Source organism: Nocardia sp. NPDC055165, assembly GCF_053606985.1.
Map to the genome: position 1 here is coordinate 1 of NZ_JBSGSS010000007.1, position 394,202 is coordinate 394,202.

The window sequence follows — 394,202 nt, forward strand, 5'->3', positions numbered from 1 at the left end:
GCACCGGGGCTTGCTCCTTCGTCGCCTACGCCCCGGCGCCTGACCGGCGGCCCGGCCGCGGACCGGCCACTGCGTGGCCGCCGCTCCCTAGGGGTCGCGGGGGCGGGGCCGGGAGTGCTGTCATGGCGGATTCGGGGTGCCATGGCTGTGGCCGTGGGAGGGCGGGGTGAAGCGCCCTCCCCGGGGTCGGGTCAGGCGTCTACGGTGGCGGCTGTGTCGGACGCGGTGGGTTCCGCGGGCTTGCGGCGGCGCCTGCGGCGGGCCGGCTTGGCCGTGTCGTCGCCGTCGTTGTCGGCCGGGGCCGATTCGGGGGCGTCGGTGGCGGGCTCGCTCGACTCGGTGGTCGCTGCTTCGCCTGCCTCGGCGGGCTTGCGGCGGCGGCGCCAGCGGCGGGCGGGCTTGTCGCCGTCGGCCGCTTCGTCGGCGTTGTCGGCCGGCTCGGTGGTCGTGGTCGACTCGGTGCCCTCGGTGTCGGCTTTGCCACCGCGGGTGCGGCGGCGGCTGCGGGAGGACTTGGGGCGCTCGGTGCGCTCCTCGACTACGGCGTCGTCGTCACGGGTGGGGGCCGCGGGCTTGCGGATCACACCGGTGATGCCCTCGGGGATGCCGAGGTCGCTGTAGAGGTGGGGGGAGCGCGAGTAGGTCTCGGCGGGGTCGGCCATGTTCAGGCCGAGCGCCTTGTTGATCGACTCCCAGCGGTGCAGTTCGTCCCAGTCGATGAGGGTGATCGCGACACCGGTGCGGCCGGCGCGGCCGGTGCGGCCGATCCGGTGCACGTAGGTCTTCTCGTCCTCGGGGCACTGGTAGTTGATGACGTGGGTGACGTCGTCGATGTCGATACCGCGCGCGGCGACATCGGTGGCGACGAGCACGTCGATGGCGCCCTTGCGGAACTTGGTCAGCGCCTTCTCGCGGGCGATCTGACCGAGGTCGCCGTGCACGGCGCCGACATTGAAACCACGCTCGGCGAGATCGTCGGCCACCTTCTGCGCGGTGCGCTTGGTGCGGGTGAAGATCATCGTCGCGCCGCGGGACTCCGCCTGCAGCACGCGCGCGACCAGTTCGGCCTTGTCCATCGCGTGGGCCCGGTAGACGAACTGCGCGGTGCGATCGTGCACGGCGGAGTCGTTGGCGAGCTCGGCGCGGATGTGGGTCGGCCTGGTCAGGAAGGTGCGGGCGAGGGTGATGATCGGGCCGGGCATGGTGGCCGAGAACAGCATCGTCTGACGCTTGTCCGGCACCATCGACAGGATGCGCTCGATATCGGGCAGGAAGCCCAGGTCGAGCATCTCGTCGGCCTCGTCGAGGACGAGCACGCCGATCTTGCCCAGGATCAGGTGGTTCTGGTTCGCCAGATCCAGCAGGCGACCGGGGGTGCCGACGACCACGTCGACGCCGTCGCGCAGTGCGGCGATCTGGGTGTCGTACGGGCGGCCACCGTAGATGGCGGCGACCTTCAGCGAACCCTGGTGGTTGGTCAGGTACTTGCTCGCGTTCTCCAGGTCCTTGGTGACCTGGATGCACAGCTCGCGCGTCGGCACGATCACCAGCGCGCGCGGGGTGCCGTCGAGCGGGGTGGTGCCGGTGTCGGCGGTGGCGATGCGGTGCAGCAGCGGCACGCCGAAACCGAAGGTCTTGCCCATGCCGGTGCGGGCCTGGCCGATGAGATCCTCGCCTGCCAGTGCCAGCGGCAGGGTCAGTTCCTGAATCGCGAAGGTGCGTTCGATCCCGATCTCACCGAGTGCGCGCACGATTTCTTCGCGCACGCCCAATTCGGCGAAACTCGGCGGGATGTGGGTGTTGTCCAGTTCGGCCGTCAGGAGTGTGTCGGCCAAACCGGGTTCCTGTTCGACAGTGATCTTGCTCAGTGTTCGTGCCTTCCTCGTCATTGCATCTCGCACGCACGAGGTGGGGCGGGCCGGTCGGCCCGCGACGACCACATACCCGCCTGTGATATTCACCGGGCCGGCGCCGGATAACCATCGCCGACCAGGCGTTATGCGTGGTCGTCGAGACGGTGTCATCGGCGCGGCGCTGCGGTGATGCGGATTCGTTGCGCGCACATTTTCTTCGACATTGCTGTCTGGGCAACGCAGCTGTCCGCCCGCGCTGTGCGCCGGTGGAGTGCCACGCCGCGGAGTATGTCCGGGCGTCGAAACTAGCGTTGTCCACGGAGATTGTAGCGTGATATTCTGCGGAATCCGAATTTCGACGTGGTTGAATGCCGCGCGAAAACGGGCTCGCCACGGGATTACCTCAGCACCGGTGGTGTGTCGCAGCGCAATTCATCGGTGCCGGATTTCGCGCGTGTCCACCGGTGTAATCGAGCTCACTGGTACCGGCGGTACTGTGTGTGAGACATTTCTAGTCGTGAGTATCACCGACACCGTCACCACTGCCGCGCGCAACGCGTGGGCGCTGAGCTTCGGCGCAGGCATCGAGCCCGTCGACCCGGCGCCCTCGACCGTGCTGTGGGACGAGCCGCATCGTCTGCTGCGTCGCTACGATACCGAATTCCAGTCTGCGGCAAGCGATTCCGCGGTGTTGCTGGTGCCGCCGCTGGCCGCGCCCGCCACCTGCTTCGACCTGCGTCGCGACCAGAGCCTGGCCCGGTACCTGGTGGAGACCGGCCGTGCGCCCTACCTGATCGACTACGGCGACATCTCTTTCGCCGATCGCCGGATGGGCTTCGAGGACTGGGTCCTCGACATCCTGCCCGAGGCGATCCTGCGCGTGAGCGCCGATCGCGGCGGCGCCCCGGTCGACCTGATCGGCTGGTCCGTCGGCGGCATGTTCTCGCTGCTCACCGCAGCCGCGAACCCGGAACTGCCGATCCGCTCGGTCACCGGTGTCGGCCCGCCGCTCGACTACGACAAGATGCTCGGAATTCCGCAGCTGCGCGCGGTCGCCGGCCTCACCGGCGGCTGGGGCTCCACCACGGTTGTCCGTGCCGCGGGCGGCATTCCGGCACCGCTGACCAAACTGGCCTACCGGCTCGCCGCCTACGACCGTGAACTGGCGCGTCCTAGGTTCATCGCCAGCAATATCGCGAACACCGGAACCCTGGCCAAGATGGAATCCATCGACCGTTTCCAGGCTGCCATGCCCGGCTACCCCGGCCGCTTCTACAACCAGCTGTGGGGCCGGATGATGCTGGCCAACGACATCGGCAACGGCAGGCTCGAACTGCGCGACCGGACCATCGAACTCGCCGACGTGCGCGTGCCCGTGCTGCTGATCGGCGGAAAGTCCGACGTGATCACCCCCAAGGCCGCTGTCGAGGCCGGTTTGCGCACGCTGTCGGGCTCGTCATCGGTCACCTACGAGGTCGTTCCGGGCAGTCACCTCGGCATTCTCACGGGACCGGAGGCCCGCGAGACGACCTGGACACACCTCGACAAATTCCTGGCCGAACGCGACTGAGCACCGATCGGGACTATTGTTGACAGCCATGGGAGCCCAGACCTCTGCCGCGCCGGAATTCTTCTCGACCGAGCCGCTCGCCGCGGACCACGCGGGGGTGACGGAGCTGTTCGCGGTCCTCGCCTACGGCGAGCTGTCCGCGTTCTACCGGCTCGCCGAAGAGGCGAAGCAGGCGCCGTCGCTGCGCGGCCGGATCGGCGTCGCCAAGATGGCCGCCGCCGAGCTCGCGCACTTCGAGACCCTGGAAGCGGCGCTCACCGAGCGCGGCGCCGACGCCGAGGCCGCGATGGCGCAGTACCAGGGCGCGCTGGACTCGTACCACGCCTCCACAGACCCGTCGACCTGGCTCGAGTCGATGGTGAAGTTCTACGTCGCCGACGGCCTGGCCGCCGACTTCTACACCGAGATCGCGGGCGCACTGCCCACCGAGGTCTCCGATGTGGTGCGCGATGTCCTCGCCGAGACCGGTCACTCACAGTTCGTGGTCGACGAGGTCCGCAGCGCGGTGGCGGCCAGCCGCTCCGAGCGCGACCGCCTCACGCTGTGGGGGCGCAGGCTGCTCGGCGAGGCGATCACGCAGGCGCAGTTCGTGATGGCCCAGCGCGACGAGCTGGCCGAACTGGTCCTCGCCGCCACCGGCGATCTCAACGGCATCGCGACCCTGTTCGACCGCATGCAGCAGCGGCACGCGGCCCGCATGGCGGAACTCGGCCTGTAGCTGTTCGGCCCGCGGGTACCCGGCTGATCGGGGGTGATCAGCCGCCGATCGCGTGGTGCTGGACGAGGCGCAATTCCGGTGTGCGGGAGACGGTTTCGCGGGGTAGCCAGATCACGACCTGTTGATCGTTGTCGGCCGCCAGCGTCTGCACCGTGTAGGTGATGGTGCCTCGGGTGGGATGTTCGAAGCCGAGCAGGGTGGGCAGATCCTCCGCGAGACGGTGGGGTTGCCAGCGGCGGGCGAACTCGGGTTCCTCGCACAGGTCGGCGATGAGTTCGGCGACGCGTTCGTCATCGGGGCGACGCAGGCGCGTTCTGGCGAGCTGGTCGGCGAGTTGGTCGGCGAACTGGGCCCAGTCGGTGACCGTGGTGCGGGCGAGCGGATGGCGGAATGTCCACAGGGCCAGGTTGACCAGGTCGGGATTGTCGAGCAGGCCCAGCGGGGCGGCCAGGTCCGACCACGCGTTGTTCCAGGCGAGCACGGTGGCACGGGGGCCGAGAGCGAACGCCGGGGTGGGGTCGAGCGAGTCGAGCACGCCGCGCAGGGCGGGCGGCACCTGATCGAGGGCGGGATCGAAAGCGGTACTCGGGCACCGGGCGTCGCTGCTGGTGGTCAGGGCCAGCCAGGCGAAATGGCCACGCTCGGTGTCGTTGAACCGCAGGGCGGTGGCGAGTGCGTCGACGACCGCCATCGACGGATTGGTGTCGCGGCCCTGTTCGAGCCGGGCCAGATAGTCGGCACTGACACCGGCCAGTACCGCGACCTCTTCACGGCGAAGACCAGGGGTGCGACGCCTGCCGCCGCCGGGCAGGCCCACGTCGGCCGGATTCAGCTCGGCTCGACGAGCGACGAGAAGTTCCGCGAATGCCGAACGAGCACCCGGATGATCTGCCATATCTGCGCCTACCATGTCTCGATGGTGCCCGGTCATGGCGTTGTCAGCCACGCCCTGCCAGGACCAGGATAACCGCGGTCTGGTTAACGGACCGCAGTCCGGTCAGGGTGGAGGCATGACTTCCTCGACACAGACCCAGCAGCTGAAGACCGGGTCCTGGGCCCTCGACACCGCCCACTCCTCGGTCGCGTTCACCATTCGCCACCTCGGGATCGCCAAGGTGCGCGGCGGCTTCACCCGCTTCCAGACCGAGTTCGTCGTGGACGAAACGGGCGCGGCCACCCTCGGCGCCACCATCGAACTCGATTCCTTCGACACCAGCAACGCCGACCGCGACGCTCACATCCGCCAGGCCGACTTCCTCGACGTCGCCAACCGCCCGACCCTGAGCTTCCGTGCCACCCAGCCGGTCCGGGTCGCCGAAACCTTCACCGTCACCGGCGAGGCCACCCTGGGCGCGATCACCCAGCCGCTGACCCTCGACGTCGAATGGGGCGGCATCGCCGACTTCCCCGACGGCACCCGGCACGCGGGTTTCTCCGCCACCGGCGCCATCAAGCGCACCGACTTCGGCGTCGGCGTCGCTATGCCGGGCATGCTGTCGGACGCCGTGAAGATCGAACTCGAGATCGAACTGATCGAGCCCGCCTGATCCCGTTCGCTGACAGCGCACCAGGTGTGGGAGCGGTGGTGTTCGGGCTGCACTAGCCTGGGACCTGACAACACAGGACTCTTACGTTCGGAGGTTGGCCGTGGAGGTCAAGATCGGTATTTCGGATAGCCCGCGCGAGCTCGTGATCAACAGTGCGCAGAGCCCTGATGAGATCGAGGCGCTGGTGTCCGATGCGCTGAGCGGCTCCGCCGGTGTCGTGTCACTCACCGACGAGAAGGGCCGCAAGTTCCTGATCCAGGCCGCGAAGGTCGCCTACGTGGAAATCGGTTCCCCGGCCGTCGGCCGAGTCGGCTTCGCCACGATCTGAGCTGCGAACACAAAAATGCCCCGCCATTTCCGATGGCGGGGCATTTTTCGTCGTTGCGGACTCAGAGGTCCTGGGAGTAGGCACGCTGGGCGGCGGTCAGCGGCACGTGCTTGAGGCCACCCCAGGCCAGCGACACCGTGGTGTCGACGGCTTCGTCCTTGGGGACCGGGCGGTCGGCTTCGAGCCAGTAGCGCGCCGAGAACTGGCTGGCGCCGACGAGGCCGACGGCAAGGATGCGCGCGCGGTACGGGTCGAGACCCGAGTCGTGGGCGACCAGATCGAACACCGCGTCGACACAGGCCTCGGTGGCCTGCTCGACCCGGCGCTGCACCTGCGGTTCGCTGGTGAGGTCGGATTCGAAGACGAGGCGGAAGCCCTGCATCTCGTTGTCGACGAAATCGAAGTACGCGGCGACCGCAGCCCGCACACGCTGCTTGTTGTCGGTGGTGGAGCGCAGCGCCTGGCGCACGCTCGACACCAGGATGTCGACGTAGTTCTGCAGCACCGCCAGGTACAGCTCCAGCTTGCTGGCGAAGTGCTGGTACAGCACCGGCTTGCTGACGCCGGCTACCTGGGAGATCTCGTCCATGCCCGCCGCGTGGTAGCCGCGCTGGACGAAGACCTCGCTGGCGGCGAGCAGCAGCTGCTGGCGGCGCTCGTCGCGAGGCAGGCGGGTGCCGCGTTTGGCCGGGACCGTCTCCGGCACCGATCGGCGCGAGGGCATGCGGTCCACGAGGTCAGTCATCTCGGCTCTCTATAGTCGATTCCCCGGGCCGCCGGGTGTGCGGTCGGGTATCCCACGAACGATACTCGCACGGTGTTCGCCCTGCGTCTCGCCCTGGAAATGTAGTACCAGTCCACGGAGTTCGCCGGGCCGTAACCGCGCGATCTCCTCCGGCCGCCCGTACGGCGGATTTGCGCACTGTGAGAATCTGATGGGGTGACCGACCGGACGGATGACCATGCCGACGGCGGGCGCGATGTCGCTCGCTCCACGCAACCCTCCGAGTCCGGTGCTGTCACGTCGGCGCCGGAGGGGCGGGAGTTGCAGGTCTACGACCCGCTCGGGCTCTATCAGCCCGCTGACCGATCCCGCCAGCCGCTGCGTGCCCGCTGGGATCCCACCGACCACGACAACGGCCGCCCGCGCAGCCCGCAGCGGGAGGCGAAGAAGCAGAGCGCGCTCGGTCGATTCGTGTCCGCCTACGGGTGGCGTGCCTACGCACTGCCGGTGCTGCTCGCCATCACCGTGCTGGTCGTCGTCGACGCGGTGCGCACCGGACCGATCCCGCCGCCGAGCGATCCCGGCTTCGGCGCGCTGAGTCCCAAGGTGGCGCAGTCCGGCATCATCGGCGCACCCCCCGGCGACGGCAAGTTCCCCGCCGATCTGCCGCTGGGCGCGCTGCCGGAGGGCGGCGACTACGTCGAGCGCGCGGCGGGCACCTGGCATGTGGTGCCGGGCACCAGCGCCCAGGTCGGCGCCGGCACCGAGCGCGTGTTCCGCTACACCGTCGAAGTCGAGGACGGCATCGACACCGCACCGTTCGGTGGCGACGCCGCCGTGGCGAAGATGGTGGAGACCACCCTGGCCAACCCGAAGAGCTGGACCAACGACCCCAAGTTCGGCTTCCAGCGCATCGACGCGGGCCCGGCCGACTTCCGGCTCTCGCTCACCTCTCGCGAAAGCACCCGTGCCGCGTGCGGCTTCGAGATCCCGATCGACTCGTCGTGCTACAACGCCGACCTCGACCGGGTCGTGCTCTCGGAGGTCCGCTGGGTCCGCGGCGCGCTGGCCTTCGACGGCGACATCGGTTCCTACCGGCAGTACCAGATCAACCACGAGGTCGGCCACGCCATCGGCTATCACGGCCATCAGCCGTGCGAGACCGACGGCGGCCTCGCGCCGATCATGATGCAGCAGACCTTCGGCACCAAGAACAACGACATCGCCCTGCTCGACCCCCACGGCGTGGTCCCCGCCGACGGCAAGACCTGCCGCTTCAACCCCTGGCCCTACCCGCGCGGCTAGTGGCCTCGCCCATGCGGGACCATGGACGGGAAGAACAGCGCGGCGGGTCTTGTTGTAGACAGCAGAACGGCCACCAGGCCCAGCCGCCTTCAGATACAGGAGTTCTCACGTGTCTCTCACAGGGACGTTGCCGCCGCTGGTTGAACCGGCCGCGGAACTGACCAAGGACGAAATCGCTCGCTACAGCAGGCACCTGATCATCCCCGATCTCGGTGTCGACGGTCAGAAGCGGTTGAAGAACGCCAAGGTCCTCGTGATCGGCGCGGGCGGCCTCGGCTCGCCTGCCCTGCTCTATCTGGCCGCGGCCGGTGTCGGCACGCTCGGCATCGTCGAGTTCGACGAGGTCGACGCCTCCAACCTGCAGCGCCAGATCATCCACGGCGAATCCGATATCGGCCGTCCCAAGGCCGACAGCGCCCGCGATTCCATCCTGGAGATCAACTCCGGGATCGACGTGCGGCTGCACAAGATCCGCCTGGAGCCCGAGAACGCCGTGGAGCTGTTCGCCGAGTACGACCTGATCGTCGACGGCACCGACAACTTCGCCACCCGCTACCTCGTCAACGACGCCGCCGTCCTCGCGGGCAAGCCCTACGTGTGGGGCTCGATCTACCGATTCGAGGGCCAGGTCTCGGTGTTCTGGGAAGACGCCCCCGACGGGCGCGGCATCAACTACCGCGACCTGTACCCGGAGGCCCCGCCGCCGGGAATGGTCCCCTCCTGCGCCGAGGGTGGCGTGCTGGGCGTGCTGTGCGCGTCGATCGGATCGGTGATGGTGACCGAGGCGATCAAGCTGATCACCGGCATCGGTGAGACGCTGCTCGGCCGCCTGATGGTCTACGACGCACTGGACATGAACTACCGCACCATCAAGCTGCGCCGCGATCCGCAGCGTGAGCCGATCACCGAACTGATCGACTACGACGCGTTCTGCGGTGTGGTGTCGGAGGAAGGCACCGCGGCCGCAGCCGGGTCGACCATCACCGCCGCCGAGCTCAAGGATCTCCTCGACGCCGACAAGGTCGAGCTGATCGACGTGCGCGAGCCGGTGGAGTGGGACATCGTCCACATCGCGGGCGCGACCCTGATCCCCAAGGACCGCATCCTGTCCGGCGAGGCCCTGTCCGAACTGCCGCAGAACAAGCCGATCGTGCTGCACTGCAAGACCGGCATCCGGTCGGCGGAGGCGCTGGCCGCGTTGAAGCGCGCCGGTTTCGCCGACGCGACGCATCTGCAGGGCGGCGTGGTGGCCTGGGCCAAGCAGGTGGATCCGTCGCTTCCGGTCTACTGACCCGATAGCTGCCGGTTTGCGACCTCATCGCATATTGCGGTGAGGTCGCAAAGTGGACTATCACAGCGTGCCTTGGGTCGCCTGCGGTGATCGCGGGGTTACGGTACGGCCGTGACCTCAGTCGAACCTCCCGAGCATGTGCGAGCCACATTCGGGCTTCGCAAAGTGACGCCGGTTTCCCTCGGAGACTGGGACGGTGGCTGGCGCATGGGCGACGTGGTGCTCAGCCCCGTCGCCGATCACGCCAGGGCCGCGTGGTCGGCGAAAGTACGCGAACACCTGGCGGTCGACGGGCTGCGGGTGGCCCGCCCCGTCCGCGCCACCGACGGACGCTATGTAGTCTCCGGTTGGCGTGCCGACACCTTCGTGGACGGCGCCCCCGAGCCCCGCCACGACGAGGTCGTCTCGGTCTCCCTGCGGTTGCACAAGGCGACAGCGGAATTGGAACGCCCCCGCTTCCTGGTTCAGCCGCCCGTCGCCCCGTGGGTCGACGTGGACGTGTTCGTCGCCGCCGACCGCGCCGCCTGGGAATCGGTACCGCTGCGCACCCTGCGCGCGGGCGGCGTCCCCATCGCCGCCACCCCCGACGGCCAGCGTTCCCTCGAACTGATCGGCCAGCTCGCCACGCTGCGCAAACCCGTCCGCAGCCCCGACCAACTCGTCCACGGCGACCTCTTCGGCACGGTTCTGTTCACCGGCGCCCACACCCCCGGCCTCACCGACATCACCCCCTACTGGCGCCCCGCCACCTGGGCCGCGGGGGTCGTCGTGGTCGACGCGCTGGCGTGGGGTGGGGGCGATGACGGTCTACTCGACCGCTGGGCCACCTTGCCCGAATGGCCCCAGATGCTGTTACGGGCGTTGATGTTCCGCCTGGCCGTCCACGCCCTGCACCCGCGTTCGACCCCCGAAGCGTTCCCTGGGTTGGCGAGAACAGCGGATATGGTGCGACTCGCATTGTGATGTCGGATTTATCCCACCGACCATCCGGTTGAGATGTAGTGCCGGACAATCGGATTCGGTAGCTTCTCGCTTCCGGTCGAGGTAAATTCAAGCCGCTACCTGTGGGGATCTCCCATGGGCCAGGGGGCTTCGATGACTGAATGAGGTCGGCGGCAGATGAGGATTCAGCCCAGGAAACAGATTCTGGAGATCTGGCGTGCGCTTGTCGGGTCGTGCTACGACGACGGTGCCTGGCAGTGGGGCGGTATTCGTGGCGCCAATTCGATCAGCGACTCCGAACAGTTGCTCTGCCTGCTGTATCCGGCCACTGAGATCGTCGGATTCACGCTCGATCGCCCCGACGACATGTCCGACGATGTCAAGGGGGTGCTCTCGCCGCTGGGTGGACCGAAGGTGATCGGGCTGAAAGTCCTCGAGGTGATGGAGGACTACCTGATTCGCAACACCGACGTGACGACCGGTGAACCGCTCTTCGACGCAGGGAGTTATCTGCAGTCCACCGAACCCGATCGACCGCCCACCGACGATCAGCAGAAGATCGAAGTGGTGGACGGATACTCCATGTCGGTGACGCTGTGCATCGCGGGCCTGGGCTTTCTTCGGGTCTTCGAGAATTGGATCCGCGCGGAGCGGCGTGGCGAGATCGACCGCGTCACGGCGACTACCGAGAAATTGAGCGCTCGCTTGACGGCGGCGATGACCGGACTGGTGCGCAGCTTCGTCGTCAATGCCGTGGCACCGACCTCAGACGAGGGCAAGGCCATGCTCAGAATGCTCAACCAGCAGGACCTGCCGGATCGGGCCGTAGTCGAGGAGTTCGCGACGAGCCTGGAGCGGGTTCGGACCAGGCTGCGCACCGATGTCAAGCTCGGCAAAGCCCCGGGCGCCGCGCTGGACGACGAGGGAATGTTGTTCGAATGCGGCTGGAGCTGGGGAATCGTGGCCGGCGCCGACGACGTCGAATTCATCGACGCGGCGAACGGCACAGGTGATGGTGTCGCCGAGGCCCGCCCGTACCTGTATTTCACCGTGATCGCGTTGGACGGCATCAACGACGTCCTCTCACAGCGCACCCGTGAACTCGACCTCTTCAACGACGACCAGTATCGACTGGCCGAGGCGTTGCGGATCCGCTGGGATCTGACCCAGCGCTATTGGGCAACGGTCGCTCGATTCGGTTCCGGCCGTTGGCCATTGGAAGACATTCCGTGGCGGACCTCCGACGGTGAGGAATCGGACTACTTCAGTCTCATCGTCTCGGCGGTGCTGATCCAGGAACTCGTCGCCCGCACAGCATCCGATGACGATCTCACCCGGGCTGTAGACATCTTCGACGAGCTGGCCAGACGTGGACGGATCCTTCGGCGCGCGACCAGTGGCGATCCCGCTGTCGAACTGCACGATCCCGGCGTTCGGATGGTGCTGCGCGGCAGTGAAAAGGTCGACAACGGTCCGAGATTGGCGTGGGCGGTCTCGGATTTCGCCGCGGTGTTGCTGAAAAGAAGTCTCCAGGCGGCTCGGTTGTCCGGCAACATCACCGCACGTGATCAGCTGATGGAATTGGCCAAGGCGATCATGGACCACCTCGACCGGAGGATGATCCAGGAAGGTCCGGCGACAGGGCTGTGGGACGATCCCGGTGCCGTATTCGGTACGGACACAACGAAACCGGTGACCGCACCCTCCTGGTACATGACTGAGCGCATCGTGGAATGTCTGGTCGCGGCCGACAGGACCTATCGGGAAGCGCCACTGCGTTCACCCGCGATGGTGACTCGCGCTGTCGAGTTGCTCAACGAGGCCGAACATCTGCTCAACCAGGGAATGCTCAACGTCAGCATCGAGGACAAATCACCCAACCGGATCGAACTCGATGACGTCGAGGACAAGCTCGAACGCGCCAGGAAACTGGTGAACGTGCAGCCCGGTACCGCGTTCACACTCGCCTCGGCGGCGCTGGTAGCGCTGAACCGGTTGGCGTTCGCGACCCAAGACGCGACCAGGAGCAGCTGACCGATGATCGTGTTCGCGACTTCAGACAAAGGCGGAACAGGGCGGTCCGTCACCAGTTGCAATATCGCCCATCGCCTGTGTGCCAGTGGACGGAGCACCGTGTATGTCGATTTCGACTTCGGATCGCCGACTGCGGGCGCGGTGTTCGAGATCGGCACCATCGAGCGGGGAACAGCGCCGGGTACCGGGACCCATTCCTTTTTGACCGGGCGTAACAGCGTTGTGCACAGCGTCGATGTGCACAAGCAGACCGATCGTCAGGACCTCCGCAAACACCGGACCAGGTTGGCGAAGCTGACGTTGCTGCCCGGCGACGAGGGTGGCGGTGAGCTGACCAAGTTGGCGGACTACCCCGGGATCGTCACCCGGTGCGTCGAATTGTTGCTCGGGCTCGCCGCCGCCAACAAGGTAGTGATCGTGGATCTGAGCGCAGGCAGATCGGTGGCGCTCGAGCTGGCGCTGCGAGCCGCCGCTACGCCGCAGATGCGGGCGACAACGGTGCGGTGGTTGGTCTTTCATCGGTGGACACGCCAGCACATTCTCGCTGCGGGCGGCTTGATGCTTGGTCCGAACGGGTTGCTGCGCGGCGGTGCGGCCGCCGGTCACGACGCGGAGGAATTGCGCCGCAATATGCGCTTCGTTCGCACGGCGGTACCACAGTTGAACACCCCGACCTCAGCTGCTACCGCACCGCAGGCAGCGTGGCAGAACAAGCAGGAATCCGCGCTGCGTGCGCTGGCGTCGACGGAGCGGATCGGTGAGACGGTGCTGATCGGCGCCACCCCGGTCGAACCCGTGCTGCAGTGGCGCGAGCAGCTGATTCTCGACGTCGACGTCAGCGCCGGGATCGCGAATGCCGCCACGGTGACTGCGTTCCAGGAACTGGCGCGAAAGCTGGTGAGTAGGGACGAATGGCAGGAGGTCTGATGCACACGAGCGAGGAATTCACAGGCTACGTCGAGGCCGGGGAGATGGCCACGGTGCCAGGCACCGATATGTCTCACCTGTCGATCGAAGTCGGGCACTTCTATATGGAGGATCTGCTCAACGGAGTCGAGCGGATCGAAGCCCAATTCGAACGGGTCAGGGCGATGCTCGATGCCTTGGTGGCTCTCGAATCCGTGGCATGGTCACGCAAGGGAGGGGAGGTTCCGTTTCGGGTGAGCACATGTTTCCTGCTGGATGACTACTTTCGCGCCGATACCGACCCACGGGAGATTATCCCCAAGCTGCGAAGCGCGGCCGCCGGATGTGGTGTGCCGATCGACTACCTCGCGCGCGAGGCCGGCTGCCATGAGGCACCGCGGGTGGGTGAAGTGATCCCGCTGGCGAAGGCTGTTGCCGACATGTTGGTGGAGGAGCCGATCGAGCACACCACCGGTCAGCGTCCCCCTGCGCAAGATCTCGGCTGGCTGGCCAATGGTCGCCGTTCCAGTGAGAGTGAAGCGGGTCCTGCGATGGATATCCGCCCTTACATGCCACCGCGGGAATTCGGGCGGCAGCGAAGTCTGTCTATTTTCGCCGATATCGAGATGTGGCGTGCGGATTCGGATTCGGCGGATGGGCGGCTCTGGTCCTGTCCGTTCCTGGCCTCTGTGTGGCATCTGCTTCGTCTCGGCATGCTTCGGTATCAGGACGAGGTAGCGGTGACGCCGGTCGCCGTGCATCCCGACGTCGAAGGATTCGTGTGGCCGAGCGACTGGCGGGACTTGCCCGCGGTGATGCAACTGAATCCGAACGCGCAGCCGTTCACCGCGTATCGCTCCTTGTCGCTGATGCCGCAGCGGTATATCGGCATCGAACACGCGGTTCGGGTGATTCTCGATCACCTCGATCTCGATGAGCGAGTGGTGAGTTCGGTTGTCGATCGGGCGCGCGGCGAAGGCCTCGCCCTGCCCGGGCGGGTGAGCGAACGGATCGGGCACGTGCTGTTCGACGGGTCCTGATGGGTAACTGACACAAGACATTCAGGTGTCAATGGCGTATAATGTCCTCCGGTTGCCTACACTTTTCCCATGCCGATAGACGGGCGCCCCTTGGTGGCGTTGGGTGAAGTGCGCACCTGCCTGCTGCCGAACTCCGCCGCGCTGAGCCGCGATGCGGCGGTCGACCTTCTCGACGTGGTGTTGGGTCGACCGGGTCTGTCTCGCGAACGTCCCTTGGATTGGGCCGAATCTCCGCGTCTCGCGGTCGGCATCGACTGTCAGTTGGTACCGCATGTCCGATCCCGCGGTGTCGGTACGGTCGCCACGAACGCGCTGGTCATCGGCGGCCGGGTGCTGCAGAGCTCGGCGCACGCCATTGTCGCGCCCGCCGCGACGTCGTCGGGGCGGCGGCAGACGTGGGCGCACTATCTAGGTCGTGTGGGCACCGTCGAACTGTTGACGGGGGCATCGGCCACGATTGCCGATCGTCTGGTGGTCGGCTTTCTCAGCACTGCCCGCGCCGCCGACCCGGTCCTGGATATCACTGCCATCAGCACTCGACTGCTGACGAAGGTGCACAGCGATGTTCGGCTCGACCGGCAGCCACCGCTGTTGGTCGAACCCACACGGCTGCGGTGGGCCGCCCGCGTCGTGCCCGGGGCGCAGGCATCGGTGCTCTTCGGCTTGCATCAGGATCGAACCCGCACCGCGTTGGTGACGGTCGGTTCCGCCGACGACCTGCCCGAGGTTCGTCGATACTGCCAGGATCTGGCAGTGCACGATTGGTTGCTCACCGCTGTCATCGATGTCATCGAGGATGCCGAGTTCGCCCAAACCTCAGGCAGCACACCGGAATCGGTGCTGGCGCCGGCACTGCAGCATCTCGCCCATCTGTGGATGCCCAGTGCTCACACCCCACCGTTGCTCCGCTGTCTGTGGGAGCAACTGGAGAATGATCCCGGCTTCTCCCGTCAATGGAATGCCAGGATCGGGCAATTGCGCGACCGCGTCGCCGTCGCGACCTTGGCCGCGCTGCACCGAACCTCCGCGCAAGTGCGTCAGTGGTAGCGACTAGAGCCGGAACCATCGTCGCACGAGCAGAGCGAAGAAGACCGAGGTTGTCACGCTGCCGAGGTAGGACTCGACGATCAACAGCACCCGCGCCGTTGGTTCGAGGTCCATGGCGTCGAGGTCACCGAGTCCGAGTGGGTTGAGGAATTCGATCAGGGACAGATGTGCCGCTGTGGTAGCCGCAACATCGGTCACCAGCATCAGGGCGCCCGCGAACAGCGCCAGTTCGCAGGCGATCCAGCCCAGCAGCCTGAATGGTCGATACCCATAGCCGCACAGAATGTTTGCTACGAAGCCCGGCGTGCGACGCATTCCCCGACGTTGCGCTCGAGTGCGGGCTCGGGCCAATGCGAGCCCGCACCGGTCCTGATCGTCGAGGTCGGCATTGATCGCATGAAGATCACGTGCCTGCCGAAAGGCTACGCAGGCATGGGCGGGCAGGTCGACGTCGAGTAATCGCGCTCCGAGATCCTCGTAGATCAATGCCAGCATGCGGTTCTGCCTTCGGCTCAGCCGAAGCGGTCCTCTTGCCTCGATTTCCGCGGCCAGCATCGCCATCGCCAGCACCCGCAGCGTGTGGTCCGAGGGGGTCGGGTGCTCGAGAATATCGTCGATCGGTGCGTATACACGAGCGAAAACCAGACTGTCGCCCGCACGCCGAGTCGAAGGGGGATCGTATTCGGCCAGGACACGTTCGACCCGGCGATCGAGCTGATCCAGATTGTCCTGCTCGCTGCCGCTCTCCGGCGCTGCCAGGGTCTCCAGATAGGCATCGGCGTGGCGTTCGATGAGAGTGATCTTCGAGGCGACGAACGGTGACAGCTGGTCAGTAGGGTCATCCTCCCTGAACACAAGCTATCCCCGCGGCCCGTCACCCTTGGACCATCGACGGTCCTGCGGTCCGGCATCCCACCAATACCCCGCGGAATCGTCCAGTCGATGCACGAGGAGGTCTCGCGGTTCTTCTGGGCCGAAGTAGTGTTCGTCGTGGTCGACCCAGACGAATCCAGACTTCTTGTACAGGTTGACCGCAGGGGTGTTCGAGGGGCGCACCGTGATGAAGACCGTGTCGATCCGCGCACCACGGCAGCGCTCGACCGCGCGCACCAGCAACTCTCTACCCAGTCCGAGACCCTGACGGCTACCCGCGACCGCGAGGCCGATCACCCAGGCGGACCCCTCCTGATCGACCGCGACGAGCGCGTATCCGCAGATCTCGCGCTCGATTTCCGCTACTACCCAGTGTGATCCGTGCACCTCGAACAATTGCCGTAACACGAAGTACGGGTAGGACAGCGAGGAGAACTCCTGGGATTCCAGCGCTGCGATCGCCGTCAGATCATCGACGTCGGCGGGGCGGAAATCGGGCTCGGCGGCGCCGTTCTCGCTCGAACTGTCCAAAACGCGACCCCCGTTGCCTGATGCGCCCACCATCCAGAGTAGAGCAACTCCCTTGCAGCGGAAGACATATGGAGTCCGCACCCGGCTGCGGCGCAGACAGCAGGCGAAATAGTATGTAGCGCAACGAGGCTCGCGGAAATCAGTGATCTGGAGTGGACGACGGTCCACGGGCGGATCGGCACGGCGCCGCAGGGACGGCCCCTTTCGCAGCCGAGGCGTGCTTGGGCGCAATGTCGATGTCAATGTTCGATGCGCTGCTGGTCCCGGTTGTCACCAGTGACGAGGCAGGTTTTCGGCCCGCGCGGCGTAGTACGTTGCCACATCGATCCGGCGCTTCACTTGCTCGACGCGGGCGGCCCACTGTTTGGAGAAGCCGGCCGCTGCCTGCAGATCCCGCCACGGTGCTCGCATCGCGGCGGGAACCTGGGCGCCCGGCATCCATAGGTGCGCGAGATGTTCGAACACGGGCGCGAGCACTGCGACCTGCCGTCCGTTATCGAATCCTTCGGCCGCCCGCACTTTCGCATCGATGACGGTCAGTAACCAGTCGTGTACGGCTACGTCCTGGCAGAAGCGCAGGGCGTCAGGCAGATTCGTAGCTTCCCGCACGGTGACCTGTAGGGCTCTGTTCAGGTCGTCCTCGAGACGCAGCGACACAGCGGGTCCGGCGCGGCCGCCCACAATGGCGGTCCACCGCAGTCGCGTGGTCGGCGCCCGCAGTGGTGGCCGTTGATCCAGGAGCCGTGAGGATCGGACGTCATCGAGATGCCTGGCACAGATCGATGCGAGGTCGAGGATATTCGGGCCCCGCTGTACGAAATAGCCTGCGGCCAATTTCTTGTCGGTGACCGTGTGGTCGGGCAGCCCGCCGATGACCTCTGTCACCCCGACCCGGCTGAGGTAATGCGGCCACGGCCTGCGCCTTTTCTGCTGACCCCGGACCACGGTGGTGTGCGATGACAGTTGCGTCACCCGGCCGCCCACCAGAACCGCGGTCGACTCGACCGTCCCCACCGCGCGTACAGTCGCGGTCGTACCCCAACCGAGGTGACAGTCGACGCCAGTCGCGCGACGCGGTGAAAAGGCGAGTGGCCCAGGACGTTCACGGCGCAGTACGGTCGCGCCGATGACTGTGGCCAGTAGTTCCTCGGTGGCCTGGCCGTCCAGCGTCACTGAATGCGGTAGCAGGCAGGTGCGGATCTCGCCGAGCGCCACAATTGGCGTCAGTGGTCGTGACATACTGCGCGGCGGCCTTCGGGATGATGCCGCGACCGGGGTGTCCGACTCAGGGTTCGTCATGGTCATGTCCCGTCGAGCAGCAGATGTGTCACGCGTTCAACAATTTTGGGTGGCACCAGCAACTGCTCGGCAGCGCCTTGGGCTGCCACCTGGGCGGCGACATCGTCATCCGGTGCGAGGTGGTCGAGAATTACCCGTACTGCCGACTCGATCAGCAGATACCGCTTGGGCAGCATCGACAGCGTCCGGTACGCAGTGAACGGAGCCGCATCCGCATTGAGCTGCAGGACAGGTGGAAGGTCGTGCCATCGATCGGGCCGATCTCGGTCGGCGGACCACAGCTGTGGAACAACCACGGGCGCACCCTTATAGCGCAACATGCCCAGCCGCAACAACTGCCACACCGCAGCCAGGAATGGACAGGACCAGCGTCGCGCCGCATCGCGGTCGTGCCACAGTTCTACGTCGAGGAAGATCGAGTGCTCGCCGCGGCCGTACTCCTGAGGTGGCCGATAAGGTTGCGAATGCATGGCCGCACGCGACGAGCCGTTCTGTTCCCGACGTCCGTTGCACAGCCAACCGAGTTCGGTCGTCGGCGGTCGGCCACCGGTGGCGACCTCCTCGTCCTCCGGCTGGTTGATGAGCCGGGCCACCACCATCTCAGCGATCGGTATCGGCGCTCCGAGGGCGATCCCGCCCGAAAACACCGGTGCTTGGTGGCAGCCCGACTGCCTGGCCAGGTAGTCGATGGTCAGGCCGGCATCGTCGGCGGCACCCAACAGCCGGTCGAGCACCTTTGTGGGTTCGAAACGGGGTTGGAAGTAGTCGTCGGTGAGATAGCAGGTACTCACTCGCGTGTCCGGGCCGAACTCGACCTTCGCCGACTCGATGAACGCGGCGACCAGCGGGACTGCGCGCCGGAATTGCGCTCGGACCATGTCGGTGTCGTCGATGATCTCCTCGTGCCGGAAGTGACAGACCTCGATCGACAGGTGGGCCATGGGCAGCGGCGTGATAGAGGCATCCTCGGAAGCTTCCCGATAGATCGGTGAACTCATCTGCTCGTGTCCCACGTCGCCGAATCGGTCAGCCGCCGAGCCAGATTCGTATACGCCTCGACGACATCGAATATGAGTCGACCACCTCGAGCTCACGCTGCGCTGCCGACGGTTCCCCGAAGCCCACGTCGCGAAAGTAGCTGCCGCCCGCAAACATCGGCTCCCCGTCGGCATCGGTATAGGCGTCGAAGAACTCCTCGATCTTCGTCACCAGGGCGCCGCCGACCCAAATGTCTTCGCCGAGCACTGCCATCACCGCGGCGATATCATCGGCGGTCGCGATGCTGTCCGGGTCGAGGGCGAAACTCGCCAGCTCGGTCGACGGATACAGCAGGCACATCAGCTGTTCGGCGTCGCTGATCGAATTGCGTCCGTCACGTCCGCCCCAGACCCACCGGTCATCGCGGAACGAGGTGCGCAGGTGTGCGCGCCAGAGATCCAGAAGTTGTTGCCGCGGTCGGATTCTCATCGGTGCCCCTCCGTACAACTGCACCTCAGTGTGAACGGTGGACCGCGTCCTTGTCCTCGGTTGAGCCGTAATATGTTTCGAGCAACGCTCGAGGATGTGTATTGCGAACTGGCGCAGCATCTTTCGGTTCGTCGGCAAGACGGCCCGCTGCAGCCGAAAGCCACGTTCGGGAGGGGACCGAACGTGGCTTTCGGGTGGGTGGGGATGGATCAGACGCTGGCGTAGGCCAGGGAGGGAACCTTGTCGGTGGCGAAGGAGGTGCGCAGGTAGCACCACCAGGTGACGGCGGCCATCACGAGGAAGACGGCGGCGTACGCCCAGAAGGCGGGGGCCATGGTCTTGAGGTGGACGTTGGACAGGCGAAGGGCCTGCTGGACGACGAACCCGCCCGCGGCGCCGACCGCGCCGATGACACCGATCGCGGCGCCGGCCTGGCGCTTGGCGGAGGTGGCCGCCTCGGTCAGGTCCATGCCGTGCTCGGAGGCGTACTTCTTGGCGGTGGCGTTGAAGATCGACGGGATCATCCGGTAGGTGGAGCCGTTGCCGATACCGGCCAGGATGAACAGGGCCAGGAACGCGGTCAGGTAGAGCGGGAAGCTCTTCATGTCGACGGCGGCCACGATGCAGGCCACGGCGATCGACATGCCGCCGAAGACGAACACCGTGATCTTGGCGCCGCCGCCGATCTTGTCGGAGACCCAACCACCGAACGGGCGGCTGAACGAACCGACCAGGGCGCCGAGGAAGGCCAGGTTACCCAGGGTGGTGATCCAGCCGATCTTGGCGAGGTCGGGGAAGGTGGCCTTGATCAGTGTCGGGAAGGCGAACGAGAAGCCGATGAACGAGCCGAACGTGCCGATGTAGAGGAACGACATGATCCACGTGTGCCGGTTGGTCAGCGCCAGCTTGTAGGACTTGCCGTCGGACTTGGCCTCGGCCAGCGAGTCCATGAAGTACAGCGCGCCGAGGGTCGCGACCGCGATGAACGGCAGCCAGAACAGCACGGCGAGGGTGATGCCGAAGCGGTAGCCGCCCGCGTCCTTGGCCATGATGTGGGTGCCGAAGGTGATCAGCAGCGGCACGATCAGCTGGGTCTGCGCGACACCGAGGTTGCCGCCCGCGGCGTTGAGGCCGAGCGCGGCGCCCTTCTTGCCCTCGGGGAAGAAGAACGAGATGTTCGACATCGACGAGGAGAAGTTGCCGCCACCGACACCGGCGAGGGAGGCCAGCACCAGGAACACCCACATGGGCGTGCTCGGCTGGTTGACGAAGTAGAGGATGCCGAGCGCGGGGAGGAACAGCATCGCGGCGCTGAACGCGGTGAACGCGCGCCCACCGAACCGCGGTACCGCGAAGGTGTACGGAATGCGCAGGGCCGCGCCGACCAAGGTCGGGATCGAGGTGAGCAGCAGCGCGTTGCTCACGGCGACCGCGTTGCCCTTGCCGAGACCCTGCAGGAACTCGAAGCCGGCCGGGCCCATCGCGGTGACGATGGAGCCCCAGATGACCCACATGCTGAAGCCGAGATTTTCGGCGAATACGGAGAAGTACAGATTCTTCTTGGCGGTCTTCGCGCCGCCGGATTCCCAGAACCCCTTGTTGTCGGGATCCCAATGGGAGATCCAGCGGCCCTTCTTCTGGTATTCGAAGGACGGGGCTTCCGTCTCATGGCCGGTGGCGGCTATCGCGGTCATCGGCTTCCTCTCGATCGGGCTCGATAGGAGCAGCTCGTCTGGTGTTCGACGATGCTCCCTGCGGTGTCGAGATAAAGGTAGGAGCCGGTTGTTGCGTGACAATGGCCTCAGGTGACGTTCCAGGCAACTAGGGCTCACCGTGCGAATTCGCTGGTGGTGACAGCCCGGTTACCTGGATTTAGGAAGCGTCTCTCTGCGCTGCTCAGCGGTCCGGATATTCGGCGATGAGCGAGCCGAGGAAGCAGTTGGCCGCCTGCACGGCCCGCTCGGCGTCACCGTCGATGACGGCTTGGACCAGTTCGGCGTGCTCGGTGTCGTACGCGTCGTCGGATTTCGCGGTCCGCGCGTGGATCACCTGCTCGATGATCGGCAGCAGCGAATCGTAGAACTCCAGATATACCGCGTTGTGGCTGGCGACGACGATCGCGCGGTGCAATTCGACGTCGGCGGCGATGGCCACCGGGTCGGCCTCGGCCCAATTCCGGTTGCTGCGTTCGGCGAGCAAGCGCTGGAGAGTGGCGATATCGGCGTCGTCGCGGCGGCGCGCGGCCAGGCCCGCCGCGGTGGTGTCGAGAGCTTGGCGCAGTTCGAGGATGTCGCGTTCGTGCGCGTCGGCGAAGTACTTGCCCAGCGTGCCGCCGACCTCGGAGGTGGCGATCACATAGGTGCCCGAGCCCTGGCGGCGTTCGAGCATGCCCGCGTGCACGAGCGCCTGGACGGCTTCGCGGACGGTATTGCGGCCGGTCCCGGTGAGCTCGGTGAGCTCTGGTTCGGTGGGGATCCGTTGGCCCACTGGCCAACGGCCGGAACGGATCTCGGCCCGAAGCTGTTCGGTGACCTGGGCGATGAGGCTGGTACGCCGGACGGGTTGCACGTCAGCAAGGGTACTGGGCTGTTCCGCCTCGCCGGGACTTCAGGCCGGACTCGACCAGCGCGGGCGGCCGGCGGTGCGTCAGCCCGTTCCGGCGAGTTCCCGTGTTCTCGCGGGAGATCGCTCACAGTCGCTTGGCAGTAGTCATCGGGTCATCCTATGATTTCCGGGTGCCGCCGCTCCGTGATTTCCAGCCAGCTTCCGGCGCCGGGTCGACCCTCGAGGACGACCGGCGTGGTCGCGTCGACCCGTCTCCCGAGATCACCGAGCGGTCGCTGATCGAAGGTCGGCTGCTCGTTCTGGCGGCCATCATCATGTCGGCGCTCACCTTGCGCGCCGCTGTCACCGCATTCAGTCCGCTCGCCGAGACGATCGGCGCCGAGGTCGGGTACGGCACGGGGATCGTCGGGGTGTTCGGCATGTTGCCGACCGCGATGTTCGGTCTCGCCGGGCTCATCGCGCCGCTGTTCGTGCGCCGGTTCGGGCTCGAGCGGACCGTGTTCGTCGCGATGCTGCTGGCCGGCGCCGGGTCGCTGGTGCGGGTGTTCGCCACCGGGACCGGTGGACTGCTGGCGTTCTCCGGGGTGGCGCTGCTCGGTATGGGCATCGGCAACGTGGTGATTCCGCCGCTGGTGAAGCGGTATTTCGGCGATCATCTGGCCGCGATCAGCTCGCTCTACATCGTGATGGTGCAGCTCAGCACCGTCATTCCGGCGTTCATCGCCGTGCCGGTGGCGCAGGCGCACGGCTGGCGGATCTCGATGGGGGTGTGGGCGCTGGTCGGTTTCGCCGCCGCGATCCCGTGGTTCGTCGTGCTGCGTGATCGGCGTGGTCGCGACACGGTCGACACCACCGCGCTGCCCGCCGAGGCGCCCGAGACCGGCAGAGTCTGGCGTTCGCCGGTGGCGTGGGGGATGGCGGGCATGTTCGGCATGACCTCGCTGACCACCTACGCCATGTTCGCCTGGCTGCCCAAGATCCTGTCCGACGCGGGCGCGAGCGCCGGTTTCGGCGGCAGCATGGTCGGCTTGTTCGCGCTGATCGGGCTGATCCCGGCGCTGGGCGCGCCCACCGTGGTCTCGCGGATGCGCAATCCGTTCCCCGTCGTCGTCGGCTGCATGGTGCTGTTCGCGACCGCTTTCATCGGCCTGCTGGTGGCGCCGATGCAGGCGCCCCTGCTGTGGGTTGTGCTGCTGGGTCTCGGCCCGTCCACCTTCCCGATGGCGCTGACGCTGATCAACCTGCGCACCCGCACCCCCCATGGCTCGGCGGCCCTGTCCGGCTTCACCCAGGGGGTCGGCTACGCGATCGCCTGCACCGGCCCGCTGCTGTTCGGCATGCTGCACACCTGGACCGGCGGCTGGCTCGTCCCGTTCGCCATGCTGTTCGTCGCCCTCGGTGTGCTCCTCGCGGGCGCCTGGCAAGCCTGCAAGCCGCGCATGCTCGAAGACACCTGGAATTGATCTCACCGTTCGAGTTGCGAACCGGTGCGTTCGGAGTAATGCTGTGTAGATCACACCCTCACGGGCGTTTCCGATGATTTCTTGCTGCTTCCTTACGCGCGGAAATCGTTGCGACACATGCCGGAAACAAAAGGGCTGATCTCACCTCCCTGATCGGGGGAAGGTGAGAAACCGTTGATTCAAGCGACATTTCCCGCAGCATTTCGGCAATACCCATTTCCTACCGTTGGGCCATCGCACTTTTGGGAGGCCCAATCTTGAGCACGCTGAAGCGGAACCACGACATCGACAACTGGGATGCCGAGGACGTCGCGGCCTGGGAAGCCGGTGGCAAGGACGTCGCCAAGCGCAACCTGATCTGGTCTGTGATCGCCGAGCACATCGGATTCTCGGTGTGGTCGATCTGGTCGGTGATGGTGCTGTTCATGCCCACCGACAAGTACGGCATCGATGCGGCGGGCAAGTTCTTCCTCGTCGCCATGCCCACCCTGGTCGGCGCGTTCCTTCGCATCCCCTACACCGTCGCCACCGCCCGCTTCGGCGGTCGCAACTGGACGATCTTCTCCGCGTTCCTGCTGCTCATCCCGCTGCTGCTGACGCTGTACTTCGTCAACCAGCCCGGCACTTCCTACACCACGTTCCTGATCGTGGCCGCGTTCGCCGGCTTCGGTGGCGGCAACTTCGCGTCGTCGATGACCAACATCAACGCCTTCTACCCGCAGCGCCTCAAGGGCTGGGCACTGGGCATGAACGCCGGTGGCGGCAACATCGGCGTCCCGGTGATCCAGCTGCTCGGCCTGCTGGTGCTGGTCACCCTCGGTGGCGACTACGCCACGGTGATCTGTGCCGTCTACCTCGTCCTGGTCGGTGTCACCGCCGTGGGCGCCGCGTTCTACATGGACAACCTGACCAACCAGAAGGCCGACCTGTCCTACATGGTCAAGGCCCTGCGGGTGCCGCAGTCCTGGGCGATCGCCTTCCTCTACATCGGCACGTTCGGTTCGTTCATCGGTTACAGCTTCGCCTTCGCCCAGATCCTGCAGATCAGCTTCAAGGCCGGTGGCGACACCGCCGCTCAGGCCGCCATCCACGCCGCGTCGATCGCCTTCATCGGCCCGCTGCTCGGTTCGCTGGCCCGCCCCTACGGCGGCAAGATGGCCGACCGGATCGGTGGCAGCAAGGTCACCATCGCCACCTTCAGCGCCATGATGCTCGCGGCGCTGCTCGTGATCACCGCCTCGACGATGGCCGACGGCAACAAGGGCGTTGCCACCGGTGCCACCATGACCATGCTGGTCGCGGGCTTCATCGCCCTGTTCGTCCTGTCCGGTTTCGGCAACGGAGCCGTCACCAAGATCATCCCGTCGGTGTTCGAGGCCAAGTCCAAGAGCCTGCCGGTCTCGCGGGTCGAGCAGGCGGCCTGGTCGCAGAACACCTCCGGCGCCCTGATCGGCTTCGTCGGCGCCATCGGCGCCCTCGGCGGCGTCGGCATCAACATGGTGCTGCGCAGCTCCTACGCCAGCACCGCTTCGGCCACCACCGCGTTCTGGGTGTTCCTCGCCTTCTATGTGGTCTGCGCCGCCGTTACCTGGACGGTCTTCCTGCGCCGTCCCCGTCTCACCTCCGACTCCGCAGTGGTGGTCGAGGCCGAGCACATGGTCCTCGAGGCCGAAACCAACGCTTCGTCGGCCAATTCGTCGGCTCGCTGACAACCGACCACTACCAAGGAGGTCACTCTCATGAACAGCACTCGTAAAACAGCGGTCGTGGTCGGCCACGGCATGGTCGGACACCGTTTCGTCGAAGCCCTTCGTTCGCGCGACGAGGCAGGCCAGTGGCAGGTCATCATCCTGTCGGAGGAGAAGCTGCCCGCGTACGACCGCGTCGGCCTGTCCTACTACGTCGGCAACTGGAACGCCGACGACCTGGCCCTGCCCGGCAACATGTACGACGGCGACGACCTGGTCGACCTGCGACTGGGCCAGCGCGGCGAGGCTATCGACCTCGAAGCCAAGACCGTCACCAGCACCAGCGGCGACGTCATTTCCTACGACGCGCTGGTCATGGCGACCGGTTCCTACCCGTTCGTGCCGCCGGTCCCCGGCCACGACCTGCCCGAGTGCTTCGTCTACCGCACCATCGACGACCTCGACGGCATCCGCGCCGCCGCCGAAGCGGCCGGTCCCGGCGCGCACGGTGTGGTCGTCGGCGGCGGTCTGCTCGGCCTGGAGGCGGCCAACGCGCTGCGCCTGCTCGGCATGACCCCGCACGTCATCGAATACAACGGTCGCCTGATGCCCGCCCAGGTCGACGCCGGTGGTGGCGCGATCCTGGAGAAGCTTGTCACCGATATCGGCCTCAACGTGCACACGGGTGTCGGCACCGCCAAGATCGTCTCGATCGAGGAGGAGGGCGCGGACAACGTCACTGTGCACCTGTCCGACGATGCCGAGATCAAGGCCTCGCTGGTGGTGTTCTCCGCCGGTGTCCGCCCGCAGGACGCCCTCGCCAAGGCCTCCGGCCTCGAGATCGGCGCCCGCGGCGGCATCCTCACCGACCTCACCCTGCAGACCTCCGACCCGAGCGTCTACGCGATCGGTGAGTGCGCCGCGATCGAGGGCGTCTGCTACGGCCTCGTCGCCCCCGGTTACACCACCGCCGAGATCGTCGCCGACCGGCTGCTGGGCGGTGCGGGCGAATTCCCCGGCGCCGACATGTCCACCAAGCTGAAGCTGATGGGCGTCGACGTGGCGTCCTTCGGTGACGCGCACGGCACCACCGAGGGCGCCCTCGAGGTCGTGCTGCACGACGCGGCCAAGGGCACCTACGCCAAGCTGGTCGTCTCCGACGACGCGCAGACCCTGCTCGGCGGCATCCTGGTCGGTGACGCCAGCCAGTACGCGGCCCTGCGCCCGCTGGTCGGGCGCCCGCTGCCCGCCGACGCCGCCGCGCTGATCTCCCCGGCCGGCGCCGAACTCGGTGCCGACGCGCTGCCCGACGACGCCCAGATCTGCTCCTGCAACAACGTCAGCAAGGGCGCCATCTGCGGCGCAATCGCCGAGGGCGCCTGCGACATCCCGGCCGTCAAGAGCTGCACCAACGCGGGTACCTCCTGCGGTGGCTGTGTGCCGATGATCAAGAAGCTGCTGGAACAGTCCGGCGTGGCGCTGTCGAAGTCGCTGTGTGAGCACTTCTCGCAGTCGCGCGCCGAGCTGTACGACGTGGTCGCCGTCACCGGCATCCGCACCTTCTCCGAGCTCATCGCCAAGCACGGTAAGGGCTCGGGCTGCGATATCTGCAAGCCGACCGTCGCCTCGATCCTGGCCTCGACCTCGAGCGAGCACATCCTCGAGGGCGAGCAGGCCGCGCTGCAGGACACCAACGACCACTTCCTGGCCAACCTGCAGAAGAACGGCACCTACTCGGTCGTCCCCCGGATGCCCGGTGGCGAGGTCACCGCCGACCAGCTGATCGTGATCGGCGAGGTCGCCAAGGAGTTCGGCCTCTACGTCAAGGTCACCGGTGGTCAGCGCATCGACCTGTTCGGCGCCCGCGTGGAGCAGCTGCCACTGATCTGGAAGCGCCTGGTCGACGTCGGCATGGAGTCCGGCCACGCCTACGGCAAGTCGCTGCGCACCGTGAAGAGCTGCGTCGGTTCCACCTGGTGCCGCTACGGCCAGCAGGACTCGGTCGGCATGGCCGTGTTGCTGGAGAAGCGCTACCGCGGCCTTCGTTCGCCGCACAAGATCAAGCTGGCCGTGTCGGGTTGCGCGCGTGAGTGCGCCGAGGCCCGTGGCAAGGACGTCGGCGTGATCGCCACCGAGCACGGCTGGAACCTCTACGTCGGCGGCAACGGCGGTCTGACCCCCAAGCATGCGGTGCTGCTGGCCGGTGACCTCGACGACGAGACCCTGATCAGCTACATCGACCGCTACCTGATGTTCTACATCCGCACCGCCGACCGCCTGCAGCGCACCGCGCCGTGGCAGGAGGCCCTCGAGGGTGGCTTCGACTACCTCAAGGCCGTCGTCTGTGACGACAGCCTCGGCATCGCCGGTGACCTCGAGGCCGCCATGGCCAAGCACGTCGACGGCTACAAGGACGAGTGGGCGGCCGTGCTCGAGGACGAGAACAAGCTTTCGCGCTTCGTCTCCTTCGTCAATGCCCCTGACGAAGCCGATCCGACGATTTCGTTCGACGACAGCGGCGAACGCAAGGTACCAGTGCTCCTCGGTCTTCCCGGCATGCCCGTCGGTGTTGCTTCGGACACAGCACCGGCCGGGAAATAAGCCCTTAACGCTGCGGAAACAGGGCGCCTGTACCAATAGGTAAGGCGTTCGGAGGAGGAACCGATGACCGTTATCGACACACCCACCATCACCACTGAGACCGTGACCTGGACCCAGGCTTGCCGGCTCGATTTCCTGATCCCGGGGCGCGGCGTGGCTGTCCTGTTGAAGGGCGGCCGTCAGGCGGCTCTGTTCCTACTCACCGACGGCACGCTCGCCGCCGTCGGCAACATCGATCCGTTCGGCCGGGCCGCGGTGATGTCTCGCGGCATCATCGGTGATCGCGGCGGTGTTCCCGTCGTCGCGTCGCCGCTGCTCAAGCAGGCCTTCTCGCTGATCGACGGCCGTTGTCTCGACGACGAGTCCCAGTCCCTGCCGGTGTACGCCGTCCAACTCGACGGCGGCGTCGTCGCGGTCTCCAACGAGCCGGTGCAGACCCCATGACCTCTCCCACCGACAGTGGCCCGTGCCTTGCCGGCTTCACCATCGGCGTCACCGCGGCTCGCCGCGCCGAGGAATTCAGCACCCTGCTCACCCGCAAGGGCGCGAGCGTGGTGTCCGCCCCCGCCATTCGCATCATCCCGCTGGCCGATGACACCGAGCTCGAACGGGTCACCGAACTGCTGATCGCCGATCCGCCGCAGATCACCGTCGCCACCACCGGCATCGGTTTCCGCGGCTGGATGGAAGCGGCGGAGGGCTGGGGCCTGGCCGAGGTCCTGCGCGACACCCTCGCGTCCACCCGGATGCTGGCCCGCGGCCCCAAGGCCAAGGGCGCGATTCGCGCCGCCGAACTGCGTGAGGAATGGTCGCCTGCCTCGGAGTCCTCGGCCGAGGTGCTCGACCATCTGCTCGCCGAGGGCGTCGAAGGCGTCCGTATCGCGGTGCAGCTGCACGGCGCGACCACCGAATGGGAGCCGGTTCCCGACTTCTGTGAGGTGCTGCGCTGCGCGGGCGCCGACGTGGTCCCGGTCCCGGTGTACCGCTGGGAGCCGCCGGCCGATCGTGGGCCGATGGACAACATGATCGAATCGATCATCTCCGGCAGCCTGGACTGCGTCACCTTCACCAGTGCGCCCGCCGTGGCGTCACTGCTGATGCGCGCCAAGGAAACCGGACTCCTCGAGTCGGTGCTGCACGCGTTCCGCGGCCGGGTGCTCGCCGCCTGTGTCGGGCCGATCACCGCGGCCCCGCTGGAAGAACTCGGCGTGCCGACGACGATGCCCGGGCGTGCCCGGCTGGGCGCGCTGGCTCGCCATGTGGCAGAAGAACTTCCGCGTCGCGCCAGCCGCATCTACGCGGCCGGTCATCTGATCAGCGTGCGTGGTGGATGTGTTGTCGTCGACGGTGAGGTGCGCCAGCTGGCGCCCGCCCCGATGGCGTTGATGCGATCGCTGGCTCGTCAGCCCGGTCGGGTCGTGTCGCGCGAAGACCTGCTGGCCGCCTTGCCGGGTGGCGGTGACGACACCCATGCGGTGGAGACCGCGATCGCGCGATTGCGGGCCGGCTTGGGCACTCCCAAGGCGATTCAGACCGTGGTGAAGCGCGGGTACCGGCTGGCGCTGGACGCGGCCGACTGCTCCGATACGCCGCCCGTGCGCGCGGCTGTTCAGGCACCGCACGCCGCGGGGATCGGAACGCCCGCCCGCTCGCCCCGGCCGGCTCAAGCGATCGGAGTGTGGTGAGCGCCGGGCAGCCGGGTGATCCGGCTCTGGTGCTGGTCGCGCACGGCACTCGCAGTGCGCGCGGGGTGGAGATGATCGCGGCGCTGGCCGACGCGGTGGCCGCCGAACTCGGCGTCTCGGCGCCGAATACCGCGCTGCGGACAGCGTTCGTCGACGTGCTCGGTCCGTCGCCGTCGGAGGTGCTGCGGGATCTCGATGGGCCCGCTGTCGTTGTTCCGGCGTTCCTCGCTTCCGGCTATCACGTGTACCAGGACGTTCCGCGTGAGGTTGCCGAGAGTGGGCACTGCGCGGTGGCTGTGACCGAGGCGATGGGACCGGATCCGGCGTTGACCCGGATCATGGCGGTGCGGTTGCGTGCGGCCGGGTGGAAGCCCGGTGACGCGGTGGTGTTCGCGGCCGCGGGTTCTTCGGATTCGCGTGCGCGCCAGGATGTTCGGCGGGCTGCGGGCATGCTGGCCGAGCAGCTGGGCGCGCCGGTGAAGATCGCGTATGTGGCGACCGGGACGCCGCGTGTGCCCGAAGTCGTTGCCGCGCTGCGCGAATCGGGTGCGCAACGGGTGTTCATCGCGTCGTATCTGCTGGCGCACGGGCTGTTTCATCAGCGGTTGCACGATGCCGGTGCCGATGGGGTGGCCGAGCCGATCGGTGTGCATCCGGGGGTTGTCCGGTTGATCGTCGATCGGTACCGGAGCGCGGCCAGGGAGCTGGTCGGCGTTCGCTGACGCCGATCGCACAGGCAGCCGGTGCGGGCGGCTGCGACTAGAGTTGGGCCGACTTCACAACAAGGGGGCACCGCTCGATGTCAGATTCGTCCGCAGGTCAGGGCTATTCATCGCAGGATGACGGGCTGACGGCGTATCCGGACGAGTCGGCGGCACGTGGGTCCGTGAATCCACTGGTTCCCGGCACCTATCCGCCACCGCCGAGCTCGGCCGTTCCGCACCCGCCGACGCACGGCCCGGTGCCGGGTGCGGTGGGATCGCCACCGCCCTACGCGCCGCCGCCCTATGGGCCGGGTGCTCCGTATCCCGGGCCGGGGGCTCCGTATCCCGGGCCGGGTAGTGCGCCGGTGGACGCCGGGCCTCGGGTTGTTCCGCAGAGTGTGCAGATCGCGTTCTACGTGATGCTGGCGGGGGCGGTGGTCACGCTGCTCGGCATGGCCTACTCGCTCACCATGCTCGACGAGACACGCAGTGCCGCGCTCGACGCTTCGGGTGGGGTGTTGCGGGGCGACGACCTCGATCTTCTGGTGTACGCGAGCGTCGGCGGGGCCCTCCTGAGTTCGCTGGTGACGGTGGGGCTGTGGGTGTGGATGGCGTTCGTCTGCCGGGCCGGAAAGAACTGGGGCAGGATCACGGGGACAGTCTTGTTCGGAATCAACGCGCTGCTCTATGCCGCAGGCACGGTGACGGCGTTCCTCACCTCGACGGCGGGGATCGCGCTGGTGTTCAGCACGGTCACCCTGGCAATCGGGCTCGCCGCGGTGATCCTGCTGTGGAACCGGACGTCCTCGCCCTTCTTCGCGGCTCCGGCGCCGCAGGGCTACCAGCCCTACCCCGGCTATCCGCCTATCGCGCCGTACTGAAATTCGCGCGGTAGGTACTCGGAGAGACGCCGACCTGGCGAACCATGTGCTGGCGCAACGACTCCGCCGAGCCGATGCCGCTGTGCCGCGCGACCTGTTCGATCGGCAAGGTAGTCGATTCCAGTAGTTCCCTGGCGCGGTGGATGCGCTGACTCAGCAGCCATTTCTGCGGGCTGAGGCCGGTCTCCTCGTGGAATCGGCGGCTCAGGGTGCGCACGCTGATTCGCGCGTGTTCGGCCAGCTCGCGCAGGGACACAGGGGTGTCGAGGCGTTGTAGCGCCCACGTCCGGGTGGCGGAGAGGGACAGGTCGTCGTCGGCGGGTAGTGGCGTGTCGACGAACTGGGCCTGTCCGCCGGGCCGCACGGGCGTCACCACCGCGGCCCGCGCGGCGGCGTTCGCCACGGTGGCGCCGTAGTCGGCGCGAATCAGGTGCAGGCACAGGTCGATTCCGGCTGCCGCGCCTGCCGCGGTGGTCACCGGTCCGTCCTCGATGAACAGTGCGTCGCTGCGCACCTGGACGAGCGGATGGTCGCGGGCCAGCTCCTCGGCCAGTGCCCAGTGCGTGGTCGCGGTGCGCCCGTCGAGCAGTCCGGCTTGGGCGAGCACGAACGCGCCGCTGCAGATCGAGGTGACCAGGATGCCGCGGTCGACGGCCGCGCGCAGCGCCTTCAGCGTCACCGGATCCGCGTCGGCGCGACTGCCGGTGCTCGGCACGATCACCGCGTCGGCGGTGTCGAGTACCTCGAGCCCGTGCCGGATCACGACGTCGAACCCACCGGGCGACATCGCGGGCAGCGCCCCCGGCACGGCGGTGCACACAACCACGCGATAACAGGGCTCGCCGTCGACCGTGATCGAGCCCATCAGCGTTTCGGGCATCGACAGATCGAAGGACTTCACCGGTGGGACAGCAACCACGGCAATGGTCTTCATGGCCTGATCCTTGGGATAGCTGGCAGTGCGGCCACTAGTTTAGCCGTCTCGCGAGCGGCATCGTGGAAGGCGCGGGCGCGACCACGTCGCTCGCATCGAAATATGTTGTCGTGAAAGGGAATTCACATGTCCACTCATGTTGTGATCGGCCATGGCGGCACCGCCACCGCCACCGCGCTGTCGCTGGTCGACGCCGGGGATCGCGTACGGATGGTGAGCCGGACCGGGCTCGGCCCCACCCATCCCGACGTGGAACTGATCGCCCTCGACGCGCTCGATACCACCGCTCTGATCGAGATCGCGACCGGTGCGAGCACCGTCTTCAACATGGCGATGCCCGCGTATCACACCTGGCCGGAAACGGTTCCGCCCCTGTTCGGCTCGATCCTGTCGGCCACCGAATCCGTCGGCGCCGACCTGGTCATGCTGGGGAACCTGTACGGCTACGGCCCGGTCGACGGGGTGGTGTCCGAACGCACCCAGCTCGCCGCGACCGGCAGCAAGGGTGCGGTCAGGGCCAGGATGTGGGCCGATGCGCTCGCCGCGCACGAGGCAGGCCGGCTGCGCGTCACCGAAGTGCGCGCGGGTCAATTCCTCGGCGCGGCCGCTGTCTCGGTCTTCACCCTGTTCGTCCAGGCCGCGGTCCTGGCGAACACCCCGGCCAAGGTCCCGCAGGAACTCGACCTCCCGCACTCCTACACCGCGATCGGTGATGCCGCGGCCGCGCTGGTGGCGGTCGCGCGCGACGACCGGTCGTGGGGGAGGGCCTGGCACGCCCCGGTGATCACCACGACCGTGCGCGAGATCGCGAACCGGCTCGCCGAGCTGGCCGGCGTCGCGACACCCGAACTCGCGGTGCTCACCGACGCGGAGATCACCGAATTCGCTCAGCAGGACCCGTTCTGGACCGAACTGTTCGAGACGAAACACATGTCCCATCGCGAGTTCGTCGTCGACGATTCGGCGCTGCGGACCACCTTCGGCACCACCGCGTCGAAGCTGGACGAGGTGCTCGCCGACGTGGTCGCCGCCGACGCGGCCGCACGGCTATCCGTGCCCGACGCGGGGTAGATGCCGTAGGTTTGCCGGGGAACCAGTCAACGGTTGCTCCGAATCCCGGGAGGCCCGGTGCGGCAAGGCGAGGATGGTATCGGCGCGGTAGATGCCGTGATGGCGGCAGAAGCTGTGCCGATTCCCTTGTCTCCCGGGCAATTACGCTGGTGGGTAGCTCATCAGCTCGCACCCGGTGTGCCCGCCACGATCGCCCTGTATCTGGATCTGCGTGGGCCACTGGACATCGCGCGCCTGCGCACCGCGATCCGCTCGGCGGCGGTGCGGCTGCAGTCACCGCATGTGCGCATACGGCTCGTCGACGGCACACCGCACCAACTCCTCGACCCGGCCATCTTCGGCGAACTCACCGAGGTCGATCTCACCGCTGCTGCGAAGGGGCCGCCGGGTGGCGGTGTGGATCATGGTGCGGCGGTGGTCGAAGCGCTGTCGCGGATGGAGGCGGATCGACGGGCCCGGCTGGATCTGTGCACGGACGCGATCACTGTCGCGACGCTGTACCGGGTGGGACCCGAGCGGTGTTTTCTCTACCTACGCAGTCATCATCTGGTGCTCGATGGTGTCGGTGCGGCGGCGCTGCTCCGGTTGGCTGCCGAAAGCTATTCGCAGGAAAGAGATCTCGACCGGGCCGAGGTGTTGTCGATCGAGGACCTGGTCGAGGCGGATCGGGTCTATCGGCATTCCTCTCGCGCGGTGGCGGATCGGGCGTTCTGGGCGAAAGAGACTGCGGGGCTGCCGGATCCGATCGGGATGGCCGGTGTCGCCGCGCCCGCGTCGGCCTGTCCGCACCGGGTGTCGGCCTGCCTCGACGAGCGCACCGCGAATCTGCTGGCCGTCGCGCGCCGGCGCTACGCGGCCAGCTTTCCGGAGCTGACCGCCGCTGCCTTCGCCGCGTTCCTCGCCAGAATGTCGGGCTCCGATCAGATCGTCCTCTCGCTGCCCGTGGCCGCTCGGCCCACCGCTGCCCTACGACGCTCGGCTGGGTCGGTCTCCAATGTCGTGCCCTTGCGGCTGCGCGACCTCGGTACGGCGACAGTCGAAGAACTGATCGATCAGGTGCGCCTGCGGGTGATCGGGGCCCTGCGTCACCAGTGCTACCGCTATGAGGACATTCAACGCGACCGTGGCGAAACACACTTGGCCCGAGGCGGATTCGGCCCCGTGATCAATCTCCTCGGTTTCACCGCTCCGCTGACCCTCGGTGCGGCTGACGGCCGGGCCCACCTGCTGAGCCTCGGCCCCGTCGAAGACCTCCTCGTCAACGGCTATCAACTCGGTCCCGACAACACCACCGCGACGATCGACTTCCAAGCCAACCCGGCCCGCTACGACGCCGCCACCCTGTCCTGGTACCACCGTCTGTTCCTCGACTGGTTCGCCACCTTCCTGGCGGCCGAACCCGCCCGGCAGATCCACGACCTGACTACTGAATTCACCACCCCGCGCCCTTCGCGATCCCCCGCCGAGGACGCAGCCGTGAAACCAGGCGACAGCGAGGATGCGGGTGACCTCGCGCAACGACCGCTGCTCCGGCCTGCTGCGGAATCGGTCCCGATCCTCTCGCACCGGGCCGTCTGCGCGGCAACGACTTCGACGTTGCCGGAACTGTTCGGCGGATTCGAGGGGGCAGACACCGTCGCGGTGGTGGACGGTGGCCGCTCGATGACCTATCGGGAGCTCGGCGAGTCGGCGGCGCGGTGGGCCAGGGTACTCATCGCGTGTGGGGCCACGTCGGGGAGTCCGGTACTGACCGCGATTCCGAGGTCGCTCGAGTCGGTGCTGGCAGTGCGCGCGATCGCGGCGGCCGGTGCCTGTCTGACACCGATCGATGTGGGTGATCCGGGTGAGCGGGTCGCCCGGATCATCGCCGGATCCGGTGCGGTGCTGGGGTTGACGACACGGGCTGCTCGCCCCGGGCGATCCGGCGATTCCGCCGGGGTCACCTGGCTGCTGCTCGATGACGCGGAAACCCTGGCCCACGTGGCCGATCAGCGATCGGACCCGGTCACCGACGCGGATCGTCGCGACCGGCTGACCTGCGCGCACCTCGCCTACCTGATCCATACTTCGGGGACAACCGGGGCGCCCAAAGGCGTCGCGGTGACGCATCGCGGCCTCGCTCCCTTGACCGGCCACCTGCTCGACCGCTACCGCACCACGCCGGATTCGGTAGTGCTGCACGCGCATTCACCCGCCTTCGACGCGCACCTGCTCGAACTCCTCGCCGCGTTCGCCGCGGGCGCGCGTCTGGTGATCGAACCGCCCACGGTGGTGGCGGGCGCGGAGCTGACCGGGCTGATCGCCCAGCATCGCGTCACACATCTGCTCACCACGCCCGCCGTGCTGGCGACACTGCGCCCCGCTGACGTGCCGAGTCTGGCGGTGGTGGTCGTCGGCGGCGAGGCCTGCCCGCCGGAACTGGTCGCCACCTGGGCATCCCGAGTCCGCTTGCACAACGGCTACGGCCCCACCGAGGCCACGGTGATGGCCACCCAATCGGCGCCCCTGGTAGCGGGGGAGCCCGTGACGATCGGCGCACCGCTACCGACAGTGGTCGCGCTGCTCCTGGATCCACGCCTGCGAGCTGTCCCCGCTGGTGCGCGGGCAGAGCTGTACCTCGGTGGACCGTGCGTAGCGCAGGGCTACCTCGGCGATCCCGCGACCACCGCGGCCCGTTTCGTGGCAGATCCCAGAGGCGGTGGCGAACGTGTCTACCGCACCGGCGATCTCGTCGGACCACGCGCCGGCGGCGGCTACGAATTCCTCGGCCGCATCGATTCCCAGCTGGCGGTCCGCGGCCGCCGCATCGAACCGGCCGAAGTCGAAGCAGCCCTGCTCACCGACCCTGCCATCGCCCACGCCGCAGTCGACATCGCCGACGCGGGCACCCCCGCCGCCCGTCTCATCGGCTACGTCGTCCCGACCCGAGCTTCCGTCCGCGCCGGTCCGCAGCACCCCTTCGCGCCGAACATCGCGGCCGACAGTGCCTCCGTCCCGGTCCGTGGCTCGGCCGATCTCTCCGCGTCGGGCACCGCAGCCGACGGTGCCTCGGTCCCGGTCCGTGGCTCGGCGGATCCCTCGGCGCCGGACGCCATCTTCGACAGTGCCTCGGCCCTGGCCCGCCGTGGGCCGGAACATGTGTTCTCCTCGGATATCACATTCGATGCCACCGCAACCCTCGCTCGTTTACGCACGGTCCTGCCCGCGGCCATGGTCCCCGCCGCGTTGGTCACCCTCGACCGCCTCCCACTGACAGCCAACGGCAAACTCGACCGCGCGGCACTTCCCACGCCGTCCTCCACTCCTTACCGATCGCCACAAACCCCGCTCCAACACCTGATCGCCACCACTTTCGCCACTGCCTGCCATCTCGACACGGTCGGCGCCGACGACGACTTCTTCGCGATCGGCGGCAATTCGCTGACCGGCGTGAGTGTTTCGGCGCAGCTGGCCCAGTCGACGGACACCCCGATCACGGTCCGCTGGCTCTACACCGCACCGACGGTCGCCGCCCTCGCCCACCGCATCGAGACCTACCGCGCCGACGCCGACCCGGGCGCCGACGCCCTCGCCACCGTGCTGCCCTTGCGCACCGGTGGAACCCGTCCACCGCTGTTCTGTGTCCACTCCGCCGTCCCGCTCGCCTGGTGCTACACCGGCCTGGCACGCCACATCACGGACCGTCCTGTGTACGGATTGCAGGCACCGACCTTGTCCGGGACACGGTCGGGCCAGGCCACATCAGGTGCGCACGTGACCGCGCGACCCGACGCCCTGACCGTCGACTTCCTCGCGAGGACCTACGCCACCGAGATCACCCGCCTGCAACCCGACGGCCCCCTCCACCTCCTCGGCTGGTCCCTCGGCGGCCAACTCGCCCACGCCACCGCCGTCCGGCTGCGCGCCGGAGGTCGCGACGTGGCCACCCTCGCCATGCTCGACAGTGTCGTCATCCCCGATCACGCCGACCCACCCCCGCGCCCCCGCATGCGCGACCTCCTCACCCACCTGCTCGGTGACGAACCCGACGACGCAGACGCCCTTCCCGACCTCTCGGCGGAGCAAGCCGCCGCCGAATTGGCCGCCGCCGGAGCAACTCTCGGGTCCGGACTCGCCGCTGCCCAGCTGACCCGACTGCACGAGGCCTACGCCGACGGTGTTCGTCTCTCACACGGCTACCGCCCCGACCGGTTCGACGGCGACCTCCTCTACTTCTGCGCCACCCAGGGCATGACCGCCTTCCTCGACGCCCAGATGTGGCGTCCTTTCGTCACGGGTCGTCTCATCGAACATCCGGTCGACACCACCCACGCCCAGCTCACCAACGCCGACGTCGTCGCCCACATCGGCCCGATCCTCGATCGCCACCTGCGTGCGGCCGAAACCGCGACAGCCACACCATGACCACCCTGCGCTCGACGACCGGCAGGCGCACCACCGCCACCTGGTGGTGCGTTTACGACGACCCCGTCCGCTGGTCCGCCGAACATCCTCGAACGGCGCCGTTGCTGGAGTGGTTCGCCGACACCCTGATGCGACCGGATCCCGCCCAGGGCAGGCCGGGCCCCGTCTGCCCGTTCGTCAAACCCGCTGCCGCACAACACACCCTGTGGATCGCCGAACTGGCCGACACCGGCTCGATCGCCGAGGCCGTCGACGATGCCTTCGACCTCTACCGCACCCTCGACCACACCCCGGCCGTCCTGACCGTCTTCCCCGACCTCGACGACACCACCCGCATCGACGCCGCCCACGCCACGCGAAAGAGTGACATCGTGCGCGCGGGCGCCATGCTCGGCCAGTTCTATCCCGGCTGCCCGGTGGCGGGCCTGTGGAATCGCGACTACCGCCCGCTGCACGCCCCGCTGCCGATGCTGGTGATCCGCCCGATGATGAACACCGATTTCCCGTTCCTCGTCGGCGAACCGCAATGGCTCTCGGCCTACCTCGCCCGGCACGCGCCCGGACTCCCGCGCAAGCTCCGTGCCGCGATTGCGGACCGGATGCACGTCCCCGACGCGGGACCCGCCTCGATCACCGGGCTGCGCGCGCATTTTCCGGATGAACACGCACAATAGGGACACGAACCGCCCAATGCCGGACATTAGCGGGGTCATGCGGCACACTACGTCGCATGCGTCGGCTTGTGTGCTGTCTGCTCGTCCTGCTCGGCTGTGGAATCGTCGTCTCGCCCGCGGCGTCGGCGGAATCGGGGATCCTCGATGTTCGCCCGCTCGGCGGCCGGCAATTCGAGGTGGTCGTGTATTCCGCGGCGATGAACCGCCCGATCACCCTCTGGATGTCGCATCCCGGGTCCGGTGCGCCCGCGCTGTATCTGCTGAATGCGGTCGACGGCGGCGAGGGCGGCGGGCCGTGGATGCGGCGCACCGATGTGGTCGACTTCTTCGCCGACAAGCCGGTGAACGTGATCGTCCCGATCGGTGGCCGCGCCAGCATGTACACCGACTGGCAGCGCGACGACGGTGCGCTGGGTCGCAACAAGTGGTCCACTTTCCTGACCGACGAACTTCCCCTGCTGCTCAACGATCGCTTCGGCATGACCGGCGCCAACGGCGTCGCGGGCCTGTCGATGTCGGCCACCTCGGCCTTGAACCTGGCGATCGCGGCGCCCGGCCTGTACCGCGCGGTCGGCGCCTTCAGCGGGTGCACGCAGACCAGCAATCCGCTCGCCGAGACGCTGGTCCGGTCCCAGCTGGCCACGTTCGGCGCCGACGCGACCAACATGTGGGGCGCCCCCGGCGACCCGGCGTGGGCGGCCAACGACCCGACCCTGCACGCCGACCGCCTGCGCGGCACCGCCATCTACCTGTCCTCGGGCAACGGCGCCCCCGGCCCGCACGAGGCGTTCAACGATCCGAGCATCGCGGGCAACGTCGGCGTCCTGCTCGACCGGCTGCTGGTCGGCGGCACCATGGAAGCCGTGGTCGGCAGTTGCTCGACCCCACTCGCGGGACGCCTGGCCCAGCTCGGCATCCCCGCCGACGTCCGCTTCCGCGCCGGGGGCACCCATGCCTGGCCGTACTGGCAGGACGACGTTCACGATTCCTGGCCGATGTTCGCCGCCGCCCTCGGCATCTGAGCCTTCTTGTCGGTGGCTCGGCGCACACTGAGTCGATGGCATACGACGAGGAACTCGCCGAGCGGATCCGGGAGATCGTCTACCCACGGCCCGATCTCGACGAGCGGAAGATGTTCGGCGGTCTCGCCTTCCTGATCGGCGGCAATATGGCCGTGGCCGCCAGCGGCAAGGGCGGGCTGCTGGTGCGGGTCGCCCCGGCCGAAGGCGATGCCCTGCTCGACGGATCGACGATCACGCCGATGGTGATGGGCGGGCGCGAACTGCACGGCTGGTTGCGCGTGGCCCCCGACGCGGTCGACGATGACACCGCACTGCGGGAATGGGTCGAACGCGGAGTGGGGTTCGCGCAGACCTTGCCGCGAAAATAAGTTCGGTGGATGTGCCGAAGGGCGGTGTGCGGCTCCGACCAGTGGGTGAAGCAAGCCACTCACCCCAAGGAGCACATCATGTCCGTCAACACATTCCTCTGGTTCGATGCCGATGCCGACGCCGAAGCGGCGGGCGAACTCTATGCCGCGACCGTCCCGAACTCGCGCGTCGTCGAGGTCACCCGCCAGGGCGACGGTTCGGCCTTCATCGTCACCCTCGACCTCGACGGCCAGGCTGTCACGCTGATGAACGGCGGCCCGGGCCACCCGCACAGCGATGCTGCCTCGCTGCAGGTGATCGTGGATACCCAGGACGAGATCGATCGGCTCTGGGAGGCGTTGACGAGTGGCGGCGGCGCGCCCGGCCCGTGTGGGTGGCTCACCGACCGCTTCGGGGTGTCCTGGCAGGTCGTCCCGGCGGTGCTGCCCAAGTTGATGGGTGGCGAGACCGATCGCGTCATCGCCGTCGGCACGGCGCTGCGCTCGATGTCCAAGCTCGACATCGCCGCCCTGCAACAGGCCTACGACCAGGCCTGAACGCGCGAACGGCCGCCGCGGGGAGAGGTTCGCGGCGGCCGTCGTCGCGGGTGGGCTAGCCGGCCGAGCCCGACAGCAGCCCACCCAGATCAGCGGACCCGGTACTGGTGCCACCGCCGGGGTTGGTCGGCTTCGGGGCGACGGTGATCGTGACGGTCTTCGAGCTGATGAGCTCCTGCACCGCCTTGATCTCGTGCGCGCCGGTGGTCTTCGGCGTCCAGGTGATGGTGGCCTTGCCGTCGGCCACCGAGACCGGCTCGCCGATCTGGGTGCCGTTGTCGGTGAAGGTCACCTTGAACAGGAACGAGGTGGCCGTGACATCGGCGGTCACGGTGTAGGCGGTATCCACATAGTGCGTGCTGCCGCTCACCGCGATCCCCTGCACGAGCGCGGATGCCTGGGGTGCTGCCAGCACGGCGGCCGCGGCCACCGCGGTGAATGCCGTGAGTCCGAAACCGGCACGCCGCGCCTGGTAGATCTTCATGATGTTCTCCTGTTCGCGCTGATGTTGAGCGCGACATTAGCCACCGGAGCGGGACCGCGTCCCGGAAACTGAAATAACCATGTTTAAAAATGTTTCGGCCGGTGACGTCGCAGGTGGCGACCGAATTCACCCGGAGCGGATGAGGCGCCCTCGGCGACCGGCCGCGACGCTGGAACCATGTCGACGTCCGGCCCGCTGCGCTATCAGTTCGTCATCGAGGGCGAGCTGTCCGAGCGTGTCCTCGCGGCCTTCCCCGAGCTGCGCCCCAGCTCGCATTCGCCCACCGGAACCACCACCCTCTTCGGTCTGGTCGCCGACAGTACGGCCATGCGTGGCGTGATGGCCCGCATCGACACCCTCGGCCTCACGCTGCTGAGTATGTCCCAGTTGCCCGACTGAGCATCCGCCGACGAGTCGACGTCGATCTGATAACGAGCGCCCTCACTTCCCCTCGCCAGCAACCGCGCAGCCGCTGATTCGCCTACCGTCGATCTCGGCGGAGGTCGGCCGCCGCGCGGTGAACAGCGTGTTCAGGAGGGTGAAGATGGCTTCGTCGTCGGGTTCTCTGGACTTTCACGGTGGCGGCTCGGTGATAGCTGTGTCGGGTCGGCCCGCCGGTCTTCCCGCGCTGTCCTTCGCCCCGGTTCGATGCAACGAGGCGTTCGCCCGCCTGGATCGGGCGCAGGCCGGCGCCGGGCAGACGGTGCTGCTGTGCGGGCCCGCGGGCAGTGGGAAGACCGTCGTGCTGGTCGACTGGGTGCGTCGGCGGTGCTCGGCACGCGTCGCGTGGTCGACCGTCGCCGAACAGCACGGATCCGATCTGCTGACCGACATCGCCCGAACACTCGAGCCGATCGCGGATTTCGTACCGACCGGGATGCTGCACACGCCGATGGACCGCGCCGTGGACCTCGTCGCCGCGCTGACCGGCGTCGAGCCGACCGTGCTGGTGATCGACAACGCCCACCTGCTCACCGACCCGCTGCAACTCGCCGGCCTCGAATACCTGCTCACACACCTGCCCGGCCAGGTCACCGCGGTGATCGCGAGCCGATTCGACCCGCCGCTGCGGTGGCACGCCCTCGACCTGGCAGGCAGGCTCACCCGGATCGGCGTGCCCGAACTCGCGTTGTCCCCGGATCGGGTCGCTCAACTGCTCGCCCAGCACGGGTGCCGGCTCGACGACGCCGAACTCGCCGTGGTCCAGAACCTGACCCGTGGCTGGGCCGCGCTGGTGCGCATCGCGGCGATCTGCCTGTCGGCCGGCGGCACCGACCGCGACACCGCCCTCGCCGCGCTGGCCCGCCCCTCACACGCCGTCGCCGACTTCCTGGTCGCCGAACTGCTCGCCGCCCTGCCCGCGCCCACGCTCGAATTCCTGCTCGCCACCGCGGTTCCCGAGCAATTCTGCCTGCCGATGGCCGAGGATCTGGTCGGTGACGACGCCGCCCGCATCCTCGACGAACTGCTGCGCGCGAACTTCCCGCTGCACACCGTCGCCCACGCGGGCGAACTCTGGCACACCTACCATCCGCTCCTGCGCGCCTACCTGCTCGCCGAGGCCGCGTACACCAGGCCGGAGCGCCTGCCCGACTGTCATCGCCGGGTGGCGGCTTGGTTCACCGCGGCCGCGATGCCGGGGCCCGCGCTCGGGCATGTCCTGGCCGAGCCCGGCACCCCCGGGCTGGTGCCCTTCCTGCGTGACTGGGGGTTGCGCATGGTCTTGGACGGCACGGGTCACGCCCTGCTCGCCGCCCTCGAAAACCTGTCCGAACACGACACTTTCGTTCGCCTGCTGCGCGCGGCCGTCGCGGTGGAGTCGGGCGATATCGCCGCCGCGGAGGTCTATCTCGAAGCCGCCCATGTGGGCCCCGAATCGGCCGCGCCGGTGGTGCCCGCCGAGTGGGTGGCCGCTCTCGACCGCGCTGTGAGCGCGGGAGTGGCTGTCCTGGTGGGTGATTCGTCCTCGATGCGCTGGCCGCTGCCGCCGGTGACCGGTCAGCCCGACCTCGACTGCTATGCCGCGCTGCACTGCGGCATCGCCGAGATCTACGGGGGCGAGATCGACAGCGGCGCGGCGTCTGTGCGCCACGCGATCGTGCACTCCGAGCAGGCCGGACTGGGTCGCGTCGCGGTCCGTGCCAGAACCGCGACGGCCGGGGCGGCCGGGATGGCGGGCCGGCTCGGTGAATTACGCGCGCTGGCGATCCAGGCGATCGACTGCGCCGAACGCTACGAACTGGCAGGCTCGGCCGATGCCGCTCCGGCCAGGGTGCTCGCGGCCTATGGCGCCTACCAGCAGGGCGCGGATTTCGAGCGGCCGCTGCCGGGTCTGCCCTGGGTCGCGGCCGACGAGACCGTGGTGCCCGCGCCGGTGCGTCAGGTGGCGATCATGACCGGGGTGCTGATGTTCGCCGACGCCGCGGATCGGTCGGCCGCCGGGGTCGCACTCGCCAAGCAACTGCACCGCCTGCTCGACGAATCACCGACGCTGTACGGCACCGGTGAACTGGTCACCGACGTGCTGTGGCTGCTGCTGCGCGTGCAGGCCAGGGCCGACGCGCAGCAGTTGGTCGACCACGCGACGCGCGTGCTCGGCCGGACTCCCGAGATGGCTGTCGCCGAAGCGGGACTGGCGCTCTACGCCCATCGCCCGGCCGTCGTACTGACGGTGCTGGAACCCCTGCTCGCCACCCCGCGCTGTTCCTCGCGCTCGCTGGTCGCGGCGTGGCTGCTGGTCGCGGTCGCCGCCGACCGCCTCGATCGTCCCCGCAAGGTCGACGATGCCTGCGAACAGGCTCTCGCGCAGGCGGCGACCGAACAACTGACGCGCCCGTTTCTCGACGTGCCGGAGGCCGCCGAACTGCTCGCCCGGATCGGCGCGCGCTTCGGCCAGTACGCGGCGCTCGTGGACCGGATCCGTGCCCACCGCGGCGCCACCGCGGGCGCACCGCAGCTCACCGACACCGAACTGGTGGTGCTGCGCCAACTTCCCTCTGGCATGACCGCGGGCAATATCGCCACCGACCTCGGCGTCTCGGTGAACACCGTCAAAACGCACCTGCGCGGCATCTACCAGAAGCTCGCGGTGAACGTGCGCGCCGAAGCGATCGCCCAGGCTCGCGTGCTGGGCCTGCTCTGATCTCAGTCCGGCGCCTGGAGGGCCGGAAACCAGACATCGGTGAGCACCGCCGCGGCCTGCGTGGCCGAGACGTCGATGGTGCCCTGCATCGCCCAGCGGGTGAAGAACCGCTCGAGCTGGGCGACGAGCAGTTCGATCCGCAGCCGGGCCTCGTCGCGGCGGTGCTCGGGCCAGCGGGCGAGATAGGCGGGCATGGTGTCGGCCAGGGTCATGATGCCCTCGCGCGCCACCGCGCGGAATTCCGGTTCGAGCGCGGTGGCTTCGTCCCAGGCCGGGAGCATGTCCTTGTTCGTGAAGAACCAGTCGATCGCGCGAGTCATCCAGTCCGCGAACGACTCTCGGGAGCCGATGGTGAGTACCCGGTCCAGGTCGGCGTAGAAATCCCGGACGCTGGCGAGGGTGCCTTCCTGGGCGATGGCGCGCAGCACCTCGCCTTTGCTCGTGAAGTGCAGGTAGAAGGTCGCCCGGCTGCAGCCGACGGCGGCGGCGATGTCGTCGACGCGGACATCGGAGTAGCCCTGCGTCTCGAACAGGGTGCGTGCGGTCTCGACGATCCGGGCCTTCGTCAGGCGCTTCTGTTCCTCGCGGAGCGAGCCACGGCGGGCGGGTTCGGTCGTCATGAGGTCATCTTAGACGATCAGCCCATTCACTGGACATGATGTCTAGTGAGACGTTATCCTGTGGTCCACGTCACGGCGTGGTCATCGATGACCGAGGCCGCTGGAGGAGTTGTGCATGGATACACGCGAATTACCCAAGGTCTGCGTCATCGGCGCCGGACCTTCGGGTATCACCGCCGCCAAACGGCTTGCCGAGAACGGAATTCCGTTCGACTGCTACGAGGCGTCCGACGAGGTCGGTGGCAACTGGTACTTCAAGAATCCCAACGGCATGTCGGCGTGCTATCAGAGCCTGCACATCGATACCTCGAAGTATCGCCTGCAGTTCGAGGACTTGCCGGCCCCGGCGGATTGGCCGCACTTCCCGCATCACTCGCAGCTGCTGCAGTACTTCAAGGACTACGTCGACCACTTCGGCCTGCGCGACAGTATTCGGTTCAACAGCCTGGTCACCTCGGCCGAGCGTGACGACGCGGGCCTGTGGCGGGTCACGACAGCGGCGGGCGACACCGAAATCTACGACGCGCTGATCGTGTGCAACGGCCACCACTGGAACCCCCGATTCCCGGACTACCCCGGCGAATTCGACGGCGTGCTCATGCACAGCCACGCCTACAACGACCCGTTCGACCCGATCGACATGCGCGGCAAGCGGATCGTCGTGGTGGGCATGGGCAACTCCGGGCTCGATATCGCCTCGGAACTGTCCCAGCGATTCATCGCCTCGAAGCTGTTCGTCTCCGCCCGTCGCGGCGTGTGGGTGCTGCCCAAGTACGTCAACGGGCAAGTGGGCGACCGTGCGTCGATGCCCGCGTGGATTCCCGACAAGATCGCGCTCAAGCTCAAACAGCGCTTCGTGCGCAAGAACCGCGGCGAGATGTCGACCTATGGACTGCCGACGCCGGATCACGAGCCGTTCGAAGCGCATCCGTCGGCGAGTGAGGAATTCCTGCACCGGGCCGGCTGCGGTGACGTGGAGTGCAAGCCCGCGATCACCCGATTGGACGGCGACACCGTGTATTTCGCCGACGGCACCAGCGAGCAGGTCGACGTGATCGTGTGTGCCACCGGCTACCACATCAGTTTTCCGTTCTTCGCCGACGCCGAGTTGGTGCCCGATGCGGCCAATCGGTTCCCGCTGTACCAGATGATGATGAAGCCCGGCGTGGACAACCTGTTCTATCTCGGTCTGGCCCAGCCGATGCCGACGCTGGTGAACTTCGCCGAGCAGCAGAGCAAGCTGGTGGCGGCTTACCTGACCGGCCGCTATCACCTGCCCCCGCGCGAGCAGATCGACGAGGTGCTCGGCGCGCAGGAGGCCAAACGCGCCGGACGCTATTACGATTCGCCCCGCCACACCATCCAGACCGAATTCGAGCCGTACGTGCGCTCGATGACCAAGGAGCTGGAGCGCGGCGCGAAACGTGCCGCCGCCGCGGGCAATACGTTGCCGGTGCCCGCTCGGGTGACCGCCGAGGTGGCGCGATGAGCGCTTCTTCGGGTTTCTGTCGTGACGAATTCGCCGGTGTGCGTGCGGCCTTCGACGAACACCTCGCCTCCGGCGCCGAACTGGGCGCCGCCCTGTGCGTCACCGTCGACGGCGATCCGGTGCTCGATCTGTGGGGTGGCTACGCCGACCCGGAGCAGACCACCGCGTGGGCGGCCGACACCCTGGTCAACGTCTTCTCGGTCACCAAGACGATGACGGCGCTGTGTGCCCTGCTGCTGGTCGACCGTGGTGAACTAGATGTCGACCAGCGGGTGGCCCACTACTGGCCCGAATTCGCGGCGAACGGCAAGGCCGACATCGAAGTTCGGCACCTGCTCTCGCACACCTCCGGTGTCTCGGGCTGGGACAAGCCGATCGAGCTGTCCGACATCTACGACACCGATGCCGCCGCCGCCCGGCTGGCGACGCAGGCGCCCTGGTGGGAGCCGGGCACCGCCTCGGGCTATCACGCCATCAACTACGGCCATCTCGTCGGCGAACTCGTGCGCCGCATCACCGGTCGTTCACTGGGCACGTTCTTCGCCGACGAGCTGGCCGGGCCATTGGGCGCCGATTTCCACATCGGCACCGGTCCCGAGTACGCCGACCGGATCGCCACCCTGGTCCCGCCGGAGTTGCCGGACTTCGACCTGTCGATCCTCGACCAGGACAGCGTGCTGATCAAGACGCTCACCAGTCCCTGGCTCGAGGTCTCCGAAACCGCCACGCCGGCCTGGCGAGAGGCCGAGATCGGCGGCACCAACGGGCACGGCAACGCGCGCTCGGTGGCCCGCATCCAGTCGCTGATCGCCAACGGCGGCGAGCTGAGCGGCAGGCAGTTCCTCTCGCCCGCGACGATCGAGCTGATCTTCCGCGAGCAGGCCGACGGCATCGACCTGGCGCTGCTGGCTCCGCTGCGTTTCGGCATCGGCTACGGGCTGCCACGACCGGAGACCTTCCCGCACATCCCCGACGGGCGGGTCTGCTGGTGGGCCGGGTACGGCGGCTCGATGGTCGTCAACGACCTGGATCGCCGAATCACCTTCGCCTACACCATGAATCGCATGGCGACCGGACTGATCGGCTCCGATCGGTGCGACAGCTACCTGAAAGCCACTTTCGACGCAATTGGAGACGCCCGATGAGCATGCGTGCGATGCAGTTGACGGCGCCGGGCACCCTCGAATTACGTACGGTGCCCGTACCCGAACTCGGCCCCGGCGATCTGCTGCTGCGGGTCGGCGCGGCCGGGATCTGCCATTCGGATTCGTTCGTGCTGAGCCTGCCGTTCCCGATGAGCGAGAAGCCCTTGACGTTGGGCCACGAGATCGCGGGCACCATCGAGGCGGTCGGCTCGGGGGTGGAAGGTCGCAGCGTCGGCGAACGCGGGATCGTGTACCTGTGCTGGTCGTGCGGCGAATGCCGGGAGTGCCTGCGCGGCAACGAGAATGTCTGCCTGGCTGCCGGTCGCACCGCGATGCCGCCGTGCCCCGGCCTCGGCCCCGACGGTGGTATGGCCGAATACGTCCGCATCCCGGCGCGCTCGTTCGTGCCGATCGCCGACGAACTCGACTTCGCCCACGCCGCGCCTCTGGCCGACGCGGCCCTGACGCCGATGCACGCCATTCGCGGCGCCATGGACCAGCTGTGGCCCGGCGCCACCGCGGTCGCCATCGGGATCGGCGGACTGGGTCACGTGGCGGTGCAGTTGTTGAAGGCACTCACCGAAACCACCGTGATCGCCGTCGACGTGGACGCCGACAAGCTCGCCCTGGCCACCGAATGCGGCGCCGACATCGTGCTCAAGGCCGACGAGAACACCGCGGCCACGATCTTGGAGCTCACCGGCGGACGCGGTGCGGAGGCGGTGTTCGATTTCGTCGGCACCGACCCCACCGTCAAGGTCGCCGTCGAATCCGTAGCCCCCAACGGTGCTGTCCGGCTGGTGGGTCTCGGCGGCGGCGCCACCGGCATCGACTCGGGCCCGGCGGGCGGACCCGGTCTGCCCTGGGGTGCCACGGTACGAAAGTCCTACGGCGGCACCAGGTCCGACCTCATAGATTCTGTGGCCTTGGCCGCCGCGGGCAAGCTCCGCGCTCAGGTCGAGCGGTTCGACCTGGCCGATGCCCGCACCGCCTTCGACCGACTCGACTCCGGCGCGATCCGCGGCCGCGCCGTCCTCATTCCTTGATGGAGAAGAACATGACCAACGCTGTAGACCCACAGGAATTCGTGGCCAAGGTGGCTGCGGGCCTGACCGCGCCGGGCGCGCCGTTCGAGATGACCGTCGAACCCGTTCTCGGCGTGCCGATTCCGGTCCTCGCCCATCGCCGTGCCAACCTGCGCGAACTATTGGAGCACTCGCGCAAGTGGGGCGAGCGCGACTACCTCGTCACCGAGGACCGCCGGATCTCCTTCACCGAGCACGCCGCGGCCGCGGGCGCGCTGGCCACCGCCCTGGCCGCCAGGTACGGCGTCGGCAAGGGCGATCGCGTGGGCATCCTGGCCGCCAACGGCCCGGACTGGGTGATCGCGTTCTGGGCCGCGCAGTGTCTCGGCGCGATCCCGGTCGGCTACAACGCCTGGTGGGCGCCGCCGGAGATCGCCTACGGGCTCGGCCACACCACTCCGACCGTCGTCATCGCCGACGCGAAAAGGGCTGCGCTGCTGGCCGAGACCGGCACCGACCTGCCCGTCCTGACCATGGACGAGGATCTGCCCGCCCTGATCGCCGAGTTCGGCGGCGGCGAGATCCCCAGGACACCGGTCGACGAAGACGATCCGGCCGTGATCCTCTACACCAGCGGGACCAGCGGCAGGCCGAAGGGTGTTGTTCATTCGCAGCGAAACATGGTGGCGATCAGTGACTACCACCGTTTCACCGACGCCATGATGGCCGCGTTCATGGGTCAGGAGCCCGGGGATGCTCCCAGCGATCGCCGCTACCTGGTCACCGCGCCGCTGTTCCACATCGCCAGCCTGCACAACCTCGTCATCCCGCGCCTGCTGACCGGTGCGGCGGCGGTGTTCCCCCACGGGGCGTTCGAGGTCGGCCGCGTCCTGAGCCTGGTCGAGCGCGAGAAGGTCACCAACTGGGCCGCGGTGCCGACCATGGCGTCGCGCCTGCTGGAACACGATGTGGCCCAGCACGATCTGTCCTCGCTGAGCGCGCTCTCGCTGAACTCCGCGCCGTCCTCGCCCGCGCTGCTCGCCAGCCTGCGCGAGAAGATCCCGGCCCTGCAGTTCTCGCTGACCACCAGCTACGGCCTCACCGAGAGCGGCACCGCGGCGACGGTCGCCACCCCGCTGGACCTGGCCGCGGACGACGCCTCGGTCGGCAGGCCGATCATCGGGGTGGCAGTGGAGATCCGCGACGCCGAGGGCAACGCGCTCGGCGAGGGTGCGGAGGGCGAGATCTGCATCCGCAGTCCCTACGTCATGCTCGGCTACTGGAACGACGACGCGGCGACAGCGGCCTCGATCGACGACCAACGCTGGTTGCGCTCCGGTGATTTCGGCACGATGGACAACGGCAGACTCACCGTGTCGGGCAGGCGCACCGACCTGATCCTGCGCGGCGGCGAGAACGTGTATCCCACCGAGATCGAGAACGTGCTCGTCGAACATCCGGCCGTCAGCGACTGCGCGGTCTTCGGCGTCGCCCACCCCGATCTCGGCCAGGAAGTGGCGGCGATCGTCGTCGCCGAACCCGGGGCGGTGGACCCGGCGGAACTGAGCGCCTTCGTCGCCGATCGCCTCGCCTATTTCAAGGTGCCCGCCCGGTGGCGGATCACTTCGGACGCGCTGCCGCGCAACGCGACCGGTAAAGTCACCAGGCGCGAGCTCGCGATCTAAGAGGGGTCACACCATGTTCGACAGCATCATCAAGGGTGCCCGTTGGTTCGACGGCACCGGCGCCCCGTCCGCGGTTCGTCACCTCGGCATCACCGACGGCAAGATCGCCGAGATCTCGGAGACCCCGCTCGACGAGACCGGCTGCTCCCGCGTCGTCGACGCGACCGGCAAATGGGTGATCCCCGGCATCATCGACATCCACACCCACTACGACGTCGAAGTCCTGCTCGACCCGTCGCTGTCGGAGTCGGTGCGGCACGGCGTCACCACCGTGCTGCTCGGCTCGTGTTCGCTCTCGACCGTGCACGTCGACGGCGAGACCGCGGGCGACCTGTTCGGCAGGGTCGAGGCCATCCCGCGTCAGTACGTGGTCGGCGCGATGAACGACGTCCAGACCTGGAGTACCGCAGGCGAATACGTCGACGCGCTCGAACAGTTGCCGCTCGGGCCCAACCTGGCCGGCTTCATCGGCCACTCCGATATCCGGGCCGCGGTGATGGGGCTGGACCGCTCCACCCGCAAGGACGTGAAACCGTCCGAGGCGGAGCTGGCCGAGATCGAGCGCATGCTCACCGACGCGCTCGACGTCGGCTTCGTCGGAATGTCTTCGCAGCAGCTGCTTTTCGACAAGCTCGACGGCGAGACCTGCCGTTCGCGGACGTTGCCGTCCACCTACGCCAAGAGCAAGGAACGCCACCGGCTCAACACGGTCCTGCGCAAGCGCGGTCGCGCGTTGCAGGGCGGACCCGACATCACCAACCCCAAGAGCCTGGTGTCGATGGCGGTGTCGAGCATCGGTCTGTGGCGCAACGCGCTCAAGGTGAGCCTGCTGTCGGCGGCCGATGTGAAGGCGGTGCCGGGCGCGTCCAAGATGTTCCCGGCCGTCGGCAAGATCATCAACGGGCTCGACGGTAATTTCCGCTGGCAGCATCTGCCGGTGCCGTTCGAGGTGTACTCCGACGGCATCTCGCTGCCGGTGTTCGAGGAGTTCGGTTCCGGCGCGGCGGCTCTGCACCTGTCCGACCACATCGACGAGCAGCGTCACCTCATGCAGGACGAGGAGTATCGCCGCACCTTCCGCAAGGACTACGACAACAAGTACGGCCCGCGCGCGTGGCACCGCGACTTCTTCGACGCCGACATCGTCGAATGCCCCGACGAGACCGTCATCGGCAAGACCTTCGGTGAGGTCGGTGTCGACCGTGGGGGTCTGCACCCGGTCGACGCGTTCCTCGACCTCGTCGTCGAACACGGCGACAAGCTGCGCTGGCGCACCACCATCTCCAACCACCGACCCGAGGTGGCCGACGTCCTGGCCGCCGACCCGTCGGTCCAGCTCGGCTTCTCCGACGCGGGCGCGCACCTGCGCAATATGGCCTTCTACAACTTCGGTCTGCGCCTGCTCCGTCGCGTCAACGACGCCGCGACCAGCGACAAGCCGTTCATGACGGTCGAGCACGCGGTGCACCGCCTCACCGGCGAACTGGCCGACTGGTACGGCCTGGACACCGGCCACCTGCGCGTGGGCGATCGCGCCGACGCGGTCGTCATCGACCCCGCCCACCTGGACGAAACCCTGGACGCCTACGCGGAGAGTCCCCTCGCGGTCTTCGGCAACCTGTCGCGCATGGTCAACCGCAACGACGACACCGTCACCGCGGTCTTCGTCAACGGCCGCTACGTCTTCGGCGAGGGCGAAGCGGATCCCGTACTCGGCACCGAACGAGTGGGAGCCTTCCTGCGCGCGGAGTAGGGACCGCCGCCCGGCGCTCGCCGCGCGGCCGGGTACTCGCCGCTGACTCGTCGCGCACCCTGACCCGGTGCGCGACGACCCAGCCCCGATCTGCGACCCTCACCTGATGACCGGGCGGCGGTCGACCCGAACCCGGTCGTCGCCGCTGGACTACCTCACATCAGCGAGAGGACTCGATATGTCGGACGCGAAACGGATCGCCTGGGGTAAACCGCGTCATCCCACCGACGCCGACCGCGACGCCCTCCGCGAGGACCTGCTCGCCAAAGCACGCGCCGTGCGCGGCGACGGCTGGGCCGACCACCGCGCCGAATGGCCCGCCGGTCAGGTGGCTGTGGTCGCCTATGTGCTGGGCGACGCCGACGTTCTCGCCGAACTCGAGGAGAACGAGAGCACCGTCCTGAGCCGCTACGCCGCCGACCTGTTCGGCTTCGTCGGTGGCCGCAAGGACAACGAGAAGGGCCTCGTCGGCACCCAGGCCTGGTTCGACACGGTGCGCAAAGCCCTCGGTAACCCCGCGTCGTGATCACCTGGTCGGCGATCGACCGACCAGGTGGGCTAGGTGCGGAGCACGCATTCCGTGCGCGAGTAGATGGTCGGCACGCATTCGTTGCAGTGCGTGCACAGGGACCGGGTCGCCGCGTCGGTGTGCCAGCGGCGGATCAGGTCCGGTTCGCGCAGGAGGGCGCGGCCCATGGCGACGAAATCGAAACCGTCGTCGATGGCCTGCTGTGCGGTCGGGCGGTCGGTGATGCCGCCGAGCAGGATGATCGGCAGCGTCAGCTCCTCGCGGAACCGGCGCGCCTTGTCGGCGAGATAGGCCGGGCGGTACGGGTATTCGCGCAGGAAGCCCTTGCCGACGAGCTGGAATCCCCACCGCGTCGGCACCGGCAGCGTCTTCGCGAAGTTCTTGCGCGGCGCGTCACCGCGGAAGATCGCCATCGGATTGAGCAGGGAGCTGCCCGCGGTGAGTTCGAGGGCGTCGATCGCGCCGTCGTCCTGCAACCAGGTCGCCACCTGTAGCGACTCCTCGATCGAGAACCCGCCGCGCACACCGTCTTCCATAGTGAGCTTGGCCGTCACGGCCATCGTGTCGCCGACGGCGTCACGCACGGCCTTGACCAGTTCCCTGGCCACCCGCGCCCGGTTGACCAGCGACCCACCGTAATCGTCCTTGCGCCGATTGAGCATCGGACTCAGGAACGAGCTCGCCAGATAGTTGTGTCCGAGATGCACCTCGACGGCGTCGAACCCGGACTCGCGCGCGAATCGCGCCGCCCGCGCGTGCGCCGCGACGACCTCGGCGATCCCGAGCGCGTCCGGCACCTTCGTGAACCGCATCCCGAGCGGATTGAACATCCGGCTCGGCGCCAGCGCGGGCGCCTGATTCGATTTGGCGTTCGCGACCGGTCCGGCGTGCCCCAGTTGCGCGCTCACCGCCGCGCCCTCGGCGTGCACCGCGTCGGTGAGCCTGCGCAGGCCGGGAACGGCCTCGTCGCGCATCCAGATCTGATGCCGGTCGGTTCGCCCGCCCGGCGCGACCGCGCAGTAGGCGACCGTCGTCATCCCCACCCCGCCTTCGGCGACCTCCCGGTGGAACTCCACCAGGTCGTCGGTGACGAGTGCGTCGGGTGTCCGCCCCTCGAAGGTGGCGGCCTTGATCACCCGGTTACGCAGGGTGAGCGGACCGAGAGTGGCGGGTGCGAGGACATCGCTCATGTGCAAAAGTGAAACACGTTACAGTCCTGCGGGCAATGGGGGATCTCCCGCTGAGTGGGCCGAAACGGCAAACGGCCCGCCTGCGTGGAGAGCGGGCGGGCCGGTGACACGGGCACTGTGAACTACCAGCGGTCGGGTGTGACCGGGGCGTCCCAAGCCTTCGCGAAGCGGGTCTTGTCCTTGGTGTCCACTTCCTTGCGGCGGTAGACGATGTAGGGGCGGGTGAGGTAGCCGATGGGGGCGCTGAACATGTGGACCAGCCGGGTGTAGGGCCACGCCGCGATCAGCGCGAGAACGACGAGGCCGTGGAGTTGGAAGGTCCAGGGGACGCCGACCATCAGACCCGGTTCGGGGTTGATCGAGAACAGGCTGCGGAACCAGGGGGAGACCGTGGTGCGGTAGTTGTAGGTGCCCCACAGCAGGTTGGAACCCCAGGTGTTGAGCAGCCCGGTGACCAGGGCCAAGGTCAGCAGCGTGTACATCATGACGTCGTTGCGGCTGGTGTTCTTGCGCACGGCGGGAATGGCGATGCGGCGGTAGCACAGGATGGCCACGCCGAGCACGACCATCAGGCCCGCGATCGACCCCGCGCCGACCGCGACGATGTGGTAGGCGTGCTCGGAGATGCCGATCGCCGAGGTCCAGGATTCGGGAATCAGCAGACCCATCACGTGCCCGCCGAACACCCCGAGCATGCCGAAGTGGAACAGCGGGCTGCCCAGTTGCAGCAGCTTGGACTCATAGATCTGCGAGGACCGGGTGGTCCAGCCGAACTGGTCGAAGCGGTAGCGCCAGACATGGCCCAGCACAAAGGACGTCGCCGCGATATAGGGCAGGATCAGCCACAGGCCTTCGGGCAGGGGGATGGTTGCGTTCATCGGCGGCCTTCTGTTGCTTCGAAGAGGGCGGGGTCCATGGCGAAGGGTTCTAGGCCGACCTCTTCCTCGGGCGGACCCTGGGCGGCGAGTTCGGCGATGCGCCTGCGGTCGGCGGTGGTCACCGGCGGCAAGGTGGTGAGCACCGCGGCGAGGACGCCGCTGTAGGGAGAGTTGTTGTCGCCCAGCGACAGTCGCAGCAGCTCCATGACCGGGACGTGCTCGCCGAGCAGGCGTTCGCCGCCGATCGGGTCGATGGTGGCGGCGAATTCCAGCAGCACCGGCAGGTGGTCGGGCAGTTCCTCGTCGCCGAGTTCCACCCCGGCCTGGCGGTAGGCGTGCTTGAACCGCAGCAGTGCCATGCCGCGTTTGCGGGTGTCGCCGAAGGCGTAGAACGTCAGGTGCAGGCTGGCGCGGCGGCGCATGTCGAAGGTCTCGACGTAGCTCTGTGCCACCTCGATCGCCGGAGTGTCGCGCAGATAGGCCAGCACCGCGGCGAAGTGCGCCTGCACCTCGTCGGGCAATTGCGCTGCGGCGCCGGACAATTGGTCGAGCATCGCGAAGGTCTGCTCGCCCGGGTAGTCCAGCAGCAGCGCGGCCAGCCGCCACACGACCCTGCGGTCGTGCTCGGGCATCGCCGTCACCGGTTCGGGCCGTTTGCGGATGGAGAGCAGACTCATGGCGCGACACCGCTCACGGGCGAGTCGGCGACGGCAGCGCCGTTGCTGCCGTTGCCGTTACCGGCGCCGTTGCCGGTACCCCCGTTGCCGTTCGTGGTCGGCACGAGTCCACTGGTGCTGCGCCCGTCCCAGTTGAGCAGGTTGATCCGGCCCGACTTCTCCTCCGGCGCGGCCTGATTGGTGTCGGAGAGCGAGAACTTCTCGACGACCTGGTCGAACGCGGTCATGCCCGGTCCGCCGTCGGTGTCGAGACTGCACCCGGTGGCCAGCGAATCCAGTTCGTGCGCCTTGGATGTCGCGCCCATCGGGATCACGTACCGGTGCTCGTACTTGGCGATGGCGAGCAGCCGGTACATGGCCTCGATCTCCTCGGGCTCGAGACCGATCGACGGCGCGATATCGGCCTCGGGTTCCTCACCGAGGTTGACCGACCGCATGAACGCCCGCATCCCGGCCAGCCGTTGCAGCGACGAGCGCACCGGGCCGATCTCACCGGCGGTGAACAGCTCGGCCAGGTACTCGATCGGGATGCGCAGCGCGTCGATGGCGCCGAACAGGTTGCGCGCGTCCTCGCCGTCGTGCCCGGTCTCGGTGAGCACGTCCACCACCGGCGACAGCGGCGGCACGTACCAGACCATCGGCATCGTCCGGTATTCCGGATGCAGCGGCAGCGCCAGCTGGTAGTCGACGATCAGCTTGTAGACCGGCGAATCCTGGGCGGCCTGAATCCATTCCGGGGAGATCCCGGCCTTCTCGGCTTCGGCGATCACGCGCGGGTCGTGCGGGTTGAGGAACACGCCGAGCTGCGAGGTGTAGAGGTCCTGCGGATCGGTGACCTGGGCCGCTTCGAGCACCGCGTCGGCGTCGTAGAGCATCACGCCGATGTAGCGCAGCCGCCCGACGCAGGTCTCCGAGCACACGGTCGGGATGCCGACCTCCACGCGCGGGTAGCAGAAGGTGCACTTCTCCGCCTTGCCCGTCTTGTGATTGAAGTAGATCTTCTTGTACGGGCAGCCGGTGATGCACTGGCGCCAACCACGGCATTTGTCCTGGTCGACGAGCACGATGCCGTCTTCCTCGCGCTTGTAGATCGCGCCGGAGGGGCACGACGCGGCGCACGAGGGGTTGAGGCAGTGCTCGCAGATGCGCGGCAGGTAGAACATGAAGGTCTCTTCGAACTCCAGTTTCACCTTGGTCTCGAGCTTGCCGAGCAAGGGGTCCTTGGCGACCTGCTCCGGACCCGAACCCAGATCGTCGTCCCAGTTCGCGCCCCAGGTGACCTTGGTGTCCTCACCGGTGATCAGCGACTTGGGCCGCGCCACCGGAGTGGTGTCCATGGGCGGCGACGACAGCAGGTTGTCGTAGTCGTAGCTCCACGGCTCGTAGTAGTCGGCGACCGTGGGCAGATCCGGGTTGGCGAAGATGTTCATCAGGCGCTTGAACCGCGAGCCCGACTTCAGGGTCAGCTTGCCGCGCTTGTTGAGCGTCCAGCCACCCTTCCACTTCTCCTGGTCCTCGTACTGGCGCGGATAACCCTGTCCCGGACGGGTTTCCACATTGTTGAACCAGACGTACTCGGTACCACCACGGTTGGTCCAGGCCTGCTTGCAGGTGACCGAGCAGGTGTGGCAGCCGATGCACTTGTCCAGGTTCATGACCATGGCGAGTTGAGCCATAACGCGCATGTCAGTACTCCACGTTCTGGTTGCGGCGACGGATAGTCGTGACTTCGTCACGCTGGTTTCCGGTGGGGCCGTGGTAGTTCAGGGCGAAGGACTGCTGGGCGTAGCCGCCGATCAGGTGCGAGGGCTTGATCAGCACCCGGGTGAGCGCGTTGTGGATACCGCCGCGCTTGCCCTTGGCCTCCTTGGTGGTGTCCTCGGCGCCTTCGATGCGCGGCACGTCGACCGCGCGGTCCTGGGCGTGGTACATGAAGACCGTGCCCTCGGGCATGCGGTGCGAGACGATCGCGCGGGCCACGACCACGCCGTTGCGGTTGATCGCCTCGATCCAATCGTTGTCCGCCACACCGATCTTCTTCGCGTCGACGTCCGACATCCAGATCGTCTGACCGCCGCGCGAGAGCGTCAGCATGTGCAGGTTGTCCTGGTACGCCGAGTGGATCGACCACTTGGAGTGCGGGGTCAGGTAGCGCACCGTCAGGCCGTTGCCGCTCACATTGCCGATGCTCGGCTCCGCGAACAGCGCCGACATGTCGAGGGGCGGACGGAAGATCGGCAGCTGCTCGCCGAGCTCGATCATCCAGTCGTGGTCGAGGTAGAAGTGCTGGCGACCGGTGAGGGTGTGCCACGGCTTGAGCCGCTCGACATTGATGGTGAACGGCGAGTACCGGCGTCCCCCGGATTCCGAGCCCGACCATTCCGCCGAGGTGATCACCGGCACCGGGCGAGCCTGGGTGTCGGCGAAGGTGATCCGCTTGCCCTCGGCCTCTTTCGCGAGGTCGACCAGCTCGGTGCCGGTACGCCGCTCGAGCGCCTCGAACCCTTCGACGGCCAGGCGGCCGTTGGTGGTGCCCGACAGCGACAGGATGGCCTCGGCGGCGTGGGTGTCCTTGGCCAGCGACGGCCGGCCCGCGGCGATGCCGGAGACGATGGTGCCGTTCTGTCCGGCCAGGTACGCCACTTCTTCCTCGGGGAAGGTGGTGACGCCCTTGGTCGTCAGACCAAGCTTCTCCACCAGCGGCCCGAGCGCGGCCAGCTTCTCCGCGATCTTGGTGTAGTCGCGTTCGATCTCCACGATCTTGGGCATGGTCTTGCCCGGAATCGGTTCGCACTCACCGGCTTTCCAGTCCAGCACCTTGCCGCCGGCCTGCGCGAGCGCATCGGGGGAGTCGTGCTGCAACGGCACCGCGACAATGTCCTTGCGGGTGCCGAGGTGCTTCTCGGCCAGCCAGGAGAAACCACGCGCGATCCGGTGGAACGCCTCGAAGTCGGTCTTGGCCTCCCACGGCGGGGAGATGGCGGGGGAGAAGGCGTGCACGAAGGGGTGCATATCGGTGGAGGACAGGTCGTGCTTCTCGTACCAGGTGGCGGCGGGGAGCACGATGTCGGCGAACAGCGTGGTGCTGGTCATGCGGAAGTCCAGTGCGAGCAGCAGATCGAGCTTGCCCTCGGCGCCTTCCTCGCGCCATTCCAGTTCATGTGGTCGCACACCGGTCGCGTCGGTGGTCTGCAGGTTGGAGCCGCAGCCGAGCAGGTGCTTCTGGAAGTACTCGTTGCCCTTGCCAGAGGAACCGAGCAGGTTCGCGCGCCACACGGTGAGCACGCGCGGGAAGTTCTCCGGTGCGTCGGGGTCCTCACAGGCGAAGCGCAGGTCGCCGGATTTCAAACCGTCGACGACGTGCTCGGCGGGGGTCTTGCCCGCTTCGGCGGCCTCGTCGGCGAGGTCGAGGGGGTTGCGGTTGAACGTCGGGTAGCTGGGCATCCAGCCGAGACGACTCGCCAGGGCGATGTTGTCGGCCGCGGTGCGACCGGCGAACTTGCCCTTGCCCAGCGGCGAGGCGAACGAGTCCGAGGTGAAGGGGTCGTAGCGCCACTGGTCGTTGGTGAGGTACCAGAACACGGTGCCCTGCATCTGACGCGGCGGGCGCTGCCAGTCCGATGCCGAAGCCAGTGTGGCCCAACCGGTGACGGGACGGCACTTCTCCTGGCCGACGTAGTGGGCCCAGCCACCACCGTTCTTACCCTGACAGCCGGTGAGCAGCGTGAGGGTGAAGAAGGCACGGTAGATCTGATCGGAGTGGAACCAGTGGTTGGTGCCCGCGCCCATCAGGATCATCGAGCGACCGCCGGAACGTTCCGCGTTGTCGGCGAATTCGCGTCCGATGCGAGCGGCCTGCACGGCGGGAACGCCGGTGATGGCCTCCTGCCAGGCCGGGGTGTACGGCGACTCGGCGTCGTCATAACCCTTCGCCCACTCGCCCGGCAGACCGTCGCGGCCGACACCGTACTGGGCGAGCAGCAGGTCGAAGACCGTGGTGACGCGCTTGCCCGCGACGATCTTCGTCGGAACACCACGAATGATCGACCCGGCGACGTCGGTGTCGAAACGCGGCAGCGCGATCGTGGCCGGCGCGTCGTCGGAATGACCGAGCAGCGTGAGCAGCGGGTCGACACCCTCGAGGTCGAGGTTCCACTTGCCCGCGTCGCCCTCGCCGAAGCGGTGCCCCAGCGAGCCGTTGGGCACCACCGGGTTGCCCGCCTGGTCGAGCAGGACCGGCTTGTGTTCGACGCCTTCGCCGGTATGCCCGAGATCGGCGGCGGTGAGGAACTTGCCGGGAAGGGCGCCGTCCTGATCTGCCGCCTCGTCGAGGCAGATCAGGTACGGCAGATCGGTGAAGGACTTGATGTAGTCGGTGAACATCGGAGTCTGCTTCTCGATGAAGAACTCCTTGAGCACCACGTGGCCCATCGACATCGCCAGCGCGGCATCGGTACCGGGCCGCGCGGCCACCCATTCGTCGGCGAACTTGGTGTTGTCGGCGTAGTCGGGGGAGACCACCACGACCTTCTGGCCGCGGTAGCGCGCCTCGGTCATGTAGTGCGCGTCGGGGGTGCGGGTCACCGGGACGTTGGAGCCCCACATGATGAGGTAGCCCGCGTCGAACCAGTCGGCCGACTCCGGCACGTCGGTCTGGTCACCGAACACCTGCGGCGAGGCCACCGGCAGGTCGGCGTACCAGTCGTAGAACGACAGCATGTAGCCGCCGATCAGCGACACGAAGCGCGCGCCCGTGGCATGGCTGACCATCGACATCGCCGGGATCGGCGAGAAGCCGGCTACGCGGTCGGGGCCGTACTGCTTGATCGTGTACACATGTGCGGCAGCGGCGATCTCGGCGGCTTCCCACCATTCGGCGCGGACGAACCCGCCCTTACCGCGCGCGGTCTTGTAGGCCTTGGCCTTGACGGGGTCCTCGACGATGGACTCCCACGCCAGCACCGGGTCCTTGAGCTCGGCCTTGGCCTTGCGGTACAGGTCGAGCAGCGTGCCACGCACATACGGGTAGCGCACGCGGGCCGGGGAGTAGGTGTACCAGGAGAAAGACGCGCCACGGGGGCAGCCGCGCGGCTCGTACTCGGGCTTGTCCGAACCCACCGACGGGTAGTCGGTCTGCTGGGACTCCCAGGTGATCACGCCGTCCTTGACGTAGATCTTCCAGGAGCACGAGCCGGTGCAGTTCACGCCGTGGGTGGAGCGCACCACCTTGTCGTGCGACCAGCGGTCGCGGTAGAACTCGTCGGCATCGCGACCACCGACCTTGTAGACGGACCGGTTGTCGGGCGATACCTCGCCCCGCTGGAAATACTTACCGAGGTTCAGCAATGTGTCGCCGAAATCGGCGGGCGACGGACCTTGCGTGCGCGAATTAACCACGACGCCCCCTTCGAGCTGTGAAATCGGGCTGTTGGGGAAAACTGTAAGGAGGCGGACTCCTTCGGCAAAACGAACTTTTCACATCCGGATTCGGGCCGCGGTGAGCTGTGAGGTCGGCGCAATGTCGTGGTCACGGGGGAGGTTCGCGACGACGCCCGCGATCGAGGGCTCACCAGGGTGAACGGGCCGCGAGCTGGCCGAACGCGGTGATCGGGGGGTGCCTCGACAGGCGGACGGTGATGCTTCGGAAACGACTGGTTCTCCCGCGGTTTACATTTGTTTACACACCCGGTGTGCCCGCTGAACAGCGCTGATGTGACGCCACACACAACTATGGCCGGGTCGGGCCACCTCTACTGGGTGCTCGGGACGGTCGGCGGTGGCGGCTGAATCCACCGGTGCCCTACGGGCGCCGCGCTCGGCGGGAGGTGTTTCCGGGGCGATCCGCGGTGACCGGGGCCGTCCGGTCGGAGGCGGGGTGGGGATCGTGACGGTCGTGGTCGAGCGGTGCGGAATCTTATAGCACTGCTGAACGGAACGAATCAGAATCCTTTTAATTCGGTTCGGCACACCGCATTTCGTGACCACGCACACAGTTGCCCGCCGGTAACTACCCAAATGACGGGGCGCCAATATAAAGAAACGGCATCTTTTCCGGTCGGCGGTTGGCTCGAGGTTGAATAGTCATCCAGGATGAGCCCGTGCAGACAGGGAGGGTTGGGGTGATACCGAAGCCATCGTTCGACGGGCCTGACGGGCCGCCGAAACCGCCGACGCTCGGCGGGTTGCTGCGGCGACTTCGCGACGATCGGCGGATTTCGAGGGAAAAGCTCGCCTTCGCGGCGGGAGTCAGCTCCAGTTACATCACCCATTTGGAGAGTGGGGACCGGGACCGGCCCACGCACGCGGTGATCGAGGCGCTCGTGCGCTACCTCGACCGGATCGCGCCGGTGACCGATATCGAGCGCAGGCATCTTTTCGATCTTGCCGGGCTCGCCCCGGTCGACAACCCGACCGTCGAGGATCTGCGAGCCGAGATCAGCACCGAGATGCGCCGAACATTGGCGCTCCAGGAACCCGATCTCGCGGCGTACGTCGACACCCGCTGGAACGTGCTGGCGGTCAACGAATCCTATGATCGCGCGTTTCCCGGACTGGTCGAGGACGTCAATATTCTGCGCTGGTTCTTCGGCAACCCGTTGTCGCGCAAAGTAATGGTCGAATGGGAGACGGAGTCCACGCTCACCGTGCACTGGCTGCGCGGTCTGATCGGCCAGCAGGGCGGCGGCGACTGGGCCACCGAATTGCTCGATGAATTGGCGCAGTATCGAGACTTCCGCCGCATCTGGGACGATGGCGACACCGTCTACGGCCGCGAGCACACCGCCATGCGGCTGTGCGATCTGCACACCGGCGAGAACTACACCGTCGACGTCCAGCTGTTCCGGCTCGACTCCGTCGCCTACCCCGGCCGCATCCAGTACTACCTGGGTGTTCGCGGTCCCGACCGTTAGATCCCGGCGACCGCCACCGGCTCGACGGCGTACGGGGTGCAGGCCGTGACCAGTCCGGCCAGCGCCGCGGCGACCTGCTCGGGATGGGTCAGCGCGCAGCCGTGTCCCGCGCCTGCCACCGTGCGTACCTCGCCCGCCCCCGACAGCCCGGCGGCCAACCGCGCGCACTTGTCCGCGGTGCTGTTGTGATCGTGTTCGCCGCGCAGCACGAGCGCGGGCACGGTGATCTCCCCGAGCCGCCCATGGACCGAATCGCGGCCGATCAGGCAGTCGGCCGCCGGGCGAATGGCGCTGCGATCGCCGGCCAGCCAGCGGGTGATCCAGGTCTGCCAGATCTGCGGGTCGGTGCCGCCGATCAATCGTGGTGCGAGGTCTTCGGCCAGCGGCCGCAATGCGCCCGCGCCGCACCATTCGTCGAAGAAGTTCTCGTAATAGGTTTCCTCGTCCCTGGTGCACGCGTCGGCCTCGGTATCGAGCAGCGCCAGTCCGGTCACGCGTTCGGGAGCCAGCAAAGCCATTCGCAATGCGGTGTATCCGCCCTGGCTCATGCCGCCGACAATCGCGCGCTCGATGCCCAGCGCGTCGAGAACCCGCAGGCCGTCGGTGGCCAGATCCCAGTAGTCGAAGCGCGGGTCGTCGCCGTATCCGGTGCGGCCGTGACCCCGGGCATCCCAGGCCACGACATTGATATCGGTGTGCGCCAAGACTTTCCGGATCGCATCGAACATCGATTCGTCCATGAGGAATCCATGGGCCAGCAGCAGCGTCGGCCCGTGGACGGCATCGGTGCGGAAATGGACGTTCACAGAATCGGAGTGTACGAAGGGCATTGTCGAAACATACAAGCCATCCGGTCGTTTTCGCCTGGTTGCGGACTGAATGCGGTACTCCCGTCCGGGGTAGCGCCGGTCCTGTGAATTCACTGGCGAGTGTATGTACCTCACCGGGGACAAATATTTGTGCGCGCCCTGTGGACATGTGTGTTCATGGCCGATTGGATAGGGGGCGTACCGATATTCGGCTCGAATCGGAAAATGGGGATTTTGATGAGGGTGACGGAGCAGGGGCTGGACGCTCATATAAGTCTGGCCGCCGCGGGCGACAGTGTCTCGGCGACATTCGCGGTCTGCGATGCGGAGGGCAGGGCGATCTGGTACGGCCCGTTCATCGACGCCGACGCCGACCATCCGCGCGGCGACCAACTAGCGGCCACGATGGGGGCCGCGGGCCGCGCGATCTGGCTCGCGGGGCGAGCACGCGAGGACACCGGGGTCGAGAAGGTGACGTTGCACCTGGCGGTCAGCGAAGAGGGGCTCGACGCCATCACCCTGGCCTGCACCGCGTCGATGGCCGGGCTCGCACTGGATCTGGTTGTCACCGACGACAATCCGGCACTGGACTGGTGCCAGGCGTTCGGCAGGCTCGACTGGTCGTCGGGGCCGTTGACCGGTTTGGTCGATCCGGAAACGCCACAGACGATTCCGGCACTTCGGGCGATCACCGGCGGCCTCGACCAGCAGACCGAACCACAGGAAAGGCTCGTCATGCACGAACTAGCACTCGATCCCTCGATGGAACTGCGCTCGGCACTGGAAAGTCTGCTGCTGCACGACGCTATCGGCATGGATGCCAAGATGCGCCACGCCATCGCCGCCGTCGTCCACCTCGCCGTCGACACCCCCCATGGCCCGCCCGAGGACGCCGAGGAATTCCTCGGCCGCCTCGATGCCTCCTGGCTGGTCGCGGCCTGGCTCGGCCACGACACCGAACTCTCCCTCATCGCCACCCTCGCCGCCGGCGAGATCCCCGCCCTGTCCTGGTGCGAACTGATGTTCACCACCACGCTGGCACCATGGTCGACCAGCCCGGTCGCGGTCCACGCACGACGGGTGTTCGGGGCGGTGCAGCGGGGGTCGTTAGGGGCGCTTCGAGCTCAGGTCGGCTGAGTCAGCGCTCGACGACGGTGACGCCGAGCTCGCGTAGGCGGTGCCAGATTTCCGGCGGGAACAAGTGCCGGCAGCGCACCGTGTACGCCGACTAGTCGGTCGGTAGCTGTGGATCTATGTCAGCGAAGGAACTCACCCAGCGGTGGGGTGGGCGTGCGGGGTTGGGCTCGTCGGGGCGGTGTACGCCGACGACTCGCCAGCCCGCGGCGACGGCGGCGTCGAGTTCGTCCGGGTGGTCGGAGAGGAACAGAATGTCCTGTGGGGGGACCCCGATGCGGTCGGCGATGGATTCGTAGGAGGCGGGTGCGCGTTTGGGGCCCGCGGTCACCAGGTCGAAGTGGTCGGTGATGAGGCCGGACAGATCGCCCGCGTCGGCGAAGGTGAACCAATCGCGTTGGTTGCGTTCGGATCCCGAGGAGTAGACGAAGAGCTGGCAGCCGTTGGCGTGCCATGCTTTCAAGGCGGGTGCCACATCGCCGAAGAAGCGGCCGCGCAGTGCGCCCGCGCGGAAGCCCTGGGCGCAGATCGCGCCCTGTGCTGTCTTGAGCGGCTCGGCTTTGACATCGGATTCCAGCCAGCCGCGCAGGATCTCGGCGACGCGGTCGGGCCCCGCATCGGGTTCACCGGCGAGCTCGCGGGTCGCGGTGAGCACCGATTCGGCTGTGCCATCGGTGTTCTCGGACAGCCAGGCGGGCAGGTGAGCGGAGGTGTAGCCGTAGAGGTCGGTGCGGACCGCGTCGGTGGGGCTGGTGGTGCCCTCGATGTCGAGGACGATCGCGCGGGTCACGCGAGCAGTTCGTCGAGCGTCGGGAAGCCCGCGCTGATCTTGTCGCCGGTGAAGTCGCCCACCCAGCCGTCGGCCTCCTCGAAGAAGCGCAGGGCGATGAAGTCGGGGGTGGTGCCCATGTCGAACCAGTGCAGCGTGCCCGCGGGGACCGAGAGCAGGTCGCCCGCTTCGCAGACAGTCGCGAGCACCGCGTCGCCCACGTGCAGGTAGAAGCAGCCACGGCCCGCGGCGAAGAAGCGCACCTCGTCCTCGGCGTGGCGGTGCTCGTCGAGGAACTTCGCGCGCGCACCGGCGGCCGTGGCAGGCCACTCCGGGTTGTCGGCGTCCGGGTGGATGCGGGCGACATCGATGTGCTGGTAGCGGCCCGAGGCGTTGAGTTCGGCGATCTGCGGGCCGTAGTGGGTGAGCAGGGTGTCGGAGTCCGTGGCGGCGGCGTCGGCGAGCACCTCCCAGTGCGAGTACGCGATGCCGTGCTGAGCCAGCTCGGCGCCGATCTCGGTGGGGTCGGTGGTGCGCACCCGGACGTCGGCGGCGTTGTCGGCGGCCATCACTTGCAGCAGGGTCATGTCGGTCCGATCTCGAGGGGCGTGGCGTCGGTTCGTCCGGTGCGGGCGATCAACTCGCACAGGGCTTCCAGGCATTCGGCGCGATCGCGCGCCTGGGCAAGAGTGTCACCCCAGGTGGTGATCCCGTGCCCGGTGATGAACAGAATCGGTGGTGCAGAGGGGTTTTCGCGGAGGTGGAGCTCGATATCGGCGCCGATCCGTGCTACATCGGGCCAGTTCGCGAACACCGGGACCACCACAGTCGACGGGTCCGCGAGGCCGAACCCCTTGAGCAGCTCGAAACCGCTGATCCGCAACGGGGTCACCGTCTCGCCGGGTCGCGCGGCAGTGGTTGCCAGTGCGGTGGCGAAAGGGGAATGCACGTGCACGACCGCGCCTGCGGGGCGGGTGCGGTACACGGCGGTGTGAATGCTGGTCTCCGCGGACGGTTTCCGGCTCTGGCCCGAATGCGCGGTGGTGTCCGAGATCCCGACGAGCACGCAATCGTCGGCGCTCAGTTCACCTTTGGACAATCCGCTGGCGGTGATGAGCAACGCGGGCCATGTGCCGAGGCTGTCGAGGGCAGCGCCGGCCGTCACGGGCCCCGATGGTGACGTGGGCGCCTCGATCCGCACCGAGATGTTGCCGGCCGTACCCGGCATCCACCCCCGGCCATAGAGCTGACGCGCGGTGCCGGCGATCGCCCGGCCTTGTTCGGTGAAAGCCACGGTGCTCCCGGCGTCCGACGGATCGTCGCGTCCGGCGGTCCGCGATCCGCTGCCGGGTCCGTCCGTGGCGGTCGCCCGGCCCTGCGCGTCGAAGGAATCCGAATTGCGGTAGACCACACCGTTTTCCGTGACCACGGCGGTGACGAGGTCGGTGGGTGTCACATCGAAGGCGGGGTTGAATACCGCGGTGTCCGTCGGTGCGGTGGCGACGCCACCGAATCCGGTGACTTCGGCCGCGGCCCGCTGTTCCACCACGATCTGCGCGCCGGTCGCCATCGCGGTGTCGCGGGTGGACTCCGGCGCGACCACGATGAACGGAATGCGGTGGTGGCGGGCGGCCAGCGCCAGAGTGAAGGTGCCGATCTTGTTGGCGACGTCGCCGTTGGCGGTGATCCGGTCCGCGCCGACCAGCACGGCGTCGACCTGACCGGTCGCCATCGCCCAGGCGGCGGCGGAGTCGATGGTCAGGCGATGTGGAATGCCCGCCTCGGCCAGTTCCCACGCGGTGAGCCGCGCGCCCTGCAGCAGCGGGCGGGTCTCGTCGACGATCACGTCCGCGACGGCGCCGCGCTCGTGCAGCACCCGCAAGGCGCCGATCGCGGTCCCCACCGCGCTGGTGGCCAGGCGCCCGGTATTGCAGTGGGTGAGCAAGCGCAGCGGCTGCCCACCGCACAGGCGTTGCACCAGATCGGCGGCGTGGGTGGCGGCGGCCAGGTTGACCCGCCCGTCCTCGGCGAGCATGTCGAGAGTCTCGGCCAGCACCGCGTCGGCGCCCTCGGCGATCCGGGCTCGCACCCGGTCGACCGCCCACGCCAGGTTGACAGCGGTCGGCCGGGCCGCGGCGATCCGGTCGGCCTCGGCCTGCACAGCCGCCACGTCGACCACGTCACCGGCGCGACCACCTGCCTCGCCGGGCGAGTGACTCGGCGAGTCCACCGAGCCGCCGTGAGTGTGCGCCCTGGTGGCGATGACCACGCCGAACGCGCCCGCGATCCCGATCGCCGGAGCGCCGCGAATGGCGAGGGTGGTGATCGCCTCGATGATCTCGTCGACGGTGCGCAGGCGCAGTTGCCGCACCTCGTGCGGCAGTCCGCGCTGGTCGACGGTGACGAGCGCACCGTCGTCCCAGATCAGGGAACTGTCGTCCATCTCCGGCGTCCTGTCTGCGTGGCGATTCTGGCTGATAAACGGTATCCGACCTGGTCGCGACTCGATCCTCGGGGCCCGCGCGCAGCGGTGCCCGTCGAATGGGCGGCGGTCCGTTACTCCGCGGCGTACTCGGCCTCGCGCTCCACCGCGTCGATCGTGCGCTGCGGGACCTGCACGGGGCCGGGCGTGTAGGTGATCGCGCGCAGGCTCCCGGTATAGCGGAACGGTCCGCGGCGCTCGCGCAGATCCCACGAGACCGGACCGCGCGCGTCGACGCCGACGGAGATCCCGGTCCACGGCGCCATGCCGACCAGTTGCACCTGATCGGTGAGTTCCGCGAGCGGCGTGCCGTCGACCTGGATGGTGAAGTCCCAGCGCAGACGCGGCTCGATGGTGGCTCGTACGGTGATCTCGCGCGTCCCGATGGGCAGCGGCACGCCCACCGACGCGTACCGCCCATAGCTGTTCACGCCGAGCACTACTTCGCCGTCCTCGATGTAGAGCAGGTACCCGCCGAGCGGGTCACCGTGCGCCACGAGTACGCCCTCGTCACCGAGCCGGAATCCGGCCCCCTCGGCCCGCTCCGCGACATCGGGCGCTGCGTCCGAAGCCCGCGATGTCGTGGGCGCCGTCGCGGCGGCGGGCGGTCGGGTCCCCGTCAGGTCGGCGGTGATGGTGAAGTCGCGGTAGGCGATGAGGCGCTGGGAGCGGTAGCGCTCGAGGGTGGGGGTGCCAGGGAGGAGGCGGACCGGCGCGGCGAACCGGGCTTCCTCGGGGCGGCGGCGGAACAGGTCGGCGCGCGTCAGCAGTGGAAAGACTGTGTTGGCCCAGGCCGACTCGTCCCATGCGGTGGCGAGTTCGGCGGCCTTGTCCGGGTACTGCGCCGAAAGATCGTGCAGCTCTGTGGGATCGGCGCGCACGTCGAACAGTTGCCAGTTCGGCGCATCGATGTCGGCGTCGGCCTCGTGCAGCGACAGCAGCTTCCAGCCGTCGCGGTAGAAGCCACGATGACCGGTCATCTCCGAGTACTGCTCGGTGTGGCGCGTCGGGGCTGCCGGATCGCGCAGCAGCTCGGCCGCGGAGATTCCGTCGAAGTCCTTGGCGGGCAGCCCGTTACGCACAGAAGGGCGGTCCAGGCCCGCCAGGTCGAGCAGGGTCGGCGCGAGATCGGTGACGTAGGCGTATTCGTGGCGGATACCGGAATCGGTGCCGGTGCGCGGCAACCCCTTCGGCCACGACACCACCAGTGGCACTCGCACGCCACCGGCGAAGGTCTGGCCCTTGTAGAACCGGAACGGCGTGTTGGACGCCTGACCCCAGCCGCGCGGGTAGTGCACGCCCAGCTTCGCGGTGCCGATCAGGTCCTCGTCGTGCGGGACATCGCCCACCCAGTCGGGATCGTCGACGTGGGCGAACTCGGCGAAATAGGAGCGCGTGCCCTCCGGTCCGCCCTCGGCGGTGCCGCCGTTGTCGGAGGTGAACACGATGATGGTGTTGTCCAGTTCGCCGAGATCGTCGAGCAGGTCGACGATCCGACCCAGGCTCTGGTCGATGCTGTCGACCATGCCCGCGTACACCTCCATGTACTTGGCGTAGCGCCGCTGCTCGTCGGCCGACAGCGAATCCCACTCCGCCGCTTCGTAACCCGGCTCGGTGTTGCGCGGCTTCTGCTCGGTGCCCGGCGGGAACAAGCCCTGGGCCAGCTGTTCGGCGAAGCGTCGCCTGCGCAGTTCGTCCCAGCCCTGGTCGTAGCGACCCCGATACTTGGCCTGATCCTCGGCCTTGGCCTGCAACGGCCCGTGCATCGCCACGTGCGCGAAGTACAGGAAGAACGGTTTCTCCGCATCGTGCGCGCGCAGATCCTTGATGTAGGACAGCGCCTTGTCGGTGAGATCATCGGTGAGGTAATAGCCCTGCGGGTACTCCTCCACGTCGACCACCGAGCTGTCCGAGACCAGCTGGTTGGGATAGTAGAAAGAGTTCAGACCCTCCAAAGACCCGTAGTAGCGGTCGAATCCGCGCTGGGTCGGCCAGGAGTCCCGATGCGCCGACGGGTTCATCGTGGCGTCGCGCACCAGATGCCATTTGCCCACCGCGTAGGTGGCGTAGCCGTTGCCGCGCAGGATCTCCGGGAGTGTGAGCACATCGTCGGCCAGTTCCAGGCGCAGGCCGGGGTAGCCGGGGTCGGCGTTGGCCACGAAGCCGAAACCCGCTCGGTGGCTGTTGATTCCGGTCAGCAGCGCCGCGCGTGAGGGCGAGCACAGTGGCGTGGTGTGGTAGTTCGAGAGTCGAACACCCCGGGCCGCGAGCCGGTCCAGGGTCGGCGTCTCGATCTCGGAACCGAACGGGCCGATATCGCTGTAACCCATGTCGTCCACGAGCACGACGATGATGTTCGGCGCGCCGGCGGGCGCGGTGGGGGGATACGTCCAATCGGGGGTCGACTCCGCGGACGTACGACCGGCCGAGCCGCCGAAGGATGCGTAACCGCGAGCATGGGGTGGAACAGGCATTCTGGCAGTAAAGGCGACGTATTCGCTGGTCACCAGGGTTATGTGCAGTGTGCGTGGAATCGGTGACCGGTCCGCCGCAACTTGTTAGCGTCACTGCCGTGCCCACGAATCAGCCACCCTGCTGCTGTTCGTGTCGCGTCCTGCGCGGCTGACGAACGCCCACGACGTTCGCGGCCGATCCGATGTGTTCCCTTTCCCGCGGTGTGCTGTGCACCCTCCTCGGCCCGCCGCGCGGGTCGATGCGTCTTCGAGGATCTTCACGATGAGTTCAACGCCCAGTGGCTTCGGCCGCCGAAACTTTCTGCGCACCAGCGGCATCGCCGCCGCGGCCATCTTCGGCGGTGCCGCGCTGGCGGCCTGCACCTCGGCGGTCTCGGAACAGAAAGCGGGCGGGGACGGCGCGACACCGGTGCGTGGCGGCACCCTGAAGGTCGGCATCCGTGAGGACCTGGTGCCGGCGAACCTGCTCACCAACACCGCCGCGACCCCGGTCGTGATCGGCTTGGTGTACGAGTCGCTGATCCGCTACCCGAACGACAAGCTGGAACCGCAACCATTACTGGCCACGTCGTGGCAGCTCGCCGCCGACGGCCGTTCGCTGAGCCTGGACCTGCGCGACGACGTGAAGTTCCATTCCGGGCGTCCCTTCACCGCCAAGGACGTGGAGTTCTCGCTGCGCACCTACGCCGACGCCAAATGGTCGGCGCAGCTGCGTAGTTCGGCCGCCGCCGTCACCGGGTTCGACATCGTCTCGCCGACGCGGATCGTGTTGCAGCTCGCCCATCCACTGAGCAACATCTACGACCTGCTCGACACCGTGCCGATCCTGGACAGCGAAACCGCCGACAAGCTCGGCACCGGCGACACCTATATCGGCACCGGTCCCTTCAAATATGTCCAGCGCGTGCCGAACTCGCAGTTGATCTTCGAGAAGAACCCGAACTACTGGGTGCCCGAGCGCCCGTACCTCGACCGGGTCGAGGTCTCGATCATCCCCGACCCGAACGCGCTGCTGAACGCGTTGAAGTCCGGTCAGATCGCCGCGGCGCGCGAACTCGGCTACCGCGATGCCGAAAACCTGGGCAAGAGCGGCGGATTCACGGTGCACGACCTCGAAGGCGCCGAGCTGCAAGCCTATGTCGGCGTCAATGTGACCGAACCCGCGCTGGCCGATGTCCGGGTGCGCCAGGCCATCGCCTACTCCCTCGACCGCGAACGGATCATCAACGAGGTGTTCCGGGGCGCGGGATATCCGCTGAACGTGCCGTGGCCCAAGAACTCGCCCGCCTTCGACGAATCCCGCAACACCAAGTACAACCGTGACATCGGCAAGGCCAAACAGCTCCTCGACCAGTCGGCGAGGCCGCCGAAGCTGCCGCTGACCTTCGCCCCCGGTTACGGCGAGGTCGCCCAGATCGTGCAGGCCAACCTCGCCGACGTGGGCATCGAGGTCGACCTCGACCCGGTCGACGCCGCCACCTTCGTCAAGCAGCTCACCGGCCAGCAGTTCCGTGGTCTGTGGGTCACCGACCATTCGTGGGCCCAGTTCGTCCCGTCGACTCTCACGGTGAGCGCCTACCCGTTCAACGCCCGCCGCAATGCCTCACGCTACGAATCGCCCGCCTACACCGCGGCCGCCGACACCGCCTGGCAGTTGGCACAGGGCACCGGGCCCGAAGCGGTCCGCGCCTACCAGGCCGTCACCGACCAGCTGCTCGAAGGGCTTTTCCTGATCGAAATCGGCGTGCGTTTCCAGCAGTACTCCACCGTCAACAAGGTGCACGGTTTCGCCTGGACCAAGCGGCGCGAGCCCGTCCTCACCGACACCTTCCTGTCATGACGCGCTACCTGCTGCACCGGCTCCCCTCGGCGCTGCTGGTGCTGTTCGGGGCCTCGGTGCTGATCTTCCTGCTGCTGCGGCTGGTTCCGGGTGACCCCGCCACCATCCTGGCGGGCAACGACGCGACACCGCAGACCATCGAGGTGATCCGCCACCAGCTCGGCCTCGACCGATCGATCCCGGTGCAGTATCTGCAGTGGCTCGGCGACGTGTTCACCCTCGATCTCGGTCGCTCCTACATCATCGGCGGCGAGATCACCGACCTGGTCGGCCGCGGGCTCACCAACACGCTGGTGCTCACGGTGACCGCACTGCTGCTGGCCGTGCTGGTGAGTCTGGTCGTGTCGGTGGCGTCGGTGCTGTGGCCGAGCCGCTGGCTCAATACTGTTGTCGCCGCGGCCAATACGATCGCGGTGGCGCTGCCGACGTTCGTGGTGGGGCCGCTGCTGGTGCTGGTGTTCGCCGTCGCGATTCCGGTGTTGCCCGCCGGCGGAGTGCCGCCGGACGGCTTCATCGCCCGGCCCGATATCGCCGTGCAGTACCTGCTGCTGCCCGCGATCTGCCTGGCGCTGCCGGTCTCGGCGGCGCTCACCCGCTTCCTCACCGAAGCGCTGCGCACCGAACTCGCGAAACAGTATGTGCTGACGGCACGTTCACTCGGCGTCGGATATCGCGAGATCGTCACCCGTGGCGCACTGCGCAACGCGCTGCCGACCATGCTCACCGTGCTCGGCATCCAGACCGGGCAGCTGCTCGGCGGTGCGGTGCTGGTGGAGGCGGCCTTCGTGTGGCCGGGGATCGGGCAGCTCATCGAGCAGGGGATCAGTCGTCGCGACTATCCGCTCGTGCAGGTGCTGTTGCTGCTGTCGGTGGCGGTGTTCGTGGTGATCCAGCTGATCACCGATGTCGCGCACGCGTGGCTGGACCCGCGGATTCGCATCGGAGGACGCTCGTGACCGTCACGAAAACCACTGTGGCTGTGGACGAATCACCACGGCACGAGGGACCCTTGCGCGCGCTGCGCCGTGGGCAGGGACTGGCCGGGGTACTGCTGGTAGCCGTGGTGGCACTGGCCGGGGTGTTCGCCGGGCTGCTCAGCTCCTACGATCCGCTCACCCAGATCCCCGGCGCCAACCTGCTCGGCCCCAGCGCGCAGCACTGGCTCGGCACCGACCACCTCAACCGTGACGTGGCCGCCAGGGTGCTGGCCGGTATCCGGATCGACCTGCTGATCGCGCTGCTCGCCGTGCCGATCGGCGCCCTGGTCGGTGCGCTGGTCGGACTGGCCGCCACCGTCCACCCGATCGCGGACGTGACCGTCCAGCGGGTGTTCGATCTGATCCTGGCCTTCCCCACCCTGATCTTGGGGATCACGCTCGCCGCGATCACCGGGCCCGGCTGGCACGCGGTGGTCATCGTGATCATCGCCGCCGAGATCCCGATCTTCGGCAGGCAGATCCGCACGGCGGTACTGGCCGTGCGCGAACAACCGTTCGTGGAAGCCTCGGAGGTGATCGGCGCCGACACCTGGTGGACCCTGCGAAAGCATGTGCTGCCCAATGTGATCGAACCGCTCGGCGTGCAATTCGCGCTGTCGCTGTCGGTGGCGGTGTTCATCGAAGGCGCGATGAGTTTCATCGGGATCGGTGTGCTGCCGCCGCAGCCGTCGCTGGGTTCGCTGATCGCAGGCTCGATCGCCAACCTCGACGCCAACCCGTGGATCGCGATCGGTCCGCTGATCGTGGTGGCCGCGTTGACCCTGGGATTCCTGTTGATCGCCCAAGCATTGGGCCGGGCAAGGAGATTGGCATGAGCACACCATCCGACCAGCTCGAACCCGTGCTCGACATCGACGAGTTGACGGTGAGTTTCGGCGACCGGACGGTCGTCGACCGGGTGAGCTTGCGGGTTCGCCGGGGTGAAGTCGTCGCCCTCGTCGGGGAGTCCGGCTCGGGCAAGTCGCTCACCGCGCGATCGGTGCTCGGGCTGCTGCCGGAGACCGCGCGGGCAGGCGGGTCGATCCGGCTCGCGGGCACACAGGTCGTCGGGGCCGCCGAATCGGTGTTGCGGGACCTGCGGGGAACCAAGGCCGCCATGGTCTTTCAGGAACCGCAGACCGCGCTGAACCCGGTGCAGAAGATCGGCACTCAGATCGCGCAGGCGCTGCGCGCGCACGGCGTGACCGACAAGGCCGCCGCGCGAACCCGCGCGATCGAACTGCTGACGGCCGTGGACATTCCGGAGCCGGACAAGCGCCTCGACTGGTACCCGCATCAGCTCTCCGGCGGGCAGAAACAGCGCGTGGTCATCGCGCTCGCCCTGTCCGGGCAGCCCGCACTGCTCATCGCCGACGAACCGACCACCGCACTCGATGTCACCGTGCAGGCCGAGATCCTCGCACTGCTGCGCACCCTGCAACGTCAGCGCGGGACGGCGATCCTGTTCATCACCCACAACCTCGGGGTGGTCGCGGAGATCGCCGACCGGGTCGTGGTGATGCGCGAGGGGCGGGTGGTCGAAGAGCAGACGGTGTTCGGGTTGTTCGCCGAACCGGGCGAGGACTACACGCGGACGCTGCTGGCGGCGGTGCCGCGGTTGCCCGCGGTGTCGTCGCGGGATGGAGATCCGGAACCTGTAGCCGATGTGGATGGTGAGAATCGGGTTGCCGCAGGGAATGCCGAGGTCAGCGAGGCTGCAGCCGATGCCGATGCCGATGCCGATGCCGATGCCGATGCCGATGCCGGTGCCGGTGCGATGGGTGACGGTCGGTCGACGGTTCGGCGTGCGGCCGCGGACAACGGCGAAGCTGGTGAGGTTGCCGATGGGGTCGACGCGTCCGATCGCGTCGACCCCGAGACGGAGGCTCTCGCGGACGAACCGGATGACAACGCCACGGCAGAACCTTCGGAACGCGGTGTTCGCCGGATCCTGCGGCGGGTCGTCGTGCGTGGGCCTGCCGTCGTAGCGGAAAAGGGTGGCGGGCGAGGGGAATCCGAATACCGCGACGTGCTCCGGATCGACGACCTGTCGGTGGTGTACCCGGGCCGCCACGGCGGTGCGTCTTTCCCCGCGCTACAGGATATTTCGATCACTCTCGGGCCCCGTGAAGTCCTCGGGCTGGTCGGTGAGTCCGGGTCGGGCAAGAGCACGCTGGGGCGCACTGCGCTCGGGCTCGTCCCTGCTACCTCGGGACGGGTTGAGCTGCAGGGTGTTCCGTTGGCCGGATTGTCGCGGCGCGAACTGCGTGGACTGCGCAAGCATGTCGCGCTGGTGCATCAGGATGTGAGTGCCTCCCTCGATCCGCGACGCACTGTCGCCGACTCGATCGGCGAACCGTTGCAGGTGCATCGGGCCGCATCGGGGACTCTGTTGCAGGCCAAGGTCGAGAACCTGCTCGAATCGGTGCGACTACCGAGGAATTACGCGCAGCGCAGGCCGGGGGAGTTGTCCGGCGGGCAGCGTCAGCGGGTGGCGCTGGCTCGCGCGCTGGCCTTGGCGCCGCGCCTGCTGGTGGCCGATGAGCCGACCAGCGCGCTCGATGTGTCGGTGCAGGCGCAGGTGCTCGACCTCTTCGCCGACCTCCGTGCCGAGTACGGCTTCGCCAGCTTGTTCATCAGTCACGATCTGGCCGTGGTGCACCAGGTCGCCGACCGGGTTGTGGTGCTGCGGCAGGGCCGGATCGTCGAAACCGGCGAGGCGCGCGCGGTATTCGCCGCACCGGCTCAGGAGTACACCCGCCGCCTGGTCGACGCGGTACCCGTTCCCGATCCGTCGACGGCTCGGCGTGGGCGGGACGGATCCGGGGCAGGCGCGCTACTGAGCATCGGGGCATGACGTGGACGAGCCGCCGGTAGCGATACCGGCGGCTCGTCGACTCACGTATTTCAGTGATGGCCGGGGCGGCGCTGTTCACGCCGATCGTCCTGGCCTGCTCGCGTCATCCCTTGCGAGTCCTGCCCCTGCTCCTGCCGCTGCTCCTGCTGCTGGCGCGGCATCTGCTTGGGCATTTTCTTCGGTGCTTTTTTAGACTTGTCAGCCATCTCCACACGGTCCTTTCCGAGGGATAAGTGATTAAGCCTTCAACGCACTGTCCGACGCAATCCACCTCGCGTGCGGGGCGTCCCACGCCTGACCCGTCCAACAATAAGCACCATTACGGCGCGAGGATAGACCTGCGGCAAAAATAGGTTTCTGACCTGTGTGAATGCGGCGTGTCAAGCATGTGCGGGCGTGCTCCGGCCAATTAATCCGGACTTCGCCGTTCTGTGACAATGCGAGAATTGCGGCGAGTGCGCGAGATTCGACCTCGGCCATTGTCAGGAGTCGCGGTCAGGAGGGGAGCGGGATGAATTCGACGATCGAGCCGTCGGTGGCATTCGGGGGGACGATGACCAGGCCGTCGCGGTCGATCAGGCCGGCGAGGTGGGCGGTGCGGACGGTGGGGTCGCCGAGCCAGCCGCCGTCGGGGGCGTAGCGGGCGGGGGTGATGCGCTGGACCGGGGCGGTGATGTCGGCGGCGTTGTGGAGCGAGCCGAGGATTCTTCGGGGGAGGGGGGAGCCGGTGCGGGCGGCGACGATCGCGGGGGTGAGGGCGAGGAGGACGGCGATGGCGGCGAAAGGGTTGCCGGGAAGGCCGAGGACGGTCTGGCCGGTGGGGAGTTCGGCGACGACGGTGGAACCGCCTGGGCGCAGGGCGAGTCGGGGAACCAGGACGCGGGCTTCGGCTCGGGCGATGGCGGTACGGAGTTGATCGGCCGCGCCGCCGCCGGTGGCGCCGACCACGACCAGCAGGTCGAAATCCGAGGTGCCGGTGAGCATGTCGTCGAAGCCATGGGCGGTGTCGCGCAGATGGACTCGGTCGGTGACGCGAACGCCGCAGCCCGCGAGCAGATCTGGCAGGACGGGCCCGATCGAGTCGCGGGTCTGGCCGGTCTGGAGCGGGCCGGTGCTGCGAATCTCGTCGCCGGTCATGACAATTCGCGCACGCACCGGTCCGCGAACCGTGCCCGTGGTGACCTCCACTGAGGCCGCTGCCGAGCGCAGGGCGGCGGTGACCCGGGTGCCCGCCGGTGCCACGAGGTCGCCGATCTTCCTGTCCTCACCGCTTTTTCGGACATCGCCGCGGATCGGGCTGTCGGGCAGGCGGGCCAGCTCGTCGCCGGTGATCGCGGCGAATTCGTCGCGCACCACCGACGTGGTGCCGTCCGGAACGTGGGCGCCGGTGGCGATGCGCACCGACTCGCCGGGGAGCAGGCCCGCCGGCCGCGCCCCACCCGCGAATCCGACGTCGCGGCGCAACTGCCACGGGCCGTCGCCACACACGGCGTAACCGTCCATCGCCGAGACATCGAAGCGGGGAAGAGGCCCCGCGGCGGTGATCGCGGCGGCCAGCGCGGCACCGGAGACCTCGTCCAGCGCGGCCTCGTAGGTGACCAGGGGTGTCAGGCCGGAACCGATACGCTCGCGCGCTTCGGTGAGATCGAGGCGGTCCGACGCGCGGTCGGTGGCCAAGGATTCGCGCGCGCGCCGGACCTCTTCCTCGGTGTCGCAGTCGGCGATGTCGGGCAGCTCGACCAGGACGGTCTCGGCGGGCACGATGGCCTTCATGGGCTGGTTCACCAGTGAATCCAGTCCGGCCAGTGCCGCCACCAGCGCACTGCGTCGCCAGACACCGACGAGGTATTGCGGGCGACCGGAAGCATCGATCGCGAAAACGGCGTCAGCGGTGGACTCGGTTGCGCTGCGCAGCAGTTCGTGGACGGTCGCATCGGTCAGGAAGGGCATGTCGGCCGCGAGCACGACGACCAAGGGCGCGGTGGAGCCGAGTGCGGCGAGGCCGGTGCCGATCGCCGCGACCGGGCCGGAACCCGGTGGCACCTCACGAACCTGCCCGAACCGCGCATCGAGTTCGGGGCGATGCGGACCGACCACGACGACCTCGGCGCAGTCGCGCACGGCATCCAGCGCGGCATCGAGCATCGACCGCCCGCCGATCATGATCGCCGGTTTGTCGACCCCACCCATCCGACTGGCTCGCCCACCGGCGAGCACGATCGCATCGGCGGTCATCGGCTGACTCGGAATCGGGTGATCGGCACGAAAGTCATGCTAGTAGGCGCGGCCCCGATGCTCGAGACCCCGCAGCCGAGCGGGCCGCTCCCGCCGGGAAGTCCGTGGCGGATGCGGAGCAACGATCGGCGTGCTCAGAGACGCGCCGTCCGCAGAACGACCCGGCCGTCGACGATCGGCACGCCCTCCTCGCCGAGAAGCCGGAGCTGACGAGCGGCCAGGTGGGCGGCGGGACGTCCGGACGCGCCGATGACACGGTGCCACGGGAGGTCGGCGGAATCGGTGCGCATGATCCAGCCGACCGTGCGGGCCGAGGACAGCCCGGCCGCGGCGGCGATATCGCCGTAGGTGGCGACCCGGCCGGGCGGAATCGCGGCGACCAGTTCGCGGACCTTCTCCACCTGTTCCTCCGTCGTGACGGCCATCGGGCTACAGCACCGCGGCGATCAGCGCGGCCGTGTCGGCGGGGCGGGCCTGGGCGACCATGTGGTCGCAGTCCCAGACCTCGGCGGTGAACGTGTCGAGGTGGGTGGCGAGGGCGTCGAGGAACTCCGCGGTGACATACGGCGGCTGCACCTTGGCGGCGCGCACCAGCACCGTCGGCAGGTCGGCGGGCGGCAACACGAACGGTCGCGCCAGCTGACCCCAGTACGAGGTGATCGCCGGTTGGAAGATGCGCCAGCCGACCCGGCCGCCCTCGGTCGGCACGAGGTGCTCGGCCAACTCCCGTTCCAGCACCTCGGGATCGACCTCGTCGGCTCCCCACGCGCTGACCTGCTTGTCAGAGCGGGCTTCGGCGAGATCGGTGTAATCGGGGGAGGCCAGGTTGGCGAGGGCGACCTGCTCGATCAGCTTCGCGTCGATGCCGATGGCGGGATCGAGCAGGACGAGCGCCCGCACGAGGTCGGGGTGCTGCCGGGCCAGATGGATACCGGCGGCGCCGCCGAAGGAGTGGCCGACCACGACGACCGGGCCGTCGGTCTCGGCGCGCAGCAGCTGCGCGAGATCGGCGACGATCGTTTCCAGATCCCACGGCGGCAGCGAGGTGGAGCGGCCGTGTCCGCGCAGGTCCGGGGCGATGATCCTGGCCTGGGGCAGATGCTCGGTGGCGAGGGTTTCCCACCGGTTGCCATGGCCGGTGAGACCGTGCAGGGCGAGGACGGCGGGACCGTCGGCGGGGCCGAATCGGTGCACATGAAGCGACGACACGACTGCCATTCTGGCCGGTCGCGCGCGGTCTCGCAGTACGGCCCTCGCGGTAGGGGTGCGCCGGTGTGTCGGACTGGTCTGTTGCAATAGCCGATGTGGTGCGATCGGATAGCTCGGTGCGACTCGTGCGCCGGACAACGCGGGCGCCCCGGCCGCGGGCCTGGGGCGCGTCCGTTCGCGCGCTGTTCGCCGAGCAGGCCCAGCCCGCGCCGCCGCGCCCCGGGTGGCGACCCTGGCAGGTGATGGGCGGGCCGGGGACGGGCAAGACCGCGCTGCTGGTCGACCTGGTGACCGCGCGGATCGCCGACGGTGCCGACCCGGCGTCGGTGCTGGTCCTCACACACACCAAGCACGCGGCCGCGGCGTTGCGGGATGCGATCACCCACCAGCTGGGGCCCGCCGCGGGTGGTATTCCGGGCGCGAGCCGGGAACCGATGGTGCGCACGCTGCACTCCTACGCGTTCTCGGTGCTGCGCCGGCACGCGGATCTGCACGGCAATCCGCCGCCGCGGCTGCTCACCGGCGCCGAACAGGACGCGGTGCTGCGGGAGATGCTGCGCGGAGATCTCGCCGACATCGAAGCCGGGGCGGGCGGTTTGTGGCCGCCGCGATTACAGCCCGCACTGGCACTGGGCGGGTTCGCCGAGCAACTGCGTGACCTGATGCTGCGCGCGACCGAGCGCGGGCTCGGCCCGGAAGACCTGATGGCGCTCGGTCGCGAGCACGACAACGACGCGTGGGTGGCGGCCGGGCGCTTCTTCCAGCGGTACGAACAGGCCTCGATGCTGCGGTGGTCGGTCGGTGTCGCCGCGCCGGAGGCCACCGCGCCCGCGCTCGATGCCGCGGAACTGGTCGGTGCGGCGCTCGATGCCCTGGCCGGAGACCGGAATCTGCTCGCCGCCGAACGGGATCGGATCCGCTACCTGCTCGTCGACGACGCCCAGCACCTCGACCCGCAGGCCGCGACACTCGTGCGCGCCATCGGCAGCGGCAGCGCGAGCACCGTTGTCACCGGCGACCCGGACCAGGCCGTCTTCACCTTCCGCGGCGCGGATTCGCACTTCCTCACCGACCTCGACACCGTCGCGCAGCGGCGAATCATCCTGCGTCACAACCATCGCAGTGGCGCGCCGATCCGCTTGGCGAATGCGCGCATCGCGGCGAGGTTGCCGGGGAGCGCGCGGCACCGGGTACTGCCGGGACAGGAGAACGAACCACCCGAGCCCATGGGGCAGCCCGTCGTCGGCCAGGACCCGGCACTCGAGGGCGCCGTCGATCTGTTCGCCCACGCCGGTCCGAGCGCCGAACCAGATCTGTGGCCGGTGCCGCAGGACCTGCCGCCCGAGGACGAACCGCCGCCCGAGGACGCGTGGACGCCCCCGGCCGATCTGCCTCCCGCCGACGAGTCGAGTGTGCGGGTGCGGGTGTTGTCGACGCCGGCGAAGGAGGCGGCGCTGATCGCCGACCATCTGCGCCGCGCGCACCTCACCGATGGTGTGCCGTGGTCGGCGATGGCGGTGATCGTGCGGTCGGTGCCGTTGTCGCTGGCGCCGTTACGGCGGGCCCTGCTGGCGGCCGGGGTGCCGGTGCGCAGGCCCGCGGTGGCCGAGCCGTTGGCACGCCGGCGCGGGGCGGCGTGGATGGTGCTGGCGCTGCGGGTGTTGCTGGCGGGGGATGCGTCGCGGCCGGGTTCGCGCCGGGCGATCGATGCGATGTTCTCGTCGGACGACGCGATGGATCTGCTGTCCGGGCCGCTCGGCGGGGCCGACCAGATCGCCCTGCGGAGGTTGCGGCGCGGTGTGCGGCGCAGCGTGCTCGACCTGGAACGCACGGGTGCGCTCGCCGAGCCCCTGGTCGATGGAGCCGACCAGTTCCTGCTCTGGGACGAAGCTGTGCCCGCGCCGGAAATCGCTGAACCCGAACCGGATCCGATCGACGACGAATGGTTGCCGCCCCCGGACCCCGAGGATCCGCTGCGCCCGGAACCCGAACCGGACTGGGACATCGCCGAACGGCTGCCCGACGATATCGACCTCCTCGATGCCGAAAACCCGCCCGCCGCGCACACCGTCGTGGAAACCGTGCGCCCGGAGTCGCCTGCGGTGCCGCTGGTCGATCAGTCCTCGGCCGAGGTGCTGCGCGACCTGATCGTCGGTATCGGCGAGGAACGGCTGCTCGACGGGCTCACCGAGGTCGAGGCGGCGCCACTGCGTCGCGTGTTGCGCGCGGTGGCGAAGGCGAAACAGACCCAGGCCAGGGGGCAGGGGCTAGAAGACGTGCTGTGGACGTTGTGGACGAATTCGAGGCTGGAGCGACGCTGGTTCCGGCAGTCGCGACGTGGCGGGGCGCCGGGCATGCAGGCCGACCGTGACCTCGACGCGGCTGTCGAATTGTTCGATGCCGCAGCCGCTTACGTCGACCGGTTGCCCAAGGCGAGTATTGACGGCTTCGTCGAATATCTGCTGCACCAGCAACTCGCGCAACAGGGTAGGCCGCTGACCGCCGAGGGTGAGGCGGTGACCCTGCTCAGCGCGCACGCCGCGGCGGGCCGGGAATGGGACGTGGTGGCGGTCGCGGCCGTGCAGGAGGGCATCTGGCCCAACCCGCGCTCGCGGGGCACGCTGCTGCACACCGAGGATCTCGTCGACCTGGTCGCCGGGGTCGAACCGAGCGCGACCGTGAGCCGCGCCGCGCCGATCCTGGCCGAGGAACGCAGGCTGCTGCTGGTGGCGTGCAGCCGCGCGCGGCGGTCGTTGCTGGTGACCGCCGTCGAATCCGCTGCGGGAGACCAGGATCTGGTGCCCTCGCGGTTTCTCACCGAACTCGTCGGCGACGACGACAGCGGCGAACCCGGCGCGCTGCCGGTCGCCGATCCCGGACGGGCGCTGGTGATGCACGCGCTCGTCGCCGAACTGCGCGGGGTGGTGTGTGATCCCGGTGCCGACCCCGAACGGCGTGACCGCGCCGCACGGCAGCTGGCGCGGCTGGCCGACGCGGGCGTGCCAGGTACCGACCCCGGCGACTGGTACGGCACCGCCGAACTCAGTTCGCAGCGCGAACTCTGGGACGACGACGATTCCCCGATCGGGTTGTCACCGTCGACGGTCGAACTGCTGCGCACCTGTCCGCTGCGATGGGCGCTGGAACGCCACGGTGGCACCGACGGTGACAACCCGCACGCCGTGAAGGGCAATCTCGTGCACACGCTCGTACAGGCGCTGGCGGGCGATGTCCCCGAGGCGCAGGTGCGGGCGGCGCTTGATCAGGCGTGGAAAACGGTCGACCCGGCCGACGGCTGGCATTCGCGCCAGGAACTACGTCGCACCGAGACGATGCTGGAGACCTTCCTCGCCTGGGTGCGCACCACGCGCGGCGAGCTCACCCAGGCCGGGGTGGAGGTGCCGGTGGACTGTGTGCTGCCCGCGCGCACGGAAGGCGCACGGGCCGTACGCATTCGGGGGCGCATCGATCGGCTCGAACGAGATGCGCAGGGGCGCTTCGTCATCGTCGATGTGAAGACGGGCAAGACGCCGGTCAGCGAGAAGGCGGTGGCCGATCACGCGCAGCTGGCCACCTACCAGGTGGCCGCCGCGCACGGGGCGCTGGACGAGGACGAGTCCGACGAACCTGCCCCCGTGGCCGACCCCGGTGGCGCGCGGTTGGTCTATGTCGCCAAGCCGAACCGCAAGACCGGCGCGGCCGAACGGACACAGAGCGCGCTCGACGGCGACGGCCTCGAGCAGTGGCGCACCACCATTCACGACGCGGCCGACGCGACGCGCGGGCCCGGCTATCTGGCGGTGCGCAACGACGGGTGCAGGCACTGCCCGGTCGCGGGCAGTTGCCCGGTGCAGGACACCGGACGGCAGGTGACCGACGAGTGAGCGGTGTGCGCGTCACCCCGCAACGGTTGGCCGACGCGCTCGGCCTGCCGACCCCGACCGATGAGCAGTCGGCGGTCATCGCCGCGCCGCCGGAGCCGACGCTGGTCGTCGCGGGCGCGGGCGCGGGCAAGACCGAGACGATGGCCGCGCGCGTGGTGTGGATGGTGGCCAACCAGCTGGTCGCTCCGGACGAAGTACTCGGGTTGACCTTCACCCGAAAAGCCGCCCAGCAGTTGACCTCCCGGATCCGGACCCGGCTCGCCCGGTTGGCGGGTGCGCCGCTGCTGCGTGAGATCGATCCCAGTGGCGCGTTGCGCACGATCGTCGCCGGTGCCGAGCCCGAGATCAGCACCTACCACTCGTACGCGGGCAGGCTGCTCACCGCGCACGGACTGTTGTTGCCGGTGGAGCCCTCGGCGGCGCTGCTCACCCAGACCCAGTTGTGGCAGCTCGCGCACGAGGTGGTGCGTTCCTGGGACGGCGATCTCGACACCGATCGCACGCCGGTCTCGGTGACCGAGGCGGTGCTCGCCCTGTCCGGGCAGCTCGCCGAACATCTGGTGGAACCGGAGCAGTTGGCCGAGGCACACGCGGAGCTGGAGAAACTCGTCTACACGCTGCCCGCGGGCCCCCGGCAACGCGGCGGACCGAGCCAGGCACTGGTCGGCGTGGTGACCGCGCAACGTGAGCGCGTGGCCCTGCTCCCGCTGGTTCGCCAGCTCGCCGACGCGCTGAACCGCCGTGGCGCACTGGATTTCGGCTCCCAGATGTCGCTGGCCGCGCAATTGGCCGTCGACCATCCGGAAGTCGCCGCCGCCGAACGCGCGCGGTTCAAACTGGTCCTGCTCGACGAATACCAGGACACCGGGCACGCGCAACGGGTGCTGTTGTCGGCGCTGTTCGGCAATGCCGAAGCGGTACAACGAGATCGGCAGCGAGAGCCGGTGCGGATCCGGGGTGAGGAGCACCCGCCTCGAACACGCGAAGCCGACACGTTGTTCGCGATGGATGAGCGCGAAGATGCCATCGCGGGCACCCGGTCGCCGGCCGATCACCCTGGCGCGCGGATATCGAGCGCTGGTGCGCGTGGGGGCGAACGGCCGCGAGGCGAGCCGACGGCCCGCGATGGCAGCGGTCGGACCGTGCCGGGGGAATCCGCCCCGCTCTCGCGTGCGCTCGCGGTGACGGCGGTGGGTGACCCGATGCAATCCATCTACGGGTGGCGTGGCGCCTCGGCGGCCAACCTGCCGCGATTCGCCACGGACTTCCCCGCTGCGCCAGGGGTGCCCGCGCCGGTGTTGCCGCTGCTGACCAGCTGGCGGAACCCGCCCGAAGCGCTGGCGCTGGCGAACCTGGTGGCCGATCCGCTGCGGGCGGTGGCGCGGGCGGCCGGTGGGGCGACCGTGGACGCGTTGCGGGCCAAACCGCAATCGCAGGCGGGGGTCGTCGAGTTCGCGCTCACCGAAACCATCGCGCAGGAGCGGGACTGGATCGCCGAGCGGATCGCGCGCGAGTGGGCGACGGCGCGGGAGAACGAGGGTCCGCCGCCCACCTCGGCGGTGCTCATCCGGCGCAATGCCGATGCGGCGCCGCTGGCAGAGGCGCTGCGCGAGCAGGGATTGCCGGTGGAGATCGTCGGACTCGGTGGGTTGCTGGCGACGCCGGAGGTCGCCGATATCGTCGCCACTCTGCGCTTGATCGCCGAGCCGGGGACCGGAAGCGCGGCGGTCCGCATTCTCACCGGGGCCCGGTGGCGGATCGGGGTGGCGGACCTGGCCGCACTGGCGCGGCGAGCGCAGATGCTGTCCATCAGCAGCGGGTCGGGTGCCACCGACGCCATCACCGACGCGGCCGGACTCGCGACGGCGTTGCGCGAGGTCGCGCCCGAACCGACCGAGAAAGCCGGTCTCGCCGACGCCATCGCCGACCCCGGTGCGGCGGACCAGTATTCGGAGGCCGGGTTCGCGCGGATCGCTGCCCTGAGCGACGAGCTGGCCGCACTGCGCGAACGCAGTGGGCAGCCGCTGGTGGAACTCGTCGCCGATGTCGAACGGACGATCGGCGTCGGGGTGGAGACCCAGGCCAGGCGGGCGATCGCCGGTGGCGGCGCCGGACGCGAGCACCTCGATGCCTTCGCCGAGGTGGTCGCCGGGTACGCGGCCGATTCCCGGGCATCGCTGAGCGGCCTGCTCGCCTTCTTCACCGCGGCGGAATCGGTCGAAAACGGTTTGGAGCCAGGCGAAGTCGAGGTCGCGCGCGACCGGGTGCAGGTGCTCACCGTGCACGCCGCCAAGGGTCTGGAATGGGAAGTCGTCGCCGTGCCGCACGTGAGCGCCACGGTGTTCCCGTCGACCACCGCACTGAGTACCTGGCTCGGCGCGCTCACCGAACTCCCCACCACGCTGCGCGGCGACCGCGCCCAGCCGGACGCGTCCGAGGGCGTGCCCGTCCTGGACTTGAGCGCCGTGGGTGACCGCTCCGAACTCGAACACGCGATCGCCGACCACAAGGACGCGCTCAAGAGCCGCCGGCTCGACGAGGAACGGCGCCTGTTCTATGTGGCGCTCACCAGAACCGAACGAGTCCTGCTGGTTTCGGCCTACTACTGGCCCGAGACGGGGACCTCGCAGAAGGGTCCGTCGGATTTCCTGCTCGAGCTCAAGGAGGCGAATGAGAACCCGGGCAGCGAGGCCTACGGCGTCGCCACCGTCGCCCGCTGGGACGACAAGCCACCACCGGACGCGGTGAACCCGTTCGCCGACAACCCGCCGACCGCCCCGTGGCCACGCGACCCACTGGGCAACCGTCGCGATCCCATCGAACAGGGCGCCGCCCTCGTCCGCGAAGCACTCGACGAATTGCGCAGCGGCACATCGGTGGCCCACAGCACCGCCGACGATCAGGCCGAGATCGACGACCCCGAGGGCTGGGTCAACGATGTCGACGCCCTCCTCGCCGAATTCACCGCCGCCGAACTCGCCGAACAGCAGGTGGAACTTCCTGGACAACTTCCCGCCACCGCCCTCGTCGAACTCCGCGCCGACCCGACCCGGCTGGCCGCCCGTCTGCGCCGCCCGCTCCCGTACCCCCCGAACCCGATGGCGCGGCGCGGCACCGCCTTTCACGCCTGGGTGCAATCCTGGTTCGGCACCGAACAGTTGCTCGGCCTCGACGAACTGCCCGGCGCCGCCGACAGCACCACCGAAATGGGACGCGCCGACCAGGAACTCGCCGCCATGCAGTCCGCCTTCCGCCGCTCACCGTGGGCGCACCGCAATCCGGTCGACGTGGAAGTGCCCTTCGAAACCAGCATCGCGGGCACGGTGATTCGCGGTCGCATGGATGCCGTCTTCGCCGAACCCGGCGGCCGCTGGATCGTGGTCGACTGGAAGACCGGCGCCGAACCCGGCCCCGCCGACGAGCCCGCCGTCGCCGTGCAGCTGGCCGTCTACCGCCTCGCCTGGGCCCGCCTGATGGCCGCGCGCACCGGCGAGACCGAGGACCGGATGCTCCAACGTGTCGGCGCCGCATTCCATTACATCCGCTCCGGGCGCACCATCGCCCCCGCGCGACTGGCGGGCCCCGCCGAGCTGGAGCGCCTCATCCGCGACGCCGCACCGGAAAACGCCGACACCGATCCACACGAGGTTCACTGAGCCGATAGTGTTGCGGTCGCCGCCGGGTTTTCGGCCGCCTTGATCTGGACTGACCAGAGGGTGCGACGAAGGAGTGCCCGGCGGGAGGGAAGACCAAGGTACCCAGGCCGAAAACCCGCGGCGCCAGCCGCCAGAAATACAGGAGCAGGCATGTTCGGTGACACGCGCAACCCGGTCGGGTTGAGCAGCAGTCCCGACTACGCCCTGGTCGGTCTGTTGCGGATCCCGGCGGCGCAGTCCAGTCCGTGGGTTTCGCTCACCCGTCGCGTGTTGTTCGCGATCGCACTGCTGTTCACCGCCGCGACAGTGGTCTACGTCGGCCGCCACGGCTACAGCGACAACACCGGCGACGAGCTGTCGTTCCTGGACGCGATGTACTACGCCACGGTGTCGCTGTCGACCACCGGCTACGGCGATATCGCCCCGGTGACCCCGTCGGCGCGGTTGGTGAACATCATCGTCATCACCCCCCTGCGCGTCCTGTTCCTCATCGTGTTGGTCGGTACCACTCTCGGCGTGCTGACCGAACGGTCGCGGCAGGCATTCAAGATTCAGCGATGGAGGCACACCGTGCGTAATCACACCGTCGTCGTCGGCTACGGCACCAAGGGCCGGACCGCGATCGATGCGATGGTCGGTGACGGGATCCAGGTGTCCGACATCGTGGTGGTCGACACCGACCCCATCGCGCTCGAGGCCGCTGCCGCCGCGGGCCTGGTGACCGTGCACGGTTCGGCGACCAAGTCCGATGTGCTGCGACTGACCGGTGTGCAGCGTGCCGCCGCGGTCGTCGTCGCCACCAATCGCGACGACACCGCCGTGCTGGTGACGCTCACCGCGCGCGAACTGAACAAGACGGCCAAGATCTCGGTGGCCATCCGCGAAGCGGAGAACACCCACCTGGTCCGCCAGTCCGGCGCCGACTCGGTGGTGGTGTCCTCGGAGACCGCGGGCAGGCTGCTCGGTATCGCCACCACCACGCCGACGGTCGTGGAGATGATGGAGGACCTGCTCACACCCGAGCAGGGCTTCGCCGTCGCCGAACGCGAGGTGGAGACGAGCGAAGTGGGCGGATCGCCGCGCCATCTCAGCGATATCGTGCTCGGTGTGGTGCGCAACGGCGCGCTGATCAGGGTCGGCGAACCCGAGGTCGATGCCCTCGACACCGGCGACAAACTGCTCTACATCCGTCGCGCCGGAAAGTAGTCGGCCGCCCGGGCGCACCCGCACCCGCGCCTTCGCTCTATGCTCGGATCGTGTCGTTCCGGCTGAAAAACGTTCCGCTGCTGTCACGTTCCACCATCGACCGGGCCGAGCACGCCCGGCTCGATCCCGGCGCCCTGCGCGAAGGGTGGGGAAAAGCGAAGATTCTGCGTATCGACGCGCGGGGGAAAGTGCGGGTCGAGGACGGCAAGATCGTCCTCGACGCTGCCGTCTCGGTGGCGCAGGAGCCCGGTGAGGGCGCGGTGTTCCTCGGTGCCGCCGATGGCAGCCACCTGTGGGCGGTGCGAGCGAACGATCTGGACGGCACCCTGAAGGATCTGCGAACCCTCGGCGCTGTCGACGATTTCACCGCGGAACTGCTGTCCACCGCGTACGCGCTGCTCAACTGGCACGATCGGGCCGGGTATCACGGCGGCGACGGCACGGTGACCACGACAGCGCGTGGCGGTTGGTCGCGGCTGACCGCGGCAGGCGAGGAGGAGTTCCCACGGATCGACCCCGCCGTGATCTGCCTGGTCCACGACGGCGCCGATCGGGTGCTGCTGGCCCGTCAGCAGAGCTGGCCGGAGACGATGTTCTCACTGCTGGCAGGCTTCGTCGAAGCCGGTGAATCGCTGGAGCACTGCGTGGAACGCGAGATCCGCGAGGAGGTCGGTGTCGACCTGCGCGAGATCGAGTATCTCGGCAGCCAGCCGTGGCCGTTCCCGCGCTCGCTGATGGTCGGCTTCGCCGCGGTCGGCGACCCCGCCCAGGAACTCGTGTTCTCCGATGGCGAGATCGCCGAGGCGCACTGGTTCACCCGCGAGGAGGTCCGCGCGGCACTGCGGCTCGGCGACTGGTCGGCGCGCGAACCCGGCGCCCGGCTGCTCGTCCCCGGGTCCATCTCGATCGCGCGCTCGATCATCGAGTCCTGGGCGGACTGACGCGGCGAATCAGGCCTGCTGGGCGGCCAATGCCTGCTTGACCGCGGCCAGCGACGGGTTGGTCGCGGTGGAGCCGTCGCGGTACTTGATCGTCGGCACGACGTGGTTGCCGTTGTTAACGCTGCCGACGAACTCGGCCGAAGCGGGATCGTCCTCGATATCGATCACCGAGTAGGTGATGCCCGCCTCGTCGAGCTGGGTCCGCAGGCGCCGGCAATAGCCGCACCAGGTGGTCGAGTACATCGTCAGATCTGGGGTTGCTTCAGTCACGGGATGTGCAACGTCGCGAGGTGGCGCTGTGTTCCTTGCTCCTGCATCCGCGGGCGTCGCGGCACGTTGTCGGTGGGCGCTGTCATGATGGTGCGCGTGCCAGCACTCGATCTCACCGCCCTCGACCCGGAACAGGCCGCCGCGGTGCGGGCACCGAGGGGGCCGGTCTGTGTTCTCGCGGGTGCGGGGACCGGTAAGACCAGGACGATCACGCATCGGATCGCGCACCTGATCGCGGGCGGGCATGTGAAGGCCGACCAGGTGCTGGCGGTGACGTTCACCGCACGCGCGGCGGGGGAGATGCGCAATCGGCTGCGCACGATGGGACTCGGGGGCGATGCCGGGCAGGTGCAGGCGCGCACCTTCCACGCCGCGGCGCTGCGGCAGTTGCGGTATTTCTGGCCGCAGGTGGTGGGGGATGTGCCGTGGCGGTTGATCGACAGCAAGTTCCCCATCGTCTCGCAGGCCGCGCAGCGGGCGGGGCTGCGTGCCTCCACCGAAATGGTGCGCGACCTGCTCAGCGAGATCGAATGGGCCAAGGCGTCGCTGATCGCCCCGGAGGACTATCCGGCCGCTGCCGCCAGACATCATCGTGACGCGCCGGTCGACGTCGCCAAGGTCGCCGAGGTGTACCAGGGCTACGAATCCGCGAAAGCCTCCGCCGACGGCCTGCTGCTCGACTTCGACGACCTGCTCCTGCACACCGCGGCCGCACTCGAGGACTATCCGGCCGTCGCCGACGAATTCCGCGGTCGCTATCGCAGTTTCGTCGTCGACGAATACCAGGACGTGACGCCGCTACAGCAGCGAGTGCTCGACGCGTGGCTGGGCGAGCGCGACGACCTGACCGTGGTCGGCGACGCGAACCAGACCATCTACTCGTTCACCGGGGCCACCCCGTCCTACCTGCTCGATTTCTCCCGGCGCTTCCCCGACGCCACCGTGGTGCGGCTCGAACGCGACTATCGGTCGACACCCCAGGTGGTGTCGCTGGCCAACCAGGTCATCGGTGCGGCGCGCGGACGCATCGCGGGCACCCGCCTTGCCCTGATCGGTCAGCGATCCGACGGGCCCGAGCCGGAATTCGCCGAGTACGCCGACGCGCAGGCCGAGGCCGTCGCGGTCGCCGGACGGATCGAGAAGCTGATCGCCGCCGGAACACCGGCGTCCGAGATCGCGGTGCTGTACCGGACCAACGCGCTGTCGGAACCGTTCGAACAGGTGCTCGGGGCGCGGGAGATCCCGTTCCAGGTGCGCGGCGGCGAGGGGTTCTTCCAGCGTCAGGAAGTGCGGCAGGCGGTGTCGGCGCTGCGCCAGGTCGACGCCCGCGACGATCTGCCCGACGCGGCGCGCAGTGGGTCGTCGCTGATCACGCTGGTGCGGGCCGCGCTGGCGCCGGTCGGGCTGACCGCGGAGGAACCGGCCGGTGCGCAGGCGAAGGAACGCTGGTCGGCGCTGCTGGCGCTGGTGCAGCTCACCGAGGAACTGGTCAGCCACGACGACGACATGGATCTCACCGCGCTGCTGCGCGAGCTCGCGACCCGCGCGGAGGCCAAGCATCCGCCGATCGTCGACGGTGTCACTCTGGCTTCGCTGCACGCGGCGAAGGGCCTGGAATGGGACGCGGTGTTCCTGGCCGGGCTCACCGACGGCACGCTGCCGATCTTCCATGTGCTCGGCCGGAAGAACGCGCCCGTCGACGAAGCGGGGCTGGAGGAGGAGCGCCGGCTGCTCTACGTCGGCGTCACGCGGGCACGCGAACATCTGAGCCTGTCGTGGACCCAAAGGCGGCTGCAAGCGAGCGGTGACTATCGGCCGGTGACCCGGTCGCGGTTCCTCAACGGGTTGATTCCGGACAGTTCGGCGGCCTCGCGGATCGCCGTGGAAGTCCCGGTCAAGGCCGACACCCCGCGTCCACTGTGCCGGGTGTGCCTCAAGCCGCTGATCGGCACCTATGCCACCATGCTCGGCCGGTGCAGGCGCTGCCCGGGCGAGGTCGACCCGCAGCTGCTCGAGGCACTGAAGGAATGGCGAGCCGAGAAGGCCGAAGCGTTGCAGCGGCGCGACTTCGTGGTGTTCACCGACACCACCCTCACCGCCATCGCCGAACAGCTGCCCGCCGACGACGCCGCGCTGGCGGCCATCGCCGGCATCGGCGCGAAGAAGATCGAACAGTACGGTGCCGATGTCCTCGCCATCGTTGCGTCACGTTTGCGGGCGACAGCACAAAACCCCAGGTAGAAAATAAGTTGTTCGGTTCTCGATCATTGCCTATGGTGGAGAACACGCACCGAGAGTGATCCCGGTGCGCGGTAATTGTTCACACACGAGTTCAGGAGGGAGGCAGACACATGAACACGAACACGAACACCACGTTCGATGCGATGAGCAATCGCGTCCTGGTGAACGGATTTGTCATGTCCGCCTCCCGGGGGGTCCTCGCTCTGCAGGGGACCGGCCTGTCCGGCGTCGATGTCAAAGCTGTGCCGATGACTGTCGTTCATCAGCACACTCCGATTCGTCTCCAGGACAAGCCCAACGTGGGTTGGCAGCCGACCGCCGTCGCGGCACCGGCAGCAATCGCCGAGGAAGCCGGTTACGCACCGGAGTTCACCGGCGCAATCCGCCTCCGCGTCCACCCAGCGACCGTGATCAGGTCTCGACAGAGATGTCGAACTAGGTAGGGAACACCTCCCAGACCTCCTGGCCACGGATCGCGAGAAGCGAAAACCGTGGCCATCTTTATTTCGGCTCCTCAGCCGTTGGCACCGGGTTCGCACACCGAACATTCCACCGCTGCAAACGAGCTGAAGGAGAACGACGTGTTCACCGCCCAGGACTGGCCGACGGCCACTACTGACGTGACATGCCGAACCGTGGCGCAGACCCCTCGCGTCCGTGAGGTCACCAAGACTCTGCCCTGTAGGGGCGGAAACCCCGATCTGTGGTTCGCCGAGAGCCCCACCGATCTCGAGCAGGCCAAGGAACTGTGCGCGGCCTGCCCGATCCGCAAGGGCTGCCTGACCGCGGCCATCGATCGTGCCGAGCCGTGGGGCGTGTGGGGCGGTGAGATCTTCGACCAGGGTGTCGTGATCGCCCGCAAGCGCCCCCGCGGTCGCCCGCGCAAGGTCGCGATCGTGGCATGAACCCGGGAAAAGGGTTGTACCGCAAGCGAACCGCTCACCTCGTCATGGTGAGCGGTTCGTTTTGCTATATGCGGGATGCGCGTTTGACGGTGCGACCGTCGGCGACGGCGAGGACCAATGTGGTGGTGTCCGGGGAGTGCGCCCACCACCTGTGCTTCTCACCCGCGCGGCAGTAATAGGTGTCACCGGCGCCGAGGTCGTGTTCGGTGCCGTCGGCGATCAGGGAGATCCGGCCGCGGATCACGTGGATGATCTCGTCGGATCGGTGGACGAAATCGCGGTCACCGCGATCGGTGCCGCCGGTGAATTCCAGGGCGCGCAGGTCGCGGTCACCGTGGACGAGGGACCGGACGGTGCCCGCACCGGGCTCGGTTTGGGGCAGGGCGGTGTCGTCGGCGGCGCGGACCACGGCCGCGGGCGCGGTGTCGTCGGCCGCGGCCAGCAGGGCAGTCGCGGTGGTCGAGAGGGCGTCGGCGATCAGCTGGAGCGAGCGCAGGCTGGTGTTGGTCCGGCCGTTCTCGAGTTGGCTCAGAAATGACTGGGACAGACCGGTTTCGGTGGCAAGGCGGGCGAGGGTGTATTCGGCGGCGAGGCGCCGATCGCGGATCACGGTGCCGAGTTGCCGATTCCGGATGTGCTCACTGGCCACTGATCGCCTCCGTGTCCTCGGTCCTGGCTGTGCCTGTGACTGTAGTGAATCTTCAGTGCCCGCAACCGGTGCTGGTCCGCGGTTTCGGTATCCGACCAGGGGGTGAGCCGGTTTCGCGCACCATGATCGGAACGGTTCCCGTGCACGCGATTCTACTGAATATTCAGTGGGGTCGAATATTCAGGAAGAGGCGGCATGGAACAGAACACCCTCAAGCGCCGGGGCATCGGGCTGATCGGCAGCGATGCCGAGCTGGCCTCGCCCGGCTTCACGCTCTACGCGCCGCTGGCGGGCAACGGCCGAGTCGACCTGGTCGACCTCGACGGCGAGATCGTCCACCAGTGGCACCTGCCCTACCGTCCGGGCAGACACGCCCGCATCCTCGCCGACGGCTCCCTCGCCTACAACGGCGCGACCCTGGCCCGTGCACCCCTGTTCGCCATGTGGCGCAAGTACTCCGGCGGTTCGATGGCCCGCTACGACCACACCGGTGCCCAACTGTCCGAGATCCGCGACGATCTGGCCCACCACGACGCCCACCACTACGACGACGGGCGCGTACTCTACGCCGCAGTGCAGCCGCTCACCGGCGCCGACGCGGCACGGATCCAGGGCGGTGTGCCGGGCACCGAAGCCGACGGGATCGTCTGGTCCGATGTGATCCGCGAGGTCGGCCCCGACGGCGCGCCGATCTGGGAGTGGCGTGCCGTCGAGCATCTCGATCCCGCGCAATTCGCGCTGCAGCCGCACTATTGGCGTGAGCACTGGCCGCTGATCAACAGCGTGTACCCGCTCGACGAGCACACGGTGGTGGCCAGTCTGCGCAGTGTCTCCGCGGTGATCCTGATCGATCGGCGCACCGGCGCGGTCACCGAGCTCGCCGACCGCGACACCGTCGCTCAACAGCATCACGCCACCCCGCTCGGCGACGGCCAGATCCTGGTGTTCGACAACGGCACCTTCCGCACCGGAGAATCGGTCACCTACAGCCGCGTCATCGAAATAGACGCTGCTACCGGCGAAGTCGGGTGGACCTATCAGGACTCCCCGCGTGAGGCGTTCTTCACTCCCTTCATGGGTGGCGCACAGCGGCTGCCCAACGGCAACACGCTGATCACCGAGGCGGCGTTCGGCCGGATCTTCGAGGTGACCCCGGAACGGGAGATCTGCTGGGAGTACGTGGTGCCCTCGTTCACCGAATACCCCGATCCCGATACCGCCCAGGTGTTTCCGGGTATCTCCAACGCGATCTTCCGTGCCTACCGTTACCGCGCCGAGGAACTCCCATGGCTACGGTGACCGAACCGATGGTGGCGCCGGTCGACGAGATTCCGCCCGCGGGAAGGGCTTTCGCCGGTGCGCTACAGCACCTGGTGGTGATGATCGCGATGCCGCTCACCTCGGTGCTGCTGATCAGCCGCAGCCTGCACCTGGACGACGAGGCGGCCCGCGCCCTGCTCTGTGGCGCACTGCTTTTCAGCGGTATCGGCACCATCCTGCAGTCCGGGGGCCGATACGGTCTCGGAGCCGGGCTGCCGTTCGTCATGCTGCCCGGTGGCGCGGCGGTGGTGCTGTTCATCCAGACCGCGCAGACCTACGACCCCGCCACCGCCACCGGCGCGGTACTGATCACCGCGGTCGCGGGCATCGCGCTGGTGCCGATCGCGCGCAAGCTGGTGCGGTTCCTGCCGATGGTCGTGATCGCGAGCATGATCCTGGTGATCGGGGTGAACCTGGTGAAGGTCGGCGCGAATCTGATCACCTCCGCCGACGACCCCACCCCGGTCAGGTCGGTGACCATCGCCGGGGTGACCATCGCGGCGACAGTGCTGGCACACCGTTTCCTGCCTCCCGGTTGGCGACGCGTGTCGGTGCTGATCGGGATGGGGGTCGGGACCGCGGTGGCGGCCGCGCTCGGCCGATTCACGCTCGCCCCGGGTGACGCGCTGGTGCAACTGCCGGAGCCGCTGCTGTTCGGTGCACCGCATTTCGACCTGCTGGCGGCCGTGCCGCTGCTGGTGTTCAGCATCGGCTCGATGGCCGAGGCCACCGGGCAAACGGTGCTCAACGCGCAGGTCGTCGGCAAGCAGATCGACACCGCGCCGACGGTCGGGCGCACGATCCGCGGTGACGCTGTCACCTCCCTGTTCTCCGGGCTGTTCGGTGGACCGACCATGGTGACCAGCGGTGAGAACATCGGGCTGATCCGGCTCACCGGTGTTCGCAGTCGCTACGTCACCGCGCTGACCGGCCTGATGCTGATCCTGGCCGCGTTCGTCGCGCCGGTCGGCCGGATCGTGAATTCGCTACCCGGGCCTGTCGTCGGCGCGACGGCGGCCATCGTGTTCGCCACGATCATCGCTTCCGCGATCGGCCTGTTCCGCGACGTCGACCTGAACGACGACGCGGCCCTGCTCACCACCACCGCGGCCCTCACCGCGGGCCTGCTGCCGATTCTGGTTCCCGCCCTCTATCGCGGCTTCCCCGCCGATCTGAAGCTGCTACTCGGCAGCGGAGTCACCATGGCCGCCGTGGTCGGCATCGCGGTGCACGTGCTGTGCACGGTGGGCCGACGCCCGTCCAGGGCTTCCGTCGACTGAGACGCCCCGGGTGAGGGTGCGCCTACGACGCCTGTTCGGCGCGGAAGCCCGGCACCCAGGTGCGGACCAGGTTCATGAAGCCGAGTTCCGCGTCGAGCTGGGCCAGGATGCCGACCGAGCCACCGAGCACCCGGAAGACAGTGAGGTACTCGGCCGGAAGTTGCAGGGCGCGAGCGGTTTTCATCTCCGGGCTGGAGAACTCGGAGGCCTTGCCCGCCACCCGCTGCATCCACGAGCGGGTGAAGTGGAACGTGTCGGTGCGAATCGGGTCGCTGAACGGGCGCAGGTACGCCTCGATCTCCTCGTGGGTCACCACCCGGCCGGGAATGACCCAGCCGTGCTCGTAGAGCAACTCGGTGAGGGCCGCGTGCTCGTCGGCGACAGCGAGGGCCAGCATGCGGCCCAGGATCTCCGGGAAGCCGTCCGGCATCGGCGCACACGCGCCGAAGTCGAGCACGGCCAAGGTGCCGTCGGCCCGCACCAGGAAATTGCCGGGGTGCGGGTCGCCGTGCAGCAGGCCGACCAGTTCGGGCGAGCTGAAGTGGAAGGTTCCCATCAGCTCGGCGATCCGGTTGCGCTGCGCCCGGGTGCCCTCGGGGTCCTCCGCGCCTGCCTTGATCAGGGCCGACACCGGGGTGCCGTCGAGCCATTCGGTGACGATCACCTTCGGGGCGCCCGCCACCACCTTCGGGATCGCGATGGTGGGGTGGCCATCGAACGCGGCGGCGAAGCGGCGCTGGTTGGCGGCCTCGATGCGGTAGTCGAGTTCTTCCTCGGTGCGTTCGGTGATCTCGGCGAGCAGCGGCTTCACATCGGCGCCGGGGATCACCGACGAGAGCAGTCCGGTCATCCGCGACAGCGTCTTCAGGTCGGCGCGCAGCGCGTCGTCGGCGCCCGGATACTGCACCTTCACCGCCACCGCGCGGCCGTCGGACCAGACCGCGCGATGTACCTGGCCGATACTGGCCGAGGCGGCCGGGGTGTCGTCGAAGGACGCGAAGCGTTCCCGCCACTTGGTGCCCAGCTGCTGGTCGAGCACGCGGTGCACCGTCTCGGCGGGCATCGGCGGTGCGGCGGCCTGGAGCTTGGTCAGCGCCTCGCGATAGTGCTCGCCGAACTCCTCCGGGACCGCGGCCTCCATCACGCTCAGCGCCTGCCCGAACTTCATCGCGCCGCCCTTGAGCTCACCGAGCACGGTGAACAGCTGCTCGGCTGCTTTCTGGTTCAGGTTCGCGTTGATCTGCTTCTTGTCACCACCGACGAGCTTCTTGCCGAACCCGACAGCGGCTCGTCCGGCGATGCCGAGCGGAATCTTGGCCAACTTGGCATTGCGGCTGGAACTGCGGCGCACGATCTCGGACACGGTACCCATCATGGCCGAACTCGCGGGGTGTGTGCCATAAGAATGCTCACACCGGCTGATGCGACGCCCGTCACCGGGCGGTTTCCGGCGCGCGGGAGGTCATGTTCCGGCACCCGCATTCCTGATGCGGCAGCCACGGCCGGCGCTGGATCTCGTGGGTGTCGAGGTTCAATTCCACGGTGGCGTCGAGAGTGCGCGGTGGACGCCGCGGTGAACAGGCGACGATCGCCTCCAGTTCGCCGAGCGCCAGCGCGGTCGTCGCCGCGATGCCCGCCGGGGATGCGTGCCCGGTGCGGCCCAGTAGCTGGGCGGCCAGATGCGGCCAGTCGTGATCGAATCCGGCCCGGGTCAGGTCGGCACAGCGCAGGCAGCTGGTCTCGCCGGGCAGCACGAGCGGGCCGACCACGCCGACCCCGTCGCGAACTCGGACCTGCAGGTGCGGCACCCGTCGCAACACCAGATCCACCGACAGTCCGGGGTCGATCATCAACGCGTCGGTGAGTACCACCAGATCGCCCGTGGCGGTACCGGGCGGACTGTCGGGTCGGTACGCGCGCGAGCGGGTGGGGCGAAAACCCATGCGCCGCAATCCGATCGCTACGGCATCCGAGAGCGGGCCGAGGCCGTGCACGGTGATACCGCGGATCTTGCCCAGCGCGGGTTCGGGCTCGAGCAGCAGGCCCGCACGCTCGATCGCGGTGAGCATGCCCATGGTGCGATCGGGGCTGATGCCGAATTCACCTGCCCGCCAGATGATCTGGGGCCGCGATTGCAAGCCGTCGAGCAGGCGGAGGAAGGCGAGCACGGTGCCCGTGTCGTGATCGGTGGTTTCCAGCAGCAGTGCGCGTTCGGGGTCCCAGCCGAGCTGGACCGTGCCGGACGGGCGAACCAGGGTGGTCACTCGCGGGTTGAGCATCGGCCCGCGCAGTGGGGAAGTGGTCGTCATGTCAGAAGTATCGGCATCCGACAGCGGCGCGAGGTGCGCCGAAAGTGCAGTTATCCACAGGCTTTCGGCGTGTCGGCCGACGGATTCCGAAGTGTGAACAACCGCTGTACCGCGGGTCGTCGCCGCGTTTCGCGACGAACGTTAGCCTCGGAACCGTGTTGCGCCACCGAGATCGGAAGTTTCTCACCGACCTCGGCGGCGAGGTGGATCAGGCCTTGCCGGAATCCGAGTCGGAATCACCCTCGTCGCGCGGGGTTTCGTCGGAATCGGACTCTTCGGCCTCGGTTTTGCCGAGACCGGCCGCGTCGCGCTCCCGCGCCTCGGTCGCGGCCAGCTGGGCCAGCGGGTCGTCGAAAGCGCCGGTGCTGCCACCGATGATGGAGTCGATGAACCCGGCGGGCGAGTCGAGATCGGTGGAATCGGGCAGCAGATCGGGGTGTTCCCACACCTTGTCGCGCCGCTCCATCCCCGCGTCGGTGGTGAGCCGCCGCCACAGCGCCGAGGCTTCACGCACCTTGCGCGGCCGCAACTCCAGGCCGACGAGCGTGGCGAATGTCTGCTCGGCGGGTCCGCCCGTCGCCCGGCGGCGACGCAGTGTCTCCGACAGCGCGTTCGCGCCCGGCAGACGCTCACCCACCGCGTCGCTGACCACGACATCGACCCAGCCCTCGATCAGCGCCAGCAGGGTCTCCAGACGCTCGAGCGCCTGCTTCTGCTCCGGCGTGGTCTGCGGTTCGAACGTGCCCTGGGAGAGCAGTTCCTCCAGCTTGGAGGGGTCGCTCAGCGACATCGGGTCGATGCCCTGCGCGGCTTCCTCGATCGCGGAGAAGTCCATCTTGATGCCGCGCGCGTAGTCCTCCACGGCGCCGAGCACCTGCTGGCGCAGCCACGGCACGTGCGCGAAGAGCCGCTGGTGGGCGGCCTCGCGGGCGGCCAGGAAGACCATGATCTCGCTCTCGGGCTGCTCGAGCCCCTCGCTGAACGCCGAGATCGCGGTCGGCAGTAGCGCGGCGGTACCGGCCGGGCCCAGCGGCAGACCGATATCGGTGGAGGTCAGCACCTCCTTGGCCAGCTGGCCGAGCGCCTGACCGAGCTGGGAGCCGAACGCCAGCCCGCCCATCTGGCCGAGCATGCCGACCATCGGCCCGGCGAACTGCTTGGCCTCCTCGGGCAACTGCGCCGTCCACATGCCCGAGATCTGCTCGGCCACCGGATCGCACAGGCGCTTCCAGGTGGGCAGCGTCTCCTCGATCCAGTCGTTCGGGGTCCACGCGACCGTCTTGGTGGCGCCCGCGGGCAGCACCGTGGCGCCGTCGAGCCACAGTTCGGCCAGGTGCGCCGCGTCGGTCACCGCGGTCGTGGTCCCCGACGCGATCGGGGCGATGGTGGAGCCGAGCTGCTGGCGGGCCAGTCGCTTGGCGACGTCGTAGTTGACCGGGCCGGACTGCGCGCCGCCGGGACCCATGCCCTGGCCCATGCCGCTGATCATCTGCCCGAGCTGGCTCAGCATCTGGCCCAGCTGCGACGGATCGAAGCCGCCCGCACCGCCGGCGCCGCCCGCTCCGAACCCGAACGGATCGTTTCCGCCGGGTCCGTTGCCCTCGTCGCGACGCTTGCCGGAATCGTCGTCGTCGCCGGTCGAGAAGCCGAAGGGGAGATCGCTCATACCTCTTACGTTACGCGGGACCCCCGGGCCCACGGTGTTCGCGCATCGCGAAATCGCGCGGCGACGCCCACGCCGTAAAGCGTGCCACTGCCGTCGGTCACGGGCGTTGATCACTACTGTGGTCCGAGTGAATCGTCGGATCCTCACCCTGATCGTCGCCCTCGTCCCTGTCCTCGTGCTCGGTGTGGCAGGCAGCGTGGTCACCGTGCCGTTCGTCGCGCTGGGCCCCGGCCCCACCTTCGACACCCTCGGCCAGGTCGAGGGCAAGCAGGTGGTCGATGTCACCGGCGCGCCACTGGATCCCACGAGCGGGCACCTGAACATGACGACCGTGTCGGTGCGCGACGGGCTGAACCTGTTCGAGGCGTTCGGGTTCTGGGCCAGCGGTGAGCACGGCCTTGTCCCGCGCGCCGAGGTGTACCCGCCCGGCGTGTCACGCGAGGAGGTCGACAAGTCCAACCAGCAGGACTTCAAGGATTCCGAGAGCGATGCCGAGGTCGCCGCGCTGCACTACCTGAAGATGCCGACGGTCGTGCTGGTCCGCGGACTCGGCGAGCAAGGCCCGGCCAACGGCGTGCTCGAGGTCGGTGACGAGCTGATCAGCATCGACGGCGCCCCGATCACCGCGCCCAAGGACGTGATCGACATCGTCGGCACCAAGGCGCCCGGCGCCACCATCACCGTCGTCCACCGTCGCGGCGATCTCGAGCTGACCAGTCCGATCACCCTGGCGGCTCGTCCCGGCGACGAGGCGAAGGGCTACCTCGGCATCACCCCGGGCGAAGGCGGACGTCCGCCGTTGCAGGTCGAGTTCAACCTCGCCGATATCGGCGGACCGTCGGCCGGCCTGATGTTCAGCCTCTCGCTGATCGACAAGCTCTCGCCGGGCGAACTCAACGGCGGCAAGTTCGTCGCGGGCACCGGCACCATCGACCAGGACGGCAAGGTCGGTCCGATCGGTGGCATCCAGTACAAGATGATCGCGGCGCGCGAGGCAGGCGCGGAAACCTTCCTGGTCCCCGCAGACAACTGCAACGAGGCCGGTCAGCGTGCTCCGGAGGGCCTGCGCTTGGTGAAGGTCGACACCCTCGACAGCGCGATCGCCGGACTGGCCGAGATCAACGCGGGTCGCGAGCCGATCGGCTGCAAGTAGTCACTCCAGCGTGTGATGCAGGGCCTCGACCAGGCCCGGTGCCAGGTTGGGGTAGGTGCGCAGGTCGAGGTCGCCGAAGCCGTCGTCGTCCTCGGGCCGGATCTGCAGCAGGCACAGGGTGGCGCCCTGGCGCAACACACCCGCGATGAGCCGGGCGTCGCGCCGACCCGGGTGCGCGTGCGCGGCGGCGCGCCCGGCCGCGTCGGCGGCCTCGTCATCGGCGAGTAGCGGAACCAGCGCTTCGTCGAGATCGCTCTCGGCGTCGGGCGGCAGCACCACGATCTCCTGCACCAGCACGCAGCCTTCGACCGCGGGCGGCCAGGTGGTGGTGGCCAAGAACTCGTCCAGCGCCATCGACCCGCCGGTGATGTCGTCGGGGAAGGCTTCCTGGGCCACGGGGGTCAGCTCGCTGCCGTCGTCGAGCTGGTCTTGCAGGTCCGGTTCGGCCGCGGCCAGGTCGGCGGTCGGCACCAACGCGAACATCTGCGGCGGGTTTCCCCAGCCCTCGGCGTCGGCGAACTCGACGACCTCGCGCACACAGCGGGCGAGGAGAACTTCGGCGTGCTCGTCTTCGGTCACCCGCACATCCAATCATTTTCGGCCCAGACGCTTGCACGGTGTCCGATTTCCGTAGAGTGGGCGCCAACGGTCCGGCAACGGATCACCCGCAATATTCGGACTGCGGTGACTGCGCCGATCACGGTGTGGAACCGCCGGAGCATGGAGAGTGGCACCGTGGGCATGCGGCCCCCCACCGGCTTACCTTCGTTGTCCCGACGCAGCCGTGTGCTGCTGGTGACAGCAGTCGTCCTCGCGGCGCTGCTGCTGCTCGGGCCCCGCTTCACCGATGCCTATACCAATTGGTTGTGGTTCGGTGAGGTCGGTTATCGCAGTGTGTATCTCGGCGTGTTGCGCACGCGGCTGATGCTGTTCGTGGTCGTCGCGTTGCTCGTCGGCCTGGTGGTCTGGGCGGCGCTGCTGCTGGCCTATCGGTCACGTCCGGTCTTCGTGCCGGTCGCCGGGCCCAACGATCCGATCGCGCGCTACCGCACGACCGTGATGAGCAAGCTGCGGCTGTTCGGCGTCGGTATCCCGGTGTTGCTCGGCGTACTGTCGGGTTTGGTCGCGCAGTCGAACTGGGCGACGGTGCAGCTGTTCCTGCACGGTGGCGAGTTCGGTCAGCAGGACCCGCAGTTCCATCTCGACATCGGCTTCTACACCTTCGATCTGCCGTTCTACCGGATGGTGCTGAACTGGCTGTTCGTCGCCGTGGTGATCGCGTTCTTCGCGAACCTGGTGACCCACTATGTGTTCGGCGGCCTGCGGTTGGCCGGGCGTGAAGGCACTCTCACCAGGGCCGCGCGCGTGCAGCTCGCGGTGATCGCGGGAATCTTCGTGCTGCTCAAGGCGGTGGCGTACTGGTTCGACCGGTACGACCTGTTGTCGAGTACGCGTAAGGAGCCGACGTTCGGCGGTCCGTCGTTCACCGATATCAACGCGGTGCTGCCCGCCAAGCTGATCCTGCTGTCGATCGCGGTGATCTGCGCGATGGCGTTCTTCGCCGGGATCGTGCTGCGCGATCTGCGGGTTCCCGCGATGGCGGCCGCGCTGCTGGTGCTGTCGTCGATTCTGGTCGGTGCGGTGTGGCCGATGGTGGTCGAGCAGTTCTCGGTGCGCCCCAACGCCGCGGAGAAGGAAAGTCCGTATATCGAGCGCAATATCCAGGCGACTCGCGAGGCGTACGGGATCACCGACGACAAGGTCGAGTATCAGAACTACCAGGGTGAGAGCAGGAAGAGCCCGCTCGAGGTGCCTGCCGACGCGGCCACCATCGGCAACGCCCGACTGCTCGACCCGAATATCCTCTCGCCGACCTTCACCCAGCTCCAGCAGCGCAAGAACTTCTACGGCTTCCCCGAGTCGCTCGACATCGACCGCTACAGCCTCAACGGCGACGTCCAGGACTACATCGTGGCCGCGCGTGAGCTGCATCCGGCCGCGCTGTCGGGCAACCAGAAGGACTGGATCAACCAGCACACCGTCTACACCCACGGCAACGGCTTCGTCGCCGCGCCCGCCAACCGGGTCAACAAGCCGCAGTCCGAGGCCCAGAGTGCCACGGGCGGCAGTGATTCGGGCTATCCGCTGTTCATGGTGAGCGACCTGTTCACCAAGGTCGAAGACCAGCAGATCAAGGTCGAGCAGCCGCGGATCTACTACGGCGAGCTGATCGCCCAGACCGATCCCGACTACGCCATCGTCGGCACCGCGGAGGGCCAGGCGCCGCGGGAGTACGACTCCGATCAGGCGCAGTTCACCTATGACGGCAGCGGTGGCGTGCCGATCGGGAACTGGTTCAACCGGTTGGCCTTCGCGGCCAAGTACGCCGAGCGCAACATCTTGTTCTCGTCGGCGATCAGCGAGGACTCCAAGATCCTGTTCAACCGCGGTCCGCGCGACCGGGTGCAGAAGGTCGCGCCGTGGTTGACCACCGACGGCAACGCCTACCCCGCGGTCGTCGGCGAGCGTGTGGTCTGGATCGTCGACGCCTACACCACGCTGGACAAGTACCCCTACGCCCAGCCGACGTCGCTCGACGGCGCGGTCGAGGACAGCATCGACAAGAAGACCGGGCGGGTCATCCCGCGCAAGGAGGTCAGCTACATCCGCAACTCGGTGAAGGCCACCGTCGACGCGTACGACGGCACCGTCACCCTGTACGAGACCGACACCACCGACCCGGTGCTCAAGGCCTGGCGCGGCGTGTTCCCCGATGCGGTGAAGCCGCAGAGCGAGATCTCGCCCGAGCTGCGCGCGCACTTCCGCTACCCGGAGGACCTGTTCAAGGTCCAGCGCGACATGCTCACGAAGTACCACGTGGACAACCCGCGTGAGTTCTTCACCAACAACGCGTTCTGGTCGGTGCCCAGTGATCCGACCATCGAGGGCGGCACGTTCAACCAGCCCCCGTATTACGTGTTGCTGGGTGACCCGAAGACCAACAAGCCGGTGTTCAACCTGACCTCGGCGATGGTCGGCTACAACCGGCAGTTCCTCTCGGCCTACATCTCGGTGCGGTCGGACCCCGACGGGTACGGCAAGTTCACCGTGTTGCAGCTGCCGGTGGAAACGCAGACGCAGGGCCCGCAGCAGACACAGAACTCGATGACCACCGCCGACGCGGTCTCCCGAGAGAAAACCCTGCTGTCGAACTCGAACAAGATCCGCTACGGCAACTTGCTCACGCTGCCGGTGGCCGACGGCGGCATCCTCTACGTGGAGCCGTTCTACAACGAGCGCAACACCGGTTCGTCGACCTTCCCGCAGCTGCTTCGCGTGCTGGTGAGCTATCGCGACGCGGCGGGCAGCGTGAAGGTGGGCTACGCGCCGACGCTGGCCGAGGCGCTGAACCAGGTGATGCCGGGTGCGGGTTCGCTGGCGACGCCGTTCGGTGGCGATCCGTCTGTGAAGCCGAAACCGGGGGTGATCCCGCCGGTCGACCAGGGCACCGTCACTCCGCCCGGTAACGGCACCACGCCGCAGCCGGGGACTACGCCGCCCGCTGGATCGACGCAGGAGGCCGCGGCCGCCGAGCTGAGCCGCAAGATCGAGGCGGTGCGCACGGCGATGCGGACGGGCAACTTCACCGATTTCGGTAAGGCGCTGGAAGAGCTGGACGCCGCGGTGAAGGCGTATCAGGACGCAGGCGGCCGGTAGCCGGCCGCCGCGTAGCAGCAAGAAAGGCCCCGTCTGGTCGACGGGGCCTTTCTTGTGCAGGGGGAACGGTGGATCAGCCGCCGATCGAGGCGATCAGCGGAGCGTTGGCGTCGAGCAGGGCCTGGTACTGACCCGCGACACCGTACTGGTCGGCCAGCGCCTTGCCCGTGGCCTTGGCCTGGTCGACGGCAGCCTGGACGTCGGTCTTGGCCTCGGCGGGCAGTTCGACCGGCAGTTCGACGGCGGGCTCCTCGACCACCTCGGGCTCGGATGCGCCCGACTGGAGGAACTGGCCGCAGTGCGGCCAGGCGCCGACGCCCTGGCTGGCGAGCACGTTCTCCGCGACGCGGATCTGCTCTTCCTTGCTGGCGTTGTGCGCCGAACCCTGGCCGCCGTTGGCCGCCCAGGTGCTCTGCGAGAACTGCAGGCCGCCGTAGTAACCGTTGCCGGTGTTGATGCCCCAGTTGCCACCGCTCTCGCACTGGGCGACGCCGTCCCAGTTGTAGGCGGCGGCGGAGGCGGTGCCGGTGGCGAGGCCGAACGGAACGGCAACAAGGGCGCCGGCGATGGCGGCGACGCCAAGGGCGCGGGTGCTGAATTTCCGGGTCTCAGTCATGGGGGAGACGCTAACCAAAGAATCGACGCCGATCACATCTTGATAACGGGAGGATTCTATGAATGGAATAGTCGTCTTTTCGATGTTTACACTGCATAACCAGTGGGAATACCTAGATTCCGGTCAGTCTGTTATTGGGTCGTTATGTGTTCGGGATCACGAGGTGATAGTGACGCCACTCACTGAAACTCGGCCTCGCCCCGCGCGATTGCCGGAATGTGTGATGGCTGCCACAGTCGCGGGGTTCGATATGCGGTGTTGCCCGTCGAGGATTGGGCTTCTTGGTGATAAAACCCGTGTTGACCTCGCGATTTGGCGCCTGCGTGAACCTGTGTGTAATGTTGTGTTCACACCGACGCGGGGTGGAGCAGCTCGGTAGCTCGCTGGGCTCATAACCCAGAGGTCGCAGGTTCAAATCCTGTCCCCGCTACAAAGAAAAGGCCCGGAACCACTGGTTCCGGGCCTTTTCCGTTTCTCCGGGTCGGTTCAGGCGTCGAGGTCGCTGGCGACGAGCTCGGCGATCTTGTCCAGAGTCGGCTGATCGTCGCTGGTGATCACCACCTCGGCGCCCTGGCCCGCGCCGAGGGTCATGATCATCAGCGCGGAGCCCGCGTCTACCGGGTCGCCGCCCGTGACCGCGATGGTGACGGGAACGCCTGCCGCGCCGACCGCTTCGGCGATGAGGGCCGCGGGGCGGGCGTGCAGGCCGACCGAGGAGCCGACGGTGACGGTGGTGCTTGCCATGGGATATCTCCTTGTGTGCGAATGGATTACGCGGTGGTGAGAACAGGGGCGACGGACTGCTTACCGGTGAGTTCCTTGGCGAGGGTGACGCAGGCCGCGGCGACGAGCGTGCCGGCGACGAGCGACACCAGGAACCAGCCGAGGTGCCCGATCGCGAAGAACACGAAGATGCCGCCGTGCGGTGCGCTCGAGGTGACGTCGGTGGCCATGATCAGTCCGCCGGTCACCGCGCCGCCGACCATCATCGACGGCAGCACCCGCAGCGGGTCGGCGGCGGCGAACGGGATCGCGCCCTCGGAGATGAACGAAGCGCCGAGCAGCCAGGCCGCCTTGCCGTTCTCGCGTTCGGCCTCGGTGTAGAGGCGCGGGCGCAACACGGTCGACAAGGCCATCGCCAGCGGCGGCACCATGCCCGCGGCCATCACCGCGGCCATGATCCGCAGGGTCGCGGTATCGGTGACCGAGAGTCCGGCGGCGGCGAACGAGTAGGCGGCCTTGTTGACCGGACCACCCAGGTCGAAGCACATCATCACGCCCAGGATGACGCCGAGCGCGATGGCGGAGGTACCGGACAGGCCGTTGAGCCAGTCGGTGAGCCCGTTGGTCACGGCGGCCAGGGGCTTGCCGAGCAGGACGAACATCAAGATGCCGACGATCGCCGACGCCAGCAGCGGGATGACCACCACCGGCATGAGCCCGCGCGCCCACGTGGGCACCGACAGCTTGCTCACCCACAGCGCCGCGAATCCGGCCACCAGACCGCCGACCAGGCCGCCGAGGAATCCCGCGCCGACGAAGACCGCGATCGCGCCCGCGGTGAAACCCGGCGCCAGGCCGGGACGGTCGGCGATCGCGAAGGCGATGTACCCGGCCAGCGCCGGGACCAGGAAGCTGAAGGCGAGCGAGCCGATCTGGAAGAGCACGGCGCCGACATAGGTGGCCAGACCGCCGTCGGGCAGGTCGGTGATCGAGTTGTCGAGCACGATCGTCTTCGCGCTGTCGGAGATCTCGTAGCCGCCGAGCAGGAAGCTCAGGGCGATCAGCAGACCACCCGCGGCGACGAACGGGATCATGTAACTGACGCCGGTGAGCAGGATCTGGCGCAGGCGGGTGCCCCAGCCGATGCCCTTGGCCGCCGCCTGCGAGGGCGCGGGCGCGGTACCGCCGACGGTGGCGGCACTCGCGGTGGTACTCGCCGCGACGGCCTCCGCGATCATCGTGTCGGGCTCGTTGATGGCGCGTTTGACGCCGGACTCGACCACCGGCTTGCCCGCGAACCGGCTTCGGTCCTTCACCCCGACATCGGTGGCGAAGATGACGGCGTCGGCGTCGGCGATCGTGGCCGGGTCGAGCGTGTCGCCCCCGCTCGAGCCCTGGGTTTCCACCGCCACGTCGACGCCGGCGCGTTCGCCCGCGGCGACCAGGGCGTCAGCGGCCATGTAGGTGTGGGCGATACCGGTTGGGCAGGCGGTGACCGCGACGATCTTCTTCGGCGCACCGGGCTTCGCCGTGCCGACGGCCGGTGCATCGCCTCCAGCTGACGCTGGGTTGTCGCCCGGGTGTCCGGTGGGGGCCGTCGTCGCGCCATCGGTTGTCGCGCCGGAACCAGCCACGCCCACTGCGGCGGTACCGACTGCCGCCGCGCCGACTCCGGCGGCCGATGACTCGGAGACGGGAGTCGCGTCCCTCTCGCCCGCAGCGGAGGAGGTCCCCGTTCCGCCGTCGGCGGGCGAACCGGACCCGGCCGCACCAGCCGATCCCGTCGCCGCTGTGCCACCGGGGGAAGGTGTGGTCGCGGCCGGTGGGGGATTGATGACGCCGTCGACCAGGGCAACCACGTCTGCCGATGTCGCGGCGCCGCGTAGGTCGGCGACGAAGGCAGGCCGGACCAGCGCGCGAGCCAACGACGACAACAATTTCATGTGCTCCGCCCCTGCACCTTCCGGAGCGGCGATCAGGAAGACCAGATCGGCGGGCCCGTCGGGAGCGCCGAAATCGACGGCGGGTGCGAGTCGGGCGAAAACCAGCGAGGCGGTGGTGACGGCGGCCGATCGGCAGTGCGGGATCGCGATGCCGCCGGGTAGCCCGGTCGCCGACTGCGACTCTCTGGCCAGGGCGGCTTCGGCCACCGCGTAGACGTCGGTCGCGCGGCCGGTGGCGGCGAGCTTGTCCGCGAGCGCGGTGATCACGGCGCCCTTGTCGGCGCCGAGATCGGCGTCGAGCGCGATCAGGTCTGGGGTGATGATCGAATCGGCCATCGTCGTGTCTTTCCGGAGTGGGGGTGGAGCAGGAGCTTGTCGGGTCCAGCGGTGTCGATCGGCGCGGTTATCGGCGTCGGCCGGTGGGGTGGCGCTGGGTGATGGATGTGTGGCGGTGGTGATCGCCGTCTGCGGCCGGATCTCGGATCAGCGGCGGACGAACGTGCAAGTCGCAGCGGTTCGAGTTCGGCGATGGGCGAAGGCGCCGGGGGCCGATCATGGGGACGCTCATGCCGGGGCCGATGGTCGGTCGGCGGTGAGTGGGTGCGCGGTGACGGCTTCGAGGACGATGTCGGCGGGGCCGGGTAGTCCGGTGCCGGGGAGCGCGGTGGCGGCACTGCCGTAGGCGACGGCGGTGCGCAGGCGGTCGGCGGGGGGTTCGCCCGCGAGGTCGGCGAGCAGGTAGCCGGCCAGGGCCGAGTCGCCCGCGCCGACAGTGCTGCGCGCGACGATCGGCGGGGCGGCGGCGAACCACGCGTCCTCGGCGGTGACCAGGACGGCGCCCGCCGCGCCCAGGGTTGCCAGCACCGCGCCGACGCCACGGTCGATCAGTTTCACGGCGGCTTCGGCCGCGGCCGTGGGGTTTTCGAGGTCGACGGCGTCGAGACCGGTGAGCTGAGCCAGCTCTTCCGAGTTGGGTTTGATGAGATCCGGTGTGGCGCCGACTGATTCGGCGAACAGGGCGAGCAGCGGAGCATCGGAGGTATCGACGGCGACGCGGGGGCCACGCGTTCTGTTCGGCGACAGGCACGGTGTGGACAACGTCGCGACGAGCTGCGCGTACCAGTCGACGGGCACGCCCGGCGGTAGTGATCCGGACAGCACGATCCACTCGGCTCCCGTGGCCACCTCCACGAGCAGCGCCGTGAGCTCGGCCAGATCGCGCGCAGTCAAGGGACGGCCGGGCTCGTTGATCTTGGTCGTGGTGCCGTCGGATTCGGCGATGGTCAGATTCACCCTCGGCCCACCGGTCACCTGCACCGCGCGGAATTCGATGCCCGCCGTGCGTAATCCGTGCACCACGGGGTCGTCGTCGGCCCCCGGCAGCACCGCCGTGACCGCCGCCCCGCCCTCGGACACCACCCGCGCGACATTGACTCCCTTGCCGCCGGGGTGCGACGTGACACTCGCCGCGCGATGCACCTGCCCGCGCCGCAACGGCTCGGTGAGGGTGATCGTGCGGTCGACACTCGGGTTCGCGGTCAGCGTGACGATCATGCGAGCACCACCTCGATTCCTTCGGCGACCAGTTCCGCGTGTGCGGTGGCCGGAATGTCGGTGTCGGTGACCAGGACGTCGACCTCGGCGGCACGGCCGAAGCGCACGAAGTCCTCGCGTCCGATCTTGCTCGCGTCGGCGACCACGACGACCCGGTCGGCGGCGGCGATCATCGCGCGTTTCACGGCGGCTTCCTCCGGATCGGGGGTGGACAGCCCGTGTCGCACGGTCAGCGCGTTGGTGCCCAGAAACGCGACATCGACCCGCAGTTCGCCGAGCAGTCGCAAGGTCTCGGCGCCGACGGCGGCCTGGGTGACGCCGCGAACCCGCCCACCGAGCAGGTGCAACCGCACACCCGTGAAGCCGGTGAGGCGCGCGGCGACCGGCAGCGAGTTGGTGACGGTGACCAGGTCGAGGTCGGCCGGCATGGCCGCGGCCACCCGCACGGTCGTCGTGCCCGCGTCGAACAGCACGCTGCCGCCCGCTCGCGGCAGGTACCGCTGCGCGAGTTCGGCGATCCGGTCCTTCTCCGCGGCGCGCGTGCTGTCGCGCTCGGCGGTGCCCGGTTCGAAGGTCGTGAGCGCGCCGGAACCGACCGCGCCCCCGTGCACCCGCCGGATCACCCCGAGTCGGTCGAGCACCGCCAGATCGCGGCGCACGGTTTCGGTGGTGACCCCGTACTGGTCGGCGAGTTCGGCGACGGAGACGCGCCCGCGATGCCCGATCAGGGTCGCGATCGCCTGCTGCCGTTCCTCGGCGTACATGGAGTTCCTCCGGTCTCGGTGAATCTTTACTTATGTTGTTTTATGCCCATTCATGTGGGTTTGTCAATGGATTTTGGTGAGCCGAATCACAAATGTTGCCCCTCGACTATCGAGAAAATGGTGCCGGCAGTCACACCCGAACAGTGCGGGTGCTCGACATCACTGCGGAAATCGGTGCAGGTCAACGGCTTTGGTGCGCGCTTTCACGTCTCTGTTACGCACCTCGTCCAAGATCGACACGAAGGCCGGAGACGCTGACCCCATGTGGCGATTCGCAGTGCGACCCCGTGTCACGGTCCTGGCCTGCGAGGTATGCGGCAGACTGCCGCATCCCGGCCGGACCAGGCTCACGCTGGCCAAACTCGCGGCGGTGTTCCCGGTGGAGCTGGCGCTGCACGCGTTGGTCGTCCATGTGCACCCGCCGTACCTGCTGACCGTCGCCCTGCTCACGGTCACCACCACGATCCTGGTGATCTGGGTGGTGGAGCCGTCGGCGATGCGCATGCTCGGCGGCTGGCTGCACAGCCCGGAACTACGGCACCGTGACCGAATCGACTCCGCGCCCGCGCTCTGGCGGATCCGGGTGCGCCTGGCCGACCGTCCCGGCGCGCTCGAGACGCTGGCCAAACATCTCGCCCACCGCGACGCCAACATTCTCACCGTGCACGTGCACCAGCTGGAGGACGCCGTCCTCGACGAACTCGTCGTCGCCGCGCCCGCCGAGGTCACCGCGCACGCGATCACCTCCGCCGCGGAACACGCGGGAGGGTCCGGAGTGCGAGTCTGGCCCGCGACCGTGCTGTCGCTGATCGATGGTCAGACCAAGGCGCTGGCCATCGCCGCACGCATCGTCGGCGATCCGGACGAATTACCCTTGGCCGTCGCCGAACTGCTGGGCGCGCGCTACCTCGCGCCCGGTACGCCCCAGGTGAGCGAACCGGGCGAGGGCACGCTGCTGGAACTGGACCGTGACGATCGTCGCTGGGGTTTCGTACGCCCCGACGAACCGTTCACCCCCGCGGAGATCGCCCGCGCGCATCGGCTCGCCGATCTGGCGGTGCTCACCGCGCGGCGACAGTGACGTTCAGTCGAAGCCGAGGTCGCTGGTGAGCGGATCGCGTAGGGCGCCCTCGGCGGCCCGCAGACGATCGGTGACCGAGGTCAGCAGATCCATCGAATCCTGGGACAGCCCGAGCGCGAGGCGGGTCAGGTGACGGATGGCATCGCAATGGAAGAGGTCGGCGAGTAGAGCGTCCGGGTCGGCGGGCGCGGCCGAGTGTTCGACGACGGTCACGGCAGGGGCACTCACAATCTCGTATTTTCGAGTATGACGCACCTTACATCCACCCTGCGGTCCGTGAACCCCGGTCGGCGTGCGAAAGTGCAGCAATGAGTCAGTTCGCCGACTATCAGAACGAGATCTACCTGGCCGCGCTCGGGGGGATCCAGCCCGAATTTCCCATGGATTACGCGACGCTCGAGCGCAAAGCCACTGCGGCACTGCCGGATTCGTTGCTGAACTATATCGCAGGCGGGGCGGGCGACGAGCTCACGCAGCGGCGCAACGCCGAAGCGTTCGCCGATTGGGGTCTGGTGCCGCGAATGCTGGTCGGCGCCACCGAGCGCGACCTCGCCGTCACCGCCTTCGGCCACACCTTCGCCAACCCGCTGTTCCTCGCGCCGGTCGGGGTGATCGGTCTGGTCGGCGAGAAGGGCCACGGTGACATCGCGGTGGCCGAGGCGTCGGCGCAGACCGGTGTGCCCGCGATGTATTCGACGCTGATGGAGGATCCGCTCGAGGACGTCCGCCCGCACGCGGGCGACACGCCTTCCTTCTTTCAGCTGTACACGCCGAAGAACCGTGAGCTCGCCGAGAGCCTGGTGCACCGCGCCGAGGCCGCGGGGTACGCGGGGATCACGGTCACCCTCGACACCTGGGTGCCCGGTTGGCGTCCGCGCGACCTGGCCAGTGGGAACTTCCCGCAGCTGCGTGGGCACGTGCTGAAGAACTACACCAGCGACCCGGTCTTCCAGCAGATGGTCGGCTCCGACGATCCCAAACTGATTGTCCTGCACTGGATCGCGACCTTCGGCAATTCGCTGACCTGGGATGACCTCGGCTGGCTGCGGTCGATCACCGATCTGCCGCTGATCCTCAAGGGCATCTCCCATCCCGAGGACGCGCGCAAGGCGATCGACTTCGGCGCCGACGGCATCTACTGCTCCAATCACGGTGGGCGCCAGGCCAACGGCGGGCTGAGTGCGCTGGAGACCTTGCCCGCGGTCGTGGCCGCCTGTGACGACCGGGTGCCGGTGCTGTTCGACTCCGGGGTGCGCTCGGGCGCCGATGTGGTGAAGGCGCTCGGACTCGGTGCGACGATGGTCGGGCTCGGCAGGCCGTATGTGTACGCGCTCGCACTGGGTGGAGTGCGCGGCCTGGTGCATCTGCTGCGCAGCTACGCGGCCGAAGCGGACCTGCTGATGGCGGTCAACGGCTATCGCGATGTGGCCGCGGTGCGCGAGAACATCCGGCCGACGACGCGCGGCAACGCCACTCTCGGCTGAGAGTGGCGCGGCCCGGAATCCTCGCGCAGGAGGGTGTTTCGGGCCGTGTGGGCGGCTCGGGGGAGAACTTGTCGGTGCTGTGCGGCATCATCGGTGCGAAGACCACGCTGTAGCACCAACCCCCGGAGTCCACGATGTCCTCGCCGAGCACCAAGTCCGCATCCCGCCGATCAGCACCGCCGGTACTATCCGACGCCGAGCTCGCGCGTATCGCAGGCGAGCTCGCCGAGGGCAAACCGCCGATGGTGTGGTTCACCGCCGCCGCTGTCGGTGTCGCCGAGGGGAAGTCGGGCAAGGTTGTCGCGCTCGACGATCCGTCCGCGGGCGACTTCCTGCAGGTGCGGCCCACCGGTTCCAAAGATGTGCTCTCGTTCGGCCCGAGCGAGGTGACGCTGACCAAGCCGGCCCGCGGGACTACCGTAGCGCCGGGCGGATCCGCACGGACCCGCCCGGACAGTGCCCCCGCGCCGAGCAACCGAAAGGACAACACTGTGACCCAGCCGTCGACCCTGCCGAGCGCTGCTACGCCCGCGCCGAGGTCGCTCGCCCCGGTAGCCGATGATCCCAAGCCCGCCCCGGCAGCGCCGCGGCCGGCGAAGGCTCCCGCGGTGCGCAAGGCCAAGGTGGCCGAGGTGACCGTGACCCTCACCGGAACCGCCGACGGTGAGTGGACTGTCGATGTGATCAACGGTAAGAAGCGCAGTGTGAAGGGGTTGGCGGTCAGCAGTGCGGCCGTCGCTCAGGCCGCGAAGATCCTGCACCCCGAGGTAGAGGAAGTGGTGGCCGGGATTCTGGAGGCTGCTCGGGGGGCTCAGCAGGCGAAGGTCGCGCAGTTGCAGGCCGAGCTGGAGGCGGCTCGGAAGCTGTTGGAGGAGTTGGGGGACTGACCTACTGGGCCACCCGCTGAATCCGCGGGGAGGCGGAGATGCGCCGCCGCGTCGACGGCTTTCTCAGTTCGTCGTGGAAGCTGAGACCGAGGCGATATTCCTTGGCGTGATACATGGCGGCGTCGGCGGTACGGATCAGGTCGTAGATGGTTGTTTCGGTGGGGCGGGTGGTCAGGCAGGCGACGCCGATGCTGGCGGTGATGGGGATTTCACCGCAGCTCAGTTCGAAGGGGCGGATGAAGGCGCCGAGAATGTGTTCGGCCAGCACGGTGGCTTCGGTGCGGCTGCGTGGTGCCAGGACCACGAATTCGTCGCCGCCGTAGCGGGCCGTGAGGTCGGCGCTGGCAGTGGTGCGGCGGATGCGGGACGCGGCGTTGGCGATGAGTTCGTCGCCGACGGCGTGACCGTAGCTGTCGTTCACCATTTTGAAGCCGTCGAGGTCGATGAACAGCAGACACAGTGGTTTTCCGGCCCACTGATCGCGATAGCGGTGCGGTGCGCGCAGCAGCGCGGCCCGGTTGAACAGCCCGGTGAGCAGGTCGTGGTCGGCCTGGTACTGGGCGCGGCGTTCGCTGCGCGTGCTGCGCGCGATGGCGCGTTCGCTGCGCACCAGTACACCGGCCAACAGCAACGTGAGCAGCGCGCAGATCACCACGCGGTCGACCACCCCGAGGTCGGCGCCGACCACACTCACCAGCGAGGCCGCCACCAGTGCCACCGCGATCATCCCGGCCCGCTGCCGCGATCGATGCGGTCCCACACTCTCGGCGTCGCGCAACCCGCCCATCGTCGGCTGCACCGCGGCCAGCCCGGCCAGCAGGTACGCCCACTGCTGCGGCACCAGCGCGACTTCGGGATCGACCGCGATCGTGCCTGCGGCAGTGAGGCTTTCGATCAACCCACCGATGAGTACGGCGATCAATGCGGCCTGCAACAACCGCAGCGATGTCTCCGAGCGGACCACCGTCGCCAGCGAATGCGCGAGCACGGTAGCCAGCAGCGCGTGGATCAGCGGATAGCTCGCGGCCAGTGCGGTATCGACGAACCCGGTGCTGTGCCGCAGGATCGGCGAGATCAGGAATGTCCACGAGGCCAGCAGCGCGCTGAGCCCGATGAGCGTCGAGTCCAGCCAGAGGTCGCGGGCATTGCGCAGTCGGTGCGGCTGCAACCAGCCGACGGCGGCCACGCCGAGGCACAGCGAGGCCGCCAACGTACACAGATCGTCGACCGGGTGCCAGCTCGGGTGCAGTCCGAGCGCGCGTATCGCGGTGCCCGTGGCGAACAGCGGCACCGACGCGGCCAGCAGGTACCAGGGCAGCCGGTGCGCGGGCCGATGGCGGTACATGCCGTACCCGATCATCGCCAGCGATCCCGCGACGATCACGATGAGCAGCAGAAACGGCAGCGCCCGGCCGCCCGCCAGCGGCGCGATCAGCACGGCCCCCGCCGCGCCGAGCGATACCGCACACCGTCGCAGGCTCCCGTAGCGTGTCTCGCTGATGGTCATCAGCCCCCCTCGATCTTGCTGCGCACGCGACGAGCGTCGATTCGAATGTGAGGCCGGTGAATCACTCGAAGTATCGGCCGAGAGCACCGAGTGTTGTTGTCCGAGCACGATCCCCAGCCGGCAGTGCCGACGCTCAAAACCTTTACAACTCAGTCGATCATGACACGTCCACGGCCCTGCTGTCGATGCGTTGAGAGCATTGCCGCATACCGATTCGGCACCCAGTGCTCGACAGTTGCCCGCCGCGGTGTTCGGTGATGACATCGTCGCAGGAAGCGGAAGGGAAGTACGGGTGGAGAAGTGGATCGCGCCGGGCCGGGTGAACATCATCGGCGAGCACACCGACTACAACGACGGGTTCGTGTTGCCGATCGCCCTGCCGCTCGGCGTCGTCTGCGTGGCCGGACCGCGCGGTGACGGGCTGGTGCGGCTCACCTCGGCGCAGCGGCCCGGTGAGGTCGTCGAGGTGGGCGCAGATGCTCTTGCGGCACAACGGGATCGGCTGCCCGGTTGGGCCCGCTATCCGCTCGGCGTCGTCAACGAATTCATCCGCGGCGGTCATCGCGTCAGCGGGGTGGACCTCGAACTCGACGGTGCGGTGCCGATCGGCGCGGGCCTGTCCTCGTCGGCGGCCCTGTGCTGCGCGGTGACGATCGCGCTGCGCGACCTGTTCGCGCCCGCGCTCACAGATCGGCGCATGGTCGAGATCGCCAGGGCGGCGGAGAACAGCTTCGCCGGAGTGCCGACGGGCCTGCTCGATCAGTCCGCCTCGATCCTGTGTACCGAGGGCCACGCACTGTTCCTCGACATCCGCGCCTTCACCGCCTCGGAATCGGCTGCCGCCGAGCAGATTCCGTTCGATCTCGCCACTGCCGGGCTGGCGTTGATCGTCGCCGACACCGGCCACCCGCACGATCTGGCAGACGGCGGATATGCCGAGCGGAGAGCCCAGTGCGAAGCCGCCGCCGCCGCGCTGAAGCTGTCCGCCCTGCGCGATGCCACCTCCGAAGACCTGCCACGCTTACGGGATCGAGTGCTGCGGCGTCGCGCGCGGCACGTGGTCACCGAGAACGCGCGGGTGCTCGCGGTCGTCGACCGGCTGCGCGCCGGTGCGGACCCGCGGTCGATCGGTGCGCTGCTCACGGCCTCGCACCACTCGCTGCGCGAGGACTTCGAGGTTTCCGCGCCCGCGCTGGATCTCGCGGTCGACGCGGCACTCGACGCGGGCGCACACGGTGCGCGCATGGTCGGCGGTGGCTTCGGCGGCAGCATCATCGCCCTGGTCGAGCACGCCGACCGGGTGGCCGAGAACATCATGAACCGGTTCGCTACCACTGGTTTCGCCCCGCCCCGCGTCTTCGCCGTCGAGCCTGCCGCGGGTGCGCGCAAACTGGAGTGAACAGTTGTCCATTTTGTTCTGTGCGATTTCGCTGTGCGGCGCAGGACGGGCGCGCACAGTGGGAAGCACCCGAAACAGTTCGACGGACGACGCGACCCGCGCCGTGTGAACGACGCTCGTGTGCCGTCCGGCTCCAGGTCAGGAGGGACACGCTGTGCCGCTTGCCTTTTCGCCCGCCACCCTAGAAGCCTCGTCGACACTGCGGCTCGACGCCGCCCCCGTCGACTACGCGCTGGTCGCCCTGTACTTCGTCTTCGTCCTCGGCATCGGCCTCATCGCCCGGCGCCGGGTGTCGTCGAGTATCGACTTCTTCCTGTCGGGGCGCTCGCTGCCCGCGTGGGTCACCGGTCTCGCGTTCATCTCCGCCAATCTCGGCGCGGTGGAGATCATGGGCATGTCGGCCAACGGTGCCCAATACGGCTTCCCCACCTTCAACTACTTCTGGATCGGCGCCGTGCCCGCGATGCTGTTCCTCGGCGTGGTGATGATGCCGTTCTACTACGGCTCCAAGGTGCGTTCGGTGCCGGAATTCATGCGCAGGCGCTTCGGTACCGGCGCGCACCTGGTGAACGCGTTGAGCTTCGCGGTGGCCCAGGTGCTGATCGCGGGGGTGAACCTCTATCTGCTCGGCACCATCGTGAATGTGCTGCTGGGCTGGCCGCTGTGGATCTCGGTGGTCGTGGCCGCGGTGATCGTGCTGTCCTACGTCACCCTCGGCGGGCTCTCGGCCGCGATCTACAACGAGGTGCTGCAGTTCTTCGTGATCGTGGCCGCACTGCTGCCGCTGACCCTGGTCGGCCTGCACCGTGTCGGCGGCTGGGACGGCTTGCAGGACAAGGTGTCCGGCTCACCGGGTGGCGCCGACCAGTTGCAGACCTGGCCGGGCAACGCGATGAGCGGTTTCACCGACAACTTCGGCTCGATCATGGGCATCGTGTTCGGTCTGGGATTCGTGCTCTCCTTCGGGTATTGGACAACCAACTTCGTAGAAGTGCAGCGTGCCTTGGCCACTCACTCGATCTCGGCCGCGCAGCGCACCCCCATCATCGGCGCCTATCCGAAGATGTTCATCCCGCTGATCGTGGTGATCCCCGGCATGATCAGCGCGGTCCTGGTGCCACAGATGATCGAGTACAAGCAGCAGGTCACCGCGAATCCCGATTTCGAGGGCGATGTCACCTACAACCAGGCGCTGTTGTTCTTGATGAAAGAGGTGCTGCCGAACGGCCTTCTCGGCGTCGGGATCGCGGGTCTGCTGGCGGCGTTCATGGCCGGAATGGCGGCCAATGTCTCGGCGTTCAACACCGTGTTCAGCTTCGATCTGTGGCAGCAGTACATCCGTAAGGGTCGTCCCGACGGGTACTACCTGAAGGTCGGCAGGTTGGCCACGGTCGGTGCGACGGTGGCGGCGATCTTCACCGCGTTCATCGCGGGCGGGTTCAGCAACATGATGGACTACCTGCAGACCCTGTTCAGTTTCTTCAACGCACCGCTGTTCGCGACGTTCATCCTCGGCATGCTGTGGAAGCGGATGTCGCCGACCGCGGGCTGGGTCGGCCTGGTCAGTGGCACGCTCGCCGCCGTGGTCGTGTTCCTGCTCAACGAGACCGGCGTGACGAACCTGTCCGGGCAGGGCGCCAGCTTCGTCGCCGCGGGCGCCGCGTTCGTGGTCGACATCGCCGTCAGCGTCGCGGTCACCCTGGTGACCAGGCCGAAGCCGGCCGCCGAACTGGTCGGCCTGGTGTATTCCGAGACACCGAAGGCGATGCGCACCGACGCCGATGCCGACTCGCTGCCCTGGTACCAGCGGCCGACCCTGCTCGCCGGGATCGCCCTCGTACTGGTGATCGCCCTCAACATCATCGTCGGATAAGGAGTCAGCACCATGCTTTTCGATATCCGCACCATTGTCGGTGCGCTGCTCGGCAGCTACGGCGTCGTCCTGGTGATCACCTCGCTGGTGCAGGACAGCGCGGCCCAGGAGGTCAAGACCGGCGGGATCGATGTGAATCTCTGGGCGGGGCTCGGCATGATCGGGTTCGCCGTCGTGTTCATCGGCTGGGCGCTGCTACGCCCGGTCCAGGTCCCCGAGGGTGCGGCGATGACGATGGAGGAATTCACCCCGGATCCGTGACGCGTACGCGCCCGGGTCGGTGTGCGGGCGCGGGTAGCGTCGAGGCTATGGCGACCACGATGCGCGCGTTGCTGACCGGTGCCGCCGAAGGAAAACTGTCCTCAGGCTGACCTGACCGCGCCGGGGATCCCGTCCTCGACAACGAAACTCGCCCGCGTGCTGATCGGGGCACCCGGACGGCTCACGTAGGGGACCACGCGGAAGTCGTTGCGCCACTGGCGATGATCGAGGTCGACGCGAACATAGCCGCGTTGCCGGTTGTAGAACTTCAGGTCCGGGTTGGCGGCCAGCAGCGTACGACCCGCGTCGGTGAGATCCGCGCCGTCGCTGCCGGTGCTGATCGATGTGCCGGTGAATTCTGTTGCCACAACCGGTGATTCGGGATCGGCGTAGTCGCGGCGTAGGTCGGCGACGTAGTTCTCGTGGCGGTCGCCGGTGATCACGACCAGGTTGTCGACCGCGTGATCGGTGGCTGCGGCCAGCACCGTATTGCGGTCCGCGACATAGCCGTCCCAGGCATCCGTGCCGAGCAGCAGGTCGGGGCCGGGGTCGTAGTCGGACTGGGCCATGGCGACCTGATTGCCGAGTACCTGCCAGCGGGCGGGCGAGGCGGCGAAGCCGTCGACGAGCCAGTCACGTTGGGCCGCACCGAGAATGGTGCGGTCGGTGGCGAAACGGTCGGCGCATCCGATGACCGCCGAGCCGTCACCGCACGCCTGCGGGGTGCGGTACTGCCTGGTGTCGATCATGGTGAATTCGGCGAGATCGCCGAACCGGTAGCGGCGGTGCAGGTGTATCGACGGGCCTGCGGGTAACTGCGCCAAGCGCATCGGCTGGTGCTCGTACATGGCCTGGAACGCAGCGGCCTTGCGGCGGCGGAACAGCGGCGCGAGGCGGTACACGTCGAAGCCGAGGCCGGGACTGTCACCGGCCCAGTTGTTGTCGAGCTCGTGATCGTCGAGGGTGACCAGCCAGGGAAACGCCGCGTGCGCGGCCTGGAGCGGCGCTTCGCCTTTGGCCTGGGCATAGCGCAGTCGGTAGCCCGCCAGATCCACTGCCTCGCCGGCGAGTTGCGGTGGCAGGTGCGCACCGCGGCGGGCCAGCACCCAGGAGGATTCGTAGATGTAGTCGCCGAGATGCACGACGAGGTCGAGATCTTCGGCGCTGAGGTGTTCGTAGGCGGTGTAGTACCCCGAACTCCACGACTGGCACGACGCGAAGGCGAACCGGAGCCGCGCCGTCGGGCTGTCGAGCGCGGGCGCGGTGCGGGTGCGCCCGACCGGCGATATCGCCGAACCGGCCCGGAACCGGTAGTAGTACCACCGATCCGGTGCCAGCCCGGCGACCTCGGGATGCACACTGTGCCCGAGCTCGCGGGTCGCCACCGCTGAGCCGGTGACCACGACTTTCGTGAATCGTTCGTCCTCGGCGACCTCGTAGTCGACGGTCACCGGGGCGACCGTCATCCCGCCGTACCCGTCGGGTGCGAGCGGATCGGGGGCGAGTCGCGTCCACAGCACCACTCCGTCCGGGGTCGGTTCGCCGGATGCGACCCCGAGCGAGAACGGTTCGCCGAGCCGCCGTGGCGCGGCGAACCGCGCACTGCTCACCGCGGATACCCCCACGACAGCGGCGATCGAACCGCCGATGCCGCCGTGCAGGAGTTGTCGGCGAGATAGCGTCATCCGCTGATCCTTTCACCGCGGATCCGAACCAGCCACCGATCGTGTCGGGTTCGGCGTCGCGATGCGGGTGTCAGAGCCGGAAGATCCGCGAGCCGACGGCCCACCCCGCGCTGGACCAGTTCGGACCGAAGCACGCCACGGTGCCCGCCTGGCCGACCGGCAGGTCCTGGCGGATCGTGTACGGCCCGACGGCGAAGGGCGCGATGTTGTAACCGATGCAGTCGACCTCGAGCCGGTAGGTGCCCTCGCCGCCGTAACACCCACCATTGAACGCCCACGGGCCGTTCATCGACCCCTGGCAGCCGGGATCAGCGGCGGCAGTCCCCGCGGCGACACCGGTCAAGGCGACCGCGATGGCCGGAGCGGCCAAGCACATCGCTACTGCGCGAGCTGAGGTTCTCATGGGCAAGCTCCGATCATCGAGGGTCATGGGTTACATGGGATGTTTCCTCGATAGTTAGCCATGCGTTACACCGTGTCCGCGCGAGCGGCCAGGCCCAATGCGACATCGATGAGCAGGAAAACGATCAAGCTCACGCCGATGAGCGGGAGGAACCAGCCGACGGTGACCGCCGCGCCGACCAGCGGAACGGTGATCCACGGCGACGTGCGGCGCAGCACCCCACGCCGTGGCGGGACGGGCAGAGCGGTCCTGCGGGTGGGTCGACGCTGCCACCACATGCGGTAACCGAGCACGATCACGGTGACGAGGCCGACCATGATCGCGAGCAGCAGCAGCTGGTTGACCAGGCCGAACAGCAGACCCATGTGGAAGGCGATGCCCCAGTTGGTGAGCTTGGCCATCAGCGGCCAGTCGGCGAACGCCAGCCGGTCGGTGACCGTGCCGGTCGCGCCGTCGACGGCGAGCGAGTCGACGGTGTAGGTGCCGGGCAGGCGCAGTTCCTTGATGCCGAACGCCTTCTCCGGTGTTGCCGGGATGGCGATTTCGGCGCCCTGGGTGATGCCCTCGGCACGAGCGACCTCGTAGACGCGATCGAGTTGCGCGATCCGCGCCGAGGGGTCGACCGGGGCCGGGCCGGTCTTCCCCCCGCTGTGGTGGTCGCCGCCCGAGGACTGGGCCGGACCGGCGGTGCCCGGCAGTTTCACACTCACCGCGGGGGTGGTCCAGCTGAGTTCTTCGCGCAGCGTCGTGACGTTCTCACCGGCATAGGTGGACCACGTCATGCCGGTGGCCGAGAGCAGCAGCACCACGGGCAGGATCCAGACGCCGATCGCACCGTGCCAGTTCATCTTTCGACGCCTGGTCTGGGACAGATCCGGCTTGAGCAGCCACTGCGCCGACCTGCGGTCGCGCCGCTTGCGCACCCGGTGCACCCACAGCACCAGCCCGAACAGCGCGATCACCCACAGCCACGACGCGGCCAGCTCGCTGTAGAGCCTGCCGGGCTCGCCCAGGTGCAGGCTGCGATGGAACTCGCTGAGCCAGGTGCGCAGTGGCAGCGCGCCACCACTTCCGTAGACCACGGACTCGCCGACCGGCTGGGCAGTGTGCGGGTCGACGAACACCGACAGCCGCTCGGAATCGCCGAGCGCCGGATCGTTGAACAGCACGCGCGTGGTGTCGCCCTCGTTCGGGGCGGGGGCGACCGCGACCAGAGCGAGGTCGGGGCGCGCCGCGACCGCCGCGCCGACCTGGGCGGACAGGGCCTGGTCGGGCCCGGTGGTGTCGACCTGCAGCAGATCGCGCGAGACGAACCCTTCGATCGTCGGCGCGATCGCGTACAGCGCGCCGGTGAGCGCGGCGATCAGGATGAACGGGGCGACGAAGAACCCCGCGTAGAAGTGCAGGCGCAGGGCCAGCGGAGACAGGCGTAAGCCCCGGCGTGCGCCGGAACGTGGACTGTCACCGGGGATCGGTGGTGCCGAGGGGGAGTTCTCCTCGGCCGGACGAGTGTCCGTGATGCTCATGCTGATTCATTTCTGGAGTACTGGAACCCGGTGCGCGCGGACAAGGCACGGCTCGGCACCCGCATCGACGACGGCGCGCGAAGGCCGTCGACCTGGTGCGGCGTGGAGCCTGCCGATCGTCAGGCGCGGTCTTCGTCTGAGCGGAGCCGGACGAACACGGCCGATCGGCGGCGTACGTCGAGCGCCACGCTCACGTCGAGAGAACGGGTGACGTCAGCGCCGGGAGGCGACAACGAGGCGCGTGTTCGACACGGGGACAGCGCACGACGAGCCCGTGCACCGGGTGAGGGAAAGGTCAGAAAGGAACAGCGAGCGGGGGAGCGCGGGTTCGCAGCGACGACGTGGCGAAGATTCGCAGGATGACGCGGTCGCGGTGGGCCAGGCGCAACGGCGCCGGGTCGGGGATGCGGGCAGTGCGGTAGCGCAGCGGCAGGATGCGCGCCAGCACAGCGCCGCCGACCCGGTAGGCGGCCTCGGCGCCGACGATGACGACGGCCGCGAGCAGCGCGGCGACGGTGTGGGCGGTGAGCATGCCGAGTCCGAGCGAATCGTCAGCCGAGTGCGAGTGCCCCGACCAGCTCATCGTGGTGTGGCCGACCAGCTGACCACCCAGCAGCACCGCCGCCAAACCCAGCGCACCGTGACGCAGTGGTCCGATCCCGGCGACCAGTGCGCCGACAACCGCCGAGGCCGCCGCCAGCAACACGATCGCGGTGCTGCCCGGCAGCGCCCCACCGGCGGCCAGCCCGTGCGCGGCCAACGACAGCGCGCCCGACATCGAGCCCGCGCAGGCGCCACGCAGCCGCGCGCCGACCGCACGCGACGGCGCGGACGCCTGCTCGAACCCGATGATCACGCGCTGATGATAGTCGACGGACGAGGCCCGCTCGGCGGCAATAGAGCGGGCTACGTCCAGCCGTTCTCAGTCCGACTCGACCGGCATCTCGATCAGCGGCTTGCGCAGCAGCTTGCCCGTCGCGTTGCGCGGCAGCTCGTCGACGAAGATCACCTCGCGCGGCACCTTGTAGCGGGCCAGGTTCTCGCGGACGTATTCCTTGATCTCCTTGGCGTCGCGCTTGGACTCCGGGCCGGGCACCACGATCGCGCGCAGCCGTTTGCCGTAGTCGTGGTCGTCGACGCCGACCACCGCGGCCTCGAACACATCGGCGCGGCCCGCGATGAGGTTCTCCACCTCCAGCGGGAAGACGTTCTCGCCGCCGGAGACGATCATGTCGTCGTCGCGGCCGTCGATGTAGAGCAGACCGTCGGCATCGAAATGGCCGACGTCACCGCTCGACATCATGCCGTCGACCATTTCCTTGGTCCGGCCGTCGGTGTAACCGGTGAACGCGAACCCGTTGTCCACGAAGATCGTTCCGGTGACATTCGGCGCGGTGATCGGCTTGCGGTTCTCGTCGAGCAGCACGATCCGGATGCCGACCGGTGCCTTGCCCGCCGTGGTCGGCGCCTTGCGCAGATCCTCCGGGGTGGCCACGGTCATCACCGCGCATTCGGTGGAGCCGTAGAGGTTGTAGAGCGAGTCGCCGAAGTAGTCGAGGGTGCGGGTCACCACGTCGGGGGCGATCGCCGAGCCCGCGGCGAAGATGACCTTCATCGTCGACGGGTCGTACTTCGCCAGCACCTGCTCGTCCAGATCGAGGATGCGCTGCAGCATCGTCGGCACCACGACCAGCGAATCCGCCTGGTACTTCACCACATTGGCGAGCGTCTGCTCCGGGTCGAACCGGCGCTGCTGGAAGATGACCCGGTTTCCCAGGGCGAGCCCGAGGGTGAACTGCGACAGGCCGGTGCCGTGGAAGATCGGCGCCGCCATGATCATGGTGCCGTTGTTGGGCAGCGGCACCCGATCCACGAACTGCGCCGACGCGAACGGGCTCACCTTGTCGCGCGGTGCGCCCTTGGGGGTGCCGGTGGTGCCGCTGGTCAGGATCACCATGCCGCCGGGCTTGCTCGGTGCGGTGATCGCGGCGGTCGAACGGTCCGCCGACAGCGAGGCCACGGTCGGGATCGACGGGTCGGCGCCGTGCGCTTCGTCGACCCAGGTGAGTACCCGCGGGATCTCGGTGGGGATGGCGCTCATCAGGTCGAGGAACTCGCTGTCGTGCAGCACCGCCTTGACCTTCTCGCGGGCGGCGACATCAGCGAACTGCGGCTTGGCGAACCCGGTGTTCATGAGCACCGCGCGCACACCGAGCTTGCCCGCCGCGAGCAGGCTCAACACCATGCCGCGATGGTCACGGGCCAGCACCGCGATCACGTCGCCCTCGCTGATCCCACTGGCGCGCAGGCCGCGGGCGAAGGCGTTGGACTGTGCGTCGAGTTCGCCGAAGGTGATCTCGCCCAGCTCGTCGACGATCGCGCCCGCCTGCGGCCTGCTCTGCGCGGCGTGCATGACGACGCCGGCGAACGGGCCGAACTTCGAGACATTGCGGAACGAACGGGCAGCGTGGTCGAGGCGCAGCGGATTGAACAGCTTGCGATCGACCATGACCTTGACGCCGAGCGCGAAGTCACCGGCACGTCGGGCGGTAGTACCTAGCGCGGGCAGAGACAGAGACATCGAACAGCCTTCCGGCAGACCGAGCCCACGCAGAACCGCAGGCCGGACCGCGTCTTCGAGATCCAGTGCTGTCGCTAACACTAGCAAGCGATCCGGCCGCGCTGTCTACTCCGTAGTAGCCAGGGCCTATCCCTGTGAGACCTCATAGTCGATGAGGGTGCGGCGCACGATCTTGCCGGTGGCGTTGCGGGGCAGTTCGTCGAGGAAGATCACCTCGCGCGGCACCTTGAACCTGGCCAGATTCGCCTTGACGTGCGCCTGGAGTTCGGCGGCGTCGAGGGTGTGGCCTTCTTCCAGGACGACGAAGGCGCGCAGGCGTTTTCCGAACTCCGGATCGTCGACGCCGATCACCGCCACGTCGAAGATCTCGGGCCGCTCGACCAGCAGGTTCTCGACTTCCTGCGGGTATACGTTCTCGCCACCGGAGACGATCATGTCGTCGTCGCGGCCGTCGACCATCAGCAGCCCGGTGTCGGTGAAATGGCCCATGTCGCCGCTGGACATGAAGCCGTCGATGATCTGCTTGTGCCTGCCGTCGGTGTAGCCCTCGAACGGCGCGCCACTGCGTACGAAGATCCGGCCACGCGCGCCCGGCGTCTTGACCTGCTGATCCTCGTCGTCGTAGAGGCGGACCTCGCAGGTGATCGGCGAACGGCCGACCGTGCCCGGCGCTTCCGCCAGCTCGGCCGGGTTCGCGATGGTCGCGATGGCGACCTCGGTCGACCCGTAGAGGTTGTAGAGCACCGGTCCGAAGGCCTCGGTGGCCTTGATGCACAGCTCCGGGGTGAGCGCGGAGCCGGCGAAGAGGATGACCTTCAGTGAGGACAGGTCGTATTTCGCGCGGACGTCGGCGGGCAGCTCGGTCATCCGGTGCAGCATCGTCGGCACGCACACCAGCATCTCGACCTTGTGCTCGGCGATCGCGGCGAGGGTGGCCTCGGCATCGAATCGGCGGCGCATGACGATCTTGTTCGACAGGATCGTGTTGACCAGCCAGGTGCCCAGGCCCGTGCTGTGGAAGATCGGCGACACGATCATCGCTGTACCGCGCTTCGGGAACGGTACGCGGTCGACGAACTGCGCGGTCGCCATCGGCGTGACCTTGGTGCGCGGTGCGCCCTTGGGCAGGCCGGTGGTGCCACTGGTGAGGATGATGAAGCCGCCCGGCTTGCTCGGCGCGGGCAGATCCTCGGTGGAGTTGTTCGCGACGAGGTCGTCGAATGTCGTGGCGCCCGCCGGGAGTTCGGTGCCTTGGTCGACCCAGGTGAGGTAGCGCGGTAGGTCGGCGGGCAGTGCGTCGAGCAGGCCGAGGAACTCGCTGTCGTGCAGCACCGCGCGCACGTTCTCGCGTTCGCAGACCTCCGCGAACTGTGGTTTGGCGAAGCCGGTGTTCATCAGCGCGATGCGCGCGCCCAGCTTGCCCGCCGCGATCATCGACATGATCAGGCCGCGGTGATCGCGGGCCAGCACGGCGATGACCGTGCCCTCGCCGATGCCCGCTTCGCGTAACCCGCGGGCGATGGCGGTGGACTGCTCATCGAGCTCGCGATATGTCAGCTCACCGCGCTCGTCCACGAGGGCTACCTGGTCGGGGGCGACGCGGGCCGAATGGCGCACGAGGGTGGCCTGCGGGCCGTAGATCTTGGATTCCTTCATCGTCCGCAGGGTCTCGAGCGGTGTTTTGGGATCGGAGACTCCGCGCGCGCGCAGTACACCGATCGCCTTCACGCTTTCGAGCAGATGTGACAGGTTCACTCGACTACCTCCGCAGCTTGGATCACTCGACGCTCACCGTAGCAGTCGATGTGCTGTGCATCACAGTAGTCTAACCGGGCATTTGGGACATCTCCACAAGATCAGCGCTGGGCCGCCGCCAGCACCGCGAGGAGCGGGACAAGCCTGCCTTCCGGCACCTCGAAACGGCCCAATCCCGCAGTCTGCAACCAGCCGACGGCGGCCAGCTGGCGCAAGTGCTGGTAGATCTCGGGTGAGGTGCCCAGTTCCGCGATGGCGGCGAGATCGGCGGCGGTTCTGCGCCCGTAGACGATTTCCTGAAGTAGTCGCAGCCGGACCGGATCGGCCAGCGCGGCAAGGCAATTGGCGGCTTCGATGGTCCAGACATCACCGACGATGGCATCGGTGGGGTACTGGGCCTGCCAATCGAAGCGCTCACCGGTGGGCAGTTGCAACGCGCCCGCCAGCAGCACCCCGCCGGTGCGTTTCCCGGCATCGGCGAATTCCTGCCGCAGGCGCGCCACCGCCCACGGCAGCTGCGCGTGCTCGGGCTGCGCGCTCTCCAGCGCGGCAACACGGCGTTCCAGTTCTTCGAGTCGGTCGACCAGATCCTCCACGCCGGTCAACCTACGCCACACCGAAGCTGTTGCGCTGCTTCATCGAAACGACAGCACACCCCGGATCCGGTGGACCCGGGGTGCGCAGTGGACGAACGTCAGCGCGTGACAGCACCGAACGAGGGCTGCTGGATGGTGCCGAGCTGGTAAGCGAACCCGTCCGGGTGCGCCTCGTCGACCGGCACCGGCCAGCGGTGCCACAGGTTGCCGTACACCGCCGCCACGACCAGCCCGGCGCCGGTGTTCAGCGCCGCGGTGCGGATGGTGGTGTCGACCGGCACGTCCTGGTGTTCGTTCAGGACCGCGGTGCCGCTCTGCCCGCTGGACAGATTCAGCCACATGACTTCGAGCTTGGCGTTGCCCTGGTTGGGCGAGATGGTGCCGGGCCCGCCGAAGAAGCCGAGGCGGAAGCCGTCGATATCGAGGGCGATGCCAGAGCCGTACACCCCGGACCCGCCGCCGTTCTGGCCGATATCGGAGGTCGCCGGGATCTGGAACGGCTGTGCAGGCAGCGCGACATCGACCGTGCCGTCGGCGGCGAGCTTGTCGAGGGCGGCGAGTGCGCCCGGATTGTTCGCCACCGACGTGCGCAGCTGCGAAACGGCCGCGGCCACATCGACAGTCTGTGTCGTCGGTTCCGCGACCGCGGGGCCCGCGAAGACGATGGCGACGGCGGCCGAGGTGGCGGCTACCGCGGTGGTGAAGCGACGCATGAAACTCAGATGATGCATAACCAGCTCTCCTCGAGTGTTCCTGGTACTGCTTTCCCTGGTAATTCGTCCGCTGTGCGGGTCGGTCGGGCTATCAGCCGCCGACCACCTGTGCACGGTACCGACAGCCGATGTGGGATCTGTCACTACCCCGGGGAAAGCCGAGTTCAGGACCTCGAAGGTCGGTTACGGCATGTTCGCGATCTCCACTTTGTAGCCGCGATAGAGCTCGGGTTTGGCGGTGAGGACCGGCATGTCCAGATTCTGCGCGGTGAACACCACGGGCGCGATCAGTGGCCAGTCGAGATGGTCGTCGACGATCGGCACCGTGGTGCCGATGCGGATCGCGGTCGGGGCGTCGAGTTCGGCCCAGCGCACGGCGACGCGATTGTCGAGCAGGCGCCCGAGTTCATCGATGTTGTCCACGGCGCGCATCGCGGCCATCAGACTCACGGTGGGCACCACCAGGATTCGGCGCTGCTGGGTGAACTGGCGCATGATCACCTGCCCGAACAGCGGTGACAGGGCCAGCGAGGTGAGCGCGGTGTGGTCGGCGACGCTCACTGGCGGCTGTCCAGCGCGCCCATCAGCTTGCTCAGTTTGGCTTCCGCCTCGGCGATGTCTTCCGCCGAATGCTGGGTGATCCTGGCGTCGAGCTTGCCCAGGATCTGCTCCCGCAGGTCATCGTTGAAGTACGCGGGGGGCAGTGCCCCGTGCCGCAACACCTCAGCGGGTACCACCGCGACCAATTCTTTCCCCTCCCGCGTCACGATCACGGGCCGTCCGCTCGCGGACACCCCGTCGAAAACACTACCCAGCTGACCACGTAACTCGGTCAGCGGCACACTGTCGTAATCGGCCATAGTCAACTGTACATCGCTGTGTACAGTTGACTATGGCCGAACGGTGTTCCGGTGGGACGTCGTGCTCACCTGATCGCTCAGGCGACCTTGCGGGCCGGTTCGCTGCGGTAGCGGGTCACCGGGCCGTCGATGCCGAGTAGGCGCCAGGTCAGCTTGGCGACCGGGTTCATCAGGCCGCTGTTGGTGGCGAGGGCACGCACATCGCCGAAGATATTGCGCATCGTGGTCTGCGATTCCTCGCTGCCCCAGTAGGCGTCGCGCATGACCTCCGCCGGAATGTCGAACTTCTCGACGAATTCCTTGGGCGGGGTCATGATCATGTCGAGCATCACCCGCATGGCGATCGGAAAGGCCACGGAGAGCACCGATTTCGTGATCGGGTTCATGCCGGGCACGTTGCGGCGCAGGTATTCGTGGGCGAAGGAGATGTGCCGGGCTTCCTCGGCCACGTGGATCTGCATCACCCGCTGCACCATCGGGTGCAGATCGACGCCGGCGCGCAGCAGCGACTTCTGCAGGTGATCGATCGGCTCCTCGCCGCCGAGGATCATCGTGAAGAACAGTTCGGGGAAGTACTTCACCGCGGGCCAGATGGCCATCGTCAGCTTGCGATCGATGGTGCCCATGCCGATCACATCGCGGTAGCCGATGCGGTTGATCATCTCCTGGAACATCATCGTGTGGTTGCACTCTTCGGCAGCCTCGTGGGTGATGTACCGGAATTCCGGGTCGCCGTTGGGGACCGACACCAGGTACTGCATCAGCCCGCGGATCAGCAGCTGCTCGAAATCCAGGCCCACCTTGGCGATGCCGGCCTGGCGCCACATGCCGATGGCGATCTGCTTCTCGATCGGCTGGGCCTTGTACCAGGGGTGACGGCCCAGCGGGTCCTCTTCGGGCATGATCCAGCGCGGGTCGTCGCTGTGCACGGCGAACTCGGGGGATTCCCAGTCGATGTCGACGTAGGGGTCGAAGTGCCGGTTGACCGAACCTTCGGACAGGTTGCGCAGGATCTCGTGGTACTCGGGATCGGTGGCGGTGTTCTTGATTGTCGACAGCATCAGCGGTGTCTCCTTCGGTGTGGCGCGACTCCTACGTTATATGAGACTCAGAGTCCCACACAACCCCTCTGATGGTCGGATTCGTCCTTGCGGCGCGATCTACCAGCGCCGACGTACGATGAAACGTCGCAGGACACGCCGAACGGTTGACCAATCAGCCAGCGCACCTGGCTGTGAACGGGCGGGGCCCACGGGGTCGCGCACCGAGAGAGCGAGGATCCCGATGGCACGTTCGACTCCCGCCAAGGCCGTATGGCCGGCCCTACGCGTCGACTCCTGGTCCGACACGCGCGACACCCTGCACATGTGGTCACAGATCATCGGCAAGCTGACAATGGCGGGCACTCCGCTGGTGAACCACTGGTGGAATATCACGTTCGCGGTCAGCGCGCGCGGGATGACGACCGGTGCGATTTCCGTCGACGGCCGCCTGCTCGACATCGAATTCGACTTCGTCGACCATGAACTCGTCCTGCGCAGCAGCGACGCCCGCCGCGCCACGATCGCCCTGCGACCGCGCACGGTCGCCGACTTCTACGCCGAACTCGGCCATGTGCTCGGCCGGCTGGACATCGTGGTCGATATCGAAGCCTCACCCAACGAGGTCGACCCGGCCATCCCCTTCGCCGAGGACACCACCCACCACTCCTATGACGCCGACGCCGTCCACCTGTTCTGGCAACAGCTCGTCCAGATCGAGCGAGTATTCCAGCTCTGGCGCGCCGGTTTCGCCGGGAAATCCAGTCCGGTGCAATTCTTCTGGGGCTCCTTCGACCTGGCCTGCACCCGCTTCTCCGGCCGCCCCGCGCCCCTGCACCCCGGCGGTGCCCCCAACTGCGCCGATTGGGTGATGGAGGAGGCATACTCCCGCGAATGCGCGAGCGCGGGCTTCTGGCCCGGTGGCGCCGAAGGCACCTTCTACGCCTATTCCTACCCGGCTCCGGACGGTTACTCCGCTCGTCCCGCGGGCCCCGACGGCGCCCAGTGGGACACCACCCTCGGCGAATTCGTCCTCCCGTACGCCGTGGTCCGCAATTCCCCCGACCCCGACGCCACCCTCCTGCACTTCCTCGACACCACCTACGCTTCCGCGGCCGACCTGGCCCACTGGGACCGACCGCTGCTCGACGTCGATCCCCACCGCCTCGACCGCCGACTCCACGTCGACGACACGACGGCGCTCTGACGCGTCGACATCCTGCGCGACATCACATCTCCCGCAACAGCTCTGTCAGCAGCGCGGGGTCGACCCGATAGGGCGTGTTGAACCCGAGCCGTTCGACGATTCCGTCGTAACGCTCGTGCAGTTGCGCCGCCGCGCGGGCGGGGTCGGTGGCTGTGATTGCGACGGCATCGAGGAAATCGTCGTCGACGAGGTCGGCCATCCGATCCCATTCCCCGTTCTTGGACATCGCTTTCAGGCGGGGTCCGAGTTCGGCCCGATCGTGCAACTGGAGAATCGGCCAGTAGGCCGGTGTCGATCCGTAGAACGCCAGCTGCTTTCGGACGGCCTGCCTGGCCGCGGCGAGCTCGCTCGCGGATCTGCCTGTCGCGACCATCGCCGAATGGTGGATCACGATGTCGTCCACGGGTTTCCGTGCGCGCGCCGCGCCGTGCGCCAGGGCGGGCAGGGTCACCTCGCGCAGAAATCTCGGCGTGCAGAACGGGTGCGACATGAATCCGTCGGCGACCTCGCCCGCCACCGCGGTCATACCCGGGCCCACCCCCGCGAGATAGATCGGCGGCGGTCCGAACCCGGCCACCTCGTCGGCCGCGGGGCGAAACAGTGGTGGCATCAGGGTGTGCTGATAGAACTCGCCCTGGTAATCGAGCCGCCCGCCCTGCTCCCAGCTCGCCCAGATGGCACGCACCGCCAGCACCATGTCGCGCATCCGGTCGGCCGGTCGGCTCCACGGCATCGAGTAGCGCCGGGTGATGTGCGCGCGGATCTGGCTCCCGAGACCGAGTACGAACCGGCCACGGGAGAAAGCTTGGAGATCCCAGGCGATGGTGGCGAGCAACAGCGGATTGCGGGCGAACGCCACCGCGATCGAGGTACCGAGCTCGACCCGCTCGGTGTGTTCGGCGGCGAGCAACAGCGGCAGAAACGGGTCGTGCGCGCCTTCGAACGTCCAGATGCCCGCGTACCCCGCGGCCTCCGCGGCGGCGGCATCCTTGCCCATCGTGGCGAGCCCGCCGGTCAGCGTGGTGTCGATCTTCAAGACGCGCGTCCCATCACCGTCGTGTGCAGTCCAGCGATGTTCGTGACAGCGCGGAACAATTCGACCATCACCGTAACGCCGCGCAGAACCCATCCGGGCCGATCCGGCAAACGCCGGCCTTCTCCGGGAAACGAAAATCCGGTGCGAGTCGGAACGACTCGCACCGGATTTCGTTGTCTACCAGCTCACTTCAGCTCGGAACTGGTCTTTCCGAGCACGCGGCGAGCCACGATCAGCTGCTGGATCTGCTGGGTGCCTTCGAAGATGTCCAAGATCTTCGAGTCGCGGGCCCACTTCTCGAGCAGAGTGCGCTGGGAGTAGCCGATGGTGCCGGCCAGCTCCACTGCCTTGAGGGTGACGTCGGTGCCGGTGCGGCCCGCCTTGGCCTTGGACATCGAGGCCTCGAGGGAGTTCGGCTTCTTGTTGTCGGCCATCCAGGCGGCGCGCAGGGAGAGCAGGTAGGCCGATTCGTAGTCGGCTTCCATGCGCAGGAACTCGGCGGCTGCCGCGGACTGGTTCATCGCGGGGGTGTCGTAGGAGATCTCGACACCCGCCTCGGTGAGGACGGTACGCAGTTCCTCGAGCGCGGCGCGGGTGACGCCCACGGCCATCGCCGCCACGAGGGGGCGGGTGTTGTCGAAGGTCTGCATGACCCCGGCAAAGCCCTTCTCCACGTTGACTTCCGGCGAACCGAGGATGTTGTCGGCGGGGATGCGGCAGTCCTGCAGCAGCAGCACCGCGGTGTCGGAGGCCTTGATGCCGAGCTTGTGCTCGAGCCGCGCCACCGACAGACCCGGAGCGTCGCGCGGGACGACGAAGGACTTGATCGCGGCGCGACCCAGGCTCTTGTCGACCGAGGCCCACACCACGATGTGGGTGGCGCGCTCACCGCAGGTGACGAAGATCTTCTCGCCGTTGAGGACCCACTCGTCACCGTCGAGGGTGGCGGTGGTGGTGACGGCGGCGGAGTCGGAACCGAAGGACGGCTCGGTGATCGCCATCGCGGCCCACACCTTGCCGAAACGCGAGAGCTGCTCGTCGGTCGCGACGGCGGCGATCGCGGCGTTGCCCAGTCCCTGGTAGGGGATGGTGAGCATCAGGCCGACATCGCCCCACGAGGTCTCGAGGGCGTTGAGCAGCGCGGACATGTTGCCGCCGTTGGCATTCGCGGTCAGGTCCGCGGCGGCCTCGTCGTTACGGCCGCCCGCGGCGCCACCGATCTTCTGGGTGCCGGAATCGGCGAGCCCTTCGATCATGGCGGCCATCGTGTCGAGCTCGACCGGGTACTCGTGCTCGGCGAGGTCGTACTTGCGGGAAATGGGACGGAAGATCTGCGAGGCGACCTGGTGGGCCTGGTTGGCGCTCGCCTTCAGCTTCTTGGGGAGTTCGAGATTGATCATGAGGGGGCTCCTGGAAGGTGAGAAACGGGCCTAGACCAGCACGATGCCTTCGGCGACACCGACGGAACGAAGGTCGCGGTACCACCGCTCGACCGGGTGTTCCTTGGTGAAGCCGTGGCCGCCGAGCAGCTGCACGCCGTCCAGGCCGATCTGCATGCCCTTGTCGGTGGCCAGCTTGCGCGCCAGCGCCGCCTCACGGGCGAACGACAGACCCTGCTCGGCGCGCGAAGCACCACGCAGGGTGACCAGGCGCAGGCCGTCGAGCTCGATCGCCATGTTGGCGACCATGAAGGCCACCGCCTGACGGTGCGAGATCGGCTCGCCGAACGCCTCACGCTCGTTCACGTACGGGATCACGTAGTCGAGCACGGCCTGGCCGGTGCCGATGGCCAGCGAGGCCCAACCCAGGCGGGCGAGCTGCACCGCGTCGCCGTACTCGGCGGCACGGGTCTTGGCGTCGCTGTCGCCGAGGACGGCGTCGGCGCCGACGGCCACGTTGTCCAGGATCAGCCGGCCCAGGCCCGCGGCGCGCAGACCCATGCTCGGGTCGGCTTCCACCGACAGCCCGGCGGTGTCGGATTCGACGATGAACAGCGCGGGGCGCCCGTCGAGCTCGGCGGCCACGACGAACAGTTCCGCGTCGGCCGCGGCCGGGACCAGGCTCTTCACACCGTTGAGCTTGTAGCCGCTGGGGGAGCGGACGGCCTTGGTCTGCAGCGCGAACGGGTCGAACAGGGCGCGCGGCTCGTTGATCACCACGGACGCCTGCGGCACACTCTCGCCGGTGAAGGCGGGCAGGTAGGTCTGCTGCTGGGCGTCGGTGCCCCACTGCGACAGCGCGACGGTGACACCGCTCGGCGCCAGGATCGGCAGCGCCAGGCCCATGTCGCCGTGCGCCAGCGCCTCGGCGACCAGGGAGTTGGTGACGGCGCCGCGCTCGGAGGCCGCGCCTTCCAGCTCCTCGGGCACGTTGATCAGGGTGATGCCGAGTTCGGCGGCGCGCTCGAGCAGGTCGCGCGGGGCCTTGGCGGCATTGTCGGCGTCGTAGGCCGCGGGACGCAGGATCTCGCCCGCGAAATCACGCACCGTCTCGACGATCATCTGCTGTTCGTCGGACGGGGTGAGATCGAAGTAGTCCTTGGTCTTGGACTCGTTGTCGACCAGACGCTTGGGCTCACCGCCGCCCGCGACCTTGGCGAACGTACGAGTGGCCGCGCCCAGGGTGCGGAACCCGGTCTTGGTGCCCTCGTAGGTGACGCGCTCGATCGGCTTGCGCAGGTTGTACTTGCCCGCGAGCTCCGACCCGGTAATGGTCGTCAAAGCGCGCATCGCGGCGCCCATCCAGTCCCGTTTGGGCTGGCTGAGGCCGACCGCGGACGTGTCGTTCGGACGTCGCTTCGTCGCGCTGTCTCGAGTGCTCATCATCACCTGATTTCCTCGGCTGTCGGGGTGCCTTCGACCCCACCATCTTACTCTTCGGTAAGTCTATCTTACTCCAGAGTAAGATGTGTGCCGACCCAAAGTGGGATTGCCGACCTTCGCCACGCTGGTCGGCGACTGGACTGGTCTTACCCCGATCAGCCGCCGTTGTCGCCGTTTCTGGCCAGACTCATGGCTGCGGTCGATCCCGATTCGTTATGTGTCATGAGATTGCCCGCCATCGCCGCGGCGACGTTTCGTCGTGGTGCGCCCGGGGTGATGGCCGGGGAGTGCTACAGCCCGTGGCGGTCGAGGAATTCGGTCAGCAGTTTGCGCCACTCGTCGGGGCGCTCGACCATCACCACGTGGCCTGCCTCGATCTCGGTGTAGTCGGCGCCGGGAATCGCCGCGGCCAGCGCCCGCGAGTTCGCGGGATCGACCAGCAGGTCGGCGGTGGTGGCCACGACCAGGGTGGGCACCGCGACGGCGGCCAGGTCGGGGGTGGTGTCGACCGACTCGACCAGCGCCGCCTGTTGCCGGGTGCCGCCGGGAATCGAGGCGGCCGTCTGGCGAACGATGTCATCGATCGCGGCCACGGGCAGCGTGTTGACGAACCCGGTGGAGAAACCGGTGAGCACGACGAGACGGGCGAAGGATTCGTGGTCGCCTCGATCCAGGAGGTCCTGCCAGAACCGCACGATGAGCTGGGCGCGATTGTCGGGGGCGGCCAGGCCGGCCGTCAACAGGAGGCCGGTGACGCGGTCGGGGTGGCGGACGGCGGCGCGCACGGCCACCGCGGTGCCGAGGGAGAATCCGATAATGGTGAAGGTCTCGACGCCCGCGTCGACGGCGGCCGACACCAGGGCGTCGGCGAGGTCGTCGAGGTCGAGCGGGGTGTCGTCGCCCGGGTAGTCCGAGGCGACCACGGTGTGACCGTCGGCGAGCGCCGGAATCACGGTGCCGAAGTTGCTCTCGATCCCGCCGCCCGCGCCGTGCGCGAGGACGATGCCGGGGCCGGAGCCATGGACGGTGGTGTGCAGGGGAATCGTGGTCATGGCGGCGACGTTAGGGATTGACATGGGTGTGAAGGTCAAGCCGACGGTGCCGGTGGTCACATGCTGATCGGGGAATTGGCACGACGCACCGGGGTCGCCACCCGGCTGCTGCGCTACTACGAGGAACAGGGTCTGCTGCATCCGCACCGCGACAGCAACGGTTACCGCAGTTATCCCGCATCGGCGGCAGCGACGGTCGCCCGGATCAGGGAACTGCTGGCCGCAGGACTGAACACCGATGACATCGCCCTGCTGATGCCGTGCGCCGAGGACGCGGGACCGGTCCAAGCCTGCGAGATGTCGGTGCGAATCATGGCCGACAGAACCGCCGAACTGGACCGGCGCATCGCAGACCTCGACCGCCAGCGATCCCAACTCGCCGCTCAACTCGGCGCCAGCCTCGCCCACGCCGGGCAGCGGCCGTCGACGGGCCTGAAGTAACCAGCACGCTCGGCGTCGGCTGCCGTCGACGCGGCGGGACCGATCGAGCCGGCCCCGCCGCGCACAAACCTTATTCGCGCACGTAGTAGCGCAGGGTCAGGTAGGCGGTGACGGCGGCGAAGACGATGCCGACAGGCGCGATCGTCAGGGCAACCACCGCGATGTCGTCGCCGGTGATGCGCGGGAAGACATTGCTGTCGAACAGCGGCCCCAGCGCCCGGTCGATCACCAGCGGCCGGGCGATCACCAGGCCGAGGATCGCGAGTACCGAGCCGACGAAGGCGGCCGCGACCGCTTCGAGCAGGAACGGTAGCTGGGTGTACCAGCGGGTCGCGCCCACCAGGCGCATGATGCCGACTTCCGTGCGCCGCGTGAACGCGGCGATCTGCACCATGTTCAGCACCAGCAGCATCGCGGCCAGCGCCATCACCAGCGCCAAACCGAACGCGGCATTGCGTAGTCCGTCGAACAGGCTGGTCAGCCGGTCGACGAACTCCTTGTCGTTGGCCACGATCCGCACACCCGGCCGCGTCGCGAAGCCGTCGTAGATGTGCTGATACTGGTCGGCGTCGGTCATCTTCACCCGCAACGAGGCAGGCAGCGGCGAGTCGGAGATGTACTGCACCATTTCCGGCTGATCCGCGAACAGCTTCTTCGCCTCCTCCAGCGCGTCGGCGCGGTTGAGGAACTGCACGCTCTCCACACCCGAGGTCTGCTTGAGGTCGGCCAGCAGCGACTTGCACGGGTCGGCGGCGCAGTCGGGATCGGTGTCGGAGACCGCGTCGTCGAGATAGAAGCGCACCTCGAGGCGGCCGATGAAGAAGTTCTCGGTCTTGTCGGCCATCCGCACCGACAGCATGCCGCCGCCGAGCATCATCAGTGACACGGCCGTGGTCAGGATCATCGCGATGGTCATCGTGAGATTGCGGCGCAGGCCGTCGACGACCTCGGTGAACAGGAAACTCAGTCGCATTATCGACCCACCCCGTAGACGCCGGTCGCTTCGTCGCGCACGAGTCTGCCGTGGTCGAGTTCCACCACCCGCCTTCGCATGGCGTCGACGATGTGATTGTCGTGGGTGGCCATCAGCACCGTGGTGCCGACGCGATTGATCCGTTCCAGCAGCGCCATGATGTCGGCGCTGGTGTCGGGGTCGAGGTTGCCGGTCGGCTCGTCGGCGAGCAGGACCAGCGGCCGGTTGACGAACGCGCGCGCGATCGCGACCCGCTGCTGCTCACCACCGGACAGCTCCGACGGCAACCGCTGCCCCTTACCGCCGAGCCCGACCATGTCGAGCACCTCGGGCACCGTTCGGTCGATGAACTGGCGCCGCTTGCCGATCACCTCCAGCGCGAACGCGACGTTCTGTTCCACGGTCTTCTGCTGCAACAGCCGGAAGTCCTGGAACACGCAGCCGATCCGCTGCCGCAACTTGGGCACCTTCCGGCCGGGCAAGCGGTCGACGCGGAAATCCGCGACCCGGATCTCGCCCGATGTCGGCGCCTCTTCCTTGAGCAGGAGTCGCATGAAGGTCGACTTGCCCGAACCGGACGGGCCGATGATGAAGACGAACTCGCCTTTTTCCACATCGACGGAAACGTTGTCCAGCGCCGGTCGCGTCGAGGTCTCGTACGACTTGGTCACGTTGCGCATGGTGATCACGGGGAGCCAGTGTAACCAGCGAACCAAGCGTCTCAGCGGGACGCGGCGCGTCGATCAGGGTTGGGGGTCGGCATTCACCCAGGTCGGTACGGCGTTGAGGAACGTCGTCGGGCCCTCGGCGGCGGTATCGGTGGGTTTGACGAACAGGTACACGACAAACGTCGACAGCCACGCCGCCATCAGGATCGCTGTGGACTTACGTGGTTTCACTGATTCCCTCCTTACGCAGGGCCGCGGCGACGCGTACGCGCAGTTCGCGACCCACTTCGAATTGTTTGCCTGGCAATGTGCGGGCAACCATCCGGATGTTCATCACGTCGAGCGAGAGATCTTCGACACCCATCACCGACGGCTCGTCGAGCAGCAGCGGTTTGAGGCGGCGATCCTCGTAGGCCTTGGTGCACACCGCGTGCAAAATCTCGTTGATCTTGGTGATATCGGCCTGCGCGGAGACCGGGACGTCGATCGCGGCGCGCGCCCAATCCTTGGACAGATTGGTGACTTTCACGATCTGCCCGTTGGGGACGATGATCACCTCGCCGTCGGAGTTGCGCAGCGTGGTGATACGCAGCGTCACGTCCTCGACGGTGCCCTCGGCCGGGTCGGCGGAGCCGGTGACCGAGATCTGCACCACGTCACCGAAGCCGTATTGGCGCTCGGTGATCAGGAAGAACCCGGCCAGAATGTCCTGGACGATGCGCTGCGCGCCGAAACCGAGCGCGGCACCGAGCACCGCCGCGGGCGCGACCAGTCCCGTCACCGCGAAGCCCAGCCGACGCAACACCTCCATGCCGACCAGCACGTACACGATGGTCAGCACCACCCACGTGACCACCTGCGCCAGCGCGTGACGGTGCTTGGCCGCCTCGGTGCGGACCAGGGCGTCGCTGGTCTGGAAACCCGAGTCGATCTTGGTGGTCACCCGGTCGCGCAGGAACGCGGCGAACCGGCCGAACAGCATCGCGCCGACGATCAGCAGGACGATTTCCAGCCCACTGGAACGCATCCAGTCGCTGATCTCGGGTCCGCTGTTGGCCGCGAGGACGTCGGTCATCGCGTCTCCTTCATGGACCTGCACAGGCACAGTTTCGGTTCGGTCGAACGCACACCAGAAAGGTTACAGGTCGGTCACGGCGTGCGGTCAAACGTGCTGAAGCGCACGGTTTGTGAGCGAACAGCTGGCTACGCGTCGTCCTGATCGCGCATACGCCAACGGATTCCGGACTCGATGAAACCGTCGATGTCGCCGTCGAGGACCGCGGTCGGATTGTTGACTTCGTGGTTGGTGCGCAGGTCCTTGACCATCTGGTACGGGTGCAGCACATAGGAACGCATCTGGTTGCCCCACGACGCGCCCTCGTTGGTCTTGAGCGCGTCCATCGTGGCGCGCTCCTCCTGGCGCTTGCGCTCGAGCAGCTTGGCCTGCAGCACGCGCATGGCCGAGATCTTGTTCTGCAGCTGCGACTTCTCGTTCTGGCAGGTCACGACGATGCCGGTGGGAATGTGGGTCAGGCGCACCGCGGAGTCGGTGGTGTTGACCGACTGGCCGCCGGGGCCCGACGAGCGGTACACGTCGACCCGGATCTCGCCCTCGGGAATCTCGATGTGGTCGGTCGTCTCCACCACGGGCAGGACCTCGACCTCGGCGAAGGAGGTCTGGCGTCGGCCCTGGTTGTCGAACGGGCTGATCCGGACCAGGCGATGCGTGCCCATCTCCACCGACAGCGTGCCGTAGGCGTAGGGCGCCTTCACCGCGAAGGTGGCGCTCTTGAGGCCAGCCTCTTCGGCGTAGGAGGTGTCGTAGACCTCGACGGGGAACTTGTGCCGCTCGGCCCAGCGGATGTACATGCGCATCAGCATCATCGCCCAGTCGGCGGCGTCGACGCCGCCGGCGCCGGAACGGATGTTGACCAGCGCGTCACGCTTGTCGTACTCGCCCGAGAGCAGGGTGCGCACTTCCATCGCCTCGACGTCCACGCGCAGTGCGGCGCGCTCGGCATCGGCGTCGGCGGTGGCTTCGGCGGCGGCCGCGTCTTCTTCGGCCTCGGCCAGTTCGTAGAGCACCGGCAGGTCCTCGAGCCGCTGGCGCAGATCCTCGACCCGGCGCAATTCGCTCTGCGCGTGCGAGAGCTCACTGGTCACCTGCTGGGCGTGCTCCTGGTTGTTCCACAGCTCGGGATCGGCGGCCTGGTGCTCGAGTTCATCGATGCGGCGGCGTAGTTCCTCGACATCGAGGACCGACTCGACCGTCTTGAGCGTGGTGTCGAGTTCTGCGAGGTCGGCGATAACGTCAGGATGCACGATGTCCTAGGCTACCGGTCCCGTCCGACACAGTGCCTATTCGGTCAGCTTGCGATGGACCGCAAGCCCCCTGGGCGGCGTCCGACCAGCTGGTCGAGGGCGTTCGCGCTGGCCTCGTCGGCCGGGAGCAGGACGTAGAGCGACTGGTCGTCGTCGATGGACAGATCCAGCGATTCGTAGGCCAGCCGCAGCGTGCCCGCCTCGGGATGATCGAGGCGGTTGATCCCGCCCGACGGCGGCAATCCGGGCAGCGTCGCGAGGCGATCGGTGAAGACGCTGCCCGCCGTCACGGTGAGTTCGTCGACCAGGGCGGCGACCATCGGATCGGCGCGGAACGGGCCCTGCTTGAGCGAAGCGACCAGCTTGTCGGCAGCCGAGTCCCACTCCGGGTACAGCTCGCGGGCGCCGGGGTGGGTGAACACGAAACGGGCGACGTTGGCGGGCTCGCCCTGCTCGAACAGCCCCGCGGGCGCCATCAACTTCCGGTAGCCCTCGGTGCAGGCCAGGATCTCGGTGAAGCGGTTGGTGATCGCGGCGGGCGCCGGTTCCAGCTGGGCGAGAATCGCCAGGATCGTCGGACGCACCGTGCGGTTGGGACCGTTCTCGGCAGCGCCACAGCTGAATCCGGACACGCCCTTGCTGAGTTGATGCAGGTGGACGCGTTCGCGAGGACTCAGCCGCAACGTCTCGGCCAGCGCGGACAACACCTGAGCGGAGGGATGGCTGTCGCGGCCCTGCTCGAGCCGGATCAGATATTCCACACTGACGCCCGCCAGCAGCGCGACCTCGGCGCGACGCAGACCCGGCGTGCGCCTGCGTTGTCCGGCGGGCAGCCCGACCTCGGCGGGGGAGACCGCTTCGCGGCGGGTCCGCAGGAACAGCCCGAGTTCGTTGTCGCTCACCTCGTCGACGGTACCCAGCTCGGCGCATCGGAGAGTGGCCGTGCCACTACCACTCTCAGCGTGGTCTCCCTGCGACGCTCGCGGTCCGCGAGATTTGGTCGTACCGGCTGATCGAGCCGGTACGACGAACAGGAGAACATCGTGTCCACGCTGAAGCTCGCGATCATCATCGGCAGTGTCCGTGACGGACGATTCGGCCCCGTTGTCGCGAGCTGGTTCGCCCAGCAGGTCGACGACCGTTTCGAGGTCGACATCATCGACCTCGCCGACACCGCCCTGCCCGCCCTGCCCGCCGTGCCGCCCGCCCTCGACCCCGACCCGGTCCGCCCCGCCGGCATGCGCGACCTCACCGGCCGCTTGGCCGCGGCCGACGCCTACGTCATCGTCACCCCCGACTACAACCGCAGCTACCCGGCCGCCCTCAAAGCCGCCATCGACTGGCACTTCACCCAGTGGGACGCCAAGGCGATCGGCTTCGTCGGTTACAGCGGCGGCTCCGGCGGACTCCTGGCCATCGAACACCTGCGCCAGGTGTTCAACGAACTCAACGCCCACACCGTGCGCAACTACGTCTCGTTCCCGCGCTACTACATGCTCTTCGACGAGACCGGCCAACTCCACGACCCGCAGGAACCAGAAGCCGCCGCCACGGCCCTCCTCGACCAGTTGCACTGGTGGACAAGTGCTCTGGTCGCAGCGAAAACAGCCCAGGTCGTGGCCTGACCAGGCGGCTTTCGCGCGTTCTCGGACACCCGGCCGGAGCCGCTGAGCCGGGGCGGGGAACGGCAGCGATGTTCACCGCGCCGCGAACTCGAGCGCGCCGGCTCGGCGAATACACTCCCACCGTGGCTGCCTACTCCGCTGACCTGGACCTTGCCCTGCGACTGGCCGACCAGGCCGACGCCATCTCCCACGAGCGCTTCGGCGCTGTCGACCTCAAAGTCGACTCGAAACCGGACCTCACCCCGGTCTCGGACGCCGATCTCGCGGTAGAACAGCTGATCCGCCGCGTACTCGCCGACGAACGCCCTGCCGACGCCGTGCTCGGCGAGGAGTTCGGCGGTGACGCCGAGTTCAGCGGCAGGCAGTGGGTGGTCGACCCGATCGACGGCACCAAGAACTTCGTCCGGGGCGTACCGGTGTGGGCCAGCCTGATCTCCCTGCTGGAGGACGGTGTTCCGGTGGTCGGCGTGGTGAGCGCGCCCGCGCTGGGCAGGCGCTGGTGGGCCGCCGCCGGTTCGGGCGCATGGGTGCAGGTCCACCCCGGAGCGCCCAAGCCGATCTCGGTATCCGCGGTCGCCGACCTCGACGCCGCGAGCCTGGCTTTCTCCAGTCTGTCCGGCTGGCACGAGCGCGGTCTGCGCGAGAAGTTCATCGACCTCACCGACGCCGTCTGGCGGGTCCGTGGTTACGGCGACTTCTTCAACTATTGCCTGGTCGCGGAGGGTGCGGTCGATATCGCCGCCGAGCCGGAGGTCTCCCTGTGGGACCTGGCCGCTCTCGACATCCTGGTCCGCGAGGCGGGTGGCGCGTTCACCTCCCTGGACGGACGCTCCGGTCCGCACGGCGGCGACGCCGTGGCTTCCAACGGCCTGCTCCAAGACGAGGTCCTCGGCCGTTTGCGCGGGTGAATCGAAGTTATCCACAGGTGCGCAACTTCGGCATCCGCCGCCGTCGGCTCCGGTCGACGGGCTGCGCGACCGGCGCTCGCTCGTAGGATGGCCCGGTGAGCAATTCCGGCGCCACAGCCCCCGATGTCGACGACTTCCCGCCCGAGGACTTCCCACCCGACGACGCGTACCCGTCCGACGGCGGGTACGTCTCCGAACACGATTTCGCCGACACCGGCGACTTCCACTTCGACGATCTCGCCCCGGCCACCCCGGGCCGGGTCGCGGCTCCCGATCGCGCTGAGACCGCCGACGAGGTACTACGCCGCGTCTTCGGCTACGACAGCTTCCGCGGTGACCAAGCGGCCATCGTCGAACAGGTCGTCGGCGGCGGCGACGCGCTGGTACTGATGCCGACCGGTGGCGGCAAATCCCTCTGCTACCAGGTTCCCTCGCTGGTCCGCGAGGGTGTCGGCGTCGTGGTCTCACCGCTGATCGCCCTCATGCAGGACCAGGTCGACGCGCTGAGCGCCCTCGGCGTGCGGGCCGGATTCCTCAACTCCACCCAGTCGCCGGATCAGCGGCGGACGGTGGAGGCACAGTTCGTCTCGGGCGATCTGGACCTGCTCTACCTGGCGCCGGAACGCCTACGGCTGGAAGCCACGCTGCGGCTGCTCGACCGCGGCAAGATCGCCCTGTTCGCGATCGACGAGGCGCACTGCGTGTCGCAGTGGGGCCACGACTTCCGGCCCGACTACCTCGCGCTGTCGCTGGTGCACGAACGCTGGCCCGATGTCCCGCGCATCGCGCTCACCGCGACCGCCACCGAGAAGACCGCCGCCGAGATCGTCGAACGCCTGGATCTCGGCGCCGCGAAACAGTTCATCTCCAGCTTCGATCGGCCCAACATCCAGTACCGGATCGAATCGAAGAACCGCGCCGACCGTCAGCTGCTCGACTTCATCCGCGCCGAACACCCCGGCGACGCGGGCATCGTCTACACCCTCTCGCGCAATTCGGTGGAGAAGACCGCGGCCATGCTCAACGAGAACGGCATTCGCGCGGTGCCTTATCACGCGGGCCTGGATTTCCGGACCCGTGCCGAGAACCAGTCCAGATTCCTGCGCGAGGACGGCCTGATCGTCGTCGCCACCATCGCTTTCGGTATGGGTATCGACAAACCCGACGTGCGATTCGTGGCTCACCTCGACCTGCCGAAATCGGTCGAGGGCTACTACCAGGAGACCGGCCGCGCGGGCCGCGACGGCCTGCCGTCTACGGCCTGGATGGTCTACGGCCTCAATGATGTTGTGCAGCAACGCAAGATGATCGACTCCAGCGAGGGTGACGCGGCCCATCGCCGACAGCTGCAACTGCACCTCGACGCCATGCTCGCCCTGTGCGAGACCGTCGGCTGCCGTCGCGCGCGGCTGCTCAACTATTTCGGTCAGACCGGTGGCGCCTGCGGCAACTGCGATGTGTGCCTGAATCCGCCCGAAACCTGGGACGGCACGGTGCCCGCGCAGAAGCTGCTGTCCACGGTGCTGCGGCTCAAACGCGAACGCGGACAATCGTTCGGCGCGGGCCACCTCGTCGACATCCTGCTCGGCAAGACCAACCAGAAGATCACCCAGCATCGGCACAACGAGCTCTCGGTGTTCGGCATCGGCACCGATCTGCGCGATACCGAATGGCGCGGGGTGGTGCGGCAGCTGCTCGCGGGCGGCCTGCTGGCGGTACAGGGCGAATACGGTGTCCTGGCACTGACCGACGAGAGCAACGAGGTGCTGTTCGAGGGCAGGAAGGTGCCGATGCGGCGCGAGCCCGAACGCGCCGCCCGCCCCGCGCGCAGTGCGAAATCGGCCAAGGCGACCGCCGACCTGCCCGCCGCCGACGTCGGAGTGTTCGAGCGCCTGCGGGCCTGGCGTGCCGCGACGGCGAAGGAACAGGGCGTGCCCGCCTACGTGGTGTTCCACGACGCCACCCTGCGCGAGATCGCCGCGCGCAAGCCCGCCGACCTCGCCGCCCTCGGCACCGTCGCCGGCGTCGGCGAGAACAAATTGGCTCGCTATGGCGAGGGGGTGCTGACCACGCTGGCCGGGGAGTAGCGGTGCACCCGCGCCTCCCCGCCCAGCAGGGCGTACACGCGCGGCGGCGAGGAACCCGCACCGAATCGGACGACGCCGAGTTACTGTCGAGTCATGGCGAACGGTGAAGGCTCGGACGACGATACGTCGGGCAGCAGCCCGAGTGCGGGAGCCGATACCCCGACACCCCCGATGCCGCACCGCCACATCGATCCGGTCGTCGCGCCGTCCCTGCTCGGCGTTCACCACGGCGTGATCCACCGCGGCAGGCCACGCTGGTCGACCCTCGCACTGATCGCCATCTTCACCGCCGCCTTGGTCCTCTACCTCGTACTGAGCCCAGGCTGACGTTCCGTCCGCACCGCCCGATCGGCCGCGTTCGACAATTTCCCACACGCCGCTGTCGGATCCGGTGCTGTGTCACTGACGGTCGTGTTCCAGCGATCGCCCTCGCTGCCCGCCGATCGATCGCGTGCTCGCCAAGTCCTCGTATGCCCCGACGTCCGATTCCGGAAATTTTGCGATGCCACGCACCAGCGGTGGCCGACATGCGCATGTGAGTTGTCGTAGGCGCAGGTCAAAGGGATACCTGACGTCGACGACCCGGCGCACCGTTGCCGAGCGGGACCGATCACGGAGATCGGCCCGAGCTCGAGGAGGCGACGGCAATGGTGCGGTGGACTTGGGGCAAGCGTGTGGTGTGCGCGGCGATAGCGGTCACGGGATTGGCCTGCGTGCCGGTACCCGCTGGCGCCGACTTTCCGGCCCCGCCCGGGCTCGACTTCGCGCGGGCGCTGGGCACACCGACCCTGCCCGGCATCTACGGCCCCGACACCGCCGTCGTGGTCCTCGGCTACGGCCTGACCCCGGAGGGCACGATGCGCGAGGAACTCGTGCGACGACTGCGCGCGGGCCTGGCCCAAGCCGTCTTCGCGCCGTGGTCGCCGATCATCGTCACCGGCGGCAACCCGCAAGCCGGTCTGTCCGAAGCCGACGCCATGGCCGAGTGGCTGGTCGGCGCCGGCATCGACGAGAGCCGGGTCCTGCGCGAATCCGAGGCCGACTCGACGGTGGCCAACGCTCGCAACACCGCGGCCATGCTCGCCGACAGGGGCTTGCGCTCGGTCGTTCTCGTCACCTCGGAGGACCACATCGCGCGGGCCAGAGGCGCTTTCGCCGACGCGGGCGTGCTGGTTGTCGGCGACCTCACGCCCGACCGCGCACAGTGGGATTCGGTGCCACTGCACGTCGGCAGCTTCGGCCCCGCACCGCTGTGACCGATCATCGCCGCACGTCGGCCGTTGTGATGAGTAGTCGCGGAAATCTCGGCAATAACCCCGAGAACCCACCCCTCGCCTCGTAGCGTCGACCCATGACGCTCCACCTGTCCGACAGCGACATCCTCGCCGAGCTCGAGCCGACGGCCGAAGCCAATCTCAACGACCACCTGTCCAAGGCCAAGATGTGGCACCCCCACGACTACGTGCCGTGGGACGAGGGCCGCAACTTCGCGGCCATGGGCGGCGACGACTGGGATCCCGAGCAGTCGCGGCTGAGCGAGGTCGCCAAGGCGGCGATGATCACCAACCTGCTCACCGAGGACAACCTGCCCTCCTACCACCGCGAACTCGCCGACACCTTCGGCTTCGACAACGCCTGGGGCACCTGGGTCGGCCGGTGGACCGCCGAGGAGAACCGCCACGGCATCGTCCTGCGTGACTACCTCGTCGTGACTCGCGCCGTCGACCCGGTCGCGCTCGAAGAGGCCAGGATGTCGCACATGACCGCGGGCATCGCCAAGCCGGAGAAGGGTTCGCAGTTCCTCAAGGGCGTCGCCTACGTCACGTTGCAGGAGCTCGCGACCAGAATCAGCCACCGCAACACCGGCGCCCTGTGCGACGACCCGGTCGCCGATCGCATGCTGGCCCGGATCGCCGCCGACGAGAACCTGCACATGATCTTCTACCGCAAGCTCTGCGCGGCGGCTCTCGACCTCACCCCCGACGAGGCCATGCGGGCCATCACCGACGTGATCCTGCGTTTCCAGATGCCCGGCCTCAACCAGCCCAACTTCCGCCGCAACGCGGTGCTGCTCGCCAAGCACGGCGTGTACGACCTGCGCCAGCACCTCGATGTCGTCCTGCGCCCGACCCTGCGGATCTGGCGAATCTTCGAGCGCACCGATTTCGGCCCCGAAGGCGAGATCGCCCGCGACGAGCTGCACACCTACCTGCTCGACCTCGAGGTCAAGGCGGCTCGTTTCGAGGAGCAGCGCGACCGCGCACTGGCCAGGGCAGCCGCCAGGGTCTGAGTCGGCCATGGAATAAAGGGCTGGCGCCGTCACTTACAGTTGACCGTTATGAAGGAAAAGGGGCGCAAGGTCATCGCGACCAACCGCCGGGCGCGGCACAACTACACGATCCTCGACGTCTATGAGGCGGGGATCGCGCTGGTCGGCACCGAGGTGAAGAGCCTGCGTGAGGGCAAGGCCTCGCTGGTCGACGCCTTCGCGACCGTCGACCACGGCGAGGTCTGGTTGCGCGGGCTGCACATCCCGGAGTTCAGCCACGGCACCTGGACCAATCATTCCCCGCGCCGCACCCGCAAGCTGCTGCTGCACAAGCGTGAGATCGAGCACCTGGTCGGCAAGTCGCGCGAGGGCAACCAGACGCTGGTGCCGCTGTCGATGTACTTCTCCGATGGCAAGGTGAAGGTGGAGCTCGCCCTCGCCAAGGGCAAGCAGGACTACGACAAGCGTCAGGATCTGGCCCGCAAGCAGGCCGAGCGTGAGGTCACCCGTGAAATAGGTCGGCGGGTCAAAGGCATGCGTTGATCTCCGTAGTGCTCGCCCTCGTCGCGGCGGCGGGCTACGGAGTCAGCGACTTCTTCGGCGGCATCGCCGCGCGCAGGGTCACGGCGCTGCGTGTTGTTGTGGTGTCGTATCCGTTTTCCGTGCTGCTGGTCTTGCTGATCGCGCCGCTGGTGGGCGGACATGCCGACACCGCGTCCGTGCTGTGGGGCCTGGCCGCCGGTGTGGCCAGTGGCCTGGCGGTGTGGTGGTTCTACGCCGCGCTCGCCGACGGTCCCATGTCGGTGGTGTCGCCGCTGACCGCGGTGCTGGTCGCGGGCATCCCGGTGATCGCCGGGTTCTTTCTCGGCGAACGGCCCGGCGCGATCGCGATCGCGGGCATCGCCGTCGCCCTGGTCGCGGTGGTGCTCGTGAGCAGGGAAGCACCCGACGAAACCACCGAGGAGATCACCGGCGGCAGGCAACTGCGTTTCACCCGCCGGGTCGCGCTCCTCACGATCGGGTCGGGCGCCGCGTTCGGTTTCGCGTTCTACTTCCTGCACGAAACCAGCGCGAGCGCGGGACTGTGGCCCCTGCTCGCCCAGCGGGTGGCGGCAACCGCGGTCGTGTGGACATCGGCGCTGGCGGCAGGCGAATTCCGCGGACTGCACGGTGAACCACTGCGCCTGGCACTGGCGGTCGGCGTGCTCGATGTGATCGCCAATGCCGCGCTGCTCTACGCCTTCCACGGCGCGATGCTGTCGGTGGTGAGCGTGATCGGCTCGCTGTATCCGGCGGCGACCGTGTTGCTGGCGATGGTCCTGCTCGGCGAGCGCATCAGCGCCACCCAGAAGGTCGGTATGGTGCTCGCGCTCACGGCGGTCGCCATGATCGCCGCGAGCTGATTCCCTACAACCGGGTGCAGGGCTCGTGCAGGTTGAGTCGACCCAGCGTCTTGCCCTGGTAGCCGACACTCACCGCTCTGGCGCCCATCGGCGCCTCCCGGTCCGGTTCGAACACCGCCGACCACTCCGTCTCCAGATCCGGTTCGGCCGCCCCAGCCGGATGGATCACGACCATGCCCTCACCGTCGGGTTTCATCGCGCCGACGCTGCGGCGCAGGCCGGCGCGGGTGAGTTCGCCGTTCGCCGCCGCGGCGGTGAGCAGGGCTTTGAGTGGATAGGTGATCGCCCAGCCCAGCGAATAGCCGAAGTTGGCCGGTTCGCCGGTGATCGCGTCGCGGGCGTGCTTGGCGCCCACGCTGTCGCCGGCCCAGCTGTCGACCGGGGTCGTGTAGTTGTAGAGCGCGGTCAGCGCCGGCGCGGCCGCCGATTGCAGCAGTGCCGCGTTCCAGGTGGGCAGCGAGCCGAGGAATCGCCCGGTGAAACCCGACTTCACCAGCTTGCCCACGATCTCCGCGGTCTCGGCGGGTCCGGTGGCCAGCATCACCAGGTCCGGCGCGGCGGCCAGGATCTCCGCCACGGGACCGTCCTGGTTGCCGACCTCGGCGTTGGGTCCGGTGTCGATGCGATCGGCGATGGTGGCGTCGTTGGCCAGCGCCCACTTCAGCGCGCCGCTGGCGTAGTCGCCGCCGTAGTTGCCGCGATAGGCGACCACGGCGATATTGCGCGGCGCGTAATGGGTTTCGGCGAACCAGTCGAGGCCGGTCACCGCTTCGGTGCAGTAGGAGTAGCCCGCGCTGAGCACCAGATTGCGGTCGGCGCTGCGATAGTTCCAGCCCGACCACTGGGTCGCCGCGGTGCTCACCATGTCGTCGGCGTCCATCTGGTTCAGCATCGCGACGGTTTGCGCGGTCCCGAAACTCATCGACAACGCGAGCACGTTCGGCTCGATCTCCTCATACGCGCTGCGATGGGTGCGCGGATCGTAGGAGGTGTTGCGGGTGTAGGTGGTGATGTCGATGTCGTAGCCGCCGATGCCGCCCGCCGCGTTCACCTGCTTCCAGAACGCGATCTGACCGTCGTTCATCGAGGCACCGAGCGGGGTGAAGGGCCCGTTCGCCAGATCCGAGAGCACCCCGAGATAGATGCAGCCGTTATCGGTGTTCGGCGAACCGGGACAGGGCGTGCTGGTGACGCCCGGCGCGGCGGTGGACTCGCCCGACGAGCAGGCCGCGGCCAGCACGAGACTCGCAACAGCCGGGATCGCCGCGAATCGGCGCAGTCCACGGTGACTGGTGAATGCCATGAGATAACTCCTTGCTCCAGTCGCCCAGGACATTTGACCGTTCCGGGGCGGCCGAACGAGAACAGTACCCGTCACCACCGGCAGCCCCACCCGGATTCGCCGAGGCCATCTGGCGGGGTTCGCTACAAGATCACTCCGGCGACACCGCGAGCTGGCAGAAATAATGGGAAGATCTCACGTCGCGCCGGTGTTAATATGACTAGCCCGCACGGTGCGGGCACGTACGGGGCTGAACGGTTTCGACTGCGTACGTTGATTCAGGGGAAGCGTGTCGGTGCAGGCAAGAGACCACCGTAAGCGTCGCTGCAACCAATTAAGCGCCGATTCCAATCAGCGCGAGTACGCCCTCGCTGCCTAAGTAGCCAGGTCGTCTCTGTCAGTCCGGGTTCGTCCCTCGACCCGGGTACTGGCATCAGCTAGAGGGAATTACCGTTCGGCTCGGTCGCGGAGTCGGATGGGACATCTAACAGCGACTGGGATCGTCATCCAGGCTTGTTCGCGAGACTTGGAGATCCGAGCAGAGACACAGCGAACTGCACACGGAGAAGCCCTGAAGACGCGGCGGAGGACCCGGGTTCGATTCCCGGCAGCTCCACCCAGGCCCTCCACCTGTTACCGCAGGTGGAGGGCTTTTTTCATGTCCCGACGCGCGATGAACACCACGCGGCTCAACGGCGTTGCAGCCGCGGTGGGCCCAGCCTTCCGGACGCCAGCCTGTCAGCATGTTCTCGCGTGCGAGCTCGACCGTCCGGGTCTACCTCCGGGCGAACTTGATCAGGATGAATGCGACGGCGAGCCACGCTGCCGCGTAGACCCCGGCGCGTACCGGGTTCCAGTTGTCGGCGAGCAGGAGAGCGCCGAGGACGGCGAGGCCGGCCAGCAGGGCGAAGATTCTCATGGGCGGTGCCTTTCGGTGTGTGGTGCCGGTCGACCTGAACGCCGGCTCACTATTCTTGAATTCAGTTCTGGGCAGCAAAGATTCACGGATTATCGGCCACAAGTTCTCGTCAGGGCAGCGAGATCGATGCCCACATCGATGCCCGCCTCGATCCGTCAGCGGCAACATCAGTACATCCTATTCTGAATACAGATTCTGATGTATTGTCTGAGGTATGGAATCCACGGTGCAGACCGACGCGCTGTCCCGATTCGGCTACGCCCTCTCGGACTCGACCAGAACCAAGATCCTGCTGAGTCTGCGGAAGGAACCCGGCTACCCGTCGGAGCTGGCCGAAGCGATCGGTGTCTCGCGGCAGATTCTGTCCAATCACTTGGCCTGCCTGCGTGGATGTGGCTTGGTCGTTGCGGTTCCCGAGGGGCGGCGCAGCCGGTATGAGCTGGCGGATCCGCGGATCGGGCGGGCGTTGGACGATCTGGTCGGCCTGGTGCTCGCCGTTGATCCGGCCTGCTGCCCGGCGGCGGAATCGGAGGGCTGCTGCTGATGGAGTCGATCGGGGTGCCCGCGCTGATCGCGCCGAGTTCGGTGCGCGAGGCGGTGCTGACGACGCGGATTCGGTGGTTGGTCGCGGCGACGATCAGCTACAACGTGGTCGAGGCGATCGTCGCGCTGAGCGAAGGCGCGCGGGTGTCCTCGTCCGCGCTGATCGGGTTCGGTCTCGACTCGGTGATCGAGGTGTCCTCGGCGGCTGCGGTGGCGTGGCAGTTCGCCGGGCGCGATCCGCAGGCGCGGGAGAAGGTGGCGCTGCGGGTCATCGCGTTCTCGTTCTTCGCCTTGGCCGGCTATGTCGCTGTCGACGCCGTCCGTTCGCTGCTCGGGGTCGGTGAGGCGCGGCATTCGACGGTCGGGATCGGGCTGGCGGCCGCGAGTCTGGTGATCATGCCGGTGTTGTCCGCCGCGCAACGGAGGGCGGGGCGCGAGCTCGGGTCCGCCTCCGCCGTGGCCGATTCCAAGCAAACCCTGCTGTGCACCTATCTCTCGGCCGTGTTGCTGGTCGGCCTGCTGCTCAACAGCCTGTTCGGCTGGTCGTGGGCTGATCCGCTCGCGGCGCTGGTGATCGCGGTGATCGCGGTCAAAGAAGGAATCAACGCCTGGAAGGGCGAAACCTGCTGCGCGACGATGTCCACCGATGTCGGTCACCGCGGCTGCTGTGACAACGACGATCGAGGGAACCCATGATGATGGCGATCTGCGCACTGGTTCTGTACCTGGTTTTCGGCCTGCTCGGCTTCGGCTGGCGCAGTTGGCGTCAGTATCAGGCCACGGGTTCGACCGGTTTCCACGGCATCAGCGGACGGCCCGGCTCGATCGAATGGCTCGCCGGCGTCGGTTTCGTCGCCGCGATCGTGGTCGGCACGGCATCGTCGGTGCTGCAGTTGGCCGGTGTCGTAGCCCCGATCGGGGCGCTGTCCGCGATGCCGATTCAGACAGCTGGATTCGTGCTCGCCGTCGCGGGTATCGCGGCAACGCTGTACGCGCAGATCGAGATGGGCGAATCGTGGCGCATCGGAGTCGATCCCGGTGAGACGACGACGTTGGTCGACACCGGGGTGTTCGGTCTGGTTCGCAACCCGATCTTCACCGCGATGCTCGTCTTCGCGGGCGGCGTCACGCTGATCATCCCGAACGCTGTCGCGATCGTCGCGTTCGCACTGTTGCTGGTGACGATCGAGCTGCAGGTACGGGCGGTCGAAGAGCCCTATCTGACGCGGGTCCACGGCGCGAACTACCGTGCCTACCTCGCGGCGACGGGACGGTTCGTCCCCGGCCTCGGACGGGCTCCACTCTGATCCGGTAGACCCTGGTGACGGGTGGTGCGGGTGGGCCACGTAGAACTGAGCGAATGACGCGGTATGCATACGACTCGGGGGCGGGAACGCTGGTCGCCACCTGGGGGACCGGTCGCGGTGATGTCGCCGAGACGATCGCCGAGGTGCCAGGCGCCGAGCACGGTGTGGAGCTGGCGGCGGCGTTGGCGAGTCTGGCGCGGTTCCAGTGGCGGACCTACACCCATCCGGCGACCGCCGCCGGTGATCCCGATGTCGTCAACGGGGAAGCGTGGCGGCGGGCGGAGGAGCGCAATCGCTTCGCGAAGGTCGAAGCCGCGCTGCGCACCCCCAATCTGCCCGACGACGACGGATGCATGCTGGTCTTCTACAGCCCCATAGAGGAATCCGCGCACCACGTGGGCCGTGTGCTCCATGCGATCGGTGACGCGAGCCTGGTCGACCGAGTGGTGAACGAGGTGCTCACCGAGCAGGCGGCGATCACGGCCGCGGAACTGGGCGATCTGGCAGGTCGAGCCAGGCAGGCCGTCGAACTCACCCGCCCGGAGATCTCCCCGGTGCAGGTGCACGCGGCGGACACCCTGCTCCGGGCCAATCCCTTGGGCACGATCGACCTGTTCACCGAACTGGACCCCGCCGCCGCCTCGGTCGCCGCCGCGCACTGGCTGCGGGCCGCGGCGACGGTGGCAGGCGAGGTCACGGGCCTCGAGCCGGTGGACGTGGTCGCCGAGGCGGACGACATCGAAGCACTCCAGGTCGAAACACCGACCGTGGTCCTGGAACGCCTCGGTGCGGGGGAGACGCCCACCCAGGTGGTGGTCGACCTGATCGCCGATGCCATCGCCGTCTCCGAGGGCAAGGTTCGCGACCTGGACGGCATCATCGAAGCCGCGCAGGAAATCGAGGAACGTGACGACGAGGACGACGATCTCGACGACTGGACCGACGGCTACCGCATCTGCCGCCTCGATCCCACTCGCCCCGCCATCGATCTGCTCGAGGACCTACTGGGCGCCATCCGGGGCTGCTGGCTGGTTTTCAGCGAAGCCGACAGCGGCGCCATCTTCGAGAACGCTGTCCGAACCGAAGCGGACGCAGATACCTCCCGCTTGCAGTAGCTCCCATTCCACCGAAAAGCCCTGCGCCGCAGAACTATTGCCAGCGGAGCAGGGCTGATCACGGAAGGGCAGTCGCGTCCGGCGCGAAACTATCCGCCGGCGCGACGGCGGAAGGTGCGCTTCCCGCCCGCCTGCGCATGCGTCCCGCGCACTTTGGCGGAATTCTGGGCGGCGCCACCCGCGGAGGAGTGGCCGTTCTTCCGCTCGAGCGCCTCGCGGAACCTCCGCTTCGTCGCCTCCTCCGGGGTTTCGATCGCGTCCGCGGACTGTTCGGCGGAGACTTCCTGTTCATCGGGCATGCGTACAGCCTGCCACCTCGGAGCACCTTCGAACACCATCGGCAGGACCATCGCCCAGCCCGCGACGGCCCCTCGGTAGGATCCACCGATGCGGGGCAGGCCAGGAGGGACGTGGCTTTGATCGAAGTATGGGGTGCGCGAGTCGCGGTCCGGTACGCGGACGGGCGGTTGGTGACGACGCCGCTGCGCGCCGACAACGAGATCGCGCTCGACGTCGGAGTGGCCGAACTGGGCAGGATCGCGCTCGCGAACACCGACGACGGGCAGATGGCGTTGCTGCTGTTCTTCCGGTCGGCGCAGTTCGTGGTGAACGGTGCGCCGACGGATCGTCATCCGGTGCCAGTGTTCCTCGAAACCGGCCTACGCGAACAGGCGCAGGCGCTGATCAGGGCGGTCGAACGCGACCTGGTCAGCCTACGCAGGGTGTTCCCGCCCCGCCCGAATCTCGTTCCACCGCACTCGGTGCAGGGTTCGAACGGCCCGCAGCGCCCCGATGTCACGGCGGCCGCACGCCGAATGCGGCACGCAGGCAATTCCTTACGCGAGATCGACATCCTGCACGGCTGCGCCCGGCCCGACGAGTACGTTCTCGAACTGGCCCAGGCGGGCCACGAGGGCGCTCCCGGCCTGGTCGCGATCACCACGCTGCGCCTGTTGTTCGTGTCCGCGTGGGCGGTCTACGAATTTCCGGTCTCGGTCCTCACCGGCGCCGAAGTGCTCACCGCCCCCGGACAGGTCGCGACGCTGCGGATCTCGGGAGCGGGCGCCGATCTCGATTTCGTCGACTGGGAACCCGCCGACTTCACGCGCATCACCGAGGCCGTGCGTCTGGCCTGCGAGATCGAGCACGTCGACGGATCCATCACCCAGTCGATGCCCTGCTCGGCCGACCTCTTCGGCGAATGGCAACTGCTGGTGGAACGCCGCAAACTGGGCATGGTCGACGACGATCCGTTCCGCCGTCAAGCCGTCGGCATCATGCTGACGATGCCGGGCTGAACACCGGCGCACCCGGATGCAGCGACACCCGCCGCCACGGACTCGACGGTCGAAGGTGCAGCCCCGCGATCATCCGCCTACGTTCGGCCACTTGGCTTTTCGCGGCCGACAGATCTTGCGTGGCCGCCCAGAAGATCGCACCGGTGAGGAACCCGTCGCCGAACTGGCGCCAGTTGCGATAGTGCTGACGCGCCCGATCCAGCCCGGTCAGCATGTGTTCCCACGCCTCGTCCTCGGTCAGGTATCCGGCCGTGCACGCGGCGCGGGCGATGAACACCAGCCGTGCCAGATCCCACGCGGTGGCGTCGATCTGCAGCGGCGTCGGCAGGCTGTCGGTGATGCCGAGTTTGATGGCCTGTAGCCAGGCGTCGTAGTCGCGATCGATCCCGGCGGGCCCGCGATAGCCACGGAAACCCGAAAGGGTGTGCAGGAATTCGCGATGCTCGTCGGCCAATCCCGACCGATCGACCCGGCCGGTGTCGGTCGCGGCCATGACGGCCAGCGGATGAACGAGTTCGAACAGCGGCGCGTGCATCCCGGCCAGCAGCCGCCGCACGGTGTCGTGGGCGTCCTCGGCGTTGTCGACGCCCCACGACTCGTGCAGTCCTTCGATCGCGGTCTCCCGCCGCGTCGACGCGCTGTCGGGCTCCTCCGGGAGGAACGCGACGCCGTCGCATTGCGCGCCCCAGCTGCGCCCGTAATACGCACCGACAGCCAGCGCCCTGATCCGGTCGTCGTCGACGAACGCCCCCGACCAGATGTCCGGCTCGATATCTATGTCCGCACCGGGAAATCCCGCCACCCGCGGCCGTCCACCCCGCACTGATGCTGTCGGTTGCATTGGCACCCCTCTGCCGAGCCGAACGTCGTGCCGTCAGATCTTACGGACCGGGTGATCATGGTGCGGCAGCTACCTGTCGGTGGGCGGGACTACCGTCGAAGTGTGGCCGAATACCGGGAACGCGAATCACGGCTGGACCGAGCGGTGGTCTGGTCGCGAACCATGCCCGCCGCCACCGGTCCCGTCACGGTGTTCCCCGATGGTTGCATGGATCTGATCTGGACCGAGGGCACGCTGATGGTGGCGGGTCCGGACAGCCGCGCGTTTCTCGCACCGACCGCGCGGGCGCGAGAATTCGTCGGCGTCAGATTCGCGCCGGGCAGCGCGCCCACGTTGCTCGGGGTTCCGGCGGTAGAACTGCTGAACCAGCGGGTCGATCTGGCCGAGATCGCACCGTCGCGCACCACCCGCGAACTCGTCGATCGCATCGACAACGCGCCCGACCGCGTTGCTGCCCTGGAAGCGATCGCATTACGATTCGCCGCCGACAACGGCCCTGCCGATCCGGCGCTCACCGCTGTCGTCGATGCTCTCTCGGCGGGCGCGACGGTCGCCGAAACCGCCGCTCGGACGAGCATGTCGGCCCGGATGCTGCACCGGCGTTCCCTGTTCGCCTTCGGCTACGGACCCAAGATGTTGGCCCGTATTCTCCGATTTCAACGTGCGCTCGCGGCGCTTCGCACCGGAATTCCGGCGGCGCACATCGCCGCCGTGACCGGCTTCGCCGACCAGGCGCACCTGTCCAGGGAGGTTCGTGACCTGGCGGGATGCTCGGTGCGCACCCTGCAAACCCGCTGACCGGGCGTCTCACCGCCCGGAAAGTCTCATTCGGCACAGCGTGACGGAAGGTTTAGGCTCACTAGTGCACGCCCCGTCGCAAGTGCTCAGTCCAGTCCGAACACCGACGAGAGGATGTGACCTGATGATCGACGAATCCGTGTACTCCACGCTCCGTATCGAGGCAGAACGAGACGAAATCCGCCGGCTTGTCGTCGGCGCGGTCGTCGTCCGCCATCAGCGAGTGCTCATTCTGCGCCGCCGACGATCGGATTTCCTGGGTGGCCGGTGGGAGTTGCCCAGCGGCGTCGTCGAGCCGGGTGAGGCACTCGACGAAGCGCTGGCCCGCGAAGTCGCGGAGGAAACCGGGCTGCAGGTCACCGGAGTCAGCGACTACCTCGGCGATTTCGACTACCTGACCGGTGCGGGCGCCCGCACCAGGCAGTTCACCTTCGTCGTCGACGTGGCCGCGTCGGGACCGGTGACGCTCACCGACCACGACGCGCACCTGTGGACCAGGCTCACCGGAGAACCCCCGGTCAGCGACGAGGTCCGCGAGATGCTCGGCCGCTATCAGCAGCGTCAGCGCGACCCCCACGACTGGTCGTCCTATTCGGCGGGCAACGGCGCGTAGAGGTCGATTCCGTGCCCGTCGGGGTCGGCGAGCGAGGCGTAGCGCTGACCCCAGAAGGCATCCCACGGTGGGAGTTCGCCGTGATGGCCGGCGTCGACGAGCTCGGCGTAGAGCTTGTCGACCTCGGCCGGATCGGCGCATCGGAACGCGAGACTGCTGCGGCCGGGACCGGTCGGCGGCTGCCAATCGGGCGTGAAGGAGGCAATCGTCGCCTCGGTGTCCAGTGCCAGTCGAAGGCCGCCGCCGATCACGGCCTCGGCATGGCCCTCGGCTTCGGCGCCGTCCGGGAAGACCAGTCCCAGCCTGCGGTAGAAGGCCACCGAAGCGGCCATATCGGAAACTACAACGGACACGACATCAAGCTGTGGAGTCATATTCGCAGCGTAAACACTCGATCGTGGGTGCGTCTTGAACGAATCGGACGTGTCAGCGGGCGGGTACCGGCAGCAGTTCGGCGATCAGATTGCCGATCAGGATCTGCAGGTGGTCGCGAATGCCGCGCACCACCTCGATGGGCTGACCCGCCGGATCCGACAGCACCCAGTCGCGATAGCTGATCCCCGGAAAATACGGGCACACCTCGCCGCATCCCATCGTGACCACCACATCCGAGAGCCCGACGACGTCGTCGGTGAGCGCGGCAGGCCGTGCGCCCGCGATATCGATCCCGATCTCGGCCATGGCCACCACCGCGGCGGGGTTCAGTGCGGCGGCCGGTTCGCTGCCCGCGGTGCGCACCTCGATCCGGTCACCGGCCATGGCGCGCAGGAGACCCGCCGCCATCTGTGATCGGCCCGCGTTGTGGACGCAGACGAACAACACGCTGGGAGTGTGGGCCATGGTCGCCCTTTCGGCGCAGGGGCGAAGTGCTTGTGGCGCTTCGGATATCATCCGTCATCATTCCATCAGCGCGCTGCGGCGGGGGTGGGTGTGGACGAACCGGCGACCAGGTTGTCCGAGCAGTGTCCGCGCGGCGAGGACGTCAGTCGAGTGAGCCCAGTACCCGGTGCACGTAGTCGTTGGCGAATACACCGGTGGGGTCGAAGCGGCGTCGCACCGCGGTGAACCGGTCCCAGTCGGGGTAGCGCGAGCGCAGTGTCTCGGCGGTCTGGAAGTGGCGTTTGCCCCAGTGTGGCCTGCCGTCGTAGGCGTCGAAGACCGCCTCGCACGCGCGGAAGTACGGTTCCCACACCATGCCCTGATACTGGTGCACCGCGATGTAGCAGGTGTCGCGTCCGCCCGCGGGGGACAGGAAGGCGTCGTCGGGCGCGACCCAGCGCACCTCGATCGGCATCGGAGTGCCGAATTGCCTTCCCAGCGCGAGGATCTCGCGAATCGCCTCGGCCGCGTGCGCGCGCGGGATCGCGTATTCCATCTCGTTGAACTTCACCAGCCGCGGGGTGGAGAACACGCGATAAGAACGGTCGACCTGCCGGTTGTTGCTCCCGGCGAGCGTGGCCGCGCGGTGAATCAGGGGGATGGCGGCGGGAATTCGCCGACCGAGCTTGCACATGCCGTCGTAGACATGGTTGGCGATCAGGATGTCGTTGATCCACTCGCGCATCGTGCCGCGCGGTTGCTCCGGTGCCTGCGTGCGATCGATGGCCTTGGTCATCGCCGTGGCGCTGTGCGGGAACGCGAAGAACTCGAAATGATCACTGCCGTCGGCGAATTCGTCGATATCGGCGAGCACCTCGTCCAGCGGTACCGGCCGCTCGACGCACTCCAGTACGAACGACGGCTCGAGTTGCAGGGTGGCCGCGGTGACGACGCCGAGCGCGCCGACGCTGACCCGCGCCGCCTTCCAGCCGTCGGGGTCGGTCTGCTCGTTGAGCTCCACCCGGGTGCCGTCCGCGCGCAGCACCTCTACCGAGTGCAGTGCCGCCGAGATATTGCGCAGCCGGGCGCCGGTGCCGTGGGTGGCGGTGGCGGTCGCGCCCGCGAGGCTCTGTGTATCGATGTCGCCGAGATTGGGGAAGGCCAGGCCGTGCCCGTGCAGCAGCGGGCTCGCCGCGTGCAATGAGATCCCGGCCTCCACCCGCACGCGTCCGGTGGCGGAGTCGACGTCGAGAACCTTGTCCAGACCGCTGAGGTCGATCAGCGTGCCGTCGGTGAGCACGGCGTCGGTGAACGAGTGTCCCGACCCGGCGACGCGCACGGTCCGCCCCGCGGCGGCCGATTCGATCACGATCGCGGCCAGTTCCTCGACGTCGCGCGGCGCGGCGACGACGGCGGGTGTGCAGCTCTGCTGGCCTGCCCAGTTCACCCAGGTGCTCTTGGTCATGTGTCCAACAGTAGAGGATGCACTGTGACGCGCGCTACTGGATGGGCAGGTTTCGGCTCAGCGACGACGTCCGAGGCAGCCGGCGGCCTTGGCCTGCTCGACTTCCTCGTTGGTCATCGGCGCGACCAGCAGTGGCCTGCGCGGCACCGCGTCGGTGCGGACGCCGTTGAGTGCGATGGCCATATACCGTTGCCATACTTCGGGATTGATCGGCGCCGCGAACTCCGCGAGGGAATTGACCATGTGGATCAGCGCGAAGAAGTCGGTGGTCGCGATATCGGGGTCCACCGCGCCCGCCGCGCGCGCACGATCGATGATGCCCGCGACCGCCGGTTGGATCCGGTCGCGCAACTCGGCGAAACGGGCCGGATCTTCCTCGAGTTCGAGCATCACCTCGCCGAAGCCGCGGTTGGTCGCCAGGTGTTTGCACGCGCTCTCGAAGAACTCGACGAGCGCAAGCCAGGCGTCCGGGTTGCTCATGGCCGCGTCGGCCGCGTCGGCGAAGTCCTTCACGTGCTGGTCGAAGACCTCGGCGATCAGTTCCTTCTTGTTCGCGAAGCGCCGGTACACCGTGCCGACGCCGACTCCCGCGCGTTCGGCGACGTCGTCGAGGGTGATCTCGAGGCCGTGGTCGGCGAATAGCTCACGGGCGGCCGCGACGATGCGTTGCTGATTGCGTGCGGCGTCGGCGCGCAATCTGCGGGGTGGTGTGGCAGTCGTCGTGGCGTGATTCACAAGTACATCCTATCAATCCGGGGATTAAGTGGAGGTTGTTTCTCCGTTACTCTGGTAGCTTCGATTGAAGCGGAGGCGGTGTCTCCGATTATGCCACCTGAAACCATCCGCAGACCTACTAGGGGAGTTATGACCACCACACTCGACAAGGGGCCGCAGAGCCCCGCGGATACCGGTCGCCGCGGCTCGCACGCCCTGCGCTGGTGGGTGCTTGCCGTACTCGGCATCGCCCAGCTGATGGTCGTGCTCGATGCGACGATCGTCAATATCGCGCTGCCCGCGGCCCAGGCTGACCTCGGCTTCGGCGACGGTGACCGGCAGTGGGTCATCACCGGCTACGCCCTCGCCTTCGGCAGCCTCCTGCTGCTCGGCGGCAGGCTCAGCGACCTGTTCGGCCGCCGCAACACCTTCATCGTCGGCCTCGTCGGCTTCGCGGTGGCCTCGGCCATCGGCGGTGCGGCCTCCAGCTTCGAGATGCTCGTCGCGGCCCGCGTCGGCCAGGGTGTGTTCGGTGCGCTGCTCGCGCCCGCCGCGCTCTCACTGCTCACGGTCACCTTCACCGAACCCGGTGAGCGGTCCAAGGCGTTCGGCATCTTCGGCGCCGTCGCCGGTGCCGGTGGTGCGATCGGCCTGCTGCTCGGTGGCGTTCTCACCGAATGGGCGTCGTGGCGCTGGGCGATGTACGTCAACCTGATCTTCGCCGCCGTCGCGCTCGTCGGCGCCGTGCTGTTGCTGGCCAAGCACACGTCGACCTCGCGTCCCAAGCTCGACTGGTACGGCACGGTCACCGTCACCGCCGCGCTGTTCGGCATCGTGTACGGCTTCTCGCACGCCGAGTCCAACGGCTGGAGCGACCCGACCACGCTGGCCTTCCTGATCGGTGGCGCCGTGCTGCTGGCGGCCTTCGTCTGGATCGAGACCAAGGTCGCGCATCCGTTGCTGCCGCTGCGCATCGTCGCCGACCGCACCCGCGGCGCGTCGTACCTGACCGTGTTCGTCATGGGCATCGGCATGTTCGCGATCTTCTTGTTCCTCACCTTCTACATGCAGCTGACCCTGGCGTACACGCCGATCGTGACCGGTCTGGCCTTCCTGCCGATGGTGGCGGGCATGGTGGTCTCCTCGACCACCGCGCCGTCGCTGCTGCTGCCCAAGGTCGGACCCAAGATCGTCATCAGCGGTGGATTCCTGGTCGCCGCCGCGGGCATGCTGTGGCTCACCCGGATCGGTCTGGACTCGGGCTACGCCACCCATATCCTGCCCGCGCTGGTGCTGCTCGGCCTCGGCCTCGGTGGTGCGATGTCGGTCGCGTTCCAGGGTGCGACGGCGGGCGTGCAGCACGAGGACGCCGGCGTCGCCTCGGCGATGGTCAACACCAGCCAGCAGGTCGGTGGGTCCATCGGTACCGCGCTGCTCAGCACCATCGCGGCCTCGGCGATGACCGACTACGTGTCCTCGCACCAGCCGGGCCCGCTCACGATGGCGCAGGGCGCGATCGAGAGCTACACCACCAGCTTCTGGTGGGCGACGGCCACTTTCGTGCTCGGCGCGATCGTGATCGCGGCGATCATGCCGAACACGGTGCCCGCCCCGGCCGAAGGCGAACCGGTGCTGGCGCACTGATCCCGCAGAACTGAACGACGATGGCCCGGACCGACAATCGGTTCGGGCCATCGTCGTTCGCCGGTACGGGCTGCTGAAAGTTTGCCACGAGCGCACCGCCCGCCCGGATGTCGGTGGGTCTCGATACCATGAGCGACGACCACCACACGGATCGGCCGACGGGAGGGCAACGCATGGCATCGCGGCCCCCGGCGCTCGATCCGGCCGTCCTCGCGGCGATCTCGGTGGGTGGCGGGCTCGGTGCCACCGCCCGTTTCGGCGTCGCGTACTGGTGGCCGGTACTCCCGGGCCGGTTCCCGTGGTCGACGTTCACGGTGAATGTGCTCGGCTGCTTCGCGATCGGGGTGCTGATGGTCGTGGTCACCGAACTGTGGGAAGCACCGAAACTCGTGCGGCCGTTCCTGGGAATCGGTGTGCTGGGGGGCTTCACGACTTTCTCCACCTATAGCCTCGAGATTCGTAGACTCATCGGCACCGGTGCGACGGGCACGGCGGTCGCCTATCTCGGCCTGTCGGTGCTCGCGGCGCTCGGTGCCGTGGCAGTCGCCATGAGCGCGACCCGCTGGGTCGCGCGGCGGGGGTTCACATGAATTCGACGACGGAAGGGGGCCATCCGATGGTCGAGATGTGGGCTCCCACAGGGGGAGGCGCGGCATGACGGTGGCGCTGGTGATGGTCGGTGGCATGCTCGGGGCACCCGCCCGGTACCTGATCGACCGGCAGATGTCGGCGTGGTTTCCGACTGGGCTGCCCTGGGGGACGCTAACCGTTAACATTGTCGGTTCGGCGTTGCTCGGGGGTCTGATCGGCGCGAGTGTGGGCAGTGCGCTGCTGGCATTCGCGGCAACCGGCTTCTGTGGTGCGCTGACCACGTTCAGCACGTTCGGCTACGAGACGGTCCGTCTGGTAACCGAGGGCGCTTACGTGTACGCCGTGGGCAATGTCGCGATCAGCGTCGCGGCGAGCCTGGCCGCGGTGTATGCCGCCGCGTCCCTGACCCAGTGGTTGTGCGCATGATTCTCATGACCAGCCGCGCGCAGCCGACACGGAAGGGAACACCCACCATGGCCCACGATCGCGCCGGACGGCCCGCCCGCCCGACCGACCTGGTGGATATCGCTCACCTGGTCACCGCGTACTACAGCCTCGTCCCCGATCCGGACGAGCCGAGCCAGCAGGTGGTGTTCGGCACCTCGGGTCACCGTGGGTCCAGCGAGGACGGCGCGTTCAACGAGGCCCACATCATGGCGATGACGCAGGCGATCGTCGAATACCGCGCCACCCGTGACATCACCGGCCCGGTCTACCTCGCGCGCGACACCCATGCCCTGTCCGAACCCGCCTGGACCACCGCGCTCGAGGTCCTGGCGGGCAACGACGTCACAGCGGTGATCGACGCCCGCGGCCGCTACACACCCACGCCCGCGCTGAGCCACGCTGTCCTGAACCACAATCGTGGCGGTACCAAGCATCAGGCCGACGGCATCGTGGTCACCCCCTCGCACAATCCACCGCGCGACGGCGGCTTCAAATACAACCCACCGCACGGCGGCCCCGCCGACACCAAGGCCACCGACGCCATCGCCGCCCGCGCCAACGAACTGCTGCGCGGCGGTCTGGCCGGGGTCAAACGAGTCTCGCTCGATCAGGCGATGAACACCCACGTCCAGCGCTACGACTACCTCGACCAGTACGTCGGCGACCTGCCGAACGCGTTGAACCTGGACGCGATTCGGGGCGCGGGCATCCGGATGGGCGCCGACCCGATGGGCGGCGCGAGCGTGGACTACTGGGAGGAGATCGGCCAGCGTTTCGACCTCGAGCTCGAAGTGGTCAACCCGTTCGTCGACCCCACCTGGCGTTTCATGACCCTCGACAGCGACGGCCAGATCCGGATGGACCCGTCCTCACGCCATGCCATGGCGGCCCTGGTCGGCATCAAGGACGACTACGACATCTCCACCGGCAACGACGCCGACGCCGACCGGCACGGCATCGTCACCCCCGACGGTGGCCTGATGAACCCCAACCATTTCCTGGCCGTCGCGATCGAATACCTGGTCGCGAACCGGATGTGGTGGGACGCGCTCACCAAGATCGGCAAGACCGTCGTCACCTCCTCCATGGTCGACCGTGTGGTCGGCGTGCTCGGGCGGGACGTGTACGAGGTCCCGGTCGGGTTCAAGTGGTTCGTGCCCGGATTGTTCAGTGGCAGTTTGGCATTCGGTGGTGAGGAAAGCGCGGGCGCGTCGTTCCTGCGGATGGACGGCACCGTCTGGACCACCGACAAGGACGGCATCCTGCTGGCCCTGCTCGCCGCCGAGATCGCCGCCGTCACCGGCCAGACTCCCTCTGCCAGGTACGGCGAACTGGAACGCCAATACGGCAGCCCCGCCTACGCGCGGATCGATGCCGCCGCCACCAGCGCGCAGAAGGCCGAGCTCGCGCGTCTGACTCCCGAGGCCGTCTCCGGCACCGAGATCGCGGGCGAGGAGATCACCGGCATCCTCACCACTGCGCGCGGCAACGGAGCGCCGCTGGGCGGACTGAAGGTGACCACGGAGAACGCCTGGTTCGCCGCACGTCCCTCGGGCACCGAGGACAAATACAAGATCTACGCCGAGTCCTTCCTCGGCCCCGAGCATCTCACCCAGGTACAGGCCGCGGCCGAGGAGATGGTGAACCAGGCGCTGACCGAGTGAGCGCTCCGGCCAAAGTCCGGCTACCCGCCGAGATCTGGGTACTGATCGCGGCAGCCTTCGTGATCGCGCTCGGGTTCGGTCTCGTCGCGCCCGTGCTGCCGCAGTACGCCCGCGAATTCGGGGTGGGTATCGCGGCGGCGTCGGCGATCGTGAGCGCGTTCGCGTTGATGCGGTTGCTCTTCGCGCCCGCCAGCGGTCGGCTCGTGCAGAAGCTGGGCGAGCGGCGGGTGTATCTGGCGGGCATCGTGATCGTGGCGCTGTCGACCGGGGCATGTGCGCTCGCGCAGACGTATTGGCAACTGCTGGTGCTGCGTTCGCTCGGCGGCATCGGGTCCACGATGTTCACGGTGTCGTCGATGGCGCTGATCATCCGGGTGTCACCGCCCGCCGCGCGCGGCCGGGTTTCGGGGGTCTACTCGACCAGTTTTCTGATCGGGTCGTTGCTCGGGCCGCTGGTCGGCAGCAGTCTGGCCGGATTCGGGCTGCGCGCGCCGTTCGTCATCTACATGGCCGCGCTGCTCGTGGTGTGTGTGATCGTGTTCGCCGGGCTGCGCGAATCGCCGGTGCTCGCGCCCGAAAACGGCGCGAAGCCGGCCGAATTCACCTTCCGTCAAGGGTGGGCCGAGCCTGCTTATCGGGCGGTGCTGCTGTCGAGTTTCGCCGGTGGTATCGCGGTGTTCGGTGTGCGGATGGCATTCGTCCCGTTGCTCGTCGTGGAAACGCTGCATCAGGAAGTCGGCATGGCGGGCGTCGCGCTGACGGTGTTCGCCGCGGGCAACGCGGCCGTGTTGTTCGCGTCGGGCAGGCTCTCCGACCGGCTCGGCCGGAAACCGTTCCTGATCGCCGGGTCCGTCATCTGCGCGCTCGGCACCGGTGCGCTCGGTTTCGCGCCGACACTGCCGTGGTTCTTCGCCGCGTCGTTCATCGCGGGTCTGGGCTCGGGGATGTTCAGCCCGGTGCAGCAAGCCGCGCTGGCGGATGTGATCGGGTCGCGGGCCCGCGGCGGTCCGGTGCTGGCCGCGTTCCAGATGTCGGCCGATCTGGGCACCGTGCTCGGTCCGATCGTGATCGGCTGGTTGGCCGAACGCACGTCGTTCGGGGTGGGTATGGCCGTGACCGGTGCGGTGCTGGCGGTGTCGGCGGCCGTGTGGGTATTCACTCCCGAGCCCGCACAGATCACGCACCCCGAAGATCCGGAGCACCCCGACCACGCGGGCGACGGCATCGACCCGCAATGTGCCTGCGACGGCAGCCCCGACGGTAAGCCGGTGGTGCGTGACGGCATGGTTCCCGCCGGTCGACCCAGCGATTACCACAAGCCGCAATAGCAGGTCAGCGCCATTTCGGTGTGCCCGCGCGGCGCGCCGCCGGCGACTCGAGGCAGAGTGGACGGGTGAGCACAGCCGGTTCTTCGCACAATCCGCGCCCCGTTTCCAGCAACACCACCTACGCGCTGGCCGCGGTGGCGGTCGTCGTCATCGGGTTGATCGTGTTCGCTGCCTACAAGTGGAGCGCGGAACCGCCGCCCGCCGTCCGCAACGAGGGCTACGGCCCCGTCCGCGAGGCCGCCGTCCAGGTCACCACCAGCCCCGAGGGCGTCATCCGACTCGGACGCCCCGACGCCCCCAGGACGATCGACATCTTCGAAGACCCCATCTGCCCCGCCTGCGGCGCGATGGAAACCGCCTACGGCCAGGAACTGGCCCAGAAGATCGACGAAGGAAAGCTCGCGGTGAACTACCACCTCGTCACCTTCCTCGACCCCCAGTCCAAGAGCAAGGACTACTCCACCCGCGCGACGGCCGCGAATCTCTGTGTCGCCCAAACGGGTTCAGGGCCCACCTACAGCAAGTTCCACGAAACCCTGTTCACGAACAAGCAGCCATCCGAAGGCGGCTCCGACCTGAGCAACCCCGCCCTGGCCACCATCGCCACCGAATCCGGCGCCCCCGAATCCGTCGCCGCCTGCATCAACAACGGCACCCAGTCCGACGCAGCCAAGACCGCCGCCGCGAAGAACCTCGCCGACCTCGACGCCCGCACCGGCAACAAGGCCGCCACCCCCGCGATCTACGACGGCACCACCAAGATCGACTGGCAAGACGAGAACTGGGTAGTGAACCTGGCCCCCTGAGCCCCCGCGTGAGGTTCGGCACATTCTACCCCTGACCAGCCGATCCTTCCCGCCCCACCGGCCACTGCACCCCCGCCCGTAACCCCACATTTTCGCCGTCTACCAGCCGATTTGTTCTCTCTCAGACGCATGGTGTAACTTCATTCAGGCAGCAGCGAGAGCCGCTGAAACAACTGAACACGGGGCTATGGCGCAGCTGGTAGCGCACCACACTGGCAGTGTGGGGGTCAGGGGTTCGAGTCCCCTTAGCTCCACTCACAACAAAAGGTCCGGCTTTCGAGCCGGACCTTTTGTTCGTTTCGTGGCCTGCAACCGGCGGGTGTGCATCGGGGAGCTGGATGGCGCCTGTGCCTGAAGCTGGGAAGGTGGCGTAGCGATCGGTTCGCCTGACTCGCAGCGCACATTGATCCAGTTCGGTTGCAGCGCAATCTTGATCCCGGCTCTGATCGCGGAGCGGAGCGGTGGGGACTGGATCGTCAGGCGAGACTCCAAGGGTTGATAACAGGTACGCCCATCGGCTCGAAGTCTTTGACGTTGCGAGTCACTACGGTCATACCGTGCTCGTCCGCCGTGGCCGCGATCATCGCATCGCGCTCGGGCCGTGAGTCGGGGACGTATAACCGTGCTGGCGACTCGCTGATGACGTTGGTGTCGAGGAGGGAAGTCACAGTTCGGCGACCCTCAGATCCACCTGCAGCGGCGCCGGTTCGAACTCGATCTCGTCGTCCATGCTCAGCCGGGAAACGAGGTCCTGGCTGTCGGCCTTCAGTCGCAGGTACTTGTCGATAGACAAGAGCACGAAAGCGTCCTCGCCCCGATCTGTGATCACGACAGGCCCTTCGGCCGCAAAGTCGATATCGGCTCGGTCTTCAATCCAGCACCGTCGCCGGGTCGCCTCCGGTGATGGTTCGGTAGTCGTCGATCCGATGGCCGGTCCGCCAGGGGCGTGCCGCGCCCGATACCCACCAGCGCCGCCACAGCGACGGGTGTTTCAGAACGATGGGCAGCACCGGTAGGGGGTCGAAGTAGTTCATTCGCTGGATCGCCTTGCCGTCGCGAAGGATCATGCGGTCGACGTTCGGCCATTCGATGCGGTGGCGTCCTACGTGCGCCAGCAACCGGAACTCGATGAAGACCACGTCGTCGTCGCCGCGCCATCGGTCGACGTGCGCCCGGAGGTCGGGGAGGAATCGCCAGATCTGTGCGAACTCTCGTTGCGCCGCGGCTATGCCGTGCATCGGTGGGGACAGCGGCTGGGTCAGCACCACGTCCGGATGCAGAATCTCGGGGATTCGATCGACGGACGGCCGATCCCAGAAGTCGATGAAGTTCGCAACGAACTGTTCAGCGGACATGCGGCGTCCTCTCGTCATCGTGACGATAGCGAACTGACGCGATGCTCCGCGACCACCCTGAGTCGGATCTGTATTTCCGGTGAATGCGTCACGTTCTTGTTCCGAGCTGTGGCCGCAGGTCAGTACACCACGGTCCGGCCGTTCCGCCGCTCAGACACTGATACGGCAGGCGGCCCGGCGCTGATCGTCCGACATCGGCCGACCGGCGCTCACGGCGAAGACCGGGAACCTGTCGTCCCAGGAACACGACTGAAATTGCACACGCACCGGGCAGTTCTGCAGCGGCGGGAGCCCGCCTTCGATGGATGTGTAGACCCACGGCCCCTCGTCGAGTTCGACAATGGCGATCGTCAACGGTCGTACGCCGCGCATTCCGGTCGCGGCGCGATCCACGACCCGACAGGACACGATCGAACCGGCGCCCGCCGACGGCAGCCATTCGAGGCTGCCGGAGATGCAGGACGAGCAGCCGACAGTCACCGCCGCGAACAGCGTGGAGCAGCAGGTGCACCGGCGAATCATCAACACGTCTTCCACGTGCTGCATGTCGTTGTCGCCGGCCGTATCGCTGTCGACTGGATCGGGTGGGTGCATCGGACCTCCGGGAATGGTGCTGACCGTCACTTCAGCGTCCACCGAGCACGGCGTCACGGGGACGGTCGATATACCCGTTTTTCGGAAATCGGGCTACTTCTGCAGCCGGCGTCCGGGAGGTTGCGGTGGTGTGGCGGTGCCGTGGTCTACACGGCGTAACCTGGCGTTCTGGACCATTCCGCCATCGAATGCGAGGCATGTCGGATGCCGCCAACCAGTCAGGGCGCGCTGGGAAATCTCCCCGCGGAATTGACTCAATTCGTCGGCCGAGGACGCGAGATCGTCGAGGTCAGACAGTTGTTGTCCGAGGCGCGGCTGGTGACGTTGACCGGTATCGGCGGGGTAGGCAAGACCCGGTTGGCGATCCGGGCGGCCGAGGAGGTGCGCCGAGCGTTCGACGACGGGGTCTGGCTCGTCGAGTTCGAAAAGGTTCGCGAACCGGACCTGGTGGCCGGGGCCGCAGTGTCCGCACTGAGACTGGTGGGGCGGACAGCCCAGACACCGCAGGAACTGCTCGTCGATTTCGTCGCCACGCGCCATCTGCTCCTGGTGCTCGACAACTGCGAGCACCTGGTGGACACGATCGCCTCGCTGGCCGAATCGCTGCTGCGTGCTGCGCCTCGATTGCACATCCTCGCGACCAGCCGGGAGCCGCTCGGCATCGGTGGGGAGGTGGTGGTCCCGGTGCCGCCGCTGTCGGTTCCCGGGGCGGAGGGGTCGCCGAGCTTACGCGCGATGTTGCGGTGTGACGCGATCGCGCTGTTCGTCGACCGCGCGCGCTCGGCCGTCCCCGGATTCGAGCTGACCGAAGACAGCAAGATCACCGTCGCCCGCATATGCCGACGACTCGAGGGCCTGCCGCTGCCCATCGAGTTGACCGCGGCCCGGCTGCGGTCGATGTCACCGGAGCAGATCCTGCAACGGCTCACCGATCGATATCGACTGCTCACCGGTGGCGGTCGCGCGACGCCGACCCGTCAACAGACGCTGCGCCAGTGCGTCGATTGGAGCTACGACCTGCTGACCGACCGTGAGCGAGAGCTGTGGGCGCGGGTGACGGTGTTCGCGGGCGGCTTCGAATTGGATGCCGCAGAGGCGATCTGCGGTGCCGGACTCGATCCCGGCGAGGTACTCGACCTGGTGGGATCGCTGGTGGACAAGTCGGTCCTGATCCGTGCGAGCCGCGGTGACGGCGGCGTCCGGTACCGGATGCTCGAAACGCTGCGTGAGTACGGCCGGGAACGGTTGCGCGGTAGCGGTGACGAGAAGGAATTGCAGCGCCGCCACCGGGACTGGTTCGAACGCTTGGCGTTGCGGGCGTACACCGAATGGGCGGGGCCGAAGCAGCTGGAATGGATCGATCGGCTGCACCGGGAACAGCCGAATCTGCGTGAGGCGATGGAGTTCTGCCTGGCCGAGCCCGACGAGGCGGAATCGGCCGAACGGATCGCGGTTGCCCTCTACGAGTTCTGGGTCGCGCGGCAGCGGGTCAGCGAGGCCCGATATTGGCTCGGTCGGGTGTTGGAGAGAACGAGCGGGGCCACGTTGGCACACATCGCGGCACTGTGCGCGGACACAGTGCTGGCCGCGATGCAGACAGACATCCAGTCCGGGTCCGAGCGAATCGAACAGGCGCGTTCGTCGGCCGAGGGCAGCGATGACGAGTTGTTGTGCGCGTATGTCGACGGCGCACATGGCTTGCTGTCGTTGTTCTCCGGCGATCTCACCGATGCGAGGACACGGCTCGCGCGGGCAGTGCCGGTGTTCGAGGCGTCCGGTGATGTCTTGCATCAGGTATCGAGCTTGCTCGGCCTCGGCGTCGCGTGCGGTCTGCTGCAGGAAACGGACCTCGCCACGGCGTGCAACGAGCAGGCGCTGGCGCTCGCCACAGCGCACGGCGAGTCGGTCTACCGGTCCTACGCGGTCGCGCAGCTCGCCTTTGCCACGGTCGAGCGCGGTGACCTCGAGCGCGGATCGGTGCTGGTCAAGGAGAGTCTGCGGGTTTCCTGGATGATCGAGGATTGGCCGGGCGTCGCGAGCTGTCTGGCAACCCTGGCCTTTGTCGCGGCTGCACAGCGCCGGGCGCAGCGGGCTGCTGTGCTCGTCGGGGCGGCCATGGCGGTCGGCGAATCCGTGGGCAGCCAGGCGGTCAGTATTCTCGAGATGTTCGGCCACCACACCCAGGCGCAGCAGGACGCCACTCGCGCGCTCGGCCCGCGCGCCTTCGAGGCGGCGATGCGCCAGGGCCACGATCTCGATATCGACGCGGTGCTCGCCTACGCCCTCGAGGAGGATTCGTCCGCGGCGGCGGAGGTTCCTGCCGCGGTGGACGTACTCACCCGCCGCGAGAAGCAGATAGCCGAACTCATCGCGCAGGGCCTGACCAACCGGGCCATCGCGGAGAAGCTCGTTATCTCGCAGCGCACTGCGGCGGGGCATGTCGAGCACATCCTGAGCAAACTGCACTGCGCGACTCGCGCGCAGGTCGCGGCGTGGGTGGTCGCTCACCATCGAGAGTAGGCATCAATGGCGATCCGGTCGGATCGAGTGACCATCGCGGCAACGCGGATCTCGGGTGCGATGGCGCGAGGACCGGCGACATGGTCTGCCAGGTGATGGTGTCGTTGTTCGGGCCGGGTAGCAGGACGACCGGATTCGGGTGGCGGCACGGCCAGTCGTCGCCGATCTGCAACCCGTTCACCCGGACGTGGCCTGCATGCGCCATGCTTGTGGCGTGGTTATCGCGTCTGATGTCGTTCCCGTGCGTGGCAGTGAGTACTCGGTCCTGTTGCGTCGCGTCCGGGCGGCGGACCTGCTCGACCGGCAAGTGGGGTATTACGGGTGGAAGAGCGCGCTGACCGCAGTCGCCTTCGTGGCTGGTTGGGTGGCATTTTTCGCCATCGGTGACTCGTGGTGGACGCTGGCGGTGGGGGTGTTCCTGGCCGCGGTGTTCTCGCAGATCGCGTTCCTCGGCCACGATGCCGGGCACAAGCAGATCTTCGCCGGGCGTCGGGCCAACTACCTGTACGGGCTGATCGCGGGCAATCTCGCCATCGGGCTGAGCATCGGGTGGTGGACCAGCAACCACAACCGTCATCACGCCCACCCCAATACCGAGGGCATGGACCCGGACGCGATGGGTGTGCTCGCGTTCTCCGGTGATCGTGCGCGCGCCGGAACAGGTTGGCGACGGTTCATTTTCCGCTACCAGGCGTGGCTGTTCTTCCCGCTGCTGCTCCTGGAAGGCGGCAGCCTGCATTGGAAGAGCATCGTCGCGGTGTTCCGCTGGCCGATCCCGAACCGTATCTGGGAGGGCGCGCTACTGGCTGCGCACTTCATCGGCTTGCTCTCGGCCGCGTTCCTGGTGCTGTCGCCGGGTAAAGCGTTGGTGTTCATCGCCGTTCAGCAGGGTCTGTTCGGTCTGTACATGGGTTCCACCTTCGCGCCCAACCACAAGGGCATGGAAGTTCTGCCGGACGGCGACAACACCGACTTCCTGCGTCGCCAGGTGCTCACCTCGCGCAATGTGCGCGGCAGCTTCCTCGTCGACACCGCGATGGGTGGGCTGAACTACCAGATCGAGCACCACCTGTTCCCGTCGATGCCGCGCGCCAACCTGCGCCGTGCCCAGCCGATGGTCGCCCAGTTCTGCGCCGAGATCGATGTTCCCTACTGCGAGACCGGCCTGTTCGAGTCGTACCGCCAGGCGATGACCCACCTGAACGAAGTCGGCCGCCAAGCGGCCCGCTGACGCTTACTCGCCGGCCGCCGCGAGGTAGGCGGCGGTGAGTTCTGCGAGCACCCCGTCGTCGGGAAGCGGCGCGCCACGCAGATGGGTGGCGCGCAGTTCATCCATGAAGCGCTCCCACATAGGGGGCCCGCCCGCGGCGAGTAACTCCGCGCGCACCGTCAGCTCCGGCGCCGTGTGCAACCATCGCGCGCCCCACGCGCCCAGTGCGGCCAGCACCGGAACGAGCTGAATCGCGGCCTCGGTGAGGTGGTATTCGACCTTCTGCCGGTGACTGGGGTCGTCGTCGCGCGTGAGCAGACCTGCGCCGACGAGTTTGGCGAGCCGTGCGGCCAGGATGTTCGAGGCGATGCCCTCGATGGACCCGGTGAGTAGTTCCCGGAAGTGCGTGTGCCCGCCGAACATGATGTCGCGCAGGATGATCAGGCTCCAGCGGTCGCCGAGGAGCTCGACCGTGAGGTTGATCGGGCAGCCCGACTTGCCCGGCGGCACCGGCAACTTCTCCTGGGCAACTGGTTGCGACATAGGATCAGTCTAGGATACGTTCGTCACTGCTTGCACATTGCAATCAGAAAGGGCACCTCGATGGCTCAGATGGTCCGCGTTCAGAACTTCAGCATTTCCAGCGACGGGTACGGCGCGGGGGAGGGGCAGAGTCTGGAACGCCCCTTCGGTCACGCCGAACCCTCTGACCTCATGTTTTGGGCCGGCGCCACCGCGCACTGGCCCAATCGGACCGAACCCGGTGGTACCTACGGCCTCGACGACTACATCACGCGCGACTACGCCTTCAACATCGGCGCGGAAATCATGGGCCGCAACAAGTTCGGCCCACAGCGTGGACCGTGGGAGAACTACGACTGGCAGGGCTGGTGGGGCGACAACCCGCCGTTCCGCACTCCGGTTTTCGTCCTCACCCACCACGAGCGCCCGTCGTTCACCCTGGCCGACACCACTTTCCACTTCATCGATGCCGCCCCGAAGGACGCGCTCGCGCAGGCTCTGGATGCCGCCGACGGCAAGGATGTACGCATCGGCGGCGGTGTCGCCACGGTCCGCGAATTCCTCGCCGCCGACCTCATCGACGCCATGCACATCGTCGTCGCACCGGTGGAAATCGGTGCGGGCGAACGCCTGTGGGAAAGCCCCGACGAATACGACGACCGCTTCCACCACGAGCAGGTCCCCAGCCCCAGCGGAGTCGTCCACCACTTCTTCTGGCGTCGGTGAAGTATCGCGTGACCTGCGCGGCAGCGATAATTGTGTGGTGCCAACAGATCCCGTCCTGCTCGACGACCTGACGCTGGAACAGTCCTCGGTAGTCGCGAACAACGCGATGAACCGCGGCCGAGGACTGTCCGGTGTGAACAGCTACGCCCGCGAACTCGGATTCGACCCCTACGAGGTACTCGCCGAGCGCTTGCGCGCCGACCCCACCGCCCGGGTCACGTGGATCGACGTCTGCTGCGGCTCCGGTCGGGCCCTGCTCGAAGCGGAGGAACGATTCGACCGCGAATTCCCGACCGCCGACGTCACCATCATCGGCCTCGACCTCGTCGACTTCTTCTTGAACAAACCCCGCACCCCACGCCTGCGCCTGCTCACCACCTCGGCGACAACCTGGACCCCGCCTCGCGAAGCCGACCTCGTGACCTGCGTGCACGGCCTGCACTACATCGGCGACAAACTGGCTCTCATCGAGACGATGGCGAGCTGGCTCACCCCCGATGGTCTCTTCGCCGCCGACTTCGATCCAGCTGAGATCCGCCGCGCCAACGGTTCACCGATAACCGAGGCGGTCGTCGAAACCCTCAGAGCGGCGGGCCTGACATACAACCGTCGCCAGATCCACGGCCACGGACGACCTCGGTTCACCGCCTTCTACCTTGGCGCCGACCCGACGTCAGGTCCCGGCTACACCGGCCAACCATCGGTCGTCTCGTACTACGACTGGTGATTGCCGTCGAAATCCGTTGTCGCTCAACTCGAGTGCCGACAGAGACGAGATGACTACGGTCCAGCAGTTCAGCGAAGCGCGACCTCGGCGCCACCAGAGAATGCGGAGTCGTGCAGTTCGAGTGTGGTCGGCACGGTTCCGGCGGGTACGTCGAAGACCACGACCACCTGTATCGAGTTTCCCGGGTTGATATCCGACATCATGGCGGTGCGTCGTTGACATTGATTCCCTCACCATGCGTCGAGATCAGTGTTCGCAGAGGGAGAATTCGCGTTCGTAGAGCTCGTTGTTGTGTTCGTCGACGAAGAACTTGCGCTCTCGCATCAGTTCCGCGCGGAAGGCGTCGGCCTGTGCCGCTGTCATCGTCGATGTCGGGGACCAGGGTTGTTGGGGTGGGACGTCGGAGGTCGAGACGATGGTTATCGAAGGGTCGACCAGGAAGAAGGCCAGGATCTTGCGGTGGCCGGGTCGGGTCGGGTCCTGGAGCCGGAACGGTGCGACGCGATGCTGGAGGATGTTCGGGAACGCTACGCAGCGACCGGCTTGGGCCTTGACCGATCCCAGGTCTTGGTTGAGCGCGTCCTCGTCGGCGAGACCGAAGACCTCGCGCATCCCGGTTTCGTCGTTCTGGTCGTATTCCGGGTCGTCGATCGCCGCGCGGAAACCGAGCCGGCTGTCGGTGATGTTCTCGTTGTCCCAGTAGTAGATTCCGGTGACGACGATGCTTTCGTTGAGCATTGCTTCGACGTGCCACGAACCGCCCGGATATTCCGGCTTCTCGGGGGTGAGGTAGATGTTGGCGAGTTTTACGATGACCTGCAACCTGCGCCCGGTGAGGTCGACGCGGTCGCTGTCGTCGACGGGTGTGGGCGGCTGAAAAGTGGGGGCGTCGGGGATGGCCGGTCGGCGGTTTTCCCACCATTCGTCCCAGGCGGCGTCGAAGGCTTCCTGGGCTTCGTCGCTCTCATCGGTCGGCTCGGTGGGTTCGGAGTCTTCGTACCAGGTGAAGGGGTTGACGTCGATCCGCACCGGTCGTGGTCGGCGCAGGTCGGTCAGCACATTGGCCAGCAGCGGGAGCATGCGGGCGAACAGTTCCGGCAAGACGGATTCGAGTGCGTGATGGCGAGCCGGGTCGACGTTGTTGACGTAGGAACGGAAGGCGACGTCGCCGGCATCGGTGACATCGACATCGGTGGGCAGCCATTGGAATTTCGGCGAGTACGCGTACTTGGCATCCTTGTTCGCCGGGCTGGGCCATGGTGCGTCATCGGACCGGCTGACGCCGCGAACCAGGCAGTACAGCGAGGGATGGACAAGATTGCGCACCTGCCCGTTCGAGCCGGGATGCCAATCTTGTTCTGCCGCTGGAACCTCCTCGATCACCCGAGCCGCCGCGCGCAGACGATCCCGTAGTGTGTCGTCGATCAGGGTGTCCGATTGCCACACCCCGTCGACAGCGGACACCTCGATTCCGGTCTCCTCGTCGCGTATTCCGGCGTAATGCGCGAGTTCATCGAGCACATAGCGGATTTGAGCTTCCGTCATCCCGGTCTCGGCGGCCTCCCGGGTCCATCGGGCGACGATGCCGGCGTCCTGCATTTTCTGATGCCACTGCGATTTCTCCCGAACGGCGGCGCTCAATCGCATCATCTCCAGCTCGCGCACTGTTCTGACCGGTGCGACAGCCACCAGATGAGCGGCACGAAAGGGCAACGGAAACGGGGCGAGCTGAGTCAATTCTCTATTCTCTCAACAGTTCTGGCGAGTCGCACGGTGCGAATACCGGAGACGACACTATTTGACCGCCGAAAAGCTCAGAGGCGGGGGTCGGTCGGCACGGATTCCATGGCCAGGATGGCGAAGACCAATTCGTGGACGCGCCACAGCGGTTCGCCCGCGGCGACGGCGTCCAGGGCCGCCAGGCCGAGCGTGTGTTCGCGCAGGGCAAGGGTGCGTTTGCGGCTGAGGGTGCGGTCGCGGAGACGGGTGAGGTGTTCGGGGGTGGTGTAGTCGGGGCCGTAGATGATGCGGAGGTATTCGCGACCTCGGCATTTGATGCCGGGCTGGACGAGTTTGCCCTTGCTGCGATGGGTGAGGCCGGCGTAGGACTTGATGACCATGCCTTCACCGCCTGCCGCGGTCATCTCGAGCCACCAGGTGGTGGCGTCGGCTTCGGCGGCAGGGTCGGACAGGTCGACGATTCGGCGGCCGGTGGGGCGGAAGGTCACGGGGTCGGCCGCAACGAGTCGGTCGCTGATGTCGAGGTGCCAGCCGTGGTCGCGGTCGGCGTAGCCGGCGCCTTCGGAGGCAAGGAGGGCGAACGGGGCGATCTGTACTCCGTCGAGTCCTGTTGTCGGCCAGCAGTATCGGCGGTAGGCGGTGGTGAAGCTGTCCGCGTTCTCGGCGCGGGCGGCGGTGCGGGCACGCAGTTCGCCGAGGTCGAGCCCACGGGCCAGTCCGGCGTCGAGTGCCGCGACCGCGGCGGGCAGCGCCGACCGTGCGGCGGCGCCTGCGGCCGCGTACTGGGTGCGGATCAGCCCCGCGGCCTTGGCGGACCAGGGCAGCAGTTCACAGTCCAGGAGCAGCCAGTCCGAGTCGAGTTCGTCGAAAAGTGGTGCGGCCGCTGCGCGGACGCGATCCAGGAGCGCCTCGGTGAGGGCCGGATCGTTGAAGAACGACCGGCCGGTGCGGGTGTAGATCGCACCGGAGCAGCCGTCACCGACCCCGAAACGGGCCGCTGCTTTGTCACGGCACACGAGCACCACGGCCCGCGACCCCATGTGCTTCTCCTCGCACACCACCTTGCCCACGCCCGCCGCGCGATAGTCGGCGAACGCCTCGGTGGGATATTCGAGATACCCCTCGACGGTCGACGTCGACGGCGGGGACATGGTCGGCGGCAACCACAGCAACAGCCGAGGATCGATCGCGAACCGGCTCATCACCTCCAGCGCGGCCGCCGAGTTCTCGGCATCGACGATCACCGTGCCGTGCTCGGTGCGGATGTGCCTGCGCCCGGTGACATCGGCGAGGTCGAGCGTCTCGTTGTCGCGCGCGGATTCGGCCTCGGCGAGTGGCCGGATCGGCTCGTAGTACATCCGCTCGGCCTGCACCGCGACGAACGTCTTCTCGGGGTAGCGCAGCGCCGTCAGCTCGCCGCCGAACACCGCACCGGTGTCGAGACACACGGTGTTGTTGATCCACTCCACCTTCGGCGTCGGTACGTGCCCGTAGACGACCATCGCCGCACCGCGATAGTCCCGCGCCCACGGATAGCGCACCGGCAAGCCGTATTCGTCTGTCTCCCCGGTGGATTCGCCGTAGAGACAGAAGTCGCGAACCCGCCCGGACGCACGACCGTGGTACGCCTGCTTCAGTCCGGCGTGCGCGACCACGAGCCGCCCACCGTCCAACCGCAGGTGGCTCACGAGGTCGTGGATCCACTGCGCCGCGGACTCGATGAACTCCGGTGTCTCGCTGCCCAATTGCTCGAGCGTCTCGGCGAGGCCGTGGGACACCGTCACGTTCTTGCCCCGCAATTTCTTGAGCAGCTTCTGCTCGTGATTGCCCGGCACGCACAGCGCGTGTCCGCTCGCGGTCATGCCCATCACCAACCGCAGCACCCCCGGTGAATCGGGCCCGCGGTCGACGAGGTCACCGACGAAGACCGCCTGACGTCCCTCCGGGTGGGTGGCATCGACAGCATGCCCGGCTTCGTCGCGAACCAGCGTCCATCCGAGTTCGCCCAGCAGCGTTTCCAATTCGGCCCGGCAGCCGTGCACATCGCCGATGATGTCGAACGGCCCCGTGAGCTCACGCCGGTCGTTCCACGCCTTCTCGTAGGTGATCGTCACTTCGGCCGGATCGCTGACGACGTGCACCTTGCGAAAACCCTCGCGACCGAGCTCGCGCAGGGAACGCCGCAGGTCCTGACTCTGCCGCTTCAGCACATTGCGCCCGAAGTCGCGATCGGTGCGCCCCTGGGTACGTTCCCACGCCACAGCTTCGGGCGTATCGAGGACGATCGCGACCGGCAGCACGTCGAAAGACCGCGCCAGCGCGACCAATTCGGCCCGCGCGTGCTTCTGCACATTGGTGGCGTCGATGACGACGCGTCGACCGGCACGCAGCCGGATCCCGGCGATGTGGCCGAGCGCGTCGAAGGCGTCCTTCGTCGCGGACTGATCGTTCTCGTCGTCGGCCACCATGCCGCGGAAGAAGTCCGACGACAGCACCTCGGTGGGCTTGAAGTGCTCGCGGGCGAAGGTGGATTTGCCGGAACCGGAGATACCCACGAGGGCGATGAGCGACAGCTCGGGGAGGTCGATGTTCATTTACGCGGCCTTCCGGAAAAGCGCGAGCTGGGTGGGGGAGCCGGTCTGCGGGTCGTGGTCGCCGACCGGGCGGATGTCGACGACGTAGCCGAAGGTCTCGGCGACGCGGGCACACCAGGCGGCGAATTCCGCACGGGTCCACTCGAATCGGTGATCGTCGTGACGGTGACCGTCGAGGGTCTCGTAGTGCACGTTGTATTCCACGTTCGGCGTCGTCACGATCACCGCGCCGGGCGCGGCGTGCCCGAAGACGGCACGTTCGAGCGCGGGCAACCGGGACTCGTCGACGTGTTCGATCACCTCCATGAGCACCGCCGCGTCGAAGCCGCGCAGCCGGTTGTCGTGGTAGGTCAGCGCGGATTGGATCAGGGTGATCCTGGCTCGCTGCCGGTCCGACATCCGGTCGAACTTCAAGCGGCGCTCCGCCATCGAGAGTGCGGCGCTCGAGACATCGGCGCCGACGATCTCGGTGAACCGGGGCTCGGCTTGCAGCGCGAGAAGCAAAGCGCCTGGGCCACAACCGAGATCGAGGACGCGCGTTGCGCCGGTGTCGGCGAGCGCGGCGAGCACCGCCTCTGTGCGGAGCTTCACCAAAGGTGTGCGGCGCTCGGCGGCTTCGACGCGTTCGACCGCGTCCCGGGGGATTTCGGCATCGTCGACCACCTCGTCCGCCGAGCGCAGGCGTTCCAGGGCGGACAGCATGAGTGTCCGTCGTCCAGCCAGATAGCGTCGCGCGATCAGTTCGTGGTCGGGGTGGGCGCCGAGCCAGCCCTCGCCCGCGCGCAGCAGTTTGTCGACCTCGTCGGCGTCCACCCAGTAGTGCTTGGCGTCATCGAGCACCGGCAACAGCACGTAGAGGTGGTTCAGTGCCTCTGCCAGCCGCAGCGTCCCGGTCAAACGCAGGTGGGTGTACGGCGACGGGCCCCATTCCGGGAACTCCGGATCGAGCGGCACCGAGGTGGTCGACACCGTCCAACCCAGCGGCGCGAACAGCCTCTCGACGATCTCGGTCCCACCACGGCACGGCACGGCGGGGACTTCGATCTCCAACGGAATCGCCGTCTCCGCCAGCTCTTGACGGTCCCGGCTCGTGCCGTTCAGCGCCGACCGGAACACCTTGCCCAACGCCACCGACAGCAGGCTCGACGCCACATACGGACGGTCGTTCACATAGCGCCCGAGTGCGGACCCGTTGTGCCCCTTGCTCGGTCGCGCCAACTCCACCGGATCGACCTCGAGCAGCAGGGCCACGGTGCAGCGATCGACATCGGCCTGTGGATAGAAGACGTGTGCCGTGCCGCCGGTGGTCGTGAACGACTGCACGCGGTCGGGATGTTTGACCACGAGGTATCCGAGGTCGGTCGCCGGCGTGTGAGTCGTGGAGATCGTCAAGAGCACTTGATGATCGTGTCACGGACCGCCAGTAATTTTCGCCGAGTCCGGAGATCATCGGAAGTCGAACGAGGGCGGGATGGCGACGATCACGGCGGCCGCCCACACTCCGTAGACGGGCAGGTAGTCGGTCTGCCAACGCTCGAGAGCGGCGAAGGTCTTCCTGCCGCGCACGAAGCCGAGCCCGAGGTGGCCCGACCACACGAGGTTCACCAGCAACACCACGTTCAGTCCGAGCGCGACCACCTTGTTGGGGGTGGAGCCGAACTCGGCGATCCGGGTCAGCATGGCGGCCAGCATCGTCGCGTCGACGACCAGCGCGGTGAACACCAGCACCAGCTGCAGGCGGTCGAAGAAGCCGGGTGGGGTCAGCGGATCGCGGGCGGAGATCGTGTAGAGGAGCAGGCCCACGACCAAGACGAGGATCAGGTCCATCAGGATGAGCAGATCGCGGTCGATCGCGGTCAGGCTGCGGGTGGTCGCGAGGGCGGCGAGCAGCGCGAACAGCATGACGATGGTGAGCGGGGTGAAGACCCGGGTGAGCACCGGCGCGATGTTCTCCACGACGTTCTGTTTGGCCTCGACCAGCCAGGCGGCGACGATCACCGCGCCCGCGGCGCCGAAGGGCAGCACCCAGTCCTCGATCACCGGCTCGATGTCGAGATCGAGGGTCCCGAAGGCGCCGACCGTCAGTCCGATCAGTACGCCGCCGCCGAGCGCCAGCAAGGTCAGGTAGACGAACCACTCCCCGGTGAACCGGATGAAGTCCATTCGCCGCCGCCCGGATCGCCAGTCGCCGCCCGTGTAGGCGAAACCGACCACCAGCCACAGCAGGATCGGCGCGTGGATCGCGGCGATGATCTCGGTCGCCCCTTCGGGCTCGAACGGATACAGGTTCAGCACGAGTGCGGTGAGCACGACGGGCGCGAGCAGCACGGCGCCGACCCGCGCGGAAACCTGGCGCTTCCACGCGAAATATCCTGCGAGGAACGGCAAGACGAGCAGGCTGATGTTGCGGCCCAGGGCGGGACCCTCCAGCCAGGTGAAGCCCGCCTTGACCGTGACCGCCGCCCCCGCCGCGAGCGCGAGAACCACCATCAGCTCTCGATTTCCCGCACCGCCCTCGGACTGCTCCGGCACCAGAACGAGCTGCTTCCACAGCCTTTCGGAATGCTCGAGCGCGAACTCCCGGGAGATCGCGTCCATGCTGCCCATCCGTTTCACCGCGACGAGGAATGCCTCCTCGCCCGACAGGCCCGCGGTTTGCAAGGTCGAGATCTGTTCGCGCAGATGGTCTTCCATCTCGTCGACGTCGGCGACCGAAATCGCACGATGACGCTGGACGTACCCACGCCACTGGTCGATATGGGCCTGCAATTCGGTCTCCATCACGCCCACCCCTTCTCGACCGGCTGGGTGGCGCTGCGCCAGACCTGGTCCAGCGCCTCGGCGACCACACTCCACTGGGCTTGTCGTTCGGCGAGCGCCGCCCGGCCCGACTCGGTGATCAGGTAGTGCTTGCGGCGGCGTCCGCCCTCGGACACCCGCCACGTCGACGACACGTGCCCGAGCCGTTCCAGCCGGTGCAGCAGCGGGTACAGCATCCCGTCGGTCCACTGCATCCGCCCGTGGGAGAGCTGGTTGACCTGCTCGAGGATGGCGTAGCCGTACGACTCGCCCTCGGCCAGAATCCCGAGCACCAGCGGCGTCGCCGAGGCCGCCACCAGGTCTTTGTCTATCCGCATCGCACTCCTATACCTAGAAGATCTAGGTAACAACCTAGCAGATCTAGGTATATGGGTGTGGATGTCGCACCCTAGGGTGAGGATTCCGTTGAATCGCCTAACGACCGTGTCGGGGGCCCCGATGAAGTCTGCATGTACGCGCTACAGCGCGTAGGGGACACAGAATCGAGGAACCATGAAGAACGCAGTTCGAATGGGCGCGCTCATCGCCGTCGCCGCGGCACTGGTCACAGGCTGCACCGACGAGAGTGGTTCAGGGACAACCACATCGACCTCCCGCGCGACGGCCGCTTCGTCGACCTCCCGCGCGCCCGCGCCGGGTACCCAGGCCCCGGGGTCGCCCGCGGCCGAGAAGACCGCCGCCCCCCAGCCCGGCGCCACCATCGCGCCGGAGCCCGAAACACCGCCGGTCACACAAGCTCCCACGCTGATCCCGGCTCCCGACACCACCTCTCCCGCCCCCGCTGACAACATCAGTGGACCGGGTCGCTGCATAGACCCGGCCTCGACCGGTGTGCAGAACGCCCTCGCGAGCCTCGAGGGAAGCTGGGTCGCCGGACAGGCTTCGAGTGATCAGCCGGGTAGCTGTGGGCAGCTGTTGTATGTGCGCGCCATCGGCGGCAACTCCGCGGGTGCGCCGATCCACCTCTTGTTCTTCCGCAACGGAAAGTACTTGGGCACGGGCACTTCTGAGCCGTATGCCTTCACCACCGTCGTCGGATCGAGCAACAACGCGGTCACCGTCGACTACCGCTGGCTCGCCGGTGACGAACCCTTTGCCGCGCCGCAGGGCGGTCCGGCGACGATCACCTATTCGTGGAACGGTTCGAAGGTGGTGATGGGCGGCACGCTGCCGACCGAAGTCACCCAGCCGCACCGCTGATCCGATCTCGGACGCCCCTGTGCGCTGGGCAACTGGGGCTCAGTTGTCCGGGTGCAGCATCAGCACCGTGATCTCGCTGGGGGCGAAAACCCGAAGCTGGGGACCCCAGAAACCGGTGCCGCGGCTGGTGTAGAGCTGGGTGTTGTTCGCGTGCCTGCTCAGGCCCGCGACTACCGGCTGGTCGAGCCGGACGAGGTAGTGGAACGGCCAGATCTGCCCACCGTGGGTGTGACCGGAGATCTGCAGCGCGACGCCCGCCGCGGCGCTGTCGGCGATCTGTTTGGGCTGGTGGGCCAGCAGGACGACCGGCAGCGAAGGGTCGGCGCCCGCGAGCGCGGCGGGCAGATCGGGACCGTGACCGGGCAGGCCGACGCCGGTCGGGTCGTCGATGCCGGCGATGACGAGCCGGTCGCCGTCACGGGTCAGGACGCTGTGCTGGTTGTGCAGCGGCTGCCAGCCGAGCGAGGCCATGTAGTCGATCCAGCCCTGCGCGTCACCGAAGTACTCGTGATTGCCGGTGATGTAGAACCGGCCGAGCGGCGCCTCGACCTTGCCGAGCGGATCGACCTGCGCCTGGCGTTTCACGACCGAACCGTCGGCGAGGTCACCGGCGTGGCAGGCGATATCGGGCCGCTGCGCGTTGACCACCTCGACCACGCGCTCCGACCAGCGCCGCCGATTCAGCGCGGCGTAATGGGTGTCGGTGACGACCACTACGCGCAACCCGTCCAGGCCCTGCGCCAGCCCACGAATCGCGACGTCGACGGTGCGCACCCGCGGCGCCCGGCGCGCTTCGTACACGCCCCACCCGACCAGCGCAGCCGAGATCACCAGCACTCCTGCCGCCACGATCCGGGCACCGTCGACCCCGCCGACGGCCAGCGCGCCCCGCACGAGCAGCCCGATCACCGACCAGGAGAACACCACCCACAGCACCCCGAGCAGGGTGTCGCCGACGATCACCGCCGGATCGGACTGCGCGGGCCCGTGCCCGAGGAACATCGTGAGCGGCAGGCACACCAGGGCGGCCGCGGCGATCGCCGTTCCGATCCAGAACAGCGTGCCGCTGCCACCGGTCGGCGCCGAGACCACCGTCCACCAGGGGACTCCGAACAGCACTGCGAGGACCAGCGACAACATCATCAGGCGTACGGCGAGCTTCACGGCGTTCCCGTTCTGGGCAGGGCGGCCGGGCGCGGCCACGAATCGACCTCCCAGGGTAGCGCTCCGCCGACGTCGCCCCTCGCCGAGAATCCGCAGTTCGGAGCGGGCGCACGAAGCGGGCTGCCCCACTTCACAATTCGATGTACCCCTGGGATCGGGTGCGCGCTATGCTGCCCGACAGGGCCCCGCGCGCAGGTGCAGTACCGCGGCGGGTCGAGTGGGGAAGCGGCGAGGCCGCACAGACGGGAAGGTCAGAACACCGATCATGCGTGGGGTAAGAACAGTTCTTCGGCGAGTGATGGCAGGCGCCGTCGTGGTGGTGGTGCCGTTCGGCGCCTCCGTCGCGCCTGCCGCCGCCGATGCCGACCCGTCCGCGATCGACTTCCGGGTGGATACGTCGATGGGGGAGATCAACACCAGGATCATCCGCGCGGCCGACGGCAACACCGATCGGGTGGTCTACCTGCTCGACGGCGAACGCGCCGAGGACGACCTGAACGGGTGGGAGAAGCACACCACCATCCCGGCGCAGATGGCGAAGTTCAACATCAACGTTGTGATGCCGGTCGGCGGGCAGTCCAGCTTCTACGCCGACTGGGAGCAGCCGAGCAATTTCTTCGGCGTCAACCCCGACGGGTCGATGCTGCCCAGCGCCGACTCCGGTTCGGCGATCGGCGGCTGGGAGGACACCCAGGGCAAGGTCAACACCTACCAGTGGGAAACCTTCATCACCAAGACGCTGCCGGAGGCGATGAAGTCCCGGCTGGGCTTCAGCGCGACCCGCAACGGTGTGGTCGGCCTGTCCAGCGGCGGTAGCGCGGCGATGCTGATGGCGGCTTACCACCCCGAGCAGTTCACCTACGCGGGGTCGCTGTCGGGCTACCTGCACATGTCGATGCCCGGCATGCGTGAGGCGCTCGGCGGGGCGATGATCGCCAGCGGTGGGTACAACATCGAGGCGATGGCGCCCGCGGGCAGTGAGAAGTGGAAGCGGATGGACCCGTACGGGTTCGTCGAGAAGTTGATCGCCAACAACACCCGCCTCTACGTCTCCGCGGGGAGCGCCAAGCCCGCCGACCAGGACCTGTCCTCGGTCGACGCGATCACCCAGGGCATGCCACTGGAGGCGATCGCCCTGGCCAACACCCGCTCGTTCGAGAAGCGGGTGACCGCACTGGGTTACGAGAACGTCAGCTATGACTTTCCCGACATCGGCATCCACAACTGGGGCACCTGGGAACAGGTCGCCATCCGGCTGATGCCCGACATGGCGCGCAACATCGGCAAGCCGCTGCCCGCGGGCGCGACCCCGCCCGCCGGTGGCGCACCGCCCGTCGACGGGCCTCCGGCCGGTGGCCCGCCCGCCGGTGGTGAACCGCCGAAATAGCCTCTACCGCAATCGAAACCGCCGCTACCCGTGCTCGGGTAGCGGCGGTTCGCGTTTGCGGCGGTCAGCTGGTTTTGATCGGGGTTTCGTTCGTCAGGCCCCAGCGGAGCTCGGTGCGCACGGTGATGTCGGCCGGTGGTGCGGCGACGGTGCGGGTGAGGCGTTGGAGCTCGCCCCAGTCGCGGGTCCAGTCCTCGGCCAGATAGGCCGGGATGGTGCGTGACTGCATGAGCATGCCGGTCCAGCCGAGGGGGCCGCCGCCGGTGTCGCCCTGCCAGGTCTCGGAGACCTGGGCGTTGAGCTTGTCGGGCTGGATTCGCCAGATCGGCATCTCCGCGACACCGGTGTGGTGGTCGAACGGACGCTGGCACGGGAAAGCCAGTCCCACATGCCAATCCGCGAGGACCGGGTCGGTGCTGCCGACGACGGTGTTCAGGCTCGACAATTTCGGCAGGCGCGGTGGGGTGATCGCGAGCCACTGCATGGGGTCGGGCTCCGTCGCGTCGGCGACGAGACGAACGGCAGTGGTGCCCACAGGAACTCGATCCAGCGCGATCGGGAGGTTCCGCCAGCCCGGAGCGCCACCCACCGTCGGCGGGACCGCATCGCCCAGGGCGGTGGTGGTTCCGTCCTCGGCCCGACGAGCGAACTCCACTCGCAAGCGCTGCCCTGGCATGCGTGAGCCATCGGGCGCCGTGGACTCGATCCGACCGGCCACCGTCAGGATCATCACCCGGTACACCGGATTCTGCTGTGCGGCGGCCAGATCCAGCCGATACCACTGCGTCGTCAACTGCGTTCGCTGTGGTTCGCCGGTCGAGTAACTGCCGAGTACCGGTGTTCGTTCCGGGGCGAGGCCGAACGGCAATGCCGCCGTGCTGCCGTTCACGCCGGCCACGGCAGGACCGGACGCGCCGGGTGCGCCGGGTGGTCCCGCGTTCGGACCGCTCGGTGGTGCCTCGGTAGAGCCGCCGTTGCTGCCCGGCGTCCCGTTCACGCCACCTGGAGAAGTGCCCCCACCAGGTGCTGAGCCACCGGGGCTCGCACCGCCGGGTCCACTTCCGCCGGGGCCTGAGTTGCCGGGTGCGCCTCCGCCGGGGCCTGGGCCGCCGGGTCCGCTTCCGCTGGGGCTGGGGCCGGAACCTGACGGCGGGGCGGAGGATTGGCCGGGACCGGGATCGGGGGCGAGGCTTCCGACACCGTTCGGGGTGAAGCCGGTGTTCTCGGCGGCCAGCCCCTCGGCGACGGTGCCGTTGTACGGGGTCAGCAGGGAGTCGGCGGTATTCGTCTCGACGAGAACGTCATCGGCCATCGCGCACCGGTCACCCGTCAGCGCGCGCAGATTCGACAGCCCGACCGAATAGGCCGGGTACTGCGAAACAGCCGCCGCGGCAAGTGAACCCACTTCGAACAGCACCATGGCCGCTGCGGCAACGGTCAGCGGTGCGACGGCCGGGATCTTGCGATTCGGCCTGCGGCGACCGATACCGCCACCGGACTTCCGCTGCACGCCGCTTCCGCGTTCGAGTACTCGACTCGTGTCAGAACCGGCGGCCTCGCCATCGGTTCCGTGATCACCGGTGCCACCGTCGTCATCGCCCGGGTCGCGGAGGCCATCGGCACCGTCTCCTACGGCCGAGGGCTCGATGCCTGCACGGTAGTACTGGAACAGGGCCGCGAGGAGGGTTGCGGCTGTCGCGGCGAGGAAGAGGGTCGACACCTCGATCCCGCCGAGCGTGGGGGCGCGGTCGGGCCACGGAACCCCGTAGCCGGAGACGTACCACCACCCGTTGGAGCCGGTGAAGCTCACGGCGAGCAGCAACAGCACCGCGGCGGCGAACAGTGTTCGCAGATACTTCCGGCCGACGCGGACCAGCGCCATTGCCGTGATCGCGGCGAGTGCGGCCGCCAGGCCCCCGTAGACGCCGAAATGATGCGTCCACTTGGTGGGGGTGAACATCATCAGCAGCAGTGCCATGAAGACGACGGCGAGGATTCGGGTCACCGGGCCACGCGCGGTCGCCGGGATCCGACCGCGGCGCAGCGTCGCGACGATGCCGACCGCGAGGCACAGGAGCATGGCGAGGACGCCGAAGCGACGGGCCAGGGAGCCGTCGGGGTTGACCGACAGCAGGGAATCCCAGCGGGTGCGTTCCTCGAACCAGGACATGTCGGGGCCGACGAGCTGGCGCACGCGGGTGGCTTCGAGGACGGTCGAGAAGGTTTGGTCGGCGAAGACGACGACCAGTACGAGAGTGCCCGCGGCGACGATCGGGGCCACGAGTGCGGCGTATCGGAGGACCACAGTTCCGCGAGCGGACGCGCCGGCGCCCGAAGCCGGTCTGGCGCGGGCGATGATCGTGCGCAGCACCGGTCGCGAACCGGCCAGCAGTGCTGCCACGCAGATCAATCCGGTGGGACCGGCCGCCAGGGAGAACGCGGCGATCAGCACCGCGACGGCGGCGGGCAACAGGCGGCGGGTGGCGATCGCCCGTTCCATCGAGCACCAGGTGAGGAGCGCGCCGACCGCGATCAGGGGTTCGGGACGCAGCCCGTTGTTGTAGGGCAGCCACATCGACAGGAACACCAGGGCCGCGGTCCAGCGCGCGACCCCGCTCGCGCGCACACCGGAACCCAGGCGCGGCAGCACTTCCCGGCTGAGCACCAGCCAGCACACGAACCCGGCGAGTAATGCGGGCAACCGCATCCACACCCCGATCTCGCTGACCCGGGTCATCTGGGCGAGCACCTCGTAGGGCCACCCGAACGGTGCCTCGGCGACCTGGAACCAGCGGTAGTAATTGGCGGTGTAGCCCGCTTCCTTCGACGCGCGCGCCATCGTGAGGATGTAGCCGTCGTCAGAACTGTTGGCGCCGAACACATGCCAGCTGACCAATGTGCCCGCGACCACCGCGTCGAGACCGGTGAACCGCCACCACCGGGCGGGCAGAACGCGACGCGCCCGGCGGCCGTCGCGAGCGTCGCCGCGGTGCAGGCAGATCAGGGCGAGCAAGGCGCTCAACACCGCCCCGACGATCGCCGCCAGCTTCCAGCCACTCGGACTCGACGAGAACCGCGCATCGATCTCGGCATGCAGCCGCGCGTCTCCCATCCGTCCGCGATCCAGCTCGGTGAAGACTCCGACCACCTGTGGCCGCACATCAGCGTCCACGGTCGTCTTCATCGGCGATCCGTCGGCCCGGGTCATACCGGTGAGCTCGGCGGTGGTGCTCGAGCCGGTGGAAACCACGGTCAGCGCTCCGCATCGGGCGTCGCGTGCGGTCTCGGGCACGGCTGCGCCGGGCGCGCCGCCCGGTCCGGCCGGTGACTTCGTCGTCGAGGACGGTGCACCGCTCGGCCCGTTCGGCGGAACCGCGCCCGATGGGGGAGTGCTGCCAGGAGCGGGAGCGCCGCGGGGTGGAGTGGTGCCGGTGGGTGGCGCTCCGTTAGGTGCAGTGGTGCCGCCGGGTGGTAGCGCACCGTTGGGAGTGGTGCCGCCGGGTGGTGGCGCACCGTTGGGAGTGGCGCCGCCAGAGGGCGGTGCACCGTTGGGTGGGGTGCCGCTGGCGGGTGGTGCGTTGTTGGGTGGGGTGCCGCTGGCGGGTGGTGCGTTGTTGGGTGGGGTGCCGCTGGCGGGTGGTGCGTTGTTGGGGGGAGTGCCGCCGGTGGACGGTGTGCCGTTGGGGGCAGGTGGCCGGTCCGCGTCGGTGGGGGGTGGTTGTGTGCCATCCCGGCCGTCGGCGGCCGAGCTCTCTTGCACAGGGGCGTTCCCCGCGATATCCGCGATCGGCGCGCTCAACAGCAGCTTGTCGCGTAGCACCACGGACAATGTGCGCCCGGCTCCCGGCCGGTCCTCGATGCGCGCGACCAAGCCTTTCGATCCTGCTCGCGGCGCCTGGGCGGGAACGGTGGCCAGGACTGTCCCGCCGGTCATGTCGCGCAACGCCGTACACGGAATGCTCACGTCGAGCGACAACGGCACGTAGTCCACGAGTGGCGCGCTGAGTTGCATCGACTGGGGCTGTGGCCACTCCAGGCTCGCGCGCTGCTGCTGAACCGGTAGCAACGGAGTCGCCACCGCCAGCACCACACCCAGCGCCCCCGCCGCGATCCCGATTTTCTGCACTCGGCCGAAGCCGGAAGAATCTCCACCCACAAACGACGATGCTAGCCATGGTCGTCAGGGAGTTGTCACCTCAGCGCGGGCGGCGCAGTTCGGTGACGGCGATCCGTGCCGCCTCGCCGATCGCGGTGTCGACCACCGGCAGCATCGGATCCGCGCGGGCGGCGCGGGTGAAGACCGCTACCGCTACCGGTGTTTCGCCAGGGAATTCGACGACGGCGACTTCGTTGCGGATCACCCCGATGGTGCCGGTCTTGCCCGCCACCAGGACTCCGCGATGGGGGAATCCGGCGGCGATGCGGTGCGGCCAGATCTGCTTGCTCATCACCGTGCGCGCGAATGCCGTACCGGCCGTGGACAATATGTCACCGGTCCACAGCTTCCCCAGGAACCGGGTCATCTCCTCGGGTGTGGTCGCGCTGGCGTAGGAGGGGTCGTAGGCGGAGACGGTCCAGGCCTCGTCGTTGTCCGCCAGGACCGCGAAAGCCTCTGCGGTGCTGTGGGTATCGGTATCGCGGACCAGGCTGCGGTGCTGGTCGGCCGTCCCGCCGACGATCCGGGTATCCGTCAGAGCGAGCTCGTGCACCAGCTCGCTCACCGCGGCGAGACCGACCTCGCCGAGCAGGACATCGGCGGCGGCATTGTCGGACACGGTCATCATCGATGCCGCCAGATCGCGGCGGCTCAGCGTGACCGGATCATGGAGTGCCGCCAGTCCGGTAGGGCCCGGCGTGCAGTCGGCGGGATCGATGGTGAGCCGGCCGGTGGGGTCGATCAGGCCGTGGTCGACCTGTCGCAAGAACGCTGCCAGCAGCAGCAGTTTGTAGACCGACGCGATCACCACCCGCTCGTGCCCACCGACGGAGATCTCGCCGGCGGACCCATCGCAGCGCCGGGCGTGCAACCAGCCGACGCAGCCCGCATCGGCGAACACGGCACGGATCCGGGCACTCGCCGATTCCGTCATGCCGTCCCTCGCCGCGTCGAACACACTCATCGCAGCCGCTCCCGGTACAGCACCCGGTCCAGCGCATCGGCATGCGCTCCCGCGTCCGCTCTGCGAATTACCCTGATCCGCAGGGCAATCGACTGCGGTGCCAGCGTGAGCCAGGCCACCCCCGGTGTCGGCGTCGGCGAGGTGGCGGTGACGCCGAAACTCGTGCCCGCCGCCACCGCGGCCAACACCGCCCGATCGTCGGGAGCCGCGAGCGGGGGTGCGTCCAGCCCCCGTTCCCGCAGCAGGTCGATGATGCTGTCGAAGGCGGGCGGGTTCGCGGCGCGCGGTGGATGCGCGAAGTGCAGTCCGGCGAGCATCGGGAAGGTCGGTCGTTCGGCGGTGGTGGTGCGGTGCTCGGCGGGTACCACCAACCAGCGCGGTAACTTCACCACCGGTCCGGCCTCCACCCCGTCGACCAGCGCCGGATGTTCGATCACCGCCACATCGCAGATGCCCGCGCGCACCTCGGCGACGAGATCGACGGTCGTGGCCAGTGTCGTCGCCACGCTGCCACCCGCCGCGCGCAAGCCGGTGACACACGCGGTGACCAGACGATCGGGGAGCGCGGTCGTCGCCGCGAACCGCACGGTCCCGCTGAGCTGCGCGATCCGCAGTGATTCGGCGAGCAATCGGTCGGCGTCGTCGACGAGCAGCCGGGCACGCGGCAACAGGTGTTTGCCCGCGGTGGTGAGTAGCGCGCCCTGGCTGGTGCGGTGGATGAGTTCGACGTCGAGATGTTGTTCGAGGCGGCGCAACCCCTGCGACAGGGGAGGTTGGGTCATGTCGAGTGCCGCTGCTGCCCGCCCGAAGTGGCCCTCGTCCGCGACGGAGACGAAGAACCGGAGGTGGCGGATCAGATCCATATCGGCCATTGAACCAGCGCTCTTGCCACGGCTCGGTCGATCTGGGCGGACGAGCTGGTGGGTATCGGTCTTCCCTGTCGCCTTACCGCTGTTCACCTGCGGTGATATCGGGTGCGACTCGTCCAGCCCGCTGTCCGGTATTGGCTTCGAACCGGTCGGCGATGATTGCGTGCACCGGTGACTTCCTCCACACTGACGCCCCGCCTCCGCACCCGGATCGCCGCCGTCGCACTGGCGATCTCGGCCGTGACGTGCACCGCCTGCTCGCGCAACGACGCCGAACCGGCACCGAGTACTTCGGCGGCCGTGCCCGCCACCGCGACATTCGCCGGCATGGAGTCGAAATACGGCGCCCGACTGGGTCTGTCGGTAGTTGACACCGCAAGCGGAGCCACGGTCGACTACCGGGAGGGCGAACGCTTCCCGATGGCCTCGACCTTCAAGGGTGTGGCGTGCGGCGCACTCCTGCAGGCGCATCCGCTGTCCACCGGCTATTTCGACCAGGTCATCCGCTACACCGCGGCCGACATCGTCGTGAACTCGCCTGAGACGGAAAAACACATCGACACCGGCATGACCGTCACCGCGCTCTGCGACGCGGCGATCACCCTGTCCGACAACACCGCGGGCAACATGCTGCTCCGATTGCTCGGTGGCCCAGCGGGATTCACCGCCTTCCTGCGCACCCTGGGAGACACCGTGTCCCGTCTCGATCGCTGGGAGCCCGAACTCAACACCGCGATCCCCGGCGACGAACGCGACACCACCACCGCTGCCGCCCTGGTGGCGAACTACCGTGCCCTCGTCGTCGGCACCGCCCTCCCGGAACCCGAACGCGCCCAACTCGCCACGTGGCTGAAGGCGAGCAAGACCGGCGCCAAACGCATCAAGGCAGGTCTGCCCACGGACTGGATCGTCGGCGACAAAACCGGCAGCCCCGCCTACGGCTCCGCCCTCGACGTAGCTATCGCCTGGCCCCCTCACCGCGCGCCCCTGGTCCTCGCCGTCCTCACCACCAAGCCGGACCAGAACGCCGAACCCTCCAACGACCTCGTCGCCGAGGCGACGAAAGCCGCTGTAGCCCAACTCAACTGATCTCGCGTGTCGAGGAGCGGCGAAGGCGTTGCCAGGGCGGCGAAGCTCGGTGTGGATCCGGTCAAGCCGATCACGTTGATCGGGGTGGCTGCGCTCGGTGAGCCGGATCTGCTCGTCGAGGTGGAGGCTACGGCTGTGCTCGACTGACGGTTACCGCGCGCCCGCCAGCAGGACCTCGGTCGATGTCGAGCGGTATCGGCCAGGTGCCGTGCCGAATTCGCGTTTGAAGGCCTTGCTGAAGGCGTACTCGGAGCTGTATCCGGTGTGCCTCGCGACGGTCGAGAGTGGGTGGTCGGTGTCGCGGAGCAGGCGGGCAGCGGTGAGCATGCGCCAGCGGGTGAGGTAGGTCAGCGGGGGCTCGCCGACCAGTGTGGTGAAACGTTTGGCGAAGGCGGCGCGACTGAGACCTGCTCGGGCGCCGAGGGATTCGACGGTCCAGCCGTGGGCGGGGTCGTCGTGGACGGCGCGCAGGGCGCGGGAGATGTCCGGGTCGGCGACCGCGGCCGCCCAGCCGGTCGTCTGGGCGGAGTCCGCGAGCCGGGCGCGCAGGAGATAGAGGAGCAGCAGGTCCAGCAGTGGGGGTATCGCCGCGTCGGCGCCGGGGTGGGGGTGGGTGAGTTCGTCGGCCAGCAGGTCCACCGCGGCGCGCAGCGACGGATGCGTGCCGAGCCGGGCCGGAATGTGTACCACCTCGGGCAGTTCCGTCAGCAGTGGATGGGTTCGGTCGGCGGCGAGCTGGTAGGAACCGCACAGCAGGGTCGCGGGAGCGCCCGGCCCCGTCACGATCCGGACATCCTCGGGGCCCGCGGTTTCGGTCACCGGGCTGTCGAGCTGGTCGAGCAGATCGTGGGCGACCCCGCGAGGCATGAAGACCGCGTCACCGGCGCCCAGTGCCAGCGGCTGCGCATCGGGTCGCGTCAGCCAGCACGAACCCTGCAGAATCACATGGAAGCCCGCGCTCTCGAGGCGTGGATACGCCCGACCCCACGGCGCGTGCCGCACGAACATACCGGAGGCTGGGCTGCCGGTCTTCGCGGTGGCCAGGACATCGCTCAGCAGATCCATGTTCAAAACGGTACTCGCAGAGACGGTCGGATATCCAGGCAAGATTCTGGATGATTTCTTGTCTCACGAATGGTTCATACGCTGTGTTCATCAGCCCGATGAGCACAAGGAGCACGACATGAGGATCGCCGTCTACGGAGCCAGTGGCCACGTCGGAACATTCGCGGTGCGGGAACTGCGCGAGCGCGGTATCGAGACCGTGGCCGTAGGCCGCGACGCCGCGCGGCTCGCCGGACTCGCCGCCGAGGTCCGCGTCGCCGCCGCCGACGATCACGCCGCGCTCGTCGCCGCGTTCGCCGACGTCGACGCCGTGATCAGTACGCTGCCCGACTACACCGGTCGCGGCGAGGGAGTGCTGCGCGCCGCCATCGCCGCCGGCGTCCACTACGTCGACGTCGCGGGGGAACAGCTCTTCGTCGAGAAGGTCTTCGCCGAATTCGGCCCGCTCGCGGCGCAAGCCGGGGTGACGCTCTCGACCGCGACCACCGAAGCGGGGATCTTCGGCGACCTGCTCGCCCACCTCGGCGCCGAGCGACTCGGCGGCGCCGACGAGATCGTCCTGAGCCATGTCGCCACGCCCGGCGGTGAGGGCTCGCGCGGAAGTATGCGCACCGTCTTCCAGAATCTAGATGTCTTCACCAGTGGCGGCCTGTCTTGGTCCGACGGCGAATTCCACACCGGTCCCCAGCCCCGCCGGACCACCTTCCTACTTCCAGACGAGACGGAACCCATTGCAGTGCTGAAGTTTCCGCAACCCTCCGTGGTGACGATTCCGCGCCACACCACGGCACGCTCGGTGGAGGGCGTACTCGCGAAGTCGATTTTCGACATCGTCGGCACCGTCACCGAAGCCGATCTGGACGCCGCGCCCGAAACACCGTCGGCCCCGGCCGCGTACTCGATGGTCGTCGACATCCACCGCGACGGCCGGACCCTGCGTGGGATCGGCCGCGGTCCCGACGCCTACCGCAACAGCGCCCAGCTCGCGGTCGAGGTCGCGACGCGAATCGCCGCCGGTGTGGGCAAGCCGGGCGCGCAGGCACCCGCCGAGCTGTTCGAGCCGGTCGAATTCCTCGACGCTCTGGCGGCTTTCGGCATGACATGGTCGCTGCGTTGACGGTGCGCCCGCGGTGGATCGCCGCGCCCGTCGCCGCCGTGGCCGCGCTCATCCTGGTGGCGTTCGGTGCGCGCGGCACCGAAACCTCGTGGTCGAGTGCCTGGACGACCGCTGTGCAGTACCCGGTCTACCAGAACTGGTCGGCGATGGGTTTCGCCGATCAGACTGTGCGACAGGTGTTTCGCCTGTCGCAGGAGGGGCCGCAAGTCAGGATTCGGTTGTCGAATCGCTTCGGCGAGTACCCCCTGCCCGTGTCGGCGGCGACGGTGGCCGCCAGCGCGGGGGGAGCGGCGATCGTCCCGGAATCGGTGCGGGGGTTGAGCGTCGGCGGGCAGTCCACCTTCGTGATCGCACCGGGGGCCGAGGTGATCAGCGACGCGGTGCGCACCGTGGGGTCATCGATCGCGGTCACGCTCTATTTCGACCGACCCACCGGCCCCGCGACTCAGCACGGCCAGTCGCTGGCCACCAGCTACCGAGCGCAGGGCGATCACGCCGACGACCCGTCGGCGGCGCAGTTCACCGACACCTCGCAGTCCTGGTACTACGTGGCGGGCATCGAGACGCTGCGGTCGAGCACCGGCGACGTCACCGTGGCCTTCGGCGATTCGATCACCGACGGCTACCGCTCCACCCCCGACGCCGACCTGCGCTACCCCGACCAGCTCGCGGCGGTAGGCCACCACGGCCCGGTGGTCAACGCCGGAATCAGCGGCAACAGGCTGCTCACCGACTCGACCGTGCTCGGCGACAGCGCGCTGGCGCGGTTCCGTCGCGATGTTCTCGACCAACCGGGCGTCGGCACCGCCGTCGTCCTGATCGGGATCAACGACATCGGCCTGTCGGGCAGTGCGGGCCCGGACGGGGTTGTCTTCCCGCCGGTTTCGACCGAGCAGCTCATCGTCGGATACCGCGACTTGATCGCGCAGGCGCGCGCGGCGGGCGTGCGCATCGTCGGCGCGACCATTCTGCCGTTCGCCGGTTCCGCGTACTACTCGCCGGAGAAGGAACGATTGCGGACCGAGGTGAACACTTGGATTCGGGAGTCGGGCGCTTTCGACACGGTGGTCGATCTCGAACGAGCGCTGGCCACTCCCGGTGATCGCACCCGCCTCGCCGACGCGTTCGACAGCGGTGATCACCTGCATCCCAACGACTCCGGCTACCGAGCCATGGCAACGGTCATCGCACCTGCTCTGGCGACGTGATCGCCGTCTCGCCCCACCTGCCGTGACCAGGCCCGATACTGACCCGTACCCCAACGGCCGGTGAACCCTGATCGGTCGAGTGGCAGGTCGGGCGGGGGCTCGATATGCTCGACTCCGACTTCGAAACAGGCTGCCTTGCTGCGTGTTTGATCGACCACTATGGCAGGGGGCCTGTGAGTACTGCGGAAGTACTGCCGATGGCACAGACAGTAGCTGCGCCGAAGGCGTCCGGCGACAGCGCCGGATCTGTGGTGCTCGGTGCCGGCGTGGCGGTGGTGGCGATCGCCGCGGTGACCGCGGTGTTCACGCCACCGGCCATCGGCATCCCGGTGCTCGCCGCGGCGGTGGCCGCGGCACTGATCGGCTGCCCCGCGGTGTGGTTCGCCCTGCGTCAGCGCGCGCAGGCGCGTGCGAGTCTGGCCGCTGCCCAGCAGGCCGAGCAGCAACTGGCCGCCACCGTGGCCGAGGCGAGCGCGCGCCTGACCCAGGCCGACGAGCACACCGCCGCGTACGCGTGGGAAGCCCAGGAGAACTCGCGCCGGGGCGCGGCGGCACTGGCCGCCTTCGCCGGTGCGGCCGGCCGCATCCAGGCGATGACCACCTCGATGCTGGCCGAACTGCGGGAGATGGAACACCGCCACGCCGACCCGCGAGTGCTCACCGACCTGCTCCACATCGACCATCGCACCGCCCAGGCCGGACGACTGGCCGACAGCATCGCGGTCCTGTCCGGTGCGCGCACCGGCCGCCGCTGGGCGAAACCGATCGCGATGGAATCGATTCTGCGCGGCGCGATGGGCCGTGTCGCCGGGTATCAGCGCGTCCGGCTGCGGGCGATCGCCGAGGTCGGCATCGCCGGGCACGCCGCCGAAGGCGTGATGCACACACTGGCCGAACTCCTCGACAATGCCTGCAACTTCTCGCCGCCCACCACCGAGGTGCACGTCTACGCCGCGGAAGTGCCCGCGGGCGTGGTGATCACGATCGAGGACAGCGGCCTGATCATGAGCGATTCCGCGCTGCGCCGCGCCGAATCCGCCGTCACCGGGCGCGATCACAAGGGCAAGGGCGTGGATCTCGCCTCGCTGTCGGGTACCCGGCTCGGCCTCGCGGTGGTCGGGCATCTGGCGCGCAAACACGAACTCACCGTGTCGTATCGGCCGTCGGCGATCGGCGGCACCGCGGTCGTCGTCGTCATCCCGCGCGAGCTCACCGCCCGCGCCGAACGCCGCAGTCGCAATGTGGTGGCGGCGCCACGCTTCGCCGAACCCGCCACGCTGAGCCAGTTCGACAGTCCGATCCCGCGCAGAACCGACACCGGCACCATGGATTTCAGCGAGCCGGCCGGCCAGCACGCGCGACCGGAGACCGACGGCGCGGTCCCGACCTCGCCCTCGCTGCCGAAACGCCGCCGGGGCGACACCCTGGCCCAGGTCCACCCCGAAGGTCTCACCGCCGCACCCGCCGCCAAGGCGGCCCCGGCCAAGCCCACTGCCCTCGGTGCCTTCCAGCGCTCCGCGCCGGGCCGCACCACAAGCCACGAACCGGGCAGCGCCGCCGCGGCTCCCGACCCCATGGAGGACCGATGACCACCACCGCCCCCGCCCACCTCGGCTGGCTGCTCGAGAAGCTGCTCGCCCGCACCCCGCGCGCCAGGCACGCCCTGCTGCTGTCCGGCGACGGGCTCAAGATCTGCCACACACCGGAACTCGATGTGGACCGCGCCGATCAGCTGGCCGCCATCGCCGCCGGATTCCAGAGCCTGTCGCACGGGGCATCCGTGGAGTTCGGTGACGGGCGTGGCGGAGTTCGCCAGTCGATGACCGAGTTCTACGGCGGCATCCTGTTCGTGGTCGAGGCGGGGCGGGGCGCGCACCTGGCGGTGGTCGCCGCCGAGGACGCCGATGCCGGTCTGGTCGGCCACACGATGCACGAGCTGGTCGAACAGCTCGGTGAGCATCTGGCTGCCCAGCCCAGACGCGGAGCGATCGAGTGACCAGGGCGGGTCGCGACGACGATCCCGACCGTTTCTATACGCTGACCGGCGGACGCGCCCCCGTAACCGAGGACTTCGACCTGGTCACCCTGGTGGTCAGCGAGTCCGCGCCCACCGCGGGCATGTCCTCGGAGCAGGCCGCGATCCTCGACATGTGCCGGGCGCCGACCGCCGTGGTGGAGATCGCGGCCGAGCTGCGCCTGCCCGTCGGGGTGGCCACGGTCGTGCTGTCGGACCTGCTGGCCTCGGGCAAGATCACGGTGCGCCCACCGCTGTCGGCGGCGATGTCGCTGGACGCTTCCACCCTCGAGAAGGTGCTCGTTGGACTTCGCAAGCTCTGAGAACGTGCCCGAGCGGGCTCGAGCGCCGCTGCACAGCACGGCAATGCACGGGTTGAAGATCGTGGTGATCGGCGGATTCGGTGTCGGCAAAACGACACTGGTGCGCTCGGTGAGCGAGATCCGGCCCCTCGACACCGAAGCCACGATGACCGACGTCGGGGCAGGTGTCGACGACACCAGCGGTGTGCCCGGCAAGTCGACCACCACCGTCGCCTTCGACTTCGGCCGCATCACCCTCGACGACGAACATGTGCTGTATCTGTTCGGAGCTCCTGGTCAGCAGCGGTTCTGGTTCCTGTGGGACCGGCTGTTCGCCGGTGCGCTCGGCGCGATCGTGCTGGTCGACCAGCGCCGGATCAGCGACTCCTGGTACGCGATCGACCGGCTCGAACATCAGGGCACTCCGTTCGTGGTCGCCTGCAACGACTTCGGCGATTCCCATTCGCCCGGAGCGGTGCGTGACGCGCTCGATCTCGATCCGGCGGTGCCGCTGGTGATGTGTGACGCGCGCTCGCGCGAATCGAGCAAGCAGGTGCTGATCACGTTGGTCGAGCACCTGTATTCCGCTGTCCCGCAGGGAGAAACCGTCTGATGAGCACACCGACCGGCGCCTGCCCGATCACCGGCGCGGTGCCGTTGAGCGGGCCCGAGTTCCACATCGAACCGCACGAGGTCTACCGGCGGATGCGCCGCGACCACGGCCCGGTCGTCGAGGTGGAGCTGCCGGGCGGTTTTCCGGCGTGGCTGATCATCGGCTATCGCGAACTGCACCAGGTGACCAGCGATCCACTGCTGTTCCCGCGCGATGTGTCGCTGTGGAATCAGTGGGGCCGGGTTCCGGAGGACTGGCCGCTGCTGCCGATGATCGGGCACCCGATGCCCTCGATCTACTTCACCGCGGGCGCCGAACACCGCAGGCACCTGGCGATGGTGGAACCGGCACTGGACGCGGTGGATCACTTCGAATTGCGCAGAGCCTGTGAGGAACTGGCCGACCGCCTCGTCGACGGGTTCTGTGGTCGCGGCAGCGCCGACCTGATCGCCGAGTTCGCGGTGCCGCTGCCCGCGCTCGCGCTGGCGCGCATCCTCGGTCTGCCCGACATCGATGCGGCAGACCTCGCCCTGGCGATGAAACAGCTCGCCGACGGTGGCGCCGACGCCCAGTCCGGGCACGCCCGCTTCGCCGAGCACATGGCCCGCCTGGTCGCGGCGAAAAGGGCACGTCCCGCTGGGGATCTGGCCTCGATGATGTTGGCCGACCCCGAGCCGTTCACCGACGAGGAATACATGAACGACCTGATGGCGATCGCCGCCGCGGGTCACCTCACCACCGCCGACTGGCTCGGCAGCTCCATGCGGTTGATGCTCACCGACGACCGGTTCGCGAACGCGCTCGGCGGTGGCAGGCGCAGTGTCGGCGAGGCCATGAACGAGGTGCTCTGGGAAGAGGGTCCCACCTCGATTCTGGCGGGGCGCTGGGCAGCGCGCGACACCCGTCTCGCCGACAAGACGATTCGTTCGGGCGACCTGCTGCTGCTCGGTCTCGCGGCCGCGAATCTGGATCCGCATGTGCGCCAATCGTTTACCGATGGCGGCTCGGTACCCACCGGCAACAACGCGCACTTCGCGTTCAGTTACGGTGAATATCGCTGCCCTTTCCCGGCACAGCAGATCGCCGAGATCATCGCGAGGACCGGGATCGAGGTGCTGCTCGACCGGCTGCCCGATGTCGACCTCGGGGTGCCCGCCGACCAGCTCACCCGGCGACCTTCGGCTTTCCTTCGGGGCATGACCGCACTGCCCGTTCGTTTCACACCAGTTCGACCCGTCGGAGGTTTCTCGTGAGCTCGCCATGCCCTTTCGCCATCGACCCCATGGTCGGTGACCTCAACGGGGAAACCGCCCGACTTCGAGCACTCGGTCCGATCACCCGGATCGACCTGCTCGGTGTGCCCGCCTGGACGATCACCGATCACGCCCTCGCGCGTCAGCTGACCACCGACACCCGGCTGGTCAAGGACATCAACGCGTGGTCGCTGTATGCCGACGGCGTGGTGACCACCCAGTGGCCGCTGATCGGGATGGTCCTCGTCGACCGTTCGATGTTCAGCGTCGACGGTGCCGAGCACCGCCGGTTGCGGCTCAAGACAGCCCAGGCACTGGCCCCGCGGCGGCTGGAAGAGCTACGTCCGGTGATCGAACAGCTGACCGCCGACCTGCTCGACGACCTCGAAGCCGCCGGCGCCGACGGCGCTGCCGTGGACCTCAAGGAGGTCTTCGCCTACCCGCTGCCGATGCGCGTGGTCGGCGACCTGATGGGCGTCGCGCGCGAAGACCACGCGCAGCTGCTCGAGTGGTACAAGAAGTTCTTCTCGGTGATGACCCCGCAGGACGAGCGCCTCGAGGTGATCGGCGGCCTCGATGTGTACTTCACCGACCTGGTCCGGCAGAAGATCGCCGACCCGGCCGATGATCTGACCTCGGCGTTCGTCACCGCCGACGAGGGCGGCGAGCCGCTCACCGAGGAAGAGGCGATCGGCAACATCAAGGCTCTCGTCGCCGCGGGCCACGAGACCACCGTCAGCCTGATCATCAACACCGTGCGCGCGCTGCTCGCCGAACCCGAGCAGCTGGCGAAAGTCCTCGCCGGGGATGTGGAGTGGAAGCAGGTCATCGAGGAATCGCTGCGCTGGGACGGCCCGGTCTCGCACCTGCTGATGCGTTTCGCCACCGAGGACATCGTTGTCGGCGACACCGTGATCGCCAAGGGTGAGGGCGTGGTGATGTCCTACCGTGCCGTCGGCCGCGACACCGCGGTGCACGGCGAGACCGCCGACGAGTTCGACGTGACCCGCCCGACCGCCAACCGCCACTTGGCCTTCGGCTACGGCCCGCACATCTGCCCCGGCGCCGCGCTGTCGCGTCTGGAAGCCGCGATCGCGCTGCCCGCGCTGTTCGCCCGCTTCCCGAAGCTGCGCCTTGCCGTGCCCGACAGTGAGATCGGCAACCTGCCGGTGCTCACGCAGAACGATCTGGCCGCGCTGCCGATCATCCTGAACTGACCGGCGACGCGTCGCGCCCGGTGGCTCCTACGCCGGGCGCGACGCTATCCGTGCGCTACAGACCCAGATCGCGGCCGATCAGTTCCTTCATGATCTCGTTGGAGCCCGCCCAGATCTTGGTCACCCTGGCGTCCATCCACGCCCGCGCGACCCGGTATTCACGCATGTAGCCGTAGCCGCCGTGCAACTGCACACACGCGTCGAGCACGTCGTTCTGCACCTGCGCCGACCACCACTTGGCCTTCGCCGCGTCGACCGCGGACAGCTCACCGGCAGCATGGGCGACGATGCCCTGATCGACGAACGCCTGTGTCACTTCGATTTTGGTGACCAGCTCGGCGAACAGGAACTTGTTGTACTGGAAGCTGCCGATCTGCTGCCCGAATGCCTTGCGCTCCTTGGCGTACTGCAGCGTCTCGTCCAGGATCGCCGAGGCGTGCGCGAGGTTGGAGACCGCCGCGCCGATGCGTTCCTGCGGCAGCCGCTCCATCATGGCGATGAAGCCACGGTCGACCTCGCCGAGCCGGTTGGCGTCGGGGACACGCACATTGTCGAAGAACAGTTCGGCGGTATCGGATTCGGGCTGACCGACCTTGTCGAGCTTGCGACCACGAGTGAAGCCGTCCATGCCGGTCTCGATGACGAACAGCGTGATGCCCTTGGCCTTCTTCTCCGGGCTGGTGCGGGCGGCGACGATCACCAGGTCGGCGTTGAAACCGTTGGTGATGAACGTCTTCGAGCCGTTGATGATCCAGTCGTCGCCGTCGCGCACAGCGGTGGTCTTCAGCGCGGCCAGGTCGGAGCCGCCCGACGGCTCGGTCATGCCGATGGCCGTGATGATCTCGCCGGTGCAGAACTTCGGGAGCCAGCGCTGCTTCTGTTCGTCGTTGGTGAGTTCGACCATGTAAGGGGCGCACACGTCGTAGTGGATGCCGAACGAGGACGCGATCGCGGCGCTCGCCTTCGACAGCTCCTCGCCGAACACCGCGTTGAAGCGGTAGTCGCCCGCGTCGCTGCCACCGAACTCCTCGGGCACTCCCAGGCCGAGGTAGCCGAGTTCGCCTGCCGCGAGCCAGGTTTCACGGTCGATCGCCCGTTCTTCGACGAAGCGTTCGGCATTCGGCTCGATCGAGCGCTTGACGAACTCGGCGACCGACGCGCGGAAGGCGTCGTGATCCTCGGTAAAGATGGAGCGCTTCATGGTGTCCTTTCGCTGACTTACTGTTCGGGCCGTTCGCCCAGCAGAACCAATGACGCCCGGACAACTCTGGCCGCGTCGGGTTCCTCACCGCTGATCACATCGGTGTAGATGAAGGTCTCGGTGATCCGCACCAGCAGCAGCGCCAACTCGGGCACCGGCAGCAGCGGATCGAGATTCTCGGCCGAAATCTCCTCGGCGAGTAGCTCTTCCACGATCGCGACGACGCGGTGCTGCACCGATCCCGCGCGTGTGGTGAGCAGTCGCAGCGACCGCTCGGGTTCGCGCAGCAGGAACTGACGGAAGGCGTAGGAGGTGTTGGTGGCCTGCGCGAAATCACCGAGGATGGTCGCGATGCGGTACGCGCCGTGGCCGGGAGCCGCGGCGGCCGCGCGACGCAAGGTCGGCTCGGCGACCGACCAGATCACCTCGGCGAGTAGTTCGTCGCGCCCGCCGACCCATCGGAACAGCGTCGCCCGGTTCACCCCGAGCGCGACGGCGAGTTCCTTCATCTCGAGTCGGTGCCCGGCCAGGAATACGGCCCTGGCGGCGCGGAACGCGCTCACGGCATCGGGACGCGCCGCGGCGTCCTGGAGTCGCTTCTCCAACGCCGTCTGCTCGATCACGTCACCTCCATGCACCGTTTCCTACAGTGTATGAACCGTGCAACGTCTGTCAATGTGTTGCACTCCGGGCACAAGACGCGGGCACAAAAAAACTCCCCGGTCACCATGACCGAGGAGTTCTCTTTGTAGCCCCGACGGGATTCGAACCCGCGCTACCGCCTTGAGAGGGCGGCGTCCTAGGCCGCTAGACGACGGGGCCAGAACTACAGCTCACCGGGGTGAGCCGCGCGGAACATACGATAGCCGACGACCTGGTGATCGACCAAAACGGGTGGTGACCGCAGATCGAGGCGCCCCGCGTTCGCCTGGGGCCGGGCGGCGGGTTTGTGTCCGTGACCGGTTGACCGCCCTCTGGCAGCGGGGCAAGGTGGGGCCATGACCAGCAAAGAGCTGCGCGGTGGGGTGGAGATGAGCAATCTCGATCAGCCGTTGTTCGACGGGGCCGAGGCGACCAAACGGGATCTGGTCGACTATCTCGAGTTCGTGGGGGAGCGGCTCGTTCGGGTGTTGCGGGGGCGGGCGCTGTCGGTGGTGCGGGTGCGGCCGGGGCAGGAGCCGTTCATGCAGAAGAACCTGCCGAAATACACTCCGGACTGGGTTCCGCGCGCGACGGTGTGGGCCGAGGGCTCGCATCGCGAGGTCACCTACGCGCTCGGCGACGACGTGCGCACGCTGCTGTGGTTCGGAAACCAGCGCGCGGTGGAATACCACCCGCTACTGCTGCCGGTCGACCACAGCGCGGGACCGACGCACCTGGTGCTGGATCTGGATCCCTCACCGGGACAGACGTTTCGCGACGCGGCCGCGGGTGCGCAGCTGATCCGGGCCGCGCTGGCGGCCGACGGGCTCGCCGGTGCGGTGAAGACCAGCGGCGCCAAGGGACTACACGTCTACGTGCCGATCGAGCCCGGCGTCGCGATCGAGGACGCCGCGGCGGCGACCCGGGCCGTCGCGGCCAGGGCCGAGCGCATCGACCCCACCGTCGGAACCACCGCGTTCATCCGCGAGGACCGCGCGGGCAAGGTCTTTCTCGACTCCACGCGAGCCGGTGGCGCAACGGTGATCGCGGCATACAGCCCGCGCATCCGTCCGGGTGTACCGGTGTCTTTTCCCGTGCGCTGGAACGACATCGACTCGGTGACCCCCGCCGACTTCACTCTGCGTACGGCGCGGGACCTGCTCGGTGACGCTGACCCGTGGGACACGGAAATGCCTGCGCCACAAGTACTTCCAGCCGACTTGATCGCCGAGGGCCACACCATTCCGATCGCCCGAGTCCAGGCGATGCACGAGGGTAAACGCCGGGCGCGCGCCCGCCGCACCGAATGAACACTGTCCCCCTGCCGAATTCGGCAGGGGGACAGTACTTCAGATCCTGATCAGCTTCCGAGCGAGGCGACGCCCGCCTGGGCGAACTTCTCGTCGAGGTCACCGCTCGGAGCGCCTGCCACGCCGATGCCCGCGATCGGGGCGTTGTTCGACTTCACCGGGGCGCCGCCACCGAGGAAGAGGGTGCCGTCGATGTCGGCCAGATGGGGAGCCGACTCGAGGCGCTTGGCCAGTTCGGTGGTGGGGGCGTTCCAGGAGACCGCGGTGAAGGCCTTCTGCTGGGCGGCGTCGTAGGACTGCGGGCCCGCGCCGTCGCCGCGCAGGGTGACGATGACATTGCCGTTGCGGTCGACAACCGCGACGCTCACCCGCTGGTTCTCCTTGGCGGCGGCGTCGAGGGCGGTCTGCGCGGCCTTGGTGGCGGCGGCGATCGACAGGTGAGTCGACTGGGCCAGGTTGGCGTCGGCGGCGTTGACGACGACGGGGGTGCGAGTGGCCGGGTCCTGATCCTGCGCCTGGACCGTCACGACGCCGACCACACCGGCGGCGACGACACCGACGGTGGCGCCGGCGATGATGAGACGGTTGCGGGTGGTGGACTTGGCGGTCATGGCTGCTCCTGTGCGGATCTCGGCCGGCCGGCGATCTGCCGTGGCCTGTTGATATCCATCCTGTTCGCTCGCGTGCCCGCGCGGATCGGCGTACCGGCTGCACTCCGGGGCCGGATCGGCCGACACCGGGGTCAACCGATCGGATGACCCACCGCGGGCGATCATCGGGAAGAATCAACAGTTCGCCCAGGCCGAGCTGTTTTCTCGGCCGCCTCGACCCGGACCGACCGGAGGGTGCGACGCCGGAGTGCTCGCGAGAGGCAAGATCGAGGTCGAGAGGCCGACAACCGCGGCGGCAGCCGCCGAGAACCCAGGTGGATGACATGGCTCAGTTGCTCGGCGCCCAGCGAGACGACACGCGCCTGCTCGCCGTCATCGTCCACAGTGCGTTCTATGTGCTGCTCGCCGCGTCGTTGATGCGGTGGCTGATCCGGCACAGCGAGACGCGGTCGACGCCGCTGATCGTCGTCCTCTCCGTGGTGCTCGCGGTGCTGTACGCGCTGAGCGAGCTGCGTCAGTCGGGTCGGCTGGTGTGGTTCGCGATGCTGGTGCTCACCTGGTCGGTGCTGGTGGTGCTCGCGCCGAGTTTCGCCTGGTGCGCGGTGCCACTGGTGTACACGGGGCTGCGGATTCTGTCGGAGCGGGTCGCGGTGATTCTGGTCGTGGTACTCACCGCGCTGGTGGTGTCGAGTCAGGTGCGCATCGCCGGGTGGCTCGATCCGAATCTGGTGCTCGCCCCACCCGCGGTGGCGGCGGTGACCACGGCGCTGTTCGTCGGAATGCGCCGTCAGGCCGAACGGCAGGCCGCGCTGATCGACGACCTGGTGCGGACCAGACAGGAACTGGCGGCCACCGAACGCACGGCGGGCACCCTGGCCGAACGGCAACGACTGGCCATGGAAATCCACGACACCCTGGCTCAGGGACTGTCTAGTCAGCGCATGCTGCTCCAAGCCGCCGACCTGGTGTGGGACAGCGATCCGCAACTCGCGCACACGCATCTGCGCTCGGCCGCCGCCATCGCCGAACGTGACCTCACCGAGGCTCGCCGGTTCGTCCACGATCTGGCCCCGGCCGACCTCGCCGCGGGCGGATCCCTGCCCGCCGCGCTGGCCGCGCTCGCCGCGCGAGAGACCACGGACACCCTGACCGTGCGCTGCCATATAGAAGGAGCGCCGGGCCCGTTGCCCCAGCGGGTCGAGGCCACCCTGCTGCGCATCGCCCAGGGCGCGCTGGCCAATGTGCGCGAACACGCGGCGGCCACCACCGCCACGATCACCCTGACCTGCCTCGACGACCAGATCGTGCTCGACGTCGCCGACGACGGACGCGGCTTCGACCCCGACGCGCAGGCCGACCCGCAACAACATCGCGGACACGGCCTGCCCGCGATTCGCGCGCGAGTGCGCCAACTCGGCGGCACCTGCACTATCGAATCCGCGGCCGGCGACGGCACGGTGCTCTCCGCCGCGATCCCGCTCGCGCCCGGGATCATCGACGACGCGATCGCCGGCCACTGAAGCGATCGCCGCCACGAACATCCGCTGACCGCGCCGGCGCGAGCCTGCGAAGGGATTCGCATCGTCGGGGAACGCGCGCACTAACATCGGCACGTGACCACCACCGTGCGCCTGTTGATCTGTGACGATCACGCGGTCGTCCGCGCCGGACTGCACGCACTGCTGTCGAGCGCGCCCGGTATCGAGGTTGTCGGCGAGGCTGCCGACGGACCGACCGCGGTCACGCTGGCCGCGAGCCTGCACCCCGACGTGGTGCTGATGGATCTGCAGCTCGGTAGTGACATGGACGGTGTCGAAGCGACCCGCCGGATCACCTCCCAGCCCGCCCCCACCCCGCACGTCCTGGTGCTGACCACCTACGACACCGACGCCGACATCACCCGCGCGATCGAGGCGGGCGCCACCGGGTACCTGCTCAAGGCCGAGCGGCCGGAGGAACTGTTCGCCGCCATCCACGCCGCCGCCGGCGGGCAGACCGCCTTGTCGGCGCCGGTCGCCGCCAAGGTGATGGCCAAGATGCGCAATCCAGGACCCACGCTCACCGCGCGTGAGCGTGACATCCTCGGTCAGCTCGCCCACGGCCTCGGCAACCGCGAGATCGCCCGCGCACTGCACATCAGCGAGGCCACGGTGAAAACGCATCTGGGCCGCATCTACGACAAACTCGGGGTCGACACCCGTGCGGCGGCGGTCGCGGTGGCCACCGAGCGGCGCTTGCTCGCCTGAGGGATTCGAGTGCCCACTAGGCATGGCTGAAGGGTCGGGGCAGGCCCTGATCGGACAGGGCGGCGCCTACGCGGGCGCGAGCGTGGCGGCGCCGAAGGACACGTGGAAGCGCTCGCACCAGATACTGACCGACTTCACCGTGGCCAGATCGGTACCGGCGGGCAGCTCGTAGTTCTGGCTGCCCTCGTTTCCCTTCAGGGCGCCGAGGTCGATGCGGTCGCCGTCGTCGAAGTTGTGCCAGTCGTCGACGATCACCGGCTGGTCGGTGAGCCAGACGTGCAGGGCAGGCCCGTCGGAGGTCTTCAGGTCGACGATCCGGAGCACGACGGTGCCCTCCGACGTGCGCTGGAGCTGGGCGGTGCCGGAGGTGTCGTGCTCGTGGGAGACGAAGGTGCCCTCGGCGATCACCGGCGGTGGCGCGCCGTCCACCGCGACGATCGGTGCCTCGTCGACGGTGACCGTGGTGAACAGTCGCCACGGCTGGAACAGATAGAGACCTACGCCTACGGCCGCGACCACGCCGAGCGCGAGGACGGTGAACAGGGTCCGGCGAGTGCTCATGTGCGCCTCCTTTTCACCCATCATCCCCCGGCCGGGCGTGGGCGGACTGCCCGAATTGCCGGAAAAGAAACGTGATCGGGGTCTCTGATTCCTTATGAGCCCCGTCACATTACGGCGCTATAACGACAGTGGTGTGATTACGGATTTATTACGGTCGACCAGGGGTGAACGGTGTTCGTTTGGACAATGCTCGCTACAAATGGCGTCGTGATCGGTACGTGATCTCAGGTCGCAAACCGGCTACATTCGATCACGGCTTGAACAACAACCCGAGCCGAATCGAATCGCAGAACGCCAGAAAGCCTGCCCCGTGATTCGAGGATCCCCGACATGACTGAGGGGCAGGGACGCGGTAGTTTTCATCACCGAGTCGGTGGGCGCAGGCAGGAAATACTTTATGTCTTTCAATCGCAAGTTCACCACCCGTGCCCTTGGTCTTGCCGCTGTTGCCGGCGCGATGATCGCCGTTCCGGCCGGTCTGACCACCGCAACCGCCTCGGCGAACAACTGGGACGCCGTGGCGCAGTGCGAGAGCACAGGCAACTGGAACATCAACACCGGTAACGGCTACTACGGCGGCCTGCAGTTCTCGCAGAGCACCTGGGAAGCCTACGGTGGCGCGGGCTCCGCCGACAACGCCAGCCGTGAAGAGCAGATCCGCGTGGCCGAGAACGTGCTGGCCGCGCAGGGTCCCGGCGCCTGGCCCGTGTGCAGCGCCTACCTGTAAAGAGCGCTGACAAGTAAGACTTTCCTTGTCGGGAAACGAATTACCCGCTATTCGATGCACACGTCGAATAGCGGGTTTTTTCGTTCTCCAGGGAATCGAGTCGATACACCGTGAGCGACGCGGCGAGCATACGTGAATCTTTCGGATCAGCCGGGTCGAGACCGGTGAGTTCGGCGATCCTGCGCAGGCGATAGGTAAAAGTATTCGGGTGCACGTGAATAAGTCGTGACGCAGTTTTGCGGTCGGCGCCGTGCACGAGATGCGCTTCCAGCGCATCGATCAGGTGCGGACTGCTCAAGAGCGGAATCACCCGCTGCGCCAGGCGTTCTCGGGCCGGGCCGGGCCGGGTGAGCTGATATTCGAGCAGCAGATCGTCGAGCCGGTAGCAGCCGCCGGGCTTGCCGCGTAGTCGCGCCAGTTCGGTCAGTTCGGTCGCGTCCTTCGCCGCGGCGGGAATAGCGTCACGACTGACACCGGAGAATTCGGCCAGATACACCGGTACCCCGAACTGGGCCCGCAGGCGGTCGGCGAGTTCGTCGAACTTCGCCGCGTCGAGGATGTCGGTTTCGGAACTGTGACTCAGCAACGCGATGCCGTGAGCGCCGTCGAAGGTGGCCGGGGTGGTGGTGCCGGTGAGCTCGTCCAAAGCGCGCTGCAACACCCGGATCCGTCGCCTGGTCACCAGGTTGGCCGCGGTGCCAACGCGCGGTGGCTCGCTCAGATGGACCGCCAGCACCGTGTACTGATCGGCGAGGATCGTGTCGGCGCGGGCGGCGAGCTCCTCGGCGGGCAGGCCGCGCACCAGTGCCGAACACAGCTCCCGGCGCGCCTCGCGTTCGGCGTGATAGATCGACTGCTCGACCTCGGTGTAGGTTTCCACGACCGTCATGTTGATATGGCGCAGCAGATCGAGCAGGCGGTTGCCCACCCGCGCCATCTCCGCGGTCTCGGTGGGCAGAGCCAGCGACAGCGCCTCCGCGAACACCGACTGCGCCGAGCCGTGGATCGCGCCGATCAGCATCGGCAACGGCAACCGGTCCTCGGCGTGACGCTCGGCGACCGGGGCGACGAAGGCCGCGACCTCGGCGTAGGTGAACTCGCGGTCGGCGCCGATCGCCTCGAGCACGGCCCGCCCGCACGCGTAGATGGTCGGCAGCACTTCCGCGGTGAAGTGTCCGTCGGGCAATTCGGCGGGCGCGTTGGCGCCGAGACCGTCGGCGAGCATGCGTTCGGAGATCTGTGGCCACCGCGTCAGCAGCCGAGCGGTCAGCGCGGGCAGAGCGGGGAGTTCGGAAACGGGGTGTTCGGCGAGCATGACTCGATTGTGTCCGACGACAGCCCCGTAGTGGACCATCCGATCGAAAACGTACAGAACTTGGCTCCCGCGCCAATCCGGTCCAGAGTTTCTCGTTGCCCGGTGCAGTGACATCACTGTGTCCTGGGTCATAGATTCGCAGAGCGCGTCCGAGCCACCTGTTCGTCGACGCGGATCTACGGAAGTGAAACCATGATTGCAACGACGCATTCCCTTCGCCGCGCGCTGTGCGGAATCGGCATCGCCGCGGCGCTGACCGTGGCCGCAGGCCCGGCCGACGCGGCTCCCACCCTGGAGCCGACGATCGCCTCGCTGGCCGAATACGTGAACGCGGGCACGGTCGCCGCCGCTGACGGCCGCACACCCACCGCCATCGCCGACACCGGCAGCGCCTCGGGCAGCAGCTCGGGTTCGTCGGGCAGCCGCGCCTCCGACGCCGTCGGTGAGGGCCCCGAGATGTCGGCCTACCTGCCCGCCTTCGCCTACGGCCTGCTCCACCCCGACGCCGCGCCGCCCGGCGCCAACCGCTGGGACTGCAAGCCCTCGGCGCAGCACCCGCGCCCGGTGGTGCTGCTGCACGGCACCTGGCTCAACGCCTACGACACCTTCTCCTATCTCTCGCCCCGCCTCGCCGAGGCCGGGTACTGCGTGTTCGCGCTGAACTTCGGCAAATCCGGGCTGCTGGAGGCCGGCGGACTCGGCGCCGTGCTGCCGGGGCGCTACGGGGTGGGCCCGATGGCCGACTCCTCCCGTCAGGTGGCCGATTTCATCGAACGAGTCCGCGCGGCGACGGGGTCGGACCAGGTCGACATCGTCGGCCATTCCCAGGGCGGCACCATCGCCAATCACTACCTGAAGTTCGAGGGCGGCCAGGGCAAGGTCGGCAAGCTCGTCAGTTTCGGCGCCACCCACCACGGCACCTCGCTGCTCGGGATCGCCACCCTCGGCCGCATGATCAACAATGCCGGCATCGACATCATGGGCTTCTACCGGCCGATCATCGGTGCCGCCAATGTCGAACAGGCCGTCGGCTCGTCGTTCTACACCACCCTCAACGCCACCGGCGACACTGTGCCCGGCGTCGCCTACACCGTGGTCGGTTCCCGTTACGACGAGGTGATGAATCCCCTCGACCTCGCCTTCCTGCGGGCCGGACCGGACGCGACTGTCGACAACATCGCCCTGCAGAACGGCTGCGAGCAGGACGTCTCCGACCACCTGACCATGATGTATTCCCCGCGCGCCGCCTCGATCGCGCTGCGTGCCCTCGATCCGGAAGGCAGTCCCACCTTGACCTGCACGTTCAACCCCTGGTTCTTCGGTGGCGGCGGCAGCCTATGACCGTCGACGCCCCGGCGCCGACCAGCCGCGCCGCACCGCTGCTCCCGCCCGCCGACCCGTTCTACGACGCTCCATCCGGTTTCGACGCGCTCGCGCCGGGGACGGTGGTGCGGTCGCGGCCGGTGGACGTCGCGCTGTTCGGGGTGATCCGGCAGCGGATCACGGCCTGGCAATTGCTGTACCGCACCTGCGATCTCGACGGTGCGCCGGAAGTGTCGGTGACGACAGTGCTGCTGCCGTGGGGCGCTGCCGCGCGTCCACGGCCGCTGGTGTCGTTCCAGTGCGCGATCGATGCTGTGGCCCCGCAGTGCTTTCCGTCGTACGCGTTGCGGAGCGGCGCATGGACGATCGGTTCGATCGCGCCGCTCGAGCTGCCGATCATCGCGATGGCCCTGGAGCAGGGCTGGGCGGTATCGGTACCCGATCACGAAGGGGCGGGTGGCCGGTTCGGAGCGGCACGTGAACCCGGATACCGTGCGCTGGACGGAATTCGGGCCGCGCTCGACTTCGCCCCGATGGCGTTGACGCCCACCACGGCGGTTGCCCTGTGGGGCTATTCGGGTGGCGGGTTGGCGACGGCGTGGGCCGCCGAACTGGCCGCCGAGTACGCGCCGGAGCTGAATATCGTCGGTGCGGCGGCGGGATCACCGGTGGGTGACCCGGCCGCCGCGTTCGTGCGTCTCAACGGCGGATGGTTCGCCGGGTTCCCGGCGGCGTTCGTCGCGGGATTGCGGCAGGCCTATCCCGAGCTCGATCCGGTGCTCAGCGATCACCTCGACGCGCGATATCGCGGTCTGCTCGGTGAGGCCGAGGAGCGCAGCACCTTCGCGCTGCTGCTGCGGTTCGCCCGTCGCGATGTGACCCGGCATCTGCGCGGCGGCATGGGGGAGTTGCTCGCCGAGCCCGTCCTGCGCCGTATCCTCGCCGACATCGAACCCGGCACTCGCGCGCCCGCCGCACCCCTGCTCATCGTTCAGGGGGTGAACGACGAGGTGATCGCCGTCGCCGATATCGACGCCCACGTGCGCCGGTACGAGCAGGCCGGGGCGACGGTGCGCTACCTGCGCGTGCGCCGCGGTTCGCACCTGCCGCTCGAATTCCTCATCGTCCCGGCGATTCTCGATTGGCTCACCGACAGATTCGCTGGAATTCCCGCACCGACCGGCACGTGCACCGTTGCCTCCGTCGCCCGTTCACCGCGGGCCCTGCGTACGCACTTCGCGTTCGTGCGGCTGGCGCTGCGCATGCTGGCAGGTAGGCCGATCGGTGGGGTATCACCGGAACGAACCAGCCTGCGTCACAGCGATGCCGAACATCCGGACGTGGTCGGTGATGCCTCGATCGCGGTCGAATGCTGAGTCGGTGTACTCCGTGAGACGCGTGCTCGATTGCGGTGGTGTGTCAGGAGCGGCCGCCGTGAGCTGAGCCTCGCCACGTAGCGGCCGGAGCGCGACGAACTCCGCGGTGTCGCGCCGTGTTCGGCTGTCGGTGTCTCGTTGTCGCCGCGCCGCCTCGAGATCGGCCGACGCGGCGAGCTGCCGCGCCGTGTCGTTCCTCGAAGGTGTCATCCCCGTGTTCCTCACTACCGGCACCGGCACCGGCCGTCGGAACAGAGATGCGCCATGCCCCGGCGGCGGTTCGCGGCGAACCGTTTGCCCCTCGCACGGCATCAGTGTCGGTGAGGGGTTTCACCGACGTCGACGCCACCACTGCGGCGACGTCGGTGAAGTACTACTGCCCTGGGAGTGACGGCCGCGCCGCCGCTGCCGAGTGGAGCCGCAGGGGGGTTCCACCCGGTCCGTCGGCGCGCCCTCCCTGGGCGTATCCGAACCCGGTTGCCGGACGAACATCTCCGGCAGCCGGGTTCCGTGCCTTGCCCGACAACCCGCGACGATCAGCTCAAACCGGCGACGATCGCCGCCCGTACCGGATCACCGGCTGGGAGGCCCTTGGCCACCCGCCGCCAAGCGTTGCGCCCGGCCGTCAGCGAGCAGCGCACCGCATCGGTCACCGCCGATACGTGCGTGCCGTCGAGCGCCGCACCCGCCAACAGCGAGATCTCGAGATCCTCGGACATGGTGAGCGCCCTGGTGACGGCCTGCCCGGTGAGCGTGCCGTCGTCACCGGCGTAGAGGACGACGAGCAGTTCGGTGCGGTCGGCGCCGAGGCGTACCGAGATCCGCACGATGTCGCCCGCCGCGGCCCGAGCGCCGAACGAGTGCACCGAGATTCGCGTCTGCTCCGCGCCCGCGGGCGAGCGGGTGAATTCGATCCCCAACTCCCGGTCGCGCTGCTTCTGCACCGTGCGAGTCGTTGTCTGCTCGCTGTCCGACGACGCGGCGAGCGGCTGCACGGACCAGCCGGGCACCGTCATCACGGCCCGGCGCGCACCGAGGTCGCCGAGCGCGGCTGAGCTGCCCGACACCGCGCCTGCGCGTAACAGTCGCTCGGCGATCCGCGCCCCCGCGTCGGCGGACTCCGCGTCGGCGTCCGGGCTGTCGGACGCGGCGAAGGCGATCAGCACGTCGATGTCGACAGGCAGACTCAACCGGTCCGCGTCATGATCCGGCGCCATTACGCTGTCTCCTCGTTGTCCCGGGCGTCGAGCTGCGCGCGCACGGCCTCGCGCAGCAACTTGGCGCCTGCCGCGCGCAATCGCTTGACCTTCTCCTGGCTGAACCGCAGGTCTGCGGCCACCTCGCCGGTGGTCTGCACATCGGTATAGCTGCCGTCCGCGGCGATCACGAAGGTCGCGCGGAGCACGGCGGCGGTCTCCGCGTGCGTGATCGAGGCCAGTGCGTCCCGCAGGACAGCGCGGTCGGCGAGCCGGTTCTCGGCGTCGCCGCACCGGTGATCCTCGAGTACCAGGACCGCCGACTCGTAGTCGACCCGCTGGCCCGGGTGACGTTTCTCGGCGGTGCGACTGCGGCGGTCCTGGAGCACCTGCCACTGCAGCTTCTTGAGCACCAGCGCTTTCCAGTGCCGGATGCGCTCGGTGGGCAGCGTCGCGGTGAGTTCGACCATGGTGTTCTGGGCGACGTCTTCGAAGTCGCTGCGCATGTCCGGGTCGAGCCGATCCAGGACGTAGCGCGCTTTGGTCGCCGCATAGGTCGACATGGTGACCAGATCGGCGCCGAAGATGTGATCGACCACCGCCGGGCGCAGGCGTTCGGGGACCTCGCTCCAGGAGGCGCCGAGCCATTCGTCCAAGGGCTCAGTGCTCACCCGGCACCCCCGCTCGGCCGACGACGCGCACACCACGGCTCGGTTTCTCGACGCTCCCCGCGCCGTAGGCCGGGCCGAGGGCAGACAGTGGCGCGCGGTACCGGGTCGAGCATGTCGCATCGCGGAGCCTCCTGTCGGGTCGATCGGCTCCTACACAGATGCGGTTGCGGCCCGGAGCGGTTCGCTCAGTCGGCATCGACGGTGTCCACGCGGATCAGGTCGGGCACGCCGGGGAGGCGACCATGAACGAGAACGCGATCTGGCAGTACCAGGCCTTTTCGACCTTCCACTTCCCGTCCTCGACGATGAAGTTCACGATGAGCGGCTGCGGCGGGCTGTTGTTGATGGAAGCCGTGCCGTCGGCGATCATGCCGGGCGGTGCGGTGCGCGTACCCGTGATGGTGAGCGCGATGGTGGCGCCGCCCTGGCGGGGCGCGTCGGCGACCCGGTTCGGCAGCTCGGGGTCGCTCCCGATGCCCTGGATCAGCTCGAGTTTCTCGGCGTTGGACACGGTGGTGTCGAGCAACCGTCGCATCAGTTGCTCGACCTCGTCGGCGCTGGGCAGCGGCGGCGGTGCGGAAATCTCCTGCGCTACCACGGCTGTCGGCTTCGCGCTGGTGTCCGCGTCGTCGGCGCAGCTCGCCGATACCGGGATCGTGACGAGCAGGGCCGCGGCGGTCAGGGTGCGTCCGGCGATGTGTCGTCTCGACAACGTGGTCCCCTGGGTCGATCGGTGGTGTGCTGGAATTCCATCGTATCGGGGCATTCTCGGCAGGGTCGCCGGTGCTGCCCGGAGGGAGATGGGGGAGACATGGCAGGCGAATCGACCGATCAGCCGACGGACGCGCTGTTGTCCGATGACGCGGTGCTGATCGAGCTGACCGGTGCGTCGCAACGCTGGCTTGCGCTGTGCCGTGCTGCTGTTGCGACCGGGCCGGATGCCGCGCGCCGATTGCTGGACCACCGGCGGGAGACGGGCGTGCTGGCGAGGCAGTCGCTGGCCCGCTGGAAGGATCTCGCCGCGGACGATCTGCTCGAGGAAGAAGCCGAAGATCCCGACGCGCAGGACCGCCGGATCACCGCGGATCTGTCCGCCGCACGCGCGATGGCGGTGCTGGCGCGGGCATTGACCGGTTCGATCGACACCGACGACGCGTGTGCGGCATTTCTCGATCACGCCGAACGCGCCGGTCTGACCTCGGTGGGTACCCAGTTGCTGCCCGCGGGCATTCCGATCACCAGTGCGAATGCTCCGCTCGGTGAGATCGTGCGCCATCTCCTCGGCCAGGGCGCTCGCGCGGCGCGCGGGTACGCCATCATGGCCGCGCTGGAGTTGTCCGGGCATACCCTCCCGGTCGTGCGCAGCAGCCGGATCAGCGTGCTGTTCGCCAGCTTCGGCGGTGGTGGCGAGGTGGGCGTGCTGCGCCTCGACCAGGTCCGGGGCGGACCGAGCGGCCTGCACCCCGACCCGGCGCGGATGGGCTTCCTCCAGGCCGATCGCGCCTTCACCGACAGCCTCGAAAAGGCTTGGCGCATCAGCAGATTGGCCGGCACCGACGCCTGTGTGCGATGGTCGGTCTCGACGCACGGCAGCGCTCCGGCCAACGACATCAACGGCGCGTCGATGGGCGCGGCGTTCGCGGTCGCCCTCGACGATCTCGCACCGCGGCACGCCCTGCTGCGAAAGCTGCGGCCCCGTCGACTCGACCCCGAGTGCGCGGTCACCGCGGGCCTGTCCGGGTCGAATCTGACGGCAGTCGGTGGCTATGCGGGCAAACTGACTGCCGCGCAACGCTCGTCGCTGCGCGTGGTGGTCGCGTCGGAGGCATTGCGGGAAGCCGCCGACGAGGCGCCACAGAATTACGCCGACCGGATCTCGGCCGCCCGCACGGTGGCCGAAGCGATCGCCCGGACCCGCACACGGGCCAACCTCGCGCTGTGGATCGTTTCCGTCGCGGCCGGGCTGGCCGTGTTGCTGGCGGTGGGGTCGGTGACCAAGGTGGTCCAGCTGCGCATCGAGAACGCGGCCGCGCGCGCGGAATCGAATTCGCGCCTGTTCGCCGGCGTCGCCCGGGGTGGCGGCAATCTCAATCCCGCGCTGTCCCAGCAGATCGCCCTTGCCGCCTATCGCACCGCTGAGACCGAGGAGGCGCGGTCCGCTCTGTTGGAGAACACCGCCACGAACGCGCCGATCCGGATCAGTCCCGGTGTCGTGCTCGGTCGCGGGGTGGTCTTCGATCCCGACGCACCACGCATCGCGACCACCGCGCAGGGTGACGTGATCGCGATCGGCGAGGGTGACGGCTCCGTGGAATTGGTGCGGGTGAGCGAATCCGGCGTCGATCGGTGGCCACGGTTCGCCACCGGGAGCGGGCACATCCGGGGTCTCGCGATGAGCGCCGGCCACGAGTGGTTGGTGGTCGCGGGCGATCTGCGATCGGCGTTGTGGAACATCGCCGACCACGGTGCACCGCGCCTGGTGACCGAGCTCCCGCTCGGCGGCCGGTTGCCTTCGTCGGCAGCGCTCAGTCCCGACCTCGGGTTCGTCGCCATCGGCACCCACAGCGCGACGATTGCGAGCTGGCGCCTCGGCGACGATCCCGCGCACCCGGTCGCCCTGCCGACGATGTCCGGTTCGGGGCAGCGTGCGGAGGTCGCCCTGAGTGATCGCACGCTCGTCGCGGCGGTGCCGTCGTTGTTCGGCGGCATCTGGACCACCACGGTGCGTGCCTGGAACATCGAGACCCTCGACCGGGAGCAGACACCGGCGTTCGACCGCCGCCTCGAACGGCCCGGCGGTGCGGAGGCGAGGTCGGTCGAGTTCAACGGCGACGGCACCGTGCTGGCCGTCGGTCTCAATCCGGGCGAGGTCGCGCGCTGGCGAGTAGGCGCGGGCGGCTTCGACCCGATGCCCACCGTGCCGCGGGGCGCCAACGAATACCTCGACGTATCACCGACCGGGGACGGTCGATCCGCCGTGATCGTCGGCGGCGACACCCGGGCGCGCATTCGCGATCTGGACACCGGCGAGGAGCTGGTCACCTTCCCGATCGACATGGTCGCGCGGGCTCGCTTCCTGCGCGGTGGAAGGTCGCTGGTGACAACGAGTTTCGACCATGCCGTGCATGTGTTCGAGCTGCCGGGCCCGGTCGTGTCGACCAGCTCGCTGACGCTGTTCCGGTTTCCACCCGACCAGCCTGCCCTCCCGCAGGATCTGTTCCCCCGTTTACGAAGTCTGGCCAGAACGCCCTACGCCACCGATCGAGCGCTGCTCGACGGCGACCCCGCCGGCCTGATCGACGTCGTCGCGATCGCCCCGAACGCGGCCAGGGCGGTGACCAGAACCGAATTCACGATCCAGGTATGGGACATCACCGACCCGGTGACTCCGCGTCGTGTCGGCGCGCCGCTCAGCGCGGCAGGCGTCGACATCCGCGCCGTCACGTTCAGTCCCGACGGTGCCTTGGCCATCGGCCGCAGCATGACCCAGACCGTCGATATCTTCGACGTCACCGGCGAGCCCCGACTGCGGTCGAGTATCCGATTCGGCCGTGGCTACCCGACCTCGCTCGCGTTCAGCCCGGACGGCGGCCTGCTCGCCGTGGGCAGCCACCGCACCGGCAATGTCAGCGTCTTCTCGACCACCTCCACCGCGCAGCCGATCGCCGAACTGTCCGATCTGCGAACCCCGGGGCAGACCATCGCGCTGGCCCTGAGTTCGCGCAACACACTCGCGGTCGGCACTCTCACCGGCGCCTTCGTCTACCAGCTCGGCACGCCGGGTACCCCGCCGCGTGCCCTTGCCGCCCCCTCGGGCGCCAACGGCTCGGCGGGTTCGGTGACATTCGATCCAAACGGAACCCTGCTCGCCATCGACGACATCGTCAGCGGCACCATCCTGCTCTGGGACTACTCCGACCCGGCGCACCCCACCGCCTACGCCACCATCGCCCGGGGGCTGCGCCACCGGCAACCCACCATGCTGGCCTTCGCCGCGGACGGCGCTGTCCTCACCGAGTCCGCGGTCGACGGCACCCTGCGTCAATGGCGCACCGACGCCGCCGCCGAAGCCGATCGGATCTGCGCCAGCGGCACCACCCCGATCACCCACGAGGAATGGGTGGTCGCCCTCCCCGGCCACGCCTATGTGAACACCTGCCCGGCGCGCTGACCGATACGCCCTGACCGGAATATCCGCATTTGTGTGTGACGGTGTGTAGCGGTGCCCCTATTTCTCGGGGCAACGGAAATGTGGCCTTATCGGATGTCGCACTATGAATCTCATAGAGTTCTCAGAATTATTTAAGGAACAGTGGGTATCGCGCGAAAATGCCAGGTAGGGCTGGTGTTGTGGCCGTACTGTTACCAGTGTCACTAAATCGGAAATTCCGTAACCCGTCGCGTTTGAGCGTCGATATGCCATTCGTAAGCCAGCTCCGGCTGGGCCTATGCGAGAAACAGAGGAATTACTATGATCCCCGTTATCATCGACACCGGTAGCGCTGCCCTGGGCGGCCTCTTCGACACCCTCGGCGCCGCACTCCACGGGCTGGTCGACACCCTGTGGACCGGTTCCTTCGGCGGCTGAATCAGCCCCATAGGTCGATGAAACGACCTGGTCCTCGCTAGCGCGTGACCGACGAGAAGGCCTCGCACCCGACGGGTGTGGGGCCTTCCCTCGTCAGTGGGTGTGGGGGGCTTGTTCGGGCACGTGCTTGGGGCCGTGCGAGTCGGCGCACGGGTGGGAGTCGCGGTTGCCGATGTCGAGCAGTTTCGGGCTGGCGTGGTCGACCTGCAGGGTGACGTGCTCGATGTGGTGGTCGTGGTCGAGCATGTGCGCGATGTCCTCGCGGACCGCATGGCAATCATGGCCGGGCCGCACGAGAACGTGGGCCGACAGTGCGGGAGAGCCGGAGGTGATTTCCCAGATGTGCAGGTCGTGGACTTCGGTGACGCCGTCGCGCGCGGCCATGTCGCGACCGATCTGCGCCGGGTCGAGATGTTCGGGCGCGGCCTCGAGGAAGATCCGGCTCGACGCCTTGATCAGCCCGATGCCGGCCTTGATCATCAACGCCACCACGATCAGCGTCGCGACGACGTCGGCCTGGACCCAGCCGGTGAGGATGATGATCAGACCGGCGACGGCGGTGGCGATGAACGCGAACAGGTCGTTGAGGATGTGCTGGTAGGCGCCCTCGACATTGAGACTGGTGCGATCGGCGCGGCTGATCATCCAGGTCGCGAGCACGTTCACGGCGACGCCGACCAGCGCGGTGATCAACACCAGCCAGCCGTGTACCTCCGGCGGCTCGAACAGCCGGCGAATCGCCTCGTAGCCGAGCCACAGTGCCAGCAGCAGCAGCGTCAGCCCGTTGGCCTGGGCCGACAGGATCTCGGCCCGCTTCCAGCCGAACGTCATCCGCCCGGTCGCCGGTCGCGCCGCGAGCCGGATCGCCCACAGCGCCAGCGCGATCGAGGCGGCGTCGGTGGTCATGTGTGCCGCGTCGGAGAGCAGTGCCAGCGAATCGGCGATGATGCCGACGATCACTTCGCCGATCAGGAAGGTGACGATCACCGCCAGCGCGCCGGCCAGCCAGCGTCGATCGCTGTCGGCCGATACCCCGTGGTCGTGCCCGTGCCCTGCGCCCATCGCGTTCCCCTTCTCCTGCGGTCCGATCGGTCGCAATCATATGCACACATCGCTATGTGTGCAATTCGTTCTTGGTCGAGCGTGATCGTCGCTGGTCATCGGATGTTGCCGCGTCGAATTCCACCCTATGCCTGAGCGTACGGTCGTGGTGCCGCCCATCGAATCACTCTCGAGAGTGAGGTGCGGTGGACTGTTTCCGGACAGACTGGGACGTCGTGGGAGTACCTCGGGAACATCCGTCGCCGCTGGACGCACTGATCGCCGCCGTCGTCACGGCCGCGAGCGTCGTGCCCGCGCTCGTCGTCGGTGCGTCGTGGTGGGTCGTCGGGTTGTCGGTCCTCGCATCGGCACCGGTGTTGTGGCGGCGCCGGGCGCCGGTGGGTGTGTTGTGTGTGGTCGGCCCGGCGATCACGGCGCTCGGCTGTGTACACGCGTTGCCGGTGCTGCCGTTCGGCACGGTCGTCTGTGTGTACACGATCGCGGCGCACTGTTCGGCGCGGCAGCGCCGGCTGACCTTCGTACTGGTCGCGGTGGGAATTCTGGTGTCGCTGCTGGTGCCACGCGAGCCCGCTGATTCGTACGCCTATGCCGCGATGTCGTTCATGACGGCATGGGCGCTCGGGTCGGGCGTGCGCGCGAAGCAGGCCCAGATCGACGCGCTCGCCGAACGGACACGACGTCTCGACGACGAACGCGAGGCCGCGGTGGTCCGCGAGCGGTTGCGGATCGCGCGGGATATGCACGACGGGCTGGCCCACACGGTCGGCGCGATGATCGTGCGCGCCGAAACCGGTCCGCTGCTGGATCGGGCGGATGCCGACGCGGCCTTCGCGGCCATCGCCGACGGTGGGCGTGATGCCCTGCGGGAACTGCGCCACAGTATCGGTGTGCTCCGCGAGGACGATCCGCCGCATCAACCGGGCGTAGCGGCTATCGCCGATCTGGTCGCCCTCGCCGAACACGGGGGTCTGGCCGCGCGTTTCACCGAGCACGGAACCCGCGTGCCGATCTCACCGCAAGCCGATGCTGCCGCGTATCGGATCGTGCAGGAGGCGCTGACCAATACGGGCAAGCACGCGAAGGCGACGCGGGTCGAGGTGGCGCTGAGCTGGTCATCGGGTCGGCTGGGGGTGCGGATCGCCGATGACGGCACCGCCGTGGACCATGCGCGGGCGGACGCAGGCCCGACGGGCTTCGGTTTGGTCGGGATGGCCGAACGGGTCCAGGCGTGCGGTGGCTCGCTGCGGGCGGAGCCGACGTGTGCCGGGTTCGTGGTGTCGGCCGATCTGCCACTGGCACAGAGGAGTTGACGGTGCGGGTGCTCGTTGTCGACGACCAGGAATTGTTCCGTGCCGGGTTCCGCCTCATCCTGGAGTCCGAACCCGACATCGAGGTGGTGGGGGAGGCTTGCGATGGCGTGGAAGCGGTGACGGCAGCCCGGCGGCTCACCCCCGATGTGGTGGTGATGGACGTGCGGATGCCCCGGCTGGACGGGGTGGCGGCCACTGCTCGGATCTGCGCGGAGACGGCGGCAAAAGTGCTGGTGCTCACCATGTTCGATGTCGACGAGTACGTCTATGCCGCCTTGCGGGCGGGTGCGAGCGGGTTCCTGCTCAAAGACGCCCGCAGGGCCGAATTGATCGGTGGCGTCAGAGTTGTCGCCGCTGGTGACGCACTGCTGGCTCCCTCGGTGACGCGGCGGCTGATCGCCGAGGTCGCCGGACGCGCGCGGGCCCACCCGGAAGCGTCCGCACAGCTGGCAATGCTGACCCCGCGGGAACGCGACATTCTGCGTGAACTCGCCGCCGGCCGGTCGAACACCGAACTCGCGGCACGGCTGGTCGTCAGCGAACACACCGTGAAAACTCATGTCAGCTCCGTTCTTTCGAAGCTGGGGCTGCGCGATCGGGCGCAGGCGGTGGTCTTCGCCTACGAATCCGGAATGGTGGCGCCGGGGGACAATCAATTGCCGGGTGGTGTGAGGTGATCTCACTCGCGAGAGGGAGACGAGTCCGCTCGCACGGGCGATGTGCGGGGACCCGCTCCACCGTGACGATTGTCGAGTGACATCTACTGAAGAGGCTGTGCGCGAAGAGTTCTCCGGGCGAATCGGCCGACGATTGCCCGGTCGGGAGCTGACGACTTGGTCGGCCGCCACCGTGAGTTCGGCGGTGCTGTGGAGTATCGGCACCGGCCTGCACCCGGTGCCCGGAGTCGCCCTCCTCGCCCCGCTCCCGGTGCTGTGGCTCGCGCCGCGGCGCTCAGCTGCGGCGGCGTACGCCGCCGCAGTGCTGTCCTGGCTCGGCGGCAACGCCGAGTACTGGTCCTATTTCACCGGCACTCTGGAACAACCCAGGGTGACTGCCGTTGCCTTGCTGGTCGGCAGCGCACTCACCTTCGGAGCATGTGTGCTGCTGTTCCGAAAGCTGTTGATACAGAACAGGTTCGGGTGGGCCGTGCTCGCGCTACCCGCCGCATGGACTGCCGTCGAGTTCCTTTTCGGTCTGGTCGGCGGGATCGGCGCGTGGTGGAGCATCGGCTACTCCCAGGCCGAGGTCGACCCCATCGTGGGTGTCGCTTCGTTCACCGGGGTGTGGGGGATCAGCTTCCTCGTGCTCGCGGTGCCCGGTGCCGTTGGCACGATGACGGCACCCGGCATCCGAACGCCCCGCCTGCTGAGGACAGCGGTCGTGACGGCCGTGGCCGTAACCTTCGCCATCGGCACGGGTCTGTGGTGTTCCGCGGCGGCGAGCGGCGGTCCGGTAACACGGGTGGGGCTGGTGGCTCTCGCGCAGCCGCCGATGTATGTTCCTGTCGCGTCGCCCGACGGTGCGCGGATGATCGCCGAGGCCGTCGCCGCCGTCGACGAACTCGCCGATCAGGGCGCCGAAGTCATCGTGTTCTCCGAGAAGGCATGGCATGCACGACGATCCGAACTCTTCCTGTTGCGCGACCCGCTCACCGCCGTAGCCGCTCGTCGTGGCATCCACGTGGTCGTCGGCCTGGAACTCGAGCAACCGGGCGGCACCGTCAACGCCGCCATCGCCTATCCGGGCGAAACCATCTATGCCAAGCGCTATCTCGTCCCCGGGCTCGAGTCCGGCCTGCAACGCGGTGCGACCCCGGTCCAGATCCCCGGCCGCCCGTGGGCGCTCGCGATCTGCGCCGACCTCGACCACCCGGCCCTCGTTCGCCAGAACCGCGCCGACGGGGCGACGCTCCTGCTCGCTCCTGCGCTGGACTTCAGCGTCGATCACTGGTTACACAGCCGGATGGCGGCGGTACGGGCCGTCGAATCTGGCATCGCCATCGCCCGCCCCGCCCAACTCGGCGAGCTGACCGCCGTCGACGCACAGGGCGCCGTTCGAGCCTCGGTCCGCACCGGCATCACCGAAACCCACACGGTGCTGGCCGACATCCGCACCGCCGGCGATCGCACTCCCTACGTCCGCTGGGGCGACTGGTTCGGCGCACTCTCGATCGCACTGGCTGTGGCTTGCGGACTCGCCGCCCTGCGTCGCCCTGGCCACTCGACCGAGGAGACCTCGTGAACTACTCGATCAGTCCTGATCGGGCCAGGAATCGGCGACGACCAACTGTCCCGCCGCCAAGAGCAGCGCGTAGTGCGCGGCGATCACGCCGGTCGGATAGGTCGGCCAGAACGACACCGCCCCGGTCGCCTTGTCGATCACGTACACCGAGCCGCCGATCGGGATCGGCCGATCCGGTGGCGCGTGCAACGGCTGCACCGCGAAAACCGCGAAGCCGTCGGCGAATTCGACGATCTGCCGATCGTGACCCGGCAGGTCGGCTGGTAGGTGTTCGGCCGCCACTCGGGTGGCCTCCGCCCGGTCGACCGGCGTCTGCGCGTCGGTCGGATATGCATGGATGTCCACTTGTTCGCTCCTCGCGGGCGATTGTCGTCGCCCCGGTCCGATCGTGCTGGACTTCGCTCGAATGCGCGAACCCGCAATGATCGGGCCCGGAAACGAACGAGCCCGGCGTCCCTGCTCCCCCCTCCTGGAGCAGGCCCGGCCGGGCTCGCAAGAACTACCTTCCGGCACGGCCCCAGCAGGATCCTGAAGAGTCGCTTAACGCGCGGCGTTGTCATCGTCGCGGTCCGCCGCGATAACCCCATATGACGGACAACTCCTGCGGTGCGCACTGCGCGCGCCTGTGTACCAGGGACGGGCTGGCCGAGGTGCTGGCCACCGATCGCGGTCTGCTGCACTGGCGGGCCATGCGCAGTCTCAGCGACGCGGGCCTGGCGGAGCACGCGGTGCAGGAAACGTTGCTGCGCGGCTGGCGTTCGTGCCACGACTTCGACGGTCGCAAGGGCAGCGTGCGGACCTGGCTGCTGGCGATCGAACACAACGTCATCATCGACATCGTGCGGGCCAGAGCCATCCGCCCCGGTGATGTGGGCTGGGACGACATCACCGAGGTGTCCGTCTGCGGCAAACCGGATTTCGCCGACGGACTGGTCGACGGGTTACTGGTCGATCAACTCCTCGCCCGACTCCCGGAACCGCAGCGGGCAGCCGTGACCGAGGTGATCTTGCACGACCGCGGCTACCGGGAAGTCGCCGCCGATTTCGGCGTTCCGATCGGGACCGTGAAGACCCGGGTTCACTATGCGCTGCGGTCGCTGCGCCAATTGCCAGAAGTTGCCTGACCTAGCCCGCTGACGGCTCATCTGGGCATCCGACCAGCGTCTTTTGATACTCCTATCCAGTTACATTTCGGTAACTGTGCTTGCCCTGTGGTTGTCAACGTTGCAAGAGTGAACCACTGGGTTTGGTGTTACCAGGTGTTACCAATGGGAAGGGAGGGGTGCTCCGGTCCCGGAGCACCGACCGAACATGCAACCAAACATCATCAAGGCCGGAATCTGCTCTACCGTCTCCGCCGCGGTGGTGGTGTCGCTGTCGGGATTGGTCCCCGTGACCGCCCACGCCGCCCCTGAACCAGCGACCAGCGAGCAGCTCGCCGGTAAGACGATCTTCCTCGACCCCGGTCATCAGGGGACGGCGCATTCCGAGGACCTGAGCCGCCAGGTCGACAACGGTCGCGGCGGTACCAAGGACTGCCAGACCACCGGCATGACCTCGCTCAACGGCATCCCCGAGCACACCATCAACTGGGATGTCGCCCAGCTCGTGCGCGCGTCTCTGGAGGCACTGGGTGCCGATGTGGTGCTGAGCCGCGCCGACGACACCGGGTGGGGCGGCTGCGTCGACGATCGCGCCCGCGCCGCCAACCAGTCCGGCGCCGACGTGGCGGTGAGCATTCACGCCGACAGCGCGGGCCCCGACCAGCACGGCTTCCACATGATCGTGCCCCAGCTCCCCATCCCCGACTCGATCGCCGACAAGGCGCAATCCGGTGGTGGGCGACTCGTGTCGAGCGCGGTCCGCGACGCCTACCTGGCGGCCGGCTTCTCACCCGCGAACTACGCGGGCGTCAAGGCGGGCCTGCAGACCCGCGAGGATGTGGCGGGCCCGGCGCTGACGCAGGTGCCGCTGGTGTTCGTCGAGATGGGCAACGGCGCCAATGTCGGCGACGCCGCCCGCCTGGAATCGCGCGAAGGCCAGCTCGAGCACGCCGTCGCCATCGCGACCGGCGTCGTCGGGTTCCTGCTGAACAAGCCGATTCCCGCCTACGCCGCCGCGCCGGGTCGGATCCCGGTCGCGACGACCGCACAGGAACCCCAGCGCGCACCCGCCGCCGACCCGACCGAGACCCCCACGCCCAGCACCGACGCACCCGCGCCCGGACCGGCAGGGAGCCAGAACGGAGCTTCCGCCCCGGCCGAGGATCCCAACGCCGCCGGAACTCCCACCGAGGGTACGAACGGCGCGCCGGCGCCCACCACCGATCCGGCCGAGCCCACGCAGCCGTCGAAGAAGCCCAGCGGGACCACCGCGTCGACGCCGGAATCCGACACGACGACACCCGCACCGGCCCAGTCGCCCGCTTCGACGACTGCGACGCCGGGAGCGAAAGCGCCCGCCCACGCTCCCACACCGGCACCCGCGCCAGCTCCCGCGCCCGACCGGGCACCGGCCGATTCGTCCGCGCCTCCCAGTGGCCCGAGCGAACAGACGGCACCGTCCGAGCGCCCGGCTCCCGCCGACGCCAACGCGCCTGCCACTGCTGCTCCGATCCCGCAACGGGTCCCGATCGCGAACCCGGGTCCGGTAGCCCCCGTCCGCACCGCGTCTCCCGGCGCCCCGGCCCGCACCGCGTCACCCGGGGCTCCCGCCGCGCCGTCCACCACCACCCCGAAGAACCGCGGCACCAGCCCGAAGACCCAGGCGACGCCCAACGAATCCGAGCTCGATCTGAGCACGCTCGGCGGTCCGATCACCACCGTCATGACGCTGCTCATGCCGCTGGCTCAAGCGCTCGGCATGGACGAGTCGACCATCCCCGGCCAGCTGATCAATCTCGCGTACACCCTGGTAGGCATGGTTTTCAGCCCGTCCTGACCACCGTTGGCCGCACGTCGACCCGCCCACCTCTGATCGCAGGGGTGGGCGGTGTGCTGCATGGGGACGGACGGAGGAATCCGGCGTGGTGGACCGGTCGACGTCGCCGCGGTGACATGGTGGCAGCATGGGTGCGGTGATTCCTGTCGTGATCGTTGCTGGGTTTCTCGGTTCGGGGAAGACGACCCTGCTCAATTACCTGTTGCGCAACAATCGGGGAACCCGGATCGGGGTAGTGGTCAACGATTTCGGGGCGGTGAACATCGACGCGATGCTGGTGGCGGGGCAGGTCGACGCGATGGTGTCGCTCGGCAACGGGTGTGTGTGCTGCGCGGTGGACGTGTCCGAACTCGACGATCTGTTCGCGCAGCTGGCGCAGCCGCGCAGCGCGGTGGATGTGATCGTGGTGGAGGCCAGCGGACTGGCCGAGCCGCGCAACCTGATCCGGATGGTGATCGCCAACCCCAACCCGCGCATCGCCTACGGTGGCCTGGTCGAAGTGGTCGACGCCGAGCAGTTCGCCGCCACCAGCACGCAACATCCCGAGCTGGTGACGCATCTGCGGATGGCGGATCTGGTGCTGGTGAACAAGGCCGATCGAGTCGGGGCCGACGCGCTGGCCGATTTGCGCGCACAGCTGACCGACTGGGTCGGGCAGGTGCCGGTCTACGCGACGACGCACGGCCGCATCGACCCCGGTCTGCTGTTCGACGATCGGGCACCCGAGCAGCTGAAAACAGCCGAGCAACTGAGCTTCGACACATTGCTCGACGACCATGATCACGACGACCCCGACCATCGCCACCTTCACGACGACTACGTCTCGGTGGCGTTCACGAGCGAGCGCGCGTTGAATCCGCGTGCGCTGGTGGCCTTTCTGGAAGATCCGCCGTCAGGACTGTTCCGTGCCAAGGGATGTGTCGCGTTCGCGGTGGCAGGGGAGCGCCGCAAGTTCGAAGTCCACCTGGTAGGCAGGCACGTGGTCGTCACCCCTGGAAGCTGGGCGCGCGGCGAGCGCCGTGTCTCGAATCTGGTGCTGATCGGTGCCGGACTGGATACGGTCGCGGCGTTGAAACGCTTGGACGACACCGTCTTCGACGGTGATACGCCGTTGGACGAGCAGGAGATGCTCGGCGTGTGGCGGTACGCCACGCAGTAGCGTCAGCCGCAGGCGTTGACCCATTCGGAAAGCCCGTCGGCGAACAACTGCCGCTTCCAGATCGGCACCTCGTGCTTGATCCGGTCGACCAGCTCGGCGCAGACGGTGAACGCCTCGGCCCGATGCGGCGCGGCCACCGCCACCACGATCGCCAGCCCGCCGATCGTGAGCGACCCGATGCGATGCGTCGCCGCGACCGGAAGTCCGCTCGCCTGCGCCACTTCCGCGCAGATCGCGTGCAGGAAGCGCTCGGCCTGGGGATGCGCGGAGTACTCCAGCGAGGTCACCGCCTGGCCACCGTCGTGGTTGCGCACCTTGCCGGTGAACACCACCACCGCGCCGAATTCCGGTCCGTCGACCGCCTTTTCGACGGCGAGGGGATCGAGGTCGTGATCGCTGATGGTCGCCAGCCGAACCGCACCGAAGTCACTCATGGTTGCCGCCTCCGGCTACTTGCGCGAGCAGATGATCCAACAGCGGTTCCAGCACCGCCGTCCCGTCCTTCACCCCGCCGGGCGAACCGGGCAGGTTCACGACAACGGTCCCACCGGCCAGCCCGGCAACGCCGCGACTCAGTGCGGCGAGGGGGAACTTCGCGGTCCCACGCTGCCGAATGGCATCGGCGACACCGGGTAGCTCACGATCGAGCACGGCGCGGGTGGCCTCGGGTGTCGCGTCGGTGGGCGAGGCACCGGTGCCACCGGTGGTGACGACGAGCGCCGGCGCCCCGCTGAGTGCGTCGGCCAGCCCGGCGGCGATCTCGGCATCGGCGTAGACCAGTGGCCCACGCACCGAAAAACCTCGCGCGGTCAGCCAGTCGACGAGGACGGGCCCGGTGGTGTCGGTGCGGGTACCGGCCGCGGTACCGGTAGACGCGACAACCACGACCGCGGTCCGCGAAAAGATCGGGGCGTCAGGTGATTCCGTCGCAGCGCCGTCCTGGGATTCGGTGGTCGCAGGCAGCGCGGATTCGGCACCGGCGCTCGCGGCCACCTGTGCCGATCGGTCGGGCGCCGGTGTGCCGGTGTCGGATCGATCCTCGGGCCGCACCCAATGCCCGTGCTTTCCACCCTCTTTGGTGACCAGCCGAACCCCGTTCATCACGGCAGCGGGATCCACCGCCTTCACCATGTCGTGCAGGGTCAGCCCGGCCACGGCGACAGCGGTCAGCGCCTCCATCTCGACCCCGGTGGGCCCCTTGGTCTTCGCCGTCGCCTCGACTGTGATGGTGGTCTCGGTGAACCCGAACTCCACCTTCACCGACGACAACGCCAGCTGATGGCACAGCGGAATCAGCTCGGAAGTCTTTTTCGCACCGGCGATTCCGGCCAGTCGTGCCGTGGACAGCACATCGGCCTTGGGCATTCCCTCGGCCCGCACCAATGCGACCACTTCCGCGGTCGTCTGCAATTCGCCTGCGGCGACAGCGATCCGGGTGGTGTCGGCTTTCGCGCTGACGTCGACCATGCGCGCGCGACCCTCGCGGTCGACGTGGGACAACTCGCTCATAGCGATAAGATTCGCACAGCGACACCGGCGGCCAGCGAGGTGACCTCGGCGGGAACGTCGACCAGGACATCGGCCCAGGCCATCCCCGCGATGAGATGTGAGCCGGGGCCCGAGATCACTTCCACCCCGTCCTCGGTCAGCAGGCCGCGTAGGTATTGGCGACGACCGGCGGGGGAGCGAAGCGGTGTGAGCAGAGTCGTCTCGCCGCTCACGAGCTCCGGCAATCCGGCCAGCGCGCGCACGGCGGGGCGCGCGAACACGGCGTAGGACACCATCGTGCTCACCGGGTTGCCCGGGAAGCTGAGCACGGGGACCTCGTCGACCACCGTGTAGCCCTGCGGTCCGCCCGGCTGCACCGCGACCGAGCCGAAGGTCCCGCCGAGCGGGCCCAGCACATCCTTGACGACCTCGAAGTCACCCTTGGACACGCCACCGGAGGTGAAGATCAGGTCGGCGACGGCGGTCGCGGCGTGCAGTACCGAGGTGAACACCGCGGGGTCGTCGGTGCTGTGCGCGACCTCGACCACCTCGACACCGTCGGCCCGCAACGCGGCGGCCAGCGCGATGCCGTTGGAGTTGTAGATCTGGCCCGGGGCCAGCGCGGCGCCCGCGGGCTGGAGTTCGTCCCCGGTGGTGATGCAGACAGCGCGTAATCGGCTCAGGGCAGGCACCGTGGGCAGGCCGACAGCGGCCAGTGCGGCGATATGGCGGGGCGCGAGCACCGTGCCTGCCCGCGCGACGAGCTCGCCGGTGCGCACATCGGTACCGGCTTCGCGCACGAATTCGCCACGTCCGCGGCCACGTTCGACCACGATCCGCCCCTCGCCCGCCTGCACATCCTCGACCGGCACCACACAGTCGGCGCCGGGGGGCATCGGCGCACCGGTCATCACCTTCACCGCGGATCCGGCGGGCAGCGCGTCGGTGCCCGGCCTACCCGCCGCCACCACGCCGGCCACCGGCAGCGTGACCGGGGTGACGGCCACATCGGCCGCCCGCACCGCGTAGCCGTCCATCGCCGAGTTACGGAACACCGGCAGATCGATCGGCGACACCACATCGGCCGACAGCGTGCGGCCGAGCGCCTCGGGAACCGGCACCTGTTCATCCGGGCGGTCGGCGAGGCGGGCCAGCAGCGCGGCGACGGTGTCGCGGTACTCGTCGACGCTGCGCGCCGACGCGGTAGCGGGCCGGGGAGTCATGCTGCCAGCTTAATCGTCGGTGTCGGGGCCGGTCGGGGTCGCGTTGCTCACGGTGGTGGGTGGGCGGCGGTGAGCTGACGAGTTCGCGAAGAATCGGCCCGGCGCACGGAATGTGACGGGCCTTACGGGTCATACTGTAGAGATGACGCTGGTCGAGATGGGGATACCCGCCGTGCGATCGGAGCGGCCGTCCCTGGACGGCAGGCCCGAGACGCCGTACCTCGTCGACCGCTTCGGCCGGATCGCTCGCGACCTGCGCGTGTCCATCACCGAGAAGTGTTCGCTGCGCTGCACCTATTGCATGCCCGAAGAGGGCTTGCCGCCGATCCCGCGCCAGGAACTGCTCACCGCCGACGAGATCGTGCGGCTGGTGTCGCTGGCGGTGCGCGAGCTGGGTGTGCGGGAGGTGCGGTTCACCGGCGGCGAACCGCTGATGCGCCGTGAACTGGAACAGATCATCGCGGGCTGTCATGCGGCGGTGCCCGGCACCCCGCTGGCTATGACGACGAACGGCGTCGGCCTGGAACATCGCATCCATAAGCTCGCCGCGGCCGGTCTGACCAGGGTCAACGTCTCCCTCGACACCGTCGACCGGGAGGATTTCACCCGCCTCACCCGCCGCGACCGGCTGGAGTCGGTCCTCAACGGCATCCGTGCCGCGCGCGACGCGGGGATGGCGCCGGTGAAGGTCAACGCCGTGTTGATGCGCCAGAATCTGGCGGGCGCGGCCGACCTGCTCGCATGGTGCCTGGCCGAACAGTGCGAACTGCGCTTCATCGAGGAGATGCCCCTCGACGCCGACCACGAGTGGGCCCGCGATCACATGGTGACCGCCGCCGACCTGCTCGACGTCCTCGGCGAGCGCTTCACCCTGACCCCCACCGCCCGTGCCGACCCGTCCGCCCCGGCCGAGAAATGGCTGGTCGACGGTGGCCCGGCAACGGTCGGGATCATCGCCACGGTCACGCGCAAGTTCTGCGACAGCTGCGACCGCACCCGGCTCACCGCCGACGGCATGCTGCGTTCGTGCCTGTTCAGCGACCAGGAGTTCGACGTGCGCACCGCGCTGCGGGCAGGCGCCGACGACGACGAGGTCGCCGAACTGTGGCGCGGTGCCATGTGGCAGAAATGGGCCGGTCACGGTATCGACGCCGCCGGTTTCGTCCCCCCGGAACGCACGATGGGAGCCATCGGTGGTTGAGGTCCGCTATTTCGCCGCCATCGCCGACGCGGTCGGCAAGAACACCGAATCTCTCGACCTCCCCGACGGCGCCACCGTCGCCGACCTGCGCGCCACTCTCGCCGCCACCTACGGCTCCGACATCGACAGCCTCGTCGGCGTCTGTGCCTTCCTCATCGGCGACGAGCTCACCCGCGACCCGTCGGCCATGCTCCGCGACCGAGTCGACGTTCTCCCGCCTTTCGCGGGCGGCTAGCCGTGGTCCAGAGCAAGGCGCCCGACGTAGCGACCTACCTCGCCGAAGTCTCGGCGGATCGCCGCGAGGCGCTCACCAGGCTGCGCGACCTGTGCCTCCAAGAGCTGCCGGGCTTCACCGAGGTGATGTCCTACGGGATGCCCGCCTACGAACGCGACGGCACCGGCGAGGTCGCCTTCGCCGGCCAGAAGCACTACATCTCCTTCTACCTCCTGCGCTCCGACGTCCGCGCGGCGTTCGCCGACCGTCTCGCGAGCCAGGACATGGGCAAAGGATGCCTGCGCTTTCGCAAAGAACCGGACTACGAGCTGGTTCGGGACCTGCTGCGAGCCACCGCGTCCGGTGAGGGCGCCCAGATCTGCTGATCGGGTGTGGCAGGGAGCACGCCCCTAGCGCCACCAGGTGTCGAGCGGGGTCACCGGGACGGTGCGCTTGTGGCGGGTGTTGGTGAAGATCGACTCCACGCGGGCGGCCACCTCGGGGGTGACGTCCTTGCCTTCGAGGTAGTCGTCGATCTCGGCGTAGCGCAGGCCGAGTGCGTCCTCGTCGGCGAGGGCGGGGCGGTCGTCTTCGAGGTCGGCGGTGGGGACCTTGGACCAGATGCTCGAGGGGGCGCCGAGTTCTTGCAGGAGGGCCGCGCCCTGGCGCTTGGTGAGACCGGTGAGGGGAGTCAGGTCGACACCGCCGTCGCCGAACTTGGTGAAGAACCCGGTGACCGCTTCGGCCGCGTGATCGGTGCCGACCACCAGCAGGCTTTCCTGGCCCGCGAGGGCGTACTGGGCGACCATCCGCTCACGCGCCTTGATGTTGCCGCGCACGAAGTCGCGCAGGCGCTCGTGATCTAGCGCGCCCGCCACCTCGATGCCCACCGCATCGGCGCTGGGCCGGATGTTCACCACGACCGTGCGATCGGGGTCGATGAAATTCAAGGCGGTCTGCGCGTCGTGTTCGTCGGCCTGCACGCCGTAGGGCAGCCGCACCGCGAGGAATTTCGCCTCGACACCGTCGGCGCGCAACTCCTCGACGGCCAGCTGGCACAGCCGACCGGCCAGCGCACTGTCCTGGCCGCCACTGATCCCGAGGGCGAATCCCTTGGCCGGGGTGGTGGCCAGGTAGTCCTTCAGGAAGTCGACGCGCCGCCGGACCTCCTGCTTCGCCTCGATCTCGGGCAGCACACCCAATTCGGCAATGATCTGTTCACGCAGTGTCCCCATGCGGTCTCACTCTACTTGGGGGACAGGCGAAACGACCCGGCGAACGAGCCATTCCCAGTTGTCGCCGATCTGATCGCGCGTGTAGCCGAGCACTTCGACCTGGTGGATGACCAGCGCCGCCGTCAGTGTGGACAGCAGGGTGTCGGCGATCAGCGGAACCTCACCGTCGACGCCGATCGCGCGAAGCATCAGCATGACGTGCGCCTTGTGCAGGGCGTAGGGTCCGCCACCGAAACGCCCGTCCTTCTCCGCGGCCTGGTGCAGGTCGCCCTCGACCTCGATATCGAGCAGCCGGGTGCGCCCGAAGGCGATCAGCCGCTCGACCGGGCCTGCCTCGGGACCGAGCGGCGCGGGCCCGAACATGAACGCGGCCTGGAATTTCTGCTCGGAGTGATCCAGCAGGGCCAGCATGAGCCCGGTCCGGTTGCCGAACCGGCGAAAGACCGTGCCCTTGCCGACCCCCGCGCGTTTGGCGAGCGCGTCCATCGTGAGGCCGTCGACGCCGTGCTCGCGCACCAGCTGCTGGGCCGCGTCGAGCAGCAGCGCGCGATTGCGCGCGGCGTCGGCACGTTCGACGGGTTCCGCGCTGCCGGGCAGCGGCCGCCCGATCCCCAGCAGGGGCGGCTCGTCGGACTGGGGTGTGCCATAGCTCACGCCGCTCACACGTCCTCCGCGGGAAGTAATCGGACCGGGGTCCGGTTAATGTCGGATGAAACTTGGATCATTCCACTGAGTACACCAGGAGTCGCAATGAGCGAGACCCGCATCCTTACTCTCGTCGGAAGCCTGCGCGCGGGCTCCATCAATCGCCGCCTGGCCGAGGCCGCCGTACAGACCGCGCCCGCCGGTGTCGATATCGCCATCTACGAGGGTCTCGGCGAGATTCCGTTCTACAACGAAGACCTCGACGTTCCCGGTGAGGTGCCCGCGCAGGCCGAGGCGCTGCGTGCCGCCGTCGCCGCGGCCGACGCCGTCCTGCTGGTCACCCCCGAGTACAACGGCACCCTGCCCGCCGTGCTGAAGAACGCCATCGACTGGGCCTCGCGTCCGTACGGCGCCGGTGCGATCAAGGGTAAGCCGGTCGCCGTGGTGAGCGCGTCGATCAGCCCGAACGCCGCGGCGTGGGCGCACGGCGACACCGTCAAGTCCGTCGGCGTGGCGGGCGGCGTCGTCGTCGAGTCGGCGCATGCGCAGTTCGCGACCATCGGCGAGCGTTTCGCGCAGACCCATCCGGCCGAGGACGCCGAGGCGCTGACCCAGCTCGGCGCGACCGTGCACGAGTTGGTCGCCGCGGTGAACGGCACGTTGGTCACGGCGTAAGCTGGTCGTTCGGCAGGGCGTCGCATCCGTCACGGATGCGACGCCCTTTCGCTGTCCACCGAGTTTGCTGAAGACTCGCCGGTAGATGAAATCGTGATCTGAACCACTGTTTTCCCTGCTGGCCGGTGGCCCGTCCTGGGACTTACCGCGTGGGAATTACATCCGTGCGACTCGCAACACCTTGTGTTGTTCCCATCTGTCGGACACTAGGTGTAGTGTCTGTCGTACTGGAAGACGGTGTGGAGCCACCACTGATCGGGCCCAAGGGAAGGGGTTGCGAGCAGGGCTTTCTTCGCTAGATCCAGGAGTTTGCGCAGCATCACCCGTTCGTGCATTGCATACGGATCACAGGCTGTGGATCAGGCATAGGAGAGAGGGACTTCCATCATGACCATCACCGTGTACACCAAGCCCGCTTGCGTGCAGTGCAACGCCACCTACAAGGCTCTCGACAAGGTCGGCGTGGACTACGACGTCATCGACATCTCGGAGAACGACGAGGCGCGTGACTTCGTCATGGCGCTGGGCTACCTGCAGGCGCCGATCGTCGTCGCGGGTGACGATCACTGGTCGGGCTTCCGTCCCGATCGCATCAAGGCGCTCGCCGTCGCGGCTGCCTAGTTCGCACCGGTTCGCCGGTAAGGAGGCGCCATGCCCGAGCAGAGGACTCCGGGCGGGCTGGTCTACTTCTCCAGCGCTTCGGAGAACACTCATCGTTTCGTCGAGAAGCTCGGTCTCCCGGCAACTCGACTTCCGCTACACACCACCGCTGAATCGCCGCGGATCGACGAACCCTACGTGCTGATCACCCCCACCTACGGTGGTGGTCGGCACGTCATGGGCGGACAACGTCCCGACAAGGACCTCGTTCCACGGCAAGTCGCCAAGTTCCTCAACGACCCACACAACCGCGCGCTGCTGCGCGGGGTGATCGCGGCCGGCAACACGAACTTCGGCGATACCTATTGCGTTGCAGGAGACATCATCTCGCAAAAATGCGGGGTGCCGTATCTGTATCGCTTCGAACTCATGGGAACCGCTGAGGACGTCGCGCGCGTCCGAGAGGGATTGGGATTGTTTTGGCAACAGCAACCACAGCACCGGCAGGCAAGTCAGCACGCCTAGAGCAGTCGGCGGTGCGCGGCGAGGCGGGCGAGGTGCTCGACTACCACGCCCTCAACGCGATGCTGAACCTGTACGGCCCCAACGGCGAGATCCAGTTCGACAAGGATCGCGAGGCCGCGCACCAGTACTTCCTGCAGCACGTGAACCAGAACACCGTCTTCTTCCACAACCTGGACGAGAAGCTGGACTACCTGGTCAAGGAGAACTACTACGAGCCCGAGGTGCTCGACCAGTACGGTCGACCCTTCGTCAAGCAGCTGTTCCAGCAGGCCTACGCCAAGAAGTTCCGGTTCCCCACCTTCCTCGGCGCGTTCAAGTACTACACCTCGTACACGCTCAAGACCTTCGACGGTAAGCGCTACCTGGAGCGTTTCGAGGATCGCGTCTGCATGGTCGCGCTGACGCTGGCCGCCGGCGACGAGGTGCTGGCGAGCAACCTGGTCGACGAGATCATCGACGGCCGGTTCCAGCCCGCCACCCCCACCTTCCTCAACTCCGGCAAGAAGCAGCGCGGCGAGCCCGTGTCCTGCTTCCTGCTGCGTATCGAGGACAACATGGAGTCCATCGGGCGCTCCATCAACTCCGCGCTGCAGCTGTCCAAGCGCGGTGGCGGTGTCGCGCTGCTGCTCAGCAACATTCGTGAGCACGGTGCCCCGATCAAGAAGATCGAGAACCAGAGCTCGGGTGTCATCCCGATCATGAAGCTGCTGGAGGACTCCTTCTCCTACGCGAACCAGCTGGGTGCGCGTCAGGGCGCGGGCGCGGTGTACCTGCACGCGCACCACCCCGACATCTACCGTTTCCTCGACACCAAGCGCGAAAACGCGGACGAGAAGATCCGTATCAAGACGCTCTCGCTCGGTGTGGTGATCCCCGACATCACCTTCGAGCTGGCGAAGAAGAACGAGGACATGTACCTGTTCTCGCCCTATGACGTCGAGCGTATCTACGGTGTGCCGTTCGCCGATGTGAACGTCACCGAGAAGTACTACGAGATGGTCGACGACAAGCGCATCCGCAAGTCGAAGATCAAGGCGCGCGAGTTCTTCCAGACCATCGCCGAGCTGCAGTTCGAGTCGGGCTACCCCTACATCATGTTCGAGGACACGGTGAACCGGGCCAACCCGATCAAGGGCAAGATCACCCACTCGAACCTGTGCTCGGAGATCCTGCAGGTCTCCACCCCCTCGGAATTCAACGATGATCTGTCGTATTCCAAGGTGGGCAAGGACATCTCGTGCAACCTGGGTTCGCTCAACATCGCCAAGGCGATGGATTCGCCCGACTTCGGTCAGACGATCGAGACCTCGATCCGCGCGCTCACCGCCGTCTCGGATCAGACCCACATCTTCTCGGTGCCCTCGATCGAGCAGGGCAACAACGAGTCCCACGCCATCGGCCTCGGTCAGATGAACCTGCACGGATACCTGGCGCGTGAGCGGGTCCACTACGGCTCCGAAGAAGGTGTGGACTTCACCAACATCTACTTCTACACCGTGGTCTACCACGCGATTCGGGCCTCGAACCTGATCGCCAAGGAGCGCGGCTCCGCGTTCGGTGGGTTCGCCGACTCCAAGTACGCCAGCGGCGAGTACTTCGACAAGTACACCGACCAGGCATGGGAACCCAAGACCGACAAGGTGGCTCAGATGTTCGCCGACGCCGGCGTGCGCATCCCCACCCAGGACGACTGGCGTCTGCTCAAGGCCTCGGTGCAGGAATACGGCATCTACAACCAGAACCTGCAGGCCGTGCCGCCGACCGGTTCGATCTCCTACATCAACCACTCGACCAGCTCGATCCACCCGGTGGCGTCGAAGATCGAGATCCGTAAGGAAGGCAAGATCGGCCGCGTCTACTACCCGGCCCCTTACCTGGACAACGACAATCTCGAGTACTTCGCTGACGCATATGAAATCGGCTACGAAAAAATCATCGACACCTACGCCGCGGCCACGCAGCACGTGGACCAGGGCTTGTCATTAACCCTGTTCTTCAAAGACACTGCAACCACCCGCGACATCAACAAAGCCCAGATCTACGCCTGGCGCAAGGGAATCAAGACGCTCTACTACATCCGATTGCGCCAAATGGCCTTGCAAGGGACTGAAATAGAGAATTGCGTCAGCTGCATGCTGTAATTCCTCGTTAGCAAACTCGGCGCGGAGGTCAGATGGGCACGGCAACTGCTGGTGTGATCTACGGAGTTCGCCTCCGCGCCGAGTTCGACTACCGCTACGTAGGGCTGACAACAAAGTCGGAGCATGTGCGACTCCGTCAGCACTTCAAGGTCGCCAGCACTGGTCGAAAGACCCCGTTCTATGACTGGCTGCGAAAACAGGACCGCGACGAGGTGATAGCGGATGTCCTGGATTGGGTATGGGGCCTGAAGAAGCTCGGTCGGGCTGAGATCGATTGGATCGCGTACCTTCGTAAGGAAGGCCAGCCGCTACTCAACCTGGCTGATGGCGGACTCGGGCCTGATGGGGTGGTCTGGACTGCGGAAATGCGGGAGGCGGCGGATCCGGTCGACTGGTCGGCCCGGTGTGAGTCGGTACGGCGAAGAGAATCCATTTCACGGGCGCACTCACTCGGCTTCACAGCGAGAGAAATGGTCGCTCGAACGCAAAGGCACATACGAAGGCGAAGCCAATCCGAACTATGGGAAGTTCGGCCCAGAACACCCTGGATTCGGCCGTGTGATGTCGGAGCAATCGCGTCTGCGCCTTTCGGAGACGAGAACCGGCGCGGGAAACCCGAACTACGGGCGGACAGCCAGCGCCGAGACTCGAGCGAAGATGTCTGCTGTTCGGAAGGGGCGGCCAATGCCCTCTAGCAGACGTAACGCACACACTCGCTATCACACGAACAAGGCTGTGTTCAAAGAATCTTGTGCGTATTGCGTTGAGGATCTTGCGACGCGCGACGATCCCAAACCGGATGCCGATAGCTGAACCCTCGCTGCCAGCAGATGGGTCAGGCCATCCAAATTCTTTGTCGCGAGCCGATCCGGTCCCTGGTGTCAGTCGGTAGTGCTGAAGAGGTCGAAGCAGGACCAGCCGCCGCGGAACCACTGGACGGTGAGCTGCCAGGTCGATGGGTAGGTGCCGTCGGCGTAGCGCAGTCGGAGTCCGTACCGGCACTTGCCGATCGTTGTCCGGGTGAGGTGCTGGATGACCGTGCGGTGCAGGAAGGACGCGCTCAGCCAGGCGAGGAGGCCGTACAGGACGGCTGTCGGGCCGGGTGCGAGGTACCAGGCGGTGGCGCCGATCGCGGCGTGCAGCGTCATATCGATGAGGAACGCGGGGATCACGCCGGTCTCGTCGCCGCTGGAAGTGCGTCCGGTGAGGGGGAATTCGTCTGTCGAGCGCTCCCGCGTTTCGGATGTGACGAACATCGGCTCGGCGTCACGTTCGTATCCGCGCTCCCGCGTCGCGTGCCGGGACGGTGCTGCGTTGCTCATGGAGGTCAGCGTGGTCGACACCGCTTAACAAGCACCCGGTGCCGACCTTGCCGACCTGATCACCGCCGGTGTCAGCCCGCGGATCCCGATGACAGCCAGGGGAATCCGGAGGCCGAGCCGGTGCCACCGCCGGAGGGAAGATCCGCTCCCGCCGAGCCAGGGCGGTGGATGCGAACGGTGACCGGGTCGGTGCCGTCGGCTTCCACGGTGACGATGCGCGCGCCGGGCGCCGAGGTGACCCGGCCGCCGGTGACCTGCACCTCGTAGCCGTCCGGATGGAACAGATCCGAGACGTAGATCTCGGTCGGCGCCGAGGCCTGGCGAGGCCGGTACCGATACGCGAAATCGCCTGTGCTGGAGTCGAAGACCATGCCATCGGGAATTCCCGCGGTGGCTTGTGGATAGGTGCGGACCAGTTCGCGCCCGAGTTCACCGCGGAAAGGATCACCGTCGCGGGCGCTGTAATGCCAGTAGTGCCAGCCGACGAACCGTTCGTCGGCCCGGGTGGTGTTGTTGCGCAACACGGTCGGATCGCCGTCGCCGAATTCGGTGACCATGGTGGGGATGTCGGTGCGGTCGGCGAACGCGTCGATGTTCGACCAGGTCCGGTCCTGCTGCGGCGGGCACAGGGCGCGCAGCTCCTCGGGCAGGCCGAGGTAGATCGCGAGCTGGCTGGGAATGCAGTAATCGTGCGGGGAGAAAACGATGTTCGGGCTGGTGATCGGTGGATTCTTGCCCAGGTGGCTGGGCATGGTCTCGTTCCAGGTGACATTCGGTTCCCAGAACACCGGCACCGTGGCATTGCGTGCCCGCACCGCATCGGTCAGCTGTTGCAGCGCCCGTTGATATTTCACGTCGAAGTCGGGGCAGCCGTCGGGATAGCAGGTGAGAAACGCTGAGCCGGGCCACGGTTCGTTGAGCAACTCGATCCCGAGCACGCTCGCGCGCCCGGTCATCCGCTCGGCGAGCGCGCCCAGGGCCGCCCCCAGATGGTTCAGCACCCCGTAGGTGTTGTTCCACACCTCGTCCCACCCGGCATTCATGCTCGGCATCAGGTAGTACAGCGGGAATCCGGGATTCGGCTCACCGTCCGCGGGCCGGGCGCGGATCGTCCATTCGGGAAACCCGTTGCCGTTCCAGATCTTCGACAATCCGTCCTGGTGATTGTCGAGCAACGTGTAGATGCCGTGCGCGGCAAGGGTATCCACGACATTCTCGACCCGGTCTAGGTAGGCGGTATCGACAACACCCGCTGTCGGCATCAGCCCGTCGAACGAGACCCCGAGCCGGACTGTGGTGAACCCGTGCCGAGCCAGTGTCGCCGCCGCTTCGTCGGTAAGGGTGAATCCGTCACCGGGTTGCAGGTAGGGCGCGTCCTTGTCGACGGTGTTCACCCCGTGGAGCAGCACGGTGCGTCCGTACCCGTCGATCAACGCGGACCCCTGTGCCCGCAGGGGCGTCAGCGGTCTCGCGGGGTCGGCGGTCACCGGGGCGCTGCTCACAGCCAGCCCGGCTGCGAGTGCGAGCGCCGTCATCCAGCGCACCGGCCGCCTCATCGTCCTCATCATCTGCGTCCTCGATCCCCAGGTGGACGCTCGTTCAACTGAACGAATGTCCAAGTCTGTTGGCGAGAGAACATAGCCGGACCGCCATGATGTGGTCAAGGCCACAATCATGAAAGAGCCTGAATCGCTTCGTGTTCGATGCCCGATCTGCCTGGCCGCCGCTATCGACGAGCTGCTGGCCGCGGGCTGGGCTATCGCAGATCCGCTGTCGGAGCACGCCGGCAGTGAACGGGGGTAACCCTCGGCCTGTGGCCGGTGCGGGGTGTGGGTGTTCGTCACAGTCGTGGTGTGAGCGAGGTGGTGACCGGACCAAGTCTTGTCGAACGATCGCTCGGTGAGGTTGCGAGCCTTGTTAACGTGGCCGCGTTTTGCGATGCACGGTGAGAGGGAACGGATGAAGCGCGCGCTCATGGCGGTAGTGACCGGGGGATTGGCGTTGGCGACGCTCGTCGGATGCTCGAGCGCGGAGCCCGAGGCCGCGCAACCGAAGGCATTGTTCGAGCCGTGCACCGGAGTCACCGCGGACGCACTACAGAAGGCCGGTGTCGACCCCGCGACGAAGGTGGCGGCAGGTGCGGTGTCCGCCGGTTGGCAGACCTGCGAATGGACCGGCGCCACCGCCTACCTGAGGGTGTTCTCGACCTCGCGAACTCTCGCGGAGTTCGAGAAGGAAGCAGGTCCGACACCTTTCACCGACTACACGGTCGCGGGCCGCGCCGGCCGTCGCCTCGGCGACACCCCTACCTCCTGCGACATCCTCTTCGCCGCGTCCCAAGGCGTCATCCGCATGGTCGTGGTGAACAACCCCACCCAGCAGACCGCCGATGCCTGCGCCACCCTGCGCCACATGGGCGATTCGATCATTCCGACCTTCCCGACCTGAGCCGAGTCCGACTGGGTTCAGCCGAACGAGCAGCAGAGTTCGATGGTGCAACCGACGCCGCGAAACCATTCTTTGACGAGGCGGCCGAGGGTGGGGTAGGTGCCGTCGGCGTAGCGGATTCGAAGGCCGAACAGCGACTTGCCGAGCGTTGTTCGGGTGAGGCGCTGGACGAAGGTCCGGTGGATGAACGAGGCGGCCAGCCAGGCCAGGGCGCCGTACGCGAAGGCCACGGGGGTCGGGAACACGAACCAGACAGCGGCGCCGATCGCGAGGTGCAGTGCCATGTCGATGGGGAACGCGAGCCACATCCAGGTGGAGCTGCCGTGTGTGTTCGTCGCGAGCAGCGGGAACTCGGGTTTCGACTCCGGCTTGTCGGGGACCGCGGGAACGAAGATCAGTCGGCCGTCAACATCTCGCTCGTATCCGGCGGCGAGAACCTTCGCCTCGTTCCGCACGGTCACCGGGTCGCTCATGGACGAAAAGGTAGGTGGCGACGCTTATGACCGGCCGTGGATTACGCCAATGCCGGGATCACCTCGCGTTCGAAGAGTTCGATGCCGGAGGTGTCGTAGGCGGCTTCCGGGAAGTTGACGATGGTGTAGGCGAGGCCGAGGTTCTTCACCTTCGTGAGGCGTTCGACGATTTGTTCCGGGGTGCCGACCGCCGCGCTGGTCGCGAACTGTTCGTGCACACGGGCTTTCGCCTCATCGGCGCCGAGGAAGGGAGTGAAGCGGTCGACGATGGTCGAGAGTCGTTCCTGCACTTCGGTTTCGGTGGTACCCACAATGGCGTTGAAGTTCGAGCTGCGGGTGATGGCGGAGAAATCGGTGCCGACCTCTTCGCAGTGCTGGCGCAGGATGTCGGACTTGCGGGCGAACTCGTCGGGGTCGCCGCTGAAGTTGGTGTAGTCAGCGTATTTGGCGGCGATGCGCAGGGTCTTCTTCTCGCCGCCACCGGCGATCCAGATCGGAATCCCGTTCTCCTGCAACGGTCGTGGGTGCACGATGGCGTCGTCGACCTGGTAGTACTTGCCGTCCAGGGTCGCTCGGCCGGTCTTCCACGCCTCGCGGAAGATCTGGACACCTTCGTCGAGGCGGCCGAGGCGCTCACCGGCGGACGGGAAGCCGTAACCGTAAGCGCGCCACTCGTGTTCGTACCAGCCGCCGCCGATGCCCATCTCCACCCGGCCACCCGAGATGAGATCGACGGTGGCGGCCACCTTGGCGAGGTAGGCGGGGTTGCGGTAGCTCATGGCAGTACACATCTGGCCCAGCCGCACCCGGGAGGTGGTGGCCGCGAACGCCGCCATCAACGTCCACGCCTCGTGGGTGGCTTCGTCGGTGGGAACGGGCGTGGTGTGGAAGTGGTCGTAGACCCAGATCGACTCCCAGTCGGAGCCCGCGTCGAACCGCTGGGCCAGTTCGCGCATCACCGACCACTGGTCGGCCGGTTCGATACCGACCAGATCTAGCCGCCAGCCCTGGGGAACGAAGATGCCGAAGCGCACAGGTTTTCTCCTGGAGTGAATGGAACTCGAGCGGCGCGCCACACGCCGCGGCTGTCGAGATCCACTGTTCCACTTCTGCGCGCTCAGGCAACTATTGTGCGCGCACCGCGCTGAACCCTGGACCGGCCGTTATGCGCCGAAAATCAGTTGGCACGCGGGGAAAACCCGGGCATGCTTGCAGACGTATGAACAATATTTCGCTACCCCGCCTCGGCGTCGACTTCGGCCGAGTGATTCAGGGGGCCGCGCTCACACCGGGCGCCGCGGACACCGTATTCCTGTCGGGCGGCTTCGACGAAGCAATGAGCACTCCACCCGGTCCCGACGCGTTCGCGGTGCTCAACCGGCTGGTGAGCCGCTTCGACGGCAACGCCTGGGTGATCTCGAAATGCGGTCCGCGCATCGAACAGCGCACCAGGCAATGGCTCGACCATCACGACTTCGCCGCCCGCACCGGCATTGCCCGAGAACACTTGCGCTTCTGCAGAACTCGCGCGGGCAAGGCGCCGCACTGCGCCGAACTCGGCATCACGCACATGATCGACGACCGGCTCGAAGTGCACGCGACCCTGCGCGATCTGGTGCCCCGGCTGTACCTGTTCGGCGCGCAGACCGGGCCGATCCCGTCGTGGCTGACCCACACGCCCGACTGGCCCGCGGTCGAGCGTGCGGTCGGCGCGGATCTCGCAGGTCAGACGCTCGGATCGCCGTAGGACGCGGCGATGTCCTTGCTGCTCGGCCACCCGCTGTAGGTCGGTGATTGCGGCCAGCCCGCTGGGCTGTCCTGCCATTCCTCCTGGCGGCCGTAGGGGAGCGCGTCGATGAGGCCGAAGGTGTAGGCGAGTTGTTCGGTGCCGCGGCCGTCGGTGTGCCAGCTGCGGTAGACGGTGTCGCCGTCGCGCAGGAAAGTGTTCACGGCGAAACCCGCGCCGGGGCCCGCGCCCATGTCGGCGCCGAACGGGCTGTCGGCGGTCGAATACCAGGTCATCGCGTTGCCGACGCGCTTCTTGTAGGCGAGTGCCTCGTCCATCGGCCCCTGCGTCACGATGACGAATCGCGCGTCGTAGCCGTCGAGGAAGTCCAGTCGTGCGTACTGCGCGGTGAGGCCGGTGCAGCCGGGGCACTGCCAGGTGTTCCCCGGTGTCCACATGTGGTGGTAGGTGATCAGTTGCGAGTGTCCGTCGAAGACCTCGGCGAGTGAAACGCCGCTGCCGTCTTCGGCTGTGAGCGTGTAGTCGGGCAGGCGGACGGCGGGCATGCGCCGGCGCTGGGCGGCGACGGCGTCGAGTTCGCGGGTCGCGGCCTTCTCCCGGATCCGGAGCTGATCGAGTTCGGCCTGCCAGACGGCCTGATCGACGATGGTGGGCAATGCGGTCATGGTGAGCCACCCTTCAATGTGTACGGCGTGCACATTTGATATGTTCACACCGTACACTCCGGCGAAAGGGGCTTCAAGAGTTGGCCTATCACCACGGTGACCTCGCGGCGGCCTTGGTCGAGGCCGGGCTGGAACTCACCAGGGCCGGCGGCCCCGGCGCCTTGACCATCCGTGCGGTCACCCGCCAGGTCGGCGTCACGCCGAACGCCGCCTACCGGCACTTTCCCGACCGGCTCGCCCTGCTGCGCGCGGTCTCGGCCGCGATCGAGTCCAGGATGGCCGAGGGGATGGAGCGCGGCCCCGCGACCGGTCGTGCGAGCCTGCGCGCGGTCGGTCTCGGCTATATCGGGTTCGCGCTGCTCGAGCCCGGCTGGTTCGCGGTCGCGTTCTTCGGTGCCGGTGACACCTCGCCCGAGTCGGTCGTCGACTCGCCCGCCTACCTCGCCCTCGCCGACGCGCTCGACATGATGGTGCACATCGGCGAGCTCGCTCCGGCGGCGCGTGCGGGTGCGACCTGGAGTTGCTGGTCCACCGTGCACGGATTCGCGGAACTGGCGTTGCGCGGGCCGTTGCGGCACCTGGACCGCGCCGAACTGTGGCCGCTCGCCGAACAGGCCGTCGACACGGTCATCGCGGGGCTGCCCTCGGTGGTGTGATCGGTATCACTGTGACCAGTGGTACGCGAGCTGAAGGTGAAACGATCGGCCCTCGCATGTAGTCTCATCAGTGGAAGGGTGTGCCCGAGTGGGTACTCCAAGCGATCCGCGGAGCGATCACCCGCGGCGACTGCGAGGAGGTGGGGTTGCAATGCGCAACGAACCTCCCAGTCGAAGGCCGCGCGGCGTCACCCCTTCGTCCTCGTACTGCCGATCCTGACCTGCTCGGTCCGGTCTGTGCGTGCCGGCCTCGGTGGTGGACGCCCCGCGGTGTGAACCACCGTCACTCGTTCCACTTCTCGCGCATCCTGTAGCTGTCCGTGCCGCAGGCGTGCGCGCTGTCACGCCAGAGGACTCGATCATGTCGAACGTCGATCTCGTCACCACCCGTCATGTGCCCACCGAAACCGTTGTGCCCGAAGTGGTTTCACCACGCCGCGCGGCGGTGGAAGACCACGCTGTCACCGAGGCGCTCGCGATCCTGTCCGAATCGGTGCGCGACATCGTCGAGACCCACCGGGTCTGTGGCGGCCTGGACTGGCTCGACAACCGTCCGCCGCACGTCATCGCCGACGCGCTGGCCCGCATGGACGCCGTGCAGGCCGGTGTCGTGTTCCGGCTGCTCGACAAGGAGCGCGCGCTCAGCGTGTTCGAGGAGCTGGAGCCGGTCGACCAGCAGCAGATCCTGCAGGGCCTGCGCGAGAAGAGCTTTCGCGATCTCGTCGAGGCGATGGACCCCGACGACCGCGCCCGCATGCTGCACGAAGCGCCCGCCAAGGTCGCCAAGAAGGTCCTCGCCGGGCTGAGCCCGCGCGAGCGCCGGATGACCGCCACGCTGCTCGGCTACCCCGAGGGCTCGGTCGGGCTGTACATGACGCCGGAAGTCGTTGCGCTGCCGGACAATCTGACCGTCGCGCAGGCGCTGGGTTGTGTGCGCGCCAAGGGCGCCAACGCCGAAACGGTCTACACGCTGCCCGTGGTCGATCGCGGCCGCCGCCTCACCGGCATCGTCGAACTGCGCGAGCTGGTGCTGCACGCGCCGGACGCGATGGTGTCCGAGCTCGTCGTCACCGAGCCGCCGTTCGTGCGGGCCACCGATGCCGCGGAGAAGGCCGCCCGGCTGATGAGTTCCACCAACCTCATCAACCTGGTGGTCGTCGACAGCGAGGACCGGGTGGTCGGGCTGCTCACCATCGACGACGCGATGGAGGTGCTCGAGGCCGCCGACAGCGAGGACGTCGCCAAGCAGGCCGGTTCGGCGCCGTGGGAGGGCCACTACATGGCCGCCAAGGTGTTCCAGCTGGCGCGGTATCGGGCGCTGTGGTTGATGCTGCTGCTGTTCGCGGCGACCCTGACCGTGAGTGTCACCGACATGTTCGCCACGACGCTCGAACAGGCCGCGAGCCTGGCGCTGTTCATCCCGTTGCTGATCGGCGCGGGCGGCAACGCGGGTGCGCAGGCGGCGACGGCGTGCGTGCGCGCGCTGGCCGTCGGCGAGGTGCGGGTCTCGGATCTGTTCAAGGTGATCTGGCGCGAATGCCGGGTCGGGCTGGTGCTCGGCAGCATGCTGGCCGCGGCCGGACTGCTGATCGGCACGGTGTTCGTGGGGCCGAAGATCGCCATCGTCGTGGCCATCACGTTGGTGGTCATCTGCGGCTGGGCGGCGACCATCGGCGGCACGATGCCGTTGCTGGCCAAGAAGTTCCGGATCGACCCCGCGGTCGTGTCGGCGCCGATGGTGACCACCCTGGTCGATGCGACCGGGCTGATCATCTACTTCACGACCGCGAAGCTCGTGCTGGGGATCTAACGCTGCGGAAAGAGTGTGAGCGCCTGTGCCATGACGTCTTTCGCGACGTCGTCGGTGGCGGCGACCACCTCGACCACGGGGATGCGCCTGCCGAAAACGGTGGATTCGGCGGGCAGTTCCGGGCCGACGGCCGCGGTGTAGATCGGGATCGAGCTGTCGTACACCGAGACCGAGCGGTGCACGGTGCGGCCGTTGATGTGGTCCTCGGTGCTGTTGGCGGCGAGATACTCGGGCACGCGGTACTCGTAGCTCACGGTGATCTTCTCGCCGCGATAACCGAACAGGCACTGAGTGAGTCGCTGTTCGTCGTCGGGGACGGCGCCGGCCAGTCTGCCCCGGACCGTGCACGGATCCGCGCCGAGCAGCACCGTCGGCGCGGTGTCGGGGGAGGTGCCCTGTTTCGGCGACTGACGCCAGCGCTCGATCATGCCGGGCACGAGTTCGTCGGCGACCGCGCACGGGTTCTTGCCCGGTGTGGAAAGGCCGAGATAGAAGGCCGCGCTCGACGGGAACTGGGCGGTCACGCCGCAGGCGCGCGGTTCACCCGTATCGCGGTCGGGGACCGTGCGGACGTTCGCGTCGCCGATCTGCCGCGTGGTGCCCCGGCCGCCGGCCGACAGGCTGCTCAGCAGGGTGGCGTGCCAGGTCAGGGTCGAGCCCTCACCGGCTTTGTCGCTGCCGATGATGGCCCGGCACGAATCCAGGCCGACGGTCACGCTCTTGACCTCGCCGAGCCGTGCCAGCGTGTCGCGCGGAAGCAGCGCGCAGACATCGACCTGGCGGGTCGCCTGGGCGACCTCGGCTCGCTGGGCGAAATCCTGGGGGACCTTCGACCAGAACTCGGGAGGCTGGGCGGGCATCACCGGTGCGGGCGGCGGCGGCAGCTCCCCGTAATCGGGTGGGTTGCCCGCGTCGTCACTTCCGCATCCGGCGCACACGAGCAACGCGGCAGCGGCCAGCGCCATCCTGCGATCCATCGGCACCCCTGTCCTCGACAGATACGGGCCCGGACCCGCGCCCGACCACCGAGTCTGCCCGTGACGGCAACTCTCGTGCAAACATCGCGCCAGGTCGTTCTCAGAACGTTGTCGTCATCGCACCGGCGCTCAGGTGTCAGCGAACCAACGGCAAGGTTTCGCGCATGACCTTCTCCGCGATCGTCGAGTGGGCGGTGACCGAGACCGTCGGCACGCGCCGACCGAGCAGGGCGTCGGTCGGTCCCGGTGCGAGTCCGGGACCGACGACGGCCGACAGCGACGCCATGTCGGCCTGGGCCGTATCGAATCGGTACACCTGGCGCGAGCCCACGGTGAAGGCCGGGGTGTCGTCGATGATCGAGCGTTCCTCGTTGTAGTCGAAGGTGACGATCGCGTCGTGCCCGTCGACGCTCATCTTGCACGTGGTGACGCGCTGATCGGCCACCGGCACCCGAACGCCGAGCAGCGGCGCGACCGCGCACGGATCGGCTCCGGTGATCACCGCCCGATCCGAATCCGGCGAGGAACCCTGGGGTGGCTCCTCGCGCCATTCGGTCAACGCGATCCGCACCAGCGTCTTCGCCGTCGCGCACGCGTCCTGCGGCGCCCGCACGCTGAAGGACAGGTCGGCGCCCGCCACGAACCGCGCCCACGCCTGACAGGCCCCGCGCACCTGCGGATCATCCGACGCGGCGGGCTCGTCGTTGAACAGCACCCGCACGTCGCCCATCGACTCCTCGTCCACCGGACCGTCCATGCTCGGTTCGCCCTCGAACATCACCCCGGTACTCCAGGTCGCGTCGATGCCGGTGAGATGACCCGGCACGGCGATACTGAGCCGGCACTGATTCGGATGCACGTTCTCGATGTCGCGCACGGTGCCGAGGGTGCCCAGTGCCACGCGGGGGAGCAGCGCGCACACATCGATCGCCCTGACCTTGCGCAGAACCGCGACCTTCTCCTGATCGGAAACCGCTGCGGTGGACCAGAATCCACCCTCGGGCATGGAGTCCGGTGCGGGTTCGCTTCCGCAGGCGACCATCGTCAGCACTGCGGTGGCGATCAGGATGAGCTGTCGCACAGGGGTTCTCCTTGTCCGGTCAGGTGGCGGGGAAGAGTTCGGTGGTCGAACGGAGGACGGATTCGAGGGCGGCACGGTCCGTGCCGAAGACCCGGATGGTGGGGACGGCGGGGCCCATCAGCTCGGATCCGGGACCGGGCAGGCTGGGGCCGACTATCGCTGTGTACGAGGCGTATTCGCTCGTGTCGTCGCTGGGGCCGTACCCTGTGTGGCCGTTGACGGTGAAGAGGGACTTGCCGGTGTCCGCGTAGCCGCGCGCCTCGTAGCCGTAGTCCACATCGATGGCCGCACCTCGGAAAGTGAACTGGCAGGACCATATCCGTAGGTCGAGGACAGTGACCGCAGTGTCGAGCGCGGTGGCGACCTCGCACGGGTCCTTGCCGTGCAGTGCGGTCCGCGGGGTGTCCGGGGACGTGCCCTGTGCTGGTTCGGCGGCGAGTCCGCCCATCGCGCGGGCCAGTGCGGACTGGGCGGCCGGGCACGGTTCGGTGCCCAGTGGTGTTCGCACGTGGACCGGGAGCGTGGTCGTATTGGCGAAAGCCGCGGTGGCGAGACAACTTCGGTCGAGCTGTCCTTCGACCTGGGGGCCGTTGTCGAGATCGCGCAGAACGCCGACGGTGATGCCGTCGACCTCCTCGCGCCGGGACTGTCCCCAGCCGTACCCGGTCGGCGCGACACCGATCGCCCAGCTGACCGAGGTGCCCTTGCCGCTCTCGGTGGAGTCGAACGTCGCTTCGCACTTGTTCGGGCCGTCGTTCTCGACCGCGAGCAAGGTGCCGATCTTCGCCAGGTCGGTCCGGGGGATGAGCGCACACGGGTCGATCGCGCGCAGCCGGCGCAGCAGTTCGAGGCGCTGATCGTCGGAGGTCGGCGTCGTCTTCCAGTACGTGGGCATCGCGGACGCCGCCTCGATCGGGGTGACCGGCCGGTGCCCGGGCAGCTCCTCCTGGCAGGCGGTGAGCCCGATCATGACAGCGGCGGCCACCGCGCAACGACGCCACAGCATCGACAATCCCCCTCGCGCGGGACGACTCCCGCCTCCCTCCGGCTCACGTTCGAGCCCTGTCGAATGCCCAGTGTGCCGGAATCGGCGCCCCGTATCCGCACCGGGCCAGGGTGCGCCGGGCAGTGGCGGCGCTCACCGGTGCAGCGGGTGTCGGCACACATGTGGCGAATCACTGGCGATGCGATGGTGGTGAGTTCGCGATCGTGCCGCACAATGGGGGCCGCGTGTGTGGTGTGGGTGTTCGGCCGGTCGGGTCGAGTTCCGCGCGCCGCAACACAAGCTGTAGTGCTCCCCGAGGTTGTCACCCACTACGAGTAGTGTTTGTGGGTGAAGGGCTTCGCGCACGGCGGCGGGTGCGGGTCAACAGGTCTGGCGGAAAGGTGTGGAGGCGGAATGAAGCTCATCGATCGGGCGTCGGCCATCAATTGGAATCGGGTGCCCGATGAGAAGGATGCCGAGGTCTGGGATCGGCTGACCGGCAACTTCTGGTTGCCCGAGAAGGTCCCGGTGTCCAACGACATCCCGTCCTGGAACACCCTCACGCCCGACGAGAAGCAGCTCACGATGCGGGTCTTCACCGGCCTGACGCTGCTCGACACCATCCAGGGCACCGTCGGCGCGGTCTCGCTGATCCCCGACGCGATCACCCCGCACGAGCAGGCGGTGTACACCAACATCGCGTTCATGGAGTCGGTGCACGCCAAGAGCTACAGCTCGATCTTCTCCACCCTGTGCTCCACCAAGGAGATCGACGAGGCCTTCCGCTGGTCGGAGGAGAACCGCAACCTGCAGCGCAAGGCGGAGATCGTCCTGGGCTACTACAACGGCGACGACCCGCTCAAGCGCAAGGTGGCCTCCACGCTGCTGGAGAGCTTCCTGTTCTACTCCGGCTTCTACCTGCCGATGCACTGGTCCTCGCGGGCCAAGCTCACCAACACCGCCGACATGATCCGGTTGATCATTCGCGACGAGGCCGTGCACGGGTACTACATCGGCTACAAGTACCAGAAGGGCCTCGAGCTGGTCTCCCAGGCCGAGCGCGACGAGCTCAAGAACTACACGTTCGAGCTGCTCTTCGAGCTCTACGACAACGAGGTCGACTACACCCAGGACCTCTACGACGAGGTCGGCCTCACCGAGGACGTCAAGAAGTTCCTGCGCTACAACGCCAACAAGGCGCTGATGAACCTCGGCTACGAGGGCCTGTTCCCGAAGGACGAGTGCGAGGTGAACCCGGCGATCCTGTCGGCCCTGTCGCCCAACGCCGACGAGAACCACGACTTCTTCTCGGGTTCGGGTTCCAGCTACGTCATCGGTAAGGCGATCAACACCGAAGACGAGGACTGGGAGTTCTGAGCGCACCAGTACTGTGAACGACGGCGCACCTGTTCGGGTGCGCCGTCGTTGTCTATGGCGCGGTCTTCGGATGACCGCGTTTGCGCCACCGCAGCGGTGGCATGCCGAACCGGCGGTGGAAAGCGCGGTTGAACGCGGCTTCCGAGTGATAGCCGACGGCGCCGGCGATCCGGCCGACCGGTTCGGCCGTCGAGCCGAGAAGGCGGGCCGCGTGTTCGAGGCGCCGGTCGGTGACGTAGGCGCCGGGTGACTGCCCGAGCAGCCGGGTGAACCGATCGGTGAACGTGGACCGCGACATCGCGGCCTCGGCCGCGAGTTCGGCGATCGGCCACGCGCGGTCCGGATTGTTGTGGATCCTGGTGAGTACCGGACCGAGGGCGGGGTCGAGGGCGGCGGTGAGCCATCCGGGCGCGGTCGTGTCGTCGGCGGACCAGGCCCGCAGCGCGTGGATGAACAGTAGGTCCAGGATGCGCGAGATCATCACTGCGGCACCTGGTCTGGCGTCGGTGATCTCGACGACGAGCAGGTGCAGACTCGGCGTCAGCCAATCACGGTCGTCGCCTCCCGCCCGGATCAGTACCACCGGCGGCAGGACCGACAGCAGTGGATCGGCGATAGCCTCCTCGACGCCGAAGGTGCCGGTGACCCAGCGTGGCGCCGCCGGATCGGCGAGTTCGGTGACGCGGCGGACGCTGTCGGCGGCGGTGAGCCCGCGCGCGGGCACCGAGGGTGTGCCCACGGAGATCACGTGCGGGTCGCCGCGCGCGAGCAGCGCCATATCGCCGTCACGCAGGGTGTAGGACCGGTCGCCCACGCGGAGCTCGAGGTCCCCGCGTTCGGCGATGTGCAGCAGCCGGATGCCGCCGGGCATCCCGATCGAGAAGGGTGCCGGGGGTGCGCAGCGGATGAGCCGATCGCCGCGCAGCCGGACGGTGTGCAGGATGTCCGACAGGGCGTCGAGGGTGGTGTCTCGCGCGAGGGGGTCACCGGCGATCGGTTGATCGGCAAAATATACCGGGTCTTCGGTCATGGTATTTGCCTCATCATCCAAATATCGTCAATGGTGCTCGTCGCGTCAATCGGCTCCGCGGTATCGGGCCGATCCGGCGGGCGAGAAATCCGACCGAGAGAGAGGCCTCGCAATGGCTGCCAAGCCGACAATCGTTCTGGTCCATGGATTCTGGGGTGGCGCCGCGCACTGGGCGAAGGTGATCGTGGAATTGAACCGACGCGGTTATCCGGGGCAGTACGCGGTCGAGAACCCGCTCACCTCGCTGGCCGACGATGCCGAGCGCACCAGGAAAATGGTGGCGCAGATCGACGGCCCGGTGCTGTTGGTCGGTCACTCCTACGGTGGCGCGGTGATCACCGAAGCCGGCGATCTGCCCAACGTGGCGGGCCTGGTCTACGTCGCGGCCTTCGCGCCCGACGCGGGGGAGAGCCCCGGTGCGATCAGCGAGCAGTTGCCGCCCGCCGCGTTCGCGAACATCGCACCGGACTCCGACGGTTATCTGTGGATCGCGCAGGACAAGTTCCACGAAAGCTTCTGCCAGGACCTGACTTCCGAGGAAGCGCTGGTGATGGCCGTGACGCAGAAGGCGCCACTCGGCTCGACGTTCGGTGACTCGGTGACCGCGCCTGCCTGGAAGGTGAAGCCCACCTGGTACCAGGTGTCCACCGAAGATCGGATGATCCACCCCGACAACGAGCGGCGGATGGCCGCGCGGATGAACCCGCGCAAGACCATCGAACTCGCCGCGAGCCATGCCTCGCTGGCCTCGCAGCCTGGCGCGGTCGTGGATCTGATCGACGCGGCCGCGCTGGACATCGCGGGCTGACCCGGCTTCGTCGCCGCGCTACTCCGGCGCCGCGCTGATCGCGCGGGAGTAGCGGGCGGCGATCCGGCGTAGGTGCTCGGTCAGTTCGGGGCCGCGTTCGATGTCGAAATCGGTGTCGAGGGCGCCGAGGAGGAAGGTCAGGCCGCGCGGGTTGTCGGCGCCGATCTCCAGGCGGCAGGTGTCGGCGTCGATCGGTTCGATGGTGCCGTAGGTGGCGGCCGAGCGCGCTTGTTCGGAGTCGGCGGGGACGTGTAGCCGCACGGTGGCGCGGTAGGGCCAGAGTTGGGCGACACCTTTCGCCACGTGTTGCGCCGCGTTGCCACCGGGGATCTCGCGCGGCGAAAACCGCGGGCCCACCGGGATGGTGGGCTGCATTCTGTCCACGCGGAAGGTGCGCCAGTCGTCGCGGTCGATATCCCAGGCGACGAGGTACCAGCGTGGGCCCCAGGTGACGAGTTCGTGCGGTTCGGTCTCGCGACGTGATTCGCGGTCGCCGCTGCGATAGTCGAATCGCAGGCGTTGACGGTCGCGGCACGCGGCCGCGATGGCGGACAACACCGCCGGATCGACATCGACGCGAGCCCGGCCGGGGGTCTGGACGTTCGAGACCTGCATGGCGTGCACCCGGTGCCGCAATCGCGCGGGCAGCACCTGCTCGAGTTTGACCAGCGCGCTGAGCGCGGTCTCGCCGATGCCGCTCACTCCGCTGATCGACGCCGTGCGCAGCGCGATCGCCATCGCGACGGCTTCCTCGTCGTCGAGCTGCAACGGCGGTAGCTGCGCGCCCGCCTCGAGGTGGTACCCACCGTCGATGCCCTTCACCGCGCGGACCGGGTAGTCCAGCGCGCGCAGCTTGTCGACATCGCGGCGCACCGTTCTGGTGCTCACGTCCAGGCGCGCGGCGAGCTCGTCGCCGGACCATTCGCGCCGGGTTTGCAGGAGCGAGAGCAGCCGAAGCAGCCGCGCCGAAGTTTCTTTCACGAATTCGACTCTGCCAGTTCTATAGGACAGAAGGTGTCCGCTTGTGGTCATAACGTTGTCCTCATGAGCAACGAGATCATCCCGTTTCACCTCGACATCCCGCAGTCCGAGCTGGACTGTCTGCAGGCCAGGCTGACCGACGCGCGCTGGCCCGCCGAGCAGCCCGGCGCCGAGTGGAGTCGCGGTGTGCCGGTCGCGTACCTGCGCGAGCTGGCCGAATACTGGCGCACCTCCTACGACTGGCGCGCGGCCGAGGCGGAACTGAACAAGTTCGCGCAGTTCACCACCGAGATCGACGGCCAGCGCATCCATTTCCTGCACGTACGTTCGGCGAATCCCGACGCCACGCCGCTGATCCTCACGCACGGTTGGCCGGGTTCGGTCGTCGAGTTCCTCGATGTGATCGGTCCGCTCACCGACCCCGCGGCCCACGGCGGCGATCCGGCCGACGCCTTCCACCTGGTGATCCCGTCGCTGCCCGGCTTCGGCTTCTCCGGTCCGGTCGCCGAGGAGGGCTGGGATCCGGCGCGCATCGGCAAGGCGTGGGTCGAGTTGATGAGCAGGCTCGGTTACGACAGCTACGGCGCACAGGGCGGTGACTGGGGCGCGTTCGTCACGCCGGAGGTGGGGCGCGCGGGCGGTGACAAGGTGATCGGCGTGCACGTCAATGCCGCGACCTTCGGTTACATCCCGTTCGGCCCGGTCTCCGACGACGAGAAGGCGACGATGACGCCCGCCGAGCTCGCCCGGCTGGAGCGCCTCGCCCGGTTCAAGGGCGAGGGCAACGGCTACTTCACGATCCAGGCATCACGCCCGCAGACCCTGGCCTACGGCCTGCACGATTCGCCGATCGGCCAGCTCGCGTGGATCGTGGAGAAGTTCAAGGAGTGGACGTTCCCGGCCGCGGGACTGCCCGAGGACGCGGTGAACCGGGATCGGCTGCTGACCAACGTGATGCTGTACTGGCTCACCGGCACCGCGGGGTCATCCGCCGCGCTGTACTACGAGGCCACCCACGTCCGCTCCAGGGAGACCACGCCGCTGACCACGCCCGTCGGCGTCGCGGTCTTCGCCGAGGACATCGCGATCCGGCGCTACGCCGCCGCCGACATCGTGCACTGGTCGGAGTTCGATCGCGGCGGCCACTTCGCGGCGATGGAAGTGCCGGACCTGCTGGTCGGCGACATCCGCGCGTTCTTTCGCGGACTGCGCTGAGTCAGCGGTCCCAGGGCGGTCGCAGTGACGGGTCGTCGAAGGCATCGGCTGCCTGCTGGTAGAGCTCGCCGATCCGGTGTTTCACCTGCTTGCGGTCGGCATCGGAGATGTCGGCCGAGTCGAGGCGTGACGCCGCGTTTGCTACCGCGCGGAACACCAGGGTCGGCTTGCCGTCGATGATGTCGGCGACCGGGAATTTGTAGTCGGCCTCGGTCGCGGGGTTGCCGCCCGATTCGCGATACAGGTAGATGCTCGCCATCTTCAGCGCGTCTCCGTCGGCCCATTTCAGCGCGTCGTGTTCGGCCTCGGAACCGTTCCACCGGTGGTCGCGGGGCGCCCACGGCAGGTCGAGATCGGCGGCGTTGTCGGATGCGGGTGGGACTCGATCATCGGAATGCTGAGCCATGGTTCCTCCTCGAGCGCTGGGTGGCCGAGCGGCGTCGCGACGTCATGGAGCACTGCTGGCCATGATAGCAATCGGCCGTCTACCAGTGGTTTTCTCGATCGAACCGGCGGCGTCGACCCCTCGTCGGCGCCGCCTGGTCCGTTCAACCGAGCGCGGCCAGACCGCGGCGATCGATCTTGCCCGTGGGCGTGCGGGGCAGTTCGTCGACGAACAGCACGTCGCGGGGAGCCTTGAAACGGGCGAGATGGGTTTTCACGTAGTCGCGCACGGTCTCGGCGTTCATCTCGCCCGCGGGCACCACGAACGCGGCGAGCCGCTGACCGAATTCCTCGTCGGGGACACCGATCACGGCCGCTTCGGTGATCGACGGGTGCCGGTAGAGCAGGTCCTCGATCTCGCCGGGGAAAACGTTCTCACCGCCGGAGACGATCATGTCGTCATCGCGTCCGTCGATGAAAAGCCTTCCGCCGGAATCGAAATGACCGAGATCGCCCGTGCTCATCAAACCGCCACGGAGTTGCTTGGACCCGCCACCGGAGTAGCCCTCGAAGGCGATGGTGTTGCCCACGTAGACGGTGCCGACCGCGCCGGGCTCGGTGATCCGGGTGCCGTCGGCGTCGTAGAGCGCGACGGTGATCCCGACCGGGGGTTTGCCCACGGTGCCCGGTGCGGCGATCCAGTCTCGCGGGGTCGCGATGGTGGCCGTACCGGTTTCGGTGCAGCCGTAGAAGTTGTAGATCACCGGGCCGAAGGTATCGATCGCCCTGGTGCCCAACGCCGACGGCAACGCCGCTCCGGCGGTGAACACGATTCGCAGGGAGCTGGTATCGGTGGTGGACAACGACTTTGGGCCCAGATCGAGGACGCGGCGCAGCATGGTCGGTACCAGCACGACCATGTCGGCGCGATGCTCGGCGATCTGGGCGAGCGCGCGGGTGGCGTCGAACCTGCCGTGCAGCACGATCGTCGACCCCAGATTCAGCGAGAGGATGAACTGGGACAGCGCGGTGCCGTGGAACAGCGGCGCGCACAGCAGCACCGTCTGCCCGCGTCGAAGCGGGACCCGGTCGACGAATTGTGCGGCGGCCAAGGGTGATTCGACTCGTCGTGGTGCGCCCTTGGGCGTCCCTGTGGTGCCGCCGGTGAGCAGGACGAAACCGCCCTGCTGTGCGGGGGTGCCGATCGGTGGGGCGTCGGAGCGAATCACGCTGTCCAGCAGGACTATCCGTTCGGGTAGATCATGAGCCATCGTGGACAGGGCGGGGTCGAGCACGAGAGCGCTGACCCTCTCCCGGTCCAACACGTCACGCAACTGCGCCGCGCCGAAGCCGGTATTGAGCAGCACCAGTCGAGCGCCGAGTTTCGCGGTGGCGGCCATGGATTCGACGAGCCGCACTCCGTCGGGACAGAGCACGCCGACCGTGTCACCCGCGTCGAGGCCGCCGGCGTGCCAGGTGGCCGCGAGTGCGTCGGTGCGTCGATCGAGTTCCCGGTAACTGATCCGCTCGCCGTCGCAGATCAGCGCGATGCGGTCGGGTGCGCGGCGCGCCGAGGAACGGATCCCACCGGCGATCGGGCCGAACGCGCGCATGGTGCGGGCGGTGCGCAGGATCTGCGCGGGGCGACGCGGATCGATGATCCCGGCCCGTGCCAGGGCGCGGATCTGGCGTAGCGAGGTCGTGGCGGCGCTCAACATACTCGCGGCCCCGGGTCGGCGCCCGCGGTGACCGCGAGCAACCAGGCGACCGTGCCCAGTTCGGGGACGATCTCGGCGCTGATGTGCTCGGAGAACGGCACCCGGATCATCCGCATGTTCACGCCGCGGGCGCAGTAGTCGGCGGCGATCTTGTCGATCGCCAGTTCGGCGGGCAGCAGTTGGTCGGTGGTCGAATGCCACATCAGCAGCGGCATATCGGGGGTGTTCTCGGGTCTGCCGAAACTCGCGGCCGACAGCGCGGGTCGCGCGGCGGCCAGTGCGGCCGCTGGATCGGTCAGATACTCCGCCATCGGGCGGAGCAGGGTGGTCGCCACGGAGGTATAGAGACAACGTTCCCGCAGGTCGTCGGCAACCCGGCGGCCTTCCGGAGTCAGATACTGCCGCAGTTGGTCGTCGAAGTCGGGGTATTCGCGGGCCAGTCCGAGCACGGCGAGCCAGCCGGTGAAGTTGGCTTGCGGCTGCTGTCCCGAGATCGCGAACGGGGCGATCGCGACCTTGTCGCCGGGGATTCCGCCCTGCGCGCTGCCCTTGATGTCGAGCTCGGGAGCGTAGTGGCGGCGTTGCTCGGCGGCCGAGGCGGACGCGTTGCCGCCCCCGGAATAGCCCCACAGCCCCACCGGTGCGGCGTCGAGCCCGAGTCCGCCGCGCTGGGCCGCGCGAATGCCGTCGAGCACCATCCGGCCCTCGCTGGGCGACATGATCGTGTTCTCTGTGCCGTCGAAATCGGTGACCACCACGGCCGCGCCCGCCGCAAGGAACTGGCTCATGATGGCCACCTCCTTCTGGATGCCCGCGCGCAGGGTGTAGGACGGATTGCACTGGCGGCCGAGGCTATCGATCGCCTCCTGATACGAAATCAGCGGGCGCGCACCGGGACCCGGCCACGGGATGCCCGGCATCAGCACGGTGGTGGCGGTGGCGATCGGGTTGTCGTGTACGTCGGAGCTGCGGAGCAGGAGCTGGGTGGTGTGGACGGGAGCCGGGAGGCCGAGTACGTGGGTCTGCACCACCCGGCTGCGGATCACGTCGCCGTTGGCGTAGCCGGCGAGGTCGGCCGGATCGGCGTACCAGGGGTCGTGCTGCGGTGTGGGGATCGGCACGACCGCCGGATACACCTGCGCCTCGTTCGGCAGTGGCGGCAGTTCGAAATCCTGGGCGCCCGCCGGACCCCCTGCCGCCAGCGCCGTCATCGCGAGCAGGGGCAGGGCTCGGGCGCCGAGCCGTCGGAACCGGGGCGACCGGCGGGTGGCCGTGCTGCGCTGCATGGCATCTCCTTCGATAGGTGATGCTGATTACAGCATGACGTCTTGTTGAGAACAAGAGTTCTTGTTTATATTCGGCAATCTGTAGGCTGAGCTGCGTGACGTCGACCGACAAGAGCCAAGTCCGCTCCCGGCGCATCCAGGGCCTGGACGCCGAACAGCGCCGCGCGCGCAGGCGCGAACAGATCCTGGCCGCCGCCTTCGACCTGATCGCCGCCGAGGGCTACGTCAACACCGCGATCGAGCAGATCTGCCAGACCGCCTTCGTCGGCAACAAGGCCTTCTACGAGCTCTTCGACAGCAAAGAACACTGCTATCTGGCGCTGCTGCAGCAGCAGAGCGAACGTGCGCAGGACAGGGTCGCCACCGCGCTGTCGGAATCCCCGGGCACCCGCGACGAGGTGGTCGCCGCCGTGATCGGCGCCTTCGCCCACTCGATGGTCGACGACCCCCGGGTAGCGAAGGTGACTTTCGGTGAGGCCAGCGGCATTTCGGCGAAGGTCGAACAGCAGCGGCGCGTCAACCGCCGCTGGGCCGCCCAGTTCCTCGAAACCCTGTGGCGCGAATACGGATTCGTGCCCCCCGCGGGAATCGGCGTCGACCTGCACGCCCTCGCTGTCTCCGCGATCGGCGGCCTGTTCGAAACCGTCGCCGACTGGCTCCACACCGACGCGGGCGCGACAGGCGACATCGACGTCCTGATCAGAGATCTCACGGCCTTCATCGAGATCGTGCACCTGGGACTGGCCGCCGCCGCGGACCGTTCAGGGCGCTGAGGTCGCTGTGCGGCGCCTGTGGTCAGGGCGCGAATCCGATCAGCTGTCGACCTGTGGATTTGTCGGTGAAGGGGACCAGGATTATGCCGGGTGCGGCAATGATCTGGGAAGCCTGTCCGGATCCGAGAGGTACCGGGGATGGGTTCTCGGCGAGGTCTTCTCGCCGCCAGGTACGCAATTGCTCCCCGCTGACAGTGACCAGTTCCTCGGTGAGCAGCATCGAGTCGGACGGTTTCAGGCTGACCGATCGTGCTACGGGGTCGGCCCGTGACCGAGCTGGATCCCCACCCTCCGACAGAGTGATTCCGGTATCCCCGGAGATGGTGACGACCGTGCCGGTAGCGGGATCGAGGGCGATCACCTCGACATGGCCGGCTGTGACGGCGGCAACGCTGAGCAGTTCGGGAGAGGTGACGACCAGGTGATCGAGCGGTGCGTTCCGGTAGCGCCAGTCGACCGACAGCGCCTCCTTGCTCACGGAAACCGTCGGTGCGCGATCGGGGTCGGGATTGGGGAGATCCCGCTTCGCGATCTGCGTGCCGGTAGCGGGATCGAGTGCGAGAACGGTGGTCCACGCGGACTCCGCATTGCGGCATATCAGGACGTGGTAGACCGCGGGGGCGGTGACCGCGATCTGCGACCCCTTCTTGTCGCAACCCTCGGGTGGGGCAGGTTCGGACCATATGTGTCGCCCGGTGCGAGCGTCGTACCGGGCGAAGTTACCGAGCGAAACGCCGAAGAGTTCGTCATCGACCAAGGCAAGCGCGGTTTCGCCGGCGGTGCCGAAGCCTCGGGCGACTCGCATCTCGGATCGGCTGTCATCGGCGAATTCGGATTCGGTCCAGAGCTTTTCGCCGGTGGTGGCGTCGAATGCGATCCACCCCAGGTGGTTCCAGCTGGTGACGACAACATTCTCGGCCGGGATGGACAGCAGTTTTTCCGCGCGGTGGAAAACACCGCTTTCGGCGGCGTTCGGCCGTAGGTAGTTCCAGCGGAAAGTGCCCGTCGCTCCGTCATAGGCCGTGATGCCGGCTGTGGTGCCGACGACGAAGCCGGGACCACCGACGACTGTGCTGCTTCCTTCCTGCAGGTCCATGCGAAATCGCTCCTGTCCCAGTCGATTCGGGATCGGCGGTGCGACTACCGAAGCGGCGGTACGATGGTCGACGGACCGGTCGTCGTCACCGGCCCGCAGCGCCGCGCCGGTGGCAAGCGCGCACAGCAGCAGGCCGATCGTGGCAGGCACCGCGATCGTGCGCGTCGTCGGTGTGAAACGTGGTGCGATGGTGAGGGGATAGCAGAGGGCAAGGATGCCGAGGCACACGAGAACCCAGGCGGCGAACGCGGTGGGCAGCCGGGGAAAGGCTGTGTAGTGCTCGAATATCTGCTCCGTGACGGACGGAACGTGCAGTTGCACTGTGCGCCCGATGGCGACGGCCGAGACCAGATATATCGTCACGCCGGGGTTGCCGAAACCTGCGGCGCGCAGTCGTCGCGCCGCCAGGAGAACGACAGCGACGACGAGCAGTGCCGCGCCGCCGACCACGATGGCCGACATTCCCAGGGCATCGGGTAGCTCGGCTGGAGCATCGTCTTGTGGCGTGACCGGGTTCGCAGCGGCGAGGAACCGACTGTAGAGGCCGAGCGTGACGCCCCCGATCAGTACCGCGGTACCGAGGGCTGCGGTCGACGTTGCCAGCCGCGAACAGTCCGGTAGCCGTGGCAAAGACGTAGTGCGGCTGTTGTTCATCGACCCTCCCCAGCGATGGTGCGACAGAGTCGCGTCCTGAGGATAGCGGGCTCACGGCTACCCGACCGTTCGGCGTCAGTACCCGCGGACTCGTCAGCGGGGTGCTGGCCCGCCGGGTGGCGGGCCGCCCGGCGCGCCGTTGCCCGCGGGCGGCGAGCCCGGGAAACCATTGTCGGACTGGGTGTTCTGGGATTTGGCTGCTACGCCGATGGTGAGTGCGACGGACAGGCCGGTGGCCGGGGTGCCGGTGATGGTGGCCAGCTCGGCGTCCCAGCCGTCGCCGAAGACGCCGTCGGAGGCGAGGGTCACGCCGGACAGGTTGCGGGTGCTGTTCACGTAGCCGGAGTCGGCGTCGAAGACGGCGGTGCACGCGTCTTGGGGGAGGGCGATCTGGGAGGTGAGGCGGGCGTTGTCGCCCGCGACCGCGGTGGCGAGGGAGTCGTAGACCTCGAAGTGGATGTGGGGCCAGCGCCCGGCGTAGCAGGCGGGGAAGATCGAGGTGAACCGTACGGTGCCGTCGTCGTCGGCCACCTGGACACCGCGCAGGTAGTTCTGTTCGGTGGCGCCCTCGGTGTAGAGGGAGTACCGGCCCTCGCGGTCGCAATGCCAGACGTACACCGCCATTCCGGTGCCTGCCGCGTTCTTCACGAGGTCGCGCAGATTCAGCGTGAGTGTCATCGGAACACCCTGGGCGGTACCGGAATACGCGCCGAAGCTGGTGGTGATGTCGGAGCGCACCACACCGGATTCGATCAGGACATTGGGTCCGTTGGAACCGTCACCCGGGTAGGGGCCCGCCGTCTCCTGCGGTGCCGCGGCGGGTGTTTCCGCTGACGCGGAGGTGGCACTACCGGCCGAGCTCGTGCTCGTGCCGGAGCTGTCGGTCGCGGCCGCGCAACCCGCCGCCGCTGCCGCGACCCCGGCGACGCCGAGGAAACTCAGCGCTCGCCGCCGTGACATCACTCGAAGATCGTGCCCGAGTCCCAGATCGTGCTCACCCATAGCTGCTCCTTCGCTGCCTTGTTGCCGACCACGCTAAGCAGGTGGACTGCGCTGGGACTGCGAAGACGCTGGGAGTCAGCTGGGAGTCAATCGGTGACGTAACCGTTGAGGCTGTTGCGCAGGTCGGTGAGGACCGCGCGGGCGGCGGTGAGCCCTGTGGTGTGCCAGATCTTGTCGTCGACCGCGAAGACCCGCTTGTCGGTCGAGGCGCCCAGTTCCTCGAACTGGTCGGAGCGCAGGACCTGTTTGCCGTGTTTCTCGCCGTCCGGGCCGTCGAACATCACGTAGATGATGTCGCCTTCGGCTTTGGTGGCGAGGTCGGCTTCGGTGATGTCGAAGGACGGTCCGCGCTGGGCGGTCGGACGCTGGACGCCGACATCGGACAGGACGTGGGCGGCGAAGGTTTCGGCGCCCTGGACCTGCGTGGTGTCGGCGGTGAAGCGCAGCACCGAAGCTTGGGACTGGCGCGCGTTCAGTGCGGGGCCGAGGTCGTGCGCCTCGGTGAGGTAGTTCTGCAGGGCGGTTTCGGCGGCATCGTTGCGGTTCATCCCCGCGGAATAGGCGGCGAAATCGGACTGCCAGCTGCCGCCCGCACCGATCAGCACGGTGGGCGCGATCTTGCTCAGCGCCTCGTACCCGCCCGCGGCCGGTGCGACGTCGCCGAGGATCAGATCGGGCTTCAGCTCGGCGATGCGAGCCGGATCGGGCTGACCGATCGGTCCGATGCTGGGCACCTTCACCACGCCGTACCCCAGGTACATCGGCTGCGAACGGTCGCCGTCGAGGGTCACCGCGCCCGCGACCCGCTCCCACAGACCGACCGCGCAGGCCGCGTCGAGCGCCGAGGTGGTGAGCACGACGATGCGTTGCGGGTCGGCGGGGACCTGCGAGGTACCGGCGGTGTGAGTCACCGTTCGGGTGCCGCCGGGGCCCGCGTCGGGCGCACTCGGCAACGGGCACGCGGTCGCGGTGTCGCGATCGGCCCCGACCACGCCCGCACCGGCGATATTCGTGGTGGTGCGGATGATCGTGCTCGCGTCGTCGTGCTTGTCCGCGCATCCCGCGGTGAACACGGCGGCGCACAGCAACGCGGCAGCCACGACGAAGCCGCGTGAGCGGACGCGCCCGCCCTGCTCTGCGGTGCGACGGAATCGGGTGCGGTTTCGGACGCTCGCCAGCATGCGCACGAGGGTACTGCGTAGCCGACGGCGTGAATGCCGCGGGCCGAGCTACCGGCGGCTCGCGCGCCGGAAGCCGACGGCGGCGGGCACGGCGAACACCAGGAGCGCGGCGCCGGACCAGGCGAGGGTGAGCAGCAGGGGTACGGCGATGGGACCCTTGTCGGACAGTCCGCGCATCGCGTCGACGGCCACCGACATCGGCTGGTAGCGCACCACCGGCTGAATCCAGGTCGGGAAGGCGACGAGCGGCACGAATCCGGTGCTGAAGAACATCATCAGCGAGGCCAGGATCGTGATGCCCTCGACCAGTGAGGCCTTCGCGCTGTAGACGGCGACGGCGGTGACCATGGTGGCGAAGGCGAGGCCGAACACCACGGGGATCGCCAGGAATACCAGGCCGGCCAGTGGACCGTGGTGGAAGCGGAAGCCGAGCAGGTAGCCGACGATCAGCACCGTCACGGTGCCGAGCAGGATCCGGCAGCCCTCGGCGAGGATGCGCGAGATCAGGCCCGACGCACGATGCACGGGCAGCACCCAGAATCTGGCCAGCAGACCCGCGTCGCGTTCACGCCCGAGCAGCACGCCGCTCGCGACGGCGCCGGACAGCGCGCCGACGAGGGCGACCATCGGCACCGAGCCGTAGAGGGCATCGTCGCCGGTGAACTTCTCGATCTGACCGCCCACCACGATGTTGAGCATCACCAGCAGCAGACACGGGATGAGCAGGGTCTCGAGCAGCGTGACCGGGTTGCGTGCCCAGCGCACCAGCAGCCGCTCGGTCTGGATCAGTGTGTGCCGCAGCAGCGACACCGCCGAGGTCTCCGAGTGTTCTGCCATCAGGCCCTCCTGGAACTCAGCCGGATGGCCACCGGTGCGCAGATCGCCAGCATCGCGGCCAGCCAGAGCAGCGACGGGGTCACCAGCGACCAGGTCACCGTCCCGGCGTTGCCCTTGGTGTCACCGGCCAGCGCGCGCAACACGATCGCGAACTGGGAGACCGGTTGATTGCGCACGAACCACTGGATCCACTCCGGGAACTGGCTCGCCGGTGCGAGACCGGTCGAGAGCATGCCGAAGATCAACGGGGGCAGCAGCAGCGCCTGTGAGGTGGCTTCGGGGCTCTTGGACAGCGTGCCGATCACATCCGCGCCGAGGGTGAACGCGAGTCCGATGAGTACCGAGAATGCCAGATAGCCGAGGGTGTGCGCGGCGTCGAGCCGGAATCGGAAGCCGATCACATAGCCCGCGGCGATCCCCGCGGCCAGCGCGATCAGCAGCCGGAACAGGTTGGCCGACATCCGCGCCGCGACCGGAACCAGCGGGCGCAGCGGCATCGCGCCGAAGCGGCGGTTGAGGCCCGCCACGGAATCGGTGGCCGAGCGGAACGCCGCCGAGATGGCGGTGAACGCGGCGGCCTGCAGGATCACCAGCGGCATCATGTATTGGGCGTAACTGCTGAAACCGTTGCCGGAGAACGTCATCACCGTTTTCAGCGGGATGTAGAAGCTGGCCGTGAAGGCCGCGGGCGCGAGCACCGAGGCGAGGAACTCGCCGGTTTTGATCGAGGGCACGATCAGCCGGGTGCTCAGGACCCACCACTGCTGCACCGTCTCCGGTGTCGCGCGCACGGAGGTGTTCCAGGTGATGGCGGTCATGGGGTGGCCGCCGATTCGTCCTCGGTCGAGGCGAGGTGACCGGTGAGCTGCAGGAACACATCGTCGAGCGAGGGCCTGCGCAGCGCGATGTCGACGAGTTCGACCGAGGCGTTGTCGAGTCGCCGCAGGGCCTCGGCGAGTGTCTTGGCACCGTCGGGCGCGGGGATGGTGATGCGATCCGATTCGGGAGTGAGCGCGGCCAGGTTCTCCGCGGGAAGCAGCGAGCCGAGCGCGGCGACGATGGTGGGTAGCCCTTCCAGATCCAGCGGCACGATCTCGCAGTAGCTTCCGCCGGTGCGGTGTTTCAGCTCGTCGGCGGTGCCGGAGGCGATCACCACGCCGTGGTCGATCACGATGATCTGGTCGCTGAGCGCGTCGGCCTCCTCCAGATACTGAGTGGTGAGCAGGGTGGTGATCCCCGCGGTCTTGAAGCTGCGCACCAGATCCCAGACGCCCTGTCTGCTGCGGGGATCGAGGCCGGTGGTCGGTTCGTCGAGGAAGACGACATCGGGTCGTACCACGAGACCGCACGCGATGTCGATGCGGCGCCGCATGCCGCCCGAATAGGTGCCGACACGCCGATTCGCCGCCTTCTCCAGATCGAATTCGCCGAGTAGTTCCCTGGCCCTGACCTGCGCCGCCGGTTTGCGCAGCCCCATCAGCCTGCCGAACATGACGAGGTTCTCGTAGCCGCTGAGCATGTCGTCGAGCGCGGCGTACTGCCCGGTGAGCATGATGCGTTTGCGCACCGCGGCGGGGTCGGCGACGACGTCGTGGCCTGCGACCACCGCCCGCCCGCTGTCGGGCGTGACGAGGGTGGACAGGATGTTCACCATCGTCGTCTTGCCCGCGCCGTTGGGGCCGAGGATGCCGAGCACCTCACCGGGGGCGGCCTCGAAATCGACGCCGCGCAGCGCGTGCACGTCGCCGAAGGACTTCTCGATTCCTTCGACCACGACGCCGCCGGTGCGCGGGTTGCTCTGCACGAGAGTGTGTTCGACGCTCATATCCGGTCTCCTGCTTCCAAGTGGTCATCGAGCAGTGGCGAGATGATCGACAGTGCGTAGGGATTGGTCATGTCGTCGTGGGTCACGTCGACGTCGTGGTCGGTGATGTCGCCGGTGACGTAGGGCCGCCAGCCGTCGGGGCCCATCCATTCGGCGGGATCGACCGTGGCGCGGAAATAGACGACGTCGCCGTGGTAGACCGGGCGCTGATATCCGGTCCGGGTGCCGGCGGAGGCGTTGTAGGAGCCCGCCATGCGCTCGATCGTGGCCGCGTCGATGAGCTCGACCCCGCCGAGCCGGGCGGTGATGAGCTCGGCCGCTTGTTCGGCGGTCGATTCGGCGGGCACGTCGTCGATGCCGAAGATGGCGCCGAAGGTGTTGATGAAGGCGCCCGGCGACAGGCGCTCGATGGTGTCGCCGTCGATGTCGGCGGTATCGGTGTCCAGCAGTGCCACGACGCCGACCTGCTCGCCCGCCGCCTGCAGTTGCACCGCCATGGCCTGGGCGATGAGTCCGCCGAAGGACCAGCCGAGCAGGTGATAGGGGCCGCTCGGCTGCACCGCGCGGATCTCGCGCACATAGCGCTGCGCGAATTCCTCGATGGAACGAGCGGAGGGTTCACGGCCGCTGAGGTCGGGTGCTTGGAGCCCGTAGATCGGGCGGCCCGGCCGGAGCTGTTCGGCGAACCCCAGGTAGCTCCACGACATTCCGGAGGAGGAGTGGACGCAGAACAGCGCAGGTCGATCGCCGTCGGGGCGGATCGGTAGCAGCACGTCGAGACCGAGTCCGGTCGGTCCGGGCTCCGCGACCGCTGCCGCGCGGGCGGTCATGGCCGCGGCTTCGTCGGCCGAAGCGAGCTGGGCCGCGGGGGTTTCGGCGAATCGCGCCGCCGCGTCGAGTGCCTCGACCCAGAGCTGCGCGAGTTCGGCGACGTCCGCACGATCCAGCAGCTGTGCCGCGTAACCGAAGTCGGCCTGTAGCCGGTTGCCGACGACCATGGCGTTGATATCGATCGGCGACATGATCGGCACCTCCGGATGCTCGGCCGCCTCGAGCTCACCGAGCGCGTCGGTGGGTAGCCAGCCGAGACCTTCCAGGCCGGGCGGTGTGTCGACCGAGGTGTGCCTGCCCAGGTAGTTCACACAGATCTGGCCGGGGAGCCGGGTCGGAAGATGCTCGGCTGCTTCGGGATTCAGGTAGCGCAGCAGGCTGAATCCGATGCCCTTGTCGGGCACCGCGAGCAGATCGTGCTTGACCCGGCGGATGGCCGCGCCCATGGCGGGGCCGCCCGCCAGCGCGTCGTCGATGTCGATGTCGGCGAGATCGAGGCGCACCGGGTACAGGTTGGTGAACCAGCCGATGGTCCGCGACAGATCGGCGCCGGGCACGACTTCTTCCTGTCTGCCATGGCCTTCCAGACGCAGCAGCGCCGAGGGCTCGTCCACGCCTCTGCGCGCACGCCAGCGCACCAGCGCCACGGCCAGGGTGGCGAACAGCGCGTCGGTGACACTGCCCTGGAACAGGCGGGGCAGGGTGGTGAGCAGCGCTGTGGTGGTGTTGTCGTCGACCTCGATGTCGAGGCGGCGGACGGTCTGGCCCTGATCGGTGCCGGGATCGAGGTGACGGGCGCCGAGCAGCGGGTCGGGGCCGTGCACCACCGCTTGCCAGTACGGGAGTTCGGCGCGGCGCCGCTCGGAACGGGCCTGCTCGGTCATGGCGTGCGACCAGCGCCGCATCGAGGTGCCGATATCCGGGAGGGTCGGGGTGGCGCCCGCCGATACCTGGGCCCAGGCGGCGATCAAGTCCTGCACCAGGATTCGCCACGACACGCTGTCGATCGCGAGATGGTGCGCGACGATGATCAGGCGTCCGGGCCCGGTGTGCGCGCCGGCGTCGCCGACCGGATCCAGCCACACGAACTGCAGGACGACCCCGTCCGCCGGATTCAGTCGGTTCATCGCGGAGTCGAGCTCGGTCTGGGCGTATTCGCGCAGCTCGATCGGGTCGATGGCGGCGTCGAAGGCCGTGCGGTGCACCAGTGCGTCGACCTCGATCGAACCGGGGTCGGCCACGCGCAGCCGCCAGCCGTCCTCGGCTGCCCACAGGCGGGCTCGCAGCATGTCGTGCCGGTCGATCACGGCCGAGACAGTGGCGACGAGTTGCGCGCGTTCGATGCCGACTGGCAGTTCCAGCACCGCGGTTTGGGCGAACCGGTCGAAGTCGCCGCCGCGTTCGACCATGTAGCGCACGATCGGTGTCAGCGGCAGGTCACCGGTGCCACCACCGGGCAGTTCGGCCAGCGCTTCCACCGTCTCGGCGGCATCGACGGCCGCACCGAGCGCCGCCACCGTGCGGTGTTCGAAGACCTGCAACGGCGTGCAGTGCACGCCGCGCAGCTTCGCCTGGGTGACGAGCTGGATGGCCAGGATACTGTCGCCGCCGAGGGCGAAGAAGGAGTCGTCGATGCCGACCCGTGCGCGACCGAGCAGTTCGGCGTAGACCTCGGCGAGTACCAGCTCGGTCGGCGTCTCCGGTGCGCGGTACGGGGTGTCGTCGGTGACGAACACCGGCTCCGGCAGTGCTTTTCGGTCGAGTTTGCCGACCGCGTTGATGGGGATCTCGTCCAGCACCACGAAAGCGGCGGGCACCATGTACGCGGGGAGCGTGTCGGCGGCGAGGGCGCGGATATGTGCGATGTCGAGTTCGGCGCCGGGCATGCGCACCAGGTAGGCGGCCAGGGCGGTGGCACCGGTGGGACCCGGAACACCCAGCGTCACAGCGAGATCGACACCGTCGACGGCGCCGAGCACCGCATCGATCTCGCCGAGCTCGATGCGCTGGCCGCGCACCTTGACCTGGAAGTCGGTGCGGCCGAGGTATTCCAGCGCCAATCCTGGAGACGTACCAGCGGGGTTCTCGGACAGGGCAGGGCTGTCGGACCGAGTGGCGCCGACACTGTGTACCGGGGTGTTCGTGCGAGTCCACCGGACCAGATCACCGGTGCGATAGAGGCATTCGCCGGGCAGGCCGAAGGGGTCGGCGATGAATCGGGCTGCCGTCAAGCTCGGCCGCGCGTGGTAGCACCGCGCGAGCGCGGTGCCCGCGAGGTACAGCTCACCCGCGACGCCGACGGGTACCGGGCGCAGGCGGTCGTCGAGGACGAGTGCGGACGCACCGCGAACGGGAGCGCCGATGGTCACCGGCTCCGCAGCGGACAACGGCGCGGAACCTGTTGCCCAGATGGTGTATTCGGTCGGGCCGTACAGGTTGACCATCGTCCGCCCGCCGGCGCCGCCGCACCAGCGCGCGACGAGATCGGGGCCGACCGCCTCACCCGCGACCGCGAGCACCCGCAGGCTCGACACGTCGGCGGGATCGATGGTGGCCAGTGCCGACGGCGTGATCACCATGTGGCTGACCTGCTCGGCGGCGATCAGTTCCGCGAGGGGGGCGCCGCCGAAGACATCCGGCGGGGCGATCACCGAGGCGCCGCCGCAGCCGAAGGCCATGAGTGCCTCGAAGATCGACGCGTCGAAGCTCGGCGAGGCCACCTGCATCACCCGGGCGTGTTCGTCGAGGGCGAGGTCGGTGCGCTGGGAGGCGACCAGGTCGGCCAAGCCGCGATGGGTGACGGTGACGCCCTTCGGGGTGCCGGTGGAGCCGGAGGTGTAGATCATCCAGGCCGGGTTCTCGACCCTGATCGGAACCGGCAGTTCCGCGGGGGCGAGGTCCGCGTCGTCGGTGGCGCCCACGCGGGTGGCGAAGGCGGGGTCGTCGAGGATCAGCCAGTGGGTGGTGTCGGACAGCTGCGGCCGGTATGCGGCGAGGGTGATCCCGACTCGCGCGCCGGAATCGGAGAGCATGTGGTCGATGCGGTCCGCCGGATGTTTCGGGTCCACCGGCAGGAACGCCGCGCCCACCTTCGCCGCGGCCCAGATGCCGACGTGGAGCTCGACACACCGGGGGAGACCGAGGGCTACCACAGATTCCGTGTGCGCTCCCGCCTCGATGAGCAACCTGGCCAACTGATTAGACCGGGCGTGCAGCGCACCGTAGGTGATCGTGTCGGATACCTGCGTGGGTTGTGCCGCGGCGTCGGCGGAGGTGGGCTCGGTCGGGGAGATGGAGCCGGTGGCCCGGGTCGCGGTGGCCGTCGCAGTGCCGGCAACCAGGGCTGGTCGGTCGGGGAAGGTCGCCGCGGTGGCGGTGAGCAGGTCGGCCAAGGTCGTCGTGCCCGCGGTAGCGAGGCCGTGGACCGGGACGAGTTCCGCGCGTTCGGATTCGGCGAGGAGGTCGATATCGGCGAGGCGGATGTCGATGTCGGTGAGGACGGTGGCGAGCACCTGCCGCCATCGGGTCGCGAACGAGGTGACGGTGGCGGCGTCGAACAGATCTGTCGCGTAGGTGAGGACGCCGTCGATGCCCGCCGGGCCGGTCTCGTCGAACCGTTCGCGCAGGTCCAGGGTGAGGTCGAAGGCCGAGGAGCGGCGGTCGAAGTCCTCGACCTCGAAACGCAGCCCGGGCAGTTCGAGCACCGGTTCGATGAAGTTCTGCAGCGACAGCGACATTTGGAACAGCGGGTGATGGGCGGTCGACCGGGTGGGGTCGAGTGTCGCGACGAGCTGCTCGAACGGTACGTCGGCGTGGCCGAAGGCATCGAGGTCGGTGTCGCGGACGGTGGCGAGCAGCTGCCGGAAGCCGGTGCCGGGGTCGACCGGCGTGCGCAGGGCGAGGGTGTTGACGAACATGCCGACGAGATCGTCCAGCGCGGCCGCACCGCGACCCGCGATCGGCGTGCCGATGACGACATCGCCGGTCCCGGCGAGCCGGGCCAGCAGCACCGCGAGGGCGGCGTGGACGACCATGAAGACGCTGACATTGTTCGCGGCGGCGAAGTCGATCAGCGCACGGTGGGTCTGTTCGTCGACGGTGAAGTCGATATCGTCGCTGCTCATGGTCTGCACCGCCGGACGGGGGCGATCGGTGGGCAGTTCCAGCGCATCCGGTGCGCCCGCGAGTGTTTCGCGCCAATACCGGATCTGCTGTGCTGCCACGGACTCCGAATCTGTCGCGCTGCCGAGAAGCTCTCGATGCCACAGCGCGAAGTCCGCGTACTGCACCGTGAGCGGCGGCTGCGTGGGTGCTGTACCCGACACCCGCGCCGAGTAGGCGGCGACCAGGTCCGCCGCCAGGGGGGCCATCGATGCGCCGTCGGCGCTGATGTGGTGTACGACGAGGACGATGACATGCACTGACACAGGGTCTTCGGATCGATAGGCATTGCGGGGTCCGGTCTGGGCTGGGTGACTGTTGAGGCGGAACAGGCCGACACGCAGTGGTGCCTGACGGGTGAGGTCGAAGCCGGTGCCTGCCAGTTCGTTGATCTGCTCACGCAGTGGCGCGCCGTCTTCGGTGTCGATCAGCGGCATCGACGGAACCGCGGTGTCGATGCCGACGACGACCTGACGCGGGCCCTCGGCGTCGGCGGGATAGCGGGTGCGCAGGCTCTCCTGTCGTTCGACCACGTCGGCGAGAGCGCGGCGCATGGCTTCCACATCGAGGGTTCCGGTGAGGCGCAGGGCGATCGCGATGTTGTAGGCCGACGAGTCGGGGTCGAGTTGATTGAGCACCCACATACGCTGCTGGGCGGGGGACAGGGGGATGCGGTCCGGGCGCAGGCGGGGAGCCAGCGCGGGCAGGCCAGGACTGCCCTCGGCGGCGGGGACGACCCGCGCCGACAGTTGGGCGACGCTCGGCGCGTCGAAGAGATCACGCAGCGCGATGGTGGAGCCGAGCGCCGAATTGACCCGGGCGACAACCTTCGTCGCGCTCAGCGAGTTGCCGCCGAGTTCGAAGAAGGACTGGTCGACGCTCACCCGTTCGCTGCCGAGGACATCGGCGAACACCGCGGCGACGGCGTGTTCGATCGGTGTGCGCGGTGCGAGGTAGGACTGCTGGGTAGCCGAGAAGTCCGGTATCGGCAGGGCTTTGCGGTCCAGTTTGCCGACCGGAGTGAGCGGGATATCGTCCAGGACGACGATATAGGCGGGCACCATGTATCCCGGCAGTTCCGCCGCGACCTGAGCGCGCAACCGTTCGGTGTCGAGTGCGACATCGGGCACGGCGAGCACGTAGGACACGAGCACGGTGGCGCCCGCCGGTCCTTCGCGTCCGATCGTCACCGCGTAGTCGACCTCGGCGTCGCGCGAGAGCACCGCGTCGATCTCGCCGAGTTCGATCCGCAGGCCGCGAATCTTCACCTGGAAGTCGCTGCGGCCCAGATATTCCAGGGTGAGCGCGGCGTTCTCGCCCGTGACCCAGCGCACCATGTCGCCGGTCCGGTACATCCGTTCCCCGGCGACGCCGAACGGGTTGGCGACGAACCGGCTCGCGGTCATCTCGAACCGGTTGAAGTAGCCGCGCGCCAGCGCGGGCCCGGCCAGATACAGCTCACCGGCGATGCCGACCGGCACCGGACGCAACCAGCTGTCCAGCACCACCAGTGCCGCACCGCGAATCGGTCCGCCGATCGTGACCGGTTCGCCGGGGAACAGTTCGGCGGGACCGGTTGCCCAGATGCTGAACTCGGTGGGGCCGTACAGATTCACCATCCGCCTGCCCGCGGCCCACTTCTCGATGAGCTCGGGGGTGGCCGCCTCACCGGCCACCGACAGCACCCGCAGCTCGGTGAGATCGGTGGGCTCCATCGTCGCCAGCGCCGACGGGGTGATCACCGCGTGGGTGACCCGCTCGGTGCGCAGCAGCGTCTCGAGCTCACCGCCGCCGTAGACCTCCGGCGGTGAGACCACCAGGCGTCCACCCGCCGCGTGCGCGGTCAGCATCTCGAAGACCGAGGCGTCGAAGCTGGGGGAGGCGACCTGGAGTGCGCTGGCGGTCGGGTCGAGCGCCAGGGTTTCGCGCTGGGCGGCAACGAGATTCGCGATGCCGCGATGGCTGAGGAGAACCGCCTTGGGCTTGCCGGTGGAACCGGAGGTGTAGATCAGGTAGGCCGTGTGGTCGATATCGAGCGGGCCGCCGCGTTCGGCGTCGGTGATCGGCGCGTCCGAGACCAGCATGGCGCGGCGCATGGTGTTCAGGTCGTCGAGCAGCAGCCAGTCGATGGACCCGGGCAGGTCTTCGCCGGTAGCCGTCACGGTGACGCCGATCGGGGCCTTCGAATCGGTGAGCATGTGCTCGATCCGCTCCACCGGATAGCTCGGATCCAGCGGGACGAAGGCCGCCCCCGTCTTGGCCAGTGCCCACACGGCGACCACCGATTCCAGCGAGCGGGTGAGCGCGAGCACGACGAAGATCTCGGGCCCGATCCCGCGGCGGAGCAGGACCCGGGCGAACCGGTTGGACCAGGCGTCGAGGTCGCCGTAACTCATTCGCAGCTCGCCCGAGCTGACCGCGATCGCGTCGGGATCGATGCGCGCGCCTGCGGTGAGGATGTCGGGCAGCGTGCGCATCGGCAAGGGCGGTGGCCCGTGCACCGGTGCCAGCGTGGCCAGTTCGGCGTCGCTGCAATTTCGCAGTTGCGAAACCAGGGTGTGCGGATTCTCGGCGAGTTGGGTGAGCACCCGGACGAACCGGTCCAGGAGTATCTGTGCCGCAGTGGGTTCCAGCTGATCGGCCATGAACTTCACCGTGATGCGCAGGGCGTCGCCCGCACCGGCCTCGCCGCGCTGCGGAATCACCATGAGGTTCAACGGGTACGGCGTCGCGTCGGTGCCCTCGACATCGAGCACCCGCATGCCCGCGATGTCCAGGGCCTGCGACAGCGCCTCCCGATCGATGGGGTAGGACTCGAAAACGGTGAGCGTGTCGAACAATTCGGCCAGCCCGACCACGCGGTGGATGGCGGCGAGGCCGACGTGCTGGTGGTCCATGAGCCGCGCCTGCTCTGCCTGCACGCGAGCAAGCAGGTCACGGACCTTTTCCGACGGATCCAGCGTCACCCGCACCGGGACGGTGTTGATGAACAGCCCGACCATCTCCTCGACACCGGGCAGCTCCGGCGGCCGACCGGACACCGTGGCGCCGAACACCACATCGGTGCGACCGGTGAGCATGGCCAGCAGTAGCGACCAACCGGCCTGGACCAGCGTGTTCACGGTCGCACCCGCTTCTCTGGCCGCGGATTCGAGTACCGCGACCGTGGCGGAGGACAGATCGTGCGAGAGCATCGCGGTCTCGGTCGACTCGATGCCGACGAGGGTGGGGACGGCGCGGGTCGGCGTGTCGATCCCGGCCATGGCCTGTTTCCACGCCGACAGCGACGCCTCCGCATCCTGGTCTCCGAGCCAGGACAGGAAGTCGCGGTAGGACGGGGCGGGCGGCAACATCGACGTGTCGCCCGCGGTGACGTACAGGGTGAGCAGCTCGCGCACCAGCAGCGGCGTCGACCAACCGTCCAGCACCAGATGGTGATTGGTCATGACGAGCCGCAACGTTTCCGCGCCGGTCCTGACCAGGGTGAAGCGGAGCAACGGGGGCCGGGTCAGGTCGAAGCGGGTCAGCGCGTCGAGTTCGATCACTCGGTCGAGCTCGCGAGCTCGCTGGTCTTCGTCGGCGATCTCGGTGAGATCTACTTCTTCCCAGCGGATCTCGGCGGCGGACAGGACGAGCTGACGCGGGCCGTCGTCGGTCTCGACGAAGGCCACACGCAGGTTCTCGTGCCGATCGACGAGCGCCTGTGCGGCACCGCGCAGCCGGGTGGCGTCGACCGTGCCCGCGAGGGTGAGCAGTGATTGGACCGTGTAACCGTCGGCGGTGTCGGAGTCGTAGAGCGCGTGGAAGAGCAGGCCGTATTGCAGCGGCGAGAGCGGCCAGACGTCGGTGAGCGCCGGGTAGGTGTGCTCCCAGCGCTCGATCTGCGGCTGATCGACCGTGACGAGCGCGAAATCCGAGGGGGTGCGGCCACCCGCGTCGCCGGTCGCGGCATGGGTGACGAGTGCGCGCAGGGCCTGCGACCACAGCTCGGCCAACGCGCGCACGTCGGCCTCGTCGAGCAGTCTGCTCGCGTAGGCCCAGGTGACTTCCAGCCCGGCATCGGTCAGCACCGCGTTGATATCGACGACGGCGGCCAGTGGGGCTCGGTCGTCGTTGGTCGCGGCGAAACATCGCGGAACCCAGGGATCGTCGCCGGTCACCGCCCTGCCGAGATAGTTGAAGCTCAGCTGGGGTGTCGGCGCGCCGGCCAGTGCCGCGGCGGACTCGTCGTTCAGATAGCGGAGCAAGCCGAAGCCCACGCCGCGATCGGGGACCGACCGCAACTGCTCCTTGGCGGCCTTGATCGCCGAACCCGCCGCACGGCCGCCGGCGAACGCGTCGCCGAGATCGATCCCGGTCAGGTCGAGCGCGACCGGGTACACGCTGGTGAACCAGCCGACCGTGCGCGCGACATCGGCGCCGGGTAGCAGGGATTCGTCGCGGCCGTGGCCCTCCAGCGTCAGCAGCGCGCCGGTGCGGTCGCGCCATCGGCACACGGCCATGGCGAGCGCGGCCAGCAGCACATCGTCGGCGCCGCAATGGAACTGCTCGGGCACGCCGTGCAAGACGGTCTCTGCGACGTCCGAAGGCACCGTCGACTGCCACTGCGCCATCGTGGCGACCACGTCGAGGGCGGGGTCGAAGGCGCAGGCGGTCTCCGCTACCGGGTCGGACAGCTCGGAGGCGGTAGCCGGCGCAGCGGTCTGGGCCGTGTCGCCGGACCGATCGGAAAGAGTCGAGGTGGTCGTCGCGCGGTCGGCACTGCGACGGTCGGTGCGGGCGAACGGCGGGTCGGGTGTGGCCAGGATTCGCTGCCAGATCGGCAGTTCGTCGAGACGTGTCGCGGCGTTCTCGGGCTGGCTGTGCGCCCAGCGGCGGAAGGAGGTGCCGACCGGGTCGAGCGTGCCGCCGAAGGACGCGGTCGCCAAGTCAGGCAACAGGATTCGCCAGGAGACACCGTCGGTGACCAGGTGATGCAGGACCAGCCAGCACAGTGGGGCGGCGTCGGCGCGTTCGACCAACACGAACCGGGCGACGACACCCGCGGGGGGATCGAGTAGGTCCGCGGCGTTCTGCAAGGCGCGCTCGACCGCGTCCTCGGTGTCGGCCCGGGTCACCTCGATCAGATCCTCGGCGTCGACCGCACCGGGCTCGGCCACCACCCATTCCCAGCCGTCGGCCGTCGGTCGCAGCGACGAGCGGAGGAGATCGTGCTGGTCGAGCAGCACCTGGAGCGCCGCCGCGAGCCGCGGACGGTCGAAACCGTCGGGCAGCCCGATCAGGACGGCCTGCCCGTAGCGCCCCCAGGTGTCCGGGTGCTCGACCATCGCGTGCACGATCGGGGTGAGCTCCACCGCGCCGACCCCGCCGCCGGGCAGCTCGTCCACCACCGGTACCTGGGTGTCGTCGGCGACAGCGGCCAGCGCGGCGACCGTCTTGCGTTCGAAGACATCACGGGCGCTGAACGAGATACCGGCGGCCTTCGCCCGCGAGACCAGCTGGATCGACACGATGCTGTCGCCACCGAGTGCGAAGAAACTGTCGTCGACACCGACGGTGCCGAGTCCGAGCACCTCGGCGAAGAGGGCTGCCAACGCTTCCTCGCGCGGCGTGGACGGAGCCCGGCTCGCGACGGTGCGCGCACCGAAGTCCGGTGCGGGCAATGCCTTACGGTCCACCTTGCCGAGCGGGGTCAGCGGCACCCGGTCGAGCACCATCACCACGGCGGGCACCATATAGGCCGGAAGCGTTTCGCCGACAGCGGCTTTCACCGCTTCTGGATGGACCTCGGCACCCGGCTCGGCCGTGACATAGGCGACGAGCGCGGTCGCGCCGGTCGGCGACTCGGCACCGAGTGTGATCGCGAAGTCGATCTCGGGTAGCCGCTGCAACGCGGCATCGATCTCGCCGAGTTCGATCCGGTAGCCGCGCACCTTCACCTGGAAGTCGCTGCGCCCCTGGTATTCCAGGGTGACGCGGCCCTCGGCGTCGGTCCAGCGCACCAGATCGCCGGTGCGATACATCCGGTCGCCGGGTGCGTGCGGGTTCGCCACGAACCGGCTCGCGGTCAAGCCGCTGCGCCGGTGGTAGCCGCGCGCGACGCCGGGGCCCGCGAGGTACAGCTCACCCACGGTGCCCGCCGGTACCGGGCGCAGCCACGGGTCCAGGACCAGGCCGCAGACGCCACCGACCAGGCTGCCGATCGTCACCGGGGCGCCGGGCACCAGCGGTTCGCTCAGGGTGGTGGTGATGGTCGTTTCGGTGGGCCCGTACCCGTTGATCAGCGAGCGCCCGGCCCATTTCGCCACCAGTTCCGGCGGGCACGCGTCACCGCCGACCACGATCGTGCGCAGGTCGGGCAGCGTCACCGGGTCGAGTGAACCGACAACCGCCGGGGTGACATTGAGGTGGGTGACGCGGTGGGTGCGCAGCACGTGCGCCATGGCCTCACCCGCGTAGGCCGACGGCGGGACCACCGCGAGGGTGGCACCGGCGGCCAGCGTCACCACGATCTCCTCGACCGAGATGTCGAAGCTCGGCGAGACCGCGTGGGCGACCACGGAGTCCGGCTCGACCCCGAACCCGGCCCCCGAACTCGCCGCGAGGTTCGCCAGGCCGCGATGCGAGACCAGCACGCCCTTGGGCAGACCGGTCGACCCGGAGGTATAGATGACGTAGGCGACCTGATCCGCCGCGATCGCGGCCGTGCGGTCGGCATCGGTGATCGGCGCGGGGTCATGGGTGGCGAGTTCGGCGGTGATCGCCGCGTCGTCCAGCGAGAGCCAATCGACCTTGTCGGGCAGCGACTTTCGCGCCTCGTCGACCGTCAAGCCGGTGACCACCCCGCTGTCGTCGATCATGTGCTCGATGCGATCGTCGGGGTAGGTCGGATCGATGGGCACGAACGGCGCACCGGTCTTGGCCACCGCGACGGTTGCGAGCACGGACTCCGCGGACCGCGGAATCGACAGCGCTACCGCGTGTTCAGGCCCCGCGCCGGCGGCGATCAGCAGGCGGGCCAGGCGATTGGTGTAGTCGTCGACCTCGCGATAGCTCAGTGTGTCGTCGGTACCCCAGCGCAGCGCCACCGCGTCCGGGTCGAGCGCGGCGCCCGCCGCGAGGATCTCGGGCAGGGTGCGCGTCGCGACGCCGGCCGGGCCGCGCGCGGGCACCGAGGCCGCCTGCTCGGCATCCGAGAGAACGGGCACCGTCGACAGCGGGGCGTCCGGCCCGGCGACGAGGAACCGATGCAGGAACAGCAGGAATCGCTCGTGATGGCCCGCCAGGTCGGCGTCGCTGTACAGGTTCGCGTTGCCTTGCAGGTCGATGTGGGTGCTCTCGCCGCCGACGCCCGGGTACAGGTTGACGAACAGGTCGTCGATCAGGCCGGAGGTGAGCACGTGGAGCCGCCCGACGACCGGGCCCAACGCGATCTTGGTGTCCACCATCATGAGATTCACGGCGGGGCCGAACGACGCCGCCTCGTCCATCGCCCAGCCGAGATCACGGACGATGTCCTCCTGGCGGTAGCGCTGGCGTCGCAACGCGCCGGTCAGCTCGCTCTGCACGGCGAGAATCGCCGCCCCGACGGCGGTGGTGGGATCGAGGCGCACGCGCAGCGGCACGACATTGGCGAGCATGCCGCCCGAACGACGCAGGGTCGCCGAGGTCCGTGCGGAGACCGGCAGGCTCAGCACCACTTCCGGCGCGCCGGTCATCGCGGCGAGATAGGCGCCGAAGGCCGCGACCACGGTCGGCGCGACACCCGAGTTCACCGATGCCGCAACCGAATCCAGCAGGGCACCGGTCTCCGCGGGTAGCGCGCCCGATACCCGGTTGGGGTGGGCGTCGACCTCGGCGTCGCGGCCGGCGAGCGTCACCGGATCCGCCAGCGCGGCCAGGTGCTCGCGCCAGTAGTCACGGTCGGTGGTGAAACGGCCGGAGGTGCGGTAGGCCAGATCGGCATCGACGATCTTCTGCAACGGCTCGGCCTTGGTGGCCGGCGGCTCACGGCCCTCGAAGGCGGCGTTGTAGAGCTCGCCGACGCGCTGAACCAGCGCCAGCGCGCCCATCCCATCCAGAACGATGTGGTGCATGCGCGCGTACCAGAACCAGCGATCCTCGGCGACACGCAGCAGGGCGATGCGGACTAATCGGTCGTGCATCACATCCAGTGGTGCGGTGTACTCGGCGCGCATCCACGCGTGCGCGGCCGCTTCCGGGTCGGGGCGGTCACGTAGGTCCAGTTCGGCCACGTCGTCGTCGAGGGTCAGATCGACGACCTGATGGGGGTGGCCGTCGATATCGACCAGCCGCAGATAGCCGGTACCGAACTCACGACCGGTCCGCTGGACCGCGTCGATCAGCAGCGCGAGGTCGACCGCGCCGGACAGCTCCACGTACTGGGCGATGGAGATGGGGGTATCGCCCGCGATGTGCTGGGCGAACCAGATGCCGCGCTGGGCGGCCGACAAGGGAAAAGGGCCTTCGGGTGCGACGGCATCCGACGCATGCGAAGAGGACTGGATCATGAGCGAACCTGCGTTCTCATGTCTGGAGCTGGGCGTTCACCTCTGGTTCCCGACCGTCGGGTAGCTACCTGGTAGGTAGTACCCGCCGTTGCGTACTGCGCTCTATGTTCATTCTGAACCTGTATCGAGCGCATCGGAATGGGTTCAGCAGACTGCGCGCAGTTCCGTGGCCGCCAGCGGCGCGTCGGAGGTGACCAGATAGCGCTGCAGGGTCGAGCGGTCGTCGAGCACCAGCCAGTCGGCGCTGCCGCCGAGTTCGCCCCGGCGGGCCTTGGTGGTGATCCCGAATCCGGCGCCGGGGGCGGCGGACGCGCCCTCGGCCTGCGACACCGGGATCGCACCGATCTTGCGCACCGCGGCCTCGGCGACCACCGACTCGATCCGGGGGTCGACAGCGAGGGCGATCCGGTCGCCGGCGTCGGCGCCACGGGTGAGCAGCAGCCGGGCCAGGCGGTTCGCCCAACGGTCCAGATCGGCGTCGGCGAGGTGACCGGCGACCGGCGCGCCGGAGCGGCTGCGCATCGGGATGACGTTGTCGGCGGGTGCGGTGACCAGGGTGCTCATCGTGTTCCCCTTCGAAGGCTTGACGGGTGTCTGTGGGTACACCTCTAATCTCGTCTTCGGGAGGGGGATCCGACAGCAACCCCAGCGTTGATGCACCGACTCCCAGGGGGATCGATTACCACCCCTGGGTGGGCGAACCCCGGCGGCGGCCTCGTGCACGCACCGCCGACCGCCGTGGGGCTCGCCTCAGCGGGCGTTTCCGCCGATGCTGAAATGCGCACCGGTGGGGTCGATCAGGCCGGCGAGGCGGCCGTAGGGGGTGTTCATCGGTTCGAAGGCGATGGTGCCGCCGAGGGCCACCGCGTGTTCGGCGGACTTGTCGACGTCGTCGGCGCCGAAATAGACCGTCCACGAGCCGGGTACGCCCTCGGCGAGGTGACCGTTGGCGTCGAGAACGCCGCCGCCCATGGGGGGAACGGTGTGGATGGTGGTGTAGCGGAAGTCCGCGGTGTCGGCGATCGTCAGGGTGTCGCGCCAGCCGAAGACGTCGCGGTAGAAGACCAGCGACTCGTCGTAGGCGCGGGTCATCAGCTCGAACCAGGACGGGACGCCGACGTGGTCGGTCCAGGTCCCGTCCGCGACGATGCCGACCGCGTCGAAGCCGGCGAAGGTGTCGGCCTGCCAGACGCCGACACCGATTCCGCCGACATCGGCCAGTACCGCCATCGCACCGAGATCGGCGATCGCCATCGGCTCGACGATCACATTGCCGCCCGCCGCGCTCGCCGCGGCTGTCGTGGCCAGCGCATCGGGGGAGTTCAGATAGACGGTCCAGCGGTCCGGATACGGGTCGCCGGGATCGTCGTGGCGGCCCATCGCACCCGCCACCGCCCGCCCGTCCTTGCGCAAGGTGGTGTAGCCGCCGAATTCCTCGCCGCCGCGTTCGGCGGTCCAGCCGAACAGCTCGCCGTAGAAGGCGATCGCGCGGTCGAGATCGGTCGTGTAGAGGTCGACCCAGGTGGGATCGCCGGGTTTCGGGCTGAACGACATGACTTCTCCTCGGCTGAAGGGGTAGCGCGTCAGAGACGCTGGCATGTTCGCGCGTCGGCATCGATCATGACGCGCCGACTGCCGAAAAGTCATCGCCGACAACCGTTGCACCCACGCGACCTGCGGAGGAAGATCGGGATCGCGAACTACGGCGCGCCGAATACGACACAGAGTAGGACCCGCGCGGAATGCTGCGGCAGCACGGTTTACGATTCACTCCAACGCATGTCTGCTGCTGTCCGTCATCGAGGCGCGGCCGGCTCTGCGAGTGACGTACAGGCATCTTCAGGAGGATCAGTGACTGCGGTAGAGCCCAGGCCAGTCCCTCAGTTGGAAGCGACTCGACCGTATCCGGCCCGGACCGGTCCGAAGGGCTCGTTCCTCTACAAGGCGGTCACCACCACCGACCCCAAGGTGCTCGGCACCATGTACCTGGTGACGGCGATCAGCTTCTTCATGATCGGCGGCCTCATGGCGCTGCTCATGCGTGGTGAGCTCGCACGTCCGGGTCTGCAGTTCCTCTCGCCCGAACAGTTCAACCAGCTGTTCACCATGCACGGCACGATCATGCTGCTGTTCTACGCGACGGCGATCGTGTTCGGCTTCGCCAACATCGTCCTGCCGCTGCAGATCGGCGCCCCCGACGTCGCCTTCCCGCGACTGAACGCGTTCAGCTACTGGCTGTACCTGTTCGGCGCCTCCATGGCGACCGCGGGCTTCGTGACCCCCGGCGGCGCGGCGGACTTCGGCTGGACGGCCTACGTGCCGCTCACCGACATCCTGCACTCGCCCGGTGTCGGCACCGACCTGTGGATCCTGGGTCTGGCCGTATCCGGTCTGGGCACCATCCTCGGTGGCGTCAACATGCTCACCACCGTGGTCTGCCTGCGCGCACCCGGTATGACCATGTTCCGCATGCCGATCTTCACCTGGAACATCGCGGTCACCTCCGTGCTGGTGCTGCTGGCGTTCCCGCTGCTCACCGCGGCGCTGTTCGGGCTTGCCTACGACCGCCACCTGGGTGGTCACATCTACGACCCGGCCACCGGCGGCATCCTGCTCTACCAGCACCTGTTCTGGTTCTTCGGCCACCCCGAGGTCTACATCATCGCGCTGCCGTTCTTCGGCATCGTGTCGGAGATCTTCCCGGTGTTCAGCCGTAAGCCGATCTTCGGTTACACCACGCTGGTCTACGCGACGCTGGGTATCGCGGCGCTGTCGATCGCGGTGTGGGCGCACCACATGTACGCCACCGGCGCGGTGCTGCTGCCGTACTTCTCCTTCATGACCTTCCTCATCGCGGTCCCGACCGGTGTGAAGTTCTTCAACTGGATCGGCACCATGTGGCGTGGTCAGCTGACGTTCGAGACACCGATGCTGTGGTCGATCGGCTTCCTGGTGACCTTCCTCTTCGGTGGTCTGTCGGGCGTCATCCTGGCCTCGCCGCCGCTGGACTTCCACGTCACCGACTCGTACTTCGTCGTCGCGCACTTCCACTACGTGCTCTTCGGCACCATCGTGTTCGCGACCTTCGCGGGTATCTACTTCTGGTTCCCGAAGATCACCGGTCGCATGATGGACGAGCGTCTGGGCAAGTGGCACTTCTGGACCACCTTCGTCGGCTTCCACACCACCTTCCTGGTCCAGCACTGGCTGGGCGCCGAGGGCATGCCGCGTCGCTACGCCGACTACCTGCCGTCCGACGGTTTCACCACGCTGAACACGATCTCCACGATCGGCGCGTTCATCCTGGGCTCGTCGATGCTGCCGTTCATCTGGAACGTCTTCAAGAGCTTCCGCTACGGCGAGGTCGTCACGGTCGACGACCCGTGGGGCTACGGCAACTCCCTCGAGTGGGCCACCACCTGCCCCCCGCCGCGCCACAACTTCTACGAGCTGCCGCGGATCCGGTCCGAGCGCCCCGCGTTCGAGCTGCACTACCCGCACATGGTCGAGCGCATGAAGGCCGAGGCGCATGTCGGCTGGGGCTCGGGTAAGCACAGCACGCACGTGTCCGAAGGCGCGCTCGCGAAGAAGTAGGACACCACCGAACGACAGGGTGTGCACCTGCTGGGTGACCAGCGGGTGCACACTCTTTTTGTGGGTAATCGAACGGAGCAGATCGACTTGGCCGACACCACAGTTCTCGTGACCGTCACCGGCCCCGACCGACCAGGCGTCACCTCGGTGCTGCTGGCGACGTTGTCCCGGCATCAGGTGAGCTTGCTGGACGTGGAGCAGGTGGTCATCAGGGGTCGACTCACCCTCGGGGTGCTGGTGTCGTGCCCCAACGACCCCGAGGCGTTGCAGGACGAGCTCGAAGAGGCGATGAACACCGTCGGCATGCAGGTCGACGTGTCGGTCGACGCGCAGATCGGCAAGCCGCCGATGTCCACGCACGCGGTCGTGGTGCTCGGCGCCCCGGTCACCGCGAAGGCATTCAGCGCCATCTCGCGCGAACTCGCCACCGGTGGCGCCAATATCGACTCCATCCGTGGCATCGCCGACTACCCGGTGACCGGGATGGAACTGATGGTCACCGCGACCGACACCAGCGACGAAGGCGACGCGCGGCTGCGCACCGCACTGGCCGAGGTGGCCGTCGCCGAACAGGTCGACATCGCGGTGGAACGGGCCGGGCTGGCCCGCCGGGCCAAGCGCCTGATCGTGTTCGACGTCGACTCCACCCTGATCACGGGCGAAGTGATCGAGATGCTGGCCGCGCACGCCGGCGTCGAAGACCAGGTCCGCGAGGTCACCGAGGCCGCGATGCGCGGCGAGCTCGACTTCGCCGAATCGCTGCGGCAGCGCGTGGCCACCCTCGAGGGCCTCGACGAGTCGGTGATCGAGGAGGTCGCCGACCGGATCGAGCTCACCCCGGGCGCGCGCACCACGATTCGCACCCTGCGCAGGCTCGGCTTCCGCTGCGGTGTGGTCTCCGGTGGGTTCCGGCAGGTGATCGAGCCGCTCGCACACGAGCTGGAGCTCGATTTCGTGCAGGCCAACACCCTGGAGATCATCGACGGCAAGCTCACCGGGCGGGTCGTCGGCGAGATCGTCGACCGGGCGTTCAAGGCGACCGCGCTGCGCAAGTTCGCGGCCGAGGCGGGGGTGCCGATGGAGCAGACCGTCGCGGTCGGTGACGGCGCCAACGACATCGACATGCTCAACGCGGCCGGGCTCGGCGTGGCGTTCAACGCCAAGCCCGCGCTGCGCGAGGTGGCCGACACGGCGCTGTCGCACCCCTACCTGGACGCGGTGCTGTTCATCCTCGGCGTCACGCGCGACGAGGTGGAGGCGGCCGACGCGCGTGACGGTGGCGTACGACGGGTTCCGCTGCTCGGCCGGTAGCGTCACGCGGAATCGCGACCTCACCGACGTAGAGTGACCGCACAGGCACGTCGTCACCGCTCGTCACCGGGAGGTTGTTGTGCGCAGGTCATTTCTCGTCCTGGTCGCCCTGGCGGGGCTCGGCGGATCGACCGCCGGATGCGGTGGCGACAAGACCGAACCGTATGACGTCACCCTCCAGCCGACAGCCGTTGCGCAGTCCGCGGCTGATCCGCTGACGATCGAGCTGTTCGCCAACGGCAGCACGGTGGTGGCCACGGTGGGCCAGCGCCTGCTGGTACGTCTGCCGCGGGATCCCGCGTCGATCGGCGAGTGGGGGATGGTCAACGCCGAGAAGGGCATCCTGATCGCCGACGGTGGGCCGACCAGCGAGGGCAACGCCACGGTGTGGCCGTTCCGGGCGATCGAGCGGGGGGTGACCTCGCTGCAGTTCACCTACGGGCCGGCCAGCGAACCATCGATCGGCCCCGAGCCGACCTTCATGGTGGATGTCCGGGTGAGCTGAGCCGGGTCGGCGCGCGGCCACGCTCGCCTCCGGGAAAGGCCCGGGAAGGCCACGCGCCCGCGCTATTAGGCTGGCGGGCGGACTGGTGTCGATCGAACGGGTGTTGTGGCATGGGTAGTGGGTTGGAAACCGAGGAGCAGGCCGAGGCCCCGGTCCGCGACGAGGCGGCCGAATTCGCCGCTCGGCACGCGGAATTGGCGCAGGGCTACGGCGGCGGCGGCGACCCCGGCGACCCGGCGATGGTGCAGGCGATGCAGATGGTGCTGCACATCCCCAAGGCTGACCCGCCCGCCCGCAGCGCACTGCTGGCAGCGGCCGCCGCCGCGGCGGTCGCGGTGTGCCTCGACCCGCGTTCGGGGCCCGGCGGGGAGTGGGAGCCGCGGTACCTCGCGTGGAAGCGGTCGCGGATCAGGAAGGTCGCCCGGCGGGCGCGTGGTGCGCAGTGGGTGGCCGCGGGAGACGTCGACGGGGTGACGATCGAGGTCGACGGCGCGCAGGCCCGTGCGTTCGTTCCCGGCCCGGTCGGGGAGATCGATCAGCGCATCCGCAAACTCCAGATCGGCGGTACCGATCTCGACCACGACGAGCCGGGCCCGGCGGATCCGGCATCGCCGGTGCTGTGGGTGAACGCGGCGCTGGAGATGTCGGTGGGCAAGGCAGCGGCGCAGGTCGGGCACGCGAGCATGCTGCTGGCGGGTGCGTTGCCCGTGGACGCGGCGGCCGCGTGGGCGGCCCGCGGATTCCGCTGCGCGGTGCGCGACGCCGGCGAACAGCAGTGGGCGGGGTTGGTGGACGAGGTGGCGGCGGGTCGTGCGGTGGCTGTGCGCGACGCCGGTTTCACCGAGGTGGCGCCCGGTTCGATGACGGTGATCGCAGTGCCGCCACGGGAGTGATCGCCGCGACACGCGCGACGCGAATCCGGCGGTTGGGTTGCGGTTTTCGCGACTCGCCGCGATAACGCGGTGTGGCGGCAGCGCCTCGCGGGTATACGTAACCGACAGCCGTGCACGTCGAGGTACAGGGAGGTTCCGCGATGATGACGACGATTGTGGTGATCCTGATCGTCTGGGTTGTGCTGTCGGTGCCGGTCTCCTTCGTCGCCGCGCGGATGTTACGCAGCGAGGTTCGCAGCACGGGTGACCCGTCGACGACCAGGATCGACGAATCTCGCACGGGCCGGTCGCTGCGCTGAGAGCCCGCGTGGGCCAAGATGGAGCGCGTGTCGCAACCCGATCCCGATCTGCTCATCGACTTCTCCGATGTGACCATCCGTCGCTCGGGCCGAACCCTCGTCGGCCCGGTCTCCTGGCAAGTAGAGCTCGACGAACGCTGGGTGGTGCTCGGCCCGAACGGCGCGGGCAAGACCTCGCTGCTGAGAATGGCCGCCGCCGAACTCCATCCGACCTCCGGTCACGCGAATCTGTTGGGGGAGACGCTCGGTCGCGTCGACGTCAGCGAATTGCGGCCACGTATCGGACTGTCCTCGGCGGCGGTGGCCAGCCGCATCCCGGTGGACGAGAAGGTCAGTGACCTGGTGGTCTCGGCCGGCTACGCGGTGCTCGGCCGCTGGCGCGAGCGCTACGAGGACATCGACACCGAACGCGCGGTCGACATGCTGGAAACCCTCGGCGCCGAGCACCTTTCCGACCGTACCTACGGCACCCTGTCCGAAGGCGAACGCAAGCGGGTGCTCATCGCGCGCGCCCTGATGACCGATCCGGAACTGCTGCTGCTCGACGAACCGGCCGCGGGCCTCGACCTGGGCGGGCGGGAGGAACTCGTCGAACGTCTCGGCGATCTCGCCGCCGACCCCGACGCGCCCGCGATGGTGCTGGTGACCCATCACGTCGAGGAGATCCCGCCCGGCTTCACTCACGCGCTGCTGCTCAAGGAGGGGGAGGTGGTCGGCCAAGGTCTCCTGGGCGATGTACTCACCGCCGAGAATCTGAGCAACGCCTTCAGCCAGTCGATCGCGCTCGACCGGGTCGACGGGCGGTGGTTCGCGCGGCGGGCTCGTCGTTCGGGCGGGCACCGGCGCCGCAACTGAGCGCCGGCTCGCCGCGCTGACTCGCGGGCGCCGATTACGCGCACCGGCGCCCAGGCTGACCTGGCTGGGCGTCCGGTCGCCGGGAATCCCGGCTCACGGTCGACCAAGCGGGCGTTAGGGTGCTGAGAGGGCTGCGCTCGAAGGAGACAGCCGGTCCGGTCGGCAGATCGGTGGTCGCCGGGCGTGTGGCTCGGTGGTGGAGAGGAACGATATGAGTGAGTCCGGGGTCTCCGTGCGGGACGCGTCGACCGTGATGCTGGTGCGCGACGGCGAGGCGGGTATCGAGGTGTTCCTGCAGCGTCGGGTCAAGGCGATGGCGTTCGCGGCCGGGGTGACAGTGTTCCCCGGCGGTGGCGTCGACGCCGCCGACGGCACGGCCGACATCGCCTGGACCGGCCCCGAACCCGCTTGGTGGGCCGAGCGTTTCGCCACCGACGAACAGACCGCGCAGGCGCTCGTCGCCGCGGCCGTGCGGGAAACGTTCGAGGAATGCGGCGTGCTGCTGGCCGGACCGACCGCGGATTCGGTCGTCGACGACTCGGCGCGCTATCGCGCGGCCCGCGGCAAGCTCGAGCGCCGCGAATTGTCGCTCGCCGATTTCCTCGCGGCCGAGGGCCTGGTGTTACGCGCCGACCTGCTCCGCCCGTGGTCGAACTGGATCACGCCGGAGGCCGAACCCCGCCGCTATGACACCCGTTTCTTCGTCGCGGTGCTCCCGCAGGGCCAGATCGCCGACGGTGCCACCTCCGAGGCCGCTCAGGTGGCCTGGCGGACACCGCAGGACGCCCTGGCGAGCTGGCGGGCAGGCGAACACGTGCTGATGCCACCGACGTGGTCGCAGCTCGACGCCCTGTGCGGGTTCGCCGACACCGCGGCCGCGCTGGCCGCCGACCGCGTCGTCGAGCCGATCATGCCGAAGTACTCGCCGGGGGCGGGCGGGCGTCCGCTGTCGGACTTCCCCGACAACGAACGGTATTTCGACGAGCTGCCGCAATTGGGTGCACTCGGCGGCCGGTAGGTTGCTCCCATGGCCGAATTCGTGACCCTCGAGCTGCCCGCCGAGCCGACCACCCGTGGCGTCGCGCTGTTGCGCATCGATCGTCCGCCGCTGAACCTTGTCGATGCCCAGCTGGCCCGTGAGGTGGCGGCCGCGGCGGCCGCGGTGGCCGAGCATCCCGGGGTCTCGGCCCTGATCGTCTACGGCGACGAGCGGGTGTTCAGCGCGGGCGACGAGATGGCGGAGCTGGCCGAACTCGACGCCGGACAGGCCGCCGCCATGGCCGCCGATCTCCAGGCCGCACTCGGCTGCCTCTCGCGGGTTCCGCAGCCGACGGTCGCCGCGATCACCGGCTACTGCCTCGGCGCCGGCCTCGAACTCGCGCTGGGCGCCGACCACCGGATCGTCGGCGACAACGTGAAACTCGGTCTGCCGCAGATCAAAGCGGGCCTGATTCCCCTGTCCGGCATCCGAAGGCTCTCGCTGCTGATCGGCGCGAGCCGGGCCAAGGATCTCGTCTACACCGGTCGTTTCGTCGGCGCCGAAGAAGCCGAGAAGCTCGGCTTGGTCGATGAGGTCGTCGCGCCCGACGATGTCCTCACCGCAGCGCGCGCGTGGGCCGCTCAGTTCGTCACCGCCGCACCCCGCGCCCTCGCCGCGGCCAAGGCGGTTTTCGAGTCCGGGCCGCACGGTCACGCCACCGCTGTCACCGAATGGTCGGCCCTGTTCGACACCGACGACGCCCGCACCGGCACCCGTACCTTCGCCGCGGAAGGACCGAACGCCGCGACCTTCACAGGTCACTAGCAACACCGCCGGAACCTGGGTTAACTTCGTGCGGGCCGGTGTTGCGAGAACCCGGGTAACCTCCCAGCCATCCCGCGCTGGGGCGGTGCGAACCGGCTGTCCGGTCCGATGGCGGCTCGCGCTCGCGGGAGCCCGGCGGCCGGTCGTGGGTGCAGGAAAGAGCAGTCTCTTGTCCCAGCAGCGGCGTGCCCGGGCGCACATATTAGGCTGGCCTGCATGACGGTCCATCCCGACGACCCGGCGCCGAACCCCCACGCCACCGCGGCCCAGGTCGAAGCAGCGCGCAAAGACACCAAACTCGCCCAGGTCCTGTACCACGACTGGGAAGCGGAGACCTACGACGACAAGTGGTCGATCTCCTATGACGAACGCTGTATCGCGTATGCGCGCGGCCGGTTCGACCTCGCCGTCGGCCCCGCTCCGCTGCCGTACGAGCGTGCGCTCGAGCTGGGCTGTGGCACCGGATTCTTCCTGCTCAACCTGATGCAGGGTGGCGTCGCCAAGTCCGGTTCGGTCACCGACCTCTCGCCCGGCATGGTGAAGGTCGCGCTGCGCAACGCCGAGCATCTCGGCCTCGATGTCGACGGGCGCGTCGCCGACGCCGAGACCATCCCGTACGACGACGACACCTTCGACCTGGTGTGTGGCCACGCCGTGCTGCACCACATCCCCGACGTGGAATTGGCGCTCAAGGAGTGCCTGCGCGTGCTCAAGCCGGGCGGGCGCTTCGTGTTCGCCGGTGAGCCCACCACCATCGGCAACATCTACGCCCGTCGCCTCGGCCAGGCCACCTGGAAGGTGACCACTGAGATCACCAAGCTGCCGTTCCTGTCGGGCTGGCGTCGTCCGCAGACCGAACTGGACGAATCGTCGCGCGCCGCCGCGCTCGAGGCCGTCGTCGACCTGCACACCTTCGACCCGAGCGATCTCGAGAAGATGGCGAAGTCGGCCGGTGCCGTCGATGTGAAGGCCACCACCGAGGAACTCGCCGCCGCCCTGTGGGGCTGGCCGGTGCGCACCTTCGAGGCCGCAGTCCCCGACGAGAAGCTGACCATGCCCTACCGCCTGGCGCAGTACCGCGCGTGGCTGGGTCTGAGCTGGCTGGACGAGAACGTGCTGCGCAAGGTCGTGCCGCGCGAGTTCTTCTACAACGCGATGATCACCGGCGTGAAGCCGGGCGCGGCGCAGAAGTAGGTGGGCTATCGCTTCGGCCGCGACGATGTCGCCTATCTCGGCAGCGCGGCAGGCCGTGCCGCGCTCGCCGAGGTCGACCGGCTGGAGCTGACGACCGCGACGCACCTGCGCGATATCGAGCAGGTGCGTCGTTCGCACGGTGCACTCGCGCCCGCCTTGATCGAGACGGTGCGGTTGCGTCGTAAGGCCGTGGTGAAGCTGCCCACGGCAGGGGAATGGCTGTTCACCGACGACGCGCTGCAACAGGCGACGCCCGCGCTCGTCGCCCGGCATCGGGCGACCCGCCTGGCCGGCCGCGCGGTGCACGACGTGACCTGCTCGATCGGCGCGGAACTGTCCGAGCTGGCCGCGGCTTGTCCGGCGGTGGTCGGTAGCGATCTCGACGATGTCCGCCTGGCCATGGCCGCCCACAATCTCGGGGTGGGGCCGGTATCGGCGGTGGATCGCGGCCCGGCGATCAGTGCGGATGCCGCCCCGGCAGCGGCTGGTAGCCGAAACATCGTGTTGGCCAAGGCCGATGCTCTCGTGCCGACCACGCGCGATACCGTGATCATCGCTGATCCGGCTCGTCGGGCCGACGGCCGTCGCACCTACGATCCCGCGAAACTCCAACCCCCACTTCCGGATCTGCTCACCGCCTACGCGGGCCGCGATATCGCCGTGAAGTCCGCACCCGGGCTGGATTTCGACCGCCTCGGCTGGGACGGCGAGGTGGAGATCGTCTCCCTCGACGGCGCCGTCCGCGAAGCCTGCCTCTGGTCGCCCGGCCTCACCGAACCCGGCGTCACCCGCCGCGCCACCGTCCTGAATTCCCACGGCAGCGCGACCACGCTCACCGACGCCGCCTCCGACGACATCCCCGACCGCGCCCCCGGCGACTGGATCATCGACCCCGACGGCGCCGTCGTCCGCGCGGGCCTGGTCCGTCACTACGCCGCGAAACACGGCCTCTGGCAACTGGACCCACAGATCGCCTACCTCACCGGCGACACGGTCCCCGCGGGCATGCGGGGCTTCCGCATCGAGGACCGTTTCGAACTCCGCGAGAAGACCCTGCGCCAGGAATTGAACCGCCGTGACTGCGGCTCCCTGGAAATCCTCATCCGCGGCGTCGACGTCGACCCCGATGGACTTCGCAAGAAGCTCAAGCAGCGAGGCTCGACGCCGTACACCCTGGTGATCACCCGCATCGGCCGCGCCGGTGTCGTCTTCCTCTGCCGAGCGGTCGCTCCCACCCGCTGACAACGCACCTATAGCCGGCCGCACCTGGTCACAAGTCAGGCTTCCATCTTCTTCACCACGCGCTGCACCGTGAGCCAGGTGCGGGTGGTGATGTCCTTGCCGTAGATCTTCTCCAGGCGGGCCATGAAGTCAGGGGTTGCGCCGGTGCTGTTGTCGATGACGGTGAGGAAGGCGCGGGCCTTGCGGTCGTAGCCGATGACGCGGGTGAGGGGGTCGTCGTCGAAGGTCTTGGTGTCGGCCTCGCGCATCTTCGTCTTGAAGAAGGTGACGGTGAGATAGGAGCCGCGTTCGTGGGGGAGACCTTCGAAGGGGTCGCGGTCGAGGAGCGTGCGCAGTTCGGGACGGCTGCGGATGATGGTGCCGCCCGGGATGCCGAGTTCGGCGTTGAGTGCCTGCTGGATGCGATCTTCCAGGTCGGCGGGGTCGTCCGCGGTGCGGAAGACGACATTGCCGCTCGTGAGTACCGACGCGACCTTCTCGAAGCCCAGCCTCTCGAACACCCCGCGCAACTTCTCGTTGCGCATGTTCGGGTTGGTCGGCATGATCCCCCGCAGCAGCGCCGCATAGCTCTCCACGTCGCTGACCGTACCGACCCTCACCGACAGAAACCATCGCATCCGGCGGCCGTGTCAGCGAAGCACCCCGGAGTCAGGACTGAGCGGCGGCGTTCTTCTTGCGTTCGATGTCGGCCAGCGCCGCCATGTAGACCTCGCGCTCCTCGGCACTGGCATCCCAGGCGACCTTGCGGTTCTTCACGACCTTGGCGGGAGCGCCGACTGCGATGCTGTAGTCGGGGACATCGCCACGCACCACCGCGTGCGCGCCCAGCACGCAACCGCGGCCGACCCGGGTGTCACGCAGGACGGTCACCTTGGCCGCGATCCAGGTGTCGGGGCCGATCCGCACGGGACTCTTCACGATGCCCTGATCCTTGATGGGCATGTTGATGTCGTCCATGCGGTGGTCGAAGTCGCAGATGTAGCACCAGTCGGCGACCAGGGTCGACTCACCGATCTCGATGTCGAGGTAGGTGTTGACGACGTTGTCCTTGCCGAACACCACCTTGTCGCCGATCCGCAGCGAGCCCTCGTGGCAGCGCAGGGCGTTGCCGTCGCCGATGTGCACCCAGCGGCCGATCTCCATGCGCGCGAGTTCCGGGGTCGCGTGGATTTCCACATTGCGGCCGAGGAACACCATTCCGCGCAGCACGATATGCGGGTTGGCCAGGCGGAACTTGGCCAACCGGTAGTAACGCACCAGGTACCAGGGGGTGTAGGCGCGGTTGGCGAGCACCCAGCGCAGCGAATCCCTGGTCAGAAATCGGGCCTGCTGCGGATCGCGGCGGCGTGATCCACGCCAGCGCGCGCTCAGCGGCGCGCCCCACATGCTCGTCACGAACTACTCTCCCGTCATGATCGCACCGGGCCTGCCCCGGGGATTCGGTCGTCGGGTACACAGAGTACTTTCGCAGGGCACACTTACCGTGCCATACCCCGATCAACGGCGCGAGCAGATAGGGCGTTCGGATGTCGAGCTGCAGCAACGGTGTATCGACGGCATGTTGACCGGTCGACGGTACCGCCTCGAACTCACTGCTGAGCAGCAAGTTTGCGCTGAGCGGTTCGCTGCGGTGTGCCGGGCTGTGTGGAATACCGGTTTGGAGCAGCGGCGCGATTACCGGCGCCGCGATGGTTGGATCGACTACCACCGGCAAGCGGGCGAGCTCGCGTCGGCGAAGGCCGACCACACGTGGTTGAAAGCCGCGCCGGGGCATTGCTTGCAGCAGACCCTGATGGATCTGGATAAGGCGTGTCGCGAGCACGGGACATGGAAAGTGCGGTTTCGTTCGGCGCGACGGTGGGTTCCATCGTTCCGGTTCCCGGAGGGCGGCAAGATGGTCGTCGAACGGCTGAACAAGCGGTGGGGTCGGGTGAAGCTGCCCAAACTCGGGTGGGTGCGGTTCCGGATGTCACGGGCAGTAGGTGGAAAGGTCCGTAACGCGACGGTGTCGCGGGATGGTGGCAGATGGATGGTGTCGTTCATCGTTGAGGATGGACTGGTGACCCCACAGCAGCATTCTGCACCTGATTCCGCAGTGGGCGTGGATCGTGGCGTGAAGGTCGCCGTGGCGTGTTCCGACGGCGTCATGGTCGACCGGGTATTCGCCACAGCTGGGGAAACGAAACGCTACCGGCGGTTACAGCAGCAGTTGGCGCGGCAAAAGAAGGGCTCCGCCAACCGGAGCAAGACCCTGTCACGGATGCGTAGCATCCGTGCGCGGGAGCGGGATCGCCGTACCGACTTCTGTGAACAGACTGCGCATCGACTCACGACAGCGAATTCGCTGGTGGCAGTGGAGGACTTGAAAATCACGAACATGACCCGCAGTGCGCGAGGCACGGCGGTAGTTCCGGGTGTGAATGTGCGGCAGAAGGCTGGTCTGAACAGGGCGATCCTTGCGAAAGGGTGGCGTCGGTTGCAGCTTGCGCTGGCCGGCCAAGCTCGATACACGGGCACACGGATCGTGGTGGTACCCGCAGCTTTCACGTCGCAAATGTGTTCGGCATGTGGAGTAGTGGATCCGGAATCGCGCAAGAGCCAAGCGCTGTTCCGGTGTGCCCATTGCGGTCACACCCTGAACGCGGATGTGAATGCCGCACGAAATATTCTGGCCGCAGGGCGTGCGGTCACAGCTTGTGGAGACCTCAGCGCTAGTCGGTCTATGAAGCAGGAATCCAAGGCGGACATCCCGCGAGGGACTACCGCTCCAACTGCCGCTTGAAAGCGGTTGGAATCCCCGGTGCCATCCGCGGGAGGACGTCAATACACAGGGAGATCAGCAGTGCGAACTCGGACTCGCGTCGTTGCCTCGCTCGCTGCCGCCGGTGTGGTGGCGCTGGCCGGGTGCGGCACGGATGTGGACGACATCACGGTCGGCGCCGGAAAAGGCTGGCCGGCAACGCATCACGATGGCAGCAACGCGAGCGGCAGCCCGGTGCGGGGTGCGGACTCGATGTCGCTGAGCTGGTCACGTCCGGTGGGCGGCCCGATCGCCCAGCCGTTGACGATCGGCGCCGAGGGCCAGATGTTCGTCACCACGAGCACCGGCAACTGTGCGATCTTCTCCTTTCAGATGCTCACCGGCCGCAAACGCTTCTGCAACCCGCTCGGCCCGTCGACGATCGAAGCGCCGACCGTGCTCGACGGAGTCAGCAATGTGTACGTCGGTGACGACGGCGCGGTGAATTCGTTCAACTACCTCGGGCAGCCGCGGTGGCGCACCCCGGTGGCGGGCGTGCCGGTGGCGATCCAGTTCACCGGCGACGGCAACGTGCTGACGGTGACGCAGTCCGGTCAGGTCGACGTGCTGAGCCGGCAGACCGGCGGTCGGGTGGTACCGACCCTGCAGCTGCTCGGTGAACCCGACTTCCTGAAGTACCCCGGTCTCACCCGTCCCGCGTCCGGCGACGGGCTCGACGACTGCCAGACGGGTGGTCCCCGCTGCGCCGTCGCCAACACCACCGCCGTCGACCCGTCGACCGGCCGCTTCTTCGTCACCGTCTGGGAGCCGGGCAAGCAGGCCGCCGCTCTGCGCGCGATGCGCTACGCCGACGGCGCCGTGACCCAGGAGTGGAGCGCCGAAGTCCTCACCGGCGGCAGCGCGACCAGCCCCTCCCTCTCCGCCGACGGCGACACCGTCTACATCGGCGACAACAGCAAGCGCCTGATCGCCCTGAACACCACCGACGGCGCCACCCGCTGGACCCAGCCGTTGCCGTGGGCGCCGCAGGGCGGCATTTCCGTGGCGGGCGACCTGATCATCCCGGCGGGCGACGACGGTTACCTGACCGCGCTGCGCGACAAGGACGACAAGGCCGAGATCGTCTGGGAACGCAAGGATCTCGCCCTGCGCGGCACCCCGGCACACACCGCGGGCGATATCGGCTACACCGTCGCCGCCATCGGCGCGGGCCTGAGTCTCATCACCTTCGACACCACCACCGGCAACACCATCGACTCCGACCCACTGCCGGCCGCCACCGGCACCACCACGGGCACCTCCATCGGTCCGGAAGGTGAAGTCGTCGTCGCCACCCGCCTCGGTGAGATCTTCGCCTTCACCCCGGACGCCTGAGTACCCGCGGGCTTCTTCCGCCGCGCACGGACGAGGTACGCCTGAATCGCCTCAGTACGGGTTGGCTCGGTCCAGCCAGCGCGCGTCGAGTTCCGTCGCGCGCTGCCGGGTGAAGGAGATGCGCGCCGGATCGCCGTCGGCGGTATAGCGCTGGTCCGGGTTCGCGGCGAGCCAGTCGAGCCAATAGGCCGAATCGAACGGGACCGCACCCCGGCCCGATCGGATGCGCGGCACCCCGCCGGGGTCGACCGCGCCGTAGGGGGCGGGGGCGGGGTTGGAGCCCACCAGCATCACGGCGTCGAAGCGGTAGGAGGTGCCGTCCCAGTGGCCTGCCGTGGCCAGTGCGTGATCGCGGGGATGGACGCCGAGCGGTAGCGCCATGGTGCGCACGGCCGCTCCGGGCGCCGCCGTGGTCACCGCGCGCACGTTCTGCACCAGTTCGCGTTGCACGCCGTCGGCGTCCAGGCTCGCGAGGTTGGCGTGATCGGCTGTGTGCGCGCCTATTTCGTGGCCGTTCGCGACCAGCCACGGCAGCGCGCGCGGGTCTGCCCCGAAGGGCTCGTTGTTCACGTAGAAGGTGGCCACCGGGCGGAAGTCGGGGTAACGGGCCCCGAACTCGGCGAGAATGCCCGCGGCACTGTCCGGTGCCACCGCGCCGGTGTCGGTGAAGCCGAGTTGGCTGCCGGTGGAATCGTCGAAGGTGAGTACCACCGGGTGGGTACCGGCGGGCAGGTCGAGGTCGCCGGAGATGTATCGCGCGGCGGTGACCGGGCGGTAGTTCTCGCGGTACAGCCGTTCGAGTTCGTCCCGGAATTCCGCCGGGGTCTGGTCGTATTCGCCTGCCGGATTCGGGGTGATCTGGTGATACATCAGGACCGGGACGAATCCCAGTTCGTTGGCGGCGATCTCGGCGGGATTCGGCGGTGCCGGTTTCGCCGTCGTCACCGGCACCGTCGTGTGCGCCGGAACCGCGGCATTGTTCACTGCGGTACAGGCTGTGAGTGCGGCCGCCAGCGCTGCCGCCGACACGAGCCGAAACATTGTGTTCGAACCGCCCATCATCAATGCGATATTACGCCGCGGCGACGGATTACAGTCGATCTATCGATACCGAGTACGCCGCGTCGGAACTGCGAAATAGTTGGCGTGTCAATGGTTTTGAAAGGCGGTGTTGACGGTGGAATGGCAGCTCCGATCGGCCGATCGACGGCGATGGATGGCTCCCGTTATCGGTGTCGCCCTCGCGTCGCTGGTGGTCTCCCTGGTAGCCGGATTCGCGCTGAGTAGATCCGCGGAGTCGCCTGTCGCCGACACCGTGCCGCCGACGCTGCGGATGACACCGACCGATCCGGTGAGCTCCTATCGCGCGCCGGTCGTGGTGCGCGGCACCGCGATCGACGCGGCTCGCGTGTCCATCGGCCCCGATTCGGTGGTCCCCGCCGCGGACGGGACATTCGAACTCTCGGTGCGATGGGCCCCCGCTTTCGAGGTCGTCGCGACGGACGCCGACGGCAATCAGACCAGCAGCACCGCGGTCACGTCGAGCACGCTACCGAGGATGCGCGCGGTGCATGTCACCGCGCACGCCTGGTCGCACGAGGGACTGCGCGAAGCTGTTCTCGATCTTGCCCGTGAGGGCCGTATCGATACCGTGCAGCTCGATATCAAGGACGAGGACGGCGTGATCGGCTACGCCTCCCAGGTGCCGCTCGCTCTCGAATCCGGTGCCGCCGCGGCGATCTACGATGCCCCGGCAGCTCTGCGGCAATTGCACGATATGGGCCTGCGGGTGGTCGGGCGCATCGTCGCATTCCGCGATCCGACTCTCGCGGGCTGGGCCTGGCACAACGGCCGACCCGACTGGGTTGTCCAGAATCCTTCCGGGCAACCCTATTCCAGCCACTACGGCCCGATCGCCTTCACCAATTTCGCCAACCCCGACGTGCGTGGATACAACATCGATCTCGCGGTCGAGGCAGCGCGACTCGGCTTCGACGGCATCATGTACGACTACGTCCGCCGCCCCGACGGCAGCCTGAACAGCATGCGTTTCACCGGCCTCACCGACACCCCCGCCGCCGCGGTCGCGGGCTTCCTCGCCGAGAGCCGCTACCCCGTGCACCTCGCGGGCGCGCACCTGAGCGCCGCGGTCTACGGAATCGCCTCCACCCGCCCGGACGAGATCGCCCAGGACATCCCGCTCATCGCCCGCAGCGTCGACTTCGTCGCGCCCATGATCTACCCGTCGCATTGGGGCCCCGGCGAATACGGCGTCGCGAACCCCAACGCCCAGCCCTACGACATCATCTTCCGCTCACTGCAAGACTTCACGGCGGCCACGGCGGGCACCGGCGCGAAAGTGGCCCCGTGGCTCCAGGACTTCAGCCTCGGCGTCACCTACGGCGACGCCGAACTCCGCGCCCAGATCGACGCCACCCGAGACGCGGGCATCGACAGCTTCTTCCTCTGGAACGCCGCCACCCGCTACCACGGCGGCGGCCTCCAACCGGCCTGAGCCGGAGCAGGGTGCCTGCCGAGCCGACGCCGCGCCGCTCACTGCACCCAGGCGAGCGCATCGCTCTCGTCGGCCAGCGCGAACACCCGCACCTGCGCCGGGATCAGAAACCCGAACAGATGCACAGCCTCGCCCAACATCCGATGATCGGTGACCAGCGCGATCCGCCCCCACGCATCCCGCGGCACCTTCACCAACTCCAGATCCTTCGCCATCGCCCCCAGCGAGTACCTGTCGAAGTCCTCGCCGAGCACATACACCAGATTGACCGGCTCTTCCCGCTCGACGGCTTCCCTGATCGCCGGATCGAGCACCGTCGCGTAGTCGTCGGCAGTCACCGTCCCACTGGCCCGGAACCCGATGGTCGCCGCGGGCAGATCAGAAATCGGCTGCAAAGGCATCGGCTCTCCTCGACTCGAAGACATAGGTCCAGACTCCGCGACCCTAGACCCGCCCCACCGCCCCCCACCTCACCCATCGCGGATGAACCGCCCAGAACCTCCTCCGAGCGGCCATCGAACTACTCGGCTGTTTCCGTCGGGTCCAGGCCGGCCTGTTTCGGGGCCGCGGGGACCCACTCACGCAGCGGTTGCATCACGGCGCCGTAGAAGGCGTCGGTGGCGGTGGTGACGCTGGCGATGAAGCTGGCCGCGGTGCCCGAGCGTTTGTTGCCCATCGGGAAGGTCTGCTCGAGGGTGAACGAGACGATCGGGCTGGTGCGGCCATCGATGAGTGACTTGGGCGTGGTGCGAACGGTGTCGAGGAATTCGCACGTTTCGTTGCCACGCTCGGCGAAGACGGCTTCGACCTGGACGCGGCCGGGCGCATCGGTGAGCTGTTTGGTCAGCCACGACACACGGCGGCCTTGCGTGCCCTCGTCGGGTGCGGCGATGGTGGTGCGGCAGCGGACCTTGTTCGTCCGCACATCGGCGATGACGGTGAGGTCGCCGGCGGTTTCGGGGATGCGCAGGACGGCCTCGAACGAACCGTCGGTGGCCAGCCGTTCGGCGACGGCGGCGGCCCGCACCGCCGGATCCGACTGGAACTTGCGGGCGAGGACATGCTTGACCTCGACACCGAGTTCGGCGGTGAGTCGCAGCGCGAGATGCCTGCACAGCGACACCCACGTGTCGGCGACCGTCAGTGCTTTCGCGTCACCCGCCCGCAGAGTTCCCTGGGTGACGGCGTCACGGACGGTGACCCAGTGTCTGCCCATGTCGACGAACTCGGCCGCACCCGAACGGGGATGATCGAGAAAGCGCAGGAATTCGGCGAGAATCCAGGCTTGCAGTGCGTCGTCGATGCCACCGTGTGTGGTGAGCATGCGCGCCTCGTGGGCCACTTCGGCCCACGACAGGTGGCGCAGTGCCACCTTCGTCAGCTTGCGGCGGTCGACTTGGACGGGTAGTTCGCCCGGTCCGGCGGGGATGTCGTTGGACAGGCTGACGACGGCGTCGTACTTCTTTCGCCGCGCGACGTCGAGGTAGCTCTCCAGCTGATCTCGCCGGAGCTTGCCGTTGCCCGTCTTCACTTCCAGCAGCCCGGTCCACTGCTTGGCACCGCGACTCACCTTCAACACCGCGTCCGGGATGACTTTGGTATCGCCCGATTCGTACTGCACCTCGAGATAGCCCTCGAAAGCCCCTGCGGGCGCGCCCATTCGGGCACAGATGGCCCGGGCGAACGGACGTACGGCCTGCATGGTGGCGATGAGTGCGGAGGTGGTGCGCCGTTCCTGTTCCTCGCCCGCGCCGACCCCGACGACCGAGAACAACCGAGCGGGTTGCCACGTATCCGATTCGGCCTGCCTGAATTCGATCGGCTTGGTTTTGCGCACCACGCGCTTGGTGGTCGCTACTCCGCGCGACGGTGTTTGCACGGCGGGGGTCTCGGGGACAACGACTTCCGGCTCAGCGGGTGCTGGCGCAGGGTCCTCGACAGTGACCCCGAAATCGGTTGCCAGCCCGGACAGGCCCGACTCCCAGCCCTGCCCGACAGCCCGCACCTTCCAGTTGCCGTCGCGCCGATACACCTCGCCGAAGACGAATGCCGACTCCGTGTCCGCGTCGGCGGTGAGATATTCGGCCAGCGAATGCCCGGCCGGATCGATGACGTGGAACGCGAGTTTGCCCAGCGCACCGAATGTCCCCTCACCGACGCTGCCCGCCAAGGCGATGGTGTGGACGTGCACGGGAACCGCCGACAGGTCGATCGAGATCCTGGCTTGCTTTCCTTCCTCGGTGGCACTCGTTCCGAGGAAACATACTGAGCCGTCGGGTGATTCGGTCTGGTTGTAGAAGACGAAGTCGGCATCGGACCCGACGCGCCGGTCGGCGCCGAGTAGCAGCGCGGAGGCGTCGACTTCGATCTCGGGTTCCGGCCAGCCGATCACGATGTCGACGCGGTCGACATCCTCGGGAAGCGGAATGTTCTGGCCCTTGGACAGCAGCGGAGACGACACAGTGGCGGTTCACCCTTCGAAGGTCGGCGTTCAGTCGCAAGGCTGATGCAGCCGACCCGCTCGCTGACCCCCTTGGCGCACACCGCGATGGCATGACGGTGCCGAGGGTTGTCGGCGGCGAAACCTACTCTGTTACACGGATCACGTTTGAATGATCGCCCGAATGGAAAGGGGTGGGGTTACTTCGGATCGCGTTCCGGTAGGGGTCTTTCCACGATGTCCGGGCGGCCGAGGGAGGTGCGGACTCGGCGTTTGGCGGCGGTGTAGACCTGGGCGGTTTCGGCGGCTACCACGTCCCAGGCGAAGTCGGCGGTGAGGCGTTCGCGGGCGGTGTGGGCGCGGGCCTGGGCGGTGGACGGGTCGTCGAGGACGGCGCGGGTGGCGTCTACCAGGCCGTCGATGTCGGCGGGGGCGAAGGACGCGCCGGTGACGCCGTCGATCACCGCTTCGCCCAAACCGCCTGCGGTGGAGGCGATCAGGGGGACACCCGCGGCGGCGGCCTCGAGGGCGACGATGCCGAAGGGTTCGTAGCGGCTCGGCAGGACGATCGCGTCGGCGCCGTGCAGCCAGCCGAGGAGTTCGTCGTGGCCGAGGCTGCCGACGAAGTGGACCGCGCGGGCGACGCGGTGCACGCGGGCGCGTTCACGCAGCCACTCGAACTGGGTGCCGACACCGGCGACGGTGAGCGTGGTGCCGGGGTGGGCGCGGCGGATGCGGGGGAGAGCGGCGATCGCGTCCTGCACACCCTTCTCGTACTCGAGGCGGCCGACGTAGAGCAGGCGCGGCGGGCCGGAGCGCGGCGCGCGGGAACGGAAGGTCCACGAGCCGACGTCGATGCCGTTGCGGATCACCGTGATCGGCGCGAGCTCGGGCCCGTAGAGCCGGTCGACTTCGTCCTGCATGGAGGTCGAGCAGGTGATGAGCTGATCGGACTCGTTGGTCAGCCACCACTCCACCGAGTGGACCTGCTTGTTGACCCGGCCCGACACCCAGCCGCTGTGACGGCCGGCCTCGGTGGCGTGGATCGTCGAGACGAGCGGCACGTCGTAGTACTCGGCGAGCGCGATGGACGGGTGCGCGACGAGCCAGTCGTGCGCGTGCACCACATCGGGCGTCCAGCCCTCTCCGACGCCGGGCTTGCCGAGCGCTACCCCGGCACGCACCATCGCGTGCCCCATGGCCAGTGTCCAGGCGAGCATGTCCTCGCCGAAGTCGAAGCACGGCGGGTCTTCGGCCACCGCGACGACGAGCACGCCGTCGGCGATGTAGGAGTGGGTGGGGTGAGTGACCGAATCGGTCCCCGTCGGGCGGCGGGCCAGCACCACGACCTCGTGACCGGCCGCGGCCAGCTCGACGGCCAGGTGATGCACATGCCGACCGAGCCCACCGACCACGACCGGCGGGTACTCCCACGACACCATCAAAATCTTCATGCGGATCCTTCAGCGGCGGCCGACGGGACGACGGTCGGCAACCGCCGCGCGTCCAGACCAGGGAAGAATCCGTCGGCCATCGCCCATCCTGCCGCGAGACGGGTCGCTTTGGCGAACTGACCGGCGCCGATCGCCTCGGCGAGCTCCCTGACGGCGTGCGCGTGTTCGTGCGCCCGATCGCGCGCGTACCCGGCGGCGGAGTCCTTGCTGACCATGAACGCCCAGTCGCTGGACACCGTGAGAATCGCCTCACGCAGCAACTGATCGGCGACCGGGTCGCGCAGGGATCCGTCGCGGCGCACTTTGTCGAGGGTGTCCAAGGCCAGGCGAACGATGTCGGCGTTGAGCGCGACGAGGTCGGCGACCTGGTCGCCCGCCCAGACCCGCCAGTCCTTGCCCGAACCCCACGAGGAGTCGTTGAGCTGCACAGGTTCGCCGACGAAGCCCTTCTCGCGGGCATCGGCGAGGGTGCCGACGTTCACCCCCGCTTCGGGCAGCGCGCGCAGCACTTGTTCGAGCCACTGCGGCCCTTCGTGCCACCAGTGCCCGAACAGCTCGGTGTCGAACGCGGCCACCACGAGGGCGGGCCTGCCGATCCGCGCGGACTCCTCGATCAGCCGGGCACGGACGGTCTCGACGAAGTCGGCGACGTCGCGGGTGACCGCTTCGGCCGCCAGCTCGGGATCGTAAGGGGCCTTGTCAGGACCGTCGACGGTCTTGCCCGTGACGCGCGAGGGTTTGAGCCCGGTCGCGTGGTCGTAGTGGTGGAAATCGCGGTAGGCGCTCTGGCCCGGGTAGCCCTGTTTCGGCGACCAGACCCGGTAACTCACGGCCAGGTCGCGCCCGAAGGCCACGACCTCGGAATCGCGGACCGGCCTGCCGAGCGAGGTGTCGCCGCGCAGCGAAGGGCCGTCGACCATGAAGTGGGTGATGCCCGCGGCGTCGTAGCCCCGTTCCATGCCGGGCGTGTAGCCGCATTCGGGTGCCCAGATGCCGGTCGGTGTGGTGCCCCAGCGCAGGCGCGCGTCGGCCAGGCCCTCGGTGAGCTGGAACTGGCGCAGGCGCGGATCGAGCAGCGGCTGGAACGGGTGCGCCAGCGGTCCGCCGAGCAGTTCGATCGCGTCGGCGTCGATCAGCGAACGCCAGACCGGCGAACCGCCGTGCTGCCAGTTCTGTTCGAAATCGGCCAGCGCGGTCGCGGCGAGCCGATGTTCGTGACGGCCCAGCGCCACATTCCCCGACATCGACGCCTCGTCGGCGCGCAACTGCCAGTTGCCCAGCCAATGGTGCATGCCCGCGAGGCAGTGTGGATCGTCGAGCTGCGCGGCGAGCACCGGTGTGATGCCGAGGCTCAGTAGATGCGAACGGCCTTCGGCGGCAAGATTTTTCAGCACCTTGACCAGCGGCAGATAGGACGCGGCCCAGGACTGGTAGAGCCATTCCTCGCCGACCGGCCAGCGCCCGTGATGGGCGAGCCACGGCAAGTGGGAGTGCAGGACCAGCGTGAACTGGCCCGGCACGGCGGAGCGGGAATCGGTCAACGTGGTGCCTTTTCGGCGATCGCGACCAGATCCAGGCTCGCGTCGATATCGCCCGCGCGCAGGTCGAAATCATCGATGGTGACGGCGGCGACGTCGGCGGTGAGGTCGGCGGGCCACGGCTCACCGGCCAGCGCGCGCTCGATCTGGGCGTCGATGAACGACCCACCGTGCTTGGCGTCCAGCGCTTTCAGGCTCGCGCCGTGGTGCACGCCCAGCATCTCGGAGACGGTGAACCCGGCCTCGACGAGCAGTTCGGTCAGCTCGGCGGCGTTGAGTTCGCGGGTGTGGAACGGGTTGAGGGGGGTGTCGCGACCGGGGGAGAAGGTGATGCGATTCGGGGTGCTGATCAGCAGCACGCCGCCGGGGCGCAGCACGCGCAGGCACTCGCGCAGGAACTGTCCCTGGTCCCAGAGATGTTCGATGACTTGGAAATTCACCACGACGTCGACGGACTCGTCGTCGAGGGGCAGCGAGGCGAGGTTGCCCTGGATCATCTGCACGCGCGGGTAGCGCGCGCGGACGTGCGCGACGGCGCTCTCGTCGTAGTCCAGACCGGTGACGCGCTGGGCGACGCCCGCGATCATGTCGGCGCCGTAGCCCTCGCCCGAGCCCGCCTCGAGCACGATCTTGCCGGTGCACCGATCGAGCAGGCGGGCATAGGCGATCTCGTGCCGACGGAACCAGTAGTTCTCCTCGGCGATGCCGGGCACCGTCCGCTCGCCGGTCAACGGCAGTGGTTCATGTGTGGCGGCCACGGGTGCGGCAGGGATCACAGCCTCGCTCATTGGTCCGAGGTTACTGGTACCGCCGGTTCACGCAGGAGTCAGGGACCTCTTGCGCAGGTAGGTTACCCACGGGTAACTTAGCGTAGGGTAGTGTTCCGATCTGAGCTAGATATCTCACACGGACGTACGGCTCAGCTCGTGCGGCCCCACCACACACGTGTCCCCAGAAGGAGGTCGACGAAGACCGATGCCGAACATCGTCGTACTCATCAAGCAGGTCCCCGACACCTGGTCCGAGCGCAAGCTGACCGATGGTGACTACACCCTCGACCGCGAGGCCGCCGACGCGGTGCTCGACGAGATCAACGAGCGCGCCGTCGAGGAAGCGCTGCTGATCAAGGAGGCCCAGGGCGGTGAGGTCACCGTGCTGGCCGCCGGTCCCGACCGCGCCAACGAGGCCATCCGCAAGGCGCTGTCCATGGGCGCCGACAAGGCCATCCACATCAACGACCCGGCGATCCACGGCTCCGACGCCGTGCAGACCGCCTACGTGCTGGCCGCCGCGCTCGGCCAGGTCGAGGGTGTCGAGCTGGTCATCGCCGGTAACGAGGCCACCGACGGCCGCGCCGGTGCCGTGCCCGCGATCATCGCGGAGTACATCGGCATCCCGCAGCTGACGCACCTGCGCAAGCTCACCGTCGACGGCGACAAGATCACCGGCGAGCGGGAGACCGACGAAGGTGTCTTCAAGCTCGAGGCGTCCCTGCCTGCGATCGTCTCGGTCACCGAGAAGATCAACGAGCCTCGCTTCCCCTCCTTCAAGGGCATCATGGCCGCGAAGAAGAAGGAAGTTCTGGTCTTCACCCTGGCCGATCTGGGCGTCGACCCGGAGACCGTCGGTGTCGCCAACGCGGGCACCCAGGTCACCGGTGCCACCCCGAAGCCGGCTCGCACCGCGGGCGAGAAGATCGCGGACGAGGGCGAGGGCGGCAACCAGATCGCGTCCTACCTCATCGGTCAGAAGATCATCTGATCCGGCGCCGTCCGAGACTTCCAAGGAGAAAGAACTAATGGCTGAAGTACTTGTGCTCATCGAGCACGCCGACGGTGCCGTGAAGAAGGTCAGCACCGAACTGCTCACCGCCGCCCGTGCGCTGGGCGAGCCCGCCGCCGTCGTGACCGGTCCCGCCGGTACCGCCGACAAGCTGGCCGCCGCGCTGGCTGCCGGTGGCGCCGAGAAGATCTACGTCGCCGAGTCCGACGACATCGAGGGCTTCCTGGTCACCCCGAAGGTCGACGTCCTGGCCGGCCTGGTCGATTCCGCCGCGCCCGCCGCCGTGCTGGTCGCCGCCTCCGCCGAGGGCAAGGAGGTGTCGGGCCGCCTTGCCGCGCGCATCGGCTCCGGCCTGCTCGTCGACGTCATCGGCGTCAACGCCGACGGCTCCGCTGTGCACTCCATCTTCGGTGGCGCGTTCACCGTCGAGGCCAAGGCCACCGGCGACGTGCCGGTGATCTCGGTGCGCCCCGGCGCCATCGAGGCCGCTCCGCAGGCCGGCGCGGGCGAGCAGGTCGTCGTCGAGGTTCCGGCGCAGGAAGACGGCGTCGTGAAGGTCATCTCGCGTGACCCGATCGTCGGTGGCGACCGCCCCGATCTCGCCGAGGCGAGCATCGTGGTCTCCGGTGGCCGCGGTGTCGGTTCCGCCGAGAACTTCTCGGTCGTCGAGGCGCTGGCCGACTCGCTGGGTGCCGCTGTCGGCGCCTCGCGTGCCGCCGTCGACTCGGGCTACTACCCGGGCCAGTTCCAGGTGGGTCAGACCGGTAAGACGGTCTCCCCGCAGCTCTACATCGCACTGGGCATCTCCGGCGCCATCCAGCACCGCGCCGGCATGCAGACCTCGAAGACCATCGTCGCTGTCAACAAGGACGAGGAAGCGCCCATCTTCGAGATCGCCGACTACGGCATCGTGGGCGACCTGTTCAACGTCTCGCCGCAGCTGACCGAAGCCGTGAAGTCCCACAAGGGCTGATCACCACCCGGTCCGGTTCGACTCGGCCCGCGAAACCCGTTCCTGCGCCAGCGCAGCCCGGTTTCGCGGGCCGTTGCCGTTTCCCCGACCGGGCACGGGGCGCTGAGCGGTCGACCTCGCAACATCGAGCGGGGCCGGTCGCGGAGTCGGCCACCGTCGCGAAGGCGTGTGGCGCAGGTACTTCGGTGGACCTCGCCGACGGCGGGTAGCGTGCGAGTCGTGTTGGAATCGGGGGCGGGCTTCGCTGGATATCGCTTGGAGCGGGTGCTCGGGCAAGGGGGGATGGGGACGGTCTATCTGGCCGAGCATCCTCGGTTGCCGCGCAGTGTCGCGCTGAAATTGCTGAATCGGGAGTTCTCGGCCGATCAGGAATTGCAGCGGCGGTTCGAGCGGGAGGCCGATGTTGTCGCGCAGCTGGATCATCCGAGCATCGTCGGGGTGTACGACCGTGGCAGCGATGACGGGTATCTGTGGATCGCGATGCAGTTCATTCGCGGAACCGATGCCGCCACGTGGGATTCGCGTGCGCACGAGCCGGGGGTCACCGCGCGCCTGATCGGGGAAACGGCGTCGGCACTGGACTACGCCAACCAGCACGGAGTGCTGCACCGTGACGTGAAGCCGGGCAACATCCTGATCGCCGACGCCGAACACGGTCGTGAAATCCGGGCGGTACTCACCGATTTCGGGATCGCCCGGGTGGCCACCGCCAACACTCAGCTCACGGCGACGGGTACCTTCACCGCCACCCTCGCCTACGCCTCGCCCGAGCAGCTCTCCGGTGAGATCGTCGACCACCGCAGCGACCAGTACTCGCTGGCCTGCACCCTGTTCGCGATGTACGCCGGGCATCCGCCCTATACCGCGACCAACCCCGGCCAGGTGGTAGCGGGACACCTGTCGCACCCGGTGCCGCGACTCACCACGGCGAGAACGGATCTGCCGCCCGCGGTCGACGACGTCATCGCCCGCGCGATGGCCAAGCGGCGTGACGAGCGGTTCGGCAGCGCAACGGAATTCACCGAGGCGATCCGGGATGCGCTCGAGGGCAGGCATGTCGCCGCGCCGACCGTGCGCCGGCCGTGGACCGACCCCGCGCACCAGGTCTCGGGATCCGGTGAACACGCGCAGCGACCGTGGACCGATCCCGCCCGGCAGTGGCACGGCTCCGGCGGACATCCGCAGCAGCCCGTCCTCCCGTCGTATGGTCACAGTGAACAGGTGCAGCAGCACAGCCCGCAGGTGCAGGGCGCCGGTGGGCACCCACAACCCGGCTGGGGGCGCGCGGAATACGGTGCGCCGGTGGGTGATCCGCGGATGTACCCGATGGTGGCGGGCAATCAGTGGTACCAGGCCCCGGTCGGCGGCCCGGAGCCGTCGAAGGCCGCCGCGTTCTTCGTCGGCATCGTGACGCTGCTGTTCAGTCTGTCGATCGCGGCCTTCCTGATCTACGGCATCACCGAAACCCTCGACGAGATCGACCGGGGCAAGGATCCGAGCGGGTCGTTCATCGCGATCGCGATTCTCACCGTTGTCGTCGCGTTCACCGGCAGTGGCGCGGTGTTGCTGCTCTGCGCGCGCACCGCCGGTCGTGTCATGTCGATCATCACCGCGGTGCTCGTCGGGCTCTTCGCGCTGTTCGGGGTCATCGGGTCCGCGGTGGGCGAGGTCTACGCCGCCACCGCCGCCAGTGCCGCGGTGTTCGTCCTCGCGGCGGCGCTGGTCGGTTTCGCGGCATCATCGTCGACCGGGCGCTGGATCCGCTATCGCAAGGCGATGCGCGCGAGTCGTTGGCGATGACCCGCGGTGCAGGCGGCCATCAGTAGGGTGGGCTGATGTCGTCTGGGCGTGTGGTGCTGCCATCTTCGGTCGAGGAGACGGTTCGCGCGGTGTTCGGTGCGGCCGGGGCGCGGTGGATCGATGCGTTGCCCGAGGTGGTGGCCGGGTTGGCCGCTCGGTGGGGGCTGACCGAGTTCTCCGCGCCGTTCGGTGGCGGAACGCACGCCTACGTGGCCGCCGCGCGGCGCGTGGGCGGGGCACGGGTGGTGTTGAAGGTGCCGATGGTCGACGAGGAGAACGTCGCCGAGGCCACCGCGCTGCACAGCTATGCCGGCGACGGTGCGGTCCGGCTGCTCGATTTCGACCCGGCCAGCGGTGCGATGCTGCTCGAATGGGCCCGTCCGGGCACGGAATTGCTCACCCAGCCGGGGTTCCCGAGCCTGGAGGGGCGACCGGAGAACGCCGACAAGGTGGCGTTCGCCTGCGGGTTGTATCGCCGACTGCGGCGTCCCCGGACCGCGGTTCCCGCCGGTTTCCCGGAACTGCCCATGGCCACCGATATCGTGACCGGTCTCCGTGCGCGGCTGGCCGATCCGGAACCCGCACTGGCCGAACACCTCTCACCGCTGCTGCGAGAACGGGCATTGAGCAGGTGTGCCGAGTTGAGCGAGCCGGCCGGTGAACTGCTGATCGTCAACCGCGACACCCATCTCGGCAATATCGTGGCCGCCGAACGTGAACCGTGGCTGCTGATCGATCCGAAACCCTGCCTCGGCGAAGCCGCCTTCGACGCGGGCTTCCTGATCATGATCCAGGTCCAGACGACGCCGACCCCCGAACACGCGCGCGCCGTCGTCGTCACGACCGCGCGTCACCTCGATGTTCCGATCGACCGCGCGGGCGCCTGGGCCTTCCTGCGCGCGATCGAGGAGATCGTCTGGTCGGTCGAGGACGGCGACGACGACACTCTGCCACTGCACGTGGCGGTCGCGACGGCGCTCGCGGGCGACCCGTGGCGATCCGGCGATCCGACCTGAACGGCCGGGGCCACCACGATTCACGGTCGGTGCAGCGCATCCAGCAGGGTCTGCACGATCGGGTTCTCGCGGGCGTCCTCGCGCAGGACCGCTGACACCGGGATGCGAAGGCGGTGGTCGGTGAGGTCGAGGGTGAGCAGGCCCTTGGTGGGGCCCTCGTAGAGGATCGTCCAGGACTCGGGGCGGTTGAGCAGCTCCATCGTGGCGGTGTGATCGGGCGGAATCGGCGGGCCGAAGGTGGGTCCGGTCGGGAGGTCGGCGAAGGCGGAGCGGATCAGTGTGTGCAACAACACCTGCTCCTGCTCGGGCGGGAGCAGCAGGGGATAGGGGCTCAGATCGGCGAGGGTGACCGCGCCGCGTTCGGCCAGCGGATGATTGCTCGAGATGGCGATCACCAGGTCCTCGACCCACAGCTGTTCCACCGCGAGGCCCGGCTGTTCGACACTGCCGCGGATCAGCGCCAGATCGCAGTCGCCGTCGGCCACCGCGGTGATCCGCTGACGGAAGGGCTTGATCACGTATTCGATCTCGGCGTCGGGGTGGGCGGCCCGCGCGGTGGCGATCGCCGACAGCGACGGCGCGGCGAAAGACATGTTCGCGGCCAGGCGAATGCGCGGTCCGGTGGTGCGCACGGCGGCACGGATCGCCGATTCCAGGCTCAGCATCTGCTTGGCCAGTGGCAGCAGGCGCGAGGTCGCGTCGGTCGGGACGACGGCGCGGGTGGTGCGCTCGAACAGTTGCGCGCCGAGGTCACGTTCCAGTCTCGCGATCTGGTGGCTGATCGCGGATTGGGAGATGAAGCATCGGTTGGCCGCGCGGCTGAAACTGAGCTCCTCGCAGACGGCCACGAAGTAGGCCAACTGTCGAAGTTCCACCAGGTACCTCCCATTGATTAGTTATGCAGATAAGAGTCATCTCTATTATGCGCCCAGGCAGTGGAAACATCTTCGTTCCGCATCGCGTTTACTCATAGGAAAGGATTTATTACCGATCTGGAACGCGATCTTGGAGCGAGTGATCATGGAACACACAGATGTCGTCATCGTCGGCTCGGGCTTCGGAGGCCTGGCCGCAGCCAAGCAACTGGCCAAGTCACGAGTCGGTGTCGTGCTGATCTCGAGCACGCCCGAACACCTGTTCCAGCCGCTGCTCTATCAGGTGGCGACCGGCGTGCTCGCGCCCGAGGAGATCGCGCCGCCGATCAAGAACGTACTGCGTCGCCACCCCGAGATCGACGTCCGCCTCGGCAAGGTCACCGGCATCGACGCCGAGAACGCGGTCCTCACCTACGAGACCGCCGACGGCCCCCGCCAGATCGCCTACGCCTCGCTGATCGCCGCCACCGGCGCGAGCCAGAGCTACTTCGGCCGCGACGACTTCGCCGAGAAGACCTATTCGCTCAAGACCATCGACGACGCCCAGCGCCTGCGCGACCAGATCGCCCACGTGTTCGCGCTGGCCGAGGGCGCCGACGAGGTGACCAGGCACCGCCTGCTCAGCTTCGTGGTGGTCGGCGCGGGCGCGACCGGTGTCGAGGTGGCGGGCCAGATCAAGGAACTCGCGAAACGGCACTTCCACCAGCAGGTTTCGGTGACCCTGGTCGAGGGCGCCGGCGAGGTGCTGCCGCCCTTCGGCGGCGGGCTCTCGGAATACGCGAAACGCTCGCTCACCGACAGCGGCGTCGAGGTGCTGCTGGGCACCTTCGTCACCGACATCGACGAGGGCAAGGTGACGGTCAAGGACAAAGAGGGCATGGAGCGCCGGATCGCCGCCGAGACGGTGGTGTGGTCGGCGGGCGTGCAGGTCGGCGGCTTCGCGACGCTGCTCGCCGAGGCCACCGGCGCCGAGACCGACCGCGCGGGCCGCATCCTGATCAACCCCGACCTGACCGTCGGCGGCCACGCCGACATCTACGCCATCGGCGACATGACCTCGCTCAACGGCTACCCCGGCCAGTCGCCGGTCGCCATGCAGGAGGGTCGCCACGCCGCCGACATCATCCGGCGCGAGAAGGCCGCGGGCACGCCGTTCGTCTACTGGGACAAGGGCAGCATGGCCGTGATCAGCCGCTTCAGCGCGGTGGTGAAGCTCAACGAGCGGGTGACGTTCAAGGGCACCATCGCCTGGGCGATGTGGTTGGCCGTGCACCTGATGTACCTGGTCGGCTTCCGCAACCGCTTCGCCGCGGTGGCGGGGTGGCTGGTCGCGTTCATCGGGACGGCGCGCCCCGGCTTCGACGAGGCCGAGCGCGCTGAGGCCGAGCGGGCGAAGGTCGAGCCGGCGAAGGCTGAACCGGCGAAGGCCGAGTCGGCGGACGCCGATCGCGCCGACGACACCGTCGCGGCGACCACCAAGGAGCGGGTGAACGCCTGACCCACCCTGCGACGGCCCGCCGAGAATCGGCGGGCCGTTGTCGTTTTCGCAATGCTCGAAATACCCGATCGCGAAGCGGGTCCAGCGCCGAAATCGGTCGTGTTCGGCTAGAAACCCGCAGGTGGGCGAACGATGGGCAGCGGGTCGGTAAACGCCCGGTGTGACGCCCATCTCGTTCACCGAACGGGCATCGGCACGACACTGGAGCGTCGCTCCGATGCCAGCTCGGACTGGCTTCATCAGCAGTATGACAATTTCGTCCGTGTTGACCGCCCCGGCGCCGGACTCCGGGGTGGGGAAATCTCGGTACTCCTTGGTCGTCGCGTCTGATGCCGAGCACCGGGAAGCCGCACAGCGACTGCGCTATCAGGTGTTCGCCTCCGAACCCGGTTTCCAGATGCCCGAGAACGCCACCGGCCTCGACGCCGACAAGTTCGACGAGCACTGCGACCACCTGCTGGTTCGGGACGAGTTCTCCGAACAGTTCGTCGGCTGCTACCGCATGCTGCCGCCGGACAAGGTCGACGCGGCGGGCGGCTACTACACCGCCACCGAGTTCGATCTGACCCAGCTCGATCCCACCGGTCACCGGATCGTCGAGATGGGCCGGGCCTGCGTGGTGCCCGATCACCGCAACGGCTCGGTGCTCACCCTCATGTGGGCGGGCATCCTGCACTACATCCAGCTCACCGGATACGACTGGGTGATGGGCTGTGTGTCGGTGCCGATGCGCGATTCCCCGACCGATCCGGCCGGGGTGAACGTGCGCGGCGTGCGCGACCAGCTGCTCGGCCGCCACGCGTGCGACCCCGAGCGCCGGGTGCACCCGTACAACCCGGTCGTCGTCGACGGACTCTCCCTCGATCAGATGACCCCGCCGAGCCGCCCCAAGATGCCGCCGCTGCTGCGCGGTTACCTGCGCCTCGGCGCCGAGATCTGCGGCGAACCGGCCCACGATCCCGATTTCGCCGTCGCCGACTTCGTCGCGCTGCTCGGCATGGAAACCATCAACACCCGGTACCTGGAGCGGCTGCAGAGCGCGGCCGCCAATTTCGACGGGAAGTAAACCCATGGTGTTCGACGCGCCGCTTGCAACGCACTCTCATTCGTGGATGCCGTCGAGCCCCTGTGGGTCCGGCTGCATCGAGCCGATCGACGAGGTCGGCACCGCCAGGATGTTCGCCCGGCTGGCCGGAATGGCCGGGCTGGTCCTCAGCTTCCCGGTACTGACCGTGGCCACCCCGAAGTCGCGGCGCGAGCAGTTGCAGCGCCGTTACGCCAGGGCGGCACTGAGTTGCCTCGGGATGCGATTACGCATCATCGATAATCGGATTCCCGAGCAGTCCTCGGCGGAGGGTTTCGCCGACACCGGCACCGCGGTGATGATCGTGGCCGGGCACATCGGCTGGGCGGATGTGGTGGCGCTGGCTGCGGTGCAGCCGGTCAGCTTCGTGGCCCGTGCCGACATGGTCGAGTGGCCGCTGCTGGGCAAACTCGCCAAGCTCACTCGCGTCATCCCGATCGAGCGGGCGCGACTGCGTGAACTGCCCGGCGTGGTCGGGCAGGTGGCCGACCGGCTGTCCGCGGGTAACCGGATCGTCGTCTTCCCCGAGGGCACCACCTGGTGCGGCCGGGCCTACGGTTCGATGCGGCCCGCCATGTTCCAGGCCGCCGTCGACACCACCACTCCGGTCCAGCCGGTGCGGCTGCGGTACCTGGACAGTGACGGAATGCCGTGCACCGTACCCGGTTTCGTCGGTACCGACACCTTCGCCGATTCCGCGAAGAGAGTGCTGCGCAGCAAGGGCATGATCGCCGAGATCGTGCTCGAGCCGCTCGAACACCCCGGACTGGATCGCCGGGATCTGGCCCGGCGCTGCGAGGCGGCGGTGCGGGGCACCGACCGTTCCCGCCACGGGGTGGCCGACACCCAGTGGATCGAAGCGGGCAATACCCGCGTGCAGGACCCCTCGATGGGGGAGCAGGGGGAGGTTCGCCGACCGGCGAGGGCTACTGCCTGGTAACCATTCTCGGCCGGAATCGTCGACTGCCGGAGACCGCGTTCGTGGTCTCCGGTTTTGTCGTCTGTGTCGGAGGAATCGTCACGGACATGCAGGTCGGCGACGGGCCGACAAATAGTGGGAATGTGAAAAGCTCGTGTCCGCTCGGAGATGTTTCGTCCTGCGTATGACCTGCGTATGAGCTGTGTAACAAACTGGCCAGTCGGCTATACCCATCGGTGTGTACGTTGAAACGATCAAATTGCCACTGCGCCGAAATTGATGAGATATTTGCGGTACCGTCACGCAGGATTTTTCCGATACCCCGTGTAGCCGAGAGTCCAGGCGATGGTCGAGATGTGCGATCGCAAGGGTGATCCATGGTGAAGGGAAGCCTTTCCGGTGACTGAGCAAGCTTCTGGCGTACGCCGTCGCGCCGCGCGTCGAATCCGCCGCGCGCCCGTGACGTCCACGTTGCCGCGCCTCCTGCTGGCCGCCGTCGAGCGTGCCCCCGAGGCGCCCGCATTGCGATTTGCCGGGCAGACCCTCACCTACACCGAACTGGACCAGTGGTCGTCGCGTCTGGCCAGGGTGCTGATCGCCCGCGGCCTCGGCCCCGGTGACCGGTTCGTCCTCGCGCTGACCCGCTCGATCGAGTCCGTGGTCGCGGTCTGGGCGGCCGCCAAGTCCGGCGCCACCTTCGTGCCCGTCGATCCCCGCTACCCGGCCGAACGGGTGGCCCATATGCTCGCCGACTCCGGTGCCGCGTTCGGGCTGGCCACGGCGGCGGACGCCACCCGGCTCGACGTCGGGATCCAGTGGCTCGCCCTCGATTCCGACGAGTTCGGCGTCGAATGCGCCGCGATGTCGGACGAACCCGTGAGCGCGGGCGAACGCGTCCGCAGGCTTTCCCCGGACGACCTCGCCTACATCATCTACACCTCCGGCTCGACCGGCGTCCCCAAGGGGGTCGCGGTCACCCACACCGGTCTGGCCGGGCTGTGCGCCGAACAGGTCCGCCGCTTCGGCATCACCCCCGCCTCCCGCACGCTGCACTTCGCCTCGCCCAGCTTCGACGCCAGCATGCTGGAGATGCTGCTGGCGATCGGCGCGAGCGCGACGATGGTCATCGCGCCGCCCGATGTCTACGGTGGCGACGAACTGACCGAACTGCTGCGCGCCGAACGGGTGACCCACGCCTTCATCACGCCCGCCGCCCTGGCCGGGCTCGACCCGGCGGCGCTGCCGGAACTGGCCGCGCTCGCCGTCGGCGGTGAGGCCTATCCGCCCGAGTTGATCGCGCGGTGGGCGCCCGGCCGCGCGTTCTTCAATGTGTACGGCCCGACCGAGACCACCATCGTCTGCGCGATGAGCGATCGGCTGACCGCCGACGACGTGATCACCATGGGCGACACGATCCCCGGGATGACGGCACTGGTCCTCGACGCCCGCTTGCGCCCGGTTCCGGATCGGGTGCCCGGCGAGCTCTACCTCACGGGGGAAGGTCTGGCCCGCGGTTACCACGATCGCGCCGGGCTCACCGCGAGCAGATTCGTCGCCGACCCGCTCGGTCGCGGCAGGCTCTACCGCACCGGTGATCTGGTGCAGTGGGTTCCCGTGCCCGGCGGCGTCGGCCTGAAATTCCTCGGGCGCACCGACGCGCAGGTGAAGCTGCGTGGCTTCCGCATCGAACTCGGCGAGATCGACGCGCTGTTCGCCGCCGACGACACGGTGCGCTTCGCCGCCACGCTGATCCGGACGCTGCCCAGCGGGGAGAGCGCGCTCGTCTCCTACCTCGTCGCGGCCGCGGGTGCCACGATCGACACGACGGCACTCATCCGGCTGGCCGAGCGGCGCCTGCCCCAGCACGCGGTGCCCGCCGCGATCGTGGTGCTCGACGAGGTGCCGTTGACGCCGGTCGGGAAGCTCGATCACCGGGCACTGCCCGCGCCGGAACTCGCCGCCCGCGAGTTCGAGGAGCCGCGCGGTGACACCGAACGCACCGTGGCCGCGGTCTTCGCCGAACTGCTCGGCGCCGAGCCGGTCGGGCGCGGCGACGACTTCTTCGCTCTCGGCGGCAATTCGCTGCTCGCCACCCAGCTGGCCGGTCGGCTCGGTGCCGCGGTCGGTATGCGGGTACCGGCCCGCACCGTGTTCGAGCACGGCACGGTGGCCGAGCTGGCCGGTGCCCTCGACGCGCTGGTCGGTGCCGCGTCGGCGCGGGTACCGCTGACCCGGCGCGAACGTGGTGCGCACGTCCCGCTGTCGCTCGCCCAGCAGCGCATGTGGTTCATGGCGCGGCTGGATCCTGACTCCAGCGCCTACAACATCCCGGTCGCGCTGCGGTTGTCCGGCCCGCTCGACACCGTCGCGCTCACCGCCGCACTCGACGACGTGCTCGAACGCCACGAGGTGCTGCGCACGGTGTACCCCGAGCACGAGGGCGCGGGTTTCCAGCAGGTGCTGCCCGTGGCGCAGGCCGGCCTCGACGTGGTGGTCGACCCGATCGCGGAAGCCGATCTGCCGGGCGCACTGGCCAGGCTGACATTCGGCGGATTCGACGTGTGCCGTCGAGTTCCCGTGCGCGCGGCCGTGTTCCGGCTCTCCGCGACCGACCATGTGCTGGCGGTGGTCGTGCACCACATCGCCACCGACGGCTTCTCGCTCGGCCCGCTGACGCGCGACCTGATGACCGCCTATGCCGCTCGTGCCGCCGGTGCGGCGCCCGGCTGGGCGCCGTTGCCCGTGCAGTACGCGGATTACACGCTCTGGCAGCAGGAAATGCTCGGCGCGGCAGACGATGCCAACTCGCTGCTGGCCGAACAGCTCGGGTTCTGGCGCACCGCGCTCGCCGGTGCCCCGGCCCTGCTCGAGCTGCCCACCGACCGGCCGCGTCCGCCGGTGGCGGGAACTCGCGGTGCCGCACAGGACTTCGCGGTGCCCGCCGAGGTGCACGCCGCGCTGGAAACCCTGGCGCGCGAACACAATGCCTCGCTGTTCATGGTCGTGCGCGCCGCGCTGTCGGTGCTGCTGGCGCGGGTCGCCGGTACCGAGGATGTCACCGTCGGCGCGCCGGTCGCGGGCCGTGGCGAACCCGAGCTCGACGATCTCGTCGGCATGTTCGTCAACACCATCGTGTTGCGCACCCGCGTCGACGCCGCCGAATCCTTCGCGGCCCTGCTCGATCGGGTTCGCGATATCGATCTGGCCGCCTTCGCCCACGCCGATGTGCCCTTCGAACGCCTTGTCGCCGAACTGGATCCGCCGCGCACCCAGGCACACCACCCGCTGTACCAGGTGGCGCTGTCGTTCCAGAACTTCGGCGCCACGCGCCTCGAACTGCCCGAGCTGACGGTGTCGGCGGTGGATCTGGGCGAGGAAGCGGCACCGGTGGATCTCCAGCTCACCGTTGTTCCGCTCGAGGACAGTGACGGACCCGCGGGTCTGCGCTGCTCGTGGCGCTACGCCACCGACCTGTTCGACGCCTCGACCATGGCGACGCTCGGTGCCCGGCTGGCCGGGCTCCTGGCCGCGGCCGTCGCCGCGCCGCACCGGCCCGTCGGCGACCTGCCGGTGCTGACGGAAGCCGAGCTGACCGAGCCCTCCGGCGAGCTCCGGCTCGTCCCCGACGTGACGTTGCTCGACGAGTTCCAGGCCCGCGCCCAGCATCGTCCGGACGCACCCGCGGTCACTTTCGACGAGGTCACGGTGACCTACGGCGAGCTGGCCGGGCGCGTCAACCGGCTGGCCCGGCTGCTGGTCGCCGACGGCGTCGGCCCCGGAAGCACAGTGGGCGTGGCGATTCGGCCGACGATCGATCTCGTCGTCGCCATGTACGCCGTGTTCGCGGCCGGTGGCGCCTACGTGCCGCTCGATCCCGATTCGCCCGCCGAACGCCGCGCCGACATCCTCGCCGCCGCACAGCCGGTCTGCCTGCTGACCACCACCGGCGACGCGATCAACGCCGACGGATTGCCGGTCGTCGAGGTGGACCGGGTCGCGCTGTCGCACTTCTCGGACGCCTGGCTGACCGACGCCGACCGGCTGCGCCCCCTGCACACCCTCGACCTGGCATATGTGATCTTCACGTCCGGTTCGACGGGCAAGCCGAAGGGCGTCGGCGTGCCGCATGCGGCGATCGTCAACCAGGCCGCGTTCATGGTCGGCGAGTACGGGGTGGGGGAGTCCGACACTGTCCTACAGTCGATTCCGTTCACCTTCGATGCCTCGATGATCGGTTTCGCTTCCCCGTTGCGCGCCGGTGCGCACATGATCGTGGCCGCCACGCAGGGGCTCACCGATCCCGCTTACCTCGCCGAACTCGTTGCCCGCCATCGTGTTACCGGCACCACCATCGTGCCCTCGGTCCTGCAGATGCTGCTGGATTCCGCGCCCACCGGCGCCCTGCGTTCGCTGCGCGCGGTGTGGGTCGGCGGTGAGGCGCTGCCGAACGCCACCATCGAACGCTTCACCACCGTCACCGCGGGTCGTCTGCACAATCTGTACGGCCCCACCGAGGCCACCGTGTCGATCACCGGCGCCGATGTGACCGAGGTGGGCGACGGCATCGTTCCGATCGGCTTGCCGCACTGGAATTCTCGTGCCTACGTGCTCGACGCGCGGCTGCGGCCGGTGCCGGTCGGCACGCCCGGCGAGCTGTACCTGGCCGGCGCGCAACTGGCTCGCGGCTACCTCGGCAGCCCCGACAAGACGATGGAGCGATTCGTCGCCGACCCGTACGGTCCCGTCGGTGAGCGCATGTACCGCACCGGCGATCTGGTGCGCAGACTCCCGTCCGGTGACCTGACCTACCTGGGCCGCACCGACGTTCAGCTCAAACTGCACGGCCTGCGCATCGAACCCGGCGAGATCGAGGCGGCGCTGCGCACGCATCCGGCGGTCGCGGGTGCGGCGGTCGCGGTGCATCACGAACAGCTGGTCGGCTACGTGACACCCCTCGACGCGTCGGTCGACACCGTCGAGGTGCTGGCGACCATTCGAACCCTGTTGCCCCCGTACATGATTCCGCACCGTCTGGTGGTGCTCGACGAGTTCCCGCTCGGTGCCACCGGCAAGCTCGACCGCAAGGCGCTGCCCGCGCCCGCCGTGGAGATCCGCGAATACCAGGCACCGGCCACCGCCGACGAGCAGATCGTCGCCTCGGCGATCGCCGGGGCACTCGACCTCGAACGAGTCGGCCGTGACGACGACTTCTTCGTCCTCGGCGGCACCTCGCTCGCGGCGATCCGGGTGCGCGCCACCCTCGCCGAGCAACTGGGCATCGAGGTGCCGCTGCGCCTGCTGTTCAGCTATCCGCTGGTCAGCGACCTGGCGCTGGCGTTGCGCGACGAGTCGTCAGCCTCGGCCGCCGGTCCTGATCCGGCCGTGGACGCGATCCTCGACCCGTCGATCGACCTCACCGGCTGCGCGCCCCAGCGCACCGGCGCACCGGCCACGCTGCTGCTCACCGGCGCCACCGGGTTCCTCGGCAGCTTCCTGCTGCGCGAACTCCTCGAACAGACGTCGGCGACCGTTCACTGCCTGGTCCGCGCCACCGATGACGCGGGCGCGGTGGATCGCGTCGTCTCCACCGCCGCGAAGTACCGCATCGATCTGCGGCCCTATCGCGACCGAATCGTCGGCGTCCCCGGCGATCTCGCGCAGCCGAACCTCGGCATGGACCCACTGCGCTTCGCCGAACTCGCCGCCAGGGCCGACGCGATCTATCACAACGGCGCGCTGGTGAACCACCTCGAACCGTATGCACGGATGCGAGCGGCCAATGTCTGCGGTACCACCGAGGTGTTGCGCCTGGCCACCACCACCAGGGTCAAGCCGATCCACTATGTGTCGACCCTGTCGGTGCTGGCGGGGGTTCCGCAGGACAACGGGGTGCCCGCCGGTCTGCCCGGCTACGCGATGACCAAGTGGGTCGCCGAGCAGCTCGTGCACGCCGCGATCGAGCGTGGCGTTCCCATCGCCGTCTACCGCCCCGGCTTGATCACCGGCGACTCCCGCACGGGCGTCGCCCCCGCCGAGGACGCCTGGTGGACGATGTTGCGGTCCATGCTGGTGCTCGGGGTGGCTGTCGATGTGCGGGCGATCGCCATCGAGATGGCCCCGGTCGACCATGTCGCGGCGGGGATCGTCAGCCGATCTCGCCAGGCGGCGGCCATCGGCAACATCTTCCGGGCCTCCGGCGCGCAGGTGCCGCTGCAAGTCGTCTACGAGGAGATCCGCAGTCGCGGTTACCGTTTCGACTTCATCGACCCGATGGAATTCGGCCTCCAGCTCTCCACCGCGGCCGAACGCCAGGACGCGGACCCCATCCTGGCGCGGGCTTCGGCACTGAGCGGCAACTACGCGGCCGCCCTCGCCAAGGCGAATCCGGCGGCGGTGCTCACCCGCGTGGAATCGGCCCCCGCCGAACCCTTCCGCGGCCTGCCGATCGAGTTCCCCGCGGTCGACGCCGCGGTCATCGCCCGCTACTTCGACCACTACATCGACATCGGCTTCTTCCCAGCGCCCGGAGCGGACCATCTCACGCACGCGTGAGCGGGAGCTCGCCGAGGTTCCCGCAGGAGCACCGGGCTCCTGCGGGAATCAGCATTACTTCGCGTAGTCGTAGAACCCGCGACCGGTCTTGCGGCCCAGTCGGCCCGCGTCCACCATCCGGCGCAACAGCGCGGGCGGGGCGAGATGCGGCTCGGCGAACTCCGCGTAGAGCGACTCCGACGCCGCGAGGGCGATGTCGAGGCCGACGGTGTCGAGCAGCGTCAGCGGGCCCATCGGGTAGCCGCAGCCGCCCTTCATCGCCGCGTCGATGTCCTCGGCGGTGGCGTAGCCCGACTCGAGCATCCGGATCGCCGAACACAGGTAGGGGATGAGCAGCGCGTTGACGATGAACCCGGAGCGGTCACCGGCCTGCACGGCCATCTTGCCGAGGGTGTTCTTCACGTAGTCGGTGACGGCCACGGCCGCTTCCGGCGCGGTCACCAGGGTCGAGATGATCTCGACCAGCGGCATCACCGGCACCGGGTTGAAGAAGTGCACGCCCACGACCCGTTCGGGCCGCTCGGTCGCCCCGGCCACCTTGATCACGGGGATCGAGGAGGTGTTGGTGGCGAGGATGCCCTCGGGCTTCACGATCTTGTCCAGCTTGCCGAAGATCTCGTACTTGAGCGCCTCGATCTCCGGCGCGGCCTCGATCACCAGGTCACGATCGGCGAACTCGTCCATGTCCAGGGTGACGCGCACCCGCGCGAGCACCGCGTCGGCCTCGTCCTGGGTGATCTTGCCCTTGGTCACGCCACGGGCGATCGAGGTGGCGATCCGGTTCTTGGCCGCCTCGGCGAACTCCGGCTTCGTCTCGAGCACGAGCACCGAGCTGCCCGCCTTGGCGCACACCTCCGCGATCCCCGCGCCCATCGTGCCGCCACCGATTACACCGATCAACTCCACTGGAGAACTCCCAACATCGCATTGCCCTGGCTGTCCCGGAGATTATTTCACCCGGGCTGGCACTCAGTGCCACAGGCTGCCGGAACGTGAGCTATCGCACCAGCTGGACGCGACGCTGACCAGGGCATTTGTCAGCGAGCCGACTCACTTACCCGCCGGGTACACGGCGTCGACTTCGACCTCGACCAACCATCCCGCCACCGGCAGGCTCGCCACTTCCAGGGCGAAGCGGCTCGGTCGTGCCGCGTTGCGGACCATCGGTGCGGCCGGGGCAGCGGTGCCGAGGGGGACCAGCTCGGTGTCGCCGGTGGTGAGGTTCGTATTGGCGAAGAACTGCCGGTAGGCGCGGTTCCAGCCGGCGTAGTCGGCCCGGTCGGTGCCGGGCGCGTTGTCGAGGAACACCCGCATGGTGATCACGTCGTCCAGGGTCAGGCCCTGGGCTTCGAGATTCTCCCGGATTCTGGCCAGCACCGACATGCCCTGCGCTTCGGTGACGGTGACACCGGCGGGCAGCTTCGCGTCCGCGAACTGCTGGGTGTCGATGAAGGATTCGGGGCTGCCGGTGGGGGCGGCCTTGTTGGTGGCGGTGGGGCCCAGCCCGCTGGTCTTGTAGACGGTAGCGTCGGCGGCGATCGTCACGCCTTGGGCGATCATCGGATTCGCCTGTCCCGCTTCGAGAACTGAGGTACTCGGCGCAGTGGACGGCTGCGACTCGGCCGGGTCGGCCGAGCAGGAGGTGAGGGTCAGCGCCGCGAGGGCCGTCACGGCCAGCGTGATCGTCGTCTTCATGGTCGATACTCCTTGTCGGGGTGAGAGATTCAGGCGGCAACGCGGGCGTGCAGGGCGGTCACCACGTCGCGGGCGGAGGTGAAGGCGCCGTGCTGCCAGGCGATCGCGTTGGACAGGTGGTCACCGGCGAAGTAGATGTGCTCTACGGGGGCAAGGAGTTTGGTGTATTCGGGGGTGGCCTCACCGCCGTGGGAATTGCTACCCGACCAGCCGACCCACGCGCCCTCGGAATACTTGGTTCGCCGCCAGCTGCCGGAGAACGACGAGGCGATGTCGGCGCGGTACTTGTCGCCGTGGATCGCTGCGCCCTCGTCGACGGCCTTCGCCAGACGTTGCCGGTGGGTGAGTGATTCGAAGGCCTGATGACGTTTGCCGGTGTTGTAGTAGCCGACCACCACGCCACGGTCGCCGTTGTAGTGGTCGTAGGGGAACATGATCTGCGCGATGTCCTTGTCGGTATTGCTCGCGCCGCCGTAGATCCGGTCGTCGAGCTCCCACCAGCGGCGCTGGTATTCGATGCCGAGCTTGCCGGAGGACACCGGGATCGCGGCTTTCAGCGCGGTGAGCACGTCGGCGGGCAGGTTGTTGGCCAGGCGACCGACGAGATGGGGCGGCAGCGTGCAGATGCAGTAGTCGGCATCGAGGGACTTGCGCGCGCCGTCCTGGGTGTACTCGATCCGCACACCCTCGGGGGTGTTCTTCATCGCCGACACCTCGGCGCCGAAATGGATGCGCTGCGTGCCGATCTCGCGCTGGAAGGCGGCGTAGATGCGGTCCATGCCACCGACCGGGGTCATCATCATCATGGCCTGGTCGTAGCCGAATTCGAAGCTGAAATTGCGGCCGAGACCGCTGCGGATCGTGTCGGACATCGGGAACGGTTTCGGCTGTTCGCCGAAGTTCAGACCCGCCCCGGGTTCGGAGGTGTAGCCGCGCCGGGTCGAGCCGAGATAGCGGCCGTCACTGGAGAGGTCGCCGAAATCGCGCAGGAACGACGACAGCGCTTCCTTGTCGGCGCCGGAGAGCACGTCGTCGAGTGCGCCCCGCGACGCGGCCTTCTGCAACAGCTCGGACATGTAGCCGTACATGTCGGCCTTGGCCGCGCGGTATTGCACCGACTGCCCGGAGATCGAGGTGCCGCTCTGATAGTTGACCAGGGTGGACGCGTTCTGGTTGCCGAACGGCTGGATCTCGACACCGAGTTCGCGACAGTAGTCGAGGGTGATGTGGCCCTGCGGGATTCGCGTGGCGCCCAGATTGAAGTAGTGCCCTTCGGCGAAGGTGCAGCTCTGGGTTTCGCCGTTGAGATCGGTTTCGGTGGTGCCGTTGCGCACCGACCACACCCGTCCGCCCGCTCGCTTCCTGGCCTCGAGCACGGTCACGTCGTATCCGGCCTTGCCCAGCTCGTAGGCCGCGCACAACCCCGCCGGGCCGCCGCCGAGGATCGCCACCTTCGCGCCACCGTCGCCCTTGCCGATGAGGTCGCCCATGGCGGGCGAGCGGAACGACACCTGCGCCGTGGCGGGCGCGAGGCCGAGGGTCGACATCGCGCCGTAGGCGAGGCCGGCACCACCGGTGATGCCGAGACTCTGCATGAATGATCTTCTGGTGACTGCCATGGGTAGCTCCGTCCGCCGCGATATCCGTTCTGCGACAGCGTCCGTCGACGGTGGGTCGGTGCCGCTACGCCGCGGAAAACGTTTACCGATCGGCGAGTGAGATCCCCCGCGGTCGCTTTCTCGCTCGGTGACCATCGCCCCGACTCGCGCCCGCAATACCGCCGAAACCAGGTCTGGATATCCTCGCCCGCACCGACAACGCTGGGAGGTGTGTGGTGACGGCACTGGCCGACGCGGTCGCGCGCTCGTTCGCGGCCGGGGAACCCGAGCGCCCCGCGGTGTCGCCGTTGCGTGCGCTGGGGCGCAGACAACTGCCGGGTGTGGCTTTGCTCGGCCAGTCGATCGCGACCACCGCGCCCGCCGCGTCGATGGTGCTGTTGCCGGTCACGATGCTCACCCACAACGCCCTGCTGCCCGGCCTGGTGACGATCGTCATCGCGACGCTGGTCATCACGCTGATCGCGTACTGCGTCGCACAGTTCACCCGGCGGCTGTCCGCGGCGGGTGGGCTCTACACCTTCGTCAGCCACGGCGCCGGACCGCGTGCGGCGCTGACCTGTGGCGTCGGACTGCTCGTGAAGTACCTGGGCAGTGCGTCGCTGACGATGTATCACGGGTCGCAGACCGCTCTCGCCTTGGCAGCGCAGCTGGGAATCACGTTGCGCGGCTGGCAGATCGGGGCCGTCTATCTCGGCATCGCGGTGCTGATCGGCGCGGTGCTGGTGCGTGGTGTGCGGTTCGCCGCGATCGCGATTCTGGCGGTCGAGGCGTGTTCGCTGGCCTTCATCATCGGCCTCATGCTGGTGTCGGGGCCTGCTGTCGCGATCACCCCGGCCGCGCCGAACGTTCCCGCGGTGCTGGCCATCGCGATGTCGGCGCTGTTCGCTCTCGCGGGCTTCGAGAGCGCCACGTTCTTCGCACCGGAGACGCGGCGTCCGCTGGTCACCGTGACCCGTACGGTGCTGCTCACCCCGGTGCTGTGCGGGGCGCTGTTCATCTTCGCGTCGTGGGCGGCCTGGTCCGGGCATGCGGGAACGGTGGTGAACGCGTATCTGCACGGGACGGCGAGTGGGTCGAGTCTGCTCGTGGTGATCCTGCTCGACGCGGGGCTGACCTGCTCGTGGCTCGGGTCGTCGATGGCTTCGTCGAACGCCGCGTCGCGACTGATGTATTCGATGAGTGTGGAGGGTGTGCTGCCGCGGCTGCTGAGCCGGGTCGGTCCGCGGTTGCGGACCCCGCACGTGGCGTTGGTGCTGATCATCGGCATCGTCGCGACGGCCGGTTCGGGTTTCGTCGCGCTCGACGGTGTGCCCGCCGCGGCCAAGACCGTCATGCGCACGGCGCTCGCGGTGTCCTACATCCTGGTCGCGGTGGGTGCGGTGCTGTTGCTCGGCCGTATCCGCGAGCGCAGCCGCGTCGACCTCGTCGCCGGCTGGGTCGGCAGTGGGGTGCTCGCCGCGGTGCTGGTCTGTCTGACGGTGTCGGACGCGAGCGACGGTGTGGTGGTCGCGCCCGCGACGGTGCTCGCGGTGCTGCTGGCCGGTGCTGCCTGGTACCGCTGTCTGCGGGACAGCTGTCCCGAAAGTCTCACGGCCATCGGTGTTTTCGACAGTCCCGAATCCGGTGACGTGCTGCCCGGCGCCGGGGTGTTCGCCGTCAACGCCCGCGGCGCGATGGCCCTGGTAGGGGCGGACCGCGGCGAACAGTGACAACGACGACCCGCCGCGACGGCCCGACCGGGCACGAGCCGAGGGCTGTCCAGAAGGCCCTCGCTCTGCTCGAGGCGGTAGCGCAGCTGGGTTCGGGCGCCACCGCGAAGGACATCGCCGCGCAGACCGGCATCGCCCCCGCCACCACGTACCGCCTCCTGAATCTCCTCGTCGCCGACGGCTACCTGGTGCGGATCGAGGACCTGTCCGGTTTCGCCCTTGGCCGCCGTACCCGTGAGCTCGCCGGGGCTGCCGCACCCGAGCCCGTCTCCGGCAATCACCGGATCCTCGGTGAACTGCGCGCCCAGCTGCGTTTCGGCATCCATCTCGCCTCCTTCGCCGGCGGCCGGATCAGGATGGTCGACAAGGACCCCGACCATGAGCTGAGTGGGGAGAAGGTGCTGCTCGCCTGCCCGCACGCCTCGGCCATCGGCAAGATCCTGTTGGCGCGGTACCCGGACTTCGCGGCCGAGGCCACGCTGCGCAAGGTCACCACCTTCACCATCGCCGACGCCGCCGATCTCGCCGCCGAGCTACGCCGAGTCACCGCGGACGCCGTCGCCGTCGAGGTGAACGAATGCCGCCTCGGCCGCAGCGCCGTCGCCGTCCCGATCCGCACCGCCGACGGCACTGTCACCGGTGCCCTGGCCGCGATCGGCAAGACCGGCCGCCTGCCCGTGCACGATCGCGACCTCATCGACTTGCTCACGTCGGCGGCCGATCAGCTGACACTGTGACCGCACACCCGAGGCCCGGCGATCCACCGAATCGCCGGGCCTCGGGTGTGCAGCGGGTCTATCGAACCGGTGTCAGTTCCGGTTCCGCGGAGTCGGGTCGCCTGCGACCGAGCACCGAGTGCCTGCGCCCGTAGGCGAAGTACACGATGACACCGAGTGCCATCCAGATCACGAAGCGCAGCCAGGTCTCGATCGAGAGGTTGACCATCAGCCACACGCAGGCCAGAGCGCCGAGAACGGGAACCACCGGGACGAACGGAACGCGGAACCCACGCGGCAGATCCGGACGGGTGCGACGCAGCACCAGCACCCCGATCGACACCAGGACGAACGCGACCAGTGTGCCGATATTGACCATTTCCTCCAGCGTGCCGAACTCGACGAAACCGGCCAGCAGTGCGCACACCACACCGACGAGCACAGTCAGCCGCACGGGTGTGCCCTTCTTGCCGGTCTGCGCGAGACCGCGAGGCAGCAGACCGTCGCGGGCCATGGCGAACAGCACCCGGGTCTGGCCGAGGAACATCACCATCACCACGGTCGACAGCCCGGCCAGCGCGCCGATGGCGATGATGTTCTTCACCCAGGTGGCGCCGTGGATGGCGAAGGCGGTGGCCAATGTGGCGTTGCCGTCGGCCAGTTCGGTGTAGGACACCATGCCGGTGAGGACCAGCGAGACCGCGATGTAGAGCACCGTCACGATCGCCAGCGACGCCAGAATGCCGCGCGGGACGTCGCGCTGTGGGTTGCGCGTCTCCTCGGCGGTGGTGGCGACCACGTCGAAGCCGATGAAGGCGAAGAACACCAGGCTGGCCGCGGCGAGCAGCCCGTACCAGCCGTAGCTGGTGCCACCGGAGCCGGTGAGGAAGGCGAACAGCGACTGGTGCATCCCCTCGGCCTTCTCCGACGGTTGCGCCGGCGGGATGTAGGGGGTCAGGTTCGACGGCTTGAAATACGTCGCGCCGACGACCAGCACCAGCGCGATCACGCCCAGCTTGATCGCGACGGCGATGGCCGACACCCGCGACGACAGCTTGGTCCCGGTGGCCAGCAGCACGCCGACCACCGCGATGATCACCACCGCGCCCCAGTCGAACTTCACCGTGCCGAGGTGGAGCACCGGCGCCGATGATCCGAGCACTTCGCCGAGGTACTGCGACCAGCCCTTGGCGACCACCGACACCGCGAGCGCGAACTCCAGGATCAGATCCCAGCCGATGATCCAGGCGATCACCTCGCCGAAGGTGGCGTAGGCGAAGGTGTACGCGCTACCCGCCACCGGCACGGTCGAGGCGAACTCCGCGTAGCACAGGGCGGTGAGCCCGCACGCGATCGCGGCGAAGACGAAGGCCAGCGACACCGCCGGTCCCGCCACCGTGCCCGCGGTGCGCGCGGTGAGGGTGAAGATGCCCGCGCCGATCACCACCGCCACACCGAAGATCGTCAGGTCCTTCGCCGTCAGATCCTTGCGGAGCTTGGCATCCGGATCGTCGGTGTCCCGGATCGACTGTTCGACCGACTTGGTCCGGAACAGGCTGCTCTTGTTCATCATCGCAGCGACCTCGGAATGGCATCGAGACGGCGCTCGGCGAACCGGTTGGCGGCGGCGCCGGTCCCGATCCCCTCGGTGATGGCGGCGGCGATGATCTCGCGGCAGCGCGGGTAGATGTCGGCGACCTCGGCTTCGACCTCGGCCGGCGTGGCGGCGCGCAGTTCACCGGCCACCTGGATGAGGCCACCGGCATTGGCCACGAAATCGGGCACCCAGGTGATGCCGCGGTCGGTGAGCGCCTGCTCGACCTCGGGTGTCGCGAGTTGGTTGTTCGCCGCACCGCAGATGAGCTTCGCCTCGATCGTCGCGGCGCTCGCCGCGGTGAGGGTGGCGCCCATCGCGCAGGGGGCATACACGTCGACCGGCGCGGTGGACACTGTCGACAGCAGCCGGACGGCGGGCAGTTCGTCGGTGATGCGCCGCAGCGCCGCCTCGTTCACATCGGTCACGCAGACCTCGGCGCCGTCGGCGAGCAGCAGGGCGGTGAGTTCGCGCCCGACCTTGCCGACACCCTCGACGCCGACCGTTCGCCCGGCCAGTGTCGGTGCGCCCCACACGAACTCGGCTCCGGCCCGCATCGAGTGGAAGACGCCGAGCGCGGTCAGCCGGGCACTGTCGCCGCTGCCGCCCGCGCCGACACTGCGGCCGGTGACGTGGCTCGTGTGCCGACCGATGACATCCAGATCGTCGGTGTTCGTGCCCACGTCACCGGCGGTGATGTAGCGCCCACCGAGGGTTTCGACGAACCGCGCGTAGGCGGCGAGCAGGTCCTCGCTCTTGTGGGTGGCCGGATCGCCGATGATCACCGCTTTGCCGCCACCGAGATCCACCCCCGCCGCCGCGGCCTTGTACGTCATTCCCCAGGACAGTCGCAGAACGTCTTGCAGGGCCGCGGATTCATCGGCGTACGGGTAGAAGCGGGTACCGCCGAGGGCGGGGCCGAGTGCGGTCGAGTGGATCGCGATGATCGCCTTCAGCCCGGATCTGTCGTCCTCGCAGAACACGACCTGCTCGTGGGCGCGGGCGCTGAGCTCGTGCGATCGGCCGAAGACTCCTGCTTCGGTGTGCGCAACGGTCACTGTCGATTTCCTTTCCGGTTCCGCGCACCAGGGTTGTGCCCTGGGCTGCGGGGTTGTGGTGCCGCGGGTCCGCGGCAGTTCAGTTGTGCCGCTGGTGCGGCGACGTAGTGGTGGCGCGGGTGCGCTGCGGCGCGGCGATGTGCTCAGCCGCTTGCCGCGGCGATGCACGTCGCAGTGGCTGGGTTCGCGTGGCGGTGAGGACGTGGTCGAGCGAACGCGGAGGTGGATGGTGCCGTGGGCTCGGTGGCAACGTCTCCCGTCAGGAGTCGATGCCGAGCTCGCGCAGCTGGGCGCGGTAGAGCTCGACATTGCCGAGCTTGATGTCCTCGTAGCCGCGCACGACGTCGGTCAGTGCGGCTGCCGCAGTGGCTGTTTCGTAATTCTCGGTGGTCAGATCGTGTGCCAGCCGGCGCACCATGTCGGTGTAGTGGGCCAGCAGTTCGCGTTCGACCTTGCGGACATGGGCGTAGCCGAAGGGGTCGAGCCTGGTGCCGCGCAGGAACTTGCCCTTGGCCAGAACCTTCAGCGCCACATGCGACTTCGGCCTGAGCCCGATCTTCTTGTCCCGGCCCATCGCACGCAGCATCGGGGGATGCAGCTTGTAGGTGAGCTTCTCGCCGCCGGGTACCTGGGCTTGCACATCGGAGAGGAAGTCCGGGTCCACGAGCAGCCGAGCCACCTCGTACTCGTCCTTGTAGGCCGTGAATTTGAACAGCCCCCGCGCGACCGCCTCACTGAACTCGGTGCGCTCGGTGACCGAACGCTCTGCCGCCCAGACGGATTCGACCGTCTCGAGGTAACGGTGTGCCACCTTCGCGTTCTGGTAGCCGATCAGCTGAGCCGCTCGCAGTTCCACAACCCGGCGCACCTCGCCCTCGAAGCTGGTGTTCGCCAGCAACTCCGCGGGCGCCACCGGCGGGGTGCGCCGCGGTCGGCCTGTGTCGACCGCCGCCGCGAACGCCGCCGGATCGGCGACGGCGACCCGCCCCCATCGGAACGCCGCGATGGTGGCGTTCACCGCGACACCGTTGATCCCGATGGCCTCCTCGATCGCCGCGACCGGCAGGCGCAGCCCGCCGTTCTGGACGGCCGCGCCCACGATCAGGAAATTGGCGGCTGCCGTGTTCCCGAACAGCGTCAGTGCCGCCGCGAGCGCGTCGAAGTGACTGATCGAATTCGTCACCGTGGCAAGCCGATCCAGCAGAGTGTCCGTCGCGGGGTAGGCCACCGACTTGTCGAAGACCATGTCGCCGGTCGGGGTCTGGCTCGTCGACGCCACTGCCACGGTGCTCGCCGCGTCGCCGTACTGGAGGTAGCGGGGGTCGGTGGCGGTGAGCAGGTCGACGGCGAGCAGGCAGTCGGCGCTGCCGGGGGTGAGCCGGTTGGCCGGCTCCAATTCCGTTGTGGAGAACCGCAGGTGGGACAGCACCGGGCCGGCCTTCTGGCTCAGGCCGATCTGGTCGAGGCTCTCCACCTCGTAGCCTGCGCGCAGGGCGGCGGTGGCCAGGACCTGGTTCACCGTCACGATGCCGGTGCCCCCGATTCCGGCGATCAGCACGTTCTGCGTGCGGGTCGGCGCGCCCACGCCCGGATCGGCCACGGCGGGCGGCTCGACGGGTTCGCGCCGCTGGGACTTGCCCTTGGCCGGATCCACCTCCACCGTCACGAAGGACGGGCAATCGCCGTCCAAGCAGCTGTAATCGGTGTTGCACGAGGTCTGATCGATGCGGGTCTTGCGCCCGAACTCGGTCTCGACCGGCTGCACCGACAGGCAGTTCGACTTGGCGCCGCAATCACCGCAGCCCTCACACACGGCCTCGTTGATCACCACCCGGGTATTGCGGGTCGGCAGTGTCCCGCGCTTGCGCTGCCTGCGGGCGTCGGCGGCGCAGTGCTGGTCATAGATCAGCACCGTGACGCCCTCGATCTCGCGCAGCAGTTTCTGCGCCTCGTCGAGCCGGTCGCGATGCAGGAGCAGCGTGCCCTTCGCCAGCGCTCGCTTGCTGTGCCGCTTCGGCTCATCGGCGCAGATGACGATCTTGCGGACACCCTCGGTGGTGAGTTTGTGGGTGAGCTGCGCGACGGTGATCCCGCCCTCCACGTCCTGGGCGCCGGTCATCGCGACGACCTCGTTCCAGAGCAGCTTGTAGGTGATGTTCACCCCGGCCGCGACGCAGGCCTGGATCGCCAGCTGCCCGGAATGGAAGAAGGTTCCGTCGCCGATGTTCTGGAACAGATGCGGCACATCGGTGAACGGCGCCTGCCCGATCCACTGGCTGCCCTCACCGCCCATCTGGGTGAGCCCGGTGACCGCGCTGTCGGTGCGCCCGGACATGGTGACCAGCGTGTGACAGCCGATGCCGCCGCCGCCGATCGAGCCGTCGGGCAGGGCGGTGGAGCGGTTGTGCGGGCAGCCGCTGCAGAAATAGGGCGTCCGCTTGGCGGAGAGAACTTCCAGCGGAAGTGCCGGTGGCGCTGCCTTTTTCAGCTCCACCCGTCCGCGCAGCACCCGGCGCAGCGGCGCCAGCAGCCGTCCGGCGGTGAGCTCGCCGTCGACCGGCATCAGGCGCGCGCCGCGCTCGTCGCGCTTGCCGAGCACGCGCGGCGCGTCCGGGGTGCCGTAGAGGATCTCGCGGACCTGCGTTTCGATGAACGCGGTCTTGTCCTCGACGACGATCAACTGCTCGAGCCCGCGGGCGAACTCGGTGAGCGCGGCCGTGCCCAGCGGATAGGGCATGCCGATGCGCAGCAACCGGATTCCGGCGCGGTGCATGCTCGCCTCGTCGACACCCAGATCCAGCAGAGCCTGGCGGACCGCGTCGAAGGTGGTGCCGGTGGCCGCGATCCCCACCTTCGCCTCGGCCGGGTCCACCTCGACGACGTCGAGAGCGTTGGCCGCACCGTAGGCGTGCACCGTCGCCCAGCGTGGCCCGTAGAGGTCCGCTTCGGCGAGCACACTGTCGGTCGGCGCCGCCATCGGTCGCTGTCGATAGACGAAAGGCGTTCCCTCCCACTGCACTTCGGGCACCGTCAGGGCGAGGTCGGCCACGCCCTCGTCGACCGTCCACGCCCCGTCGGCGACATCGGCCACGATCTTCAACGCCACCACGCACCCCGAGGCCCGCGACATCGCGATGCCCTGCATACCGAGGGTGATGATCTCCTCGGCATTGCGCGGGAACAGAACGGGCACCCCCATCGCGGCCAGCGAGCGTTCGCTCACCGCGGGCACGGTCGACGATTTCGAGGCCGGATCATCGCCCACCAGCAGCAGCACGCCGCCGCGCGGATTCACGCCGTACATGTTGGCGTGCCGGATGGCGTCGGTCGCGCGGTCGACGCCGGGACCCTTGCCGTACCAGACACCGACCACGCCGTCGTGGGTCGGCCGCCCGGCGGGCAGCTCGGCCTGGCTGCCCCAGACCGCGGTGGCGGCCAGTTCCTCGTTGAACCCGGGGACGAAGGTGATGTCGTGTTCGGTGAGTACCTCCGGCATGCCGAGCAACATCTTGTCCACCCCACCCAGCGGGCTGCCCTGGTAGCCGGAGACGAACGTCGCGACGCGGCGACCGGCGCGAATATCGCGCACATGCTGTTCCACCAGCAGCCGGGCGATGGCCTGGACCCCGGTCAGCAGCACCGGGCCTGCGCCGGAGCGGTAGCGATCGGCGAGGTCGTAGGGCGCGGCCGGCTCGGCCGACGGTCGAGCAGTCGCACAGACGACGGTGGTCATGAACGCCTCACCACACTTTCCACAACCCAGATCGTGAGCTGCGCAACGAAGGAACTTGCTATCGGTGCTGCGAAATGTGCCGTGGAGGGGCAATCGGTGTCAACAGTCAGTCGAATAGTTGATCAGTCTGCTCACAAGTGATCTGTGCCACTGGGCTGGATGTATCAATCTGCTCGAGCGCGAGAGACCTGGGTCACATCACGGCTGATTCGTCCGGTTCGTCAGATGCTCGACCAGTGGCAGGCTCCGATACCCGATCGGCGTGGCCAAGGCGAGCATGGTCTCGGTGTGGTTCACGCCGTCGATGGCGTGCACCCGCTGGATGATCTCCAGGAGATCCTGCTGCGATTGCGCGGCGATGCGCACCAGCAGATCGGCGCGGCCGGTGGTGGCGTGCACCTCGAGGACGTGCGGGAACCCGCGCAGCGTCTCGATGATCGGATCCATCTTGTTCTGATCGAGTTCGATGCCAAGGAAGGCGTGCACCGCGAACCCGATGGCCTGCACATCGATATCGGGCGGATAACCCCGCACGGCACCCGATGCCTCGAGCCGCTTCATCCGCGCCTGCACGGTATTGCGGGCGACCCCGAGTCGCTGCGCCAGCTCGAGAATCGGCGCCCGGGGGTCACGGGCCAGTTCGGCCAGCAACGCGGCATCGAGCGCGTCGAACTTGATGGTCATGGGCGCATTCTGACACGCACCGAACCCGGGAACCGCACACCTGATCTCAACCGTGCAGGGTCGGCCGGTAGACGAGTTCCTGGATATCGCCGTCGAGGCTGGAAAAGACGTCGAACGTGTACGTGGTCGCCTCTTACCTTGCTTGCGAAAAAGGCGCACAATTATTCCGTACACCGGCTTCAAAGTTTGCGCCCGGTGGGGAGTTGAGTGCTTGCCGGGCAACATTCGGGGCGGGCATCCTCCGTGATGGCAACGTCCTCGTATCGGGCTGTGACGGCTGGATTCCGTCGGCCCGAGCGTCACACCGTGCTGAACGCCGGGCGTGGCGAAGGCTGCCTGTAGTGACGAGCCCCTTCGCCGGTTCGGCGTCACTACCAGTTAGGAAACGCCATGTCAGAGCAGAACAAGGCTTCAGCCAAGCGCATCTTCGACGCGTGGAACTCGCGAGACCTCGATGTCTTCGACGAAATCATGGCCGACGACTGCATCAACCACGATCCGCAGAACCCGTTCGCCGAGGTCCACGGCCCCGAAGGCCTCAGGCGGCTCGTGCAGATGTATCTCGCCGCTTTCTCGGATCAACGGTTCCTGATCAACGAACAGATCGCCGAAGGCGACTTCGTCACCACCCGATGGACGGGAACCGGAACCAATGACGGCGAGATGATGGGTATGCCCGCCACCGGCAAATCGGCAGTTGTTCAGGGAATTACGATCAATCGCTTCGCGGACGGCAAGATCATCGAGAGCTGGGCCTCCTGGGACACGCTCGGGATGATGCAGCAACTCGGTGTCGTCCCGTCGGCGCACTCCGCGACAACCTGATTCGTGACGTGGCCGGCTGTCGTGGCGCTGTTACCAGCCCCGGACAGTGGCACAGAAGATGATCGCCGGGTAGGTCGCGACGAACGCCCAGAAAAAGGTCGTCAGGCGCATGACGAGGGCGGTTCCCAGGTGCAGTAGCGCTCCGGTGATCAACAGTGCGTATGTCAGCGGCCGGATGCCGAGGAGAACCAGAGGAAAACTGCATTCGAACGCGATAACCGACCAGCACATCGCCACCGCGACCCCGCGATGACGGGCCAGGACCCGCCCGGCCCACGGATGCCCGTAGGACTGTGTCGCCAGCACTTCGGGCAGTGCCGCGCCACTGCGCCACGACGAGCCGACCAGCTTCGCCACGCCCGCGGTGAAGTACGCGAGACAAGCCCGTGCGGTCAGGAACCACAGGACGATCTCGTCCGCGCGAGCCTGCCCCACGCCGAAGGCCATCGCCAACGAGGCGAAAACGATGATGGTCATCTGATCTGCCCCGTCGCCCCCGAAACGCGAGCGCATGCCGAGCAAGATGTAGGTGACGGCGATCATGGCGGCGGCCACGGCGTTGAGGGCCGACGACGGGTGAAGGGCCAAAAGAATCCCGCAGGCCAGGCAGACAACGACGAGACCGAGCACTCTCGGATAGACCAGCAATCGTCCGACGCTGCACTGGAAGGACTTCGAGGACAACAACGGAATACTCGTAGCCGAGACAGGCCAGCTCGCAAGGGCGCCGTCGGCGAGGAGCCGCGGAGTCGCCAGTCTCTCCAGCGATCCGATGATCACGGCAACCGCCCCGATAGCCGCTGAAAGGTGCAGCGCGTCGGTGCTGGTCAGCATCGGCTCGCCACCTCGCGCGCAACAGCCGGTCCGCCTGGATGCATGGCCGACACGAAAAGCACCTGGTGATCCGGATTCTCGTCGGTTCGGTCCTCGTGCGCAGCCAGTCCGATCGTGAGTACAAGCCCGAACTGCTGGCCGTTGAACTCATACGGGTACCTGTCTCGTGTGTCGGGTCGGTCGGTACAGATCCAGGCATGTGCGGCTAATACATCACATCTGCCAGGGATCGGTTCGTCTCCACACCGTGGGCATGTCGAGGTGCACTGCGTCTCGACGTGCACAATCGGAGAGGACGCGCACCGAGGCGTCGAGATCGTCGGCAGCGTAGGGCAATGCGCGCAGCGGCTTGCTCAGCGGCCGAAAGAAGTCGTCCCAGTGCGTCAGTACCACCCTCTGTGCGCCGACCGCCGTCACCGTTTCCGACCAGTAGTGTTCGATGAAGCCGCAGGGTTGATGCCCGAGCTGACCGACACTTAGATATGCCACATCCGCGCTGCGGCTGTCGAGCATTCCCGGACGAAATCCCGCACTGCTGTGGATGAGTGCGGTGCGCCCGGACGGGGTGTGGGTGAGTATGATCGACCATGTCTCGCCACACTTGTAGTCCCGCATTCGGGCAGGCTGTGCCAGTGCGCGTCCGATGACCCCGCGGGCACGATCGGGCTCCGAGTGTTCGGATTCGGCGAAGGACAGCGTGAAATTGCCCAGCGTGATGTCGGTACCCGCCTCGACAACCACGACACGGCTGAAGGGCAGGTCAGCGCCGTGGCCGATCTGCGCCGTCGACTCACTACCGACCAGAATCGCGCCGGTGTGCTGCGCGACGTACGCAGAATCGAGTGCGTGATCGTAGTGCGAGTGGCCGCACACCACCGCGTCGAGGGATCGCACGCCTGCTCGTGCGAGAGCGCTGTGGACGCGTGCCGGATCGGTGCGCAGTGGGGTCAACGCCGTGCGCCACAGTGACGGGCGGGTGAAAAAGCCGTCGGTCATGAGGGCCGATTCGCCGTCGTCGAATAGTAGTGTCGTGACCCCGAGAAAGGAGACTGTGACCGGTGAATTCGGTGCAGCCAACGGTGTTGTCGCAGAGGTGTTGTGGACGCTGATGTCTGGGCGTCCCCAGCGTAGTTTCATCGTCAGGCGATCGTGCTCAGCGCACGGCCGGCTTGACGGCCCCCGAAGATGCACCCACCGAGGAAGGTTCCTTCCAGCGATCGGTAGCCGTGGACGCCGCCGCCGAAACCAGCGATTTCGCCTGCAGCCCACAAACCGGGTACGGCTACGCCATCGGCGGTCAGGACTCGTCCGTCGAGGTCGGTTCGTATGCCGCCCAACGTCTTGCGTGTGATGACGTTCAAGCACACCGCGATCAACGGACCTGATTTGGGGTCGAGGATCTTGTGCAGGGATGCCGTTCGCGCGAGACGATCACCGCGAGATCGACGAGAGTTGTGTATGGCAGATACCTGTAGGTCCTTGGTGAACGGATTGTCGACTTCGCGGTCGCGGGCAACTATCTGACGTTCCAAGTCGGCTCGGTCGATAAGGTTCTCGTCGGCGATCTTGTTCATCCCGTCCACGAGTTCGGTGAGGGTGTTGGCGACGACAAAGTCTTCACCGTGCTTCTTGAAGGCTTCCACCGGTTCACTGGCCCCGGGGAGCACCCGCCCAAGCACGAGTTTGAGGTTCTTTCCGGTGATGTCAGGGTTCTGTTCCGAACCGGACAGGGCGAATTCCTTCTCGATGATCTTCTGGGTGAGCACGAACCAGGAGTAGTCGAATCCGCTGTCCTGGATGGCTTTCAGTGTGCCGATGGTGTCGAATCCCGGAAAGTTCGGTACTGGAAAACGTTGTCCTCTGCCGTCGAACCACATCGACGACGGGCCAAGGATGATCCGGATGCCGTGGTTCTTCCAGATCGGGTTCCAATTTCTGATGCCTTCGGTGTAGTGCCACATCCGGTCCCGGTTGACCAGCCGTCCACCGGTGTGTTCGGTGATACCGAGCATGCGTCCGTCGACGTGCTCGGGAACGCCGGAGATCATCGAGGCAGGCGCGGTTCCCAGTCGGGCCGGCCAGTTCTCGCGTACCAGGTCGTGATTTCCGCCGATACCGCCGGCGGTGACCAGGACCGCTCCTGCGTGCAGTTCGAAGTCGTCGACCTGTATGCGGGTGCTGTCGGCGCCGCGCTCGGACGCGCTGGGTTCGAGGACCGCGCCGCGGACGCCGTCGACCACACCATTGGTGATCGTCAGTTCGTCCACGCGGTGACGAAAGCCGAAGCGAACCAATCCTTTGTCGGCGGCCTCTCGTACTCGACGTTCGAGTGGTGCGACGACTCCGGGGCCAGTACCCCAGGTCAGGTGGAATCGCGGAACCGAGTTGCCGTGACCTTCGGCAAGATAGCGGCCGCGTTCGGCCCAACCGACGATCGGAACCCACCGTACGCCTTGGGCGCGGAGCCATGAACGCTTCTCACCGGCTGCGAAATCCAGGTATGCCCGAGCCCATTTGTGGCCCCAATACTCCTCCCCGGCCGAGTCGTTGATGCCGCGGTCGAAAGTGGCACTTCCCTGCCAGTCCTGCCACGCCAACTCAGCGGAATCCTTGATGCCCATCCGGCGCTGCTCGGGGGTGTCGACCATGAACAGGCCGCCGAGTGACCAGAATGCTTGGCCGCCGAGGTTCTGCTCGGGTTCTTGATCGAGCAGAAGAACTCGACGGCCCGCGTCGGCAAGTTCGGCTGTCGCTACCAATCCCGCCAGGCCTGCGCCCACCACAATCACGTCTGCGTCCATGTCGCTTTCCTCCGCTGTCCGGTTCTCCGCCGCGCTGCGCGGGAGGCGTGCTCTCGATGCAGTTGACCCTGCTCCTCGTGCTGAAAACGTGCAAGACGTTTCCCGTATCCGGCGAGTCGATTTATCACCTGATGACAAACCAGCGGAAAGGATGTGTTTCGGATGTCACGTCCCCGCTATGTCGTTGCCCTGCGTATAGCTCGGCCGATTGGGGCCTCGTGCTGTGCGGACGAACCTGAGGTTGTCGGCAGATGGCCGGACCCGTCGTGGTAACCGTGTTCGGCTCGAACGAACGCCTGTGCGGTGAGCGCCGCGGACAGACGTCGGTACGTGGAGTGTGTCAACGGCAGGCCGGTCAAGGCCGAGAGCCGCCGCATGCGGTAGTAGATGGTGTTGGGATGAATGCACAGTCGACGGGCAGTGCGGTGACGATCGAAGTCCTGGCGAACAAGCTCTGCCACCGTGTCAATGAGTTCCGGGTGCTCGTGGAGGGGCTCCAAAACAGAAACCAGCTGATCGCGACCGGGTCCGGGACGAGTGATCTGATACTCCATTGCCAGCTGGTCTGGGAAGTACAGGTCCGGCTCTTTGTGTAGGCGGACTGCGAGGTCCAGTAGCTCGTGGGCAGTCGCGGCGGCCTCGGAGATCGATTCGGTCGCGGTTTCGACGGCGACCGCGGTCACCGGGTGTGGCGCGGCGACCGACAACAAGGGGAGCAGATCGTTGATCCGGCGTCCCAGGACCGAAGAGGCGGGAATCAGGATCGTGCCATAGGTCGGACCCAGGAGCGCAGGCACGGGGAATCCGCATTCGGCTGCCAGGCATCGGCGTATATCCATCAACCACGCGTCGGCAACCACTGCTGGTCGATCGATGGTCGCGGCGTCCGGGTTTGCGGAGAAGGCTGCAGCGACTACGACGAATGTGTCTGCCACGGGAATCTGGAAGTGTCGCGCGATCCCGAGATTGATGTTGCGACCCGACAGCATGGCCATCGCGAACCTATTCAGTGCCGCTGCGGCAGTAGCGTCTTCCGAATACACACGTGGAAGGTGATTTTCGTCGATCGTGAGCATGTGATCTCCAGAGGGTCGAGTGCCGGTCCCGTGGGCCCCGAACACGGACAGCAATTCGAGGTAATCGCTTGGCGCAGTTGACGTCTTCGTTGGCGGTCGATCACGATGCCGCCCATGGTGTCGACGCTGACCTAATCGGCTCTGTCGAACAGCGACTGGGCTGTATCCCCTTCGGCTTCCAGATCCGGACCTCGACGTAGTCCGATACCGATTCCCGGTCAACCTTCGCCGCCGCTATTGCCGTACTTCCTCGCGTCGAAGATCTATCTGGCTCCTCCGTGGGATCCTTGGGCTGGATCACCCTCCGATCGCACTCATCGGGCGGTCGGGTTGCACGAAGTCGCCGTCGTCGATGCCGTGCCCGCGTGCTTTGTGCCAGATCGATGCGCGCCAGGCTGCGGCAATAGCTTCGTCAGCGGATTCGTGGTCGCGGCGCGGATCGCGTAACAGTGCCCTGAGGTCGGTTTCATCGGTGGCGAAAAGACAGTTGCGCACCATTCCGTCAGCGGTGAGTCGCACGCGATCGCAGTCGCCGCAGAAGGGTCGGGTGACCGAAGCGATCAGTCCGATGGTGCCGGGTCCGCCGTCGACGAGCCACCGTTGGGCCGGGTCGTGGTGCCGGGGGCGCGGGTCTGCGGTGAGGGTGTATCGGCGTCGCAGCCGGGTCAAGACCTCGTCGGCGGTGATCATTGCTGATCGGTCCCAGCGCCGCTCGGCGTCGAGAGGCATCTGTTCGATGATGCGCAGCTCGTATTCCTCGCTCAAACAATAGTGCAGCAGGTCAGGTGCTTGATCGTCGTTGATCCCGCGGGTCAGTACGGCGTTGATCTTGATCGGGGTCAGGCCCGCGGCGCGCGCGGCGGAGAGTCCGTCGAGCACGTCGGCTAGTCGGTCGCGGCGGGTGATGGTTGCGTAGGTGGCCGGGTCGATGCTGTCGAGGGAGACATTGATGCGGTCGAGCCCGGCCTGGGCCAACCCGTCGGCTTTGCGCGCGAGTCCGAGACCGTTGGTGGTCAACGACAGCCGGGGCCGGGGCGACAGCTCGGACGCAAAGCCTACGAGCGCGAGGAGGTCGGCACGCAGCAGCGGTTCCCCGCCGGTGAAGCGGATCTCCTCGATACCGAGTTGTTCGACCGCGATCCGCATCAGCCGTTGCAGCTCGCCGGTGGTGAGCACATCGTCGGCGGGCAGCCACTGCAGTCCCTCGGCGGGCATGCAGTAGGTGCAGCGCAGGTTGCAGCGATCGGTGAGCGATACGCGCAGGTCCTTGGCGATGCGGCCGAAGCGGTCGACCAACCGGGCGGAGTGCTCGGGCGGACCCGGTTGCGGTGTCCCGAGCATGATGTGAGCCATGGCGGTGTCGTTCGCCCGCCTCAGTGGACCTGTTGGGGTTGGTTTCGCCGGGATGCGGCGAGCATCTCCTCGCGCTCGACCACCTTGATCCGTTCACGGCCGTGGGGCTCGCCGAGGCTTCGTTCGTAGGCGTCGAGCTGGTACCAGCCGTCCCAGGTGGTGTAAGGCAGCTCGATGCGTTCGAGGAACTCGACGACCGCGTCCTCGCTGGGGTGGGCGGCGCCGGGAAGGTGCGTGGCGTCGCTGAGCAGGCATGCGATGGTCTCGTTGGCGTCGCCTTTGGTGTGCCCGATCAGACCGACGGGTCCCCGTTTGATCCAACCGGTGACGTAGACGCCGGGGACGGGCTGGGCGTCGGGGCCGATCACCCGTCCGGCTTCGTTCGGGATGGTGCCGTGGTCGTGGTCGAAGGGCAGGGCGGGGAGGGCTTTGCTGAGGTATCCCACTGCCCGGTAGACGGATTGGGCGTCCCAGTCGGTGAAGCGGCCGGTCCCACGGACGTTGCCGGTGCCGTCGAGCTCGGTGCGTTCGGTGCGCAGGCCCACGACTTTGCCGTCCTCGCCGAGGATTTCGTGGGGGGATTCGAAGAAGTGCAGGAACAGTTTGTGGGGGCGGTTCCCGGGATCGCGGATCGCCCAGTCCTGCAAGACATTGGCGACCATGTCGATCTGTTTGGAGGCGCGGCGAGCGGCGTCGGAGGCGGCGTCGTAGTCGATGTCGGCTGGATCGACGACGACCTCGATGGTTGGAGAATGGTCGAGCTCGCGCAGCTCCATCGGGGTGAACTTGGCTTGGGCGGGTCCGCGTCGGCCGAACACGTGCACCTCGACGGCCTTGTTGGCCTGGAGTCCGGCGTAGACGTTCGGGGGAATCTCGGTGGGCAGCAGTTCTTCGGCGGTTTTGGCCAGAATGCGTGCGACGTCGAGGGCGACGTTGCCGACACCGAGCACGGCTACCTTTTCCGCGTCCAGCGGCCAGCGGCGGGGTTTGTCGGGGTGGCCGTCGTACCAGGAGACGAACTCCGCGGCGCCGAAACTGCCGTCGAGTTCGATACCCGCGATGTCGAGTGCGCGGTCGTCTTCGGCGCCGGTGGAGAACACGACCGCGTCGTAGAACTGCTGCAGATCGGCGAGGGTGACGTCGGTGCCGTAGTCGATGTTTCCGAACAGCCGCACGTGTGGCTTGTCGAGGACCTTGTGCAGGGCGGTGATGATCGCCTTGATGCGGGGGTGGTCAGGGGCGACGCCGTAGCGGATGAGCCCGAATGGGGCCGGCATGCGCTCGAACAGGTCGATCGATACCCCGCGGGTGGTGGCGGTGTCGGACTTCATGAGGGCGTCAGCGGCGTAGATGCCGGCCGGACCGGCGCCGATGATGGCGACGCGCAGCGGGTGGGAATGCATCGATCGTTGTCCTTGTCTGTCGCTTCCGCCGTCAGCCGGGTAGGCGTTGGCGTGGGTTTGTGCGGTCAGTGCTGGCGCTGTGGCAGTTGGGCGACGATGGCGGCGTCGTGGTCGGTCTTGCCGAGTTTCGCTGCGCCGCCAGGGGATCCGAGTTCGTCGAAGAACTCGACGTTGGCGCTGGTGTAGGACGTGAACTCGGCGGGCAGGTCGTCTTCGAAGAAGATCGCTTCTACCGGGCACACGGGCTCGCACGCGCCACAATCGACGCACTCGTCGGGTTGGATGTAGAGCATCCGGTTGCCCTCGTAGATGCAATCGACCGGGCATTCCTCGATGCAGGCCTTGTCCAAGACATCGACGCACGGTTCGGCCACGACATAGGTCACGGGTGTTCTCGTTTCGGTCGGCCCGGCGCACCTTCTTCGTGGCGGGGACACGCGGGTAAGGAGTTGGTGGAGCTATCTGTGATCGGTGCAGATCAGTCGTTGGCGCGCAGGATCAGACAGGTGGTCGTGGCGTGGGCGACCAGGTTGCCTTCGGCATCGCGGATGCGGCCTTCGGCGGTGGCGGTCGTGCGCCCGCAGTGAATGACGCTGCCTTCGGCGGTGAGGGTCTGACCGTCGGTGGTCACCGATCGGATGTAGTTGACCTTCAGTTCCAGGGTGGAGTAGCCGACTCCGGCGGGCAGGGTGGTGTGCACTGCGCAGCCCATCGCGGAGTCCAGCATGGTGGCGGCGATGCCTCCGTGAACGGTACCGAGTGGGTTGGCGAAGTCGGCAACGGTGCGCAGGGTGAAGCTCACTCGCCCGTGTTCGACCTCGCTCAGCACCATCCCCAATAGCCGCCCGATCGAGGGAACATCAGGTGGGCGAACGGTTTTGATCCACTGCATCAGTTCCAAGCCGGACAGGGCAGCGGTGTCGGTTGTGGTCATCGGAGCACTCCAGAAGCCGCGGTGTTCGTATCGGTGGTGGTGACCGGCTCGATGAGGGCAGGGACGTTCTTGTGCCACGGGGCGCCGGAGATGGGGTCGCGGCGGCGGGCATCGGTCAGCTGATTGAGCGCCACTCCGACGATGGCGCTGCCGTCTCCGACGTGATCGAGTCCGAAGCCGTTGGGCAGGGCGGCGTGCCCGGCCTGCATGCGCTCATCGATCTCGACCGAGGCCAGCGCCGAACCTCGTTCGGTGACGACTCGCGCCTGGTCACCGTTGCCGAGGCCGAGTGCGTCGGCGTCGGGGCGGCTGATGCGCAGAGCGCCCTCGGTGTCGCGCAACCGCCAGCTGTCGTCGTGGATGATCGTGTTCGCGGTGAACGGACGCCGTTGTCCGGCAGCAAGAACGACGGGGAATTCTGCACTCGTCTGCACCGCGGTGGCCGGATCGAGCTCGTCGAGCACGTTCAGTAGCTCGGGGATCGCGAGTGGGAATCGTTTGTCAGAATGCGGCAGATAGTCCCAGGCGTCGTCTTGGCGGTCCTCGGTGAAGACCACCCCGGAACGTCCCGCCACGATGGCATCGAACAACTCGTCGGCGTTGGCGTGCCCAGCTCTTCGCATCGCGTCGGGATAGGTGCGGGCCGTCCGCTGAGCCAGCGCCCACAGCACCGCCGCGGCACGCGCGTTATCCGGCAGGGTGGGGCCGAGGGTTTCGTAGAGCAGAAACGGCGCCATTCCCACGATCTTTTTGTCCATCGCGACCAAAGCCGCGAACGCCACCCGAAGCGGAGTGCGGCCCCACTTGGCCGTGGCCCGCAGCACGGCCAAGTGCCATGGTTTGACCACGCGCAACTGCCTGGTCAGGCGCGCGTAGATCTCGGGTTCGGGCAGTGTGCCCGGCAAGGGGTCCAGCACCGGCGCGCGCAGATGGAAAGAGTTGCGGGGGAAATCGAAGTTGAAGAACGTCGCCTCGTACTTCTCGTACTGGGAGGCCGCAGGTAAGACATAGTCGGCCAGGCGCGCGGTTTCGGTCATGGTGACGTCGATGACGACGACGAACTCGAGCTCGTGCAGCGCCCGGCGAAACATCTGCGAATCGGCGAACGAGTGCGCGGGGTTGGAGGACTCGATCAGCATCGCGCGAAACCGGTCCGGGTGATCTGTCACGATCTCTTCGGCGATGACGTTGCACGGCACCAAACCCGCGGGCATCCGTGCCCCGGTGACCGGGGTGATGCGCATCCGCGTCGAGTAGTCGCCAAGCGGAAACATCCACGAATGCGGTTGCATCGCGCCATTTTTGGCGAAGTTTCCGGTCACCAACCAGATCAGCTTGTTCAGGTAGGAGATCAGGGTGCTGTTCGGGCTCTGCTGCACGCCGAGGTCTTCATAGGTCGACACGCTCGCGGCTGTGCCGATACGGGTCGCGGCCCGCCGCAGCAGTTCTTCATCGACCCCGCACACCGCGGCATGGGCGCTGATGTCGATGCCGCGCACCACTTCGGCCACGACCTCGAAGTCGTGTGTGTGTTCGGTCAGGAAACGGTGATCGAGGAGGTCCTGCTCGATCAGGATCGCCAGGATCGCCGACAGGCACCAGGCGTCGGTACCGGGTTTGACCTGCAGGTGGAAGTCGGCGAGGTCGGCGGTCTCGGTGCGGATCGGGTCGATGACGATCATGCTGCGAGCCGGGTCTTTGCTGATTTCCTTGAGCACGGTGCGGGCGCGGGCTACGCCATGGCTCTGAAAGGGGTTCTTCCCGACAAAGACCGCCACTTCGGCGTGCTCGAAGTCTCCGTGGGTGTGACCGCCGGTGAAGTGTGCGTCGACCCAGGCTTCGCCGGTCTTCTCCTGAGCCAGCGGGTTGGAGCGGTACCGCGAGCCCAGTGCCCTGAGAAGCGGGCCCGCGTAGGCGCCGCCGAGATGGTTTCCCTGCCCACCACCGCCGTAGTAGAAGATCTTGTCTCCGCCGTGGGTGTCGCGCACCGCCGCGAACCGTTGCGCGACTTCGGCGATCGCGGTGTCCCAGTCCACGGGCGTGAACGTGCCGTCGGATTCACGCCGTAGCGGGGTGGTCAGTCGCTGGCTGCCGTTTTGGTAGTGGTCAAGGCGCAGTGCCTTGTTGCAGGTATAGCCATGGGTGGACACATGGTCCTTGTCCCCACGGATTTTGAGGAAGGTCCGTTGCCCTTCACCGGTGAGGATCTGCACCCCACAGTTGTTCTCGCACAGGATGCACGCCGACTTGTGCCAGGTGCCGTCTTCGGGAGCCGTGTTAGGGGGCATGGCGATGCTCATCTTCTTCTCGGATGGCGGTATCGGGGATGTGGGCGGGACCGGCGGGAGCGACCCGATCCTGGCCGTCGTGAACTCCTCGGCGCGGTAGCCGGGCGATCGGTGAGGTCTCAGGCTCGGTAGCCGGTGCTTAGACTCCACATATGAGAGCACATGCTCTAATATTAAACAAGAGCGTGCGCTCCATTTCCCGACGATGGCGGCGCATCGGACTCTGAAAACGCACCACCAGGCCCCGATGACGTGGGCAAACACCGGGCTGTGCACATCGTCACTAGTTGTAGAGCATGCGCTCTGTTACTCTTCGGATATGCCTCGCCCCCGCTTACACGACCTCGATCGCCTGATGGATGCCGCCGAGCAGATGGCCGTGGAATTCGGTCCGGCCGCGGTCACAGTCCGCGCTCTCTCGGAGGCCACCTCGGTATCCAACGGGACGATCTATCACGCGTTCGGCTCCCGCGCCGGGCTGATGGGCCGGGTCTGGCTGCGCGCCGCGCAGCGCTTCCTGGCTCTGCAGCGTGAGGCGGTCGACCGCGCGATGGCCGCAGGCTCCTCACACGAGGACATCGTCGAGGCGGTCGTCGCGGCCGCCGACACACCCGCCGAATTCCTGTTACAGCAACCGGTCTCGGGCCGTTTCCTGCTCACCGTGCCACGACGGGAACTGCTCGGTTCCGGCGAGATTCCCGACGACATCGCCGAGGAACTACGCCGACTCGATCAGACCTTGGGTGAGCTGTTCGTCGGTTTGTCGCGCAGCGTGTTCGACCGCGGCGACCGTGCGGCCGTCGCAGTCATCCGCGATTGCGTGGTGGAACTGCCCACCGCACTGCTGCTACGAGGCCGACGAGAACCCGATCCCAACGTGCGGCAACGTCTCGCAGCCGCCGTCCGCGCGGTATTGGCGCTGCCCCCGCCGCCACCACTGCCCACCAGCGCAACCTCCACGAAGTGAAAGGAAACACCATGACCGCGAACCTGCATTACCAGGACAAGATCGCCGTGCTGACCCTCGGAGACGACGAGAACCGGTTCTCCCCGGACTGGCTCGACACCGTCAACGCCCACCTCGACGCCGTCGAGCGCGACGCCCAAGGCCTGATCACCACCGGCAGCGGCAAGTTCTACTCCAACGGCCTCGACCTGGACTGGTTGACGGCCAACGGCGACCGCGCCGACTGGTACGTCGGGCGCGTCCAGGAACTGTTCGCCCGCATCCTCACCTTCCCGCTGCCCACCATCGCCGCGGTCAACGGGCACACCTTCGGCGCCGGCGCCATGCTGGCCATCGCCCACGACTACCGCGTCATGCGCGAGGACCGCGGTTACTACTGCTTCCCCGAGGTCGACATCAACATTCCCTTCACCCCGGGTATGGCCGCGCTGATCCAAGCCAAGCTCAGCTCCCAAGCCTCGGTGACCGCCATGACTACCGGCCACCGCTTCAGCGGCCCGGACGCCCTCGCCGCCGGACTAGTCGACGCCACCGCCTCCGAAGCCGCGGTCCTCAACACCGCCCTCGACCGACTCACACCCATCATCGGCAAGAACCCCGCAACGCTGGCCGCCATCAAAACCACGATGTACAGCACCGTCACTGCGGCACTGCGCTGACACGGACCCGAGCCGACCGCAACCGAAAGAAGTCAATCGATGATGACCACCACCACTCAGACCCCAGCGGTCAGCGCCAACCTCGTCCTGTGGAACACGCTGCAACGCTTGCCGTTCGGCAACTGGCTGTTCACCCAGGCACTGTGCTTGAAAGCCCCGTACTTCCGCAGCGTGCACCCCCTTCTCCAAGAGCTACGACCCGGACTGTGCCGAGTCAGCGCACCCAACCGCCGCAGCGTCCACAACCACCTCGGCACCTATCACGCGATCGCCTCCTGCAACATGGCAGAACTCGCAGGCGGCATGATGACCGACGCCACCATCCCCACCACCCACCGCTGGATCCCCGTCGGCATGACAGTGGAATACAAATTCAAGGCAACCACCGCAGTGACTGCGATCGCCGCCCTCGACCGCATCCCCGAGTTCGGTGACGACCCCATCGAACTCGTCGTCCCGGTCGATGTCCTCGATGCCGACGGAACCGCCTTCGTCACCGCGCGGATCACCATGCACGTCTCCAAAAAGCGGTAGAACGCCGATATGACCGCTGGGTCGCCGACGGGACTGGCCAATTCACAGACACGGTGTCATGTTTCACGTCCAAGCCCAGCGGTTGTCATGAACGGACTCGATGGCATCATTCGGCCTGTCACCGATCGGCGCGGAGGAACCTCGTCGTGTGCGAGTGGTTGGCAGTTCCCCAGCGGTGAATAACACTCGATCGATTGCGCCGGGTCTCCTGCGGCCGACACAGGAGAGCAGCTCGGTGCTGCACGACGAGGGAGCGAACGTCGGCCGAAACAATCGGTGGCTTCGTGGCCGCTGGACGCCGAACAGCTCCACTCGCAGCCCTCGGACACGCAGCGTGCACGCACCACTCAAGCCCGGGCACCACCGATGCCCAATATTGGGTCGGTTCGCGGCAGCGGCACCGCTAGCGGCCATTGCCGGGCCCTGCGCCGCCACGGCGGCCCAGCGCGGCGGTGTCCTACTGGTGATCAGACGGTCTCCTTTCCGTGGTCGAGAGGACCTTCTTGTGCCTGCACTCTCGAGTGCCGGTTGCCCGTCACATCATCTGCCCAGCGGAGTCTGCACTGCCTTGCCCGCGGGTCACTATCGACCATTGAACGACGCCCTGCTTGCGTCCTCCGCAGCAGACCCCACTCGACCGTCTCACCGGCCCCTTTGGCGCCGATCGGGGAATACGGATAGGTGATACATGTGTTGTGGATCGTGGGTAAATCGTAGAAAAATCGTAGGAAGCAGGGGTGGACCCCGAAGATGACCAGGTCAGCGGTGGTATAGGCTTTGTCGGTCATGAAATCGGCACAGCGTTTCCGCAGGTTCCCGAAGGTGCCCGACGAATCCCCTTATTTCCTTGTTTCCGCAGGTAGATGATTATCTGATAGCCCTGAAGCTTCCCAGCGCTTCCCGGAAGTTCCCGTGCAAACCCGTCTGAAAATCGTAGAAAAATCGTAGAACCGGCGATGGAAGCTGGTAGACCGCGACCGGGGATGGGGGATTGCTGGACACCCCCGATCTGCTGCGGCACACAACGGGGCAGCTGACCCCGACCACGGAACCGCCCCGCGTTCCCGGGGGACCAGAACGACCGCAGGTTGCGGCATTCCCACACGCCGGGAAACTTTGGTCCGGGTCGAATCGGATTGAGCGATGATCGGCCAAGGCCAGCCGTTCGAAAGGACTAGGGCGCCAACCCAGCGACGTACGCAGTCATCAGGTCCTCGCACGCAACCATAGAAGACCACCTGGCCGATATGTCGGTCAGGTGGTCTTGTTTCAAACACGCGATTCGCCTCCCGCCTGCGTGCCGCGCCGGGGGCGCTGACGTTGGCCACTAAATGGCGGGTTTGATGACAAGCCACGACGGTTGGCCAGCAAACCATGCCGCACACGAGCGACTAGGTCGTTGCGGGTGCCAGTGTCCTGCTTATACGGGCCAAACTTGTCGTGGCCGGAGGCTTCCTGGCCTCGACGATCGTGGTGGCCGGATTCATCTACCGCTACCTGCTGGTCGTGCGCGGCACTGATCCGTTCCTGGCCCGTGCAGTGGTCAGCGACATCGCCGAGCGCGTCAGTCCATTTTACGCACGACCGGTGCTGGGCCGGCGTTGACCGGCGTTGGCGGATACCAGCGCAACTGGTACTCCCAGTCGATGCCGTGCTGTCCGTTCACATCCCCGACGATGCAGCCTGCACCGTCACGCACCGCCATCCGCACCCGATGCCAGTGTGCCCGGCGGATATGCGGTGGCAGGCTCCGACGGGATCCACCGGGGTCGTTGTCGGTTGCAGGACTCGCTGGGGCGATGCTGCGCCAGCTGCGCAACGCCGAACCGACCCGCCATCCGACATTGCCCACGACCGCGGTTCTTAGTTGCTGAGGTCGGCTCAACTGCTCGGGCGGTATCCAGTCCAGATCCGGTTCCTGTGCGGTCAGATACAGCAGAGCCTGTACCGAGAGCGGGACCAGCACAGACAACTCCGGCCCCCAGGCGTGTCCCTGCGACTCCGCGGCCTGCTGCAATCCCGAAATCCATCCGGCAAGAGTGAGATCCGGCTTAGCGAGCTTGCCCCGCAACTCGACGGTGACTGTTTGAAAGCGAGGTATCGGGTCCCCGTCTACGGTGTAGACCCACAGAAATCGGATACCGTCGCCTTTGGCGAAGGACCGATAGTAGGTCTGGATGCGGTTGCCCGTCGGTGTGCTGTGCACGATCCCGGTCGCAACGAAGCCCGTGTAACGGCACAGGTCGGTGCCATCGTGCAGCGGCAGAGGCATCGGCAACGACGCCGCGAGCGACCGAAACGGCAGACGCGCCAACCAATCCGGCACCATCGGCACGTTGGTGTCACTGGAAACGATCGCGTCCACAAACTCGTCATCGAGACGGACCACGACCTGATCGCCTCGCCACACCTCAAGCATGTTCGCTGCGACCGAACCGACCTGCCGCTGGTCCGATCCTACGTCGAGGGAGCCTGCTACGCGCGCGATGTTCTCGACCGCGCCGATCAATTGTGCTGCGTCGAAGACCTGAACGCGTTTGGCCGCGCGGCGGCTGGGGTCCTCAGGCCGGGGCCGCCCTCGGTTTCGTTTGGACACCCAACCATCGTGCCTGAATTGAGTTGATCTTTCAGGCAGCGCCCCCGATGTCGGCGTGTAGCGTATTCCCTACCTGTTCGGCCCGAGTGGTGCCATGCCGCGTGCAGACCCTGCGGGCGCGGTCGAAGCCCTAGCATCTAGTTCACCAGTGCGACCGGTCGGCGTAGCGATTCCTGTCCGGCACGGGAATCGGGCAGGCGGTGTCTGCTGATCAGGCGTGGACATCCGCTTCTATGCGTGCGGCACACGCTTTCGCCAACGTCCTCTTCTGCCGCTGGGCGCGCGGTGACGAACGTCCGCATCTGCTGATGATCGAACGTTCAGCGACAACGGGCTGGCTCAAACATATTACGGCAGCACTGTGCACATGCACGTTACGGCAGCAATATCCCATCCTGCATTTCGAAGCCGTCCACCAACAGGTAAGCGCGACCAAGGTCGTTAAGTGTCAGCTCCAGTCGCCAATGGTCGACTTCACCGGCTTCATTGGCGTACGGATGGAGAACGTCGAAATCTATTCTGCGGCTCCGCCACGAGTCAAAGTCTTCTGTTGCGATGCGGTCGCCCTCATTGTCGTAATAGACGCACTCAGCTACGTACAGGTCGTACTCGCCATCCGCGTAGGTCTCTTCGTGTACGTGTACATCAGCCCACATAAACAACTGTGGTACCACCTCAGCAGGATTGGAGAGGCCGGAGATTACGCCCCATGTGGCCAATTGCGTGGGCTCCTTGCCGTCTTCGTTGTCTATTCCTAACGAAACATCACCGCGCCCGACGACCTTATTGACCCACTGTTCGACATCTACCACGAGACGCTGACCTGCAGCCAGCATCTCCATCCATGGTTTCGCCAGTTGCAAACTACGGATGCGTAGTACGAGGCGGCGCAGCTGGTTCGTAGCAAGCGGATCGTGGCGGCGATCCCGGAACGGTCTGATCGGGTCGCCAATCGGAAACGCCGAGGTCGTGTCGTGGACGTCCGCTCGTATTCGACTCGGAGGCTTACAAGGGTCGCAAAGTGGTCGAGCGGGCGTTCAACAAGGCCAAACACTGGCGTGGTGTCGCGACCCGCTAAGACAAGTTGGCCTGCACTTACCGCGCCGGGATCGTCATGGCCCTCACGGTCGAATGGCTGAAGCTACTGGGAGACATGACTTAGAGCGGCAGGCCTTTCGCGGGTCCATCTGACAGGAACTCGACGCGGGTGTCCTTCACGTACAGGTGACGATTGTCGAGGAATTCGCGGGTCCAGGGTTGGGCTTCGTGCACGTCGAGGGCGGTGCGTGACTCGTAGACCTCGTAGAATATGCGGGCGAGCGGGTCACCTTCGACGGGATGGGTCGCGTAGACGAGGGTGCCGCGCTCGTTGGCGGCGATCTTGGTGACCAACTCGGAGACGGCGCGGTCGAATTCGGTGGCAGCGGCCTGGTCATGGAGGTCGAATCGGACGACGAGTGCGAACATGCGCCCGACGGTAGCGTGCTCCAGCCCGCCCGGGGGGATAGTCGGGCCGGTGCACTGCCTTGACCTCATGGGGACCTACGGGGGCGAGAACCGCGCCACCCGCGCCACAGGTCTGCATCAGTCCTGCAGCTCGAGACCCGTTGGTGTACTGCAAGTTCCGGAGCATAGCGGCCCCGGGCTCCCGATTTGGTAACGAGACGAACGTGCCCGGTCCGAAGGGGACGGACCGGGCACTCGTGCACGCTACTACCGACGCTTACCGCCGGGCGGATTCCACAACGCGGTCATGACCGCACCCCAGGCGGTAATCGCTAGCTCAGGGCTCTTGAAGACCACGCCGGCCAGTGCTGCGGCGCTGAACGCCAACGCGAGTACAGCGATCGGGTCAGTGTTGTGCGGGCCGGGATGGGGCTTCGGCTCGAGATCGGGGGGTGTGATGGGTACCCTCATAGGGCCGACCTTCTTTCATGACGGGAGCGGGTTTGGTTTCGCCCCGCCCGTTGCACCGGGCGGGGTTTTCTTTACATGGACAAGGGAAGCACACACGTCCGACGCGACCTATACGCGAAGCGCACACCCCGATGTCTTGCTCAAAGTGCTGGATTGTGCTGTCCACCAGGTGGATACAACCCGACCTGGGGGAGATTCGCCAACCCGACATGTGCAGGGCCTGTGGATAACTCAGTGCTCCTGGTCTATCCACAAGAGATAGCCTGTGGATAGACCAGGCCAGAGAGGGTTGATACCCAACCCGGAAGGCATTGGCACCGGGATGCTTCTCCTAAGACATGAAGATCTCTCCGTACGCCATGACCTGTGCAAAGCTCGCGACCACCGGCAGCACGACGAGACCGCCGTTGACGCGCAGAACTCTCCCCAGGTTGTTGAAGAGGAAGATGTCCTACTTGGGGATCTTCTGCTTGTTCGCGTTGTCGATAACAGTGGTGAAGATGAGCTCAAGTGCCTAAAGCACCTTCTGCACCACGGTGAAGTACGGTCACCTGCGACGATCGTCGCTCAGCATCGGCACGGTGGTATCGACGGGCGGCATCGTCGATCCGCACGCGCAGGTATCGACGAGCACGGTGACCGACAGCGTCCCGCCGCGGATCCCGCCCATCGGCCCGCCGGCATCCACGATCGACCTCGCTGTTGGTGAGCTTGGGGAATTCCGGGGCCAGTTGTGGAAAGCCGCAGGGCACAACTTTTGGATGCCACAGGCGCGATACCAGATTCTGTGTCCGATAACACTCCCAAGCGCGTTGTTTTGAGCACCGCGTTGCCGTACTCGTGTGCGATGGAGTCGGCATGCAGCCCTCCTGATGCTTGGTAAGGAAGTTCTTGTTGAGGCGAGTGTTCTCCCTACCGATCTCCTCGGGCCTTGTTCTTGGGCACGCCATCAGGCGCGCGGATCGCCTACGAGTATCGGAACGACTGTGTCGAGCGCCGACATCGTGCGACCCGCACACCCGCCGGTCCACCTAGGCAGGCCGGAGAAACTTCCGCGAAGTCGGAACGGATCCGGAAGTAGGTGTCGTGAGATAGGTATGACACAGACAGGTGAGCAAGTTCGACCGAGTAAGGATGCGATGCCGGTGGCCAAGGAGCTGAACGACATTGAGCCGACCATGGCCCAGGTGTTGCAGTGGCGCCGTGAGGATACCTTCCAGCCTGAAGTCGAGATCACCCCCGGTGAGTACCCTCGCATGGGGAACCTGTCCGCGGCCTTCATGGTCAAGGGCATGATCCGCCCCCTAGACCCGGAGCCGACAGAGTTTGTCACGCTGGTAATCCCCCGCGCCGACCGCGTGGAACTCGAAGTATCGATCGCGCGATGGAACATGCTCTGGGAGGCCGCGCAGTTCCGTCGACGTCTGTTCGACGAGGACGAACTGCCCGCGCCGATCGCCAAGATCGCCGACCTCGGCGACGTCAACGTGACCTTCGTACCACGCACTCGTTCACGGTATTTCGAATATGCCCCGCTCGTGCACCTGCTGCCCAAGCACGTCCTGGATCGGTTCGGGTTGCCGTCACTGCGCGCCGGTATGTGGCCGTTCATCACGGGCAGATCCCAAATCGACGAGTTCCTTCCGCCTGATTTCGAGGACCTGCTGAGCAGGGCGTGGGCGAGCGTGGTTTGGCCACATCTGGTGTCGGGCTCAGGGCTGGGCGCGTTCTCCGGTGATGATCCGATCCGGATGCTCGCCCACAATCTCGACTTTTGGATCCCCGCCGTCACTGCTGCCATCCAGCGCAGGTTGCGAGAGTTCCCCGAAGTCGATGGTGATCCGGTAGGACCGGCGACGTTGGTCGACGGCAATGTGCTGCAGGGTGTAGTCACCGGAAGACCTCGCACGGGTGGGACGGTGTGGTCCGGCGAGGACGACGCTGCCGACGTCGTCACTGAGACGATCGAAGCTGCCGATCGGACCGGTCGGCTGCGCGAGATCCTCGACGCAGTTTGCTCGCACCGCGCCGAGGACGATTTTTCGCCTCGGTGGTCCTACGCCCGTGAGGATTTCGAACGCAAGCTGCACGGTAAACGACGCAAGGTCAAGGTCCGCTTCATGGAGCTGCCCGATTCCATCCCGGTCCAAGGACCTGAATCCGACGTGGTGGGCAATATCGTCACCAACGACTTCCTCGCCCTGCTCGATCCGCGTAACCGCGAGATCGTCGTACTGCTCTCAACCGGGATGACCCGCGCCACCGAGATCGCGCACCGACTCGGCTACGCCAATCACAGCGCGGTATCCAAACGGCTGGCTCAGATCCGGCGCTCTGCGGAGAACTACTTCGATGCTCTCTGAACCGCCCCGACGATTTTGTGCCCCGACCGCTCACCAGCGCGAAGGCGGCACCGCATGACCACTGTCCTAGACCCGCACATCCCATCCATCGTGTCTGCAAGCCCACCATGCGAGAAGGACCAGACGCCGTCAAGACAGCCCGATCGAGGGCTGGATGTGCTGGTTTTCACCGTGATTGTCACCGGCGTCGTCGTTCTTGTCGTATTCGGTAACGCCGGGGCGACCGTTCTCACGGCAGCAGGGACCTCGATCGCCGTAGCGTTTCACACCTGGCGGCGCAATCCCAGCTAGCCCAACGCTGTTCGGGGGCGCTGAAGCTCGTCCGTTCGTTTCGCTGGACGGGCGCAAGTGACTGAGTAGCCGAGAAGCAGCGCACCTTCGAACAACACGACGCAACGAACGCACGCCGTGACCTGCACGCCAGAGATCTGGACGTACTTCGGCGGGTGGCGCCCACAAATGCATCGGCCTACAAGTGAGGTCCCGACAGAGTCGGCGTACTGGTGTCGGGCAACCGGTGCGGCGGTGTCGCGACGCCGTTATAGGCAGCTACGAGCTTCGGCCACATAATTTCGCGCTGTGAGTCGACGAGTTGTGCCGCGGCGAAAGAGACGATTGACCTACCAACTTTTCGATCCACGGATGACGTTGCCAGAGTGAGCATCTCGGAAATGTCGAGGCGGCCCCGATCGTCGGCGTAGCCGAAGTATCCGGTCAACCGAGAGGGAAGTTCAGCGCCGCTTCGATGGATGATCTGAGCGACATGCAGATAGTAGTCTTGGTCCTCGTGGTCGGCCGGGCCTGGCGCCAGTTGTACGATATCGGCATTCCAGCCATGTTCTGTCAGCCGCTTCGTAGCATGAAGCCAATAGTCGTCCTGGCTCATGGACTTCGTTGCGACGTAGGCGGGGGTGACGAGCAGTGCCGGCGCTGCCTGTGTGATATCGACGGTATTGAAATCGAATGCGACTCTATTCAGTTCGAAGATATCCAGCAATATAGGAACGGTCGCAGGAATGGCATTACCGTTCGCTATCCAATGAATTGCTTGACTTGCTTCGATAATTTTGTCCGGGTCCGCCGGTGTCGAGAGATCTCGAAGTGTCTCTAGGGCGGCGATTGCTCGCTGGTCATCCCAATGCCCAGGCGGTACCGGGTTCGTCTGGCTCCTTTGCCAGTAGCCGACCTTGGCCCACGGGTCCGATTCTTCGAGATCTGTTAGTCGGCAGAGTTTCCCGATTTCATAGGCGAAGACCGGCCCGCGCTCTCCTTTGATGAGTTCCTCTGCACCGGCGTGATCCGCGATGGACGTCTCCGGCGATGAGTAGAAATTGCGATGCTGGGTGTGCAGCATTTGCTGGAGTATCGGCGAAGGTAGCGCGGCGAGCACCTTCTCTTCGCTGTAGCCGAATATGGACGCCATATGGTAGCTTCGCGTCCAATCCTTCTTCATTTCTTCCAGGATCCATTCGACCGCGTCGGCTGGTACTTGATTGAGAGATAGAGATATAGGATAGCTATGGATGTCGGTGACCGCTATAACAGTCGAGAGGGCACGTTTCGGATACGACTGTGTGAGCATTGATACGGCCCAAACGCGATTACTTGCATCCTTGCCACGGATCGCGATATTCTCAAGTATGTCAGCGCCGATTTCAGTTGGATCCGGTTGTAGTTGTGATATATCTCCGATAGCTTCCCAGTCGTCCTGCGCGCCGGATCGAATGAGTCGGATGACCTCCTGCGGGTCGATGCGGAATGCTGTCCGGTAGTCGCTGCGGGTGAGAGCGGTGTCGCGCAGTGTGCGAGCACGGTCGGTGTGGGGGTCGAGTAGCGGGGCAAGTTCGTCGATCCTGGTTCGGATGTAGTCGGCCGGATCGCCTTCTTCGGCGAAGTGCTCAAGTTCGTCGAAGAGGTGTTCTTTTGCGGAGTTGTGGAGCAGGCCGATGGCGTGTTCGAGAGTGGTCTGCCATTCGGGTCGCAGTATCGCTCGTTTGCAGAGTTCGATCCCTGTGCCGGGGTCGGTTTCCACCATGCGGGCAAGTCGGCGTCCAGAGAGGTGTTCGTGGATTGTGCGATGGAGCCATCGGTACTCGTATTCGAGTGCGGTGAGTCGGTCGTCGGGCTGCCCATGGAGGGTGAGCAGTCCGTCGGCGTGGATGAGTTCGGAAACCTTGTGGTGCATGCCGGGTGCGTGGTCGAGCAGAGCGACGACCGATGCGGTGTCTCGCCAGGTTCCAAGGGGGCTGGCAGGGGCTGGAGCGGTGGCCATGCCCCACGCGATTTCTGTTGCGACGTTCTCGAGTTGGGCTATGTGGACGGGATCGGTGCGTCGTTCGGCGGCAGGCTTCCACTGGCGTTGCAGAAACCTGGTGATGTACCTCTGGTAGAGGGCGTGTTTGCGTGTCGGCACGTGATCGGCTTGAGCAACGTAGGCAACGAGTCCAGCCATGAGTGGAATAGTGATCAACTCGCGAATCTCACGAGATGACCGGCGGACCTTCGCAACTCGCTCCGCACCAGGGCCCGGAGCGTGGGTGAACCATGATTCAAAGAAGGCATCGGCTTGGTCTCGTGTGAGCTCGTCGACGAGGAACTCTCTCTGTTCAGGGAGCGGTCGGTCGTATCCGGTGATGCGCGAGCTCACCACGATGTGGCCCGGCATCCGTGACAGGTGCTCCAGAGCGGTACGGACCGCGGCACGGTCCGTGCTATCGGTGACCTCATCCCAGGAATCAAGCGCGAGCAGAGTGTTTGCGTTGCCGACGATGGAGTCTCTGAGCGAGTCTTGAACCGGCTGGGGGATCGGGTGTCGGTGCCATCGGGTGAGGGCAGCGACGACTGCCGCAGCGGCGGGGCGCAGCGATTTCGGAACAAGCACGCCTGGTCGGGCCAGGACCGAGGCGAGGTCGGGCAACCTGATATGGATTGTCGGGCGGTTGGGCTCGCGGCGAATACGGCGAGCGGTCAGGGCTGCGAGGATGGTGGTTTTCCCGCTACCCGGATTGCCGAGTAGTACGACCGCCGCGTGTTCGCATGAGGCGAGAGCGTCGAGAGCGTGCTGGCCACCATTGCGGCTGATCGTGGCGTACAGCTGGGTCGATGGGGTGTGTTGCGAGTTTTGCAGCCATTGATCACCCAGTTCTGAGACCGTCATAGCGGGTGCCAAGGCGGTTGGAGTCAATCCAGGCGGATAGGTGATCGGGGCAGTGTCGAGCTGATCGGCGATGGCGTTCAACACTATTCGGACGGCAGTGTCTTGGTCGGGGGCGTCTAGCTCGGCTTGTATCGCCGACCTGATGAGCGCGTCGGGTGTGTAGTCGTCGGGGATGTGCCGTCGATCGGGTTCGGAGAGTAACCGACCTAGCGTTTCGAGGCTCGACTTCGACGGCGCCAACGCAGCAAGAAGCTCCGCGATGAGATCGGCACTCGGCGGTGTCGCGGTACGGAAATACTCTCCCAACTTCTCTGACCGATACTTGAAAGCTGGAGACAGGGAATCGATACCGAGATAGTCCCGACGCGTACGTCGGTATGCCTCGGCGATCAACGCCTTGGTCGCAGGAGCGCCGAACTCGTGTACCGCAACCATGAGCAGCGCGAGCATGGGAATGCCGGGAACGATACGGTTACCGACCCGTTGCCGGGGGCGCACCCGTGGTGCACCCCCGGCAACCGTGTCGATGACCTCACTGTGCTCGAGGGTGATGATCGTCAATACTTTGGCAGGGTCGGGGAGATTGTCGAAGGTGTTCCCGCGCATGACGAAACGGTAGCGAGTCGCCGAGCATCCCGAGTGCCTTCGCACATGATCCAAGGGTCCGAGGTCGCGGCCGACATTGCCACCGCCTATGACGGCGCCCATGACGGGGTCGGTTGTACCGGTCGTCCGGTCGATGTACCGGTCTTGTGGACCGGACGGCAATCGTTGCTGACGTGTGAGGCTTATTCCTGTTGATGGACAACAGTTCTCGAGATCAGGAGTGAGCAATGAATCGGAGGAGACTGCTGGTCCGCGGATGGATGGCCACTCACGGTGTCGGCGCAGTGGGTCTCGCGGTCGCCCACGCGCCAACGTGGGTAACAATGGCCGTAGGTGCTTCACCGGCCGCGTGGGTAACGACTTCCATAGTGTTGATCTTCACCTCGGTTTTCGCGAAGAAGAAGCAGCGACGAGACGCCGCCTACCGGACGCTGAAACTTATCACCGGATAGCTGGCGCGGTCCGAGATCCGACCCCTGTGAACGGATCTCCGACGCTTACACCGCTTTCGCTTACACTGGCGACCGCAGTGCTTCGGCAGCCGCGTGTAGTTGAATATGGGCAACTGGAAACGCCTGGTCATAGTCGATGGCTACTCGATCTGAGCTCCAGCATCAACCGCTGCATGGGGTCAGGGGTTCGAGTCCCCTTAGCTCCACAGAAATAACAGGTCAGGCCCGGTCGCAGACCGGGCCTGACCTGTTTTGTTGTGTCTAGCCCCCCGGTTACCCCCCGTTTTGGCCCTAGATCCAGTTTACGGTCGCCAGCTATACGGTCGTGTGTGCCGCTGCGGCCAGCGAGAAGGCTGACGGACTGCCTTGACCATCGCTGTGGATGCCACACGGTCGCGATGGAGCAGTCGACACTCAATAAGGGTCGGTGACCGTGTCTTGTCAGCTGTCGCATAGGAGGATGTTTTCGGCCGGGTTCCACAAGTAGCGTGGTATTCCGACCAGGGCAGGCAATGGTAGGAAGTCCCAGTGGTGGGGCAGATGGCCGATTCCGAGGTTGGGATCGTGTGCGAAGATCCGAGGGTCCCAGTCTGGGTCGCCGACAAGTACTCCGCAAAAGCCCAACTCCGATAAGGGGATCGGTGGCGCAATGCCACGGCTGTCGGCCGGTCGGGGTATGCGCCATTCGCGTTCATGGGACCAGTCGGATTGACCACTGAGCTCGACAGCCCAGGTGCGGAGTCTCTCATCGTCTTTGAGCATCTGGTACTCATCGGGCCGGGCGTACCACACTGGTCCGCCGCCTGCGGCGTAGACGTGCTGTCGGTCGAACATCAGTGCCCAGGGTTCGTAGCCTCGGGTTTCGATGAGGTAGCTCACTCCGGCCTGTGTGGCCTCAGTCATGCATACCGAGGGCATTCCGCCCGAGTAGGTCACGAACGGCGAGATTGCGCCATCAGTCAGGATCGATTCCATGCGCTCGACGGCGTCCAACGCTTGGATCGCTTCGGGCACACCGATACCAGGTGGACGGTTTCGGTGTACGAAATGGACGAGGGTCGAGGAAAGGTCAGGGTGAGTTACGTCCCGCAGGCCCACTGGCTCGGTGACTCGTTGCCCGGTGCCTGCTCGCAGGGTGTCCATGGCGGTTATTCCGTTTTCGGAGCCGCTGTTGTTACGTTTGACTATCAGTCGCCGCGCGCGCCGAGATCGTACTCGAGCTGTGGCTTCGATGATCCTTCGCCGATTTTCTGGACGAGACGCAAGGCGATGAGGTCGTCATACCCGTTCGGCACGCGCTTTTGGAGAGGGTGGCGTTCGAGCCAGTAGAGCTTGACGAGTGATCGAAGGATGTCCTCGAACGCGGCGACCTTGAGGAGTGACTCGGCCGGCATGCCCTTGGCGTCGAATCGTGCACCGCTGAGGCGCAACATCGGTTCTGCCAATGGCTCCGATGTTGGCACCTGAGCTGGTTTGAACAGCGGTCGCCTCAAGGACCTGCGTGAAGTTGCTACTTCGTTTGGTGTCATACCTGGCTGGGATGATCGCCTTCGGGCCAGCGAACTCCAGGCCCCGTTCGGGCGCAGGCAGGTTGCCCTCCGTTGCCGGGGGAGACAGAGTTAGACGGGAACTGACATGTATCGATCAAGCTCGCCGCTGTTGGCGTTCAACTTCGTCCCGGTGCGATTCTCTGCGGAGAAGTTCGACGGGGGGCTGGTCCAGTACGAGTCACATGATCAACTGAACAGTCTTCGTGCGGAACTGGAAGGCACGCATGTTGTTTCCAGGACGCGCGGGGGGATCGCCTGTATCCCCCTAGCTGATGACGCCGACTCGCCCGGCAAAATGACCACGTTTCATTCTCGCGAGTACCGGCGTCTAACGATGCGCCTGGTGCAGGAGGCGATGCTGAGGTTGGTTCTGGAGTGGGGGTACAAACTGCGCAAGCGCGTCCCACCGACCTTCGTGTCGCGGCTGCCGGGCAAGGACTTGCTCACACCGGTCGTTCGCAGCCGACGTCATGACGACCTGCGGAGTCTGCATGTTTTCCCGCAGTGGGTTCTGGATAGCAGAGCCGTTGGTCCATCGAATCGCCCCGGGATTGTTGTCGGTCTGAAGACTCGGTACGAGATCGACCTGACGGTCGCGGAGTTGATCGAACGCGGCCTCTCGGTTGAGGGTCTGTACGTCCTCGCTGAAGACAGCGCAATCGAGACGTCTCCATGGATGGACCGCTATGCATCTCGGCGGAATGTCGGTGCTGTCGACCACGTCGATGGCGCCGATCTGGTGCTTCGTGATGCGCCTGGCATCGGGCGTGTCCCAGCTGCCCAGGCGTGGCTGGAGAGCCGCCGCGAGACCTTCGCCACCGTGATGACAACTCTCGCAGGTGCAGACGGTGCTCAGATCAGCAAGGAACTGGAACAAGCCACGTTCGATCTGCTGGGAGCGTTCGGCCGCTTCGACAAGACGATCGAAATTGCAGGCCGCCTTGCGAGGCGAGGACCGCTGTCCGTTGCTCGTGACCTGTCGGTGTCGCTGGAACCGCCGGTCGGATCGAGCAATGATCGTGCTCGCACTGTCGACTGGAAGCTCTACGACGAGCCAGTATTTCAGTTCGACCAGTCAGGGGATAAGACCCACCGATCGGCCGATCGCGGTCTCGACGAATACGGCCCGTTTGACCTTGAGTTCTTCGCCAAGAAGAAGCCCCGGATCGCGGTTGTCACCCCGCGCGTCCACAAAGGCATCGTGGAGAACTTCGTGACCAAGTTTCTGCATGGAGTTCAAGGCGAATCTGTCTACAGTCAGGGTTTCGTCCGCAAGTACCATCTCGGCGGCTACGAGGTGGACATTCAAGCGTTCGACGGCGATGCTACCGATGCCGGTGCATACCGCGAGGCATGCATGGCCGCGCTCCGCGCGGGCGAAGTTGACCTTGCACTGGTCATAACCAGCGAGGCCCAGGTGCACTTAAACGGCGATGATAGCCCCTACCTCGTTGCCAAATCGACCTTCATGGGGCAAGGCGTACCAGTTCAGGACGTCAGGATCGAGACAGCTCGCCTGAGCAAGCTCGCCTATCCACTCAACAGTATCGCCTTGGCTTGCTACGCCAAGCTCGGTGGCGTGCCGTTCGTGATCGCAGCTCCACGACCTCTCGCGCAGGAGCTGGTCATCGGTATCGGTAGCGCCCATGTCAAGTCGAGTCGTCTCTCCGATCCTGAACGGGTCGTCGGGATCACTACGGTTTTCAGCGCCGACGGCAATTACCTGTTGTCGAACACTTCCCGCGAGGCGGACTACGACGACTATCCACAAGAACTGTTGAGGTCGCTAACCGAGTGCATCGATGACATCAAGAGGCGTAATGCCTGGCAAAGGGGCGACGAGCTCCGGCTGGTTTTCCATGTCTTCAAGCCGTTGAAAGACATCGAGGCGAATGCCGTCAAAGAGCTTGTCGAAAGCCTGACACGGCAATACGCAAAAGTTGAGTTCGCCTTCGTGCACATCAGCACAGAACACGAGTGGGTGATGTTCGATCGCGCCAGCTCAGGCGTCGCGAACCAGCGGACCCGCGGACAAGGCAAAGGCTACTACGTTCCAAACCGAGGAGTCGCTGTTCCTGTCGGGTCAAGCGACATGCTCCTGGCAGTCAGCGGGCCACGAGACCTGAAGAGTGCGTTGCATGGCGCACCCAAACCGCTGCTGCTGCAACTTCATCGACAGTCAACCTTCAAGGACATGGAGTACCTATCTCGGCAGGTTTTCCGGTTCACCTCGATGTCTTGGCGCACCATGTACCCCTCCAGTCGGCCGGTCACGATTTTGTACTCCGATCTGATCGCAGACCTTCTCGGCCACCTCCGTCATGTTCGGAATTGGAACGCCGATGCAGTCGCCACCGCGCTGCGTTCCAGCAGGTGGTTCTTGTGACTACTGCGGATGACCAAGACCCGACAGCCATCACCGGCGAGGTTCTCGGGGTGCGGATCGCCAACCTTGAGAGCGTCGTCCAACGCGCGAACCTTCCGGGCAACCTCGAGGGTCTGCTGGCACATCACATCCTCGCCGATCGCCACCGCAGCGTCGTATGGAACGTAAACCCTATGACCCCGGAGTGGTTGGCCGAGAATCGTCACCGCTTCGTGTACGCAGCTGGCGTGGCCATTCTCGGCTTCGGGCTTACAGGGTTCGTCTCGATGGAATCTCAGACTGGTCGGCAGTATCTGTCAGAGGGTTTGCCAAACCTCATGCGCAAGAATCCTTTCCAGGCTGATGGCGTCACGTTTGTGAACGACCCCGGCCAGATCATCGGCCTTGCGCTCGCGGTTAACGCCGTCCTGGAGGATGTTCCGAAGGCGCGACCCTGGCTGGCCGAGGTGCTTCATGATCCCCGACTACGCCCAGTGACTCCACTTCTCGGTATATTTCATCACTACGCACGTCACATCATCGGCACCCCGATCAACAACAGTCCCGACGTGAGCAATATCTCCGACCCGGTCGAACTCGCTGGCTGGCTCTGGTTAGCGGGCCTTCCTGGGTGCCAGATTCTGAAAGACCCTGACGAGCTGCGCAGACTGCGCTCGCGCCTGATCAGCGCCTTGGTGTTGAATCAGGCCGAGTCGCTACCTGCGCCGCGGGCCGCCCTGCTCTTGAATGCTGTGGTGCGGATCGTCACCACGAGCGTCGACGATCTAGTTCTGAGTACGAGCCACGTCGGTGTGCTGTTGAGCCGCTTCGGCGATGCCATGCGTCAATGGCGGCACGACGGAGATAATCTCATCCACCCCATTCGGTGGTTGATTACCGAAGAACGTGAGATTCAGAACATCCTCTGGCTGATGCTTCGGCCCGTTTTCGATGACCTCGTAGATGAGGAAACCCTGCGCAAAGTCGGACACAGCACGTACCGAGCTGACTTCGGGATCCCCTCCCTCGGCCTACTCATTGAAGTAAAATACGCGCGCAGGGCAGCTGACTTCAAAGCATTCGAGAAGGAAATCCTAGAGGATTACGTCGCCTACCTCATTGACAACCAGCCATACACGAAGCTAGCCGTGTTTATCTACGACGAATCGGCTTCCGTGCAGGAACATGGGACTACTCGCAACGCGCTGCTCAAGCTGCCCCACGTCACCGACGTCGTCATCGTGTGTCGCCCCAGCCATGTGCCAGCCGCGCCGCGTACCTCTCGGCGGCGCAACCCGACTGCTCCGGCCGCCGATGAATCCTCGACCGCGTAGGCGATCGTCACGCCGAATGGTCTTGGTATACAGCAAATTGCCGCTGGATTCGGCTCGGCGAAGGTCAGGTTCGGTCCAAGGTAGTGGTGTCCGATGCGCAAGATCAAATCTGAATTCTGTGGGTCCTACGCCGGACCCTGCCCGCGAGGCGTCCTGTCGGGCAGCACCACCGGCTCACTTCGCGGAGGTAGAAGGGAGTTTGGGGACCGTGGCAGACCCATTGCGTCGCTGATCGCATCGTCCGCCATGCGATCGAGAACCCGGAATCGTTCCGCCAGCACCGCAAGAAGGTTGTTCGACCACCCGCCGACATCCGCGCCTGGCAGTTTCGGGTTCTTCTTCGTTGACTTGCTGCGAAGCATCGTGAGATGTGCGCCGCCCTTCCCTTCGAGCCACAAGCCATGCACGACTTGATGTCTCAGCGGAAGTAGTTCGCGTAGCTCGTCCGCGATCGGTTGCAGGGTCGGATCGTCAATGCTCTCTATGGCATCGGCAAGGCCAGTACCGCTTTGCCACCACGACATGTGTGGCTTGTCCATCCCGCACCGCATCACAATCAACTCACCGATCGAGTCCTCGGCATCAGCGGCCTCCAAGACCACATAGCCGACGGCCTGAGCCAATTCGGCAGAGAAGGCAGACTTCATGTAGAGATCCTGTCAGAATAGCGGCTTGAAGGTACGCGACTGGTATCCGAGATAGACACCTACCACGCGAGCAGCTGCGATCTCGAGAAAGCACTGCCCCGAGTCGCCCTCGCTTGACATGTTTGTCAGCGAGGGCAGGCTCAGGAGAGAGTCGGAGGCTGATCCTGGGCTGAGTCAGGCCCGGGTGGGCAGCAGTTCAGCGACGAGGGCCTCGACTCGTGTCTTGATTTCATCGCGGATAGGCTGGACTGAGTCAACGCCCTTGCCTGCGGGGTCTTCCAGAACCCAATCGCGGTAGCTGACACCGGGGAAGGACGGGCAGGTATCCCCGCACCCCATGGTGATCACGACGTCGGAGGTTTCCACGGCGTCGTAGGTGAGGATCTTCGGGGTTTGATCAGAAATGTCGATCCCGAGTTCGGCCATCGCCTCCACTGCGGAGGGGTTGATCGTCTCGGCGGGCGCGCTGCCCGCAGAGCGAACCTCGATCGAGTCGCCGGCGAGGTGGGTGAGGAATCCGGCGGCCATCTGGGAGCGTCCGGCGTTGTGGACGCAGACGAATAACACGCTGGGCTTGGTGCTCATGTGGGGCAATGCCTTTCAGTTGGCCGGGAGGTCGAGTTCGGCGAGCAGGTGGCGGACGCGGGTTTCGATCTCGTCGCGGATAGGACGGATCGAGGCGACGTCGAGTTCGGCGGGGTCGTCGAGGTTCCATTCCTCGTAGCGGCGTCCGGGGTAGAGCGGGCAGGCGTCGCCGCAGCCCATGGTGATGACCACGTCGGCAGCCTGGATGATCTCCTCGGTCCAGGGCTTGGGGAATTCGGTCGTGATGTCGATGCCGACCTCGGCCATCGCCGCGATCGCGGAGGGATTGATCTCGTCGCCGGGTTGGTTGGGAGCGGGTTCCAGTCGGCGTCGTAGTAGATGGTGTCGAGGTGGGTCGGCGGGAGTCCGAGTAGGCCGGCGAGTTGGTTGGCGAGGTGAGTCTTGCCGCTTCCGCCGCAACCGATGATCACCATTCGCTGATTCACGCCCGACCACGATACCCGCCCCGACTCCGCTGGTTCGGGAAACTGCCTGGTCACGACCGCGCCCCGATCCGAGAAATGACTCACTTGAGGGTTCCGAGCTGGCGGGAGGGCCGAAGTTGTCGAGCTTGACGAGGCGCTGCGCCGCGAGGTCGGCGTGTGCGGGCAAGGGGTGCAGAGTCGTTCTCGGTGGCCTAACGGTCGCAAACGATTCTGTCGCCGAACGACGGGTGAGCCCGACGAGGTGCGCCCTGCCGTGAATCGCACACATGTTCGATTAGAATGGTGAACATGACGGTGGGTGACTTAGTCAGGATCGGTGCGACTGGCACCTCGCAGTTTCGTGTGGTCGAGATCGAGGGCGCCCACGCCCGCATTCTGGCCACGCTCGACGCGCCGGGGTCGTACGAATTCTCGATGCGGCTGGTCGATCTGACCCCGTGGACTGAGTAACGATGGTGGCCGCAGGTGCGGGAGCTGGGAGCGAAGAGGCTCGGACCGAGGGCACCTCGCCGCAGCCCAAGCATCCGCTCGCGCAGGGGCATTTCGCGCAGACCGTGATGAAGGCACCGAAGCCGGTGTGGGTGCGCTTGGACGCCGTCGCGATCCGCGATCCGGGCACTCCGTGCCATGTCAACGGCGCCGGAGTCGATATGACCGGGGAGCGCCCCGGCCTGCTGACTCATTGGATCCCCACCTACTCCGGTGAGTGGCTGGGCAGGGTCACGTACTCGATCACTTACGCGGACGGTCGGGCACCGCTACAGCTGACCGACCAGCTCGTACCTGGCTACGTCCTGCGTCCGCGGCGAGGCTGAGCCGCGTGTGTTCTCTCGTTCACCGGCTTGCACCTGCCGAAGGGCGGCTAGCCAGTCGTTGAGACCTACAGCCCCGCGCGGCATTACCTTTCCGCGCGCGGAGCAGTAGCGCACCGATCCACCAGTCACTACTCCTCGGCGTCGTCGCACCCGTCCAGGGTGGCCAAGTGCTGTTCCCACGTCGCCGTGGGATCGCCGGTCGGTTCCGATTCCAGCGCCGGTTCGTAATGCGGCACCGGACGAGCTACTACGTGCTGAGTCTGTGTCATGCCTGGTTAGACGTTGCCGAACACCGAATGGTTCCATCGACTTTCTAGCGTCCTCCGGCCACTTGGCCCTGTTCTGGGTTCGCCTGGATGGTGATCCCGCGCACGCCGCACCACGTCGACACGCAAGTTCGCGCTGCTTTCGGACGTCGCAGCTTCGTCGGAGGTGGCGATATCCGACAAGAGCCTCACCGTCACCTTCTGCGCTCTGTGCTCCACCAAGAAGATCGACGAGGCGTTCGGCTGATCGGAGCGGAACCGCAACCTGCACTGGTCCTCGCGGGCCAGGCGCACCAACACCGCCGACATGATTCCCCCGATCATCCGCGACGAGGTTGTGTACGACTACTACATCGGCTACGAGCGTCAGAAGGGCCTCGACCTGGTCTCATGGCCGAGCGAGACGAGCTGAACTACATGCTCTGAGAGGTCTACGACAACCAGGTCGACTCCACACAGGACACGTCTACGACGGGGTCGCGAGGGCGTCCGGAAGTTCCTGCGCTACAACGCCAACAAGGCCCAGATGCGTAAGCGCGAGGTCGAAGTCAAGGGCGACACGCGGACATTCGTCGATCAATCCCGGCCAAGCAATCCCAAGGTTGCCCCAGAACCCCCAGAATCCTTCACGGAATCCCGACTTTTCAGGCTTCGCGGGGAGTGTCGTAGGTGCACCGTAAGTTGGGCCTACTGCTAGCGTTTTCGTTGCAACACAAAGCGACCCCGTGCCTGCGTCAACAGGCCGGGGTCGTAGACCAACTGAATCCGCATCCACGCAGAAGTAGGAGGTCGCTGCCTATGGTAGCCACCAACCCGCCGATCCCGCAGCAAGGCCCTGCTGGCGGCGATCCGCCCCCGCATCGCATCGACTGGTTCAACATCAGTGCCGTGACCTGTGCGAGCACTACCGCCGTCGCTATCGCCATCGCTACCGGCAACGTTGTTGCCGGGCTGTCGGCGGGCGCATTCGTGCTCAATCTGGCGAAGATGCTGCGCCGGTAAGCGACCGGGCCGCCCGTGAACATGTTTGCGGGCGGCACCGCCTGCCAGCTAGCACCCGACCGGCAGGAACCGGCCGCGAATCGCCGTCAACCCCGCCGCCGGTAACCATGCCAAAAACTCGGGTGCCAGTGCCCTCCAACCGCGCGGGATGGTGACGAGCGGTCAGTCGAAGACAGTCGGTAGGTCTGGTTTGTTCCAGTGGTCGTGGAGAAGGCGGATCTGGGTGTCGAGCACCCGGGTGGTCGACAGCTCAGGCAGGTCGTCGATGGCGAACCAGCCGATTTCCATGGTCTCGACGGGGCTGGGTTGCCCGTGGGAGATGGTCTCGCACAGGAAGAACAGCTTGTACACGTGATAAGGGAAGGCAGGCTGGTGGCCCTGCACATCCCGATCGTGCAGTGCCACCAACTTGCTGGCGCGCACGGTGATTCCGGATTCTTCCTCGACTTCGCGTTCGACGGCGAGCGAGGGAGGTTCCAGGACATCGCACCAGCCGCCGGGCAGAGTCCACCTCTCGTCGCTGCGGTCGCGTATCAGCAGGATGCGCCCTTGATCATCGAAGACGCCGCCTCGGACGTCGACTTTGGGTGTCATGTATCCCATTTCGAGGAACACGTTCTCCTGCAGGTCCCCGACTGTGCTGTTGCTGATGAGAGCGAGTAGGTCCGCGGCGATCTGTTTGGCCTGTTCGTAGCGTTGCCGGTCGAAGACGTCGGTGGCGAAGACGAGGCCGTTGTGTGCGAGGGCGGCCAGGGCGATGGCGTGTTGCCGGATCTGGGCCTCAGTGGTGGGTTGAGCGTTGTCCATTCGCGTCCTTCGGTCTGGGCGGCGTTGTCGCGGTAGCAGTTCAACCTTGGTCAGGGGGTCATGCGGTAGGTCGTGGACTGGCGTGGGGCGAATCCGAGCCGCTGGTAGAGCTGGTTGGCTGCGGTTTTCGTCGGGGTCGACGTGAGGTCGACTGTGCGCGTTCCGTGTTCTTTCGCGATGGCGAGCGCAGCGGTGGTCAGGGCTCGTCCAGCGCCGAGGCCGCGCGCGGCCCGGTCGACGACGACATCTTCGATACGTGCTCGCAGCCCGGTGGGAATCGTGTACATGACCAGTGTCAGCGCGCCGACGATCGTTCCGTCGACCCGTGCGGTGAGCAGCCGCGTCGACGGGGAATCGATGACCGCCTCCAAGCGCTCACGGGTCAAAGGTGCTGCGGTGGTGGATAGTTGAGGTAGGAGAGCTGTCAGCGAGGCCAAGGTCTCGTCGTCTACCTCGGTAACGATGTCGATCACAACCGCCTCGGGTGTCTGCGACACCATGGGCTCCTCCTGTGTTGCGTCACGGATTCGAAGTCTTGATGGGACGAAAAGTACAGGGCTGGAACAGTTTTCGACTTATCCACCGAGATCGGCCACACGTGGCGACGGTGGCGGCGGCACCAGCGTATCCCGTGGGTTGTCCGGTGGACCTGTAGCGGACACGAGCTCCCTTCGCGCGGCTTGTCAGCACAACTGTCTCCTGATTCGGTCAGTGCTCCCGCACGGCGGCGGTCTGGGCAGGTTGGGCGAGTCGGTGAACCGCTGTGCGCAGGTCGGTGTCGGCGGAGTTGAAGATCGCGCTGCCCGCAACGAGTGTGTCGGCTCCGGCGGCGATTATCTGGGGTGCGGTGATGGTGGTGATGCCACCGTCGGCGACGAGTTCGACGGTATCGAGGTGTTGGTTGTGCAAGGCGGTGCGCAGGGTGCGGATCTTGTTCGGGACGGTGGGATCGAAGGTGCTGGTGCCGGGGCGGCTGGTCATGAGGACGACGAAGTCCAGGCGTGCGAGGTAGGGGTCGAGGAGTTCGAGGCCGAGGTCGGGGTTGAGGACCAGCCCTTTGCGGATGCCGGCCTCGTGGAGTGTGTCGAGGGCGGTGCCGATGTCGGTGGCGGCGTCGATGTGGAAGCTGATCCGGTCGGCTCCGATGGTGATGAGGTCGTCGATGTAGCGCTCGGGGTGCAGGGTCTGTACGTGGACATCGAGGGACAGGGTTGTGTGCTGGCGGATGGCGGCGACGGTGCGCAGGCCGAAGCTGATCGCGGGGGTGTAGTGACCGTCCATGATGTCGAGGTGCAGGTATTTGGCGGTGCTGGCCGTGACACCGTCGATGGCCTCGCGCAGCGCGAGGGGGTCGGCGCCGATCAGCGCCGGTGCGATGGACACGTTCATGCGAGGGCCTCCTGGGAGTCGGTGATTGCGGTGGTCAGGCGGTCACAGACGAAGTCGACCTCTGCTGGTGACAAGTCCGGTCGGATCGGCAAGCACAACGTGCTGGTTGCCTGGTTCTCGGCGTGTGGGTACTTCCCGTCGAACCCATAGCGGGCGAAGGCGGGTTGGTGGTGGATGGGGACGGGGTAGCGGACGACGGCGTCGATGCCGTCCGAGCGCAGCTGGGCGAGAACGGCATCGCGATGAGGCACCGCGACCTGATACAGGTGGTAAACGTGGTCGCCGGGCTCTTCCGATGGCGGTGGCGTTGTGATGGCGGGATGTGTGAGGGCGTGGCGGTAGCGGGCCGCGATGGTACGGCGTTCGGCGTTCCAGGTGTCGAGATGGTCGAGTTTGGCGTCGAGGACGATGGCCTGGATGGCGTCGAGTTTGGAGTTCGCCCCGAGCGCGACGTGGTTGTCTTGGCCGTCTTGTCCGAGGCCGCGCAATGTCCTGACTGTGTGCGCGATGTCGGCGTTGTTGGTCACGAGGGCTCCGGCGTCGCCCGCCGCGGCGAGGTTCTTGCTCGGGTGGAAGCTGAAGGCGGCGGCAGCGCCGAAGGTGCCGACCCGCTGGTTGTTCCAGGTGGCTCCGCCGGCTTGGGCGCAGTCCTCGACAAGGGGGATCTGGTGGCGGGCGGCGATGGCGGTGACTCGGTCCATATCCAGGCTGCGGCCGAACAGGTGGACTACGAGGATGGCCTTGGTGCGCGGCCCGCACGCGGCGTCGAGCGCGTCGAGATCCATCAGATAGGTGTCGGGTTCGCCGTCGACGAGCACCACCTTCGCCCCGACTGCGGTGATCGCGAGAGCAGTGGCGTGGAAGGTGTTGGCGACGGTGACGACCTCGTCGCCCGGTCCGATACCGAGCGCGGTCAAGGCGAAAGTCAGTGCGTCGGTGCCGCTGTTGACTCCGATCGCGTGGGTAGCGCCGAGGTAGTCGGCGAATCGGTGCTCGAAGTGGGCGACGGTATCTCCGAGGATGTAGTCGCCGGTGGCCAGCGTGTGCCTGATCTTCTCGGTGGTGGCGGTCAGGTCTGTGAACTGGGAGCGGTGGTTGTAGCGGGGAATCTTCATCGTGGCTCCGAGGGAAGGAAGGGGCGGATTTGCACGATCGTTTTGCCGAGGTCGCCGCGGGCGGCGCTGGCGGTGAGATAGTCGGCAGCGGCGTCGAGTTCGAGGATCTGTGTGGTGAGTCGTTTGACGCACAACGATGGTGACCATCCGGCATCGGCGCTGCGCTGCAATAGGTTCAGGGCGGTCTGGAAGTCGGCGGAGGTGGCCCCGTGAGTACCCGCAAGGAAGCGCCGCCCGCCCGACCACGTGAATTCGCCGATATCTTCGGTCCGGCGCAGTCGATCGATGTCGGTACCAGCGAGCTGGTCGCCCGGTCGTGTGCCAGCGAAGACGACCAGCAGCCCGTCGTCGGCGAGCATGTCCGAGCACGTCTCCAGCACATGCGGCGTGGCGGCGGCGGTGGCCACGACGACGCGCTGAAACGGCGGCCGGTGCCGGTTGGAGTCGAAGACCCGCGAAGGCAGCGCACGGCGGCGCCGCAGGAACCCCAGACGCAGCGCGCTGGGGTTGAGCAGAACACAACGGTAACCGGTGGCGGTGAGCACGGCACTGATCAGGGCCCCGGCCATCCCCGCACCGAACACCGCGACCACAGTCTCCGGTGCCAGCGCGAGATCAGCGGCAACGGCGTGCAGCCGGGTGACGCAGTGCACCGCGCACGCCAGCGGTTCGGCAAACACGGCCACCCGGTCGGGGATCCCTTCCGGGACCGGGACCAGCGCGGCACGCAACGCATGGGAGTCACCGCTGAGTTCGACCAGTTCGCCGAATCCCGATGTCCGGTGAGCCAGCGTGGGGTGCGGATCGAACACCACTGTGCGCCCTTGCAGGTCTGCCAGAGCCGGGGTGCTGTCGAGGACGCTGCCGACGATCTCGTGACCGAAGTCGCAGCGCCCGAACCGGACCCCGCTGATCTCACGCAGATCCGAGCGGCAGACACCCACCGCTCGAGGGGCCAGCACCACATAGTCAGTAGCAAGCCCGCTGGGCGTTCCAGCCACCGTCGCGGCGGTGAGGAAGGCGGCCTCGTCGCGGTGCTCGATACGCCGGTAGATCGTCGCAAGGGGTGTGGTCACCGGATCACCTCGAGATAATCGGCCACCGTGGTCGTCAGGTCGGCCTCGCGCGCGGGCCCCGACATCGTCAGGTCGACGACGACCTTGACGTGTTCGCCGAGAGGTCGTTCACCTCGGGCCATCGACGGGATATACAAGGCCGCTTCTTCGAGCGAGATCACGTGGCTGATCAGCTTGCCGAATTGACTGGGAGACGCGAGGAGATGCTGTTGGGCCCGGTCGAGGTGGGCTGGTGATGTTCCACGGTGACCGGTTACCCGCACCCGCTTGCCAGCTGGGGTGAACATTTGAACGTAGGGGGTGTTGGGGGACTGTCCGCAGACGTTGGAGCGCCGAACCGCCGACAAGTCGATGCCGGGCAGTGCCGGGTGGCGAAGCCCGGCGGGGATACCGCCGAACAGGTCGAGCACGCCCTTGTCGCAGAGGCTGGCGGTAGCCGCGCCGATGGCCGTGTGAGTCGCCTCGCGCGGCAGACAGATGACTGCGCCGTGGATGCTGGCTCTTTGTGTCCGATTGGTAAGGGTGCTCGCGGGCAGCACGCCGAGTTGGTCGATGTAGCGCAGTCGCTCTCGGCGCGGGTGAACGAGCTGCATCCGGTACCCGAGGTCCTCGCCCAGCATCGCCACCAGCAGGGCCGCTGAACCGCTGCCGAACACCGCGACCGGGGCGGCCGGGCGCAGATGCGGGGCCATGAGTTCCCACCCGTAGAGAGCGGTGGCGGTGGGTTCGACCAGCGCACCGAGGTCGACTGGGAGGGCCTCGTGCGCGGGCACAACCCCGCAAGGGAGCGCGGTGGGCATGTAGTCGCGCAGGATGCCGTCGTAGCTGTGGCCCAGGATCACGTCCTGGTCGCCCGGGTCGACGGGATTGAAGATCTCGCAACCTCGTTTGTCCAGGGTGACGGCGAGACCTTCATGGCCCAGGACCGTGGCGCGGTCGGACCGCGCGCCGCGTTGCATTTGCAGGTCGGTGCCACATACGCCTACCCGCAGGACACGACGGACCGTGGGCAGTTCGGATGCGTCGGGCACCGGCGTGTGCTGAAGATGCAAGCCATCGCCGCTGCGGACGAGGGTTCGGTTGACGGCGGCGGTGTCGATGGTGCTCATGCGGTGCACAGCTCGGTGTGGAACGGGCGCACCGTCTCTGCTGCTGCGGTCAGCTCGGTCGCGGTGATGTCTTGGGCGAAGATCGCGGTGCCGATTTTGGTGAGCAGCGGGATGTTCTGGTTGCCGTCGCGGTGGCGGATCGAGTCCGACAGCCCCGCGCGCAGCATCTCGTCGGTGATGCAGGTGTGGCTCAGCGGCAGTCCGACGCGGGCCATCAGTGTCAGGATTCGGCCCAGGCATTCGTCATCGATCAGTTCACGCTGTTGGGCGAGTGCACACGACAGCGCGATGTCGATGGCGACCGCTTCCCCGTGGTACAGCTTCGGTTTCGCTGCCAGCTCGAACGAGGGGCTGAAGGTGTGGCCGAAGTCGGGCAGTCGGGCGAGGTTGTCCTCCCACAGGTTCGGTTCCAGCTCCTCGACGATCGCGGTGATCGCGGCGTCGATAATGGGACCGCTGACAGTGGTGTTGGCTGCGAAACCGGGCGCGGTGGTCCATTCGCGCTCGATGCGGTCGAATAGCCCGCTGTCTTTGACCAGTGCGATCTTGAGGATCTCGGCCATCCCGTTGGAGATCTGACGGTCGGGCAATGTCGACAGGAAGCTCGGGTCGACGAGGGTCTCGCTCGAGGCGTAGTAGGTGCCGAGCCGGTTCTTGCGGCCGTTGAAGTTGATCCCTGTTTTGACGCCCACGGCAGCGTCGACCATCCCTAACAAGGTGGTCGGTACTCGGACATACGGCACGCCGCGGCGGTAGATGCTCGCGGCGAAGCCGACCACATCGGTCACGACTCCACCGCCGACAGCGACGACGGCATCGCGACGCCGGCTGAGTCCGAACTTGTCGTATTCGCGGACGATCCGGCTCACTGTCTCGGAGTTCTTGGTGCGCTCGGTCGTTTCGATCGGCACGACGGTGCACAGTGAGCTGTAGGTGTCGAAGTAGGCGAGGATCTTGTCGCCGAAAAAGCTCATCACCGTCGAGTCGACGAAGACCAGCGTGCGGCGATTGCCGATGCCCACGGCGTCGGCCAGGTCGCTGTTGTCGGGGTCGAGGCAGTCTCGTGTTCGTCGGATTCGGTAGCACATCGTTTGTGTCGCAGCGATACCCCAGATGCGGTCCATGTCAGTGGTTCCTTCCCCCGGGCCGGGCGGTTGCCGGTAGCGATTGCGCGCGAGCGAAGAGCCCCGCTCCGCGCAGTGGATCGAGCCCATCGGATTCCAGCCGTGAAATCCGGTCGCGAAAGACGGTGGGCTGGTGAGTGGACACGAGGTAGAGACCGTCAGCTTCCAGGCAGCGGTACATGCTGTTCGTGTAGTGATCGGCGAGGGTGTCGACCACCCCGCCGGACAAGAACACGTGCTCGATGCGGGCGTCGACGGTCAGCAGGTACAGCAGTGCTCGCGCCAGCGGGGCGGTCACCGAGTCGAGAAACGTTGTGGCGTGCGGATTGTTGTTCTCCAGCGCGGCGAACAGGCGAGCCAGTGGTGATGGTTCGGTGGTCGAGTCCGCGCCCAGGATGCTCGCCAACTGCGCGAGCTGCCGGTCGATCGCCTTGCCCGCCGAGATGGCAGAGACGTGTCCGACGGCTCCGCAATCGCACACCGGCGGATCGGTCGACAGTGTTGCGGTGACCGCTGCTGGCAGGTGTCCGATTTCGCCCTGAATCCCGTGCACCGGGTCCAAGACCACCTCGCCGGATTCCACGTCGATGGTGCGCGCGGCGATCCCGCTGCTGACTGTCACCGCCGCAACAGTTTTCACGCCCAACTCCCGGACCTCGGGCCGGTTGGCGATCGCCATCGCGAGACTTGTCACGTCGTTGACCACCCACCACCGTGCTCGTGATTCGTTCTCCCGCAGCACTACTCGCAGATCGAAAGGGTCAGCGCTGTCACCCCACAGCGGCGCACTGGCCAGGATTTGTCCGGTGTGACCGTTGGTGGCGGCACCGATCGAGATCCCCACATCCGCGACACCGGGATGGATTTCGAGAAGTCGACGGGTCTGGGCGAGAAGAAACTGCACCATCAGCTCGCGCAGTGTGGCGGTATTGCTCCCCGTACCGGCCTTCGTCACTGCGGGGTGCCGGTCGTGATCGGTGAGGACACCGGATGGGGACACGACCGCGCACCGCCACCACGTCCCGCCGAGATCGAACACGATCACAGGAGTGCTATCGCCAGCTACGTTCCTCATTTTGACGCCGGGGCTGGGTGGGCGGCGGCGTCGGCCAGGACATAGCCGTCTTCACCGAGCACGACAGCGGCTGGCACCGGAGCAGCGCCGATGGCGGGCGTGAGGACTTTCGCCAGTGCCGCACTCTTACCGGATCCGGTGGCCAGCAGGATTCGAGTCGGCACGGCCCGCAGATAGTTCAGCCCGAGGCTGACTCGCGGCTCGCCTTGGTAGGTCGTGGCAACCACCCGCTGATGAGGGGCTTCGTAGAGAGTGTGGTCGAAGATCGAGGCGGTATGGCCGTCGGTTCCCAAGCCGAGCACCGCGATGTCGGGTACGCCCTCGGCGCGCAGTCGCGAGAGTTGTTCGTCATATGCCGCAGCGGTCTCCTGGCTGTCCCCGCTCACCCGAATCAGGCACCAGGTAGCGCGATGACTCGGTTCGCTCAGGCCCAGGGCAGTCTCGATCGACCCAGCGGATCGATCGGTTGGCTGCGGTGTCACCCGCTCGTCGGTCTGAACGAAAATGACTTTGGCCCAGTCGATATCGAGCCTGCTCAGCTCGCGATAGGTCGAGACCGGTGTCGTTCCACCGGCCACCGCGATGAGGCATTCGCCCGATGCGTCGATTGCCGAATAAATATGTGTGGCAATCAGATTGGCTGCTGCCGAGGCCAGATCAGCGGGTGTTTCGTGGAACGTGCATGTCAGCGGCATGGGTACCTTCTGGGTGTCGAGACGTGGCGGGGGGACGAAGATCGAAGTCGACTGCGTTATCCGGTTGGATGGTCGTCGGCGGTGCGGGTGGCTATCAGCGCCCGCAAGGTCGCGATGCTGGTCGCGTCGTGGGGAGCCAGGGTGTGGGTGCTGAGTTGGGTGGCGGTAATCAACCCCGCACCGAGCAGCTGGTCCACGAGCTGGGTGAGTTCTTCAGATGTGGGCAGGTGGTGCTCATGCCAAACCAGCCACCCCATCGGGCCGTCGGCGCTCCTGGGTGGGGGTGGCCCACCAGCGACAAGCTTGTCGACAAGTGCGGTCATTCCCGCGCGGCGCGCGAAACCCAGCTGCCCGTAGTACCACTGCTGCTCGGTGCCTTCGCTGTCGTCGCTGTCGTCGCGATCCCATGGCATCGGTTCGGGTCCTGTTCTCTACTACTGTCGTTGGCCGATTGCGGCGTAAGCGGCCAGGTCCCAAGCGACGGGGTGTTGAGGCCGCAGGGTGTCGTGGTCGGTATCGGTAGGCCGCCACCGGTGCGGTGCGATTAATCCGGGATCGGTGAGCTGGTAGGGGGCCAGCATCGTGGTGATCGTGTCGCGGTCGCGCGGGTGAAAGGTGATGCCCGCGTTGTTCAGAGCTGCGACGGCGCTGCTGATGTCGTTCCCAGCGTTGTCGTCGGTGATGTGGCTGAACACGATCCAGGTTCCGGGCCGGAGCTGGCGAGTCAGGGCGTCGAGGACGGCGGGGGCGTCGGCGAGGAGTTCAGCGGTCCCGGACAGGCAGACCGCCAAAGGCGCTGTGGAGTCCATGACCGCGGTGATCTCAGCGAGGACGGCGGCGGTGTCGGTGAGGTCGATCTTGGCGACGACGTTGTTCGGTTCGGTCAGCAGAGCCCGAGCGTGGGTGGCGGCGAGGAGGTCGTTGTCGATGTAGAGGATGCGGGCGGTGTCACTTGCGTGTTTGGCGATCTCACCGAGGTCGGGGTGTAGAGGGAGTCCGCAGCCGAGTTCGACCACCTGGGTCACCTGATGCGTGTGGGTGAGGTATTCGACCGCGCGCCGCGCGAAGCGACGCGCTTCGGCCATGGCGGTCGCGAGCTGGCTGTCCACAAGAGGTTTGGCGATCAGATGATCGAGCTCGTAGTGGTCTTTGCCGCCCAGCAACGCATTGCACACACGGGCGGTGTTGGGGCGGCTGATGTCCAGCACTGTCTGGTTGGGGGCTGTCATGTCCTGTCCTCGCCGGAGGGTGCCACGAAGCACCGAACAAACCTCCCGGCCACCGTGACAAGGGATTACGGCGTCGGCTTGTTGCGGGGCTCGCGGGCGGTCGGATGGATCAGATGCCGGACTCGGCGTGGCCGGCCAGCGCCCGGGCGAGAATGGCGTGGGCTTCCTGGCCGTAGACAGCCGTGGTGGCGAGCAGGTCGAAGGTTCGTTCGACCAGCTCGACGGTGTCGGTGTTCTCGAACGGATCGGTGATTCGCTCGTTGTCGGAGTCGGTGGCAGTGCTGAAGTCGAAACTGTCTGCTGAGGCGATGAATTCGGCATTGAGCGCGATGATGCCGATGCGGACATGTGCGCGAGCGGTCAAGATGTTCATCAGGTGGCGGATCTGGGTGGTCATCACCTCGCAGCTGCCGACGGTGACTCGCAGCGCGGCCTCGTCGATGAGCATGTGGAACTCGTACCCGGGCACGTCGAGAACGGTCTGGCGTTGCAGACGCGCGAGCGCAAGCTCCTCGCTGTCGTCTGTCATGCCCATCACGGCCGAGCATCTGTCGAAGAACGCACGGGCGTAGTCGTGGGTCTGCAACAGCTCCGGGAGGAGTTTGGTGCTGTAGGAGCGCTGATGGATGGTGTCGGACTCGCTGGCGATCAGGAAGCGCTGCAACGTTTCCGGCCCGCCATCGGTGGTGTTGTACCGGCTCGTGTTGACCATGGTTCTAACCTCTCCAAGTAGTTTCGTTGGTTGAGATTCGGTGGAGGGTTCCACCGGCGGTGGTTCGTGTGGGTCGGGTAGGCGTCCCCGGAGGCCGGGAGGTTCGGCGGCCTCCGGGAACGTTCCCCACCCTCGGAGGCCGACCGGCTCGGGGGTCGCCGGATTCGGTCCGAGGTATTCAGGTGGACTGTGTGCCCGGCCCCGAGTCAGGCGAGGGTGATCTCGCTGATCAGAGTCGCCCCGTCGACGGTGCGGGTGGTCACGGTCTGCTGGGCGACCCAAGGCTCGGTGCCGGGCCGGAACTCGGCCACGGTCACCGCCCACCGTGCCGACTTGCCGCTGGTGTTCAACGGCGAGATACTCACGCAGTGGAGGGTTTCGGCGGGCACGGCATCGATGCCCGTCTGCAACCGGTCGCCAGTGGTGATCGCGGAGTCCGAAGTCAGGAACCGGCGCGCGTGCTCGACGGATCGGTCCACGTAGTAGGCGTGATTGAACCCCAGGATCGCGGCCGGGCCGCTGGTGGTGTCACCGGGCACTGACCCGGTGATCACGTCGGGTCCGGCGGTTTCCTCGCAGGCAAACCCGGTCGGCTGCGCGCTCCCGTCCGGGGCCGTCACTGCTGCGACCACTGCCAGTGCTGCGAGCCCGGCCAGCACTCCAGCCGCTATCCATCGGTGGCGGTGTGAGCGAGCGGTGGGGGAGGCGTTTGCTGTGTCGAACTGTGCATACATGGCGTTCTCGGTTCCTTCGGTGGATCTCGGAGGTCGGGTGGCCCCGGTAGTCGCCGGGAATCGACTCCGGGGCCGCCTCGGCGCGAAACCTGGGTGAGCTGCGTCCGGTCTCACCGGGCCGTCGCGCCAAGGTCATTCGGGTGGTCGGAAGGTGCGCTGTGCGCGGGTCAGGGCTGTAGGAAAAGGCGCTCGTTGGGGAGGCGGGGCAATCCGGCACAGTGGCCCGGATAGACGGCGACAGTGCCGGGGCGGTGGGCGGCCACATCACAGACGAACACCAGCGCGGCGGTCAGGCAGGCGGCGAAATACACGCGCACACCGGCCAATTCGACCGAAAGGCGAATATCTGGTTCGTCAGGACGAGGTGACCGGCCGCCGTTGTTCATTGCCCGATCTGCCTCAAGATCGATAATGCGCACCCGATCACCACCGCCCCGGAGGGGCGAAAAGCGCTGGTGGCCGGAGACACCCACGTGCGAACAATCAGCGGGTCCGCCACCGGTGACGGCAACGCGATGTCGCCGTCGCGGATTACCACCACTCGCGCCTTCCACAAGCGAGCGACCTCGGCGGGGTCACCGATCGGCCGAATATCGGACCGGACAAGGAATGTCCACATTTCCGCGCGCGGGTGGCCGACGATCGACAACGGCGCGACACCGCGAAGATCGAGACTGGTTTTGACCCGCTGGGCGAGCTCGGTCGGCATCATCACCGCCCCGACAAACCCGGCCCGCATTGTGATCCGCCCTGTTGCCGGATCGACCACGGTGGGCAGCGAGCACATGCTCCGGTAGAACTGGCAGCGTGAGTGGGGGGATTCGGTCCACGCTCTAGGTGTGCTGGTCTGAGTCATCGCGACTCCCCAGTCGGCGCGGTCACGGCCGCCGTGTCGGCGGCTTCGGGCGTGGTTACAGCGGGCGCAGCCGTGAGAAACCCGGCCAGCTCCATCGCCTCGAGCGCTCTGACAAGCTCGGCGCGCGATTGGTTGTGGGTGGCCTCGGCCGCAACGACAGCGTTGGCGGAAGCGATCGGGCTGGCACCCGAGGACTGGGCACGCCTCACCGCGGGCTGGGTGTTCAGCTCGTCCGAATGTGTCATGCGCGGGCCTTCCTGGTGACGCTTCCAAAACAACGAGGTGCACCCGTTCGGCAGTTTCGCCACGGATTCTCCGAAGCGGGTTCTGGTTTCAATCGTTGCCCGTCAACAGCATTGGCAGGAACCGCACAGTGGTGGCGTAGCGTGGGCGTACCGTAGGCATTTCCCAGTTCAGGAGCTGGAAGTAGGGGGCCGCATGATACGAGGGCGGGAATGGACCGGCTTCGAAGCTGCCGCGCTGCAAGAAGCGATGAGACAGCCGATCCGCCAGTTCGCCGCGATGCTCGGCGTCGAGACCACCACGATCAACAACTGGCGGTCGGGACTGAGCGCGGTCACACCCCGCTCCGAAAAGCAGGAGATTCTCGACACCACCTACGCGAAACGTACGACGCCAGAAGACCGCGAACGATTCGACCAGATCGTCGCCGAAGGCGAAACCGCGTGGAGAGAGCGACACTCGAAACAGGCGCGACGACATGGTGTCGCCGCGACCACTGTCGGACCGACCACTAGCGAACCGAGCGTCGAACGAACCGAGGCGGTGTTCGCGGGCTCGTCTGATCGAGGATCGACCGCAGCGGAGCCACCGCTGGCCGAGGCCGACGACTTCTCGGCACTGGTGACCGGCATCGAGACCGTCTTCTGGGCGGCAGGCAACGTCACCGACACCGGACCGTTGCGCCCGATCTCCGCGCTCCTGGCCGCCACCCGGTCGGTAACGCGACTCAACATGGCCGGCGAGTACACCACTTTCGCGTTGCTGGTGGGGCCGTTGATCACCGACCTCTACCGGCACGCACACGAAAGCCGTGGTGGTGACCTGCGCATCGCCTGGGACGCATTGACCCAGGTTGCTTTCGATACATCGGTGGTGATGCGCGCCCGAGGACACCTGGCGCTGGCGTGGTCAGCCGCGCGGGCTGCCGAAGACGCTGCTCGCACGATCGAGAGTCGGCCGGGGATCGCGGCTGCCGCGTTTGTCAGCAGCCAGGTCCTACTGGCGCGTCCGACCTCGTTGAAGGCCGCGCTGGATCGGGTGGAAAGCACTGCGGCCGTGGTCGGGTCACGAGCACAGACCGCCAACGATGTGCAGACAGTCGGGATGCTGCACCTGCAGGCATCGTTGGCGACAGCGGCCACCGGCGGCGATCCCCGCGATCATCTGGAACATGCGGTCGAGTACGCCGCACGGCTCGACCGCCCCATCCCGACCGACCGCACGACCGTCATCGCCAACACCACCTTCGGCTCGTCGAACGTGGCGCTGTGGAAGATGTCGGTCGCCATGGAAGCGGGTGAGCCAGATACCGTGCTCGACCTGGCAAGGAAGCTCAAACCGCAGACATTGCCGACCCCGGGCCGGGCAGCCCAGTACTGGGTCGAGGTCGGACGTGCAGCGGCGTCACGTCGTGCCCACGCGATCGCCCTGGATGCGTTCTTGCGAGCTGAAAGCATTGCGCCAGAACATGTCCGGAACATGGACACCGTGCAGGAGACAGTCGCTCAGATGATGCGAGAAGCCACGCGCAGCCTCACCGCGGGCGAGCTGGGCAACCTCGCTCACCGTGTAGGCGTAGCGGTGGTGTAGGCCGGACAGCGCCTGGTCAGGCTGCCATGATGGGCTCATGACTGAGCGAACTCGGGTGCTGTATGCGATCGTGACCGGTGCGTCACCAGCTGACACGGTCGGTGAACTGGTCGAACTCGCGCAAGCTGAGGGCTGGGACGTGTGCGTGGTCGCCTCGCCCAACGGTGTCCGCTTCCTCGACGTCGAAGCACTGGCAGCGCAGACCGGACATCCGGTGCGCTGGGAGTTCAAACAACCGGGAACCGACGACCTCCTCCCGCCCGCCGACGCGATCATCGCCGCACCATTGACCACGAACTCGCTGGCCAAATGGGCCACCGGCATCGGCGACACGCTGCCGCTCGCCCTGCTGGTCGAGGCCGTCGGCGCTGGGCTGCCCGTCGTGGCGATCCCGCACGCGAAGCAGGAGCAGATGAACTTCCCGGCCGTGCGCCAGGCACGCGAACGTCTTGCGGAGTGGGGCGTTCGATTCGTGCGCATTACCGAGGACTCCGACACCGGACCGCTTCCATGGACGTCGGCGCTGAGCGCGCTACGAGAACCATTGATCGCTGCGGTACCTGCTACCGTCTGCGAGAATCGGTGAACATGGCTGAGACACAGGCAGGACTGATTGTCTGGGATGTTGACGGCACCCTGATCCCAGCGGACTTGCGGTGGCTACGGCGAGCCGTCGCTCGCACCTACGGCATCGAAGAGTCTGCGGTCGTCTTCCCCGCTGCGCGGGTGCACGGCTACACCGATGAGTCCATCGTCGTGGATACGGCTATTGCATCGGGCGTCGCCAGTGAGGCGGCCGAGGAGGGCTTCAGTCGGTACGCCGAGGTACTGATGGAGGTCATGTCGCAAGGTGAGGCCGAACTCGCCCGCGACCAGGCTGCTTACCCCGGTGCTGCCCACTCGATCGCCACCTTGGCCGAGCACGGATACGTCCAGACTGCACTTACCGGAAACCTGCGGGTGTCGGCTGAATTCAAACTCGCCGTCGCGGGCCTGGACTCGCACCTGGACCTCGACATCGGCGCGTTCGGCTCAGATGCGAGGGAGCGTTTCGATCTGCCCGCGTTCGTCGCCGACCGGTTTCAGGCCAAGTACGGGCATTCGATCGAGCCGACGCGAACCGTCATCATCGGTGACGCGCCGAACGATATCGCTACCGCTCGACATGCCGGATTCGGGGTTGTTGCCGTCGCTCACAGGCTGACCCCCGAAGAGCTGGCAGGGCACTCACCAGATGCGATCGTGAACGAGCTGGACGCGGACAAGGTGTTGGAGGCTGTCCGTTCAGCGCAAGCGATCCAGTCGACTGTGAGGATCGATCGCTAGGCGTTGATGCTGGCTACTCGCTCCATCAACGCGAGGACCGGCCGTTCGTTCTGCCAAGGAGCGATCCGCTCGATGGCTCGTTGTGCGCGTTCGAGGCCGCGATGGTTGCCCATGGTCGCCAGCGCTTGGTACGTCTCGCCGAGGACGTTGCAGCCTTCTTCGAGTTCTCCCGATAGGGAGTAGGCGCTGGCGAGATCAACGCGGGCGGCCAGGGCAACGTTGGGGCTGTCCATCTCGGGCGAGCTCAACGCCTTGTTGAGCGCGGTGATCGCGCGTTTGGGTTGGCCGAGGAGCAGTTGGCATGTCCCGACGTAGACCTGGATTCGAGTGGTGTTCCAGTCGCTGAACAGCCCGGAACGGTCATTCTCGTCGATATCCTCGGCGGCGCGTTGTGCGCGAGTCAGTGCTTCTTCGCATTCGTCCCGCAGGTCGAGCACTGCGTAGGCTTGTGCTTGTTCGGCGCCAATTCTGGCTCGCGCGGCAGGCGGTAGGTAGTCGGAAACGTCAGCGGCCTCCTTGAGTATCCGAAGTCCGATGACGACGTCGCCATCGGAACTGATCAACGTTGCCGCATCCGAGCGAAGATTGCTTTCGAAGATGCGCGCGATCCCGCCCATCGTCTTGTCCTGGAGTTGGTCGGCGAGCTTACGGGCGAACGCGCAATGCGTCAGTGCCATCGGCCGGTCACCGATGGCACTCCATACCCGGCTCGCCACAACCGATGTCTCGCCCAGCAGGGCCCCGGCGCGCTGCTTGATGCGATCGTCGGTCGCAGCCCGGAAGAAGGAGGCGACAGCGTCTCGATGGGCTTCTATCGGGCCGATCAGCGCATCAGGAGCGATGCTTTGGCGCTGGCCTGCCAGCAGATCGGTGACGGCGGCAAAGCTACCGAGAGAACCTTCCGACGCCGCCAGGGAGCGCATCAGCGACGAGGCCGCGCTGCCGTCGAACACCTCGATCGTTTCCCGATCGCTCTGCACTGGCAGGGAGCTTCGTGCTGCACTGGCTGCGAGTAACGCACTCGGCGGTTCGGCGGACCCGCGTGACGTCGAGGGATGCCGGCCTCTCCATGCGGCCTCGCCCTCGGCAACGATGTGTTCGAACCGTGCTCTGTCCTCGCGAGTGGCACGCTGTCCGTAGGTAGTGTCCAAGATCGCTTGTGTTGCGGGGCGGAGTGTTACCGAGCTCAGCCTCGAACGCCAGTTGTTGACCGTTGTCGTCTCGACGCCCAGTAGCGCGGCGAACTCTCGTACCGACCTGCGCATCGCTACCTGCAGCGCGACCGCTTCGAAGCCGGTCCATTCCCGCGCTCGTATCACCGCCGCCCTACTTTCCAGCGTGTGGTCTGGGGAGCATTCACGGTACCCCACTACGGCCGACCGTTGTCGCTGTCTTTGGCTGCCGGATGTGAGTCGAATTCCGTTACCAGGGTCTGCTTTTCGGAGGTCGCCCCGCTGAACACGTTGGGACAGCAAGAGACCGTGCGGTGAGACCCCTCTGACATTCGTCGAACAGGTCTCACCGCGTGGGCAGCGTTGCTCGGATCGGTAGATGTCTCAACAGGCGATCGCGGGTGTGCTGTAGAGGCCGTGGACGACGAGGACTTCCGAGCATGCCCCGTACTCGTTGATTTCGAGGTTGAGCGCGAGCGGTTGGCTGGTGCCGGGTATCCGCAGGCGCATCGGTGTTGTGTGGGGCCAGCCGTAGGTGACTTGCATCGGGCTGCCGTCCCAGGCACTGCGGAACGCGATGTCTTTGCGCAGTGTTCGGAACAGTTCTTGTGCCCGGGGATCGTCGCGGTAGCGGGCCAGCACAGTGCGCAGGTTGCGAATGAGGCCGAGTAGTTCGCCGTGCCAGCCGTAGACGCGGTCGCGGGCGGCGGGGGTGAGCATCCAGCGCATGACGTTGTGGTCGGCCTTGTCCAGGCCGGGCATCATCCGGTGCAGTACCTCGTTGCCGTCCAGGACGGTCTGGAGTGGGTCGAGGTAGGCCCCGAGGATCTCGTGCTGGGCGAGTTGGTCGAGATGGGCCTGGAGTCCCTGGACGGTGAGGCGGCGGCGTAGTTCGTCGATGGACTTGAGGCGGCCGGAAGGTTGCAGCAGGTCTTGCAGGTGCCGTACTTGCGTGGGGGTCAGGTCGAAGAACCGGACGAGCTTGTCGAACACGGTGGGGCCGGGGGTGCTGCGTTGCAGGATGAGCTTGTTGAGGCGTGAGCTGCTGATTCCAGCCTTTTGGGCGGTGGATTCGCGGGATAGGTTGCGGTTGTGGCGCAGGTATTCCACCGAGTCGTGGAAGTCAGGCATCCCGGGTAGCAGAGGCGGGTTGAACATGTCACTGGCCTCGCGTCTGCGGTGGGATGAGCACGATATGCACCTCACGCTGGGCCCAAGGCCAGGGTTTGGCGTCGCTATGGCTTGTAGGGGTGGGGGTAGCGGTCATGGCGTGCTCCTGTGTCGGTGTTCGGTTGTCCCGTCCAGTGTTCGGTGAGACGGGTCTGGTGTGCAGCTCTTGTCAGAGCTGGGTCGATGGGTCGCAGTTGTCGCGATAGCCGATGCAGAACCGGATATCTGGGTTGTCGGTGGTGCCGAGGTGCGCGCGGACCCGGGAACCGAGATGAATCCGGACCGAGTACAGCTGGCCGGTGTTGGGTTCGCGGAGCTGGAGGGGTTCCTCGGTCGGGTAGCCGTAGGCGACCTCGAGACTGGTGTTCCATAACTCGCGGAAAGTCTCTGAACCACACAGCTTGTGGAACAGAGCCTGTGCTTGTGGGGTCTGGCGGTGGATGCCGAACGCGGCCCGCAGGGACGCGACCAGGTAGGCGGCGACGGTGTCCCAGTCCACGACAAGGGATTCGGCGGTGTGGGCGGTCGTGCCGGGATGGAAGTACCACAGGCCGATGTTGTCGTCGTAGCGGTCGATGCCGGGCAGCTCGGAGCGTAAGCGTTTGTTGGCGTGAACCACCGACCAGAGTGGGTCGATGTAGGCACCGACAAGGCTGCGCTCGTCAAGGCTTCTCAGAGTCGAGAGGTGGTCGCGAGCGCTGGGACGGGCTCGCAGTTCCTCGAGCGGGGCCAGCGGCACCGGGTCCAGGGCGAGGTCGCGGGCGTGGCGGGCTTGTGCCATGTCCAGGCCGTAGCTGGTGATCATCTGCTCAAGCACCGGCAGGGTGCACAGCGCGGTGCCGTACTCGATCTTGCGCAGCAGCTCGTAGCCGATGTTGAGCAGGACGGCCGCCTCGGGCCGGGAGAGTTCGCGGTGCTCGCGAACCCTGCGCACCCATCGGCCCAGGTCAGGCAGCTCGGATGGTTGGTGGTCTGGGCCCCGCCGGGGCTGGTTGGTCGGCGGGTTCCTCCGGTTCATGTGTCAAGCCCCTCCTACTAGAGTCTTCCGTTGCGCCTTCTCCGTCGGTTACGTTGAAGGGTTAACTCCCCCGAGTTGACTAATTCGTACCAGAAACGGACCGGTCCGGCCACCGATCATTCGCTGTGACCTCGCTGACAATTAGCTACCGCTACCCGAATCGGGCGTGGGGGTATTCGCAGTACCATTTTTACGAGGGACGGGACCCGGAAAATTTCCTGTTTGGCACTTTCTTTACCAGTTTCGCCGATCGGCGCAGGCCAACCACTGTGGGCCGGGTGGTAACAAAAGTGCTGGTCAAACATTTACCAGTCGAAGGGGTAGCGCTGCACTGGTTTTCGGGGCTGTGATGGTGAGGTACCCAACCTCCTCCGAAAGGGAAATCATGGACCTCTACACAGTTTTGTCGGTGCTCAGTGCCGGTGCCTCACTGGTCTCGAATGCGCTGGCGATCGCGGTACAGGTGCTGCCGTTCATCTGATCGGCCGCCCGGTTCTCGCTGACTAGAAGAATCGAGAGCCCGTGTCTCCCGGCTGCTATCCGCAGCCGGGAGACACGGGAATTTGTCGCAAATTCGCGCGCAATTCCTAGTCACCTCCCTGGTCTTTTCCACCTTCGATCGAAGGGTTATTTGTCATGCCCAAAAATGGGAATTCCTCGCCGGTCGCTGTCGCGCTACCGACGCAGGTCGGCGACCCAGCCCGCAGCCCTCGCCTGCTCTACGGCAGCCGGATGCTGTGGAGTGGCCGCATAGTGGCTGCTGGTGCTGTGCCGGTGCTGATGATGCTGGCCATCCAGCCCGCGAACGCGATGGCTCCGCTGGCCGCGATCGCTGACCAGCCCGGCGTCACGGCCCCCGCGCAACCCGGAACCAATGCTCCCGCACCGCCTCCGGCCCCGGTCGAACCCGAGCCGCCGGTGTATGTCGAGCAGCCCCCCGAGGTCCGCAACGGTCCGTCTCCGCGTCCGGCTCCCTCGCCTGAGCCCGCGCCGCCGGTGTATGTGGTCGAGCTGCACACTCCGGTGTCGGTGGAACCGGTCGCGCCGATCGAGGCACCGCCGGACACGATCAGGATCGGGACGGCGCAGTTCCCCGACCCGGAATGGCTACCGCCCGAGGTCGGCGACGCGATCAACACCGTCGCCGCCGACCTCGAAGCCCAGGCCGCGACGTTCCTGGACTCGGTCGGGCTCCCGGCCGGGCGTTCGGATCGGGTGGCTGGTGCCACGGTCGCTGGTGCCGGGGCCGGTGGCGCGATCGGCGGCACGATAACCGGTGCCCCGGCCGCAGCGGCCGGTGCGGCTGTGGGTGCGCTGGCGGGCGGCACGATCGGTGGAATCGCCGGGGCCGCAATCGGAACGGTGGTGGCGATCCCGGTGATCGGCACGATCACCTCCGGTGTGGCCGGTACCGCGTTGGGTGCGGCGGCCGGGGCGGTCGCGGGCGCGCTGGTGGCCGGGGTCCCTGCTGCGGCTGTGGGGGCGTTGGTCGGTGGCACGGTCGGTGCGGGGTTCGGTGCCGGGGCGGGGGTGGGACAGCCATGACCGGGCGACGTGTCCTCACCGCGGCGGTCTTGGTGACCTTCGCCGGTGGACTCTGCACGCCGGGCACCGTTGCCGCGCAGCCATCTTCAGCGCCGAGCTGCCCGGCGCTGTGGGTGTTCGGGGTGCAGGGCACTAGTGAGTCCTCGCCGGGTGCTTCCGAGACCGCCGATTCCGGGATGCTCGGCCATCTTCTCGGTCCGGTCGCCGCCGACGCTCCGAATTTGGTGTCCCGCACCTACATCGGCTATCCGGCCTCGTTCGGCGGAGCGCCGGGCACGGGCGGTGGCTCTGACCCGTACACGGTCTCGGCCAACATCGGCCTCAACGCGCTGCTGGACGCTTCCGAAGACGTCGCGGCGAATTGCCCGGCGACCTCGCAGGCGGTGGTCGGGTTTTCCCAAGGCGCACAAGTCGCGTCGGGGTTCGCTCAGATCGTCGGGGCAGGGGGAGGACCGGTGGCGCCTGAGCGAGTCGCCGCGGTGGCGTTGTACTCCGATCCCGATCGTGCTCCGGGCTCGCCGGTCATCGCGGGCCGTCCCGGTCAGCTGACTCCGGACCCGGCACCGGGCACGGCGGGGGCGGCGGTCTCTCAGATCGCCCTGAGCACGGCCGTCGCCTCCGGCGGCGGGATCGCCACGACCTCCGGAGTCGATTTCGGGTCGCTGACGGGCAGAGTCGCCGATATCTGCGTCGAGGGCGACCTCAGCTGCGCGGCACCCGACCGTGCCGCGTTGCTGCGGTTGGCCGCCCAACTCGCCGCCCAGGCCGACCTGCGCGACCCGATCGCCGCGATCAGCTCCGTCCAGGCTCTGTTGTCGAGTGCGCTCGGTGACGCCTGGACCACGGTGGTGCTCAACGACTTCCACATCGGGCCTGGCTCGGTGGCGTATGTGCCCGCGGCGAGTCTGGCTCAACGGCTCACCGAGGCCGCCGACTCGCGCACTCCGGCCCCGGGCCCGAGCGAGACGGCCGCCGCCGATGCTCGCTGGGCGCAGATCACCGCCACGGTCGCGTCGAACCCGCTGACGACCCTGCCTTCTCTGGCGGCGAGTTTGTCGGGCGCGTGGGGGCAGTTGGTCACCGACAACGCCGACCTCATCGACCCGTCGGTGTGGTTGCGCTACAGCGACATTCCCGCCCGCCACACCGGCTACGCCGCGAACGGGCAGCTCGCCAGCGGGGTCGCGTGGCTGACCGCCCTGGCCCACGACCTCGCCGGGAGCCAACAATGACCATCAGCGACTTCTACTCCACACCCATCCTGCGCGACGGCGCGCGCCCCGGTGACATCGTGCGTATCCGACCGGTGTTCGTGCCGCAGCTCGAGGGCGTGTCCGGTGCGTGGCAGATCGTCTACGTCTCCACCGATTCCCGGTCTCAGCCGATCGCGGCCTCAGCGATCGTGCTCCTGCCCGAGGCGGTCGCCGAACCCGGGTCGACCGCGATCCTGCTGTGGTGCCCACCTTTTCGCGGCCTCGGTGGTGTCTGCGCGCCCTCGCAACTGCTGGCCACCGGCAGCGAGTACGACGTGGCCGGCATCGACCGAGCACTCGCGCGAGGCTGGGTAGTCGCCATCCCGGACGGCCAGGGGCTCGGCGCGGGCACCGGCCCGCACACCTTCCTGGCCGCGCGCGCCGCCGGTGCCCACGTCGTGCTCGATCTGGCTCGCGCGATCTACCGGGCCTCTGACCTCGCTCTTCCCGTCGCGCCGGTCGTGGCCTGGGGCTACGCCGACGGCGGACGGGTCGCTGCCGCTGCCGGGGAACTGCAGCCCTGGTACGCACCCGAGGTGGACCTACGCGGAGTCGCCGCCGGGGCCGTGGTCTCCGACCTCGCGGCCATGGCACCAGTGATCAGCGGAGGCAGCGGCGAGGACCTCGGCGCGGGCCTTGCCGATCTGGGCTTGGCGGGCCTGGGCCTGGCCGGGCTGATCGGGCTGTCGCACGCCTACCACCAGCTCCCTCTTCGTCACGTGCTGAACGAGGACGGTCTCGCCGCTGCCGCCGAGGCCCGTCACCTCACCGGTCGCGAACTGCTGCAACGCTTCCCGCAACCGTTGGCGCATTGGTGCCGTGTGCCGGATCCGTGGAACGACCACTGGTGGCGGCGGGTGCTCGCGTTGGAATCGCTGGGCCACGTCAAACCCGAAGTGCCGCTGCATCTCTACCACGGCGAACTCGACATCGTTGTCCCCGTGCAGGCCGGTCGGCGCACGCTGATCGCCTACCGGCAGCGTGGCACGCAGGTCGACTGGCGCGAGTACGACGCCGACCACCGCGCGACCGCGCACCTGGCGATCTCCGATGTCCTGGCCAAGTTGACCGTGGACATCACCAATCCGCCTCCACACCAACCGACCACCTCATCGGCGGCCGAGCACACGAGCCGCCCCTGACCCCTCCGGGGAACCCGCCCGCATCCCGCGACCCCCTTCCCCCGGGGTGCGGGCGGGCCCCGGAGCATCGACCGATCCGAGGCGAGATGAATGACGAGGTATCCCCGCAATCCCTCTGATGACGACGACGCGCACGTGTGGGTCGACCTGCCTCAGACCCCGCCGGAGCGTCACGCCGTCGCCGGAAACGGCACCAGCCCCGCCCTCGACGAGCCCTATCAGTCGTCCTCGGGGGAGGAGGTCTGGTTCGCCCCGTTGCGTGACGGCGACGCTCCCGCCACCGCCGACACCGGCTGGTTGTCCCGATGGTGGCCTGGCATCCGGTACCGGATGCCAGGCCCGGCCTGGGCCGCCCTAGCGGCAACCATCGCCATCCTGGCCGGTCTGCTGGCGGTCTCGACCGACGACACCAGCGACACCGGCCAACAAGTGCAGGCCACCGCCGCGCCGCCGAGCCCCACCACCCCGCAAGGCCCGTGCGCCGGGCTCGCAGGCAACGTGGTCACTGACCGCGCCGGGGACCCGAACACCCTGGAAGGGGTAATCGCCTCCTTCGAGGCCGCCTATTACATCGATCGCGACGCCGCCAAGGCGATGGTGGTGCTCGCGCCCGAGACCGGGATCAACGCCGAAGCCCTCGCCGCGGGCATCGCGAGCATCCCGCCAGGTACCCGGCATTGCGTGGCGATCACCCCGATCGCGGCGGGTACCGCGACCGTTCATATCGCCGAAGTGCGCCCGGACCGCAAACGCGTCGATTACCTCCAGCTGATCAACACCCGCCCCGCCGACACCGGTGGCGGCCTGTTGATCTCCAACTTCCAGAAGCAGGGATAGCCATGAGAACGGGCTCGCAGGCGCCACTACTGATCGCGGTCGCCGGACTGAGCCCCCGCGCCGGAACCACCACGACCACAGTCGCGCTCGCCCACACCTGGCCCGGCCCGGAGACCGCCCTGATCGTGGAAGCCGACCCCGCAGGCGGGCAGCTCGCCGACATGGTCGGCGCGGACCCGCGTCTCGGGCTGGCGAGCCTGGCCCGCCGAACCAGCCCCGGCCAGCCAATTACCCCGGATCTGCTGGCCCAGCACGTGCAGTTCCTGCCCGGCGGAGAGGCGCTACTGGCCGCCCCGTCCGAGCACGACCCCGTGCGCGCTGTCCCGGCCGCAGAACTGCTCACCAATCCAGCCTCGGACTGGCGTGGTCTCGGGGCGAGTGTGCTCGCCGACTGCGGTGTGCCCGAGCCGGACTCGGACCCGCACCCGGTGATCGCCGCCGCCGACGCCTGCCTGTTCGTCTTGCGCGCCGAGCACATCGACCCCGCGCCCGCCATCGCGCGAATCCGTGCCCTCACCCGCCACGACTGCCCCCGGGGCATCGTTCTCATCGGCGGTAGCGCCGACTACGCCATCGCCCTCGGTGTCCCGGTCGTGGGTACTCTGCCCGCGACCCCCGCCGGTGCCCGAGCGCTCCTGACTCCACGCCGCGTCCGGTGGTCCTCGCAACTGCTCCCGCCTGCCCGGCTCATCACCACCGCCGTGGAACTGCAGCTGCGTGCGGCCAGCCGCCGGGCCCGCTCCGCTGCGCCGCCCCGTACTGCCCGTCAAGGCCACCCGGGCCGTCATGACGACACCGGGCCGAGGATCTACAGCATCGAGCTACCGGCACCGCCACCCGAGCTGGAGCTGGCCGTGGAACCCGAGATGCCCGGCGAGGTTCTCAGCGAGCGGCCACCAGCTCCGGTTCCTGTCCTCGCCAGCGAGGCCGAGGATGCCGGCCAGTCGGTCGAGGACGACCTCGCTGCGGCACCGGAGTCCAGCCCGGCCAGCGCGCCGCCGGAGTCCAGCCCGATCAGTGTGCCGCCGGAGTTCGCCTCGCCTGCCCTTTCGGTGTTCGTTTTCGGGGCAACGAGGATCTTGTGGCGTGCACCGTCTTCCGGTGAGCAGGTCGACATCACGAGCTACTTCCAGCCGCGCAGCCGCGAGATCGTTGTCCTTCTGGCACTGCATCCGGAGGGGCTGAGCCGATCTCGGCTCATCGACCTGATCTGGGGCGGGCAATCACACGAGCGCTCAGCCGCGTTCAGCAACGCCCTCTCGCGGCTGCGTGCCTCGATCACGACCGCCACCGGTGGGCAGATCACCGGAATGCTGATCGATGACCGGCTGCACTGCCGCCTGTCGGCGACCGCGGCGAGTGTCGACTACTGGGACTACCTCGCCGCTGTCGACGCGCGCCGCCGCGCCAGCAGCGACACCGACCGCAGTGCCGCGTGCCGGGCCATCACCGCCATCGCCACCACCGACCTGGGCTACGACATCACCGGCTCCTGGATCGAACCGCTGCGCGAATCCGCTCGACGCGACGCCCACAACGCGCTGGACTGGCTGGCCACCCACGACGCCGAACACAACCCCCACACAACTCTCGGGCTTCTCGAGATGACAGCGGAAACCGATCCTTACAACGAGACCGTGTGGCGCGATCTCTTACGCCAGCACGCACGCCTGGGCGAATACGCCGCTCTCGCCCGCACCTACTCACTCATGTCCCGCAAACTCGGCGAGATCGGCGAAACCCCGAGCCAAGAAACCCGAGAACTACTCGACAACCTCCGCCGAAGAGAAGACCGTAGTCCACTCCAGCCCGAACCTTGACCGGTCGATCGGAAATCAACAACCCATACGTGCCTGAAATGTGGAAACAGCAGGTAATCTATTACCGGAAATGGTCGAATTTGGCGCATACATCCGTCCCTATTCGACATTCTAGTATTCGGTTCGATGCGCAGAGTTCCCTGAAATATTTCACCTCGGATTGCTATGTAATCTCCGGAATGCCATTCCCTGAAATGCTCTCCTGGCTCTATTTGGTCAATGCGTGGAGAAATGCATGGGAATATACGTGCGGAAATACGTGGGGCGATCAAATGGCCCCACCTCCGCCCGATATATCCGCAGGTAGGAGGGTGTTTATCCGCGCGGATGCGGTCCAGGATTGTCTATACACAAAGCTGTATAGACATGCTCTGCCGGTGCGTTTCCGCCATCTAACGCCCGTCCCAACGCTACGTACCCCCTCTCTCATATCTCTTCATGTTTCTTTCTCCTCTTTTTATATATGCATTGTTTTGTTCGAATCAATTGTCGTTTGTCGGGTGGTGTGAGCCTGGTGTCGCGCGGCGTGTGTGCATTTCTGTTTCGTTTTGCGTGGTCGAATTGATGTGCTCGCGCCGAAATCGCGTAAATATTTCTGCCTTTTCGGGTTGCGTTTCCGTGTCGAGTCGAGTTAGCGTCAAATCGTTCCCGAAATTCATCGGGGAAACTCGGAAATCCGATTGGCGAACTCGCCACACCTATGCCACGATCCGCGCTGGCAGCGTGAAACGGATTCAATTTTCAGGAGTCAAAATGGCGACAACTACCACCCCGGCCCCTGCTACCGGTGCGCGTTTGGGCAATGGTGAATTGCGGCGCATGGTGGCCGGGGAGTTGGCAGCGAGCCCGGGGCTCGAACTGTCACCGCGCGATATCGCGAAAAAGCTCGTGCGTTCTTCCGGTGCTGTCGGTAACGCGCTGGAAGCGCTGACAAAGTCCGGGCATGCCGATCGCACTTCGGCCGCACCGCGCCGCTACCGCGCCAACGAAAACACCGCCGCCGCCGCTACCGCCCCGGCCCCGGCGGCCACCCCGGCCCCGGCCCCCGCCGCCCCGGCCCCCGCCGCCGGTGCCACCACCCCGGCCCCACGCCGCGCGCGCCGGAAACCCAAAGCCCCGGCCACCCCTGCCGCCCCGGCCACCCCTGCCGCCCCGGCCACCCCGGCCCCCGCCGCCCCGGCGCGCACGGGGAACACGGTGGCCCGGCCGAACGGGCAGCCCTACCACGTGCGCAAACTCGCCGGGCGCGCCGATGTCGACGTACTCCAGACCATGCGCACCGCCGAAGTCCCGGTACTGCTGTACGGGCCCCCCGGAACCGGAAAGACCTCGCTGATCGAGGCCGCGTTCGGCGACTTGCTGACCGTGCAAGGTGATGGGGACACCACGGTCGCCGATTTCGTGGGGGAGTACACCCAAAACCCCGATGGCACTTTCCAATTCGTGCACGGGCCACTGGTCAGGGCGATGCGCGAAGGCCGAGTGCTGTTCATCGACGACGCGACACTCATCCCGCCGACCGTGCTCTCGGTGGTGTATCCCGCGATGGACGGACGCAAAGAGATCGTGATCAAAGCCCATGGTGGCGAGGTCGTGACCGCTGCGCCCGGGTTCTTCGTGGTGGCCGGACACAACCCCGGGGTGCACGGTGCCATTTTGTCCGATGCCCTGTCTTCCCGGTTCGCGTTCCAAGTGCAGGTAGGCAGCGACTACGACCTCGCCGAACAGCTCGGGGTGGACAAAAAAGCGGTCAAGGTGGCGCGCAATCTGGCCACCCGTAAGGACAAGGGCGAACTCGGGTGGGCCCCGCAGCTGCGCGAGCTGCTCTCGTTCGCCAAGATCGCCGCCGCTACCGATACCGCTACCGCCGCCTCGAATTTGATCGGGGCAGCGCCCGAAGAGGACCGCGACACGGTGGCCTCGGTGGTGCGCGCCGTGTTCGGCACCAGCCACACCCTGCTGACTTTGGGCCCGCGCTTGTGACCTCGGCCTCGCATCCGACCCCCACCCCATCTGAAAGGACTCCCGCGATGACCGGACACCTGATCGCCGACCCGACCGCCACCCCCACCCCCACCCCCACCCCCGCGCCCGCCACCGATGGATGGGACTCGCTGTCAGCCGCGCTGACTGCCGAAGCGCCACCGATCGCCGACCGCGACGACTTGGTCGTCACGATCGCCCCGGGTGCTGCCTACGGGAGCCCGGCGGTGTTCATACCCCATAGCGCGGCTATCGAACTCGATGGTGCCCGACTCGGGATCGACCCGGCCACCGCGTGCCCGGACCGTAACAGCGACCGCAACCGATATGCGGCGGTGTGGGGTGCGTTCGTCCATGAATGCGCCCACGCCAAACATTCGGTGTGGGAACGGCCCCCGGTGGCGAACCCGGCAGTGATCGAGGCCGCGATGCTGCTCGAGGAGTCACGGATCGAGGCCGCCCAGATTCGCCGCCGCCCCGACGACCGGCATTGGTTGCGCGCCTCCGCTACCGAGATCGTGATCGGCGACCTCGGTGGGGCCGAGGCCGCCGCCGAGATCCCGCCTACCCCGTTCGCTGCCGCCCATACCGCCGCACTCATCCTCGGACGACTCGACGGCGGTGTCCTCGAACCGTCCGACTGCGCGCCCGCTGAGCTCGTGATCGAGTCCATCCTCGGCGCCGACACACTCAAGGAACTGCGCGCCATCTGGCGTGAAGCTCACACCGTGGCCGATGACGATGCCGCGATGATGCTCGAACTCGGGCAGCGCTGGCTCGACCTCGTGGGCCCCGACCCCCACGAGGACCCGGTCCCGGGCTCACTATTGGGGGCCGCGATCGAGGCCACGGTCGGCGAGGTCCGCCGCGCGATCGCTGCCGACCCCATCGCGCCCGACCCGTCCGAGATCGCCGCCGAAGCACGCCGCAAGGCCGCCGAATCGGACAAGCGCGCCGCCGCGCAAGCACGCAAGGTATTCGGCAAGACCGACTCGACCAGCACCCACACCAAGCGCGCGCCGGGCCCGGACGAACAATCCGCCGCGCGGGTGCTGGCGCGGGCACTCGACTCGGCTGCCACCCGCGAACGAGCCGCCGTGAGAACGACTTCGGCGCTGCCGCCGGGCCGGTTGCGGATGCGCGGCGCGTTGGCACGGCAGGCACAACTCGCCGCCGGTGCGATACCGACCGCCGAACCGTTCACCCGCACCACCCGCAAAATGACTCCGCTGCCGCCGCTGCGAGTCGGGATCGCCTGCGACGTGTCCGGCTCGATGGGCCAGTTCGCCAAACCGGTGGCCTCGGCCGCGTGGATCATCGCCCGCGCCGCCGAGTTGGCCATGGTGCCCGCCTCGACCGCGACCGTGACTTTCGGCAGTAAGGTCCGCCCGATCGTCTACCCGGGCACCGCGCCCAAACAGGTCACCGAGTTCACGTGCCCGGACAACTGGGAAGCGATCGACAAGGCCATCGATGCCCTCGACGGTGCCCTCGGCCTCGCCCGCCCCGGCGCGAGCAGGCTGCTGGTGATCATCTCCGACGGTGTGTTCCCCGCCATCCCCCGGATCAACGGTCAACAGCGGCTCGATGCGTTGCGTGCGGCCGGGTGCGCGGTGTTGTGGTTGGCACCGGATAGCGGCTACTCGGCCCCGCTGGTAGGGGCGACCGTGCACCGGATCAGCCACCCGGCCGCTACCGCCGCCGCGATCGGGCGCGCCGCTACCGCCGCCGTACGCGCCGCCACCTAACCCCCGGTTGCCCCGGGCGCGACCTG

At 67.5% G+C, this 394,202-nt stretch carries 341 protein-coding genes, 3 tRNA genes, 1 other RNA gene and 5 pseudogenes; 171 read left to right on the top strand and 179 right to left on the bottom strand.

Annotation, left to right across the window (positions count from 1 at the left end):
- Positions 1 to 191 precede the first annotated feature (191 nt).
- Entirely contained in the window at positions 192 to 1,889 is a 1,698-nt protein-coding gene (locus ACWFRF_RS15975) for a DEAD/DEAH box helicase (protein WP_452450624.1), read from the bottom strand.
- A gap of 481 nt (positions 1,890 to 2,370) precedes the next feature.
- Here ACWFRF_RS15975 and ACWFRF_RS15980 point away from each other — a divergent pair, with 481 nt between their 5' ends.
- Together ACWFRF_RS15980 and ACWFRF_RS15985 are read left to right on the top strand one after the other, a co-directional pair.
- Entirely contained in the window at positions 2,371 to 3,423 is a 1,053-nt protein-coding gene (locus ACWFRF_RS15980) for an alpha/beta fold hydrolase (RefSeq protein WP_452450626.1), read from the top strand.
- A 28-nt stretch (positions 3,424 to 3,451) separates the two neighbouring features.
- A complete protein-coding gene (locus ACWFRF_RS15985) occupies positions 3,452 to 4,141 on the top strand; it encodes a ferritin-like fold-containing protein (protein ID WP_378632701.1) in 690 nt (229 codons plus the stop codon).
- 37 nt (positions 4,142 to 4,178) lie between these two features.
- Here the strand turns inward: ACWFRF_RS15985 and ACWFRF_RS15990 are convergent, their stop codons facing one another.
- Positions 4,179 to 5,036 (bottom strand): helix-turn-helix transcriptional regulator, encoded by an 858-nt coding sequence (locus ACWFRF_RS15990; protein WP_452450628.1) that lies wholly within the window; start codon positions 5,034 to 5,036, stop codon positions 4,179 to 4,181.
- Positions 5,037 to 5,151: 115 nt separating this feature from the next.
- On the opposite strand from ACWFRF_RS15990, the gene ACWFRF_RS15995 reads away from it, so the two are divergent.
- Both ACWFRF_RS15995 and ACWFRF_RS16000 read left to right on the top strand, forming a co-directional pair.
- Entirely contained in the window at positions 5,152 to 5,688 is a 537-nt protein-coding gene (locus ACWFRF_RS15995; RefSeq protein ID WP_452450630.1) for a YceI family protein, read from the top strand.
- Between the two features lie 100 nt (positions 5,689 to 5,788).
- Positions 5,789 to 6,016 carry a DUF3107 domain-containing protein gene (locus tag ACWFRF_RS16000; protein WP_067450585.1) on the top strand — a complete coding sequence of 76 codons (228 nt, stop codon included), beginning with the start codon at positions 5,789 to 5,791 and terminating at the stop codon, positions 6,014 to 6,016.
- Positions 6,017 to 6,077: 61 nt separating this feature from the next.
- Here ACWFRF_RS16000 and ACWFRF_RS16005 read toward each other — a convergent pair whose 3' ends face one another.
- Positions 6,078 to 6,761 carry a TetR/AcrR family transcriptional regulator gene (locus tag ACWFRF_RS16005; protein WP_056812916.1) on the bottom strand — a complete coding sequence of 228 codons (684 nt, stop codon included), beginning with the start codon at positions 6,759 to 6,761 and terminating at the stop codon, positions 6,078 to 6,080.
- A gap of 195 nt (positions 6,762 to 6,956) precedes the next feature.
- Between ACWFRF_RS16005 and ACWFRF_RS16010 the strand changes: the two genes are divergently transcribed.
- From ACWFRF_RS16010 to ACWFRF_RS16040, 7 genes are all read left to right on the top strand, one after another.
- Positions 6,957 to 8,045: a DUF3152 domain-containing protein gene (locus ACWFRF_RS16010; protein WP_378652002.1), complete on the top strand. Its 1,089-nt coding sequence runs from the start codon at positions 6,957 to 6,959 to the stop codon at positions 8,043 to 8,045.
- 109 nt (positions 8,046 to 8,154) lie between these two features.
- Positions 8,155 to 9,336, top strand: coding sequence for an adenylyltransferase/sulfurtransferase MoeZ (gene moeZ / locus ACWFRF_RS16015; protein WP_449963996.1), 1,182 nt, complete (start codon positions 8,155 to 8,157; stop codon positions 9,334 to 9,336).
- 111 nt (positions 9,337 to 9,447) lie between these two features.
- Positions 9,448 to 10,299, top strand: a complete 852-nt coding sequence (locus ACWFRF_RS16020; protein WP_452450632.1) for a TIGR02569 family protein — start codon at positions 9,448 to 9,450, stop codon at positions 10,297 to 10,299.
- Positions 10,300 to 10,455: 156 nt separating this feature from the next.
- Positions 10,456 to 12,312, top strand: coding sequence for an SCO2524 family protein (locus tag ACWFRF_RS16025; protein ID WP_379313352.1), 1,857 nt, complete (start codon positions 10,456 to 10,458; stop codon positions 12,310 to 12,312).
- A gap of 3 nt (positions 12,313 to 12,315) precedes the next feature.
- The gene (locus ACWFRF_RS16030; protein ID WP_379313351.1) at positions 12,316 to 13,239 is read left to right on the top strand and encodes an SCO2523 family variant P-loop protein; all 924 of its coding nucleotides are present in this window, start codon (positions 12,316 to 12,318) and stop codon (positions 13,237 to 13,239) included.
- Positions 13,239 to 14,258 carry an SCO2522 family protein gene (locus ACWFRF_RS16035; RefSeq protein WP_379313350.1) on the top strand — a complete coding sequence of 340 codons (1,020 nt, stop codon included), beginning with the start codon at positions 13,239 to 13,241 and terminating at the stop codon, positions 14,256 to 14,258. The genes ACWFRF_RS16030 and ACWFRF_RS16035 overlap by 1 nt, the downstream gene beginning before the upstream one ends.
- A gap of 69 nt (positions 14,259 to 14,327) precedes the next feature.
- The gene (locus tag ACWFRF_RS16040; protein WP_379313349.1) at positions 14,328 to 15,305 is read left to right on the top strand and encodes an SCO2521 family protein; all 978 of its coding nucleotides are present in this window, start codon (positions 14,328 to 14,330) and stop codon (positions 15,303 to 15,305) included.
- Positions 15,306 to 15,308: 3 nt separating this feature from the next.
- Here ACWFRF_RS16040 and ACWFRF_RS16045 read toward each other — a convergent pair whose 3' ends face one another.
- The 7 genes from ACWFRF_RS16045 to ACWFRF_RS16075 all read right to left on the bottom strand — a co-directional run bounded on the left by ACWFRF_RS16045 (position 15,309) and on the right by ACWFRF_RS16075 (position 22,043).
- A complete protein-coding gene (locus ACWFRF_RS16045) occupies positions 15,309 to 16,160 on the bottom strand; it encodes a hypothetical protein (protein WP_379313348.1) in 852 nt (283 codons plus the stop codon).
- A 3-nt stretch (positions 16,161 to 16,163) separates the two neighbouring features.
- Entirely contained in the window at positions 16,164 to 16,709 is a 546-nt protein-coding gene (locus ACWFRF_RS16050) for a GNAT family N-acetyltransferase (RefSeq protein ID WP_379313347.1), read from the bottom strand.
- Between the two features lie 270 nt (positions 16,710 to 16,979).
- Entirely contained in the window at positions 16,980 to 17,948 is a 969-nt protein-coding gene (locus ACWFRF_RS16055; RefSeq protein WP_379313346.1) for an SCO2521 family protein, read from the bottom strand.
- Positions 17,949 to 18,010: 62 nt separating this feature from the next.
- Entirely contained in the window at positions 18,011 to 19,006 is a 996-nt protein-coding gene (locus ACWFRF_RS16060; RefSeq protein WP_379313345.1) for an SCO2522 family protein, read from the bottom strand.
- A gap of 28 nt (positions 19,007 to 19,034) precedes the next feature.
- On the bottom strand, positions 19,035 to 19,475 hold the full coding sequence (locus ACWFRF_RS16065) for a hypothetical protein (protein ID WP_379313344.1): 441 nt from the start codon (positions 19,473 to 19,475) through the stop codon (positions 19,035 to 19,037).
- 209 nt (positions 19,476 to 19,684) lie between these two features.
- Positions 19,685 to 21,169 carry an MFS transporter gene (locus ACWFRF_RS16070; RefSeq protein ID WP_378632738.1) on the bottom strand — a complete coding sequence of 495 codons (1,485 nt, stop codon included), beginning with the start codon at positions 21,167 to 21,169 and terminating at the stop codon, positions 19,685 to 19,687.
- Between the two features lie 202 nt (positions 21,170 to 21,371).
- Positions 21,372 to 22,043 carry a FadR/GntR family transcriptional regulator gene (locus tag ACWFRF_RS16075; protein ID WP_101466098.1) on the bottom strand — a complete coding sequence of 224 codons (672 nt, stop codon included), beginning with the start codon at positions 22,041 to 22,043 and terminating at the stop codon, positions 21,372 to 21,374.
- A gap of 311 nt (positions 22,044 to 22,354) precedes the next feature.
- Here ACWFRF_RS16075 and ACWFRF_RS16080 point away from each other — a divergent pair, with 311 nt between their 5' ends.
- From ACWFRF_RS16080 to ACWFRF_RS16110, 7 genes are all read left to right on the top strand, one after another.
- Complete coding sequence (locus tag ACWFRF_RS16080; protein ID WP_379317979.1) at positions 22,355 to 23,503, top strand: MFS transporter; 1,149 nt, start codon at positions 22,355 to 22,357, stop codon at positions 23,501 to 23,503.
- 254 nt (positions 23,504 to 23,757) lie between these two features.
- Entirely contained in the window at positions 23,758 to 25,212 is a 1,455-nt protein-coding gene (locus tag ACWFRF_RS16085; RefSeq protein WP_452450976.1) for a nitrate/nitrite transporter, read from the top strand.
- A gap of 30 nt (positions 25,213 to 25,242) precedes the next feature.
- Positions 25,243 to 27,792 carry a nitrite reductase large subunit NirB gene (nirB, locus tag ACWFRF_RS16090; protein ID WP_452450636.1) on the top strand — a complete coding sequence of 850 codons (2,550 nt, stop codon included), beginning with the start codon at positions 25,243 to 25,245 and terminating at the stop codon, positions 27,790 to 27,792.
- Between the two features lie 63 nt (positions 27,793 to 27,855).
- Complete coding sequence (nirD, locus tag ACWFRF_RS16095) at positions 27,856 to 28,236, top strand: nitrite reductase small subunit NirD (protein ID WP_101466100.1); 381 nt, start codon at positions 27,856 to 27,858, stop codon at positions 28,234 to 28,236.
- Positions 28,233 to 29,477 (top strand): uroporphyrinogen-III synthase, encoded by a 1,245-nt coding sequence (locus tag ACWFRF_RS16100; protein ID WP_378991282.1) that lies wholly within the window; start codon positions 28,233 to 28,235, stop codon positions 29,475 to 29,477. Before nirD ends, ACWFRF_RS16100 begins: the two co-directional genes overlap by 4 nt.
- Positions 29,471 to 30,199 (top strand): sirohydrochlorin chelatase, encoded by a 729-nt coding sequence (locus ACWFRF_RS16105; protein WP_452450639.1) that lies wholly within the window; start codon positions 29,471 to 29,473, stop codon positions 30,197 to 30,199. Before ACWFRF_RS16100 ends, ACWFRF_RS16105 begins: the two co-directional genes overlap by 7 nt.
- Positions 30,200 to 30,276: 77 nt before the next feature.
- Positions 30,277 to 31,062 carry a hypothetical protein gene (locus ACWFRF_RS16110; protein ID WP_452450640.1) on the top strand — a complete coding sequence of 262 codons (786 nt, stop codon included), beginning with the start codon at positions 30,277 to 30,279 and terminating at the stop codon, positions 31,060 to 31,062.
- On the opposite strand, the gene ACWFRF_RS16115 is transcribed toward ACWFRF_RS16110, so the two are convergent.
- Positions 31,046 to 31,996, bottom strand: coding sequence for a GlxA family transcriptional regulator (locus tag ACWFRF_RS16115; RefSeq protein ID WP_452450642.1), 951 nt, complete (start codon positions 31,994 to 31,996; stop codon positions 31,046 to 31,048). The two genes, ACWFRF_RS16110 and ACWFRF_RS16115, sit on opposite strands and share 17 nt — an antisense overlap.
- A gap of 126 nt (positions 31,997 to 32,122) precedes the next feature.
- Between ACWFRF_RS16115 and ACWFRF_RS16120 the strand changes: the two genes are divergently transcribed.
- From ACWFRF_RS16120 to ACWFRF_RS16145, 6 genes are all read left to right on the top strand, one after another.
- Positions 32,123 to 33,067, top strand: coding sequence for an NAD-dependent epimerase (locus ACWFRF_RS16120; protein WP_452450644.1), 945 nt, complete (start codon positions 32,123 to 32,125; stop codon positions 33,065 to 33,067).
- 99 nt (positions 33,068 to 33,166) lie between these two features.
- On the top strand, positions 33,167 to 37,471 hold the full coding sequence (locus tag ACWFRF_RS16125) for an amino acid adenylation domain-containing protein (RefSeq protein WP_452450646.1): 4,305 nt from the start codon (positions 33,167 to 33,169) through the stop codon (positions 37,469 to 37,471).
- Positions 37,468 to 38,145: a DUF6875 domain-containing protein gene (locus ACWFRF_RS16130; RefSeq protein WP_452450647.1), complete on the top strand. Its 678-nt coding sequence runs from the start codon at positions 37,468 to 37,470 to the stop codon at positions 38,143 to 38,145. Before ACWFRF_RS16125 ends, ACWFRF_RS16130 begins: the two co-directional genes overlap by 4 nt.
- 56 nt (positions 38,146 to 38,201) lie before the next feature.
- Entirely contained in the window at positions 38,202 to 39,167 is a 966-nt protein-coding gene (locus ACWFRF_RS16135) for an alpha/beta hydrolase (protein WP_452450649.1), read from the top strand.
- A gap of 35 nt (positions 39,168 to 39,202) precedes the next feature.
- Entirely contained in the window at positions 39,203 to 39,535 is a 333-nt protein-coding gene (locus ACWFRF_RS16140) for a TfoX/Sxy family protein (protein ID WP_452450651.1), read from the top strand.
- A gap of 78 nt (positions 39,536 to 39,613) precedes the next feature.
- Positions 39,614 to 40,072 (top strand): VOC family protein, encoded by a 459-nt coding sequence (locus ACWFRF_RS16145; RefSeq protein WP_452450652.1) that lies wholly within the window; start codon positions 39,614 to 39,616, stop codon positions 40,070 to 40,072.
- Between the two features lie 55 nt (positions 40,073 to 40,127).
- Here ACWFRF_RS16145 and ACWFRF_RS16150 read toward each other — a convergent pair whose 3' ends face one another.
- Complete coding sequence (locus tag ACWFRF_RS16150; RefSeq protein ID WP_378632770.1) at positions 40,128 to 40,556, bottom strand: hypothetical protein; 429 nt, start codon at positions 40,554 to 40,556, stop codon at positions 40,128 to 40,130.
- 177 nt (positions 40,557 to 40,733) lie between these two features.
- Between ACWFRF_RS16150 and ACWFRF_RS16155 the strand changes: the two genes are divergently transcribed.
- Complete coding sequence (locus ACWFRF_RS16155; protein WP_378632772.1) at positions 40,734 to 40,955, top strand: hypothetical protein; 222 nt, start codon at positions 40,734 to 40,736, stop codon at positions 40,953 to 40,955.
- Positions 40,956 to 41,100: 145 nt separating this feature from the next.
- Positions 41,101 to 43,698, top strand: coding sequence for a LuxR C-terminal-related transcriptional regulator (locus ACWFRF_RS16160; RefSeq protein ID WP_452450654.1), 2,598 nt, complete (start codon positions 41,101 to 41,103; stop codon positions 43,696 to 43,698).
- Positions 43,699 to 43,700: 2 nt separating this feature from the next.
- Here the strand turns inward: ACWFRF_RS16160 and ACWFRF_RS16165 are convergent, their stop codons facing one another.
- Positions 43,701 to 44,318: a TetR/AcrR family transcriptional regulator gene (locus ACWFRF_RS16165; protein ID WP_378704287.1), complete on the bottom strand. Its 618-nt coding sequence runs from the start codon at positions 44,316 to 44,318 to the stop codon at positions 43,701 to 43,703.
- 115 nt (positions 44,319 to 44,433) lie between these two features.
- On the opposite strand from ACWFRF_RS16165, the gene ACWFRF_RS16170 reads away from it, so the two are divergent.
- The 6 genes from ACWFRF_RS16170 to ACWFRF_RS16195 all read left to right on the top strand — a co-directional run bounded on the left by ACWFRF_RS16170 (position 44,434) and on the right by ACWFRF_RS16195 (position 51,941).
- Positions 44,434 to 45,807, top strand: a complete 1,374-nt coding sequence (locus ACWFRF_RS16170; protein WP_452450656.1) for a flavin-containing monooxygenase — start codon at positions 44,434 to 44,436, stop codon at positions 45,805 to 45,807.
- Positions 45,804 to 46,952 (top strand): serine hydrolase domain-containing protein, encoded by a 1,149-nt coding sequence (locus ACWFRF_RS16175; RefSeq protein ID WP_452450658.1) that lies wholly within the window; start codon positions 45,804 to 45,806, stop codon positions 46,950 to 46,952. Before ACWFRF_RS16170 ends, ACWFRF_RS16175 begins: the two co-directional genes overlap by 4 nt.
- A gap of 2 nt (positions 46,953 to 46,954) precedes the next feature.
- On the top strand, positions 46,955 to 47,998 hold the full coding sequence (locus ACWFRF_RS16180; protein ID WP_452450978.1) for an NAD(P)-dependent alcohol dehydrogenase: 1,044 nt from the start codon (positions 46,955 to 46,957) through the stop codon (positions 47,996 to 47,998).
- An 11-nt stretch (positions 47,999 to 48,009) separates the two neighbouring features.
- Positions 48,010 to 49,662, top strand: a complete 1,653-nt coding sequence (locus ACWFRF_RS16185) for a class I adenylate-forming enzyme family protein (RefSeq protein WP_452450660.1) — start codon at positions 48,010 to 48,012, stop codon at positions 49,660 to 49,662.
- Between the two features lie 13 nt (positions 49,663 to 49,675).
- Positions 49,676 to 51,415 carry an N-acyl-D-amino-acid deacylase family protein gene (locus ACWFRF_RS16190; RefSeq protein WP_452450662.1) on the top strand — a complete coding sequence of 580 codons (1,740 nt, stop codon included), beginning with the start codon at positions 49,676 to 49,678 and terminating at the stop codon, positions 51,413 to 51,415.
- A gap of 178 nt (positions 51,416 to 51,593) precedes the next feature.
- Entirely contained in the window at positions 51,594 to 51,941 is a 348-nt protein-coding gene (locus tag ACWFRF_RS16195) for a hypothetical protein (RefSeq protein ID WP_452450664.1), read from the top strand.
- A 32-nt stretch (positions 51,942 to 51,973) separates the two neighbouring features.
- Here ACWFRF_RS16195 and ACWFRF_RS16200 read toward each other — a convergent pair whose 3' ends face one another.
- The 5 genes from ACWFRF_RS16200 to ACWFRF_RS16220 all read right to left on the bottom strand — a co-directional run bounded on the left by ACWFRF_RS16200 (position 51,974) and on the right by ACWFRF_RS16220 (position 60,086).
- The gene (locus tag ACWFRF_RS16200) at positions 51,974 to 53,134 is read right to left on the bottom strand and encodes an NADH:flavin oxidoreductase (RefSeq protein ID WP_452450666.1); all 1,161 of its coding nucleotides are present in this window, start codon (positions 53,132 to 53,134) and stop codon (positions 51,974 to 51,976) included.
- Between the two features lie 122 nt (positions 53,135 to 53,256).
- Complete coding sequence (gene narI, locus ACWFRF_RS16205; RefSeq protein WP_378991304.1) at positions 53,257 to 54,012, bottom strand: respiratory nitrate reductase subunit gamma; 756 nt, start codon at positions 54,010 to 54,012, stop codon at positions 53,257 to 53,259.
- A complete protein-coding gene (gene narJ / locus ACWFRF_RS16210; RefSeq protein WP_452450668.1) occupies positions 54,009 to 54,689 on the bottom strand; it encodes a nitrate reductase molybdenum cofactor assembly chaperone in 681 nt (226 codons plus the stop codon). Before narJ ends, narI begins: the two co-directional genes overlap by 4 nt.
- Positions 54,686 to 56,365 carry a nitrate reductase subunit beta gene (narH, locus tag ACWFRF_RS16215; RefSeq protein WP_379314994.1) on the bottom strand — a complete coding sequence of 560 codons (1,680 nt, stop codon included), beginning with the start codon at positions 56,363 to 56,365 and terminating at the stop codon, positions 54,686 to 54,688. Before narH ends, narJ begins: the two co-directional genes overlap by 4 nt.
- A gap of 10 nt (positions 56,366 to 56,375) precedes the next feature.
- Positions 56,376 to 60,086, bottom strand: coding sequence for a nitrate reductase subunit alpha (locus ACWFRF_RS16220; RefSeq protein ID WP_452450670.1), 3,711 nt, complete (start codon positions 60,084 to 60,086; stop codon positions 56,376 to 56,378).
- A gap of 722 nt (positions 60,087 to 60,808) precedes the next feature.
- Here ACWFRF_RS16220 and ACWFRF_RS16225 point away from each other — a divergent pair.
- Positions 60,809 to 61,600, top strand: coding sequence for a helix-turn-helix transcriptional regulator (locus ACWFRF_RS16225; RefSeq protein WP_378991307.1), 792 nt, complete (start codon positions 60,809 to 60,811; stop codon positions 61,598 to 61,600).
- Here ACWFRF_RS16225 and ACWFRF_RS16230 read toward each other — a convergent pair.
- Complete coding sequence (locus ACWFRF_RS16230; RefSeq protein ID WP_379318056.1) at positions 61,597 to 62,406, bottom strand: alpha/beta fold hydrolase; 810 nt, start codon at positions 62,404 to 62,406, stop codon at positions 61,597 to 61,599. The two genes, ACWFRF_RS16225 and ACWFRF_RS16230, sit on opposite strands and share 4 nt — an antisense overlap.
- Before the next feature lie 240 nt (positions 62,407 to 62,646).
- Here ACWFRF_RS16230 and ACWFRF_RS16235 point away from each other — a divergent pair, with 240 nt between their 5' ends.
- A complete protein-coding gene (locus ACWFRF_RS16235) occupies positions 62,647 to 63,546 on the top strand; it encodes a hypothetical protein (RefSeq protein ID WP_452450672.1) in 900 nt (299 codons plus the stop codon).
- 91 nt (positions 63,547 to 63,637) lie between these two features.
- Here the strand turns inward: ACWFRF_RS16235 and mtnC are convergent, their stop codons facing one another.
- The 4 genes from mtnC to ACWFRF_RS16255 all read right to left on the bottom strand — a co-directional run bounded on the left by mtnC (position 63,638) and on the right by ACWFRF_RS16255 (position 69,268).
- Complete coding sequence (mtnC, locus tag ACWFRF_RS16240) at positions 63,638 to 64,333, bottom strand: acireductone synthase (RefSeq protein WP_452450673.1); 696 nt, start codon at positions 64,331 to 64,333, stop codon at positions 63,638 to 63,640.
- Positions 64,330 to 64,899, bottom strand: coding sequence for a 1,2-dihydroxy-3-keto-5-methylthiopentene dioxygenase (locus ACWFRF_RS16245; protein WP_379314474.1), 570 nt, complete (start codon positions 64,897 to 64,899; stop codon positions 64,330 to 64,332). Before ACWFRF_RS16245 ends, mtnC begins: the two co-directional genes overlap by 4 nt.
- Positions 64,896 to 66,755 (bottom strand): S-methyl-5-thioribose-1-phosphate isomerase, encoded by a 1,860-nt coding sequence (gene mtnA / locus ACWFRF_RS16250; protein ID WP_452450675.1) that lies wholly within the window; start codon positions 66,753 to 66,755, stop codon positions 64,896 to 64,898. The genes ACWFRF_RS16245 and mtnA overlap by 4 nt, the downstream gene beginning before the upstream one ends.
- 113 nt (positions 66,756 to 66,868) lie before the next feature.
- Complete coding sequence (locus ACWFRF_RS16255; RefSeq protein WP_452450677.1) at positions 66,869 to 69,268, bottom strand: arylsulfatase; 2,400 nt, start codon at positions 69,266 to 69,268, stop codon at positions 66,869 to 66,871.
- 262 nt (positions 69,269 to 69,530) lie between these two features.
- Between ACWFRF_RS16255 and ACWFRF_RS16260 the strand changes: the two genes are divergently transcribed.
- The 4 genes from ACWFRF_RS16260 to ACWFRF_RS16275 are packed head-to-tail and all read left to right on the top strand — an operon-like array spanning position 69,531 to position 74,942.
- Entirely contained in the window at positions 69,531 to 71,108 is a 1,578-nt protein-coding gene (locus ACWFRF_RS16260) for an ABC transporter substrate-binding protein (RefSeq protein ID WP_387447077.1), read from the top strand.
- Positions 71,105 to 72,064, top strand: coding sequence for an ABC transporter permease (locus ACWFRF_RS16265; RefSeq protein WP_378991318.1), 960 nt, complete (start codon positions 71,105 to 71,107; stop codon positions 72,062 to 72,064). Before ACWFRF_RS16260 ends, ACWFRF_RS16265 begins: the two co-directional genes overlap by 4 nt.
- On the top strand, positions 72,061 to 72,921 hold the full coding sequence (locus ACWFRF_RS16270; RefSeq protein WP_378991320.1) for an ABC transporter permease: 861 nt from the start codon (positions 72,061 to 72,063) through the stop codon (positions 72,919 to 72,921). Before ACWFRF_RS16265 ends, ACWFRF_RS16270 begins: the two co-directional genes overlap by 4 nt.
- A complete protein-coding gene (locus ACWFRF_RS16275; protein WP_452450680.1) occupies positions 72,918 to 74,942 on the top strand; it encodes a dipeptide ABC transporter ATP-binding protein in 2,025 nt (674 codons plus the stop codon). The genes ACWFRF_RS16270 and ACWFRF_RS16275 overlap by 4 nt, the downstream gene beginning before the upstream one ends.
- A 50-nt stretch (positions 74,943 to 74,992) precedes the next feature.
- Here ACWFRF_RS16275 and ACWFRF_RS16280 read toward each other — a convergent pair whose 3' ends face one another.
- The 4 genes from ACWFRF_RS16280 to ACWFRF_RS16295 all read right to left on the bottom strand — a co-directional run bounded on the left by ACWFRF_RS16280 (position 74,993) and on the right by ACWFRF_RS16295 (position 78,395).
- The gene (locus ACWFRF_RS16280) at positions 74,993 to 75,148 is read right to left on the bottom strand and encodes a hypothetical protein (RefSeq protein WP_156677410.1); all 156 of its coding nucleotides are present in this window, start codon (positions 75,146 to 75,148) and stop codon (positions 74,993 to 74,995) included.
- A gap of 289 nt (positions 75,149 to 75,437) precedes the next feature.
- Positions 75,438 to 77,177 carry an NTP transferase domain-containing protein gene (locus tag ACWFRF_RS16285; protein ID WP_452450682.1) on the bottom strand — a complete coding sequence of 580 codons (1,740 nt, stop codon included), beginning with the start codon at positions 77,175 to 77,177 and terminating at the stop codon, positions 75,438 to 75,440.
- Between the two features lie 134 nt (positions 77,178 to 77,311).
- Complete coding sequence (locus ACWFRF_RS16290) at positions 77,312 to 77,602, bottom strand: MGMT family protein (RefSeq protein WP_378632834.1); 291 nt, start codon at positions 77,600 to 77,602, stop codon at positions 77,312 to 77,314.
- 4 nt (positions 77,603 to 77,606) lie between these two features.
- Positions 77,607 to 78,395 carry an alpha/beta fold hydrolase gene (locus ACWFRF_RS16295; RefSeq protein WP_452450685.1) on the bottom strand — a complete coding sequence of 263 codons (789 nt, stop codon included), beginning with the start codon at positions 78,393 to 78,395 and terminating at the stop codon, positions 77,607 to 77,609.
- 89 nt (positions 78,396 to 78,484) lie between these two features.
- Here ACWFRF_RS16295 and ACWFRF_RS16300 point away from each other — a divergent pair, with 89 nt between their 5' ends.
- From ACWFRF_RS16300 to nudC, 4 genes are all read left to right on the top strand, one after another.
- A complete protein-coding gene (locus ACWFRF_RS16300) occupies positions 78,485 to 82,270 on the top strand; it encodes an ATP-dependent helicase (RefSeq protein ID WP_452450980.1) in 3,786 nt (1,261 codons plus the stop codon).
- Positions 82,267 to 85,926, top strand: a complete 3,660-nt coding sequence (locus ACWFRF_RS16305) for an ATP-dependent helicase (RefSeq protein WP_452450687.1) — start codon at positions 82,267 to 82,269, stop codon at positions 85,924 to 85,926. The genes ACWFRF_RS16300 and ACWFRF_RS16305 overlap by 4 nt, the downstream gene beginning before the upstream one ends.
- Positions 85,927 to 86,076: 150 nt before the next feature.
- Complete coding sequence (locus tag ACWFRF_RS16310; RefSeq protein ID WP_379313152.1) at positions 86,077 to 87,132, top strand: potassium channel family protein; 1,056 nt, start codon at positions 86,077 to 86,079, stop codon at positions 87,130 to 87,132.
- A 47-nt stretch (positions 87,133 to 87,179) separates the two neighbouring features.
- On the top strand, positions 87,180 to 88,073 hold the full coding sequence (nudC, locus tag ACWFRF_RS16315) for an NAD(+) diphosphatase (protein WP_452450981.1): 894 nt from the start codon (positions 87,180 to 87,182) through the stop codon (positions 88,071 to 88,073).
- A 9-nt stretch (positions 88,074 to 88,082) separates the two neighbouring features.
- Here the strand turns inward: nudC and ACWFRF_RS16320 are convergent, their stop codons facing one another.
- On the bottom strand, positions 88,083 to 88,316 hold the full coding sequence (locus tag ACWFRF_RS16320; protein WP_143876199.1) for a mycoredoxin: 234 nt from the start codon (positions 88,314 to 88,316) through the stop codon (positions 88,083 to 88,085).
- Between the two features lie 111 nt (positions 88,317 to 88,427).
- On the opposite strand from ACWFRF_RS16320, the gene ACWFRF_RS16325 reads away from it, so the two are divergent.
- The 3 genes from ACWFRF_RS16325 (at position 88,428) to ACWFRF_RS16335 (ending at position 91,489) form a co-directional block, all read left to right on the top strand.
- The gene (locus tag ACWFRF_RS16325; RefSeq protein WP_378991332.1) at positions 88,428 to 90,584 is read left to right on the top strand and encodes an ATP-dependent DNA helicase UvrD2; all 2,157 of its coding nucleotides are present in this window, start codon (positions 88,428 to 88,430) and stop codon (positions 90,582 to 90,584) included.
- 110 nt (positions 90,585 to 90,694) lie between these two features.
- Positions 90,695 to 91,027, top strand: a complete 333-nt coding sequence (locus tag ACWFRF_RS16330; RefSeq protein WP_452450689.1) for a hypothetical protein — start codon at positions 90,695 to 90,697, stop codon at positions 91,025 to 91,027.
- A 138-nt stretch (positions 91,028 to 91,165) separates the two neighbouring features.
- Positions 91,166 to 91,489, top strand: coding sequence for a WhiB family transcriptional regulator (locus ACWFRF_RS16335; protein ID WP_378632852.1), 324 nt, complete (start codon positions 91,166 to 91,168; stop codon positions 91,487 to 91,489).
- Positions 91,490 to 91,553: 64 nt separating this feature from the next.
- Here the strand turns inward: ACWFRF_RS16335 and ACWFRF_RS16340 are convergent, their stop codons facing one another.
- A complete protein-coding gene (locus tag ACWFRF_RS16340) occupies positions 91,554 to 92,138 on the bottom strand; it encodes a helix-turn-helix domain-containing protein (RefSeq protein WP_379314618.1) in 585 nt (194 codons plus the stop codon).
- 195 nt (positions 92,139 to 92,333) lie between these two features.
- On the opposite strand from ACWFRF_RS16340, the gene ACWFRF_RS16345 reads away from it, so the two are divergent.
- Both ACWFRF_RS16345 and ACWFRF_RS16350 read left to right on the top strand, forming a co-directional pair.
- Positions 92,334 to 93,437 carry an aryl-sulfate sulfotransferase gene (locus tag ACWFRF_RS16345; protein WP_452450692.1) on the top strand — a complete coding sequence of 368 codons (1,104 nt, stop codon included), beginning with the start codon at positions 92,334 to 92,336 and terminating at the stop codon, positions 93,435 to 93,437.
- Positions 93,425 to 94,738: a uracil-xanthine permease family protein gene (locus tag ACWFRF_RS16350; protein WP_452450694.1), complete on the top strand. Its 1,314-nt coding sequence runs from the start codon at positions 93,425 to 93,427 to the stop codon at positions 94,736 to 94,738. Before ACWFRF_RS16345 ends, ACWFRF_RS16350 begins: the two co-directional genes overlap by 13 nt.
- Before the next feature lie 22 nt (positions 94,739 to 94,760).
- Here the strand turns inward: ACWFRF_RS16350 and ACWFRF_RS16355 are convergent, their stop codons facing one another.
- The 3 genes from ACWFRF_RS16355 to ACWFRF_RS16365 form a co-directional block, all read right to left on the bottom strand.
- Entirely contained in the window at positions 94,761 to 96,110 is a 1,350-nt protein-coding gene (locus ACWFRF_RS16355) for an ABC1 kinase family protein (RefSeq protein WP_378991626.1), read from the bottom strand.
- A gap of 61 nt (positions 96,111 to 96,171) precedes the next feature.
- Positions 96,172 to 97,047: a TOMM precursor leader peptide-binding protein gene (locus ACWFRF_RS16360; RefSeq protein WP_378991339.1), complete on the bottom strand. Its 876-nt coding sequence runs from the start codon at positions 97,045 to 97,047 to the stop codon at positions 96,172 to 96,174.
- A 208-nt stretch (positions 97,048 to 97,255) separates the two neighbouring features.
- Complete coding sequence (locus tag ACWFRF_RS16365; RefSeq protein WP_452450695.1) at positions 97,256 to 98,713, bottom strand: zinc-dependent metalloprotease; 1,458 nt, start codon at positions 98,711 to 98,713, stop codon at positions 97,256 to 97,258.
- Between the two features lie 127 nt (positions 98,714 to 98,840).
- On the opposite strand from ACWFRF_RS16365, the gene ACWFRF_RS16370 reads away from it, so the two are divergent.
- Positions 98,841 to 99,866: a YlbL family protein gene (locus ACWFRF_RS16370; RefSeq protein ID WP_379315126.1), complete on the top strand. Its 1,026-nt coding sequence runs from the start codon at positions 98,841 to 98,843 to the stop codon at positions 99,864 to 99,866.
- On the opposite strand, the gene ACWFRF_RS16375 is transcribed toward ACWFRF_RS16370, so the two are convergent.
- The gene (locus tag ACWFRF_RS16375) at positions 99,867 to 100,445 is read right to left on the bottom strand and encodes a PPA1309 family protein (RefSeq protein WP_266292347.1); all 579 of its coding nucleotides are present in this window, start codon (positions 100,443 to 100,445) and stop codon (positions 99,867 to 99,869) included.
- A 156-nt stretch (positions 100,446 to 100,601) separates the two neighbouring features.
- Between ACWFRF_RS16375 and ACWFRF_RS16380 the strand changes: the two genes are divergently transcribed.
- Positions 100,602 to 103,583 (top strand): UPF0182 family protein, encoded by a 2,982-nt coding sequence (locus tag ACWFRF_RS16380; protein ID WP_452450984.1) that lies wholly within the window; start codon positions 100,602 to 100,604, stop codon positions 103,581 to 103,583.
- A gap of 73 nt (positions 103,584 to 103,656) precedes the next feature.
- On the opposite strand, the gene ACWFRF_RS16385 is transcribed toward ACWFRF_RS16380, so the two are convergent.
- Entirely contained in the window at positions 103,657 to 104,199 is a 543-nt protein-coding gene (locus ACWFRF_RS16385; RefSeq protein WP_387447089.1) for a transglycosylase family protein, read from the bottom strand.
- 356 nt (positions 104,200 to 104,555) lie between these two features.
- On the opposite strand from ACWFRF_RS16385, the gene ACWFRF_RS16390 reads away from it, so the two are divergent.
- Positions 104,556 to 104,629: transfer RNA gene (locus ACWFRF_RS16390), tRNA-Met, on the top strand.
- 56 nt (positions 104,630 to 104,685) lie between these two features.
- On the opposite strand, the gene ACWFRF_RS16395 is transcribed toward ACWFRF_RS16390, so the two are convergent.
- From ACWFRF_RS16395 to ACWFRF_RS16410, 4 genes are all read right to left on the bottom strand, one after another.
- The gene (locus tag ACWFRF_RS16395) at positions 104,686 to 104,943 is read right to left on the bottom strand and encodes an HPr family phosphocarrier protein (RefSeq protein WP_101466146.1); all 258 of its coding nucleotides are present in this window, start codon (positions 104,941 to 104,943) and stop codon (positions 104,686 to 104,688) included.
- Positions 104,944 to 104,969: 26 nt separating this feature from the next.
- A complete protein-coding gene (locus ACWFRF_RS16400) occupies positions 104,970 to 107,201 on the bottom strand; it encodes a PTS fructose transporter subunit IIABC (RefSeq protein WP_452450698.1) in 2,232 nt (743 codons plus the stop codon).
- A 228-nt stretch (positions 107,202 to 107,429) separates the two neighbouring features.
- Entirely contained in the window at positions 107,430 to 108,419 is a 990-nt protein-coding gene (locus ACWFRF_RS16405) for a 1-phosphofructokinase family hexose kinase (RefSeq protein ID WP_452450700.1), read from the bottom strand.
- The gene (locus tag ACWFRF_RS16410; protein WP_379312860.1) at positions 108,416 to 109,183 is read right to left on the bottom strand and encodes a DeoR/GlpR family DNA-binding transcription regulator; all 768 of its coding nucleotides are present in this window, start codon (positions 109,181 to 109,183) and stop codon (positions 108,416 to 108,418) included. Before ACWFRF_RS16410 ends, ACWFRF_RS16405 begins: the two co-directional genes overlap by 4 nt.
- Before the next feature lie 262 nt (positions 109,184 to 109,445).
- Here ACWFRF_RS16410 and ACWFRF_RS16415 point away from each other — a divergent pair, with 262 nt between their 5' ends.
- On the top strand, positions 109,446 to 110,264 hold the full coding sequence (locus tag ACWFRF_RS16415; RefSeq protein ID WP_452450702.1) for an amino acid-binding protein: 819 nt from the start codon (positions 109,446 to 109,448) through the stop codon (positions 110,262 to 110,264).
- 3 nt (positions 110,265 to 110,267) lie between these two features.
- Here ACWFRF_RS16415 and ACWFRF_RS16420 read toward each other — a convergent pair whose 3' ends face one another.
- On the bottom strand, positions 110,268 to 110,492 hold the full coding sequence (locus ACWFRF_RS16420; protein WP_378632882.1) for a hypothetical protein: 225 nt from the start codon (positions 110,490 to 110,492) through the stop codon (positions 110,268 to 110,270).
- An 80-nt stretch (positions 110,493 to 110,572) separates the two neighbouring features.
- On the opposite strand from ACWFRF_RS16420, the gene ACWFRF_RS16425 reads away from it, so the two are divergent.
- Positions 110,573 to 111,748, top strand: a complete 1,176-nt coding sequence (locus tag ACWFRF_RS16425) for an alpha-hydroxy-acid oxidizing protein (protein ID WP_378991357.1) — start codon at positions 110,573 to 110,575, stop codon at positions 111,746 to 111,748.
- 134 nt (positions 111,749 to 111,882) lie between these two features.
- On the top strand, positions 111,883 to 112,635 hold the full coding sequence (locus ACWFRF_RS16430; RefSeq protein WP_378991358.1) for a DUF6319 family protein: 753 nt from the start codon (positions 111,883 to 111,885) through the stop codon (positions 112,633 to 112,635).
- A 1-nt stretch (position 112,636) separates the two neighbouring features.
- On the opposite strand, the gene ACWFRF_RS16435 is transcribed toward ACWFRF_RS16430, so the two are convergent.
- Positions 112,637 to 114,142 (bottom strand): diguanylate cyclase, encoded by a 1,506-nt coding sequence (locus tag ACWFRF_RS16435; RefSeq protein ID WP_452450704.1) that lies wholly within the window; start codon positions 114,140 to 114,142, stop codon positions 112,637 to 112,639.
- A 292-nt stretch (positions 114,143 to 114,434) separates the two neighbouring features.
- Here ACWFRF_RS16435 and galK point away from each other — a divergent pair, with 292 nt between their 5' ends.
- The 3 genes from galK (at position 114,435) to ACWFRF_RS16450 (ending at position 117,675) form a co-directional block, all read left to right on the top strand.
- Positions 114,435 to 115,541, top strand: coding sequence for a galactokinase (galK, locus tag ACWFRF_RS16440; protein WP_452450706.1), 1,107 nt, complete (start codon positions 114,435 to 114,437; stop codon positions 115,539 to 115,541).
- A gap of 154 nt (positions 115,542 to 115,695) precedes the next feature.
- The gene (locus tag ACWFRF_RS16445; protein WP_452450707.1) at positions 115,696 to 117,414 is read left to right on the top strand and encodes a sodium:solute symporter family protein; all 1,719 of its coding nucleotides are present in this window, start codon (positions 115,696 to 115,698) and stop codon (positions 117,412 to 117,414) included.
- A 12-nt stretch (positions 117,415 to 117,426) separates the two neighbouring features.
- Positions 117,427 to 117,675, top strand: a complete 249-nt coding sequence (locus tag ACWFRF_RS16450; RefSeq protein WP_378991363.1) for a hypothetical protein — start codon at positions 117,427 to 117,429, stop codon at positions 117,673 to 117,675.
- A gap of 101 nt (positions 117,676 to 117,776) precedes the next feature.
- Here the strand turns inward: ACWFRF_RS16450 and ACWFRF_RS16455 are convergent, their stop codons facing one another.
- The 11 genes from ACWFRF_RS16455 to ACWFRF_RS16505 form a co-directional block, all read right to left on the bottom strand.
- Positions 117,777 to 119,360: an alkaline phosphatase D family protein gene (locus ACWFRF_RS16455; protein WP_452450710.1), complete on the bottom strand. Its 1,584-nt coding sequence runs from the start codon at positions 119,358 to 119,360 to the stop codon at positions 117,777 to 117,779.
- 70 nt (positions 119,361 to 119,430) lie between these two features.
- Positions 119,431 to 119,763 carry a hypothetical protein gene (locus tag ACWFRF_RS16460; protein ID WP_378632903.1) on the bottom strand — a complete coding sequence of 111 codons (333 nt, stop codon included), beginning with the start codon at positions 119,761 to 119,763 and terminating at the stop codon, positions 119,431 to 119,433.
- Positions 119,764 to 119,828: 65 nt separating this feature from the next.
- Positions 119,829 to 121,289: a PepSY-associated TM helix domain-containing protein gene (locus tag ACWFRF_RS16465; protein WP_452450712.1), complete on the bottom strand. Its 1,461-nt coding sequence runs from the start codon at positions 121,287 to 121,289 to the stop codon at positions 119,829 to 119,831.
- Between the two features lie 295 nt (positions 121,290 to 121,584).
- Entirely contained in the window at positions 121,585 to 122,145 is a 561-nt protein-coding gene (locus tag ACWFRF_RS16470; RefSeq protein WP_452450713.1) for a hypothetical protein, read from the bottom strand.
- A 66-nt stretch (positions 122,146 to 122,211) separates the two neighbouring features.
- Positions 122,212 to 123,870: an acyl-CoA synthetase gene (locus tag ACWFRF_RS16475; RefSeq protein ID WP_378991368.1), complete on the bottom strand. Its 1,659-nt coding sequence runs from the start codon at positions 123,868 to 123,870 to the stop codon at positions 122,212 to 122,214.
- A 126-nt stretch (positions 123,871 to 123,996) separates the two neighbouring features.
- A complete protein-coding gene (locus tag ACWFRF_RS16480; protein ID WP_452450715.1) occupies positions 123,997 to 125,625 on the bottom strand; it encodes an acyl-CoA synthetase in 1,629 nt (542 codons plus the stop codon).
- 101 nt (positions 125,626 to 125,726) lie between these two features.
- Positions 125,727 to 126,221, bottom strand: a complete 495-nt coding sequence (locus ACWFRF_RS16485) for an ArsR/SmtB family transcription factor (protein WP_101468527.1) — start codon at positions 126,219 to 126,221, stop codon at positions 125,727 to 125,729.
- A 98-nt stretch (positions 126,222 to 126,319) separates the two neighbouring features.
- Positions 126,320 to 126,952, bottom strand: a complete 633-nt coding sequence (locus tag ACWFRF_RS16490; protein WP_387447104.1) for a hypothetical protein — start codon at positions 126,950 to 126,952, stop codon at positions 126,320 to 126,322.
- 165 nt (positions 126,953 to 127,117) lie between these two features.
- On the bottom strand, positions 127,118 to 127,495 hold the full coding sequence (locus ACWFRF_RS16495) for a PIN domain-containing protein (RefSeq protein WP_378632914.1): 378 nt from the start codon (positions 127,493 to 127,495) through the stop codon (positions 127,118 to 127,120).
- Positions 127,492 to 127,794, bottom strand: a complete 303-nt coding sequence (locus tag ACWFRF_RS16500; protein WP_266292300.1) for a type II toxin-antitoxin system Phd/YefM family antitoxin — start codon at positions 127,792 to 127,794, stop codon at positions 127,492 to 127,494. The genes ACWFRF_RS16495 and ACWFRF_RS16500 overlap by 4 nt, the downstream gene beginning before the upstream one ends.
- Positions 127,795 to 127,871: 77 nt before the next feature.
- On the bottom strand, positions 127,872 to 128,855 hold the full coding sequence (locus tag ACWFRF_RS16505) for an AurF N-oxygenase family protein (protein WP_378991371.1): 984 nt from the start codon (positions 128,853 to 128,855) through the stop codon (positions 127,872 to 127,874).
- A gap of 223 nt (positions 128,856 to 129,078) precedes the next feature.
- Between ACWFRF_RS16505 and ACWFRF_RS16510 the strand changes: the two genes are divergently transcribed.
- Positions 129,079 to 130,041, top strand: a complete 963-nt coding sequence (locus ACWFRF_RS16510) for a DUF5996 family protein (RefSeq protein WP_452450719.1) — start codon at positions 129,079 to 129,081, stop codon at positions 130,039 to 130,041.
- A 22-nt stretch (positions 130,042 to 130,063) separates the two neighbouring features.
- Here ACWFRF_RS16510 and ACWFRF_RS16515 read toward each other — a convergent pair whose 3' ends face one another.
- The 4 genes from ACWFRF_RS16515 to ACWFRF_RS16530 form a co-directional block, all read right to left on the bottom strand.
- Positions 130,064 to 131,077 (bottom strand): TIGR03617 family F420-dependent LLM class oxidoreductase, encoded by a 1,014-nt coding sequence (locus ACWFRF_RS16515; protein WP_378991373.1) that lies wholly within the window; start codon positions 131,075 to 131,077, stop codon positions 130,064 to 130,066.
- 185 nt (positions 131,078 to 131,262) lie between these two features.
- A complete protein-coding gene (locus ACWFRF_RS16520; protein WP_378651825.1) occupies positions 131,263 to 132,477 on the bottom strand; it encodes an acyl-CoA dehydrogenase family protein in 1,215 nt (404 codons plus the stop codon).
- Positions 132,478 to 132,507: 30 nt separating this feature from the next.
- On the bottom strand, positions 132,508 to 133,905 hold the full coding sequence (locus tag ACWFRF_RS16525; RefSeq protein ID WP_378632930.1) for an acyl-CoA dehydrogenase family protein: 1,398 nt from the start codon (positions 133,903 to 133,905) through the stop codon (positions 132,508 to 132,510).
- A gap of 284 nt (positions 133,906 to 134,189) precedes the next feature.
- Positions 134,190 to 134,951, bottom strand: a complete 762-nt coding sequence (locus ACWFRF_RS16530) for an alpha/beta fold hydrolase (protein ID WP_452450722.1) — start codon at positions 134,949 to 134,951, stop codon at positions 134,190 to 134,192.
- A gap of 60 nt (positions 134,952 to 135,011) precedes the next feature.
- On the opposite strand from ACWFRF_RS16530, the gene ACWFRF_RS16535 reads away from it, so the two are divergent.
- Positions 135,012 to 135,392, top strand: coding sequence for a MerR family transcriptional regulator (locus ACWFRF_RS16535; RefSeq protein WP_378991376.1), 381 nt, complete (start codon positions 135,012 to 135,014; stop codon positions 135,390 to 135,392).
- Positions 135,393 to 135,462: 70 nt separating this feature from the next.
- Here ACWFRF_RS16535 and ftsX read toward each other — a convergent pair whose 3' ends face one another.
- From ftsX to ACWFRF_RS16565, 6 genes are all read right to left on the bottom strand, one after another.
- Positions 135,463 to 136,365 (bottom strand): permease-like cell division protein FtsX, encoded by a 903-nt coding sequence (ftsX, locus tag ACWFRF_RS16540; RefSeq protein ID WP_378991377.1) that lies wholly within the window; start codon positions 136,363 to 136,365, stop codon positions 135,463 to 135,465.
- Positions 136,365 to 137,054: a cell division ATP-binding protein FtsE gene (gene ftsE / locus ACWFRF_RS16545; RefSeq protein ID WP_378632943.1), complete on the bottom strand. Its 690-nt coding sequence runs from the start codon at positions 137,052 to 137,054 to the stop codon at positions 136,365 to 136,367. Before ftsE ends, ftsX begins: the two co-directional genes overlap by 1 nt.
- Positions 137,055 to 137,108: 54 nt before the next feature.
- The gene (locus ACWFRF_RS16550; protein WP_378632946.1) at positions 137,109 to 137,264 is read right to left on the bottom strand and encodes a hypothetical protein; all 156 of its coding nucleotides are present in this window, start codon (positions 137,262 to 137,264) and stop codon (positions 137,109 to 137,111) included.
- Entirely contained in the window at positions 137,251 to 138,108 is an 858-nt protein-coding gene (locus ACWFRF_RS16555; protein WP_378991378.1) for a mechanosensitive ion channel family protein, read from the bottom strand. The genes ACWFRF_RS16550 and ACWFRF_RS16555 overlap by 14 nt, the downstream gene beginning before the upstream one ends.
- Before the next feature lie 128 nt (positions 138,109 to 138,236).
- Positions 138,237 to 139,355: a peptide chain release factor 2 gene (prfB, locus tag ACWFRF_RS16560; protein ID WP_056812604.1), complete on the bottom strand. Its 1,119-nt coding sequence runs from the start codon at positions 139,353 to 139,355 to the stop codon at positions 138,237 to 138,239.
- Between the two features lie 44 nt (positions 139,356 to 139,399).
- The gene (locus tag ACWFRF_RS16565; protein ID WP_378991379.1) at positions 139,400 to 140,257 is read right to left on the bottom strand and encodes a helix-turn-helix transcriptional regulator; all 858 of its coding nucleotides are present in this window, start codon (positions 140,255 to 140,257) and stop codon (positions 139,400 to 139,402) included.
- Between the two features lie 141 nt (positions 140,258 to 140,398).
- Here ACWFRF_RS16565 and ACWFRF_RS16570 point away from each other — a divergent pair, with 141 nt between their 5' ends.
- The 8 genes from ACWFRF_RS16570 to ACWFRF_RS16605 all read left to right on the top strand — a co-directional run bounded on the left by ACWFRF_RS16570 (position 140,399) and on the right by ACWFRF_RS16605 (position 147,647).
- Positions 140,399 to 140,980: an NADPH-dependent FMN reductase gene (locus ACWFRF_RS16570; RefSeq protein WP_452450726.1), complete on the top strand. Its 582-nt coding sequence runs from the start codon at positions 140,399 to 140,401 to the stop codon at positions 140,978 to 140,980.
- A gap of 122 nt (positions 140,981 to 141,102) precedes the next feature.
- The gene (gene hisN / locus ACWFRF_RS16575) at positions 141,103 to 141,888 is read left to right on the top strand and encodes a histidinol-phosphatase (protein WP_452450728.1); all 786 of its coding nucleotides are present in this window, start codon (positions 141,103 to 141,105) and stop codon (positions 141,886 to 141,888) included.
- Positions 141,889 to 141,983: 95 nt separating this feature from the next.
- Positions 141,984 to 143,975 (top strand): DNA helicase RecQ, encoded by a 1,992-nt coding sequence (gene recQ, locus ACWFRF_RS16580; RefSeq protein WP_378991383.1) that lies wholly within the window; start codon positions 141,984 to 141,986, stop codon positions 143,973 to 143,975.
- Between the two features lie 93 nt (positions 143,976 to 144,068).
- Positions 144,069 to 144,302, top strand: a complete 234-nt coding sequence (locus ACWFRF_RS16585; protein ID WP_378991385.1) for a hypothetical protein — start codon at positions 144,069 to 144,071, stop codon at positions 144,300 to 144,302.
- Between the two features lie 320 nt (positions 144,303 to 144,622).
- On the top strand, positions 144,623 to 145,231 hold the full coding sequence (locus tag ACWFRF_RS16590; RefSeq protein WP_378991387.1) for a YdcF family protein: 609 nt from the start codon (positions 144,623 to 144,625) through the stop codon (positions 145,229 to 145,231).
- A 95-nt stretch (positions 145,232 to 145,326) separates the two neighbouring features.
- Positions 145,327 to 146,265 carry an acyl-ACP desaturase gene (locus ACWFRF_RS16595; RefSeq protein WP_378651804.1) on the top strand — a complete coding sequence of 313 codons (939 nt, stop codon included), beginning with the start codon at positions 145,327 to 145,329 and terminating at the stop codon, positions 146,263 to 146,265.
- Positions 146,266 to 146,313: 48 nt separating this feature from the next.
- Positions 146,314 to 146,787: an SsrA-binding protein SmpB gene (gene smpB / locus ACWFRF_RS16600; protein WP_378920812.1), complete on the top strand. Its 474-nt coding sequence runs from the start codon at positions 146,314 to 146,316 to the stop codon at positions 146,785 to 146,787.
- Positions 146,784 to 147,647 (top strand): EamA family transporter, encoded by an 864-nt coding sequence (locus ACWFRF_RS16605; protein ID WP_378991389.1) that lies wholly within the window; start codon positions 146,784 to 146,786, stop codon positions 147,645 to 147,647. Before smpB ends, ACWFRF_RS16605 begins: the two co-directional genes overlap by 4 nt.
- A gap of 4 nt (positions 147,648 to 147,651) precedes the next feature.
- Here the strand turns inward: ACWFRF_RS16605 and ACWFRF_RS16610 are convergent, their stop codons facing one another.
- Complete coding sequence (locus tag ACWFRF_RS16610; protein WP_452450732.1) at positions 147,652 to 148,950, bottom strand: ABC transporter substrate-binding protein; 1,299 nt, start codon at positions 148,948 to 148,950, stop codon at positions 147,652 to 147,654.
- A 225-nt stretch (positions 148,951 to 149,175) separates the two neighbouring features.
- Here ACWFRF_RS16610 and ssrA point away from each other — a divergent pair.
- Positions 149,176 to 149,548: a transfer-messenger RNA gene (gene ssrA / locus ACWFRF_RS16615) on the top strand.
- Between the two features lie 156 nt (positions 149,549 to 149,704).
- Here ssrA and ACWFRF_RS16620 read toward each other — a convergent pair.
- Positions 149,705 to 149,848 carry a hypothetical protein gene (locus ACWFRF_RS16620; RefSeq protein ID WP_378991391.1) on the bottom strand — a complete coding sequence of 48 codons (144 nt, stop codon included), beginning with the start codon at positions 149,846 to 149,848 and terminating at the stop codon, positions 149,705 to 149,707.
- Between the two features lie 214 nt (positions 149,849 to 150,062).
- Between ACWFRF_RS16620 and ACWFRF_RS16625 the strand changes: the two genes are divergently transcribed.
- The 4 genes from ACWFRF_RS16625 to ACWFRF_RS16640 are packed head-to-tail and all read left to right on the top strand — an operon-like array spanning position 150,063 to position 152,813.
- Positions 150,063 to 150,392, top strand: a complete 330-nt coding sequence (locus ACWFRF_RS16625; protein WP_378991392.1) for an ArsR/SmtB family transcription factor — start codon at positions 150,063 to 150,065, stop codon at positions 150,390 to 150,392.
- Positions 150,392 to 151,087 (top strand): cation transporter, encoded by a 696-nt coding sequence (locus tag ACWFRF_RS16630; RefSeq protein ID WP_452450734.1) that lies wholly within the window; start codon positions 150,392 to 150,394, stop codon positions 151,085 to 151,087. The genes ACWFRF_RS16625 and ACWFRF_RS16630 overlap by 1 nt, the downstream gene beginning before the upstream one ends.
- 2 nt (positions 151,088 to 151,089) lie before the next feature.
- Positions 151,090 to 151,698 carry a methyltransferase family protein gene (locus tag ACWFRF_RS16635; RefSeq protein WP_452450986.1) on the top strand — a complete coding sequence of 203 codons (609 nt, stop codon included), beginning with the start codon at positions 151,090 to 151,092 and terminating at the stop codon, positions 151,696 to 151,698.
- 53 nt (positions 151,699 to 151,751) lie between these two features.
- Positions 151,752 to 152,813, top strand: a complete 1,062-nt coding sequence (locus ACWFRF_RS16640; RefSeq protein WP_378991394.1) for a hypothetical protein — start codon at positions 151,752 to 151,754, stop codon at positions 152,811 to 152,813.
- An 89-nt stretch (positions 152,814 to 152,902) separates the two neighbouring features.
- Here ACWFRF_RS16640 and ACWFRF_RS16645 read toward each other — a convergent pair whose 3' ends face one another.
- Entirely contained in the window at positions 152,903 to 153,112 is a 210-nt protein-coding gene (locus tag ACWFRF_RS16645) for a DUF5302 domain-containing protein (protein ID WP_063816119.1), read from the bottom strand.
- 111 nt (positions 153,113 to 153,223) lie between these two features.
- On the opposite strand from ACWFRF_RS16645, the gene ACWFRF_RS16650 reads away from it, so the two are divergent.
- Positions 153,224 to 154,111: a hypothetical protein gene (locus ACWFRF_RS16650; protein WP_452450737.1), complete on the top strand. Its 888-nt coding sequence runs from the start codon at positions 153,224 to 153,226 to the stop codon at positions 154,109 to 154,111.
- Here the strand turns inward: ACWFRF_RS16650 and ACWFRF_RS16655 are convergent.
- Positions 154,089 to 154,913, bottom strand: a complete 825-nt coding sequence (locus ACWFRF_RS16655) for a DUF1266 domain-containing protein (protein ID WP_378991397.1) — start codon at positions 154,911 to 154,913, stop codon at positions 154,089 to 154,091. The two genes, ACWFRF_RS16650 and ACWFRF_RS16655, sit on opposite strands and share 23 nt — an antisense overlap.
- A 141-nt stretch (positions 154,914 to 155,054) precedes the next feature.
- Here ACWFRF_RS16655 and ACWFRF_RS16660 point away from each other — a divergent pair, with 141 nt between their 5' ends.
- Together ACWFRF_RS16660 and ACWFRF_RS16665 are read left to right on the top strand one after the other, a co-directional pair.
- Positions 155,055 to 155,750 (top strand): helix-turn-helix domain-containing protein, encoded by a 696-nt coding sequence (locus ACWFRF_RS16660; RefSeq protein ID WP_452450739.1) that lies wholly within the window; start codon positions 155,055 to 155,057, stop codon positions 155,748 to 155,750.
- A 124-nt stretch (positions 155,751 to 155,874) separates the two neighbouring features.
- Positions 155,875 to 156,363 carry an NUDIX hydrolase gene (locus ACWFRF_RS16665; protein ID WP_378991399.1) on the top strand — a complete coding sequence of 163 codons (489 nt, stop codon included), beginning with the start codon at positions 155,875 to 155,877 and terminating at the stop codon, positions 156,361 to 156,363.
- Here ACWFRF_RS16665 and ACWFRF_RS16670 read toward each other — a convergent pair.
- The 4 genes from ACWFRF_RS16670 to ACWFRF_RS16685 all read right to left on the bottom strand — a co-directional run bounded on the left by ACWFRF_RS16670 (position 156,339) and on the right by ACWFRF_RS16685 (position 159,382).
- Complete coding sequence (locus tag ACWFRF_RS16670; protein ID WP_452450741.1) at positions 156,339 to 156,737, bottom strand: VOC family protein; 399 nt, start codon at positions 156,735 to 156,737, stop codon at positions 156,339 to 156,341. The genes ACWFRF_RS16665 and ACWFRF_RS16670 overlap by 25 nt on opposite strands.
- Before the next feature lie 52 nt (positions 156,738 to 156,789).
- Complete coding sequence (locus ACWFRF_RS16675) at positions 156,790 to 157,203, bottom strand: arsenate reductase ArsC (RefSeq protein ID WP_378991400.1); 414 nt, start codon at positions 157,201 to 157,203, stop codon at positions 156,790 to 156,792.
- A 142-nt stretch (positions 157,204 to 157,345) separates the two neighbouring features.
- Positions 157,346 to 158,647 carry a D-arabinono-1,4-lactone oxidase gene (locus ACWFRF_RS16680; protein WP_452450743.1) on the bottom strand — a complete coding sequence of 434 codons (1,302 nt, stop codon included), beginning with the start codon at positions 158,645 to 158,647 and terminating at the stop codon, positions 157,346 to 157,348.
- Between the two features lie 57 nt (positions 158,648 to 158,704).
- Positions 158,705 to 159,382 (bottom strand): TetR/AcrR family transcriptional regulator, encoded by a 678-nt coding sequence (locus ACWFRF_RS16685; RefSeq protein ID WP_378991403.1) that lies wholly within the window; start codon positions 159,380 to 159,382, stop codon positions 158,705 to 158,707.
- A 129-nt stretch (positions 159,383 to 159,511) separates the two neighbouring features.
- Between ACWFRF_RS16685 and ACWFRF_RS16690 the strand changes: the two genes are divergently transcribed.
- The 7 genes from ACWFRF_RS16690 (at position 159,512) to ACWFRF_RS16720 (ending at position 166,095) form a co-directional block, all read left to right on the top strand.
- On the top strand, positions 159,512 to 161,005 hold the full coding sequence (locus ACWFRF_RS16690; protein WP_378991405.1) for an MFS transporter: 1,494 nt from the start codon (positions 159,512 to 159,514) through the stop codon (positions 161,003 to 161,005).
- Positions 161,006 to 161,178: 173 nt separating this feature from the next.
- The gene (locus tag ACWFRF_RS16695) at positions 161,179 to 161,595 is read left to right on the top strand and encodes a fluoride efflux transporter FluC (protein ID WP_378991407.1); all 417 of its coding nucleotides are present in this window, start codon (positions 161,179 to 161,181) and stop codon (positions 161,593 to 161,595) included.
- Between the two features lie 64 nt (positions 161,596 to 161,659).
- Positions 161,660 to 162,022 (top strand): fluoride efflux transporter CrcB, encoded by a 363-nt coding sequence (crcB, locus tag ACWFRF_RS16700; RefSeq protein WP_378991409.1) that lies wholly within the window; start codon positions 161,660 to 161,662, stop codon positions 162,020 to 162,022.
- A 47-nt stretch (positions 162,023 to 162,069) separates the two neighbouring features.
- On the top strand, positions 162,070 to 163,707 hold the full coding sequence (gene pgm / locus ACWFRF_RS16705) for a phosphoglucomutase (alpha-D-glucose-1,6-bisphosphate-dependent) (RefSeq protein WP_379314503.1): 1,638 nt from the start codon (positions 162,070 to 162,072) through the stop codon (positions 163,705 to 163,707).
- Complete coding sequence (locus ACWFRF_RS16710) at positions 163,704 to 165,035, top strand: MFS transporter (RefSeq protein ID WP_452450746.1); 1,332 nt, start codon at positions 163,704 to 163,706, stop codon at positions 165,033 to 165,035. The genes pgm and ACWFRF_RS16710 overlap by 4 nt, the downstream gene beginning before the upstream one ends.
- Before the next feature lie 65 nt (positions 165,036 to 165,100).
- The gene (locus tag ACWFRF_RS16715) at positions 165,101 to 165,841 is read left to right on the top strand and encodes a DsbA family protein (RefSeq protein WP_452450747.1); all 741 of its coding nucleotides are present in this window, start codon (positions 165,101 to 165,103) and stop codon (positions 165,839 to 165,841) included.
- 181 nt (positions 165,842 to 166,022) lie between these two features.
- Positions 166,023 to 166,095, top strand: a tRNA-Ala gene (locus ACWFRF_RS16720).
- 222 nt (positions 166,096 to 166,317) lie between these two features.
- Here ACWFRF_RS16720 and ACWFRF_RS16725 read toward each other — a convergent pair.
- The 4 genes from ACWFRF_RS16725 to ACWFRF_RS16740 form a co-directional block, all read right to left on the bottom strand.
- A complete protein-coding gene (locus ACWFRF_RS16725) occupies positions 166,318 to 166,509 on the bottom strand; it encodes a hypothetical protein (protein WP_452450749.1) in 192 nt (63 codons plus the stop codon).
- Complete coding sequence (locus tag ACWFRF_RS16730) at positions 166,506 to 166,769, bottom strand: type II toxin-antitoxin system prevent-host-death family antitoxin (RefSeq protein ID WP_452450988.1); 264 nt, start codon at positions 166,767 to 166,769, stop codon at positions 166,506 to 166,508. Before ACWFRF_RS16730 ends, ACWFRF_RS16725 begins: the two co-directional genes overlap by 4 nt.
- A complete protein-coding gene (locus ACWFRF_RS16735; RefSeq protein WP_379314499.1) occupies positions 166,711 to 167,196 on the bottom strand; it encodes a nuclear transport factor 2 family protein in 486 nt (161 codons plus the stop codon). The genes ACWFRF_RS16730 and ACWFRF_RS16735 overlap by 59 nt, the downstream gene beginning before the upstream one ends.
- A 150-nt stretch (positions 167,197 to 167,346) precedes the next feature.
- The gene (locus ACWFRF_RS16740; protein ID WP_452450752.1) at positions 167,347 to 167,820 is read right to left on the bottom strand and encodes a Zn-ribbon domain-containing OB-fold protein; all 474 of its coding nucleotides are present in this window, start codon (positions 167,818 to 167,820) and stop codon (positions 167,347 to 167,349) included.
- 174 nt (positions 167,821 to 167,994) lie between these two features.
- Here ACWFRF_RS16740 and ACWFRF_RS16745 point away from each other — a divergent pair, with 174 nt between their 5' ends.
- Positions 167,995 to 170,310, top strand: coding sequence for an ATP-binding protein (locus tag ACWFRF_RS16745; RefSeq protein WP_452450754.1), 2,316 nt, complete (start codon positions 167,995 to 167,997; stop codon positions 170,308 to 170,310).
- Positions 170,311 to 170,524: 214 nt separating this feature from the next.
- The gene (locus ACWFRF_RS16750) at positions 170,525 to 171,541 is read left to right on the top strand and encodes a fatty acid desaturase family protein (protein WP_378991421.1); all 1,017 of its coding nucleotides are present in this window, start codon (positions 170,525 to 170,527) and stop codon (positions 171,539 to 171,541) included.
- Between the two features lie 3 nt (positions 171,542 to 171,544).
- Here ACWFRF_RS16750 and ACWFRF_RS16755 read toward each other — a convergent pair whose 3' ends face one another.
- Positions 171,545 to 172,063, bottom strand: a complete 519-nt coding sequence (locus ACWFRF_RS16755) for a winged helix-turn-helix transcriptional regulator (protein WP_379318078.1) — start codon at positions 172,061 to 172,063, stop codon at positions 171,545 to 171,547.
- Between the two features lie 60 nt (positions 172,064 to 172,123).
- On the opposite strand from ACWFRF_RS16755, the gene ACWFRF_RS16760 reads away from it, so the two are divergent.
- Together ACWFRF_RS16760 and ACWFRF_RS16765 are read left to right on the top strand one after the other, a co-directional pair.
- Positions 172,124 to 172,768: a dihydrofolate reductase family protein gene (locus ACWFRF_RS16760; RefSeq protein WP_452450756.1), complete on the top strand. Its 645-nt coding sequence runs from the start codon at positions 172,124 to 172,126 to the stop codon at positions 172,766 to 172,768.
- A 37-nt stretch (positions 172,769 to 172,805) separates the two neighbouring features.
- On the top strand, positions 172,806 to 173,495 hold the full coding sequence (locus ACWFRF_RS16765; RefSeq protein ID WP_452450758.1) for a class I SAM-dependent methyltransferase: 690 nt from the start codon (positions 172,806 to 172,808) through the stop codon (positions 173,493 to 173,495).
- A 68-nt stretch (positions 173,496 to 173,563) separates the two neighbouring features.
- On the opposite strand, the pseudogene ACWFRF_RS16770 reads toward ACWFRF_RS16765, so the two are convergent.
- The 6 genes and pseudogenes from ACWFRF_RS16770 to ACWFRF_RS16795 all read right to left on the bottom strand — a co-directional run.
- A pseudogene (locus ACWFRF_RS16770) lies at positions 173,564 to 173,701 on the bottom strand (DUF4352 domain-containing protein); the annotation flags it as partial.
- A gap of 40 nt (positions 173,702 to 173,741) precedes the next feature.
- Positions 173,742 to 175,232: a DUF4246 domain-containing protein gene (locus ACWFRF_RS16775; RefSeq protein ID WP_452450759.1), complete on the bottom strand. Its 1,491-nt coding sequence runs from the start codon at positions 175,230 to 175,232 to the stop codon at positions 173,742 to 173,744.
- Positions 175,233 to 175,309: 77 nt separating this feature from the next.
- Positions 175,310 to 177,829, bottom strand: a complete 2,520-nt coding sequence (locus ACWFRF_RS16780; RefSeq protein WP_452450761.1) for a polynucleotide kinase-phosphatase — start codon at positions 177,827 to 177,829, stop codon at positions 175,310 to 175,312.
- Complete coding sequence (locus ACWFRF_RS16785; RefSeq protein WP_452450763.1) at positions 177,830 to 179,227, bottom strand: 3' terminal RNA ribose 2'-O-methyltransferase Hen1; 1,398 nt, start codon at positions 179,225 to 179,227, stop codon at positions 177,830 to 177,832.
- 48 nt (positions 179,228 to 179,275) lie between these two features.
- A complete protein-coding gene (locus ACWFRF_RS16790) occupies positions 179,276 to 180,610 on the bottom strand; it encodes a permease prefix domain 1-containing protein (RefSeq protein WP_452450990.1) in 1,335 nt (444 codons plus the stop codon).
- A complete protein-coding gene (locus ACWFRF_RS16795; RefSeq protein ID WP_378991431.1) occupies positions 180,610 to 180,966 on the bottom strand; it encodes a PadR family transcriptional regulator in 357 nt (118 codons plus the stop codon). Before ACWFRF_RS16795 ends, ACWFRF_RS16790 begins: the two co-directional genes overlap by 1 nt.
- A gap of 175 nt (positions 180,967 to 181,141) precedes the next feature.
- Between ACWFRF_RS16795 and ACWFRF_RS16800 the strand changes: the two genes are divergently transcribed.
- Positions 181,142 to 181,849, top strand: a complete 708-nt coding sequence (locus tag ACWFRF_RS16800) for an LppP/LprE family lipoprotein (RefSeq protein WP_452450765.1) — start codon at positions 181,142 to 181,144, stop codon at positions 181,847 to 181,849.
- A 39-nt stretch (positions 181,850 to 181,888) separates the two neighbouring features.
- On the opposite strand, the gene ACWFRF_RS16805 is transcribed toward ACWFRF_RS16800, so the two are convergent.
- Positions 181,889 to 183,052: a metallophosphoesterase gene (locus tag ACWFRF_RS16805; RefSeq protein ID WP_452450767.1), complete on the bottom strand. Its 1,164-nt coding sequence runs from the start codon at positions 183,050 to 183,052 to the stop codon at positions 181,889 to 181,891.
- 259 nt (positions 183,053 to 183,311) lie between these two features.
- Here ACWFRF_RS16805 and ACWFRF_RS16810 point away from each other — a divergent pair, with 259 nt between their 5' ends.
- The gene (locus ACWFRF_RS16810; RefSeq protein ID WP_378991437.1) at positions 183,312 to 184,400 is read left to right on the top strand and encodes an alpha/beta hydrolase; all 1,089 of its coding nucleotides are present in this window, start codon (positions 183,312 to 183,314) and stop codon (positions 184,398 to 184,400) included.
- A 64-nt stretch (positions 184,401 to 184,464) separates the two neighbouring features.
- On the opposite strand, the gene ACWFRF_RS16815 is transcribed toward ACWFRF_RS16810, so the two are convergent.
- From ACWFRF_RS16815 to ACWFRF_RS16825, 3 genes are read right to left on the bottom strand one after another with little or no spacing between them, the layout of a single operon-like run.
- A complete protein-coding gene (locus tag ACWFRF_RS16815) occupies positions 184,465 to 188,556 on the bottom strand; it encodes an arabinosyltransferase domain-containing protein (RefSeq protein WP_452450770.1) in 4,092 nt (1,363 codons plus the stop codon).
- 40 nt (positions 188,557 to 188,596) lie between these two features.
- Positions 188,597 to 189,490: a serine hydrolase gene (locus ACWFRF_RS16820; protein ID WP_378991631.1), complete on the bottom strand. Its 894-nt coding sequence runs from the start codon at positions 189,488 to 189,490 to the stop codon at positions 188,597 to 188,599.
- A 26-nt stretch (positions 189,491 to 189,516) separates the two neighbouring features.
- Complete coding sequence (locus ACWFRF_RS16825; RefSeq protein WP_378991439.1) at positions 189,517 to 190,392, bottom strand: LysR family transcriptional regulator; 876 nt, start codon at positions 190,390 to 190,392, stop codon at positions 189,517 to 189,519.
- 168 nt (positions 190,393 to 190,560) lie between these two features.
- Here ACWFRF_RS16825 and bla point away from each other — a divergent pair, with 168 nt between their 5' ends.
- Together bla and ACWFRF_RS16835 are read left to right on the top strand one after the other, a co-directional pair.
- Positions 190,561 to 191,478 (top strand): class A beta-lactamase, encoded by a 918-nt coding sequence (bla, locus tag ACWFRF_RS16830; protein ID WP_452450771.1) that lies wholly within the window; start codon positions 190,561 to 190,563, stop codon positions 191,476 to 191,478.
- Between the two features lie 21 nt (positions 191,479 to 191,499).
- Positions 191,500 to 191,625: pseudogene (locus ACWFRF_RS16835) on the top strand (RidA family protein); the annotation flags it as partial.
- A gap of 3 nt (positions 191,626 to 191,628) precedes the next feature.
- Here the strand turns inward: ACWFRF_RS16835 and ACWFRF_RS16840 are convergent.
- Positions 191,629 to 192,543, bottom strand: a complete 915-nt coding sequence (locus ACWFRF_RS16840) for an AraC family transcriptional regulator (RefSeq protein WP_452450773.1) — start codon at positions 192,541 to 192,543, stop codon at positions 191,629 to 191,631.
- 118 nt (positions 192,544 to 192,661) lie between these two features.
- Here ACWFRF_RS16840 and ACWFRF_RS16845 point away from each other — a divergent pair, with 118 nt between their 5' ends.
- The 8 genes from ACWFRF_RS16845 (at position 192,662) to ACWFRF_RS16880 (ending at position 200,267) form a co-directional block, all read left to right on the top strand.
- Positions 192,662 to 193,660 (top strand): saccharopine dehydrogenase NADP-binding domain-containing protein, encoded by a 999-nt coding sequence (locus tag ACWFRF_RS16845; RefSeq protein ID WP_387447165.1) that lies wholly within the window; start codon positions 192,662 to 192,664, stop codon positions 193,658 to 193,660.
- A 2-nt stretch (positions 193,661 to 193,662) separates the two neighbouring features.
- A complete protein-coding gene (locus ACWFRF_RS16850) occupies positions 193,663 to 194,868 on the top strand; it encodes an SGNH/GDSL hydrolase family protein (protein WP_387447279.1) in 1,206 nt (401 codons plus the stop codon).
- A gap of 197 nt (positions 194,869 to 195,065) precedes the next feature.
- Positions 195,066 to 196,457 (top strand): sensor histidine kinase, encoded by a 1,392-nt coding sequence (locus ACWFRF_RS16855; protein WP_449964266.1) that lies wholly within the window; start codon positions 195,066 to 195,068, stop codon positions 196,455 to 196,457.
- Positions 196,454 to 196,864 carry a roadblock/LC7 domain-containing protein gene (locus ACWFRF_RS16860; protein ID WP_378633077.1) on the top strand — a complete coding sequence of 137 codons (411 nt, stop codon included), beginning with the start codon at positions 196,454 to 196,456 and terminating at the stop codon, positions 196,862 to 196,864. Before ACWFRF_RS16855 ends, ACWFRF_RS16860 begins: the two co-directional genes overlap by 4 nt.
- Complete coding sequence (locus ACWFRF_RS16865) at positions 196,861 to 197,205, top strand: DUF742 domain-containing protein (protein WP_378991448.1); 345 nt, start codon at positions 196,861 to 196,863, stop codon at positions 197,203 to 197,205. The genes ACWFRF_RS16860 and ACWFRF_RS16865 overlap by 4 nt, the downstream gene beginning before the upstream one ends.
- Before the next feature lie 43 nt (positions 197,206 to 197,248).
- Complete coding sequence (locus tag ACWFRF_RS16870; RefSeq protein ID WP_378633469.1) at positions 197,249 to 197,797, top strand: GTP-binding protein; 549 nt, start codon at positions 197,249 to 197,251, stop codon at positions 197,795 to 197,797.
- Entirely contained in the window at positions 197,797 to 199,050 is a 1,254-nt protein-coding gene (locus ACWFRF_RS16875; RefSeq protein WP_378991449.1) for a cytochrome P450, read from the top strand. The genes ACWFRF_RS16870 and ACWFRF_RS16875 overlap by 1 nt, the downstream gene beginning before the upstream one ends.
- Positions 199,047 to 200,267: a cytochrome P450 family protein gene (locus tag ACWFRF_RS16880; RefSeq protein WP_452450777.1), complete on the top strand. Its 1,221-nt coding sequence runs from the start codon at positions 199,047 to 199,049 to the stop codon at positions 200,265 to 200,267. Before ACWFRF_RS16875 ends, ACWFRF_RS16880 begins: the two co-directional genes overlap by 4 nt.
- Positions 200,268 to 200,322: 55 nt before the next feature.
- Here the strand turns inward: ACWFRF_RS16880 and ACWFRF_RS16885 are convergent, their stop codons facing one another.
- The 3 genes from ACWFRF_RS16885 to ACWFRF_RS16895 all read right to left on the bottom strand — a co-directional run bounded on the left by ACWFRF_RS16885 (position 200,323) and on the right by ACWFRF_RS16895 (position 202,290).
- Positions 200,323 to 201,468 (bottom strand): acyl-CoA dehydrogenase family protein, encoded by a 1,146-nt coding sequence (locus tag ACWFRF_RS16885; protein WP_452450779.1) that lies wholly within the window; start codon positions 201,466 to 201,468, stop codon positions 200,323 to 200,325.
- A 17-nt stretch (positions 201,469 to 201,485) separates the two neighbouring features.
- Positions 201,486 to 202,091 (bottom strand): QsdR family transcriptional regulator, encoded by a 606-nt coding sequence (locus ACWFRF_RS16890; RefSeq protein WP_378991452.1) that lies wholly within the window; start codon positions 202,089 to 202,091, stop codon positions 201,486 to 201,488.
- A 126-nt stretch (positions 202,092 to 202,217) separates the two neighbouring features.
- Positions 202,218 to 202,290: transfer RNA gene (locus ACWFRF_RS16895), tRNA-Glu, on the bottom strand.
- 176 nt (positions 202,291 to 202,466) lie between these two features.
- Here ACWFRF_RS16895 and ACWFRF_RS16900 point away from each other — a divergent pair.
- Entirely contained in the window at positions 202,467 to 203,420 is a 954-nt protein-coding gene (locus ACWFRF_RS16900; protein WP_452450781.1) for a DNA polymerase domain-containing protein, read from the top strand.
- Between the two features lie 50 nt (positions 203,421 to 203,470).
- Here the strand turns inward: ACWFRF_RS16900 and ACWFRF_RS16905 are convergent, their stop codons facing one another.
- Positions 203,471 to 204,031, bottom strand: a complete 561-nt coding sequence (locus ACWFRF_RS16905) for a GlcG/HbpS family heme-binding protein (protein ID WP_378633096.1) — start codon at positions 204,029 to 204,031, stop codon at positions 203,471 to 203,473.
- A gap of 323 nt (positions 204,032 to 204,354) precedes the next feature.
- Here ACWFRF_RS16905 and ACWFRF_RS16910 point away from each other — a divergent pair, with 323 nt between their 5' ends.
- Both ACWFRF_RS16910 and ACWFRF_RS16915 read left to right on the top strand, forming a co-directional pair.
- Positions 204,355 to 205,551, top strand: coding sequence for a sensor histidine kinase (locus ACWFRF_RS16910; RefSeq protein ID WP_379314651.1), 1,197 nt, complete (start codon positions 204,355 to 204,357; stop codon positions 205,549 to 205,551).
- 93 nt (positions 205,552 to 205,644) lie between these two features.
- Entirely contained in the window at positions 205,645 to 206,277 is a 633-nt protein-coding gene (locus tag ACWFRF_RS16915; protein WP_378991457.1) for a response regulator, read from the top strand.
- A 66-nt stretch (positions 206,278 to 206,343) separates the two neighbouring features.
- Here ACWFRF_RS16915 and ACWFRF_RS16920 read toward each other — a convergent pair whose 3' ends face one another.
- Entirely contained in the window at positions 206,344 to 206,838 is a 495-nt protein-coding gene (locus tag ACWFRF_RS16920; RefSeq protein WP_379314650.1) for a DM13 domain-containing protein, read from the bottom strand.
- Positions 206,839 to 207,235: 397 nt separating this feature from the next.
- Between ACWFRF_RS16920 and ACWFRF_RS16925 the strand changes: the two are divergent.
- A pseudogene (locus ACWFRF_RS16925) lies at positions 207,236 to 207,562 on the top strand (transglycosylase family protein); the annotation flags it as partial.
- Positions 207,563 to 207,605: 43 nt separating this feature from the next.
- Here the strand turns inward: ACWFRF_RS16925 and ACWFRF_RS16930 are convergent.
- Entirely contained in the window at positions 207,606 to 208,880 is a 1,275-nt protein-coding gene (locus ACWFRF_RS16930) for a PucR family transcriptional regulator (protein WP_378991460.1), read from the bottom strand.
- Positions 208,881 to 209,072: 192 nt separating this feature from the next.
- Between ACWFRF_RS16930 and ACWFRF_RS16935 the strand changes: the two genes are divergently transcribed.
- A complete protein-coding gene (locus tag ACWFRF_RS16935) occupies positions 209,073 to 210,221 on the top strand; it encodes an esterase/lipase family protein (RefSeq protein ID WP_378991461.1) in 1,149 nt (382 codons plus the stop codon).
- Positions 210,218 to 211,579 (top strand): lipase family protein, encoded by a 1,362-nt coding sequence (locus ACWFRF_RS16940; RefSeq protein ID WP_452450784.1) that lies wholly within the window; start codon positions 210,218 to 210,220, stop codon positions 211,577 to 211,579. The genes ACWFRF_RS16935 and ACWFRF_RS16940 overlap by 4 nt, the downstream gene beginning before the upstream one ends.
- 536 nt (positions 211,580 to 212,115) lie before the next feature.
- Here ACWFRF_RS16940 and ACWFRF_RS16945 read toward each other — a convergent pair.
- From ACWFRF_RS16945 to ACWFRF_RS16955, 3 genes are all read right to left on the bottom strand, one after another.
- Entirely contained in the window at positions 212,116 to 212,796 is a 681-nt protein-coding gene (locus tag ACWFRF_RS16945) for a hypothetical protein (protein WP_452450786.1), read from the bottom strand.
- Positions 212,796 to 213,446, bottom strand: coding sequence for a hypothetical protein (locus ACWFRF_RS16950; protein ID WP_378991467.1), 651 nt, complete (start codon positions 213,444 to 213,446; stop codon positions 212,796 to 212,798). Before ACWFRF_RS16950 ends, ACWFRF_RS16945 begins: the two co-directional genes overlap by 1 nt.
- Before the next feature lie 214 nt (positions 213,447 to 213,660).
- Complete coding sequence (locus tag ACWFRF_RS16955) at positions 213,661 to 214,158, bottom strand: hypothetical protein (RefSeq protein ID WP_378991469.1); 498 nt, start codon at positions 214,156 to 214,158, stop codon at positions 213,661 to 213,663.
- Between the two features lie 99 nt (positions 214,159 to 214,257).
- On the opposite strand from ACWFRF_RS16955, the gene ACWFRF_RS16960 reads away from it, so the two are divergent.
- Positions 214,258 to 217,617, top strand: coding sequence for a WD40 repeat domain-containing protein (locus ACWFRF_RS16960; RefSeq protein WP_452450789.1), 3,360 nt, complete (start codon positions 214,258 to 214,260; stop codon positions 217,615 to 217,617).
- A gap of 510 nt (positions 217,618 to 218,127) precedes the next feature.
- On the opposite strand, the gene ACWFRF_RS16965 is transcribed toward ACWFRF_RS16960, so the two are convergent.
- The gene (locus ACWFRF_RS16965) at positions 218,128 to 219,096 is read right to left on the bottom strand and encodes a cation diffusion facilitator family transporter (protein ID WP_378991472.1); all 969 of its coding nucleotides are present in this window, start codon (positions 219,094 to 219,096) and stop codon (positions 218,128 to 218,130) included.
- Between the two features lie 215 nt (positions 219,097 to 219,311).
- Between ACWFRF_RS16965 and ACWFRF_RS16970 the strand changes: the two genes are divergently transcribed.
- The 3 genes from ACWFRF_RS16970 (at position 219,312) to ACWFRF_RS16980 (ending at position 222,647) form a co-directional block, all read left to right on the top strand.
- The gene (locus ACWFRF_RS16970; protein ID WP_378991473.1) at positions 219,312 to 220,406 is read left to right on the top strand and encodes a sensor histidine kinase; all 1,095 of its coding nucleotides are present in this window, start codon (positions 219,312 to 219,314) and stop codon (positions 220,404 to 220,406) included.
- Positions 220,403 to 221,083, top strand: a complete 681-nt coding sequence (locus ACWFRF_RS16975; protein ID WP_452450791.1) for a response regulator — start codon at positions 220,403 to 220,405, stop codon at positions 221,081 to 221,083. Before ACWFRF_RS16970 ends, ACWFRF_RS16975 begins: the two co-directional genes overlap by 4 nt.
- Before the next feature lie 76 nt (positions 221,084 to 221,159).
- Positions 221,160 to 222,647: a nitrilase-related carbon-nitrogen hydrolase gene (locus tag ACWFRF_RS16980; RefSeq protein ID WP_452450793.1), complete on the top strand. Its 1,488-nt coding sequence runs from the start codon at positions 221,160 to 221,162 to the stop codon at positions 222,645 to 222,647.
- A gap of 9 nt (positions 222,648 to 222,656) precedes the next feature.
- Here ACWFRF_RS16980 and ACWFRF_RS16985 read toward each other — a convergent pair whose 3' ends face one another.
- On the bottom strand, positions 222,657 to 222,992 hold the full coding sequence (locus ACWFRF_RS16985; protein ID WP_378991476.1) for a hypothetical protein: 336 nt from the start codon (positions 222,990 to 222,992) through the stop codon (positions 222,657 to 222,659).
- Positions 222,993 to 223,234: 242 nt separating this feature from the next.
- Here ACWFRF_RS16985 and ACWFRF_RS16990 point away from each other — a divergent pair, with 242 nt between their 5' ends.
- The 3 genes from ACWFRF_RS16990 to ACWFRF_RS17000 all read left to right on the top strand — a co-directional run bounded on the left by ACWFRF_RS16990 (position 223,235) and on the right by ACWFRF_RS17000 (position 226,746).
- Positions 223,235 to 223,771, top strand: a complete 537-nt coding sequence (locus ACWFRF_RS16990; RefSeq protein WP_378991478.1) for a sigma-70 family RNA polymerase sigma factor — start codon at positions 223,235 to 223,237, stop codon at positions 223,769 to 223,771.
- Between the two features lie 187 nt (positions 223,772 to 223,958).
- Positions 223,959 to 225,587 carry an N-acetylmuramoyl-L-alanine amidase gene (locus tag ACWFRF_RS16995; RefSeq protein ID WP_452450795.1) on the top strand — a complete coding sequence of 543 codons (1,629 nt, stop codon included), beginning with the start codon at positions 223,959 to 223,961 and terminating at the stop codon, positions 225,585 to 225,587.
- 127 nt (positions 225,588 to 225,714) lie between these two features.
- A complete protein-coding gene (locus ACWFRF_RS17000; protein ID WP_452450797.1) occupies positions 225,715 to 226,746 on the top strand; it encodes a CobW family GTP-binding protein in 1,032 nt (343 codons plus the stop codon).
- Between the two features lie 2 nt (positions 226,747 to 226,748).
- Here ACWFRF_RS17000 and ACWFRF_RS17005 read toward each other — a convergent pair whose 3' ends face one another.
- The 3 genes from ACWFRF_RS17005 to ACWFRF_RS17015 are packed head-to-tail and all read right to left on the bottom strand — an operon-like array spanning position 226,749 to position 229,457.
- Entirely contained in the window at positions 226,749 to 227,180 is a 432-nt protein-coding gene (locus tag ACWFRF_RS17005; protein WP_378991482.1) for a molybdenum cofactor biosynthesis protein MoaE, read from the bottom strand.
- Positions 227,173 to 228,255: a bifunctional molybdenum cofactor biosynthesis protein MoaC/MoaB gene (gene moaCB / locus ACWFRF_RS17010; RefSeq protein WP_452450799.1), complete on the bottom strand. Its 1,083-nt coding sequence runs from the start codon at positions 228,253 to 228,255 to the stop codon at positions 227,173 to 227,175. Before moaCB ends, ACWFRF_RS17005 begins: the two co-directional genes overlap by 8 nt.
- Entirely contained in the window at positions 228,252 to 229,457 is a 1,206-nt protein-coding gene (locus tag ACWFRF_RS17015) for a molybdopterin molybdotransferase MoeA (RefSeq protein WP_452450800.1), read from the bottom strand. Before ACWFRF_RS17015 ends, moaCB begins: the two co-directional genes overlap by 4 nt.
- A gap of 142 nt (positions 229,458 to 229,599) precedes the next feature.
- On the opposite strand from ACWFRF_RS17015, the gene moaA (ACWFRF_RS17020) reads away from it, so the two are divergent.
- From moaA (ACWFRF_RS17020) to ACWFRF_RS17030, 3 genes are read left to right on the top strand one after another with little or no spacing between them, the layout of a single operon-like run.
- The gene (moaA, locus tag ACWFRF_RS17020; protein WP_452450802.1) at positions 229,600 to 230,658 is read left to right on the top strand and encodes a GTP 3',8-cyclase MoaA; all 1,059 of its coding nucleotides are present in this window, start codon (positions 229,600 to 229,602) and stop codon (positions 230,656 to 230,658) included.
- Positions 230,651 to 230,893: a MoaD/ThiS family protein gene (locus ACWFRF_RS17025; protein WP_056812377.1), complete on the top strand. Its 243-nt coding sequence runs from the start codon at positions 230,651 to 230,653 to the stop codon at positions 230,891 to 230,893. Before moaA (ACWFRF_RS17020) ends, ACWFRF_RS17025 begins: the two co-directional genes overlap by 8 nt.
- Before the next feature lie 2 nt (positions 230,894 to 230,895).
- Entirely contained in the window at positions 230,896 to 231,258 is a 363-nt protein-coding gene (locus tag ACWFRF_RS17030; protein WP_452450804.1) for an iron chaperone, read from the top strand.
- 24 nt (positions 231,259 to 231,282) lie between these two features.
- Here the strand turns inward: ACWFRF_RS17030 and nadE are convergent, their stop codons facing one another.
- Positions 231,283 to 232,107, bottom strand: a complete 825-nt coding sequence (gene nadE, locus ACWFRF_RS17035; RefSeq protein ID WP_378633155.1) for an ammonia-dependent NAD(+) synthetase — start codon at positions 232,105 to 232,107, stop codon at positions 231,283 to 231,285.
- 6 nt (positions 232,108 to 232,113) lie between these two features.
- Entirely contained in the window at positions 232,114 to 232,761 is a 648-nt protein-coding gene (locus ACWFRF_RS17040) for a TetR/AcrR family transcriptional regulator (RefSeq protein WP_452450993.1), read from the bottom strand.
- Positions 232,762 to 232,857: 96 nt separating this feature from the next.
- Here ACWFRF_RS17040 and ACWFRF_RS17045 point away from each other — a divergent pair, with 96 nt between their 5' ends.
- The 4 genes from ACWFRF_RS17045 to nrdE all read left to right on the top strand — a co-directional run bounded on the left by ACWFRF_RS17045 (position 232,858) and on the right by nrdE (position 236,693).
- Positions 232,858 to 233,427, top strand: coding sequence for an NAD(P)H-dependent oxidoreductase (locus ACWFRF_RS17045; protein WP_378991493.1), 570 nt, complete (start codon positions 232,858 to 232,860; stop codon positions 233,425 to 233,427).
- Between the two features lie 387 nt (positions 233,428 to 233,814).
- Positions 233,815 to 234,048 carry a glutaredoxin-like protein NrdH gene (gene nrdH, locus ACWFRF_RS17050; RefSeq protein WP_358063548.1) on the top strand — a complete coding sequence of 78 codons (234 nt, stop codon included), beginning with the start codon at positions 233,815 to 233,817 and terminating at the stop codon, positions 234,046 to 234,048.
- Between the two features lie 30 nt (positions 234,049 to 234,078).
- Complete coding sequence (gene nrdI / locus ACWFRF_RS17055; protein ID WP_379318540.1) at positions 234,079 to 234,552, top strand: class Ib ribonucleoside-diphosphate reductase assembly flavoprotein NrdI; 474 nt, start codon at positions 234,079 to 234,081, stop codon at positions 234,550 to 234,552.
- 11 nt (positions 234,553 to 234,563) lie between these two features.
- Entirely contained in the window at positions 234,564 to 236,693 is a 2,130-nt protein-coding gene (gene nrdE / locus ACWFRF_RS17060) for a class 1b ribonucleoside-diphosphate reductase subunit alpha (protein ID WP_452450994.1), read from the top strand.
- A gap of 881 nt (positions 236,694 to 237,574) precedes the next feature.
- Here the strand turns inward: nrdE and ACWFRF_RS17065 are convergent.
- Positions 237,575 to 238,015, bottom strand: a complete 441-nt coding sequence (locus ACWFRF_RS17065; protein ID WP_378991496.1) for an RDD family protein — start codon at positions 238,013 to 238,015, stop codon at positions 237,575 to 237,577.
- A gap of 71 nt (positions 238,016 to 238,086) precedes the next feature.
- Complete coding sequence (locus ACWFRF_RS17070) at positions 238,087 to 239,571, bottom strand: endoglycoceramidase I (protein WP_452450808.1); 1,485 nt, start codon at positions 239,569 to 239,571, stop codon at positions 238,087 to 238,089.
- A gap of 403 nt (positions 239,572 to 239,974) precedes the next feature.
- Between ACWFRF_RS17070 and ACWFRF_RS17075 the strand changes: the two genes are divergently transcribed.
- Positions 239,975 to 240,463 (top strand): DUF3558 family protein, encoded by a 489-nt coding sequence (locus ACWFRF_RS17075; RefSeq protein WP_452450810.1) that lies wholly within the window; start codon positions 239,975 to 239,977, stop codon positions 240,461 to 240,463.
- Between the two features lie 17 nt (positions 240,464 to 240,480).
- Here the strand turns inward: ACWFRF_RS17075 and ACWFRF_RS17080 are convergent, their stop codons facing one another.
- Both ACWFRF_RS17080 and ACWFRF_RS17085 read right to left on the bottom strand, forming a co-directional pair.
- Positions 240,481 to 240,936: an RDD family protein gene (locus tag ACWFRF_RS17080; RefSeq protein ID WP_452450811.1), complete on the bottom strand. Its 456-nt coding sequence runs from the start codon at positions 240,934 to 240,936 to the stop codon at positions 240,481 to 240,483.
- A 41-nt stretch (positions 240,937 to 240,977) separates the two neighbouring features.
- The gene (locus ACWFRF_RS17085; RefSeq protein WP_449964340.1) at positions 240,978 to 241,970 is read right to left on the bottom strand and encodes an LLM class F420-dependent oxidoreductase; all 993 of its coding nucleotides are present in this window, start codon (positions 241,968 to 241,970) and stop codon (positions 240,978 to 240,980) included.
- Positions 241,971 to 242,155: 185 nt separating this feature from the next.
- Here ACWFRF_RS17085 and ACWFRF_RS17090 point away from each other — a divergent pair, with 185 nt between their 5' ends.
- Positions 242,156 to 242,683 carry a hypothetical protein gene (locus ACWFRF_RS17090; protein ID WP_378991503.1) on the top strand — a complete coding sequence of 176 codons (528 nt, stop codon included), beginning with the start codon at positions 242,156 to 242,158 and terminating at the stop codon, positions 242,681 to 242,683.
- On the opposite strand, the gene ACWFRF_RS17095 is transcribed toward ACWFRF_RS17090, so the two are convergent.
- Positions 242,662 to 243,348: a DUF899 family protein gene (locus ACWFRF_RS17095; protein WP_452450813.1), complete on the bottom strand. Its 687-nt coding sequence runs from the start codon at positions 243,346 to 243,348 to the stop codon at positions 242,662 to 242,664. The genes ACWFRF_RS17090 and ACWFRF_RS17095 overlap by 22 nt on opposite strands.
- Positions 243,349 to 243,428: 80 nt before the next feature.
- On the opposite strand from ACWFRF_RS17095, the gene ACWFRF_RS17100 reads away from it, so the two are divergent.
- Both ACWFRF_RS17100 and mgtE read left to right on the top strand, forming a co-directional pair.
- Positions 243,429 to 244,004 carry a TetR/AcrR family transcriptional regulator gene (locus ACWFRF_RS17100; protein ID WP_452450814.1) on the top strand — a complete coding sequence of 192 codons (576 nt, stop codon included), beginning with the start codon at positions 243,429 to 243,431 and terminating at the stop codon, positions 244,002 to 244,004.
- 361 nt (positions 244,005 to 244,365) lie between these two features.
- On the top strand, positions 244,366 to 245,814 hold the full coding sequence (gene mgtE / locus ACWFRF_RS17105) for a magnesium transporter (protein WP_378991507.1): 1,449 nt from the start codon (positions 244,366 to 244,368) through the stop codon (positions 245,812 to 245,814).
- Here mgtE and ACWFRF_RS17110 read toward each other — a convergent pair.
- From ACWFRF_RS17110 to ACWFRF_RS17120, 3 genes are all read right to left on the bottom strand, one after another.
- Positions 245,811 to 246,791, bottom strand: coding sequence for a peptidase (locus ACWFRF_RS17110; protein ID WP_379313587.1), 981 nt, complete (start codon positions 246,789 to 246,791; stop codon positions 245,811 to 245,813). The genes mgtE and ACWFRF_RS17110 overlap by 4 nt on opposite strands.
- Positions 246,792 to 246,927: 136 nt before the next feature.
- A complete protein-coding gene (locus ACWFRF_RS17115) occupies positions 246,928 to 247,872 on the bottom strand; it encodes a hypothetical protein (RefSeq protein WP_449964350.1) in 945 nt (314 codons plus the stop codon).
- A gap of 19 nt (positions 247,873 to 247,891) precedes the next feature.
- The gene (locus ACWFRF_RS17120; protein ID WP_452450817.1) at positions 247,892 to 248,878 is read right to left on the bottom strand and encodes a hypothetical protein; all 987 of its coding nucleotides are present in this window, start codon (positions 248,876 to 248,878) and stop codon (positions 247,892 to 247,894) included.
- Between the two features lie 393 nt (positions 248,879 to 249,271).
- Between ACWFRF_RS17120 and nrdF the strand changes: the two genes are divergently transcribed.
- Positions 249,272 to 250,234, top strand: a complete 963-nt coding sequence (gene nrdF / locus ACWFRF_RS17125; protein WP_056812336.1) for a class 1b ribonucleoside-diphosphate reductase subunit beta — start codon at positions 249,272 to 249,274, stop codon at positions 250,232 to 250,234.
- Between the two features lie 52 nt (positions 250,235 to 250,286).
- Here the strand turns inward: nrdF and ACWFRF_RS17130 are convergent, their stop codons facing one another.
- Entirely contained in the window at positions 250,287 to 251,264 is a 978-nt protein-coding gene (locus ACWFRF_RS17130; protein WP_452450819.1) for a cupin domain-containing protein, read from the bottom strand.
- A 112-nt stretch (positions 251,265 to 251,376) separates the two neighbouring features.
- On the opposite strand from ACWFRF_RS17130, the gene ACWFRF_RS17135 reads away from it, so the two are divergent.
- Complete coding sequence (locus tag ACWFRF_RS17135; RefSeq protein WP_452450821.1) at positions 251,377 to 252,072, top strand: alpha/beta hydrolase; 696 nt, start codon at positions 251,377 to 251,379, stop codon at positions 252,070 to 252,072.
- A gap of 18 nt (positions 252,073 to 252,090) precedes the next feature.
- Here the strand turns inward: ACWFRF_RS17135 and ACWFRF_RS17140 are convergent, their stop codons facing one another.
- Positions 252,091 to 253,053: a helix-turn-helix transcriptional regulator gene (locus ACWFRF_RS17140; protein ID WP_452450823.1), complete on the bottom strand. Its 963-nt coding sequence runs from the start codon at positions 253,051 to 253,053 to the stop codon at positions 252,091 to 252,093.
- Between the two features lie 63 nt (positions 253,054 to 253,116).
- Between ACWFRF_RS17140 and ACWFRF_RS17145 the strand changes: the two genes are divergently transcribed.
- On the top strand, positions 253,117 to 254,268 hold the full coding sequence (locus tag ACWFRF_RS17145) for an epoxide hydrolase family protein (protein WP_452450825.1): 1,152 nt from the start codon (positions 253,117 to 253,119) through the stop codon (positions 254,266 to 254,268).
- 1 nt (position 254,269) lies between these two features.
- Here the strand turns inward: ACWFRF_RS17145 and ACWFRF_RS17150 are convergent, their stop codons facing one another.
- The 3 genes from ACWFRF_RS17150 to ACWFRF_RS17160 all read right to left on the bottom strand — a co-directional run bounded on the left by ACWFRF_RS17150 (position 254,270) and on the right by ACWFRF_RS17160 (position 257,656).
- Positions 254,270 to 254,674 carry a hypothetical protein gene (locus ACWFRF_RS17150; protein WP_379312927.1) on the bottom strand — a complete coding sequence of 135 codons (405 nt, stop codon included), beginning with the start codon at positions 254,672 to 254,674 and terminating at the stop codon, positions 254,270 to 254,272.
- A 142-nt stretch (positions 254,675 to 254,816) separates the two neighbouring features.
- Positions 254,817 to 256,370: an AMP-binding protein gene (locus ACWFRF_RS17155; RefSeq protein WP_452450827.1), complete on the bottom strand. Its 1,554-nt coding sequence runs from the start codon at positions 256,368 to 256,370 to the stop codon at positions 254,817 to 254,819.
- Entirely contained in the window at positions 256,364 to 257,656 is a 1,293-nt protein-coding gene (locus ACWFRF_RS17160; protein ID WP_452450828.1) for a lipase family protein, read from the bottom strand. Before ACWFRF_RS17160 ends, ACWFRF_RS17155 begins: the two co-directional genes overlap by 7 nt.
- 95 nt (positions 257,657 to 257,751) lie before the next feature.
- Between ACWFRF_RS17160 and ACWFRF_RS17165 the strand changes: the two genes are divergently transcribed.
- Positions 257,752 to 258,429 (top strand): TetR/AcrR family transcriptional regulator, encoded by a 678-nt coding sequence (locus tag ACWFRF_RS17165; protein ID WP_452450830.1) that lies wholly within the window; start codon positions 257,752 to 257,754, stop codon positions 258,427 to 258,429.
- 22 nt (positions 258,430 to 258,451) lie between these two features.
- Here ACWFRF_RS17165 and ACWFRF_RS17170 read toward each other — a convergent pair whose 3' ends face one another.
- The 9 genes from ACWFRF_RS17170 to ACWFRF_RS17210 form a co-directional block, all read right to left on the bottom strand.
- Positions 258,452 to 260,179 carry an outer membrane protein assembly factor BamB family protein gene (locus tag ACWFRF_RS17170; protein WP_452450832.1) on the bottom strand — a complete coding sequence of 576 codons (1,728 nt, stop codon included), beginning with the start codon at positions 260,177 to 260,179 and terminating at the stop codon, positions 258,452 to 258,454.
- A 93-nt stretch (positions 260,180 to 260,272) separates the two neighbouring features.
- Positions 260,273 to 261,181 (bottom strand): dioxygenase family protein, encoded by a 909-nt coding sequence (locus ACWFRF_RS17175; RefSeq protein WP_452450833.1) that lies wholly within the window; start codon positions 261,179 to 261,181, stop codon positions 260,273 to 260,275.
- A gap of 86 nt (positions 261,182 to 261,267) precedes the next feature.
- A complete protein-coding gene (locus tag ACWFRF_RS17180; RefSeq protein ID WP_452450835.1) occupies positions 261,268 to 262,362 on the bottom strand; it encodes an ABC transporter substrate-binding protein in 1,095 nt (364 codons plus the stop codon).
- A 48-nt stretch (positions 262,363 to 262,410) separates the two neighbouring features.
- Complete coding sequence (locus ACWFRF_RS17185) at positions 262,411 to 263,199, bottom strand: ABC transporter permease (protein WP_378991521.1); 789 nt, start codon at positions 263,197 to 263,199, stop codon at positions 262,411 to 262,413.
- Positions 263,199 to 264,017 carry an ABC transporter permease gene (locus ACWFRF_RS17190; RefSeq protein WP_378991522.1) on the bottom strand — a complete coding sequence of 273 codons (819 nt, stop codon included), beginning with the start codon at positions 264,015 to 264,017 and terminating at the stop codon, positions 263,199 to 263,201. Before ACWFRF_RS17190 ends, ACWFRF_RS17185 begins: the two co-directional genes overlap by 1 nt.
- The gene (locus ACWFRF_RS17195) at positions 264,014 to 265,024 is read right to left on the bottom strand and encodes an ATP-binding cassette domain-containing protein (RefSeq protein ID WP_378633221.1); all 1,011 of its coding nucleotides are present in this window, start codon (positions 265,022 to 265,024) and stop codon (positions 264,014 to 264,016) included. Before ACWFRF_RS17195 ends, ACWFRF_RS17190 begins: the two co-directional genes overlap by 4 nt.
- On the bottom strand, positions 265,021 to 278,547 hold the full coding sequence (locus ACWFRF_RS17200) for an amino acid adenylation domain-containing protein (RefSeq protein WP_452450837.1): 13,527 nt from the start codon (positions 278,545 to 278,547) through the stop codon (positions 265,021 to 265,023). The genes ACWFRF_RS17195 and ACWFRF_RS17200 overlap by 4 nt, the downstream gene beginning before the upstream one ends.
- 144 nt (positions 278,548 to 278,691) lie before the next feature.
- Entirely contained in the window at positions 278,692 to 279,111 is a 420-nt protein-coding gene (locus ACWFRF_RS17205) for an AMP-binding protein (protein ID WP_452450839.1), read from the bottom strand.
- Positions 279,112 to 279,297: 186 nt separating this feature from the next.
- Complete coding sequence (locus ACWFRF_RS17210; RefSeq protein WP_379312007.1) at positions 279,298 to 280,101, bottom strand: VOC family protein; 804 nt, start codon at positions 280,099 to 280,101, stop codon at positions 279,298 to 279,300.
- A gap of 297 nt (positions 280,102 to 280,398) precedes the next feature.
- Between ACWFRF_RS17210 and ctaD the strand changes: the two genes are divergently transcribed.
- From ctaD to ACWFRF_RS17260, 10 genes are all read left to right on the top strand, one after another.
- Positions 280,399 to 282,141 carry an aa3-type cytochrome oxidase subunit I gene (gene ctaD, locus ACWFRF_RS17215; RefSeq protein WP_379312006.1) on the top strand — a complete coding sequence of 581 codons (1,743 nt, stop codon included), beginning with the start codon at positions 280,399 to 280,401 and terminating at the stop codon, positions 282,139 to 282,141.
- 81 nt (positions 282,142 to 282,222) lie between these two features.
- Positions 282,223 to 283,452, top strand: coding sequence for a phosphoserine phosphatase SerB (serB, locus tag ACWFRF_RS17220; protein WP_378991635.1), 1,230 nt, complete (start codon positions 282,223 to 282,225; stop codon positions 283,450 to 283,452).
- 79 nt (positions 283,453 to 283,531) lie between these two features.
- Positions 283,532 to 283,957, top strand: coding sequence for a hypothetical protein (locus tag ACWFRF_RS17225; protein ID WP_452450841.1), 426 nt, complete (start codon positions 283,532 to 283,534; stop codon positions 283,955 to 283,957).
- A gap of 110 nt (positions 283,958 to 284,067) precedes the next feature.
- Positions 284,068 to 284,850 (top strand): peptidyl-tRNA hydrolase, encoded by a 783-nt coding sequence (locus tag ACWFRF_RS17230; RefSeq protein ID WP_452450843.1) that lies wholly within the window; start codon positions 284,068 to 284,070, stop codon positions 284,848 to 284,850.
- Positions 284,851 to 284,990: 140 nt separating this feature from the next.
- Positions 284,991 to 285,149 carry a hypothetical protein gene (locus ACWFRF_RS17235; protein ID WP_378991535.1) on the top strand — a complete coding sequence of 53 codons (159 nt, stop codon included), beginning with the start codon at positions 284,991 to 284,993 and terminating at the stop codon, positions 285,147 to 285,149.
- A gap of 18 nt (positions 285,150 to 285,167) precedes the next feature.
- On the top strand, positions 285,168 to 286,004 hold the full coding sequence (locus ACWFRF_RS17240) for an ABC transporter ATP-binding protein (RefSeq protein ID WP_379312003.1): 837 nt from the start codon (positions 285,168 to 285,170) through the stop codon (positions 286,002 to 286,004).
- A gap of 211 nt (positions 286,005 to 286,215) precedes the next feature.
- Positions 286,216 to 287,022, top strand: coding sequence for an NUDIX hydrolase (locus ACWFRF_RS17245; RefSeq protein ID WP_378991538.1), 807 nt, complete (start codon positions 286,216 to 286,218; stop codon positions 287,020 to 287,022).
- A gap of 9 nt (positions 287,023 to 287,031) precedes the next feature.
- Entirely contained in the window at positions 287,032 to 287,808 is a 777-nt protein-coding gene (locus ACWFRF_RS17250) for an enoyl-CoA hydratase-related protein (protein ID WP_452450846.1), read from the top strand.
- A 216-nt stretch (positions 287,809 to 288,024) separates the two neighbouring features.
- Positions 288,025 to 289,002 carry a class I SAM-dependent methyltransferase gene (locus ACWFRF_RS17255; protein ID WP_101466273.1) on the top strand — a complete coding sequence of 326 codons (978 nt, stop codon included), beginning with the start codon at positions 288,025 to 288,027 and terminating at the stop codon, positions 289,000 to 289,002.
- Complete coding sequence (locus ACWFRF_RS17260; RefSeq protein ID WP_452450848.1) at positions 289,003 to 290,244, top strand: THUMP-like domain-containing protein; 1,242 nt, start codon at positions 289,003 to 289,005, stop codon at positions 290,242 to 290,244.
- A gap of 35 nt (positions 290,245 to 290,279) precedes the next feature.
- Here the strand turns inward: ACWFRF_RS17260 and ACWFRF_RS17265 are convergent, their stop codons facing one another.
- Together ACWFRF_RS17265 and ACWFRF_RS17270 are read right to left on the bottom strand one after the other, a co-directional pair.
- Positions 290,280 to 290,819, bottom strand: coding sequence for a DUF1697 domain-containing protein (locus ACWFRF_RS17265; protein ID WP_452450850.1), 540 nt, complete (start codon positions 290,817 to 290,819; stop codon positions 290,280 to 290,282).
- A 73-nt stretch (positions 290,820 to 290,892) separates the two neighbouring features.
- Positions 290,893 to 291,639, bottom strand: coding sequence for an acyltransferase (locus tag ACWFRF_RS17270; RefSeq protein WP_379314147.1), 747 nt, complete (start codon positions 291,637 to 291,639; stop codon positions 290,893 to 290,895).
- A 16-nt stretch (positions 291,640 to 291,655) separates the two neighbouring features.
- Between ACWFRF_RS17270 and ACWFRF_RS17275 the strand changes: the two genes are divergently transcribed.
- Positions 291,656 to 293,026, top strand: coding sequence for an RNA-guided endonuclease InsQ/TnpB family protein (locus ACWFRF_RS17275; protein ID WP_452450852.1), 1,371 nt, complete (start codon positions 291,656 to 291,658; stop codon positions 293,024 to 293,026).
- A gap of 60 nt (positions 293,027 to 293,086) precedes the next feature.
- Positions 293,087 to 294,379 carry an outer membrane protein assembly factor BamB family protein gene (locus ACWFRF_RS17280; protein ID WP_387447212.1) on the top strand — a complete coding sequence of 431 codons (1,293 nt, stop codon included), beginning with the start codon at positions 293,087 to 293,089 and terminating at the stop codon, positions 294,377 to 294,379.
- Positions 294,380 to 294,430: 51 nt separating this feature from the next.
- Here the strand turns inward: ACWFRF_RS17280 and ACWFRF_RS17285 are convergent, their stop codons facing one another.
- Positions 294,431 to 295,363, bottom strand: coding sequence for a polysaccharide deacetylase family protein (locus tag ACWFRF_RS17285; RefSeq protein WP_452450854.1), 933 nt, complete (start codon positions 295,361 to 295,363; stop codon positions 294,431 to 294,433).
- 232 nt (positions 295,364 to 295,595) lie between these two features.
- On the opposite strand from ACWFRF_RS17285, the gene ACWFRF_RS17290 reads away from it, so the two are divergent.
- Positions 295,596 to 296,894, top strand: a complete 1,299-nt coding sequence (locus ACWFRF_RS17290) for a putative glycoside hydrolase (RefSeq protein ID WP_379314151.1) — start codon at positions 295,596 to 295,598, stop codon at positions 296,892 to 296,894.
- A 38-nt stretch (positions 296,895 to 296,932) separates the two neighbouring features.
- Here ACWFRF_RS17290 and ACWFRF_RS17295 read toward each other — a convergent pair whose 3' ends face one another.
- The 5 genes from ACWFRF_RS17295 to ACWFRF_RS17315 form a co-directional block, all read right to left on the bottom strand.
- Positions 296,933 to 297,295 carry a SpoIIAA family protein gene (locus ACWFRF_RS17295; RefSeq protein WP_387447215.1) on the bottom strand — a complete coding sequence of 121 codons (363 nt, stop codon included), beginning with the start codon at positions 297,293 to 297,295 and terminating at the stop codon, positions 296,933 to 296,935.
- A 119-nt stretch (positions 297,296 to 297,414) separates the two neighbouring features.
- Positions 297,415 to 299,355, bottom strand: a complete 1,941-nt coding sequence (locus ACWFRF_RS17300) for a TerD family protein (RefSeq protein WP_452450857.1) — start codon at positions 299,353 to 299,355, stop codon at positions 297,415 to 297,417.
- Positions 299,356 to 299,534: 179 nt separating this feature from the next.
- On the bottom strand, positions 299,535 to 300,788 hold the full coding sequence (locus ACWFRF_RS17305; RefSeq protein WP_378991550.1) for a glycosyltransferase family 4 protein: 1,254 nt from the start codon (positions 300,786 to 300,788) through the stop codon (positions 299,535 to 299,537).
- On the bottom strand, positions 300,785 to 302,329 hold the full coding sequence (locus tag ACWFRF_RS17310; protein WP_378991551.1) for a 1,4-alpha-glucan branching protein domain-containing protein: 1,545 nt from the start codon (positions 302,327 to 302,329) through the stop codon (positions 300,785 to 300,787). Before ACWFRF_RS17310 ends, ACWFRF_RS17305 begins: the two co-directional genes overlap by 4 nt.
- On the bottom strand, positions 302,326 to 303,114 hold the full coding sequence (locus tag ACWFRF_RS17315) for a class I SAM-dependent methyltransferase (RefSeq protein WP_452450859.1): 789 nt from the start codon (positions 303,112 to 303,114) through the stop codon (positions 302,326 to 302,328). The genes ACWFRF_RS17310 and ACWFRF_RS17315 overlap by 4 nt, the downstream gene beginning before the upstream one ends.
- 187 nt (positions 303,115 to 303,301) lie before the next feature.
- Between ACWFRF_RS17315 and ACWFRF_RS17320 the strand changes: the two genes are divergently transcribed.
- The 4 genes from ACWFRF_RS17320 (at position 303,302) to ACWFRF_RS17335 (ending at position 307,897) form a co-directional block, all read left to right on the top strand.
- Positions 303,302 to 304,087, top strand: coding sequence for an electron transfer flavoprotein subunit beta/FixA family protein (locus ACWFRF_RS17320; RefSeq protein ID WP_067449214.1), 786 nt, complete (start codon positions 303,302 to 303,304; stop codon positions 304,085 to 304,087).
- A 37-nt stretch (positions 304,088 to 304,124) separates the two neighbouring features.
- Positions 304,125 to 305,081 carry an electron transfer flavoprotein subunit alpha/FixB family protein gene (locus tag ACWFRF_RS17325; RefSeq protein WP_378633270.1) on the top strand — a complete coding sequence of 319 codons (957 nt, stop codon included), beginning with the start codon at positions 304,125 to 304,127 and terminating at the stop codon, positions 305,079 to 305,081.
- Positions 305,082 to 305,300: 219 nt separating this feature from the next.
- On the top strand, positions 305,301 to 306,881 hold the full coding sequence (locus tag ACWFRF_RS17330) for a protein kinase domain-containing protein (RefSeq protein WP_452450860.1): 1,581 nt from the start codon (positions 305,301 to 305,303) through the stop codon (positions 306,879 to 306,881).
- Between the two features lie 35 nt (positions 306,882 to 306,916).
- Positions 306,917 to 307,897: an aminoglycoside phosphotransferase family protein gene (locus ACWFRF_RS17335; protein ID WP_452450862.1), complete on the top strand. Its 981-nt coding sequence runs from the start codon at positions 306,917 to 306,919 to the stop codon at positions 307,895 to 307,897.
- Between the two features lie 20 nt (positions 307,898 to 307,917).
- Here ACWFRF_RS17335 and ACWFRF_RS17340 read toward each other — a convergent pair whose 3' ends face one another.
- Positions 307,918 to 308,772: a LysR family transcriptional regulator gene (locus ACWFRF_RS17340; RefSeq protein ID WP_378633279.1), complete on the bottom strand. Its 855-nt coding sequence runs from the start codon at positions 308,770 to 308,772 to the stop codon at positions 307,918 to 307,920.
- Positions 308,773 to 308,917: 145 nt separating this feature from the next.
- Here ACWFRF_RS17340 and ACWFRF_RS17345 point away from each other — a divergent pair, with 145 nt between their 5' ends.
- The 4 genes from ACWFRF_RS17345 (at position 308,918) to ACWFRF_RS17360 (ending at position 318,825) form a co-directional block, all read left to right on the top strand.
- Entirely contained in the window at positions 308,918 to 310,270 is a 1,353-nt protein-coding gene (locus ACWFRF_RS17345; RefSeq protein WP_452450864.1) for an NAD(P)/FAD-dependent oxidoreductase, read from the top strand.
- Positions 310,271 to 310,517: 247 nt separating this feature from the next.
- Positions 310,518 to 311,336 (top strand): GNAT family N-acetyltransferase, encoded by an 819-nt coding sequence (locus ACWFRF_RS17350; RefSeq protein WP_378991558.1) that lies wholly within the window; start codon positions 310,518 to 310,520, stop codon positions 311,334 to 311,336.
- Positions 311,337 to 311,382: 46 nt separating this feature from the next.
- The gene (locus tag ACWFRF_RS17355) at positions 311,383 to 312,294 is read left to right on the top strand and encodes a lysophospholipid acyltransferase family protein (protein ID WP_379315289.1); all 912 of its coding nucleotides are present in this window, start codon (positions 311,383 to 311,385) and stop codon (positions 312,292 to 312,294) included.
- Positions 312,295 to 312,672: 378 nt separating this feature from the next.
- Positions 312,673 to 318,825, top strand: a complete 6,153-nt coding sequence (locus tag ACWFRF_RS17360) for an amino acid adenylation domain-containing protein (RefSeq protein WP_452450867.1) — start codon at positions 312,673 to 312,675, stop codon at positions 318,823 to 318,825.
- A 54-nt stretch (positions 318,826 to 318,879) separates the two neighbouring features.
- Here ACWFRF_RS17360 and ACWFRF_RS17365 read toward each other — a convergent pair whose 3' ends face one another.
- The 3 genes from ACWFRF_RS17365 to ACWFRF_RS17375 all read right to left on the bottom strand — a co-directional run bounded on the left by ACWFRF_RS17365 (position 318,880) and on the right by ACWFRF_RS17375 (position 322,115).
- Positions 318,880 to 319,731, bottom strand: a complete 852-nt coding sequence (locus tag ACWFRF_RS17365) for a 3-hydroxybutyryl-CoA dehydrogenase (RefSeq protein WP_378991562.1) — start codon at positions 319,729 to 319,731, stop codon at positions 318,880 to 318,882.
- A 144-nt stretch (positions 319,732 to 319,875) separates the two neighbouring features.
- The gene (locus ACWFRF_RS17370; protein WP_452450869.1) at positions 319,876 to 320,520 is read right to left on the bottom strand and encodes a Rid family hydrolase; all 645 of its coding nucleotides are present in this window, start codon (positions 320,518 to 320,520) and stop codon (positions 319,876 to 319,878) included.
- Between the two features lie 29 nt (positions 320,521 to 320,549).
- The gene (locus ACWFRF_RS17375) at positions 320,550 to 322,115 is read right to left on the bottom strand and encodes a flavin monoamine oxidase family protein (protein WP_452450996.1); all 1,566 of its coding nucleotides are present in this window, start codon (positions 322,113 to 322,115) and stop codon (positions 320,550 to 320,552) included.
- Between the two features lie 239 nt (positions 322,116 to 322,354).
- On the opposite strand from ACWFRF_RS17375, the gene ACWFRF_RS17380 reads away from it, so the two are divergent.
- Entirely contained in the window at positions 322,355 to 323,848 is a 1,494-nt protein-coding gene (locus tag ACWFRF_RS17380) for an APC family permease (protein ID WP_452450871.1), read from the top strand.
- A complete protein-coding gene (locus ACWFRF_RS17385) occupies positions 323,845 to 324,585 on the top strand; it encodes an IclR family transcriptional regulator (protein WP_452450873.1) in 741 nt (246 codons plus the stop codon). Before ACWFRF_RS17380 ends, ACWFRF_RS17385 begins: the two co-directional genes overlap by 4 nt.
- 58 nt (positions 324,586 to 324,643) lie before the next feature.
- Here ACWFRF_RS17385 and ACWFRF_RS17390 read toward each other — a convergent pair whose 3' ends face one another.
- The 4 genes from ACWFRF_RS17390 to ACWFRF_RS17405 all read right to left on the bottom strand — a co-directional run bounded on the left by ACWFRF_RS17390 (position 324,644) and on the right by ACWFRF_RS17405 (position 331,633).
- The gene (locus tag ACWFRF_RS17390) at positions 324,644 to 326,137 is read right to left on the bottom strand and encodes an APC family permease (RefSeq protein ID WP_378991568.1); all 1,494 of its coding nucleotides are present in this window, start codon (positions 326,135 to 326,137) and stop codon (positions 324,644 to 324,646) included.
- A complete protein-coding gene (locus ACWFRF_RS17395; RefSeq protein ID WP_452450875.1) occupies positions 326,134 to 327,216 on the bottom strand; it encodes a Glu/Leu/Phe/Val dehydrogenase dimerization domain-containing protein in 1,083 nt (360 codons plus the stop codon). Before ACWFRF_RS17395 ends, ACWFRF_RS17390 begins: the two co-directional genes overlap by 4 nt.
- 259 nt (positions 327,217 to 327,475) lie before the next feature.
- Positions 327,476 to 330,949, bottom strand: coding sequence for an indolepyruvate ferredoxin oxidoreductase family protein (locus ACWFRF_RS17400; protein ID WP_452450877.1), 3,474 nt, complete (start codon positions 330,947 to 330,949; stop codon positions 327,476 to 327,478).
- 198 nt (positions 330,950 to 331,147) lie between these two features.
- Positions 331,148 to 331,633, bottom strand: a complete 486-nt coding sequence (locus tag ACWFRF_RS17405; RefSeq protein WP_378633322.1) for an Lrp/AsnC family transcriptional regulator — start codon at positions 331,631 to 331,633, stop codon at positions 331,148 to 331,150.
- A gap of 390 nt (positions 331,634 to 332,023) precedes the next feature.
- Between ACWFRF_RS17405 and ACWFRF_RS17410 the strand changes: the two genes are divergently transcribed.
- Positions 332,024 to 332,458: an ester cyclase gene (locus tag ACWFRF_RS17410; RefSeq protein ID WP_378991573.1), complete on the top strand. Its 435-nt coding sequence runs from the start codon at positions 332,024 to 332,026 to the stop codon at positions 332,456 to 332,458.
- Positions 332,459 to 332,488: 30 nt separating this feature from the next.
- Here the strand turns inward: ACWFRF_RS17410 and ACWFRF_RS17415 are convergent, their stop codons facing one another.
- The 9 genes from ACWFRF_RS17415 to ACWFRF_RS17455 all read right to left on the bottom strand — a co-directional run bounded on the left by ACWFRF_RS17415 (position 332,489) and on the right by ACWFRF_RS17455 (position 343,147).
- Positions 332,489 to 333,292, bottom strand: coding sequence for a hypothetical protein (locus tag ACWFRF_RS17415; protein WP_452450879.1), 804 nt, complete (start codon positions 333,290 to 333,292; stop codon positions 332,489 to 332,491).
- A gap of 213 nt (positions 333,293 to 333,505) precedes the next feature.
- On the bottom strand, positions 333,506 to 334,429 hold the full coding sequence (locus tag ACWFRF_RS17420; protein ID WP_452450881.1) for an MBL fold metallo-hydrolase: 924 nt from the start codon (positions 334,427 to 334,429) through the stop codon (positions 333,506 to 333,508).
- Between the two features lie 2 nt (positions 334,430 to 334,431).
- Positions 334,432 to 336,093, bottom strand: coding sequence for an FAD-binding dehydrogenase (locus tag ACWFRF_RS17425; RefSeq protein WP_452450883.1), 1,662 nt, complete (start codon positions 336,091 to 336,093; stop codon positions 334,432 to 334,434).
- A 176-nt stretch (positions 336,094 to 336,269) separates the two neighbouring features.
- Positions 336,270 to 337,169, bottom strand: a complete 900-nt coding sequence (locus ACWFRF_RS17430) for a PucR family transcriptional regulator (protein ID WP_452450885.1) — start codon at positions 337,167 to 337,169, stop codon at positions 336,270 to 336,272.
- 297 nt (positions 337,170 to 337,466) lie between these two features.
- Positions 337,467 to 338,522 carry a GTP 3',8-cyclase MoaA gene (gene moaA, locus ACWFRF_RS17435; RefSeq protein WP_452450887.1) on the bottom strand — a complete coding sequence of 352 codons (1,056 nt, stop codon included), beginning with the start codon at positions 338,520 to 338,522 and terminating at the stop codon, positions 337,467 to 337,469.
- Between the two features lie 20 nt (positions 338,523 to 338,542).
- Positions 338,543 to 339,925 (bottom strand): FAD-dependent oxidoreductase, encoded by a 1,383-nt coding sequence (locus ACWFRF_RS17440; protein ID WP_452450888.1) that lies wholly within the window; start codon positions 339,923 to 339,925, stop codon positions 338,543 to 338,545.
- A 65-nt stretch (positions 339,926 to 339,990) separates the two neighbouring features.
- Entirely contained in the window at positions 339,991 to 340,311 is a 321-nt protein-coding gene (fdxA, locus tag ACWFRF_RS17445; protein ID WP_452450890.1) for a ferredoxin, read from the bottom strand.
- A 92-nt stretch (positions 340,312 to 340,403) separates the two neighbouring features.
- Entirely contained in the window at positions 340,404 to 340,859 is a 456-nt protein-coding gene (locus tag ACWFRF_RS17450) for a PaaI family thioesterase (protein ID WP_452450892.1), read from the bottom strand.
- Positions 340,856 to 343,147: a molybdopterin-dependent oxidoreductase gene (locus ACWFRF_RS17455; RefSeq protein WP_452450997.1), complete on the bottom strand. Its 2,292-nt coding sequence runs from the start codon at positions 343,145 to 343,147 to the stop codon at positions 340,856 to 340,858. Before ACWFRF_RS17455 ends, ACWFRF_RS17450 begins: the two co-directional genes overlap by 4 nt.
- 319 nt (positions 343,148 to 343,466) lie before the next feature.
- Here ACWFRF_RS17455 and ACWFRF_RS17460 point away from each other — a divergent pair, with 319 nt between their 5' ends.
- From ACWFRF_RS17460 to ACWFRF_RS17475, 4 genes are all read left to right on the top strand, one after another.
- Positions 343,467 to 344,114, top strand: coding sequence for a TetR/AcrR family transcriptional regulator (locus ACWFRF_RS17460; protein ID WP_452450893.1), 648 nt, complete (start codon positions 343,467 to 343,469; stop codon positions 344,112 to 344,114).
- An 11-nt stretch (positions 344,115 to 344,125) separates the two neighbouring features.
- The gene (locus ACWFRF_RS17465) at positions 344,126 to 344,773 is read left to right on the top strand and encodes an enoyl-CoA hydratase/isomerase family protein (RefSeq protein ID WP_452450894.1); all 648 of its coding nucleotides are present in this window, start codon (positions 344,126 to 344,128) and stop codon (positions 344,771 to 344,773) included.
- Positions 344,774 to 344,815: 42 nt separating this feature from the next.
- Positions 344,816 to 345,307, top strand: coding sequence for a hotdog fold domain-containing protein (locus ACWFRF_RS17470; protein ID WP_452450999.1), 492 nt, complete (start codon positions 344,816 to 344,818; stop codon positions 345,305 to 345,307).
- Positions 345,308 to 346,747: 1,440 nt separating this feature from the next.
- Positions 346,748 to 346,912: a hypothetical protein gene (locus tag ACWFRF_RS17475; protein WP_452450895.1), complete on the top strand. Its 165-nt coding sequence runs from the start codon at positions 346,748 to 346,750 to the stop codon at positions 346,910 to 346,912.
- Here the strand turns inward: ACWFRF_RS17475 and ACWFRF_RS17480 are convergent.
- The 5 genes from ACWFRF_RS17480 to ACWFRF_RS17500 all read right to left on the bottom strand — a co-directional run bounded on the left by ACWFRF_RS17480 (position 346,872) and on the right by ACWFRF_RS17500 (position 350,508).
- Positions 346,872 to 347,903, bottom strand: coding sequence for a hypothetical protein (locus ACWFRF_RS17480; protein WP_452450896.1), 1,032 nt, complete (start codon positions 347,901 to 347,903; stop codon positions 346,872 to 346,874). The two genes, ACWFRF_RS17475 and ACWFRF_RS17480, sit on opposite strands and share 41 nt — an antisense overlap.
- Positions 347,904 to 348,277: 374 nt before the next feature.
- Complete coding sequence (locus ACWFRF_RS17485; protein WP_452450897.1) at positions 348,278 to 348,745, bottom strand: hypothetical protein; 468 nt, start codon at positions 348,743 to 348,745, stop codon at positions 348,278 to 348,280.
- Between the two features lie 316 nt (positions 348,746 to 349,061).
- Entirely contained in the window at positions 349,062 to 349,370 is a 309-nt protein-coding gene (locus tag ACWFRF_RS17490; protein ID WP_452450899.1) for a putative quinol monooxygenase, read from the bottom strand.
- A 246-nt stretch (positions 349,371 to 349,616) separates the two neighbouring features.
- Positions 349,617 to 349,820 carry a hypothetical protein gene (locus ACWFRF_RS17495; RefSeq protein ID WP_452450901.1) on the bottom strand — a complete coding sequence of 68 codons (204 nt, stop codon included), beginning with the start codon at positions 349,818 to 349,820 and terminating at the stop codon, positions 349,617 to 349,619.
- A gap of 547 nt (positions 349,821 to 350,367) precedes the next feature.
- Positions 350,368 to 350,508 (bottom strand): hypothetical protein, encoded by a 141-nt coding sequence (locus ACWFRF_RS17500; RefSeq protein ID WP_452450903.1) that lies wholly within the window; start codon positions 350,506 to 350,508, stop codon positions 350,368 to 350,370.
- A 298-nt stretch (positions 350,509 to 350,806) separates the two neighbouring features.
- Between ACWFRF_RS17500 and ACWFRF_RS17505 the strand changes: the two genes are divergently transcribed.
- On the top strand, positions 350,807 to 352,183 hold the full coding sequence (locus ACWFRF_RS17505) for a sigma-70 family RNA polymerase sigma factor (RefSeq protein ID WP_452450905.1): 1,377 nt from the start codon (positions 350,807 to 350,809) through the stop codon (positions 352,181 to 352,183).
- 469 nt (positions 352,184 to 352,652) lie between these two features.
- Here the strand turns inward: ACWFRF_RS17505 and ACWFRF_RS17510 are convergent, their stop codons facing one another.
- The 3 genes from ACWFRF_RS17510 to ACWFRF_RS17520 all read right to left on the bottom strand — a co-directional run bounded on the left by ACWFRF_RS17510 (position 352,653) and on the right by ACWFRF_RS17520 (position 357,843).
- A complete protein-coding gene (locus ACWFRF_RS17510; protein ID WP_452450906.1) occupies positions 352,653 to 355,946 on the bottom strand; it encodes an NACHT domain-containing protein in 3,294 nt (1,097 codons plus the stop codon).
- A gap of 893 nt (positions 355,947 to 356,839) precedes the next feature.
- The gene (locus ACWFRF_RS17515) at positions 356,840 to 357,412 is read right to left on the bottom strand and encodes a hypothetical protein (RefSeq protein ID WP_452450907.1); all 573 of its coding nucleotides are present in this window, start codon (positions 357,410 to 357,412) and stop codon (positions 356,840 to 356,842) included.
- Between the two features lie 173 nt (positions 357,413 to 357,585).
- Complete coding sequence (locus ACWFRF_RS17520; protein WP_452450908.1) at positions 357,586 to 357,843, bottom strand: hypothetical protein; 258 nt, start codon at positions 357,841 to 357,843, stop codon at positions 357,586 to 357,588.
- A 214-nt stretch (positions 357,844 to 358,057) separates the two neighbouring features.
- On the opposite strand from ACWFRF_RS17520, the gene ACWFRF_RS17525 reads away from it, so the two are divergent.
- Positions 358,058 to 360,334: an argonaute/piwi family protein gene (locus ACWFRF_RS17525; RefSeq protein ID WP_452450909.1), complete on the top strand. Its 2,277-nt coding sequence runs from the start codon at positions 358,058 to 358,060 to the stop codon at positions 360,332 to 360,334.
- Complete coding sequence (locus tag ACWFRF_RS17530) at positions 360,331 to 361,647, top strand: PD-(D/E)XK nuclease domain-containing protein (RefSeq protein ID WP_452450911.1); 1,317 nt, start codon at positions 360,331 to 360,333, stop codon at positions 361,645 to 361,647. The genes ACWFRF_RS17525 and ACWFRF_RS17530 overlap by 4 nt, the downstream gene beginning before the upstream one ends.
- A gap of 125 nt (positions 361,648 to 361,772) precedes the next feature.
- Here the strand turns inward: ACWFRF_RS17530 and ACWFRF_RS17535 are convergent, their stop codons facing one another.
- From ACWFRF_RS17535 to ACWFRF_RS17545, 3 genes and pseudogenes are all read right to left on the bottom strand, one after another.
- Positions 361,773 to 362,294: a hypothetical protein gene (locus ACWFRF_RS17535; RefSeq protein WP_452450913.1), complete on the bottom strand. Its 522-nt coding sequence runs from the start codon at positions 362,292 to 362,294 to the stop codon at positions 361,773 to 361,775.
- 174 nt (positions 362,295 to 362,468) lie between these two features.
- Positions 362,469 to 362,879, bottom strand: a complete 411-nt coding sequence (locus tag ACWFRF_RS17540) for an arsenate reductase ArsC (protein WP_452450914.1) — start codon at positions 362,877 to 362,879, stop codon at positions 362,469 to 362,471.
- Positions 362,880 to 362,894: 15 nt separating this feature from the next.
- A pseudogene (locus ACWFRF_RS17545) lies at positions 362,895 to 363,188 on the bottom strand (arsenate reductase/protein-tyrosine-phosphatase family protein); the annotation flags it as partial.
- 425 nt (positions 363,189 to 363,613) lie between these two features.
- On the opposite strand from ACWFRF_RS17545, the gene ACWFRF_RS17550 reads away from it, so the two are divergent.
- Together ACWFRF_RS17550 and ACWFRF_RS17555 are read left to right on the top strand one after the other, a co-directional pair.
- A complete protein-coding gene (locus tag ACWFRF_RS17550) occupies positions 363,614 to 363,775 on the top strand; it encodes a hypothetical protein (protein ID WP_452450915.1) in 162 nt (53 codons plus the stop codon).
- Between the two features lie 2 nt (positions 363,776 to 363,777).
- A complete protein-coding gene (locus tag ACWFRF_RS17555; protein WP_452450917.1) occupies positions 363,778 to 364,140 on the top strand; it encodes a hypothetical protein in 363 nt (120 codons plus the stop codon).
- Between the two features lie 128 nt (positions 364,141 to 364,268).
- Here the strand turns inward: ACWFRF_RS17555 and ACWFRF_RS17560 are convergent, their stop codons facing one another.
- Entirely contained in the window at positions 364,269 to 364,409 is a 141-nt protein-coding gene (locus tag ACWFRF_RS17560) for a hypothetical protein (protein WP_452450919.1), read from the bottom strand.
- Between the two features lie 262 nt (positions 364,410 to 364,671).
- On the opposite strand from ACWFRF_RS17560, the pseudogene ACWFRF_RS17565 reads away from it, so the two are divergent.
- Positions 364,672 to 364,935 (top strand): annotated as a pseudogene (locus tag ACWFRF_RS17565) (class 1b ribonucleoside-diphosphate reductase subunit beta); the annotation flags it as partial.
- 269 nt (positions 364,936 to 365,204) lie between these two features.
- Positions 365,205 to 365,408: a hypothetical protein gene (locus tag ACWFRF_RS17570; RefSeq protein ID WP_452450920.1), complete on the top strand. Its 204-nt coding sequence runs from the start codon at positions 365,205 to 365,207 to the stop codon at positions 365,406 to 365,408.
- Between the two features lie 162 nt (positions 365,409 to 365,570).
- Here ACWFRF_RS17570 and ACWFRF_RS17575 read toward each other — a convergent pair whose 3' ends face one another.
- From ACWFRF_RS17575 to ACWFRF_RS17650, 16 genes are all read right to left on the bottom strand, one after another.
- On the bottom strand, positions 365,571 to 366,215 hold the full coding sequence (locus tag ACWFRF_RS17575) for an NUDIX hydrolase N-terminal domain-containing protein (protein WP_452450922.1): 645 nt from the start codon (positions 366,213 to 366,215) through the stop codon (positions 365,571 to 365,573).
- A 50-nt stretch (positions 366,216 to 366,265) separates the two neighbouring features.
- Positions 366,266 to 366,715, bottom strand: a complete 450-nt coding sequence (locus ACWFRF_RS17580; RefSeq protein WP_452450924.1) for a GNAT family N-acetyltransferase — start codon at positions 366,713 to 366,715, stop codon at positions 366,266 to 366,268.
- Positions 366,716 to 366,923: 208 nt separating this feature from the next.
- Complete coding sequence (locus ACWFRF_RS17585; protein ID WP_452450925.1) at positions 366,924 to 367,604, bottom strand: ribulose-phosphate 3-epimerase; 681 nt, start codon at positions 367,602 to 367,604, stop codon at positions 366,924 to 366,926.
- Positions 367,601 to 368,719, bottom strand: coding sequence for a DegT/DnrJ/EryC1/StrS family aminotransferase (locus tag ACWFRF_RS17590; protein WP_452450927.1), 1,119 nt, complete (start codon positions 368,717 to 368,719; stop codon positions 367,601 to 367,603). Before ACWFRF_RS17590 ends, ACWFRF_RS17585 begins: the two co-directional genes overlap by 4 nt.
- Positions 368,716 to 369,795, bottom strand: a complete 1,080-nt coding sequence (locus tag ACWFRF_RS17595; RefSeq protein ID WP_452450928.1) for a hypothetical protein — start codon at positions 369,793 to 369,795, stop codon at positions 368,716 to 368,718. The genes ACWFRF_RS17590 and ACWFRF_RS17595 overlap by 4 nt, the downstream gene beginning before the upstream one ends.
- Entirely contained in the window at positions 369,792 to 370,904 is a 1,113-nt protein-coding gene (locus ACWFRF_RS17600; RefSeq protein ID WP_452450930.1) for a hypothetical protein, read from the bottom strand. Before ACWFRF_RS17600 ends, ACWFRF_RS17595 begins: the two co-directional genes overlap by 4 nt.
- The gene (locus ACWFRF_RS17605; RefSeq protein WP_452450931.1) at positions 370,901 to 372,028 is read right to left on the bottom strand and encodes a sedoheptulose 7-phosphate cyclase; all 1,128 of its coding nucleotides are present in this window, start codon (positions 372,026 to 372,028) and stop codon (positions 370,901 to 370,903) included. Before ACWFRF_RS17605 ends, ACWFRF_RS17600 begins: the two co-directional genes overlap by 4 nt.
- A 1-nt stretch (position 372,029) precedes the next feature.
- Positions 372,030 to 373,103, bottom strand: a complete 1,074-nt coding sequence (locus ACWFRF_RS17610) for an ROK family protein (RefSeq protein ID WP_452450932.1) — start codon at positions 373,101 to 373,103, stop codon at positions 372,030 to 372,032.
- Positions 373,100 to 373,798 (bottom strand): 6-phosphogluconolactonase, encoded by a 699-nt coding sequence (pgl, locus tag ACWFRF_RS17615; RefSeq protein WP_452450934.1) that lies wholly within the window; start codon positions 373,796 to 373,798, stop codon positions 373,100 to 373,102. The genes ACWFRF_RS17610 and pgl overlap by 4 nt, the downstream gene beginning before the upstream one ends.
- A gap of 56 nt (positions 373,799 to 373,854) precedes the next feature.
- Positions 373,855 to 374,211, bottom strand: coding sequence for a hypothetical protein (locus tag ACWFRF_RS17620; RefSeq protein WP_452450935.1), 357 nt, complete (start codon positions 374,209 to 374,211; stop codon positions 373,855 to 373,857).
- Between the two features lie 21 nt (positions 374,212 to 374,232).
- Positions 374,233 to 375,027, bottom strand: coding sequence for an SAM-dependent methyltransferase (locus tag ACWFRF_RS17625; protein ID WP_452450937.1), 795 nt, complete (start codon positions 375,025 to 375,027; stop codon positions 374,233 to 374,235).
- A gap of 109 nt (positions 375,028 to 375,136) precedes the next feature.
- Entirely contained in the window at positions 375,137 to 375,739 is a 603-nt protein-coding gene (locus ACWFRF_RS17630; RefSeq protein WP_452450939.1) for a Scr1 family TA system antitoxin-like transcriptional regulator, read from the bottom strand.
- Between the two features lie 206 nt (positions 375,740 to 375,945).
- On the bottom strand, positions 375,946 to 376,359 hold the full coding sequence (locus ACWFRF_RS17635; RefSeq protein WP_452450940.1) for a hypothetical protein: 414 nt from the start codon (positions 376,357 to 376,359) through the stop codon (positions 375,946 to 375,948).
- 281 nt (positions 376,360 to 376,640) lie between these two features.
- On the bottom strand, positions 376,641 to 376,892 hold the full coding sequence (locus tag ACWFRF_RS17640) for a hypothetical protein (RefSeq protein WP_452450941.1): 252 nt from the start codon (positions 376,890 to 376,892) through the stop codon (positions 376,641 to 376,643).
- Positions 376,856 to 377,329 carry a DNA-directed RNA polymerase subunit beta gene (locus tag ACWFRF_RS17645; protein ID WP_452450943.1) on the bottom strand — a complete coding sequence of 158 codons (474 nt, stop codon included), beginning with the start codon at positions 377,327 to 377,329 and terminating at the stop codon, positions 376,856 to 376,858. The genes ACWFRF_RS17640 and ACWFRF_RS17645 overlap by 37 nt, the downstream gene beginning before the upstream one ends.
- Complete coding sequence (locus ACWFRF_RS17650) at positions 377,326 to 377,574, bottom strand: hypothetical protein (RefSeq protein WP_452450945.1); 249 nt, start codon at positions 377,572 to 377,574, stop codon at positions 377,326 to 377,328. The genes ACWFRF_RS17645 and ACWFRF_RS17650 overlap by 4 nt, the downstream gene beginning before the upstream one ends.
- Before the next feature lie 247 nt (positions 377,575 to 377,821).
- Between ACWFRF_RS17650 and ACWFRF_RS17655 the strand changes: the two genes are divergently transcribed.
- The 3 genes from ACWFRF_RS17655 to ACWFRF_RS17665 are packed head-to-tail and all read left to right on the top strand — an operon-like array spanning position 377,822 to position 380,488.
- On the top strand, positions 377,822 to 379,162 hold the full coding sequence (locus ACWFRF_RS17655; protein ID WP_452450947.1) for a hypothetical protein: 1,341 nt from the start codon (positions 377,822 to 377,824) through the stop codon (positions 379,160 to 379,162).
- A 37-nt stretch (positions 379,163 to 379,199) separates the two neighbouring features.
- On the top strand, positions 379,200 to 379,748 hold the full coding sequence (locus ACWFRF_RS17660; RefSeq protein ID WP_452450949.1) for a flavoprotein: 549 nt from the start codon (positions 379,200 to 379,202) through the stop codon (positions 379,746 to 379,748).
- A gap of 2 nt (positions 379,749 to 379,750) precedes the next feature.
- A complete protein-coding gene (locus tag ACWFRF_RS17665; protein WP_452450951.1) occupies positions 379,751 to 380,488 on the top strand; it encodes an HAD family hydrolase in 738 nt (245 codons plus the stop codon).
- On the opposite strand, the gene ACWFRF_RS17670 is transcribed toward ACWFRF_RS17665, so the two are convergent.
- The 3 genes from ACWFRF_RS17670 to ACWFRF_RS17680 form a co-directional block, all read right to left on the bottom strand.
- On the bottom strand, positions 380,485 to 381,468 hold the full coding sequence (locus tag ACWFRF_RS17670; RefSeq protein WP_452450953.1) for a hypothetical protein: 984 nt from the start codon (positions 381,466 to 381,468) through the stop codon (positions 380,485 to 380,487). The genes ACWFRF_RS17665 and ACWFRF_RS17670 overlap by 4 nt on opposite strands.
- Positions 381,469 to 382,044: 576 nt before the next feature.
- Entirely contained in the window at positions 382,045 to 382,791 is a 747-nt protein-coding gene (locus ACWFRF_RS17675; protein WP_452450955.1) for an MmyB family transcriptional regulator, read from the bottom strand.
- 208 nt (positions 382,792 to 382,999) lie between these two features.
- Positions 383,000 to 383,848: an MmyB family transcriptional regulator gene (locus ACWFRF_RS17680; protein ID WP_452450958.1), complete on the bottom strand. Its 849-nt coding sequence runs from the start codon at positions 383,846 to 383,848 to the stop codon at positions 383,000 to 383,002.
- A gap of 125 nt (positions 383,849 to 383,973) precedes the next feature.
- Here ACWFRF_RS17680 and ACWFRF_RS17685 point away from each other — a divergent pair, with 125 nt between their 5' ends.
- The 8 genes from ACWFRF_RS17685 to ACWFRF_RS17720 all read left to right on the top strand — a co-directional run bounded on the left by ACWFRF_RS17685 (position 383,974) and on the right by ACWFRF_RS17720 (position 394,176).
- Positions 383,974 to 384,198 carry a hypothetical protein gene (locus tag ACWFRF_RS17685; protein ID WP_452450960.1) on the top strand — a complete coding sequence of 75 codons (225 nt, stop codon included), beginning with the start codon at positions 383,974 to 383,976 and terminating at the stop codon, positions 384,196 to 384,198.
- A 286-nt stretch (positions 384,199 to 384,484) separates the two neighbouring features.
- On the top strand, positions 384,485 to 385,393 hold the full coding sequence (locus ACWFRF_RS17690) for a hypothetical protein (protein WP_452450962.1): 909 nt from the start codon (positions 384,485 to 384,487) through the stop codon (positions 385,391 to 385,393).
- Entirely contained in the window at positions 385,390 to 386,625 is a 1,236-nt protein-coding gene (locus ACWFRF_RS17695; protein ID WP_452450964.1) for a cutinase family protein, read from the top strand. The genes ACWFRF_RS17690 and ACWFRF_RS17695 overlap by 4 nt, the downstream gene beginning before the upstream one ends.
- Positions 386,622 to 387,788, top strand: a complete 1,167-nt coding sequence (locus ACWFRF_RS17700) for a lipase family protein (RefSeq protein ID WP_452450966.1) — start codon at positions 386,622 to 386,624, stop codon at positions 387,786 to 387,788. Before ACWFRF_RS17695 ends, ACWFRF_RS17700 begins: the two co-directional genes overlap by 4 nt.
- Before the next feature lie 90 nt (positions 387,789 to 387,878).
- Positions 387,879 to 388,625, top strand: coding sequence for a hypothetical protein (locus ACWFRF_RS17705; protein ID WP_452450968.1), 747 nt, complete (start codon positions 387,879 to 387,881; stop codon positions 388,623 to 388,625).
- Positions 388,626 to 388,627: 2 nt separating this feature from the next.
- Positions 388,628 to 390,445, top strand: a complete 1,818-nt coding sequence (locus ACWFRF_RS17710; RefSeq protein ID WP_452450970.1) for a BTAD domain-containing putative transcriptional regulator — start codon at positions 388,628 to 388,630, stop codon at positions 390,443 to 390,445.
- Between the two features lie 753 nt (positions 390,446 to 391,198).
- Positions 391,199 to 392,428 (top strand): AAA family ATPase, encoded by a 1,230-nt coding sequence (locus tag ACWFRF_RS17715; protein ID WP_452450972.1) that lies wholly within the window; start codon positions 391,199 to 391,201, stop codon positions 392,426 to 392,428.
- 47 nt (positions 392,429 to 392,475) lie between these two features.
- Positions 392,476 to 394,176, top strand: coding sequence for a vWA domain-containing protein (locus ACWFRF_RS17720; RefSeq protein WP_452450974.1), 1,701 nt, complete (start codon positions 392,476 to 392,478; stop codon positions 394,174 to 394,176).
- Positions 394,177 to 394,202: the final 26 nt, after the last annotated feature.

Coding starts and splice junctions, on each gene's coding strand:
- ACWFRF_RS16945 (WP_452450786.1), bottom strand. CDS start 212,796: ATGGCGCCGGATCATGACGCGGACCGGTTGAGTCTGCCTGTCGACATC.
- ACWFRF_RS17490 (WP_452450899.1), bottom strand. CDS start 349,370: ATGTTCGCACTCGTCGTCCGATTCGACCTCCATGACCAGGCCGCTGCC.
- ACWFRF_RS17200 (WP_452450837.1), bottom strand. CDS start 278,547: ATGATCCAGTCCTCTTCGCATGCGTCGGATGCCGTCGCACCCGAAGGC.
- ACWFRF_RS17455 (WP_452450997.1), bottom strand. CDS start 343,147: ATGCCCCCTAACACGGCTCCCGAAGACGGCACCTGGCACAAGTCGGCG.
- ACWFRF_RS17170 (WP_452450832.1), bottom strand. CDS start 260,179: ATGAACAACAGCCGCACTACGTCTTTGCCACGGCTACCGGACTGTTCG.
- ACWFRF_RS17175 (WP_452450833.1), bottom strand. CDS start 261,181: ATGGGTGAGCACGATCTGGGACTCGGGCACGATCTTCGAGTGATGTCA.
- ACWFRF_RS16055 (WP_379313346.1), bottom strand. CDS start 17,948: ATGTCACGACCACTGACGCCAATTGTGGCGCTCGGCGAGATCCGCACC.
- ACWFRF_RS16155 (WP_378632772.1), top strand. CDS start 40,734: ATGTCGACGTCCGGCCCGCTGCGCTATCAGTTCGTCATCGAGGGCGAG.
- ACWFRF_RS17470 (WP_452450999.1), top strand. CDS start 344,816: ATGACCACCACCACTCAGACCCCAGCGGTCAGCGCCAACCTCGTCCTG.
- ACWFRF_RS15975 (WP_452450624.1), bottom strand. CDS start 1,889: ATGACGAGGAAGGCACGAACACTGAGCAAGATCACTGTCGAACAGGAA.
- ACWFRF_RS16640 (WP_378991394.1), top strand. CDS start 151,752: ATGACGCGGTATGCATACGACTCGGGGGCGGGAACGCTGGTCGCCACC.
- ACWFRF_RS17415 (WP_452450879.1), bottom strand. CDS start 333,292: ATGCTGACCAGCACCGACGCGCTGCACCTTTCAGCGGCTATCGGGGCG.
- ACWFRF_RS16025 (WP_379313352.1), top strand. CDS start 10,456: ATGAGGATTCAGCCCAGGAAACAGATTCTGGAGATCTGGCGTGCGCTT.
- ACWFRF_RS16940 (WP_452450784.1), top strand. CDS start 210,218: ATGACCGTCGACGCCCCGGCGCCGACCAGCCGCGCCGCACCGCTGCTC.
- pgm (WP_379314503.1), top strand. CDS start 162,070: ATGGCCCACGATCGCGCCGGACGGCCCGCCCGCCCGACCGACCTGGTG.
- nrdI (WP_379318540.1), top strand. CDS start 234,079: ATGCCCGAGCAGAGGACTCCGGGCGGGCTGGTCTACTTCTCCAGCGCT.
- ACWFRF_RS16425 (WP_378991357.1), top strand. CDS start 110,573: ATGAGTCAGTTCGCCGACTATCAGAACGAGATCTACCTGGCCGCGCTC.
- ACWFRF_RS16125 (WP_452450646.1), top strand. CDS start 33,167: ATGGCGGCAGAAGCTGTGCCGATTCCCTTGTCTCCCGGGCAATTACGC.
- ACWFRF_RS17275 (WP_452450852.1), top strand. CDS start 291,656: ATGATCGCACCGGGCCTGCCCCGGGGATTCGGTCGTCGGGTACACAGA.
- ACWFRF_RS17155 (WP_452450827.1), bottom strand. CDS start 256,370: ATGTTGAGCGCCGCCACGACCTCGCTACGCCAGATCCGCGCCCTGGCA.
- ACWFRF_RS17120 (WP_452450817.1), bottom strand. CDS start 248,878: ATGCTGTGGCGTCGTTGCGCGGTGGCCGCCGCTGTCATGATCGGGCTC.
- ACWFRF_RS17150 (WP_379312927.1), bottom strand. CDS start 254,674: ATGGCTCAGCATTCCGATGATCGAGTCCCACCCGCATCCGACAACGCC.
- ACWFRF_RS17600 (WP_452450930.1), bottom strand. CDS start 370,904: ATGAGCACCATCGACACCGCCGCCGTCAACCGAACCCTCGTCCGCAGC.
- ACWFRF_RS17000 (WP_452450797.1), top strand. CDS start 225,715: ATGGGTGCGGTGATTCCTGTCGTGATCGTTGCTGGGTTTCTCGGTTCG.
- ACWFRF_RS17655 (WP_452450947.1), top strand. CDS start 377,822: ATGAGACAGCCGATCCGCCAGTTCGCCGCGATGCTCGGCGTCGAGACC.
- ACWFRF_RS17460 (WP_452450893.1), top strand. CDS start 343,467: ATGCCTCGCCCCCGCTTACACGACCTCGATCGCCTGATGGATGCCGCC.
- ACWFRF_RS16455 (WP_452450710.1), bottom strand. CDS start 119,360: ATGACGCTATCTCGCCGACAACTCCTGCACGGCGGCATCGGCGGTTCG.
- ACWFRF_RS16295 (WP_452450685.1), bottom strand. CDS start 78,395: ATGGCAGTCGTGTCGTCGCTTCATGTGCACCGATTCGGCCCCGCCGAC.
- ACWFRF_RS17375 (WP_452450996.1), bottom strand. CDS start 322,115: ATGCAGAGTCTCGGCATCACCGGTGGTGCCGGCCTCGCCTACGGCGCG.
- ACWFRF_RS16465 (WP_452450712.1), bottom strand. CDS start 121,289: ATGAGCATCACGGACACTCGTCCGGCCGAGGAGAACTCCCCCTCGGCA.
- ACWFRF_RS16475 (WP_378991368.1), bottom strand. CDS start 123,870: ATGTCTCTGTCTCTGCCCGCGCTAGGTACTACCGCCCGACGTGCCGGT.
- ACWFRF_RS17610 (WP_452450932.1), bottom strand. CDS start 373,103: ATGAGGAACGTAGCTGGCGATAGCACTCCTGTGATCGTGTTCGATCTC.
- moaA (WP_452450887.1), bottom strand. CDS start 338,522: ATGGCTCACATCATGCTCGGGACACCGCAACCGGGTCCGCCCGAGCAC.
- ACWFRF_RS16825 (WP_378991439.1), bottom strand. CDS start 190,392: ATGGCCGATATGGATCTGATCCGCCACCTCCGGTTCTTCGTCTCCGTC.
- ACWFRF_RS17370 (WP_452450869.1), bottom strand. CDS start 320,520: ATGAAGACGACGATCACGCTGGCCGTGACGGCCCTCGCGGCGCTGACC.
- ACWFRF_RS16780 (WP_452450761.1), bottom strand. CDS start 177,829: ATGAACATCGACCTCCCCGAGCTGTCGCTCATCGCCCTCGTGGGTATC.
- ACWFRF_RS17695 (WP_452450964.1), top strand. CDS start 385,390: ATGACCGGGCGACGTGTCCTCACCGCGGCGGTCTTGGTGACCTTCGCC.
- ACWFRF_RS15995 (WP_452450630.1), top strand. CDS start 5,152: ATGACTTCCTCGACACAGACCCAGCAGCTGAAGACCGGGTCCTGGGCC.
- ACWFRF_RS17095 (WP_452450813.1), bottom strand. CDS start 243,348: ATGACCGCATTGCCCACCATCGTCGATCAGGCCGTCTGGCAGGCCGAA.
- ACWFRF_RS17145 (WP_452450825.1), top strand. CDS start 253,117: ATGAGCAACGAGATCATCCCGTTTCACCTCGACATCCCGCAGTCCGAG.
- ACWFRF_RS17130 (WP_452450819.1), bottom strand. CDS start 251,264: ATGACCGAAGACCCGGTATATTTTGCCGATCAACCGATCGCCGGTGAC.
- ACWFRF_RS16965 (WP_378991472.1), bottom strand. CDS start 219,096: ATGGGCGCAGGGCACGGGCACGACCACGGGGTATCGGCCGACAGCGAT.
- ACWFRF_RS17575 (WP_452450922.1), bottom strand. CDS start 366,215: ATGGACAACGCTCAACCCACCACTGAGGCCCAGATCCGGCAACACGCC.
- ACWFRF_RS16695 (WP_378991407.1), top strand. CDS start 161,179: ATGGCATCGCGGCCCCCGGCGCTCGATCCGGCCGTCCTCGCGGCGATC.
- ACWFRF_RS16235 (WP_452450672.1), top strand. CDS start 62,647: ATGAGGGTGACGGAGCAGGGGCTGGACGCTCATATAAGTCTGGCCGCC.
- ACWFRF_RS16350 (WP_452450694.1), top strand. CDS start 93,425: ATGGCTACGGTGACCGAACCGATGGTGGCGCCGGTCGACGAGATTCCG.
- ACWFRF_RS17605 (WP_452450931.1), bottom strand. CDS start 372,028: ATGGACCGCATCTGGGGTATCGCTGCGACACAAACGATGTGCTACCGA.
- nrdF (WP_056812336.1), top strand. CDS start 249,272: ATGAAGCTCATCGATCGGGCGTCGGCCATCAATTGGAATCGGGTGCCC.
- ACWFRF_RS17250 (WP_452450846.1), top strand. CDS start 287,032: ATGGCCGAATTCGTGACCCTCGAGCTGCCCGCCGAGCCGACCACCCGT.
- ACWFRF_RS17620 (WP_452450935.1), bottom strand. CDS start 374,211: ATGCCATGGGATCGCGACGACAGCGACGACAGCGAAGGCACCGAGCAG.
- mgtE (WP_378991507.1), top strand. CDS start 244,366: ATGTCGAACGTCGATCTCGTCACCACCCGTCATGTGCCCACCGAAACC.
- ACWFRF_RS15990 (WP_452450628.1), bottom strand. CDS start 5,036: ATGGCAGATCATCCGGGTGCTCGTTCGGCATTCGCGGAACTTCTCGTC.
- ACWFRF_RS17555 (WP_452450917.1), top strand. CDS start 363,778: ATGGTGGCCGCAGGTGCGGGAGCTGGGAGCGAAGAGGCTCGGACCGAG.
- ACWFRF_RS17320 (WP_067449214.1), top strand. CDS start 303,302: ATGCCGAACATCGTCGTACTCATCAAGCAGGTCCCCGACACCTGGTCC.
- ACWFRF_RS17335 (WP_452450862.1), top strand. CDS start 306,917: ATGTCGTCTGGGCGTGTGGTGCTGCCATCTTCGGTCGAGGAGACGGTT.
- ACWFRF_RS17715 (WP_452450972.1), top strand. CDS start 391,199: ATGGCGACAACTACCACCCCGGCCCCTGCTACCGGTGCGCGTTTGGGC.
- ACWFRF_RS16245 (WP_379314474.1), bottom strand. CDS start 64,899: ATGACCCTGCTGCAAGTGATGGCCGCCGACAACGCCGCCGACGTCCGG.
- ACWFRF_RS16490 (WP_387447104.1), bottom strand. CDS start 126,952: ATGCATCATCTGAGTTTCATGCGTCGCTTCACCACCGCGGTAGCCGCC.
- ACWFRF_RS16080 (WP_379317979.1), top strand. CDS start 22,355: ATGTCGGCGCTCACCTTGCGCGCCGCTGTCACCGCATTCAGTCCGCTC.
- ACWFRF_RS16195 (WP_452450664.1), top strand. CDS start 51,594: ATGTCGGACGCGAAACGGATCGCCTGGGGTAAACCGCGTCATCCCACC.
- ACWFRF_RS17355 (WP_379315289.1), top strand. CDS start 311,383: ATGCCGTCGAGCCCCTGTGGGTCCGGCTGCATCGAGCCGATCGACGAG.
- ACWFRF_RS17710 (WP_452450970.1), top strand. CDS start 388,628: ATGAGAACGGGCTCGCAGGCGCCACTACTGATCGCGGTCGCCGGACTG.
- ACWFRF_RS16360 (WP_378991339.1), bottom strand. CDS start 97,047: ATGACGACCACTTCCCCACTGCGCGGGCCGATGCTCAACCCGCGAGTG.
- ACWFRF_RS17660 (WP_452450949.1), top strand. CDS start 379,200: ATGACTGAGCGAACTCGGGTGCTGTATGCGATCGTGACCGGTGCGTCA.
- ACWFRF_RS16070 (WP_378632738.1), bottom strand. CDS start 21,169: ATGACCGCGATAGCCGCCACCGGCCATGAGACGGAAGCCCCGTCCTTC.
- ACWFRF_RS16275 (WP_452450680.1), top strand. CDS start 72,918: ATGAGCACACCATCCGACCAGCTCGAACCCGTGCTCGACATCGACGAG.
- ACWFRF_RS16505 (WP_378991371.1), bottom strand. CDS start 128,855: ATGCTGTCGACAATCAAGAACACCGCCACCGATCCCGAGTACCACGAG.
- ACWFRF_RS17180 (WP_452450835.1), bottom strand. CDS start 262,362: ATGCTGGCGAGCGTCCGAAACCGCACCCGATTCCGTCGCACCGCAGAG.
- ACWFRF_RS16040 (WP_379313349.1), top strand. CDS start 14,328: ATGCCGATAGACGGGCGCCCCTTGGTGGCGTTGGGTGAAGTGCGCACC.
- ACWFRF_RS16510 (WP_452450719.1), top strand. CDS start 129,079: ATGGCACGTTCGACTCCCGCCAAGGCCGTATGGCCGGCCCTACGCGTC.
- ACWFRF_RS16930 (WP_378991460.1), bottom strand. CDS start 208,880: ATGCTCGCCGAACACCCCGTTTCCGAACTCCCCGCTCTGCCCGCGCTG.
- ACWFRF_RS17625 (WP_452450937.1), bottom strand. CDS start 375,027: ATGACAGCCCCCAACCAGACAGTGCTGGACATCAGCCGCCCCAACACC.
- pgl (WP_452450934.1), bottom strand. CDS start 373,798: ATGCCGCTGACATGCACGTTCCACGAAACACCCGCTGATCTGGCCTCG.
- mtnA (WP_452450675.1), bottom strand. CDS start 66,755: ATGGACGACAGTTCCCTGATCTGGGACGACGGTGCGCTCGTCACCGTC.
- ACWFRF_RS16620 (WP_378991391.1), bottom strand. CDS start 149,848: ATGAGAATCTTCGCCCTGCTGGCCGGCCTCGCCGTCCTCGGCGCTCTC.
- ACWFRF_RS16165 (WP_378704287.1), bottom strand. CDS start 44,318: ATGACGACCGAACCCGCCCGCCGTGGCTCGCTCCGCGAGGAACAGAAG.
- ACWFRF_RS16325 (WP_378991332.1), top strand. CDS start 88,428: ATGATGGTGCGCGTGCCAGCACTCGATCTCACCGCCCTCGACCCGGAA.
- ACWFRF_RS16800 (WP_452450765.1), top strand. CDS start 181,142: ATGAAGAACGCAGTTCGAATGGGCGCGCTCATCGCCGTCGCCGCGGCA.
- ACWFRF_RS17350 (WP_378991558.1), top strand. CDS start 310,518: ATGACAATTTCGTCCGTGTTGACCGCCCCGGCGCCGGACTCCGGGGTG.
- ACWFRF_RS16175 (WP_452450658.1), top strand. CDS start 45,804: ATGAGCGCTTCTTCGGGTTTCTGTCGTGACGAATTCGCCGGTGTGCGT.
- ACWFRF_RS16690 (WP_378991405.1), top strand. CDS start 159,512: ATGACCACCACACTCGACAAGGGGCCGCAGAGCCCCGCGGATACCGGT.
- ACWFRF_RS17630 (WP_452450939.1), bottom strand. CDS start 375,739: ATGGTCAACACGAGCCGGTACAACACCACCGATGGCGGGCCGGAAACG.
- ACWFRF_RS17075 (WP_452450810.1), top strand. CDS start 239,975: ATGAAGCGCGCGCTCATGGCGGTAGTGACCGGGGGATTGGCGTTGGCG.
- ACWFRF_RS17290 (WP_379314151.1), top strand. CDS start 295,596: ATGGCTCCCGTTATCGGTGTCGCCCTCGCGTCGCTGGTGGTCTCCCTG.
- ACWFRF_RS16415 (WP_452450702.1), top strand. CDS start 109,446: ATGTGGCGATTCGCAGTGCGACCCCGTGTCACGGTCCTGGCCTGCGAG.
- ftsX (WP_378991377.1), bottom strand. CDS start 136,365: ATGCGACTGAGTTTCCTGTTCACCGAGGTCGTCGACGGCCTGCGCCGC.
- ACWFRF_RS16290 (WP_378632834.1), bottom strand. CDS start 77,602: ATGGCCGTCACGACGGAGGAACAGGTGGAGAAGGTCCGCGAACTGGTC.
- ACWFRF_RS17510 (WP_452450906.1), bottom strand. CDS start 355,946: ATGCGCGGGAACACCTTCGACAATCTCCCCGACCCTGCCAAAGTATTG.
- ACWFRF_RS17205 (WP_452450839.1), bottom strand. CDS start 279,111: ATGAGCACCCTGGTCACCGCACCCGCCGACAACGTCATCCCGATGCGC.
- ACWFRF_RS16180 (WP_452450978.1), top strand. CDS start 46,955: ATGCGTGCGATGCAGTTGACGGCGCCGGGCACCCTCGAATTACGTACG.
- ACWFRF_RS16355 (WP_378991626.1), bottom strand. CDS start 96,110: ATGGGTACCGTGTCCGAGATCGTGCGCCGCAGTTCCAGCCGCAATGCC.
- ACWFRF_RS17195 (WP_378633221.1), bottom strand. CDS start 265,024: ATGAGCGTCGAACACACTCTCGTGCAGAGCAACCCGCGCACCGGCGGC.
- ACWFRF_RS16520 (WP_378651825.1), bottom strand. CDS start 132,477: ATGATCAATCTCGAACTCCCCAAGAAGCTGAAGGCGAGCGCCAACCAG.
- ACWFRF_RS17235 (WP_378991535.1), top strand. CDS start 284,991: ATGATGACGACGATTGTGGTGATCCTGATCGTCTGGGTTGTGCTGTCG.
- ACWFRF_RS17070 (WP_452450808.1), bottom strand. CDS start 239,571: ATGAGGCGGCCGGTGCGCTGGATGACGGCGCTCGCACTCGCAGCCGGG.
- narH (WP_379314994.1), bottom strand. CDS start 56,365: ATGGCTCAACTCGCCATGGTCATGAACCTGGACAAGTGCATCGGCTGC.
- ACWFRF_RS17535 (WP_452450913.1), bottom strand. CDS start 362,294: ATGAAGTCTGCCTTCTCTGCCGAATTGGCTCAGGCCGTCGGCTATGTG.
- nirB (WP_452450636.1), top strand. CDS start 25,243: ATGAACAGCACTCGTAAAACAGCGGTCGTGGTCGGCCACGGCATGGTC.
- ACWFRF_RS16630 (WP_452450734.1), top strand. CDS start 150,392: ATGGAGTCGATCGGGGTGCCCGCGCTGATCGCGCCGAGTTCGGTGCGC.
- ACWFRF_RS16385 (WP_387447089.1), bottom strand. CDS start 104,199: ATGACTGAGACCCGGAAATTCAGCACCCGCGCCCTTGGCGTCGCCGCC.
- ACWFRF_RS17700 (WP_452450966.1), top strand. CDS start 386,622: ATGACCATCAGCGACTTCTACTCCACACCCATCCTGCGCGACGGCGCG.
- ACWFRF_RS16285 (WP_452450682.1), bottom strand. CDS start 77,177: ATGACCGCCGATGCGATCGTGCTCGCCGGTGGGCGAGCCAGTCGGATG.
- ACWFRF_RS16680 (WP_452450743.1), bottom strand. CDS start 158,647: ATGACCAAGAGCACCTGGGTGAACTGGGCAGGCCAGCAGAGCTGCACA.
- ACWFRF_RS17405 (WP_378633322.1), bottom strand. CDS start 331,633: ATGACCATCAAGTTCGACGCGCTCGATGCCGCGTTGCTGGCCGAACTG.
- ACWFRF_RS17390 (WP_378991568.1), bottom strand. CDS start 326,137: ATGATGAACAAGAGCAGCCTGTTCCGGACCAAGTCGGTCGAACAGTCG.
- ACWFRF_RS16035 (WP_379313350.1), top strand. CDS start 13,239: ATGCACACGAGCGAGGAATTCACAGGCTACGTCGAGGCCGGGGAGATG.
- ACWFRF_RS17450 (WP_452450892.1), bottom strand. CDS start 340,859: ATGACCACAACCGACACCGCTGCCCTGTCCGGCTTGGAACTGATGCAG.
- ACWFRF_RS16665 (WP_378991399.1), top strand. CDS start 155,875: ATGATCGACGAATCCGTGTACTCCACGCTCCGTATCGAGGCAGAACGA.
- narJ (WP_452450668.1), bottom strand. CDS start 54,689: ATGAGTCTGCTCTCCATCCGCAAACGGCCCGAACCGGTGACGGCGATG.
- ACWFRF_RS16625 (WP_378991392.1), top strand. CDS start 150,063: ATGGAATCCACGGTGCAGACCGACGCGCTGTCCCGATTCGGCTACGCC.
- ACWFRF_RS16170 (WP_452450656.1), top strand. CDS start 44,434: ATGGATACACGCGAATTACCCAAGGTCTGCGTCATCGGCGCCGGACCT.
- ACWFRF_RS16920 (WP_379314650.1), bottom strand. CDS start 206,838: ATGAGCACTCGCCGGACCCTGTTCACCGTCCTCGCGCTCGGCGTGGTC.
- ACWFRF_RS17110 (WP_379313587.1), bottom strand. CDS start 246,791: ATGGATCGCAGGATGGCGCTGGCCGCTGCCGCGTTGCTCGTGTGCGCC.
- ACWFRF_RS17080 (WP_452450811.1), bottom strand. CDS start 240,936: ATGAGCGACCCGGTGACCGTGCGGAACGAGGCGAAGGTTCTCGCCGCC.
- ACWFRF_RS16845 (WP_387447165.1), top strand. CDS start 192,662: ATGAGGATCGCCGTCTACGGAGCCAGTGGCCACGTCGGAACATTCGCG.
- ACWFRF_RS16855 (WP_449964266.1), top strand. CDS start 195,066: ATGGCACAGACAGTAGCTGCGCCGAAGGCGTCCGGCGACAGCGCCGGA.
- ACWFRF_RS17580 (WP_452450924.1), bottom strand. CDS start 366,715: ATGGTGTCGCAGACACCCGAGGCGGTTGTGATCGACATCGTTACCGAG.
- ACWFRF_RS17090 (WP_378991503.1), top strand. CDS start 242,156: ATGAACAATATTTCGCTACCCCGCCTCGGCGTCGACTTCGGCCGAGTG.
- ACWFRF_RS17665 (WP_452450951.1), top strand. CDS start 379,751: ATGGCTGAGACACAGGCAGGACTGATTGTCTGGGATGTTGACGGCACC.
- ACWFRF_RS16330 (WP_452450689.1), top strand. CDS start 90,695: ATGAACACGAACACGAACACCACGTTCGATGCGATGAGCAATCGCGTC.
- ACWFRF_RS17210 (WP_379312007.1), bottom strand. CDS start 280,101: ATGTCGTTCAGCCCGAAACCCGGCGATCCCACCTGGGTCGACCTCTAC.
- ACWFRF_RS16755 (WP_379318078.1), bottom strand. CDS start 172,063: ATGTCGCAACCAGTTGCCCAGGAGAAGTTGCCGGTGCCGCCGGGCAAG.
- ACWFRF_RS16200 (WP_452450666.1), bottom strand. CDS start 53,134: ATGAGCGATGTCCTCGCACCCGCCACTCTCGGTCCGCTCACCCTGCGT.
- ACWFRF_RS16460 (WP_378632903.1), bottom strand. CDS start 119,763: ATGAGAACCTCAGCTCGCGCAGTAGCGATGTGCTTGGCCGCTCCGGCC.
- ACWFRF_RS16590 (WP_378991387.1), top strand. CDS start 144,623: ATGGTGCGGTGGACTTGGGGCAAGCGTGTGGTGTGCGCGGCGATAGCG.
- ACWFRF_RS16345 (WP_452450692.1), top strand. CDS start 92,334: ATGGAACAGAACACCCTCAAGCGCCGGGGCATCGGGCTGATCGGCAGC.
- ACWFRF_RS16265 (WP_378991318.1), top strand. CDS start 71,105: ATGACGCGCTACCTGCTGCACCGGCTCCCCTCGGCGCTGCTGGTGCTG.
- ACWFRF_RS16260 (WP_387447077.1), top strand. CDS start 69,531: ATGAGTTCAACGCCCAGTGGCTTCGGCCGCCGAAACTTTCTGCGCACC.
- ACWFRF_RS16910 (WP_379314651.1), top strand. CDS start 204,355: ATGGCTCAGTTGCTCGGCGCCCAGCGAGACGACACGCGCCTGCTCGCC.
- ACWFRF_RS16140 (WP_452450651.1), top strand. CDS start 39,203: ATGGCATACGACGAGGAACTCGCCGAGCGGATCCGGGAGATCGTCTAC.
- ACWFRF_RS16960 (WP_452450789.1), top strand. CDS start 214,258: ATGGCAGGCGAATCGACCGATCAGCCGACGGACGCGCTGTTGTCCGAT.
- ACWFRF_RS16500 (WP_266292300.1), bottom strand. CDS start 127,794: ATGGCCGATTACGACAGTGTGCCGCTGACCGAGTTACGTGGTCAGCTG.
- ACWFRF_RS17190 (WP_378991522.1), bottom strand. CDS start 264,017: ATGACCGCCATCACCTGGAACACCTCCGTGCGCGCGACACCGGAGACG.
- ACWFRF_RS17570 (WP_452450920.1), top strand. CDS start 365,205: ATGGTAGCCACCAACCCGCCGATCCCGCAGCAAGGCCCTGCTGGCGGC.
- ACWFRF_RS17720 (WP_452450974.1), top strand. CDS start 392,476: ATGACCGGACACCTGATCGCCGACCCGACCGCCACCCCCACCCCCACC.
- narI (WP_378991304.1), bottom strand. CDS start 54,012: ATGAACGCAACCATCCCCCTGCCCGAAGGCCTGTGGCTGATCCTGCCC.
- ACWFRF_RS16120 (WP_452450644.1), top strand. CDS start 32,123: ATGTCCACTCATGTTGTGATCGGCCATGGCGGCACCGCCACCGCCACC.
- ACWFRF_RS16320 (WP_143876199.1), bottom strand. CDS start 88,316: ATGTACTCGACCACCTGGTGCGGCTATTGCCGGCGCCTGCGGACCCAG.
- ACWFRF_RS16450 (WP_378991363.1), top strand. CDS start 117,427: ATGCTTTTCGATATCCGCACCATTGTCGGTGCGCTGCTCGGCAGCTAC.
- ACWFRF_RS16400 (WP_452450698.1), bottom strand. CDS start 107,201: ATGGCCGATTCGATCATCACCCCAGACCTGATCGCGCTCGACGCCGAT.
- ACWFRF_RS16410 (WP_379312860.1), bottom strand. CDS start 109,183: ATGTACGCCGAGGAACGGCAGCAGGCGATCGCGACCCTGATCGGGCAT.
- ACWFRF_RS16160 (WP_452450654.1), top strand. CDS start 41,101: ATGGCTTCGTCGTCGGGTTCTCTGGACTTTCACGGTGGCGGCTCGGTG.
- ACWFRF_RS17425 (WP_452450883.1), bottom strand. CDS start 336,093: ATGGACGCAGACGTGATTGTGGTGGGCGCAGGCCTGGCGGGATTGGTA.
- ACWFRF_RS17400 (WP_452450877.1), bottom strand. CDS start 330,949: ATGACCACCGTCGTCTGTGCGACTGCTCGACCGTCGGCCGAGCCGGCC.
- moaCB (WP_452450799.1), bottom strand. CDS start 228,255: ATGAGCGAGTTGTCCCACGTCGACCGCGAGGGTCGCGCGCGCATGGTC.
- ACWFRF_RS17650 (WP_452450945.1), bottom strand. CDS start 377,574: ATGACACATTCGGACGAGCTGAACACCCAGCCCGCGGTGAGGCGTGCC.
- ACWFRF_RS16190 (WP_452450662.1), top strand. CDS start 49,676: ATGTTCGACAGCATCATCAAGGGTGCCCGTTGGTTCGACGGCACCGGC.
- moaA (WP_452450802.1), top strand. CDS start 229,600: ATGACGCTGGTCGAGATGGGGATACCCGCCGTGCGATCGGAGCGGCCG.
- ACWFRF_RS16595 (WP_378651804.1), top strand. CDS start 145,327: ATGACGCTCCACCTGTCCGACAGCGACATCCTCGCCGAGCTCGAGCCG.
- nadE (WP_378633155.1), bottom strand. CDS start 232,107: ATGGGGACACTGCGTGAACAGATCATTGCCGAATTGGGTGTGCTGCCC.
- ACWFRF_RS17540 (WP_452450914.1), bottom strand. CDS start 362,879: ATGAGCACCAAGCCCAGCGTGTTATTCGTCTGCGTCCACAACGCCGGA.
- ACWFRF_RS16185 (WP_452450660.1), top strand. CDS start 48,010: ATGACCAACGCTGTAGACCCACAGGAATTCGTGGCCAAGGTGGCTGCG.
- smpB (WP_378920812.1), top strand. CDS start 146,314: ATGAAGGAAAAGGGGCGCAAGGTCATCGCGACCAACCGCCGGGCGCGG.
- ACWFRF_RS16100 (WP_378991282.1), top strand. CDS start 28,233: ATGACCTCTCCCACCGACAGTGGCCCGTGCCTTGCCGGCTTCACCATC.
- ACWFRF_RS17675 (WP_452450955.1), bottom strand. CDS start 382,791: ATGCCTGACTTCCACGACTCGGTGGAATACCTGCGCCACAACCGCAAC.
- ACWFRF_RS17585 (WP_452450925.1), bottom strand. CDS start 367,604: ATGAACGTGTCCATCGCACCGGCGCTGATCGGCGCCGACCCCCTCGCG.
- ACWFRF_RS16795 (WP_378991431.1), bottom strand. CDS start 180,966: ATGCGGATAGACAAAGACCTGGTGGCGGCCTCGGCGACGCCGCTGGTG.
- ACWFRF_RS16635 (WP_452450986.1), top strand. CDS start 151,090: ATGGCGATCTGCGCACTGGTTCTGTACCTGGTTTTCGGCCTGCTCGGC.
- ACWFRF_RS17420 (WP_452450881.1), bottom strand. CDS start 334,429: ATGAAACTACGCTGGGGACGCCCAGACATCAGCGTCCACAACACCTCT.
- ACWFRF_RS16885 (WP_452450779.1), bottom strand. CDS start 201,468: ATGAAGCGCTCCATCTTTACCGAGGATCACGACGCCTTCCGCGCGTCG.
- ACWFRF_RS17410 (WP_378991573.1), top strand. CDS start 332,024: ATGTCAGAGCAGAACAAGGCTTCAGCCAAGCGCATCTTCGACGCGTGG.
- ACWFRF_RS17590 (WP_452450927.1), bottom strand. CDS start 368,719: ATGAAGATTCCCCGCTACAACCACCGCTCCCAGTTCACAGACCTGACC.
- ACWFRF_RS16005 (WP_056812916.1), bottom strand. CDS start 6,761: ATGACTGACCTCGTGGACCGCATGCCCTCGCGCCGATCGGTGCCGGAG.
- nirD (WP_101466100.1), top strand. CDS start 27,856: ATGACCGTTATCGACACACCCACCATCACCACTGAGACCGTGACCTGG.
- ACWFRF_RS16395 (WP_101466146.1), bottom strand. CDS start 104,943: ATGGCAAGCACCACCGTCACCGTCGGCTCCTCGGTCGGCCTGCACGCC.
- ACWFRF_RS16760 (WP_452450756.1), top strand. CDS start 172,124: ATGGCTCAGATGGTCCGCGTTCAGAACTTCAGCATTTCCAGCGACGGG.
- ACWFRF_RS17560 (WP_452450919.1), bottom strand. CDS start 364,409: ATGACACAGACTCAGCACGTAGTAGCTCGTCCGGTGCCGCATTACGAA.
- ACWFRF_RS16405 (WP_452450700.1), bottom strand. CDS start 108,419: ATGATCGTCACGCTGACCGCGAACCCGAGTGTCGACCGCACGATCACC.
- crcB (WP_378991409.1), top strand. CDS start 161,660: ATGACGGTGGCGCTGGTGATGGTCGGTGGCATGCTCGGGGCACCCGCC.
- ACWFRF_RS16900 (WP_452450781.1), top strand. CDS start 202,467: ATGACCAGCAAAGAGCTGCGCGGTGGGGTGGAGATGAGCAATCTCGAT.
- ACWFRF_RS16585 (WP_378991385.1), top strand. CDS start 144,069: ATGGCGAACGGTGAAGGCTCGGACGACGATACGTCGGGCAGCAGCCCG.
- ACWFRF_RS16870 (WP_378633469.1), top strand. CDS start 197,249: ATGCACGGGTTGAAGATCGTGGTGATCGGCGGATTCGGTGTCGGCAAA.
- ACWFRF_RS17705 (WP_452450968.1), top strand. CDS start 387,879: ATGACGAGGTATCCCCGCAATCCCTCTGATGACGACGACGCGCACGTG.
- ACWFRF_RS17465 (WP_452450894.1), top strand. CDS start 344,126: ATGACCGCGAACCTGCATTACCAGGACAAGATCGCCGTGCTGACCCTC.
- ACWFRF_RS17185 (WP_378991521.1), bottom strand. CDS start 263,199: ATGGCAGAACACTCGGAGACCTCGGCGGTGTCGCTGCTGCGGCACACA.
- ACWFRF_RS16430 (WP_378991358.1), top strand. CDS start 111,883: ATGTCCTCGCCGAGCACCAAGTCCGCATCCCGCCGATCAGCACCGCCG.
- ACWFRF_RS16255 (WP_452450677.1), bottom strand. CDS start 69,268: ATGCCTGTTCCACCCCATGCTCGCGGTTACGCATCCTTCGGCGGCTCG.
- ACWFRF_RS17230 (WP_452450843.1), top strand. CDS start 284,068: ATGGGTAGTGGGTTGGAAACCGAGGAGCAGGCCGAGGCCCCGGTCCGC.
- ACWFRF_RS16935 (WP_378991461.1), top strand. CDS start 209,073: ATGATTGCAACGACGCATTCCCTTCGCCGCGCGCTGTGCGGAATCGGC.
- ACWFRF_RS17240 (WP_379312003.1), top strand. CDS start 285,168: ATGGAGCGCGTGTCGCAACCCGATCCCGATCTGCTCATCGACTTCTCC.
- ACWFRF_RS17680 (WP_452450958.1), bottom strand. CDS start 383,848: ATGAACCGGAGGAACCCGCCGACCAACCAGCCCCGGCGGGGCCCAGAC.
- ACWFRF_RS17485 (WP_452450897.1), bottom strand. CDS start 348,745: ATGGAGATGCTGGCTGCAGGTCAGCGTCTCGTGGTAGATGTCGAACAG.
- ACWFRF_RS17345 (WP_452450864.1), top strand. CDS start 308,918: ATGGAACACACAGATGTCGTCATCGTCGGCTCGGGCTTCGGAGGCCTG.
- ACWFRF_RS16860 (WP_378633077.1), top strand. CDS start 196,454: ATGACCACCACCGCCCCCGCCCACCTCGGCTGGCTGCTCGAGAAGCTG.
- ACWFRF_RS16555 (WP_378991378.1), bottom strand. CDS start 138,108: ATGACCGACGTCCTCGCGGCCAACAGCGGACCCGAGATCAGCGACTGG.
- ACWFRF_RS16990 (WP_378991478.1), top strand. CDS start 223,235: ATGACGGACAACTCCTGCGGTGCGCACTGCGCGCGCCTGTGTACCAGG.
- ACWFRF_RS17295 (WP_387447215.1), bottom strand. CDS start 297,295: ATGCCTTTGCAGCCGATTTCTGATCTGCCCGCGGCGACCATCGGGTTC.
- ACWFRF_RS17550 (WP_452450915.1), top strand. CDS start 363,614: ATGACGGTGGGTGACTTAGTCAGGATCGGTGCGACTGGCACCTCGCAG.
- ACWFRF_RS16065 (WP_379313344.1), bottom strand. CDS start 19,475: ATGAGAATCCGACCGCGGCAACAACTTCTGGATCTCTGGCGCGCACAC.
- ACWFRF_RS16745 (WP_452450754.1), top strand. CDS start 167,995: ATGCCGCCAACCAGTCAGGGCGCGCTGGGAAATCTCCCCGCGGAATTG.
- ACWFRF_RS16905 (WP_378633096.1), bottom strand. CDS start 204,031: ATGACCGCCAAGTCCACCACCCGCAACCGTCTCATCATCGCCGGCGCC.
- ACWFRF_RS17005 (WP_378991482.1), bottom strand. CDS start 227,180: ATGAGTGACTTCGGTGCGGTTCGGCTGGCGACCATCAGCGATCACGAC.
- ACWFRF_RS17495 (WP_452450901.1), bottom strand. CDS start 349,820: ATGAGGGTACCCATCACACCCCCCGATCTCGAGCCGAAGCCCCATCCC.
- ACWFRF_RS16280 (WP_156677410.1), bottom strand. CDS start 75,148: ATGGCTGACAAGTCTAAAAAAGCACCGAAGAAAATGCCCAAGCAGATG.
- ACWFRF_RS17160 (WP_452450828.1), bottom strand. CDS start 257,656: ATGCAGCGCAGCACGGCCACCCGCCGGTCGCCCCGGTTCCGACGGCTC.
- ACWFRF_RS17045 (WP_378991493.1), top strand. CDS start 232,858: ATGAGCGAGACCCGCATCCTTACTCTCGTCGGAAGCCTGCGCGCGGGC.
- ACWFRF_RS16030 (WP_379313351.1), top strand. CDS start 12,316: ATGATCGTGTTCGCGACTTCAGACAAAGGCGGAACAGGGCGGTCCGTC.
- ACWFRF_RS16645 (WP_063816119.1), bottom strand. CDS start 153,112: ATGCCCGATGAACAGGAAGTCTCCGCCGAACAGTCCGCGGACGCGATC.
- ACWFRF_RS16145 (WP_452450652.1), top strand. CDS start 39,614: ATGTCCGTCAACACATTCCTCTGGTTCGATGCCGATGCCGACGCCGAA.
- ACWFRF_RS16810 (WP_378991437.1), top strand. CDS start 183,312: ATGGCAGGCGCCGTCGTGGTGGTGGTGCCGTTCGGCGCCTCCGTCGCG.
- ACWFRF_RS17690 (WP_452450962.1), top strand. CDS start 384,485: ATGCCCAAAAATGGGAATTCCTCGCCGGTCGCTGTCGCGCTACCGACG.
- ACWFRF_RS17245 (WP_378991538.1), top strand. CDS start 286,216: ATGAGTGAGTCCGGGGTCTCCGTGCGGGACGCGTCGACCGTGATGCTG.
- ACWFRF_RS16535 (WP_378991376.1), top strand. CDS start 135,012: ATGCTGATCGGGGAATTGGCACGACGCACCGGGGTCGCCACCCGGCTG.
- ACWFRF_RS16530 (WP_452450722.1), bottom strand. CDS start 134,951: ATGACCACGATTCCCCTGCACACCACCGTCCATGGCTCCGGCCCCGGC.
- ACWFRF_RS16135 (WP_452450649.1), top strand. CDS start 38,202: ATGCGTCGGCTTGTGTGCTGTCTGCTCGTCCTGCTCGGCTGTGGAATC.
- ACWFRF_RS16840 (WP_452450773.1), bottom strand. CDS start 192,543: ATGGATCTGCTGAGCGATGTCCTGGCCACCGCGAAGACCGGCAGCCCA.
- ACWFRF_RS17315 (WP_452450859.1), bottom strand. CDS start 303,114: ATGAGCGAGGCTGTGATCCCTGCCGCACCCGTGGCCGCCACACATGAA.
- ACWFRF_RS16365 (WP_452450695.1), bottom strand. CDS start 98,713: ATGAGCGATCTCCCCTTCGGCTTCTCGACCGGCGACGACGACGATTCC.
- ACWFRF_RS16790 (WP_452450990.1), bottom strand. CDS start 180,610: ATGGAGACCGAATTGCAGGCCCATATCGACCAGTGGCGTGGGTACGTC.
- ACWFRF_RS17065 (WP_378991496.1), bottom strand. CDS start 238,015: ATGAGCAACGCAGCACCGTCCCGGCACGCGACGCGGGAGCGCGGATAC.
- ACWFRF_RS16150 (WP_378632770.1), bottom strand. CDS start 40,556: ATGAAGATCTACCAGGCGCGGCGTGCCGGTTTCGGACTCACGGCATTC.
- ACWFRF_RS16130 (WP_452450647.1), top strand. CDS start 37,468: ATGACCACCCTGCGCTCGACGACCGGCAGGCGCACCACCGCCACCTGG.
- ACWFRF_RS17440 (WP_452450888.1), bottom strand. CDS start 339,925: ATGCATTCCCACCCGCTGCGCGTCGCCATCATCGGCGCCGGTCCGGCC.
- ACWFRF_RS16675 (WP_378991400.1), bottom strand. CDS start 157,203: ATGGCCCACACTCCCAGCGTGTTGTTCGTCTGCGTCCACAACGCGGGC.
- nrdH (WP_358063548.1), top strand. CDS start 233,815: ATGACCATCACCGTGTACACCAAGCCCGCTTGCGTGCAGTGCAACGCC.
- ACWFRF_RS17135 (WP_452450821.1), top strand. CDS start 251,377: ATGGCTGCCAAGCCGACAATCGTTCTGGTCCATGGATTCTGGGGTGGC.
- ACWFRF_RS17305 (WP_378991550.1), bottom strand. CDS start 300,788: ATGAAGATTTTGATGGTGTCGTGGGAGTACCCGCCGGTCGTGGTCGGT.
- ACWFRF_RS17255 (WP_101466273.1), top strand. CDS start 288,025: ATGACGGTCCATCCCGACGACCCGGCGCCGAACCCCCACGCCACCGCG.
- ACWFRF_RS17645 (WP_452450943.1), bottom strand. CDS start 377,329: ATGACTCAGACCAGCACACCTAGAGCGTGGACCGAATCCCCCCACTCA.
- ACWFRF_RS17015 (WP_452450800.1), bottom strand. CDS start 229,457: ATGACTCCCCGGCCCGCTACCGCGTCGGCGCGCAGCGTCGACGAGTAC.
- ACWFRF_RS16610 (WP_452450732.1), bottom strand. CDS start 148,950: ATGGCATTCACCAGTCACCGTGGACTGCGCCGATTCGCGGCGATCCCG.
- ACWFRF_RS16875 (WP_378991449.1), top strand. CDS start 197,797: ATGAGCACACCGACCGGCGCCTGCCCGATCACCGGCGCGGTGCCGTTG.
- ACWFRF_RS16110 (WP_452450640.1), top strand. CDS start 30,277: ATGTCAGATTCGTCCGCAGGTCAGGGCTATTCATCGCAGGATGACGGG.
- ACWFRF_RS17325 (WP_378633270.1), top strand. CDS start 304,125: ATGGCTGAAGTACTTGTGCTCATCGAGCACGCCGACGGTGCCGTGAAG.
- ACWFRF_RS16995 (WP_452450795.1), top strand. CDS start 223,959: ATGCAACCAAACATCATCAAGGCCGGAATCTGCTCTACCGTCTCCGCC.
- ACWFRF_RS16115 (WP_452450642.1), bottom strand. CDS start 31,996: ATGAAGACCATTGCCGTGGTTGCTGTCCCACCGGTGAAGTCCTTCGAT.
- ACWFRF_RS16060 (WP_379313345.1), bottom strand. CDS start 19,006: ATGAGTTCACCGATCTATCGGGAAGCTTCCGAGGATGCCTCTATCACG.
- ACWFRF_RS17430 (WP_452450885.1), bottom strand. CDS start 337,169: ATGCTCACGATCGACGAAAATCACCTTCCACGTGTGTATTCGGAAGAC.
- ACWFRF_RS16670 (WP_452450741.1), bottom strand. CDS start 156,737: ATGACTCCACAGCTTGATGTCGTGTCCGTTGTAGTTTCCGATATGGCC.
- ACWFRF_RS16435 (WP_452450704.1), bottom strand. CDS start 114,142: ATGACCATCAGCGAGACACGCTACGGGAGCCTGCGACGGTGTGCGGTA.
- ACWFRF_RS16310 (WP_379313152.1), top strand. CDS start 86,077: ATGTTCGGTGACACGCGCAACCCGGTCGGGTTGAGCAGCAGTCCCGAC.
- ACWFRF_RS16735 (WP_379314499.1), bottom strand. CDS start 167,196: ATGTCCGCTGAACAGTTCGTTGCGAACTTCATCGACTTCTGGGATCGG.
- ACWFRF_RS16820 (WP_378991631.1), bottom strand. CDS start 189,490: ATGACGGAATCGGCGAGTGCCCGGATCCGTGCCGTGTTCGCCGATGCG.
- ACWFRF_RS15985 (WP_378632701.1), top strand. CDS start 3,452: ATGGGAGCCCAGACCTCTGCCGCGCCGGAATTCTTCTCGACCGAGCCG.